Source organism: Akkermansia sp. BCRC 18949, from assembly GCF_045011645.1.
Classification (GTDB): Bacteria; Verrucomicrobiota; Verrucomicrobiia; order Verrucomicrobiales; family Akkermansiaceae; genus Akkermansia; species Akkermansia massiliensis.
The window spans coordinates 1,894,847-2,356,219 of record NZ_CP123619.1; the positions used below are offsets into that span (position 1 = coordinate 1,894,847).

The 461,373-nt window shown below is 58.3% G+C and carries 380 protein-coding genes, 5 tRNA genes, 4 pseudogenes and 2 riboswitches (1 of these 391 running past the window's edge); of the genes and pseudogenes, 189 read left to right on the forward strand and 200 right to left on the reverse strand.

The window, feature by feature from the left end:
* From P8A25_RS07955 to P8A25_RS08040, 18 genes and pseudogenes are all read right to left on the reverse strand, one after another.
* A protein-coding gene (locus P8A25_RS07955; RefSeq protein WP_215443070.1) for an alpha-L-fucosidase crosses the window boundary here: on the reverse strand, positions 1–438 show its beginning. The gene continues 1,527 nt to the left of window position 1, outside the view; the window shows 438 of its 1,965 coding nt (coding positions 1–438); the start codon lies at positions 436–438; its stop codon lies off the left edge, out of view.
* A gap of 352 nt (positions 439–790) precedes the next feature.
* Positions 791–1,933 carry an acyltransferase gene (locus P8A25_RS07960; RefSeq protein WP_404838651.1) on the reverse strand — a complete coding sequence of 381 codons (1,143 nt, stop codon included), beginning with the start codon at positions 1,931–1,933 and terminating at the stop codon, positions 791–793.
* A gap of 14 nt (positions 1,934–1,947) precedes the next feature.
* On the reverse strand, positions 1,948–3,039 hold the full coding sequence (locus P8A25_RS07965; RefSeq protein WP_102727472.1) for an adenylyltransferase/cytidyltransferase family protein: 1,092 nt from the start codon (positions 3,037–3,039) through the stop codon (positions 1,948–1,950).
* A gap of 50 nt (positions 3,040–3,089) precedes the next feature.
* Positions 3,090–4,241 carry a WecB/TagA/CpsF family glycosyltransferase gene (locus P8A25_RS07970; RefSeq protein WP_215443074.1) on the reverse strand — a complete coding sequence of 384 codons (1,152 nt, stop codon included), beginning with the start codon at positions 4,239–4,241 and terminating at the stop codon, positions 3,090–3,092.
* A 2-nt stretch (positions 4,242–4,243) separates the two neighbouring features.
* Positions 4,244–5,482, reverse strand: coding sequence for a glycosyltransferase family 4 protein (locus P8A25_RS07975; RefSeq protein WP_102721777.1), 1,239 nt, complete (start codon positions 5,480–5,482; stop codon positions 4,244–4,246).
* A gap of 61 nt (positions 5,483–5,543) precedes the next feature.
* Positions 5,544–5,714, reverse strand: a pseudogene (locus P8A25_RS07980) (DapH/DapD/GlmU-related protein); the annotation flags it as partial.
* Positions 5,715–6,055: 341 nt separating this feature from the next.
* The gene (locus P8A25_RS07985) at positions 6,056–7,141 is read right to left on the reverse strand and encodes a glycosyltransferase family 4 protein (RefSeq protein WP_215443078.1); all 1,086 of its coding nucleotides are present in this window, start codon (positions 7,139–7,141) and stop codon (positions 6,056–6,058) included.
* Positions 7,142–7,168: 27 nt separating this feature from the next.
* Positions 7,169–8,029: a hypothetical protein gene (locus P8A25_RS07990; protein ID WP_215443080.1), complete on the reverse strand. Its 861-nt coding sequence runs from the start codon at positions 8,027–8,029 to the stop codon at positions 7,169–7,171.
* Complete coding sequence (locus P8A25_RS07995; protein WP_180972982.1) at positions 8,011–8,859, reverse strand: glycosyltransferase family 2 protein; 849 nt, start codon at positions 8,857–8,859, stop codon at positions 8,011–8,013. The genes P8A25_RS07990 and P8A25_RS07995 overlap by 19 nt, the downstream gene beginning before the upstream one ends.
* On the reverse strand, positions 8,856–10,184 hold the full coding sequence (locus P8A25_RS08000; RefSeq protein WP_215443082.1) for a hypothetical protein: 1,329 nt from the start codon (positions 10,182–10,184) through the stop codon (positions 8,856–8,858). Before P8A25_RS08000 ends, P8A25_RS07995 begins: the two co-directional genes overlap by 4 nt.
* A complete protein-coding gene (locus tag P8A25_RS08005; RefSeq protein WP_215443084.1) occupies positions 10,177–10,851 on the reverse strand; it encodes an acyltransferase in 675 nt (224 codons plus the stop codon). The genes P8A25_RS08000 and P8A25_RS08005 overlap by 8 nt, the downstream gene beginning before the upstream one ends.
* Positions 10,839–12,170: a glycosyltransferase gene (locus P8A25_RS08010; RefSeq protein WP_215443086.1), complete on the reverse strand. Its 1,332-nt coding sequence runs from the start codon at positions 12,168–12,170 to the stop codon at positions 10,839–10,841. Before P8A25_RS08010 ends, P8A25_RS08005 begins: the two co-directional genes overlap by 13 nt.
* Before the next feature lie 5 nt (positions 12,171–12,175).
* The gene (locus P8A25_RS08015) at positions 12,176–13,162 is read right to left on the reverse strand and encodes a hypothetical protein (protein WP_215443088.1); all 987 of its coding nucleotides are present in this window, start codon (positions 13,160–13,162) and stop codon (positions 12,176–12,178) included.
* A gap of 13 nt (positions 13,163–13,175) precedes the next feature.
* Positions 13,176–14,036, reverse strand: a complete 861-nt coding sequence (locus tag P8A25_RS08020; RefSeq protein ID WP_215443090.1) for a hypothetical protein — start codon at positions 14,034–14,036, stop codon at positions 13,176–13,178.
* Positions 14,037–14,040: 4 nt separating this feature from the next.
* Positions 14,041–15,537 (reverse strand): hypothetical protein, encoded by a 1,497-nt coding sequence (locus P8A25_RS08025; protein WP_146021117.1) that lies wholly within the window; start codon positions 15,535–15,537, stop codon positions 14,041–14,043.
* 136 nt (positions 15,538–15,673) lie between these two features.
* Positions 15,674–17,998 carry a polysaccharide biosynthesis tyrosine autokinase gene (locus tag P8A25_RS08030; RefSeq protein WP_215443093.1) on the reverse strand — a complete coding sequence of 775 codons (2,325 nt, stop codon included), beginning with the start codon at positions 17,996–17,998 and terminating at the stop codon, positions 15,674–15,676.
* A 36-nt stretch (positions 17,999–18,034) separates the two neighbouring features.
* Positions 18,035–18,832, reverse strand: coding sequence for a polysaccharide biosynthesis/export family protein (locus P8A25_RS08035; RefSeq protein WP_102727461.1), 798 nt, complete (start codon positions 18,830–18,832; stop codon positions 18,035–18,037).
* Positions 18,833–18,868: 36 nt separating this feature from the next.
* A complete protein-coding gene (locus P8A25_RS08040) occupies positions 18,869–19,531 on the reverse strand; it encodes a sugar transferase (protein WP_251827948.1) in 663 nt (220 codons plus the stop codon).
* Between the two features lie 272 nt (positions 19,532–19,803).
* Between P8A25_RS08040 and P8A25_RS08045 the strand changes: the two genes are divergently transcribed.
* Positions 19,804–20,013 (forward strand): hypothetical protein, encoded by a 210-nt coding sequence (locus P8A25_RS08045; protein ID WP_146021116.1) that lies wholly within the window; start codon positions 19,804–19,806, stop codon positions 20,011–20,013.
* Between the two features lie 234 nt (positions 20,014–20,247).
* Here the strand turns inward: P8A25_RS08045 and P8A25_RS08050 are convergent, their stop codons facing one another.
* The 5 genes from P8A25_RS08050 to P8A25_RS08070 form a co-directional block, all read right to left on the reverse strand.
* Entirely contained in the window at positions 20,248–20,898 is a 651-nt protein-coding gene (locus P8A25_RS08050; protein ID WP_215443097.1) for an NUDIX hydrolase, read from the reverse strand.
* 241 nt (positions 20,899–21,139) lie between these two features.
* Positions 21,140–21,838 (reverse strand): vancomycin high temperature exclusion protein, encoded by a 699-nt coding sequence (locus tag P8A25_RS08055; RefSeq protein WP_215443099.1) that lies wholly within the window; start codon positions 21,836–21,838, stop codon positions 21,140–21,142.
* Between the two features lie 31 nt (positions 21,839–21,869).
* Positions 21,870–22,784 carry an ankyrin repeat domain-containing protein gene (locus P8A25_RS08060; protein ID WP_180971495.1) on the reverse strand — a complete coding sequence of 305 codons (915 nt, stop codon included), beginning with the start codon at positions 22,782–22,784 and terminating at the stop codon, positions 21,870–21,872.
* Positions 22,785–23,227: 443 nt separating this feature from the next.
* A tRNA-Leu gene (locus tag P8A25_RS08065) sits at positions 23,228–23,310 on the reverse strand.
* A gap of 71 nt (positions 23,311–23,381) precedes the next feature.
* Positions 23,382–23,843 carry a RidA family protein gene (locus P8A25_RS08070; RefSeq protein WP_102721838.1) on the reverse strand — a complete coding sequence of 154 codons (462 nt, stop codon included), beginning with the start codon at positions 23,841–23,843 and terminating at the stop codon, positions 23,382–23,384.
* A gap of 154 nt (positions 23,844–23,997) precedes the next feature.
* On the opposite strand from P8A25_RS08070, the gene P8A25_RS08075 reads away from it, so the two are divergent.
* The 15 genes from P8A25_RS08075 to P8A25_RS08145 all read left to right on the forward strand — a co-directional run bounded on the left by P8A25_RS08075 (position 23,998) and on the right by P8A25_RS08145 (position 40,086).
* Positions 23,998–25,662, forward strand: coding sequence for a hypothetical protein (locus tag P8A25_RS08075; RefSeq protein WP_215458350.1), 1,665 nt, complete (start codon positions 23,998–24,000; stop codon positions 25,660–25,662).
* 98 nt (positions 25,663–25,760) lie between these two features.
* Complete coding sequence (locus P8A25_RS08080) at positions 25,761–26,270, forward strand: ferritin (RefSeq protein WP_180970932.1); 510 nt, start codon at positions 25,761–25,763, stop codon at positions 26,268–26,270.
* A gap of 99 nt (positions 26,271–26,369) precedes the next feature.
* Complete coding sequence (locus tag P8A25_RS08085) at positions 26,370–26,837, forward strand: GNAT family N-acetyltransferase (RefSeq protein ID WP_215442310.1); 468 nt, start codon at positions 26,370–26,372, stop codon at positions 26,835–26,837.
* A gap of 27 nt (positions 26,838–26,864) precedes the next feature.
* The gene (locus P8A25_RS08090) at positions 26,865–27,368 is read left to right on the forward strand and encodes a hypothetical protein (RefSeq protein ID WP_215442309.1); all 504 of its coding nucleotides are present in this window, start codon (positions 26,865–26,867) and stop codon (positions 27,366–27,368) included.
* 133 nt (positions 27,369–27,501) lie between these two features.
* Positions 27,502–27,657 carry a hypothetical protein gene (locus P8A25_RS08095; RefSeq protein ID WP_215442308.1) on the forward strand — a complete coding sequence of 52 codons (156 nt, stop codon included), beginning with the start codon at positions 27,502–27,504 and terminating at the stop codon, positions 27,655–27,657.
* A gap of 379 nt (positions 27,658–28,036) precedes the next feature.
* Positions 28,037–28,471: a MarR family winged helix-turn-helix transcriptional regulator gene (locus tag P8A25_RS08100; RefSeq protein ID WP_102721794.1), complete on the forward strand. Its 435-nt coding sequence runs from the start codon at positions 28,037–28,039 to the stop codon at positions 28,469–28,471.
* A gap of 368 nt (positions 28,472–28,839) precedes the next feature.
* Positions 28,840–30,063, forward strand: coding sequence for a tryptophan synthase subunit beta (gene trpB / locus P8A25_RS08105; RefSeq protein WP_022396763.1), 1,224 nt, complete (start codon positions 28,840–28,842; stop codon positions 30,061–30,063).
* Positions 30,064–30,153: 90 nt separating this feature from the next.
* Positions 30,154–31,092, forward strand: a complete 939-nt coding sequence (locus tag P8A25_RS08110; protein WP_102721795.1) for an aminoglycoside phosphotransferase family protein — start codon at positions 30,154–30,156, stop codon at positions 31,090–31,092.
* Positions 31,093–31,110: 18 nt separating this feature from the next.
* Positions 31,111–32,580, forward strand: coding sequence for a hypothetical protein (locus tag P8A25_RS08115; protein ID WP_215442307.1), 1,470 nt, complete (start codon positions 31,111–31,113; stop codon positions 32,578–32,580).
* Positions 32,577–33,032, forward strand: a complete 456-nt coding sequence (locus P8A25_RS08120) for a low molecular weight protein arginine phosphatase (RefSeq protein WP_022396760.1) — start codon at positions 32,577–32,579, stop codon at positions 33,030–33,032. Before P8A25_RS08115 ends, P8A25_RS08120 begins: the two co-directional genes overlap by 4 nt.
* A gap of 17 nt (positions 33,033–33,049) precedes the next feature.
* Positions 33,050–33,520 carry a L,D-transpeptidase gene (locus P8A25_RS08125; protein ID WP_102721797.1) on the forward strand — a complete coding sequence of 157 codons (471 nt, stop codon included), beginning with the start codon at positions 33,050–33,052 and terminating at the stop codon, positions 33,518–33,520.
* 152 nt (positions 33,521–33,672) lie between these two features.
* Complete coding sequence (locus P8A25_RS08130; RefSeq protein ID WP_404838652.1) at positions 33,673–35,052, forward strand: cytochrome ubiquinol oxidase subunit I; 1,380 nt, start codon at positions 33,673–33,675, stop codon at positions 35,050–35,052.
* Positions 35,053–35,073: 21 nt separating this feature from the next.
* The gene (gene cydB / locus P8A25_RS08135) at positions 35,074–36,111 is read left to right on the forward strand and encodes a cytochrome d ubiquinol oxidase subunit II (RefSeq protein ID WP_102721798.1); all 1,038 of its coding nucleotides are present in this window, start codon (positions 35,074–35,076) and stop codon (positions 36,109–36,111) included.
* A 66-nt stretch (positions 36,112–36,177) separates the two neighbouring features.
* Positions 36,178–38,943 (forward strand): 2-oxoglutarate dehydrogenase E1 component, encoded by a 2,766-nt coding sequence (locus tag P8A25_RS08140; protein WP_215442306.1) that lies wholly within the window; start codon positions 36,178–36,180, stop codon positions 38,941–38,943.
* 15 nt (positions 38,944–38,958) lie between these two features.
* The gene (locus P8A25_RS08145; protein WP_215442305.1) at positions 38,959–40,086 is read left to right on the forward strand and encodes a 2-oxo acid dehydrogenase subunit E2; all 1,128 of its coding nucleotides are present in this window, start codon (positions 38,959–38,961) and stop codon (positions 40,084–40,086) included.
* Positions 40,087–40,173: 87 nt separating this feature from the next.
* Here P8A25_RS08145 and P8A25_RS08150 read toward each other — a convergent pair whose 3' ends face one another.
* The 4 genes from P8A25_RS08150 to P8A25_RS08165 all read right to left on the reverse strand — a co-directional run bounded on the left by P8A25_RS08150 (position 40,174) and on the right by P8A25_RS08165 (position 43,800).
* Positions 40,174–40,524, reverse strand: coding sequence for a nucleotidyltransferase domain-containing protein (locus P8A25_RS08150; protein WP_215442304.1), 351 nt, complete (start codon positions 40,522–40,524; stop codon positions 40,174–40,176).
* Complete coding sequence (locus P8A25_RS08155; RefSeq protein ID WP_215442303.1) at positions 40,482–40,889, reverse strand: nucleotidyltransferase substrate binding protein; 408 nt, start codon at positions 40,887–40,889, stop codon at positions 40,482–40,484. The genes P8A25_RS08150 and P8A25_RS08155 overlap by 43 nt, the downstream gene beginning before the upstream one ends.
* Positions 40,890–40,942: 53 nt before the next feature.
* Entirely contained in the window at positions 40,943–42,331 is a 1,389-nt protein-coding gene (lpdA, locus tag P8A25_RS08160; protein ID WP_215442302.1) for a dihydrolipoyl dehydrogenase, read from the reverse strand.
* 146 nt (positions 42,332–42,477) lie between these two features.
* A complete protein-coding gene (locus P8A25_RS08165) occupies positions 42,478–43,800 on the reverse strand; it encodes an amidohydrolase (protein ID WP_215442301.1) in 1,323 nt (440 codons plus the stop codon).
* Between the two features lie 147 nt (positions 43,801–43,947).
* Here P8A25_RS08165 and P8A25_RS08170 point away from each other — a divergent pair, with 147 nt between their 5' ends.
* Positions 43,948–44,550 carry a porin family protein gene (locus P8A25_RS08170; protein WP_215442300.1) on the forward strand — a complete coding sequence of 201 codons (603 nt, stop codon included), beginning with the start codon at positions 43,948–43,950 and terminating at the stop codon, positions 44,548–44,550.
* Between the two features lie 234 nt (positions 44,551–44,784).
* Here P8A25_RS08170 and P8A25_RS08175 read toward each other — a convergent pair whose 3' ends face one another.
* The 3 genes from P8A25_RS08175 to P8A25_RS08185 form a co-directional block, all read right to left on the reverse strand.
* Positions 44,785–47,127 carry a beta-galactosidase gene (locus P8A25_RS08175; protein WP_215442299.1) on the reverse strand — a complete coding sequence of 781 codons (2,343 nt, stop codon included), beginning with the start codon at positions 47,125–47,127 and terminating at the stop codon, positions 44,785–44,787.
* 96 nt (positions 47,128–47,223) lie between these two features.
* A complete protein-coding gene (locus P8A25_RS08180) occupies positions 47,224–49,341 on the reverse strand; it encodes an extracellular solute-binding protein (RefSeq protein WP_215442298.1) in 2,118 nt (705 codons plus the stop codon).
* Positions 49,342–49,487: 146 nt separating this feature from the next.
* Positions 49,488–51,494: a TonB-dependent receptor gene (locus P8A25_RS08185; RefSeq protein WP_215442297.1), complete on the reverse strand. Its 2,007-nt coding sequence runs from the start codon at positions 51,492–51,494 to the stop codon at positions 49,488–49,490.
* A gap of 34 nt (positions 51,495–51,528) precedes the next feature.
* A riboswitch (cobalamin riboswitch) is annotated at positions 51,529–51,676 on the reverse strand.
* A 336-nt stretch (positions 51,677–52,012) separates the two neighbouring features.
* Between P8A25_RS08185 and P8A25_RS08190 the strand changes: the two genes are divergently transcribed.
* The 6 genes from P8A25_RS08190 to P8A25_RS08215 are packed head-to-tail and all read left to right on the forward strand — an operon-like array spanning position 52,013 to position 58,756.
* Positions 52,013–54,589 carry a cobyric acid synthase gene (locus P8A25_RS08190; protein WP_215442296.1) on the forward strand — a complete coding sequence of 859 codons (2,577 nt, stop codon included), beginning with the start codon at positions 52,013–52,015 and terminating at the stop codon, positions 54,587–54,589.
* Positions 54,590–54,592: 3 nt separating this feature from the next.
* Entirely contained in the window at positions 54,593–55,576 is a 984-nt protein-coding gene (gene cbiB / locus P8A25_RS08195; protein WP_215442295.1) for an adenosylcobinamide-phosphate synthase CbiB, read from the forward strand.
* Positions 55,577–55,581: 5 nt separating this feature from the next.
* Positions 55,582–56,622 (forward strand): nicotinate-nucleotide--dimethylbenzimidazole phosphoribosyltransferase, encoded by a 1,041-nt coding sequence (gene cobT / locus P8A25_RS08200; protein ID WP_102721811.1) that lies wholly within the window; start codon positions 55,582–55,584, stop codon positions 56,620–56,622.
* 19 nt (positions 56,623–56,641) lie between these two features.
* A complete protein-coding gene (gene cobS / locus P8A25_RS08205) occupies positions 56,642–57,382 on the forward strand; it encodes an adenosylcobinamide-GDP ribazoletransferase (RefSeq protein WP_102721812.1) in 741 nt (246 codons plus the stop codon).
* Positions 57,379–58,194, forward strand: a complete 816-nt coding sequence (gene cbiR / locus P8A25_RS08210) for a cobamide remodeling phosphodiesterase CbiR (protein ID WP_215442294.1) — start codon at positions 57,379–57,381, stop codon at positions 58,192–58,194. The genes cobS and cbiR overlap by 4 nt, the downstream gene beginning before the upstream one ends.
* Positions 58,169–58,756 carry a bifunctional adenosylcobinamide kinase/adenosylcobinamide-phosphate guanylyltransferase gene (locus tag P8A25_RS08215; protein ID WP_215442293.1) on the forward strand — a complete coding sequence of 196 codons (588 nt, stop codon included), beginning with the start codon at positions 58,169–58,171 and terminating at the stop codon, positions 58,754–58,756. Before cbiR ends, P8A25_RS08215 begins: the two co-directional genes overlap by 26 nt.
* Positions 58,757–58,763: 7 nt before the next feature.
* On the opposite strand, the gene P8A25_RS08220 is transcribed toward P8A25_RS08215, so the two are convergent.
* Complete coding sequence (locus P8A25_RS08220; RefSeq protein ID WP_215442292.1) at positions 58,764–59,774, reverse strand: acyltransferase family protein; 1,011 nt, start codon at positions 59,772–59,774, stop codon at positions 58,764–58,766.
* Between the two features lie 154 nt (positions 59,775–59,928).
* A riboswitch (cobalamin riboswitch) is annotated at positions 59,929–60,067 on the forward strand.
* 103 nt (positions 60,068–60,170) lie between these two features.
* Between P8A25_RS08220 and P8A25_RS08225 the strand changes: the two genes are divergently transcribed.
* Both P8A25_RS08225 and P8A25_RS08230 read left to right on the forward strand, forming a co-directional pair.
* Positions 60,171–64,061 (forward strand): autotransporter domain-containing protein, encoded by a 3,891-nt coding sequence (locus tag P8A25_RS08225; RefSeq protein ID WP_215442291.1) that lies wholly within the window; start codon positions 60,171–60,173, stop codon positions 64,059–64,061.
* Between the two features lie 135 nt (positions 64,062–64,196).
* A tRNA-Leu gene (locus P8A25_RS08230) sits at positions 64,197–64,279 on the forward strand.
* A 640-nt stretch (positions 64,280–64,919) separates the two neighbouring features.
* On the opposite strand, the gene P8A25_RS08235 is transcribed toward P8A25_RS08230, so the two are convergent.
* The 4 genes from P8A25_RS08235 to P8A25_RS08250 form a co-directional block, all read right to left on the reverse strand.
* Positions 64,920–65,831 carry a polysaccharide pyruvyl transferase family protein gene (locus tag P8A25_RS08235; protein ID WP_215442290.1) on the reverse strand — a complete coding sequence of 304 codons (912 nt, stop codon included), beginning with the start codon at positions 65,829–65,831 and terminating at the stop codon, positions 64,920–64,922.
* Complete coding sequence (locus P8A25_RS08240; RefSeq protein WP_215442289.1) at positions 65,824–66,006, reverse strand: hypothetical protein; 183 nt, start codon at positions 66,004–66,006, stop codon at positions 65,824–65,826. The genes P8A25_RS08235 and P8A25_RS08240 overlap by 8 nt, the downstream gene beginning before the upstream one ends.
* Positions 66,007–66,224: 218 nt before the next feature.
* On the reverse strand, positions 66,225–66,635 hold the full coding sequence (locus P8A25_RS08245) for a hypothetical protein (RefSeq protein WP_102729391.1): 411 nt from the start codon (positions 66,633–66,635) through the stop codon (positions 66,225–66,227).
* A gap of 1 nt (position 66,636) precedes the next feature.
* The gene (locus P8A25_RS08250; RefSeq protein ID WP_215458351.1) at positions 66,637–67,734 is read right to left on the reverse strand and encodes a hypothetical protein; all 1,098 of its coding nucleotides are present in this window, start codon (positions 67,732–67,734) and stop codon (positions 66,637–66,639) included.
* A gap of 412 nt (positions 67,735–68,146) precedes the next feature.
* Between P8A25_RS08250 and P8A25_RS08255 the strand changes: the two genes are divergently transcribed.
* Together P8A25_RS08255 and P8A25_RS08260 are read left to right on the forward strand one after the other, a co-directional pair.
* Positions 68,147–69,253: a substrate-binding domain-containing protein gene (locus tag P8A25_RS08255; protein WP_022396732.1), complete on the forward strand. Its 1,107-nt coding sequence runs from the start codon at positions 68,147–68,149 to the stop codon at positions 69,251–69,253.
* A gap of 375 nt (positions 69,254–69,628) precedes the next feature.
* Positions 69,629–70,873 (forward strand): 6-phosphofructokinase, encoded by a 1,245-nt coding sequence (locus P8A25_RS08260; RefSeq protein ID WP_102727032.1) that lies wholly within the window; start codon positions 69,629–69,631, stop codon positions 70,871–70,873.
* A 98-nt stretch (positions 70,874–70,971) separates the two neighbouring features.
* Here the strand turns inward: P8A25_RS08260 and P8A25_RS08265 are convergent, their stop codons facing one another.
* A complete protein-coding gene (locus P8A25_RS08265) occupies positions 70,972–71,304 on the reverse strand; it encodes a hypothetical protein (RefSeq protein ID WP_146021111.1) in 333 nt (110 codons plus the stop codon).
* Between the two features lie 847 nt (positions 71,305–72,151).
* On the opposite strand from P8A25_RS08265, the gene P8A25_RS08270 reads away from it, so the two are divergent.
* On the forward strand, positions 72,152–73,138 hold the full coding sequence (locus P8A25_RS08270; protein WP_215442287.1) for a hypothetical protein: 987 nt from the start codon (positions 72,152–72,154) through the stop codon (positions 73,136–73,138).
* 77 nt (positions 73,139–73,215) lie between these two features.
* Positions 73,216–73,503 carry a putative quinol monooxygenase gene (locus P8A25_RS08275; RefSeq protein WP_102729395.1) on the forward strand — a complete coding sequence of 96 codons (288 nt, stop codon included), beginning with the start codon at positions 73,216–73,218 and terminating at the stop codon, positions 73,501–73,503.
* 108 nt (positions 73,504–73,611) lie between these two features.
* Here P8A25_RS08275 and P8A25_RS08280 read toward each other — a convergent pair whose 3' ends face one another.
* The 4 genes from P8A25_RS08280 to P8A25_RS08295 all read right to left on the reverse strand — a co-directional run bounded on the left by P8A25_RS08280 (position 73,612) and on the right by P8A25_RS08295 (position 78,914).
* Positions 73,612–75,507 (reverse strand): amidohydrolase, encoded by a 1,896-nt coding sequence (locus P8A25_RS08280; protein WP_215442286.1) that lies wholly within the window; start codon positions 75,505–75,507, stop codon positions 73,612–73,614.
* Positions 75,494–76,105, reverse strand: coding sequence for an antibiotic biosynthesis monooxygenase (locus P8A25_RS08285; protein WP_022396727.1), 612 nt, complete (start codon positions 76,103–76,105; stop codon positions 75,494–75,496). Before P8A25_RS08285 ends, P8A25_RS08280 begins: the two co-directional genes overlap by 14 nt.
* An 81-nt stretch (positions 76,106–76,186) precedes the next feature.
* On the reverse strand, positions 76,187–76,873 hold the full coding sequence (locus P8A25_RS08290) for a hydrolase (RefSeq protein WP_022396726.1): 687 nt from the start codon (positions 76,871–76,873) through the stop codon (positions 76,187–76,189).
* Positions 76,874–77,273: 400 nt separating this feature from the next.
* Positions 77,274–78,914 (reverse strand): beta-N-acetylhexosaminidase, encoded by a 1,641-nt coding sequence (locus tag P8A25_RS08295; RefSeq protein ID WP_251827950.1) that lies wholly within the window; start codon positions 78,912–78,914, stop codon positions 77,274–77,276.
* 167 nt (positions 78,915–79,081) lie between these two features.
* Between P8A25_RS08295 and P8A25_RS08300 the strand changes: the two genes are divergently transcribed.
* On the forward strand, positions 79,082–80,473 hold the full coding sequence (locus P8A25_RS08300) for a replication-associated recombination protein A (RefSeq protein ID WP_215442284.1): 1,392 nt from the start codon (positions 79,082–79,084) through the stop codon (positions 80,471–80,473).
* On the opposite strand, the gene P8A25_RS08305 is transcribed toward P8A25_RS08300, so the two are convergent.
* From P8A25_RS08305 to P8A25_RS08315, 3 genes are all read right to left on the reverse strand, one after another.
* Entirely contained in the window at positions 80,468–83,047 is a 2,580-nt protein-coding gene (locus P8A25_RS08305) for a glycoside hydrolase family 2 TIM barrel-domain containing protein (RefSeq protein WP_215442283.1), read from the reverse strand. The two genes, P8A25_RS08300 and P8A25_RS08305, sit on opposite strands and share 6 nt — an antisense overlap.
* 118 nt (positions 83,048–83,165) lie before the next feature.
* Positions 83,166–87,035 (reverse strand): glycoside hydrolase family 2 TIM barrel-domain containing protein, encoded by a 3,870-nt coding sequence (locus P8A25_RS08310; RefSeq protein ID WP_215442282.1) that lies wholly within the window; start codon positions 87,033–87,035, stop codon positions 83,166–83,168.
* Between the two features lie 22 nt (positions 87,036–87,057).
* Complete coding sequence (locus P8A25_RS08315) at positions 87,058–89,196, reverse strand: glycoside hydrolase family 2 TIM barrel-domain containing protein (protein WP_215442281.1); 2,139 nt, start codon at positions 89,194–89,196, stop codon at positions 87,058–87,060.
* 351 nt (positions 89,197–89,547) lie between these two features.
* On the opposite strand from P8A25_RS08315, the gene P8A25_RS08320 reads away from it, so the two are divergent.
* Entirely contained in the window at positions 89,548–90,615 is a 1,068-nt protein-coding gene (locus P8A25_RS08320) for a tyrosine-type recombinase/integrase (protein WP_404838653.1), read from the forward strand.
* 71 nt (positions 90,616–90,686) lie between these two features.
* Here the strand turns inward: P8A25_RS08320 and speA are convergent, their stop codons facing one another.
* Both speA and nspC read right to left on the reverse strand, forming a co-directional pair.
* Positions 90,687–92,624, reverse strand: a complete 1,938-nt coding sequence (gene speA, locus P8A25_RS08325) for a biosynthetic arginine decarboxylase (RefSeq protein ID WP_022396718.1) — start codon at positions 92,622–92,624, stop codon at positions 90,687–90,689.
* 23 nt (positions 92,625–92,647) lie between these two features.
* Positions 92,648–93,850 (reverse strand): carboxynorspermidine decarboxylase, encoded by a 1,203-nt coding sequence (gene nspC / locus P8A25_RS08330; RefSeq protein WP_215442279.1) that lies wholly within the window; start codon positions 93,848–93,850, stop codon positions 92,648–92,650.
* A 224-nt stretch (positions 93,851–94,074) separates the two neighbouring features.
* Between nspC and P8A25_RS08335 the strand changes: the two genes are divergently transcribed.
* Positions 94,075–94,818 carry a hypothetical protein gene (locus P8A25_RS08335; protein WP_215442278.1) on the forward strand — a complete coding sequence of 248 codons (744 nt, stop codon included), beginning with the start codon at positions 94,075–94,077 and terminating at the stop codon, positions 94,816–94,818.
* A gap of 709 nt (positions 94,819–95,527) precedes the next feature.
* Here the strand turns inward: P8A25_RS08335 and P8A25_RS08340 are convergent.
* The gene (locus P8A25_RS08340) at positions 95,528–97,213 is read right to left on the reverse strand and encodes a sulfatase (RefSeq protein ID WP_251827952.1); all 1,686 of its coding nucleotides are present in this window, start codon (positions 97,211–97,213) and stop codon (positions 95,528–95,530) included.
* A gap of 184 nt (positions 97,214–97,397) precedes the next feature.
* Between P8A25_RS08340 and leuS the strand changes: the two genes are divergently transcribed.
* Together leuS and rpe are read left to right on the forward strand one after the other, a co-directional pair.
* The gene (leuS, locus tag P8A25_RS08345; protein ID WP_215442277.1) at positions 97,398–99,971 is read left to right on the forward strand and encodes a leucine--tRNA ligase; all 2,574 of its coding nucleotides are present in this window, start codon (positions 97,398–97,400) and stop codon (positions 99,969–99,971) included.
* Positions 99,972–99,994: 23 nt separating this feature from the next.
* On the forward strand, positions 99,995–100,648 hold the full coding sequence (rpe, locus tag P8A25_RS08350) for a ribulose-phosphate 3-epimerase (RefSeq protein ID WP_022396713.1): 654 nt from the start codon (positions 99,995–99,997) through the stop codon (positions 100,646–100,648).
* A gap of 98 nt (positions 100,649–100,746) precedes the next feature.
* On the opposite strand, the gene P8A25_RS08355 is transcribed toward rpe, so the two are convergent.
* The 5 genes from P8A25_RS08355 to P8A25_RS08375 all read right to left on the reverse strand — a co-directional run bounded on the left by P8A25_RS08355 (position 100,747) and on the right by P8A25_RS08375 (position 107,262).
* Positions 100,747–101,433 (reverse strand): PEP-CTERM sorting domain-containing protein, encoded by a 687-nt coding sequence (locus tag P8A25_RS08355; protein WP_180975168.1) that lies wholly within the window; start codon positions 101,431–101,433, stop codon positions 100,747–100,749.
* A 618-nt stretch (positions 101,434–102,051) separates the two neighbouring features.
* Positions 102,052–102,948, reverse strand: coding sequence for a phosphatidylserine decarboxylase (locus tag P8A25_RS08360; protein WP_215442276.1), 897 nt, complete (start codon positions 102,946–102,948; stop codon positions 102,052–102,054).
* Positions 102,949–103,008: 60 nt separating this feature from the next.
* The gene (locus tag P8A25_RS08365; protein WP_215442275.1) at positions 103,009–103,668 is read right to left on the reverse strand and encodes a tetratricopeptide repeat protein; all 660 of its coding nucleotides are present in this window, start codon (positions 103,666–103,668) and stop codon (positions 103,009–103,011) included.
* Positions 103,669–104,648: 980 nt separating this feature from the next.
* A complete protein-coding gene (gene ilvB, locus P8A25_RS08370; protein ID WP_251827843.1) occupies positions 104,649–106,457 on the reverse strand; it encodes a biosynthetic-type acetolactate synthase large subunit in 1,809 nt (602 codons plus the stop codon).
* A 196-nt stretch (positions 106,458–106,653) separates the two neighbouring features.
* The gene (locus P8A25_RS08375; RefSeq protein ID WP_022396708.1) at positions 106,654–107,262 is read right to left on the reverse strand and encodes an HAD family phosphatase; all 609 of its coding nucleotides are present in this window, start codon (positions 107,260–107,262) and stop codon (positions 106,654–106,656) included.
* 161 nt (positions 107,263–107,423) lie between these two features.
* On the opposite strand from P8A25_RS08375, the gene rpsT reads away from it, so the two are divergent.
* Together rpsT and P8A25_RS08385 are read left to right on the forward strand one after the other, a co-directional pair.
* Positions 107,424–107,687 (forward strand): 30S ribosomal protein S20, encoded by a 264-nt coding sequence (gene rpsT / locus P8A25_RS08380; RefSeq protein WP_022396707.1) that lies wholly within the window; start codon positions 107,424–107,426, stop codon positions 107,685–107,687.
* A 79-nt stretch (positions 107,688–107,766) separates the two neighbouring features.
* Complete coding sequence (locus P8A25_RS08385) at positions 107,767–107,988, forward strand: hypothetical protein (RefSeq protein ID WP_022396706.1); 222 nt, start codon at positions 107,767–107,769, stop codon at positions 107,986–107,988.
* A 161-nt stretch (positions 107,989–108,149) separates the two neighbouring features.
* Here P8A25_RS08385 and P8A25_RS08390 read toward each other — a convergent pair whose 3' ends face one another.
* The gene (locus P8A25_RS08390; protein WP_022396705.1) at positions 108,150–109,349 is read right to left on the reverse strand and encodes a 4-hydroxy-3-methylbut-2-enyl diphosphate reductase; all 1,200 of its coding nucleotides are present in this window, start codon (positions 109,347–109,349) and stop codon (positions 108,150–108,152) included.
* A gap of 70 nt (positions 109,350–109,419) precedes the next feature.
* On the opposite strand from P8A25_RS08390, the gene P8A25_RS08395 reads away from it, so the two are divergent.
* Genes P8A25_RS08395 through P8A25_RS08405 form a run of 3 tightly spaced genes read left to right on the forward strand, consistent with a single transcriptional unit; the run spans position 109,420 to position 112,484 of the window.
* Positions 109,420–110,478, forward strand: a complete 1,059-nt coding sequence (locus P8A25_RS08395) for a tRNA-dihydrouridine synthase (RefSeq protein ID WP_022396704.1) — start codon at positions 109,420–109,422, stop codon at positions 110,476–110,478.
* Between the two features lie 12 nt (positions 110,479–110,490).
* Entirely contained in the window at positions 110,491–111,630 is a 1,140-nt protein-coding gene (locus P8A25_RS08400; RefSeq protein ID WP_404838654.1) for a transglutaminase family protein, read from the forward strand.
* Positions 111,627–112,484 carry a diacylglycerol kinase family protein gene (locus tag P8A25_RS08405; protein WP_215442274.1) on the forward strand — a complete coding sequence of 286 codons (858 nt, stop codon included), beginning with the start codon at positions 111,627–111,629 and terminating at the stop codon, positions 112,482–112,484. Before P8A25_RS08400 ends, P8A25_RS08405 begins: the two co-directional genes overlap by 4 nt.
* Positions 112,485–112,530: 46 nt before the next feature.
* Here the strand turns inward: P8A25_RS08405 and P8A25_RS08410 are convergent, their stop codons facing one another.
* The 12 genes from P8A25_RS08410 to P8A25_RS08465 all read right to left on the reverse strand — a co-directional run bounded on the left by P8A25_RS08410 (position 112,531) and on the right by P8A25_RS08465 (position 130,839).
* Complete coding sequence (locus P8A25_RS08410; protein WP_146017737.1) at positions 112,531–112,863, reverse strand: hypothetical protein; 333 nt, start codon at positions 112,861–112,863, stop codon at positions 112,531–112,533.
* Positions 112,864–113,134: 271 nt separating this feature from the next.
* Positions 113,135–113,917 (reverse strand): enoyl-ACP reductase, encoded by a 783-nt coding sequence (locus tag P8A25_RS08415; RefSeq protein ID WP_022396700.1) that lies wholly within the window; start codon positions 113,915–113,917, stop codon positions 113,135–113,137.
* Positions 113,918–113,983: 66 nt separating this feature from the next.
* On the reverse strand, positions 113,984–114,859 hold the full coding sequence (gene folD / locus P8A25_RS08420; RefSeq protein ID WP_022396699.1) for a bifunctional methylenetetrahydrofolate dehydrogenase/methenyltetrahydrofolate cyclohydrolase FolD: 876 nt from the start codon (positions 114,857–114,859) through the stop codon (positions 113,984–113,986).
* On the reverse strand, positions 114,832–115,560 hold the full coding sequence (locus P8A25_RS08425) for a lysophospholipid acyltransferase family protein (protein WP_102722804.1): 729 nt from the start codon (positions 115,558–115,560) through the stop codon (positions 114,832–114,834). The genes folD and P8A25_RS08425 overlap by 28 nt, the downstream gene beginning before the upstream one ends.
* Positions 115,561–115,575: 15 nt before the next feature.
* A complete protein-coding gene (locus P8A25_RS08430; protein WP_215442273.1) occupies positions 115,576–117,219 on the reverse strand; it encodes a hypothetical protein in 1,644 nt (547 codons plus the stop codon).
* Between the two features lie 21 nt (positions 117,220–117,240).
* A complete protein-coding gene (locus P8A25_RS08435; protein WP_180970941.1) occupies positions 117,241–119,754 on the reverse strand; it encodes an Amuc_1098 family type IV pilus outer membrane protein in 2,514 nt (837 codons plus the stop codon).
* Positions 119,755–119,889: 135 nt separating this feature from the next.
* Entirely contained in the window at positions 119,890–121,659 is a 1,770-nt protein-coding gene (locus tag P8A25_RS08440; RefSeq protein WP_215442272.1) for an alpha-amylase family glycosyl hydrolase, read from the reverse strand.
* Between the two features lie 26 nt (positions 121,660–121,685).
* A complete protein-coding gene (locus P8A25_RS08445) occupies positions 121,686–123,032 on the reverse strand; it encodes a CCA tRNA nucleotidyltransferase (protein WP_404838805.1) in 1,347 nt (448 codons plus the stop codon).
* Positions 122,938–124,305 (reverse strand): TlpA family protein disulfide reductase, encoded by a 1,368-nt coding sequence (locus P8A25_RS08450; protein WP_404838655.1) that lies wholly within the window; start codon positions 124,303–124,305, stop codon positions 122,938–122,940. Before P8A25_RS08450 ends, P8A25_RS08445 begins: the two co-directional genes overlap by 95 nt.
* 590 nt (positions 124,306–124,895) lie before the next feature.
* Positions 124,896–127,136 carry an inorganic phosphate transporter gene (locus P8A25_RS08455; RefSeq protein ID WP_102722810.1) on the reverse strand — a complete coding sequence of 747 codons (2,241 nt, stop codon included), beginning with the start codon at positions 127,134–127,136 and terminating at the stop codon, positions 124,896–124,898.
* 114 nt (positions 127,137–127,250) lie between these two features.
* On the reverse strand, positions 127,251–129,836 hold the full coding sequence (gene hrpB, locus P8A25_RS08460) for an ATP-dependent helicase HrpB (RefSeq protein WP_215442271.1): 2,586 nt from the start codon (positions 129,834–129,836) through the stop codon (positions 127,251–127,253).
* A gap of 37 nt (positions 129,837–129,873) precedes the next feature.
* Positions 129,874–130,839: a phosphatidate cytidylyltransferase gene (locus P8A25_RS08465; protein ID WP_180973745.1), complete on the reverse strand. Its 966-nt coding sequence runs from the start codon at positions 130,837–130,839 to the stop codon at positions 129,874–129,876.
* Positions 130,840–131,401: 562 nt separating this feature from the next.
* Between P8A25_RS08465 and P8A25_RS08470 the strand changes: the two genes are divergently transcribed.
* Positions 131,402–133,621 carry a carboxy terminal-processing peptidase gene (locus P8A25_RS08470; protein ID WP_251841015.1) on the forward strand — a complete coding sequence of 740 codons (2,220 nt, stop codon included), beginning with the start codon at positions 131,402–131,404 and terminating at the stop codon, positions 133,619–133,621.
* A 174-nt stretch (positions 133,622–133,795) separates the two neighbouring features.
* Positions 133,796–135,484, forward strand: a complete 1,689-nt coding sequence (gene rpiB, locus P8A25_RS08475; RefSeq protein WP_275539869.1) for a ribose 5-phosphate isomerase B — start codon at positions 133,796–133,798, stop codon at positions 135,482–135,484.
* Positions 135,485–135,618: 134 nt separating this feature from the next.
* Here the strand turns inward: rpiB and P8A25_RS08480 are convergent, their stop codons facing one another.
* Positions 135,619–135,975 (reverse strand): hypothetical protein, encoded by a 357-nt coding sequence (locus P8A25_RS08480; RefSeq protein WP_404838656.1) that lies wholly within the window; start codon positions 135,973–135,975, stop codon positions 135,619–135,621.
* Between the two features lie 12 nt (positions 135,976–135,987).
* On the opposite strand from P8A25_RS08480, the gene P8A25_RS08485 reads away from it, so the two are divergent.
* On the forward strand, positions 135,988–136,614 hold the full coding sequence (locus P8A25_RS08485; RefSeq protein WP_404838657.1) for a hypothetical protein: 627 nt from the start codon (positions 135,988–135,990) through the stop codon (positions 136,612–136,614).
* Positions 136,615–136,628: 14 nt separating this feature from the next.
* On the opposite strand, the gene P8A25_RS08490 is transcribed toward P8A25_RS08485, so the two are convergent.
* The 6 genes from P8A25_RS08490 to dnaG form a co-directional block, all read right to left on the reverse strand.
* Entirely contained in the window at positions 136,629–137,042 is a 414-nt protein-coding gene (locus tag P8A25_RS08490) for a hypothetical protein (RefSeq protein ID WP_102729422.1), read from the reverse strand.
* Between the two features lie 225 nt (positions 137,043–137,267).
* Positions 137,268–137,672, reverse strand: coding sequence for a hypothetical protein (locus P8A25_RS08495; protein WP_215442268.1), 405 nt, complete (start codon positions 137,670–137,672; stop codon positions 137,268–137,270).
* A 182-nt stretch (positions 137,673–137,854) separates the two neighbouring features.
* Complete coding sequence (locus P8A25_RS08500) at positions 137,855–138,907, reverse strand: TQO small subunit DoxD (RefSeq protein ID WP_022396684.1); 1,053 nt, start codon at positions 138,905–138,907, stop codon at positions 137,855–137,857.
* Between the two features lie 95 nt (positions 138,908–139,002).
* Positions 139,003–139,734, reverse strand: coding sequence for a M15 family metallopeptidase (locus P8A25_RS08505; protein WP_022396683.1), 732 nt, complete (start codon positions 139,732–139,734; stop codon positions 139,003–139,005).
* A gap of 38 nt (positions 139,735–139,772) precedes the next feature.
* Positions 139,773–141,866, reverse strand: a complete 2,094-nt coding sequence (gene rpoD, locus P8A25_RS08510; protein ID WP_102728279.1) for an RNA polymerase sigma factor RpoD — start codon at positions 141,864–141,866, stop codon at positions 139,773–139,775.
* Between the two features lie 59 nt (positions 141,867–141,925).
* The gene (gene dnaG, locus P8A25_RS08515) at positions 141,926–143,728 is read right to left on the reverse strand and encodes a DNA primase (RefSeq protein WP_215442267.1); all 1,803 of its coding nucleotides are present in this window, start codon (positions 143,726–143,728) and stop codon (positions 141,926–141,928) included.
* Positions 143,729–143,961: 233 nt separating this feature from the next.
* Here dnaG and P8A25_RS08520 point away from each other — a divergent pair, with 233 nt between their 5' ends.
* Both P8A25_RS08520 and rimO read left to right on the forward strand, forming a co-directional pair.
* On the forward strand, positions 143,962–145,398 hold the full coding sequence (locus tag P8A25_RS08520) for a nodulation protein NfeD (protein WP_102729426.1): 1,437 nt from the start codon (positions 143,962–143,964) through the stop codon (positions 145,396–145,398).
* A gap of 26 nt (positions 145,399–145,424) precedes the next feature.
* Positions 145,425–146,783, forward strand: a complete 1,359-nt coding sequence (gene rimO, locus P8A25_RS08525) for a 30S ribosomal protein S12 methylthiotransferase RimO (protein ID WP_215442266.1) — start codon at positions 145,425–145,427, stop codon at positions 146,781–146,783.
* Between the two features lie 112 nt (positions 146,784–146,895).
* Here the strand turns inward: rimO and P8A25_RS08530 are convergent, their stop codons facing one another.
* Positions 146,896–147,513, reverse strand: coding sequence for a hypothetical protein (locus P8A25_RS08530; protein ID WP_102729428.1), 618 nt, complete (start codon positions 147,511–147,513; stop codon positions 146,896–146,898).
* Between the two features lie 32 nt (positions 147,514–147,545).
* On the opposite strand from P8A25_RS08530, the gene P8A25_RS08535 reads away from it, so the two are divergent.
* From P8A25_RS08535 to P8A25_RS08545, 3 genes are all read left to right on the forward strand, one after another.
* A complete protein-coding gene (locus P8A25_RS08535) occupies positions 147,546–147,692 on the forward strand; it encodes a hypothetical protein (protein WP_180976142.1) in 147 nt (48 codons plus the stop codon).
* 576 nt (positions 147,693–148,268) lie between these two features.
* Entirely contained in the window at positions 148,269–150,128 is a 1,860-nt protein-coding gene (locus tag P8A25_RS08540; RefSeq protein ID WP_215442265.1) for a 4-alpha-glucanotransferase, read from the forward strand.
* 119 nt (positions 150,129–150,247) lie between these two features.
* Positions 150,248–151,108, forward strand: a complete 861-nt coding sequence (locus P8A25_RS08545) for a 50S ribosomal protein L11 methyltransferase (protein WP_215442264.1) — start codon at positions 150,248–150,250, stop codon at positions 151,106–151,108.
* A gap of 223 nt (positions 151,109–151,331) precedes the next feature.
* Here P8A25_RS08545 and P8A25_RS08550 read toward each other — a convergent pair whose 3' ends face one another.
* Both P8A25_RS08550 and P8A25_RS08555 read right to left on the reverse strand, forming a co-directional pair.
* Positions 151,332–151,934, reverse strand: a complete 603-nt coding sequence (locus tag P8A25_RS08550) for a riboflavin synthase (RefSeq protein WP_102722828.1) — start codon at positions 151,932–151,934, stop codon at positions 151,332–151,334.
* A 24-nt stretch (positions 151,935–151,958) separates the two neighbouring features.
* Positions 151,959–153,572: a putative Na+/H+ antiporter gene (locus tag P8A25_RS08555; RefSeq protein WP_215442263.1), complete on the reverse strand. Its 1,614-nt coding sequence runs from the start codon at positions 153,570–153,572 to the stop codon at positions 151,959–151,961.
* Positions 153,573–153,797: 225 nt separating this feature from the next.
* Between P8A25_RS08555 and P8A25_RS08560 the strand changes: the two genes are divergently transcribed.
* From P8A25_RS08560 to P8A25_RS08625, 14 genes are all read left to right on the forward strand, one after another.
* On the forward strand, positions 153,798–155,231 hold the full coding sequence (locus P8A25_RS08560) for a polysaccharide deacetylase family protein (protein WP_215442262.1): 1,434 nt from the start codon (positions 153,798–153,800) through the stop codon (positions 155,229–155,231).
* A 333-nt stretch (positions 155,232–155,564) separates the two neighbouring features.
* The gene (gene nuoD, locus P8A25_RS08565; protein WP_215442261.1) at positions 155,565–156,809 is read left to right on the forward strand and encodes an NADH dehydrogenase (quinone) subunit D; all 1,245 of its coding nucleotides are present in this window, start codon (positions 155,565–155,567) and stop codon (positions 156,807–156,809) included.
* A 49-nt stretch (positions 156,810–156,858) separates the two neighbouring features.
* Positions 156,859–157,440: an NAD(P)H-dependent oxidoreductase subunit E gene (locus tag P8A25_RS08570; protein WP_215442260.1), complete on the forward strand. Its 582-nt coding sequence runs from the start codon at positions 156,859–156,861 to the stop codon at positions 157,438–157,440.
* A 29-nt stretch (positions 157,441–157,469) separates the two neighbouring features.
* A complete protein-coding gene (nuoF, locus tag P8A25_RS08575; protein ID WP_102726997.1) occupies positions 157,470–158,870 on the forward strand; it encodes an NADH-quinone oxidoreductase subunit NuoF in 1,401 nt (466 codons plus the stop codon).
* A gap of 51 nt (positions 158,871–158,921) precedes the next feature.
* Positions 158,922–160,658 carry a molybdopterin-dependent oxidoreductase gene (locus P8A25_RS08580; protein WP_251827955.1) on the forward strand — a complete coding sequence of 579 codons (1,737 nt, stop codon included), beginning with the start codon at positions 158,922–158,924 and terminating at the stop codon, positions 160,656–160,658.
* A gap of 35 nt (positions 160,659–160,693) precedes the next feature.
* Positions 160,694–161,962 (forward strand): complex I subunit 1 family protein, encoded by a 1,269-nt coding sequence (locus tag P8A25_RS08585; protein ID WP_215442259.1) that lies wholly within the window; start codon positions 160,694–160,696, stop codon positions 161,960–161,962.
* 32 nt (positions 161,963–161,994) lie between these two features.
* Positions 161,995–162,558 (forward strand): NADH-quinone oxidoreductase subunit I, encoded by a 564-nt coding sequence (locus P8A25_RS08590; RefSeq protein WP_022396667.1) that lies wholly within the window; start codon positions 161,995–161,997, stop codon positions 162,556–162,558.
* Between the two features lie 36 nt (positions 162,559–162,594).
* Positions 162,595–163,395, forward strand: coding sequence for an NADH-quinone oxidoreductase subunit J (locus P8A25_RS08595; protein WP_215442258.1), 801 nt, complete (start codon positions 162,595–162,597; stop codon positions 163,393–163,395).
* A 27-nt stretch (positions 163,396–163,422) separates the two neighbouring features.
* A complete protein-coding gene (nuoK, locus tag P8A25_RS08600) occupies positions 163,423–163,740 on the forward strand; it encodes an NADH-quinone oxidoreductase subunit NuoK (protein ID WP_012420642.1) in 318 nt (105 codons plus the stop codon).
* Between the two features lie 23 nt (positions 163,741–163,763).
* The gene (nuoL, locus tag P8A25_RS08605) at positions 163,764–165,596 is read left to right on the forward strand and encodes an NADH-quinone oxidoreductase subunit L (RefSeq protein ID WP_022396665.1); all 1,833 of its coding nucleotides are present in this window, start codon (positions 163,764–163,766) and stop codon (positions 165,594–165,596) included.
* A 21-nt stretch (positions 165,597–165,617) separates the two neighbouring features.
* Positions 165,618–167,042, forward strand: coding sequence for a NuoM family protein (locus P8A25_RS08610; protein WP_102726993.1), 1,425 nt, complete (start codon positions 165,618–165,620; stop codon positions 167,040–167,042).
* A 47-nt stretch (positions 167,043–167,089) separates the two neighbouring features.
* Positions 167,090–168,472: an NADH-quinone oxidoreductase subunit N gene (locus tag P8A25_RS08615; protein ID WP_215442257.1), complete on the forward strand. Its 1,383-nt coding sequence runs from the start codon at positions 167,090–167,092 to the stop codon at positions 168,470–168,472.
* A 377-nt stretch (positions 168,473–168,849) separates the two neighbouring features.
* A complete protein-coding gene (locus P8A25_RS08620; protein ID WP_022396661.1) occupies positions 168,850–169,740 on the forward strand; it encodes a DUF3472 domain-containing protein in 891 nt (296 codons plus the stop codon).
* A gap of 2 nt (positions 169,741–169,742) precedes the next feature.
* Entirely contained in the window at positions 169,743–169,895 is a 153-nt protein-coding gene (locus P8A25_RS08625) for a hypothetical protein (protein ID WP_022396660.1), read from the forward strand.
* A gap of 371 nt (positions 169,896–170,266) precedes the next feature.
* Here the strand turns inward: P8A25_RS08625 and P8A25_RS08630 are convergent, their stop codons facing one another.
* On the reverse strand, positions 170,267–170,740 hold the full coding sequence (locus tag P8A25_RS08630; RefSeq protein ID WP_022396659.1) for a hypothetical protein: 474 nt from the start codon (positions 170,738–170,740) through the stop codon (positions 170,267–170,269).
* Between the two features lie 4 nt (positions 170,741–170,744).
* On the reverse strand, positions 170,745–171,290 hold the full coding sequence (sufT, locus tag P8A25_RS08635; RefSeq protein WP_102726990.1) for a putative Fe-S cluster assembly protein SufT: 546 nt from the start codon (positions 171,288–171,290) through the stop codon (positions 170,745–170,747).
* A gap of 330 nt (positions 171,291–171,620) precedes the next feature.
* On the opposite strand from sufT, the gene P8A25_RS08640 reads away from it, so the two are divergent.
* The 4 genes from P8A25_RS08640 to rsgA all read left to right on the forward strand — a co-directional run bounded on the left by P8A25_RS08640 (position 171,621) and on the right by rsgA (position 177,232).
* The gene (locus tag P8A25_RS08640; protein ID WP_102728268.1) at positions 171,621–173,396 is read left to right on the forward strand and encodes a peptidylprolyl isomerase; all 1,776 of its coding nucleotides are present in this window, start codon (positions 171,621–171,623) and stop codon (positions 173,394–173,396) included.
* Between the two features lie 158 nt (positions 173,397–173,554).
* Complete coding sequence (locus tag P8A25_RS08645) at positions 173,555–174,913, forward strand: MFS transporter (RefSeq protein WP_102722543.1); 1,359 nt, start codon at positions 173,555–173,557, stop codon at positions 174,911–174,913.
* A 487-nt stretch (positions 174,914–175,400) separates the two neighbouring features.
* A complete protein-coding gene (locus P8A25_RS08650; RefSeq protein ID WP_102726986.1) occupies positions 175,401–176,180 on the forward strand; it encodes a class I SAM-dependent methyltransferase in 780 nt (259 codons plus the stop codon).
* Positions 176,177–177,232, forward strand: coding sequence for a ribosome small subunit-dependent GTPase A (gene rsgA, locus P8A25_RS08655; RefSeq protein ID WP_215442256.1), 1,056 nt, complete (start codon positions 176,177–176,179; stop codon positions 177,230–177,232). Before P8A25_RS08650 ends, rsgA begins: the two co-directional genes overlap by 4 nt.
* A gap of 106 nt (positions 177,233–177,338) precedes the next feature.
* On the opposite strand, the gene P8A25_RS08660 is transcribed toward rsgA, so the two are convergent.
* Positions 177,339–177,896, reverse strand: a complete 558-nt coding sequence (locus P8A25_RS08660; RefSeq protein ID WP_215442255.1) for a pentapeptide repeat-containing protein — start codon at positions 177,894–177,896, stop codon at positions 177,339–177,341.
* A 557-nt stretch (positions 177,897–178,453) separates the two neighbouring features.
* On the opposite strand from P8A25_RS08660, the gene P8A25_RS08665 reads away from it, so the two are divergent.
* Complete coding sequence (locus P8A25_RS08665; RefSeq protein ID WP_146023803.1) at positions 178,454–179,077, forward strand: hypothetical protein; 624 nt, start codon at positions 178,454–178,456, stop codon at positions 179,075–179,077.
* A 255-nt stretch (positions 179,078–179,332) separates the two neighbouring features.
* Here P8A25_RS08665 and P8A25_RS08670 read toward each other — a convergent pair whose 3' ends face one another.
* The gene (locus tag P8A25_RS08670) at positions 179,333–180,343 is read right to left on the reverse strand and encodes a polyprenyl synthetase family protein (protein WP_102722541.1); all 1,011 of its coding nucleotides are present in this window, start codon (positions 180,341–180,343) and stop codon (positions 179,333–179,335) included.
* 201 nt (positions 180,344–180,544) lie between these two features.
* Between P8A25_RS08670 and larC the strand changes: the two genes are divergently transcribed.
* The 8 genes from larC (at position 180,545) to P8A25_RS08710 (ending at position 189,890) form a co-directional block, all read left to right on the forward strand.
* Positions 180,545–181,765 (forward strand): nickel pincer cofactor biosynthesis protein LarC, encoded by a 1,221-nt coding sequence (larC, locus tag P8A25_RS08675; protein ID WP_215442254.1) that lies wholly within the window; start codon positions 180,545–180,547, stop codon positions 181,763–181,765.
* On the forward strand, positions 181,737–182,552 hold the full coding sequence (gene larE / locus P8A25_RS08680; RefSeq protein ID WP_215442253.1) for an ATP-dependent sacrificial sulfur transferase LarE: 816 nt from the start codon (positions 181,737–181,739) through the stop codon (positions 182,550–182,552). The genes larC and larE overlap by 29 nt, the downstream gene beginning before the upstream one ends.
* Positions 182,549–183,304, forward strand: a complete 756-nt coding sequence (gene larB, locus P8A25_RS08685) for a nickel pincer cofactor biosynthesis protein LarB (RefSeq protein WP_215458353.1) — start codon at positions 182,549–182,551, stop codon at positions 183,302–183,304. Before larE ends, larB begins: the two co-directional genes overlap by 4 nt.
* Before the next feature lie 105 nt (positions 183,305–183,409).
* A complete protein-coding gene (locus P8A25_RS08690) occupies positions 183,410–184,870 on the forward strand; it encodes a family 10 glycosylhydrolase (RefSeq protein ID WP_215442251.1) in 1,461 nt (486 codons plus the stop codon).
* A 216-nt stretch (positions 184,871–185,086) separates the two neighbouring features.
* Complete coding sequence (locus P8A25_RS08695) at positions 185,087–185,731, forward strand: superoxide dismutase (RefSeq protein ID WP_102728264.1); 645 nt, start codon at positions 185,087–185,089, stop codon at positions 185,729–185,731.
* Between the two features lie 150 nt (positions 185,732–185,881).
* Complete coding sequence (locus tag P8A25_RS08700) at positions 185,882–186,973, forward strand: adenylyltransferase/cytidyltransferase family protein (RefSeq protein ID WP_102731158.1); 1,092 nt, start codon at positions 185,882–185,884, stop codon at positions 186,971–186,973.
* 13 nt (positions 186,974–186,986) lie between these two features.
* Positions 186,987–188,552 (forward strand): murein biosynthesis integral membrane protein MurJ, encoded by a 1,566-nt coding sequence (gene murJ / locus P8A25_RS08705; protein ID WP_215442250.1) that lies wholly within the window; start codon positions 186,987–186,989, stop codon positions 188,550–188,552.
* A 171-nt stretch (positions 188,553–188,723) separates the two neighbouring features.
* Entirely contained in the window at positions 188,724–189,890 is a 1,167-nt protein-coding gene (locus P8A25_RS08710; RefSeq protein WP_102722538.1) for a pyridoxal phosphate-dependent aminotransferase, read from the forward strand.
* Positions 189,891–190,207: 317 nt separating this feature from the next.
* Here the strand turns inward: P8A25_RS08710 and P8A25_RS08715 are convergent, their stop codons facing one another.
* The gene (locus P8A25_RS08715) at positions 190,208–194,644 is read right to left on the reverse strand and encodes an autotransporter outer membrane beta-barrel domain-containing protein (RefSeq protein ID WP_215442249.1); all 4,437 of its coding nucleotides are present in this window, start codon (positions 194,642–194,644) and stop codon (positions 190,208–190,210) included.
* A 985-nt stretch (positions 194,645–195,629) separates the two neighbouring features.
* On the reverse strand, positions 195,630–197,132 hold the full coding sequence (locus tag P8A25_RS08720; protein WP_215442248.1) for a glycosyltransferase family 39 protein: 1,503 nt from the start codon (positions 197,130–197,132) through the stop codon (positions 195,630–195,632).
* Positions 197,133–197,429: 297 nt separating this feature from the next.
* Between P8A25_RS08720 and P8A25_RS08725 the strand changes: the two genes are divergently transcribed.
* From P8A25_RS08725 to P8A25_RS08760, 8 genes are all read left to right on the forward strand, one after another.
* Positions 197,430–197,945, forward strand: a complete 516-nt coding sequence (locus P8A25_RS08725) for a YlbF family regulator (RefSeq protein WP_022396637.1) — start codon at positions 197,430–197,432, stop codon at positions 197,943–197,945.
* A gap of 381 nt (positions 197,946–198,326) precedes the next feature.
* On the forward strand, positions 198,327–199,457 hold the full coding sequence (gene dusB / locus P8A25_RS08730; RefSeq protein WP_251827956.1) for a tRNA dihydrouridine synthase DusB: 1,131 nt from the start codon (positions 198,327–198,329) through the stop codon (positions 199,455–199,457).
* A gap of 91 nt (positions 199,458–199,548) precedes the next feature.
* Positions 199,549–201,195 carry a GspE/PulE family protein gene (locus P8A25_RS08735; protein ID WP_404838658.1) on the forward strand — a complete coding sequence of 549 codons (1,647 nt, stop codon included), beginning with the start codon at positions 199,549–199,551 and terminating at the stop codon, positions 201,193–201,195.
* Positions 201,196–201,223: 28 nt separating this feature from the next.
* Complete coding sequence (locus tag P8A25_RS08740; RefSeq protein WP_022396634.1) at positions 201,224–202,882, forward strand: GspE/PulE family protein; 1,659 nt, start codon at positions 201,224–201,226, stop codon at positions 202,880–202,882.
* Between the two features lie 66 nt (positions 202,883–202,948).
* Positions 202,949–204,217 carry a type II secretion system F family protein gene (locus tag P8A25_RS08745; RefSeq protein ID WP_404838659.1) on the forward strand — a complete coding sequence of 423 codons (1,269 nt, stop codon included), beginning with the start codon at positions 202,949–202,951 and terminating at the stop codon, positions 204,215–204,217.
* 19 nt (positions 204,218–204,236) lie between these two features.
* Positions 204,237–204,905, forward strand: a complete 669-nt coding sequence (locus tag P8A25_RS08750; RefSeq protein WP_022396632.1) for a prepilin-type N-terminal cleavage/methylation domain-containing protein — start codon at positions 204,237–204,239, stop codon at positions 204,903–204,905.
* Between the two features lie 135 nt (positions 204,906–205,040).
* Positions 205,041–205,985 (forward strand): glycosyltransferase family 2 protein, encoded by a 945-nt coding sequence (locus P8A25_RS08755; protein WP_102728432.1) that lies wholly within the window; start codon positions 205,041–205,043, stop codon positions 205,983–205,985.
* Positions 205,986–205,993: 8 nt separating this feature from the next.
* Complete coding sequence (locus P8A25_RS08760; protein WP_022396630.1) at positions 205,994–206,815, forward strand: glycosyltransferase family 2 protein; 822 nt, start codon at positions 205,994–205,996, stop codon at positions 206,813–206,815.
* A 162-nt stretch (positions 206,816–206,977) separates the two neighbouring features.
* Here the strand turns inward: P8A25_RS08760 and P8A25_RS08765 are convergent, their stop codons facing one another.
* Together P8A25_RS08765 and P8A25_RS08770 are read right to left on the reverse strand one after the other, a co-directional pair.
* Positions 206,978–207,433 (reverse strand): nucleoside-diphosphate kinase, encoded by a 456-nt coding sequence (locus tag P8A25_RS08765; RefSeq protein ID WP_022396629.1) that lies wholly within the window; start codon positions 207,431–207,433, stop codon positions 206,978–206,980.
* Between the two features lie 103 nt (positions 207,434–207,536).
* Complete coding sequence (locus tag P8A25_RS08770; protein ID WP_215442247.1) at positions 207,537–208,313, reverse strand: hypothetical protein; 777 nt, start codon at positions 208,311–208,313, stop codon at positions 207,537–207,539.
* Between the two features lie 105 nt (positions 208,314–208,418).
* Here P8A25_RS08770 and P8A25_RS08775 point away from each other — a divergent pair, with 105 nt between their 5' ends.
* The 3 genes from P8A25_RS08775 to smpB all read left to right on the forward strand — a co-directional run bounded on the left by P8A25_RS08775 (position 208,419) and on the right by smpB (position 209,855).
* On the forward strand, positions 208,419–208,985 hold the full coding sequence (locus P8A25_RS08775) for a pseudouridine synthase (protein WP_102728258.1): 567 nt from the start codon (positions 208,419–208,421) through the stop codon (positions 208,983–208,985).
* 75 nt (positions 208,986–209,060) lie between these two features.
* Positions 209,061–209,282 (forward strand): DNA-directed RNA polymerase subunit omega, encoded by a 222-nt coding sequence (locus tag P8A25_RS08780; RefSeq protein ID WP_022396626.1) that lies wholly within the window; start codon positions 209,061–209,063, stop codon positions 209,280–209,282.
* A 114-nt stretch (positions 209,283–209,396) separates the two neighbouring features.
* Positions 209,397–209,855, forward strand: coding sequence for an SsrA-binding protein SmpB (gene smpB, locus P8A25_RS08785; protein ID WP_022396625.1), 459 nt, complete (start codon positions 209,397–209,399; stop codon positions 209,853–209,855).
* A gap of 115 nt (positions 209,856–209,970) precedes the next feature.
* Here the strand turns inward: smpB and P8A25_RS08790 are convergent, their stop codons facing one another.
* Positions 209,971–210,534, reverse strand: coding sequence for a ribonuclease H-like domain-containing protein (locus P8A25_RS08790; RefSeq protein WP_022396624.1), 564 nt, complete (start codon positions 210,532–210,534; stop codon positions 209,971–209,973).
* Between the two features lie 79 nt (positions 210,535–210,613).
* Between P8A25_RS08790 and P8A25_RS08795 the strand changes: the two genes are divergently transcribed.
* The gene (locus P8A25_RS08795; protein WP_102731165.1) at positions 210,614–211,078 is read left to right on the forward strand and encodes a tRNA (cytidine(34)-2'-O)-methyltransferase; all 465 of its coding nucleotides are present in this window, start codon (positions 210,614–210,616) and stop codon (positions 211,076–211,078) included.
* A 107-nt stretch (positions 211,079–211,185) separates the two neighbouring features.
* Here P8A25_RS08795 and P8A25_RS08800 read toward each other — a convergent pair whose 3' ends face one another.
* The 3 genes from P8A25_RS08800 to tsaB form a co-directional block, all read right to left on the reverse strand.
* Complete coding sequence (locus P8A25_RS08800; protein ID WP_102731166.1) at positions 211,186–211,800, reverse strand: DUF2238 domain-containing protein; 615 nt, start codon at positions 211,798–211,800, stop codon at positions 211,186–211,188.
* Between the two features lie 89 nt (positions 211,801–211,889).
* Positions 211,890–213,032: a citrate/2-methylcitrate synthase gene (locus tag P8A25_RS08805; RefSeq protein ID WP_022396621.1), complete on the reverse strand. Its 1,143-nt coding sequence runs from the start codon at positions 213,030–213,032 to the stop codon at positions 211,890–211,892.
* A 74-nt stretch (positions 213,033–213,106) separates the two neighbouring features.
* Positions 213,107–213,775, reverse strand: a complete 669-nt coding sequence (gene tsaB / locus P8A25_RS08810; RefSeq protein ID WP_215442246.1) for a tRNA (adenosine(37)-N6)-threonylcarbamoyltransferase complex dimerization subunit type 1 TsaB — start codon at positions 213,773–213,775, stop codon at positions 213,107–213,109.
* A 125-nt stretch (positions 213,776–213,900) separates the two neighbouring features.
* On the opposite strand from tsaB, the gene P8A25_RS08815 reads away from it, so the two are divergent.
* The 3 genes from P8A25_RS08815 (at position 213,901) to P8A25_RS08825 (ending at position 215,975) form a co-directional block, all read left to right on the forward strand.
* Positions 213,901–214,809, forward strand: coding sequence for a hypothetical protein (locus tag P8A25_RS08815; protein ID WP_215442245.1), 909 nt, complete (start codon positions 213,901–213,903; stop codon positions 214,807–214,809).
* A gap of 80 nt (positions 214,810–214,889) precedes the next feature.
* Positions 214,890–215,411, forward strand: a complete 522-nt coding sequence (locus tag P8A25_RS08820; RefSeq protein WP_022396618.1) for a hypothetical protein — start codon at positions 214,890–214,892, stop codon at positions 215,409–215,411.
* Between the two features lie 111 nt (positions 215,412–215,522).
* Entirely contained in the window at positions 215,523–215,975 is a 453-nt protein-coding gene (locus P8A25_RS08825; protein ID WP_102726967.1) for a hypothetical protein, read from the forward strand.
* A gap of 26 nt (positions 215,976–216,001) precedes the next feature.
* On the opposite strand, the gene P8A25_RS08830 is transcribed toward P8A25_RS08825, so the two are convergent.
* From P8A25_RS08830 to P8A25_RS08845, 4 genes are all read right to left on the reverse strand, one after another.
* Positions 216,002–216,550, reverse strand: a complete 549-nt coding sequence (locus P8A25_RS08830; RefSeq protein WP_404838660.1) for a hypothetical protein — start codon at positions 216,548–216,550, stop codon at positions 216,002–216,004.
* Positions 216,547–216,927: a hypothetical protein gene (locus P8A25_RS08835; protein ID WP_404838661.1), complete on the reverse strand. Its 381-nt coding sequence runs from the start codon at positions 216,925–216,927 to the stop codon at positions 216,547–216,549. Before P8A25_RS08835 ends, P8A25_RS08830 begins: the two co-directional genes overlap by 4 nt.
* Before the next feature lie 13 nt (positions 216,928–216,940).
* Entirely contained in the window at positions 216,941–217,600 is a 660-nt protein-coding gene (locus tag P8A25_RS08840) for a hypothetical protein (protein ID WP_146018135.1), read from the reverse strand.
* Between the two features lie 875 nt (positions 217,601–218,475).
* Positions 218,476–218,919, reverse strand: a complete 444-nt coding sequence (locus P8A25_RS08845; protein WP_215442244.1) for a hypothetical protein — start codon at positions 218,917–218,919, stop codon at positions 218,476–218,478.
* 123 nt (positions 218,920–219,042) lie between these two features.
* Between P8A25_RS08845 and P8A25_RS08850 the strand changes: the two genes are divergently transcribed.
* Positions 219,043–219,285: a helix-turn-helix domain-containing protein gene (locus tag P8A25_RS08850; protein WP_287159448.1), complete on the forward strand. Its 243-nt coding sequence runs from the start codon at positions 219,043–219,045 to the stop codon at positions 219,283–219,285.
* 262 nt (positions 219,286–219,547) lie between these two features.
* Positions 219,548–219,814 carry a hypothetical protein gene (locus P8A25_RS08855; protein WP_215442242.1) on the forward strand — a complete coding sequence of 89 codons (267 nt, stop codon included), beginning with the start codon at positions 219,548–219,550 and terminating at the stop codon, positions 219,812–219,814.
* A gap of 257 nt (positions 219,815–220,071) precedes the next feature.
* Here P8A25_RS08855 and P8A25_RS08860 read toward each other — a convergent pair whose 3' ends face one another.
* Positions 220,072–220,995: an IS1595 family transposase gene (locus P8A25_RS08860; RefSeq protein WP_215442314.1), complete on the reverse strand. Its 924-nt coding sequence runs from the start codon at positions 220,993–220,995 to the stop codon at positions 220,072–220,074.
* 236 nt (positions 220,996–221,231) lie between these two features.
* Here P8A25_RS08860 and P8A25_RS08865 point away from each other — a divergent pair, with 236 nt between their 5' ends.
* The 4 genes from P8A25_RS08865 to P8A25_RS08880 all read left to right on the forward strand — a co-directional run bounded on the left by P8A25_RS08865 (position 221,232) and on the right by P8A25_RS08880 (position 224,316).
* Entirely contained in the window at positions 221,232–221,801 is a 570-nt protein-coding gene (locus P8A25_RS08865; protein ID WP_154301762.1) for a hypothetical protein, read from the forward strand.
* A gap of 12 nt (positions 221,802–221,813) precedes the next feature.
* Positions 221,814–222,608: a hypothetical protein gene (locus tag P8A25_RS08870; protein WP_215442241.1), complete on the forward strand. Its 795-nt coding sequence runs from the start codon at positions 221,814–221,816 to the stop codon at positions 222,606–222,608.
* 132 nt (positions 222,609–222,740) lie between these two features.
* On the forward strand, positions 222,741–223,394 hold the full coding sequence (locus P8A25_RS08875; RefSeq protein WP_215442240.1) for a hypothetical protein: 654 nt from the start codon (positions 222,741–222,743) through the stop codon (positions 223,392–223,394).
* 67 nt (positions 223,395–223,461) lie between these two features.
* Positions 223,462–224,316: a hypothetical protein gene (locus P8A25_RS08880; protein WP_215442239.1), complete on the forward strand. Its 855-nt coding sequence runs from the start codon at positions 223,462–223,464 to the stop codon at positions 224,314–224,316.
* Between the two features lie 374 nt (positions 224,317–224,690).
* Here P8A25_RS08880 and P8A25_RS08885 read toward each other — a convergent pair.
* Positions 224,691–224,765 (reverse strand) — tRNA-Arg (locus P8A25_RS08885).
* A gap of 723 nt (positions 224,766–225,488) precedes the next feature.
* Here P8A25_RS08885 and P8A25_RS08890 point away from each other — a divergent pair.
* From P8A25_RS08890 to P8A25_RS08920, 7 genes are all read left to right on the forward strand, one after another.
* Positions 225,489–225,830, forward strand: a complete 342-nt coding sequence (locus tag P8A25_RS08890) for a hypothetical protein (RefSeq protein ID WP_215442238.1) — start codon at positions 225,489–225,491, stop codon at positions 225,828–225,830.
* 63 nt (positions 225,831–225,893) lie between these two features.
* Positions 225,894–226,496, forward strand: a complete 603-nt coding sequence (locus P8A25_RS08895; RefSeq protein ID WP_215442237.1) for a hypothetical protein — start codon at positions 225,894–225,896, stop codon at positions 226,494–226,496.
* Positions 226,497–226,591: 95 nt separating this feature from the next.
* Positions 226,592–227,779 (forward strand): iron-containing alcohol dehydrogenase, encoded by a 1,188-nt coding sequence (locus P8A25_RS08900; RefSeq protein WP_215442236.1) that lies wholly within the window; start codon positions 226,592–226,594, stop codon positions 227,777–227,779.
* A 431-nt stretch (positions 227,780–228,210) separates the two neighbouring features.
* The gene (locus P8A25_RS08905; protein ID WP_215442235.1) at positions 228,211–234,657 is read left to right on the forward strand and encodes an alpha-2-macroglobulin family protein; all 6,447 of its coding nucleotides are present in this window, start codon (positions 228,211–228,213) and stop codon (positions 234,655–234,657) included.
* Between the two features lie 411 nt (positions 234,658–235,068).
* On the forward strand, positions 235,069–235,986 hold the full coding sequence (locus tag P8A25_RS08910) for a DMT family transporter (RefSeq protein ID WP_215442234.1): 918 nt from the start codon (positions 235,069–235,071) through the stop codon (positions 235,984–235,986).
* A gap of 419 nt (positions 235,987–236,405) precedes the next feature.
* Positions 236,406–239,279, forward strand: coding sequence for a PD-(D/E)XK nuclease family protein (locus tag P8A25_RS08915; protein ID WP_215442233.1), 2,874 nt, complete (start codon positions 236,406–236,408; stop codon positions 239,277–239,279).
* Positions 239,280–239,298: 19 nt separating this feature from the next.
* On the forward strand, positions 239,299–242,442 hold the full coding sequence (locus tag P8A25_RS08920; RefSeq protein WP_404838662.1) for a UvrD-helicase domain-containing protein: 3,144 nt from the start codon (positions 239,299–239,301) through the stop codon (positions 242,440–242,442).
* A 229-nt stretch (positions 242,443–242,671) separates the two neighbouring features.
* On the opposite strand, the gene P8A25_RS08925 is transcribed toward P8A25_RS08920, so the two are convergent.
* The 3 genes from P8A25_RS08925 to rseP all read right to left on the reverse strand — a co-directional run bounded on the left by P8A25_RS08925 (position 242,672) and on the right by rseP (position 246,662).
* Positions 242,672–243,463 (reverse strand): PEP-CTERM sorting domain-containing protein, encoded by a 792-nt coding sequence (locus tag P8A25_RS08925; RefSeq protein WP_102728251.1) that lies wholly within the window; start codon positions 243,461–243,463, stop codon positions 242,672–242,674.
* Between the two features lie 333 nt (positions 243,464–243,796).
* Positions 243,797–245,182, reverse strand: a complete 1,386-nt coding sequence (locus tag P8A25_RS08930; RefSeq protein WP_146018144.1) for a DUF6056 family protein — start codon at positions 245,180–245,182, stop codon at positions 243,797–243,799.
* Between the two features lie 34 nt (positions 245,183–245,216).
* The gene (rseP, locus tag P8A25_RS08935) at positions 245,217–246,662 is read right to left on the reverse strand and encodes an RIP metalloprotease RseP (protein ID WP_022396604.1); all 1,446 of its coding nucleotides are present in this window, start codon (positions 246,660–246,662) and stop codon (positions 245,217–245,219) included.
* A gap of 123 nt (positions 246,663–246,785) precedes the next feature.
* On the opposite strand from rseP, the gene P8A25_RS08940 reads away from it, so the two are divergent.
* The gene (locus tag P8A25_RS08940) at positions 246,786–247,583 is read left to right on the forward strand and encodes a thioredoxin-like domain-containing protein (RefSeq protein WP_022396603.1); all 798 of its coding nucleotides are present in this window, start codon (positions 246,786–246,788) and stop codon (positions 247,581–247,583) included.
* A gap of 130 nt (positions 247,584–247,713) precedes the next feature.
* On the opposite strand, the gene rplT is transcribed toward P8A25_RS08940, so the two are convergent.
* The 4 genes from rplT to P8A25_RS08960 form a co-directional block, all read right to left on the reverse strand.
* Positions 247,714–248,097: a 50S ribosomal protein L20 gene (rplT, locus tag P8A25_RS08945; protein WP_022396602.1), complete on the reverse strand. Its 384-nt coding sequence runs from the start codon at positions 248,095–248,097 to the stop codon at positions 247,714–247,716.
* A gap of 149 nt (positions 248,098–248,246) precedes the next feature.
* Positions 248,247–248,456 carry a 50S ribosomal protein L35 gene (gene rpmI, locus P8A25_RS08950; protein WP_012420592.1) on the reverse strand — a complete coding sequence of 70 codons (210 nt, stop codon included), beginning with the start codon at positions 248,454–248,456 and terminating at the stop codon, positions 248,247–248,249.
* Positions 248,457–248,580: 124 nt separating this feature from the next.
* The gene (locus P8A25_RS08955) at positions 248,581–250,143 is read right to left on the reverse strand and encodes a hypothetical protein (RefSeq protein ID WP_215442231.1); all 1,563 of its coding nucleotides are present in this window, start codon (positions 250,141–250,143) and stop codon (positions 248,581–248,583) included.
* Positions 250,144–250,726: 583 nt separating this feature from the next.
* A complete protein-coding gene (locus P8A25_RS08960; RefSeq protein ID WP_102726953.1) occupies positions 250,727–252,880 on the reverse strand; it encodes a helicase-related protein in 2,154 nt (717 codons plus the stop codon).
* A gap of 86 nt (positions 252,881–252,966) precedes the next feature.
* Between P8A25_RS08960 and P8A25_RS08965 the strand changes: the two genes are divergently transcribed.
* The gene (locus P8A25_RS08965) at positions 252,967–253,347 is read left to right on the forward strand and encodes a hypothetical protein (protein ID WP_022396598.1); all 381 of its coding nucleotides are present in this window, start codon (positions 252,967–252,969) and stop codon (positions 253,345–253,347) included.
* A 39-nt stretch (positions 253,348–253,386) separates the two neighbouring features.
* Here P8A25_RS08965 and P8A25_RS08970 read toward each other — a convergent pair whose 3' ends face one another.
* A complete protein-coding gene (locus tag P8A25_RS08970; RefSeq protein WP_102726952.1) occupies positions 253,387–253,839 on the reverse strand; it encodes a hypothetical protein in 453 nt (150 codons plus the stop codon).
* Positions 253,840–253,945: 106 nt separating this feature from the next.
* Between P8A25_RS08970 and P8A25_RS08975 the strand changes: the two genes are divergently transcribed.
* The 14 genes from P8A25_RS08975 to P8A25_RS09040 all read left to right on the forward strand — a co-directional run bounded on the left by P8A25_RS08975 (position 253,946) and on the right by P8A25_RS09040 (position 267,996).
* Positions 253,946–254,030, forward strand: a tRNA-Leu gene (locus tag P8A25_RS08975).
* 248 nt (positions 254,031–254,278) lie between these two features.
* Positions 254,279–255,502, forward strand: a complete 1,224-nt coding sequence (locus tag P8A25_RS08980) for a protein kinase domain-containing protein (RefSeq protein ID WP_215442230.1) — start codon at positions 254,279–254,281, stop codon at positions 255,500–255,502.
* 11 nt (positions 255,503–255,513) lie between these two features.
* Entirely contained in the window at positions 255,514–256,305 is a 792-nt protein-coding gene (locus P8A25_RS08985; protein ID WP_215442229.1) for a VWA domain-containing protein, read from the forward strand.
* 258 nt (positions 256,306–256,563) lie between these two features.
* On the forward strand, positions 256,564–258,441 hold the full coding sequence (locus tag P8A25_RS08990) for a class I SAM-dependent DNA methyltransferase (protein WP_215442228.1): 1,878 nt from the start codon (positions 256,564–256,566) through the stop codon (positions 258,439–258,441).
* Positions 258,438–259,661 (forward strand): restriction endonuclease subunit S, encoded by a 1,224-nt coding sequence (locus P8A25_RS08995; RefSeq protein WP_215442227.1) that lies wholly within the window; start codon positions 258,438–258,440, stop codon positions 259,659–259,661. Before P8A25_RS08990 ends, P8A25_RS08995 begins: the two co-directional genes overlap by 4 nt.
* Before the next feature lie 28 nt (positions 259,662–259,689).
* Complete coding sequence (locus P8A25_RS09000) at positions 259,690–262,833, forward strand: type I restriction endonuclease subunit R (RefSeq protein ID WP_215442226.1); 3,144 nt, start codon at positions 259,690–259,692, stop codon at positions 262,831–262,833.
* A 133-nt stretch (positions 262,834–262,966) separates the two neighbouring features.
* Positions 262,967–263,239: a helix-turn-helix transcriptional regulator gene (locus P8A25_RS09005; RefSeq protein WP_215442225.1), complete on the forward strand. Its 273-nt coding sequence runs from the start codon at positions 262,967–262,969 to the stop codon at positions 263,237–263,239.
* A 35-nt stretch (positions 263,240–263,274) separates the two neighbouring features.
* On the forward strand, positions 263,275–263,769 hold the full coding sequence (locus P8A25_RS09010) for a hypothetical protein (RefSeq protein WP_404838663.1): 495 nt from the start codon (positions 263,275–263,277) through the stop codon (positions 263,767–263,769).
* 185 nt (positions 263,770–263,954) lie between these two features.
* Positions 263,955–264,194, forward strand: a complete 240-nt coding sequence (locus tag P8A25_RS09015; protein ID WP_215442223.1) for a hypothetical protein — start codon at positions 263,955–263,957, stop codon at positions 264,192–264,194.
* Positions 264,195–264,224: 30 nt separating this feature from the next.
* Positions 264,225–264,617, forward strand: coding sequence for a hypothetical protein (locus tag P8A25_RS09020; RefSeq protein WP_215442222.1), 393 nt, complete (start codon positions 264,225–264,227; stop codon positions 264,615–264,617).
* Between the two features lie 80 nt (positions 264,618–264,697).
* Positions 264,698–265,516, forward strand: coding sequence for an ankyrin repeat domain-containing protein (locus P8A25_RS09025; RefSeq protein ID WP_215442221.1), 819 nt, complete (start codon positions 264,698–264,700; stop codon positions 265,514–265,516).
* Positions 265,517–265,632: 116 nt separating this feature from the next.
* The gene (locus P8A25_RS09030) at positions 265,633–265,917 is read left to right on the forward strand and encodes a hypothetical protein (protein WP_215442220.1); all 285 of its coding nucleotides are present in this window, start codon (positions 265,633–265,635) and stop codon (positions 265,915–265,917) included.
* A 559-nt stretch (positions 265,918–266,476) separates the two neighbouring features.
* Positions 266,477–267,124: a hypothetical protein gene (locus tag P8A25_RS09035; protein ID WP_215442219.1), complete on the forward strand. Its 648-nt coding sequence runs from the start codon at positions 266,477–266,479 to the stop codon at positions 267,122–267,124.
* A gap of 53 nt (positions 267,125–267,177) precedes the next feature.
* Complete coding sequence (locus P8A25_RS09040) at positions 267,178–267,996, forward strand: PD-(D/E)XK nuclease family protein (protein ID WP_215458354.1); 819 nt, start codon at positions 267,178–267,180, stop codon at positions 267,994–267,996.
* Positions 267,997–268,050: 54 nt separating this feature from the next.
* Here P8A25_RS09040 and P8A25_RS09045 read toward each other — a convergent pair whose 3' ends face one another.
* Both P8A25_RS09045 and P8A25_RS09050 read right to left on the reverse strand, forming a co-directional pair.
* Entirely contained in the window at positions 268,051–269,052 is a 1,002-nt protein-coding gene (locus P8A25_RS09045; RefSeq protein ID WP_215442217.1) for a nucleotidyl transferase AbiEii/AbiGii toxin family protein, read from the reverse strand.
* Positions 269,049–269,660: a DUF6088 family protein gene (locus P8A25_RS09050; RefSeq protein WP_404838664.1), complete on the reverse strand. Its 612-nt coding sequence runs from the start codon at positions 269,658–269,660 to the stop codon at positions 269,049–269,051. Before P8A25_RS09050 ends, P8A25_RS09045 begins: the two co-directional genes overlap by 4 nt.
* Before the next feature lie 116 nt (positions 269,661–269,776).
* Between P8A25_RS09050 and P8A25_RS09055 the strand changes: the two genes are divergently transcribed.
* The 11 genes from P8A25_RS09055 to P8A25_RS09105 all read left to right on the forward strand — a co-directional run bounded on the left by P8A25_RS09055 (position 269,777) and on the right by P8A25_RS09105 (position 277,549).
* Positions 269,777–270,109, forward strand: coding sequence for a hypothetical protein (locus P8A25_RS09055; RefSeq protein ID WP_215442215.1), 333 nt, complete (start codon positions 269,777–269,779; stop codon positions 270,107–270,109).
* 157 nt (positions 270,110–270,266) lie between these two features.
* Positions 270,267–271,118, forward strand: a complete 852-nt coding sequence (locus P8A25_RS09060) for a DUF932 domain-containing protein (protein ID WP_215442214.1) — start codon at positions 270,267–270,269, stop codon at positions 271,116–271,118.
* A 12-nt stretch (positions 271,119–271,130) separates the two neighbouring features.
* Positions 271,131–271,463 carry a hypothetical protein gene (locus tag P8A25_RS09065; RefSeq protein ID WP_215442213.1) on the forward strand — a complete coding sequence of 111 codons (333 nt, stop codon included), beginning with the start codon at positions 271,131–271,133 and terminating at the stop codon, positions 271,461–271,463.
* 9 nt (positions 271,464–271,472) lie between these two features.
* Complete coding sequence (locus P8A25_RS09070; protein WP_215442212.1) at positions 271,473–271,631, forward strand: hypothetical protein; 159 nt, start codon at positions 271,473–271,475, stop codon at positions 271,629–271,631.
* 23 nt (positions 271,632–271,654) lie between these two features.
* The gene (locus P8A25_RS09075; RefSeq protein WP_215442211.1) at positions 271,655–272,137 is read left to right on the forward strand and encodes a hypothetical protein; all 483 of its coding nucleotides are present in this window, start codon (positions 271,655–271,657) and stop codon (positions 272,135–272,137) included.
* 664 nt (positions 272,138–272,801) lie between these two features.
* Positions 272,802–273,782 carry a hypothetical protein gene (locus tag P8A25_RS09080; RefSeq protein WP_215442210.1) on the forward strand — a complete coding sequence of 327 codons (981 nt, stop codon included), beginning with the start codon at positions 272,802–272,804 and terminating at the stop codon, positions 273,780–273,782.
* Positions 273,779–274,129 (forward strand): hypothetical protein, encoded by a 351-nt coding sequence (locus tag P8A25_RS09085; RefSeq protein WP_215442209.1) that lies wholly within the window; start codon positions 273,779–273,781, stop codon positions 274,127–274,129. Before P8A25_RS09080 ends, P8A25_RS09085 begins: the two co-directional genes overlap by 4 nt.
* On the forward strand, positions 274,123–274,944 hold the full coding sequence (locus tag P8A25_RS09090; RefSeq protein ID WP_215442208.1) for a hypothetical protein: 822 nt from the start codon (positions 274,123–274,125) through the stop codon (positions 274,942–274,944). The genes P8A25_RS09085 and P8A25_RS09090 overlap by 7 nt, the downstream gene beginning before the upstream one ends.
* A 666-nt stretch (positions 274,945–275,610) precedes the next feature.
* Entirely contained in the window at positions 275,611–276,588 is a 978-nt protein-coding gene (locus tag P8A25_RS09095; protein ID WP_404838665.1) for a hypothetical protein, read from the forward strand.
* A gap of 272 nt (positions 276,589–276,860) precedes the next feature.
* Positions 276,861–277,037 (forward strand): hypothetical protein, encoded by a 177-nt coding sequence (locus P8A25_RS09100; RefSeq protein ID WP_404838666.1) that lies wholly within the window; start codon positions 276,861–276,863, stop codon positions 277,035–277,037.
* Between the two features lie 215 nt (positions 277,038–277,252).
* Entirely contained in the window at positions 277,253–277,549 is a 297-nt protein-coding gene (locus P8A25_RS09105; protein ID WP_215458356.1) for a GNAT family N-acetyltransferase, read from the forward strand.
* On the opposite strand, the gene P8A25_RS09110 is transcribed toward P8A25_RS09105, so the two are convergent.
* Positions 277,546–278,928 carry a tyrosine-type recombinase/integrase gene (locus tag P8A25_RS09110; RefSeq protein ID WP_215442205.1) on the reverse strand — a complete coding sequence of 461 codons (1,383 nt, stop codon included), beginning with the start codon at positions 278,926–278,928 and terminating at the stop codon, positions 277,546–277,548. The genes P8A25_RS09105 and P8A25_RS09110 overlap by 4 nt on opposite strands.
* 727 nt (positions 278,929–279,655) lie before the next feature.
* On the opposite strand from P8A25_RS09110, the gene P8A25_RS09115 reads away from it, so the two are divergent.
* Complete coding sequence (locus tag P8A25_RS09115) at positions 279,656–280,027, forward strand: hypothetical protein (protein WP_215442204.1); 372 nt, start codon at positions 279,656–279,658, stop codon at positions 280,025–280,027.
* A gap of 42 nt (positions 280,028–280,069) precedes the next feature.
* On the opposite strand, the gene P8A25_RS09120 is transcribed toward P8A25_RS09115, so the two are convergent.
* The gene (locus tag P8A25_RS09120; RefSeq protein WP_102736466.1) at positions 280,070–281,230 is read right to left on the reverse strand and encodes an MFS transporter; all 1,161 of its coding nucleotides are present in this window, start codon (positions 281,228–281,230) and stop codon (positions 280,070–280,072) included.
* A 230-nt stretch (positions 281,231–281,460) separates the two neighbouring features.
* Positions 281,461–281,841, reverse strand: a complete 381-nt coding sequence (locus P8A25_RS09125; RefSeq protein WP_022397226.1) for an NADH-quinone oxidoreductase subunit A — start codon at positions 281,839–281,841, stop codon at positions 281,461–281,463.
* Positions 281,842–281,968: 127 nt separating this feature from the next.
* On the opposite strand from P8A25_RS09125, the gene P8A25_RS09130 reads away from it, so the two are divergent.
* Entirely contained in the window at positions 281,969–283,060 is a 1,092-nt protein-coding gene (locus P8A25_RS09130) for an MBL fold metallo-hydrolase (RefSeq protein WP_404838667.1), read from the forward strand.
* A gap of 147 nt (positions 283,061–283,207) precedes the next feature.
* On the opposite strand, the gene P8A25_RS09135 is transcribed toward P8A25_RS09130, so the two are convergent.
* Positions 283,208–284,032: a Cof-type HAD-IIB family hydrolase gene (locus tag P8A25_RS09135; RefSeq protein ID WP_215442202.1), complete on the reverse strand. Its 825-nt coding sequence runs from the start codon at positions 284,030–284,032 to the stop codon at positions 283,208–283,210.
* An 18-nt stretch (positions 284,033–284,050) separates the two neighbouring features.
* Here P8A25_RS09135 and P8A25_RS09140 point away from each other — a divergent pair, with 18 nt between their 5' ends.
* Positions 284,051–284,398 (forward strand): hypothetical protein, encoded by a 348-nt coding sequence (locus tag P8A25_RS09140; protein ID WP_215451264.1) that lies wholly within the window; start codon positions 284,051–284,053, stop codon positions 284,396–284,398.
* A gap of 160 nt (positions 284,399–284,558) precedes the next feature.
* Positions 284,559–285,920 (forward strand): ankyrin repeat domain-containing protein, encoded by a 1,362-nt coding sequence (locus P8A25_RS09145; protein WP_022397229.1) that lies wholly within the window; start codon positions 284,559–284,561, stop codon positions 285,918–285,920.
* Between the two features lie 32 nt (positions 285,921–285,952).
* Here P8A25_RS09145 and P8A25_RS09150 read toward each other — a convergent pair whose 3' ends face one another.
* The 3 genes from P8A25_RS09150 to P8A25_RS09160 form a co-directional block, all read right to left on the reverse strand.
* Positions 285,953–287,740, reverse strand: coding sequence for a sialidase family protein (locus P8A25_RS09150; protein ID WP_215442201.1), 1,788 nt, complete (start codon positions 287,738–287,740; stop codon positions 285,953–285,955).
* An 85-nt stretch (positions 287,741–287,825) separates the two neighbouring features.
* Complete coding sequence (locus P8A25_RS09155) at positions 287,826–288,614, reverse strand: GDSL-type esterase/lipase family protein (protein ID WP_215442200.1); 789 nt, start codon at positions 288,612–288,614, stop codon at positions 287,826–287,828.
* A 155-nt stretch (positions 288,615–288,769) separates the two neighbouring features.
* Positions 288,770–289,447, reverse strand: a complete 678-nt coding sequence (locus P8A25_RS09160) for a GDSL-type esterase/lipase family protein (RefSeq protein WP_404838668.1) — start codon at positions 289,445–289,447, stop codon at positions 288,770–288,772.
* Positions 289,448–289,823: 376 nt separating this feature from the next.
* Between P8A25_RS09160 and pflB the strand changes: the two genes are divergently transcribed.
* Together pflB and pflA are read left to right on the forward strand one after the other, a co-directional pair.
* Positions 289,824–292,091: a formate C-acetyltransferase gene (gene pflB / locus P8A25_RS09165; protein WP_404838669.1), complete on the forward strand. Its 2,268-nt coding sequence runs from the start codon at positions 289,824–289,826 to the stop codon at positions 292,089–292,091.
* A gap of 16 nt (positions 292,092–292,107) precedes the next feature.
* On the forward strand, positions 292,108–292,890 hold the full coding sequence (gene pflA, locus P8A25_RS09170) for a pyruvate formate-lyase-activating protein (protein WP_102722745.1): 783 nt from the start codon (positions 292,108–292,110) through the stop codon (positions 292,888–292,890).
* Between the two features lie 33 nt (positions 292,891–292,923).
* On the opposite strand, the gene P8A25_RS09175 is transcribed toward pflA, so the two are convergent.
* The 3 genes from P8A25_RS09175 to P8A25_RS09185 form a co-directional block, all read right to left on the reverse strand.
* On the reverse strand, positions 292,924–293,205 hold the full coding sequence (locus tag P8A25_RS09175) for a helix-turn-helix transcriptional regulator (RefSeq protein ID WP_102722744.1): 282 nt from the start codon (positions 293,203–293,205) through the stop codon (positions 292,924–292,926).
* Positions 293,206–293,279: 74 nt separating this feature from the next.
* Entirely contained in the window at positions 293,280–295,142 is a 1,863-nt protein-coding gene (locus P8A25_RS09180; protein ID WP_215442198.1) for a glycosyltransferase family 9 protein, read from the reverse strand.
* Between the two features lie 590 nt (positions 295,143–295,732).
* The gene (locus tag P8A25_RS09185) at positions 295,733–296,455 is read right to left on the reverse strand and encodes a LamG-like jellyroll fold domain-containing protein (RefSeq protein ID WP_215442197.1); all 723 of its coding nucleotides are present in this window, start codon (positions 296,453–296,455) and stop codon (positions 295,733–295,735) included.
* Positions 296,456–296,978: 523 nt separating this feature from the next.
* Between P8A25_RS09185 and ykgO the strand changes: the two genes are divergently transcribed.
* From ykgO to P8A25_RS09205, 4 genes are all read left to right on the forward strand, one after another.
* The gene (gene ykgO, locus P8A25_RS09190; RefSeq protein WP_065529996.1) at positions 296,979–297,143 is read left to right on the forward strand and encodes a type B 50S ribosomal protein L36; all 165 of its coding nucleotides are present in this window, start codon (positions 296,979–296,981) and stop codon (positions 297,141–297,143) included.
* Between the two features lie 86 nt (positions 297,144–297,229).
* The gene (gene metX, locus P8A25_RS09195) at positions 297,230–298,393 is read left to right on the forward strand and encodes a homoserine O-acetyltransferase (protein WP_102722740.1); all 1,164 of its coding nucleotides are present in this window, start codon (positions 297,230–297,232) and stop codon (positions 298,391–298,393) included.
* A 279-nt stretch (positions 298,394–298,672) separates the two neighbouring features.
* Positions 298,673–298,984, forward strand: a complete 312-nt coding sequence (locus tag P8A25_RS09200; RefSeq protein WP_102731815.1) for a DUF1330 domain-containing protein — start codon at positions 298,673–298,675, stop codon at positions 298,982–298,984.
* Positions 298,985–299,165: 181 nt separating this feature from the next.
* Complete coding sequence (locus P8A25_RS09205; protein ID WP_022397240.1) at positions 299,166–299,576, forward strand: OsmC family protein; 411 nt, start codon at positions 299,166–299,168, stop codon at positions 299,574–299,576.
* 124 nt (positions 299,577–299,700) lie between these two features.
* On the opposite strand, the gene P8A25_RS09210 is transcribed toward P8A25_RS09205, so the two are convergent.
* A complete protein-coding gene (locus P8A25_RS09210) occupies positions 299,701–309,150 on the reverse strand; it encodes a hypothetical protein (RefSeq protein WP_404838670.1) in 9,450 nt (3,149 codons plus the stop codon).
* A gap of 1,050 nt (positions 309,151–310,200) precedes the next feature.
* On the opposite strand from P8A25_RS09210, the gene P8A25_RS09215 reads away from it, so the two are divergent.
* Positions 310,201–313,326 (forward strand): autotransporter outer membrane beta-barrel domain-containing protein, encoded by a 3,126-nt coding sequence (locus P8A25_RS09215; RefSeq protein WP_404838671.1) that lies wholly within the window; start codon positions 310,201–310,203, stop codon positions 313,324–313,326.
* Positions 313,327–313,451: 125 nt separating this feature from the next.
* Here the strand turns inward: P8A25_RS09215 and trpA are convergent, their stop codons facing one another.
* The 18 genes from trpA to P8A25_RS09305 all read right to left on the reverse strand — a co-directional run bounded on the left by trpA (position 313,452) and on the right by P8A25_RS09305 (position 338,058).
* Positions 313,452–314,231 (reverse strand): tryptophan synthase subunit alpha, encoded by a 780-nt coding sequence (gene trpA / locus P8A25_RS09220; protein WP_251827958.1) that lies wholly within the window; start codon positions 314,229–314,231, stop codon positions 313,452–313,454.
* Between the two features lie 22 nt (positions 314,232–314,253).
* Complete coding sequence (trpB, locus tag P8A25_RS09225; protein ID WP_215442193.1) at positions 314,254–315,426, reverse strand: tryptophan synthase subunit beta; 1,173 nt, start codon at positions 315,424–315,426, stop codon at positions 314,254–314,256.
* Positions 315,423–315,806 (reverse strand): hypothetical protein, encoded by a 384-nt coding sequence (locus P8A25_RS09230; protein ID WP_404838806.1) that lies wholly within the window; start codon positions 315,804–315,806, stop codon positions 315,423–315,425. Before P8A25_RS09230 ends, trpB (P8A25_RS09225) begins: the two co-directional genes overlap by 4 nt.
* Positions 315,742–316,071, reverse strand: a complete 330-nt coding sequence (locus P8A25_RS09235; protein WP_404838672.1) for a phosphoribosylanthranilate isomerase — start codon at positions 316,069–316,071, stop codon at positions 315,742–315,744. The genes P8A25_RS09230 and P8A25_RS09235 overlap by 65 nt, the downstream gene beginning before the upstream one ends.
* The gene (locus P8A25_RS09240; protein ID WP_215442191.1) at positions 316,068–316,853 is read right to left on the reverse strand and encodes an indole-3-glycerol-phosphate synthase; all 786 of its coding nucleotides are present in this window, start codon (positions 316,851–316,853) and stop codon (positions 316,068–316,070) included. The genes P8A25_RS09235 and P8A25_RS09240 overlap by 4 nt, the downstream gene beginning before the upstream one ends.
* Positions 316,843–318,435, reverse strand: coding sequence for an anthranilate phosphoribosyltransferase (gene trpD / locus P8A25_RS09245; RefSeq protein WP_215442190.1), 1,593 nt, complete (start codon positions 318,433–318,435; stop codon positions 316,843–316,845). The genes P8A25_RS09240 and trpD overlap by 11 nt, the downstream gene beginning before the upstream one ends.
* Positions 318,419–319,825 carry an anthranilate synthase component I family protein gene (locus P8A25_RS09250; RefSeq protein WP_251827959.1) on the reverse strand — a complete coding sequence of 469 codons (1,407 nt, stop codon included), beginning with the start codon at positions 319,823–319,825 and terminating at the stop codon, positions 318,419–318,421. The genes trpD and P8A25_RS09250 overlap by 17 nt, the downstream gene beginning before the upstream one ends.
* Positions 319,826–320,177: 352 nt before the next feature.
* Entirely contained in the window at positions 320,178–322,406 is a 2,229-nt protein-coding gene (locus P8A25_RS09255) for a sodium-translocating pyrophosphatase (RefSeq protein WP_215442189.1), read from the reverse strand.
* A gap of 397 nt (positions 322,407–322,803) precedes the next feature.
* Positions 322,804–323,793, reverse strand: a complete 990-nt coding sequence (locus P8A25_RS09260; protein ID WP_215442188.1) for an aldo/keto reductase — start codon at positions 323,791–323,793, stop codon at positions 322,804–322,806.
* A gap of 21 nt (positions 323,794–323,814) precedes the next feature.
* Positions 323,815–324,555, reverse strand: a complete 741-nt coding sequence (locus P8A25_RS09265; RefSeq protein ID WP_215442187.1) for a lipoyl protein ligase domain-containing protein — start codon at positions 324,553–324,555, stop codon at positions 323,815–323,817.
* A gap of 89 nt (positions 324,556–324,644) precedes the next feature.
* Positions 324,645–325,715 carry a type II secretion system protein J gene (locus tag P8A25_RS09270; RefSeq protein WP_022397253.1) on the reverse strand — a complete coding sequence of 357 codons (1,071 nt, stop codon included), beginning with the start codon at positions 325,713–325,715 and terminating at the stop codon, positions 324,645–324,647.
* Between the two features lie 30 nt (positions 325,716–325,745).
* A complete protein-coding gene (locus P8A25_RS09275; protein WP_102722735.1) occupies positions 325,746–326,531 on the reverse strand; it encodes a prepilin-type N-terminal cleavage/methylation domain-containing protein in 786 nt (261 codons plus the stop codon).
* 42 nt (positions 326,532–326,573) lie between these two features.
* Positions 326,574–327,281: a prepilin-type N-terminal cleavage/methylation domain-containing protein gene (locus P8A25_RS09280; protein ID WP_180970953.1), complete on the reverse strand. Its 708-nt coding sequence runs from the start codon at positions 327,279–327,281 to the stop codon at positions 326,574–326,576.
* Positions 327,282–327,557: 276 nt separating this feature from the next.
* Positions 327,558–330,584: a DEAD/DEAH box helicase family protein gene (locus P8A25_RS09285; protein ID WP_215442186.1), complete on the reverse strand. Its 3,027-nt coding sequence runs from the start codon at positions 330,582–330,584 to the stop codon at positions 327,558–327,560.
* A gap of 2 nt (positions 330,585–330,586) precedes the next feature.
* A complete protein-coding gene (locus P8A25_RS09290; RefSeq protein ID WP_215442185.1) occupies positions 330,587–332,572 on the reverse strand; it encodes a site-specific DNA-methyltransferase in 1,986 nt (661 codons plus the stop codon).
* Positions 332,573–333,175, reverse strand: coding sequence for a DUF4391 domain-containing protein (locus P8A25_RS09295; protein ID WP_215442184.1), 603 nt, complete (start codon positions 333,173–333,175; stop codon positions 332,573–332,575). It lies immediately after the preceding gene.
* Positions 333,176–333,177: 2 nt separating this feature from the next.
* The gene (locus tag P8A25_RS09300) at positions 333,178–336,414 is read right to left on the reverse strand and encodes a helicase-related protein (RefSeq protein WP_215442183.1); all 3,237 of its coding nucleotides are present in this window, start codon (positions 336,412–336,414) and stop codon (positions 333,178–333,180) included.
* A gap of 630 nt (positions 336,415–337,044) precedes the next feature.
* Positions 337,045–338,058 (reverse strand): endonuclease/exonuclease/phosphatase family protein, encoded by a 1,014-nt coding sequence (locus tag P8A25_RS09305; RefSeq protein ID WP_215442182.1) that lies wholly within the window; start codon positions 338,056–338,058, stop codon positions 337,045–337,047.
* A 123-nt stretch (positions 338,059–338,181) separates the two neighbouring features.
* Between P8A25_RS09305 and P8A25_RS09310 the strand changes: the two genes are divergently transcribed.
* Complete coding sequence (locus P8A25_RS09310) at positions 338,182–338,868, forward strand: RNA polymerase sigma factor (protein WP_022397257.1); 687 nt, start codon at positions 338,182–338,184, stop codon at positions 338,866–338,868.
* A gap of 129 nt (positions 338,869–338,997) precedes the next feature.
* Entirely contained in the window at positions 338,998–340,635 is a 1,638-nt protein-coding gene (locus P8A25_RS09315) for a SpoIIE family protein phosphatase (RefSeq protein ID WP_022397258.1), read from the forward strand.
* 438 nt (positions 340,636–341,073) lie between these two features.
* Here the strand turns inward: P8A25_RS09315 and P8A25_RS09320 are convergent, their stop codons facing one another.
* From P8A25_RS09320 to P8A25_RS09340, 5 genes are all read right to left on the reverse strand, one after another.
* The gene (locus tag P8A25_RS09320; RefSeq protein ID WP_180970954.1) at positions 341,074–342,324 is read right to left on the reverse strand and encodes an MFS transporter; all 1,251 of its coding nucleotides are present in this window, start codon (positions 342,322–342,324) and stop codon (positions 341,074–341,076) included.
* 83 nt (positions 342,325–342,407) lie between these two features.
* Positions 342,408–344,354, reverse strand: coding sequence for a M60 family metallopeptidase (locus P8A25_RS09325; protein WP_215442181.1), 1,947 nt, complete (start codon positions 344,352–344,354; stop codon positions 342,408–342,410).
* A gap of 142 nt (positions 344,355–344,496) precedes the next feature.
* Entirely contained in the window at positions 344,497–345,234 is a 738-nt protein-coding gene (locus tag P8A25_RS09330; protein ID WP_180975242.1) for an HAD family hydrolase, read from the reverse strand.
* Positions 345,235–345,373: 139 nt separating this feature from the next.
* Entirely contained in the window at positions 345,374–346,792 is a 1,419-nt protein-coding gene (locus tag P8A25_RS09335) for an OmpA family protein (RefSeq protein ID WP_180970955.1), read from the reverse strand.
* A gap of 29 nt (positions 346,793–346,821) precedes the next feature.
* Complete coding sequence (locus P8A25_RS09340; RefSeq protein ID WP_022397263.1) at positions 346,822–347,934, reverse strand: S9 family peptidase; 1,113 nt, start codon at positions 347,932–347,934, stop codon at positions 346,822–346,824.
* Between the two features lie 258 nt (positions 347,935–348,192).
* On the opposite strand from P8A25_RS09340, the gene P8A25_RS09345 reads away from it, so the two are divergent.
* The 4 genes from P8A25_RS09345 to P8A25_RS09360 all read left to right on the forward strand — a co-directional run bounded on the left by P8A25_RS09345 (position 348,193) and on the right by P8A25_RS09360 (position 351,249).
* Entirely contained in the window at positions 348,193–349,587 is a 1,395-nt protein-coding gene (locus P8A25_RS09345) for an LptF/LptG family permease (RefSeq protein ID WP_102722721.1), read from the forward strand.
* Complete coding sequence (locus P8A25_RS09350; protein WP_022397265.1) at positions 349,574–350,269, forward strand: HAD family phosphatase; 696 nt, start codon at positions 349,574–349,576, stop codon at positions 350,267–350,269. The genes P8A25_RS09345 and P8A25_RS09350 overlap by 14 nt, the downstream gene beginning before the upstream one ends.
* Before the next feature lie 76 nt (positions 350,270–350,345).
* Positions 350,346–350,777, forward strand: a complete 432-nt coding sequence (locus P8A25_RS09355; protein ID WP_102726859.1) for a DUF4339 domain-containing protein — start codon at positions 350,346–350,348, stop codon at positions 350,775–350,777.
* Positions 350,778–350,823: 46 nt separating this feature from the next.
* A complete protein-coding gene (locus tag P8A25_RS09360) occupies positions 350,824–351,249 on the forward strand; it encodes a DUF4339 domain-containing protein (RefSeq protein WP_022397267.1) in 426 nt (141 codons plus the stop codon).
* Positions 351,250–351,376: 127 nt separating this feature from the next.
* Here the strand turns inward: P8A25_RS09360 and fabD are convergent, their stop codons facing one another.
* The 3 genes from fabD to P8A25_RS09375 all read right to left on the reverse strand — a co-directional run bounded on the left by fabD (position 351,377) and on the right by P8A25_RS09375 (position 354,038).
* Positions 351,377–352,303: an ACP S-malonyltransferase gene (gene fabD, locus P8A25_RS09365; protein ID WP_404838673.1), complete on the reverse strand. Its 927-nt coding sequence runs from the start codon at positions 352,301–352,303 to the stop codon at positions 351,377–351,379.
* Between the two features lie 163 nt (positions 352,304–352,466).
* On the reverse strand, positions 352,467–352,877 hold the full coding sequence (gene rplQ, locus P8A25_RS09370) for a 50S ribosomal protein L17 (RefSeq protein ID WP_022397269.1): 411 nt from the start codon (positions 352,875–352,877) through the stop codon (positions 352,467–352,469).
* Between the two features lie 36 nt (positions 352,878–352,913).
* Entirely contained in the window at positions 352,914–354,038 is a 1,125-nt protein-coding gene (locus P8A25_RS09375) for a DNA-directed RNA polymerase subunit alpha (protein WP_022397270.1), read from the reverse strand.
* 208 nt (positions 354,039–354,246) lie between these two features.
* On the opposite strand from P8A25_RS09375, the gene P8A25_RS09380 reads away from it, so the two are divergent.
* The 4 genes from P8A25_RS09380 to P8A25_RS09395 all read left to right on the forward strand — a co-directional run bounded on the left by P8A25_RS09380 (position 354,247) and on the right by P8A25_RS09395 (position 357,922).
* Positions 354,247–355,371 carry a TIGR00730 family Rossman fold protein gene (locus P8A25_RS09380; protein WP_022397271.1) on the forward strand — a complete coding sequence of 375 codons (1,125 nt, stop codon included), beginning with the start codon at positions 354,247–354,249 and terminating at the stop codon, positions 355,369–355,371.
* Positions 355,364–356,479, forward strand: a complete 1,116-nt coding sequence (locus P8A25_RS09385) for an A24 family peptidase (protein ID WP_215442180.1) — start codon at positions 355,364–355,366, stop codon at positions 356,477–356,479. Before P8A25_RS09380 ends, P8A25_RS09385 begins: the two co-directional genes overlap by 8 nt.
* Positions 356,480–356,762: 283 nt before the next feature.
* Complete coding sequence (locus tag P8A25_RS09390) at positions 356,763–356,963, forward strand: hypothetical protein (protein ID WP_404838674.1); 201 nt, start codon at positions 356,763–356,765, stop codon at positions 356,961–356,963.
* A complete protein-coding gene (locus P8A25_RS09395) occupies positions 356,960–357,922 on the forward strand; it encodes an EF-hand domain-containing protein (protein WP_404838675.1) in 963 nt (320 codons plus the stop codon). Before P8A25_RS09390 ends, P8A25_RS09395 begins: the two co-directional genes overlap by 4 nt.
* Before the next feature lie 116 nt (positions 357,923–358,038).
* Here P8A25_RS09395 and P8A25_RS09400 read toward each other — a convergent pair whose 3' ends face one another.
* The 4 genes from P8A25_RS09400 to P8A25_RS09415 all read right to left on the reverse strand — a co-directional run bounded on the left by P8A25_RS09400 (position 358,039) and on the right by P8A25_RS09415 (position 362,705).
* On the reverse strand, positions 358,039–358,182 hold the full coding sequence (locus tag P8A25_RS09400; RefSeq protein WP_404838676.1) for a hypothetical protein: 144 nt from the start codon (positions 358,180–358,182) through the stop codon (positions 358,039–358,041).
* Positions 358,183–358,289: 107 nt separating this feature from the next.
* On the reverse strand, positions 358,290–360,671 hold the full coding sequence (gene secD / locus P8A25_RS09405; RefSeq protein ID WP_215442178.1) for a protein translocase subunit SecD: 2,382 nt from the start codon (positions 360,669–360,671) through the stop codon (positions 358,290–358,292).
* Positions 360,672–360,926: 255 nt separating this feature from the next.
* The gene (locus P8A25_RS09410) at positions 360,927–361,889 is read right to left on the reverse strand and encodes a polysaccharide deacetylase family protein (protein WP_180973695.1); all 963 of its coding nucleotides are present in this window, start codon (positions 361,887–361,889) and stop codon (positions 360,927–360,929) included.
* Between the two features lie 129 nt (positions 361,890–362,018).
* Complete coding sequence (locus P8A25_RS09415) at positions 362,019–362,705, reverse strand: outer membrane lipoprotein-sorting protein (RefSeq protein ID WP_215442177.1); 687 nt, start codon at positions 362,703–362,705, stop codon at positions 362,019–362,021.
* Positions 362,706–362,893: 188 nt separating this feature from the next.
* Between P8A25_RS09415 and P8A25_RS09420 the strand changes: the two genes are divergently transcribed.
* Together P8A25_RS09420 and P8A25_RS09425 are read left to right on the forward strand one after the other, a co-directional pair.
* On the forward strand, positions 362,894–363,583 hold the full coding sequence (locus tag P8A25_RS09420; RefSeq protein ID WP_180970959.1) for a polyphenol oxidase family protein: 690 nt from the start codon (positions 362,894–362,896) through the stop codon (positions 363,581–363,583).
* Positions 363,584–363,808: 225 nt separating this feature from the next.
* Positions 363,809–364,729: a phage capsid protein gene (locus P8A25_RS09425; RefSeq protein WP_102722555.1), complete on the forward strand. Its 921-nt coding sequence runs from the start codon at positions 363,809–363,811 to the stop codon at positions 364,727–364,729.
* Positions 364,730–364,897: 168 nt separating this feature from the next.
* Here P8A25_RS09425 and P8A25_RS09430 read toward each other — a convergent pair whose 3' ends face one another.
* The gene (locus P8A25_RS09430; RefSeq protein WP_215442176.1) at positions 364,898–365,692 is read right to left on the reverse strand and encodes a hypothetical protein; all 795 of its coding nucleotides are present in this window, start codon (positions 365,690–365,692) and stop codon (positions 364,898–364,900) included.
* Between the two features lie 363 nt (positions 365,693–366,055).
* On the opposite strand from P8A25_RS09430, the gene P8A25_RS09435 reads away from it, so the two are divergent.
* Genes P8A25_RS09435 through P8A25_RS09450 form a run of 4 tightly spaced genes read left to right on the forward strand, consistent with a single transcriptional unit; the run spans position 366,056 to position 368,689 of the window.
* Positions 366,056–366,763 (forward strand): type I 3-dehydroquinate dehydratase, encoded by a 708-nt coding sequence (locus P8A25_RS09435; RefSeq protein ID WP_102722557.1) that lies wholly within the window; start codon positions 366,056–366,058, stop codon positions 366,761–366,763.
* Positions 366,764–366,790: 27 nt separating this feature from the next.
* Positions 366,791–367,717, forward strand: coding sequence for a 1,4-dihydroxy-2-naphthoate octaprenyltransferase (menA, locus tag P8A25_RS09440; protein ID WP_215442175.1), 927 nt, complete (start codon positions 366,791–366,793; stop codon positions 367,715–367,717).
* A 40-nt stretch (positions 367,718–367,757) separates the two neighbouring features.
* Positions 367,758–368,189, forward strand: coding sequence for a hypothetical protein (locus P8A25_RS09445; RefSeq protein WP_022397282.1), 432 nt, complete (start codon positions 367,758–367,760; stop codon positions 368,187–368,189).
* Between the two features lie 5 nt (positions 368,190–368,194).
* Entirely contained in the window at positions 368,195–368,689 is a 495-nt protein-coding gene (locus tag P8A25_RS09450; RefSeq protein ID WP_102722559.1) for a hypothetical protein, read from the forward strand.
* Positions 368,690–368,745: 56 nt separating this feature from the next.
* Here the strand turns inward: P8A25_RS09450 and gluQRS are convergent, their stop codons facing one another.
* The gene (gene gluQRS / locus P8A25_RS09455; RefSeq protein WP_102730614.1) at positions 368,746–369,591 is read right to left on the reverse strand and encodes a tRNA glutamyl-Q(34) synthetase GluQRS; all 846 of its coding nucleotides are present in this window, start codon (positions 369,589–369,591) and stop codon (positions 368,746–368,748) included.
* 131 nt (positions 369,592–369,722) lie between these two features.
* Between gluQRS and P8A25_RS09460 the strand changes: the two genes are divergently transcribed.
* Positions 369,723–371,597 carry an SLC13 family permease gene (locus tag P8A25_RS09460; protein ID WP_102722561.1) on the forward strand — a complete coding sequence of 625 codons (1,875 nt, stop codon included), beginning with the start codon at positions 369,723–369,725 and terminating at the stop codon, positions 371,595–371,597.
* Positions 371,598–371,821: 224 nt separating this feature from the next.
* On the opposite strand, the gene gmk is transcribed toward P8A25_RS09460, so the two are convergent.
* Genes gmk through P8A25_RS09475 form a run of 3 tightly spaced genes read right to left on the reverse strand, consistent with a single transcriptional unit; the run spans position 371,822 to position 374,594 of the window.
* Positions 371,822–372,418, reverse strand: a complete 597-nt coding sequence (gene gmk / locus P8A25_RS09465; protein ID WP_251827960.1) for a guanylate kinase — start codon at positions 372,416–372,418, stop codon at positions 371,822–371,824.
* Positions 372,419–372,423: 5 nt separating this feature from the next.
* Positions 372,424–373,299, reverse strand: a complete 876-nt coding sequence (locus tag P8A25_RS09470) for a YicC/YloC family endoribonuclease (RefSeq protein ID WP_215442174.1) — start codon at positions 373,297–373,299, stop codon at positions 372,424–372,426.
* 20 nt (positions 373,300–373,319) lie between these two features.
* On the reverse strand, positions 373,320–374,594 hold the full coding sequence (locus P8A25_RS09475; protein WP_022397290.1) for a valine--pyruvate transaminase: 1,275 nt from the start codon (positions 374,592–374,594) through the stop codon (positions 373,320–373,322).
* 108 nt (positions 374,595–374,702) lie between these two features.
* Between P8A25_RS09475 and P8A25_RS09480 the strand changes: the two genes are divergently transcribed.
* Genes P8A25_RS09480 through zupT form a run of 4 tightly spaced genes read left to right on the forward strand, consistent with a single transcriptional unit; the run spans position 374,703 to position 378,087 of the window.
* Positions 374,703–375,164: a hypothetical protein gene (locus P8A25_RS09480; protein WP_146018153.1), complete on the forward strand. Its 462-nt coding sequence runs from the start codon at positions 374,703–374,705 to the stop codon at positions 375,162–375,164.
* An 18-nt stretch (positions 375,165–375,182) separates the two neighbouring features.
* The gene (locus P8A25_RS09485) at positions 375,183–376,184 is read left to right on the forward strand and encodes a hypothetical protein (protein WP_215442173.1); all 1,002 of its coding nucleotides are present in this window, start codon (positions 375,183–375,185) and stop codon (positions 376,182–376,184) included.
* A 16-nt stretch (positions 376,185–376,200) separates the two neighbouring features.
* A complete protein-coding gene (locus P8A25_RS09490; RefSeq protein WP_102727440.1) occupies positions 376,201–377,223 on the forward strand; it encodes a thioredoxin family protein in 1,023 nt (340 codons plus the stop codon).
* A 51-nt stretch (positions 377,224–377,274) separates the two neighbouring features.
* Entirely contained in the window at positions 377,275–378,087 is an 813-nt protein-coding gene (zupT, locus tag P8A25_RS09495; protein WP_102722568.1) for a zinc transporter ZupT, read from the forward strand.
* A 198-nt stretch (positions 378,088–378,285) separates the two neighbouring features.
* Here zupT and P8A25_RS09500 read toward each other — a convergent pair whose 3' ends face one another.
* Positions 378,286–378,417 carry a hypothetical protein gene (locus tag P8A25_RS09500; RefSeq protein ID WP_404838809.1) on the reverse strand — a complete coding sequence of 44 codons (132 nt, stop codon included), beginning with the start codon at positions 378,415–378,417 and terminating at the stop codon, positions 378,286–378,288.
* 59 nt (positions 378,418–378,476) lie between these two features.
* Here P8A25_RS09500 and P8A25_RS09505 point away from each other — a divergent pair.
* Together P8A25_RS09505 and P8A25_RS09510 are read left to right on the forward strand one after the other, a co-directional pair.
* Positions 378,477–378,782: pseudogene (locus tag P8A25_RS09505) on the forward strand (DUF805 domain-containing protein); the annotation flags it as partial.
* Entirely contained in the window at positions 378,762–379,469 is a 708-nt protein-coding gene (locus tag P8A25_RS09510) for a DUF805 domain-containing protein (RefSeq protein WP_404838807.1), read from the forward strand. The pseudogene P8A25_RS09505 and the gene P8A25_RS09510, both read left to right, overlap by 21 nt.
* Positions 379,470–379,539: 70 nt before the next feature.
* Here the strand turns inward: P8A25_RS09510 and P8A25_RS09515 are convergent, their stop codons facing one another.
* Positions 379,540–380,619, reverse strand: coding sequence for a 6-phosphofructokinase (locus P8A25_RS09515; protein WP_022396132.1), 1,080 nt, complete (start codon positions 380,617–380,619; stop codon positions 379,540–379,542).
* Between the two features lie 44 nt (positions 380,620–380,663).
* The gene (locus P8A25_RS09520; protein WP_102722569.1) at positions 380,664–381,635 is read right to left on the reverse strand and encodes a D-alanyl-D-alanine carboxypeptidase family protein; all 972 of its coding nucleotides are present in this window, start codon (positions 381,633–381,635) and stop codon (positions 380,664–380,666) included.
* 175 nt (positions 381,636–381,810) lie between these two features.
* Between P8A25_RS09520 and P8A25_RS09525 the strand changes: the two genes are divergently transcribed.
* The 3 genes from P8A25_RS09525 to P8A25_RS09535 all read left to right on the forward strand — a co-directional run bounded on the left by P8A25_RS09525 (position 381,811) and on the right by P8A25_RS09535 (position 383,623).
* Positions 381,811–382,221 carry a thioredoxin family protein gene (locus tag P8A25_RS09525; RefSeq protein WP_215442171.1) on the forward strand — a complete coding sequence of 137 codons (411 nt, stop codon included), beginning with the start codon at positions 381,811–381,813 and terminating at the stop codon, positions 382,219–382,221.
* A 243-nt stretch (positions 382,222–382,464) separates the two neighbouring features.
* Positions 382,465–382,734, forward strand: a complete 270-nt coding sequence (locus P8A25_RS09530) for a hypothetical protein (protein WP_022396135.1) — start codon at positions 382,465–382,467, stop codon at positions 382,732–382,734.
* A 19-nt stretch (positions 382,735–382,753) separates the two neighbouring features.
* Positions 382,754–383,623, forward strand: coding sequence for a PdxA family protein (locus P8A25_RS09535; RefSeq protein WP_102727437.1), 870 nt, complete (start codon positions 382,754–382,756; stop codon positions 383,621–383,623).
* Here P8A25_RS09535 and P8A25_RS09540 read toward each other — a convergent pair.
* Positions 383,620–384,582, reverse strand: coding sequence for a hypothetical protein (locus tag P8A25_RS09540; RefSeq protein ID WP_146018154.1), 963 nt, complete (start codon positions 384,580–384,582; stop codon positions 383,620–383,622). The genes P8A25_RS09535 and P8A25_RS09540 overlap by 4 nt on opposite strands.
* Before the next feature lie 214 nt (positions 384,583–384,796).
* Between P8A25_RS09540 and rpsF the strand changes: the two genes are divergently transcribed.
* Positions 384,797–385,081: a 30S ribosomal protein S6 gene (rpsF, locus tag P8A25_RS09545; RefSeq protein ID WP_022396138.1), complete on the forward strand. Its 285-nt coding sequence runs from the start codon at positions 384,797–384,799 to the stop codon at positions 385,079–385,081.
* 122 nt (positions 385,082–385,203) lie between these two features.
* On the opposite strand, the gene P8A25_RS09550 is transcribed toward rpsF, so the two are convergent.
* The 6 genes from P8A25_RS09550 to P8A25_RS09575 form a co-directional block, all read right to left on the reverse strand.
* On the reverse strand, positions 385,204–386,751 hold the full coding sequence (locus P8A25_RS09550) for a serine hydrolase (protein WP_215442170.1): 1,548 nt from the start codon (positions 386,749–386,751) through the stop codon (positions 385,204–385,206).
* A 246-nt stretch (positions 386,752–386,997) separates the two neighbouring features.
* Positions 386,998–387,606, reverse strand: a complete 609-nt coding sequence (gene hisH, locus P8A25_RS09555) for an imidazole glycerol phosphate synthase subunit HisH (protein WP_022396140.1) — start codon at positions 387,604–387,606, stop codon at positions 386,998–387,000.
* Positions 387,607–387,610: 4 nt separating this feature from the next.
* The gene (gene hisB / locus P8A25_RS09560; RefSeq protein WP_102722573.1) at positions 387,611–388,201 is read right to left on the reverse strand and encodes an imidazoleglycerol-phosphate dehydratase HisB; all 591 of its coding nucleotides are present in this window, start codon (positions 388,199–388,201) and stop codon (positions 387,611–387,613) included.
* Between the two features lie 290 nt (positions 388,202–388,491).
* Positions 388,492–389,718 (reverse strand): hypothetical protein, encoded by a 1,227-nt coding sequence (locus P8A25_RS09565; protein WP_022396142.1) that lies wholly within the window; start codon positions 389,716–389,718, stop codon positions 388,492–388,494.
* Between the two features lie 143 nt (positions 389,719–389,861).
* Positions 389,862–390,467, reverse strand: coding sequence for a 50S ribosomal protein L25 (locus tag P8A25_RS09570; protein ID WP_102727434.1), 606 nt, complete (start codon positions 390,465–390,467; stop codon positions 389,862–389,864).
* A gap of 133 nt (positions 390,468–390,600) precedes the next feature.
* Positions 390,601–391,530 carry a ribose-phosphate pyrophosphokinase gene (locus P8A25_RS09575; RefSeq protein ID WP_102722616.1) on the reverse strand — a complete coding sequence of 310 codons (930 nt, stop codon included), beginning with the start codon at positions 391,528–391,530 and terminating at the stop codon, positions 390,601–390,603.
* 82 nt (positions 391,531–391,612) lie between these two features.
* Here P8A25_RS09575 and P8A25_RS09580 point away from each other — a divergent pair, with 82 nt between their 5' ends.
* Together P8A25_RS09580 and P8A25_RS09585 are read left to right on the forward strand one after the other, a co-directional pair.
* Positions 391,613–392,563, forward strand: coding sequence for an exosortase/archaeosortase family protein (locus P8A25_RS09580; RefSeq protein ID WP_102722575.1), 951 nt, complete (start codon positions 391,613–391,615; stop codon positions 392,561–392,563).
* A 14-nt stretch (positions 392,564–392,577) separates the two neighbouring features.
* Positions 392,578–393,300, forward strand: coding sequence for an EpsI family protein (locus tag P8A25_RS09585; RefSeq protein ID WP_102728882.1), 723 nt, complete (start codon positions 392,578–392,580; stop codon positions 393,298–393,300).
* A 20-nt stretch (positions 393,301–393,320) separates the two neighbouring features.
* Here P8A25_RS09585 and P8A25_RS09590 read toward each other — a convergent pair whose 3' ends face one another.
* A complete protein-coding gene (locus P8A25_RS09590) occupies positions 393,321–393,974 on the reverse strand; it encodes an alpha/beta hydrolase (RefSeq protein WP_146021172.1) in 654 nt (217 codons plus the stop codon).
* A gap of 92 nt (positions 393,975–394,066) precedes the next feature.
* Here P8A25_RS09590 and P8A25_RS09595 point away from each other — a divergent pair, with 92 nt between their 5' ends.
* The 5 genes from P8A25_RS09595 (at position 394,067) to P8A25_RS09615 (ending at position 400,223) form a co-directional block, all read left to right on the forward strand.
* Entirely contained in the window at positions 394,067–394,651 is a 585-nt protein-coding gene (locus tag P8A25_RS09595; protein ID WP_022396149.1) for a DOMON-like domain-containing protein, read from the forward strand.
* A gap of 3 nt (positions 394,652–394,654) precedes the next feature.
* Positions 394,655–396,031, forward strand: a complete 1,377-nt coding sequence (locus P8A25_RS09600; RefSeq protein WP_102728884.1) for an FAD-binding oxidoreductase — start codon at positions 394,655–394,657, stop codon at positions 396,029–396,031.
* Positions 396,032–396,086: 55 nt separating this feature from the next.
* Positions 396,087–397,370 carry a signal peptidase I gene (gene lepB, locus P8A25_RS09605; protein WP_022396151.1) on the forward strand — a complete coding sequence of 428 codons (1,284 nt, stop codon included), beginning with the start codon at positions 396,087–396,089 and terminating at the stop codon, positions 397,368–397,370.
* Positions 397,371–397,409: 39 nt separating this feature from the next.
* Positions 397,410–398,330: a squalene/phytoene synthase family protein gene (locus P8A25_RS09610; RefSeq protein WP_022396152.1), complete on the forward strand. Its 921-nt coding sequence runs from the start codon at positions 397,410–397,412 to the stop codon at positions 398,328–398,330.
* Between the two features lie 102 nt (positions 398,331–398,432).
* The gene (locus tag P8A25_RS09615; protein WP_215442169.1) at positions 398,433–400,223 is read left to right on the forward strand and encodes a hypothetical protein; all 1,791 of its coding nucleotides are present in this window, start codon (positions 398,433–398,435) and stop codon (positions 400,221–400,223) included.
* 13 nt (positions 400,224–400,236) lie between these two features.
* On the opposite strand, the gene P8A25_RS09620 is transcribed toward P8A25_RS09615, so the two are convergent.
* The 6 genes from P8A25_RS09620 to hisA all read right to left on the reverse strand — a co-directional run bounded on the left by P8A25_RS09620 (position 400,237) and on the right by hisA (position 404,962).
* Complete coding sequence (locus tag P8A25_RS09620; RefSeq protein WP_022396154.1) at positions 400,237–401,229, reverse strand: HAD hydrolase-like protein; 993 nt, start codon at positions 401,227–401,229, stop codon at positions 400,237–400,239.
* 22 nt (positions 401,230–401,251) lie between these two features.
* Positions 401,252–401,989, reverse strand: coding sequence for a 16S rRNA (uracil(1498)-N(3))-methyltransferase (locus P8A25_RS09625; RefSeq protein WP_215442168.1), 738 nt, complete (start codon positions 401,987–401,989; stop codon positions 401,252–401,254).
* A 22-nt stretch (positions 401,990–402,011) separates the two neighbouring features.
* A complete protein-coding gene (dnaJ, locus tag P8A25_RS09630) occupies positions 402,012–403,169 on the reverse strand; it encodes a molecular chaperone DnaJ (protein ID WP_102730601.1) in 1,158 nt (385 codons plus the stop codon).
* A 24-nt stretch (positions 403,170–403,193) separates the two neighbouring features.
* Positions 403,194–403,748: a nucleotide exchange factor GrpE gene (locus tag P8A25_RS09635; RefSeq protein WP_022396157.1), complete on the reverse strand. Its 555-nt coding sequence runs from the start codon at positions 403,746–403,748 to the stop codon at positions 403,194–403,196.
* A gap of 135 nt (positions 403,749–403,883) precedes the next feature.
* Positions 403,884–404,174, reverse strand: coding sequence for a DUF167 domain-containing protein (locus P8A25_RS09640; protein ID WP_022396158.1), 291 nt, complete (start codon positions 404,172–404,174; stop codon positions 403,884–403,886).
* The gene (gene hisA, locus P8A25_RS09645) at positions 404,171–404,962 is read right to left on the reverse strand and encodes a phosphoribosylformimino-5-aminoimidazole carboxamide ribotide isomerase (protein ID WP_215442167.1); all 792 of its coding nucleotides are present in this window, start codon (positions 404,960–404,962) and stop codon (positions 404,171–404,173) included. The genes P8A25_RS09640 and hisA overlap by 4 nt, the downstream gene beginning before the upstream one ends.
* A gap of 147 nt (positions 404,963–405,109) precedes the next feature.
* Between hisA and P8A25_RS09650 the strand changes: the two genes are divergently transcribed.
* Positions 405,110–405,559, forward strand: a complete 450-nt coding sequence (locus P8A25_RS09650) for a hypothetical protein (protein WP_215458360.1) — start codon at positions 405,110–405,112, stop codon at positions 405,557–405,559.
* Between the two features lie 76 nt (positions 405,560–405,635).
* Here P8A25_RS09650 and P8A25_RS09655 read toward each other — a convergent pair whose 3' ends face one another.
* Positions 405,636–406,649, reverse strand: coding sequence for a hypothetical protein (locus P8A25_RS09655; protein WP_022396161.1), 1,014 nt, complete (start codon positions 406,647–406,649; stop codon positions 405,636–405,638).
* A gap of 211 nt (positions 406,650–406,860) precedes the next feature.
* Here P8A25_RS09655 and P8A25_RS09660 point away from each other — a divergent pair, with 211 nt between their 5' ends.
* The 5 genes from P8A25_RS09660 to P8A25_RS09680 all read left to right on the forward strand — a co-directional run bounded on the left by P8A25_RS09660 (position 406,861) and on the right by P8A25_RS09680 (position 413,017).
* Entirely contained in the window at positions 406,861–407,457 is a 597-nt protein-coding gene (locus P8A25_RS09660; RefSeq protein WP_251827961.1) for a polymer-forming cytoskeletal protein, read from the forward strand.
* A 72-nt stretch (positions 407,458–407,529) separates the two neighbouring features.
* Positions 407,530–408,168 (forward strand): polymer-forming cytoskeletal protein, encoded by a 639-nt coding sequence (locus P8A25_RS09665; protein WP_215443120.1) that lies wholly within the window; start codon positions 407,530–407,532, stop codon positions 408,166–408,168.
* A 1-nt stretch (position 408,169) separates the two neighbouring features.
* Positions 408,170–410,671 (forward strand): excinuclease ABC subunit UvrA, encoded by a 2,502-nt coding sequence (gene uvrA / locus P8A25_RS09670; RefSeq protein WP_215443122.1) that lies wholly within the window; start codon positions 408,170–408,172, stop codon positions 410,669–410,671.
* Positions 410,672–410,747: 76 nt separating this feature from the next.
* Positions 410,748–411,743, forward strand: a complete 996-nt coding sequence (locus P8A25_RS09675) for an IdeS/Mac family cysteine endopeptidase (RefSeq protein WP_215443124.1) — start codon at positions 410,748–410,750, stop codon at positions 411,741–411,743.
* A 131-nt stretch (positions 411,744–411,874) separates the two neighbouring features.
* Entirely contained in the window at positions 411,875–413,017 is a 1,143-nt protein-coding gene (locus P8A25_RS09680; RefSeq protein ID WP_180971835.1) for a tetratricopeptide repeat protein, read from the forward strand.
* A 159-nt stretch (positions 413,018–413,176) separates the two neighbouring features.
* On the opposite strand, the gene P8A25_RS09685 is transcribed toward P8A25_RS09680, so the two are convergent.
* The 3 genes from P8A25_RS09685 to argC are packed head-to-tail and all read right to left on the reverse strand — an operon-like array spanning position 413,177 to position 416,021.
* Positions 413,177–413,680 (reverse strand): YkgJ family cysteine cluster protein, encoded by a 504-nt coding sequence (locus P8A25_RS09685; RefSeq protein ID WP_215443126.1) that lies wholly within the window; start codon positions 413,678–413,680, stop codon positions 413,177–413,179.
* Between the two features lie 11 nt (positions 413,681–413,691).
* The gene (gene argJ, locus P8A25_RS09690) at positions 413,692–414,945 is read right to left on the reverse strand and encodes a bifunctional glutamate N-acetyltransferase/amino-acid acetyltransferase ArgJ (RefSeq protein WP_022396168.1); all 1,254 of its coding nucleotides are present in this window, start codon (positions 414,943–414,945) and stop codon (positions 413,692–413,694) included.
* Positions 414,946–414,977: 32 nt separating this feature from the next.
* Complete coding sequence (gene argC / locus P8A25_RS09695; RefSeq protein ID WP_022396169.1) at positions 414,978–416,021, reverse strand: N-acetyl-gamma-glutamyl-phosphate reductase; 1,044 nt, start codon at positions 416,019–416,021, stop codon at positions 414,978–414,980.
* A gap of 102 nt (positions 416,022–416,123) precedes the next feature.
* On the opposite strand from argC, the gene P8A25_RS09700 reads away from it, so the two are divergent.
* The 3 genes from P8A25_RS09700 to P8A25_RS09710 all read left to right on the forward strand — a co-directional run bounded on the left by P8A25_RS09700 (position 416,124) and on the right by P8A25_RS09710 (position 418,671).
* A tRNA-Pro gene (locus tag P8A25_RS09700) sits at positions 416,124–416,200 on the forward strand.
* 357 nt (positions 416,201–416,557) lie between these two features.
* Positions 416,558–417,298: a tail fiber protein gene (locus tag P8A25_RS09705; RefSeq protein WP_251827962.1), complete on the forward strand. Its 741-nt coding sequence runs from the start codon at positions 416,558–416,560 to the stop codon at positions 417,296–417,298.
* A gap of 419 nt (positions 417,299–417,717) precedes the next feature.
* Positions 417,718–418,671: a retropepsin-like aspartic protease gene (locus P8A25_RS09710; protein WP_215443128.1), complete on the forward strand. Its 954-nt coding sequence runs from the start codon at positions 417,718–417,720 to the stop codon at positions 418,669–418,671.
* 22 nt (positions 418,672–418,693) lie between these two features.
* Here P8A25_RS09710 and P8A25_RS09715 read toward each other — a convergent pair whose 3' ends face one another.
* The 21 genes and pseudogenes from P8A25_RS09715 to P8A25_RS09815 all read right to left on the reverse strand — a co-directional run bounded on the left by P8A25_RS09715 (position 418,694) and on the right by P8A25_RS09815 (position 443,255).
* Positions 418,694–419,761 carry a glycosyltransferase gene (locus P8A25_RS09715; RefSeq protein ID WP_215443130.1) on the reverse strand — a complete coding sequence of 356 codons (1,068 nt, stop codon included), beginning with the start codon at positions 419,759–419,761 and terminating at the stop codon, positions 418,694–418,696.
* Positions 419,762–419,780: 19 nt separating this feature from the next.
* On the reverse strand, positions 419,781–420,941 hold the full coding sequence (locus P8A25_RS09720; protein ID WP_215443132.1) for a glycosyltransferase family 4 protein: 1,161 nt from the start codon (positions 420,939–420,941) through the stop codon (positions 419,781–419,783).
* Between the two features lie 5 nt (positions 420,942–420,946).
* On the reverse strand, positions 420,947–421,837 hold the full coding sequence (locus P8A25_RS09725) for a glycosyltransferase (protein WP_215443134.1): 891 nt from the start codon (positions 421,835–421,837) through the stop codon (positions 420,947–420,949).
* Positions 421,834–422,952, reverse strand: a complete 1,119-nt coding sequence (locus P8A25_RS09730; protein ID WP_215443135.1) for a glycosyltransferase — start codon at positions 422,950–422,952, stop codon at positions 421,834–421,836. Before P8A25_RS09730 ends, P8A25_RS09725 begins: the two co-directional genes overlap by 4 nt.
* Complete coding sequence (locus tag P8A25_RS09735; protein WP_215443137.1) at positions 422,949–423,989, reverse strand: glycosyltransferase family 2 protein; 1,041 nt, start codon at positions 423,987–423,989, stop codon at positions 422,949–422,951. Before P8A25_RS09735 ends, P8A25_RS09730 begins: the two co-directional genes overlap by 4 nt.
* Positions 423,986–425,101, reverse strand: coding sequence for a glycosyltransferase family 4 protein (locus P8A25_RS09740; protein ID WP_215443139.1), 1,116 nt, complete (start codon positions 425,099–425,101; stop codon positions 423,986–423,988). Before P8A25_RS09740 ends, P8A25_RS09735 begins: the two co-directional genes overlap by 4 nt.
* Before the next feature lies 1 nt (position 425,102).
* On the reverse strand, positions 425,103–426,290 hold the full coding sequence (locus P8A25_RS09745; RefSeq protein ID WP_215443141.1) for a glycosyltransferase: 1,188 nt from the start codon (positions 426,288–426,290) through the stop codon (positions 425,103–425,105).
* Positions 426,287–427,801 carry a lipopolysaccharide biosynthesis protein gene (locus P8A25_RS09750; protein ID WP_404838677.1) on the reverse strand — a complete coding sequence of 505 codons (1,515 nt, stop codon included), beginning with the start codon at positions 427,799–427,801 and terminating at the stop codon, positions 426,287–426,289. Before P8A25_RS09750 ends, P8A25_RS09745 begins: the two co-directional genes overlap by 4 nt.
* Entirely contained in the window at positions 427,798–428,988 is a 1,191-nt protein-coding gene (locus P8A25_RS09755; protein ID WP_215443144.1) for a glycoside hydrolase family 88 protein, read from the reverse strand. Before P8A25_RS09755 ends, P8A25_RS09750 begins: the two co-directional genes overlap by 4 nt.
* Positions 428,985–430,148, reverse strand: a complete 1,164-nt coding sequence (locus P8A25_RS09760) for a polysaccharide pyruvyl transferase family protein (RefSeq protein ID WP_215443146.1) — start codon at positions 430,146–430,148, stop codon at positions 428,985–428,987. The genes P8A25_RS09755 and P8A25_RS09760 overlap by 4 nt, the downstream gene beginning before the upstream one ends.
* Positions 430,141–431,166, reverse strand: coding sequence for a glycosyltransferase family 2 protein (locus P8A25_RS09765; protein WP_022396183.1), 1,026 nt, complete (start codon positions 431,164–431,166; stop codon positions 430,141–430,143). The genes P8A25_RS09760 and P8A25_RS09765 overlap by 8 nt, the downstream gene beginning before the upstream one ends.
* A 6-nt stretch (positions 431,167–431,172) precedes the next feature.
* Positions 431,173–432,321: a glycosyltransferase gene (locus P8A25_RS09770; protein ID WP_215443148.1), complete on the reverse strand. Its 1,149-nt coding sequence runs from the start codon at positions 432,319–432,321 to the stop codon at positions 431,173–431,175.
* Entirely contained in the window at positions 432,318–433,451 is a 1,134-nt protein-coding gene (locus P8A25_RS09775; RefSeq protein ID WP_215443150.1) for a glycosyltransferase, read from the reverse strand. Before P8A25_RS09775 ends, P8A25_RS09770 begins: the two co-directional genes overlap by 4 nt.
* A gap of 21 nt (positions 433,452–433,472) precedes the next feature.
* Entirely contained in the window at positions 433,473–435,854 is a 2,382-nt protein-coding gene (locus tag P8A25_RS09780) for a polysaccharide biosynthesis tyrosine autokinase (protein WP_215443152.1), read from the reverse strand.
* 4 nt (positions 435,855–435,858) lie between these two features.
* Positions 435,859–436,644, reverse strand: a complete 786-nt coding sequence (locus tag P8A25_RS09785) for a polysaccharide biosynthesis/export family protein (protein ID WP_022396187.1) — start codon at positions 436,642–436,644, stop codon at positions 435,859–435,861.
* Positions 436,645–436,662: 18 nt separating this feature from the next.
* Entirely contained in the window at positions 436,663–438,645 is a 1,983-nt protein-coding gene (locus tag P8A25_RS09790; RefSeq protein WP_180972969.1) for a UDP-N-acetylglucosamine 4,6-dehydratase family protein, read from the reverse strand.
* Positions 438,646–438,656: 11 nt separating this feature from the next.
* The gene (locus P8A25_RS09795) at positions 438,657–439,814 is read right to left on the reverse strand and encodes a DegT/DnrJ/EryC1/StrS family aminotransferase (protein WP_404838808.1); all 1,158 of its coding nucleotides are present in this window, start codon (positions 439,812–439,814) and stop codon (positions 438,657–438,659) included.
* A gap of 399 nt (positions 439,815–440,213) precedes the next feature.
* Positions 440,214–440,444 (reverse strand): annotated as a pseudogene (locus tag P8A25_RS09800) (serine acetyltransferase); the annotation flags it as partial.
* On the reverse strand, positions 440,441–441,049 hold the full coding sequence (locus tag P8A25_RS09805; protein WP_102727452.1) for a sugar transferase: 609 nt from the start codon (positions 441,047–441,049) through the stop codon (positions 440,441–440,443). The gene P8A25_RS09805 and the pseudogene P8A25_RS09800, both read right to left, overlap by 4 nt.
* On the reverse strand, positions 441,049–442,167 hold the full coding sequence (locus tag P8A25_RS09810) for a glycosyltransferase family 4 protein (RefSeq protein WP_102727394.1): 1,119 nt from the start codon (positions 442,165–442,167) through the stop codon (positions 441,049–441,051). The genes P8A25_RS09805 and P8A25_RS09810 overlap by 1 nt, the downstream gene beginning before the upstream one ends.
* Positions 442,164–443,255: an EpsG family protein gene (locus P8A25_RS09815; protein WP_180972967.1), complete on the reverse strand. Its 1,092-nt coding sequence runs from the start codon at positions 443,253–443,255 to the stop codon at positions 442,164–442,166. Before P8A25_RS09815 ends, P8A25_RS09810 begins: the two co-directional genes overlap by 4 nt.
* A gap of 461 nt (positions 443,256–443,716) precedes the next feature.
* Between P8A25_RS09815 and P8A25_RS09820 the strand changes: the two genes are divergently transcribed.
* The 3 genes from P8A25_RS09820 to P8A25_RS09830 all read left to right on the forward strand — a co-directional run bounded on the left by P8A25_RS09820 (position 443,717) and on the right by P8A25_RS09830 (position 447,174).
* Positions 443,717–444,787: a glycosyltransferase gene (locus P8A25_RS09820; RefSeq protein ID WP_022396193.1), complete on the forward strand. Its 1,071-nt coding sequence runs from the start codon at positions 443,717–443,719 to the stop codon at positions 444,785–444,787.
* Positions 444,788–444,947: 160 nt separating this feature from the next.
* A complete protein-coding gene (locus P8A25_RS09825) occupies positions 444,948–446,432 on the forward strand; it encodes an ABC transporter substrate-binding protein/permease (RefSeq protein WP_215443154.1) in 1,485 nt (494 codons plus the stop codon).
* A complete protein-coding gene (locus P8A25_RS09830) occupies positions 446,425–447,174 on the forward strand; it encodes an amino acid ABC transporter ATP-binding protein (RefSeq protein ID WP_022396195.1) in 750 nt (249 codons plus the stop codon). Before P8A25_RS09825 ends, P8A25_RS09830 begins: the two co-directional genes overlap by 8 nt.
* Before the next feature lie 82 nt (positions 447,175–447,256).
* Here P8A25_RS09830 and P8A25_RS09835 read toward each other — a convergent pair whose 3' ends face one another.
* The 7 genes and pseudogenes from P8A25_RS09835 to P8A25_RS09865 form a co-directional block, all read right to left on the reverse strand.
* Complete coding sequence (locus P8A25_RS09835) at positions 447,257–448,162, reverse strand: hypothetical protein (protein WP_102722365.1); 906 nt, start codon at positions 448,160–448,162, stop codon at positions 447,257–447,259.
* A gap of 1 nt (position 448,163) precedes the next feature.
* A complete protein-coding gene (locus tag P8A25_RS09840) occupies positions 448,164–449,030 on the reverse strand; it encodes a hypothetical protein (RefSeq protein ID WP_215443156.1) in 867 nt (288 codons plus the stop codon).
* Between the two features lie 104 nt (positions 449,031–449,134).
* Positions 449,135–450,052 (reverse strand): hypothetical protein, encoded by a 918-nt coding sequence (locus tag P8A25_RS09845; RefSeq protein ID WP_102722367.1) that lies wholly within the window; start codon positions 450,050–450,052, stop codon positions 449,135–449,137.
* Positions 450,049–450,894: a hypothetical protein gene (locus P8A25_RS09850; protein ID WP_102727387.1), complete on the reverse strand. Its 846-nt coding sequence runs from the start codon at positions 450,892–450,894 to the stop codon at positions 450,049–450,051. Before P8A25_RS09850 ends, P8A25_RS09845 begins: the two co-directional genes overlap by 4 nt.
* Positions 450,895–451,185: 291 nt before the next feature.
* A pseudogene (locus P8A25_RS09855) lies at positions 451,186–451,710 on the reverse strand (zeta toxin family protein); the annotation flags it as partial.
* 241 nt (positions 451,711–451,951) lie between these two features.
* On the reverse strand, positions 451,952–452,491 hold the full coding sequence (locus P8A25_RS09860) for a cysteine hydrolase family protein (RefSeq protein WP_215443160.1): 540 nt from the start codon (positions 452,489–452,491) through the stop codon (positions 451,952–451,954).
* A gap of 314 nt (positions 452,492–452,805) precedes the next feature.
* Positions 452,806–454,188, reverse strand: a complete 1,383-nt coding sequence (locus P8A25_RS09865) for a tetratricopeptide repeat protein (protein WP_215443162.1) — start codon at positions 454,186–454,188, stop codon at positions 452,806–452,808.
* A gap of 137 nt (positions 454,189–454,325) precedes the next feature.
* Here P8A25_RS09865 and P8A25_RS09870 point away from each other — a divergent pair, with 137 nt between their 5' ends.
* Positions 454,326–455,018, forward strand: a complete 693-nt coding sequence (locus P8A25_RS09870) for a pseudouridine synthase (protein WP_102722371.1) — start codon at positions 454,326–454,328, stop codon at positions 455,016–455,018.
* A 14-nt stretch (positions 455,019–455,032) separates the two neighbouring features.
* Complete coding sequence (locus P8A25_RS09875; RefSeq protein WP_102730620.1) at positions 455,033–455,809, forward strand: RluA family pseudouridine synthase; 777 nt, start codon at positions 455,033–455,035, stop codon at positions 455,807–455,809.
* A gap of 11 nt (positions 455,810–455,820) precedes the next feature.
* Here P8A25_RS09875 and P8A25_RS09880 read toward each other — a convergent pair whose 3' ends face one another.
* Entirely contained in the window at positions 455,821–456,462 is a 642-nt protein-coding gene (locus P8A25_RS09880) for an NAD(P)H-dependent oxidoreductase (RefSeq protein WP_215443170.1), read from the reverse strand.
* Positions 456,463–456,585: 123 nt separating this feature from the next.
* Between P8A25_RS09880 and P8A25_RS09885 the strand changes: the two genes are divergently transcribed.
* On the forward strand, positions 456,586–456,921 hold the full coding sequence (locus P8A25_RS09885) for a hypothetical protein (protein ID WP_404838678.1): 336 nt from the start codon (positions 456,586–456,588) through the stop codon (positions 456,919–456,921).
* Positions 456,922–456,995: 74 nt separating this feature from the next.
* Here P8A25_RS09885 and P8A25_RS09890 read toward each other — a convergent pair whose 3' ends face one another.
* On the reverse strand, positions 456,996–459,377 hold the full coding sequence (locus P8A25_RS09890) for a hypothetical protein (protein WP_404838679.1): 2,382 nt from the start codon (positions 459,375–459,377) through the stop codon (positions 456,996–456,998).
* Positions 459,378–459,463: 86 nt separating this feature from the next.
* Positions 459,464–461,368, reverse strand: coding sequence for an NPCBM/NEW2 domain-containing protein (locus P8A25_RS09895; protein ID WP_215443173.1), 1,905 nt, complete (start codon positions 461,366–461,368; stop codon positions 459,464–459,466).
* Positions 461,369–461,373 lie beyond the last annotated feature (5 nt).

Sequence of the window (461,373 nt, forward strand, 5' to 3'; positions counted from 1 at the left end):
CAGGTCTCCTTTTCCTCCCTTGTAGGGAGAACGGGAAATGTTGTGATCCGTCCATTTGGTGGGCCACATGCAGAATCCGTCATGATGCTTCGCTACAAAGATCACTCCCGTTACACCGGCATCCTTGAACGTTTTTACCCAGGAACGGGCGTCCAGCCGGGAAGGATTGAAAATTGCAGGCTCCTCCTTTCCGGTTCCCCATTCCGCTCCGGTAAACGTGTTCATGCCGAAATGGATAAAACCCAGCATTTCCCGCTGCTGGTAATCCAGTTGCCGGCCGGAGGGCCTTACCTTGACCGCCATCTCCACCAGCACTCCGCGGGAAGCCTGTTCCGGAACCATGACGGACACGCCTTCCTTTCCTTTTCCACACGCGACAGCCGGGTACCCCAGCAAACCACAGAGCAACAGGGCGCGAAGTTGAATAAAGGCAGTCATTTTTTTAAATCAATAAGGGGTATTTTTTAGCCGTATATTGATAATACTCTGTTAACAATAATATTCTTTCATCTCCCTCCGGGCCATTCCATCATCCGGGCTGAAATGGGCATGTCTTCTGGCATCCAGACGGCGGCGGTTCCGCACGGGGTTGCCGTCAAAGATTGCCCGGGAACGTGCAGGCCTCAGTACGTCATTTGACGAATGCCGGAGGCCCTTCGGAATTGGAATCTCAAATTGCCGTTCGAATAAAAACTCCACTCTGAATGAAGCCATGAAGCGAGCCGCCAGAAAAGGTTTGTCCATTAGAAGAAGGGATATTGAGCGCGGCAAAGGAGAAATGGGAAGACCTCTAAAGAGGGGGCTCATTGATGGAAGCAGACTGGGAAAAGGCGGCGGCAACTATCTCCTTTTCCTGCCCGTCAGTCACCGGCTTTTTCCGCTTTTGGGCAAAGATCAGGTATTCCCAGCCGGGGTAATGCCGGACCACCTGCCGATGAAGAAAGAATGCTCCCGCAAATACCAGGACCGCAGCAACCAGGTCAGAAGGGATTCCCTCAGGCAGGATTCTTGACAGGAGCGGCATCAACCAGGGAAGGATCAGGCAATGGACGGCATAAATGAAGAAAAAGAGGGGAGCGCATGCCTGAGCGATTTTACGAAAGAACTTCTTTTCCGCCAGCAGAACGCACAGGGAGCCCAGCCCCAGAATCCCTGGAATCCAGCAGGGGATGGTGTGCAGGGTTTCCGTGGAGATGACGCCGCCATGGTTCATCCACGCTATTGCCGCCCACGCGGGAAGGGAAAAGTAACTTATTTTTTTCAGGAACAGCTTAATCTCTCCCAGCGTCAGGGAGGAAAGGCAGAACCCCAGCATGAAAAAGGCCAGGGAGTCCGCCCACGGAACCCGGGGAGGGTCGGAAAACAGCGCGTTGATCTCCGGAAACAGCACCACGGAGAAGAGAACGGCTATCGTCGCGGGAATCAGCAGCTTCCTTTTTCCGAGGGCAAATAAAAGCGGAGAGAGCAGGCTCAGCGCCATCACGTATTTCAGGAACCACAGGGGGCCGTCGTAGGGGAAGGTGGTTCCCACTCCCGTCAGCTTCCAGGGCAGGCTGCTCCAGTCCCACGTGCTTGAATGGCCCAGGCTTAAATAAATCCAATGTCTGAAGAACGCTTCCAGAAAAGCCGCGCCGTTCCATGCCAGATAAAATAAAACGTACCTGCACGGGGAATGGCGCCAGTCGAACATTTTCCTGCGTCCCACAAAGTAGGCCGCCGCCATGAACAGAAAAGGCACCCGCTGGAAGAAGAGAGGGAATTCCGCCCCGTTTCCCCCAGCATGAAAAAGGACGATGAAGAACAGGCCAACCACCCTGCCCAGGTCAAGCCAGCATTCCCTCGGCGGCGTCCCGGGAACGGCCCCCGGACGGGCAGCCTGCGCCTTTTCCGGCTCCATGTCCGGAGAGTATTCTTCAACCATGGACATTTTCATTCCGGCAAAAAGAATCAGAAAGGGCTTTTGCAATACGGCTCCACAGCCCTCATGCCGTCATGAAGACGCACCGCCCCGTCCCTGTCCTCCCGGGAAGCGAACAGGTACAGGGCATATCCGCCGAACCCGCCTCCCAGGTATTTCTTCGCCAGCTCCTCCCCCAGTGCTGGAAGGGGGGCCATCCCCTCCTGGAGCTGCACGCTATGGTACAGCGCCACTCCGGCAGCCAGTTCATGAATGCTGCGCTCCATCACTCCGGCGCGGGCAATCAGGGAAGACTGGGCGATGCGGGCATAGTCCCTGCACCCGTCAGCCATTCCCGGCGTATCATGGTCATGCCCGGTGTGGAAGACCGCCATTTTCCCGGCCAGAAAGTCACCGGTGCTCTTGATGTCCAGCACGGGAACGGCGCCGGAACGCCAGACGCACAGCCCCGTTTCCGCAATCACGGCCGGATCCTGCCAGCCAACCCCCAGGGCAAGTTCCGACTGGACGGGGTCCCGGCCCTGCAGCATGGCCCAGGCTCCGCTGCCTCCCAGTCCGGACCGGAGTTCATAGGGCCAGTGGTCCAGGGATACAAACGGACTGATGGCGCAGTTGACAATGTACGCCCCCTGCCGCGCATGCCTGGGAACGTCCAGCCAGCCCCCCGCAAAGTCCACGCGCAGGGGAACGCTAAGCGGGGCCTTGATTCTGTTCACCAGCTGGGTGGTGGAAATCTGTTCGGAACAGGGAGGCGTTTTGGGAAGCACCACATACCGCGCTCCAATTCTTGCGCACAGTTCCCTTTTAAGGTCGCCGTAACAGTCATCTTCCGTAACAGCCAGGATATCGGGCCGTTCTTTCAGGAAAACGTGTTCAAAATCCATTCCCGGCTCCAGATGTTCTCCGCAGACCACCTTGTCCACCATGCACAGGCTTTCCAGAATCACTTTTTTATGGTCGTCCGGGATGGATGGTTTTCTGCGCTTGCTTTTCCAGAGCACCTGCCCGGAGGCGAAGGAGACGATGAGGAAATCTCCCAGCGAACGCGCTTCACGGAAGAACTGGATATGCCCGGCATGAATGATGTCGTAAAAACCGGAGACGAATATTTTGGTAGCCATCGTTGAAATGTATTAAGGTGTGGATGTTGCTATATGGAGAGGGGTAAGCATTAAACCGGAGCGGCGGGAACCGGTGCATGGGAGGAACCGGCCTCCCATTCCAGAGCTATTGTTTCCAATTCCCGGTTCCCTTCCACATAGTCCTCAAAGAGAACCGGATATTGCGGCAGAAGCAGCGGGAGGTCCTCCGGAACGTTAATTTGATGCCGTCTTCCCAGTTTTTTCCTTACCAGGGACTGGAGTTCGCAAAAAGCCATCGGCACCAGGCTGGCGTTGAAGGGCAGGTTCCAGAACCTCGCATCGTCGCTGACAATGATGAATTTCCTGCCTTCTTCCCTGCCCCAGTCAGCCAGCAGGTCATCCATGTTGCCGGGAAGCCGGCCGAAACATGAAACCAGCGTACAGGGAAGAGGGGGCGCTTTTCTTTCCCTTCCGGAGGCGGCAGCCGGCCTGGCCGCCTTTTGCCGTTGTTTTTCACGGATAAAAATCCAGGGCAGGACAGAGATTATTTTCCAGCAGCGTTTCATTTGCTTGCGGGGTTCATTAAAAATGCGGTAGAGAAATTCCAGCCTGCAGTCCACCATCCAGGCAGGGGCCCTTCTGATATGCCGCCCGGAGGCGAAGTTAAAGACGGCGCCCACGGCCACCATAACCCCCCGTTGAAGATGGGGGCACAGCCTGTTCATGAATATTTCCTGCTTGGGAGCGCCCAGGGAAACCCAGACGATGTCCGGCAGGTATTCATTGATTCTCCCGGCAATAGCCGCGTAGTCAAATTCATCCACAGGGCAGAACGGCAATTCCTCAAAAGGCATGTGCTTCACGCGGGGATCTTCCCGTTCCAGGGTCCGGCGAAGGGCATCCAGCGTCTCGCGGTTTCCTCCCAGGAACATCATTCTGTATTTTTTCATGCCGATGGCGTCGCTGAAAATCTGGGCGCCGCAGTATTGGGGCCTGTCCGCATGCAGCAGCCATTTCAGGTAGACGGGCACCCAGCCGCTGTCGCAAATGGTCAGGAGCGCTCCATTCAGCACATTCCTGTATTCCCGGTTGCGCTGTACCTCGGAAAGTACATGGCCGTCCGCCACGCAGATGTATCCGGCGCCCCCGGAACGGAGCACTTCGTCCATGCGCCGGAAAACGCGTTCACGGTCAAATTCGTATCTGATGTTGAAATAGGTCTCCATACGGTTTTCACTCATGGTCAATGTTGACGGGCCTTCAAAACTTCGCGGTAAATGCCGGCCATCCTTTCCGCCTTGCGGTTCCAGTCCAGTTCCCTCTGCCTGGTGTAAAACGCTTCATCCATATCCCGCAGGACCTCCCTGTGATGGAAAAAGAAACGGATGCGTTCCGCAAAGTCCCGGGCGGACCGTCCGGGACGGGTCAGGGGTATCTTGCATCCCACGGTTTCATCCACGATGGTTCCCATGCCGCAGGTATCAAAGCAGAGCACGGGCAGGCGGTTCATCAGGGCTTCCACAAGCACGGTTGAGGTTGCTTCCATGATGCTGGTAAAGAAAAAGAGGTCGCTTTCCCGCATGAGTGATTGAACCTTTTCATTGGAGACTGTGCCGTGCCACACGCATTGCCCCGCCACGCCCAGCCGTTCCGCAAGGTTCCGGTAGCCCCGCCCCCTCTCCCCTCCCCCGCAGATATGCAGCTTCAGCTCCGGCAAATCCCGGAGATGGGTGAGGGTTTGTAATGCCAGGGCCAACTGCTTGCTGGGTATCATGCGGCCTGCCCACAGCAGCCTGAATTGTCCGCCGTCCGTTGCCCTCCGCACTTTCTCCTTCGGCGCGGCGCAGCCGGTTTCGCTCATCAGCAGCGCTTCCCGGCGATGGTACCGTTCCATTTTCTCCCGCACTCCCTGAACGGAAGCCAGCACGGCGTCAGCGCGCTTCATGGCTTTCCGCACCCTGGGCTGGAACCTGGCCTGCACGGTATTGATCACGTTTTTCAATGCCGTCTTCCCCACCTGCCCCCAGCCGCTTTCCCGCAAGTAGGCCACCGGCGTATTTTCCATTCCCCCCACCGGTCCCCATATGTAGGGAATTCCCCCGATTTTCCACAGCATCCCCGGCTCCCGGAAGCCTATCATGTTCAACTGGTGAATGACGTCTATGCGGTTTTCCGCCATGATGCGCCGCGCCAGCGCAAGCGCCCGTTCCTGCCATTTTTTGTAATGGCGGTAAAAACGCCAGTCCCCCTGGTCCCAGCACATCCGGCGAATTTTTTCCGGTACGGGAAGATAATGGAACACGATGTTGCCGGCCTGGGGAAGGCGGGCGAGCTCCCGTTCTATGTTTTCCCTCCATTCCCCCTCCGTAATCACATGCACCTTGCAGTGCATGGCCAGGTGGATGACCCAGTTCCACCCCATGCCGGGTTCGCTGCCCCAGTCCGGGTTGACGGCATAAGCGTTAATCAGGATTTGCATCATGGCTTGTCTATTTGATGGAATTAAGGTAGTTCCGGTGCCTTTCCTCCTCTTCCGGGGCGGCAAAGCGGCGGCGGATGACCCGGGCAGGATTGCCGCCCACCACGGTCATGGGCGGCACGTCTCCGGTCACGACGGCGCCTGCCGCTACAATGGCCCCGTCCCCTACGCAAACGCCTCCCAGGATGACGGCGCCGTGCCCAATCCACACGTCGCTGCCGATGACCGTCATGCCGTCCTCCCAGTTCCGGGGGGAATCCCAGATGGCGCAACCGGGCCTGTTAAAGGAATGGTCCCTTCTTCCGATGAATGAAACGCGGGCGGCGCACAACACGCTGTTCCCAAAACGTATATCGCAGGAGACATGGCAGTATGGCCCCAACTGCACCCTGTTCCCGAAAATGATCCGTTTGTGCGGGGAATTCAGATGCACATGCCTTCCTATCCTGGTCATTCCCTCCACGGTGACCCAGCGTTGAAGAAGGCGGAACCGTATGAAACTGCGCACTCCGTTAGCCAGGGAACGCAGAAACAGGATGGGCCGGGACCTGCCCGGGGCGGCATTGGCGGAAGCATTCATCGTACAATATGTTCCATGAGATGGTTGACGTATTCCCGGAATCCCGCAGGCATCAGGCATTCTTTCAGGCGCGGAGGGGACGGACTGCCGCCGCGGTCCAGGCAGGTTTTCCGGAGAAGAGAGGCCAGCCCCTTTTCATCTTCCGGATCGAACAATTCCCCATTCCAGCCCCGGCGGACCAGGCAGGCGGAGCCGCAGCGCCCGGAAACCAGGCAGAAACACCCGGCAGCCAGGGCATCATTGACAACCGCCCCAAACGGTTCCACCAGGCTGGGAAGAACAAAGACGTCGGCCAGATTGTACCAGGCCGCCAGGCGTTCGCCTTCCAGCCAGCCGGTAAAAATGGCGCTGACTTTCAGCCGGACGGCCAGATCCTGCAAGGCCGTGCCCAGGCTTCCCGACCCCGCAATCACCAGAACGGCGTCCTCCGGAAGGGCCGCGGCCGCCCTGACCAGGCATTCCAGATTCTTCTCCGGGGCCAGGCGCCCCACATACAGGACCACCCGTTTTCCGTGCAGGCCGTATTCCCGCTGCATGGAATGGCTCATGGAAAGCGTTTCCCGGCATTGTTCCCGGAATGCCCGTTCATCCCTGACAATCGGAAAAAAGACGCCCTTTCCATAATGTTCCCGGTACCAGCGGCATGCCTCCCTGTCCGGGAGAATCACATCGTCCATCACCGGCATCGCCGCCTTCCGCGCCAGCGCATGCATGCGGGACAATTCATTTCCGCGGATCATGTCCATGCTGTCATCGCAAATGCTGACGATTTTGAATTTCCAGCGGCAAACCGCGCGCAGCAGGCATACCTCCAGAGCCAGAATGGAAAACTCCGGAACGATCACCAGATCGGGCCGTCCGTGCCGCAGAACGCGCGCAAGGCCGGAGGGGATGCGCCTCCCCGCCACGCGAACATGGTTCAGGTAGCGGGGGCGGAACGCGCAGCGGGCTTCCATTTCCGGCCTGTTGTAGTGGTGGTCCGGAGAATTTTCATATTCAAAAAATACCTCCATCTCTCCAATCCGGGCCAGCGCATTGAAAAAATCAATGCGGTAAGGCGCCAGGTATTGATGAAAGACCATAAGTTTCCGTTTGTTGCCGTTCATGGTTCAGTGCCTTTTCCTGTAATATTGCCACGCTTGCCTGAAGAAGCCGGAAACCGTCTTCCGGACGCCCGCATACCGCAGGGAAAACCGCAAGGGCCGTTGAATTGCGCCGCACAGCTCCAGCAGCTCCTCATCGGAGCACAGGAAAAGGCGGCTTAAACAGCATTTGAGGAAGGGGATTCCGTGGCGGCGGGAATGAAAGGGGATGACGTGCACTCCCCGGCAGCCGCCCAGAAGCTCCCTTTGCCTGCGGTCAATGGGAGAAAACAGGGAGTGGAAATAATAAACGGGGGTCTCCGCATGCAGAAAAGGGGCCAGGCGGTAAAAAGGCGCCCGTTCCGGGTCGTTCCCGTACCGTACCAAGAGGGGATTGATTCTGGCGGCGTCTTCCATTTCCGTTTCCGGCGCAAGGTCAAAATAGCCGTTGAAGGAGAAAACGCGCTCCGCATGCAGCAGGGAGCCGAAGAGAACGGCGGCATAGCCTCCCGAGGAACTGCCCACCATCGTTACCCGGCAGCCTTTCGTCTCGTTTTCAAGCCACTTCAGCACCTTTTCCGGAGAATTCAGGCGGCTGTTGATGCCGCCCAGGTACCATTGCTTGAAAACGTCCCGGATGAAGATGTGCCTTCCGCAGCCCGGAACCCTGGTTCCGAACCATTCAAACGTATTCCGCAGGGTGACCCGTTCATGGAACCGGGCGCGGTTGTTGGGAAAATACAGGTCGTTGCTGCTGAAATAAACGGCGCACCGCGAATCATCCCCCTCCGGAGAACGCTCCATGAGGTAATTGTCGCGGGTCCTGTACGTCTCCAGCACCTCTTCGTCATCCGTCTGGAAAACCCAGTCTATTTCGTTGCTGTCCATAAGAAGGGGAAAAAAACTCGTACATGCATGCAGATCATGGCCTTGCACGCGGCCAGCAGGCCGTCGTGCCTGCGGACGTAATGGAAATAGTACCTGGGCTGGGCATTCCCCAGCGGGGAATACAAATTGCGGATCCTCCCTGCCAGGGGCACCTTCCGGTCCGTCCAGGCAACGGCCTTGTCATGCCGTTCGCAAGTCCCCAGGCAGGCGGGGGCCACCCGCAGCTTTATTCCGCGTTCGCGCGCCGTACGGGAATAATCGTAATCCCCCAGCGCGTGCAGGTAGAACCCGTCCAGAATGCCTATGCGCTCCACCACCCGCCGCGGCACCCACAGAATGTTCCCGTGGCATAATTCGCACTCCCTCAGGGTTCCATCCGGAATAACGGGCTTCCCGCCCGCCGTGCCTCCATAAGTCCAGTCATCCGTGCCGGGATGGCAGGTGGAGCCGCAGATGACGGCGGCGTGTTCCATCCGGAGGGAGGCTTCCAATAGATGGCTTACGGCAAACGGATGAAGCACGGTATCATCATTCAGCCACAGGTAGAAATCCGCATCCTTCTTCAGGGCGTCCTCCCATGCCGTCCTCATTCCCCGGTTCCAGAACAGGGTTCCGTCCCCCGTGATGACGGAAACGGAGGGGTAAGCCTGCCGCACGGCGTCTCCGGTGCCGTCGGAGGAACCGTCATCCACCAAATGCACGGAGACGTCCAGCTCCGCTTCCGGCAGTGCGGAGAACAGGGCGGCAAGGGAGCGGAGCGTTTTTTCCCTGCGGTTGTGGCACGTCATCAGGACCGCAAGTTTTTTTCCGGAGGCAGCGTCAGTTTTCATGGAATGCGTATGGAGGGGAAAGGGTTGGAGGAACGGCGGCGGAAGATGCTTTCCACCCATTCGTGAAGCTCGCCGTCCGTCATGGCCCGGAAGCGGCTGGAATAGCACATGGCGATCATCATCCACAGGGAGATGTTCATGATATCCAGATTGAAGTTGGTATCCTCCAGCCATCCCCAGAGCCAGCGGAAGGCCACGAACACTCCCAGCAATTTCATCCAGCGGTTGTTGGAGCGGTAAATGGCCAGATAGGAGGCCTGCCAGTAAAATCCCGTGTAAAGGAAGAGCCCAACCACCCCCGTCCAGGCGAAAATATTGAGGAGGACGGGTTCGCACCAGGCGCGGCGCTTCTGGTCATGGTAGGACTGGCGCTCATCACTGGACATCTGGAAACTGGTTTCATACCCCTGCGCCGGGGTGCGCCCCAGCAAAATGCAGCCGTCCTTCAGGGAGGAAGAAGCCACCTCTTCAAAGACGATGCTGCGGGAATCCGCCAGCAGGTCGTCCTCCACGGAACTTCCCGGCGCTCCGGCGTAGGAGCCGACGTCCAGGACATTGAAGACGCCGCCCAGCCCGAGGGCGAGAAAGAGGGAGGGAATTAAAAACAGGGCGTGCCGCATCATCCTGTAAAAGCAGTCCTTGAGCAAATCCCTGCCGCAATAGACGGCCAGCAGGGACAGAGCCACCAGCGCCTTTAAAATCTGGCTCCTGGCTCCCATGCTGACGCACACCATCAGGCATGCCATGACCAGCACCACCAGCTTCCATTTCCGGGGCAGCAGGGGCAGCCACGGCACCAGCATCAGCAGGGGATTCAGCAGGGAGGCGTAAAAGTCCGGATTAAGGGTGAACATGAACAGGAAAAAAACGGGGATGAACACCTTGAACCAGACGGACAGGACCTGCCGCGTCACCTCCGGCAGGCTGAACACGTAAACCAGCACGGGAATGAAAAGCGTGGGGGCATTCGTCACCAGAGCCCGCGCGGACCAGTAGCCGTCCACGGCGAAGACGCCCCGCAGGCAGCAAATGAATACCCACAGGAAATAAATGGAAAAGAGGGGATAGACGGGGGCGTCCTCCCTCCGGAAATACTTCCGCATGATGACGAAGGACACCGCCAGCAGGAGGACGGAGGAAAGGGAAATGGCCTGTTCCGTACAAATCGGGTGAAGGACGGCGGCGGACGAGTACATGGACAACATGATCATGGCCTTCACCAGGATGATGAAGGGGAGCACTACCCGGATGCTTGAAGGAAGGCGGGATTTCCCATCAAGGGGCGGCCTTTCATTCGCCTGACATGAAAGGGCCGTATTACGCATGCGCGCTCCTTTCCATCACCGGAGAAGCTTTCCCCTCCTCCGCACGGCGGATGCGGCGCGCCGGATTTCCCGCCCATACCTCATTGGAAGGGATGGAACGCGTTACCACGGAACGGGCTCCCACGACGGCGTTGTCCCCGATGGAAACGCCTTTCAAAATGAAGGTTCCGGCACCCAGGAAGACGTTGTTCCCAATCCTGACGGGAGCGGACCGGCGCAGAAGCCTGTCCTCCGCTCCCCGCCTGGCTTCCGGGTCCAACGCGTGGAAATCCGTATCCATGATGTGGACTCCGAATCCGGCCTTTACATCGTCTCCGATCGTCACCGACTGCGTGCAGATAATCACGGTATTGCTGATGCCCACCCGGTTGCCGATGCGCAGCACGCCGTCCCGGTCCACGGAAATCAGGCAGCGCTGGGAGGAACGGGAGACGCCGTGGGAGCCGTTCCGCATGGTAAATTCCCTTCCTATGCGGCACGGCACGGATCGGCGGCGGCTTCCCCTGGATATCCTGACGTCCGGAATGCCGAACGAACAGAGGCCGGGGCCGTAAACCGCATTGCCGGCATACAGGAGCCACCTGGCATACCAATTGTGAAGGGGATGCAGGCAGACGGCCCAGCAGCGGAGCACGGCTTTCCTGGCAAGATAAATCAATTGCTGCATGCGGCCCCCTCCCTTCCCTTTCCTTCATGTTCCTCCGTCCCGTTCCCGGCCTCTCCGGCGATGCTCCCGTAAATGCGCTTCAGTTGTTCCGCATTCGCGGAACGGTCATGGCGCTCCAGAGAGGCCTGCCTTCCGCGGAAGGAAAGACGCCTGCACAAATCCATGTCCCCGAACAGGCGGCACACCAGCATGGCCAGCATTTCCGTCTCTTCAAACCGGTACAGGAAACCCGTTTCCCCGTCGGACACGGAATCCATCATCCCCCCGGCATAGGACGCGATGCAGGGAGTGCCCACCATCTGGGCTTCCCCCAGTGAATTGGACTCATTTTCAATCATGGAGGGGCAAACGAAGACATGCGCCTTCCGGAATTGGCTGCCCATCTGCTCCGCGTCCAGACGTCCCAGCCAGCGGAAACGGTCCCGGACTCCCAGCCGTTCCATCAGGTTTCCCAAATAACGGGCGTAGCCGTTCCTGCGCCACGCAGGGACTGACAGGATGTCCGGTCCGACCACCTTCACCCTGGCGTCAGGATAATGCCGCAAGACCAGGGGAAGAGCCTCCACCACCTTGTGGAATCCTTTCAGGGGGTAGTGGGACTGGCTGAGAAAAATCGTATGCTTTTCGCACGCTCCGGCATCCCATTCATGACGGTAAAAGGGTTCCCTGAGCGTGGGCTGGAGAACATGGTACCGCGCCGCGGGGTTCATGGCCCATGCGTGGGAACGGTCCCAGGCGGTACATCCGATTACATGGCGCACCTTGCCGAACAGCTCCCGTTCGTATCTTCCGCGCGCCTTGATCTTCCGCTGCTGGGCAAAAAGCGTGTCGCGGCGCAGCAGATCGCGGAAGGTAACGGATTTCACGAGTTCCCGGGCAGGAATGCCGCCCATATAGAACCCGGCGCAGACGGAAGACAGCCCCTGGATGGAAACGGCCGTGCGTTCCGCCCCGCAGGCCTGCACCCAGGCCAGGGAGTGCGGGTATTCGGAACCGCGGATATGGACCACGTCCGGGCTGAATATATCCCTGATTTCCCGGAAACAGGGTTCCAGTTCCTTCCTGTAAACCCCCATGTCCGCAGGGGCGGGAACCAGGTAATAGGTCATGGCCTCCCCGTCCAGGCGGCGCAGGGTGCGCCCCGGGTAAAACATGACGGCGGCCAGCTTTAAATCCGGGGCGGCTTTCATCAGCTCCTGCGCTCCCGCGTACATCCAGCCTCCCAGAACCGGTTCCGGAAGCCCAAGCATCCGGCACGGTTCGGGAAACAGGATATTGGACAGCCAGAGCACGTTCATCCCTTTTTCCGGAGCGTTCATGTTCTTCACCAGTAGCACCCCCCCTCCACACGGCTGGCGTGGCCTACCGTCTCCTCTCTTCCCGGCCTCGCCCACGCGTCATTGAAAAGCCGGGAATAATCATGTTTGGGAGCGCCGGGATCGGCCCCGTAGGCAGGGTCTTCCCAGCGTCTGCCCCGCAGGCCGAACAGCAGTTGAAGAGCCCCGCCGAGATGCACGGCCTGCCTGCCCCTCCTCTTGGCATGGGCCGCCAGATGAAAGCCGTAAGCCCCGCACCCGATGAGGCACACATCGTAATCCCGGCGGTCCATCTCCCCCTCCATCCATGCCAGGGCTTCAAACCAGTCGGCAAAACGGTCCGGCCCCGCGCCCAGGCTCTGGACGGCGGCCAGCGTCTCCAGGGAAAAGGAAGGAAGAACCTCCGGGTTTTCAAAAATCCTTTCCCTGTTCCGTTCATATTGGAGCGTGATGCTTTCCGCGAAAGGATGGACCACCAGCACCTTCCTTCCCTCCAGGGCCCTGCTCCATGGCCGGGAAGACCAGTAAGGCTCCAGATTCAGCAGGCGCACGCGGGGAACGTCCCGGATCATGGGCATCACCTCCCGTTCATACGGAAGCCAGCTTCCCAGGATATCCAGTTCCATCATGTCACGCAGCATCAGCTCGCAGAAACGGGCCAGATACTCCGGCGCGGCCGGGAAAAAGCCGGACCACTCCCTCATCTGCCTCATGATGTTTTTATTCCACCACCACTGGTCCCTCCGGCCCGTGATGTAGTCCAGCGGATTCCTGCCCGCCTTCCCAATTTCCAGATAATTATGCAGGCAGGACATTTCCGTGCAGCCAAACCGTCCCACCATGGCGGGACGGCCGGAGCGGAGAAGGTCCTCAATCATCGCGGAAGCCGCGTCCGCGTTCAGCTCACAGGAAGGGGGACGCAGTTCCTCCCTGCCGGAACAGCGCTCAAACACGCGGCGCAGCAAATGCAAACCCTGGTGCATCAGTGAAATCATGGCATGGACAAGTTTAATTACCTCCGCAGGCATTCTCCTCCCGAAGGAAGCGGCGCTTCATGGACCGGAGCTCCAGCCGGCTGCGCCACGTCTTCCAGTTCCTGGCGGCATTCCTGATTCTCGCGGAGCAAGGGGGCTTTTCCTCCGGATCAAAAAAACCCCTCCTGGAAAAATCCATGGAGATGCCGTGCCGTTCAAACAGCTCCGCCACCGGCCCGTACCATTTGCCGTGGATGATGCCCGTGAAAATGTAGGGAATGATCTGGTACGCTTCCCGGGAAAACAGGGAGGGGTCCACCGTCAAAAACTCCATGCGGGAATACTTCGCCCTCCGGCTGCCGAAGTATTCGAACTTCCAGGCGGATTCCTCCTTCCTCAACAGGGAAAGCAGCGCCTGCCTGCGCCACAGGGAGCCCTGGCAGCACGCATACCAGGGATAATCCGGGTCACTGGTGAAAAGGCCTTCATACCGCGAAGGCTCGCGGGCCGGAATTCCCTCCGGCGTCAACTGGATGCAGGGAATTTCCGGATGGGCGCGCATCTGCTCCGCATACCTTTCCACCGCCCCGCCGTCCACCGGCGCCGTCAGGAAGTAATCCTCCTGCATGTAAAGCACCGTATCCGTTTCCATGGCCTCCAGGGCCCATTTCAGGCATTCGCTCCACGTGGCCCTCCCGCGCCCCGGAATGGTGCGGCCTGCGCAGCTCCTCAGGGAAACGACGTTTTTTTCCGGACCGGAATAGGTCTTGTACTCCGTATTCAGGTAGACGCGGGCGGGGCAATCGGGCCAATAGAGGGACCAAAGCCTGAAAAAAGGCTCCCAGCAGTCTTCAAAGGAATCACAGGTATTGACGAGAATGGAATAGGATTTCATGGAATTATTTGGAAAACTGAATTTTCCTCCAGGCGCTTTTCAGGAAAAAAACAAGGGTGCCGCGCTCCCTGCCGTCCAGAGAAAAAAACCAGAGGAAAAGGAGGAAGACGACCAGGAGCGAGCAGGTGCGGAACAATACCGGAACGGGAGAAAGCGACGCATCAATCCGGGACAGGAGGATGCCCGCGGCAAACGTAGCCGCGCTGGGGACAAGGCACGGCGCCAGCACCTGGAAAGAAAAATCCCGCAGGCTGAGGCCAAGGCGCCGTACGCAGATGGAAAGGGCCAGCAGCCCCCCCGGCACGGTGACGAAGAGAATGGCGGCCACATACATCATGCAGGGAGGCGATCCCATGCGATAGAATCCCCAGGTAGCGCCCAGGAAAAGAATCCCGGAACCCGTTTTCACCAGCGTGTACAGGCGGATGTTCCCCTCCGCGTAAATGGCGGACCCCAGGCTGAGGAAAAGCTGTTCCAGCAAGGTTCTGGCAAGCTGGAGCCTGCAGAACAGGACCGCCCAGGCGGGGACGGAATGAAGCCAGAGGCCCAGGAGTCCCGGAGCCTCCAGAATCAGGGGAATGGCGAAAACCGCCATGAGCAGGTAGGCGAATTTGCAGCCGGACAGGGAGGCCCGCAGCATGAGGCCGCGGTTGCCCGCCCCCTCGCTTTTTGAAATGACCGGATTCAGGGCCTTCAGCATGGTCCCGGAAAAAGCCATGGTTTGCCCGTTGATCTGCTGGGCGACGGCCTGCGCCGCATTGAGGGCAACGCCGAAAAAGTGGTTCAGGACGATGCCGACGCCGTATTCCGACAGCATGCTGCTGGCGGAAACCGTGAAATTCCACCCCGCAAAGCTGCCCATTTCCCGGAAAACGCCGCGTTTCCAGTAACGCCGCGGCGCAATCACGCACTCCGCATAGTTCCTGCGGCAATAAACAAGCATAGCCGTCATGGCAAGGATGGAAATCCCGGCCATCAACACCCCGTACAGAACCAGCTTGTCCGCCAGCACATGAACGACAAGCAGGGCCGCCCCCAGCTTCAGGAAAGATTCCAGAACGCCTATGACGGCGAAATACAGCATATTTTCATGGGCGTTCAGCATGGCTTCACAGGGAACGCCCAGAATGCCGAACACGGTGCTGGCGATCATGGCCCAGTAAACGCACCTGGCGGCAAAAACCCGGTCCTCCGGAATATTGAGAACATGCCCGAACAGGATGGGGGCCGCAGCGTACAGCAGGATTCCGACCATCACGGCAATGGCAAGATGGAGCACCACGCTGATATTAAACACGATTTTCTGCTTCTCCGGGTCCCCTTCCCCCTCCGCGTAGCTCATGAAGCGCTGGGTAGCCGCCGCCATGCTGGCGTTGAGAAAAGCCAGCATGGCAATCACGCCCGCCACCATGTTGAAAATGCCGAAGTCGTCCACTCCCAGGGCATTCAGGACCAGGCGCGTCGCGTACAGGGAAACGAACATGGTGACGCCCATTTTCATATACAGGAATCCTGTGTTCCTTATCACTCTGGAGACGGTGTTCATGAAACGGTGGAAGAAGAAAATACCGGGAAAAAGGCTATGGGGCTAATGCTGAAGAAAAGGGAGTGATCAACGCAGAGGACAGTTAACGACGCTATCCGTCAGTTTCGGAATATTCGTTGTAGTAATGAAAACGGGAGTTTTTGAAATTCTCCGCATTGAGGATAATAGCTCCGGAACGGAATTCGCCCTTGTCCGCCAGCCCCTGGATGGCGGGGACGTACTGCTTCTCGATCATGCCGCATCTGATGACATAAAGGACCAGGTCCGCATGGCGCGCCATGAGGGAGGCATCCGCCACGGCCTCATACGGGCAGCCGTCCAGAATGATGCGGTCATACCGGGCGCGCCAGTACCGGAGCAGTTCTTCCAAACGGCCCCGGGTCAGCAGCGCGACGGGATTGGGGGGAACGGGACCTGCCGTCACCAGGTCAAATCCCGGGAACCTTTTGCCGGATTGCAGGACGGAATCCGGAGAGGCCTGCGGATTCATCAGCAGGTGCACAAGGCCCCTGGTATTCTTCCCTCCGTAAAAGGCGGAAAGACTGGCCTTGCGGAGGTCTCCATCAATGAGAAGGACTTTTTTCCCGGTCTGGGCATACGCGGCGGCCAGGTTCAGGGCCGTAAACGTCTTCCCTTCCCCCGCCCTCGTGGACGTCAGGAACAGGACGCGGGGCGCTTCCTCCGGATTGGGCAGCAGCATAAGTTCCGCATTGTTGCGGAGGATGTGAAAGCATTCTTCCATGAAGGAACGGCCATTCGTGACGACCAGGGGCAGCTTTTTCCGCTCCTTTCCGGAAAGCAGGGGCAGTTCCCCTGCCAGCGGCAGGTCCGTCACTCCGGCAAGGTCCTTCTTATCCCGCACCTTCGTATTCAGGGCGTTCCCGGCCAGCAGGACCAAAAGGCTTGCAAAGGCGCCTCCGGCCATGCCGCCCATCGTCATCAGGGACAGTTTGGGCGCTACGGGAGCATTGGAGCCGAACGCAGGTTCCAGAATGCGGGCGCTTGGTTCCGTCGTGGCCAGAGCCAGGGCGTTTTCCTCCCTCTTTTTCAGCAGCATCAGGTAAAGTTCCTCCATGACCTTCTGCTCCCGGAGAAGAGGGACCAGGCCTTCATCCTTGGAGGCCATGTCCGACAAAAGCCGGTTGAGTTCATTCCGCTCCTTTTCCAGTTCACCCATCCTCACTTCCAGCGCGTTGCAGTAATTGGCGATGGAACGGCCAATGGATTCGCGCATCTCCTTCATGTTCTCCGCCAGCGAGGAAACCATGGGATTCTGCCTTCCCGCGCTGGCGAACAACTTTTTATGCTGGAGGAAATTGTCATTGAAAAGTTCGATCTGCTTGGCAATTCCCGCATCCTGAATGCCTATATTGGCGGGGATCATGTCCTGCTGGCGGCTCCGGTCCGCCAGCAGGCTGGCAAGCACCTTCACCTGGATCAACTCCGTCCTGGTGGAAAAAAGTTCCGTCCCTATCTCCTGCACCCGGTTGAACGTGGCATCCAGCGTCGTATTCATGTCCTTGACGATCCGGCTGTGGCGCTTGTAGTCAATCACCTGCTTGTCTACGCCGCCGAGCTGGCCGCCAAGCTTTCCAATGCGCTTGACGATGAAATCCTCCGCCCGCGAGGCGGCCATTTGCTTCTCCCGCCTGGAATGGTCATTGTAAACCTCAATAAGGTAATTCAGGGCGTCTTCCGCCTTTTGCGGATGGGAAAGCCTCAACGTCAGCTCCAGCAGGCTGCTTTCCTTGGAATCGGGCCGCGTTACGCTCAGCCGGCCCAGCATTCCGTCGGTGGCCTCCTTCACGGAAACGCGCTCCACGAAAATGGTCCTTCCCATGCTGCCTGAAGAAAAATAAGAAGTAGGGCATACATTCACCGTGGCGAAGGGAAGCTTCAGCGGAACGCCGAACTTTCCGTGCAGAACGTTTTCCCCGCTCTCCTTCGCCCGGTAAGACAGGGAAAATTCCCGGCCATTCAGCGGAGTAACCGCCAGGGAACAAGGCTGAAACGCCACCTGTTCACTGAACTCCGCCTTCAGGGGAGTCGTATGGTAAAGATCCACTTCCCGGATATTCCGCTTTTCCCAGTAGGAGACGTCGAGCCCCAGCCCCTTCACCACACGGCTCATCACCTCCGAGGACTTGACCACATAGCTCTCGTTCGCCAGGTTGGCCTCCCCCGGCTTGAACCCCAGATCGGAAAGAATGATTTCCGAGACCTGGGCATTCTTCTGCTTGTCATCCCTCAGCATGATGCGGGCGGTCTTCTGGTACAGATACCCCTGCCGGGCGCAGATGAAATAAGCCAGCCCCCCGCCCAGCAGGGCGCACGCCAGAATCCAGGGCCAATACCTCCTGGCCGTGGAAAAAATGAACCGGAAGGAAAAAATATCGTTGTCCTCAGGCTGTATCACTGAAACGGGCATGGAAGGAAAACAGGATGAAGCGTCTTACAGGCTGATGGCGATGACGGCGATAAGCAGGGACAGGCCCGAAAGGCCCCAGGCGTAGTACTGGGCGCTTTCGCTCCTCATGTTGATCTTGCGGTCTGACGGAGTGACATAAATAATATCATTCTGCCGGATATAGTAATAAGGAGAGGAGAAAATGGACTTGCTGCGCAGGTCCAGCTTGACGATCTTCCGGTCACGCTCCATTTCCCGGATCAGCACGATGTCCCGGTTGCCGTCGATATTCAAATCTCCCGCCCGGCTGATGGCGTCAAAAATGGTGACGCGCTGGCCGTCCACCTGGTAGGAGCCGGGATTATTCACCTCTCCCAGAACGGAAAATTTGAAGTTCATGATCTGGACGTTGACGGAGGCGTCCTTGATGTAATCACTGTTGCGGAGCTTTGCGGAAATGTCGTGGGCAAGCTGGGAACACGTCTTCCGGGCGGCCTTCATCTTCCCGATGACCGGCAGGACAATATATCCCTCGTCGTCCACCAGGTACCCTTTGGGCCGCGAATTGCCGGTGTTGTTGGAGATGGAATTGCCCATTTCCGCCATGATGAAGGGGGTAGTCAGTTCCGGCTGCTTGCTGCTGACGGAAATATAAAGCTGATCGTCTTTTTGAATAGTCGTCTGGTATTTGGTGACTATATCCTGCCGGGTCTCACCCGTAATGTCCTGGATATAGAGAACCTCTTTCGGATTGACGCAGGAGGCCAGCAACAGGGAGCAGACAGCCAGGGAGGCCAGCCGGAAAATTCCGGGAGAAAAGAGAGAGGGGCGGTTTATCATCATTAAGGTATAAGGTTATGGTTTTAAATGGATAAATAATCAGGATTCTTCCTGCTTGGACGGAAAAGGCACAGACACGGAAAGATCGTTCCTGATGAGCATGCTGCCCGAGATATTCCTGAAAGCGTCCTCGCACTGCCGGACGTCCTTATGGGCCAGCAACCGGACAACGGTTTGGAAAACGATCCTGGCGTCCATGAACAGGGACACATTCCGGGCGTAAACGATGTCGTAGCACAACCGCCTGTAGAACGGGATTCCGTTCCTTCCGTATACCTGGGCCATGCCGGTCAATCCGGGCCGGACGGAACAGCGCGCCATGCGGCAGCGGCCGGGAAAAACATCCAGCTGATCCGGAATCCATGGCCGGGGGCCTACAATGGACATGTCTCCCTTGATAATGTTGACCAGCTGAGGCAGTTCATCCAGGGAATAGCGGCGTAAAAAAGTTCCCAGCGGAAAAGACCTCAAGTCATCCGGAAGCAGGAGCCCCTCCGAATCACGGGCATCCGTCAGGGTCTTGAATTTAAAAACCCTGAACAATTTCCCGCGGTACCCCACACGCGTCTGGAAAAAAAACGGAGACTTCCGCGTATGAACCAGGAGTATTATGGATATAACGGCCAGAAGAGGCGATACGATTATCAATGTCCATAAGGATATGGCAATATCCAATACGCGTTTTCCAAAAAACTTATACATGGCTCCGCCCGCAAACTACCGGATTTCAAATCCGGCATCTGACTTTCCGGAGAAAAACGCTCATCATCAATGATGATAAATAACTTGCATGATTCTAAAATTTCCTTTCACGCCGCCTTGCGGAAGCGCTGCCATTTATATATTCAACCACAAGTATCTGATCCGCATGAAAAAATATTAATTCGTCATTGACGGCGGATTTGAAATCCGCACTTTTCATGAATGCAACAACAACAAAATGGAAAGGCGAAAAACGCCGCCATTCCTGAAAAATGAAACCGCTTTCCACGCTCACAGGAACAACCAGAATATTCCGGGTTCAAAATGCCGCAATTGAAGAGGACCGCAATGAAAAAACAGGAAAATTAAGGAAAAAGAAACCTGAATTTCCGAGGGCTGGAAAATTCTTTCGGAAAAGGAGGCATTCCGAAGAAATGCGCCTGGGGCATGCGCCAAAAAGCGCACATCTTCACGGACAATGAATTGCCGGCAACAGGCATCAAGACAAAAAACCGGTTCCTATGATGCCATAGGGCGGATGGCATTCCCTGCCGGAGTTGAACCGAGCCTTTGCCGTTGGAGAGACGGCCTTCCTGACCGCTAGAAGAAGGGAACGTTACAGCCGGAATAAAACAGCCCGCTTTTCGCAAGCCGCTGGAACTGGCATAGCACTTTCCCGGAAAGAGTCAATGATTTTGCCGTATATGTTCCCTTTTTTAATCAAACACGGGATTCCAGCAGGGATCGTCCGCCGCATCAAAGCACAGCAGCGCCTGTTCCGGCGTGTTCTTTTCCAAAGCCATGGGAGGCAGTTCATCCCGTCCGAACCAGCGGCTTTCAGACGTTTCCAGATTGGGCTGGAAGGAGCCGCCCTTTTCTTCACATAATACAAAGACCTTGCAAACCCCGTACGCATAGGGGGGAGGGTTGTGCCTGTTGCGGTCATGCAGGGCTATCAGCCGTACCGCTTCCACTTCCAGTCCGGCTTCTTCCCGCACTTCCTTGATCGTGTTATCCCGCACGGACTGGTTCACATCCACCCAGCCGCCCGGCATGGACCACAAGCCGGAACCTTTTTCTTTCACCAGCAATATTTTACCTTCCCGGAAGATGGCCGCGCGGGTATCCATTTTCGGCGTTTGAAATCCGGTCTCACTGCAAAACAGCCCCCGGACCGTATCCATATCCAGCCCGGATTTGGCGCTCATGATTTCCGCGGCGATTTCCCTCAACCGCTGGAAACGCTCCAGATCATAGGGGTCTTTCGCATACGTTATCCCCGCCTGGGCCATAAACTGAAGTTCCACCGCCCATTCCAGCCATTGCGGAGGCAGCGCATTACGGACCGTTTCACCAGCGTCATCCATGCGTCCACGTTACCACAAGGAGCTATCCCGGCGAACCTTATTTTCCATCCGGCCGCCTTCCGTGGCGGATTGTTCACTCAGGCCTTCTGGACCATTCCCCATCCCCATGGCAGATTTCCCCGCGTAACCGGCACGATTGATTCATCCAGTCTTAATGGACCAAGGTACGGGCACTCCCCAGGTTTGCCGTTCCGCATGAAAAAAGACGCCTCATGACGCTCCATGCCGCATGAGGCGTTGATCATTTTTCCCCTTTTACTTCCGGCACTGCCACGGGTTCCCCCAGGAACCGGGGTTCACGCCCCCACAGCCACAAGTCCAGCATCATCCATACGCGCGCCGCGCGCTCCCTGAACCAGCTTCTAATGCGTGAACTGCGGTTGGGAACATCCGGGGCGCTGACGGCCCACGCGTCCATTTCCTCATGTGCAGCGATCGCCAGGGCGCGTTCATTGTGAAAGGCCTGGGAAACGACGATCATGGTTGAAACGCCAAAGACCTCCTTCATCCTCACGACGGAATCCAGCGTCCGCAGCCCCGCAAAGTCACACACAATCCGGTCCTCCGGAACGCCGCGCTCCACCAGGGCCTGCTTCATCCATTCCGGTTCATTGTAGGCGTGGGAGCTATTGTCCCCGGAAACGACAAAAACCGTCGCCTTCCCGGCCCTCCAAAGTTCCGCCGCCGTATCCATTCTATTATAGAAATACCCGTTGGGACCTCCCATGAACGTAGGGGAGCACCCCAGCACCAGGGCAGGAGCGCGAACCGGAACATCCGCGGAATGCTCAAAAACCCTGCCTCCGGAAGCGGAAGCTATGTACCACTCCGCTCCCGCCGACAACAAGGCCAGCGCCAGAAAGGCGCCTCCCGCCGCTTTCAAAATGAAAACGGCTATCCTGCCCTTCCTGTTCCAGCCACGATCCAAATGCTTTCCCATCCAATAAACGGCTCCTGCCAGCATAGACGCTCTATTTCACTTTAAGCTTTGAATGTAAATAGTTCTTAACCGCAGGATCCACCGTTTTGATATCCAGCACTGTATCACCCCATTTATTTTTTGCCTTAATGTCCGCTCCGTGATCCACCAGAAATCCCGCCACATCCAGATAACCGCCCTCCGCGGCATAGATCAGCGCGGTTTTTCCATGCCTGGTCTTTCCCTTTACCTTGGCTCCCTTTTTGACGAGGTACTTGACCATATCCAGGCATCCCCGCTCGGAAGCCTTCATCAAAATGGAGTGGCCTTCCTTGTCCGTGCCATTCAAATCCGCTCCTTTAGCCACCAGCATTTCCATTCCCTCCATATTCCGGCCATCAGCGGCATACGCCAGCACATTCCGGCCTCCCTTGTCCCTGGCTTTCACGCTGGCTTTCCTGTCAATCAAGTAGGCAAGAATGTCATTGCGCCTGCACGTTGCGGCTCTCATCAGGGCGGTCGTGCCGAATTCCCGGTCCTTTTCATTGGCGTCATATTTGCATTCTTCCATCAAATACTTGACAATGTCCATATTGCCCCCTTCCACGGCTCTCATGAAAATGGAAATGCCGTACTGGTCCACAGCCTTGGGGTTGGCGCCTTTGGACAGCAGGTAATCAAAAATCTCCTTATCTCCCACATACGCCGCCCAGGCGAGTGGAGACCAGGTCATCGCGTCCCTGCCATTCACGTCGCTTCCCTTTTTCAAGCCTTCCAGCTGCAACCCGAGATTCACCCAGTTCTTCAGCCTGTTTTTTGACTTTAAGGGGTCGAGGGCCGCCTTCACTTCCTTTACCTTCTTTAAAGCGGCATCGTAAGAGTCAATTCCAGCGGCAGCGGCGTGAGAAATGGAAGCCGCACACAGGCAGGCGCCCACCGCCCAAACGGAGAGTTTGTTCAAATTCATGGTCATCATAGGGTGTGGGGATGGATACCGGAAAGCCGGCAGGGACCCCCCCGGAATGGGTTCCAATATAAAATGGAAAAACCTTTTGGTCAATAAGAGAAGGAATGGGCCAACACCGGACCTCTAACAAAAAATGGCTCCTACCCAAAATTCCATGTGCCCGGCTGTCCGGGACCCCGGACAGCGTCACTACGCAATCCTGCAAGGGACGCTTGAACATAAATGCCCCGGGGCCTTTCACGGAAAACCAGATGATTTCATCGCAAAACAGGGAGAATACCCCACCCGGCAGTACTGGGGGAGGCTCCTTTCAACACATTCTTCAGGTAACTATTGTTGACCGGAGATACAAGTAAAAGCGGTAATTTCCGTATGCTTGAAGACGGAAAAGGCCCGCCAGAAGCGAGCCTTTTATCTACATAATTTATTGTTATTCAGCGAAGTACCCCCGACCGGACTCGAACCGGTACGTCCTTGCGGACAACAGATTTTAAGTCTGCAGCGTCTACCATTCCGCCACGAGGGCATTGACCGGACGGCACTCTACAGGAATGCCGCGGGGATTCAAGCACGAATCCCCTTCCGGTTTTTAAATCCCTAGCCGCAGACTTCCACAACCATGCTTATTTCCACCGCCACGTTGAGCGGCAGGGCGGACACGCCCACGGCCGTGCGGCTGTGGCGGCCGATTTCGCCAAAGGCTTCCACCAGCAGGTCGGACGCGCCGTTCAGCACCTTGGGATGGTCGTAGAAATCCGGGCCGGCATTCACAAATCCGTTCACGGCCACAATGCGGGAAACCTTTTCCAGGGAGCCCACGGCCTGCACGATGACGGCCAGGCGGTTCAGAACGGCGGCTCGCGCGGCGGCCTGCCCTTCTTCCACCGTCAAGTCCTGCCCTACCTTGCCGAAGTATTTGTCCTCCCCGTTCACGGAGATGCCGCCGGAGAGGTGAAGCAGGTTGCCCGTACGCACGCATTGCACGTAGGAACCCACGGGCGCGGGCGCATCGTAAATGGCGTAACCAAGATCGGAAAGGCGTTGACGTATTTTATCCATAATAGAGAATTTGACAAAGGTTGGATTGGAAGAATGCACCGGAAATATTTGCGTTTCCAGATGCATTTCATGACATTTTGAACAATTTTCGGCCTGTTTGCACGTAAAATGATTGCCATCTACCTCATTTAGTTGCTATTGAAACAACCCGTACATGATGACCGAAGAAACTCCTTCCACAGACCCCAAGCAGCAAATTCCGGACCTTTCCGGCTTGGCCGACTTCCAATTCGGTCCGGCCTGGGCGAGACCGGGAGCCCGTCAGGAACGTTCCGCGTCCTATCCGGAACGCAGGTCCGGCGACAGGCAGGGAGGCGACCGCCGTCCGCGGCGCGACAGCCGCGAAGGACGCCAGCCCCGGGGGGAACGCCGTTTTGACGGTCAGAATGGTGAAAGAAGATTCAACAGGGAAGACCGCACCCGCGGTTCCTTCCGCCCGCGCCGCGACGGAGACCGCCGCGAACAGGCGCCCCGCCCGCCCATGGCGGAACCGGCCGAAGGCCTGCGCGTGGAGCTGCGCCCCGTGGATTCCGGCCTGGCCGCCCTGCACCAGGAGGTGCAGAAGCACCGCCGCACTATTTCCCTGCTGGACCTTGCCAAGGTGGTCATGGGTTCCTACGACCGTTATGACCTGGTGTTCATGAAGCAGGAGAACGGCCCGGACCTTTACCACTGCAAGCACGGCGACGGAGCCTGCTTCATTTCCCGCCAGGAGGCCGTCAAGCATCTCTGGCAGTCTTCCTGGATGCCCAAGTATTACGAGTCCGTGGAACAGGAAGTGGAAGCGCCCAAGGGCGATTTCAAGGCGATTGCCAAGTGTTCCCTGAACAATGAACTGGTGGGCCCCGTCAACTGGCACGGCTACCAGTCCGCCCTGATGAACCTGCACCGTACCAAGTTTGCCAGCATGCCCTTTGAGGCATTCCGTTCCAAGATCGTGACGGACAAGAGCGAGGAAGCCGTGCAGGCATGGCAGGAAGCCGTTTCCAAGCGCACCGCCTGGAAGCCCGTCCGCGAAGGCGCCTCCGAGGTTCTTCTGGAATCCCCCGCCGCCGTGGAACAGGATTTCGAGTCCAACCACTTTGAAGAGTGCTATGACGTCACGGACAAGGTGTTCGTCAACGGAGCCGTGAAGAAAAACCATCTTTCCCCCGGCCTGTGGGCGCACCTGATCCAGTTGTCCGGCACCACGCGCCGCCATCCCAGCATGCTGATTCCGAACCTCTGCCACGGGCTGGCGCGCCACCACATGCCCATTTTCAAGTGGAAGGGCAACCATTACACCGGCCCGGCACGCCCCAAGGCCATGGAAGAAGGCACCGTTCTTTCGGATTCCCTGATGTCCATCGCCACCTGGGCGGCCAACAATCCGGGCAAGGGCGTGGACGCCATGCTCAGGGAGCTGGCCCCCGTGCCGGACCCGGAAAAGGCCACGGAAGAGGAAGTGGCCCAGGCTACGGAAAAACAGCAGAATCTGGTCCGCGACCTGTTCTGGCTGTCCGAACAGGGCTACATTCTGGTTTTCTCCAACAACACCGTCAGCCGTCCGAAGGCCGTTCCGGCCCAGGCCCCCTCTCCCAAAAAGGCTCCCAAGGAGAAGCAGAAACCGGAAGAGAAAGCGCCGGACATGCCGGTGGCGGAAGCCGCCGCGCCCCAGGAGCAGAAGGAGGACACCCCTTCTTCCGAAGCCCCGGCAGCCCGGGAGGAACCCGCTGAAGAAACTGAAACGGCAGCCGAGCCTGCGGAAGCAGCCGCCCCTCCCGTGGAGGAAGAGGTTCCTGCGGAAAATGTTCCGGAGACGGTTGCCGCAAAAGCCTGACGCCTTTCCCGAATTCCCCCGTCATACAGTCCGCAGGATTATCTTGATTCTGCGGACTTTGTTTTGTAGAAGAAAAGGAAATCAACAGGATTTTACATATGATCAGTACAACAATGGCAACCGCTCTTAATGAGCAAATCAAATGGGAAATGTATTCAGCCAACCTTTACCTGGCCATGTCCGCCTACCTGCAGGACGCCGGCCTGACGGGGTTCGCCCACTGGATGCGCGTCCAGTACCAGGAAGAAACCGCCCATGCCTTGAAATTTTACGATTTCCTTCTGGCGCGCGGAGGCCAGTTTACCATGTTGTCCATCGATGCCCCGGCCGCGAGCTGGTCCAACATTCTGGAAATGTTTGAAGAAACGCTGTCCCACGAACAGGAGGTCACGCGCCGCATCAATGACCTGGTCCGCCTCTCCAAGGAGGAAAAGGACTTCGCTACGGATATTTTCCTGCACTGGTTTGTCAGTGAACAGGTGGAAGAGGAAGAAACCGTCAAGGACATCATCAGCAAACTGCGCATGATCAAGGGAGAAGGCCAGGGAATGCTGCTCATGGACAAGGAGCTGGCGGCCCGCACCTTTACCCCTCCTCCCGCCAATTAACTCATTCAGGCGCTTTTCCGGCCATTCTCCGGCACGTTTTCCCCATGAAAACGCTTTTCCGGAGAATGGCCGGCAGAACAGTTCGGCTATCAGGAGCGCATGAACATCAAGATAAGGCCGGCTGCAAGGGAGGATGTCCAAAAAACAAGCGCTCTATATGATGATTTTTTTGCCTGTAATGCTGCCCAGCTACCGGAAAATTGCGTTGCGGCAACTGAAACGGGAGATTGCCCGAATCCTGTGATTGAAAGCGGCAGCGGCGATATCATGATCGCGGAAAGAGACAATGCCGTTATCGGATTCGTGCATGTTGAAGAAAACGCGCCACCTCCCTATCCTTCCGTAGTTCCTCATAAATATGGCTGCATCATAGACTTTTTCGTCATGCGGGAATACAGGAGGAATGGAGCTGGACGCCTGCTTTTGGATAAAGTCAAACGCTGGGCAAAATCACGAAACCAGGAACACCAGGAACTCACGGTATGGGAGAATAACGGCAGCGGCAGAAGATTTTACGAGCGTGAACATTTTACAACAGCATCCCGGACAATGCGCCTGGACGTGTAACCGACTTTTTAAATGGAATTATTAAAGATGAATGATTTTGAAACAGCCTTGGTGAGCCCGGGGAAAAACAGCCTCATTCCGGAGGAGGACAACTGGTTCGGCCCCCTCGTCGGAACCTGGGATATTGAATGGGTTGACGGGCACGGCACGGAGCATGAACGCCACGTGAAAGGGGAATGGATTTTTTCATGGGTCCTGGAAGGCATGGCCGTCCAGGATGTGTTCATCTGCCCTGCCCGGGAGGCCCGGAAGATCAAAACCTGGCCGGACGCCGCCTACGGCACGACGATCAGAATTTACAATCCCCAGCAACGGACATGGGACATTTTTTACGGTGTGGCCGGAGAAGCCACGCGGCTGGAAGCGAGAAAGGAAGGCAGCCGGATTGTCCTGACGGAAATTACCGGGCAAAAGATGAAATGGATTTTTTCCGAACTTACGGAAAATACGTTCCATTGGAGAAACATGGCCACGGAGGACGGGACGCACTGGTTCCTCCAGGGGGAAGCGTTCGCTGCCAGACGTACCTAGAACACGCTTGTTCATCGGCATGGCTGAACCCGCCGTCTTTCCCTTTCTGCCCCCTTCCAGGCCCGTTTAAAGGGGTTTTCCCTGCCTTCATTCCTGTCCGGCAAATAAAGCAGCCCGGACCCAACAAGGAGCCATGCCTGCCGATGCCCGCCAGGCATCCATAAAAATTTCCGGGGGTAGAACCGGCTTTTTTCTCTTCTCCGGCAGTCCAGAACTGATGACGGGACCTGCCTCCAAAGGCGGCAGCATCCTGTTTTTCCTGGTGCGCACCCGTATAAAACTTTTCTGAAACAGGCCTCCCTTTCCCATGGAGAGCCCTTGCATGAGGCCTCTTTCCGGTCCGGGCTTGTCATGCTGACGCGCCCTTTTATGCCAGATTTATGCCGGTTTCCCGGCAGTTCCGGAAAAAACTTTCATTCATCAACAGCTTACGACTATTTTTAACATGTTATTCACATTCTATCCTCAAAATACAATCATTCTATTAACATTCAACATATTGTATCCGGAATACCATCAAAAGGCTTATTATCTGCAAATGTAAAATTTTAATAAAAATTTATATTTTTGACTTGCTCGCGGAAGGCGGCGGCGGTAGGTTGGCTGAACCGCCGCCAAGCCTCCGGACGGCACCGTTACCAAACCTACCCCAGACATTCACCACGACCATGAGCTCCATTTCCGAAGAAGCAAACAAGCTGGCGGATTTCATCCTGTTCACGCAACGTTCCTGCATTCTGAATCTTTCTTCAGAATTGAATGAGGGCAAGGTTTCCTATCCCCAGTTTTTCCTGCTGACCTACCTGGCCAGCGAGGACTTCCTGAGCATGTCCAGCATTGCCCTGAAGATGGGGCATTCCACGGCGGCGGCCACCGGCATGGTGGACAAACTTCAGGAGATGGGCTATCTGAAACGCATGAGCGCGGCCAAGGACCGCCGCAAAATCATGGTCGCCATCACCCAGGAAGGGCGCGACCTGGTGGACCGCATGCGCCAGAATATCGTCCGGGACCTGGCCGCCCTGATGGCCGGAGCGGACCCCGACGCACGGCAGACGCTTGCCGATACCGGAAAATCCATCAGGAAGCGCCGCCTGGCCTGATTTCCGGCCTTCTTCCCTCCGTTCTTTTCCGGGTAAAAAAGTCCGGAAGCCGAATCTCCGGCAACGCCTGCCCTTTCTTTTACTATTTATTCAGGAGCGTGGTGAACAGGGAGAAGCTTCCTTCCCTTGCAGCAGGAGCAGGCCGCGTTCTTCACGGCCTCAAAACGGAGATTCCCCATGAACCGGCCATCCCCGGCATCCCTGTCCGGTCCCATCCCGATTTCCGGCCTTCCGGACTGGTCCGTTCCGCTCCCCCCTGCGGATGATTTTTCCCTTCCCCGCTTTTTTAAAAGGGCTTCCTGCGGAGATTGTTTTTGCCTGAACTGGGGCATCGTGCTAAATACTGGCAGTCACGAATGCAACAGACCATGGATCTCCATACCTATTTACGCAATTTTCCGGACGCCCAGGGCCGTTTTGGCGAATACGGCGGCGTTTACCTGCCGGACGAGCTTGTTCCCGCCTTTGAAGAAATTACGGAAGCCTACCAGACGATAGCCCACTCCGCCCAGTTCATCAATGAACTGCGCCGCATCCGCAAGCAGTTCCAGGGACGCCCCACCCCGGTTTACCACTGCGAACGCCTTTCCCGCCACCTGGGCACTTCCCAGATTTACCTGAAAAGGGAAGACCTGAACCATACGGGCGCCCACAAGCTGAACCACTGCATGGGTGAAGGCCTTCTCGCCAAATACATGGGCAAGAAACGCATCATTGCGGAAACGGGCGCCGGGCAGCATGGCGTGGCCCTGGCTACGGCTGCCGCCTTCTTCGGCCTGGAGTGTGAGATTCACATGGGAGCGGTGGACATTGCCAAGCAGGCCCCCAACGTCACCCGCATGAAAATCCTGGGCGCCAAGGTGGTGCCCGTCACGCACGGCCTCCAGAGCCTGAAGGAAGCCGTGGATTCCGCCTTTGATTCCTACCTGAACAGTTATCAGGATTCCATTTACTGCATCGGTTCCGTGGTAGGCCCCCACCCCTTCCCGCAGATGGTGCGCGATTTCCAGATGTGCATCGGCGTGGAAGCCCGGGAGCAGTTCATGGAAATGACGGGGCTTCTTCCGGACGCGGTGTGCGCCTGCGTGGGCGGCGGCAGCAATTCTATGGGCATGTTCACCGCCTTCCTGGGAGACCCGCTGGATATTTACGGCGTGGAACCGCTCGGCAAGGGGCCCAGGCTCGGGGATCATTCCGCCTCCATCTCCTACGGGAGCAAGGGCGTCCTGCACGGGTTCGAGAGCATCATGCTCCAGGACGAGGACGGCAATCCGGGACCGGTCCATTCCGTGGCCAGCGGGCTGGATTATCCTTCCGTGGGTCCGGAACACGCCTACCTGCACGACATCGGCCGCGTGAATTACGTTACCGCCACGGATGAGGAAGCCGTAGACGCCTTCTTCAAGCTTTCCCGCTATGAAGGAATTATTCCCGCCCTGGAAAGCTCCCACGCCATCGCCTACGCCATGAAGTGGGCCCGGGAAAACAGAGGAGGCGCTATCCTGGTCAACTGCTCCGGCCGCGGAGACAAGGATGTGGATTACGTCGTGGAGCATTACGGCTACGGGGAAGACCGCCAGTTCCCCTCCTGATTTCATCCCCTTCATCGTTTCCGGCGGAGGGAGGATTTCCCTGCCCTCCGTCCGCCCCCTTTCCGCAAGGCCCTTCCGCCACGCCCCTCCATGAAAGAATTGTCCAGCCTGGTTCAACGGAGTTTCCACGTCGTTCCGCGGGAAGAGGATTTCCATACCCTGGCTTTCGGAGCGTCCGGCCGCACCATCGTCCGCATCCGCCTCGGCTCCCGCACATGCATCGGCATCCGGTGGGGCAATGACCGCGCGGATAATGATTCCTTCATCCCCGCGGACCGGCACCTGCACGCCCACGGCGTGAACGTGCCGGAGATTTACGACTACGAACCGCTCGGCCCCGGCTGCGGGGCCGCGCTGGTGGAAGACCTGGGAGACGCCAGCCTGCTGGCCTTCCGGGGAGAGTCCTGGCCCTCCCTGCGCCTGCGCTACATCCGGGCCATGGAACAGCTCCATCTGCTTCACTCCTGCCCGTTTCCGGAGGAGTTCCCCCTCCAGCCCGCCTTTGACGAAGCCCTGTACCGCTGGGAGCAATCCTATTTTGCGGAACACCTGCTGGGGGCCCACCTGGGGCTGGAAACGGATTCCTTCCTGAACCATCCGGCCCTGGAAGAGCTGGCGCAATTTCTGGCCTCCCTTCCGGAATGCCCCGTGCACCGGGACAGCCAGTCCCAGAACGTGCACATCCACGCGGGTAAGGCCTGGCTGATCGATTTCCAGGGCATGCGCGGCGGACGCCCGGAGTATGACCTGGCCTCCCTGGTTTATGACGGCTATGCCCGTCTGGAACCGGAGCAGGCGAAGGAATTGATCAGGGAGTGGGAAAAGATTTCCGGGCAGCCCCTGGATGACCGCATCTTCCGCGCCTGCGCCCTGCAACGGCTCATGCAGATGCTGGGCGCCTACGCCAACATCGGCCACAACCAGGGAAAAACCTGGTATCTGGCCCAGATTCCCGCCGGGCTGGAACACCTGCGGAAGCTTCTGCCCGGCTCCACGCTTGCAGAACCGCTGGCGGCCATGCTAGCATGATCTTTCTCCCTGCCCCTGATGACGCTGACCCCCAGATTCCTGCTTGTGCTGTCCCTGTTCCAGATTTCCCTGGGGCTGGGCTGGATTCTGGGGTACGTGTTTCTTCCGCCCACCATTTTCTGTTATGAGCGAGCGGCGGAACGTTCCCTGGCAGGAGAGTACCGGACCGTGCGCCCGGAAGGTCTGAATGCGGAAAGCAGCATCGTCCTCCAGCCTTACGATTATTTCAACAAGGGGCAGACGGCCCAGCTTCCCGTGGTTTCCCTGCACCGGGAATCCTCCCTGAACAGCTTTGCCGCCTATCCTCCCAATCCCATGGATTACACGGTGCTGTTCCGCCACCTGTACGAGCAGGGGGCCAGGAATGTTTACGTGATGGCTCCCATGGCCTGGGAGGAAGAGCCGGACAGCATCGTCAAAGCCGCCGTGGGGTATGAGCTGGACCGCTTCCGCCACAAGGCGCTGGGACGGCAGATGAGCGAGTCCTCCCGCCACGCCCCCCTCCCGCCGGACTGGAAAGGCCTGGTTATTCCCGCTGCCAACATCGTGGGAAAGACGGACCTGTTCCCTCGCGCGGACAGGCTGGTGGGGGAAGCTCCGCAACTGACCACGGCAGCCCCCTCCCTGGGAACCGTCGTGGAAAACAACGAACTGTTTTCCCCCTCCCCGGAGAACAGGGTTTCTCCGCCGCTTTTCATCCGCTGGGGTGAGGAGATCATCCCCACCCTTCCGCTGGCCGCCGCCCTGAACGCGCTGGACCTGAAACCCGACGACGTGAGAATCATTCCGGGCGACACCCTTTTCCTGGGCGGCAAGCGTTCCGTTCCGCTGGACAAATATGGCCGCATTCCCCTGGCGGAACACAGCAGCCCCACCATGCTGGACACCAAGGAGGTGATCGTCCCCGTCATGTCCGGCCTGCGGCCGCCGGATACCACCGCCGTCAGAAAACTGCTTTCTTCCGCGGACGCGGTTCTCGTTTCCGAACCGTCCGCCCTTTCCGACACGCCGGACGCACAGGCCCTCCTGGCGGCGCAAACCATCCGCACCCTCATGGGGGCGCTGGCTCCGGCCCCGGCCGTCCTGATTCCGGTAGCCCCCGTATGGGTGCAGTGGGTCATCGTGCTGGACGTCCTGCTCCTGGCAGTATGGGCCCTCCGTTTCCAGCGCCGGGGGCGTTTCACCATCTGGGGGCTCTGCATCCTGGCGGCCCCGGTCATCGCGTGGTACCTGTTTTCCGTCCATGACACCTGGTTCCCCGTCATGACGCCCGTGGCGGCGGTGCTGTGCGTAGTGCTGGCGGGCTGCCTGTTTCCCTGGCTTTCCCCCCCCTCCCGCGATGCGGATGAAGAGGAGGAGGAAGACGCCGGAGCCCCCCCGCCGGAGGGGAATGGAGCCGGGCACGTGCTCCCCCCGGACAACCTGTACCAGGAACCCAACGAGGTGCCTATCCCCCACCATTCCAAAAGAGAACATCCCGACTCATGACACAGCGCAAGCACATCCTTTTCATCTGCACCGGCAACACCTGCCGCAGCCCCATGGCGGAAGGCCTGTTCCGGAAGCTTTCAGCGCATCATCCGGAATGGCGCGCCGGTTCCGCGGGAACTTCCGCATGGCACGGGCAGGAGGCCAGCCCGGAAACGCTCCACGTCCTCCAGGCGCACGGCGTCAACCTCTCCTGCCATGAAAGCCGCCCCGTCACGGAAGAACTGATGGAAAACGCCACGGACGTCTATGCCATGACGGAAAGCCACCTGGCCGCCCTGCTTGCCAATTTCCCCGAGCATGCGGACAAGATCAGACTGGTCACCTGCTACACGGACAACCGCAGCATTGCGGACCCCATCGGCTGCGGTCAGGCCGCCTACAACAGCGTGGCGCGGCAGTTGACAGCCGCCATCCAGGCCATCATCGCCCGGATGGAACAGCAAGCGTGACAACTCTTTCCACCCCCATGGCCGCCCCTTCCATACGCATTGACCTGTCCCGCCAGGAGCTGGTGCTGGAAGAATCCGGAAACATCCTGCTCCGGTGCCCCGTTTCCAGCGGAAAAGCTGGCACGGGCCATGAAGAGGGCTCCGGAAAAACGCCCACCGGACATTTCCGCGTCTGCCAAAAAATCGGGGACGGAGAGCCGGAGGACACCATTTTCATCTCACGCCTTCCGGCGGGCCGCTACCCCGCCGCCATCCCGGAAAGCCTGGATGAACATTCGGACTTTATCCTGACGCGCATCCTGTGGCTGGACGGCCTGGAACCGCACAACGCCAACACGCGGAGCCGCTACATCTACATCCACGGCACCAATGATACGGACCTGCTGGGCGCCCCGGCCTCCCATGGCTGCATCCGCCTTTCCCCCCGCGACATGCTGGATCTTTTTGCCCTGGCGGAAGAGGGGATGGACGTGTTCATCCAGTGCTAAACCGTTCTTTTTTAGATACAATCTAAAAAAGTTATTCAGGGAAAAGGAAAATAATTGAACAAAGGTCCTCTTGGGATGTATAAAGTATGAAGGTACCGGTATTTGGCTGCCGGCCTCCTGTTCCATAAACATCCACTCATCCCCAAGCAATCATGGACGATCCGGTCTTATTATCCCGTCTTCAATTCGCCGTTACGATCATGTTCCACTACATCTTCCCGCCGATGACCATCGGCCTGGGGGTGGTTCTGGTCGCGCTGGAAGGCCTCTGGCTGAAAACGAAGAACGAACTCTACCACAAGCAGGCCAAATTCTGGACCAAGATATTCGGCATCATCTTCGCCCTGGGCGTGGCCTCCGGCATCGTGATGGGATTCCAGTTCGGCACCAACTGGGCTGACTATTCCCGCTGCGTGGGCGACATCTTCGGCAGCCCTCTGGCGGCGGAAGGCATCTTCGCCTTCTTCCTGGAATCCGGCTTCCTGGCCATCCTGCTCTTCGGCTGGGACAAGGTGGGCCCCAAAATGCACTTCTTCTCCTCCTGCATGGTCGCCCTGGGCGCCCATTTCAGCGCCATCTGGATCATTGTGGCGAACTCCTGGATGCAGACGCCCGCCGGGTACAAGCTGGTGGAAGTGAACGGGAAAATCCAGGCCCATATCACCAGCTTCTATGACGTGGTGTTCAACCCGTCCACCGTGGACCGCCTGACGCATGCGCTGGCCGGCTGCTGGCTGGCGGGGGCCACGCTCGTCCTCAGCGTCTCCGCCTGGTACATCCTGAAAAAACGCTTCACCGGAGGAGCTGAAAAAAGCTTCAAGGTGGCCCTGGTCATCGGCCTCATCGGCGTGGTGGGCATGGGCATCACGGGGGACTCCAGCGCACGTGAAGTCTCCATCCACCAGCCCGCCAAATTCGCCGCCATGGAAGGCGTGATGGAAACCGGCGCTCCGCTGGCCCTCCACCTCGTCGGCTGGATGAACCCGTCCACCCATGAAGTGACGGGCATCTCCATCCCGTACATGCTCACCTTCCTGACCCATCATGACCTGGATACGACCATCACCGGCATGAACGACATCCCGCAGGACGAACGCCCCCCCATCCTGCCCGTCTTCTACTCCTTCCACATCATGATCCTGATCGGCTGCGCCCTGGGGGCCCTGTTCCTGGTGGGCCTGTGGGGCTGGAAAAAAGGCTGGCTTTTCCAGAAGCGCTGGCTGCTCTGGTGCTTCGTCTTCTCCGTGCTGGGCCCCCAAATAGCCAACCAGGTGGGCTGGGCCGTGGCGGAAATGGGGCGCCAGCCATGGATCGTGTACGGCATCCTGAGAACGGAACATGCCGTATCCCCCACCCTCACCGCGGCGGAAGCCCTTTCCTCCCTGGGCATGTTCTTCGTCATTTATGCCCTGCTGCTGGCCCTCTTCCTCTATCAGATCACCCATAAAATCCACAAGGGTCCGGACCAGGAAGCAAACGAAGACGACGGCACCGGGGAAGGCAAGCTCCAGGTCCCCTTCGTCAAAGACTAACCTTCAGCCCCTCTTAAAACCATGTTGGACAATCTTACTCTTACAGACCTGCAAATCATCTGGTTCATCCTCGTCGGCGTGCTTTTCTCCGGATACGCCATTCTGGACGGCTTTGACCTGGGCACCGGAGCCCTTCAGCTTTTCATCAAGGGTGATGAAAACAGAAGGCTCACGCTAAACGCCGTGGGCCCTGTATGGGACGGAAACGAAGTCTGGCTCATCACGGGGGGCGGCGCCCTCTTCGCCGCCTTCCCGTACGTGTACGCCTCCGTCTTCTCCGGGTTTTACCTGGCCTTCATGCTCCTGCTGCTCACCCTCATCTTCCGCGCCGTCTCCATCGAATTCCGGAGCAAGCAGCCCATGAAATGGTGGCGCAGGGGGTGGGACACCACCTTCTCCATCAGCAGCCTCCTGGCCGCCCTGCTCATCGGCGTAGCCATGGGGAACGTCACCAAGGGCATTCCGCTGGACGACCAGGGCAACTTCACCGGAACCTTCCTCAGCCTGCTGAACCCCTACTCCGTTCTTCTGGGGCTGACGACGGTGGCCCTGTTCGCCATGCACGGAGGCATCTACCTCCTGATGAAAACCCAGGGAAGCCTGCAGGAACAGATCAAAAAACTGCTCCGGCCCTGCGTCATCATCTTCACCGTCCTGATCATCCTTCACGGAGCGGCCACCCTGCTGTACGTGCCGCACGTAGCGGCGGCCCTGCACCGCTCCCCCTGGATTTACGGCATCGCAGTGCTGGCGGTCATTTCCATCACCGCCATCTGGATCTTCATCCACAGGAACCGTCCGGGCTGGGCCTTCGTCGCCTCCTGCTCCACCATGGGCTGCATGATGGCCCTCTTCGGGGCGGCCATGTTCCCCAACCTGCTCTATTCCATGCCCAACCCGGAGAACTCCCTGACGCTCGTCAACGGCTCCTCCACGCGTGAAAGCCTGGTCGTGATGACGTACATCGCCATCCTGGGCGTGCCGCTCGTCCTGGCCTACTCCGCCGCCATCTACTGGGTCTTCCGCGGGAAGGTCCAGCTCAACGAACACAGCTATTGACGCCCTGCGGGCAGAGAATAGCGATTAGTGAACATGGAATAGCCCCGTATCAACCCATCTTTCGGCATGAACGCCTCCATCTTCTCCAGACTGCCGCCTGAGGAAATCACGGCGCTCCACCAATCATGGAAAAACGATCCCCTGTCCGTAGCCCCTCTCTGGGCCGCCTGGTTTGAGGGCTATGAACTGGGGAGCGGCAACGCTCCGCAGGAAAAAGGAAACGCAGGGAACTACACGGACGCCTCCCCCTACACCGTCCCGCCGGAAAGCGCGGAATGCCGGGGGCGCGTCAACCAGCTCATCCGGGCCTACCGGGTCATGGGCCACCAGTGCGCGCGCTTCAATCCCCTGGCGTCTCCGGACAAGACCTGCACCCCGGTCAATCTTGAAGAAATGGGCTTCCGTCCGGAAGACCTGGACCAGCCCGCCAACATCGGCACCTTCATGGACGGCGGCACGTTCACCCTCCGTGAAATCATCAGCCACCTGCAAAAAATCTATTGCGGCCCCATCGGGTTTGAATACCACCACATAGACAATCTGGAAATCCGCTCCTGGATTGAAGAAAAAATCAAGCTCCGGGCGAACGGCGTGGACTACGGCCCGGAGGTCCGGCGGGACGCCTTCTTCCATCTCTGCAAGGCGGAATTGTTCGAGGAATTCCTGGGCAAGCGCTTCATTGGGGAAAAACGCTTCTCCTTGGAAGGGGGGGAGGGCGCCATCGTCCTGCTGGACGCCATCGTCAAGCGCTGCCCCGCCGCCGGCGTCTCCCACATTGAAATGGGCATGGCCCACCGCGGGAGGCTGAACGTGCTCGCCAACATCCTCCACAAGCCGCTGAAAACCATCTTCCGAGAATTCACGCCGGACTACCTGCCGGAATCCCCCATTGGCAGGAGCGACGTCAAATACCACCTCGGCTACGCCACCACGCGCCATGTGGACGGCCGCGACCTTCACGTCCGCCTCTCCTCCAACCCCAGCCATCTGGAAGCCGTGTATCCCGTGGTGGAAGGCAGGGCCAGGGCCATGCAGCACAACCTGGAAGACGCGGAACGCAAGCATGTGTTGCCGCTCGTCCTCCACGGGGACGCCGCCTTCGCAGGACAGGGGCTCGTGGCGGAAGTGCTCAATCTTTCCCTGCTGAAAGGCTACCGCACGGGAGGCACCGTGCACCTCATTATCAACAACCAGATCGGCTTCACCACCGGACCGGACGAGGCCCGTTCCTCCCGCTACGCCACGGACGTGGCGCAGATGCTCCAGTCCCCCATCCTGCACATCAACGGGGAAAGCCCGGAGGACCTGGTGTGGGCGGCGGAATTCGCGCTCCAGTTCCGCCAGAAGTTCGGGCGGGACATCATTCTGGACATGTACTGCTACCGCCGTCTGGGCCACAATGAAACGGACCAGGCCGCCTTCACCGCACCCATGCAGACCAAGCGGATTGAGGCGCGCCCCACCGCCGCAGCCCTGTACGGAACGGCGCTCAGGGAGCGCGGGGAATTGACGGAACAGCAGGAGCAGGACATCCGGAAAGACCTTTGGGAAGGCATGGAACAGGCCTACCTGCAAATGAAGGAAAACCCCGCGGACTACATCCTGCCCGCCACCGCGCAGGATGCGGATGAAACGCCCATCCCGCGTACCAGCGTACGGACGGGAATCAGCCCGGAGCTGTTCCAGCGCATCGGAGATATCCTTACGGAACTGCCGGACGGCTTTACGCCCCACCCCACGCTGGAAAAACGCTTCCTGGCCCGCCGCCGGGAGGCCTTCCGGGAAGGCGGACTGCTGGACTGGGCCATGGCGGAATCCCTGGCCTGGGGCAGCCTGCTCGCGGAAAACCACACCGTGCGCCTGTCCGGCCAGGACTGCCAGCGCGGCACCTTCTCCCAGCGGCACGCCGTCCTGCATGACTTCAATGACGGCTCCCTGTACACTCCTCTGGAAAAGCTGAACCACGGCACTACCGCTTTCCGCATTTACAACTCCTCCCTGTCGGAAGCCTCCGTGCTGGGCTTTGAATACGGCTATGCTCTGGAAAGCCCGGACGCGCTGGTCATGTGGGAGGCCCAGTTCGGGGACTTCGCCAACGGAGCGCAGGTCATCGTGGACCAGTTCATTGCGGCCGCGGAGGCCAAATGGCACCAGAAAAACCGCATTGTGCTGCTGCTGCCCCACGGCTATGAAGGGGCGGGCTCGGAACACTCCAGCGCCCGCATGGAACGCTATCTCCAGCTCTGCGCGGACGACAACATGCAGGTCATCAACCCCACCACCCCGGCCCAATACTTCCACGCCCTGCGCCGCCAGGTGCACCAGAACGTGCACAAGCCGCTGATCGTCTTCACGCCCAAAAGCCTGCTCTCCCGTCCGGAGGCCGTCTCCCCGCACCGGGAATTCCTGGCTCCCTCCCGCTTCCACGAAGTGCTGCCGGACCCGGACGCTCCCGCGCCGGACCAGGTAACGCGCGCCGTCTTCTGCACCGGGAAAGTTTACTATGACCTGGCCGCCTACCGGAAGGAACGGAATATTTCAGACACAATCATTATCCGCCTGGAACAAATCTACCCGCTGGCCCAGGAACAGCTCACCTACCTGCTGGCCCCCTACCAGAAGGTGCGCGACTTCGTCTGGTGCCAGGAGGAACCCTCCAACATGGGGGCCTGGGGCCACCTGCGGAACAGGATGGGGCGCCTCTTCGCCACCTCCTTCCGCTATGCAGGGCGGCCGCCCATGGCCTGCCCTGCGGAGGGCGCCAAGGCCCTGCACGCCGCCGCGCAAAAAAGACTCATCGCCACCGCCTTCGGGCCGCGGGCGCAATCCTAAACCCATCTTCCTCCCATGAGCGACATCCTGATCCCCAACTTCGGAGAATCCATCACCACCGCCACCGTAGCCGCGTGGCACAAGAATGCCGGTGACACGGTAGCCAAAGGCGACACCCTGGTGACGCTGGAAACGGACAAGGTTTCCACGGACCTGGAGGCGGACGAAAGCGGCGTGCTGGAAATCCTCGTCCCGGAAGGAGTGGAAGCCCCCATCGGCGCGGCTCTGGGCCGCATTTCTTCCGCTGACGGAACCGCAGCCACACCGGAAAAGGAAGAGGCTCCCGTACCGCCGGAACCGGAGAAAACCGCAGCGCCGGGAACACGGGAGGAACCCGCTTCCACACCCCCTCCTCCTGTGGCCGAATCCCCGGAACAAAAGCCGGAAAAGGAAACGTCCGCCCCGGAACAGCCTCCCGCCGGGAAAAACGGGAAGTCTGACAAGGAAACCGCCCCGCGTTTCATCAGGAAACCCATGAGCCCCCTGCGCCGCACCATCGCGGCCCGGCTGGTGGAGGCCCAGCACCAGGCGGCCATCCTCACCACCTTCAACGAGTGCGACATGTCCGCCGTGATGGAGCTCCGCAAACAATTCAATGCGACGTACCGGGAACGGTACGGCACCAAGCTCGGTTTCATGAGCTTCTTCATCAAGGCGGTGGTCAAGGCCCTTCAGGAAGTGCCCCAGGTTAACGCCAGAATAGACGGCACGGACATTGTGGAAAACCTGTATTACGATATTTCCGTAGCCATCGGCACGGACAAGGGCCTCGTGGTCCCCGTGCTGCGGGACTGCGACCGGAAAACGCTCCCGGAGCTGGAACTGGAACTCGCCGCCCTGGCGGAAAAAGTGCGCGGCGGAAGCTTGTCCATGCAGGACCTGCAAGGGGGCTGCTTCACCATCTCCAACGGGGGAACCTACGGTTCCCTGCTCTCCACCCCCATTCTGAACCCGCCCCAGAGCGGCATTCTGGGCATGCACGCCATTCAGGAACGCCCCGTGGTCCGGGACGGCCAGATCGTCGCCCGGCCCATGATGTACCTGGCCCTTTCCTATGACCACCGCCTGGTGGACGGCAAGCAGGCCGTGCAGTTCCTTATTGCGGTGAAAAACGCCGTGGAGAATCCGGTGTTTGAGCTATGAGGACCGGGGAGAAAAAGACTAAATACTAAAGAGGAAAGATTGAATGTCTTTCCTGTTTTACAGGGGTTCTCCGGGGTCAAAATCTCTTCATTCCATGGAACGGGAAAACCACTCCTTGCCATAAGCATGGATATGACGCTCCAAATCAGGATTAATGATTTTGTTACGAATAATCAAGTCCACCTCCACAGGCAGGTTCAACTCCGTGAGACGCGCTTGGAGAGTCAAAAGGACGGATAAATCCAGCTCCTCGCCCTCCAGGGCAAGATCGATATCGGACGCAGGCTTCCACGTGCCCAGGGCGCGGGAACCGAATAAAACGGCTTTCCTAATCTGCGGAGTCTGTGAAAGAATTTCCCGGATGCCTGAGCGCACCTTGGCCGTCAGGCCATCGTTCAGTCCTCTTTCTCCGCCATCATGTTCAGATTTTCCACACATGGGGCCAGCATGGGAAAGAATTTTCCCTTAATCAGGGAAACCGCCTCTTCCGCGCTGGAATCATCATAAGTATGTACAAACAAATTGCGGCTTTCCAACGCCTGAAGCCAACAATCAATATGACCTATCAAACCTGCGCCAAACGCCTGCCTGATAGCTTCGCGGGGGCTGTTAACGCTGTAGCCGTCATAGACCAGTTTATCTTTCAACGTTTTCCAGCACAGCTCAAATGTAGATTCATAAGTCTGTACCAGTCCGGCCATTTCCAATTCATTGTATTCCGGCAACGCGCAAGCATGGCGCAACCGGGAAAAAGCCTTATTCAGGTTTTGAAGCCTTTGTTTCCAGCGCAGGTTATCGTTCATCTTTTTTAATGGAGAAAAAGAGCCCCGTTCCGGGGCTCTTCCCGTGAAAACCGTTACATGTGGATGGCGATTCCCTCGGAAGCCAGCATGGATTCATGGATGGCTTCCGACAGCGTGGGATGGGCGAAGATGGTGGCGTGGATGTCCTCGTCCGTCAGTTCCGCCTGAATACCGACGCCCAGCGTGGCAATCAGTTCCGTGGCTTCCGGCCCCACGATGTGGGCGCCCAGCAGTTCGCCGTGTTTGGCGCCGTACAGAGTTTTCACAAAGCCGTCCGTTTCTCCGGCGGCCACGGCCTTGCCGATGGCCTGGAAGGGGAATTTGCCCACCTTGTACTCCACGCCCGCTTCCTTGAGGGCGCGTTCCGTTTTGCCCACGGAAGCCACCTGCGGGTAGCAGTAGGTGCAGCTGGGGAAGAAGCCGACCTGCCTGGGCTGGTAGTCCGGATTGAACATGCCTTCCACGGCCTGCACGGCTTCAAAGGTGGCCGTATGCGCCAGCAGCACGCCGCCGATCACGTCTCCCGCCGCGTAAACGCCGGGAATGGATGTGGCGTAACGGTCATTCACCTTGATGAATCCCTTTTCCGTCAGTTCCAGGCCGGGAGCGGCGGGAACGACCGGCTTCACGCCGATAGCCACCAGGCAGACGTCCGCCGTGATTTCCTCTTCCTGTCCCTTGCTGTTTTTCACGTTGGCCTTGACCTTGCCGTCGCAGGTTTCCGTGACGGATTCCACGGAGGCTCCCGTCATGACCTTGATGCCCTGCTTCTTGAACGCGCGTTCCAGCGTCTGGCAGGAGTCGTCGTCTTCATTGGGAAGCATGCGCGGGAGCGCTTCAATGAGCGTTACCTTGGTGCCGAAGGAGTTGTAAATGTAGGCGAATTCCGTGCCGATGGCACCGGAACCGATGATGATCATGCTCTCAGGCCGCTTTTCCAGCACCATGGCTTCCCTGGAACCGATGATGGTGGTTCCGTTGAGGGGCAGGCTGGGCACCGTGCGGGTGACGCAGCCGGTGCTGATCAGGATGTTTTTTCCTTCCAGAACGCTCGTCGTTCCGTCGGCGGCCTTCACTTCCACCTTGCCGGGGGCGGTGATGGAGGCTTCCCCCGTGACGGAGTCCACCTTGTTTTTCTTAAACAGGAAACCCACGCCGCCGGCCAGGCGGTCACTGACCTTGCGGGAACGGCCGATCACTTCGCTCCAGTCCACGCTGACGCCTTCCACCGTCATGCCGAATTCCTTGGCCCGGGCCGTCACGGTCAGGTAGGCCTCCGCATTTTTCAGAAGCGCCTTGGTGGGGATGCAACCCCAGTTCAAACAGGTGCCCCCTACCCGGTCGCGTTCCACGCACACCACGGATTTTCCCAGCTGGGCGGCGCGGATGGCGCCCACATAGCCGGCAGGGCCTCCACCAATGACGATGAGATCATATTGCATGAAATTACTATAAAGGCATCCCCCCTTGCGGGTAAAGAAGGAATATGAGCATGCGCCGCCTGAACGGCGCCCCAATGACAAAAGATTAAATAGAGGGGAAATGCCTGTTAAAGACTATTTTCTCTTTTGTATTTAGTCTTCCGTCTTTATTCCTTCCCCTTCACCCACTCCACCAGGTCCCGCATTTCCGCGGCGGTGTCTGCGTACAGGCCGTCCGTGTAGGTTCCGTGGTCGTACAGGATGTTCCCTTCCACCATGGTGAACACGCAGTCCTTGCCGGAAGCGGCATAAACGGCATGGGACGCTTCGTTGAAAATCGGGCACAGGTTCGGTTCATCCAGGTCCAGGGCAATCATGTCCGCGGGAGCTCCCGGAGCCAGCGTTCCCAGCCCCGGCGTCCGGAAGATGCGGGCGCCCTCCGCCGTGGCCATGTTCAGCGCCTGCACGGCGGGCACCGCGGTAGCGTCCCCGCTGCATCCCTTGGCAAGAATGGCGGCCAGCTTCATCGTTTCAAACATGTCCAGGCTGTTGTTGCTGCACGCTCCGTCCGTTCCCAGGGAGACGGAGATGCCGGCCCGCGCCATGTCCCGCACGCGGGCGAAGCCGGAAGCCAGTTTCAAATTGCTGACCGGGTTGTGGGCGATTGCCGCTCCGGAAGCCGCTACCAGTTCCAGTTCATCATCCGTCACGTCCACCATGTGGGCCAGCACGGTACGTTCATTCAGCAACCCCATGTCCCGGGCATAAGCCACCGGGCGCCTGTCCCCGTGCAGGGAGCGGCACTGCTCCACTTCTCCGGCGGATTCCGACAGATGGATATGCAGCATCAGGTCCAGTTCCTCCGCCAGCTTCATGGAATTCCGGAGCACGTCGTCACTGGTGGTGTACACACTGTGCGGCATCAGGGCCACCTGTACCCTGCCGCGGCCCGCAAAGCGCGCCGCCTGCTCCCGGTACAGGGCTTCAGCCGCATCCCATCCGCCGTACGCCGGGGAAGGAAACGCAAAAAGAGCCTCCCCGCCCACACAGCGCATTCCCATGCGCTCCGCCTCCCGGAGCACGTTGATTTCCAGCAAATAGGAGTCCACAAAAGCCGTCGTGCCCGTCCGCATCATTTCATACATGCCCAGCCGCGCCCCCAGGGAGACAATTCTGTCCGTCAGTCGGGCTTCCACCGGGAAAATATGCCCGGTCAGCCATTCCATCAGAGGCAGGTCATCCGCAAAGCCGCGCAAGAAGGTCATCGGAACGTGCGTATGGGCATTGACCAGCCCCGGCATCAGCAGAACATTTCCCAGGTCCCTGCGGGCGGCGGGCTTCCACCTGGCTTCCAGTTCTGCGGCGCTCCCCGTTTCCAGAATTTTCCCGTCCCGGACGGCGACGGCCGCATTTCCGGTGGTACCGGCCTGTTCCGCACCCGCCAGCATGCGGGAAGCGGTCACCAGCAAATCACACGCTTGTTGTTCCATGGCGCAGAATGTACCCCACCGGGCCCGTTCTGGCAACTTCATCTCCCGGCGCCCGGGGATTTCATGCAAATTTGACATTTCATGTTTGACTTCAAAAGAGAAAACTGCCAAGAATGAACCACAGTTAAATTCACCATTTATCCCCATATGAACAAGACTATACTGCTAGGTTTGGCCCTCGTGGCCTCCGTGTCCGCCGCCAATGCCTACCACGCCGACAAATACGACGGCCAGTTCGGCATGTCCCTGGAAGGAGCTTACGGCATCGCCACCAAGGATGCCATGCCCAACGTGGCCGGCGGCAATCTGAGCATTTTCAATTACATTGAAACCGGCAGCATTGTTCATCAGATTTCCCTGAACGGCGGCATTCTGGCAGGCTCCCACCATCCCAGCGTGCATGACCTGGGCATCAGCGGCCCCTATACCGCCAGCGTCCGCTCCACCTACGTTCCGATGATGGCCGGTTATACGCTGAACCTCCCCATCGGCGATTACACGATGTTCTATCTGGGCGGCAAGGCGGGCGCCACGTACGGAGACATTAAAACCACCATCCACGGGCTGGAAGACGGGAGCCATTCCCACACCATCTCCACCACCAAGTTTTCCTGGGCAGCCCAGGCCGGGTTCAAGTTCAGCATCTCCAAGAGCGCTGACTTCCTGATCGGCTACGAATATTACCAGATTCAGGGCTACAGTGATCCCGGCTACCACACCATCAAGCTGGGCTTCTCCTGGAACTTCTAACAATCATTGAGTTCATTACTGCCTCACGGCGGCTCCGTTCACCACGGAGCCGCCTTTTTTATGCCGGGCCCCGCATGCGCCCCCATACGGCAACTGAATTTCCAACCGGACGGCAGGGCTCCATGTTTTTAAGATTTTGGTTGCCGCAGGAACATGCGGCTCTCCGGACACAAAAAGGCCGCTCCATCCTCTGGGATGGAGCGGCCCCGGAAAGATCAGGATTTCAGGGAATCCTTATTTGGCAGGCTTGAACGGCTTGGGAGACGCGTAGACTTCATAGTCCTTGATGCGGCCGTTTTCCCGGTTCTGGCGCGGCAGGTAACGGAAGCCGGAGAGCTTCTGCACCTTGCCCAGGTCCAGCACGATCATGTGCGGGTGCTTGGGGTTGTCTCCCTGCCACTTGGTGTGCCAGTAGGTGGTGGGCTGGTTGTCCATCACCAGGCCCGCCTGGGCGGCTTCCCCCGCCGTTTCATGGGAGTCCGCATAGACCACGGACCACTGTTCGCGGGGAAGCAGGTTGCCGGAGGCATCCAGGAAGTTCAGCTCCGCAATGGCGGCGTGCGGACCGTTGTCATGGGCGTTCTTGCTGACGAGGGCGATGTAGCGGGCCTGGACGGGAGCGCGGAATTTGATTTCCTGCTGGTCCGCCCCCTTGGCGAAGGTTCCCTTGTGCACGAGCTGGCTGGCGGCGGGAGCCACGGGCTTGCCCACGCGGAAGACATCCGCCATGGCGGGATCCCTGTTGACTTCGTAAATGGCTTCCTTCACGCCTTTCACCGTGCCGGAGCCGCCGTCCACGTCCAGCACCACGATTTCATTTTTCCCCGGTTTCAGGTATTCGCCGGGGCAGTAAAGCGCCTGCTGGGAGCCGATGAACCAGAAGCGGCCCAGATTGTGGCCGTTCACCCACACGACGCCCTTTTTCCAGCCGTCCCGCATGTCCAGGTAGGTATCCTTGGGGTTGGAGACGTTGAAATATCCACGGTGGAACACGGGCTGGTCGCCGCCCGGCTTCTTGCCGGAGAAGGACAGAAGCTCCACGCCCTTGCAAGGGAGGTTGTAGATGAGGAAGTTTTCCAGCTTCTTCCCGTCCAGCGTGATGGGGCCGCGTATTCCCTTGCGTTCTCCCTGGATTTGTCCGCCGAAGTTGATGCGGCCCATGTTTTCCACAAAGATATCCACCGTATGGAGGCCCGCGGGAATGACCACGTCACAGGCGTCCTGCTTGTAGCGGCGGTCCGCCGCACCCTGCCTTTTGCCGTCCACGTAAACGATGGCGCGGTCCTGCATGTTGTTCATTTTCAGCTCTCCCTTCACCGGGCCGTTCACCTTCGTCCGGTACAGGATGAAGCCCAGGCTCTGCCCCAGGGCTTCCATGTGAACGGGTTCCTTGCGGATGACAGGCTGCGGGAGCCGGTTGAACATGCCGGCTTTCTCCGTAAACGTGATGGGCGGCAGCTCCATCATTTCCGGCTGCGCGGGCGGTTCCGGGAGCTTGTACGTATCACCGTAATAGTCCTGAATGGTCTGGCGGAAGGTACGGTAACGGTCCGTCAGGGTTCCGTTTTCAGAGATGGGCGCGCCGTAGTCGTAATTGGTCACGTCCGGCGTGTAGGCCCCTTCCCAGTTCGCCCCGTTCATGAAGCCGAAGGAGGTGCCCCCGTGCGCCATGAAAAGGTTGGGGGAGACGTTGTTTTCCAGCATCCACTTCAAGTCGCGGTTGAAGCCTTCCGTACTGCCGCCGTTTTTGGGCTTGCCCCAGTGGTCAAACCAGCCTACCCAGAATTCGCCGTTGATGCGGGGAGTCTTGCCCTTGTGCTTTTCCAGGTTGGCAAAGGCGCCCTTGGCTCCGCCGCCGAAGTTCATGGCGGGAACGATGCCGGGCAGCGTGCCGTTGTTAATCATCCAGTCGTTCGGGCCGTCCGAGGTAAAGGGCACTACGCCCGGAAGCTCCTTCTGGATGACTTCCAGGTGTTTTTTCACGTAGTCCTTGTCGGAGCCGTAGGAGCCGTATTCATTTTCCACCTGGGCCATGATGATGGGGCCGCCCTTGGTGATCTGCAGCGGTTCCAGCATGGAGCAGACTTTCTTGAGATAAGCCATGGCCGGTTCCAGGAAGCGGGGGTCCTGGGAGCGGACCTTCAGGTCTTCATCCTTCAGCAGCCAGCCGGGGAACCCGCCGAATTCCCATTCCGCGCAAACGTAGGGCCCCGGACGCACGATGACCCACAGGCCGGCTTTCTGCGCTTCCTTGATGAATTCCACAAAGTCCAGATTTCCGGAGAAGTCCCACTTGCCCGGTTCCGGTTCATGGACGTTCCAGAACAGATAGGTGCAGACGGTGTTCATGCCCATGGCCTTCATGCGCTGGAACCTGTCCTGCCAGTGCTCGCGCGGCACGCGCGGGTAGTGCATTTCCCCGGAGATGATTTTGACGGGCTTTCCATCCATCAGGAAGTTTTCCTGGTTGGTGGTAAAGACATGCTTGGCTCCGTCATTGGATTCCGGCAGGGGCATGGGAGCGGCCATGCAAAGATGCCCTGCCAGAAGAAGAACGGAAAAAAGTGATAATTTCATGATGATGGAGTCAATAAACGGTTACAGAGAATCAGGGGAATTATGATGAAAAACCGCCTCCTTTCAATTTAAAAAGGAGCCGGCGGGCTGGTTTTATTACGGAGCGGCGTCATCCGGTCTTTCAATACGTATCACCTGATGCCTTTCTTCAAACGAAACGCCCCGGCGCCGGGCTTCCTGCGTTTCCTTCTTCATTTTTTCATCCACCCAGTACAGGTGGGATTCCAGGGGGTTGTAAATCCGGGGGGAACAGAACCGCGTGGGGGATTCCGGCCAGCGTATCCAGCGCCAGCAGGCGACGTACGTGTAGGGTTCCCGCCAGCCGGGAATCCAGACGCAGAGTTCATGAATGCGCTTTTGGGCGCGGTGAAGCGCTTTTTTCAGGGCGGAGCCATCCGTGGCATTTCGCTCCGCGTCCAGGGCCGCATCCAGTTCCGTGTCCGCCACGGCAAAGATATTGTTCGTGTTGCCTACGGGGTTGCCGCGGGCATCGTACGCCAGCTCGGAAGCAAAGGTTTCATACAGCCGGGGGAACGGCGTCTGGAGCGGCCACGCCCACAGGGCAGCCTGGTACCGTTTTTCAAATACCTTCCGGGAACAGACATTATAGGTCAGGGGGTCCAGGCGCAGGTCCACCCCGCATTTCAGGGCCTCCTGCCGGAGGATGGAACAAACATTGGTCATCAGGGTGGAGGAGTCCGCGAAGGTCAGTTCCACCACCAGCCGTTCCCCCCGTTCATTCTTCAGCACGCCGTCTTCCCCCATTTCCCGGTAACCGGCGCGGGCAAAATGTTCCATGGCTTTTTTCTTGCTGTATTCCGGCGCTTTCAGCGGGAGAGTCAGATCGCCGTACCCCTCCATGTAGGAGCCCAGCCTTCTCATATTCCCGCGGAACAGGGTATCAATCACCATGCCCATGTTCACGGAATGCGCCAGTCCTTTGCGGACGCCGGGATTTTTCAGAAGCTTGTCCGCACAATTCAGATACAGGCCGTACGGGGGGCAGGCATAACCGGCTTCCAGGCTGTATTTGTCTATGTAGCCCCGGTGCACTTCCGGCAGTTCCAGCCTGTTTTCCCACACCTCCGGCTTGCGGACGTTCATCATGTCCAGCTCCCCGCGGCGGAACATTTCAACCGCCTTGTTTTCCAGGTTTACAAATACATGCTCCACCTGGTCCGCATTGCAGGAATAGCGGTAGTATTTCCGGTCCTTCGCCCACCAGTTTTTCACACGGGCCAGGGTGATGCGCTCGCCTATCCTTATTTTACCGGGAACCACCACATAGCCTCCCGTATTCGGAGGCGCCTTCCACTGGTAGCGTTCCAGAAACAGGGAATTGAAATCATGGTAAAAACCGGGATGGGCCGGATGGAAATCCACACAGGCCATGTAGGGCAGCAGCGGCCTGGGGGACGGCAGCGTCAGGGCAATGACGGAATCCCCGTACACCGTAATCTGGTCATACGTGGAACGGAACAGGGTGGTCCAGAAGGGGTCCCGGGCAAAGCCGGACGTGCGGAGGCAGATATTCAGCAGGAAGTCCTGCGCCCTTACGGGGCGGCCGTCCGAGTACGTCGCTTCCGGGTCCAGATGGTAAAAAACGGTTTTCCCGTCCGCGGAGACAGCCCAGCGGTCCGCCAGCCCCGGAATGGGCCGGAAGGTTTCCGGATGCAGCCCCACCAGGGGAAGCCACACGTTGTCAATGGCGGAGTAGTTGAAAAAGGTCTCGCTTCCCGGTCCGAACGCCCGCAGGGTTCCGGGAAACGGCGTATTGATCCACAGCCGGACCAGCCCCCCTTTCACGGCGCGGGGGTCACCCACTTCCGGTTCCTCCATTCCGGTCCGCCATTCCAATTCCGCAGGAACCTCCTCCAGGGGAAGCAGGCGGATATGGTCTTTCAGCTCCAGCCTTCTGCCGATGCGTTCCACGGAACGCTCCTGCTCGGCCAGACGCCGCCCATCCCCATCGCCACGGGAGACGGACAGCAGGCTTTTCTTCCGCTCGCCGCCTGCCAGTTCCCGGAGCAGTTCCCGCTCCACAGACCTGTTCCACCGTTCCACGAAGCCGTCAAACACGGCAGGCATGCCCCTGCCGTCCGTCCGTCCGGAGGCCTCATGCCAAACGTCCGCTTCCCGCTGGGAGAAGTAAAGGACTCCTCCCAGAAAGACGGCGAGGACCAACGCCCCCAGAATGTACAGCCAGCGAAACACAGCTCAGATTACCGCCGCATGTTAACCGATTCCGGAACCACCGGAAAACAAAAAGCCCATCTTCCGCCCGGAGCTGTTCCCTTCGCCTGAAACAGCCCGCAAGACGGAAGATGGGGGTGCAATCAACAATTAGTCCTGAAAAGCAATTAGAATTCGACCGTCACGCCGCCGAAGACTCCCAGCCCCCGGGCCTGGCGCGGTCCGAAGTTATAGTCATTCGTGATGATGAAATTCTGGTCGAACAGGTTTTCCACACGCACATGGAGCGCCACATTGTCCGTCACCTGGTACCTGGCGAACAAACGCGCCGTAAAGAAGTTGTCCAGACGGGCATAGTTGTAGTCCGTACGCCCCATGGCGGAGGTTACGCCGAAGCCGACCGTCAGTTTTTCAACCGGAGAGGTATAAACCTCCGCGTTGATGGTATGGCGGGCGGTATTGGCCATCTGGATGGTTTCATAGTTGCCGATGGAGTCACGCTTGGGCATCGTGAAGGTGTAGTTGGCATAATAGCCGCTGTTCCACGCATCCTTGAACTGCCCCTTGAACGCTACTTCCACGCCATAGGAAGTGGCGTGGGAGAAGTTGTCGTAAGTCGTGTAGGAGTTGGGCCACGTGCCTACGCTCTTGGTGCCGATTTCATCGTTAATGCGGGTCCAGAACCCCGTTACGGAAGCGTAATGGTTGTCCGCCAGGCGCTGTTCCACGCCCAGGTCTCCGCCCAGGGATTTGGACACGTCCAGGTCCGGATTGCCCACGTAGCCGTAATTGGCGGCGTACTGTTCAAAGTAGGTGGGGGCGCGGAAGCCGGAACCCACGGAACCGAAAATACGGGTGGGGGAATCCTTGCCCGTCACCTTCCAGGAATTGGAATAACGCCACGTGAAGTGGTTGTTCCAAACGGAATCATGCTCCAGGCGCAGGGCCACGCTGGCGTCAAAGTTGTCCGTGGGCGCCCACATCTGCTCCGCAAAGAAGGCAAGCGTGCTCTGCCATTCATCCTTGGCCACGTAATTGTTTTCGCTCATGTAGTCGGAGCGGTCCCAGGCCATGCCGGCGACCGTCTTCCATTCCTTGTTCCACGTAAGTGCATTGCGCCATTCCGTCTGGAAGCGGCGGTTGCGCATCACGTTGGGCTGGAAATCGAAGCCCGGCGTATGCGTGGAATAGTCCATGTTGTAATGCCCGATCATGAAGCTGGTGGACCACAGCTTGGTAATTTCCGCATCCACGCGCCCCGTCACCAGGTTGCTGCGGTTCTTGTCTTCCGTGTTGTACAGGTGGGGGTCCGTCACGGCGGGCCACTGGTCGTAATCCACATATGGCGTGGGGTATTCAAAGTAGGAATCCAGGCGGCGGTAGGTAAAGCCCACCTTCACCTTGTCATTGACGTCATAGCCCAGGCGCACGGCTTCCTGCCACTGGCGGAAGTCGTTCATGCCTTTCCGGTTGTCATAAATGGCCGGATAAATGGTGGGATCGTTTTCCGTGGATTCAAACCCCACGCCCACAAAGTAGGAAAGCTTCTTGATCTTGCCTGAGGAAGTCGCGTAGCTGTTGAAGGAATGGAAAGAACCGGCTTCCGCAAAAATCCTGGTCACGGGATCGCCTTCCCCTTCCGGGGTGTCCATGGCAACAACGCCGCCAATGGCACCGGAACCGAAGACGGCGCCCTGGGCGCCCTTCACCACTTCCACATTGCCCACCGTAAAGAGATTGGTGATCCCCAGCAGCTTGTTGCCGGACATGTTGACATCACTGATGCGCATGCCGTCAACCATGGTCAGGGTGTAGGTTTCCTTGTTCATCCCGCGGATGACGGTGTTGCTCACGGAACCGCGCTGCCAGGTGCCGCCGCCGTCCAGCGTGAAGACGCCGGGAGTCTGGGAAAGGGCTCCTGTCAGGGTTTCAATGGCCGCCTTCTGGAATTCTTCCGGATTGATGATGGAAACGGATACCCCGGACCGGTTGTACGGCACGCCCGTAAAGTGGGACGCCATGGTCAATTCCGGCATGACCTGCATGGTTTCCGAACTGGCGGAGGGCTTGGAGTCTTCTTTTTTAGCGGACTCGGCAAGAGAGGACTGGCCTGCGAATGCGGCAAGGCCAACGGCAATAGCGCCCATCTGAAGGGCTTTCTTCGTATAAAGCATGGTTGTGGTGCCTTACGTTCGGTAACTCGCCGAACAGTTGGACAACCCCACAGGCTGGTCTTCTGGCTTGCGAGACAGGCTCGCTTACAGTGGCGGTACCGCTCCGGATTCACACCGGTATTCCCCAATCTATTTCCTGCCCGGCTACGGGCGTCCCTGAGGTCTGTAACCCTTCCCATAAGGGTTCATGAGACGGATGAAATACCAAAGAGACCGGTATGACAAGCCAAAAAAATTTTTCTTTGAACATTCCGCCGCTTTGCGGACGCTTCCTCTTTTCAGCCGCCGCACGCCATCCCGTTTTTCCAACCGGAGTTCTCCATTTTTGTCTTGTCACCCCCGGCGCGTACAGGACATGATGCGCCCATGACGCGCCTTTCACCCTCCTTCCCGCAGCGGGGAAGGATTTCCGTTTTCAGAGGAGTTCCCAACTTCCGGAAAAACCGTTTCTTCAAGGCGTTTCCTTCCTTTTCCCGGCACACGCGGACGTCCGGACTTCCGGTCTCTACTACTACGGTATGAACAGTTTTTCACACGGAGGAGATTTAAAATCCCTGGCGGCAGATGCCGGACGGCCCGAACGGGAGATTCTGGATTTCAGCGTCAACCTGAGGCCGGAGGGAATGCCGGAGTTCATTGCCTCCGCGCTGTGGAAGGCCATGGATGCAGCCGTTCCCTACCCCTCCCCGGACATGGCGGAGCTGCGGGAACTGGCAGCGGTTCATTACGGGCTGCCTTCCGGTTGCTTCACCTTCGGCAACGGAGCCAACGAACTGATTCACGCCCTCCCGCGCGCGCTGGAACTGAAACAGGCCGTTATTCCGGAACCCGCTTTTTCCGAATACAGGCTGGCCTGCCTGCGCCATGGCACAGACGTTCTTTCCATCCGGACGGAGGAACGGAATTCCTTTATTCCGTCACCCCTCCTGACGGCGGAACAGGCCGCAGGCGGAAGCGCCGTTTTCCTGGCGAATCCCTGTAATCCGTCCGGCGGCCTGCTGGACGTTCCGGCCCTGCGCCAGGCCGTGCGGGACCGCCCCGGAGTCATCTGGATTATTGACGAATCCTTCATTGACTACGCGGACGGAACGGAATCGCTTCTCCGTGACGCGGCCCTTCTGCCCAACTTGGTGGTCCTGCGTTCCCTGACCAAATTTTACGGCATCGCCGGCGTCCGGTGCGGCTTTTCCGTCTGCGCCGCTCCGCTGGCGGAACGGCTGAGGCAGTCCCTGCCCGCGTGGAACGTGAACGCCTTTGCGGCGGCTGCGGTGCAGGCCGTCCTGGAACAGCCCCCTTCATGGGCGGACGGGGAACGCGCCCTGAACCGGGAACGCCGGGAAGACCTGTTCCGCAGGCTTTCCGCCCTGCCGGGCGCCGCAGTGCTCCCGTCCGGAGCCAACTTCCTGCTCTTCCGCCTGGCGGGGGCGCCTTCCGGCCTGGCCGCCCGGCTCCTGAAAAACCACGGCATCGCGCTGCGCGACTGCTCCAATTATCCGGGGCTGGAAAACGGCGGCTGGTTCCGTGCAGGCGTCCGCACGCCGGAAGAACACGCCCTGCTGGCAGAGGCCCTGCGGGCCGAGCTGAAGGGAGACGGCCCCGCCATTCTCCGCAAACTGCCCAAACCGGCCCTGATGATTCAGGGCACCTGCTCCGACGCTGGAAAAAGCGTGCTCACGGCGGCCCTGTGCCGCATTTTTCTTCAGGACGGCCACCGGGTGGCCCCGTTCAAGGCGCAGAACATGGCCCTCAACTCCGGCGTGACCGCGCTGGGGGAGGAAATGGGCCGCGCCCAGATGGTGCAGGCCCAGGCCTGCCGCATTGACCCGGATGCCAGGATGAACCCCATCCTGCTCAAGCCCCATTCCAACACCGGCTCCCAGGTGATCGTGCTGGGGCGCGCCGTGGGCCACATGGAGGCGCGGGAATATTTTACGGCCAAAAGGCGCTTCTGGCCGGACGTGCGCCGGGCGTACGATTCCCTGGCGGACGAGTATGACGTCCTCTGCCTGGAAGGGGCCGGAAGCCCCGGAGAAATCAACCTGAAATCCGCAGACGTGGTGAACATGAACATGGCCCGCTACGCGCGCGCCAAAGTTCTGCTCACCGGGGACATTGACCGGGGCGGCGTGTACGCCTCCTTCCTGGGGACATGGATGACGTTCGCCCCCTGGGAAAAAGAGCTGCTGGCGGGCTTTGTGGTCAACAAGTTCCGCGGAGACCCGGAGCTGCTGGCCCCGGCGCACAGCTACATGCTGGACCGTACGGGCAGGCCCGTGCTGGGCGTCATCCCGATGATACGGAACATCAGCATTCCGGAAGAGGACCGGGCCGCGCTGCCCTTTGAACAGGACGGGCAAGCCAGACACGCGGACAGTCTGGACGTGGCCGTAGTGATGCCCGCCCACGTCTCCAACTTCACGGACTTCGCCCCGCTGGCGGCGGAGCCGGACGTTCGCCTCCGCCAGGTGCGGACACGGGAGGAATGGGGGAATCCGGACCTGGTCATCCTGCCCGGCACCAAGAGCGTGGCGGCGGACCTGGCCGGACTGCGCGCCGCAGGGCTGGAAGAACCCATCCGCCGGCACGCTGAACAGGGAAAGTGGATGCTGGGCGTTTGCGGCGGCCTGCAAATGCTGGGAACGGACATTCTGGACCCGCTGCACATGGAATCCGCGGAGGAACGGACGCCGGGGCTTGGCCTGCTGGAGCTTTCCACCACTTTCGCCGCCGCCAAAACCCTGCTCAACGTGCGCCGGGCAAGCACGCCGCTGGCCCCTCCCGCGGCGGGCTATGAAATCCACCACGGCGTCACCCGCCATGAGGGAGGGAGCGTCCCCATCATGTTCCGGGAAGACGGCTCCCCCTGCGGCTACGGCAAAGGCCGAATCTGGGCCACGTACCTGCACGGCATTCTGGACGGCGACGAGTTCCGCCGCGCGTTCATCAACATGGTCAGAGTGGATTCCGGTTTGTCCCCCAATCCATCCCTGCACGCCTCCTATGACCTGGACGGCGCGCTGGACCGCCTGGCGGACGTAGTCCGGGAGCATCTGGACCTCAAGGCCATCTACCGTATTCTTCAACTGAAACGCTGACCCATGCTTCCGTGCCCGTTCATCCTGCCTGCGGCCCTTCTGCTGGATATTCTGGCGGGGGATCCGCCCAACAGGTTCCATCCCGTCTGCCTGATCGGCTGGTGCGCGCGCCGCGCGGAAACCCTGGCGCGGCGGCTGTGGGGAGGGACTTTTACGGCGGGAACGGCGGCGGCTTTAGGAACCTGCGCCGCCGCATGGCTTGCCTGCGCGGTATTCTGCCTTCCCTTTTCCGTCTTCCCCTCCCCGTGGATTCCCTGGATTCCGGCCGTTCTGGTCATTTACATCTGCATGGCCCCGCGCGGCCTGGCAGAGCATGCGCTGCGGGTGGCGAACGCCCTGCGTAGCGGGAAGGACGGCGAGGCGCGGCACGCCGTTTCCATGATCGTAGGGAGAAACACGGAGCGGCTGGACCGTCACGGCATGGCCAGGGCGGCCATTGAAAGCGTGGCGGAAAATCTGACGGACGGCGTCTTTTCCACCTTGTTCTGGGCTGCGGCAGGCTGCTTGGCAGGGGGCGCCTCCGGGGCGGCCTTCGCCGCGCTGACGCACCGCGTTTTCAACATCCTGGATGCCATGTGGGGAAAGAAGAACGACCAGTACAGACATTTCGGCACCTTTGCCGCACGCACGGACGATGCGCTCAACTTTATCCCCGCGCGCCTCATCCTGCCGTGCATCTCCCTGGCGGCCCTCTTCGTGAAGGGAACCTCCGCCCGGAGGGCATTCACCACGGGCTGGACCTTCCGCCGCGCCCATGCCAGCCCAAACTCCGCCTGGAGCGAGGCGGCCTTCGCGGGCGCGCTGGGCCTCCGCATCGGCGGTCCGGTCTCCTACAAGGGGGTTCCTGCGGACTACCCGTGGATAGGAACCGGGCGCACGGAAGCCGCCGTCAGTGACCTGGCCCTGGCCATACGCCTCATGTGGGTGACCGCCGCCGCGGGCACGCTGATCTTCTCCCTCATCCTTTTCTTCATTCCCCGCTTCTGACCATCATGAACAAACTGCATATTCCCCCGCTGGACGAACAGGCCGCCAAAACCGCCCTGGAACATCAGAAAATACTGGCCAAGCCCCCCCTCGCGCTGGGGAAGCTGGAACCCGTAGCCATCCAGATTGCCGCCATGACCGGCAATCCCGCGCCGCGCCTGAAGGACAAGGCCGTGGTCCTCTTCGCCGCGGACCACCACATTGCCGACCACGGCCTCAGCCTGACGTCCACGGACGTCACTTACATTCAGACCCGCAACTTCCTTCAAGGCGGCGGCACCATCAACGCCTTCACGCGCAACGCGGGAGCCCGCCTCTCCGTGGTGGACGTGGGCGTGAATTACGACTTCGGCGACCTGCCGGGGCTGGTGAAAAGAAAGGTCATGCACGGAGCCAGCGATTTCAGCAGGGGCCCGGCCATGACAAGGGAACAGGCGCTGGAATGCCTGCAAGTGGGCATCGACATGGCCCGGGAGGAAAAAGCCAGGGGGCTGGACATCGTGGCCGCCGGAGAAATGGGCATCGGCAACACGACGCCCTCCTCCGCCATCGTGGCCGTGCTCACGGGCACCCCGGTGGAAACCGTGACGGGGCGCGGCTCCGGCGTCAAGGGGGAAGTCATCCGTAAAAAAATAGAGCTCATCGAACAGGGAATCGCCCTGAACAAGCCCGACCCCTCCGACGCCATCGACGTGCTGGCGAAGGTAGGAGGACCGGAAATAGGAGCCATGGCCGGGCTGATGCTGGGCGCGGCCTCCCTGCGCGTCCCCATCGTCATTGACGGCTTCATTGCCGGGGCGGCGGCAGCCATCGCCCAGGGCATCCGGCCGGAAGCGGCTCAGTACTTCATCGGCTCCCACAACTCCGCGGAACCGGGGCACAAGCTCATTATGGACCACATCGGCGTCACCATGTACATGGACCTGGGCCTCTGCCTGGGGGAAGGCACGGGGGCGGCGCTGTTCTTTCCGCTGCTGGATGCCGCCACGCGCGTGCTGTCTGAAATGAAAACCCTGCCGGAACTGGACATCACCGTTCCGCGCTAACTCCTCCTTTCCCTGCGCCATGGCCGTCATTACCACCATCCGCTCCGCCTTCGGCTTCCTGACCCGGCTGCCCGTAGGCCCGTGGCCGCTGCAAAACGACCTGAACGGCATCTCCGCATGGCTCCCGCTGGTCGGCCTTGTCGTGGGGGGGCTGGCAGGCGGCCTGACCTGGGCGGCTACCCTGCTCTTCCCCCCGCTGGTCTGCGGCGTCATCGGCTGCGCCTGCTGGGTAGCCATCACGGGCGGCCTGCATCTGGACGGAGTGGCGGACTGCGGGGACGGACTGCCCGTGGAAGTGCCGAGGGAACGCAGGCTGGAAATCATGAAAGACTCCCGCCTGGGTACCTTCGGCGGCACGGCCCTGTTCTTCAACCTGGCCTTCAAGGGCGCCGCGCTGGCAGCATTGGCGGCCTTCGGTTCATGGGAGCTGCTGCTCACGGCGTGCGCGCTGGCCGGGCTGCTGGCGCGCAGCCAGATCTTCATCGCCATGCGCTTTCCGGGCGCGCGCCCCGGCGGCATGGGGGAAGCCTTCAAGCAGGGGACGCGCCCCGTCCACGCCCTGATAGCCGCCGCCGTCACCTTGGCTGCCTGCGCGCTGGCAGGGTGGCACGGGCTGTACGCCCTGCTCACGGCCCTGGCCGGTTCCACGGCCCTGCTCCTGTATGCCCGCCGCCGCCTGGGAGGCGTCACCGGGGACGTGTTCGGTTGCACCGTGGAATGCACGGAATGGCTCGTCCTGCTCACCTTCTGCACCTTATGAAAACTCCGCACAAATGCCGCGTCCCGGGCCTCAACATCAGCTGCACCTCCTTCATCATCCCGGACTACTACGTCCCCGCCATCAGGGAATGCGTCCATTACGCGGATGACATCGCCCTGCTCCTGCTGGAAGCCGGAGACCACGGGGAGGGACTCATTACCCCGGCGGAAATCCGGGAGCTGGCCGGAATCGCCGCGGACGCCGGGGTCAAGTGGAACGTCCACCTGCCCACGGACGGCGGCTTCGCCACGGAGGAATCAGGGCGCCGCTACACGGAAAACATCATCCGCGCCATTGACCTGACCCGGGAACTGGAGCCCCACACGTGGGTCATGCACGTGGTTACGGACCACATTCCCGGCCCGGACATGCGCCCCCATCTTACGGAGCGTGAAACGGAACGCATCCTCCGCAGCCTGGAGCAAATCACGCCCCATCTGCCCGCTCCGGAATGCCTGGCCCTGGAAAACCTGGAACGCCACCCGACCGACTACCTGGACAAGCTGGTCTCCGCCACGCCCCATTCCCGCTGCTTTGACATAGGCCATGTCTGGAAGGAAGGCCTGCGGCCGGAAGAACTGCTGCCGCTCTGGCTGCCGGACATACGCATGTGCCACCTGCACGGGCTGGAAAAACGGGACCACAAATCCCTGCACCACATGGCCGCCGCCACGCTGGACGCCATCCTCCACCCCATGTGGGACATCCGTTTCTCCCCCCTCATCACTCTGGAAGTCTTCAGCCTGGACGACTTTCTGAACTCCCACCAGGCCATGCTGGAATCCCATGAACGCTACATCTCCAAACACTGACGCCAATCCTGCACGCATGACGCTCGTCCTGGGCGGCATCAGAAGCGGCAAAAGCCAATACGCCGAACAGATAGCCGCCGGATTCGGGGAAAAAATCCTGTACGTCGCCACGGCGGAGGTGTGGCCCGGAGCCGGATCCATGGAATACCGCGTGCGCAAGCACCGGGAACGGCGCCCGGCAAGCTGGCTTACGCTGGAATGCCCCCGCCATGTGGCCGCCGCCGTCCGGGAATCCGGCCTGCTGGATCAGGTGGACGGCGTCATTCTGGAATGCGTAACCCTGCTCACCTCCAATACCCTGTACGCCCAGAAGGACCCTACGGACTACGAACCATTCCAGGAAGCGCTGATTGAGGAAATAGAGGCCTTGAAGGAACTTATCCCCCAATCCCCCGTGCCCTGGGTTCTGGTCTCCTCTGAAACCGGCATGGGCATCAGCCAGGCGGACGCGGAAACGCGCCACTACTGCGACGGGCTTGGCATCGCCAACCAGCTTCTAGCCAAAAGCGCGGACGAAGTTTACTTCATGGTTGCGGGGCTTCCCGTAACCGTAAAAAAATAGCAGACGGTCAATTCTTCAGCGCAATATACTTCAACACTGCCGGACACATCCGCGCCAGTAAAAAGTACAGTCCGCTCAGAGCCAGAAAAACAAGGGGTACGGCCATTCCCCATATCCAGAAGCTTCCCCTTGGAAAACCGAGCCTGAGCATGCCCTCATAAACCAGGGCATGCGCGGCATATACAAAAAAGACGGAGGGAGCCAAACGGGCGCAGAAAGAGGAGATTCCCGGAAAATACCGCATCATCAAGAAGGCGCAGGATGCCAGCCACAGCACGCCCATGCACAAGGATAACGCAGACTCCTGAACGGTGCTGTACATTTCCCATATAAAAATAACGGGAAACACCATCAGCACGTACAGCCACGCTTTACCGACTGCATTCTTCAACTCTTCAAGGGAATAACGGCACAAAAACATGCCAAGGGCAAATGCTCCAAAACCCCTGGGATGGATAACGCAGAAAACCTTGTCCATGTATTCGAAGGACAAGTAAAGGGAATTGCTCGTACTGAAAAGCACCAGGGAGGCCATGGACAGAATGAGCAGACAGGCCCGCGGCATCCGGAATAACGCTCCTGAAACCAGCACAAACACCATTAAATCCCGCAAAAACCATAAAACAGTTCCCAAAGGAGGGCGCCCTATTCCCAGACCGGTCATCCATTTTACAATGTCCGCGGGAAACCCGAACAAGGCCATGGAAACGAAAATCCAAAACAAATAGGCACACAGAATCAGAAACGCTTTTCTCCAGTTAAGCCAGGGCACCGGGGCCAGGCTGCCCCCATACTTCCGGGCCAGGAAGTAACCCGCCGCCATGAAAAAGAAAAATACGCCCGCACGTGTTGCATACACAGTGAAGCCATGAGAAGCGGGAGTATGCTGGATCATGATAAGCAACATGGCCAGCACACGGATAATATCTACCCACGGGTCACGGCACTTCTCCGTCAGTTTCCTTCCCCGGACGATGCCCGGCGCATGTGAAGGAGAGTTCGTTAACGCTTCATACATATGCCAAATACAATAACGAACATCCGGGGCGCCATGATAGCATGGCCGTCCTTCATGGCAATACGAAACAGGGAGCCAAACGCAAGAAAAAGTTCCAATTGACAGGGTCCGGAGGATATGTTAGGCATGCCATGCCTCCCTCACCAACCGGAGGCGCTTCCGGGAAGCCCGTGGTACGGGCAGGAAATAGATGGGGAATCCGGTGTGAATCCGGAGCGGTACCGCCACTGTATATTGCACGGCTTAAAAACCTGCAATGAGCCAGATCGCCAGCCCCGAAGTATTTTATGAACCGCCGGCGAGTATTCCGGCATTCAGACCATACACATGCATTCATCCAACACGCTCCGCTTGAACGGAGCAGACTATGATGGTCCGGCCTCCTTGAAGTCCGGAATGTTCAACACTCCTGAAAAAACACCGTGCCACGCCAGGCACCGGATGCAGGCTGTGGCTATGACCCTGGCCTGCCTCGGCATGCTGGGAACGGTCCATGCCCAGGATACTGCCAGGGAAGACCTGGCCGGCGCTTATGACGCCACTGTAGCCAGAACCGCCTCAGATGCGGCCCTGGGAACGGTCTCCGCCACATTCAACGTGACAGGCTCCAGCAACGTGCGCGGAATCTGGGGAAAATCAGGCACCCTCAGCATTGGCGCGATTGCCGGGGATGCCGTATTCAACGTCTCCTCCACGGCAAACAACGCCTTCGGCATTGACACCTCCTCCGGAGTCAATGTGGACATCGGCACCCTGGCAGGAACATTCAACATCTCCGCAGCCAGAACGAATGCCACCGGCATCCGGAGCTACGGGAAAATACTCTCCATCGGAACGATCACGGAAGACGCCCTCATCTCCATCACGGCCAATTTCTCCTCCAACGGCATTTACGCCTATCAGGGGCGCCTGGACATTGGAACGATGGCCGGCAAAATCTCCGTGGACCTGGGAACAGGAAACTATGCGAGGGGACTGTATGCCTACGGAAACACCATGGACTACCAGGGCCCGCGCTACAAGGACGTCAACATCGGCACCTTTTCCTCCACCGGCAGCATTTCCGCGGCGACGGCCGGCGGCTACGGAGCCAGAGGCATCCAGTCCAACTACGGGCAGGTGAACATTACCCGGCTGGACGGTCAAATCACCGCAGCCTCCGGTTCCAATGATGAAAGCGAGGACTTTTCCGCCATCGGCATTGAAGCCAGGGAAAACATCACGCTGGGCGACATGGGAGCAACGGGAAGCGTTACCGCCACGACCAACGGCATGGACGCCTACGGCCTCTTCGCCGGAGAAGAAGGGGGTTACCAGACCCATTCCAATATTACCATCGGCAATGTGGGCGGCGCCATCCGGGCGGAAGCCATGGCCGGAACGGCCGCCGGGGCACGTTCCACGGGCTCCTTGTCCGTGGGAAACGTCAGCGGTTTCATCTCCGCCTCCTCCACGGGAGCTGCGGAAGCCTACGGGCTGCTGGCGGAATTCTCCCTGACCACCGGCACTATCAACGGAACCGTCAGCGCGGCAACTGCCGGCAGCACGGCGGCGGCCCTGATGGGAGGAGCCGGCATCACGACGACCATCGGTTCCACCGGCGTCATTGAAGCAACGGCGACGGGGAACGAAGCAACGGGGTATGCCCTGTACAGCGGGTCCAATACGGGTTCCGGCTTCTCCACGGAAAACACGGCGGACAACGTCACCGTCCACGCCGGAGCTTCCATCAGCGGCATCTGGGAACTGGGCGGCTCCGGAGCGGAAGGCTCCGTGGATACCATTACGCTGCTGTCCGGAACGGAAGCCGCTCCGGGACTGTTTGACTATACGGTGCGGACAACCGTCAACACCAGCAAGTCCGATACGGCCACCCACCATTCCTCCGTCACGCTCAACGTGGGCAGTGCGGAAAACAAGGCAAACTGGACCATTTCCACGGAAAAAGCCGCCGGGCTGCTCAACCGGTTCAACGTGGGCCACGGCTCTGCCGTCACCTTGACCGGGAACTCCCAGATACTCCGTGACGGGGCCGTCGTCAACAACCAGGGCTCCATCTCCGGCAGCGGCACGCTCACCATTGCGGAAGGCATGACGCTGCTCAACGGGACCCTGGTGCAGAATGCGGCGGGAACGGCCCTGGAAGTGGGCTTTGACGGCCTGAACGTAAATCTGGACCTGGCGCAAAACGCCACGGTAGGCGCCACGGTGCTCAACGCCACGGATTCCGCCTGGGTCGTCACGCTGGACCAGATCAAGAACGGCATCACCGCCATGTACGGAGCCAGGGTGGACAACTTCCAACTGGAAAACTACCGCATGAGCTACCGCCTCCAGGGCCAGGTATTCCTGGGTGAAGGCGCCCCCATCGTCGTCAACCCCGGAGAAAGCATCCATGTGGGGGAAGGCTCCAAGGTCATCATCGGGGAAAACCTGCCTGAGCACGGCATCGTGCTGGAAGGCGGGGAGGCTGACTTGAGCCAGTCGGACGCCGTCATTTCCTCCGGAGCCGTCAGCGGCGTTTCCGGACAACTGACGCTGGCGGGCAAGGATGAAAAGGAACAGACCCTGAACTGGGAACACTCCGGCACGGCAGGCTACAGCGCCTCCGCCGCCGACGGAGGCGCCTTCGCGAACCTCAACGTCACGGCACAGGATGTGAAGGTTGTCGCCAGGGGTTCCTATGCGGCGGAAAACGTCGTCATCAGCAACAACGCCACCCTCGTTCTGGACGGCAGGGACGCCAGTCTGGGCGTGGAAGGCGGGAGCATCCGCCTGGGTGAGGCATTCGCCCATCCGGCTAATCCGGGGCATCTGGTGCTGAACGGCTCCACTGTTCTATCCGGCGTGGAAACCAACAGCGGTTCCACCGTCTCCGGTTCCGGCGCCTTCAAGGGAGAGGTTACCTATTACGGCAGTGAAATCGTGATCGGCTCCGGCTCCTCCGCAGGCTACCACAACTATGAAGGCGGCCTGAACGCGTGGGGGGGAGTGCAGGAACTCACGTTCATCGTGAACGGAACGGCGGCGGCGGACGCCACCCATACCGGAGCGGACACCTATTCCCAAATGAACGTCTCTTCCTCCTACCATGTGGATGGAGCGCACGTCAATGTGGTCATTGGAGACAACCTGCTTTTCAGCAAGGAACAAAGCTTCTCCCTCTCCCTGGTCAACCTGGACCCCGATACGGTCATTGATCCGGACGGATCCCTGTGGGACCTCACCGGCATCGACCCCACGCTGAAGGGCCGCACGGACCTGGTCACGGATACCGGCTTCACGGTTTCCGACGACGGCCTGCACCTGATTTTCAGCGGCAAGGTCAACATCAACGCCGTGAAGGCCCTGCGCGGAGAGGAAGCCTACCGCATCGCCAACACGCTGTGGTCCTCCGTCCGGGTGGTGGACAGCTTCGCCCATACGGCGGCTTCCCAACTGGACTTCCGCGGACCGGGAGCGCGCAACATCTGGTTCTCCGGGCTGGGGGACTTCATGAACGTCTCCTCCGCCACGGGAGCCTCCGGCTTTGACTACAAGGGCGGCGGCTATGCCGTGGGCATGGACTACGCCTGGACGAAAAACTGGATATCCGGCGCGGCCTTCGGCCAGACCTTCGGTTCCTTCCACTCCGCGGACAAGCAGTTCAAGGCGGACCAGGACGGCCTGATGCTGGCGCTCTACCAGCGCTACCACCGCGACCTGCGCCGTGGAAACAGCGTGGACATTGACGGCTACTTCACCTACGGCCGCATGGACAACGATGCGGACAGCACGCTGGGCGGCAGACCCGCCACCGCCTCCTGGAACGATGACGTGTACGGCTTCGGCCTGAAGGGAACCTGGAACATCCGCCTGAACAGCACGGATGTGCTGAAACCCTTCGCAGGCATTGAATTCCTGCACGGCTCCCAGGGTTCCTTCGGGGAGCATTCCGGTTCCGGCACCGCCTGGTACCAGGACGGCTCCGTGCAGAACTGGAGCATCCCCGCCGGCGTCACCTGGCAGAAGCAGATCGCCGTCGGCAGGGGCCAGTACCTGCTGCCGCAGATGACGGTTGCCTACGCCGGAGACGTCTCCCGCCGCAACGCTTCCGTGAAAACGGACGCCTTCGGCACGCCCTTCCGGGTAGACGGCGTCCATCCGGGACGCCACGCCCTGATCGTCCATGCGGGGCTGAACTGGGTCATTTCCAGCGCCTGGAGCGCCGGAGCCTTCTACCATCTGGAACAGAGGGAACACATGACCAACCAGAGCGTTAACGCCACCGTGCGCTATTCGTTCTAAACGTTCTTCCCATTCGGAAACATTCCGGAGGGAATCCACCGCGGATTCCCTCCGTTTTTTCGGCAGGCTTCCCACATTCCACAGGAAATTCTTGACTCCACAGCCCTCTTGCCGCTTAATTCCTCCACTTCACGTGCCGTCGTGGCGGAATGGTAGACGCGCTCGACTCAAAATCGAGTTCCAAAAGAGTGTGGGTTCGAGTCCCACCGGCGGTACCAATAAATAAACCCTGAAAGCTTAATGCTTTCAGGGTTTTCTTTTATCAGTTAACAGCTCTCGGCTAAGAAGCAGAAAACTGAATGCAATAATTTCCAGAAGAAACACTCGTGTGTTTATATAGATATAATTTCTGAAACTTTTTCCGGAACACTATATCTATAAATAAAATCATCAGTAATTACATACTTTATATTAAAAATTATTCTACTGTAATTTTCCAATATTCGCCCTCGCGATGTAATTTTACAAGCAACAAATGAACTAGTCTTTCTGCTTCCCTGCAAAAATCTCCTACAATATCGTCATGGGATTCTCCTTGTTGAAGATGCCACCAATGGTATTCCATTTCCGGAATCAATCCAAATTCATCCACCCCTGTATAGTTTATTACAAATATATTATGAAAAACACTGACTAGAATACATAGTCAGCGTTTTTATCTAAGTTATTCACCTTCAAATGAAAATAGAATGACGAAAATATTTTGAAATAATATGGTTAGTCAAGTATGTAGGTCCCATAATTATAATAGACGAGAGTAAGTTCCTCATCACAATATTCGCTACTCCACTGCATAGGTTGAATCACATCTCCTGTCCATGCCTTTTCCCTGGAGGGGAGCTTATGGACGGAAACAGACTATTTGCGGACAAGGGAAAATATCTCGGGAAAAAGTACGGAAAGTTCAGAGTGAGGAAGGAGATTCGCTCTTGGATGATCGGACAGGGATTGACGATAAACTCCGGAAAGTTTTCCGTAGTTGTTGTCCAGGAAGTATACCCGGCATCCGGCAAGCAGACCTGCAATGCAGATGTGCAGGCGGTCTGAAATGACGATGTCCAATTCCTTCAGAATAGAGAGAAGGCCCCCTATTAGAAAAGCCTGCTCGGCAGAACCGTCGCCCCAGCCATTCCAAAGATCGGAAATATCACGTCCCAGGATCAATTCCGCAGGCAGGGCACTCTCCTTGCCCCGGCGCGGTAGAAAAGCCCCCTGCTGCCAGTAATTTTCGCGGAATGCGCAGAAAGAAGATTCCTGCACGGATTCCCGGATTTTTTCCAGGAGGGAAACCGCCCATGGTTCCGGACAAGCGGGAGTTCCCTTTTCTTCCAGGATAAAAGACGGCAAGGAATTAGGGCAGAAGTAAAGAGCCATGTCGTCCGCCGGGAGAAATTGCGCCCGATCATTGAGCGAAAGGCAATAATCCAGGGAACGCTGTTCCCGGCAAAAGACCAGGTGCCTTTCATCAAAGGAACGAATAAGAGAATCTACCTGATAAAAGCTGTGCGGGAGGATAATGCACCGTTCCACTGAGCGGGCCGTCAGTTCCTCTTTCTGCTCATCCAGAGAACCGTAAAAAGACACGAACCTTCCGCCACCGCCATACACCACATGCCGATGAGGTTTTTCCTGCGCCGGCAGATGATGGCGACGGAAAAACTGCCGCGTGGCGATGTCAATAAGCAAATCTCCTATGTTGCCATGGTTGGCGCAATATTGAAATCCACCCAGTTTAATGAGAGCAGGAAGAATGGAAATGGATTCAGACATGCGGTATGATTTCAAAAAATTCGTTAAGAGTGCCCAGGCAATCCCTGGAAAAAACGTGTGGCACTTCCAGTCCCATCTTGCGCCAGACGCAAATCTGGTGGAGAAGCTCCGTTCCGGAGCCTTCGCAGATGTTATGGAATCCGTTGACGAATAATCGTTTAATTGGAATATTCATAATTGTATAGGGAATTGCAATGAATAAGAAAAAGAGATGGTCCATGCTCCTGACGAATATGGCGAATCCGGACGTGCTGAATCCCTCGTTGTGCGGTTAAAAAATGAGCTGCATGCAGCGACGCCTGCTCCATTCGGAGCATCCATGCCTATTGGCGTAAAACGGAAAGCTCCCGCCTTTGGGCATCCCACCTTGAACGAGAACGGATGGGCTGCCTGTTATTGACGGCTATCCGTAAAATGTTTGAAAAATGCCACCGCCCCCGCTTCCGGAATTGTAAATTCTGGATAATTTGCGTTGGTGAACAGTTTACGGGCTCCCCGGCCATTGACAGCTTCCACGGTCAGGGTAACCGCTTCCACTGTTTTGACCATGTCTTCACTACCCTCCGTGGATGTGCCGGTCACGCACATATCCAGCCTCGCCCATGCCTGAACGGCCTTCCATTCGTCAGACAGGACGGTAAGGGCGGACACTACTTCGGAAAAAGCCTGCAACTGTTCCGGCGTCAGCTCCCGGTGCCTGTAGCGCTGATTCTGAACAAACCCCGCCATATCCGGGAAAACGGCAGTCAACGTAAATTCATCCCACTTGCCGGGTCGCGGGAAATAAAATTGTAATTCTTTCATGTTAAATTGTTTCTATTTTAAGATAGTCAGCCGGATTAATCCCTTGGATGACGCTTACCCTGAACATGGCCATCTCTGCGGAGCAAGTATCTATAATAGCGTAGTGGACGTCATTGCTGACGAGCCCCAGAGAAACTTCCCCCAGGTAATAAGCTTGTGGATTAAGATGACGGCGGTTGAAATTGTAGTGGTTCCCGTGCCCGGAGCTTACCCCCGTATGCCGGGCCAGATAAATACTGCAGGTACCGGATGAAGAGGGAACCGCAATCAAATCAAGCCGGGATACCCAGTCCAGGCTCAAGGCAGCCCAGGAAAGCTCCGTTACAACCTGTCCGTCTCCGGACCTGGCCACTACTTTTCTGCTGGCTGCATCCACATAAAAAAGCGGTCCGGGAATATTCTCCACCGTTGTGGCGGTGACGGTTCCGGAATACCCGGTCCAGCCGAATTTAGTTTGAGTCGCAGCCAAATTCACACCGGAAAGCAGAGACATCACCAGCGCATAGCTTCCGGTTCCGGCAGGGCTGATGGCTCCTCCGTAATTGGTATTGGTGACGGCAGATTTGACCAGGACGCATTTGTGCGCCGTCAGCGTGCCCGCCCAGGACAGCCCGCACCAGTCCGCCAAGGAACGCTCCATCTTGACGTTGCTTCCCTCCAGGGTGGTAACGGTTCCGTTCGCGTGGTCCAGATGGTACACATTCCTCAGAACGGACATGACGGCGTGGCTGCCCGCGTTGAGGCCGGTGTTGGAGGCTCCGGCCGCAAGCGCGGATACGGCATTGATACCGCCGTTGGCATTGACGGTTCCGGAAAAGGTGGACGCCTCCGCCGTCAGATTTTTCAAAACGGCATCTTCTCTCAGCCGAATGCCGCCCTGGGCAGCCAATCCCAGAGCGGCCGCTTTAAAAGTCTGTGTTACCAGTGCATGTTCGTCGGACACCTCCACCGCATCCGTAGGGGCCACAAAGATATACTGTCCGGAGTTTTCCGTTTCCAGAACAGTCAGGCAAGAAGCATCGGAGAGAAGAGCCTGGACAGAGCATGCTGCCGTACATGTCAGCGCATAAGCCGCGCCCGGTATGGTATTCACTTTCATTGAGCAGATTTAGCACCGGAAAAGAGACAGGAATCATCCATGCTGATACGTGCATGCCTCTTGCCACTTCCCCGGAGGGAGGCACGCCGCATGCGGAGCCAACCGGCATGAAAAAATGACACCACTTGACAGAAAAGATAAACCAAGATGTTTATTATGAATATTTTATAAAATAATCACAAACCACCCACCTGCGAACGCGGGAAACATGTAATCCATTGATAATAATATATCCTTTACCCATGATTTCTCCACTTTCCGACATTAAAAAAGACCAGGGACTCATATTTTTATCTAGATTACAGAATTCCAACAACTTACCGCAACAAGGACATTCACGCTGAATTTGGCGGCGGAACCAATCCCTACAATTGACTCGAATTCACGCAAGGCAGTACGTATATAAAAGAGTATGACTTCGTTGCCCGCATCTTCATTGGTTGAAACCGTAGCCAATAAAATCAAACAGATGATCCTCAGCGGCAGCCTGGTCAACATCCTGCCCGGAGAACGGGAGCTCGGGCACAGATTGTCCGTAGGGAGGGAGACCGTCAGAAAGGCTCTGGCTCTTCTGGAGAGGGAGGCATGGATCGCTCCCGCGCGCATCAAGGTTCCGCGGCGCATCCTGAAAACTACGGAGGAAGGAGCGGGAAAAACCGTCCCCTCCCATCCTGTTCAGGAAAAAAGGGGCATTATCGGCTTTCTGACGCCCCAGCCCCTCAAGAGGCTGGCGCAAAGCGTGCTGGCGGAGGTGTACACCATCTCCAAGATTCTGGAGGAAGACGGCATCAGCGTCCGCATTTTTGAAGCTCCCTGGATTTTAGGCAACAACCCGGACAAGCGTCTCGCCAAGCTGGTGACCAAATCCGAATGCGTCTGCTGGATACTCCACCGCTCCTCGGAACAGACCCAGCTCTGGTTCAAGACGCACGGCATTCCCTGCATCGTGCGCGGCACTTCCTACCAGAGCAGCAACCTGCCCTATCTGGACCGCCACTGGGCGGCCACCACGCACCATGCGGCGCAGCACCTCTGGAACAAGGGGCACCGGACCGTCGGCCTGTGCCTCCCCCCGGACCCGTTGAAGGGCCACCAGTTAATGCAGAAGGGCTTTTTCAGCTTTGCGGAAAAGGGCTGGAACCCCGTGCTGATTCCCACCCCGTTTGAGACGCCCCTTTTCTTTGAATACCTCGCCAAAGCGTTCAAGGAACATCCGGACATGTCCGCCCTGGTAGCTACGCGGGGCAACCAGATCGTTCCCCTCCTCTCCTGGGTGGAAGCCCGCTCTTTAAGCATTCCGGACCAGCTCAGCCTGATCAGCCTGACGTATGAACCCTTCATGGAGCGCCTGCTGCCCACCATCACTTATTACGAGGAGAACCAGACAAAAACGGTTCACAAGCTCATCCGGATGCTCCGTGCCCTGACTGCGGGCAAAAACATCAAGAGCATCTCCGTCATCCCGGAAATCTACCCCGGGCAGTCCGTCTCCGTGCGCCACACGCCGCCGTCCGCATAAATACGCTTTCCCGGAAGGAACGAGGGACGCCATGGGCATAAAAAGGCGCGTAAACGCCATCTGTGCCCTGGCAATAAGCCCCAGGCTGTACAGCACGGATTTCCGCATGCCTCTTCCGCACACTAAACCCACCGGACCACCGGCGGCGCCCGCCTTGGGAGAACACCTGGCCGCCATCCCGGAAAAGCATGAAAACCGAATAGCGGATGCCCGGCGTTTCCCTCTCTTCCGCCCGGGCTGCGGGAGTCCCTCCGGCAGACCAATAATGTTTGACATCCCTCCGGGCTCCAGATAGGTTCGACTCTGATTTCATCCCCCGGCTTCCCACGCTGCGGAACGGGGCTCCACAGAACTCTCCCATCCACCATTTCCCCCATGAAGCCATTGAAAGGAGCATGCATCATCGGCCAGTCCGGCGGCCCCACCGCCGTCATCAATGCCAGCGCGCTGGGGGCCATCCAGACGGCCCTGCAATGCGAACCGGTCACCCGCGTGCTGGGAGCCGCCAACGGGATTGAAGGAGTGCTGAAGGAACGCCTGTTCGATATGGCGCAGGAAGACCCGGAGGAACTGGAATTGCTGAAATACACCCCGGCCTCCGCCCTGGGCTCCTGCCGCTACCGGATGGCGGATCCCGCCGTGGATGATACGGACTACCGCCGCCTGCTGGAGGTGTTCCGGAAGTACGATGTACGTTACTTTTTCTACAACGGCGGCAATGATTCCATGGATACCTGCAACAAGATATCCAAATTCATGCAGCAATCCGGCTATGAATGCCGCGTGATCGGAATCCCCAAGACCATTGACAACGACCTTTACGGCACGGACCACTGCCCCGGCTTCGGTTCCGCCGCCAAATTCATCGCCACCTCCTGCATGGAGGTGCACCAGGATCTCCGCGTGTACGACAAAGGGCGTGTCACCATCGTGGAAATCATGGGCCGTCACGCCGGATGGCTGGCCGGTTCCGCCGCCCTGGCCACTTATGCGGGCGCCGGACCGGACCTGGTTTACCTGCCGGAAGTCCCCTTCCGCATGGAAGAATTCTGGCAGGATGTGGACCGGATTTACAAGCGTAACGGGAGCTGCATGGTCGCCGTCTCGGAAGGGGTGCAATATGCGGACGGCCGCTTTGTCGCGGAATCCGGGGACAGGGACGTCTTCGGCCATACGCAGCTGGGCGGACTGGGCGCCATGCTGGCGGAATCCGTCAAGCGGCAGACCGGGGCCAAGGTCAGGAGCATTGAACTTTCCCTCCTCCAGCGCTGCGCCTCCCACGTGGCCTCCAAAACGGACATTGATGAAGCCTACATGGCGGGGAAAGCCGCCGTGGAAGCGGCCGTTTCCGGCCAGACGGACAAGATGGTCGCCTTCGAACGGAGCACGGAAAACGGCATCTACTCCTGCAAGACCAAATTGACCAGCCTGGGAGACGTGGCCAACGTGGAAAAACTCGTCCCCCGTGAATGGATCAATACCCGCGGCAATGGAGTTGAACAGCCGTTCATCGACTACGTTCTGCCCCTCATCCAGGGAGAAACGGCCATGCAGAAGGAATGCTCCCTGCCCCGCTTTGCGAAGCTCAAAAAAGTGCTGGCGGACCCGGTACAGGGATAGCTTTTTTCTGGCAGCACCTTTTTCTCCATTTTCCATAACAGAGAGGAATTCAGCCTACCCGGAACTTCTCCCGGCCAGGTAAAACACTCGGCCAGCCACTAGCCCAACCCCTTTTCCGGCTCAAGGCAAATACGCGGGAAGGAGATTGCATAATTGACCGCAACTGCGGCATTCACGCTGTTTCCATAAGGTATGTACAACTTCTTGAAAAAGAAAAATCCCGGCAGGAAACAGGCTGAATGGCACGGCAGGGGCGGAAGAACATGAAAAAAGAGAAGGCGGATGCAACCCATGACTGCTTTTTCTCCAGTCCAAGAGGCCTTCCGTGCCGGCTTAAAAAGAACACCGTAATAACAGGAACGATAGTTCCCTTCATCATCCGGAAGAGAAAAATAAATTCGGGAAAGGAATCGGCCTGTTTCCTCATCCATGAACTTTATTTTCTCCATTCAATTTCTTCTCCGCGCCCGGATAATTATGGAAAAAACCGGCTTCCCGTTTAATCTCTCGACAAACTTTCCACTATCATCTTTAACGAATTTATTTGCACTTTCTTAGAAATGTTTGAAAGAAAGTTTTAAATTCCATTTTATTCATTTTCCGGTCTTATATTAGCGCGACAGAGGAACATTTTTCCCGATATTTCTGCAAGTGCCCTCATAAAGTCAGCTTCCTTTTCTTTTGAATATAATCCGGCCCTCAATCACCTTTCCCCCAGGGAATAAAACGGAACAACAAGATAAACTTTTGATTCAGGAATCACCTGCGCCAAAACTCCACATCAAGATAAAAAACACTCATTGCCAACAAGTTTAAAACTTTTCTTCCCGTTATCATTTATCTTTCAATAAAAGTGAGCCGGACCCGAAGAAAAGGCTCCCCTGGCAATCCGTCCCCCCCAAGGAGGAGCCGGAACGGAGACGGTACAGAACTCCGGGACGGGGATATGAATCACTTTTCGGCTTCACGGGGATGGGAAACTCCTTTGTGCCGTTTCCCGTTGTTTTGTAACCCGCAATTCCGCAACACCCTTTTCTTCCGCTAGCCCTGCGCCCTGTTTCCTCTCTGGAAGATGATGGAACCGGCTTTTCCTCCATATTCAATTGTAGAATAATTCTTTTCCGGCATATTAAATTCAAATAGCGGGAAACAAGGAAATGAAAAATCTTGCAAGCAAGGGTGAAAAAAGGCTAAAATGATAAAGAGCTCCAAAATTCGACGCCTATCATTTCATCATGTAAAAACGGCTTGTTTCCGGATATTTTTTCGGAAACTGGCATGAAATCGGTCCCCGACCAGCTACTATCCAAGTTTTCCCCGCATGCCATGCTCGATTACCTGTTTCAACATTTTTATTCTACGCTGGCAATTGTTGCTTTTTTTATTGCCATCCTCATTCTGCGCGCCTGCGGCAAGCGCGGCAGGCGCTGGATTCCCGTCTCCACGGCGCCCTTCGGCTGCATGGCCTTCCTGGTCGTCTTTCTCCTGCTGACGGCCTTCATCATCTGGTTATTCAGCTTTTTCACCACGGGTCCCATGGTGGAGGACCTGGCCTTCACGCTTGCATGGCTGGCAGCCATGGCCTGCGCCCTGGCCGTCATTTCACGCCTGACCGAATACTGCCTGCAGCAGGACAAATCCGCCAGCAAGCTTTATCCGGGGGAATCCCGGAAGTTGCTTCCCGTCCAGCTCCGGAACAAGGGCATCCTGCTGTTCGTGCTGATCGGCGTCATCAGTTGCGTTATTGACATCATCACCGTACCCTTCCCGGTTCCGGAACTCCCGCCGGGGTCCGCGCTGTCTGCTGCCACCCTTGTTCCCCTGCCGCAGGAAGTGCCCGTGGAGGTCCATATCTCCTCCCGTGTCACCAACAGGTTTTTCGGAGAATGCGACTTTGACCTGACCGTCCGGGAGAAAGGCGGGAACAAGCATGTTTTCCCCGCCATCCTGATCAATCCCGGCGGGGAAAGCGCCATCACCATTTACAGGCTGCGGCCGGAGGAAAAACAACGCCAGGGCAGCTTGATATTCACCAATGGCATGCAAAGCTGCCTGTTCAACATGGATACCATGCGGATGAAGTCCCTGAGCGGTCCCGCCTCCAATTATCCCCCACCCACCCAGGAGGATCTGGATGGACAGGATATGGACCTGCGCCTGGAAACGGTGGGGCTCTACCAGGGGCTTTCCTGCATACGCGGCGCGGAGCATACGGATACAACGCGCGCCTATGTTCTGAAAATCCTGAAGGATACGCAGCCATGACCGGAACGCCTCAAAAGGGTCGTTGACACGGGCTCTCCCGCTCCCTTACTCTGGATACGGCCAAAACAGCCATAGCCATGATTAAGATTACAGCCAAAAGCATCGTCAAAGCAGGAGCCAGGGAAGAATTCATCGCCACCGCCCGGGAACTGGTGGAAAACAGCCGTGCGGAAGCCGGCAATATTTCCTACCATCTGTATGAGGACATTGATGACCCTAATATCCTGACATTCATTGAAGAATGGAAGGACCAGGCAGCCGTGGACGTTCATGCGGATTCCGAGCATTTCCAGCGCATCATCCCACTCCTGAGCGACATGACGGAGGAAGCCATTGAAATTTCCCTGTACCGGGAAGTTCTGTAACTCCGGCAGGAAAAACCGCAGCCTTATTCCCTACCCCTTCCGGGAAAGGCAAAAAGCGCCCCGTCCCACCAGGGAGACGGGGCGCAGGAAGCTTCGCATCATTTACCGTCAGAATGCGAAGCAACCACACCCGGAGCCCCAGAAATCGGAATACCTGGGCCGCGACGCATTCGCCGCGCCCTCCATCAGCATGAACGCGGAATGCATGCAGCCGTGTTCATGGCAGTGTGAGGAATGCCGGTGCTCCTGCTGGAAAGGCACGCCGGCCCTGGCCGCCTTCTTCGGGTCCAGGGGAGCGCCGTATCCGCCGAACACGGCAATGGGGGACCACTCGGGCAGCACCGGAATGGGCGCCGGGTCCAAATCCTTGAACGGTCCCGCGGCATAAACGATTTTGCCGTCCATGACGGTCAGCACGGATTCTATTCCCTTGATCTCCTCTTCCGGAACGGAGAAATAATCTTCGCTCAGCACGACCATGTCCGCCAGTTGACCGGGAACAATCGCTCCTTTTTTGCCCGTCTCGGAGGAAAACCAGGTGCTCCCCTGCGTATAAAGCCGGAGGGCTTCCTCACGGGAAAGGCAGTCTTCCTCCCGGTACATCGGTTCTCCGCCCACGGTCTTCCCGGTGGTCAGCCAGTACAGGGAAACCCATGGATTGTAGCTCGCCACGCGCGTGGCATCCGTTCCGGCCCCTACGGGAATGCCCATTTCCAGCATTCTGCGCACGGGCGGCGTATGTTCCGCCGCCTCCTTGCCGTAGCGGTCCATGAAATATTCCCCCTGGTAGGCCATGCGGCACTGCACGGCAATGCCTCCGCCCAGCGCCTTGACGCGTTCCAGATTCTTCTCGTCAATGGTCTCGCAGTGGTCGAAGAACCAGTGCAGGCCGTCAAAGGGAATCTCCCGGTTCACTTCTTCATACACGTCCAGAAAGCGGGAGATGCTCTCATTATACGTGGCGTGCAGCCGGAAAGGCCATTTGTTGGCGGCCAGCAGGCTGACCACCCCCTTGAGTTCGGATTCCATGTCTCCGGGAAGGTCCGGACGCGGCTCCAGAAAGTCCTCAAAGTCCGCGGCGGAAAAGACGAGCATTTCACCCGCTCCGTTGCAGCGGTAATAATCGTCCCCCTCTCCCGGCCTGGTCATCCTGATCCATTTGGCAAAGTCCTCCTTCTCTTCCTTGGGCCTCTGGGTAAACAGATTGTAGGCAATCCGCACGGTCATTTCCCCGCGCTTGTGCAGCTCTTCAATCACCTGGTAGTCCTCCGGGTAATTCTGATAGCCGCCACCCGCGTCAATGATGCTGGTCAGGCCCAGGCGGTTAAGTTCTTTCATGAAATGCCGGGTGGAATTGATCTGGTGTTCCAGGGGCAGTTTGGGCCCCTTGGCCAGCGTGGCGTAAAGAATGGTGGCGTTCGGCCGCGCAATCAGCAGGCCGGTGGGATTGCCCTCGCTGTCGTGCTGGATTTCCCCGCCCGGAGGGTTGGGCGTATCCTTCGTATACCCGCAGGCGCGCAGGGCGGCCTTGTTGAGCATGGCGCGGCAGTACAGGTGAAGCACAAAAACGGGCGTATCCGGCGCCGCCTCATTAATCTCCTCCAGCGTAGGCATCCGGCGTTCGGCAAACTGGAACTCGCTCCAGCCGCCCACCACGCGCACCCACTGTCCCGGCGGCGTTCTGCGGGCCTGCTCCTTGAGCATGCGCATGGCGTCCGCCAGGGAGGGCACGCCGTCCCAGCGCAGTTCCATATTGTAATTCAGGCCGCCGCGGATCACGTGCAGGTGGGAATCGTTCAAGCCGGGAATGACGGTCCTTTTCCCGGCGTCGATCACCTGGGTATCCGGCCCCTTGTACTGGGCAACGTCCTCGTCGGACCCCACGGCCAGTATCTTTCCATCCTTGACGGCGACGGCGCGGGCCATCGTGCCGCGTTCATCCAGCGTTGCTGTGTTGCCGTTTGAGATCATCAAATCGGCGTAAACCTTATCATTGTTTTTCATTGTTTTCATCATGGTTCGGGGTTGTTCCCGGAATGGTTCCGGCCTGCGCCCTGAAAAGCCAGGGAGACAGAATGCTGCTGATCAGCGGCATGAATACCCAGGTCAGCAGCGCCACCACACAGGCGTTGAACAGGAAAAAGGAAAGCCATCCGGGCAGCACGCTGCGGATGGGCCCACCCACGGTAATGTTCAGAAGAAAGATGACCAGGCACACGCCCAGATAGGTGGCCGCCGCCGTCTTGTAGCGCGGCGGCGTCATCATCGGGGTGCCCGGCTGGTTCAGCCAGGCGTCCAGGCCGTTCATCTCCTGGATATGGGCCTCCCCTTCCGTATGGGCTCCCAGCAGCTTCATCCAGCGTTCGTACTCCGGGGAGGAAACCAGGGCTTTTCTGGCGGCGGCGCTCGCGAAACGGTCCACCACCACATACTCCCCGTTTCCGTCGGAGGGCCGCAGGACGCTGATGCCCACATGCCCGGGGCAGCTCAGCACAAAATTGACGAAATCCCGCATGGCGTGCTCAAACTGGCCTTCATGCCCCGGCAGAATATGCCGGCGCACCACAACGGTCACTTCCTCTGAAGGATTGATGGCGTTCATGCCTGACGAATGTTCAGGATTTTTCTTCCGGCGCGCACCCCCGTGTTAACGGAGGGAGCGCCGGAAAAACTCTGCGGGCAATCAGGCGTCATGCTTCACCACCTGCGGGGACAGGGCGGACTGGGGAGCATGGTGAACCATCGTGTAGGCGTACTCCACGCCCACGCCGTAAGCGCCGCCCTGCTGCTTGAGCAGATTCATCAGAGCGTCGTAATGTTCCTTGTTCTTCCAGTCGCGCTGGAACTCCAGAAGGGCTCCGATGGTCGTCAGCCGCGTGCCGCCCGCCTGGACGATGCGGGAAAGGGCCGCCTTCTGGGCGTCCTTGGAGGTGGCGCCGCAGCAGTCCTCCACCACGTAAATGTTATAACCGTCGCCGATCATCTCAATAGCCGGCCACGTGACGCACACTTCCGTCCAGAGCCCGGTAAGGAGGATATTCTTGCGGCCCGTCGCCTTGATGGCCTTCCGGAACTCGTCGGAATCCCAGGAATTCATGGACGTGCGTTCAATGACGTGCTGGCCCGGAAAAATATCCAGGAGCTGGGGCCAGACATAGCCGGAAAAGCCCTCCGTTTCCACGGCCGTAATCACGGTGGGCACCTGGAACAGCTTGGCGGCCTTCGCCAGCAGGGTGACGTTATTGATCAGGTCGGCACGGTTGATGTTGGCTACGCCAAAGGTCATTTGGGGCTGGTGGTCAATGAAAACTACGGCAGCGTCTTCCGGCGTGTACAGCTGATGATAATGCGAGGATATCAGGGACATCATCTTATTCTCCTTATAATCTATGTTTAATTAGTGAAATCGGGACCGCAGGCGGTCAGAAAACCGCTGGTCCATGATTGGTTGGAGACCAGTTTCCCCGTTTTTGTTGACACTATGCCAAAGTGTGACCAACCATTAAAAATGGCTGGCTTCCTGAAAAAACGCTCCGTCCCCCACCGGACCGGAGCTGAAAGCGAAAATGGCCTCTTCGGAAAAAGACAGTCATCGCCTCATGCAAGATGCCCGCATCTCCGGAGATCACGCCCTCGCCTTCGCGAACACTCGGAACGGCATAAAACAATCGCCCGGGCACAGCCCCGCCGGAGAGGAAAATCCCAACACGCCCCTGCCGGAAGAAACACCGCTGCGCAACGGGGCGTGGACCGCCGCGGCGTGATTGGAATTACTTCCCTTCCCCGTGCTTGATGTTCAGGGCATCCAGAATCTTCTCATAGCCAGGCAGCCGCCTCTGGAAATCCTGAAAATTCTTGTCCTCCTTCCGGGTCCAGCCCGTTTCCGCATAAGCGGCAATGCGGGGGAACACATGGCGGTGCAGTTTGTCCGCATCCGCAATCCATTCCGTCCAGACCTGGCAGCCCAGGCCGATGACGTTCTGCTGCTGCTCCGGCTTCAATCCCGCGAAAACGGGTTCAAAGGAATAGGATTTGGACAGGGGGAGCTTGTCGTAACCCTTGTTCATATAAGTCATATGGGAGGTGGAATTCACCACCTGGTGACCGTCTTCAACCGCCTTGGTGGCAATCTTGTCGGACCCGTACCAGAAATGGATGATGGCCTTCCCGTCCAGCTTGCCCAGAGCGGCCCCCTGGCCGCCGTCATTGTGCACGTCGGAACCCAGAATCTCATTCCATCCGATCATCCGTATTCCCTTCTTAGCCAGCATGCCGGAAATCCGGTTCGTAAACATGATTTGAAGGTCCGGGAAATTCCTGATGCCCTTCTTCTTCATGAACTCCTCAATGTGGGGCACGCCCGCCCAGTACTTCTTATACCGCACCTCGTCGCCGCCGATGTGGATGATGCCGCCGGGAAACAGGGCCGCCAGCTCCGTCATGACATCTCCCAGAAACTGGTAGGTCCGCTCGTTGGTGGGGTCAAACGCGGTTCCGTCATTGAAGCTCACGGGAATCTCCGTCACGGGTTTGGCGGACAACTTCAATTCCGGATAGGAGAACGTGGCGGCGGCGGAATGTCCGGGAATGTCTATTTCCGGCACAATCGTTATGTTCCGGTCGGCCGCATAGCGCACGATGCGCCTGATCTGCTCCTGCGTATAAAAACCTTCATGGGGCCTGCCCGCATACTTGCCGCTCCCCCACGTCTCTATCTCCGTGTCTCTCCGCTTGCTGCCGATGGAGGTCAGCTTGGGATACTTTTTAATCTGGATGCGCCATCCGGCATCGTCGGACAAATGCCAGTGCAGGATATTCATTTTCAGAAGCCCCATCTGGTCAATCAGCCTCTTCACCTCCTCCTCTCCAAAAAAATGCCTCGCTTCATCCAGCATGAAGGCGCGCCACGCAAAGCGGGGATAATCCAGCATGGAAAAAGGCTTCTCCGCCACGGTCCAGCTTACCGCCCCCTTGTCCGCGCCATCGTCAAAAAACGCGGCAGGCAGCATCTGCGCCAGGCTCTGTCCGGCGTAATACACCCCTTTTGGTGCGGCAGCCTTGATCACGATATTTCCGGGCGCCGCTTCCAGGCGGTACGCCTCCGGTCCGTACTGTTTCAGGGAAGCATCCTTCTCTATCCGGATGGCCCCCGTTCCCCCCATCCCCGCCAGGGGCAGTCCTGTTCCGCCTGATAAAAACTGCCGCAGCAGACGGGCCTGCCGCTGGAACCCGGCGTCCTTCTCCCGGCACACGATGCGCGTGCCTCCATCCAGCTTCACGGGCTTCGCCTCGCTTTTGTCCGCAATCCTGACGGAAACGGGCCGGGGAATGATCTGGTCCTGCGCATTCACGGTCAGGCAGCATGCTCCGGAGAGCAGGAAAAGGAATACAGGGGAAACATAGCGGAACATCACGTCCAGTATACACCGCTTCTGCCGGGAGTCTTTCCTTTTCTTCCCGTTTTTTCCTTAATCCCGTTAAAAGCGGTCGGGGAACCTCCCGCTCCATGACACGCCAGCCCATCCGCTCCGCCTGAAATGCCATGATGCGCCCCTTGCCTTCCTTTTTCCCGCGGCGTATGATGGACACCATGAAAAAAGACGATACGCCGGGCCTGTTTGCCGCCTTCGCGGACCGGCCCCTGGCGGACCGCCTGAGACCGGCAGCCCTGGAGGAAATCGTGGGCCAGGACCACCTGCTGGGGGAGGGAGGGCCCATCCGGCTCATGGCGGATTCCGGCAAGCTGACCAGCTTCGTCCTGTGGGGGCCGCCCGGCTGCGGAAAAACCACGCTGGCGCGCATCCTGGCCACGCGCACGTCCATGCACTTCGTCGCGCTCTCCGCCGTCTTCTCCGGCATGGCGGATTTGAGAAAAGCCTTTGACGAGGCCGCCAAACGGCGGGAATACGGCCAGGGAACCCTCCTCTTCGTGGATGAAATCCACCGGTTCAACCGCGCCCAGCAGGACGGCTTTCTGCCCTACGTGGAAAACGGAACCGTCACGCTGGTGGGGGCCACTACGGAAAACCCCTCCTTTGAACTGAACAGCGCCCTTCTCTCCCGCTGCAAGGTCTTCGTCATGCATTCCCTGGACGCTCCGGCGCTGGAAAGCATCATTGAACGGGCGGAATCCCTCCTTCAGCGCAAACTGCCTCTCTCTCCGGAAGCGCGCGCCACCCTCATTGAGCTGGCGGACGGGGACGGCCGCTACCTCATCAACCTGATGGAAAGCGTCTTTGACCTCTGCAAGCCTGATGAAACGCTGGACACGGCGGCCCTGCTGAAGATCGTCCAGCAGCGCGCCCCGGTTTACGACAAGGACCGGGAAGGCCATTACAACCTCATCAGCGCCCTGCACAAGTCCCTGCGCGGCTCGGATACGGACGCGGCCCTGTACTGGGCCGCACGCATGCTCCAGGGCGGGGAAGACCCGCTCTACCTGCTGCGCCGCCTGACCCGCTTCGCCATGGAGGACATCAGCCTGGCGGACCCCGCCGCGCTGCAAATGGCCATTGCCGCGTGGGACACTTATGAACGCCTGGGGTCCCCGGAGGGAGAACTGGCGATCGCGGAACTGGTCATCTACCTGGGCTGCGCCCCCAAATCCAACAGCGCCTACACCGCCTGGGGCGCGGCACGGAAGGCGGCCAGGGAATACGGCTCCCTGATGCCTCCGGCGCACATCCTGAACGCGCCCACCAAGCTGATGAAGGAGCTGGGCTACGGGAAGGATTACGCGTACGACCATGACGCTCCGGACGCCTTCTCCGGGCAGAACTACTTTCCGGACAAGATGCCCCGCCGCCAGTTCTACAAGCCGCCGGAACGGGGCTTTGAGCGGGAAATCAACAAGCGGCTGGCATACTGGGACAAACTGCGCCGCCAGCGGGCGGAAGAGGATTCCGGCAGCTCCGGCACGCGGAGGAGCCGGAAAAAGCCCCCCGCTCCGGAAGAACGGGAACCCTCATGAGGCATCCGCCGGCCATACGGCCACTTCCGCAATCCCCTGCCCCGGCGACAGCCGGATGCGGACATACCTGGCTCCGGCATCCTCCGGGCACGCTGCGGTCAGCGCCGTCCCGTCCTTGTTCAGAACGGTTTTCACCTCCTTCCAGGTCTTGCCGTCTTTGCTTACCTGCACCACGGGTGCCTGCCCCTTCCAGTCCCCGGCGGCCTTCGCCTCCACCCGGTCCAGGCGGAATTCAAACTCCATGTCCAGCCGCCACCACGGCGCCTTGTCTTCCGCGGACGGCAGCCACGCAGAAGCGCCGTCCCCGTCGGACGCCTTCATCGCGTCCTGGAGGTTGGAGGAAGCGGAACAGGGCCGCAATTCCGCCAGGTTCGCCTTCTCTCCGGTTCCGGACCGGCCATGCCGCGCCAGCTGGGCGTCCCTCTCCTGCGCGGTAAAACGCCTGTAAGGCCTGTCCCTCGTTTCCGCGCTCCTGCCCGCCACATACGCCGGGGCCTTCCGGGAAACGATTTGGAGGCTGTCCCCCTTCAATCCCGGGGAAGACGCCTTGATGACCGTTTTCCCGGCGTAATAAGACCGGAACTCAATGGCCGCGCAGCCGTCAATGAGGTCAATGTCCGTCCCGGGCGTGAACGTGATGCTCTTGCCGGTGGGAAACTCTCCGGGGCCTGATTCCACCGTGAGCGTTACCGGAACGGCATTGGCTATCTGCCTGCCGGAGGCATCCGCCACCTTCACGGTCACGTGCACGTCGTCCGTGCCGTCAGCCGGGCTGATGGCCTTCTTGTCCGCGATCAGCTTCACCTGCGCAGGCGTTCCCTCCACGGGCCATTCCGGCGGGGGAATGTTCCTGAACTCATTCCTGTACCAGTACCAGGCCCGCTTGGGAATGCGGAAATAATCCACAATGCCCATGCGGCCGCCGGAGGGCCAGATGCTGCCGTGGTCAAAACCGCACCAGACCGCCTCCCCCACGCGCCAGGGATAGCGCACTCCCGCCTCTTTGTCCTTCTTCATATCCCCCCAGCCCGGCGCATACGCCCCCGGCCTCTTGCAGCTCACGGAACCGTACTCCGTCACCATGCTGGGCCTGCCGGGCGTCTTCACGTGGGAGCCGTCCCCGTTAAAGGCGGCCATGTCCCCCAGCTGGTCGAATTTTCCGCGCTGGCCACCTCCCGCGCACACGGGGCGCGTCGGGTCCAGCTCCTTCACCAGGGCAATGAGCTTGCCGCACAGAGCCCTGGCCTCCGGCGTATGCCGGGTAAAAAACGGTTCGTTGCTGATGCTCCAGATGACGATGGAAGGGTGGTTCCGGAATTGCAGCACCATTTCCCTTACCTGGCGCATGCAGCTCTCCTCAAACGCGGCGCGGTCCTTCTCGTCCGTAGGGTAGGCGTCGCAATTCCAGTACCTGTCGTGCTCCTTGAAGCCGCCCATGCCCCAGAAAATGCCTTCATTCAGCATGCACATCCCCTCCCGGTCGCAGGCGTCCAGAAAAGCCTGGGAATGGGGGTAATGGGAACCGCGGATGAAATTGAACCCGGCGTTCTTCATCAGCAGCACGTCACGGCGCGCTCCGGCATCCGTCACGGCGTCCCCCCAGCCCGCGTGGTCCTGGTGCACGTTGGCTCCTTGCAGATAAACGGGCTTCCCGTTAATCAGCATGCCCCGGTCCGCCGTCAGCTCCAGGGAGCGGAAGCCCAGGGGATTCTCCGCCCGGTCCAGCGTCTTTCCCTTCTCGTCCACCAGCTCCGTCGTCACGCGGTACATGTTGGGGGCTGACGGACTCCACAGCCTGGGAGCGGCCAGCGGAGGCAGGTCCGTCTGAACACGGGCTTCCTTTCCCGCGCCCAGCTCCACGGGCTTCTCCCCGCGCAGAACCACACGGCCGCCCTTCTCCTCGCGCACCGTGTGGCGCACGGAAAACTTCTTCATTTCCGGGGAATCATTCTTCACCTCCGTCAGGATGCGGACCTTCCCGCGGGCAGGCGTCACTTCCGGCGTCTGCACCCAGATGCCGTGCGCGGGAAGATGCACGGGAGAACACACGTGCAGATGCACGTTCCGGTACAGGCCGCCGGAAAAGGTATGCTCCCCGGCCCGCGGGGCGATGCGGGGACTCCAGCGGTTGTCCACGCGCACCTCCACCCAATTCTCTCCGGGCTTCAGGAAAGGCGTCAGATCCGTCCGGAACGCCGTATACCCTCCTTCATGCGTTCCTGCGGCCTTTCCGTTCACCGTCACCTCCGCCACCTGGAAGGCTGCGCCGCAATCCAGAAAAACCTTCTGCCCCACCCATTCCTCCGGCATCACGAGCTTCTTGCGGTAGGAGCCGCGCCCCGTGTAAAAGGAATCGGACATGAAATAGGGCAGGCTGAACGTATGGGGCAGATGCGCCGTCTGCCAGCCGCTCTTTCCGTGCTCGTCTTCCAGCCGGAACTCCCAGCCGCGGTTCCAGACCATCCTCTTGCAGGGGGCCGGAGCTTCCCCAGCGGCGGAAACGGGCGTTTCCGCTCCGGCTGCGGAGAGGCACAGAACGGCGGTGCCCAGCATGTAAGCAATCATCTTGCGCATGAGCATACTACCATACCGCGGCATTCTTTCTTTCAATCAAAAAACATTCCCGCGCCTTGCAGTCCCGCAACGGCAAAGCCGTGCACCCCTTCAGGAAAGCGGCGCTTGCGCCGGTCCGCTACTGGGTGATGATATTCAACTCCGCCACAGTGGCGCTCTGCTCGCCGCCCTTCACCGGGGACCGGGCGTCCAGCTTGAAATAGCGGGCCTCCACAGGCTTGCCGAAGTCAATGCGCTGAACGGCGGGGTCCTTCCGGATATAATGGTAGGTAAACTGGCCTTTTTTCACTTCCTTCCAGTTCTGCCCGTCATCGGAAACGGAGAACGTGTACTGGCTGATGAGGCCCTTGTCCTTGTCCATTCTGGGCGTGTAGATGAATCCGGTGAACTTCATTCTGGTTCCCATGTCCACGGCAATGGAGTGGGGGAAGCCCGGCAGGCCGTTCGTATAGGACGTGTGCCAGCAGGTATCCGGATTCCCGTCAATGGCGAAGTGGGCAAACCCGGTATCCGGCTCTTCCGAGGAAGCGCTCAGGATCTTCCATTCGCCCTGCCCCTTGACGAGGGGGAATTTCCGCTCGCCGGGAGACGTGGGAGGCACGTTGCCGGATTTTCCGGTGGCAGCCCAGGCCCTGACTTCCCCTTCGGGAAGCTTGAAGGGTTTCCGGTACGTCTTTTCCGGCCCCTTGTTGACGGAATACTTCATCTCCGCTCCGGGCGTGGAGGAAACCAGGCTGACCATGCCGTCCCCGTCCCGTTCAATCACGGGGGAATGGGGCACGCCCAGGCCCGCGCGCGCCAGGTTCAGCAGGGCGGCCGTGGGGGCCAGCACAAAGCCCAGGGGGGTGGCTTCGCTCAGCGTCTGGTACTTCGCCAGGGGGCGCGGCCCGCAGGAGGAACTGCCCAACCCCATCTGGAAGGCGTCCAGATTCACGACCACCTTGTCCTTCTCCGGCAGCCTGTCCAGGCTTTTGGCGTTGTTGAGCTCCTTCGGCGTATAACGCAGGACGGACACTTCCAGCGGGGCCCTGGGAGAGGCGGAGCCTACCCACAGCGCCGGAGCCGCCTTGGGTCTGGACAGGGCCACCCAGTCCGTCTCCATGCGGTTGCCCATGTCCTGGGGGCGGGAATAGGCAAAAAACATGTCGTCCACGGAAGTGCGGAACACATCCTTCCAGCAGCTCGTGCGGCGGTCCCGGTAATTGTCCCACGGCCCCAGTCCCAGGTATTCCACCTGGTCATAGGCGGCAGGCATCCCGAAGGTGACGCCCAGCCGCAGGAGCTCTTCCCCCTTGGCGGAGGGATACATTCTGACGGAGGCATTGATGACGCCGTTGCCGAACACCGTCCAGGCAACCTCCCCGGAGAAGGAAAGGCCGGAGCCTTTCGTCCGGAATTGCGCGGTAATGCGGGCCACGCCGGGAGAAATGACGGCGGCCTTCACATCGGAATACTCCGCGTTCATGTTCTGCATCTTCATCTTCCCCTCAACCTTGCTCCTGATCCAGGCGTCGTTGTCCACCGGGGAACGGTATGCCTGGAGCGCCACCGGATAGCCGGGCAGAATCAGGTCCTGGCTGCCGTACCGGAGGGCGGAAAGCATGCCGTCCTTGAAGGAGGCGGAAAAGCCCTTCCCCTGCACCACCACGGGATCGCCCTGGCGCACGGAGACGGCGGGCAGCGCCGCCGGAGCCTTCACGGAAGCCTCCTTCTCCACGGCCGCCGGGAACCACTCGTAAGCTTCGCACTCGTCCGCCACATGCTCCAGTTGTTTGGCGGAAAGCTCCTTCACGTCTTCCGGCAGCTTGAACCGGGCGTCCGCCAGAACCATCAGGGAGCCCGTCTGCATGGCGGCAGAAGGCAGTTTCACCGTCACGGACTTGCCGGGGGCCGTCTCCGGCAGAGCCATGCGCTCCACGGCATGCTTGCCGCCGGGCGCGAGGGACACCAGGTAAAGCGTATAGCCCTTCAACGGCTTGTGGAAATACTTGTTGCGAACGGTCAGGGAACCGTCCTTGCGGTCAAAGGCCATGTACTGGTACACCTTCTTCACTTCCTTCGTCTTGGCCGTGGTGTTCCGGTTGCCCAGAATGATGCCGTTGTCGCAGAAATTGGCCTGGTTGGGCCTGTCCCCGAACATGCCGCCGTAGGCCTGCGTCACGCCCTTGAAGGGCGCGGGCTTGTAAATGCCGTTCCCGGCAGGATTGGCGCGGAGGGACTGGTCCACAAAATCCCAGATGGCCCCGCCCACCATGCGCGGGGAGGACTCAAAGGCTTCCATGTACTCCTTGAAATTGCCCAGGGCATTCCCCATGGAATGGGCGTATTCGCACACGAAGAAGGGACGGGAAGTCTTCTGCTTCCCCCAGTTTTCCACCCGGTCCACGGGCGGATACATGGCGGAATCCATGTCCACGGCCTTGTGGCCGTGCGGGAATTCGCAGTAATGGAGGGGGCGCGTATCGTCATAGGCCCTGATGGCTTCCGAGGCCGCTTCAAAATTCGGCCCGTTGCCGGACTCGTTGCCCAGGGACCAGAACACGATGGAGGGATGGTTCTTGGAACGGTGCACCATGCTCATGTTGCGTTCCACATGCGCCTTCTTCCATGAAGGCTTCCGGGAAATATCCATGCCGCTGTTGCGGATGCCGTGGGCCTCGCAGTTGGCTTCATCCATCACGTACAGGCCGTAGCGGTCGCACAGTTCGTAGAAATAGGGATGGTTGGGATAGTGGGAGCAGCGGACGGTGTTGATGTTGTGCGCCTTGATGATCTGCACGTCCTTTTCCATCACCTCCCGCGGGATGGCGCGCCCGTAGTCCGGATGCGCTTCATGACGGTTGACGCCCTTGAACTTGACGGCCTTTCCGTTGACCAGCACCGCGCCGTTATCGGCGATTTCCACGGAACGGAAGCCGATATTGACGGACCGGGGGTCCTTCCCGTTCAGGGAATAGGTCACCTTGTACAGGTTGGGCGTTTCCGCCGTCCACGGCTTCACGCCGGGAAACTTCCTGTCCAGAGCCACCTGAACCTCGCCTCCGGCGGGAATGGCGGGAACTTCCAGCGTGCCGGAATCCAGCCTGCCCCTGTTGTCCGTCTGCACGCGGCCGGAGCCGCTCGCGCCCTCCCAATTTAAATTGGTGGAAATCCCTTCAATGGAATAATCCAGCTTCATTCCGGCGGGAATATCCTTCTTACCGGAATTGCGGATGGTGAACGTTCCGTCCAGCACCCCGGTCGTGTAATCCTTCCTGTCCAGCCCCGCCTTCAGGAACAGGTCGCGCACGTGCACCTGCGGCTGGGCGAACAGGGTCACGTCCCGGAAAATGCCGGAAAGGCGCAGGAAATCCTGGTCCTCCAGATAGGAGCCGTCGCTCCAGCGGTACACCTCCACGGCAATCGTGTTCCTGCCCGGCTTCACATAGGGAGTCAGGTCGAACTCGCCGCCCGTATAGGAATCCTCGGAATAGCCGACTTTCCGGCCATTCACCCACACGTAAAAGGCGGACTCCACCCCGTCAAACCGGATCATTACCTGCTCCCCCTTCCAGGAGGCGGGGAGATTGAAATCCCGTCGGTAGGAGCCCACGGAATTGCGCTCCTTGTATGCCGGCCAGTTCCTGGGCGGCTCTCCCATCACCTTGGGGGGATTCGGCTTGAAGGGATACGGGACGTTCGTGTAAATGGCCGTTCCATAGCCCGCAAGCTGCCAGTTGGAAGGCACCTTGACCGTATCCCATCCGGAAACGGAATAGGAAGGCTTGAAGAAATCGGCAGGCCTCCCGTCCGGCGTCATGGAAAACTTGAACTTCCAGTCACCGTTCAGGCTCAGCGTCTTGTCTCCCGCCGGGAGAACGGAGGCGCGGGGAGCCTCCTTGTTGATTCCCGTCACCTCTTCATTCTCCCAGTCCGGGGCTTCCCCCAGCAGGGGAAGCCCCGGAGCCAGGCACATCACGGAAAACAGGAATGCTCGTACCGTCTTCATCTCGGGTCAGGTGCTGGATTGCTTACTTGTACTTGTTGATGGAAGGGTCCTGATAGCGCTCGGAATCCTTCTTTCCTTCCTCCCCGGAAGGCTTCAAGGTCCATTTGCAGGAATCCGTGTACGTTTTCGCGCCCATGGAGGCCGTGGCCGTGATGGTGTTGACACCGGGCTTGAGAGTCACTTCAGGCCAGACGGCGCGCTTCAATTCATCCGGCTTGACGCTTCCCACGGCCTTCCCGTTGACGGCCAGCTTCACCGCAGGGGCATTGCTGTAAACCTTCACGGGCACCGTCTTTTCCGTGCGCTCCGCAAACCTGCGGGACGTGATGTACACGGTCGGCTGGGGACTCCAGTTGGCCTTGTAGAAGAAATAGGCGTCCTTGGGCGTCTTGCGGTCATAGGTCACCAGCCCCTTGTCATTGATGCCGGGGCTTTCCCCCTCAAAGCGGGAGGCGGAACCGAAGTCAAACATGTTCCAGACAAAGGAGCCCCACACCTCCGGCCTCTCCCTGATGCACTTGTAATTGATCTCATGCGCCTGGGACTGCCATTCCTCCGGATGCCAGAACCCCGTGGGGGACGGCCTTTTGGCCGGATTCTCATGCATGCCCGTGCTGGCGCCATGGCCGTATTCGCTGACGGCGATTCCCATTTTGCCGCCGTAATCGCGGATGTAGCCGTTCAGGTTCCCCTTCATGGTTTCCGGGCCGCCCCCGTACCAGCCGGGATACGTATTGAACGCGATGTGGTCCGGAATATTGTTCAGCTTCTTGCGGCCCGCCTGGTTGCTGGCCGCCACTGTCATGCGGGAGGGGTCCGTCTCCTTCACGAACTTGTTCAGTTCCGTCAATTCAGCCTCCATGTCCACCCCTTTGGAGGAAGCCTCCGGCTGGTGGCCGATTTCATTGAAAATGCCCCACATGCAAATGGAGGGGTGGTTCCAGTGCTGGTAAATCATTTCCCGGGCCTGGAGGCGGTTGTTCTCCCGGAACTCCGGCGTATCACGCACCAGGTTGACGTTGGGCACCTCGGACCAGACGACCAGCCCCGTCTTGTCGCACAGGTCGTAAACATTACTGGAGGCGGGATAGTGGCCCGTTCTCAAGCCGTCCGCTCCCATGTCCGCAATCAGCCGGATGTCCCGCGCCTCATCCTCCGGAGAAAGCGCCCAGCCCTTCCCCTTCATGTCCTGGTGGCGGCTGACGCCCTTGACCTGCATGGGCTTCCCGTTCAGGACAAAGCCCTTCCCGGGATCGACGGAAACGGTCCGGAGGCCCAGAGGCTGCACTATTTCGTCCGTCTGGCCGTCCGCCGTCCTGATGGAAGTCTTCACCTGGTAGAGGTAGGGATTCCTGACTCCGTTCCAGAGCACGGGCTTGGCGATCGCCAGCGTTACGGGAACCTCCAGGTTCTTCTTTTCCCCGGCGGCGGCTTTCACCGTCTTTCCGGCCACCTTCCTGCCCTTCATGTCCAGGATTTCCACGGCTACATCCACGTCCCGCGCCTTCCCGTCCGAGTTCAGCAGGGTCTTCACTTCCACCTCCGCTTTGGACTTATCCAGGGACTTCGTCGTAATGAAGACGCCGGGGGAGGCGTAAAAGAGGGGGTCAATGCACACGCCGTCCGTTTCAATCAGCTCAATGGGCCGGTACAGGCCGCCGAACATGGAAAAATCCCCGCGCTGGGGCGCTATATGTTCCCGCTGCGTATTGTCCACCAGAACGGAAACCGTGTTGGCGCCTTGTTTCAGGAGGGGAGTGATTTCATAACAGAAAGCGGTAAACGCCCCCTCATGCCTGCCGGCAGGCTTCCCGTTGACGGAAACCTCGGAAACGATGCTGGCGCCTCCGCCGCGGATGAAATACCTCTTGCCCGGCCTGGGGGCCACCGGAAGAGTGCGGGAATAAACGGCGGAGCCGCGCCGGTAGGCGTCGCTGTTGACGGACTTGGCGTCTCCGCGCTGCCCCTTCACGCCGTCCGCGGCATCCTCCGCATTCCAGGTATGGGGAACCGCCACCTTCCCGGAAGAGCCTCCGTTGAAGCTGTAATCCCAGGAGCCGTTCAGGGAATGGACCTCACGGGCATCAGCCGCCAGAAAGGAGCCCAGGGCGCAGCACAGCCCGGCACACGATACGTTGAAAGAGTGAATTCTGATGTTCATGGTACAGCGGAATAATTTATCTCATACGTTCAGGCATGTAAAATACTTTCATCCTGCGGGGGAGTTCTCCCCTTCTTCTAACAAGAATTTATTGGCGTCAAATGGATAGTGTTCAATTTGACATTCATGAACATAACCATGCTTTCTAACATTTTCGGTTCCTGCACTACCAGAAACTTTGATTTTCCGATCGGATCAAAGAAAACATAAGTAACAACATATCCTTTACGGTTACGCGTTTTCCGATGGAAAGCATAAGTTTTCTTTACTATAAGGATGGCCTTTTTCATTAAAACCGTGTTTGTACAAACACGAGGAATGAGTATGAGAAAAGCACCGAATACAAATAAGTTGAAATACGTTGGAGCCGCGCTTCTGGAAGGGGAATCAGTCACCCTGATCCAGGCTGCAAGGCTGGTATTGGAAATCAAGGAGGCCCTGGGAGATGAAATCTGCACCATCACCCGGTGCAGGGAAGTCGTCTCCCTGGGACTGAACGCCATCAAGAACAAACACCATACCGTCAGCTTCGGTACGGCGGACGTGGAATGCCTGCGTTCCAAAAGCCATCGCCGTCCCCGGACGCTGACGGACATCAGGAGCATCATCCACAAGCTCAAGAAGAGCAACCCGGAACTGGAGCACACGCCCCTCCGGAACCTGAGCGTGGAGGAATGCCAGAGCATCCTGATGAACACCTTCACCACGTCCCGTCAGAGGCACAAGGCGAGGCTCATCCTGAGCGGCATCTTCTCCTTCTCCGTCAAGCGCGGATGGTGTGATGAAAACCCCATCCTCCGTGTGGATACGCCCTTCCTGCGGGAGCAGGAAATTCCCGCCCTGACGCTGAAAGAAGTGACCCAGCTTCTCAAGGCGTGCATGGATGAATTTGACGGAAGCTGCGTGGCTGGAGCGGCCCTGATGATCTTTGCGGGCATCCGTCCGCAGGAAGTGGAACGCCTGCTCTGGGAAAACATCGCCATCCGCGACGGCTGCGTGATCCTGAACTCCAAGCATACCAAGACCGGAGGCGCCAGACACGTCACCATCCTGCCCGTGCTTGCCAAATGGCTCAAATTCTGCCGTGACAAAAGCAAGCCCGGACCCGGCACGCCCATCTGCCCGAAGGGCTGGACGATCAAGTGGCGCAAAATCCGCAAAAAAGCCGGCTGGGGCGGAAGAAAGAAATCATGGGTGCCTGACTGCCTGCGGCATACCTATGCCAGCTATCACGCCAAGCACTTCAAGGACTACAACCTGCTGCAAATGGAAATGGGCCACCGCTCCTCCTCCCTGCTCCGCACGCGGTACCTGAACATGAAAGGCATTTCCCCGCAAACGGCCACGCGCTTCTGGGGGCTGACGCCGGCCAAGGTCATTGCGGAGACGGAACCGCCGGAAGAACCGCCGGCGGCCTGATGGGCAAAGAGAAAAACGCTTTGGAACGGAAGGCCCTTTTCCCTGCCGGGGCATGGAAAAAAGGCCGTTTCCTACAGCTCGTAATAGGTATATCCGTTCAGGCCGGAACGGAACACTTCCAGAGCCCTCCGGCGTTCTGACGGCGATATTTTCCCGTCGGCTACGGCCTGTTCCGCAAACGTGCGGAACTTGTTGATCAGCTCCTTGGGGTCATACTCCACGTAGGAAAGGACGTCAGCCACCGTATCGCCCTCCACTTCATGGGTGTAAACGGGGCGGCCGCCTTCCAGGTGCACGCCCACCACGTTCGTATCCCCCAGCAGGTTGTGCAGGTCTCCCAGGGTCTCCTGATAGGCCCCCACCAGGAACACGCCTATGTAATAATCGTCCTCTCCGGGCTTGATGGCATGGAGGGGGAGAGCGGTAGCCACGTCCTCACGGTCGATGAAATGGTCTATCTTCCCGTCGCAGTCACAGGTAATGTCCGCCAGCACGGCCTTGTTCGTGGGCCGTTCGTTCAAACGGTGCAGAGGCATCACGGGGAAAAGCTGGCGGATGGCCCAGGAATCCGGCAGGGACTGGAACAGGGAGAAATTGCCGTAATAAAAGTCCACCATGGAGCAGGAAAGCTCCCGGAGGTCTTCCGGAATGGTTTCCATCTCCGCCAGCATGCGGGAAATGCGGCTCAGGATGTGCCAGTAATAGGCCTCTCCCAGCCCGCGCTGGCGCAGGGTGGCGTTCCCGTAAAAAAACTGGGCGCGCAGCTGGTCCCGGTAATAGCAGGCGTCATTGTAGCACTCCTGCATGTTCTTCCTGGCCAGGGTCCGGTCCGTATCCGCAAAAGCCTTCAACAGCTCCGGCGCATCCTCCGGCAGCTCGGGCGGCGGTTCCTCGCCCGGCGCGCTCGTCACGTCCAGCACGTTGAACACCAGCACGGAATAATAGGCCACCACGGCACGCCCGGACTCCGTCACCAGCGTGGGATGGGGCACCTCGTACTTGGTGCACATATCCCCCACCACCTCCACCACGTCACGGGCGAACTCCGCAATGGAATAGTTGCAGGAGGAATGGAAATTCGTCTTGGACCCGTCGTAATCCACGGCCAGGCCGCCGCCCATGTCCAGCGTGCCCAGCGGCGCGCCCTCCTTCACCAGGTCCACGTAAATGCGGGCGGCCTCCGTCAGCCCCTCGCGCACCACGGAAATATTCGGAATCTGGGAACCCTGGTGGTAATGGAGCAGCTTCAGGCAATCCAGCGCATCCACCTGCTTCAGCTTATCTACCACGTCCACCACCTGGGCCGCGTTCAGGCCGAAGACGGACTTGTCCCCCGCGGACTCCTGCCACAGGCCGGACCCCTTGGCCGCCAGCTTGATGCGCACGCCCAGATTGGGGCGGATGTCCATCCTCCGGGCGCGTTCCAGAATCACGTCCAGCTCGGAAGGCATTTCCAGCACAATGAAAATATTCAGCCCCATCTTCTGGGCCGTCAGCGCCAGGTCAATGAATTCGTCATCCTTGTACCCGTTGCAGATCAGGTAGGCATTCGGATTGTGCATGTGGGCCATGGCGGCAATCAGCTCCGGCTTGGAGCCGGCCTCCAGACCGTAATCATACTTGGTGCCGAACTCCGCGATCTCCTCCACCACCTGCCGCTGCTGGTTCACCTTGATGGGGTAGACACCCTGGTACTTGCCCTGGTAATCCGCTTCCTTGATCGCCTTCCGGAAGCTGTCGTTCAGCTCCGCAATGCGGCTGCGCAGCAGGTCCCGGAAACGGAACAGCACGGGAACGGTGGTGCCGCGCTCCTTCAGGCCTTCCAGCAGGTCGCACAGGCTGATATCCTTTTTCCCGCCGTCCTCGTCGTTCAGGCGTACGGTCACTTCCCCTTTCTTGTTGATCCGGAAATAACCGTTCCCCCAGTCGTCAATGCCGTACAAATCTGCGGAATCATGATGACTCCAACCCCGGACTTTCTGTTTGATGCCTTCTTTAGCTGCTGCCATGTCAATCTGTCTGGTCAAATGTTCTAGCCCAGGCGGGCTTCAAAATCTTCATAAGTAAAGCGGCGCACCGTCTCCACGGAGCCGTCCTTCCTCTGGACGGCAATGTCCGGGTGGCGCACGCCGTTGAAAAACGTGGTCTTCACCATCGTATAATGCGCCATATCGTCAAACACGAGTTCGTCGCCCGCCGCCAGGGGCTCCGCAAAGGAATAATCCCCTATCCGGTCTCCCGCCAAACAGGTGGGCGCGCCCAGGCGGTACGTATGGGAGCCCTCCCCGGCGTTCCCCGCTAGCGCGTAGCTCTCCCCGGCCATCTGCACGACGGGCTGCCGCGCGGAACGGAGGGAGGCGTCCCGGACAATCTGGAATACGTCCGGGCGGTAGGGCATTTCCAGCGTATCCGGCATGTGGGCGGACGCGGAAACATCCAGAACGGCGTGCTCCACCCCTTCCGAGGAAAAAATATCCAGTACCCTGCACCGCAGCACGCCGGTATGGATGGCTGCGGCCTCTCCCGGCTCCAGCCAGACCTCCACCCCGTAGCGCTCGCGAATGCGGCGGACGAGCTCCGCCAGCAGCTTCCGGTCATAGCCGGGCTTGGTAATCCAATGGCCCCCGCCCATGTTCAGCCACGTCATCTCCGGGCGGGACAGAATGTGGCCGAAGTGCCGTTCCACCGCGCCCAGCGTAGCCGCCAGGTCATCCGCCCCCTGTTCGCACAGGGTATGGAAATGAAGGCCGGAAATGCCGGTCAAATCCGCCCCCTGCATCACGTCCGGCGTGACGCCCAGGCGGGAGCCGGGCGCGCAGGGGTCATACAGGGGCGTGTGGCCGGTGGAAAACCGGGGATTGACGCGCAAGCCGCACTTCAGCTCCCCGGAAAGAAAGCGGGGATGCCGCATCACCTCCTCCCGGAAGCGGTTCCACTGCGTCAGGCTGTTAAAATCAAGGTGGTCGGAAATCTCCGCCAGCTCCGCTATTTCTTCCGGAGCATAGCCGGGAGAATAGGTCAGCACATGCTTCCCGAACCTGCGCCGGGCCAGCCGCGCCTCCCACAGGCCGGACGCGCAGCAGCCGTCCAGCCAGGGGGACAGGGCATCAAAGCAGGGCCAGCAGGAAAAACCTTTCAGAGCCAGCACGATACGGCACCCGGCGGCATCCGCCACATCCCTCAGGATAAGGGCGTTGCGTTCCAGGGCAGACTCGCTGATGACGAAGGCGGACATAAAGCAACGACAACCTAAGCGATTCAGAACGATTTGCGAGAAAAATTTGAGTAATCTACCATCATACCCTCAAGGCGGCACGCATGAAAGGCTTCCGCCGCGCCTGCGCGGTTCCCCTCATCAAACGGAAACGTCAAAAAACGCCACAAATCGGCACTTCCTGCATTCTTTTCCTTGAAATGGGATGTGTTTTCCTCTTTTATAACGTAACCATTGCGATTGCCATGACTAACATTCATCCCTTCACCACTGCAGCAGCCTGCATCCTGACCGCCGGAGCAGCGCTCTTCACCAGCTCCTGCCAACCTACCTCTCCCGAGAGCTACGCCCGTCAATTCGCTACTGCCCAGCACGTTTCCGTACACGGGTACAACGGCCGTGAAACGCTGACCACCAGGGTTTACGCCGACTGGGGCGGCATGCCGGCCAATGCGCGCCGCGCCATGGAGGAATACATCAAGGGAGCCGAATGGAAAACGATGGACTACATCCGTCCGCAGTACTTCATCCAGGTGGACCGCTCCTACTGGGCGATCTGCATTGACAATGACGGCAACCTGGTGGGCATCATTCCCTTCCGCAATGGCAGGGACGCCCGCAAGATGTCCGTCAACAACCACTTCAAGATGCTGGTCAACACGACGGACCGCGCTCCCGCCCTGGGCTATGCCATCCTGAAAAACCTGGCCTATGCGGACGGCCTCCGCGTCAGCACACGCAAGGCTGACGGCCTGGAAACGCCCGTTCCGGCGCCCCCCGCCGTGAAGGTGGTCGTTCCTCCCAAGGAAACCGCTCCGGCTGCCGCCCCCGCCGCCAAGCCTGCCGTAGCTCCGGCTGCCGAACCCGGCACGACGGAGGAAACTCCTGCGGAAGACGCTACCGGAACGGAAGAAACTCCCGCTGCGGATAACGCGACTGAAGGCGGCGACGCCACGGCGACGGATGACGCCGCTTCCGACGACTTTTAAGATGCCTCCCCTTCCGGGGATGCCATCGCCTTAATTTCCATCACGCTCCGCCGGCACGTACGGCGGAGCGTTTTTTATCCCCGTTCCTCCGGAACAAAAGCAAGTTTGCCGTTATTTTCACCTTCTCCCCATCCTGAAAAAAGAGAATGGAAAAATTGCGTTTTTAAGCGGGACCGTATTTCCGGGAAGGGGAAACTTCCTCCGCTGAATATCGGAAAAGCTACCGCAGGAAAGGCAGGGAGGCTCCCTGCCCGGATGGGGGCAGAATGGCCGTCCCGGGGAATACGCCGTTTTCCCGTGTTTTTCCATGGACAGCCTGCGGAAAAATGGCTTGCCTGAAAAGCCTGGAGGATTCCACGCGGACCGCATGGAGCGCCGCAAGCCTTTGCGGCAGATGAAAAGAAACTGAGGGCCAGCGAACGGATATTGAAAAAAGTCCGTTAATCAAAACAGCGTACGCCCACCGTCCGCCTGTTCATGCGGAAGCCGCAGAAATTGGCGGCTCTTACCGCAAGTCTTTTCAGAACAGGAACGCGGCGCGGAGAAAAGCGCCTGTGAACAGCCCGTTTCATGGGGAAACTGCCCTTCCGGCAAAGGCGGTCACAAGCTGAATGCCCTGCCGGAAGCAGGGCATTCCCATTCACCCGCCTTCACCAGAGGCACATCTGCCGGCCCTGATGGAAAAGAAACCGGAAACTGCTGCGGAATCTCAATTCCCGCCCTTCTTCACCTGGTCGGGCCACGGAACGGAGCTTCCTTCCGGCGCGCCCAGTTCATTACCCTTCTTGTAGGTGGGCATCTGCGCCTTCCGCTCGCGGAGCAGCTTGCCCATCAGGCCGGCCATTTCCTTCAACTTCCGCGGTTCCCTGGCAGCCAGGTTTTCCTTTTCACCGATATCCTTCTTCAAATTGTACAGCTCAAAGCTCTGGTTCCCGTGACGGTAAATCAGCTTCCAGTCCCCGTGGCGCAGGGCGGTGGAAGCGCCGTACTGAGGAGCCTGACGATTGTTTTCCCCCCAGTTGTTGGGCTGGTGGAACAGCAGGGGACGGTCCGCAGGGAACCGGCCTCCCTTGAGCAGCGGGACCAGGCTCAGGCCGTCCAGCTTCTGCGGAACCTTGGCGTTCCGGCATCCCGCTATATCCAGAAGGGTCGGGAAAAAGTCGTCAATCACCACCGGAACAGCGCACCTGGAACCGCCCTTCGTCACGCCGGGCCAGGAAACGATCATGGGCTCCCGGATGCCGCCCTCCATGCACGATCCCTTGCCGAAGGAAAGGGGATAATTGGCGTCCTCATTGCCCAGCCTGCCGGAAATGGCCAGGCCGCCGTTGTCCGACATGAACACCAGCACCGTGTTCTTGTCCATGTCATGCTCCTTGAGGTACTTCATGATATCCCCCAGGCTCTTGTCCATCCCCTCGATCAACCCGGAATAATGCTTCTCCACCGGAGACCACTTGTGCCCGTCCTCCGGATTCTTGTAGGAATCCGCAAACCTCTTGTCGTAGGCGCGTTCATCCAGCGGGGCGTGCAGGGCGTACTGGGCCATGTACAGGTAAAAGGGCTTGCCGGCCTCCTTCGGATTGGTCCTGATGGCTTCCAGCCTCTTGAGGGCCTCAAGAGTCAGCGCCTCCGTCAAAAATACGTCGTCCTGGTAATAATTATTCTCATCCAGCCCGCGCACATGGTTGAACCCTTTTCCGTAATGCTTGGAACCGCGGTAATCTGCCGGGTGACCGATCTCCGTACCCGCAATATTGTAGTCAAATCCCATATTCAACGGGTTGGATCCCGGCGTTCCCTGGGTGCCGAAATGGGCCTTCCCGCAGTGCACGGTGACGTAGCCGCACTTCTTCAGCATCTCCGGCAGCGTGGCCGCCGTGACGAAGGGGCGCGTCATGTTGTAATGCATGTCTTCCCCGGAAATGGGGCGTTTCGTCGTCCCCCGGGCGGGAATCCCGACCGGCTGGAGGCCGTTGAGGGCCCAGTCCGGCGGCTGGAGATTTTTGTTGTTGCGGTCCGTCGTTCCGTTCTGCTCCCTCACCCAGCAGGTCACGCGGTGCCGCGCCGGATTCATGCCGGACATCAGGCTCACGCGGGAAGGCGTGCAGAGGGGATGGGCGTACGCATCCGTAAACGTCATGCCCTGCGCGGCCAGCTTCTCCATGTTGGGCGTGCGGTAGCGCTCGTTCAGGAACGTCTTCTTCGGGTTGCCCCGGTCGTCGGACCAGAACGGGTGGGACGTATCCTGCCAGCCCATGTCATCCACCAGGAAAACGATGATATTGGGCTTCTTTCCGGAAACGGGGTGGGAAGTATTGCTCTGGGCGGACGCCCCGGCAAGCAGGGAAAACGCGCCGCAGGCGGCGGACAGGAGACAGGCGGAGAACTTCATGGTCGCAACATATTTAATATAATCGTCAAAATCCTTTCAACCTAAAAATACGCACAAGCAACCTCTGGTCTTTCCTCTTTTTTCCGGAAAAAGGCATCATCCTCCGGGAAGCGGCGGAAACGCTTTTGCGCCACCGGGTTTAGGCTTGATTGGCCAGCGGGCGGAGTATACATTCCTCCCCATCATGTCCGAGCGCAAGAAACCATATCCCTTTGACGTTTTTGAACCCAAATGGCAGCAGATCTGGGACGAAAGGAAAACCTTTAAAGTAAGCAATCCCGGAGAAGAGGGCTTTGACGCGTCCAAACCCAAATACTACGTGCTGGACATGTTCCCCTACCCCAGCGGCGCGGGCCTGCACGTGGGCCATCCGGAAGGGTATACCGCCACGGACATCGTAGCGCGCTTCAAGCGCATGAACGGCTTCAACGTCCTTCACCCCATGGGGTGGGACTCCTTCGGCCTTCCCGCGGAGCAATACGCCATCAAAACCGGGCAGCACCCCTCCGTCACCACCTTCCGGAACATTGACAACTTCCGCCGCCAGCTCAAGATGCTGGGCTTCTCCTATGACTGGGACCGGGAAATAGCCACGACGGACCATGAATACGTGCGCTGGACCCAGTGGATCTTTCTCCAGCTTTACAACTCCTACTACAACAGGGAACTGAAAAAGGCGCGCCCCGTCTCCGAACTGGAGGAACAGGGGCTGAGCCGGGAGGAAATCGACCAGCGCCGCCTGGCCTACGTGGCGGAAGCGGCCGTCAACTGGTCCCCGGACCTGGGCACCGTCCTGGCCAACGAGGAAGTGGAGGAATGGAAATCCAAGGGCCACCGGGTGGAACGCCGCCCCCTGCGCCAGTGGATGCTGCGCATCACGGACTACGCGGAGCGCCTCATTGACGAACTGGAGCCGCTGGACTGGCCGGAATCCATCAAACTGCTCCAGCGCAACTGGATAGGCAAATCTGAAGGGGCGGAAGTGGACTTCACCCTGAACGGGGAAACCATCACCGTTTACACCACCAGGCCGGACACCCTCTTTGGAGCCACCTACATGGTCCTCTCCCCGGAACACCCGCTGGTGGACACCATCACCACGCCGGAACAGAAAGACGCCGTGGAACAGTACCGCGCCCAGTGCGCCTCCAAGAGCGACCTGGAACGCACGGACCTCTCCAAGGAAAAAACGGGCGTCTTCACCGGAGCCTATGCCGTCAACCCCGCCAACGGGGAACAGGTCCCCGTCTGGATTGCGGACTATGTGCTGATGGGTTACGGCACGGGAGCCATCATGGCCGTTCCGGCCCATGACGAACGCGACTTCGCCTTCGCCCAGGTATTCGGCCTCCCCATTCTCCAGGTGGTCCAGCCGCCCAGTGAAGACATTGACTGGCGCGGCTTCTGCGGTTATGAAGGCGCCAGCGTGAACTCCGGCTTCCTGACGGGGCTGCCCACTCCGGAAGCCAAGGAAAAAATGATCCTCTGGCTGGAGGAAAACGGCAAGGGCCGCCGCAAGGTAAACTACAAGCTCCGTGACTGGCTCTTCTCCCGCCAGCGCTACTGGGGGGAACCCTTCCCCATCGTCTGGGAAGACGGCCGCCACCGCGCCCTGCCGGAAAGCGAACTCCCCGTGCTCCAGCCCGATCTGGACGACTTCGCCCCCACGGGCGACCCCCGCGGCCCGCTGGTCAGGGCCACGGAATGGATTGCGTACACTCCCACGGCCCACCGTGAAACGAACACCATGCCCCAGTGGGCCGGCTCCTGCTGGTACTACCTGCGCTACCTGGATCCGGAAAACACGGAACGCTTCGTCAGCCGTGAGGCGGAACAATACTGGATGGGCTCCACCGGCAACCCCGGAGGCGTGGACCTGTACGTGGGCGGCACGGAACACGCCGTGCTCCACCTGCTCTATGCCCGCTTCTGGCACAAGGTTCTCTTTGACCTGGGCTACCTCACCACCAGCGAGCCCTTCCAGAAGCTCGTCAACCAGGGCCTCATCCTGGGGGAAGACGGCCAGAAAATGTCCAAATCCCGCGGCAACGTCGTCAACCCGGACGACATCGTCCGCGAATACGGAGCGGACTCCCTGCGCCTGTATGAAATGTTCATGGGGCCCCTCAAGGACGTGAAGCCCTGGGCCACCAAGGGAGTGGAAGGCATCTCCCGCTTCCTGGCCCGCGTCTGGCGCGTGGCCTTCCGGGAAAACCAGGAAGGCGAATGGGAAATCAACCCCAAGCTGGCGGCGGACGCTCCGGAAGCCGCCGTGCTCCCCGTGCGCAAGGAACTGCACAAAACCATCAGGAAAGTGACGGAAGACATCAATGACATGTCCTTCAACACCGCCATCGCCAAAATGATGGAATGCACCAACGCCATGACCTCCGCGGACGTGGTGGACGTACAGGACTATGACGCCTTCCTGACGCTGCTGAACCCCTTTGCCCCCCATCTCACGGAAGAAATTCACAGCCGCCTGCAAGCGAAATTCCCCGCCCTGGCGGAAACGCAGCTCTGCCAGAAAAACTGGCCTGTCTGGGAGGAAACCCTGCTGGTGGAAAACACCGTTCCCATGGTCATCCAGGTGAACGGCAGGCTGCGGGACAAGCTGGAAGTGCCCAGGGACATCTCCCGGGAAGAACTGGAAAAGCTGGCCCTGGCCTCCGCCAAGGTAAAAATCTTCCTGGACGGCGTCACCGTGCGCAAGGTAATTGTCGTGCCCGGCCGCCTGGTCAACATCGTAGCCAACTGACACCCCGGAAAGACTCTGCCATCATGACCATGATCGCCCCGTCCCTGCTGGCCGCCGACTTCTCCCGCATCGGGGAGGAAGCGCGCCGTGCCTTTGACTCCGGAGCCGACTGGCTGCACCTGGACATCATGGACGGCCACTTTGTGGACAACATCTCCTTCGGCCCGGAAATCTGCGCCGCCGTCAGAAAAGCGGTGGGGCCGGACCGTTTCCTGGATGCCCACCTGATGATTGAACGGCCGGACCACTACTTTGACCGCTTTGTCAAAGCGGGCGTCAACCTCATCTGCTTCCATGTAGAGCTGGGGGACCCCCACTACATCCGCGACACCCTCAGGCGCATCCGGAAAGCCGGAGTGAAAAACGGTCTGGCCGTCAACCCGGCCACGCCCTTTGACGCCGTAGTTCCCTACCTGGAGGAAATAGACCTGCTGCTGGTCATGTCCGTGGTGCCGGGCTTCGGCGGACAATCCTTCATGCCCTCCGTGCTGGACAAGGTGGAAAAAGCCGCCGAATGGCGCACGGAGCACCAGGCCCCTTTCCTGATTCAAATGGACGGAGGAATCGGCAAAGACAATGCCGCGCAGTGCGCCCTGGCCGGGGCGGACGTGCTGGTGGCGGGCTCCTCCACCTTCAAGGCTCCGGACATGGCCCGCGCCATTGCGGAAATGAAGTAACCTGCGGACGGTCCTTACCCAGCCCGTTATTACGGAAAATCAAAAAATCCGGCATTCCCGGGAGGAGTGCCGGACTATTTCATTCATGGCTCCATTAATCAGAACCTGCGGCGGCGCATCAGCAGGGCGGCCAGCCCCAGCAGGCCGAGGGAGGCGGAAGCCGGTTCCGGCACGGCGGCCAGCGTCACTTCCGCCCTCAACGCCGGTCCCCATACGGAACCCTCCGTACTGGTAAAGCCCGCATTCTTATACACATCCCCGATGTCCACGCCGTCGGCTTCCTTGCCAAGCCTCAACCTGGCGGAGGAAAAGCTCACGTCACCCCAACTCGTGGCATCTGAAATCTGCGTCGTCGTAAAAGCCACGTAATAAGTTACGCCGCTATCAAGCTGCAAATTATTGAACACGGCCTTCTCCCAGGAGGCCGCTCCGTCTCCGGCGCCATCTCCGGCCATGTCAACGGTGGTCGTGGACTGCCCCACGAACGTCGTTCCGTCCTTGGTAGCGGCGGAGGAAAAAATCGTCACGTACAGCCCGTCGGTGGCATCCGTCCTGTTCGTCGCCTTGGCAATATCCAGTGATTGCAGGAACACCGTGGAATTCGGTGAAATCCCTTCCCCGGAGGAAAGAAGCATGTGGTCCAGGTCAAAGGAAAAACCGTAATAGGCTCCGTATCCCCCGGAAGTCAGGGTGGAAGGATCGTCTTTGGTCGTCGTGCTCAACACAGTAGCCGCCTGTGCCGTTGCCAGGCTGGCCAGAACACCAAGAATACATAGGCACTTCATAAATTTATTCTTATTAATGGGTGAAATACGGAATGGAACCCGTTGCCCAAGGAAATAGCGGATTATGAATCCGTTAAAGATTCTACAATCCGGAAAAGCTGTCCTTCTCCAGGCTCCGGCTTGGCTGGAAAAAACTCCAAATGGACATTCCATCAACATTTCCCACATTCACTTTTTACGGCCGCATATCGTCTGGTAGTCCAGGACCTCCCGGCTCTGATGGATGCCCTCACCGGAATGCAGTGACGGCTATTAAAAAAAACTTCCGCTATGCTCCAGAAAGAGTTTCAACAACGAAAAGCAGGAACTCTGCCGCTTTCAGGCGCCAGTGCCGCAAAGCCACACTCCATCAACACTTCCACCGTCCCCTTTCACAGCCGCATATCTCCCGGGAGCCAGGGCCTCCCGCCCTGATGGAGGCCGCCGCCGAAGCGTAAAGACGGTTATTAACCATTACTGGAACGAAAAGAAAGCCCATTACATCAGGAACACCCTCTGACAATTCCCATGATATGGACAAGCTCAAATTCCCCAAAACCTTTTTCTTTCAATTTTGTAAGCTTGACTCCGGATTCATAATCCGGAGACATCATGGCCGCACCCCTTCCCGGACCGCAGCTACTCCGCAGAGACGCCCATCATATCTCCCTGACGGGCAAACAACTCCGTGCCTTCCGCCGTCTTTTCCAGCAGGTCGGGAGCCAGGCGTATTCTGCCCGGTTCAAAAAAGCACATCACCGTGGAGCCTCCAAAGGCAAAATACCCCTTCTCCCCCCCTCTTGCGGCGGGAACGTCCGGAACATACGTCTCCTCAATCAGCCCCACCCCGGTGGCGCCCACCTCCAGCATGGCGACCTCTCCCCACAACTCCGACCGGATCAGGGTCAAATTCCTTTTATTAGTCCATAGCCACGCCAGCCGGCGGCGCAGGCAGTACGGAGACACGCTCGCCAGCGGACCGCCCAGCCTCGTCCACGGGCCGGGCACCCCGGACACCGGAAAATGAAAACGGTGGTAATCCGTGGGGCACAGGCGCGACAAAACGACGGCGCCTTCCGCATACCGTCCGGCCAGCGCTTCACTCCCCATAAGGGAGGGCAGGTCAAAACTCTGCCCCTTCACGAAAACGCTCTTGATTCGGTCAGCGCGTTCCCAGCCCATGTGCCGGGCATCCGCGGGAAAAACGGCCGTATCCTCCCCACCGGCCAGAGGGCGAGCTCCCGGTTTCAGGCGGCGGTAGAAAAAATCGTTGAAATGCTTGAACTCTCCCATCCCCTTGAGGGAATCCTCCATATTGATGCCGTACTCCTCCACAAAAGAGGGGATGGAACGCGCGCTGGAAGGCCGGTTCTTCAGCCACCCCAGCAGACGGGAAAAAACGCCGCGCTTGATCAGGACATGCAGTGCCGCCCGGCCTGTGGAAGTGCCGTAAATCCATTGCAGGTACTTCTCCCCCAGCACCTGTTCCCGTTCTTCCCTGCCCGTGTAGCGGTTGTAATAGCGTATGCCCTCCATGAAACGCCTAGAGTGTCGCCCGCTTCCCCATTTGTCCAGCCGAAAGAGGCTCGCCGCCTCCTATTTCCCCTGTGCGCGCTCCGGATCCTCCTCCGTACCGGAATCCTTTCCTTCCGCCGCGCGGTCATACCATTCCCGTGCAAGATTCAAATCCTGCGGAACTCCATTGCCGTGTTCATAACAGGCGGCCAGCAGGTACTGGGCGTCCCTCTCGTCCGCTTCCGCAGCCTTACGCAGCCAGTACATGAACAAATCCTCATTCTTCTCCACCAGGCCGCCTTCCCGGTACTCCAGGGCCAGGTCAAACATGGCCTCCGGCTTGCCCTGCTCCGCTGCAAGCTGCAGCCAGTGCAGGGCCTGCGTATCGCTCTTCTCCGCGCCCAGGCCTTCATGAAAACAATCATACAGGTCAAAGGCGGCATCCGCATCTCCCGCATCCGCCTTCTGCTTCAACCCGGGCAACGCCCTGTGAAACCAATCCTCCGCCCGGTCCGGGTCCTTCTCCACGCCGTCCCCCTCCTGGTAAATGCGCCCCAGACGGAACTGGGCGGAGGAATTCCCGGCTTCCGCCTGCCGGACGATCTTACGTTTCCACTCCTCCAGAAACTTCTTCATCCTGCCGCTTCTCCATTTCAGCGCCACCAGAAAAACGACCGCTACCAGCACCATCAGCAAAATAGGCGTCCATTCCAAAAAATCATTCAACCAGTCTATATGCATCTTATCTTTATATTGGATTGCTCCGGCTTCATCCATCACAAACTGTGAACGCGGAAAAAAATCCCATGCCGCAGGAAATGCACCGCTTGCCTGCTTCCCTTTTCCGGACAGGCTGTCCGGAAACCATAATAAACCATCCGGAAAGTTGTTCATCCGGCGTCCTCCCCAACATAAAAATCCTCCTTAAAAGAATATTCAATAAATAACCATTTATCAAAATAATCACCTCCCTTACCATGCAGACATCATTAAAAACAACTGCACTATTCATTCTACGCACCCCGTGAGGGTACGACTGACATGGACAAGCCGCTTTGTCTTGGCTCCCGGGTTTCAATCCACGCACCCGTGAGGGTGCGACCCTGGCGAATTACAAGATGGCCCCGCCCGGCAAGTTTCAATCCACGCACCCGTGAGGGTGCGACTACCTATGTCCGATTTGGCCTAGAGCCCTACCAGTTTCAATCCACGCACCCGTGAGGGTGCGACGGCCTGGAGGATACGGGTTGAGCATCAAGGGCGCAGCAAGGGGTTTGCGCCAACCTGATGCGGAAGCCGGATACGGTCAGGCCCGATAAGAGGTGATTCTTTTGTCAATATCCATTTCCCAATCACTTGCAGCAAGCGCCGGTCTCCCGGGATTTTTCTGTGAGCTTGGGGTTGGCGCAAGGCGGCATCAGACGCGGCGTTATTCCGTAATATTCCATCTTCGCCGCGTCCGGTCCGGCTTGCATTCAACTTGGTTCATTGATGCTAGCCGTTCCCCTCTGCCGCGTCCAGCAACATCTTCCACGTTCCTTCAAACAGAACCGTGCATCCCCGGAGCCGCCAACATGGAGACACATAAACAACAGGCCTCCCGGGCGGCGCGCCGTTTTCCCCATTGCCGGAAGCCGAATTCCCCTCCGGTTTCCGCTGCCATTAAAAAGGAGCCGCCCTTGCGGACGGCTCCCGTTAACGAATGAATGACGGAATATTCCTTACAGGGCCGTCGGAATTTCCTTGCCCAGTTCGGACGCCTTCTTGGCGGAGCCGTCCCCGGCAATGCGTTCCAGAATCACGTCCTTGTAGCTCATGCCGCCCAGGATGATCGGCAGCACATGCACGTCGTGAGGAACCATTACGTCCAGCACGTACGCCTCCGGGGATTCAATCATGCGGGTGATGGCCGCCGGAAGCTCCTCTATGCGGAGCACGCGCTCGCACTTGACGCCGAATCCGGCGCAGATGAGCGGGTAGTTCGGGTAGATGACGTCTTCCGTCTTGTGGGTGGGGTCATAGCTGTCGTGCGGGTCCGCCAGGAAGGTCTGGGCCCGGTTGGAGTCATACTTCAGGTCTTCCCACTGCACCACCATGCCCAGGTGCTGGTTGTTCAGGATGATGCATTTGACAGGCAGGCGCTCCACGTGAATGGTAGCCAGCTCCTGAATGTTCATGAGCATGGAGCCGTCTCCGTCAATGTTCACCACCAGCTTGTCCGGACAGGCCAGGCACACGCCCATGGCGGCGGGAAGGCCGTAGCCCATGGTTCCCAGGCCGCCGGAGGTAGCCAGACGACGGGGCTTGTCGAATTTGAAGAACTGGGCGGCAAACATCTGGTGCTGGCCCACGCCCGTGCAGATGATGGGATCCTTGTCCGCCGTCTGGCGGTAGAGTTCCTCAATGACGGCCTGCGGGGAGATATAGCCCTTGCGGTCTTCATAGGAGAAGGGGTATTGCTTCTTCCAGTCTTCAATCACTCCGAACCATTCCGGAGTGCGGGTAAAGCCGGAGGATTTGCGTTCCCAGCCTTGAGCGGCCAGAGCGGCGTTGAGAACCTGGAGGGCGTCCTTCACGTTCGCGCGGATGGGGTGCGCCACCTTCTTGTTCTTGTTGATCTCGCTGGCGTCAATGTCAATGTGGACGATGGTGGAGTCCGGGCAGAACATGTTGACGGCGCCGGTCACGCGGTCGTCAAACCGGGCGCCCAGGGCGATCACCAGGTCCGCTTCATTCACGGCGTTGTTCGCAAACACGGCTCCGTGCATGCCCAGCCAGCGCAGGGAAAGAGGGTGGGTCTCCGGCATGGCTCCTATGCCCATCAGGGTGGTCGCCACGGGAATCTGGGAGCGTTCCGCAAATTCCAGCAGGTCCGCGGAGGCTTCCGCGGAGATGATGCCGCCGCCGGCGTAAATGACGGGACGGCTGGCGCCTTCAATCAGCGGAATGAGTTCTTCCAGCTTTTCCGTGGGAACGGGCAGCACGGGGTTGTAGCCGGGGAGGTCCATCTCCATGTCGAAGTCCGGCGCAAACACGGCTTCCTGCACGTCCTTGGGCATGTCAATCACCACCGGGCCGGGACGGCCCGTGGAGGCGATGTAAAAGGCTTCCTTGATGATGCGGGGCAGTTCTTCCGGTTCCGTCACCAGATAGCTGTGTTTCACGATGGGGGCGGTCATGCCGAACACGTCCGTCTCCTGGAAGGCGCCGCGGCCGATCAGGGAACGCATGACCTGCGCCGTAATCGCCACCAGCGGAGTGGAGTCCAGATAGGCGTCCGCAATGGAGGTGATCATGTTGGTGGCGCCGGGGCCGGAAGTGGAGATGCAGACGCCCACCTTGCCCGTGACGCGGCCGTAGCCTTCCGCGCCGAACGCGCCGCCCTGTTCGTGGCGGGGCAGGATGGTCCGGATTTTGGGCTGATGGCTCAGGGCCTGGTGAATCGGCATGCTGGCGCCGCCGGGATAGGCAAAGACGACGTCTACACCTTCACGCACGAGGCATTCCACGAGCACTTCGGCTCCTGTCATGCGGGTTTTCGTCGGGGCGGATGATGTTTTGTCGTTTGTGCTCATGTGCAAATAATATTTTATTTGTTCAATAGGAAAAAAGGTTCTAGCGCATTCCGGGCGTAATGTGAAGCCTTTTCATTAAAATGCAGGCGTGCATCCCGGGAGGAGGGGAAGGCCGGAAAGCGCCCCTCTGCGGAAGCCGCTGGAGAGGGAATCAGGCCAGGGACGCGCGGCGGACGTGCACGCAGTCCATTCCGGCGGCTGCGGCGGCCTTCATGCCGGGTTCCGCGTCTTCAAAAACCACACAGCGGTCCGGGGATGCCCCCAGAAGTTCCGCCGCTTTCAGGAACATGTCCGGCGCAGGCTTGCCATGCTCCACTTCATCCGGCGTCAGAATCACGTCAAAAAGACCTGAAAGTCCGGCGGCGGCCAGCGTCCGGGACGCTCCCGGCATGGCGCTTCCCGTAGCGATCGCCTTGGGGGCGTCTCCCAGGGAATGCACGAATTCCACCACCTCCCGGATGGGCTGCATGCCCTCCTCTTCCAGCATTTCCAGATAAATGCGGCGCTTGTCCGCAGCGGTAGAAGCAGCATCCATGTGCATGCCGTACCGTTCGTTCAGAAAACGCACCACGTCGTTGGCGGATTTACCGCCGCAGGAATAAAATTCATCCGCCAGGAACACGCGGTCCGGCGCCCCCGCACGGGCCAGGGCCTTGCGCCATGCCTTGTAATGGAGCGGCATGCTGTCCACCAGGGTGCCGTCCAGATCAAAAATATATCCTTCATATTTTTTTTCAGGCAAATCCACGCGTTTCTTCATAACGGGGGCACAGGATGCCACAAACCCTTTTTCCGGTAAAGCCCGCAGTCTGCCCGCGCTTAGGAGGAATGCCTTAAAAAATATATCAAGAGCTTGACATTTTGTCCTGTTATTCTAATGTTTCTGCCACCTCGAAACGGAAACCGAACCTCTTTTAAAACATGGCCAATACCAAATCCGCACTCAAGCGCATCCGTCAGACAGAAACCCGCACCGCCCGCAACCGCGCTGTGTCCTCCAAGCTGAAGACCCTCCGCAAGAAGATTGCCACTGCGGTGGAAACGTCTGACAAGGAAGCCGCTGCCGTTGCCTATAACACTTTCTCCTCCGCCGTTGACAAGGCCGCCAAGGTGGGCACCATTCCCGCCAACCGCGCCGCCAACTACAAGAGCAAGGCCGCCAAGGCCATCGCAAAAATCGCCTGAGTTTTCACTTCGGTTTTCTGACGATCTTTATGGCAAGCCGCTCTGTTCTGCTGAGCGGCTTGTTTTATTTTCCCCTCCCATGCAGCAATCCCGCCTGGATAAAGCCAAACTGATTATTGACCGTCCCGGGGACTTCAAGGTTTGCGAAGCCTGCGGCTCCATCGTGTCCCTGACCACTGCCGTGTGTCCCAACTGCAACGCCTACCGTTTCGACTCCAATACGGAGTACGTCGTGGAACAGGCCGTACTGCTTGCCTCCCGGGAACAGCGTTCCGTCACCCCGGAAGACCTGGAAAATTAAGGAGTCCTGCCCGGCGCCGTTTTCCGCCGTATTCCTGTTTCTCTGTTTTCCTCTCCCGCGGGTCCGGCCACCGCTCCGTTTTCGTGAGAAAAACGGCAGATGCCTTCCCGGTGGAAGGCGTGCCCATTTCTCCGCATCCCTCCAGCTCCGGATGCGCGCCGCTACTTGCGCAATTCTGCAATGCGCAGGATAGTGGCCTCAATCAGGTTGGCCGGGCATGAAGCGCCCGCCGTAATCCCCACCTTCAGGGATTTGCCCAGATTCTGCACCACCGGTTCCGTGGTCATGCGGCGGACTTCCCGCGTTTCCGTGTCAAAGGCATCCACGTACTGGATGGATTTGATGCTTTCTGCGGATTCAATGAAATACGTGGGCACATGCTCCTTGGCGATATCCACCAGGTGCGTGGTGTTGGAACTATTGTAGCCGCCCACCACGAACATGACGTCCAGAGGGTTCTTCAACAGCTCGTACAGGGCGTCCTGGCGGTCCTGGGTAGCGCCGCAAATAGTGTCGAACACATAAAAATTATCATCGTCCCCGTCCCTCTGGACGACGGCGTCCTTCACCATCCTCTGGAGCGTCTGCGTCTCCGTCTTCAGCATGGTGGTCTGGTTGGCGATGCCCACTTCCTCCAGATCCCGGTCCGGATCGAATCCCGGGGAATAACAGCCTTCAAACCGTTTCAGGAACGCCTCGCGATCTCCGCGGCCCAGCATGTAGTCGCACAAGATGCGGGCGTCCTCCAGATCGTAAACCACCAGGTATTTCCCCTTTCCCCGTTCCCCCAGGGCCCGGGAGGCCGTGGCGCTGGTTTCCTCATGGGTGGCCTTGCCGTGAATGATGGAGGTAATCCCCATGGCGGCGTAATTCTTCACCCTTTTCCAGACCTTCATCACGTCCCCGCAGGTCGTGTCCACAATCTGCACGCCCTTTTCCTCCAGCGCATCCATGAAGGGAGTGGGCACGCCGAACGCGGGAATAATCACCACGTCGTCCGCGGCAATCCGGTCATAGGAGGAATCAAGCTGCTTCCAGGGAAGCTTCTGAATGCCCATTTCCTCCAGCTGCCGGTTTACCTCCGGATTGTGGATGATGTCCCCGATCAGGAAAATCCGCCGGTCCGGGAACACCCTGCGGGCCGCATACGCTATGTCTATGGCGCGGCGCACGCCGTTGCAGAATCCAAACTCCCTCGCCAGGAAAAATTCCGTGTGGCCCAGGTTGTACACGTTGCCCGCAGACCGGATATGGGAAATCAATTCACTCTGGTAATGCTGCTGGATTTCCTTCTCCACCTGTTCCATCACCTCGGCTCGTCTCACATTCACTCTGGCTTTGCGGGTTGAGTCCTGATTCATGCTCACAGCTTCCACACTTTCCTTCTTTCGTCAAGACAATCACAGCTTGCCAACCGGGGCTTTTCACGGTATGCACAGGCGCATGCTCCTGGCCCTGGCCCCCATGAAAGATGTGACGGATCTGGCTTTCCTCAAGACGTTGAAGGACTTGAATTCACTGCCGGATTATTTCATCACGGAGTATTTCAGAACGGTGGCCCATCATAAAAAGATGTCGCCATACATCCTGCGCTCCATTGATGAAAATCCCACGGGGCGCCCCATTTACGGCCAGCTCGTGGGCCATGAGCCGGAGTACCTGGCGAGGGACGCGCTGGCCCTGATGGAGCACGACTGCGCGGGGGTGGACCTGAACATGGGCTGCCCCGCCCCGATGGTGTGCAGGAGAAACGCCGGAGGGGGCATGCTGCGCTCCCTGAAGGCCATGGACGCGGCCCTGGGCGCGCTCCGGGACGTTCTTCCCGCCGGGGCCTTCACCGTCAAATGCCGCCTGGGATACGAGAATCCGGACGAGTTTGAACGCATTCTCCCCGTGATTGCCGCCCACACCCCGGACAGGGTGTGCATCCACGCCCGCACCGTACGGGAAGGCTACCGCTCCCCGGTGCATCCGGAATGGGTAAAATGGGCCGTGGAAGCGCTGGACTGTCCGGTGGTCGCCAACGGCAACATTGTAGATGCGGCCACGGCGGACGCGTGGGTGCGGCTGGCCCGGCCCGCAGGCCTGATGATCGGGCGCGCGGCCCTGCGCAATCCATGGATATTTTCCCAGCTTTACGACCGTTTCCAGGGTAGAGTCCCTGCTTCCCCCACCTTCCGGGACGTGCTGCATTACATCCGCCGCCTCCATGAGCGCACGCTGGAAATGCAGGAGCGTTATGTGGAGGAAAAACACATCCACCGCATGAAAAAATACCTGGTTTACACCGCGCGCGGGCTTCCGGATTCCTTTGACCATTACATGAAAAGGGCGAAAACCTCCCGCGATTTCATGCGCATTTGCGAGGATATCCTGGACAATGACGCCCCGTTTGCCCCCACGCCGCCGGAAGACACGCACCTGTTCGCCCATTTCCATGCCCTACTTGCGCAAGAGGAAGCTTGTCTCCCTCCCGGAATTCAGGTATGAATTCCCGTGTTCATGAATCCGCTGCCTTCCGCCCTTCTCCTGGGCCTGACCGCCGCTCTCTGCGCCGCCCATGACGCCATTCCGGACGGAGTGGAATTCCTGCGCGCCTACATGCCCGCGCAGGACAGGGAAACGATTACGGAAGAACGGCTGGACCGGGAAGTCCGCCTGGCGCTGGACGCCCGCAGCCAGTTCCCCTGGGCCGGCAAGGTTCCGTGGGAGCTTTATGAAAACAACGTGCTCCCCTATGCCGTGGTCAACGAGCCGCGCGACGAATGGCGGGAACAGTTCCACAACCTCTTTGCGCCGCTGGTTTCCGCATGCAAGACGGGCCGGGAAGCCGCCCTCACGATTGCCTCCTGCATCCAGAAAACCCTGAATGTGCGCTATTCCACGGAAAGAAGGATTCCCCACCAGGGGGTGAAGGAATCCCTGCAATCCGGCAAGGTTTCCTGCACGGGCCAGAGCATCCTGCTCGTCTGCGCGCTCCGCTCCGTGGGCATTCCGGCCCGCATGGCCGGCGTCCTTACCTGGAACCATGTGCGCGGCAACCACAACTGGGTGGAAGCCTGGTGTGACGGGGAATGGAAAATGCTGGAGTACAACGAGAAGGATTTCAACACCCCGTGGGTGATGTCCGCCATCAGCATGCTGGACCCCCGCAAGCCGGAGAACGCCATTTACGCCACCTCCTGGAAGAAGGAGGGCGCCGGAGAGTTCTTCCCGCTGATCTGGGAAGCCCGCTACGACGAAAAACGGCGCGCGCTGACCTTCCCTCCGGAAAGCCGGACCGTCCCCGCCGTCAGGATCACGGACCGTTATATGAAACTGGCGTCGGACTGGGTGGCGGCACAGCCGGAGTACCTGCCGGGCAGCAGGCTGATGCTGGATATCAGGGATGGGAAGGAAGGCAGCGGCAGAAGACTGCCCCTGCGCGTCGTTCTCAAGTCGGAAGAAGGGAAAGTCCTGGCGGAAGGCACCACCCCCGGCCCATCCGACGACATGAGGAAGTTTCTGGAAGTGCGCCTGCCGGACAACGTCTCCCGCGGCATTCTGGGATTCATGCTGCCCGACGGAACAGTGCGCCATGAACCCGTGGCCCATACGGAAGCCCCGGTGCAGATTTTGAATTTCTCCGTGACCGCTCCATGAGGATTCCCCTGTTTTTCAATAATACGGCGCGCAGCGCCAGGGCCGACCGCTTCCGCCGCTGGCTGGACGGCCACCGGGATCTTTTTGACGTCGTTGAGCCGGAAAGCAGGGAAGACATGCTGCGCCACCTGGCCGCCCGGGCGGATTCCGGAACTCCCGTCGTGGCCGTGGCGGGCGGGGACGGCACGCTGGGCGTGGCGGCCAGGGCCCTCTGCAATACGGAAACGGCGCTGGCCCCCTTCCCCGCGGGAACCATGAACGTCTTCTCCCGTGAAATAGGTATCCGGCAGGATTTTGACCACGCCCTGCATGTTCTGAATGCGGGACGTCCCAGGGACGTGGACCTGTTCGCCTTCAACGGGCAGCCCTTTCTCCAGATGGCGGGCATAGGCGCGGACGCCCGTGCCGTGGAACTGACCACGTGGGAAATGAAAAAGAAATGGAAGGCCTTCGCCTACGTCATTGCCGGCGCCCGGGTTTGCACGGAGCGGCAGCCCCGGCTGACCCTGTCCACGGATGACGGGCGGGTGGTGGCAGGCCGTTCCATCCTCTTCGGCAACGGGCGCAGGTACGGAGGACCGCTGAATTTCTTTGCGGAAGCGGATAATGACGACGGTCTTCTGGACGCCGTGGTTTTCAAACATTCCATTCCCTCCATCATCGGGGAATGCCTGATGGCCGCCGTCCACGGAGGCTTCCATTCCCGGCGGAACGGCTCCTTTGAATATATCCGGATGACGGGGGGAACCGTCATTTCCGCCGGACAGGCCGCCTGTGAACTGGACGGCGATTATATGGGCAACGCCCCGGTCCGCATCACGCGCCACGGCACGCTGAAGGTACTCGCCCCCTGAAGCGGAGCCGCAAAAGGCTTCCTTCAACAGGCCGCCCCTGCGCGCCTTAACTGAGCAGAAAACGGGTAAACGTATCCAGCATGCAGGAAAGATGGACGGTGTGGACCTCCGGAAGCCCGGTGAAGGCCAGTACAATGGCGGCATCCATCAGGGCCGCGACGCCAATCCATTTGACCATCGCCGGAAGCGGAGAGGCGGAAGGTTCGTAAAAGCTCCAATCTTCCTTCACAAAGGAGAAATCCTCCCCTGAATCAAAACGGCGGAATTGTTCCTCCAATTCCTCAACCGGCATTTCATGGGGGCAGACGTAGCCATGGGCGTCATCCCCCACCTCGCAATAATAAAGGCCGTTACCCACCGGAACGGACTGCATGTGCATTCCGTCCCCGCCAACAAGGGAGATATGGGCTTTATGAGAAGAGTTCCCGTAGCGGAGGAACAATTCATCCAAGCTGCCGCACGTTTCTCCGTTAAACAGATAACGAGGGGAGGCTGTCATTTTCTTATTTATAAAAATGAGACACCGGAACACAAGAATTTTTGACAGGAGAGATGGCGCATCCCTGTCATACCCGCGGAAACAGCGCAAAAAGACCGTACCGGCAAGCGGTACGGCCTGAAACAAAGGGGAAATTTTCCCGGAGGGAATGCTACATGCCCATGATCTGATAGCCGCCGTCCACGTAAATCACCTGTCCGGTGATCGCGGCTGCGCCGTCGCTGGCCAGGAAGACGCCGGTAGCGCCCAGTTCCTCGCCCGTGCAGGAACGGCCCAGGGGGGCATGTTCCTCATACACCTTGAACATGGTGTTAAAGCCGGAAACGCCGCGTGCCGCAAGCGTCTGCATGGGGCCCGCGCTGATGCAGTTGACGCGGATGCCGCGGGCGCGGCCCAGATCATACGCCAGATAACGGGTGCAGGCTTCCAGGGCGGCCTTGGAAACGCCCATCAGGTTGTAGTTCGGCACCACCTTTTCGGAACCCAGGTAGGACATCGCCAGAATGCTGCCGTTGTCGGACATCATGGGCTCCACGGCGCGGGAAAGGGCCACCAGGGAGTAGGCGGAGATATCCAGGGAAATCTTGAACGCCTCGCGTCCCGTATCCAGGAAACTGCCGCCAAGGGCTTCCTTCGGGGCAAAAGCCACGGAATGCAGCATGCAATCCACCTTGTCCGTGTGTTCCCGGACTTTTTCAAAGAATGCATTGATGGATTCATCATTGCTGACATCCAGATCGTAAACGGGGACGTCTTCGCCGAAGTTTTCATGGACCAGCTTAAGCACGCCGTCCTTGAGGCGTTCGCCCTGATAATTGAAGATGAGCTTTGCGCCCGCTTCATGCCATGCCTTGGCAATTGCGAACGCGATGCTGCGCTTGTTCGCCACGCCGATTACGACACCAACTTTGCCTTCGAGTAATTTACTTGACATAATGGTAAGTGAATACTGCCCTACTTTCCTTCATTTGACAAGAAAAACGGACGTCACGGCGCTCCGTCAGGCCCCCGTCTGCTGGCGGCAGGCCTTGACCGTGTTAGCCATCAGCATGGCGATGGTCATCGGCCCCACGCCGCCGGGCACGGGGGTAATGGCCCGGCACTTGGGCGCCACTTCATCATAGGCCACGTCTCCAACAATCCGGTAGCCGCGCTTGGCGGAGGCATCTTCCACGCGGTTGATGCCCACGTCCACCACCACGGCGCCGTCCTTCACAAAATCAGCCGTCACGAATGCGGGCCTGCCTATCGCCGCCACGATGATGTCTGCTGAACGGCAAAGCTCCGGCAGGTTCTTCGTGCGGGAGTGGGCCACCGTAACGGTGGCGTTCGCCTGCTTGGACATCAGAAGATGGGCCATCGGCTTGCCCACGATCATGCTGCGGCCGATGACCACGGCATTCGCGCCCGCCGTTTCAATGCCGGCCGCCTGCAACAGCCTCATGCAGCCCAGCGGGGTGCAGGGCACAAAACCGGTTTCATCCTCCAGCACCAGCTTGGCGACGTTCTCCGGGTGGAAGCCGTCCACATCCTTGGCGGGGTCTATTTCCAGGACCACGGCCGCCTCGTCGATATGGGGGGGAGGCGGGCTCTGCACCAGAATGCCGTGGATGGAGGGGTCCGCATTCAAGTCACGGACGACCTGGAGCAGTTCTTCCTGGGAGGCATCCGCGGAGAGAACGATTTTACGGGAGTTCATTCCCAGCTCCGCACATTTTTTCACTTTGGAATTCACATACACCTGGGAGGCGGGGTCCTCCCCCACCAGAACCACGGCCAGGCCGGGCGTTATTCCCTGTTCCCTGAGCCGGGCAATGTCCTTTCCAACCTCTTCCAGCACCTGGGAGGCTACCTGTTTTCCGTCGATGATTTGCATAATAATGATTGATGAAGTGGCGGGAAGTCCGGAAGCCCCTCGCTCAGCAGCCCGGCCAGAAGGCGGGCGTAGTCCGCTACCTGCTCATCCGTTGCGTCCGGAGGAATGAACAGGCGCTTTTTCCATAGAATGTTCACGTTGGAACACGGCTTGGGAATGGCGTAGCGGTCCCAGGCCTTGTTCAGCCTCCAGCAGCTTTCATATTCGATGCACACGGGAACGATGGGAAGACCGGACTGGGAGGCCATCTTGATGATGCCGTGGTGCACCTGGTAAATGGGGCCCTGCGGACCGTCCGGGGTGAGGCAGAAGCAGACGTCCCCCTCCTGCACCTTCCTCATCATTTCCATGTAGGCCAGGGCTCCCCGCCGTCCGGAGGAACCGCGGACGGAATCCAGGCCGAAGTGTTTGCATACGGCCTCCACCAGGGCGCCGTCCTTGCTGGCGCTGGTGAGCACGCACATCTTGAGCGGCTTCTGGGCCAGGGACCAGGCGTAGCCGGGCACCGTCGTGCGGTTGTGCCAGAGGGCCACCAGGAAGGGCGCCGTGTAGACGTCGTCGTGCTCCTCCTTGATGGAGCGGATATTCAGGCTCATGCAGATGGGCTGGAGCAAGGACCACAAGCCGAAGCCGGCCAGCTTGGTCCACCAGCGGGAACGCTTTTCGGACGTTTTTCGGACAATGGGATTGAGCAGCAACATGAATCCTCGGCAATATCACATGAATCCGTCCACCGTAATGCGGGCGGGCGGGGTACTTGACGGAGCGGGAAGAGCCGTTCCGCGGGAGGGGGCAGTCCCCATTCCCGGACGGTCCGCGCGCGGCTCCACTTCCTGGAGCATGCCGGCGGAGTTGTCCTGCGGGGATGCCGGCGTACCGGAAATTTTCACGGGGAGAATGATTTCATGCCCCTCCTGCGTAACGCCGGACGGCAGGCGGCGGCTATCCACCATGTAGGAGGGGATTTTAAAGACCAGCTCTCCCGTCACGGCGGAACCGTTGCTGTACAGAACCCCGGTCACTCCCAGGAAGCCCTGCTCAAACAGGGAAATCTCTTTCAGGGAGGCGGAACGGTCCGTTCCGTCGCTTTCCAGCAGAAAGGAGCCGGACGTAAAGACTGGGGAAGAGTAAGGCAGCCTTATTTCCGTGTTCCGGGCGGTCATGGCCGCCAGCAGGCGCAGGACGGGCAGCCTGAGCATGGTCGCCTTGATGACGGAACCGCTGTACCCTTTTACGGAGGGCCTTTTCTGTTCGTCCGTCACGGGCAGCGCAAAGTCCAGCTTCAATTCATGCTTTTCATCCACTTCCTGTTCCCCCATCTGTACCTTGAGGAAGGAAGCGAAGTCATCCCCCACCAGGGAGAGGAGGTCAAAATTCCTGCCCGTCAGGGTCCAGGCCTGGTGGCGGAAATCCGTACCCAGGAGGAAATTCCCCGTAATCATGAAGGGGCTGAGGTCCGTAGGCTTGTTGAGCAGGCGCCCCTTGTCCAGAAAACCGGAGAAGGTGAGCTGCTTGACGCCGTTTCCGTTTAAAATGATGGAGCCGGAGTCGACGCCCATCAGAGGCCAGCCCTTGATTTTCAGCTTTTGCTGTGACAGGTCCAGCACGTATTCCGGTTCCGTACCGTTTCCGGACGTGCGGATGTAGGCTTCCGCCGTCATGTAGAAGGGGCCGTCATTCCGCTCCAGGGTAAATTCCTCCGTCTTGTGGGCGTAACCTACCTCCAGGCGCGGAGAGGTGTACCGCCGGAAGACGAACGGGAGTTCCCGCTTTGTCTGCGGCACGGCAAATTTGGAGAATCCGGGGCGCAGGCCAATCGTGACCTTGGCCATGTTCAGGCTTTCCCCCTTGATTTTTCCCATGAACAGGGACGTGGCGGAGATTTCTCCGGAAACGCCTTCCATCATTACAAAAGACAGGCAGGAATCCTGCGGGAAAGTGACCTTGATGCGGGCGGCCTTCATGGAAAGGCCGTCCATCGCCATGCCGGAGGCTTCCACCTTCCCGCCCCAGGCGGCGGAGAGGTCCGATTGCAGCCGCCCGGCGAATTCCTCCGTATTGAAGGAAGTCAGGCGGTACATGTACGTTCCCGCCAGGGCGCCCACAACCAGCAGGACCAGGATGCAGAGGCCAATGAGGAAACGCTTGTTTTTCAGCACGGCCTGCTTGGCGTCCCCGTGGTCGTCATTGTAGGTCCGCCGGCGTTTTTCCACACGGATGACCTTGCTGCCGTCCGGGCGCACCACTACTTCCCTCTTTCGCTCCACGCCCTGGGAATCCGAGGCATGCAGCTGGCGCATGATATTGTCCGCCCCCTGGGAGGAAGAAGAGGACTCAGGATCGGAATCACTGTTCTTCAATAGTCTTAATCCGGTTAAAGGTTACTGGGCATTGCTGAGGGCGGGAAGAGGCGCGAGCCCTGCCGGAGCTTCCTCATCCGGAACGGCGGTGCCCGGCGTGTAAAGCTGCTTGCCGCCCGGGTCCACCACTTCCGCCTTCACCATGATGATGATGGCCTTGCGCTCTTCCTTGGATCCCTTGGAGCGGAAAAGGCGGCCCACCCAGGGAATATCCCCCAGAATGGGGATTTTATCCTCATACGTGATGGAGGTGGATTTTTTCAAGGCGCCGATGACGAGCGTGCTGCCGGTGGCAATGCGTACCGGAGCGGTCAGGCGGCGCGTGGAGAATACGGGCTGGAGAATGAAGTTGTCGGAAGCCTTCACCATGACGATGTCTTCCTTCGCATTTTTCTCCTGGGAGGCCACGGGGACGAAGAGCGGCGTACCGTAGTTGATGAAGCCGTCAAAGTCCACGATTTCCGGCACTACGGTCATTTCCACGATGGATTTGTCATCGCTGATGCCGGTTACCTCCACGTTGAATACCGTGCCGAGCTGCCTGGTTTCATAGGCGGATGGGTGGGCGGGCGTGATGGGCATGACCGGCAGGCGGTCTCCGCCATCGTCGTCATAGTCGCCCCAGTCGTCTCCGTTATTGTTGTTGCCCGTGCTGTTGGGAACTTCGGGCGGATCGTATTCCGTGGGGTAAATCAGTTCCTTGCCGCTGAAGAAGGTGGCTTTTTCCCCTGGGCGCACAATCACGGAAGGATGCTGCATGATGTCCGTGCCTTTCTTCTGGCTCAGGCCGCGCATGATCATCGTGATGTCCGCCTGGCTCCACATGCCGCGCATGGTGACGATGCTGGGTGCACCGCCGGGAACGTAGGCCACGCCGGTGCTTCTGGCGGAGGAACCGCGCTCAATCATGCCGTCAATGCTGTCTTCCGTAAAAACCTGGTTGCCGGACCTCAGTCCACCCACCACCCCTGCCGGGACGGCGGCTCCGACCACGCTGGCGGCGCTGTCCAGCACAGTGTTGTTGTAGTCATTCTTGTTGGTGCCCGCACCGCCCATGAACCACTTGGAGGGGTCCAGGTTCAGGTTCACGATCCAGTTGAAGCCCAATTCTTCCAGGTCCGTCTGATTGACTTCCAGGAACGTCGCGCTGACAACCACCTGCAGGGGCTGTTCCGCCGTCTTGGACGCCACCAGCTCCTCCAGCATGCTCAAGTCCTTGGGCGTGCCGTGGAAAAGGAGGGTGGAGTTGCCCGAGTTGTATTTGATGAAGCTGCCTTCCGGGAATTTCACGCCCAGGGAGGCCAGCGCCTTCTGCGGGTCCACCCGTTTCAGGGTCATACCGGAAGAACCGGCATCCCCGGAACCGAAGGGATCGGCATTTTCCGAATCGGAGGATTCCGACAGGCCGGAGAAGAAACCCGGAGGAAGGGCAATGGCCTTGGTCACCATGTAGGAGGTGCCGTCAGAACTGGATACCAGCTCCGCGCCAAAGGCGTTCGTGCGCAGAATGAGGCCGGAAGCGCGCGCCACGTATTCCAGGGCGTCGCGGAGCGGCACGTTTTGAAGATTAAGCGTAATTCTCTTGCCGGCGGTCTCCTTGGCTGAAACGCTGTCCGCAGGACCGGGGTCCACGGAAATGTTCACGCCGCGCTCTGCCGTCGTCATGGCCGTTGTATCATGCGTCCTGGCCAGGCTGCGCAGATAGTCCACGGCTTCCTGCACCGTTGCGCCGTCCAGCTGCACGCGGGGCAGACGGATCATGCCCAGCTTCTGGTCCACATTCACCACCGGATTGTCCAGCGGCTGGGAGAAGGAAGCGGGTTCCTCCGGCGTTTCCGTCAGCGGAACGGGCATCTCCCACAGCTTGGAGACGTCCGCCAGGGCGCTGCTCCGGGTTTCATCCCTGGCAGCGTCAAAGTAGGCGGTTCTGGCGCGGTTGACCAGCTCCATGCCGCGCCGCGCCGCCGTGTTGTAAGGGTCCGTCTGGAGGACGGAGGTAAATTCCTTCAGGGCCGCATCATACTGGCCCAGTTCATAATAGCCGTAAGCCAGGCGAAGCAGGCGGTTGACTTCCTCCACGTTCTTGACGTGTTCCGGGGATAGGGCCGGATTCGTGCGAACCGGGTCCCGGGCTATTTCCAGCGTGCGCTTGGCCAGGGCATGGTCCGGCGTGGCTTTCAAGGCATCTTCCAGCAGCTTGACGGCCTCGTCGTAACGCCCCACCTTGATGTATTCCTGCGCCACGGCCACGCTGGCGTCCGCAATGCTGGTTTCCAGAAAACGGCGCCGCTTCTCCATGTTGGGGGACTTGGGCAGCGCGGTCAGGCTCCTGCGGTAATTGTCCAGGGCTTCCTGGTACTTGCCCTCGGAATACAGCTGACGCGCCTGCCCCAGCAGCAGCATGGAAGCCTGGGCCTGCTCTTCCATCCGGGCCGCAGTCCGGCGGGCGGCCCCTGCTCCTTCCTGGGCCAGCCCCTGGCCGGCTCCAATACCGGCAACGGCAAGCGCCAGGGCAATTTGCTGAATGGCAGACATGGAGTGAGGGAAACGTCTAGTCATAGGAATTTCCGGGACTATACCGAATTAAAAACCGCCCGTCATTATAAAAACGCCCAGCAGAGCAAAAAATATCGGAAAGGGCAGCCACACCCCTCCGGAGGGAATGCCCCTTTAAACGGCAGAGAGTTCCAGCACGCCCACATGCCCCGGTTTCAGGGGATGGGGAAGCCCGCGTTCCATCAGTTCCTTCCGGTCAAAAACCCGGTCTTCCCCCTCTCCGGCCATCAGGTTCCTGACACGCACGCGGTCCGTCTGGATGCCGCACCAGCCGAAGGCGTGCTGGGGAATGGAAATGCGGAGGTTGTAGAAGTTGATCTCCGGGGAAAGGTTCCCCACCACCAGCACGGTGGCCCTGGCACGGGCATCATGCCGGAGCATGGCGTACACCCAGTGGCCAGAGGTGTCTTCCGCAGGTTCCCTGCCAAAGGTGGTGTTTTTCATGTTGGCCCAGTTCAGGCCGTAAAAATCCCCGCGGTCCAGCGCCGGATGCTGCATCAGGGGAAGCAGCCGCTGATGAAAGTTCCTCAGCTCCGCGGAGTCCTCCGGCAGCAGAGAGGCGTCAAACCGTCCGTCCGCCACCCAGGGCTGGAGCTGGGGCAGGCAGGTGTAGTCAAAAATGCTGGTGCGGCCGTCATGGCCGCCATAGCCGCCGGGGCTTTCCGCCCGCTCCCCTACTTCCTGCCCGTTGTACACCAGCACGGGACCGCGACCGGACGCGTACACCAGCGTCATGATGGCCGGCAGGACGGTACGCCCCACGCCGCCCCAGGAGAGCGGGGAGCACACGCGCGTTTCATCATGGTTCTCCACATAGCGGACGCCGTTGGTCATGTACTTGGGGTTGCTGCGGAAAAGACGGTCGAAATCGTTGGCCCAGTTATTCTCCGTGTACATGTGGAGCGCCAGATGGTAGCAATCGGAATCGTAAACGGCATTGAACCCGGCTTCCAGCAGCGCGGCGCAGGGATCGCCGGGAGTGGTCTTCATGTGGTCGTTGTACGCCTCCGCCATGAAAAACACGTCAGGCAGACGGACGCGGGAACGGGAAATGGCCCATTTCCAGAAGGCCATGGGGATCATTTGGGCCATGTCGCACCTGAAACCGCCGATGCCCAGGCCCTGCCAGAAGGAAAGGATGTCGTCCATGATGCGCCAGGTCTTGGGCACGTGCTGCTTGGGGCTGGTCCAGTCCGGCAGCAGGCGCAGGGCCGGCAGTCCGGCCATGAAGTTATAGCCGTAGTTGAGTTTGACCGTCTCATACCAGTCATACTTGGTGGGGTTCCATGTCACGGCATTGTTGCCCGTGACGCGGCCAAAGGTCATTTCCCCTTCAAACAGGCCGTCCGGCAGATGCAGGGGGGGGCCGTCCCCCGGGCTGTTGGAGGTCAGGTAAAAGTACCCCTGCTCCGGAGAGAAAAACGTATGGTGGTCGTCCCCTTCTCCAAAATCGTCATGCCCGTCCCAGTCCGCCAGGTACGCGCGGGAAACATGGTTGGGGATAAAGTCGATCAACGGCACCAGCCCCACCGTTCGGCAGCGTTTCACGAGTGCCTTGAATTCCTCCATTCTTTTTTCCGGCGTGGAGGCCAGGTCCGGGTCCACGTCAAAATAATCCACTACCGCATAGGGACTGCCGGCCAGGCCTTTTACGATGGATTCCGGCTGGGCGGGCAGCTCGGGATAGGCCGTCTGCGTGGCGTGCCTCAGCACCCCGGTCAGCCAGATGTGGGTAAAGCCCATCCGGGCTATTTCCCTCAGGGCCTTGTCCGTCACGCCGTTAAAGGTGCCGCACCCGTTCGTCTCCCGGGTCCCCCAGTCCACCCCATGGGTTTCCATGTTGGAGAAATGGCGGACAAACAGTTGATAAATGACCGGGCGCATGAGCTGAAAGGATGAGGTCTTGCGGCCTATAATGCTAACTTTTCCAGGTACTCTGCAAGTGTATTCTGTTCCACCGGGGCAATTTGCCCCAGCATCAGCAGGGCCTCCTTCCTGGTCCGGAGCGTTCCTTCCAACTGGAGCTCCTGCAAACGGGACAGCCATTTCCTGAAATCGGGACCGGGGGGCAGCCCCAGGTCCAGCAGATCGCGCCCGGTCACCAGGGGCGGAGGCACCAGGGGTGCGTCCCGGTAGGAATCCATGGCGTCCCGGACAAACTGCCAGTTGTCCATCAATCCGTTGGAGGAAAGGCAGTCCAGGCGGTGAAGCTCCAGCTCGTCGCTGAAATGCGGAGCGCTCATGAACATCCGCAGGGTGGACTTCTTCATCTGCTGCACGTTCATGAAGCGCATGTGGCGCTCCACCATGGCGCACACCGCATCAATCACGGCATTGGAATACTTCAGTCTCCTTAAAATGTCCCGCGCCATGGAGGAGCCCTCCTTGTCATGACCGGAAAAACGGATGCGCCCCGTTTCATCCACTTGGCGGCAGGGAGGTTTTCCGACATCATGCAGCAGCACGCCCAGGGCCAGCTCCAGAGACACGGGGGCGCCGTCCTTCCCCAGCGCGTCCAGCATCATCAGCGTATGGGCATACACGTCCCCCTCCGGGTGCCACTGGGGAGGCTGCGTGCAGCCGATCATGCCGTATACCTCTGGAATAACATGCTTCATCAGCCCCGTTTCCACCAGCATTTCCACGCCCCGTTTCCTTCCTGAAGACAATAGAATCCGGTCCAGTTCCTCCCGGATGCGCTCCGGCGCGATGCGGGCCAGCAGCGGGGCGTTCCTGCAAATGGCGGCATAAGTTTCCGCTTCCACCCGAACTTCCCTGGTAACGGCGAAACGGACGGCGCGCATCAGCCGGAGGGAGTCCTCCTCAAAACGGCGGTCCGGCTCCCCGATGCACCTCAGCACGCGGGCCCGGATGTCCTCCACGCCTCCCACATAATCCACCACATAACCCGGAGGAACGGAAAACGGATCTTCAAAGAGGCCGTTCATGGTAAAATCACGGCGCCGGGCGTCCTCCTCCGCATCCGTGAAGCAGACGGATTCCGGGCGCCTGCCGTCCCTGTAGCTGCCGTCCCTGCGGAACGTAGCCACTTCAAAGGAGAAACCGCCACGGCGCACCAGCACCACGCCGAAGGCGGCGCCCACTTCCCAGGCGTCCGGGAACAGGCGCAGCACCTCGTCCGGACGGGCGGAGGTGGCAATGTCAATGTCCTTCACGGGATATCCCAGCAGCCTGTCCCGGACGCAGCCTCCCACAAAATACACCGTGTGCCCCGCTCCGGCCAGCACGCGCGCCACAGCCTCCGCGGCCTTTCTCAATGGAATATTTTCCATGGAACAGGCTATTCGGGCATGGGCCGCAGGGGGGAGCGGAAAGAGAAGAGGGCTGCTCCGCACCGGAGGAAGCAGGCGGGGCCGCTGGCCGGGGCGCGGCAGGCTGCGGAACGGAGGGAATGCGCGTATCCGGAGAGTTGATCCTGGCCGGCAGCGGAGCCGGCTTCACGGCGGCGGGGGCGGCCGGGGCCTTTTTCTCGTCCGCCTTTCCATTCTTTTTCCCTTCCAGCTTGCCCATGACCGCGTACAGATTCGCGTCAAACAGCATGTCCGGCGTGCCGCGCATCAGGATTTTCCCCGCAGGGTCCAGCAGGTACACCCGCGGCGTGAGCATCACGCGGTAATCCTTGAACGCCGCCGCCTTTTCATCTACCAGGGAGGGAGTATCCATCTCCAAATTCAGCAGGGCCTTTTTCACGTCCTCACTGTTTCCGGGGGCCACCGGCATGACCGTCAGGCCCGGAAATTCCTTCCGTAGGGAAACGGCCTTTTGCAAAAACTGGACAGAGCGCACATCCCGGGGATCCCAGAAAACCAGCAGCACGGGCTTGTCCCCGGAGGGGACCGTCACTTCCGCGCCCGTGGCGGTGGAAGGCAGGCTTATTTTGGGCCCGGTCTGTCCAATGTTGAGATTGCGTATTTCATACAGCTCTTCCTTCACCAGATTCCGGACCGGAACGGGACCGAAGCTGGAATCATAGCATTTGATGATGGCGTCTTTCAGCAGCTTTCCGCGTGCCGCCACCAGCCTGACGTCATCCTGGAGCATTCCCGTCGTTTCCTTCATCACCATGGCCAGCCCCAGGGCGGACAGCCCCTGGTCTTCCGGAAACTGGTTGTAATCCTTGATTTGTTCCAGAATAACGCGGCAACGCAGGTCGCGGGAGTTGCTCAACGCATACGCCGCTTTTCCCGCTCCCTTTTCCCGGAACAGGGTATTTTCCAGGGAGTCCAGGCAAAGCACGACAATTTTCCTGGCAACGTCTCCGTTGGGGAAAGCCTGCGCCACGGCCTGGGGATGGTCCAGAAACCAAATGACAGCCGGGAGAAGGTAGGGTTTTTGAGTCTCGGGCTTTTGAAGGTCCCTCCCCACCTGCCTCCACAATTCCTGCGCCACCGGAATGGCGTTCGGACGGCTCTCCATCAGTTCCGCTCTTTTTTCATCGCTTTCAGCCGTTTTGAATGCGGATTCCCAGTCGGACTGCCTCATTTGCCAGTCCGCCAGCGCATTCTTCATGCCTGCCTCGTCCGCCGGAGCCCATCCAAGCAGGCTGCATGCACCGGCTATCACGCAAAACGCTCTCTTCATACCCTGCCACTATGCCCTGATGCGTCCCGCTCGTCAATCAAACCCCGCGGCAAAACGCCTCCTATTCTTCCTTCCCCGCTTCCTTCCAGCCGTTTACGGCGCGGAACGCGCCATCCGGAGACGAACAAACCCCGGCGAATCCCTTCGCCGGGGCTGCTGTTCAACTAACTACCTATGAAGACGGTTGAGTCCTTAAGTGGATGAAGTGCTCTCTCTTTCACTGCATCCGGATCATAACCGTTATGGGTGAGACAGCCGGGCGGGAAATATGTTCAAACATTCCTTCTTTTGTATGACACAAGGTCCGCCCCCCTCCTGCGGGGGCAAAAAAGCGGCTGCGGAATTCCTTCCGCAGCCGCTCCAACTAACTACCTATGAAATCAGGGTCGTTCCTGGTGATTCGGAAGGCTCTCGTTCCTTCTTTATCGAACACCCCTGTCCATTCAGCATACTTGCATGAACCAAACGCTCAAGATTTTTCTTTCCTTTTCATGCAAAAAGCCCGGTTCCCCGCCGCCTTACGCCGCCACGAAGTTCCGTTCGTCATTAGTCAGGGCCCGCACCTGCACGGCCATGAACCTCATTTCATTAAGCATGTTCAGATAAAGGAGGGAGGAACGGGTGCGCGTCTGGTTGCGCTGGGCGCGCTTGATCTGGCGCTTGGTGGCCTTTGCCACCAGTTGAAGGAGCTGTTCCTGGGCCACCATGGTATAGTCGAACTGGATGTACGTTCCCGTCTGGAGCATCTTGCAGTATTCATCCAGAAGCTTCATGAGAGCGGTATGCACCTCCTTCAAGTCGTCCACCTGGTCAATCGTGAACGGCGTGTGGTTGTTGTCCACATACGTGAAGATGGACTCGGAAAACTGCGCCAGGCTCTGCGTGGCTTCGTTCAAATGCTCCAGGGCCTGCACGAAGTGGTAGCCCATGTCCAGGGAACGGGACTGCATCTTGTACAGGATGGGGAGAATGTCATACTTGTGGTGCTCGCTGCTGGTCAGGGCCAGGCGTTCCGCGGCGTCCGCCAGCTCTTTCAGGGCCTTCCGGTCCCCCTGGAAGAAGTTTTCCACGGTGTCATTGTAGATTTCCCGCAGCTTGAGCGTGCTGTCCACGACCTGATGGCTGCACACGTCCAGAATGTTTTCCTCCGTAATCTGGTCAAAACGCTCTACGGAAAGCTTGTTCTCCCGCTTGCGGTGCATGATGGTGGATTTCACCAGGATGACGACCACCAGGGCCAGCAGCCCGAAGATGGCGTACACCTGCCCGTAGTGCAGGACGGTCGCCATGACGGCGGCCAGCGTGAAGGCGGCCAGGCCGGTCATGAACCAGCCGGAGATTACGGTCAGTACGCCGGTCACGCGGTAAACCGCGCTTTCCCTGCCCCACGCCTTGTCCGCCAGGGAGGAACCCATGGCTACCATGAACGTCACGTATGTGGTGGAAAGGGGGAGCTGCTTGCCCGTGGCCCACGCGATCAGCAGGGAAGCCACCGTCAGGTTCACCGTGGCGCGGATCAGGTCAAAGGCCACGCGGTCCTTGGGGTTCAGTGGCTGCGGGGCAGCATCCCACTGATGGTTCATGCGCACCAGCATGCGGGCGGGGATAAGCTTTTTCACCCCGCGCCCCAGCGCGATGGCGCTGCGCACGATGGCGCGGGCGGGGGGAACGGAGCCGAAGCGTTCAATGCCTCCTTCACCCTGCCGGGAAAGCTCCACGCCGGTGGCGATCACCGTCTTCGCCTTCTTGGAGAACCACAGCGCAAAAATCATCATGCATCCGGCGGCAAAAAGAATGTAATGGTTCACCGGAACGCCCTGTCCGGGCATCAGGCATTCCATGGCGGTGATGGAGGAGGCGGAGCCGCCGGCCTCCACTACGCCTGTGGCGTACTGGAAGGAATCCAGGCCGCCCATGAACACGCCGATGAAGTTCACGAGGTCGTTGCCCGCAAAGGCCAGGGCCAGGGAGAAGGTGCCGGCCAGCACGGTCAGGCGCAGGATGTTCGTCATGAACAGGTGCTGGAGCAGGAACATGAGCACGGAAAAACCGCCGAAGGCCACCAGCAGGGCCATGCCCAGGTTCTGGTCAATGTATTGAATGAAGGAAGGCTCCATCAGAGTTGATTCCTTCAAGCCCTTGAACACGGCAAAGTAGGCCACCGCCGTCATGGCGATGCCGCACCAGAAGCAGCCGAACCACTTGAAGCGGGACTGGTATTTGAACGTAAACGCCAGGCGGGAAACCCACATGACGATGGTGCCCACCGTGAAGGCGATGGCTACGGAAAGGAGAATGCCGGTGACGATTTCAAACGCCTTGTCCGTATTGATGAAGTCCCACACGGACTGCGTCATGTGAAGCTTGGAAATCTTGAACAGGGCCGTCGCCACGGCGGAGCCCAGAATGCCGAACACCAGGGAAACGGTGGTGGACGTGGGAAGGCCGAAGGTATTGAAGGTATCCAGGAGTATCACCTCGCTGATCATCACCCCCAGGAAGAGCAGCATCACTTCGTGGTAACTGAACATGTTCGGGTGAAAAATACCGTTGCGGGCCACCTCCATCATGCCGCCGGAGAAGCAGGCGCCCACCAGCACGCCGATGGAAGCCACGGTCAGGATCACCCGCACGGGGGCGGCCTTGGAACCAATGGCGGAGTTGAGGAAGTTGACGGCGTCATTCGCTACGCCGTTGATCAGGTCAAATGCCGCCAGAAGCAGCAGGGCTACGATGATAATCCAGTAAATTGAGTCCATAACTGTCTCTTGTGAATGGTGGGCGGAGGGCGTCCGCGAGCTGCACCACCGCCTCTTTACACGGAAACGGACGATTTTGCTACTGTTTTGTTACAGAAAAATCCTTTCGCCTTCTCAACGGGAACGGGGGAGGAAATCCAGCTCTTCAGGATCGGGCCAGCGGTGCCGGGGATAGCGCCCCGCCAGGTCTTTTTTCATCTGGCCGTAGCCGTTCCGCCAGAAGCTTTCCAGGGAACCCGTCACCTGCCAAGGCCTCTGGCTGGGGGCCAATACCTCCACCTTCACGGTCACGGAGCCGTTGGCAATGCGCGGAGACGCCGCCACGCCGAACAGCCGCTGCACCGTAAGGCCGATCACAGGCGTGGAATCCTCCCCGTACCTCACTTTCGCGTGCTGGCCGTTGGTCAGCGTGAGGCTCACCGGAGCGTAATCGTCCAGCGCCTTCGCCTGCCAGCCGGAGAGCCAGTCCCGGAGCACGGGAATGATCTCCCTCTCCTTGATGTCCTTGTAGCCCACGGCTCCCTCGCAAACCAGGGAGATGGCTACCAGCTTGTCTTCCTCTGAAAAACGGGGGAGTTCCAGTTCCGGCATCCAGACGCTTAAACCGTTCAGGCGGCGTATCCACTGCTCCACGGCGTCATCCCATTTCACCAGCTTCAAGGTTCCGTCCACTACCTTTTCCGCCAGAATGGGGGCGGCCAGCTCCGGCGGAGCGTCCCCGCGGTCCCGGTCTTCCAGCACCAGGTCTTCATACATCAGTCTCCGGTGCAGGCGCACGCGGCGCAGCGCGGCGTCAAAGACGGCCGCCTCCCCGCCGGAAAAACGCTCCGGCCGGACGGCGCGCAGCTCCTCCGGGTCAATGAGCGTACAGCGGCCCACACGGGTTTCCACCGCCTTTCCGGACAACTCCGCCACCTCCGCCGCCACAAAATGCTCCCCGTGGAACGCCACGCTGCCTTCCGCCAGCCTGCCCCCCACGCCGCCGGCCATGCGGCACGTGTTGGCGGCCACTCCGTTCCGGACGCCCACATGGTCCGCAAAGCTCTCCATCATGGCGCGAACCACGGCAGGCCGCGCCGCCGTGAAATCCGGCTCCGGCATTTCCCGGGATTTCCCCCGGCTGCCGATGGACAAAAGCTGCCGGTACGCCATCCACACTTCCCGCGCCCCGCGGGCGGAAATGCCCCAGCGGGTGCACGCCCCCGCCTCAAACCCGGCGTCCACAGCCTTTTCCACCGCGCGCCACTCCGCCTGAAAATCCGTATAGTCCGCAGAATCGCGCAGGTTGTCGTTCAAGCCGCCCTTCATCGCTACGCCCTCCCCCTGCATCAGGGCCGCAATGGCGGCAAGCTCCACCACGCACTGTTCATCCTGCCCGGCCGCCATCAGGCGCGCCAGCCGCGGCGGCAGAGGAAAAGCGGTCATCCTTCTTCCCACGTCCGTCAGGCTCCCGTCCGCCTCCGTAGCTCCCAGGGCGGCCAGCAGGTTCACGGCCCGCTGCATCACCAGGGGGTCCGGCGCATCCAGCCAGCGGAACCCTTCCGGAGCGGTTATGCCCCACGCGGCCAGATTCAGCACGGCCCCCGCCAGATCCACCCGGAAACATTCGGGCGGATCAAAATCCGCCTTCCGCGCCTGCTCCGCCTCACTCCACAACCGGAAGCAGCGGCCCGGAGCCACGCGCCCGGCACGGCCCGCGCGCTGGGCGGCGGACGCCTTGGAAATCTTCGTCAGGTGCAGCGTATCCATGCCCCTGTAAGGGTCCCAGCCGGACCGGCGCACCAGACCGGAATCAATCACCGTGCGCACCCCCTCAATCGTCAGGGAGGTTTCCGCTACATTGGTGGAAACGATGACGCGGGGATTTTTCCCCTGCTCCACGGCGCGATTCTGCTGTTCCGGGGTCAACGCTCCGTAAAGAGGAAAAACGTCCCGGCCGCCCATCCACGGCCTGCCTGCCAGCAACTCCGCCGTTTTCCGGATTTCATACACGCCCGGCATGAATACCAGCACGTCCCCGCAGCCGTCATCCTTCACCGCCTCCTTCACGGCGTCCGCCGCCTGCTCCCATACCGGAGGGGGGGATACCCTGCCGCGGCCATCGCTGACCAGCCGGGGAGCCCGGTAAACGGTTTCTACGGGATACTGCCTTCCGTGCGCCTCCAGCACCCGGCAGGAGGCGCCCATGTAATCCCGCAGGCCGGATATTTCCAGCGTGGCGGACATCACCGCCACGGCCATGTCCGGGCGCGGGCCTTCCTGCAAGTCCAATACGCGCCCCAGGGACAAATCCCCGGAGAGGCTCCGTTCGTGAAACTCATCAAACACCACGGCGCTCACCCCTTCCAGGGCGGGTCGCTCCGTCAGCCAGCGTTCCAGCATGCCGTCCGTCACATACGCAATGCGGGTGCGGGGGGAAATGTGCCGTTCAAAGCGCACCACATACCCCACTTCCTTCCCCAGCTCCACTCCGCGCAGCCGGGCCACGTGGCGCGCCAGCAGGCGCGCGGCCATCCGGCGGGGCTGAACGACGACGATCAGGCCGCGTTCCCCCAGCCCGGCGTCATCCATCATGGGGGGAACGCCGGTAGACTTGCCGGAGCCCGTGGGCGCTTTCAGCAGAATGCGCGGAGAGGGGGCTTGCAGCGCGTCCAGCAATTCTCCGCGGATTTCCTCAATGGGAAGGGAGGGGGAATCCATACCGGGTTACAGGGGAATCCGTTCATGCCCGGGCCGTTCAACCGATGCAGGCCAGCAGGAACCAGAAGAACGGCACGGTAAAGGAAGGACTGTCAATCAAATCAAAAATGCCGCCTATCCCCGGCAGCAGGGAGCCGGAATCCTTGATGGCCAGGCTGCGCTTCACCAGGGAGCCCGCCAGGTCCCCGTAAACGGACAGCAGGAAAATGAAGGAGACGCAGCCCACCAGCACCAGCATCTGGGGCATGGACAGGACGGAGACCCTGAACATCGGGAAAACCAGCCCGATGGCCGCCGCATTCGTCAGCACCCAGGAACCGAGGATGCCCTCCCACGTCTTCTTGGGGCTGATGTGGGGAATGAGCCTGCGTGAAAAAATGCGGCCTCCCAGCAGGAACCCGCTGACATAGGCAAAAATGTCCGCCATCTTCGTCACCAGAATGACCCATAGCACGCACATGACGATGGACGGATAAACATACCCTACCCTCATATAGGCCAGATGCAGGGCCAGAATGGCAAAGGCGAACAGCCAGCCGGGATAAATGAAGGAAAGCAGCGTGGTCCCGACGGAACGGAGTGCCCGGCTTCCCACCACCGGATACTTCATTTCACGGATAAAGGAAATCACGACCAGAAGGACCGGGGCGGCAAGCGCCACCAGAAGAGGAAGGGGAATCAGGAACGGGGCATTCTCCGTAGGGGCGATTTCCCGGAACTTGGTCACGTAGCACGCCCAGGACAGCAGCACGGGATACGCCGCGCCGAAAAGAAAGCTCAGGTTCGGCTGGGAGGCTTTTCTGGAACGCAGCAGCATGTGCCTCCATTCCCAGGAGGCCAGGATGCAGAAGATGCAGACCAGCCCGTAATACCCAAGTTCACGGTCCCACCACAGGGCCCCCGCCAGCAAACCCAGCAGAACCACGGTGCTGAATGAACGCTGCAGCAGAACGCCCATTTTGCTTCCGGAAGGCTTCTTGTCCTGGTTCGGTGTTCTCATCATCACGCGAAGTGTACAGAAAACCTCCGTGACCTCAATCCTGAAATGCTCCTTTCCCCGCGGCGGCCATACTGGAAACATCCGCGCCCCGTCCGGCCCTCCCCCGCCGCTGACAAGGAAGGAATGCCTTCCCCGCTCCGGGAGAAATGCGGCGGCGGAAAAAGAAAAAGGCTGCCGTCAAGCGGGCGGCGCTACGGCGCACGGGAAAAAGCCTCCGGAAACCGCGTTCTCCTTCCTGTACGGCCCCAATATGACAAATGCCGGACTTCCGCACAGAATTTCAAACTTTATGGTGTATTTGTCCACTAATGAATTTGCCTCTTTCTTCCTCTCTCCTGCGCCCTGCATCCGCAGAGGATTGCAACCCCGCCGGATGCCGTTCCTTCCGGACGGACGGGGGTTCTTCCGCCCTCCGGCAGTCCCTTTCCCCCTTCCGGAAACCCGGCGCGTAAAATAGCGTCATGTGGACGTTTTATAAGATAGACAATCACCTACAAATCAGTAACACTCACATCCCAGCACTAGCTTTTTTTCCCTGATGGAGAAAACCGCACCCTTTTCCGTTATGAACATGCACTCATTCCGTTGGATTCGACTTACAGCATTCTCGGCCCTGGCCGCAGCCGCCATCACCTCCTGCGCCTCCGCGGCCACGGACTTCAACCAGGTGGGCAAGCAAATGTCCCTCCTGCTCCAGAACTTCCACTTCTCCCGCAAGGAATTCAGCGACGAACTGTCCGGAAAATTCCTGGAAACCTACCTGCGCAAGGTAGATCCCAACAAGATATTTTTCACCCAGCAGGACGTGGACGCCCTCAAGAAGAAATACGGCAGGGAACTGGACGACTACCTGATGTCCGGCCAGATGATGGACGCGGCCCAGGCCATGCACGCCCTGTACCGGCAGCGCGCCATGCAGCGCATCGCCTATGCGCGGGACCTGCTGAAAAAAGGCGGCTTTACCTTTGACAAGGACCGGTCCATTGAACGCTCCCGCCGCAAGACCGCCGCGTGGCCCAAGGATGAGGCGGAAATGCAGCAGGTCTGGAAAGACATGGTGGAGGAACAGCTCCTGTCTGAAATCCTGCGCCGTGAAACCGTGGCGCGCCTGGCGAAGGAACAGAACAAGCCCGACCCGCTGGCCAATGAAAAGCCTGCGGAGGAAAAACTGCTCATGCGTTATGAACGCATCCAGCGCAACATTCAGGAAACGGACCTGGAAGACGTGGCGGAAACCCTGCTCAGCGCAGTAGCCATGACCTATGACCCGCACACGGACTACATGGGCGCCCGCCAGGTGGACCGCTTCAAGATTTCCATGGGCACGGAGCTCACCGGCATCGGCGCCCTGCTGGGCAGTGAAGACGACGGCTCCACCAAAATCACGGGTATCGTCGTGGGCGGTCCGGCTGACAAATCCGGAGAGCTCAAGCTGAACGACCGCATCGTGGCCATTGACTCCAACAACTCCGGAGAAATGGTGGACATCCTGTTCCTGAAGCTGGACAAGGTGGTGGACATGATCCGCGGGGCTGAAAACACCCAGATGCGCCTGAAGGTGGAACCGGCGGACGCTCCCGGACAGGCCAAGATCATCACGCTGACCCGCTCCAAGGTGCCGTTGAAGGACGAACTCGCCAAAGGCGAAATCATCGAACTCACCGGAGCGCCGGAAGGGCAGAACCGCATCGGCGTGCTGAGCCTTCCCTCCTTCTATGCGGACATGGAAGGCGGCGACCGCCGCTGCGCCAAGGACGTCAAAAAAATCCTGGAACGGATGAACAAGGAAAACGTGGACGGCCTGGTCATTGACCTGCGCAGCAACGGCGGCGGTTCCCTGGAGGAAGTGCGCCTGATGACGGGCTTCTTTACCGGGAACGGCCCCGTGGTGCAGATCAAGGACACCCGGGGCAACGTGGACATCAAATCCGCCCACAACCGCCAGAAGCTTTTCAACGGCCCCATTGTGGTGCTCATCAACAAGCTCAGCGCCTCCGCCTCTGAAATTCTGGCCGCGGCCCTCCAGGACTACGGCCGCGCCGTGATCGTGGGGGATGACTCCACCTTCGGGAAGGGTTCCGTGCAGCAGCCGGTGGACATCGGCCAGTACCTGCCCTTCTTTGCAGCCAGGGACCGTGCCGGCCTGCTGAAAGTCACCACCCAGAAATTCTACCGCGTGGCAGGCGGCTCCACCCAGCTCAAGGGCGTGGAGAGCGACATTCAGCTTCCCACCGCTACGGCGGCGTTTGAACTGGGGGAAGACATTCTGGACTACGCGATGCCCTATGACCAGATCACGCCCTGCACCAATTACAAAAAGGACTCCTCCATCACGGCCATGCTGCCCGCATTGAAGGAAGCCAGCGCGAAGCGCGTGGAAAAAGACCGCGACCTCCAGATTGCCAGGGAAGACATCGCCATGATGAAGCAGCGCATCAAGGACAACAAGCTCTCCCTGAACAAGAAGACGCGGGAACAGGAAAACTCCACGCTGGAAGAGCGCCGCAAATCCATCAACAAGGAACGCAAGGGCCGCTTTGCGGAAATGGCCAAGGAAGACGCCACCAAGTACAAGATTTACCGCCTGACGCTGGACGACGTCAACGCCAAGGAGCTTCCCCTGGCGGACCCGGACAAGGACAACGAACAGTTCATGCACCTGGCGGAAGACCCCACGGCGGAACTGGACGACTCCCCGGAATATCCCTCCGGCCTTGACCCGGAACTCCGCGAAGGCATCAACATCGTCCAGGACATGTTGAAGCTGGAATCCTCCGGAAAATAACGGTCCCTTCCCCATTCCTTCCCCCTCGCCCCGGTTTCCTCCAGGAACCGGGGCCCTTTTTTCCGGGGTAAAAGGCGGCCGCCGCTCCTTCCGGAACGTGCCGGAATGAATCCGGGACTTGCCAGCCGGGGTGAAATAAGGCAGTATCTTTGCCCGTCAGCAATGAGCACCATCATGAATACGACATATAAAATTGCCATCGGCGCGGACCACGCCGGAGTCGACCTCAAGGAAACCGTAGTAGAACTCCTCAAGGCATGGGGCCATGAAGTGACCGACATGGGTACCATGACCAAGAATTCCTGCGATTATTCCGACTACGCCAATGAAGTCGCAAGCAGCATTGCTGACGGTACCAACGACCGCGGCATCCTCATCTGCCGGTCCGGCATCGGCATGAGCATCGCCGCCAACCGCTGGGTGGGCGTGCGCGCCGCCCTCTGCCGCACGGCCCCCGCCGCGGCCCTTTCCCGCCAGCACAACGATTCCAACCTGCTGTGCCTGGCCTCCGCCTATGTGGACAATGAAAGCGTGGAAGACGTGCTGGACGCATGGCTGCACGCGGACTTTGAAGGCGGCCGCCATGAACGCCGCGTCGTCAAATCCTCCGGCAGCCCCCTGCAATGGACGGACCCCGAACTGGCCGCGTTCATCCAGGAGGAAGGCCGCCGCGAAAGCAACAACATTGAGCTGATCGCCTCTGAAAACTTCGCCTCCCCCTCCGTCCGGGAAGCCCAGGGCTCCCTGCTGACCAACAAATACGCGGAAGGCTATCCTGGCAAGCGCTGGTACGGCGGCTGCGAGGTAGTGGACAAGGTGGAACAGCTTGCCATTGACCGCGTGCTGAAAATCTTCGGCGGGGACCATGCCAACGTGCAGCCCCACTCCGGCTCCCAGGCCAACATGGCCGTTTACTTCTCCGTATTGAAGCCCGGCGACACCATTCTTACGATGGACCTTTCCCACGGCGGCCACCTCACCCACGGCCACCGCGCGAACTTCTCCGGCAAGCTGTACAACGTAGTTCACTACGGCGTATCCCAGGAAACGGAAGCCATCGACTATGACGCGCTGGAAAAACTGGCCCTGGAAGTGAAGCCGCAGATGATCACGGCCGGAGCCAGCGCCTATTCCCGCACGATCGACTTTGAACGCATGGGCCAGATCGCCAAGGCCTGCGGCGCCTACCTGTTCGTGGACATGGCCCATATCGCGGGCCTGGTGGCCGGCGGACAGCATCCGAACCCGGTTCCCTATGCGGACTTCGTCTCCTCCACCACGCACAAATCCCTGCGCGGCCCGCGCGGCGGCTTCGTAATCTGCAAGGAGGAATACGCCAAGAAGCTTGACGCCGCCGTCTTCCCCGGCATGCAGGGCGGCCCTCTCATGCACGTGATTGCCGCTAAGGCGGCCTGCTTCGGGGAAGCGCTGAAACCCGAATTCAAGGACTATGCGGCCCAGGTCGTGAAAAACGCCAGGGCCATGGCGGCCAAAATGGCGGAACTCGGCTTCCGCGTCGTCTCCAACGGCACGGACAACCACGTATTCATGGTGGACCTCCGCAACAAGGGCATCAACGGGGCGGACGCGCAGGAAGCCCTGGACCGCGTGGGCATCACCGTGAACAAGAATGCCATCCCGTTTGACACGGGTTCCCCCATGAAGCCCTCCGGCATCCGCATCGGTACGCCCGCCGTGACCACCCGCGGCATGAAGGAAAAAGACGTGGAACAGGTAGCGGAATTCATTGCCCGCGCCCTGGCCCTGTACGTAGGCGACCAGGTCTGCCCGAACCCGGACGGCTTCGCCCAGCTCAAGGAGGAAGTCTCCGCTTTCAACCGCAACTTCCGCCTGCCTCACTAATCAAATTGCTTTTTCACGTTCAAGCCGTCCCATTGCTGGCAATGGGACGGCTTGCGTTTTTCACAAGAAAAGAGGGAAGTGCCGGGAGCTGCTTCAAGGAGCATCCCTTTCCGCGTTCAACTCCCTCCGGTACACTAGCGAGGATCTGCCGGAATGTTTCCCCCACCCCCTGTAGCCGCCATATAACAGGCGGCTACATCGGCAATGCCATGGCCGTTGGAAAGGGGCGCGTTCTGCCTGGGGATGCGGTACCGGCCGCCCACCAATCCTCCGCCATACGTACTGACCGGATCACAGCAAGTGGTTATATGGTCCAAGACGCCGGCAGCGGCCGCCAAACGGTCTGCACCCAGCGCCTGCAAGGAATTACCGGACAATCCCGCAGCATTCACCGCGACGCCGCCAACCGGGAGAGGAGACCCTACATTGGCCGCCACCCCGAATTGGGCCATGCCGCCGCCCAGGGAATGCCCGGTGGCCTGCAAGGACACTATTCCCGGCACATGATTCAACAAATGGCGAATCAGTCCCGCCGCCCTAACGTAGCAAATGTCACAGGAATACAACTGGAAAATATCCGTCAATACATTGGGAACCAAGACACCCCAATGTCCCGTATCCGTCCCCCGGAAGGCAACATAAATGTTATTGCCCGAGCACTTGATGTAGGCATTAAACCCATGGCGCACATGTACATGCCCACTAACGGGATCGTACCCGGTTGCACCGCCAAAAGGAGAGAAGGCATGATTCAGGGAGGACAATGGAACGCCTGGCAGAAGGGCTGCGTCCGGATGCGGCGCCATTCCCATCAGATACCCTCCGGCTCCCGGATCAAGGTAGGCATACCGGGAAAAAGTGATCCAAGTGGGAATGCGGGCAGGATAATGCGTATTGTCCCTGTAATGGAGGCGGCAACTTATCACCGCCGTCACAATGCCGGCCAATATCTGGACCAGAGCGGAATGCCGGGTCAGAGGCAACCCCGAAAGTCTTTCCATGATATAATTATAATGAGGAAGCGCCGCATGGCCTTCCTGAACGAGAAAGGCATCCAGCCTGCGCCTTCCATCCTGGCGGGAAAAATACCTGGTTGCTATAAAGTCAAACAAGTGCCTGAGATGAAGTAATGGAGTCATGGTATTTATCGAATTGAATTTTGAATATAATTCAGCACATCACGTTCTTCATCCGTCAGCGTGCCGCCCAATTGCTCTTTTCTGGACAAAATCTCCCGGGAGAACAGGAGAGCGTCCTGGTATAGAGACGCGATCTGGTTCTGTTCCAGTTGGTCCAGGGCTTCAAACCCCTTCAGCTTGCCCAATTGGGTTTCCACCCATTTCCTGATTTCCCGTTCGCCGGGTTCAGGCGCAGAGTTCGTAAACTTCTCCCATTCCTCCAGCCAGGTATTCGGGATTTCCACTTCAGACAGAGCCTGGAGCACTTGCTGCTCCAGATCATCCAGCTTGCCTTCCAGCCGTTCCATTTTTTCCAGGAACTGCTTTTCATCCGATTCCGGAAAATGGAAGGATGAATCATTATTGTTCTCGTCAGACATGATGTTTCAACATGGGTTGCGGTTTGCCGCCGCATCCGGAAAGGACGCGTCCAGCGGCAAACGCTGCACGAATACCCTGGCCTCCCGCGTCCGGAAAGAAAACAGGGGCTTTCCCAATACGGGGAACCATCATTCACAACAGCCATGCGCGCCTTTCAGCGGCATGGAAAAAACCGGCATGAACAAATGCCGTTTATACCGCCACCGTGCGGCCGCAGCTTCCGGCTACTTCCCTTCCCCTCCCAAACGGCTCTCCATGGACAGCAAGGTGCACTTGGCGGCAAGCCATGCGTCCCGGCCCTTGAGAACCATCATTTTATCTCCCACGCTGGAAGCATAGGCCTTTTCCGCATCCCGAAAGAGCTGCTCCAGATACTTGACCAGTTCCTTCTGGACGGCGATGGCTTCTTTCAGAGATCCGGCGTTGTTTCGGCGGAATTCCAGCAAGTTCAAGTTGGCCCGGGTCACTTCCTCCCAGGGAACCATGCCGGACTTGTACTGTTCCTGCGCCAGTTCAGCCATGCTGGATAAAAGCTGTTCCCTTTCCTTGAGAAGGGATTTCAAGGTTTCTTCCGCCGGGGAAACGGCCGAAAAGCAGGCGAAACAAAGTATGATCAGGGTAGTTTTCATTACTCCCCTTTTATCCCCTCCCTTCATTCTGTCAAGATGGAAAGGAACGTATCGCTTTGAAACAAAGAAGCTCTCGAAGATGAAAAACAGCGCGGCACGGACAAACATAGCCACCTCCGGAAAGAATCCCCAACCGGGAATTCTTTCCTTTTATCCCGCCTTTCTCCTTCTTCCGGGGCCGCTCATACGCCGCCGGCCTTCCGGACCGGGGCCGACCATTCCTTGCCGCTTACATCCGTCAGCACTACGGAAAGAGGACCTTCCGGAACCGCAGAAAGCGCGGCGGGGAGTGTTACGCCGGCCCTGGCCCCCAGCGGAACGACCAGCCCGAAGGCGCCCGGCTTGACCTTTGCCAGATAAGCGTTCTCCATAGCGGAGGGGGGAAGCGCGGAAAGCTGGTCCGCCTCCATTTTCCACAGGGTGTTGCCCTGGCCGTCCGTCAGCCTGATGCGGACGAGGAAGGAGCCGTAGGTATCCACGCCTTCCGTGCGGAATACGTTGAAGCGCAATTCCTGCCCGGACAGGGAGGCCCCGCTGACTTCCAGCAGGGGCTTCACGGATTTGTTATGGAGCGGCCCCCATACGCCGCCATGAAAGAACTGGTTGGTTCCTAGCGTGACCAGCATCATGAACACGGCTCCCCAGATGGAAACGCGGGCCATGCGGCCGTATCCCAGCGGCAGCGGACCGGACCCCACCCAGGCAAACAGGGAGGAACGGCGCGCGCAGCACGGAAGTTTGGAAAGCCTGCCGTCCAGCGAACAGGAACCGCCCCCGGTCAGGAACAGGAGCAGTCCGGCGCACATGCCCAGAATGCCTATCTGCCATTCGTCCAGGCAAGTGGTTCCCAGCCAGCCGGAACCCAGCAGAATGCCCAGCGCCAGGCAGAAAACGCCCACGCTCGCCAGGCGCGTCAGCAGCCCCAGCATGAGCATCAGCCCCACCAGGAATTCAATGATGGTAAACGCCACCATGAACCACCAGAGTTCGGACGGGTGCGTCACCAGATATTCAATGACCGGCTTGATTCCCAGCGCATTAGGAAGGAAGTGGTTGAATTTGACGCCGATGTATCCCGGATCATCCGGAATCAGCTTGTTTTCCAGCACCAGGCGGCGCCAGAACGCGGAGAAGTACGTCCAGCCTACTACCAGACGCAGAGGGAGGGCCATTACGGCAGCCCAGCGGTAGGCTTCAGGCTGCACGGCGGAATCATGGGAATGTTCTTCTTTCATCTGGTCAAATTCTTCAGTATTCCGCCATCCTATTTCCGTCGGAAAAAAATCAAAGGATAAAATGCCCGGTCCGTGACAGCGGACGCGTCAAAGATTTACCGGGAGGCCATGCCGTCCCACACCGGGAAGTAATAATGCAGGGAGGGCGCGGGTTCATTCAGCAGGCGGTAGTGCCACCATTCCGGAGAATAGTTGGCGAACCCCTGCTTTTCAAAAGCCTTTTTCAGAATCATCCGGTTCCGGTGCTGGGCCGGGGTTACCAGCGCGGTGTCCGTAGCGGAACTGGGGTCCAGCAAGTCATGATGGCCGCCCATGTCCACGGGCTTTCCGGTTTTGGCATACAGCAGGGAGACGTCCACAGCCACGCCGCGTGAATGTTCCGAGAAGTCGCGCACGTAGTGGTCCCCGAACACCTTGGCCTTGTCAATGTTCGGGTAATACCGGGCTTTCATCTTCTGGTCTCCGGCGTCCGCGCCCCATTTGCAAATGTCCAGCACGGCGGTGTGGGGGCGGTAGGCGTCATAGATTTCCAGCAGGTAGCCCTGCCTGTACAGGTCTTCCGAGACTTTTTTCAGGGCGTGCGCCGTCTGGGTGCGCAGGATGGCGCGCCTGCCGTGGTAGCCGTCCAGCGGACGCCCCACGAAATTGTCATACCCGGCATACTTCAGGTTGGTCTTCACCAGCGGGGCCACCTGGTCCACGTACACAAAGCCCGGCTGCATCACGGGCTGGAGGGGCTGGTTGAAAGAGGGCTTGAATTCCCCGCTGCCTGAGCAGGAAGCCAGTAAAATGAAAATGCCGCATGCCGCGGCCACGCAGGTCTTCATGACCACGGAGCGTAGCACGGCATGCGGCGCAAATCCGGTCAGGATTCCGTCATTTCCAGGAATCCCTTGATCTTGCTGATGCGCGTGGGATGGCGCAGCTTGCGGAGGGCCTTGGCCTCAATCTGGCGGATGCGTTCCCGCGTGACGCTGAACTGGCGCCCCACTTCCTCCAGGGTGCGGGGGCTGCCGTCCCGGAGGCCGAAGCGCTGTTCAATAACCTCGCGCTCGCGGTCCGTAAGGGTGTCCAGCACATCCTTGATTTTCTCTTTCAGGAAGGAGAAGGAGGCTTCCTCCATGGGATTTTCCGCCGCCTTGTCTTCAATGAAGTCACCAAAGGAGGTGTCGTCGGAATCCCCTACGGGGGCTTGCAGGGAAATGGGCTGCTGGGCCATTTTCAGCACGGAACGCACGCGTTCCACGGGCAGGTGGATTTCCTCCGCGATTTCCTCCGGCGTAGGTTCACGGCCGTATTCCTGCACCAGCTGTTTCTGAACGCGCATCAGCTTGTTGATGGTTTCAATCATGTGCACGGGAATGCGGATGGTGCGGGCCTGGTCCGCAATGGAGCGGGTGATGGCCTGGCGGATCCACCAGGTGGCATACGTGGAGAATTTGTAGCCGCGGCGGTATTCGAACTTTTCCACCGCCTTCATCAGGCCCATGTTGCCCTCCTGAATGAGGTCCAGGAAGGAAAGGCCGCGGTTGGTGTACTTCTTGGCAATGGAAATGACCAGGCGCAGGTTGGCTTCCACCATCTCGTCCTTGGCCCGGCGGGCTTCGCGGAGCCACTTGCGGAGCTCCTGATAGGCTTCCCCCATTTCATCCGCAGTCATCCACATGCGCAGTTCCAGTTCCGCAAGGTGTTCCTTGAGCTCCTTGTTGGACGGGTCCTGGGCTACCTTCTTCTGCATGCGGAGCACGCGGTCGCGGGCCTCGTCAATCATGGAGCAGAAATCCTCAATCACCTTGTGCTTGAAGTACAGGCGGCCGAAGAGCTTCACCAGAACGCCGGTGATCTTGTCAAACTCCGCCTGGCGGGCCTTCACGGACTTGGCGGCCTCCTTGCTGCGGTACAGCTTGCGGAAGGCGCTGGAAGCGTCCTGATGGGTCTGCTGGATTTGGGCGCAGAGCTGGGCCAGCCCCTTCATGTAGCGTTCGCGGGAGTCGATCTTCTTGTCAAGGATGACGCGGTCAAAGCGTTCCTCGTTGTCCAGCAGGCGGTAGGCCACGTCCAGATAGGCGTTCGCAATGAAGCCGAAGCGGTGCACGCAGCGCTGGACGTTCTGTTCCGCATCCTCAATCCTCTTGGAGATGGCCACTTCCTCTTCACGGGTGAGCAGGGAAACCTGGCCCATCTGCTTCAGGTACATGCGGACGGGGTCGTCCAGAATGTCCATCTTGGCTTCAAGCTTTTCCTCCTCGTCTTCTTCCTCCGTGTTGATGCGGGTGCGGTCCGTGTAGCTGTCCACGTCGGACGCGTCAATGATGTCAAACGCCATGCTGCGCAGGCGGTCCATGATGGCCTCATAGTCCTGCTGGTCAACGATGTCGTTGGGAAGGGAGTCATTGATGTCGTCAAAAGTCAGGTAGCCCTGCTCCTTGGCGAGCTTGATCAGTTCACGGATTTTTTCCTGGATTTCCGGGGCGTCAATCGGATTCGTGACCTTGCGGCTGGCGGCCCTCTTGCGTTCCTCTTCCAGGATTTCGCTCAACTTCTTGGGAGCTTCCGCCTTAGCGGCAGGCTTGGAGGCCTTCTTTTCGGCGGGTTTCTTTTCCGCCGGCTTGGCAGGAGCCTTCTTGGCGGCGGGAGCGGCGGCTTTCTTGGCCGGTGCGGCCGCGGGCGCCTTTGCCGGAGCCTTTTTGGCGGGTACTGCGGCCTTCCCGGCGGCAGGGGCCGGAGACGCCTTTTTCACCGGGGCTTTCTTTTCCGCTGCGGGCTTGGCGGCAACGGGCTTTTTAGCCGCCGGAGCGGCGGCCTTGGCGGGGGCTTTTTTGGCAGGGGCTGCCTTGGAAGTGGTTTTGGAAGTTTTTGCGGCAGGCTTGGATGCTACTTTTTCCTTGGATTCAGAAGCTTTTTTGCTGGCGGAAGTCTTCTTGGGAGAAGAGGAGGATGGGTCACCGGATTTGGACATATCTTGAAAAGAAGAGGGCACAATTCACCATTATATCAATACCCGGAGGTATCGAGGCACTACATTGTACCCAGCAAACGCTTCAAGTCAACACTAAGTTTGGATAATTCCAGCCTTCTGGCGGCGTCCGTGGAGGGGTCCGCCAATTCCGCCATCAGGGACGCGATATGCCTTTCCAGGGCCGCCTTCGCAATGCCGGAGCAGGCTTCCTGGACGCTCCGGTCCACATCGGGGATGGGCACCGGGTCCAGGTTCAGCAGGTTCAGGGCATCCCGTTCCGGCTGTGGCAGGGACGCCAGAAAAGCCTGAATGGCCGCGGGACTGTCCGGAGAAGGAAGCCGTGCCAGGATTTTTTTCAGGATCCCCCCCCCTTGCAGCATCCGCATCGGCTCCAGCAATTCTTCAATACGGTCCACGATGAGCCCCTGGGCACGGGCGTTCTGGAGGGACAACTCGCAAAGCACGGCCACGGCGCGGTCCATCTTCACGGGGGGCTGCGTCTGAGAAACTTCCGCAGCCGCCGCACGGTCCGCGGACTGTGCCTGTTCCCTTCCCTTGCGGCGTCCGGCCGTCCTGACGGCACTCCGCAGGTCATTCACGGTCGTGCGCATCCTGGTGGCGACGTCCGCCGTTGCCAGGTCGCGGGCCACGGGGTCGCTCATGCAGGCCAGCAGAGCCGTCATCTCACGGGCAAAGGCGGCGCTGGCGGCGGCGTCAGTCAGCAGGCCGCGTTCCTTGGCGCGTTCAATGCGGACCTCAAAGAAAGGACGGGCCTGCTCCACCATCTCTGAAAACGCTTCCTTCCCTTCCCTCTTCATGAAGGAGTCCGGATCGTCCCCCTCCGGAAGATTCACCAGGTAAACATCCTTGCCGAATGGGGCCAGCTCCCGGAAGGCGCGGTCCGCCGCCGCCATGCCCGCCTTGTCCGCGTCAAAACAAACGACAATGCGGGAGGCATAGCGTGAAAGCGTTCTGGCGTGCTCCGGCGTGAACGCCGTTCCCAGGGGAGCCACGGCAAAGGAAATGCTAGCCTCATGGCAGGCGATGACGTCAAGCTGCCCTTCGCACAGCAGGGCCTTGCCGCTCTTCCCCATGGGACCGCGCGCCCTGTCCAGGGCAAACACCACATCCCCTTTCTTGAAAATGGACGTTTCCGGGGAGTTGACGTACTTGCCCACGTTTTCCTGGGGCCGCAGAATTCGTCCGGAGAACGCCACGCATTCCCCGTACACATTGTTAATGGGGAACATCAGCCTGTCCCGGAACCGGGCGTACAGGTCCCCGCGCTCTCCGCGGTTGGCAAGGCCGGAATCTATCAAAACCTGGTCCGGAAACCCCTCCTTACGCGCCCAGGCCAGGAACTCCCGTGAAGAATCAGGAGCCCAGCCCACCTGCCAGCGCTTCGCCATGTCCGCCCCGTATCCGCGGGAATTCAGGTAGGCCCTGGCCTCCGCCGCCTTCGGGGAGCGGAGCAGGAGCCTGTGAAAAAACTCGGCCGCCTTCTTATGGGCCACCAGCAGGGCCGTGCGCGCCTTGCGCCGCTTTTCCTCCGCGGCGTCATACACTTCCTCCACCAGGGTAATGCCGGCTTTTTCCGCCAGCCGCCGCACGGTATCCGCAAAGCCCAGGTTTTCCATCTTCATCACGAAGGTGATGGCGGATCCCCCTTCCCCGCAGCCGAAGCATTTGAAGTTCTGCCGGGTCTGGTCCACGATGAAGGAAGGCGTCTTCTCATTATGGAACGGGCAGCACGCCTTCCACCGGGACCCGGCCCTTTTCAGGGAAAGATAGGAACCCACCACATCTACAATGTCAGTGGCTTCCAGAACGCGCCGGATGCTGTCTTCATCAATCCTTCCCATAAGGCGCGGCCAGTCTATCACAGCCCCGCCGGGTGCACAAGAAGACAGAATCAGGACGCCATTCACAGGAAAACAGGGGGAGGAAACAACCGGGCGCGCACTGGAAAAACAGAGGAGCTCCCGTGTTCCCTCAGGAAAACCGGGTGAAACGGCGCGGCGGCATCCGGCCTCCCCGTCCGCACGGAACGCATTTCCCCATTGAGCGCGGGCGCGGAACGTGTTAGCCTGTCTGCATGAAGCACATTCACCTTCTGTTGCTGGCTCTGCTGGCCCTGTTTGCCGGCTCCCCGTTCCGGGCGGCCGCGGAGGAATCCTTCCGCGACCGGGTAGTGGTCATTCCGGTGGGGGAGGACTCCCTGACCAGCAAGCAGAGCTTCGGCTTCATGAACCGCATCCTGAAGCGGGCGCAGGAGGAACAGGCGCGCGCCGTGGTGTTTGACCTGAACACGCCCGGCGGCCTGGCCTGGGAAACCAGCGAGATGATGATGAAAAGCATCCAGCCGCTGACCATCCCCACTTACGCCTACGTGAATCCCAAGGCCATGTCCGCCGGGGCGCTCATCTCCGCGGCGTGCGACAAGATTTACATGGCGCCCGTCTCCTCCATCGGCGCGGCGGGCATCATCACCTCCTCCGGGGAGGAGATGGACCCCGTCATGCGCAAGAAGGCGGAAAGCGCCTTCTGGGCCTTCACCCGCTCCGTGGTAACGGAAAAGGGCTACCGCCCGGAAGTAGTGAAGGCCATGATGATCCCTTCCGACCAGGAGCAGCAATTCGGCCCCGTCAAGCTGGAAAAAGGCGCACTCCTGACCCTGACGGGCAAGGAGGCCGCCACGCGGCTGGAAGACGGCAGGCCCCTGCTGGCCCAGGGAACGGCCACCTCCGTCACGGACCTGCTGGCTCAGGAGAAGGTGGACGCCCCCACGGTCACGGCGGAACCCACCGCCTTTGAACGCATCGGCCTCTGGATTGCGTGGGCCTCCCCCATACTGATCCTGCTGGGAATCGGCGGCATCTACATGGAATTCAAGACGCCTGGGTTCGGCATCGGCGGCATCGTGGCCATTGCCGCGTTTGCCCTGTTCTTCTTCGGCAACAACATCGCCGGGAACCTGGCCGGTTATGAAACGGCGGCTCTGCTCATTCTGGGCGTGGTCCTGCTGTGCGTGGAATTCTTCGTCATCCCGGGCACCTTCATTGCGGCCATTGCGGGCGGCATCTGCATCTTCCTGGCCCTGTTCGGCGGCATGATCAGCTCCTGGGAATGGGACCACATCATCCGGGACGGACAGTGGGACGACGTCAACACGCTGGCGATGGTCCTGGGCATCCCCCTCCTGAAACTGGCCCTGGGCCTGACCGGGGGCGCCATCCTGATCGCCGTGCTGATGAAGTACCTGCCGGACTCCGTCCTGATGCGCCGCGTCACGAACGCCACGGTCAGCGGCGGCCCCGCCGGGGAAGCCGTCAACATTGCGCGCGTGCAGGTAGGCGACCGGGGGAACGCCGTCACGGAGCTGAAGCCCAACGGCAAGGCCATGATCCATGGCGAAATATGCGAGGTTTTCTCTCGACAAGGCATACTGATTAAGGGTACCCCTGTGCGCGTCGTGGACATCCGTCCGTTCGACCTCGTCGTCGTCAAGGACGAATCCCCCTCCGGGGACTGACGCCATCACGCTTTTCACTCACTGCCATGCCTCTCACCGTTGGACTCATTTCCCTGGGCTGCCCCAAGAACCTGATCGACTCTGAAATCATGATCGGCCACATGCAGAAGGCCGGCATGACCATGACTCCGGAACCTGAGCTGGCGGACGTGATGGTGGTCAACACCTGCGCTTTCATTGACCAGGCCAAGCAGGAAGCCATCGACGCCATTCTGGACGTCGTGCGCGCCAGGGAAAGCGGAGCCTATCCGGAAAACCAGAAGCTCATCGTGGCAGGCTGCCTGTCCCAGCGCTTTCAGAAGGAACTGCCCGCCCTGCTGCCGGAGGTGGACGCCTTCATCGGCCCGGACCAGATCACCAGGCTCCCGGAAATCATCACGGAGGTGATGGACCGGACCGTGCAGGACCGGAACTTCATCCAAGGCAAGTGCAAGTATGTTCCGGACTGGGACACGCCGCGCTACCGCCTTACTCCCCCGCATACGGCCTACATCAAGATAGCGGAAGGCTGCAACCACGGCTGTGCCTACTGCATCATCCCGATGATCCGGGGACGCCACCGCAGCCGCTCCCAGCAGGACGTGGTGCGTGAAGCGGAAGCCCTCATCCGGTCTGGCGTGAAGGAAATCTGCCTCATTGCGCAGGACATTACCTACTACGGCATGGACAAATGGACGGATGCGCGCCCGAACCGCCGCAGCGCGGTGGATTCCTCCCGCGGAGAGTCCCTGGCCTCCCTGATCCGCGCCCTGAACGCCATTGAAGGGGAATTCTGGATCAGGCTTCTTTACACCCACCCCGCCCACTGGAGCGACGAACTGACCGCCGCCATCGCGGAAAGCCCCAAGGTGGCCCGCTACGTGGACATCCCCCTTCAGCACATTTCCGGCAACATGCTCAGCGCCATGCAGCGCGTGACGGACGGGGACTACATCCGCAACCTCCTGCGGGACATCCGGAAGGCCGTTCCGGGAATCGCCATCCGCACCACCTTCATCACCGGATTCCCCGGAGAGACGGAGGACGACCATCAGGAATTGATGGAGTTCATTGAGGAGTTCCGCTTTGAACGGGCCGGCATCTTCACCTTCTCACGGGAGGAAGGCACGAAGGCCTACAAGATGCCGAACCAGGTGCACCACCGCACCAAGGCGCGCCGCTACAATGAAGCCACCATGCTCCTGACCCGCCTTGCCTCGGAAACGGGCCAGGAACAGATCGGCAGGCAAATCCGCGTGCTGGTGGACGCTCCCGGCGTTGCCAGAACGGAATGGGACGCCCCGGACATCGACGGCACCGTTTCCGTCCCCCTGACGCTGCCCGTCGGCGAATTCGCCACCGTCACCGTAACGGATGCCGTGGCGTATGAACTGACGGCGGAATAAAATTCCGCGGGCGGCTGGATGGGAGCATCAGGGACAAGAGCGACAGGCACGGCGCAAGCCGGGATATATCTGATCCCTTATCACTCATCTCCGGCATCTGAGCCAAAGGCGCTTATTGTTTCACGCTTGATTCCGGGAGAGGCGCACTGGCCGGAGGGGCTTCCTGCGGTGCGGCTCCCGAAGGTGACGGAGAAGCGGAATCCGGAACGGGGACCAGGGAAGTATTCATCCGGGACAAATCCAGTTCGCGGGAAGCCGCAGCGGCTTCCGGACTGACGGCGCCCATGTTCGCGGGCAACGGAAGCAGGGCTCCGTCCGGACCGACCATGTCGGGAGCGGTGACGGGATAAAAGCCCATCATTTCCTGCGGATTGACGATTTCCGACAGGCTCACGTAGCCCTGGCTGCCGTCCTCAAACTCAACCTTGGCGAACAAATCACCGCAAACCAGCACCTTCCCGGTTTTCACGCCGCCCCTGACGGTTCCGCTCGTGGAAAAATTATTCTCCGGATTCTGCTCGAACACCATCATTTTTTCCTTCTTGAACGTAACGGATTCCCCCGGCTTGTAAAATGCCTGGTCCGCCTTGTTCTTGGCCGCCATTTTCTTGGAAGTGATGCCTACGGGATCCAGCGCTGAACTCTGGCGGTCCCAGGCATTCAAATGCTTGTTCGGACCACAGGAAGCCAGCAGCACCAGCAGAGCGGAAGGGAGAAATGCCAATTTCATTTGCCGGGTATCTTAACTGCCACAGATTGCGGATGGAAGCAGAATTTGCGCCTGTTGATGCAGGATGCCGTTTCAACAAGAAAAATCCCGGCTTTCCCGCCAATAAGCGTTCCTTCGTGCTGGACAGTCAAGAAAACTTCCGTACAGGCTTGCGGCATATCAACATCACTTCCAAATGATCAAGGGATTTTTCCCGGCGCTTTTCCTGATTGTTTCGTCATGCTGCATGATGAAGGCAAAAGAAACCCAGGGCAGCACTCTGATGCGTCCCCTGATGACTCGGACGGAGCCCCCTCCCTTGTCCTGCCGCGGGTCCGGCGCCTGCTTCGATTACTTCTCCACGCCGCTCTGCAAATACAAAATCCGCAGGGCGGAAGAAATCATGCCCGACTCCTGCCGGGCCCCTTCACTTCATGGAAGGAAGACGGAAAAAAGCGGAGACCGGGATTTTCCATCAACAAACAGGGAACCCCGGCCATCATGCTGTTCCCCGCAGCGGAACCTATTCCATCCCTGAAACACGCTCCCGGCAGGCAGCCGGGGCCGGGAAAAGTAAGCGGTTCCCCAGGCGGGGAAAAACAGGCCGTCCTTACGGATTCCCTTCCCCGCTCTCTTCCCGGGGAAACCTCAAATCATGGCGCAAAGGCAACGTATTAGGCTTGCCGCATTCCTCCCGGCAATGCTATTCTGCCACCTGCGGTTCCCACGTTTGGCACAGTTCCATCCGGGGGAACCGTTCAAGCATTTGTTCTGTTATGGATGAGAAGAGATTAGCCGGCGTAGTTCTGCCATTGTTCTCCCTGCGCCGCAACAACGACCACGGCATCGGGGATCTGACGGCTCTGCGCCAGTGGATTGACTGGGCGGCGGATGCCCACGTGGGATTTCTCCAATTGCTGCCCGTCAACGCCCTGGGCCGGGACGAAAACCCTTCCCCCTATTCCGCCATCAGCTCCGTGGCTCTGGAACCCCTGTACCTTTCCCTGGAACCCTGGACCATCCCCGGCCTGGAAGAACGCGTATTCAATGAAACCGGGGACACGCTGCCGTGGGAACAGCCCTCCGGCCCGAACATGGTAGACTACCCCAAGGTCAGGTTCTGGAAAATGTGGATTCTGCGGGGCGCATGGAACAACTTCAAAACCAAGCCGGAATATGAGGGCATCATGCCCAAGTTCAGGGAATGGGTGAAGGAACAGGGAAGCTGGCTGGAAGACTTTGTCTGCTTCCAGGTTCTCTGCGACCTGTTCGGCACGGAAATCTGGTGGCACTGGCCGGAGCAGGACCCGGCCCGGGCCAAAACCATCGCCGCCGATTACGAGGAAGAAAAGGACTTTGCCCGCTGGCTCCAGTGGCTCTGTGAAAAGCAATGGGAATTCATCCGGATTTATGCGGACGAACGCAACGTGAAACTGATGGGGGACATCCCCATCGGCGTTTCCCTGTGCAGTGCGGACGTCTTTTTTGAACGCTACCTGTTTGATACGGACTGGTGCGGAGGCGCTCCTGCGGAAGGCAACTACGCGGAAGACCCCTTCACGGGCAAATGGGGGCAAAACTGGGGCATTCCCCTGTACAAATGGGAAGTCATGGCCCAGGACAACTTCGCCTGGTGGCGGCGCCGGGTAAAATACTGCACCAAGATTTTCAGCATGTACAGGATTGACCATATCCTGGGCTTTTACCGCATTTACTCCTTCCCGTGGAAGCCTACGGAAAACGAGGTCTTCCTGCCGCTCACGCTGGAGCAGGCGGCCCAGAGAACGGGCGGCAGGCTGCCCGGCTTCAAGCCCCGCGGGGATGACAACGCCGTGGACCGCAACCTGAACCTGACGGACGGAGACCTGTACCTTCGCCTCCTGATCTCTGCCGCCCCCGGCGTCAGCGTGGTGGGGGAAGACCTGGGCTGCGTGCCGGAATACGTGCGCCCGAACATGCGCCAATTGGACATTCCCGGCTTCAAGATTCCCCATTGGGAAATCAAACCGGACGGCAACATCATCCCCGGAAAGGAATATCACGAATGCTCCTTCGCGGCATTCGGCACGCATGATTTTGAAACCATCATGCAGACCTGGAACGACAGCTACGCCAAAATCGAGCGTGCCCGCAAGCTGGGTCTGTGGGAGGGAATCTCTCCCAAAACGCCGTCCAACCCGGAACAGGAAAACATCGTGCGCCAGGCGGAGGACGGAGCGCGCCTGCTGAAATGGTTTGCGGACTTCGCCGGGATGCAGCCGGACACTTGGCTCTCCTACTGGAACCTGGAAATCAAGACGGCCATGTACAATGCCCTGTTCCGTTCCAACTCCCGTTACGCGGCCATTCTCTGGCCTGCCCTCTTTGACGTCAACAAGCGCCTGAACATCCCCGGCACCACGGGAGGCACCAACTGGAGGGAACGCATGCCCTTCAAGGCCGTGGAAGCTTATGACATGCCCCAGACCGCATGGCTGCGCACCGTCATCAGCGGTTCGGACCGCGCGCCGCTGCAGGGAGAAGACGCCATCAGGGCGCTCAAGGAATCCAGCAGGCGCCTCTTCCCGAAGGTCACCGTCAACAACGAACGCTTCCTGAAACGGATGCTGATGTGGCCCAACGGGAAATCCCTGTAAGTTCCGGCCAGTTTCCGGAGCGCCGCAAGCCCCTGCCCCGCTTCATGGCCTTTCCTTCAACTGTTCTTTCCATTGCATCCGTCCTTGCCTCCTGCCGGAAAAGCAACCATACTCCCCGCATGACCTGGAGCTGGAACAAACTGTCCCCCGCCAAATGGGAAGACGCGTGGAGTGAACGCATTGCCGGAAATCCCAATGCCTCCATCACCATCATCAAGGGGGGCAAGACCATCAGAATCACCGTCTACTGCGACCATGAGGAAGACGCCCTGACCTTGAAGGAATATTTTGGGGGGACCGTCCGGGAAATCAAAACCCGGGACTGGGTGGCGGCGCAGAGCCGGGAAGAACGCGCTCCGCTTAAAATAAGGGATGCCCTGGTCATTACGGAGCAGAGTTCTCCGGAGAAGTTGGCCGCCCTGCGGAAGCAATTCCCTGCGCGCCATATCCTGAGCGTTCCTGCGGAAATGGCCTTCGGGACCGGAGACCATGCCACTACGTCCACCTGCCTGCGCTTCATCTGTGACGCTGCCAAATCCCGCAGGGGAACCGGCTGGAGCATGACGGACATCGGCTGCGGAACCGCCGTGCTGGCCATTGCGGCGCTGAAGCTAGGAGCGGAACACGCCACGGCCTTCGACTTTGACCCCATGGCCATTGAAGTGGCACGGCACAACATGGAACGCAATGACGTCACCGGAGAAGAGCTTGATTTATTCGTCGGGGACGTTTTCGAATGGACGCCCTCGGAACTTCAGAAGGGGGACCTTGTCGTCGCCAACCTGTTTTCCACCATTCTGCAAAAAGCCTTTCCGCACATTATCGCGGCCATGAAAAAGGATGCCGTCCTGGTCATCTCCGGCATTCTGGCCTCCCAGTGGGAAGAAACGAAGGCGGCGGCGGAGCGTCACGGCTTGTCCTTTGAACGGGCCGTCAAGCGCGGCAAATGGGTCACGGCCAAGGGAGGGATGGTCAAGTAAAACAAGCCGTTCCGCATTTCCTGATTCGGCTCTCCACACATCGTTCCTCCTCTGCCGGAACCACGCCTCCCACTCCCGGCAACGCGTCTTCCCCCAGTCTGGGGAGGCCCTGGCTCCCAGGTGAACGCATTTTTACGGGAAAGGGGAAGACGTACGGGTTACCGGCAGGAAAAACACGCCAATTCCTGCGGATTCCACATTTCACTTCCCCTCACGGAAAAAACTAGCCCTCCGCATGTTCACGGGCGGCGAACAGCTTTTCCACATACTTGGCCAGCATGTCCACTTCCAGATTCACCGGCTGGCCGGGAACGGCGCGTTGCAGGTTCGTGCGTCCGAAGGTATGGGGCGTGATCCAGAATTCAAGCAGGGAGCCGTTCAAATTCGCAATCGTCAGGGAAATGCCGTCAATGGTGATGGAGCCCTTGTCAATGCAGTAGCGGGCCAGTTCATCCGGAATGCGCACTTCCAGGCGGTGGTCCTGCCCCACGGGCTCCAGGGCCGTAATAGTTCCGGTATTGTCCACATGCCCCATCACGAAGTGGCCGCCGAAGCGGTCCATGGCGGACATGGCGCGTTCCAGGTTCACCAGCCCCCCCGGCTGGAGGTTTCCCAGGCTGGTGACGCGGAGGGTCTGGGAAAGCAGGTCAAAGGAGACGCGCTCACCGTCCAGGGCGTCCACCGTCAGGCAGCAACCGTTGACGGCGACGGAATCCCCCAGGGAAAGTTCATGGCCGAATGGAATAATCAGCGTCAGTCTGGCTCCGCCGTTGATGGGCGTAAACCCTTCCACGGTTCCTGTTGTTTCAACGAGTCCGGTAAACATAAGAGTAAGCTCCGGTTCCGGCCCTTAATGGCCGAAGCAGGTGAAGAAGATGAACACGATGGCGGTGGGAAAAGCCGCCCAGGCAAACAGCCACAGGGGATTGATGCCCTTGAAGTACTTGCCCAGAATGGCCTGCCCCGCCGGGTTGGGGGCGTTGGCGATTACCGTCAGGCCGCCGCCCGTCACGGCGCCGGCCACCACGGAATACTTGACGGCTTCCGGCAGGTTGGGAACCGTGGACGCCAGGAAGGTGACGGCGGCATTGTCGTTGAACGCCGTCAGCAGCGTGGCCCCGATCATGGCGTAGTCCCCCAGCCGCATCAGCACCGGTTCCAGCCACCAGGCCTGGACGCCGCCCAGAATGACCAGGCCCGCCAGGAAGAAGCCCACCATCATGGGAACACGCAGGGACATCTGGTTCTGGTACTGGGGAGTGGCCACCGTAAAGCCGATGAAGAAGAGGAAACTGCCGATGAACATGACCGGTTCATGGGCGAAGAGGACCGTCCAGGTCAGGAAGCAGACGTGCGCCAGCGTCACCCACACCGGAATCTTGTCATTGCGGTCTTCCCAGGACTGGGGAACGGCGTCGTCAAACTCGTTGAACTCGCGCTGCTGGGCGGCCAGGCGGCCAAACTCCTTGCGGAAGAGGAAGAAGTAGGCCAGGTTGGAAATGATGATGGCTGAAACGGCCTTCCAGCCGAAGTGCTGGATCATGTGCGCAAGGCCCCAGTCCCACTTTTCCGCCACCATCACCACGGGCGGGGCGGCAAAATGCGTCAGGGTGCCGCCGATGGAGATGTTCACGAAGAGCAGCCCCAGCGTTGCGTACATCAGGGTCTTCTTCGGCTTGAGATCGTAAAACTTCTTGCTCAGGATCAGGGCGCCGATCGTCATGGCGGCAGGTTCCGTAATCAGGGAACCGAGCAGGGGTGCAAGGGTCATCACGGAAATCCACCAGGCCCCGGGAGAAGATTTTCCAAGTTTGGCGCCGTAGTTGACTACGGATTCCGCCAGCTTGAAGATGGGGCGGGAAGAGGCGATGATCATGATGATCATCACGAACATGGGCTCCGTGAAGGAGCAGTCATAATTCAAATAGGCCGAGAAGTCCTCAAAGGAATAATACTTCCAGCACACGAACATGAAGGGGATGATCCAGATGCCGAACACGGCTTCCACTTCCCCCAGGAAATGGAAGATGGCGGACGCGAAGGAGACCGGAAGACGCTCCTCCGGGTGCATCACGCGGAAGTTGGTCTCCTTGAGCTTCTCCTTGTAGCGCAGGGCCAGCTTGTGGGAATAGCGTTCAAACCGCCCTGCCAGGAAGGTATGGATAATGGCGCCCATAAAGACGAGCGTCACGGCCAGGTTGAAACCGCCGGACTGCTCGTTGCGTTCCGTAAGCACCTGCATCAGGCTGGCATCCGGCGGAGCGGGCTTGTACTGGTTCAGGGGAATGGGAAAATGGCTGTACTGGGAATCCCCGCCCACCTCCGTGGCGGGATAGGCGGGTTCCGTCACTTGTACAGAAGCCTCGGCTGCCGATGCACCCAGAAAAAAGGCGGCAGCAGCCACGGTAGTGAGCAGCCCCGCACGGCGCGCCAGAACTTTGAAGAAATGACAAATACAGCTCATGTCTGCGGACACACTAAACACCTCCCCTTTTTTCGGCGAGCGGAAAATGAGTCTGTATGCTTTTTAACGGGAACGGGTTCAGTCCGGAAAAATCCGTACGGAACTGAAAGGGAGCGCACGCGGCAGGGAAAGGCTGTCATGCCTGCCTGAGTTTAAGGTTGAACAGGAAACTTAAAAATAGTAGTTGCAGGTATGCGCTCCGCCTTAGGCCTCCTTTCCATTTTCATGATTGCAGCCGGTGCCGCATGGGCCGAACTCCCCCCTGACCTGCCGCCTGCAGCGCCCCTTCCCCTGGCGCCCGGCCCGGTCATCGGAGGCACCATCAAGGGAGACCCGGCTGCCGGCGTTGTTCCCGTCCGGGAACTGATTGAAGCCAACCGGAGGGATGAAAACATCCCCATGGCGGAACCCATTCCGGGAGAAACGGGCGCCTCCATTCCCTCCGCGGAGCCCATCCCTAATGCGGAGCCTATCCCCGGAGAAACACACCTGCGTGCCCCGGTTCAGCCCGCAGGCCCGGTCCCGGTCATTCCTCCCACGGCTTTCTCCCCCGTTCCGGTTCCCCAGCATGAAACCCGCGTTGCCATCCTGGGCTATCATGACTTCAGCCGCACCCTGCCCGCCACGGAAATGCGCATGAATACGGACGTGTTCCGCGCCCAGATGCAGGCGCTGAAGGCCAGCGGCGTTCCCGTCATTTCCATGAAGGAGTTCCTGGAATGGAAACTCGGCAGCAGGCAGCTTCCCGCCAAATGCGTGATGATCACCATTGACGACGGCTGGAAGAGCGTTTATACGGACGCCTACCCCATCCTGAAGGAAACGGGATTCCCGTTCACCGTTTTCCCCTATACCAAATTCATTACGGGCCGCGGCTCCGCCATGAGCCATGACCAGATTCAGGAAATGCTGGACAACGGCGCCACGCTGGGCAGCCACTCCGTCAGCCACCTGTACCCCAAATCCTGGCGCGCCGCCCAGCGGAAGGGAGCCCAGGGGGTGCTGGACCTGGCGGAGGCGGAAATAGCTGCTTCCCGGAAAATCCTCCGGGAAAGGTTCCCCGGCTCCGCCGTGGAGGCTTACTGCTACCCGGGCGGCTTCGTCCTGCCGGACATGATTACGAAGGCGGAGGAAGCCGGATTCCAGGCGGCCTTTACCGTCATTCCCAAAAAAGTGACCAAGGACACGGACCGCTGGCGCGTGCACCGCTACATGGTCTTCGGCAAGGATCCCAAGACCTTCACCAAAGCCCTGAACTTCAATGTCCCCACCGCTCCGGAAACTCCGGCGGCCACGCCCGGCAACAATCGAGGGAACACGCTGGACTCCTATCCCGCTCCGGCCCAGCCCGTCTATCCGGCGGCCAATACTGTAGTGAAGAGCCAGAGCCCGGACATCTCCATTTCCCTGGCGCGTGAACCCGCCTTTGATCCCAAGCAGGTGGAAATGCGCGTCTCCGGCTTCGGCCTGGTCAACGCCCAGTTTGACCCCAAGGAGAAAATCCTGAAATGGTCGCCCTCCCGCCCCCTGCGCCTCAGCCCCGTAACGGTGCAGGTACGGTGGAAAAACCTCTCCGCCAATCTCTGGCAGACGGCCACCTGGCAATTCGGCATTGCGGAGCAGGAAATGCACTTCATTCCCCAGAACGTCGTTAAATAAATAGGGCCCGTACGGACAGCCGGGAAAAATAAAGGGAGGTGATTTCTCGCCTTTCAGGCTCTTTCCACCGGACAAGCATCTCCGCGCCTCAGGGTTCCCGCGCCCTCGCAAATTGCTTTCGGATTCCAAATCCCTCCGCACCATATCCATCACCATCCCCTGCGGCATTCATTGTTAGAATTAACTAACATTCATAAGTTGAGGAGACTTCCGCATCAACACGGAAAGCTCCCCCGGAATGCCAAAAAAACTGACATTTGGCTTGCCCGCATGGTGTGAAGTGGCATAATCATTCGGCACCATTATCAGGTTCAGCCAGGCACGGACATCCACATGAAGACGAGCACTAAAACTTTCGCCATTGCAGATACAGCCGCTAACGCAGACTATCTCACCAATACTTCCGAACCGCTCGGAGAAACGATGACCCTGAACGTGGGCCCCTCCCACCCCGCCACCCACGGCGTGCTGCGGCTGGTGCTGGAACTCGATGGAGAAGAGATCATTAGCTGCGATCCGGTGGTGGGCCACCTGCACCGCGGCATGGAAAAGATCGGGGAGACCATCCAGTACAACCAGTTCGTCCCCTACACCGACCGCTTCGACTACCTGGCCCCCCTCTCCAACAACATCGCCTATGCCTGCGCGGTGGAAAAACTGCTGGGCTGGGAGCTGCCGCCCCGCGGGCAGGCCCTGCGCGTGCTGGCCCTGGAGCTTTCCCGTTTTTCCTCCCATATCCTGGGCGTCGGCGTGTACGGCATGGACGTAGGCGCCATGACCGTGTTCCTGTACTGTTATGAGGAACGCGAAAAAATTCATAACTTTTACGAACAGCTCACCGGAGCGCGCTTCACCTCCTCCTACACCCGCATCGGCGGACAGACGCGCGACGTCCCCAATGAAATGCTGAAGGAAGTGCTCGTCTTCTGTGATGAAGCCGCCAAGACCCTGGATGAAACGGAAGCCCTGCTGCTCAAGAACAAAATCTTCATCGACCGCCTTCAGGGCGTGGGCGTCATCAGCCGTGAAAAGGCGCTCTCCTGGGCCATTACCGGAGCCAACCTGCGCGCCAGCGGCGTCAAGCGCGACCTGCGCAAAACCAACCCCTACCTGGGCTACGAAAATTACGAATTCGACGTTCCCGTGGGTGAACACGGCGACTGCTACGACCGCTTTACCGTGCGCATCGAAGAAATGCGCCAATCCCTGCGCATCATCCGCCAGGTCATTGAAACCATGCCGGACGGCCCCATCAACATGGTGGACACCAAGGGCACGCTGCCTGAAAAGAAAAAGGTCATGACGGACATGGAATCCCTGATCCGCCAGTTCATGACCACCACCATGGGCGTGAACGCCCCCGCCGGGCAGGTTTACTTTGCCGCGGAAAACCCGAAGGGCGAGCTGGGCTTCTTCCTGGACTCCAAAGGCGGCGGCCTTCCCAACCGCCTGCGCATGCGCTCCCCCTCCTTCTGCAACCTGTCCATCCTGCCGGAACTGCTGAAAGGCCACCTGGTTTCCGACGTTCCGGCCATTCTCGGCTCCTTCGACTTCGTGATGGGCGAATGCGACCGCTAAACACACGCTCCTCTTTTCCTTTCCAACTCAAACACCAAATTTCCTCCCCATGTCCGATTACGCTGAAAACGCCATCGACGCGACTATCGCCCACCAGCCCAGCCCGGGCGAACGGTTCTACCCGGCCTTTAAAGTAACGCCGGAGCTTGACGCCGCCGCCAGCGAATACGTCACGCATTATCCGGAAGGCAAGCAGAAATCCGCCGTACTCCCCATCCTGCATGAAATCCAGAAAAAATTCGGCTTCATCAGCGCAGACGCCATCGCCTGGGTGGGTGAAAAACTGAACATCTCCGCCGCCCACGTGCTGGGCGTGGTTACCTTCTATCCCGGCCTGCGCCAGATGTGCCCCGGCAAGACCCACATCCGCGTGTGCCGCACCCTCTCCTGCGCCATGGCAGGAGCGGACAGCCTCTTTGACACCATCTGCACGCGCCTGGGCATTGACAAGAGCGGCATTGACCACCACCACCCCATCGGCGTCAGCCCGGACGGCCTGTGGAGCGTGGAGGGAGTGGAATGCCTGGCCAACTGCGGATTCGGCCCCAACATGATGGTCAACGACCTCCTGTATGAAAAAGTCACTCCGGAACTGCTGGAGGAAGTGATCGCCAAGCACCAGAACGCCTAACCCTTTCCACCCCGCACCAGATTTTCGCCATGAGCATCACCTATCTTCCCGGTAAAGAACCCCACCCCAGGGAAACGCGCCGCATCCTGAAAAACGTCAACCGCGAAGGATGGAACACTTCCATTGACTGCTATCTGGCCGACGGCGGCTATGAGGAACTGAAAAAGGCGCTCGGCATGGAGCCGAAGGCCGTCATTGACGAGGTGAAAAAATCCGGACTGCGCGGCCGCGGCGGCGCGGGTTTCCCCACAGGCGTGAAGTGGACCTTCATTCCGCCGAACAACACGAAGCCCGTTTATCTGGTCTGCAACTGCGACGAATCCGAACCCGGCACCTTCAAGGACCGCTACATCGTCCACCAGGACCCCCACCAGCTCATTGAAGGGATGGTCATCTCCAGCTACGCGGTAGGCGCGCACCTGGCTTACATCTACATGCGGGAGGAATTCCCCATGGCCGCGGAAATCATGCTCAAGGCCCTTCAGGAAGCGCGCGAACGCGGCTTCCTGGGCAGCAACATCCAGGGTTCCGGCTACGATCTGGAAATCCACGTGCACCGCGGCGCGGGCGCCTACATCTGCGGTGAGGAAACGGCCCTGCTCAACTCCCTGGAAGGCCAGCGCCCCTACCCGCGCATCAAGCCTCCCTTCTTCCCGGCCGCCATCGGCCTGTACGGCTGCCCCACCATCGTGAACAACGTGGAATCCCTCTGCCAGGTGAAGCACGTCATCGCCATGGGCGGAGAAGCCTACAGCCAGGAAGGTGCCCGGCGCTCCCCCGGCACCCGCATCATCGGCGTCTCCGGCGACGTGAAACGCCCGGGGTTCTATGAAATCGTTTCCGGCTCCATGACCTTCGGCGAACTGCTGTATGACGTCTGCGGAGGCCCGCGGGACGGCCGCGAGTTCAAGGCCGTCATTCCCGGCGGCTCCTCCTCCAAGGTCATGCGCACGGATGTGGAATACAAGGTGCAGAACCCGGACGGCACCATGGGCAAAATCTCCTTCTTCGACATTCCGCTGGACCTGGACAGCATCTCCCAGCACGGCTCCATGTCCGGCTCCGGCGCGGTCATCGTCATGGACGACTCCCGCTCCATGCCCTGGGCCATGAACAACATCAACCGCTTTTACGCGCATGAATCCTGCGGCCAGTGCACCCCCTGCCGGGAAGGCTGCCCGTGGATGATGAAGCTCAGCACCCGCATTCTGGAAGGCAAGGCCGCGCCGTCAGACGTGGACCTGCTGATTGAAGTGGCCAACCAGATTGAAGGGAAAACGGTCTGCGCCTTCGGTGAAGCCGCCTCCTGGCCCACCCAGGCCATGGTCTCCAAGTTCAAGGAGGAATTCGTGGCCCTGACGGACCCTTTCAACGCCTGCCTGCCCCATACCAGGGAAGGCCGGGAACAAACCCGTTTCCTCACCCGCTAACAGCAGAACGCAACACCACTTTTCAATACCATTTCCCTCCCATCCGTCATCATGAGTGAAGAAGCTTCCAAACTCCCCAAAGACATTGCCGCCGAGGAAGGCAAGGTGAACGTCCAGATCAACGGAACGTGGCACCGGTTCCCGCGCGGCACGCGGATTGCAGACGCCTGCCGTTCCGTAGGCGTTCCCATCCCGTGCTTCTGCTACCACCCCAAGCTGGCCGTCGTCGGCTCCTGCCGCATGTGCATGGTGGAACAGGGGATGCCGCCCAGGCTGGCTCCGGGCCAGACTCCCTCCTATGATGAAAACGGCTACCAGCGCATCCAGTGGATGCCGCGCCCCATCATCTCCTGCGCGAACACGGTGGCGGAAAACATGGGCATCCGTACGGACAGCCCCCTCGCCAGCGAGGCGCGCCGCGGCGTGATGGAATTCCTGCTTACCAGCCATCCGCTGGACTGTCCCATCTGCGACCAGGCCGGGGAATGCAAGCTCCAGGAATACTCCAACGACTACGGCCAGGTGGAAGGCCGCTATGAGGAAAAGAAGACCAAGAAAGGCAAGAACCTGAGCATCGGCCCGCGCGTGAACCTGGACCAGGAGCGCTGCGTGCTCTGCGGCCGCTGCGTGCGCTTCATGCGCGACATCATGCATGACGAAGTTCTCACGATGGCCCAGCGCGGCACCTTCAACGCCATCACGGTCTATCCGGGCCGCGAGCTGGACAGCAACTACTCCCTGAACACCGTGGACCTCTGCCCGGTAGGCGCCCTTACCTCCAAGGACTTCCGCTTCAAGATGCGCGTCTGGTTCCTGAAGGAAACCAAGACCATTGACGTGGACTGCGGCACGGGCACCAACATCATCCTCTGGACGCGTGAAGAAAAGGTGTACCGCATCACCCCGCGCCCGAACGACGCCGTGAACTCCTGCTGGATGCCGGACTCCCACCGCCTGAATTACAAATACATCAATGCGGAAACGCGCATTCCCCAGCCCGTCATACGCACGGACGCGGGAGCTCCGCACCGCCCGTCCACCTGGGAGCCCGCCCTGGCCTCCGTCACGGAAGCCGTCAAGCGCGTCGCCCCGCACCAGCTCGCCATCATCGCCTCCGGGCGCATGACCAATGAAGAACTTTACATGGTCCGCCACCTGGCCGCGCAAATCGGCACGGACATGGTGGACATCGTCCCCCGCATGGGAGAAAGCGACGGCATGCTGATTGCCGCGGACCGCAACCCGAACACGAACGGGGCCAAACTGGTGCTGGGCATTGAACCCGGCTCCAGGCTGGCCGCCATCCGCGACGGCGTGCGCAACGGCTCCATCAAGGGCATCCTCACGCTGGGGGAAGACCTCACCGCCCCGGAAGCCGGCTTCACGGCGGAAGACCTGAAAAAGCTGGACTACCTGTTCATGACCGCCCACAGCGTGAATGAAACGGCGCGCCATGCGGACCTGGTTCTGCCGGGCGTCACGTATGCTGAAAAATTCGGAACCATGATCAACGTCACGGGCCGCATCCAGCGCCTGAACCGCGCCATCCAGCCCGTGGGCTACGCCCGGGATGACTGGCAGATTCTCCGGGACATCACCCTTCTGCTGGGCGGCAACCCCGCGCTGAAAGACTTCAACTCCGCCCTGGACGTCCTCACCGTCATGAGCACGGAATACGGCGCCCTTAACGGCGTCACCTGGGGCTCCATCGGAGACGGGGGCCAGCCCATTCTGGAAACCGGCGTCACCATCCCCGTGGTGGAACATGAAAAAAGCCAGGGCCGCTAATCACACTTCACACGCACACAACCTGTTAATCCGCCATGATTGATTCGATTCTAACCTTTTGCGACGAAGTGCTCAGCAACCCTGTGTGGTTCTACCTCATCACCCTGCTGATCAAAATCGTCATCTGCTTCGCCATCACCATCCTGTTCATTCCGGTCTGCGTGTACATTGAACGCCGGGTGGCCGCCTGGATTCAGGACCGCGTGGGGCCCAACCGCGCCGGCATCCCGCTGAGCATCTTCCGCCGCTTCGGGGCTAAGTCAGACCTGCCGTTTAAAAAGACGCTGGACTACTTCGGCCTTCCCCACGACGGCAAAATCGCCAACCTGTGCCGCTTCTTCCGCCTGGACCGCGACATTCCGATCTTCGGCCTCGTGCAGCCCATGGTGGACGGCGGCAAGCTGTTCCTGAAGCAGGACTTCACGCCTCCCTTCGTGCGCCGCGTGTACTTCTGGATCGCCCCCATCCTGGTGCTGGCCCCCCCGCTGATGACGGCGGCCGTGGTCCCCTTTGCCGGAGACCTTCACACCTCCTACGGCAACGTAAACATGGCGGTGGCCAACCTCAGCGTAGGCCCCCTCTGGATGTTCGCCATCTCCTCCCTCTCCGTATACGGCCTGGTGCTGGCCGGATGGTCCTCCAACTCCAAATTCCCCTTCCTGGGCGGCGTGCGCTCCTCCGCCCAGATGATCTCCTATGAAATCAGCATGGGCCTCTCCATCATCCCCGTGCTGATGATTTACAGCACGCTGGACCTCTCCAACATCGTGGAATACCAGGCCGCCAACGGATGGCTGCTGCTTCCCGTGTGGGGCGAGGGCCTGAGCTGGCAGCGCTGGATCCTGCTGGTTCCCATCGCCATCAGCTTCATCATCTTCCTGACCTCCATCTTTGCGGAAGCCAACCGCACGCCCTTTGACATGTCCGAATGTGAAACGGACCTCGTGGGCGGCTACCACACGGAATACTCCTCCATGAAATTCGCGCAGTTCTTCATGGGTGAATACGCCGCCATGGTGGTGGGCTCCTCCCTGGTCATCACGCTGTTCCTGGGCGGCTGGTCCATCGGCTTCGGCCTGGACGGGTGGCTCAACGAACACGTAGCCAACTGGGTGGCGGTCATCTGCCAGCTCATCGCGTACGTGCTCAAGCTCCTCTTCTTCGTCTTCTTCTTCGTCTGGGTGCGCTGGACGCTCCCCCGCTTCCGTTACGACCAGGTGATGAAGCTCGGCTGGATGGTCTTCTTTGAACTGGCCGTCATCAATATCTTCATCACGGCCGCCATCCTATACTTCGTCAAGTAATCAACCTTCTTCATCCCGACAACATCACTATTATGGCCTTCAAAACGATCAAGCGCCCGAAGATTTCCCTCGGAGAGCGGTTCTACTTGCAATCCATCCTTGGCGGTCTCTGGATCACCATCAAGCACCTCGTTCTGGCTCTACTGGGCAAATCCCGCAACAAGAAGGAACTGGCCGGCTCCGGCATAGGCGTCACGATGCAGTACCCGGAATTCCGCTGGGACAAGCACCTGCCGGAATACTACCGCGGGGCTCCCGTCCTGGTGAAGGGGGAAGACGGCCGCGAACGCTGCGTGTCCTGCCAGCTCTGCGAATTCATCTGCCCTGCCCGCGCCATCACCATCACCCCCGGCGCCATCAAGGAAGGCCCCTGGGGCAAGGTGGAAAAAGCGCCCAGGGAATTCCAGATCGACATGCTCCGCTGCATCTACTGCGGCATGTGCGAGGAAGCCTGCCCGGAACAGGCCATCTTCATGAGCCAGGACTACCTGTTCACCCCCACGGACAAAGCCCAGGCCATCCACAACAAGGCCAAGCTCTACGAAATGGGCGGCACCCGCAAGGGACTGGTCAACAAGTGGAACCAATACAAATAAATCACCCCGAAACATTCACTCCAATTTCCGTACGTTATGAACATTTTTGCCAGTGACATACTCTTTTACATCTTCGGGGCCCTGGCCGTGATCCTGTCCCTGATGGTCGTCTTCATGCGCAACCCCGTTTCCTCCGCCATGATGATGGCCCTCTCCTTCGGAGCCACGGCCGCCGTCATGATCGGGCTGGGCGCCCACTTCCTGGGCATTCTCCAGATTCTGGTATACGCCGGAGCCATCATGGTGCTCTTCGCGTTCATCATCATGCTTCTGAACGTGAAGCGGGAAACCTCCCCCTTCCGGCGGCCCGTATCCGTCGCCATCGGCGTCATCATTGCCGGCCTCTTCCTGGGCCAGCTCATCGGCATCATCTACTCCCTGCCCGGCGCGAAGGAAACGCACCGCTGCCCGATGGCCACCGCGGAACAGGCGTGGAACGATCTGAAGATCGGCCAGGACAGCGCCAATTCCGGGAAAACGGAAACCAACAACCTTTCCGGGGAATGCGCGCAGAAACCCTGCGTTGCTTCCGGCGGATGCACACGAGGATCGGACTATGCCATCACCAAGGCATCTCTTGACCAATTGCTCCATTCCACCTGCGGCATAGCACCGTCCATCACCCTCCCTCCCCTCTCCCCCCAATGTTCCGCACACCTCTATCCGGAAGGCACCACCATCCGCGCGGAAATAGACAACGGGGAATTCCCGGACACCGCCCTGCTGGGCCGCACCCTGTTTGACAAGTATAACCGCAGCCTGGTCATCGCCGGGCTGGCCCTGCTGGTGGCCTCCATCGGCGTCGTCGTGCTGAGCCGCCGCCCCTCCGGCAAATAACCCGAACCCCTTACCACAGCCATCATCATGATACCTCTTACGCATTACCTGATCCTCTCCGGCGTCCTGTTCGCCATCGGCCTGATGGGGGTGATTGTCCGGCGTGACATCATCGTCATCTTCATGTGCCTGGAAATGATGCTCAGCGCGGCCAACCTGTCACTGGTGGCGTTTTCACGCGCCCAGGGCACCATGGGGCTGCCCAATTACGACGGACAGGCCCTGTCTATCTTCATCCTGACCATCGCCGCGGCGGAAGTAGCCATCGGGCTGGCCCTCATCGTCTCCCTGTACCGGGCCAGGCGCACGGCCAGCACGCAGGACCTCAACACGCTGAAAGACTAAGAGCAACATACCACTTCAAGAACATGTTTAATATTGATATTCAATACACCTGGCTCCTGCTCTTCCTGCCGCTGGTCGTAGCCGCCTTCAACTGGTTCCTGCTGACCCGGCGCCCGAACGTCGCGGCCCTCACCTCCACCTTCTCCTGCCTGGCGACCTTCGTTCTTTCCCTGGGCCTGCTGGACCAGACCGGCTCGGACTCCTTCTCCTGGCTTCCGATCTCCGACGTCTTTTCCGTTGACCTGGGCTTTGTGCTGGACCCCCTTTCCACCCGCATGATGCTGGTGGTCACGGGCATCGGCCTGCTGGTCCACATCTTCTCCCTGAGCTACATGGCGGACGACAAGGCGAAAACGCGCTACTTCGCGTGCCTGAGCCTCTTCATGTTCTCCATGACGGGCATCGTCCTGGCGAACAACATCGCCATGACCTTCATCTTCTGGGAGCTGGTAGGCCTTTCCTCCTACCTGCTCATCGGCCACTGGTACACCAGGGACGCCGCCGCAAACGCCGCCAAAAAGGCCTTCATCTGCAACCGCGTGGGGGACTTCGGCTTCCTGATCGGCATCCTGACCCTCTGGGCGCTGACCAACACGCTGGACTTCAGCCTGATGGAAATGCCCGCGGGCCTCAGTGAAACCCTGCTGAACATCACGGTGCTGTGCCTCTTCTGTGGGGCGGTGGGCAAATCCGCCCAGTTCCCGCTGCACGTGTGGCTTCCGGACGCCATGGAAGGCCCCACCCCCGTCTCCGCCCTGATCCATGCGGCCACCATGGTGGCCGCCGGGGTGTACATGATGGTGCGCGTCCAGTACTCCATCGGCGTGGAAGCCTTCCCCGCCCTAGCCTGCAACGTCATTGCCGTCATCGGCGCCGTCACGGCCGTCATCGCCGCCTTCATGGCCACCCAGCAGAATGACATCAAGCGCGTGCTGGCCTACTCCACCCTCTCCCAGCTGGGCTACATGGTCATGGCCCTGGGCCTGCTGGCCGGGGAAGCGGCCATGTTCCACCTCTTCACCCATGCCTGGTTCAAGGCCCTGCTCTTCCTGGGCGCGGGCGCCATCATCTTCGCCTGCCACCATGAACAGGACATCTGGAAAATGGGCGGCATCATGAAGCGCATGAAGCTGACCTCCCTTACCTTCATCATCGCGACCATGGCGCTGGTCGCCATTCCGTTCACGTCCGGCTTCTTCTCCAAGGAAGCCATTCTGGAAGCCGCCCTGCACAAAAACCCGGTCTTCTTCTGGATCGGCGCGGGCGTGGCCCTGCTGACCACCTTCTACATGATGCGCGTGATCTTCGTGGTCTTCTTCGGCAAGAGCCGCAGCCACAGCTCGGAACACGCCACGGAAGTGGGCGGCCTCATGCTGGTTCCCCTGCTGATTCTGGCCGTGCTGGCCCTCATCTCCGGCTACGGCTTCATGGCTGACAGGCTGGTGCCCTTCAACGGGTTCGTTTCCGAAAGCTTCCATATCGGCATGCCCTTCTACGTCTCCATGGGCGCGCTGGTGCTCGGCATCCTGCTGGCGGCCGTCTTCTATGCGGGCTCCCCGGCCTCCGACAAGCTCTCCGGCAATGCCGTCTCCCGCGCCCTCGCCAACCGCCTCTACATTGACTGGTTCTATGACAAGGTGCTGGTCAGGGGCATCCAGGGCTCCCTGGCCGCCATCATCGACTTCATGGACCAGTTCATCATCTCCGGCCTCATCGTGGGCGGCCTGGCGCGGCTGACCGCCGCCGTCGGGTCCCTGCTGCGCCGCCTCCAGTCCGGCAGCATGGCCGCCTACACGGCCCTCTTCGGCATCGGCCTGCTCCTGGTCATCTACTTCACCGTCTTCTATTCCTGCTAACCTACCAACCAATCACACACCATGCTTATCTGGCTTGTTCTCATTCCTCTGATTGCCACGGCCCTCATCGGTCTGTGCAAGGCGCCCGCACGCCCGACAGCCCTGCTCAGCGCCGCGCTGACGCTGGCCCTCGGCATCTGGGCCCTGGTTAGCTTTGACGGCTGCTCCTCCTGCTGGTCCCGCTTTGAAGGGATGGACCTCCAGCTCACCTTGGCCCCGGCCCTGGCCAAAGTGATGCTGCTGCTGACCATCCTGGTGACCTTCGCCACCGTGCTGGGAACCAACCCGCCCAAGGGAGGGGAAGCCTCCTGGTACAACTCCGCCCTGCTGATTTCCGCGGGCGCCACCGGGGCCTTCCTGTCCGACAACATCATCTCCTTCTTCGCCTTCCATGAGCTGGCCCTCATCCCCACCTTCGTGATGATCGGCCTGTACGGACGCGGCGACCGCCGCACCACGGCCTGGCGAGCCACGCTTTACCTGGGGCTTGCCTCCATGGTGCTGCTGGCCGCCCTGCTGATGATCGGCACGCAGGCGGGCTTCACCTTCTCCGGATTGAAAGACTTTATGGCCGGCGGCCGTGAGCTCGCCCACGCGGAACTCATCGGCGCCCTGCTGATCGCCGGGTTCGGCACGCTGATTTCCCTCTTCCCCTTCCACTCCTGGGCAGCCCCCGCGTATGCCTCCGCCCCCGCTCCGGTGGCGATGATGCATGCGGGCGTGCTCAAGAAGTTCGGCCTGTACGGACTCTTCATGTTCCAGCCGCTGATGGAAACTGGCTTCCTCCCCTGGACGAACATCCTCCTTGTCCTGCTCGTCTGCAACGTCATCTGGGTAGGCTACGTAACCGTCAACCAGAAGAGGCTGGATCTGCTCCTGGGCAACTCCTCCGTGATGCACATGGGCTACATCTTCCTGGCCTTCGCCGCCCTGGTGGCCTCCGGTTCCGCGGAAGCCAACCCCTGGGCGCTGAAAGGGGCCGCCCTGCTGATGCTGGCCCACGGCCTGACCATCGCCCTGCTCTTCCTGCTCTGCGGACAGATTGAAAAGCAGACCGGCACGCTGGAAATCAACTCCCTGGGCGGCCTGAGCACCAGACTGCCGCGCATGGCCTTCGTCTTCGGCCTGGCGGGCATGGCCTCCATCGGCCTCCCCGGCCTCGCCAACTTCCCGGGGGAATTCATGGTCTTCTTCTCCGGCTTCGCCGGATTTAACGACAGCTTTGGCCCTGTCCAGATCGCCACCATTCTGTGCCTCTGGGGCCTGGTCATCGGCGCGGTGTACATGCTGAGGGCCTACCGCAACATCTTCCAGGGGGACCTCTCCAAGGCCGCAGCCTACGCCACGGAACTGCTGCCTTCCGAACGGGCGGCCAACTACTTCCTGACGATCACCCTGGCGGTCTTCGGCTTCTTCCCTACGCTGGTGCTCCAGTTCTTCTCCTGATTTTCCTTCCGAATACAATTCAAGTTTAACCCGATCTTCTTTTACCCATGCAAGCGTATATTCCGGAATTCATCCTGGCCGGCCTGGCGATGCTTATGCTCCTGGCCGAGACCTTCTGCAAAAAGACGCCCAAATTCGTCTTCGGGCTGATTGGCGCAGCGGGTGCCCTGGCGATGCTCCCCTTCTACATGGGGGGACTCTATGACAACGTCTACATCATCCTGGCGCTTGTCGCCACGGCAGTCACCCTGCTGCTGTCCGTGGACTTCCGGGCCGTCATCAACCTCTCTTCCAACGACTCCAAGTCCCAGGACGGCACGGGGGAATTCTACATCCTTCCCCTGCTGGCCTGCGTGGGCATCACCTCCCTGTGCAAGGCCTCCAACCTGGTGGAACTGTTCGTCTCCCTGGAAGTGCTTACCCTGAGCTCCTTCATCATGGTGGGCTACTTCCGCCGGAACTTGGGCTCCACGGAAGCGGGCATCAAGTACCTGATTCTGGGCGCCGTCAGCACGGGCTTCCTCGTCTTCGGCCTGGCCTGGTACTTCGGCGTCACGGGAACCTTCATCTATGACGGAGCCATCGTCAGCCACGCGCTGGCGGGCCAGACGGCCCCCGCCATGTACCTGGCCCTCGCCATGCTGCTGCTCGGTACGGCCTTCAAAATCGGCGCGGTTCCCATGCAATTGTGGATTCCGGACGTATACCAGGGCGCACCCACTCCGGTGACGGCTTTCCTTTCCGTAGCCTCCAAGGTGGCCGGCTTCGCCCTGCTCAACATCATTCTGGCTCCCTTCGCCGCATTGCCCCCCGTTGAATTCGTCGTGGCCCTGATGGCTGCGGCTACGCTGCTGGTGGGCAACCTGGGCGCCATTCCGCAGACCAACCTGAAGCGCATGATGGGTTATTCCTCCATCGCGCAGGCCGGCTTCATCCTTCCCCTCTTCATCGGCACCGTGGATGGGCGGCTTGCCCCGAACGCCCCGTTCTACCTGGCCGTGTACCTGGTCATGACCTTCGGCGCCTTCTTCGCCCTCGCCATGATCCGCATCCAGCGCGGGAGCGAGGAAATCTCCGCCTTCCGCGGCCTGGGCAAGACCAATCCCCGGCTGGCCCTGGCCGTCACCATCATGTTCGCCTCCCTGGCGGGCGTGCCTCTGACGGCCGGCTTCTTCGCCAAAATGATCTCCTTCGTGCACGTCATCAACACGGGCCTGTACCTGAGCTGGATGCTCCCCGTCATGATCATCTGCGCGGCCTCCGGCTTCTACTACTACTTCAAGGTCATCCGCTCCATGTACTGGGACAAGCCCGCAGAAGACGCGGACCCCGTACAGGTTCCCGTCATTTCCGGAGTGATGCTGGCGGCCTTCTCCATCTTCATCGTGCTGGGAGGCCTGATGCCCCTCTTCCTGAACCCCATCCGGTAGAACGACACTTCCCGTTCATCATCCCGAAGGCCGTTCCCGCATCCGCGCGGGACGGCCTTCTTCATTCCGGAAGCGCCGCGGGCCTTTGCGGCAGTTAAAGGAATCAATCAGCCGCATTGAACGAAAGCAAACAAATGGAAGACCACATCATGGGGGCGTCCTTCCGGATATGCAATTCCGGTTGCCGTAAAGGCTTGCGGTTCTCCCCCAGTTTCATGAATTTCTCCGGAATGCTCATGCCGAAAAAATCTTGAAAAAAGTGCAGTTTCCATGCGAGATTTCCCACAGGGCAAACGTAATTAGCCCGTACTAATTATTTGCTAGCCTCCATCCCTCCGGACGGAGAGCGGCCAACCATCAATCAATCATTCAAAACCATGCGTCTTTTCTCCGCCACAGCCGTCGTTTGCGCCGCCCTGTTCTCCGGAACCACTCTCCTGCATGCCCAGGAAGACCCGGAACTGCTGGCAAAACGCCAGTGCCGTTCCGTCCATGTCATGCAGCAGGGCCACCCGGCCCAGGCGAGCGCCCTGTACAATGAAGTGAAAGCCAAGACATCCGTTCCGGGCACCTACTTCTGCGCCATGAATTTTGACGACGGCTACATCGGCTTTCAGGAACAGTCCAACGGTAAAAAAGTCATTATCTTTTCCATCTGGGACCCGGTGGCCCATGGGGACAACCCCAACAGCGTGCCGGAAGAAGAGCGCACCAAACTGGTAAAGCTGGGTGAAAACGCGCGCTCCGGCCGCTTCGGCGGCGAAGGAACGGGCGGCCAGAGCTTCGTGGACTATCCCTGGACCGTCGGGGAAAACATGCGTTTCCTCGTCTGCGTCAAAAAGATGGGGAAATTCAAGGAAATCAGCGGCTACTACTTCAACAACAAGGACAAGTCCTGGGACCTCATTTCCAAATGGAAAACGCATTCCTCGGAAAAGGAACTTTCCTTCTCCGTCGGATTCGTGGAAGACTTCATGCGCAACTTTGAATCCGCCAAGAAAGCCCGCGGCGCCTTCTTCGGCCCCAGCTTCGCGTACAAGGACGGCAAATGGCACCCCAACACCAGCGTGACGTTCACCGGCGATCCCACCCCCTCCACCAACGTCATGGCAGACATCCAGCCCAACGGTTCCGTTCTGCTCCAGACGGGCGGAGAAACAAAAATGACGGATTTCAAACTGTTCCAGAACCGTCCCCTGCCCCAGGATGCCAATCCTGTCCAGCCTGATGAAGTCGTCACCAGGCTCGTTCAGGAGAACATCAAATAATCATGTCCCTTACCGGCTGGCTAACCATGATCGTTTCCATCGGCGGCGTATTGACCGCCGCCGCATGGGCGTATTACAAGGTGCTCTCCACTCCCAAGGAGACGGAACACCTGGGCAGCCCCACCCCTCCCATGCCGGAGGACCCGGAGGAATAAGGCTCCGGCCCGGCGCATGAACAATTCCCGGTCCGCGGAAACTGCCCGGATTTGTCCTGCCCATCCGGGGATTGCCGCAGCCCCCCGCGGCCCCCAAGGTAAAACTGAGCGCCAGCGGACTTTTTATCCTGAAAACCAGTACCCCCTGCCGGACGTTTTTCATTTCAGCTGACGCAGGGCTTGCGGCGCTTCCGCAACGCGTGCCAGCCAAAAACCTGGAACAGGATAAATACGCCGTCCATCTGCTCAATAGCCACGCAAACGCACGACGCACGCGCCAGCCATCCCCAGCGCATCCACGCATGCAGTCCGGGCCGTCCGCCATTCAGGCAGTATCCGGTTCACGGATATTCCTTGAACAATTTTCCCTTTTAACCGTCCGACGGGGGAAGGATGAAACCCAGCCGGTCAATGCCGTACCTGGCGCATTCCTGCCACAGGGATTTTTCCAGGGCTTCCGCCGTCCGGCGGCGTTCCTCCTCCGGCATGCTTTCAAAGTACTCCGGCCCCAGGTGTTCGCTGATGGCCTTGTCCGCCATGCGCGTCACCAGGTCCGCCCAGAAAATGTTGTCCCGGTACTCGTCCAGGCAGTCCTGGAAAAAGGCGTTTTCCTCATATTCCCGGGTGAAGGCGTAACCGCCCAGATCGTCCGCGTAGGCAATGCGGCCCTTCAGTTTGGGCGTGGCGGATAGTTCCTCCATCAGCCGGGAGACCAGCTTTCCCCACGCCACCAGGCGTCCTTCCGCCCCATCCTGCTGGTTGGAGGCGGCCACCGTGGCGGCGGTGGAAAGCATTTCCGCCAGATCGCGCGCCTCGTCGTCGGATAATTTCAATGTCACCGGCATGGAGTCAGATCAATCCGAGTTTCATCCTGCCTTCCTCACTGACCATGTCCTGGTTCCAGGGGGGGTCCCACACCATTTCCACATCCGCGGCCTCCACGCCTTCCAGCGCTTCAATGCGGTCCTTGGCCTCCATCACCAGATGGGGTCCCATGCCGCAGCCGGGCGCCGTAAGAGTCATTTTGACCGCCACGTGATGCAGGCCGTTTTCCAGCTCGATGACGGTCACGTCGTAAATCAGGCCCAGGTTGACGATGTCCACGGGGATTTCCGGATCGTACACGCATTTCAGCGTATCCCATACCCGTTCTTCAAGCGTGGCGTTTTCATCCAGTGCAGCCGCCTCCGGGGAGGCTTCCGCCGCTTCCGCTCCCAGGGCGTCCGCATTTTCCCTGGAGATGCGGGCCAAGCCATGGTCCGTAGCCACGGTATAGGAGCCGCCCAGTATCTGGGTGATATACACGCGTTCCCCCTCCGGCAGCGTGAGCACATCCCCGCTGGGGATCTGGACCGCCGTCACTTCTCTTTTGAGTTCTACTACCTGGTTCAGCATAAATCCTTGCGATTAAAGGAACATCCGGCTACGGACATGCGCGGGAGGGAACAGGCCCCACGAGGCCGGACCGCCCTGCGGCATCCGGAACCTTCCGCGCAGGAGCAACATAAGGGGTATTTGCATCACCGTCGAGGTCAAAAACTGTTCTGCCGTGACCGGAAACGCCCTTCATGACAGGAAAGCGCATGCCGCAATGTTTTGGAAAAGCCGCCGGAAGCGGAAAGCTTCGTTCTTGCCTAGCGGCGGGAAAAGGTGTAAAAGGTCCGGGCTGTCCAGGCTGCCGTCAGTCCGGGACCGGCCACACGCGCATCTTCAACTTAACATTCCATGTTAGATTACTTACGTAAACATACAATCGTCATCATGGCAGCCATGGCCCTGGTGTTTGTGGGCCTCATGTTCATCGGCGGGGACGTAAGCGGCGGCTCCCTGACCGGCATGTTCAAGCAAACCTTCGTTTCCGTGGACGGCAAGTCTTACGGAGAAAAGGATTACAACAGCATGGGCAGAACCGGCCTGTCCGTGGCTTTCTCCTTCCCTTCCACCTTCGGCCCGCTGCTCCAGGACAATTTCAGCTCGGAAGAAAGCCTGCGGGAACTTTGCCACCTGCTGAAAACGAATAATCCCAACGCCGCTTTCCTGGCCTACCGCGGCATCATCCGCAGGGAGGCGAGCCGGCTGGGCCTGACGCCCAATACTACGGAGATTGACGACGCCATCTGCAACATTCCCGAATTCCAGGATGAGAAGGGCGTCTTCGACCCCCGGAAGTACGACAATTTCATTTCCATGCGCGGCAACATGGGCAAGAAGCTTCAGGAGGAACTGCTGCGCGGCCTGATGGAAGACACCATCAGCCTGGTGCGCATCAAGGACGTGCTGACCGGCGGCATTTCCGTGGAATCCGGCTTTGCCGAAGCCGTGGCGGAGTCCAACAGCCAGCAGATCACGGTCAACACCGCCTTCCTGGAAAAGAGCGCCTTCCGTCCCAAGACGGACCCGGGAGAAGAGGAAATCAAAACCTTCTGGGACAAGCACAAGGAAAATTACAAGAACGAGGAAGCCCGCTTCTTCACCGTGTACACCTTCACCCCCGCGGGCGATGCCCAGGCTCCCAAGCCCGGCGATATTTCCAACGCCACCATGGAAACCATGAACCTGGTGGAAAATGACATCTGGGAACCGCTGAACGCCACCAACGGCAGGAACATGGACCAGGCCATCAGTGAAGCCCTGGCCAAGACTCCCGACGTCTGCAAGATGGAGAAGAAGTCCTACACGGCCGTGACGCGCAAGAATGCGCCCCAGGAAATCAACCAGCCGATCAACCAGTCCGCCTCCGACGGACGCAGCGCCACCCTGCTGGACGTGGCCTTCTCCCTGACGGGAGCCCCCGCCCTGAATGCGGATGCGGACGCCAAGGCCATTGAAGAAGCGCGCGCCAAGACCGGAGCCGAACAGATCAGCACCATGCAGGTGCTGGAAAACGGACAGGTCGTCCTGGTCCGCCTGGAAGGCGTTACCCCGGTAAAGGCGCTGCCTTATGAAACCGCCCGCAACAGCGCCCGCGCCGACCTGCTGGAAAGCATGACCGTGGAATCCATGAACAAGGCCGCCGCCGAACTCAACACGGAATTGCAGAAGGCTGAAAAGCCCGTGGAACAGTTCAACGCCATCGCCGGGAAGGCCGGAGCCAAGACCGCCGCCTACGGTCCCTTCATCAATCCGAACGCCCTCCTGAGCAGCGTCAACCTCCAAAACGCCAGAAGCCAGGAAGAACTCCAGGCCCTTCTGGACCGCGCCATGAATTCCCGCCTGGCTCCGCCCAAGGAACTCCCGGTTCCTGAAGAAGTGTTCCAGGCGGTTTCCGTCATTAACCCCGGCCGGATGGCCCAGCCCATCAACACGGGGGACGGCATCCTGCTGACCCAGCTCGTCAAGCGCGAACTGGAGGATACGCCGGAGTTCCAGATCAAGGCCACCCAGCAGATTGCCCCGGCCCTGACCGCCCAGGCCAAATCCATGATCATGCTGGACTGGCTGAAAGCGTGCATCGCCCAGTACAAGGTGGAGATCGCCCCCATCCTGAACCAGGAACGCTAACACCCTTCCTTTCCATGGCAGCCGTCATTACCCCCGTGTCCCGCCGCACAGGGGCGGAATGCCGCCAAAATACCTTCCTATGATGGCCCCCGCACCGGGGCCATCATTTTTATTGCCCTTGTTCCGCCATCCCTGCCCCCCTTCCCCCTTCATCATCCATGAGCGCCCTCCCCGCCCAGTCCAGGTACATCATCGGAACGGAAGCCTGCGAACGCTTCAGCTTCTACGGCATGAAGTCCATCCTCATGCTGTACATGACGGGCCACCTGCTGATGAGCGAAAACTGGGCCACCGCCACCCTTCACGTCTTCGCGGGAATGGTTTACCTGCTTCCCCTGGCGGGCGCATGGCTGGCGGACAAGGTATGGGGCCGGTACAAGACCATTCTTTACATTTCCCTGCTTTACTGCGTAGGGCACGGAGTCCTGGCCACGGCGGACCTCTTCCATACCATTGAAGCGCGCCGTTACATCCTGATGACGGGCCTGTTCATCATCGCGCTGGGCGCGGGAGGCATCAAGCCCTGCGTCTCCGCCTTCATGGGGGACCAGATTCCGGACAAATCCCCGCAGTTGATGACCAAGGCCTTCAATGCCTTTTACTGGGCTATCAACCTGGGCTCCTTCTTCTCCTTCCTGGTCATTCCGGCCATGGAACAGCATTACGGGTACAGTTGGGCGTTTGCCGTTCCGGGCATTTTCATGGGCATCGCCACCTTCGTCTTCTGGCTGGGCCGCAAGAAGTACCACAGAACGCCGCCTGAACGCAACAACGGCCGCGCCGGCTTCTGGAAAGTGCTCTTCATCGTCCTGTTCCACGGGGGCTGGAAGAATGCGGAGCAACGCTGCGGAGCTTCCGCCGTGGAGGACGCCCGGCACATCCTGAAAATCCTCTCCATCTTTGTCTTCATCATTCCCTTCTGGTCCATCTTTGAACAGACGGCCTCCTCCTGGGTGGCCCAGGGCAGCAGGATGATTCCCCTTTCCATCCCGCTCCCGGGCGGCGGAGACTGGTCCATCGGGCCGGCGCAAATCCAGGCGGCCAATCCCATTTTCGTGATGGTGTTCATTCCACTGATCACCGTATTCGTCTATCCGAAGGTGGTGACGCTGGCGCGGCCCCTGGTGCGCCTTGGAACGGGGCTGGCCCTGAGCTCTGTGACGTTCCTGATTGTCGCTTTCCTGCAATACAGGCTGGAGGGAGGCGCCTCCATGTCCATCGCGTGGCAATTGATCCCCTACTGCGTGCTCACCATCTCCGAGATCCTGCTCAGCACCACCGGCCTCGAATTCGCCTACACGCAGGCTCCGCTGCATTTGAAAAGCGTCATCACCAGCTTCTGGAACCTCACCATCTTTGCAGGCAACATGCTGGTGGCCGCCATCACCTTTTTCCTGTCCAACGGAGAATCCGCCAACGCCATCTCCACGGACCGCTTCATCCTGTACGCCATACTCGCCGCCGTGGTGGCGGTGGCCTATTCCTTCCGGGCGCGCAGGTACGGAAAGACGGAGTAGAGGAAGCATCCCCGACGCGCGGGAATGACGTTTTTTCCGGCTCCGGAGAACAGCAGACATAATAATGTCTTGAAAAAGACAGCCGGACCGTGCGAAATTCCGGCACGGCCCGCACATCCTGTCCGCGGGCATACTTTCGGGAAAGTATTGGAAATACAAATTACAGAGAAGATATGAGGCGAACGGGGATTTACCCCTGTTCCCCGCCGCACCGGAAAAGTTGCTTCTGAAACAATCTTATCGGCAGCGCATTTCCAGTCCGGCACAAGACGATATATCTTTGCTTCATGTTTAATACTTCATTTAAATCGGCCTCGGCCTTGTAAACAACCGGTACTTTCCGTAGCGGTTGTCCCCTTTTGTTTGCTCCCGGATGATCCCTTCCGGGAGGAAGTTCCGTATTATTGGAATTTCAACGTTAATCTATCTGCCACGATGACGGCGCCGCTGTGCCGTGCCCTCATGGCATACAACATTTACTAAATTAATGAGTAATAAAAACAAAACAATTCACGAATTCGATTTCAATTTCATCTGCGAATATTTCTCGCGCCTGGAACGGCAGGGCCCCGGCAGCCCGGAGGCTACCCTCAAGGCCCTCGGCTTCATTGACAATCTGACCGGACAATCCCGCATCGCCGACCTCGGCTGCGGCACGGGCGGACAGACCAGGACGCTTGCCGCACATGTTCAGGGAAGCGTTACGGGGCTTGACCTGTTCCCGGACTTCATCCGCATCTTCAACCGCCAGGCAACGCAGTCAGGCTTGCAGGACAGGGTAGAAGGCATCGTCGGTTCCATGGACAAGCTCCCTTTTGCAGAAGAAGAACTGGACCTGATCTGGTCGGAAGGGGCCATTTACAACATCGGCTTTGAACGGGGGCTGAACGAATGGCGCAAGTTCCTGAAACCGGGAGGCTACCTGGCCGTTTCCGAAAGCTCGTGGTTTACCGCGGAACGTCCGGAAGAGATTCACCGCTTCTGGATGGACATGTATCCGGAGATAGACACCATACCCAATAAGATAGCCCAGATACAGAGGGCCGGGTACGTGCCTGTCGCTTCCTTCATTCTGCCGGAAAACTGCTGGACGGAGCATTATTACGCTCCGCAGGTTCCCGTGAAGGAAATGTTCCTTCATCAATATCCGGGAAATGAAGCTGCTGCGGAATTAGTCGCATCCCTGCGCCATGAAGAGGAATTATACCGCAGGTACAAGGAATTCTACGGCTACGTGTTTTACATCGCAAAAAAGATGGAACAATGATTCATTTAAATGCTTACGGCTGGAATGAGAAGTTAAGCCGGCTCAAACGGGAATCTACGTACAGCGCCCTGCCCCATGGCCGCATCGCCATCGTGCACAGGACGTGTTATGAGATCGTGGCGGAGAACGGAGTGTTCCAGTGCGAATTAAGGGGAAACATGATGTATGAAAAACCAGCCTTTGAACTGCCCTGCACGGGCGACTGGGTGATTTTCCAGCCTTTTGATGAAACGAAAGGGCTCATCGTGGATTTACTGCCCCATGAACGGACCCTGTACCGCAGGAAAAGCGGAACGGTTTCCGACAGGCAGGCCATCGCCTCTTACGTGGACAAGGCATTCATTGTCCAGAGCCTGGATGATAATTTCAATATCCGCAGAGCCGAGCGTTTCATGGTTCAGATATTGGAAGAGGGAATCAAACCCGTACTGGTGCTGAACAAGGCCGATCTAGGGTTTGACAGGCAGGGCATTGAAGAACAGGTCAAACACCTGGAGCGCCGGATGCCTGTATTTTTTACAAGCATTCATGAACCCCAGTCGATTCTACGGCTACGGGAGTCCATTCCGGAAGGGGAAACAGTGGTGTTTGTCGGTTCCTCAGGCGTCGGGAAAAGTTCCCTGGTGAATGCGCTGTGCGGAAAACCGGTCCTGTCCACCTCCCATATAAGCTCCTCCACGGGCAAAGGACGGCACACGTCCACCCGCCGGGAAATGGTATTGATGGACGGTTCGGGCGTTTTAATAGACACTCCGGGCGTCCGGGAATTCGGCCTGGCGATCGGCCAGCCCGGTTCCCTTGCAGAAGCGCTGGATATTTCCGACTTCGCGGCGGCATGCCGTTTCAAGGATTGCGGGCATATCCATGAGCCCGGATGCGCCGTCCTGGAAGCAGTGAACACCGGCCTGCTGGACCGCGAGGTTTATGAAAGCTATCTGAAGCTCCGGCGGGAAGCGGAATACTTTTCCGCTTCGGAACATGATAAGCGCAAAAAGGGAAAATCCCTTTCCAAGCTCGTAGAGGAAGTGAAGAAGCGGAATTCCAAATTCTAACCTGCGTTGAAACGGTGCGGGCATTCCTGAAACGGGAATGCCCGCATTCTTGTTTTACCCGCTATAACGGCCTATTCCGTATTCCAGTTAAACCGTGGCCGCGCTCCTATCCCCTGATGTCAATGTCCAGATGGGCGAGCAGCCCTTCCAGCCCATGCCGGGAAAAGACCGCCTTTTTCAGCTTGCACATGGCGGGATTGATCGAAAAGTTGAAAGAGGTTGAAAAATCAGCCTTTTCCAAATTGGTTCCGACGAAAGAGGCCCGTTCCAGGTCACAGCGGTCAAAAACGGATTCCGCCATGTCGGCGTCATTGAAGTACCCCTCATACATCTTGCAGCCGCGAAAAACGGTTTTCCGCAACCTGGCTTCTACAAAGCTGGCATAATCAAGATGCGAGTTTTCAAAGACCAGGCCGTCCGAAAAACTGTCGATGTCCGTAAAGTCTGCGCCAGTCATCTTGCAGTCGGCAAAGGCAACATCCCGGAGGGCTCCCTTGAAGCTGGCCAGCGTGAAATTGCACGCCCTGAACTCGCACTTCTCAAAATCGGTATTCCGGATGACCAACTTTGAAAAATCACACGCAACGAATACGCAATCATAGTATTCATCATCCAGCTCCATTTCATGGAAATCCACTTTCTCAAAGGTCTCGTTTTCAGTCATATCATGTTGATGGGAGTTGCCGCTCCGTGTTTGCTTCAATGTTCCGGAATCACCGTTTTCCGGGAAGCAGAACGCAGGAGAAAACTTTCCTTCCATACCCGCCGAATTATTCTACTTTCCTTCCCTGCCTTTTAGCATGAAAGCTGGCTGTCTGCAAGCCGTCCCGCCTCCGCGCATGAATGCAGGTCCGGCTGACGCGCTGCGGAAAAAGGTAAAACCATTCCGGATGCTCCCTGCCGGCGCCAAAACACGCGTTGCCCCTCTCCATTTGCTATCTACCTGTTCCCATCCGTATAGTTCCAAACGAGCCAACGCTACGCCCCGAATCCTGAATACGGCGCCCTTTTTCAACATGGTTTAGGCGCCTTTTAAAAACCGGATGCCTCCTCCCGCCAAGCCAGCCTTTCCGGAATTTTCCTCCAGCCGTATATCTTCATTCACCGGCTCCATGAACCCCGGTAATCAAGATGACACGGAACCAAAATATACTCGCCTTCTCCTCAGCCCATTACGCAGGCTACGTCATGTGTACCGTTCCCAATACCTATCGGGAGGAGATGGACCGGCAGACGTCCCACCCCTCCTGCGGCTTTTACGCAGCCTCCTATGTCCTCAATTGCTTCAATCCTGATGCCGCATGGACGAATATGGAGCTTTTAAAATTGGCCGTTCAATATCCCCTCACCAATCGTGCAGAGGGCTGTTTAAGCGAGGTAGGGGAAGTTTTCCATCCCCACGATTTTGCCCGTTTCATCCATGCGAGAGCCAACGGAAGCTGCTCCGCCGCCTGCCAGTTATTTCATGAACAAACCATCCGGGACACCATTGATCAGGGAGGGTATGCCCTCGTTCCTTTTCAAGTTATCAATGATAAGCAAAACGAAAAACACGGTTTCCCCCGGACTGGCGTCCAGTGGACGGACCTTCCGCATGCACATTGGTGCGTTATTGCCGGATATGCAACAACGGATAACTCCAAACTGCTCGCCAAGCACTGGGGAGAAAACCGGTTATTTGATATAGATGAGCTCGGTAACAGCAATCAAGGGTGTTATCCCCTCCAGCAAACCAATAACATCACAGCACAGCGCGCCTCCAAAGTGCAGTTGCTGCAGAACCAAATCATCACCATCCTGCCCGCACAAGCTTCGCCAGGCCGCCGGAGAGGCTGCGCCTGCTGACCTGCAAGGCATCTTCATCGGTCTCCCGCTCTAAAAAAGCCAGCCCATGGAAACGGATTTTCCGTCCAGTGAAGCAGGGGGGCACGCAGACCCGGATAGAGGGACCGTTTCATGAGGAAGGAGCCCTGGGAAACGGTCCCGGTTTAAAAAAATGCCAGGGAGCCTGCCTTCGTGAACAGCGTTCTGGATTCCAGACAAGTTGCCGAAGTCCATTTCCGGAAACCGCCCTCCCTTTTTTAAGGATGTGAATGAAGCTCAGGAGATACGGCAGTCGTTGAGCAGCTCGTCCATGTAGAAGGTCATTTCCGCCAGGGCCTCACGGTATTCCGTCTGGGGAAGGAGCCACAGGATTTCACGGGCAGCCTCGTTTTTCTCCAGAGCCACCTGGATCGACTTGTCCAGTGCCTCCGCAAAAACGGGGTTGTCCTGAAAAGCGGAGTAATCCACCACTTCACGGTTTTCAATGGCGTCCCTGAGCGTGGCTTCCACGTTCCTGTCCCCGCATTCCAGCAGGTTGAAGATGGGGAGGGTCAGCTTGCCCTTGGTGGCGTCCGTGTGGAGCGTTTTGCCGGCATCGTCTTCATCGCCCACCATGTCCAGGCAGTCGTCGTAAATCTGGTAGGCCACCCCCAGCAGGTCTCCCAGCTGGTAAAGGGACTCCTCCACTTCCGGGGCCACTCCGGAGATCCACGCCGCGCCGCCCGTAGCGGCGGAGAACAGGGAGGCGGTTTTTTTCCGGATGATTTCAAAGTATTCCTCGCGGGTCATGCTCAGGTCATACAGGCGGCTGGACTGGGCCACTTCCCCCTGGCATACGTCCCTGACGGTGTTCGCCAGCCTGCGGCAGAATTCCGTGCTGCCGAACTCGGTACCAAGCACCATGGCATGGGAAAAGAGAACATCCCCCAGCAGTACGGCCAGGCTGTTGCCCCACAGGGCGTTCGCGGTGGCCTCGTCACGGCGCTTGTCGGCCTCGTCAATCACGTCATCATGCACGAGGGAGGCCAGATGCACCATTTCCAGCAGGGCTCCCAGCCGGATGTGGGCTTCCTTGATGCCGCCCGTGGCGCCGGCTACCAGCAGAACCAGGGCCGGCCGGAGCATTTTCCCCTTGGACTGGCACACTGTTTCCATGTAGTCGGTGACTTCCGGGTCAAAACAGGATGCCTGGGCTTCCACAAACTCAGAAACTTGCTTCAATTCCGGCTTGACCAGTTGAAGATAGTGCTTCTGGGATCGTAATTTCGAAAAGAACGGGATGGACATGATATGGACGAGGGCCGGCGCTGGTCAGCGCCGCAGGAATTGTGGCATATTTGAAGTTCTCTAGCAATGTATTTCACAGGCCATCTTTGCATGGCCGGGCGGCAATGAGCCAAACCCGCGCTGCCGGACGCCGGGAACCCTGTGGAGATAAGGCTCACTTTGACCTTGAGCCGGGATGTTTTCCTTCTACACTGGCCTATCATGAGAGCCTTGGTCTATGATTGCAGCGCGGGCATCAGCGGAGACATGAATCTGGCCGCCCTGATTGATTTGGGCGTGGACAGGGAAAGCCTGGAACGGGAGCTGTCCAAATTGCACGTGCACGGGGAATGGAAGCTGGAATGCCGCCGTGCGCAGCAGTCCGGCATCCAGGGAACGCGGATTGACGTACTGACGGTGGAAGAAGGCCATTCCGGCCACGGCCATGCACACCATCACCGGACCATGGCGGATATCCGCAGGCTTATTGGGGCAAGCGGCCTTTCAGACGCCGTGAAGCGGACGGCCCTTTCCATTTTCTCCCTGCTGGCGGAGGCGGAGGCCCAGGTGCACGGCACCACGCCGGAGGAAGTCCATTTCCATGAAGTGGGAGCGGTGGACTCCATCATTGACATCACGGGGGCCGCCATCTGCCTGGAGCTGCTCCGGGCGGACGCCGTCTTCACCGGACCGGTGGAACTGGGTTCCGGCACCGTGAGGTGCCAGCACGGGACGATGCCCGTTCCGGCCCCGGCCACGGCCCTGCTGGCGAGCCGCTTCCAGTCCACCCTGAACGGAACCGCCCATGAGGCCACCACTCCCACCGGAGCAGCTTATATTGCCGCCCTGGCGCGGCCTGTCCCGGCCCCGCTGGCGGGCCGCATCACCGGAACCGGCTACGGCATCGGCCACCGCCAGGGGCTCCCCCTGCCTAATATCCTCCGGGTGATGCTGGTGGAAACGGAGGAACAGGAGAGTTCCCCGGAATTGCTGACGGAGCTGTGCGCCAATATAGACGACATGACGCCGGAACAGACCGCCTACCTGGCGGAAAAGCTGATGGAGGCCGGCGCGCTGGACGCCTGGCAGGAGTCCATCTGCATGAAGAAGGGGCGCCTGGCGGTCAAAGTCTGCGCCCTGTGCCTGCCGGAACAGGCGGACCGCGTGAGGGAAGCGTTTTTCCTGCACAGCAGCACGCCGGGGATACGCCAGCATGATACGTGCCGCCACATCCTGCGCCGGGAGAGCGCCTCCGTATGCACTCCCCACGGAACGGTGCATGTAAAAACCTCTTTCATGAACGGACGCCCCCATCACCGGAAGGCGGAATTTGAAGATTGCAGAACCCTGGCGGAAAACACCGGACTGCCGCTGGAACAGTGCCAGTTGATGGGGCTTTTCCCCACCCCCTCCCATGACTCCTCCTCCACAGACTCCGTTTGAACGGCTGCGCTCCGTCCTGCTTCCCAGGAAGCGCATCGCCGTCGCCCTGTCCGGCGGGCTGGACAGCAGCGTGCTGCTGGCCGCCGCCGCCAAGGTTCTGGGGCCGGAACACTGCCTGGCCCTGACCGCGCAAACGCCCTATGTAATGGAGGAGGAAGTGCGGGACAGCGCGGAGCTGTGCCGCCGCCTGGGCATCCGCCAGGAGACACTGGCGTTCCCCATCCTGCCTTCCCTTGCGGATAATCCGCCACTGCGCTGCTACCTGTGCAAGCATGCCCTGTTTTCCGCCCTGGCTGCCAGAGCCGCGGAGGAGGGCTTTCCCCTGCTGGCGGACGGCTCCAACACGGATGACCTGGGCGACTACCGCCCCGGGCGCAAAGCCTTGCAGGAACTCGGCATTCTGAGCCCTTTTCTGGAAGCCTCCATGGACAAGGCGGACATCCGCCAACTGGCACGGGAGCTGGGCCTGCCGGAGTCCGTCAGCGGAAAACCGGCCTATGCCTGCCTGCTGACCCGGCTGGAGCACAACCGCCCCGTGACGGAATCCCTGCTGCGGCGCGTGGATGCGGCGGAGGCCTTCCTGCGCTCCCTGGGGCTGAAAGGCTGCCGCGTCCGGGTTCACGGGGACGACCTGGCCCGCATTGAACTGCCGGAGGAGGAACGCGGACTGTTCCGGAGCGGGGAACTTGCCGCTCCCGTAGCGCACCGCCTGCGGGAGCTGGGCTTCCGCTACATCACCCTGGACCTGGAAGGATATTCCAGAGGCAGCATGAACGAACCATCATGAATGACATTACCGCCATCCTGCATCAGCTTGAGGAAGGCCGCCTTTCCACGGAGGAAGCGGCGGAAAAAATCCGGGCCGCCACTGCGCCCGCATCTTCCCATACGGATATTGATTACGGCCGCCTGGAGCGCACCGGATGCCCGGAAGTGATTTACGGCGCAGGAAAAACCCCGGACCAGATTGAAGAGATAGCCCGCGGCCTGCTTGCCGCCGGACAGAACGTGCTGGCCACGCGCCTGAACATGGAGGCGCTGGACCACCTGAACCGCGCCTTTCCGGAGGCGGACATGCGCCCGGAAGCGCGCCTCATGCGCATCATGGCGAACCCCGTTCCGCAGACGGAGGGCTTCGTCGGCATCGTCAGCGCGGGCACCTCGGACCAGTCCGTAGCGGAGGAAGCCGCCCTGACGGCGGAATTCCTGGGCAGCCGGGTGCTCCGGTACCGGGATTGCGGCGTGGCGGGCCTGCACCGCCTGGTTTCCCATCTGGATTCCATCCGCCGGGCCACCGTGCTGGTGGCTGTGGCAGGCATGGAAGGAGCGCTTCCCAGCGTGCTGGCCGGGCTGGTAAAAGCCCCCGTGATCGCCGTACCCACCAGCGTGGGCTACGGAGCCAATTTCCGCGGAGTAACCACGCTGCTCGCCATGATGAACTCCTGCGCCAACGGCGTCTCCGTCGTCAATATAGACAACGGCTTCGGGGCCGGATTCAACGCCCATCTGGTCAACAGCCTGGCGTCCCGGCCCCGCTGAATGCCGCGGCCGCCGCCCTTCCATGACGGAACCGCCGGCATCCGCCATGGACAGATTCACCGAATGGGCGTTAAATGTCCCGGAAGCATTCCTCACCATCCCATCATGACCAGATTTCCCTTTTTCCATGCCCTTTCCTGCTCCCTGCTGGCCCTGGCCTCCCAGGCGCTGGGGTGGCAGCCCTCCGGAGAATCCGTCCCCGCCGCCCCGCAGGAATTCCGCGCGGCGTGGATTTCCACCGTCCATAACATTGACTGGCCCTCCCGTTCCGGCCTTTCCGGCGCTGCCCAGCGTGCGGAGCTGCTGACGATCCTGAATACCTGCGCTCAGTTGAAGCTGAATGCCGTCTTTCTCCAGGTGCGCCCGAACGCGGACGCCCTGTACCAATCCTCCCTGGAGCCGTGGAGCCAGTGGCTCTCCGGTCCCGGCGTCAATCCGGGATATGACCCGCTGGCTTTCGCCATCCAGGAGGCCCACCGCCGCGGCATTGAACTGCACGCCTGGTTCAACCCCTTCCGGGCAAAGGCCAATGTGAAGCACGCCGTGGGGCGCAACCACATTTCCCTCACCCGTCCGGACCTGATGAAACGCAACGGCTCCGTTCTGCTGATGAACCCCAGCGCCTCCGCCTCCCGTGACCACGCGATGAGGGTTATCCTGGACGTCGTGCGCCGCTACGATATTGACGGCGTGCACCTGGACGACTATTTCTACCCCTACCCCACGCCCGGCCGCACCTGGTCCCCCGCCAGCTTCAGCGACGGAAAGTCTCCCTCCCAGCGCCGGGCCTGCATTGACGACTTCGTGCATGACATGTACAAGTCCGTCAAATCCTCCAAACCCTGGGTGCGCGTGGGCATCAGCCCGTTCGGCATCTGGCGTCCGGGCGTTCCCGGCGGCATTGAAGCGGGAGTGGACGCTTACGAGCACCTGGCCTGCGACGCCCGCAAGTGGCTTTCCCGCGGATGGGTGGATTACCTGGCCCCGCAGCTTTACTGGCGCTGCAGCCCGGCCAAGCAGAGCTTTCCGGTCCTGATGCAGTGGTGGGCCGCCCAGAACACCAGCCGCCCGGTGTGGCCCGGAATCGCCACCGCGCGCATCATGAGCAGCGAAGACCCGGGGCGCCCCGCCTCTGAAATAGCCGCGCAGGTCAACTATTCCCGCTCCCTGGCCAGAAGCGCCCCCGGGCAGTGCTTCTGGAGCGTCAAATCCATCATGCGGAATGCCGGAGGCATCCAGAAATACCTGAACAGGCTGTATCCCTCCATGGCCGTCCCTCCCGCCATGCCCTGGTGCGGAACCGGAACGCCAAGCCAGCCGCAGAATTTTTACGTGGCGGACAACGGTTCCACCGTAACCCTTTCCTGGCAGCCGTCCGGCAATCCCTCCCGGAAATGGGCCGTCCAGGCGCGCTACGGCAGCCAGTGGGCCACGCGCATCCTTCTGCCGGGCAGCCAGACCCGCGTGACGCTGCCCAAATCCTTCCTGGGGGATGCCGGGTCCGTCGCCGTCAGGGGCGTCAGCGCCTACGGAGCCCAGGGCCCCGCCGCGGCGGCCAGAAGGTAGGAAGCTTTTTCCGGCAGCCTCCGGCGGGAAAGGAAAAAAATGCCCGATGTTCTAAGTTTTTTGAACAACTCCAAATCCATCCATGTCCAAACTTCCATGAATTCCCGTGGCGCGGACATGAACAGAAGGCGTTTCATCGCCCTTTCCTCATTGGCGGCGCTGGGAACAATCAGCCAGGCCCGGGCAACAGGGCCGTCTATACAACCACAGCACAAGATGACTAAAAAGCAAGATCCCTCCACGGTCGGCTATGCCGACGGCAAGTACGTGTTACCGCCCCTTCCGTACGCCTACGACGCGCTTGAACCCATGCTGGATGAAAAAACCGTGCGCATCCACCACGACAAGCACCATGCGGCCTATGTCGCCGGCGCCAACGCCGCGGCTGAAAAGCTCCGTGAAATCGCGGACGGCAAGCTGGACGCCTCCGCCACTACCAACTGGGTGCGCAACCTGTCCTTCAATGTTTCCGGCCACGTCCTCCACACCATTTACTGGACCAACATGACGCCCGATCCCAAGAAGGAACCGCAGGGCCCCCTGGTGGACGCCATCAAGGAAAAATTCGGTTCTCTGGAAGCCATGATGAAGGAATTCAAGGCCGCCTCCCAGGGCGTGGAAGGTTCCGGCTGGGGCATTCTGGGAGTGGACCCCATGAGCAAGACGCTGGTGATCTGCGGCGCGGAAAAGCACCAGAACCTGGAAATTCCCGGTCTCGTCCCCATCCTCGTCTGCGACGTCTGGGAACACGCCTATTATCTGAAGCACCAGAACCTCCGGGCGGATTATATTGAAGATTTCTGCCGCCTCATCAACTGGGACGACGTGGAACGCCGCTACCAGGAAGCCATGGCGTCCTGACCAGTTCCGGCAGACATTGATTTTTCTTTTTCTTCAACGGCACGGGCCTTCTGAGGTCCGTGCCGTTTTTTGGCGTACTTCCACCCGGCTCTTGCATCCGGCGGAGCAATAGGGCATACTGCCGTGGACTAATTATCTATCACCACGCGCATGAAAAAAGTTTTCGTTTCAGGCTGCTATGACATCGTCCACGCCGGTCACATCCAGTTTTTTGAAGAAGCCCGGGCCCTGGGTGACTATCTGATCGTCTCCTTTGCCTCGGAACCCGTGCTGTGGCACCACAAGCAGCGCAAACCGTCCATCCCGGACGAACACAAGAAAGTGCTGCTGGAAAGCCTGCGCATGGTGGACAAGGTCATTCTGGGCACCGGCATGAAGAAAGGCCTGGATTTTGAAGAAGAGTTTCTCCAGGAAAAACCGGACGTGCTGGCCGTGACGGAGGACGACCTTTACAGCGGCATCAAGAAGGAGCTGTGCTCCCGTGTGGGCGCGAGTTATGTGGTGCTTCCCAAGACGCCTCCCAAATTCGCCCCCGTTTCCACCACCATGCTGGTGAACCGGATCAAGGCCCCGTCCACCGTGCCGCTCCGCGTGGACTTTGCCGGAGGATGGCTGGACGTTCCCCGCTACGCCAGAAAAGGCTCCTATGTGGTCAACTGCGCCATCACTCCCATGGTGTCCCTCTGCGAATGGCCGTATGAAAAGCGGTCCGGACTGGGCGGCAGCGGCGCGTGGGCCATGCTGGAAGGACGCGACCCGGTCGCTTCCGAACTCGCTCTGGGCGTCGGCTGGCAGGACCCCGCCGTCATTGCGGAAACAGGGCTGTGCGTCTGGCGTTCCGGCAGTTCCCCCGTGCTGGACGTCAAGGGCACGGGCGACTTCCTGGAAGGAAGAATGGCCATTCTGTACACGGGGGAGGAACACGACACTCCCAGAATGGCGGACGAACAGCGCGATTACGTGCGCATCTCCCAATCCTCCCTCATTGCCCGCACCGGAGTGCTGGAACGCAACATCAATACCCTGGCCGCAGGCGTGGCCCTGTACTACAGCGTTCAGCTTGACGAAGGAATGCAGCCCCTGCCGGACATCCCGAACGCCCTTGCCAAAAAATACCTGGGCGGCGGCTACGGAGGCTACGCCCTGTATCTCTTCCCCTGCCGGGACGACCGCGACCAGGCCGTCAAGGACAATCCGGCCATGAAGCGCGTGGAACCGTACTGCCGCCAACTGTTCAAGTAAGCCCTTCTCTTTCATGTCCCTGATGCGGAACAGCCTGGTAGCCTCCGGCGCCATTTTCGCCTGCCGCCTGACAGGCATGGCCAGGGAAATCGTGTACACTTCCCTGTTCGGCGCTACGGGAGTGCTGGATGCCTTCTATACGGCCTTCCGAATCCCCAACCTGTTGAGGGACCTGTTTGCGGAAGGGGCTCTCTCCCAGTCCTACACCAGCGTAGCCTCCAAAACACGGGAGGCGGAAGGCGACGCGGCCGCCTGGGAGCTGACCAACAAGGTAGCCACCCAGCTTTCCACGCTGATGGTCGCCATCGTGACGCTGGGAATTCTTTTTGCCGGCCCCGTTATGGAGGCCCTGTACAGCGGGGACCATTCCCTGACGGACCAGTTGTTCGCCACGGACCTGAGCCGCATCATGTGGCCTTTCATCGGCTTCGCCTCCCTGTCCGCCCTCGTCATGGGGGCGCTGAACATGGTGGGGGTTTTCGGATTGCCCATGCTGGCTTCCGCCGCCTTTAACGTCACCTCCATCCTGTTCGGCCTGCTGATCGGGTACTTCATTGACCCCTCCTTCGGCCCGAAGGCCCTGTACGGTTTTGCCTGCGGCGTCACGATCGGGGGGGCGGCCCAGATTGCCGTGCAGCTCCCCAAGCTGCGCAAAACCGGCTTCCGGTGGAAGCCCAACTTCCATTGGGACGATCCCCGCGTGCGCAAAATCTGGGGGCTGATGCTCCCCTCCGTGCTGGCTTCCGGCGTCACGCAGTTCACCATCTTCATCAATACGGGCTTCGCCCTGGACCTCCAGAAAGGCTCCGTCACCGCCCTGACCACGGCGTTCCGCCTCTGGCAGCTTCCCGTGGGTCTCTTCGGCGTGGCGACGGGCATGGTGGTCCTCCCCGCGGTTTCTCGCATGATGGTGGGAGACGGCAGGAAGGAAGTGGCTGCCCACATCGCCAAAGGGCTGCGGCTGGTGGCGTTTTTTGCGGTGCCCGCGTTCCTGATCCTTTTCATCCTGGGAACCGAATTCGTCTCCTCCGTGTACCAGTGGGGCCGCTTCAACCAGGAGGCGGTGCGCTATACCGGGGAGGTGCTGGGCGCCTATTCCCTGGGCCTGCTGGGCTACGCCGGGACCAAGGTGGTGCAGCCCGTCTTCCTGGCCCTGGAAAAACGCTGGGTACCCCTGATTGCCGCCGCCGTGGCGCTGGCCATCAGCATCGGCCTCAACTACTACTTCGTCTACGGGCTGCATAAAAATGCGGCGTGGCTGGCGCTGACCACCTCCGTGGTCACCACCTTCAACTTCCTCTTCTACTTCCTTTACCTGCGCCGCCAGCTGGGCGGCGTGGACGGACGGACGCTGGTTTCCGGCCTGGGCCGCATCCTGGCGGCGGGAGCCCTGCTGGGGGCCGTATGCTGGGCGGGTAAAACGTGGTTCCTCCAGGGCTTTCTGGACTGGTCCTTCCCGGCCAGGCTCCTGGGCATCTCCCTGGTCTGCGGCTGCGCCGGGATCGTTTACCTGGCGGCGGCCTTCCTGTTCAAGACGCCGGAACTGGACGCGGTACGGGCCAAATTCATGAAACGCTGACAGTGAAACTTCCCTTCCGCGAGGGGAGGCGCGCGCTCCGCAAGAAAAAGAATGGCCTTCACAAGCATTCTCCTTGCCAGGGGTGCGCTCAGTGAGTAAAGTTTTTCCGCCTGTGCGGGGAATAGCCTGTTTTCCGCCAGGGCATCAAAATTCTACGATCGCACCACAACAATGGACATGATTTCCCCCAGCATTGCTGCATTGACCCCTTCCCTGACCCTCAAGGTGACCAACCGGGCCAAGGCTATGAAGGCCGCCGGTGAAGAAGTTTACGGTTTGGCAGGCGGTGAGCCGGAAATGGACACCCCTGACAACATCAAGCAGGCAGCCATTACGGCCCTGAACAACGGAGCAACCAAGTACACTCCTTCCGCCGGGTTGCCCGCACTCCGCCAGGCCATTGCCGACAAGCTCAAGAGGGAAAACAATCTGGAATATGATCCCAGCCAGATCACCGTGGGCGCCGGCGCCAAGCACGCCTGCTTCAACGCCATCATGGCGACCGTCTCCGAGGGGGACGAAGTCATCATCCCCTCCCCGTACTGGGTCAGCTATCCGGAAATGGTCCGCATGTGCGGCGGCATTCCCGTCATTGTGGAAACCACGCCGGAAAACGGCTGGAAGCTCACTGCGGAACAGTTTGAGGAAGCCATGACCCCCCGCACCAAGATGGTCATCCTCACCACGCCGAACAACCCGACCGGAGCCGTTTATTCAGAAGAAGAACTGCGCGCCCTGGGAGAAGTGGCCCTGAGCGAAGACATCCTCATCCTGGCCGATGAAATCTACGAACACCTCGTGTACGGAGACACCAGGCACGTCAGCATCGCCTCCCTGAGCCCGGAACTGTACGACCTGACCATCACCATCAACGGCTTCTCCAAGGGCTACGCCATGACCGGCTGGCGCATGGGCTACTCCGCCGCTCCGGCCCCCATTGCCAAGGCCATCCAGATGATTCAGGACCACACCACCTCCAACGTCTGCACCTTCGCGCAGTACGGCGGCATTGAGGCCCTCACGGGGGACCAGAGCTTCATCAGCGACATGCGCGACGAATACGACATGCGCCGCCAGTATGTCCTGTCCCGCCTCAACGCCATCCCGAACGTCAGCGTCGTGGAACCGCAGGGAGCCTTCTACTTCTTCGTAGACACCAGCAAGCTGGGCCTCACCTCCCTGAACCTGTGTGACAAGCTTCTGGAACGCTACAAGGTGGCGGCCGTTCCCGGCATCGCCTTCGGCAATGACAAGGCCATCCGCATCAGCTACTGCACCACGCTGGACATTCTGAAGGAAGCGCTGGACCGCTTTGAAGAATTCTGCAAGGCGCACTAAGCATCGAATACTGATTTTTCCAATCTTCAGGACCGCTTCATGAATGAAGCGGTCCTTTTTTATTCCTCATGAGAAGACTTTCCGCCCCTTCATGAAAAATCGGAATTCTTGCGCCAGCAGGAAGGTCACCCGTCCGCAACGGGATGGCAGGGCCCCTCCGCGTCCGCCAGCTGCGTTCCCGGCGTTTACCGTGAAAACCCGGAGACATCTGCCGTTCTCCATAAGCCGGAAAGCCTTTCCGGGAGGACCGGCAGAAACAAAACACCCGGCAAGAGCGAACCTGCCGGGTGGAAGAAGAGACGTGAATACCTTCGTGCCTAAAAGCTCCGCGTATACCCCAAATTGATCGTCCAGGGACGATCATATTTGTCTCCGTAAACATATTCGTAGTCCAGGTGCACCTGATCGCGGGCGCTGAGCTGCCATGCCACGCCGCAGCCAACCATGCCGCGGGTTCCATCCGTATTCGGACGCCACTGGTTGCCGGCGGCCTTTACTTCACCGCCATTGCTTGCCTGCTGCGTAACACCGGTTTTCACGTAACTCTGCACCAGCTGGCTGCCTCCGTTGACGCTCCATGTGCGTCCGGCTCGCAGGCGTCCGGCAAATTGCCAGATGTCGGCTGCGCTTCCCGCCACCTCCAGGCCCTGGTTCGTAACAATATGCGTGGAACCGGAATGAAGCCATGCGATTTGCACGGATGGTTCCAGGAACCATCCTCCGGAGCTGCTCCACTGCCGCCCGGCTTCCATGCTCATTCCCAATCCCCAGTTGTCATAGCTGCCCCGTTCCGTGCCCCCGGGCTGGACCGCGGTCCATGCGGCATTGTAGCTCATTCCCTTGAGAACCGCGTCCGCAAACCACCCCCTGCTGTGCAGCCATGAGGCGTAAAGGCCTCCGTAACCGCTGTCCGTGCTGCCCTTGCTTCCCCAGCCGTCATGGAAGCGGCGGTCACTCCGGCGATATCCTCCGAAGAGACCGGCAGCCAGCATGCTGTTTCTCCCGGATGCAACAATCCAGTCCGCGCCGCTGTCCGCCCCATACTGGTATTCCGTAAAGCCGCATACTCCGGCGATGCCCAGGTCCGTGTCCGTGCGTCCGGAAGCCGTGCGCGCCCAGTAGTGCCCCCTGGGCGCCTCTCCGGCGTTCCTGGCCTGTTGGTCCTGCTGCCTGTAAAAGTCCGCTCCCATGCGCAGCTCTCCCATGCGTTTGGAGAGGGTGTCAAGCTGTTCAAACCATCCCGTACTCATGCAGCCAAGCACATTGAGCAGTACGCCGCCCAGGTTGTTGTAGCCCTCCGGCGACAGGTCGTATCCATTACCTGTGGCGTTGAGTTTAAGGCCGTAGGAGTAAAAACCCGCATCAAGCGTTCCGGTAAAGAGCGTTGCCGCATTACTGTCTTCCGCCAGACTGTCCCATGTGATCATGTCGTGTATGAAGGACGGGGAGGAGGGAATGCCGCCTTGCAGGATGAAATGAACCGTGTGCGTGCCGGAAGCCTCCCCGGCGATGGCGATGCGGTCGCTTGTTCCGGCGGCCAGGTTGATGTTCATTGTAAAGGCCTGCGATCCGGAGAGGGAGCCGAGCTTCAATGTGTCACGGCCGCTTCCTTCAAAGGCTACATGCCCTCCGTCGCCCTTCAGGCCTCCTGAAAACTGGAAGTCCTGCCCTGTGCCCGTTGTATTGGCCAATAGGAGCGTTCCGGTGTTGGCAAGGGCCGATTCCACCTGTGCGCTGGTGAAGACATACATGGCGCCCGTGTTGGAGAATGCCTGGCCGCCCTTGAGCAAGCCTTGCAGAATAAACCCTTTGCTGTTGGTTTGCGTAGTGGCGGCCGTGTCAAATGTTGCACCTTCCTTGACCTCCAGGATTCCGGCGCTGAAGAGGTTGTCCGCTCCGGCAGTGACCAGGCCGGAGTTGATGAGGGTTCCCCCCGTGTGGTTCGCAGCGGAGGTGATGGTGATGCCGGCCGCATCGCTGTTCAGCTGCAGCGCGCCGCCGCCTGTAATCCGGGCAACGAGCGTCCGGTCGCTGTCCGGATCGGCCGGAGCGTCCAGAACCCAGGTTTTCCCATCATGGATGTTCAATTCCTTGAGTCCGTAGGTGAGGTGGATCCCCGTCTGGCCGCTGTGCTCATTGGTGCCGGCTACGGCAATATAGCTGTAGGTCGCGGTAACGGTATCCTGGTAGGTAACTTCGCGTTCCTCGCCGCCGGTGATGGCCTCGCCCGTATCAGCATCCACCAAGTCCAGAAGAGTTGTATTCGCGACGTTTCCGGCTTGTACCACCAGCAGGGCGTCCGCATTGATGGTGCCGTCCAGAGCCAGTTCCTGAAGATCGCGGTCCAGGAAGCCCGGCTGGGGAGCTATGTGGTCCAGACTGTCTTTCAGACCGGAGACGGCCAGCGTGGATGCCGACGTGATGTCAAGATTGCCGGAGACGGAGAGCTGGTGTTCCAGCCGGGAGGCGTCACCGTCCACCTGGACGGTAAGCGTTCCTCCGGCCAGATGCAACTTGCTGATGGAAAAATTTTCCGTGACGGAGAGTTCGGAGCCGTTTCCGAGCCGCAGGGTTGCGGTGCCGAGCACGGTTTGTCCTGTGGCGTCCGGACGGAGCCGGGTATCAGTCAGGGCGATGGTTCCGCCAAATCCGGTCAGCGAATCCGGGAGGGTGATGGAGCCTGCGGACCGGATGTCCAGTGTGCCGGAACCTGTGATGTACGCGCCTGTGCCGGTCCGAATCTGTTCCATGTCGTTAATCAGGATGCTGCCTTCGTTGAGCGCAACTCCGTTCGTGAACAGATTGGTTCCGGTATTCCTCAGGTCAAGGACTCCCTGTCCGGTTTTGAGCATTGCGTCGGAAGCTGTGACGTTTCCGTTCAGCAGGAGCGTGCCTTCGGTGTCTACCGTGCCGTTGAGGACGATCGAGGCGGCGTTGATCTCACTGACGGCGCCTTTGCTTCGAAGAGTGGCTCCGGCATTAAGCGTAAAGGATGTTCCCGTATCCGTCATGCTCCCCGTGCGCCCGAAAACGACTCCGTCCCTGAGTTCCAGCGTGCCTCCGTATACCGTGGTCTTTCCCCGGAAGTTGTTGTAACGGCTGGCAACCAGATGGGCGTCCGTACCCTGATAGCGTGTTCCGCTGAAGACGACCGTGCCGGAAGTGTCGTGATCAGTCCCATTGTCATCCGTATACCGGTTGATCGCGAGCGTTATAGCGTACTCCCTCCCTGAAGTGATCGGGTCGTCAAACTGGATGTTCCGTCCTTCCCCGGCAGCCAACTGCAAGGAGCCCAACCTTTCAACATGGATGGCGTTGGCTGTTCCCCCGTCTACGGTAAACGTTCCGTTATCGTTGCGCGTGAAGGTTCCCCCTGTCATATTGCCGCTGAAAAGAACGTCGTGGGTCTGCGCCAGGAATTGCTGGGTGGCGTTGGTGCCGAAATTGTTGATCAGGATGGCTCCCCCTGCCGTGGGCGCGTAATTGTTCGTAAAATTCGCCCCGTCCTGAATGGTCAGCTGCTGATTCTTCAGGTAAATCGCTCCGCCACTTCCGGAAGACGCCTGAATGTAATTTCCGGTGAAGGAAACATCGGCTCCCAGAGTGCACGCCCCCCCTGAAGACATCCAGATGGCACCTCCGTCACCGGATGATGCGAAGATGTAGTTGCCCGTAAAGCTTGCACCCGCCCCAACGGTGAGGGATGCAGGGCCTCCATTTGCCCGCACCGCAACCGCCCCGCCGGCTCCTTTTCCCGTTCCGGCGGCCAAGATGTAATTCCCGGTGAAGACGGCTCTGTCTCCCAGTGTGACGGAGGCGTCTCCAATCGTGATGTAGGTACTGATCGCCCCCCCTTCACTGGCTGCTCCGTCTGCCGAGGTGGAAATATGGTTGCCGCTGAAAGTCGCGCGGTCTCCCAGGGTAATGGAGGTGGCGTTTCTATCGGCGCCTATCGCTCCTCCGTAGCTGGACTTGCCGGCCTGGACATAGTTGTCCGTGAACGTGGCGTCATCGCCTATTTCAATGGAGGAGGAACCGCCCTTGGTAAACATTGCGCCACCCCCGCCGCCTGCTTTGTCTGACGCCAAAACATAGTTGGCATGGAAAACGGCGCCGTTGCCCAGAGTGATCCGGGCATCGTTGGAGAACGCCAGAACTGCGCCTCCTCTAACCTCTCCGCTTGCGGAAGACGCGTAATTTCCGATGAAAACGGCATTGTCATCCAGCGAGACTGAAGCGAGACCTTGACCCTGAATGGCAATCGCGCCGCCGCCCGGAGCGGTGGAATCATCATAGATTCCCGTATTGTTGCGGAACGTGACTGCTCCGGTAAGATTCAGAGTGGCATTGCTGCCGAATCCCTCCACACGCAGGACCCGGTTGCCCGCATTCTCCCAGATGATGGAATTCATGTCAGCGCCATGGTCTCCTTTCTTCAGGAAAAACATGGGAGTTGTCCCCAGCCCAGCCAGATCCAGCGTGCGCGCTGCCGCCGTGTTGTCAGACTGAACGTTAATGAGAAGATTCAGGCCTCCGGTCAGCGTGGAGTCGTCGTTATGCAGGACTACCGTGTCGTTGGCACGCAGCAAACCGGACGCCCTCAATTCTTCCAATGTGCCGTACAGGTTGCTGCCCGGCATGGCGGACTGGGTGTTGTTCACCGTGTAGTCCGCACCGGATGCGGCCGGGAAGGTGCAGATGAACAGGCCCGCAAGCACGTAGCGGAGCAAAGAGGAAGGAAGATGTAGTCTCATGGTATTGAATGGATTTGGAAACGGATTAGTCGATTTTGAGCAATTTTCAGAAGTTATACGCTTGAAAGGCTATATTAGGCTATGACTGGGGAATCGGCAGCTGCGCGCGCAGCAAAACAGGATAAGTTTAGCAGGAGATAAAATCGTGACGCTGAATGGTTCATGGATATAAATGTCATGTTTTCCAGTAGGGAATGAATGCAAATTAGCGGATTTCCAATCCGGAGACAGGGCCCATGCGCCAACGGCTTGAAAGAAGGCTCCATCCCTGGAACGGGAAATAATATCAATGCAACTAACCTATAACATTTTGACGACAAGCTTTTTGGTTCCTTGAAAAATCCTGATGGCAACAGGAAGAATAGAAAAATTCCCATCTGTTTCTTTCCCGGATGCACGTCTTCCGTCCATTCAAATTTTCTGTCTATGGTCCAAATAATTTTGTATTAAATGCTTTTTTTCAAATTTATAGCTTGTCTCCGGATTGGAAATCCGATTTTGATACAAATAATTGATTGTGAGATTCATAGAAATCGCTTCAACACTGAGGCAGAAAGAAACAATGAAAATGAAAGCAAAAGGGAAAAAAGGACTTACAGCGCAAACCCGGCGGCCGCGCCATAGCCCCAAGCGTAAAATCAACGAAGAACTCATCAAACTGGTTAGGGAGCTCCGAAAGGTTCGCAACATTGGAATCCGGCTGCTCAATGTGAACTTCTTTTGAAGCAGGGGAAGGAAAGTCATTCCCCATTCAGCCTATTCAGACAGACCGTTCTTTGCAGAACCGGAGCTTCCCCGGCTCAAAAAACTGATGGATTGAAGGACAAATTATCCCGTTCTACCAGAATGCAGACAAGATACGGAAAGAAGCCGGACGTGCTGAAGGAAGCGCTGGACCGCTTCGAATAATTCTGCAAGGCGCACTAATCGCCGACTCAGCTACTTCTCACTTTCCAGGGACCGCCTCATTCATGGAGCGGTCCTTTTATTCTTCGGGGAAAGGCTCGCCGTCCCCCTGTGACACCCGGCACCAGAATCCCCCGTCCAGCTCCGGCATCAAAGGCTTATAGCCGTGCTGCCGCAGAAAAGAATCATCATCCCGTGAACTGGTGTGGATGATGTCCGGTATGCCCTGCTCAATGTAATCATACTGCTCCCTGACCATTTCCTCCGACGGGAAGTTTTGAAGGAACCAGTATCTTCCGCACGGCTTCCAGTCCCAGGTAATGCCGAAGCCCCTGTCCAGCCAGCCCAGATACAGGACGGAGGCTTCGGAAAAAGAGGCCAGCCGTTCCCGGACGGCGGGGGAATAAAACTCCCTGCCATTCCAGACAAAGTCTCCTTTCCGGACGGCGCCCGTCAGCCCGGCAGCCACTCCGGCCCCCGTGAGGCAGGCGATTGCCAGCGTTGCGGCCGCCATCCGCGGCATGCGCAGGGAAAAGCGCCGTTCCGCCCGGGCCACAAAGAAGATAGTCACCCAGATCATCATGGGTGAAAGGATGGAATTGTAATAGTAGTTGTACACGCTGAACATCTCTACCTTGAAGAAGATATACAGCAGGGCCGTAAAGAGGAGCGCCTTTTGCGTTTTTAATTGACGCCAGCCCGCTATCGCCAGAGCCCAGATGACGGCCACCCACATCAGTACGTCGGACAGGCAGCGGACCGGAGCCGGCCTGAGCAGCCTGGCCCACCATGTGGTATCCTGGGACACCGTTCCATAACGCACGGAGCACAACAGGTACTCATTCATCGCTTCTTTCCAAACACCGTTGGATACCAGCCAGGCCGAACAGGGGACAACCACGGCCAGGAAGCCGGCTAGCGCCACCCCTAAAGCCACCGCCGCTTCTTTTCTCCGCCCGTTCCACCACAGCCACAGGCACAGAACCCCGCCTAAAGCGCACACGGGAAAGGCTATGGAGAACTTCATCATGGAGGCTGCCCCGGCAAATACCCCGGCCGTGCCGAACAGAAACAGCAGGCTGCGCCTGTCCCGCATCCGGAAATACCGGACCAGCCCGTAAACCACGGCCGCCATCCCCGGCCAGCACAATTCCTCTACCCCTCCCCCGCGCTGGAAGGGAAACGAATCAAACAGAAACAGGCACAACAGCATGGAAGCCAGCAGGCTGCCGCGCTGTGACAGATAAAAACGCGCCGTCCCGCAAGCCAGCAGAAGCGTCGTAAAAAGGGTTACGCACTGAATGAGGAATATTCCGGCAAATGAATGCCCGTCAATCCACGCGGCGGCATAATAAATCCAAACCAGCAGGGGCCCCTTGCTGTCCGCCATTTCCACATAGGGGAGAAGCCCGTGAAGCAGCCCCCGCCCGAACATGAAAAAAATGGAAGGGTCCGGAGATGGATAAAAGGAGTACAAGGGAGAGGTATCCGAACACGCTCCAATCACGATAACGGACCAGATAAGAAGCGTCAGCGGGATTTTCCACCCCAGCATAGCCATGGAATCATTTTTCCCTGTCATAGGTTGGGTAGCAACAAGTGGGATTGTGCGGATTACAAATCCGAACTAGATAGGCAACAATGCGAATGTAAGAAGAATATTCATCATATTCAAGCATATATGACAATTTCTAACAAATATTCTTCTTGTTAAGAATATCCGGGGAAATAATGGGTAGAGTTGGAGAAATGCATTTGATATGAAAAAGTAGTATTGACTTCGGATTTGTAATCCGCAACAGGCCGTGACACGGAAATGTACGCCATGCCTCGCAACCGGGTTGCCCTGTCCGGAAAGGCATGATTAAATGAATCTTATATGAATACCCCCGTTCTCAATGACAACCTGCGCGCCGCCACGGAAGCCCTTTGCAACCTGCTTGCCAAGGAAGACCAGGTTGTGGCCTCCAAGGCAAAAATCGGCCTCTTTTTCCAGAATCCGGAGGCAACCAAGCTTTTTGAAGAAGTAAACGCCTACGGAGAAGAACTGCGCAACAAGCACCTGGCCGGCATGCCCCCCACGGAAGAGGAAATCTCCAAGTTCGATACCCTGCGTGAAAACGTGGTCAAGAACGATGCCGCCCGCGGCTTCCTGGAAGCCCGCCAGACCATCGATGAACTCCTGAACACCATCAATCATTATCTGGGCATGTCCATCGACCTTGGCCGTGCGCCCACTCCGGAAGAAATCGAGGAAGCCCGGCAGCGCGCCATGAGCGCCCAGACTTCCTGCTCCTGTGGCGGCAGCTGCGACAAGGAAAGCTGCGATTGCGACGGCAATTGCGACCACGACCACGATCACAAGGACGGGGGCTGCGGCTGCGGCAACCACTAAAAGCGATCTTTCAACCTTTCGTCAAACGGCTTCACTCCCAGGTGAAGCCGTTTTTCATTGACGGCATGCGTCAACGCCGCCCTTCCAGGACATGTACGTATCCAGTCCGGCACACGCCCTGGCCTGAAAACCGTCAGGGGCTTCACAAGCCTTTGCGGCAACCGGAAAAACTGAGCGCCAGCGAACCAATATCAAAAATTGCGGCCCATGACCGCATATTCTCTCAGATGCCGCAGAAGCCTGCGGCGTTCCATAAAGGCTTTTTCAAAAGAGGGCCGCATTTGCACGCCGCCTGCATTTTCCCCACCCCGCTTTCTTCATCAGGACGGGCAAGACGCTTGAACGGGAGATGGGCCCATGTTAGCCTCATTCTAAGGAATCATGACTTTTTCCAACCGCCCAGCTTCCGCTTCCCTGCCGTTTATCAAAACGGATTTCCCGTTGTTCCTGGCTCCGATGGCCGGAGTAACGGACCCCATTTTCCGCACCATCTGCAAGGAACTGGGGGTTGACGTCATGGTGACGGAGTTCGTCTCTGCGGAAGGCATTCTCCAGGCATGGGAGAGAAACCGGAGGTACACGAAGATAGAAGACGCGCACCGCCCCATAGGCATTCAGCTTTTCGGCGCGGACGGGAACCACATGGGAGAGGCCGCCAGAATAATCCTGGACCATGAGAAACCGGATTTCATCGATATCAACTTCGGCTGTCCGGTCCCCAAAGTGGTGGGCAAAAATGGAGGGTCCTCCCTGCTGAAAGACCTTCCCCTGCTGGCCTCCGTGGCCGGAGGCGTGGTGAAAGCCGTGGGCGACCGCATCCCCGTCACGGCCAAAATACGCATTGGCTGGGATTTCCAGAGCCTGTGCGCCATGGACGCGTGCCGCCTGCTGGAGGATGAGGGAATTTCCATGATTACCATTCACGGGCGTACCCGTTCCCAGCAGTATTCCGGCACGGCCAACTGGGACATCATTGACGAATGCGCACGGGCCATGTCCGTGCCGGTCATCGGGAACGGGGATATTTCCACCCCGCAGGCGGTAGCGTACGTGAAGGAAAACACAGCCGTCAGCGGCGTCATGATCGGCCGGGCGGCCATGGAGAATCCATGGATTTTCGGAGACGCCAAATATTATCTGCTGCACGGAGCCATGCCTCCGGCCAGGGATCCGCAGGAAAAGACGGACCTGATCCTGCGTCATGCCCGGATGGCCCTGGAGTCCCGCCATTACGGGGACGAACTCCACACCATGCGCCACATGAGGTCCCGCATTCTGGCTTACACGAAGGGGTTTCCGGGAGCCAAGGAAATGCGCTCCCGCCTGGCTCGCGTCTCCAGCATGGCGGAGCTGGAAGACCTGCTTTCCACCCTTCCCCGCCGGCGCTCCTTAGAGCGGGAAAAATCCCGCCCTCCGGGAGATTCCGCAGGCCCGGCAAGCGGCATGGGAGGAAGGCCGTCTTCCCCTTCCCCCTCCGCACCTGAAAAAAAATGCCCTTTTGAGGGAAGCTAAGTTGACTTTACGCCTCGAACCTGTCAGAAATAGGGGAGTATCCTGCCGTCCCGTTTCGGCAGACTTCCAACCATAGACTCCAGAGATCGACGTGTACTCCAACGAATCATATCTCATCGAACTTCTTACGCAGGCCGGCTATCTGAATGAAGAGATTCTTCAATACGCGCGCAGTCAAAAATCTCCCACCCAGGACCTGGTCGATTTCCTGATCCAGGCCAATTATCTTACAGAAGACGTCATCGCGCAAGTGGCGGCTTCCACATCCCTGCTGCCCGTCGTGGACCTGGGCTCCATGCACATTCCCCAGGAGGTGCGCGAACTCATCACGCCGGAGCTCGCCAGGCGCTTCCGGGCCATCCCCATTTCCGACGACGGCTTTTCCGTCAACATCGCCATTGACGACCCGCTGAATCTGGAAACCATGGACAGCCTGCCCCAACTGATGGGACGCGACGTGATTTTCAGCGTCGCCACCCACAGCGCGGTGGAAAGCCGCCTGAAAGAATTTTACCGTGACCTGACCGTTCCGGCAGACGCCGCCGGCCTGGATGGGGACGACGGAGACGCGCCCATCATCCGCCTGGTGCAGCAGATGCTGACGGACGCCTTCAAGATGCGGGCGTCCGACATTCACATTGAGCCCATGGAAAACCGGCTCCGCATCCGCTACCGCGTGGACGGCAAGCTGGTGGAGGTGGCCACTCATCCCAAGAAGCTGCTCAGCCCCATCATCGCGCGCCTCAAAGTGATGAGCACCACCATGAGCATCGCGGAAAAGCGCATGCCCCAGGACGGCCGAATCCAGATGAACATCGGCGGCAAGCAGATTGACCTCCGCGTGTCTTCCGTGCCCAGCAACCATGGGGAAAGCATCGTCATGCGTATTCTGGACAAGTCAGCCCTGGTGCTGGGCCCCCCCCAGCTCGGGTTCTTCTCGGATGACGAAGCCGTGTTCGACCGCCTCATCACTCTTCCGGACGGCATCATCCTGGTAACGGGCCCCACCGGTTCCGGTAAGACCACCACCCTTTACGCGTGCTTGAACCACATCAACCGCCCGGATAAAAAGATCATCACGGTGGAAGACCCCGTGGAATACGAACTTTCCGGCATCAACCAGGTGATGGTAAAGGCGGACATCGGCATGACCTTTGCCGCCGCCCTGCGCGCCATGCTCCGCCAGGCCCCCAACATCATCATGATCGGGGAAATTCGAGACATGGAGACGGCCAGCATCGCCATCAACGCCTCCCTGACGGGTCACCTGGTATTTTCCACCCTCCACACCAATGACGCCCCCAGCGCCGTGGCCCGTCTGGCGGACATCGGCATCAAACGCTTCCTGATCGCCTCTTCTGTCCGGGCCATCATGGCCCAGCGCCTTGTCCGCAAGCTGTGCGACCGCTGCAAGGTGGACGGCGTGCTGACGGAAAAGCAGGCGCATACGCTGAACATTGACATGTCCCGTCTCACTCCGGGCCAGATCAAGGCCCCCCACGGCTGCGACTTCTGCCGCGGCGGCGGGTTCAAGGGCCGGATGGGCCTGTTTGAAATTTTCGAGATCGACGACGAAGTGCGACGCATGATCAACGAGAACCTGACCTCCCCCCAGCTGCGCCAGCGCGCCAGGGAACTGGGCATGAGAACCCTGAGAGAGGACGGCGTGCGCAAGGTGCTGGCCGGCCTCACCTCTCCGGAAGAAGTGCTGAACGTCACCATGGGAGACGCCAACTGATTTTCCCCCGCAATTCATTCTGATTATTATGGACACCAATCTTACACTGGAACTTTTTATCGGCCGGGGAATGATCGACAAATCCCTGGCGAAGGACATCAAGGAGGAAATGACCGTCTCCGGCAAGGAGCTGCCGGAAGTGCTGGCAGACTTCGGCATCATCGGCAGCAAGGACGATATCTGGCAGATGATCGCCAGCGACCTGGGGACGGAATTCATTACGCTGGACAACTTCCAGCCGGACCCGAACGTGCAGAACATGATGCCGGCCACGCTCGTGCGCCTGCACGGCGCCCTGCCCGTGCGGCACGGCCCGGAAGGCCTGTACGTCTGCCTGGTGGACCCCCTGAATCCGCAGACGGTGGAGGACCTGCGTTTCGCCCTCGGCCAGGACATCCACGTCCTCATCGCTCCGGATTACCAGATTTCCGAACGCATCAACGAACTGTACGGCGGGGAATCCGCCGCCATGACGGACCTGATGCAGGAGCTCAACAACATGCAGGTCAACAATGAAACGGAAGATTCCGCCGCCGCGCCCGTCATTCGCTTTGTGGACCTGGTCATCACGCAGGCCATTAAGGAAAAAGCATCCGACATTCACTTTGAACCCTTTGAAAAGGAATTCAAAATCCGCTACCGCGTGGACGGCTCCCTTTATGAAATGCAGCCGCCGCCCGTTCACCTGTCCGTCCCGGTTATTTCCCGCGTCAAGGTCATGGCGAACATGAACATCGCGGAACGCCGCGTTCCGCAGGACGGCCGAATCGTCAAGCAGATAGGGAACCGGGCGGTGGACATGCGTGTTTCCTCCCTGCCCACCCAGTACGGTGAATCCGTGGTGCTCCGCGTGCTGGACCGCTCTTCCGTCAACCTGAACCTGGACAACCTGGGGCTCCCCCCGCATATTCATGAATATATTCTGGATACGGTCCACAAACCCAACGGCATTTTCATCGTCACCGGTCCCACCGGCGCCGGCAAGACCACCACGCTGTATGCCGCCCTGCGGGAAATCAATACCATTGATTCCAAGGTGCTGACGGCGGAGGACCCCGTGGAATACGACATCGACGGCATTATCCAGATCCCGATCAATGAAGCTATTGGCCTGGATTTCCCGATGGTGCTCCGCGCCTTCCTGCGACAGGACCCGGACCGCATTCTGGTGGGGGAAATGCGAGACATGGCGACCGCCCAGATCGCCATCCAGGCATCCCTGACGGGCCACCTGGTGCTCTCCACCCTGCACACGAACGACTCCGCCGGCGCCATTACGCGACTGGTGGACATGGGCTGCGAACCTTTCCTGGTGGCAGCCTCCCTGGAAGGGGTGCTGGCCCAGCGCCTGGTGCGCACCATCTGCCCGGACTGCCGCACGCCGTATGAACCCTCCTCCACCATCCTCTCCCAGCTTGGCGTGTCTCCCTATGAACTGGGAGACAAGCATTTCTTCACGGGCCGCGGTTGCGACAAATGCTCCAACTCCGGCTACAAGGGCCGCAAGGGGATCTACGAGCTTCTGGATATCAACGATACCCTGCGGGACATGATTACGGACCGCGCGCCCTCCGTGGTGCTGAAGCAGAAGGCCATTGAAATGGGCATGTCCACCCTGCGTGAAGACGGTCTGAGAAATATTTACGACGGCAATACCACCATTGAAGAAGTGCTGAAGTATACTTAATGGACAGCCGGATACCGCACCCACCATTTCAACCACCAAGCAGAAAACACTTAAAACACCACATATATGCCTAAATATCAATATACAGCACTTGACCATAAAGGCGACCAGAAAACGGGTACCCTGGAGGCCAATTCCGAAGCGGAGGCCATGGAATCCATCCGGGCGCATGGCCTGTACCCCACCCAGATCGTAGAAGCGGGAAAAGGCAAGATTCAGCAAACGCCCGCCGCCAAGAAGAAGGCCAAGGGAGGCAAGAAGCAAAAAGGCAGGCTGGGCGGCAGAATCAAGGCCAAGGCCCTGATGATTTTCACCCGCCAGCTCGCCACCCTGATTGACGCAGGGCTTCCCCTGCTCCAGAGCTTGAACGTGCTGGCCAAGCAGGAGGCGAACCCCAACCTGCGCGTGACCATTGAAGCCCTGGGCGATTCCGTGCAGGGCGGCTCCACCTTCTCCGAAGCCCTGGCCCAGCATCCCAAAATCTTTGACCGCCTGTTCGTGAACATGGTGAAGGCCGGTGAACTCGGCGGTGTGCTGGAAGTCGTGCTGAACCGCCTGGCGGAATACCAGGAAAAGGCGCAGAAACTGAAGAGCAAGGTGATCTCCGCCATGGTGTACCCCTCCATCGTGCTGTTCATTGCGGTGGGCATCGTGATCTTCCTGATGCTGGTCATCGTCCCCAAATTCAAGGCGATGTTCGCGGAACAGAACCAGGAGCTTCCCGCCATTTCCGGATTCGTGTTCGGCATCAGTGACTGGTTCATGGCCGCGCCCTTATTCGTGCCCAACGCCGTCATTCTGGCCGCCGTCGTCGCCATCCTGTATGCTATCTTCACGGCCATGAGCAAGACGCCCAACGGCCGCCGCAAGATTGACTCCGCCCTGCTGACCATGCCGGTCATCGGCAACGTGCAGAGCAAGAGCGCCATCGCCCGCTTCGCCCGTACCTTCGGCACGCTGGTGACCTCCGGCGTTCCCATCCTCCAGGCGCTTACCATCACCAAGGATACCGCCGGCAACATGATCGTGGGAGACGCCATCGGCCTCATCCATGATTCCGTGAAGGAAGGTGAATCCGTGGTAACGCCCATGTCTTCCTCCAAGCTCTTCCCGCCCATGGTGATCTCCATGGTGGACGTGGGTGAAGAAACCGGCCAGCTTCCGGACATGCTCCTCAAGATCGCGGACGTGTACGATGATGAAGTGGACAATGCCGTGGGAGCCATGACCTCCATGCTGGAACCCATCATGATCGTATTCCTGGCCGTGGTCGTGGGCGGCATCGTGTTCGCCATGTTCCTGCCCCTACTGCAGGTCATTGAAAAAATGGGTTAACCTCCCTACGCAGAACCAGATGAAGATTCGATCCGCATACAGCCGCCTCCGGGCGGCAAAGGGCTTCACCCTCATGGAAATCCTGGTGGTGATGGTCATCATCGTGGTGCTGGCCACGCTGACCATCTCCATCTACACCTGGCTTGAAACCAGAAAGAACGAGCAGGCCACGGAATCCATCGTCCGCAAGATTGAAATGGGGCTGGAAAGCTACCACAGCGACCATGACCGCTACCCCTACGGTACGGAAGCCCCTTTCAACAATCACGGCGTGGCCGTGGCAAACGGTGAGGAATACAGCTCCAACGTCGTTTACATGGCCCTGTTCGGGGACCACAAGAATGAAGGCGTGCCCGGCAGGGATACCACCATTTACAATGACGAACTGAACCCCGCCACCCAGCCCAAGAGCAACCCGACCGTCCGGGAAGTCCACGTGAAAAGCAAGGACGGGAGGCCGGTCACCCTCTACATTCTGGCGGACCCGTGGGGCTCCCCCTACCGCTACCGCCTAGGCAGCGAGCAGGCCATCCCCACCAAATCCGCCAATGCCAAGAACCTGAAAATGGGCAACGGCCTGAATCCGGATTATGATTTCTGGTCCTTCGGCAAGGACGGGGACAGCGATCTCAAAGACCCGCATGCCCCTGAAAACGAGGACGACATCGGCAACCTGCCGAAGTTCTGATCCTTCCTTTTTCTCCGCGAACGGCCCTTTTTTCCGGCAGCCTTCCTCCCTCTCCGGCGGAGGAAGGCTGCTCTGCGTACAGGGCACTATTTGCTGGCATCCGGACAGGTTCTGGCGTATGATCCGGGCATTGCCATGAAACGCATTTCCCTGATTGTTCCCTGCCTGAATGAAGAACAGGCCATTCCGGCGTTCAAGCAAGAAGTAGACCGGGTTTTCAAGGAACACCTGGCGGCCTATGCCCTGGAACTCATCTTCGTGGATGACGGTTCCACGGACCATACCTTGGAAATGGTCAAGAAACTGGCAGAGCATTCCCCGGAGGTGAAATTCATCTCCTTTTCCCGCAACTTCGGGAAGGAAGCTGCCATCTATGCGGGGCTGGAAGCTGCTACGGGAGATTACGCGGCCGTCATGGACGTGGACCTTCAGGATCCTCCCTCCCTGCTTCCGGAGATGGTGAAAGCCATCGAGAAGGAAGGATACGACTGCGCAGGCACGCGCCGCGTCACCAGGCAGGGGGAACCGCCGCTGCGGTCCTTCTTCGCGCGCGCCTTTTACAAGACGATTCACCGGATATCGGACACGCACATCGTGGACGGGGCCCGGGATTACAAGCTGATGACGCGCCCCGTGCTGGAAGCCCTGCTTTCCCTGAAGGAATACAACCGCTTTTCCAAGGGGCTGTACGAATGGGTGGGCTTCCGCACCAAATGGTTTGAATACGAGAACGTGGAACGGGTAGCCGGAGAAACCAAGTGGTCTTTCTTCAAACTGTTCCTGTATTCCATTGAAGGCATCGTGGCCTTTTCCACCGCTCCCCTGGCGCTGGCTTCCATCATGGGGGTGCTCCTCTCCTTCATTTCCTTCCTTTCCATCATTGTCCTGACGATCCGTGAATTGATCTGGCCCCATTCCGCCTACGGCTGGACTTCCATGGTGTGCGTCTTCTGCCTGATGGGAGGCATCGTTCTGCTGTGCCTGGGCATCCTGGGCCAGTACCTGGCCAAGACCTATACGGAAGTTAAAAAGCGCCCCATTTACATTGCCAGGGAACGCTCCATCGCTCCTTCCAACTAGCCCTCCCCATGGATACCGAACCGGATTTCAGCATCGTCACGCCCAGCTATAACTACGCCAGGTACGTGCGGGAGTGCATTGAAAGCGTCAAGAATCAGGAAGGAGCCACCTTTGAACACATCATCCAGGATGCGGGCTCCACGGACGGAACGCTGGACATCCTGAATTCCTATCCGCACCTGAAACTCCATGTGGAAAAGGATTCCGGCATGTCGGAAGGCATCAACCGCGGATTCCGCAAGGCACGCGGCAAGTGGGTCATGTGGCTGAATACGGACGACCGGCTGCTGCCGGGCGCTCTGGCTGCGGTCAAGGCTTTTGCGGATTCCCGGCCGGATGCGGACATCGTGCACGGCGCCTGGAACTTCATCGGCCCGGACGGAGCCCTCCAGCGGCCCATGAAAGCCCTTCCCTACAGCCTGAACATGCACATCTGGTACGGAACTTACCTGGCCTCCACCGCACTGTTCCTGCGCCGGAGCACCACGATTGAAGAAGGGTTTCTGCTGGACGAACGGTTCCGCTACGATATGGACGGGGAATATTACGCACGCCTGGGCCGTGCCGGAAAAAAGTTTGTCCATTACAACAGGCTGCTGGCGGATTTCCGCTGGCACGGCGACAACCTGAGCGCCCCCAATGTGGAACGCCGGGACATGGACGCCGAATTAAAACGCCAGAAACAGCACAGCGAAGACGCCGCCATCAAGCGCGTTTACGGCTATTCCTTTTCCAAGCAGAGCTGCAACAACATCCTGGACGGCTTCATGCGGGAGGCCTACCGCATGAAAAAGGCCTTCCTTTACCTGACCACTCCCTGGGAAAAGTAATCCGCTGCTCCCTCTCCTTCCCTCCTCCCCGGAGCCTCCGGCCCGTCCTCCCAATCTCCGGCACTCCCTTCCTTTCCACAAAGGCGCTTCCCGGTACGGCAAAGGCCGCAGCCGTTTTACAGCCGCGGCCCGTCACAAACCGGATGGAAAAAGGATAAAACCTTAGTTAAGGCTGTCAAACAGCTCTTCTTCCCGGAAGAATCTCACCAGTTCCACGGCGGCGGATTCCCGGCTGTCGGAAGCATGGCAGATGTTCATCATGCTGTCCGTTCCGTAATCGCCGCGGATGGTGCCTTTCTGCGCCTTCTGGGAATTGGTGGGCCCCAGCAGTTCGCGCACGCGTACAATGACGCCGGGCCCCTTCAGGGCGATGGCGATGACCGGAGAGCTGGTCATGAAATCAAGCAGTTTCGGGAAAAGCGGTTCCCCATTGACGACAAGGTCCAGAATATGGGCGTAATGTTCCCGGAGCACCGGCTCGTCAAGCTGAATCATCTTTATGCCGCGCAGGCGAAACCCTTCGGACAAAAAACGTTTCAAAATGGTGCCGGAAAGGTTTTTCCGCACGCAATCGGGTTTCAGCAAAATCAGCGTTGTTTCTTCTTGAGTGTTTGGCATAAAATTAGCGAAGTTTCAGGATGAAGTGAGGGAATTACACCCTAATCCCCGGCAGGTCAAGGATAATTGCGCAACTGGTCTTTTCCGCCGGGAAAGGAATTCGTCACAGGCTTCTCTTATAGGAATCACACCGGTTCCGCCATCCGGCAAGCCAGCGCGCCTCTCCGCGGGCCGGCGGGCTGTTGTCCACGCGACGCTGGAGCACCCTTTTGGCCGCCTCCGCAAACTCAACCGCCGCAGGCTGTCCGGGAGAGGCCGGGCGCATCTCCTCCAGCACCTGCCTGAGCCCCCAACCCTGCCCCCGGTATTGTTCCGCGGGGTTGGTTCCCTCCCCCTTGAAATTCACGTAGTCAATCAGGGCATACATGCCGTTGGGCGCCGTCGCCACGGCATTGTAGCGGGCAGCCATTTCCGCCGGACGGCGGGACTGGCTCTTGATGCGCCCCAGGGCAGCCACGGACCTGGCAATAATGAAATCCGCCTGCATTTGCAGAGCCGCCGGGCTGGACAGCCACTGGCGCATCCGTTCAGGAAGGCCGCCCCGTACGTCCGCCGCTTCAAATTCCGCCCTGGTGCGCCACGGGGCCGCGCCGGAAAACCATTCCGGAACGCGTGCTCCCCTCTTACGGCAAAACTGGACAAAGGAGGGAAAGCTTTCCTCAAACCTTTCCGTAATCCCGGCGGGGAACCAGATGAAATGCCCAATGCCCAGGGAGGGGAACGCCTCCCCCCGGTTCCAGGAAACCAGCCCCTTTACTGTTCCGGCGCATTCATTCTGCCAGATTTTCCGCGCGATCTTCGCCTTCACTTCTCCTGCATCCGGAGCCGCCTGAACCCAGCCGGGCGCGCCGCACGCCAGCATCAGGATAAAACCTGCCATTTTTCCATGCATGGGGTTACTTTCCTTCCCCGGCGCGGGCAAGTCAAGCCGCTTCAATTTCTCGTGCCAAAGACGGCGCCCCATGCTACGCTTGCCGCGCACGGCATGATTCTGGCGTTTAACAAACCTTACGGGGTCCTTTCCCAATTCACGCAGGAGGCTCCCCACCACCGGACACTGGCCGAATTCGGCTTTCCTGCCGGCGTGTATCCCGTCGGCAGGCTGGACGCGGATTCGGAAGGGCTGCTGCTTTTATCCGATGAGAAAGCCCTGGTGGACCGCCTCCTGAACCCCTCCAACCGGCATCCCAGAACCTACTGGAGCCAGGTGGAAGGCGTTCCGTCCGCCACGGACCTGCTTCCTCTGGAACGCGGCGGCCTCTCCATCCAGGGGTACCGCACGCTGCCCTGCCGGGTGCGCCCCATGCACGGAGAGCCGGACGTACCGCCCCGCAATCCTCCTGTCCGCTACCGCGCAGCCATTCCCACCTCATGGCTGGAATTGACGCTCGTGGAAGGAAAAAACCGCCAGGTGCGGCGCATGACCGCCGCCATCGGGTTTCCCACGCTCCGGCTCCTGCGCGTCCGGATCGGGAGGTTCACCCTGTCCGGCCTGGAACCCGGCGCGTGGAAGGAGCTGGACTCCCGTGAACGAAGGGAGCTCATGCCGTAATATAGGCTTGATTAGGGGGAGGCACAGCCTGTATATGTCTTTCCGCATCAGGAGATCCTACCTAGACCTTTTTACATGAAAGCCGAACTCGTCGAACAAGCCGCCAAAATCATTCCCGAGCCCCAGATGCTGATCAACGTGGTTTCCCGCCGCGTTGCCCAGCTCAACAATGGCCGCGCTCCCTTGGTCCCCACCACCCCCCACATGGGCAACGCGAACATTGCCCTGACGGAGATTGTTGAAGGCAAGCTCGTCTATCATGCGGAATCCGACAGCCTCCAGGAAGACAGCCAGTAAAAAGCACGTCCCCCTTATTGCCGTTCCGGCCCGGATTTCCGCACGGAACATCCCCTCTTCAACCAGGCCCCCGGCTCTTCCAGCCCGGGGCCTTTTCATCCCTCCCCTCCAGTCATGAGCTCCGACATCTCCACCAACAAGAAAGCCCGCCGGGATTACGAAATCCTGGACACCTACGAATGCGGCATGGAACTCAAGGGAACGGAGGTCAAATCCATCCGCGCCGGCAAGGTGAACATCGCCGATTCCTTCGCCAGGGTGGAAAACGGCCAGATGCTCCTGTACGGCTGCGACATCCAGCCGTGGGAAACTGCCGGAGAGTTCTTTCAGCACCAGTCGCGCCGCCCGCGCCGCCTGCTGCTCCACAAACGGGAAATTTTCAAACTGGAACAGCAGACCTCCCAAAAAGGCTGTTCCCTGGTCGCCCTCAAGCTGTACTGGAAAAACGGCAAGGTAAAACTGGCACTGGGCCTTGGCAAAGGCAAGACCCACCGCGACCAGCGCTATGACCTGAAGGCCCGCGTGGAAATGCGGGAAGCCCAGCGGGAAGTGGCCCGCATCAACCGCCGTTAATCAACGCCGTTCGCTTCTTCCTTTCCGGAGGCCGTTCCCGTTTCCCTGCTCTCCGCTCTGTATTCTGCCGGAGTGAGCGGGAACGCCCTATAAAAAAGCCGCCGCGGGAAAGGGACTATAACTTCCAATCCACGGGCAACTCCACCTGGCCGCCCTTCTTGTCGTCATAACGGATGAAACCGTGCTCCGCCCCGTACCAGTGGACATCCCGCGTCACCTTCACGTCAAAACAGCAATAGCGGGCAATATCCATCAGCAGGTCCGTATTTCCCGTCTGCACGTATTCCGCCCACCACTTGAGGGCCTGGGTGCCCACGGCCGTTTTTGAAGAGCCGATGGAAGCGGCGGCCACGGAATCCAGCTTGACGCGCACGCCGCCGCGCTGTTCGATGTCCTTGCACAAATCGAGGTTGTTCGTGATGTCGATCATATTCCACATCGTATAGCGCTGGAGCACGCCGTAGTCGAAATGCTCGTGGTTGTACCCTACCACCAGGTCGGCCTGGCGAAGCTGCAGGATGAGGTCGTCCACCATCTCCTCGGAATAAATCGTGTACTTGCCGGAAGCTGTGGAATAAGTCACGCCCACGGAAACGCGCATGTCGGCCGTATTGTGCCAGCCGCCCACCTCCGCTGCGGAATGACGGGTTTCCAAGTCAAAATACACGATGTCTCTCATCGGAGGAAACGTACATTATTTGCCACTTTTGGACAAGTCCCACTTGAACGGAAGGCGCGTTTGTGGTGAAAATAGGCTCATGCAGCCCCGTTTCCACATCGTCATGTTCCATCCGGAAATTCCGCATAACACGGGGGCTGCGGGGCGGCTGGCTCTGGCAACGGGATCCAGGCTCCACCTGATCCGGCCACTGGGGTTCAGCCTGGATGAAAAGCACGTGCGGCGCACGGGACTGGACTACTGGGCCAAAGTGGATCTGCATGTCTGGGACAGCCTGGAGGAGTTAAAACAGGCGGCGGATCCCTCCGCGCGGTTCTGGTACCTGAGCACCAAGGCGAGCCGCTCCCACTGGGAGGCGGATTTCCGGGAGAGGGATTACCTGGTCTTCGGCCCGGAATCCCGCGGACTGCCGGAAAGCATGCTGAAGGAACACGCGGGCACCGCCCTGACCATTCCGATGCCCGGAGAAGGCTCCCGCAGCCTGAACCTCTCCACCGCCGTGGCGATTGTCCTCTATGAAGGATTGCGCCAGCTCGGCATCTGACACGGAGACCGGAGCAATCCTTCTTGCCGCCCCAGTCACGACAGGCCACGGGCATGAATGGACTTCCCGGCAACGGCGGCGGTCCAATCGGAAATGGAAGGCGCTCCCTAGCCAGGAGAAGAAGCGGTCTCCGCGCCCTTCCGCCGCCAGGGGCGCACCAGATAAAAGAGAATCAGGGAGGCGACAGCGCCGCAGGTATCGCAGAACATGTCTTTCTGGGCGTCCCATATATCGCCCTGGGAGCCGAGAAAATCATTCGCGTCATTCCCGCCCACAATGACCGCATACTGCCATTCAATGATTTCATACGCCGCGGCTACAGCCATCACGAAAAAGAGGCCGAAAATCCCCGCCAGCACTTTCCCCGCATATTGCTTGCGCACCAGATACTCCGCTACGGGAAACGCATAAAACCCCACCGTAAAATGGGCCACCCGGTCAAACGGGTTCCGGTGGGCTCCCACCAGCTCCCGGAACCACTCGAAAGGCACTTCCGCAAACGTGTAATGCGCCCCCACCGTATGGCAGGCCAGCCAGAAAAACATCAGCGTGTAGGACCAGTTGCTGAAACGGAATCTCCGGAACCCGGCCGCCAGGAGGACGACCGCCAGCGCCACGGGAATCACCTCCGCCACCCAGACGGAACGGGAAGAAGGGGAAATGCCAAGGGCAATGAACAGCACGGCGAATACCGCCAGCAGGTAGAAGGGATAATTTTTCATGAGGGAGAGAGGAGAAGCAGAAAAGCGCGGGAGCCGACACAGGAAAGGCGCCGGAGATTACCTCCGGCGCCTTTTCCGTTAAAAAACTTTTACCGCATGTCAATGGTAGGCACCGGAATGCGGTCCTTGGGGCCCGTATAAAGGGTCAGGGGCCTGTACAGCGTATTGTCCTCCATCTGTTCCAGCACCTGGGCCACCCAGCCGCAGCAGCGGGCAATGGAGAAAATAGCGGTGAACAGCCTGGTGGGAATGCCAATGCTGTAATAAACCGTGGCGGAATAAAAATCCACATTGGCATTCAGCCCCTTGCGTTCCCGGACAAGTTTGGCGATGCGTTCCGACATGCGGATCCACTTGGGTTCCCCGATCCGGGAGGAAAGGCGGATGGCCATGCGGCGCAGATGCGGAGCGCGGGGATCCAGCACACGGTACACGCGGTGGCCCATGCCCATGATCTTTTCCTTCCGCGCCAGTTTATCCTCAATGTAGGAATCCACCTTGTCCTCCGTACCTATTTCCTTGAGCATTTCAATCACGCCTTCATTGGCGCCGCCGTGAAGCGGCCCTTTCAACGTGCCGATGGCCGCCGTGATGGCGGAATACATGTCTGAAAGAGTGGCGATGCAGACGCGCGCCGCAAAGGTGGAGGCATTCATGCCATGGTCGGCATGCAGGATGTAGGCCACGTCCAGAATGTGCGCTTCATCCCGGTTCGGCTCCTCTCCTTTCAGCAGCCACAGGAAATGTTCCGCCTCATTCAGATCCTCCCGCACGGGGGGAAGGTCCAGCCCCTGGCACAGACGGTAATAGTACGCCACCATCACGGGCACCTTGGCGATGAGGCTGAGGCCTATCTCTTTCAACTGGCCGGAATCCTTCGTCCGGTCGTCATACATGCCGAGCATGGAAACCGCCGTCCGGAGGGCGGACATGGGCCGGGCGGACTTGGTGGCCGTTTTAAAGAAATCCAGAATGGGCTGGGGAAGGTCGCGGTCGGAACGGAGGCGCTTCTTGATGCCCTCCAGCTCATCCCGGTTGGGCAGCCGCTTGTTGAGAAGCAGGTAAATCACTTCTTCAAAACAGCACATCTCCACCAGGTCATCAATATCGTAGCCCAGATACAGCAGACGCCCTTCCTCACCGCGCACATCACTCAAGGCAGATTCATTAGCTATGATTCCTTTTAAACCTTTGGGATATGTGTGTCGTGCGGAAAAAGTGTCATTGCTCATGTTTTAAAAAATGCTACTAGTGATGAAGATTACCGATTAAAAGTCTAACAATCTTCCAGAAAGTCAAACCTTAATTACGCCTTCACGGCCCACGCGGGGCGTTTGGCGCAGGTGATGTGGGGCGCCCTTACATACAGCGGTTCCGCCGGACCTTCCAGAAGTTCCTCCCTGCGGCCCTCGGCCAGGGACTGCCATGCGACTCCCAGGGCCTCCGCATGCGGGTACACGGGAACGCCCCCCGTCATTTCCCGGGCTGCCAGGGTTTCCGCCGTTTCCGTGGAATAAACGGGCACGCCGTTTTCCAGGCATTCCGCCATGCGGGCGCGGGCCTGCTCTGCGGGCAGCACTTCCGGAGCGGCCGCCAGAATGCCGTTTTCCAGCCTTCCCCAGGTCCAGCCGCCGCGCCGGGCGTCGGACATCACGCAGGCCTTCCCGTCGTGAATGCCCAGTCCGTTCCAGGAGGAAAACGCCGCCACGCGGGAACCGTGCACCAGGGAAAGGCCGTCCGCCACGGCAAGAGCCACGCGGATTCCCCCGTAGGCGCCGGGCCCGGAACCGACCACAATTTCCTTTAAACACCGTCCTTCCAGGGCATCCAGCGCCTGGCGCACCGCCTCAAAGATGGCGGAGGAATGGTTGCGTTCAGCTCTCCATTCCACCCGGCACAGCAGTTCCTTTCCGCCCCATGCCGCGGCGGAAGACTGCGCGCAGGAAGTTTCCAGAACCAGCAGAGCATCTTGCATGCGGTGGATTATACAGGAAGTTCCGGCGCGCATAAAACATTTTTTCCTCCGCTTTCCGGAAGCAGCAAATTTGGTTCGCATTTATGCGGAAGTCCCCTTATGCTGGCCTTGCACTTCACCACCGCATGCCCAAGGCACCCAGACACACACCGCCGCGCCAGTCCTGGCGCCGGTATGCAGAAACCGCCCGGAAGCCGCGCTCCACGGCAAGCCTTGGCGACATGATGAGGCAATGCAACCGTGACGCCTGGGACAAGACCTACCGCGCCCAGGTCACCTCCGAATGCTGGGAGGACGAATGCCAGGAATTCACCTTCATGGACCTTCCGCGCAAAACCCGGTTCGTCAGGCACGCCGTAGCCACCCTTCTTCTGCTCCCGCTGGCCCTGATTACGGCCATGTCCCTGTGCGACCAGCTCGCCCACGCTTCCGGCAGTCTCAACATCCTCTTCTCCATCCCCGTATGGTACGCCCTGATGGGGGCGGCCGTGTGGGTGGTGCTGGGCAGCAGCAGGCTGTTCACCTCATCCCTGCTGTACCTGTACGTGCTGGGCCATGAACTGACTCACGTGCTGGCGGTCTTTTGCAGCCGCGGCTCCATCCATGCCTTCAAGGCGGATCTGGACGGGGGATACATCCAGACGGATAAAAACAACCTCTTCATCTCCCTTTCTCCCTATTTTCTGCCTCTTTGGGCCATGCTGTGGGGGCTGGTCTGGGGGATGGCGTACCTCTTCTGGCCCACGGTCACCTGCCAGGCCCTTCTTTACTCCGGCCTGGGCTTCTGGTGGTGCTTCCACCTGTTCTGGACGGCATGGATCATCCCCAAGGACCAGCCGGACCTGGCGGACAACGGAACCTTCTTCTCCCTAATCCTTGTTTACTTTGCCAACCTGCTTCTCTTCCTGGTGCTGCTGCGCCTGTTCAACGCCGTAAGCCTGCACCGCTTTTTGACGGACTGCGTCCACAATGCGGAAAGGCTGTGGGACGCCCTCAGGGACCTCCTCATGCTGGCGGCCGGCTTGTTCCTGTGAAAAATATTCTTTTCCTTACCGGCAAGGATGAACGGCAGAAGGTGAAAAGGAATCCAACCTTTCAGCAAAAAGGAGATTCCATGCAAGCCACACACTTCATTACCCTGACCATGGCCGCCGTTTCCCTGATGGGCTGCAACCCCAAGGAAACCGTGAATGCCCTCACCTCCGATCAAAACGTCACCCAGCAGATGGCCGTGAGATTCGCGGAAAACATGGTAGGCCTCCCGCGGGCACTCGTCGTCTCGGATGCCAGAAAAGCGGCGCCAGGCGATAAAGTCACCGTCAAGGGAGCCGTACTGGGGGATGAACCCGTTTTCTCAAAAAATATTGCCTCCTTCACCATCGGGGATCCGGCCCAGCTCCTGGCCAACATGAAGGAGCGCGGAGTGTGGTCCACCGGAACGGTGCCGGTGGAAATACGAAAAAACAACACGATGACCGTTCAATTTGTGGATGACCAGGGCCAGCCCATCAAACACTCCGCCAAAGGTGTGAACGGGCTGAAGGAACGTGACGCCGTCATCATTACCGGAACCATTGATCCTCATTCCACTCCTGAAAATCCGGTGCTGAACATTGAAAGCATCGTGATTGAATAGCAACCCTTCTGTGCCAAACCCTGATTCATGTCAAACGGTTCGGGCGTCTTGCGCCTGAACCGTTTTTCGTATCAGGATGCGCGCATGGGATTTGATCCAGCATCTTTGGGAATGATAACACTGGCCGCCACTTCGGCGGCAGCGGGCGCGGCCTCCGCGTCCGCCCAGAAAAAAAGTGCAGAAGCCACCAGGCAGGCGGCGGATGCAAACGCCGCCACCCTCAGGAACGAGGCGGACCTCCAGAAACAGACGGGCGTGGAAAATGCCAAACGCATGCAGCAGGACGCCACACGGCAAATGGGCGACGCCCGCCTGGACGCCGCCCAGTCCTCCCTGCTCCGGGATGGTTCCGTGCCGGTCAGGGAACAGGCCCTGGCGACGCGCCTGCAAACCCGGATTCAGGATGAAGCGGCGGCAGCCATGAGGAATGCCCAGTCCCTGTACAACCGGGCGAACATGGAACAGTACATGGGCCGCGCCAATGCAAGAGCCCAGAAAACCGCCGCGGCAGGCACCCTGCTCTCCGGATTCGCCCAGGGAGGCAACGCCCTTCTCAAATGGTGAGGCAACCGGCGATAGCTGGAGACCAATCAGCGGGAACCGGAATCTGCCTGAGGAACCTCCGCAGGCGCCGGAAGGACTTCCGGCACCACGCCGCCTATCCCTATTTTGATATTCACGGGAACCGGCCTGATGCGGGAAGCCCCCTGGTACAGGGCGGCCACTTCTACAAACCGGGGCGATTTCCTGAACAGGAAGGACTTCCCCCTGTCTTCATTATAAGAATGGTCGCAGGTAGGGACAGGCTTCAATCTTGCGCCTTTCACATCGTGAAACACAAAATCCTCCGCCCGAAACATCTTCTCCGAATACACCTCGGAATACACCATGAACTTCCATTCCTCCCCCGGTTCGTTCGCCGGCGCATGACGGCTGCGCCCCGTCTGCCTGGTCACTTTCAGCGTCACCGTCTCCAGCTTGGACATGTCGGCTACCTCCACCCGGTTATTCTCCAGGGCTCTCCGCACGGCAATAGGGTCCGGCACCGGAATGGAAACTCCGCTCTCCTTCAATTCCACCATCCCGAAATCCAGAGACTCCAGTCCCTGGCACAAAGGAAGAAAGAGAGTGCCGCTCACCTGAATCCATGGGCTCCCGGAGAAGGAACATCCTTTAAATTAAGGCTCACGTTTACCCGCCTCAAGCCCTTGTCCTCAATAACCCCTTCCCATAGACGGACGGAGCGCACCCTCAGACGCACGCCATTGGAATCGACAGCCGTCAATTCCTGTTCCGGCTGTTCCGGAGCCAGCATTTCAGAACCGGGAAACACGCAATACAGCACGATGCCTGTCTTGGTGAAATTAAAAGGCTCCCCCCTCACCAGTCCCATGGAAGACAGCCCGATGACGGGGCCCTTCAAGCTGGTGCCGGAATAGGAAGCGCTCTTGATGGGAACATCCGCCGCCATCAGCGTTCCCGCACACCAGCAGGCGATTGTGACAAACCATTTCATCTGCTTATTCGGACTAACAGCCGGGAATGGCAGCCCCTCCCAGGCCGATCTTCATATCTACGGGCACCTTGCGGAACATGCGCTTATTCCAATAGGAAACCACCACGCGCAAAGAGCGGCAGCGGGCGGAAACACGGTAATCCTTCCCCCACATGCGCATCTTCCTGCCCCGGCTGTTCAAATCGCCGCGGCCTTTCAGGGGAAGCCCGTTTTCCTCCCTGACACTCATGGAATTGAAATAAAAATCACTCCTTCCCTCCACCTTCAGATTCCAGCGGTTAAAGTTTTTTTCCAGCGTAAGGGCCACCTTGTCCTTCCGCGGCTTTTCAAGAGGCAATTCCACCCTGGTTCCTTCCTCCAGCAGAGGCAGGACTACAGCGGGCAGCTCCACCAGGTCATCAGCAAAAGCGCACAAAAGAAATCCCCGGAGGCGCACCCACTCCGCACCGGGATCAGGGCGCTGGATAGCGACGGCAAACCAGACGGGATCACCGTGTCCCACGCCGGACGCCTTGGTTGCATCGGCGGAAACCCTGTAAATCTTCAGGCTTCTTCCCGTTGAATCCGTGCAGACAAGCTCTTCCGGGGCCTCTTCATAAAAAACGGGGCCCCCAAGCTGATCTTCATAAACGCATGACATCCCCAGCAGCAACTGGGGAATAATTTTGGTCACAGGATCTTCCACCAGAATTCTCAGGAAGGACAAATGCAGCGCCGCATCCCGGAGCAACGGAACATTCGTTGAAGCAACAGCGGGATGGATAGCTGAACACACGAGAAAAAGACACGCGGAAAAACACTTCATGGAGGTAGCGACGGGGGCAATCTAACAAACACTAACGTCTGCGCAAGGAAAAAGGAACGCTTTGAAAACAAGCTGGACATAGCGACCACTCAGTATTCCTGCTTTCCCGCCGCTCTCCGTGTTTTTCCTTTCCTCCATCCACTATTCATAAAAAAACATGGTAAAATGGAAATCTGCTCCAATCACAAGGAAATAAAATTACTTTAAAAAATATAGCCAAATCCAGAATTGCTATATATTCACATCATATAAGTGCTGAAAGCCCTCCCCATTTCAAGAGAGTGTAAATCCCGGATAGAGTCCAACCTTGTCAAGTTGACTTCGCGCGTTCCAGCTCTATAAGCCATTTTATCCACTCTAACCTTTAAGATCTTTTAATCCAACGCCATGAGAACAGAGAAATATTTTATGATTGTCTTCGCCTGTGCCCTTATGAACGTCATAGACGTTCATGCAGAAAACAGGATGCTGGAAATCACATCCCAAACAGAAAACCCATCAGCTGATTGTATCATTAAAAAATTGGGGACCTATATACTTGACTAACCAAACTATTTTATAATATTTTCGTCATTCCCTTTTCATCTGAAGGTGAATAACTTAGGGACCTATATACTTGACTAACCAAACTATTTTATAATATTTTCGTCATTCCCTTTTCATCTGAAGGTGAATAACTTAGACAAAAACGCTGACTAGGTATTCTAGTCAACGTTTTTCATAATATATTTGTAATAAATAAATTACATCTTATCAAATGTACCCTTTGCAGGTAATTCCTTTCCCATATTCTCTTTCATTGTACCTTCAGCAGCAACATTATTACCATTAAACGTCAAATTAAGATGAAATCCTACCCAATTTGACTCAATCTGCAAAATTCCTACATTGGTTCCGGTCTTTTCAAAAACATAGCTTCCTGTAATCGTTCTGGTTGTTTCATGGTCATTAGCATCATATTCGACTGCATCAAATGTAACGGTTCCGGTACTGAAAACAAAATCCTTTGCTTCCAATTCCCAACCATCACCTTCCTGATAGTCTACATACATGCCTCCTGTAAGAGTTTTTCCTTCCAGTGTCAATGGAGCTTCTGAATTGTTTCCATCTCCATTGGACGATGACTTACTGCATGAGGTAAGCAGAGCCAAGGATGCTAGGACTGTTCCAAGTAATAATGTCTTCATAGTTCTTATCTAGGTTTGTTCCTATTTTAGGAACATTGAAGACCTATTACCGAATTCCAAATGACTTGTAAACACTTTTGTACCTGAATTTGGTACAACCTCATTCTCTGTTATTGTTCCAAAATGAGGAACAGGAATAGTAATGAAGAGAAAAATCTTCGTAAAATATTAAAAGAAAAACGTTTAGAGTTGAATATGACTCAACGGGACTTGGGAGAACTCCTGAATACACCTCATACCTTCATCAACAAATATGAAGTAGGAGAACGGTATCTTACATTCACGGAGGTCATCAACATTTGTAAAAATCTACAGATAGATGTGCATAGTCTTCTGGATGATGTGATGAAAGATTCTGCCGAGTAAAGTCGCCTGACATATGGGTTCCTCGGTCATTATGTCACATTAACCGCGTCAATTTGTCTAATATTGTGACATTTTGACACACTCGTTTTATTTATTTAAATTGTTGGAAAACAATTTATTTCTATAGAATACAAATGAGTTATATAATTTTATAAAAACTGGCATGATATTTGCTCTATAAGATATGAGGTTGAGAAATTGATAGACCATATGGTCGTTTCTCAACGCGAACTTCTTATTGAGTAGAAAGGAGGAAAATTAAATGAGCAAAATTTATAGTATTTCCTATGATTTGAATACACCAGGTCAAAAATATGATGACTTGTATGCTGCAATCGAAAGTTATGATAGCTGCAAGATTATGAAATCTCATTACCTTGTTTATACAAGTTCAACTGCAGGTCAAATTTATGATAAATTGAGTATCTGTTTAGATCAAAACGATCGTATTCTCATATCTGAATTGAATTCTAATCATAGAGGATGGTTAGCACAATCAGCATGTGATTGGATTAAAAAACGGTCATAAAATTGATAATTGATGATAGCAAAATTCATGGTTGTAATTTATTTTACAACCATTTTTGTATCAATTTTCTTGCCTCTATATCGCCATCTATATGGAAATTCTTCCCTCACATTCAATAGTTTAGAAATTAAAAGAAATAATAATTTTCTCCATCGGGATATTGGTATTTCCGAAATACGAAAAATTTCATTAGATGGACCAACTAAGCAATTTTGATTTTTTTCTTCCATAAAACTATTTACTCTCTATTTTCAAAATCAATTCACTAAATCACGATACATCAACCTCTTACCAACCATCTTGGCAATCGTATCTCCTATAAAATCCATTGTCTCTACCTTAGAGGTATTGTGCCTGTAGGAAAACTCATGGATATACCTCTTCAAATGTTTAGGAGACATGTAATGGTAAACTCCATAGTAACCTCTTTTTAGTAGAGACCAGAAACTTTCAATGGAATTAGTATGAACCTCTCCATTGACGTATTGCTTCCCTGAGTGATTGACAAACTCATGGACAAAACCAGTCAATCCTTTGTAGGATTTGAATTCATCGGTAAACACATTGGATTTTTTCTCAACATGTTTATTGATAAAACCTTGTAAATTGTAAGCAGACGTATTGTCAATGTGCTTCACAATAACATTACCATTTCTCTGTTTTGCTCCAATGACAATCAGTTTACCTACGGAACCTCTTCCCTGATTTAGCTTCTTGGAAAAATGCTTGTTGGATTCTTTTCCTCCGATGAAGGTTTCATCTACTTCCACGATACCGTCCAACTTCTCCTTTTTATCCTTCATCCAAACTTCCCTTATTCTGTGACATAGGAACCAGGCAGTCTTCTGAGTGATTCCAAGTTCTTTTGAAATCTGGATGGAGGAAATGCCTTTTCTGGAAGTCGCCAACAGGTACATGCACATCAACCATTTGTGAAGAGGCAATTTGGATTCCTCTAAAATTGTACCAAATCTGACGCTGAAGAACTTTCTACAATCCTTACAGCGATAAGGCATCGGTTTTTGATCCTTACATTCGGTGATATAATTGGAACCACAATGAGGACAACGGACATGACCATTCCATCTTTTTAACTCAAAATACTTCCGAGCGGATTCCTCATTAGGAAATTTGGAGAAGAAGTCATAGAGAGAAGTGTATTTGAGCTTAGTTTTTCCCATATCATCGCTTGGTTGATAGGGAAATTTTGTCGTGTTTTGATTGGTTCGTACGCGTTTATTTTCAGCGTATTGAGAATTATTTTGTATTACAATTTTCTTACCCATATTGGGCGAGTAGAAAATTGTCCTTAAAATTGAATGATATAAAAATTAATAAGGATTAAATTAACCATTATTGGGTTTAATGATGATTGTCTAATTGACATATTCTCATTTTTGTGTATTTTTATGGTTGTATGAATGATAAGAAATTATCTTATGATGAACAAATTGAATTTTGTATTAATTTTCGTGATAATATTGAATTTTCAGTAAAATCATCTATTGAAAAAGATAGAAGCGATAATATTTTACCATATCTTCCTTCTACTTTGACTCTACAAAACTTTGCCGATCGTTGCCTAAATGAGAAAATTGCTAAATTTGCTTATGCCTATTTGTCCATTGAGACCAACGTGACTGAGGAATACCCGACCGTTTTAACTGATCTTCGAGTTCCCCTATTGTTAAGGACTCAATTCTTATCTTGGCTTCTGGATGAGCAACATAATACGGTCCAAACTTCCATCGATCCTCTTTCGGGATTGACTTTTTTAAGTAAAGCTCCGATCTCCTTTTCTGATTTAGTTTGTAGAATAATATCCGCTCTGACAGATAAATGGAATAATTTTTGTGTTGTTTGGATGCTTCATTTGTCTGACCCAGAGAATCAATGTAACATTGATATACATGCCTTGAAAATTGCTGAATCTCATTCCATGTATAAGAAGTATAAGAAGATTTTGAATAATAATTGTTCATATTAAATTTGTGTTTTTATGATGATAGAGGATGATATTGAGTATCAAAACCATGCAATTTTTAAAGAATTGGATCAATATATAGATTTTTACAATTCCTTATCTACAAATGTATTTTCTTATATGACACAAGGAACAAAGTCTATATGTAATATAGATAGTTATGTATACTCATCATTGAAAGGAACCTTGGAATCAATAAAAAATACTCTTAAAAATGGACGAATAAATGATGCCTGGGCATTAATGAGAAAATATCATGATTCCATCATAATTAACATATATTCAAATTTGTATTTAAAAAATAATTTTAATATTGAAAATCTAGTTGTTCAACAAATTGATAATTGGTTAAATGGTAAAGATTCTTTGCCAGAATTCAGAATAATGTCTCGCTATATTCGAGACGTTAAATCTTTAGAAAATCTCCGGTCACTTGTATTTGAAAAAGATGACAGATATAAGAAAATAAGAGATAGATGCAATAATAATATGCACTATAACTTTTTTTCAAATATTATATTGAATGATAATGAAATACATCTTCCAAATAGAGTAAAAAAATTGAATGTTTTTTCTTTTGATTTAAAGGATCTATTTTGTTTACATATATCGTATATGTTTTCCATAAAAGAACACTATATGTCTTCAAGTGACTATATTGATTATCTGGAATGTGGCATGCAACCTCCAGAAAATTCTCAATATTGGGTTGCTCCTTTTGTTCAAGAGGCATTAGATGAAATACTTGCCAAGCATCGTCCAGATATTATGCAGTATTTACGACAAAATACTTGCATGCAAATTGAATAGAAGGTCATCTAGTTGGATGGTTAGTCAAGTATGTAGGTCCCAAAAATTGAATAAAAAAAGCATAAGGGGCGAAAAGAAATAGGCATAGGAGAAATTGTAACACTGACACTAACACGCAAAGGAGGCAAGCCATTGAATAAGAATACGAAGGTTACCTGGACTAAGAAGGGAAAAGGAGCAACGTTAAATGGACGCGGAACCACTGCAACCTTGATGGCTGACTTGATCATGGAAAATAATAATGTTACCGTCAAAGCAGAAGCTGAGGATTTTCCTCCGGCAGAAATTACTTTTAACCTTAAAAAACCTACTCGTTTAACAGGAAAAAAAGGAGAAGAATACAGCAATCAATCAAATATTGGGTTCGGCATTACTGGGTACATCATCATTACTGTATATCCAACGTCCGTTAGCTTTTCCAACTGTGGCATTATAGAGAAAGATGGGGGTACCGTCCTTGACCCAAAAGAACCTCCGCCATTTAAACTTAACGACCATGATCCCGGCAATAAGGGAGATCCTCCTAATTTGCGCAATGAATTAGATGACCACGTAACTTTGGTTATGTTATTTAACACCATTGCCAAATTAAACGGAACGTGCAAATGGACATGGTTATGCAATTATGAAGCAACTCAAATTAAGAAGCGTATTGAACAAATCCAACAGACATTTACCGTCACACGGACAAATGATCCTAAATTCCCGAAACAGAAAAACTGTTCCGGAACCGTTACAAAATTCAAAGTCCCTTTTTCGGTAAAGGCTATAGAACAAATATTATAAATTTTTATATAAAATGATAAATCTATTAATCTCAATTGGAATCTTCATTTTTTCCATCTATCCTACTATGGCAAAAATACAATTATTTGATGCCAGCCTCGTCAAACCTGATTCTCTTGAGGTTTTAAAAAACGCTCAGACATCAGCATCAACATTAAAAAAACTTCTTGATAAAGGTCAATCAGAAGAATTTTTCAAGGAAGCAGCCATGGAGCTCGAACGCATCAGGAAGTCTACAGCAGAAAATGAATTTCCAAGTGAAGAAATTCGTAACAATATCCCTTGGATTTTTTATTTTATCGCCAATACACCTCTTCTTACCATAGATTCAGCCGATCAGGCAAGGCGCACTATAAACAGCCGCGACGCAGATCTTTATCTTAAGGAGGAAGCCCTGGAAATGCTCGCCATTTCCACTTATCGCGACCTTTTTCCCGATGATAAAGCATCAAGAGAATTGATGGCATCCTACGGAGCTGCCATTATGCGTGACTTCCTCAACGGCACTAAATCAAAATCCTACTCGGACGAACCGGTATTCGTTTCTGATAAAGAAGCAAAAGCCATGCTGAAGAAAAACATTGAAATCATGGAAAACGCATTTTCTAAAATTGCTCAAATCCAAAAAAAAGGAACAGGACCGGAAACAGAAAAAAAGATAAATGACGTCTCTAAAGACATGAACAAACGGATTCATGACAACGACCAGCAATTCAAGGATTACACCGTTGTAAGCAACACGCAAACTTCCCGAAACCTTCTGCTAAAGAACATTATTGAACGCTCGGAGAAGAATTTCATGATTCTTCTTACTAATTTATTTCCCGGCAAAAAAACAGAGATTCGTAAATATATCAAGATGGCAGGATATTCCGACCAAGAGATTCATCAATTTATCGATCGCACCTTGAAAAAAGATTGAAAGGCCAAATTGCTTGATAGAACACTTGGCACTCGAAACTAAAATCAATCCGGAGTTAGTGTCAAATTACTTGCCTTAATCAATTCATTACAAAAGCTTTCGTTTTTTCGGATGGGCCACCATTGAGAATGGCGGGTATTCTCTCCGTTTTTACCTGCTGTTCCCTGCAACGCACAACGCAACAAGCCAAGCATGGTTTCTCTTCTTCCACTCAGCCATCATGATGGAGAAATTGCGGGCATGTCTTGTGAAAAGTACAAAATGTACCCTTGAATGTAGCTCGACCCAGAAGATCAGATGATGCATTAGGGGAATGCAATAAATAAAAATCCTTGCATTTTCAATACTTACGCAAGGTATTGGAAGGATTTAGGTGGCGTCCCCGGCAGGAATCGAACCTGCATCTAGTCTTTAGGAGAGACCCGTTCTATCCATTGAACTACGGGGACCGGACATTGTCCGTGCAGGACAATAAACGGGAAGGTTTCCCCGCTCAAGCAAAAAGCAGGGCAATTACTCCATGAACCTTGATTTTGAAGCATTTTTTTCCTAGAACCGTTTTCGTGAGTTTTTTCCCAACTGCTTGTTTTCTCTCTGTTCTCTGCGTTTCCCTGACCGGATACGGCCATTGTCATGACAGCCTGCCGGACGCAAGGCCGGCCATACGCGCCATGTACCGGCCCGCCCCAACCCCGGATCAAACAGGATTGGGCCCGGAGGAGGTAAAGTATTACCCTCTCCGCCTTTACTGGGAATGGGAACGGTATACTCCCCGGGTCCTGTCTCTGCTTTTGCCGGAAGCGGCCCGGAATTATGAAATGGCCGCTGTGGATTGCCCTTCCTGAGAGCCGGAACGCGCAGTCGCCCTCATAGGAAACGAACTCCACTGGGCGGTAGCGGCAGAAGGCAACAAAACAGATTATTTTATCAACAGCGCTCCCCTGTGGAAGAGCTGGTGGGCCTCCCTTCTTGAAAAATATCTTTCGGATTATTTTCCGGAAGAAACATTCCCTGCATGGCTACACCCCTCTGCCGCTCTGCTGAATGCATGGAAGGATCAAAAAATCCGCCGTCTGCATTGGCAGGAGTACAGCAGGAATTACGTTCGCCGCGGCGTTGCCATCCTGCCGCATGCTCTGGCGCAGGAACTCAAAACCACCTGGAAGAAGTGCATGGAAACCGCCGTGCTGGACATTCCTGCGGAGATGTTCGGGTGCTGTGACCAAGGATATTCCTTTTACTCCGCGGCTCCCGGCCTGATTGCCACGGAATTGCATTATTACCGCGGCCTTTTACCCCTGAAACGCCAGATGTTCCACATTTTCCATCTTCTTGTTGACGCGGCGAGCATGGATAATTTTACGCCTGAGACCCAGCTCATGATTCATGAGTTATGCGCCGACACCCGCAGAATTGCTGAGGAAATGAAGAAAGTTCCCCCGCGCGGTTTTTACTGGCGAGAGTTGGACGCAAAATTTTATTCTTCCTGTCCTGACTCGGCAAATAACTTTTGAGAAGGGAAAAAGCCCTCTTTGCGCCAGGGCAAGTCTGCTGAAGCATTCCTTCGGAAAGAGTGTATGACGCTGCCTCTTTCCACAAATCCGGTCTGGAAGGATCTGTTCCCCAATGCTCCGGAACACGCCACGGCCTGGATGAAAATTTATTCGGACGGCCAGTGCGGGGGCGCCTATATCCACCAGGGATTTCTCCACACAGCCACCACGTATCTGGGACGGCATTCCCGCTTTCTGTACGATTTCAGCCGGATGGACCATCCGCCCGCCATGACGCCCTATGATTTGTGGTGGAACGGGGAAGAAATGAGAGTCCGGCGTTCCTTTTTGAAACTGGAACCTGCTGCGGAACAGGAATTGAAGACTTATCTCCATTTGCTTTCCCGCTTCCGGGGCGGCAAGAATCATCACGGAGCCTTCTCTGGCATGCTGTTCAGTACGGACCTGGGCTGCAAAGACCTGATTCTGCAAGCTCTGAAAGAAGAATTCATGGAAGATGAGGATTCCTGTCCCCCTATTCAGTCATCCGTGCTGGACCACGTTTATTCGTTCTGGACTTCGGGAGACGTCAATTATCTTCAGGAAGGCTCCGGCCAATTGAATCAGCTCCGGAAAAACAGGGAGGAATTGGAACGGTATATGGAAAAACATCCTCCGGAACAATAAATCCGCCCTTCCGGAAGCGGAACGGAGCGCACAAAAGCCTTGAGCCGGGGACGGAAGAGCCGTAGCGTTAAAGGTACCGTCACCGCATCCCCGCCATGCTCAATTTCGTTTACGATAACAAGACCACGCTCATTTTCGGAAAAGGAACCCAGCATGAAGCGGGCGCCCTTCTCAAGCCGTTCGGCAAAAAAGTCCTCCTCCACTACGGAGGCGGCAGCATCAGGCGTTCCGGCCTTTACGACGCCGTCACGGCTTCCCTGAAAGCCGCCGGCGTGGAGTATGAGGAATTGGGCGGCGTTCAGCCGAACCCCACGCTTCCCCTGGTGTATGAGGGCATCCGCCTCTGCCGGGAACACGGCCTGGGCCTCGTGCTGGCTGTGGGAGGCGGCAGCGTGATTGATTCCGCCAAGGCGATTGCGCTGGGCGTTCCCCATGAAGGGGACGTATGGGACCTGTATCTTTCCAAACAACAGCCGCAGGCGGACCCGCTGCCCGTCGCCACCGTGCTGACCATTCCCGCCGCAGGCAGCGAGAGCAGCCCGAACACGGTCATCACCAATGAAGAAACCAGGCGGAAGCTGGGGTACGGTTCTCCCAAATTGCGCCCCGTGTTCAGCATCATTAACCCGGAATTGTTTTTCACGCTCCCGCACCACCAGATGGCCAACGGCGTCAGCGACATGATGAGCCACATTTTTGAGCGCTATTTCACCAGAACCCTGCATACGGATCTTTCCGACGGCCTTTGCGAAACCACCCTGCGCACCATCATGAGAAACGCCCGCATCCTGAACGGGAACCTGCACGATTACGACGCCTGGGCGGAGATTGCGTTTTCCGGCAACCTCGCCCATAACAACCTGCTGGGCGTGGGCCGTGAACAGGACTGGGGCTGCCACGCCATGGAGCACGAACTGAGCGCCCTGTATCACGTGGACCACGGCGCGGGCCTGGCCGTCGTCACCCCGGCATGGATGAAGTATGTTTCCCCCAAACACCAAGGAATGTTCGCGCAGTTCGCCGTGAAGGTGATGGGCGTGGAGGGTTCCTTCCGGGAGCCGGATGCCCTCATCCGGGAAGGCATTTCCCGTCTGGAACGTTTTTACCTGGAATTGGGGCTTCCGACGACCATGGAAGAGTTGAACATCAAGTCCGGGGATTTTCCCCTGATGGCGGAACAGGCCATCAGCGTGCGCGGACCCATCGGGGGGCTGGAAAAACTGGACGCCCGGGACGTCCAGGCCATTTACCGCCTGGCATGCGAAGGCCCGCTGCCCGATTGACGGCATCCCTGTTTCTTCCTCCCTCCTGCATTCCGGGACGGCCAGCCATGCAGGCCGTCTTTCCCTCCCGCAGAGACATGAACATGCATGCGGTTCGACTCCCTTATCCGGCAGAGCTGATTCCGGGACGAGGGGACGGCAGTGGAATATAAATATACCCAGGCAGTCCCTTTCCCTGGGAAGAAGAGAAGACGGCGGTTGCATATCCTCCGGAGGGGAACCTGAGGAAGCCGCCCTGAAAGCTCAAAAAGGACGCCGCGGCAGACGATCCGCACCGGAATACAGGCCGGAACGTAAAAGAAGTCCGGTTTGCTCGTTGAAAGTCAATCCTTCCAACGCTTCTGGCCATTGAACGGCATTAAGACAATCTCCCGCATGTTGTAACCTACTTGTAACTTGCCAAATATTTTACATGGAAGTAGTCTGGTTGAATGAACAGAATCTTTTCCCTGCTTTTTCTGGCGGGAGGCTTGCTGGCTTCCGGAATGCCGTGCCCGGCAGCCGCTTCCACTCCACCGCAGCGTCAGGACGGCCCGTCCGCCCATGCCGATGACAAGGGAGGACTTCCGGAAGATTCCACTTCTTCATCCCAAAAAGGCGCCAAGGATGCGGACAAGGCAACTTCCGTTTCCCAGCAGAGGAAGCAGTCCGTGGAGGCTATTGAAAAGCTTTTGGAAAAGAGGTTGTTCAAGAATGCGGCCGAACAGGCTTTAAAACAGCTTGACGAATACGACGACCAGTACAGCGGAGCGGACCTTCTTCTTTATTACCAGGCTTTGACCCGTCTCAATGCCCTGGACGATTCCACGAATCTGGATACCATTCTGCAAGAGCAGATGAAACGCCACGGCGGCAATCCCTATTTCCTGATGGACGCTGCCCATCTGTACCAGAACGCCAGCCATACGTTCAAACTGGTGGACGGCGCCTACATCCGCAGCGCCGAGCCATGGGACGGGGAATATTCCGGGGAAGCAAGGGACCGGGTGGAAGCCCTGCGGTGCCTTTCCAAGGCCATGCAACTGGCGGAGAAGGAAAAGAACATGAAGCTTCTGGGACAACTGCGCTTCATGACGGCTCAGGCGTTGCTGGTGAAAGGCAGCCGCTACAGTTCCCTTTCCCCCTTCCAGGCTTACGCCGCCCTGGGGAACCTCACCAGCCTGAAGGAACTGCCGGGGTACGTCGCCAGGGAGGAAGCCCCCCCGTTCCGGAACGTCGCCACCGTGCCCGTCACGGTCAATGCCAAAACGGGGAAGCCGGAAGTCGTCTTTTACCATGCCTCTTCCTCCTGGGAGACGGCTAAAAACGACGGGGAACGCATGCGCTGGCTGCTGGACGCCGCCATTCAGGCGAACCCGGAACTAGCCAACCAGGTCAACTATTTCACCGCCTCCTGGTGCCACCGGCTGTTCTCCTATTCCAATACGGCTCCGGACCAGGAGTTCGTGTACGGCCCCGGCAACGCGGGCATGGTGGCGGGCATCAACCCGGAGGAATTGAAAACGAACCAGACCGTCGTTAAAACCGACCGGACGGGCAACGGAAAATTCCTGCTCACCACCCTTCCTCCGGATTACGATTTCATCCGGATCGCCGCTGCGGTCCGAGTAACTCCGGAGCCGGATTATTACGTTAACGCCGGCAATCTGGCAGCCAATGAGTTCCTGGCCCGCAACCAGAGGCCCGCTGCCGCGGAGCTTTTAGGCAAAATCCTTCAGACCTGGAACGCACAATCCTGGAATCAAGCGGACAAGGAGGATTTCCTGCACGTTGCGGACAACCTGAAGAAGCGCATTGCCTCCATCACGGAACCCAACGGAATGTTTGATGCGGATAAAAGAACGCTGCTGGCGGGGGAACCGGTGACGGTCGCCTTCTCCTACCGCAACGCCGCCCAGGCCAGCGTGACGGCCCGCTCCGTGGATATGAAGCGGTGGCAGGAGGAACGCATGGACAAGGTGCAGACCTCCAGCACGCTGGGCAACGCGTACAGGAAAAAGTATTCCAGCCTGGGGACCCTCCTTTTCAATCTGCTGCATGAGCCGTCCTACGCCCGCTATCTGGGTGAAGAAATCAAAGGGGAAAAGGTAGCTCTGGCTCCCGGGGAACGGCACCTGAACCGCATCGCCCAGATTCCCGTGCCCACCCGCAAGCCCGGCTGGTACCTGCTTACCGTCACGCTGGATAACGGCTACCGGTTCCACCGCTTCCTCACTCTGTCAGACATGGTATTGGTGCGCCGTTCCGTGCCGGAAGGCAACCTCTGGTTCCTGGCGGATGCCGGAACGGGAATGCCCGTGGAAGGGGGCAGCCTGCGCCTCCTTCGCTACCAGGAGGATAAAACGCTCCAAAAACACCAGGTGAAGGGAACCACGGACAAGAACGGAGCCATGATAGAAACAATCCCTCCCCGCGGTTCCCGCACTCCTTCTTACAACATGTTCCTGGGCATCGCTTCCAAAGGGGACAGCTATGTGCTGGCGGGAGTATCGGATTACGGCTGGGAATCCGGCAATTATCTCATGGATACGGCAAACAAGGCCTCCGACCCCTATTCCTGCTTCTTCCTGGAAAGCCAGCCCGTATACCGCCCCGGACAGACGGCCCGGTTCAAGGGCGTCCTCTTCCGTCCGGACATCGCAAATCCCGGAACGAAGGACTGCGCCGGAAAAAAGCTGACGCTGACCATTACTTCCCCAACCGGGGATGAGAGCGTTTTTCCGCCAAAAACCGTCACGACGGATTCCACCGGCTGTTTTGAACTGGAACTGCTCATTCCTGCGGAAGCTCCGCTGGGCCAGTATGGAGCCAAGCTGAAGCTGCATGATTCCGCGGCCCCGGATTTCCGGCTGTATGCCCCTCTCTTCCGTATGGAAGAGTACAAGAAGCCGGAATTCTCCGTCAGGATGGACGCCCCCTCCAGACCCATCCGCCTGGGCCGGCCCATTCCCGTCTCCATTCAGGCGGACTATTACGCGGGCGGTCCCGTAAGCGAGGGGAAGGCCACCATTACGATCACCCGGACACTGGGAGCGGATGTCTGGACGCCCTACTGGAAATGGAGCTGGCTGTACGACAGGTCTTTCAGTCCGTATTACATTCCCTTTTCTCCGGATGCACCCCTGACCGTCCTGGAAAAGACGGTGCCGCTGGATAAGGACGGAAAAGCGTCCGTGGAGCTTTCCACGGCGCAGGACGCCCGGGATTTCGCATCCCAGAACATCACTTACCGCGTCTCCGCCAGCGTGACGGATGCCTCCCTGCGGGAAGTTTCCGCTTCCGGGCAGGTCATCGCCACCTTCCGCCCGTTCAACATCTTCACCGCCCTGAACCGCGGCTACGCCCCCACTGGAACGCCGGTGCAGGCCTCCATCACTGCGGCCACGGCGGACGGCGCCAAGATTGCTCACGCCAAGGGAACCTCCGTTTTGCAGCATATCCGCGCGGACGGCAGCCGGGAGGCTCTGGAAACCTGGAATATCACCACCGGAAAGGAAGGGGAAGCCACCCTGTCCTTCCAGACCAGGGAATCCGGCCTGTATGCCCTTTCCTCTACCCTGGAGGACGAACACGGCAACAGGGTGGAAGAGTCTTTCCAGTTCCTTTCCTACGGCAAGGGCAAACAGAATCCTTTTAAAATCAATCCCCTTTCCATCACTCCGGACAAGAAGGAATACGCACCGGGAGATACGGCCAAACTGCTCCTCGCCTCTGATTATCCGGACGCCCGCGTCTGGACCTTCCTGCGCAATTCCTGGAAAGACGAGTCCCGCAGCCTGGTCCCTCTGGACCGGCAAACCGCCCTGGTGGAATGCCCCCTGACCCGGGAAGACATGCCCAACATGGGCGTGAACGCCTTCACCGTCAGAAACGGGGAACTTCACACGGCTTCCGCCGAACTGCTGATTCCGCCAGCCAGCCAGATTCTGGCTCCTTCCGTAACACCGGGCAAATCCCAATACCAGCCCGGTGAAGAAGGGCGAGTAACGGTTCAGGTCAAAGGTCCGGACGGCAAACCCGTCAGGAACGGCATCGTTACCCTGGCCGTCTATGACAAGGCTCTGGAATATATCGCACGCCCCAATATTACGGACATCGCCAAGACCGTCTGGGGGAGCCTGAACGAAACCGGCTTTCTCAGCCTGAAAAAAATGACGGCCGCCGGAACGCAGCAGGACCGCGGCCCGGACCAGCCCTACTTCCAATCCCTGCTCTACAGTGACTACGGCTATCTGTTGCGGAGGGAAAAAGGAGCCGTCAACGGCTTTGCTACCGCAGGAGTCAGATCCGGTAATTATGCTATCAGCGGAAAAGCCGCAAGCCGCGTATTGGCTGAAGGAGCGGCAGTCCCCGCCGCCGCACCGGTTCCGGTCATGCAGCAGATGGCTGCGGATGAAGAAAGCGCAGAAAGTGATTCCTTTGCAGCCGGACAGGGAGACGCAGACGTGCAGGAGAACAGTTCCCCGCACATTCAACTGCGCACCAATTTTGCGGACTGCATCAAGTGGTGCGGCACGCTCAGGACGGATGAGGAAGGGAACGTTACCGTTCCTGTGGAGATGCCGGACAACCTGACCACCTGGAAAGCCGCCGCCTGGGCCATCACCCCCGGATTGCAGGTAGGGCAGGCTTCCGCGGAATTCCTGACCACGAAGGACTTCATGGTCAGCATGCAGGCCCCGCGCTTCTTTGTGGAAAAAGACGTAGTGATGCTCAGCGCCCTGGTCCGCAACCGGACGGACAAGGCCGTCCGCGCCCGCGTTTCCATTTCCCTGAAAGACGGTTGCCTGGAACTTCTCCCGGCTGACGCTCCGGCCGTAAAGGGGCTCGCCGCAGATACGGACAATTCCGCCGTGCGGGAAGTGGACGTTCCCGCCCAGGGGCAGGCAGTCGTCAACTGGTGGACCGCCGCCATCAGGGAGGGAACCGCCGCCGTCGCCATGGAGGCGGCGTCCGGCTCCACCGGAGACGCCATGCAGATGAACTTCCCCGTGCTGGTGCACGGCATGAAGCAGCTCCATGCGGGGAGCGCCGTGGTGCTTCCCGGAGAACAGGAGCAGAAACTCTCCATTTCCCTGCCGCAGCAGCGGCGCAGGGAGGAAAGCGAGCTGGTCGTCAAGGTTTCCCCCAGCATCGCCCTCAGCATGGTGGAAGCCCTGCCCTACCTGGCGGAATACCCCTATGGCTGCGTGGAACAGACGCTCAACCGCTTCCTGCCCGCTCTCGTCGTGACGGACGCGCTCAAGCAGCTCGGTCTGAATCCCGGCGCGGCTCTGGAAAGCCACCGCAATCTGAATCCCCAGGCCATCAAGAACAAGGCCTTCCATGACAGCGTCATGAAGAAGCTGGAACGCAACCCCGTTTATGATGAAGCCGCGCTGAAGAAGATGGCCGCCAAGGGAATCTCCTCCCTCCGGGAGAAGCAGCTCTCCAACGGTTCCTGGGGATGGTTCGGAGGAGCCAGCGAGGGAGACCCCGTCATGACGGCCCATGTGGCGCACGGCTTGAAGATTGCTTCAAACACGGTCAATGTCCCGGATGGGATGCTTTCCGGAGCCGTCCGCTGGCTGAAAAACTATCAGAAAAGCCAGGCCGCTCTTCTTGAGAAAGGAGACGAATACCGGAAACTGGAAAAACTGCCGGACGGGCCGAAGAAGAAGGAAGCCATCCGCAAGCTGGGGGATTACCGCCTGACGGCCTCCGCCACGGACACCCTTGTTTATTCCGTTCTGGCGGAATGCGGCGTCAAAAACCTGCCCATGGAACGCTACCTGTTCCGCGACAGGCTGGAACTTCCCGTCATCAGCCAGGTTCAACTGGCGGAAATCCTGCTGGACGCCCACCGCATGGACGACTTCAAGAAGGTAATGCCCATCATTTCCCAGTTCCTCCAGCAGGACGACTCCCTGCAAACCGCATGGCTGCGCCTTCCCAATGAAGGCTACTGGTGGCGGTGGTACGGCAGCGGCGTAGCCACGCAGGCCGCCTACCTGAAACTGATGGCCAAGAGCGACCCCGGCAATCCCGTCACGGCGCGCCTGGCCAAATGGCTGCTCAACAACCGCGCCAACGGTTCCTACTGGGACTCCACCAAGGATACGGCGGATTGTCTGGAAGCCCTGTCCGCCTACCTTCTCCAGACCAGGGAAGGCATGGAGGACATGGAAGCGGAAATCCTTTACGACGGCGTTCCGGTCAAAACGATCGCCAGTACGAAGGAGACCCTGTTCACCTTTGACAACGCCTTCCGCATGAGCGGGAAAGACCTGGCGGACGGCAGCCACGTCATCACCATCCGCAGGAAGAAGGGCAGCGGAAACATTTATGCCAATTCCACCCTCAGCTACTTCTCCCTGGAAGACCCCATTTCCGCCGCGGGGAATGCCGTCACCGTGGAACGCTCCTACTACCGCATCCGGAAGGAAACGGTGAAGGACGACTCCGTGAAGGACACCCAAACGGATGCCGGAGAGCTCGTCTCCCAGGGCAAGGACCTGACCCGCCGCACGCTGTTGAAAGACGGAGACGTCATCGCCAGCGGCGACATCATTGAAGTGGTGATGACCGTGAAAACGAAGAACGACGTGGAATACCTCATGCTCCTGGACCCCAAGCCCGCGGGATGCGAATCACAGGAAACCACCAGCGGCTACGCCTGGATGGGGACCGTATCTGGCTACAAGGAAATAGGGGATGAAGAAATACGCGTCTTCCTTTCCTCCCTGCCCATGGGACAATACCAGATCAGCCACCGCCTGCGCGCGGAACGTCCGGGACGCTTCAGCGCCCTGCCGGCCGTCATTGAGGCCATGTACGCGCCGGAACTCCGCGGCAACAGCAAGGAACACAAAATCGGCATCTCCATGCCTGCCGAATAGAAGCCCGGCCACCCGCAGGGACCCCGATTAAAAACGCCTGCATCAGCGCCCCCGTAAAGGAACAGGACTTCAGCCAGGGTCTTCTTATTCCTGTTCCGCCTCAAATCCTGCCGCATGGAGTTGAGGCGGAAAGCGGGCAATACCGCCACTCCCGCCCCATAGGAGCCGATGCAATTTTGGACGAACGGCAGGTCAATCATTTTCCCGTTAAAATCAAATGAAGACGGAAACCGGACCTGCCCGGCGTCAGGGGGAAAAAACCGGAGAGCCATACCTTCCCAATTCCCCGGATGAGCATGCCCCTCTCCCCGCCTGACCGTTCTCTCCGGGGCTGCGGTTCCGCGCTAAAAACTCTTGCAATCCGTCCGCGGAAGCGGAGAATGCGTTGCCCGCTGCGCAGCGGGCCGTACCATGGAATCCGGAACCCTGAAGGGACACATCGCGATGGGAGCGGCGGCCGTTATCTGGGGCCTCATGTCTCCGGTCAGCAAACTGGTCATGCAGCCGGGGGAAGTCAACTCCGCTTCCCTGGCTACCTTCCGCCTGCTGGGAGCGGCCATCCTGTTCTGGCTGGCCTCCGCCTTCGTGCCCGGGGAAACCATTGCAAGGAAGGACCGGCTGACCCTGTTTTACGCCTCCCTGTTCGGCATCATTTTCAACCAGATGGCCTTCACGGTGGGCGTGGGATTCACCTCTCCGGCGGATGCGGCCATCATCACCACCATTACGCCGGTACTGACCATGATTCTGGCGGCCTTCGTCCTCCGGGAAATGATCACGGGGAAAAAAATCATCGGAGTCTGCGCCAGCGCCATCGGAGCCATTCTGCTGGTTTCCGGCAGCGGAGGGCGTGCGGCGGCCCTGCCGGGAGACAACAACCTGCTGGGGGACATCCTTTGCCTGGCCTCCCAGTGCAGCGTAGCCGTTTACTTCGTCTTCTTTAAAAACCTGATCAGCAGATACTCGCCCGTCACCCTGATGAAATGGATGTTCACCTACGCCGCCATCGCCTGCCTGCCCTTCACCTTCCGGGACGTGGTTTCCATCCGTTATTCCGCACTTCCCATGCAGACGTGGCTGGGCATTGCCTACGTGGTGGCATTCGCTACCTTTGTAAGCTACATCTGCCTGTCCTTCGCACAGCAGCGGCTGAAACCCACCGCGGTCAGCATGTACAACTACTGCCAGCCGGTGATTGCCTCTTCCGTAGCGGTGCTGTGGGGCATGGACCACTTCGGCTGGATGAAAACCCTTTCCGTCCTGCTGGTCTTCACGGGCGTGCTTCTGGTCACCAGAACCGGAAAAAAGACCGCCGTTCAGGAGCCGTAAATAATCGGGAACTTCAGAAAACGGCCTTCTACAGCCACGCAGGAATGAACACACTTGTTTAGGGAGGCGGGGCATCCCCGAAAAACCCACTTGGTGAACTCCCTTCTGGGAAGAAGGTCCTCCCGGTCCCTACGGACGCCGGGCGGAACACAGCAAGAGAAAAATTCCCCTCCACGAAGGGGCGGAAAAGCTCCCGTCCAAAAACCGGAAGCCTTCCTTCCCAGGCAAAAATCCGCGGATACAAAAAAAGGCATCCCTCCCTCAAAGCTAAAACGCCACTAAAGCCCCTGACACTCCGTGATCTCCCATCCCCCTCCCGGCAGCCCTGAAAAAATAGATGGGAAAATACGCCCCGGCAAGGTATAATACGCCCGTAGTCTCCGCCTTTTCCCCTTTCCGGGGAGTCCTGCTTCCCTGCCATGAACCGACTCTTTCTATCCTGGGACAAACCGGCCTGCCGGGCTGTAGCGGAGCGGCTGCTTTCCCTGGGAAACGACTTCCACCGGAATCTGGTGCTGGTCCCCACACGGGAATCCGGCAGGCAATTGAGGGAATACCTTGCCTCCATTTCCAGCGCACAGGCCATCTTCGCCCCCCAGGTTATTCCGGCGGACCAGTTCCCCCGGCTGGAGGAAAAGGAGGAAACGGCTTCCGTCCTGGAAGAACTGGCCGGCTGGCTCCAGGCGCTGGGAACCTCTCCCCACCGTCTTTATCCGCGCCTGTTCCCCCGGCACATGCCGGAGGATTTTTCCAGCATGCTGGAAATGGCGGGCAGCCTGCAAAGCCTTAAACACGCCATGGCGAACCAGGGCATTTCCTGCGGCATGGCCCAGGATTCCTGCGCGGGCCGTGACGAACGCTGGACGGACATGGACAGGTTGTCGGAGTACTGCACGCAACAGTTGAAAGGCTGGCAGCTTGCGGACAGAACCGCCATGGAGGCGGAAGCACCGCCGCATCTGCTCCATTCCCTGCGGGAAACAGGAGGGCACGTCATCCTGGCCTGCGTAGCGGACGTTCCGCGCCCCCTGCGCCAGGCCCTCCAGCATGCGGAACGCAGCGGCGTGCCCGTCCAGATATGGATACACGCGCCGGAAGAGGAAGCCGGTTCCTTTGACTCCTGGGGATGCCCCCTTCCGGAAGTCTGGTCCCAGTGCCCCATCCATATCAGCGACGCCCAGATCAGGATCACGGCCAACCCTGCCCGGCTGGCTGGGGAAACGTGCCGCATGATCGCCCGCACAGCGGAGGGAGCAACGCCGGACGTCGCCCTGGGCGTTTGTGACCCGGACATGAACGTAGCCCTGGATGCCGCCCTGCGGGAATACGGCTGGGGCCTCCACAATCCGGAAGGGAAACCCTTTGCCGGAACCGGCGTCATGGACCTGCTCCGCCACCTGCGGCAGGCGCTGGAAGAAAAGGGCGCGGCCCGGCCCGTCTTCTGCCTGGCGCGTTCCTCCCTGCTCTGCGCCTCCCTGGGAATAGGCAACCAGCAGTACTGCTGCGCCGCGCTGGATAAAATCCAGCAGAAGTTCCTTCCGGAATCGGAAGATTACCTGCTTTCCAGACTGAAGGAATTTTATCCGGGCGCCCTCCCTTCCATCCAGGCCATTCTGGCCTGGCGGAACCGGATGGCGGAACCCGGCACGCTGGGGGAAAGGCTGATGGAATGGTTCCCGGCCCTGGCGAACGCCTACGGTCCGGAAACGGAAGCCATGGAAATGCTCCATTCCTGCCTTTCCGGCCTCATACGCCTTCAGCAACGCTCCACCGCCTTCTCCAGACCGGAGACGGCCCTCCAGCTCCTGATGAAATGCCTTCAGCCGCTGCGCGTCAAAAACAGAAGGAAGGCCCACGCGGCACTGGATTCCCTGGGCTGGATGGAAGTCCACTTCCGCCCGGAGAAACACCTTATTCTGACGGGATTGAACGAGGGGACCGTACCGGAAGGCGGCGTTTCCGACCAGTTCATGCCGGAGGAACTGAGGGAAGCCCTGGGCATCGATTCCTTCAACCGGAAAAAAGCCCGGGACAGCTTCCTGCTGACCGCCCTGCTCCATTCACGGGAACGGGAGGGCAGCCTCACCATCATTCTCTCCCGGACCAGCAGCAAAAACGATCCGCTGACGCCTTCCTCCCTGCTCATGCGCTGCCCGGACGCGGAACTGCCGCACCGCGTGGAACAGCTTTTCCGGGAAATCAGCGATCCGCCCGCACCCCTCCCCTACCAGCGCGGAAGCTGGTACCTTCAGCCCGCAGAAGGCTGGAAGGCCGCCACGGACATCGGCGCGATGGCGCCCGGCTACAAAAACCCGTGGAAGGAAAAAGGGCTGGCCTTTTCCCCCTCCGTCCTCAAAAGGTTCCTGGCGTGCCCCATGCGCTTCTGGATGCGGGAAGCCCTGCACATGAATGAGGAGGAGTTCCTGCCGGACAAGGAGGACATGGCCGTCAACGAACTGGGCACCATGCTGCACGATGTGCTGGAATGCTTCTGCCGGGAACACGCCGTCCTGAAAGACGGCATGGAAGCCGCCGCCCTTCAGGACGCCATCACGGAAATACTGGAACAAACCTTCCGGAAACAATACGGTCCCACGCCCCTCATGCCCCTGCTGCTGCAAAAACGCTCCATGGAGCAGAGGCTTTCCGTTTACGCCGTCCAGCATTTGCAGGACCTTCAGGAAGGCTGGTCCTGCATCGCCTTTGAACACCAGGTGGAAGACTGGTCCCTGGGCGGCTTCCCCATGAAATTCCGCATTGACCGCATCGACCGCCACGCGGACGGCCGCATACGGGTCATTGACTACAAAACGGGAGCAGCCGCATCCTGTGAAAGAAAGCATCTGGAAACGATCGGGCGCCCGGACGCCCTGTCCCTGCTTTCCCCGGCCCTGCGGCCCTACACCAAACGCCAGAAAAACGGAAGGCTGGCGCACGCGCGCTGGAAAGACCTGCAACTGCCCGTTTACGTGCTGTGGGCCGCGGAAGCCTATGGCGGCCACCCTTCGGCGGCGTATTACGCCCTTCCCGCCAATCCGCTGGACATCGGCATCTCCGCCTGGGACACGCTTCACGACCCCATGCCCGGCTATGAGGAATGCGCGCTGGACAGCGCGCGCGCCTGGACAGTGGAGCTGATGAAGCTCCTTCATGAAGGCCGCGGGCTCATCACCGCGGAGGAACTGGGCTGGAACCCTCCCTCCTACGACGTGTTCAAGGACCTGATGGCCTCCCGGCGTGAAAGCCTGCAGGACCTGCTGGGCCTCAACCTCACCCCCCACCTGCCTTTCTGAGATGTTCTCCCTGACCAACATGCTGATCTCCGCATCCGCCGGAACGGGAAAAACCTACCAGCTTTCCCTGCGCTTCCTGGGGCTGCTGGCTCTGAACCACGGCAGCCACCCCGAACGGCTCATCGCCATCACCTTCACCCGGAAGGCGGCAGGGGAATTCAAGGACCGCATCCTGACGGACCTGGCTGCGGGGGCTACGGACGAGGAGGGGGCGCAACGCCTGAAAGAACAGCTCTGGACGGTCATCAAGGGAACGCCGGGGGAACCCGGCATCTGGCCCGGAGCAACGGAGGCATGGAAGGCGGAAAACCTGCACCGGGAGCGTTTCCGGCATCTGCTGCACATCCTGGTGCAGAACCTGGCGCGCCTCAACCTCTGCACCATTGACAGCCTTTTTGCCCAGATTGCCTCCACCAGCACCTTTGAGCTGGGCGTCAGCGGCTTCAGCATGATTGACACCACGGCGGAGAAGCTGGCGCGCCGCGAAGCCCTGCTTTCCCTGTACCGGGAATGCTCCGTGAACAGGGAGCGGAGGCGGGATTTTGAAGACGCCTTCCTCTCCGGAGCGGACTCCGATGCGGAAGCCGCGGATGCGGAGGATTCCATGATGCGGCGTCTCAACACCTACCACGAACTTTTCCTGGACGAACCGGACGCCGGAACATGGGGAAACCCCGTCGCGCTGGGCTTCACGCCGGAAGAACTGGCGCCCCCCGTTCCCCTGGAACAATTTGACGCCGTCCTGCATGCCGTGGCTTTCCAGGCACAGCAGGCGCCCGCTCCGGAAGGGAAAAACGGCTCCAAAAGCAAAGAACTGTTCCTGCGCTTCCTGAACGGTTTCTCCCAATACGCCAGGCTGGGCCGCGTGCGCTTCCGCACGGACGGAGGTTCTTCCTGGAACATCACCGTGGAAGAGGCGCGGGAAAAATTCAAGGACTTCTGGTCCCCTCCGCTGGAAGAACTCATCCAGAGCTGGCTGCGCATGGAGGTCCTGCAGGCGCTGCGCCGCACCCGCGCCACGCACGGACTGATGCTCCTTTTTGAAGGCAAATACTCCTCCCTGGTCCGCAACAAGGGAAGGTTCCTGTTTCACGACGTCACGCGCATGCTGGGCGGGGGAGCCGTCACGCCGGAGCTCAAGAGAGACCTGCAATACCGCATGTACTGCCGCTATGACCATTGGATGCTGGATGAATTCCAGGACACGTCCCAGTCCCAGTGGCGCGTCATCAAGCCTTTTCTGGACGACCTGACGGAATCCAAGGCCGGGAGCGAAGGCAGCATCTTCGTGGTGGGGGACATCAAGCAGAGCGTGTACCAGTGGCGCGGCGGGGATCCGGAGCTTTTCCGCTCCGTTTCCACCCAGCTTCAACTGGAAGAACGCGGCATGTCCACCTCCTACCGTTCCGTCCAGCCCGTGCTGGACCTGGTGAACGACATCTGCGACTACGCCCGGACGGCGCCGGACTGCGAACCCGCCGCCCTGGAACAATGGGGGGAATATCCGGAGCACCGGTGCGCCCCCCATCTGGAAGGCCGGTCCGGCGTCTCCCAAATCTGGCAGACGCCCAAGGCGGAATCCTCCACCGCCAACGACCTGGTGTGCCAGGCGGCAGCCGACATCCTGGAACGTACCGGAGCCCTGCGCCGCGGCCTGGAAACCGCCATTCTGGTCAGCACGAAAAACCAGGCGCTAGCCATCAAGACCTGGCTGACGGACCACGGCGTTCCCGCGGAGGTATGCGACGACGTTCCGGTGGGCGTGGATTCCCCCCTGGGAAAAAACCTGCTGTACTTCTTCCGCTGGCTGCTCATGCCGGGAGACCCCTTTGCCGCAGGCCTGCTCACCCATTCCCCCCTCCGGCCCCTCGTCACTCCGGAACGGCCTGAAGGCATGGACTGGAAGGCCTGGCGCCTCCTGCTGGAACGGGACGGCTACGCCGCCGTCATGGAGGAACTGGAGCGGAGGCTGGCCCGGACGGGAACGGAACTGACCGAATTCCACCGGGACCGCCTGGCCGTCTGGAAGAATGAGGCGGAACAGGTGGACGAGAAAGGCGTTTCCCTGGATGAATGGATCAGGCACATGGAAGACGTGACCCGCCGGGAGGATCCTGCCGGGGGCATCGTCCGGATCATGACCATCCACAAATCCAAGGGCCTGGGATTCGACATCGTCATCCTGCCCCAGATCGGCAGGGACGCCCCCTTTGCGGACGGAAGGCACCTGACCCACTTTGTCAAAAAGAACCGGGAGGGCAGCATAGAAGGAATCGTGCTGGTCCCTTCCAGGCACGTTTACACGAACGTTCCGCAGCTCCAGGAGCTTTACCGGGAATGGCGCGCCCAGCAGCAGTTTGACGGCTTCTGCAAACTGTACGTGGCGCTCACCCGCGCCAAGCGGGCCACGTACGTCATTCTCCCCTACCGGGAAGAAAAAGGTGAAATGACCGCGGATTCCATGTGGAAGGTCGTCCGTTCCGCAGCCCGGTCCTGTGAAAAAGGAACGGAAGACACGCTTCCGGAATCCGGGGCGGAATGCCTCTATTCCTGCGGCCATGGCGGGTGGTACGGAGAATTCACGGAATCCGTACGGGAACAGGCGGAGGAAGACACGCCGGAATGGCCCCTCCAACGACCGATGGTCAGGGAGCGGCTTTCCCCCTCCGGCCTGCCGGCGGCAGAAGACGCGGCCTACGAAGGAAGATATGCCGACGATGCGGAATCCGCCGCATTCGGTTCAGCCGTTCACGCCGTCTTTGAACGGATTACCCGCTGGGATGAATCGGACAAGCCGGAATGGGCTCTTCATCCCGCCACGGAGGCGGAACGCACGGTGGCCGCCTGCATGGAGATTCCCTCCATCCGCGAACTCTTCACCCCTCCCGGAACGGCACGCATCATGAAGGAACAGCGCATTGAAGCCATTGACGGGAACAGTTGGATCTCCGGCGTGATTGACAGGCTGCTCCTTCATGACGGAAGCGCCTGCATCGTGGACTTCAAGACGGACCATGCGAACTCTCCGGAGCAATTGCGGGAACGCCACTCCAACCAGTTGAACGCCTACGCCCGCATCGTGTCCAGAATCACGGGAATACCGCCGGAACGAATCGCGTGCATCATTGTTTCCACCCATTTGAAGGAAACCATCCGCATTTAAAGGAATTTTTTTCCTGAAGGACCGGCAGTTGTCTTTCCCCGCATTTTCCTTGCCGTTCCTCCCTGCGTTCCTATGTTAACGACGGATAATGCCCCTATGGAAAAAACCGTTGCCGCGGCTGGAAAACATGCCGCCCCGAAGGCGCGGAAAGGGAAAGGCCGTTAAATAAAAAAGCCGTCCCGCGCGGACGCGGAACAGCTTTGAATAAAAACGGTTGGAACCTTCCTGGTCAGGCGCGGCGGCGGCGCAGGCACAGAGCGGCCAGGCCCAGCAGGCTCAAAGTAGCCGTAGCAGGTTCCGGAACCTGGGTCAGGGAAAGGTAATTGAGGGCCGTACGGCCAAAATTGCTGGAACCGTCCCCCTGAATCGTGAGAGTAAGCGTCCCGTCTTCCCCCACCACGATGTGCTCCACCGTGGAATAAAGGCCCTTGTTGGCGGAAGGATTGGAGCCGTCTGCGGCATTCCCGGGAGCCAGAACGCCGGAACTGTCGCCCGTCGTCGTGGAAAGCTCGTTCCAATCACCGCTGGCGTTTGTGCCAAAGTTTGTCCAGGTCGCGTTGGAAGCGTCGGCGCCTCCGATCGTCCACGTCTGTCCGGCAAAGACGTCCTTACCCGTGAAACCGCCGAAAAGGGACAAGGTATATTCCCCGGCGGCAAGACCGCTGAAAGTCACGGTAAAAGAACCGGAACCGGTCGCCGTCTGCGTTAAAAGGCCGTCCCGGAAGCTGTCTCCCAGGGAGAAAGGCATGCTGCCGCCAAAAGCGTTCTTCCACCCGTTTTCTTCGCCGGGCGTCTTGGTCGTGGTATGGCCGTCATCCCCCACAGGGTATCCGGCCGTGCTCCATCCCAAAGTGACGTCGCCCGGCATCGTGCCCAGGGCTGCGGAGGAATGGCCGTAATTCATATTGAGGGCTCCGTCTGTCGCGGCGTCATCGCGCCCGAAGTCAATTTGCACAGTCGCCGCCTGCACTGCCAGCAGGGAACTTGAAATCAGAGCCAGAGAAAACAAGGACTTCTTCATGGTGACACAAAGTAAACCGGATCAATAATCCGATGATTGCATAAAATCTTTAATTAATATTAAATCTATTTATATTAAATACATTATATATATTTATATCTTGATATGAATCCCTCAATACATGGAAAACAAAAAAGATATATTATTTAATTTTTAGTGTTTTCCATTGACATCGGATTATTGATCCGCAAGAGCATTCCTGTTCCACCGGCATTCGAGTAAAGAAAAGATGGCCGGAGGGCGGTTTATAAAAACAGCCGGACTTTTACCGCGCCGCCGTTTCCACCGGAATACGGCCGCGCCGGGAAAACAGCTATTCGCCAAAAAAGACGGTCAATGTTCAGGCACAGCCACCCGGATGCTTTCAATTCCCAGATAACGGGCAATGGAACGGTTGATAAATTCATCCGGGTCTCCGCTGCTCATGCGCCACATCACGGAAACATAGGGAGCCAGAGGCACGGGCTCATAAGGAGGGACCGCAATGTTTCTCTCTCCCTTTTCCAGTTCATGGCGGATGAACATTTTCCGTTCCTCGCACTGGCGGTGGATGCGCGGGAAGGCATCCAGATACCCGGAGCATACCCACAGGGCCAGCCCGGCCGCCGCAAGCAGCACGCAGGAAGGAATCCAACGCCTCTGCGCGGCGTCCATCCATACCCCGTACAGTCCCAGGATGCCCGTCATCATCAGCACCGTAGCGGAAAACATGGCATGCCAAGCGGGAATCACGCGCACAAAAAAGCTGATTGCCATGGCATGGGCCACCAGAATGAACAGAAGAGAAACGCACATGCGGCGGAGAGAAGCCCCCTTCCAAGTCTTCCAACCTCTTCTCCACGTCAGCAGGATCAGGGCCACGGCGACGGCTGCCAGCAGGATTTTAGGAAGCGGCATGAACTCGTAAAAAGCATTCATCAGTTCCGGAATGGCGCCGAAACGCTCCGCCCAGGAGTGAAGGACGGCGGCGCCACCCGCCGTCTCCGAATGAAGACGCACGCCGTTTCCCGGAGCCAGCAGAAGACAGGCGCCACCCAGGGCATGAAAACCCCAGCCGACGAAGAACCAGCGGGGAAGAACCAGGCTCTTCCAGCGCGCATACAGCCAGTACAGGAACAGCATGCCCAGGGAAGCGGGAATCTGGTTCTCATTGGTCATCCCGGCGGCAAAAGCCGCCACGCCTATCCAGAGCCAGGAAAAGGGCCTGTCCTTAATCCGGGAGGTCCCGGCCCATAAGCCGCGGTACAGGCACAGGAAGCCCAGCCAGACGGCGGCTGACCACGCATAGTTTGTCCCTCCGGACAGCCAGAACATCGTGATGCCCGGCCTGGATGAAGACGTGAGCAGAAGAAGGGCGCCCACGGAAAACAGCAGAACATCCCGCCAGTGCCCGGAATTCACCCTCCTTCCCCGCGCCAGGTAAAACATCATCAGGGCCAGGGAAAGAATCACGAAGGGATTGACGGCCAGGAAAAGCCACTTCCCCGCCGTGGCCGTAAAGACAGCCAGGAATTCCCCCAGGCGGGGATTCCAGTTCATGTACGACCACCAGCACCGTTCCAGCACGGGCTGGAAGGCAAGACGGTGGCCAGCCCCGAATACGGAATGCATGAAGCTGTCCCCGGTGAAGGGGGTCCACCAGGTGAGCAGCATGGCGTACACGAGAAGCGCCAGCACCACCGCCCGGAACAGGAAACGCGCCGCCAGTGACTGCTTCATGGAATCAAGCCGTATCAAGGGTCGCCGCCCGCGTTTAATCCGTCACGGCCTTGAATACCGGGGTGGGCAGCTTGTCCGGCTTCTTGCCAAAGAAATCCCCCACGTCCTTGAATGTCACGAACAGGAAGAAGCCCATCAGCAGGAAGACGAAGCCGAACTGCACGAATTCCAGCACTTTCACGTTCAGGGGGCGGCGGAAAACCAGCTCAATGGTGTTCATCACCACGTGGCCGCCGTCCACCACAGGAAGAGGCAGGATGTTCAGGATAGCCAGGTTCACGTTCAGCACCACGGAGAACCACAGGGCCAGCTTCCAGCCTTCCTCCAGGGAGAACATCTTGTAAAACTGGTTGGCAATTCCCACAGGGCCGGAGAGGTGCTCCACGCCCACGCTGCTGCCGGGGGCCGCCACCTTCGCCAGGGTATCTCCCATCCATTTCAAACTCTGCTTGATCTGCGCCCACGGAGTAGGATGCACGGTTACGTCACGGCCCACGGAGCTGAGGTCCCAGGTTACGCCCAGAATGGGCTGGGCGCCCTTGAGCAGGGAGCCGTTCGCGCCGTTGTGCCAGTTCTCCGGCAGCCTGCCCTGGATGTTCACCTGCCTCGCGGCGCCATCCTTGCCCGTCACGTCCAGCAGAAGCGGTTCATTCTTCTTCAACAGCCCATCCAGCGCCGCAGGGCTCCAGATGCGTTCCCCGTTGGCAGCCGTCACCACGTCGCCCGGCTTCAATCCGGCCTGGTCGGCAGGAGAATTGGGAAGCACTTCCCCGATGACGCAGGGCATCGCCTGCATCAGCCCTACCTGGCGCATGCCGGAGCGCTGCCACCAGGACGTTTCCGGAATCCGGAACCCGCAGGAAATTTCCATCTCTCCTTCATGCCCAGGCCTCTGCACCGTAAAAACTACCTGGTCATGCTCACCCAGCATAATCAGTTCCCGGACGCCTTCCATATTGCCCGCCCACTTGTCCACCGGGCGGCCGTCCACCTTCACAATCCTGTCGCCGGGCAGAATGCCGGACTGGGCCGCAGGGCTGTCCGGAGCAACAAAGCCGACCGTAGTCACCCCCATCTCCACATCAGGCTTGCCCACCATCCAGACGGCCACGGCAAAAAACACGGCCAGCAGGAAAGAGGCGATGGGGCCGGCGGCGGCCACGATGATCTTGTCCAAGGGGGTAACGGGCTTCAAATCCTTGGGAAGCTCTGCTCTCCCTTCAATAGCCTCCATCGGAGCCATCTGCGGCAGGGAAACGAAGCCGCCGGCCGGAATCCAGCCCACCCCCCATTGCACGCCGTTGACGGTCTTTTTCCAGATGGGGCGTCCAAACCAGATTTGGAACCTGTCCACGTACAGGCCGCGCCAGCGGGCGGCGAAAAAGTGACCCAGTTCATGAATGAAAATCATGAAGTTAAACAACATCACCACACCGAAGATAATGGCAATGGTGGTAAGAACGGAAAGAATGCTATCCATGGTAGTGCTTTGTGGGTCAGGCTATCATGACGCCTCCCGGCGGACAAGCTTCAAGGATGTCCTAATGACAGAGGGAACATTTAAATTCTGGACATGCGGCAGAAAACACCATAACAACGAAAGATGATTGTCTCCAAGTTTCTCATGACGGGCATTCCGGCAGCCGCATTGATAGCCTGTACGCCCTTTCTTCACGCCGCGCCTCAGGAAGAAGCGGACATCCCCTCCATGACCCGGACCTGGACGAACAAGGAAACGGGCGCCACCTTCCAGGCCAGGCTGGCCGGCTTGAACAGCGTCAACGCGATCATGCAGAACGTCTTCACGAAAAAGAAAATCCCCTTTCCCCTCAAAAAACTTTCCAGGGAGGACCTGGACTGGATTGACTTCCACAAGGAGCTGGTCGGCAAGACGGATGCGGAGCTGGCTAAAATGGTCATCCCGAAAGGAGTCCTGGGTAAACAGCTGAAAGGGCTGACCTACCGGGAAAAGGACGGCAAGTTCGTCAAAATGGACGGCAAATGGAACGCCAGGTATTTTATCCTGTATTATTCCGCGAGCTGGTGCGGCCCGTGCAGGGCCTCCCTTCCGCGCAACCTGGAGGTGTACCGGGATAAAATCGCTCCCCGCAAGGATCTGGAAGTAGTCCTGTGCAGCATGGACCATGCGCTGGAAGGCGCCCAGAAATGGGCCGTTTCCAATAAGATGCCGTGGCCGGTCTTCCTGTTCGGCTACCTGGACAACCTTTCCAAGGAAAGCCCCCTGATCCGCAAGAATTATCCCGGTCCCATCCCCTCCCTGGTGCTGGTGGACGCCAACGGGAACAAAATCGCTTCCGGCAGCATGGATGGACTGGTGCGGAAGGTGGAGGAGCTGGCCAGCGCGGAAAAGGAAAAGGAGGCAACGGCCGAATCCGAATAAACGAATCCTCCCCTGGCGGGATTTCACGTTTTTTTTCCGCACCCGGACATGAAGACGCAAAACAGCCCCGGAAGGCTAACCTCCGGGGCTGTTTGTTAATGTTTACTGAACAGATGGACTCTGCTGCGTCTTAGGCGCGGAGAGCGGCACCATCCTTGGCTTCAATGGCTTTCTTCGCTTGGGCGAAGATGGCGTCAAAAGCCTTTTCGTCGGAGACGGCCAGGTCGGCAAGGACCTTGCGGTCCAGATCGACGTTGGCGGCTTTCAGGCCTTCCATAAAGCGGGAATAGGTCAGACCGCGGTCGCGGACGGCAGCGGAAATACGGGCGATCCAGAGACGGCGGAATTGTCCCTTGCGTCTCTTGCGGTCGCGGTATTCATACTGCCAAGCCTTGTAAACAGCATCCTTGGCATAGCGGAAGAGTTTGCTGCGGAAACCGCGGAAACCCTTGGCACGCAAGAGAATGCGCTTACGGCGCTTGCGAGAGGCCGGTCCATTAGTGGCACGTGGCATAGCTTATTTCTATTTCTATCTTGAACAGACTGTTCTTCCTCACCTCCCTGCAGTCTCGCCTGTTCTTATCTTCTCATTGGAAGAAGGCTGCATGAAGGCCCCCCGTTCAGCGGGGGGAAAGCTCGGCGTTGGTCGAGCGTTTCCGCGGTTTAGGCGAAAGGCAGGTTCTGCTTGACTGCCCAGACTTGCGTTTCGTCCACCAGAGCCACCTTGCCAAGCTGACGCTTGCGCTTGCTGGATTTCTTCTGGAGGATGTGGCGCTTACCCTGTTTACGGCGCAGTACCTTGCCCGTGCCGGTAACCTTGAAACGCTTGGCGACTGCCTTGCGAGTTTTATTGATACCACCTTTGCGGGTCATGGTGGAAAGAGTATAGGCGCCAATCCGCTCTTGGCAAGTGGAAAATGACCCCGAAACATTTTTCCGGTTAAAATGGCACGCTTCCCCACCTGCCCGGTCCCCCTCCCGGACCAGTGCGGCACGCTCAAATTCCGGAGGAAAGGCGGCCTTCCTTTTTCTCTCTCTCCTTCGGGACATCCGCTCTTTTGGCGCAGGAGATGGAATAAAGCAGCAGGACGGGGAACAGCAATTCCAGAGGCAGCATATAGCGGACTTCATACGTAGTCGCCGCCGCGCCAATGGCCAGAACCACTCCGTAAAATGGCACAAAAGGGATCAGATACGCCTTTTTCTTCATCATTCCGTAAACGAGGAAGCTGAGCACGCAGCCGTAAAACAGGGAAAGCTGCGGCATGTCCCTGACATTGCCCGCAGGCAAGTTCCAAACCATCTGGCTGTTCAGAAGAAGAATCTTCCCCGCCAGCAGGGGATTGTCCGCAGAAACGGAGAAAAACAGATTCCTGACAAGTTCCCCTTTGCCGGACAAGGTCCACGCAAACCCATACTTCATTCCCGTCTCCCAGGACTCAAACAGGCCCGTGTGGAGATACTTCTGCCCGTACCCGGCTGACACTGCGGGATGCAGGGAATCTTCATAAAGGCGGTACTGCCTCATGATGACGTCCCTAGGCATGATTTCCCGTTCAATCAGCTCCATGTCTCCGTCACTCACCTTCCCGCCCTCTGCAACAATATCACAGACCACATGAGCCATCTTGGCATACTTGGTGCCGGACGCGCCGCTTTCCGCATCCATCAGAAAGGGAAGGACGAGAAAAGCGAACAGCCAGCAGCAAATTCCCCCTATCACGGGAATCGCCAGGCGGCGGAATTCCTCACGGTGATGGAACATATGGACGGACAGGGCCGCGACAGTAAGAAAAAACGGAACGGCTCCGTCATAGCGCAGGCACCCGGTTCCGGCCAGCCCAAGACCGATCAGCCACAGGGCGGAGGTGCGTTTTTCCAATAACCAGGAGCATAATCCCACCGTAAGCGCCATCAGGAAAATGGAATAGGGAACGTCCTTGATCACCGTCGTCACCATCTCAAACTGGAACAGGCACAGCAAGACGGCTCCCAGCACGATCAGCGCCCGCATCCGTTCGCGCGCCGCCCAGGAAACGATCATGAAGCAAACGGACAACAGCAGCCCCAGTTGAACCAGAACGATGGCCTGAAATTCCGGCCAGACGCTTAAAACACCCTTGCACAGCAGGGTGTGGGCCAGCGTATGCATCAAATTATACTGTCCGCTGACGATTTGGGGATACTGGCGATATTGGAAATCAAAGGAACACCGTGAACCCGCATGCAACCACCACGCCAGCACAGCGATGGAAATAACGGCCATGACGCCCCATTTCCCCCAGGGGCCCCACTCCGTTTCATGGCGCGCGCCATACCATACCACGCCATTCAACGCTTGTACGGACAGGCATAAAGCCGTTAAAAAAATTCCATACTGGACAATAGAGGACGCGGCGCCCTCCCAGGTTCCGAAACACAGGCCATCCGCACGGAACACGAGACCCAGGGGGAAAAGAATGACACTGCAAATTCCGCAGGCAGCCACCACCTTCTTCCACGGCAGCATGCAGTCATCCGCACGCCAGCGCCATAAAACAAGCAGAGAAGCTAGAATCACGAAGAAAAAGAATACGCCAAACATCATTCCGTCACAGTCAATGAACCCAGTGCCGCTCCGGCACCTGGACGGATAAACTAACGGATTTCTAATCCGTTACGGATTAGCACGGAATGGACTCCATGCCACAGGGAGCGCCGCAAGCCTTGCGGCATCCGGACATCAACAGGAACGGCAGAAAACTTTTTTCCCTGAAAGTCAGGGAATCGTAGCGAGACACCTGCTTTTCAACGGCTGCAAAGGCTTGCGCCGCTCCAAAGGCCGGTCATGCAATTCCGGAAGGTTGCACCACAAGGGAACGTTTCTCAATAAGGACATGGCTATTCAGCATAAGTCCCTTGTTATAAAAAACAGGCCTTGACCCCGGATTAGAAATTCGTTTTTTGAAATGCGGCAACCTCCCATGCCTTCTCCGTAAAAGGGTTCTCCGCTTTTGGCAGCGATTGCCGCGGAACATTTCTCCCGGGGAAAACGCTTGAAAATCAATCATCGGCACGACGATCCCGGGAAAATGGCATCATTGCCTCCGTCCCGGTCTGGAACATCCGGGCTTTCCCGTTCCGGAGGGGAAAAGAGGCATTCTTCAAGGAATGCCCTGCTCTTTTTTACCGCCTTCGCGCATTTGCCTGATTTCATCCCGGATCAGGGCGGCGCGTTCAAATTCCAGATGGGAGGCCGCCTCCTTCATTTCCGCCTCCAGCCTGGCAATGCGCTCTTCCAGCCCGTACCCGGCCTCGTCCTCCGCCACGCGGAAGGACTCTTCATCCTCTTCCGCATACAGTTTCAACTGCCCCTGTTCGGACCGGCTCACCGTCTGGGGAACAATGCCGTGCTCCAGGTTGTACTTCTCCTGAATGCTCCGGCGGTAATCCGTCAGCTCAATCAGCCGCTTGATGGAATCCGTCATTACATCCGCAAACAGGACGCACTCCCCGTTCAAATGGCGCGCGGCGCGGCCCGCCGTCTGCACCAGGGACGTTTCATTGCGCAGGAAACCTTCCTTGTCCGCATCCAGAATGCACACCAGGGAGACTTCCGGCAAATCCAGCCCCTCCCTGAGCAGGTTGATGCCCACCAGAACGTCTATCCTCCGGGCACGCAGGGCGCGCAGAATCTCCACGCGCTCAATCGCGTCCACATCCGCATGAATGTAGGAGACCTTCAGCCCCACCCCCTTCAGGTACTCCGTCAGGTCTTCCGCCGTCTTCTTGGTCAGCGTCGTGACCAGCACGCGTTCATTCTTGGCAACGCGCTCGTTGCACAGGGCAATCGTCTCGTCAATCTGCCCTTTCAGGGGACGGATGGTGATCTTCGGCTCCAGCAGGCCGGTGGGACGGATAATCTGCTCCACAATCAGGGGTGTGGAACGCTTCGTGGGATCAAACTTCTCCACCGGTTCCGTGGACGGGCTGGGAGTGACGCGGATATCCTTGGGGGAAGTGAACAGAATCCCCTTGAAGCCTTCCGGCGCCTTTTCCCCGGACCTGGCGGCGCGGCGCACGGGAATATAAGTCTTGTTGTCCGCACGGCAGTTCACCAGCTCAAACGGCCCCGGCGTAGCGGAGGCGTACACGATCTGGTTCTGCCTCTCCATGAACTCATGGAATTTCAGCGGCCTGTTGTCCAGCGCGCTGGGCAGGCGGAAGCCGTGCTCCACCAGAATATTCTTGCGGCTGCGGTCCCCCTCGTACATGCCGCCCAGCTGGGGCACGGCCACATGGCTTTCATCAATCAGGGTCAGGGAATCCTTGGGGAAGAAATCCAGCAGCGTGGAGGGGGAACTGCCCGGCAGGCGGCCGGAAAGATGGCGGGAATAATTCTCAATCCCCTTGCAGAAGCCCAGTTCTTCAATCAGCTCCAGATCGTAATCCGTACGCAGTTTCAGGCGCTGCGCTTCCAAAAGACGCCCATGCTTCTCAAACCATCCCACGCGGTCCTCCAGCTCCGCTCGGATGGCCTTAAGCGCCGCGGCCCGTTTTTCCGGAGCGGCCACGTACTGCTTGGCCGGGAAAAAGGTGTAACTCCCAAGCCGTTCCCGCACGCGGCCGGAGGTGGAATCAATCAGGGAAACCCGTTCCACCTCATCTCCGAAAAACTCCACGCGGATCGCCTCCCCTTCCGAATAAGCGGGAAACACCTCCACCACCTCCCCGCGCACGCGGAACGTGCCGCGGGTAAAATCAAAATCCTGCCGCTCAAACAGGCGTTCCACCAGCTGCCGGAGGAACACGTCCCGGTCCATGATGTCTCCCTCACGAATGCGCAGGGTCAGGTTACGGTAATCTTCCGGGGTGGACAGGCCGTAAATGCAGGAGACGGACGCCACCACAATCACGTCCCGGCGCGTCATCAGGGAATTCATGGCGTTCAGGCTCAGGCGGTCCAGCTCGTCATTGATGGCGGAATCCTTTTCGATATAAGTGTCGGAACTGGCGATGTACGCCTCCGGCTGGTAATAGTCGAAATAGGAAACGTAGTAATCCACCGCGTTATTCGGGAAAAAGCTTTTCAGCTCCGAGTGAAGCTGCGCGGCGAGCGTCTTGTTGTGGGAAATCACCAGCGTGGGCCTGTTCATCCGGGCGATCAGATTCGCCATCGTGAACGTCTTGCCGCTCCCGGTCACCCCCAGCAGGCCCTGGTGCTTGTTGCCCGCTTCCAGAGACTTGAGCAGCTTGCCGATGGCCTGCTCCTGGTCCCCGGAGGGCTTGAAGGAGGAATTTAATTCAAAAGACGACATACGCGAGGAAGCCAGTATAATCCCCCCGCCCCGCCGGGCTAGGACAATGTTTGACAATTCCCCCCTGCTGACCCAGTATATGCGGCATGTACATTCCCACGCAGGAAGAACGGTATGCAAAAAAAGGGTTCGTCTCCCTCATTCTGTGCGTTGTGGTCCCCTCCTGCCTGTACGTCTCCCTTCTATCCAAGCAACTGATGATGGTGCGCGGACATGAATGGGAAGCCATCATGAAAATCTTCCTGGCGTTCACCTATCCGCTGGCGGCGCTCTTTGCCATGACGGGCATTCCGTTCTTCTGGTGGTCCGTGGGCATCTCCCTGGCGGTCCACGCGGGAATCGTCATCTGGCTGAAGACGGCTCCCCGCCTGTCGCCCAAAAAGGCCATCTGCATCGCCCTGTGCGTGGGAATGCTGGATTTCCTGTTTGTGAAAATATTCCCCTTTCCGGCGCAAATCATGGGCTGAACTGCCCTGCGGAACGCCCGGAATGTTCCGTCCTCCGGTTCAGGACTGTTTTTTAGCCAGGGCAATAATCTGCCTCTTGATCTCGCGCGCCGCTTTTTTGGAATCCGCCTGGTAGGCCTCATACGTAAAGCACTGCGCCCCGGAGCCGTCGCTGGCAGTCAGCACCAGCTTGGGATAAAACTTGCCCTTTTCCAGGGCCTCCTTCACGGGAGCGGCCACCGTGGACTTGCCTCCCTTCACCGGGAGATAAACCAGCACGCACCGTTTTCCCACGGCTTCAAGAAACCCCTCCGTCACGCCGGCGGCCAGCGGGCAGGTCGTGGCCGTGTTCGTATAAAGATAGGCCACGGGCTTCTTTTGCTCTTTCGCTGTTTTCAGAGCCTCTTCCATCCGATCCGTGGTGAAAGTGCTTTTGGGCAGCCTGACATCCGCCCGTGAATGGGGGGACGCGGCCAGAAGACAGACACTCAACAGGGTAATTAACATTTTCATAGGCCGCCACCATACGGGCTGCCCTGGGGCATGTCAAAGACAAAGCTCCCCCGTTTAATCTTGAACGCCAGGGCGCGGTATGGCAGAGTGCGCCCACGCATTCGTCGCGCCTGTGGCGAAATTGGTAGACGCGCCAGACTTAGGATCTGGTGTTGAAAAACGTGCAGGTTCGATTCCTGTCGGGCGCACCATCAATAACCCTCTTTAAGTAAACAACTTGAAGAGGGTTTCTTCTTTGTGCTGAAATAGGCGCGAATTCTATAAAACGGCCCCAATCTGTGTACAAAGTGTGTACACTTTCAACCCGTTTTTGGACTTATTTTACAAGGTATTTCTGTCATACGGATCACACAATGAACGGCTCATTTGGCCGCTTTGTAAAACGGAAATATCGTGAGTTATATATAATTGATACAATACCAATACATTGTGTTAATTTATGTCTATCTACACACTCCACCATCAGGTGAGGCGGCTGGATGAAACACTCTGCGGCAATGACAGGAAGTACTCGACCGGAGATGTTCTGTTCTCTGATCGAGGGGAACGAATCGTTCTGGGAAACCCCATTGCGGAAGGCGGTGAAGGATCGGTCTTTGCTGCCCATTCGGCATTAGGATCGCCACTCGTAGCCAAGCTCTACCATCCGAACCAACGGATGCGTTGGCGCGAGCAGAAGCTTCGATTGATGTGTTCCAGGCCTATACGCTCCCCGTGCGTGGCGTGGCCGCGCGAGATCCTGTACGACGAACTGCGGCGCTTTGTCGGCGTGCTGATGCCCCGGGCGGACGGTGTTCCGCTCGGGGCTTTCGCGTTTCATGCGGACCTGCAGAAGAAACAGTTCCCCTCATGGAATCGTTGCGACCTGACCAGGTTATGTTTGAACTTATCGGAAGCAGTCCATACTCTGCACCGTTACGGTGTCGTTCTGGGTGATCTGCATCCCCGTAATGTGATGGTTTCTTCTGATGGCTCCGTCTGCTGGGTAGATGCCGACAGCGTCCAGATCGAAGACTATCCCTGTTCCGTCGGGACGGAACGTTTCCGAGCTCCAGAACTCCACGGCAACTTCGGAGACTTTCTCCGTACCCGAAGCCACGATGCCTACGCCCTGTCCGTCCTGCTCTTCATGACATTGGCTCTCGGCCTGTCTCCTTTTGCCCGGCAGGGTAATGGAGAAGAGATGCAGGAGGCCGTCAGGAAGGGAGTGCTGCCATACCCGTTTGCTTCGTACAAACCGTCAGCGGGATTCTACCCGCCCGATACCCCCGGACGCTATGTCTGGTCGTATCTTCCCCGCAAGCTCCGCGATGTCCTCGGCCACAACCTCACCTGTGTCCAGCATCGTGATTTGCGGCCACGCGTCTCCCCGGGGTATTTGACGCGTTGTTTTCATCAATACCTCAAGGATATGGAGCCGAACGGCAGAAGAAATCATCCTGTTTATCGGGATCTTCTGCATGACCGACCCTGCCCGCCCCGCAATCTGATGGAACAGATGATACCCAACATCTGTATGGACTGCGGGATTCGTTTCCGGGAGGCTCCTGACGATACCGCACGGCGTTTACGGCAATCTCATGCCCGCCCTCTGTGCAAGCTCTGCATCAGGCGTCGCAGTGTGTTGAATCAGGCCTCCCGGAATACAACCACCAACCATTAACTCGAATCATTATGTCCCTATCATCGACACAACCAAACAAACAGGAACAACTCGCCTCCATGCGCGAGTTCAGCAACAACACTAACGCCCGGCTTCCCGTTCTCTTCCTGCTGGATACCAGCGGCAGTATGAACGGCATCGTCCGGGGCGACCATCAACAAGTCCTCCGTCAGGAGCACTCCGACGGAATCAACTGGAATATTGTCACAGGAGACAATCTCGTCACCCGGATGGACGAACTCAATACCGGTCTTCAAAGGTTCATCAGTGACATTCTGGTCGATCCTCTAGCAAAACTGGCCGCTGACGTAGCAGTGATCACATTCGCCCGGACAACGACGACAGTGAAAGAATTCGGTCCGATCCGTGAATCAGACTCAGAGCTGAAAATCACCACGTCACAGGAGAATGAAACGCTTCTTGGCGAAGTCGTCGAATTGGCTCTGACCGAACTTGATAATCGCAAAAGAACCTATCAGGAACATGGAGTGGAATACTACCAGCCCTGGCTCATCGTGATGACAGACGGAGTACCGACCAGCACCCGGCACCGGGAATTGCAGGAACGCCTGAAAGAACTGTCGGCCAGCCGCAAGCTGAGTGTGTTCGTCTTCGGTATTGGCCGTGCTGACCTGTCAGAGCTTTCCTACATCAGCCCGGGGCGTCCTCCCATGCAAATCAACGATCAGAAGTTCCCGGAACTGTTCGCATGGCTGAGCCGAAGCTTCCGCATGGTCAGTATGTCCATGCCGGGAGACGGAGTATCACTGGCTCCTCCCCCGGATGACGTGTGGCGGGTATAGAACTGGCAAAATCAGAAAGCCTCTCTCATGGGGGGGCTTTCTTTTAACTACAGTATGGTAGTATTGCAGGAAATCGTCATCTTATAGTAAACCTATCCTTTCTTCTTAAATGTTCAGGAAAGCAATGGGACCTAGAAGATAACGAGTGTTCCAGCTTGAGTTTTTGCCGATTTTATGGCATAGGCATCCTACGCCTGTGCTCCGGTTTCCAAATTACCCGCGAAGCGATGCGCCAAACCAGTACTCAACAAAGCGATAATGGCAATAGCTGTGAACATCAAAAAACTGGAGAATGATCTTTGGGAATCAGCAGATCTTCTCCGCGCAGGATCAAAATTGACATCGAATCAATATTGCATGCCCGTTCTGGGGCTGCTCTTCCTGCGATATGCATTCAGTCGGTACAAGCTTGTGGAAGACGAAATCGTCAGAAATCTTCCTTCTCGAGGTGGACGGGTCCGCCCGGTAGAGGCCAGCGACTTCAACGCCAAGAGCGCCATTTTTCTTCCCCGGGAAGCCCAGTATGCCTGGCTTGTCAACCTTCCTTCCGATATCGCGTCTGCCAATCTGGTCAGTATGGACGGACATGCCATGAAAAGTCTGGGAGAAGTTGTCAACAATGCCATGGCTCTTGTGGAATCACAGAGTCCCCAGCTGCAAGGTGTTTTACCTAGGAGCTATACTGACTTTCCCGATGAGTTGCTCGGAGAACTCATCCGCATTTTCAACAACGATGCGCTGGACAGGGTGGGCGGCGACGTTATCGGGCGTATCTACGAGTATTTCCTGAACAAGTTTGCAAAAAATATTGCTCAGGACGATGGCGTCTTCTTTACGCCCAAGTCTCTGGTCAAAATGATTGTGAACGTTCTGGAGCCATCTCGGGGAACGCTTCTCGATCCTGCTGCTGGCAGCGGGGGCATGTTCATCCAGACCGGAGATTTCGTTCACGCCTCCGGTATGACGGCCAACAACTCGATGACCTTTTACGGGCAGGAGAAAGTGGAGTACAACGCCAATCTCTGCCTTATGAATATGGCGGTACATGGTCTGACCGGCGTCATCAAATCCGGGGACGAAGCCAACACCTTCTACCATGATGCTCACAACCTTAACGGCAAGTGCGATTATGTCATGGCCAACCCTCCCTTCAATGTCGATAAGGTCAAGGCGGAGGGAGCCGAAAGCGCGGGGCGCCTTCCCTTCGGCCTGCCAGCAGTCAACAAGAACAAGGAAATCGGCAACGGCAATTATCTATGGATCTCGTATTTTTACTCATATCTCAATGACCACGGTCGGGCTGGGTTCGTTATGGCCTCTTCCTCGACCGATAGTTCAGGACGGGACAAGGACATACGCGAACAACTGGTTCGCACGGGCCATGTAGACTGCATGGTCAGTGTCAGCAACAATTTCTTCTATACCAAAAGCCTCCCATGCTCCTTGTGGTTTTTCGATAAAGGCAAGTCCGCCGACCGGCTCGACAAAGTGCTTTTCATCGATGCCCGCAACTACTACACGGTCGTGGACCGTACGCTGAATGAATGGACGGAATGGCAGCTCAAAAACTTGAACGCCATTGTCTGGCTCTACCGGGGGGAAGTTGATAAATACCAGGCCCTCATGGAGGAATACCGAGTAACCTTGCGTACATACGCCGAGAAAACGGACAACACCGCCTTGACGGAAGCCCTGACAAGCAACTCCGATTTCGCCCCGGCACGACAAGCCCTCGAAGACACGCTCCAACAAATGCGCTCAGCCGCTGTTACCGCCGTTGAAACGGCCCCTCGTAAGGAGAAGAAAAAAATACAGTCTGACTGGGACGGCAAGCAATCCGCAGTGAACGCCATGCTCACGGTAGCAAAGGAGGCGGACTGGCTCTTCAGTAAATTCGGCGAAGGCGAATACAGAGATGTGCTCGGCCTATGTAAGCTAGCAAGTATCAAGGATATCAAGGAAAAAGGCTGGTCTCTGACTCCCGGTGCCTATGTCGGCGTTGTCCCCATAGAAGATGATGGGGTGGATTTCAAGGCACGCATGGCGGAGATTCATCAGGAATTGTTGAAACTACAAACAGAGTCGAATCGGCTCATGGAAGCCATTTCGAAGAATTGGGGGGAGATCAGCATATGAAGTCATTTACTGTTGATGAATTAGTGGATATTGAGGATGGAGATAGAGGGAAAAATTATCCTAAATCTTATGACTTTCAAGATCATGGGTATTGCCTTTTCCTAAATACTGGAAATGTCACAAAAGAAGGATTTTCTTTTGAAGAAACACAATTCATATCTGAAATTAAGGATAAACAGCTAAGAAAGGGAAAATTAAAAAGAGGTGATATAATATATACAACAAGAGGAACTGTAGGAAATGCTGCGTATTATGATAAGCATGTTTATTTCAATAACATCAGGATCAATTCAGGAATGGTCATTCTGCGATGTAAAGAAAATGTAGACCAAAAATATATATACCAACTTCTCAAAAGCGATCTGTATCGAAAATTGTTTCTACAATACTGCACTGGTAGCGCGCAACCTCAGCTACCAATTAAGAATTTAAAAAAAATCAAACTTAATGTTCCTGAACTACCAATCCAAAAACGCATTGCCGACATTCTCTCTGCCTACGACGATCTGATCGAGAATAACAGGAAACAGATTAAACTGCTGGAAGAGGCAGTGCAACGCCTGTACAAAGAGTGGTTCGTCGACTTGCGCTTTCCTGGTTACGAGAACACAAAAATCGTTGATGGAATACCGGAGAGATGGAAAAGAGTAATTATTGGTTCTATTTGTCAAACTGTTGGAGGAGGAACTCCTTCAACAAAAGTTGACTCATATTATAACGGAGGAAAAGTCAAATGGGTAACGCCTACAGATATTACTAAAAATGATAGTTTGGTTCTTTTAGATTCTGAGAAAAAAATTACGCAAGAAGGTTTAAAGAACAGTTCTGCAAAGATGCTTCCTCCGGAAACTATTTTAATGACGAGTCGAGCAAGTGTAGGATTTTTTTCAATTTGTGAACATGAAGTATGTACAAATCAAGGATTCATCTCATGTATTCCCTATGATGCTAATTTACAAATGTATCTTTTATTTAATTTGATTAGCAGGGTAGATGAGATACGGCAAAAGGCAAGTGGTTCAACATATTTGGAAATAAGTAAATCAACGTTTAAATCTTTACTAATAACAATTCCTGATAATAGATTGTTGAATAGTTTTCAACTTTTGACTCACCGAATGATCGAAAAAATAAAAATCCATAAAAAATCCATTGTTAGGCTTTCTGAAGCTCGCAATCGACTTCTCCCGAAACTGATGAGCGGAGAAATTGCTGTATAGTTACCATCAAACCGGAAAGACATCATCCATGAGCTACGACTATTCGGAAAACATTCTGGTGCAGGAAAGCACAGGACGACTGCTTCAGGAGGAGCTGGGCTGGGAGGTGGCGATGGCCTATAACACCGAGAAGCTCGGAGAGGATGGCACGTTCGGTAGAAAGAATTACCGGGAGATACTCCTGACCCGTTACCTGCAGGCCGCTATCCGTAAACTCAATCCATGGATCACCGATGACTTGGTGGACGAGGCCATCCGAACGCTGGATACGCATCTTTCCACCTCCTCGCTTCTCCAGATCAACGAGGAGAAATACAATCTGATCCGTGACGGCATTCCCGTCACGCTTCGGAAACCGGACGGGAAGAGTGAAGAAAAGCGTGTTGCCGTCATTGACTTTCAGCGCCCGGAGAACAACCATTTCCTGGCGATCAAGGAACTCAAGGTCTGGGGTGAGCTCTACAGGCGCAGAACGGATGTTGTGGGGTTCGTCAATGGTATACCTTTGCTCTTTATTGAGCTGAAAAAGAATACGGTCGATGTGCAAAACGCCTATACAGATAACTACACGGATTACCTGGATACCATTCCCCACCTGTTCCACTACAATGCCATGGTGATGCTGAGCAACGGTGGAGAGGCCAAGGTGGGAACGCTTGGCAGCAAGTATGAGTTTTTTCATGAATGGAAGCGTCTCCATGAAACGGACGCAGGCAATGTAGCCTTGGCAACGCTGTTGAGGGGTATTTGTAAAAAGGACAACTTCCTCGACCTCGTGGAGAACTTCATCCTCTATGACCACAGCGAAGGGCGTACCGTCAAGATCCTGGCTCGCAACCACCAGTACCTGGGTGTGAATGAGGCCGTTAAAGCCTACGAGACCCGCCAGCTAAACAATGGCAAACTGGGTGTATTCTGGCACACTCAAGGCAGCGGCAAGAGTTATTCCATGCTCTTTCTGGCGCAGAAGATACGCCGAAAGTGCTTCGGTTCTCCGACCATCGTCATCCTGACCGACCGGGAAGAGTTGAACACCCAGATTAGCGACACGTTCGAAAATTGCGGCATGCTAGGCAAAACAAAAGCCTCCCGTTTTATTGCCACCAGTGGAACCGACCTCGTCAATAAACTCCAAGGGAACCAGAGCTTTATTTTCACGCTCATTCAAAAATTCAACCAACCTGTCGTCCATCCCATCACCCCGAAGCATGATTTGCTCATCATGTCAGACGAGGCGCACCGCAGCCAATATGGTATCTTTGCGGACAACATGTGCCAATTGTTGCCGACGGCGTCGCGAATAGGTTTTACAGGCACACCCCTTCTCACCAGTGACAATATCACCGAACGAACCTTCGGCGGCTACGTTTCCGTGTATGACTTCCAACGGGCCGTGGAAGATGGGGCTACTGTTCCACTCTACTATGAGAACAGAGGGGATAAAATTGGCCTTGCAGGCACCCCGGCACTGAACGAACGCATGATTGAAGCGATCGAAGCCGCAGATCTTGATCCCAACCAGCAGGAAAAGCTGGAACGTGAGTTTGCCAAAGAAATCCACGTACTGACGGCAGAACCGCGGCTGCGAGTCATTGCGCAAGACTTTGTTCGCCATTATTCCGACTTGTGGACAAGCGGCAAGGCCATGTTCGTTTGCCTCAACAAGGTAACGTGTGTGCGGATGTTCAACTTTGTACAGGAGTACTGGACTCAGGAAATAGTCTCCTTGAAGGAACAGCAAAAGCACGCCAGTCAGCAGGAATCTCTCGAGATGGAACGAAAGATTCGCTGGATGGAAGAAACAGAGATGGCTGTCGTCATCAGCCAGGAACAGAACGAAATTCTGACCTTCAACAAGTGGGGGCTAGATATCATCCCCCACCGTACCAAGATGGAGAAACGCGAAATGGACAAGGAATTCAAGAAGTCCGAAAGTCCTTTTCGCATAGTGTTTGTCTGCGCTATGTGGCTGACCGGCTTTGACGTCAAGAGCCTTTCCTGCCTGTACCTGGACAAGCCGTTGAAAGCTCACTCACTGATGCAGGCCATTGCACGTGCCAATCGTGTGAACGAGGGGAAAAGCAATGGCCTCGTGATCGACTATATCGGCATCGTCAGCGCCCTGAAAAAGGCACTTGCCGACTATACCGGTACCCGGGGAGGTGGCGGAGATGATCCAACAGTGGATAAGGAGAAGCTGTTGTCGAGAATTGCAGAGCTTGTGGAGAAGATTCGTGATTTCCTGAAGGAGCATGGATTCATTCTCGAAAATCTGGTAAAATCCATCCCTGACAGTTTTGATCGATTGGAGCTCATTCAACAGGCAGCTAACGCTATGTGCGGAACACTGGAAATCAAGAAGACTTTTCAAACGTATGCCAACGAACTGTTTCGTCTGATGAAGTATGTCAACAGAGACGACGTAGACGATGAAACCCGTGCCAACAAGAATGCCATCAAGGCTATCTATGATGAGCTGCAGAAAAAGCGAAAACACGCGGATACTACAGGGTTGATGGTGGAAATCAACAAGATTGTTAACGAATACATCATCGTACATCAATCCAGGCCTGATGATACGAAACCGGACAAGACAATCGATATCAGCCAAATCGACTTTGAACGCCTCTCTCGGGAATTTGCAAAAGCAAAGAAGCGGAACTTGGCGATGAAGGATCTGGAAGAATTGGTGGAATACTATCTTGAACAGATGATGGTGAACAATCCCGGTCGTGTGAATTATTACGAGAGGTACCAGGCAATCATTGACGAATACAATCAGGATCAGGATAAAGCCAACATTGAACGTACCTTCGAAGAGCTGATGAAACTAGCTTCAGACCTCAACACGGAACAACAGCGATACGTAAGAGAGGGCTTTGACAACGAAGAGGAATTGGCGCTTTTCGATATGCTCTTTTCAGACACACTCTCTCCCAAAGACATCAAAATCATCAAGATGGTTTCGAAAGATCTATTGGTAAGTGTCAAGGAAAAGATAACAGCTCTTGACCACTGGACGGATAAGTCCAATACCACGGCGGAGATATCCAACCTCATTCGGGATACATTGTGGAAAAACCTCCCCGAAGTATACACGGATACGAGTATTGACACCTACCGCCAACATATTTTCGAGTACTTCTATTCACGGTATAAAGAGGTTGTTTAACCCGTTTACTTAAATCCAAGGTTCCTAATCATCTGAAATGAGACGGGAAAGCTGGTTATGTAAAAGATTATCTAATGTAACAGTATCGTTCCCTCTGCTGAAAGTTATCCTGATATTGTAACACCTTCATTACATGAAGGGGCAACTCAATATCATCGGCGATGCCGTCCGCAAACACCGCAGAGCTAAAAAATGGACTCAGCATGATCTTGCCGGGGCTTGTCAGCGGTTGGGGTGGCAGCTTATTCGGGAAACCCTCATCAAAATAGAACTGGGGACACGGCGAGTCGTCGACTCCGAAGTCCTGCTTTTGGCCCGGGCCTTGGGATGTTCTCCCTCCGACTTGTTGGGCGACAATGTGGATGAAGCCTTGATGTCGGCTCGTCATAGCAAAAGTGACAGCTAAAAAAATCCATTACCCATGTCGGGCAATGGATAAAGATGGGATCACTTGACTATGTCGGAATGTCCAACTGGCATATCCGGCATGTCTTCGACATCATCTCGACCGCAGATCACTATCCCGGTTTGCCCGGGGATAATGTGATTCAGAAGACGTTGTCTTTGAGCTTCCGACAAAGCTTCTCCAGGATGGAGCAGAACGTGGGTGCGGTAAATGTGACCATCAAGAGCGCAGACCATGCAGGAAACTTTTTCTTTCCCTTCGTCTGGATCAGATGCAAGGCATCCCGACTGTTCGAGATCCTGCCACGATTTCCATCGAAAGGAACCTTTCCTGTCATCGGGATACCGGCACCGGCCGCACTGAAGCCCGGCCAAGCCCTGGTATTCCAGATCCATGAGTTCCGAATCTCCGGGAAGGTACTCATGTCCTTTTCGGACAATATGTCGTTCGTTCCTGTAGGCCAGCGTTCGTTCAACCCGGCACAGATCGTGAGATCCGCACTGAGGACAAGTGAATATGAAATGTTGTAACATAGTGGTGATAAATGGATTGTTTTTCGGATAAGAAACTTTCTCATCCTTCTATATATCACCCCCGGATGGCACGATTTTCACTGAAAGACGCAAGACCAAATGTAATGAAATCGTTACATTTGGTCTTGACCTGAGAATGAAGTGAGGACAGAGTAACGGTGGATACCATCTATTCACCACTTATGAAGAAATGCATAACAGGCGGCATTGCCGCACTTATTACGTTGGCGGCCGTCTGCATGATGGCCGGTCAGTCACAGGCCTCCTCCCGTCAGCAATCTGTAGAGGACGCCATTTGTCATCAGCAGAACCAGGGCGTCATCGTTTGCCCGGGGTGCCAGGGCAAAGGCAATATCGGAGGGCAGAAATGCCAGCGTTGCCAGGGGTGCGATATTCTCAAGTCAAATGGCATGCCACTCTGATGATTCCGGAACCCATAAGTAAATCTAAGTATGAATGCGAAAATATATCGAATCTGTCAGATTGCCGTTCTTATATTGATTTCCACCTTACTTCTTCCGTCATGTGGAAAATCCGACAAGGAAAAGACTATGGATGAAATAGCACAGATTGACCGAGAACTCGTGGAACTGGATGTGCGCATTGCCCAATATGCCCGTCAAAAAGATGAAAATGCTCTTTCTGGCGTTGTCAATACGTTCACGGGTGAATTCGGTTCTGCTCTGGGAAATGTGGCAACTGGAGAAGGTCTGAGCAGGGAAGCAGGAGTGCTTCAAGTCCTTAGAAATCAACTACATCTCCGGAAATATCAACTAGCTCTGAAATATGGCATCAAAGTCACGGAAGCACAGTCAGGCATTCCCGTCTTTCGTCCTCTCAAATAAAAGCACTGTTCTTTCCAATCCTGGGGTAACCAGAATGCTTTAGATCGGTCCAACATTTACTCAGATAAAAGGGAAACGATGTGAAAAAATACATTACAAGGACCATTGCCATACTTATCGCTTTGTCATGCTTTCATGGACAAGTACTGGCAAATTACATTGATATCAAAGATCAATACGGGAAGACTTCACTTCATATAGCGGCTCAAGCGGGAGATAGTAAAGCTGTTCAGTCATTAAGTCAGGCAGGAGCTGACATTAATATCCGAGATGAATTCGGAACCACGCCACTCATAGAGGCTTCCAGATGTGGACATGATCAAATAGTCCAGATGTTGATTCAGGCTGGCGCTGATGTCAACGCATGCGATCAACTCGGAGATACACCAATCACAGCTGCTTCATATCATGGACACGATAAAGTAGTCCAGTCACTCATTCAGGCTGGTGCAAGTATCAATGCCAAAGATGCCAGTGGGCATACTGCGCTCATTTGGGCGAAATCAGAAGGCCACGATCATATTGTCGCTATACTCAAAGAAGCAGGAGCCAAAGGAATCGCCGTATCCCAAAGATCAATCTCATTTTTTTCCAGCTTAGTTTGGTGGGTATGTCTGATATTTTCCGTATGGATTCTGGCCCCCAAAAACAACCGCTTACAAATCTATTTTGTTATTGGTTATACCATACCATTCTTTGGCTTGGATATTCTTGCGGAGCTGTTTCATGGAAGTATCTATGTGATTAGTTTTGTTTTCCTTTTCTTAGCCGTAAAAGGAAAAACGGAAGGGTTATTGCATTGGTCGTGGAGTCGCTCCCTGACTTTGATGGGTATGGCACTCGTTTCAAGAGTCATTGCCCTGTTTGTAACGAATGAACTTCTTTTCCTGTTGTACTGACACCTATAATCCTTGTTGTTATTTCAATACCATGCCGTACACGGAACACACATTTGGCGCTCCCGCTCTCCAGTGGATACTTGCTTTTGAATAATTCAAAGAAAGAGATTCTTATCATGAAAGAGAAACCAATCAAACAACCGTGGCCCCGGAGTGCCAAGATCACTGTGTGGGCGTTGGGTATTTTGCTCATGGGTTCTCTTCTGCTTACTTATGTAGTGCAACACGTATTAGGCCAGGAGATCATCGACCTGCGAAATAGTCTTCCTATTTATCAGGAGTATGAGCCGTGTACAAATGAGGAGGAGCCTGTGGGTATTCCTGATCTGACTGATCCACCATTTGAATTTCACGATATTCGCGACCAATTAAGATGGGATGCTCGTAAAAAGGAAAGTTGAAACAACACTCTCTGATGCCACAACACCCTGATGTAGGATCAACTACAGCAGGGCGTTGATTTTCTGAACAACTCAAAGAAAGGAGATTATTATGAAAAGATCAATTACAGCTGAAGAGGCAGACAAGAGAAATCGGGAAATCCTGGAAGGCTGGAACACCAAACAACCATGGCCCCGGAGTGCCAGGGTGACGGCGTGGGTGCTGGGTATACTTCTGACAGCTATTTTTCTGTTCTTTTTGTATATCCTCATCCTGTCGGCGCCTCCCACAGCAGATATAGTATATTAAGGCTATACCAACACCTAGGATGTATTAGGCATACATCCTAGGTGTTGCTTTTCTTTATCTGGCTCGTAAAATTAACGACATGAGATCTTCCTACTGGCAGCAACTAGCCAAGACAGCTGCTACGATTCATGGTTCCGGGTACAACAGAACCATGTCTACTTTTCCGGAGCAACGGGACATGAAACCTTCTCTTTTGAAATAACCTTTCTTTCACGGTCATATATACCAGACACAGGTACTTACCAGCCTGTCATCATTCGCGAAGCCGCCATGCTCACTATCCCGGGCATGGCGGTTTTTCTGTATCCACCCATCAACAACGAAAGAACCACCACCATGGCTATTAAACTCATCGCCAACTACAGCAAACGCCTCGGGCTGCCGGGGTATTCCTCCCACCAGTTCGAGGTCTCCATTGAAACGGAAATCAGCAACACATCAGAGTTGCCATTCGAAACAGAACGGCTCTACGGTTCCCTTCAGGCCGCCGTAGATGCCCAGATCCAACAGGTCGGATTCGTCCCTGACGAACATTACGGCACACAAGCTGCTCAAACGTCTGTTCCCGGGGCGTTCAGATCACAGACGGCATCCACATCATCCGTGAGGCAAACGCCTCCTGCAAGCGTTCCTGAGAGCTCTGCTGAAACTGTTCCTGCATGGAAGTGCTCGGAAAAGCAACAGTCGCTCATTCTGGAGCTGGTCGGGAAGGCTGGGCTGGATGACTCTGCCCTGAACGAACTGGCTTCCCGGAGATTCAACAAACCCATTACCATGCTCAACCGCATGGAAGCCTCCGGGCTGATCGACGAACTGATGAATCGCTCCGGCTCGTCATCCAAACGTTCGGCATCAGGAAGGAACAACTACACCCGTCGTCCCGCTACGACCTATGCCGGCAACTCCAACCCGTACTGACCATGATCGCTCATGCAACCCGGCCAATACGTTCATACTCCCTGAACCCAGCTATGGCATTGGTGAAGAAGTTTCCTCCCGAGGCTTCTCCTTCCTCTGCCATACGTCCGGACTATTTGTCGCCCTCGTCAGTCAAGTCGTACCTGTCGTGTTCCCTTCGTTTCTTCTTCGAGAGGGTGGTACAGATACGGAAACCAACAACGATTGCCCTGCATGTCGGCAAGGCCATCCACGCCACACTCCAGTCCTTCAACCTCGCCCGGTGGCGAGGAGAGGACAGCAGTGAGGCAATCATGGAAAAAGCCTTCTCCTCCCACTTCCTGGAGCTGGAGAAGACGGAAGGCCCCGTGGACTACTCCGACGAAGAAACACGCCAGAAGGTACGTTCCTGCGCTTGGAACACCGTCAAAGCCTACATGGCCTCCGGCGAGATTGCTTCACAGATGCCTCTAGGAGTAGAAGTCGGCTTGTCGGCCACTATACCCGGACTTCCTGTTCCTGTGCGAGGTGTCATCGACCTCGTTCAGCACGACCTGACGGCAGTGGACTACAAATCCGCTGCCGCCAAACCGGACACCGGGCATGCAGCCTTTGACCATGAACTTCAGCTGGTCACCTATCAGATGATGATTGAAGAAGCCACGGGAGACACGCCTCCGTCGCTGGATCTGATCTACTTGGTCAAGACGAAGACTCCACAGGTGATCCGGGTCAAGATTCCGCCAGCCAACGAACAGCGCAAACAACGCATCGCCGACCTGTACAAGATCGCCTATGAAGGCATCACCACCGAACGTTTCCATCCCCAACCCGGGATGCAGTGCTCCTGGTGCCAGTACAGGAAGGAGTGCTCCGGGTGGTGTAAAAAGTGAGAGGATATGGTTATTCAGAAGCCTGCCGTGAGGGCGGCTTCTTTTTAGCTGAGATCATTTACTGAATTCCGATTCCACGAAGTTCCGAATACGTTGCACGATGACGGCAAACTCTTCGACTTCGCCAAACAACATCGGTTTCATTTGGATGTAGTCACGAGCCCAGGACTGATAACTGTGATCATCAGGAGGCAGGATATTCATATCGGAAGGCCCCAGATGTTCGTAATCGATCCATGAATATCCATAATTGACTGCACGTTGTTGTTTGATTTGTTCAAACAAAGAGTTGTCGTACATGTCATTTCTGATCAGGGCGTCCAGATCATAATAGTGTCTGGCCAACCGTGGTTTGCTTGGGCCTCCCCGCACGTTTTCCTCATGCAGAATGAACGCCTTTTCCCAAAAGGTTCGTTTGGGAGAAACGACTCGCAGAGAAACAGGTTCTGCCAGTTCGGGGAAAACCTGAGCTATATAAGAGTCGATCTGAGCCGGAGATGAAGGTGTTGTCTCTGCTCTGCCGCTTAGTTCCAGTTTGACCGCCGGAGTCACATAGGAACCGGCATCATGTTCCAGCACGGAAGGATAATGAATGTAAAGAACGAACGGGTCGCGAGCCTTACTGAGATCTTCCAGTTCAAAACGAACCCCTGAAATACCACGACAGTCAAAGGATTGCTGTAAGGCTGGCAGGATGAAGTCACTCATCAGATTCCTGTAATACTCTCTCATCTTGCGCTGCTTGCGATCACGCTGCGATGAAGATTCACCAGGAACGGGGAGCAACTCTCCGGGCATGTCTGAAAAGAAAGCAGGAGACAAGGCTATGTCTATGTCTTCAGAAAAGCGCTGGATACAATGAAAGGCTTTTGACAAGGATGTGCCACCCCGGAAACACAAATGAGGCTCTAACGCTTTGTTTTCAAACAACATATCTAGAACCCGGCATACCCAGTAGTCTTTTTCCAAAAAAAGAGCTGGCAAACCTAATTGATCCTGGGATTCAGCAAGCACATCACACTGCTGTTCGGGAACAAGCTGGAAATAAGGAATCATGATGGCAAATTGCAGATAATGGGACGCATCCATTCAGGAGCTTGGGGAGCCCACCGGTTGAGTTGCTTCTTATCGTTCGATGAAAGGTTTTGCGACAAGCGGGAACGCACTTCTTCCACACTTGTCTGATTCTTACCCAAGAAACGCAATGCCATATATACTTCTCCCATAATGGTGCCTGACAAATCCATCAGGTTTTTGGCCGTGCGGCGTAACCTGATTTGCAAAGCCCCGATACGGAAGTCTTTTGACCGTCCATCCGTCAAATACTCATAAGAGGCGGGAACCTGATCGCTCAACCCAAGTTTGTTGGCAAGGTTTGCCCCTGACGGCATAATGCGGGAACCTGTTTTACGAGCCAGTGCCTGAATGATCTGATCCGGGGACGGAGGCAATGGCCGTTGAGAATAACTGCTGATTCGTGGCATGTAATACAACCCGGTTGCAATCCTGACAATACATCCTTTCTCTGCCAGTCGGGAAAGAGACTGATCCAAGGCAGCCCTGGTACCAAGTCCCTTCAAGTCTACAGCCGAGAATACATCTCCCAAGGCAAATCGCTTTTTGATTTGCTTCAGCATATCAATTCTGGTTGCGGACAAGTTCATATCTTTCTGAGGAGCTGTAAATAATTTGCACGATCTCTGACATAAGGTCAAGATATATACTTGCACGATTTCTGACATCATGTATTTCGGGCAATCCATTATACGATTCAGGCGTGATGACTCGTTGGTTGATCAGAAAGATCATGAAGAGCATCATGGAAAGACAGCAGATCATTCGAAGTATTACCGCCTTCTTCGAAGATAGAGGTATTACCTGGAACAAGGTTTATATCGGAGTAACCAACAATGCAGAAAAACGCCTGTTTCAGGACCATAATGTGGACAGGAGGGAGGACGACTACATCGTCTGCCAATCCCGGTCTGCTGATGAAGCACGCAGTATCGAAGGATATTTCCAGGAGCTTGGGGCCTCCGGCTTCAATGGAGGAGGCAATGACACCAGCAGCATTGTCTACGCCTATCACAAAAGGGGCTATACGATTGAATAAGCCTGTCTTTCGGATGGAGACATCCATCTGAAAATCCCCCTCTCTTCACGTCATATATCATTGAGGAAGTAGATGCTCTGCTTCCTGTCTGTGCCCGCCTCCCGGCCTTGTTCCGGGAGGCGGGCTTTTTGTTGCAACAAACCAATCATCAATCAATATGAATACTCACACATCCACACGCGAACTCTATCGCAACCGCGACAACAGCCCGCTGGACAGAAACCAGGTCCGGCGTGTCGCTCCCTCCGTCTTTGCCGACCGCGAAGATGACAGCCGTTCGAAAAAATATCGCTTCGTTTCCTCCGACTCCCTGCTCGACCAGATGGAAGAAGCCGGGTTCCTCGTCGTCGGAGCTCAGGAACAGCGTGCCCGGAAACCGGACGGCACTCCCACCCGCAAACACCTGATTCGTTTTGCCCACCGGGATGTGCTTGAACACAACCGTGACCAGCGCATCGAAGTGGTCATGATCAACAGCCACAACGGCAGCTGTTCCTATCAGCTCATGGCCGGTATCTTCCGGCTGGTCTGCACCAACGGTCTGATTGTCGGGGCTCGTATTGCCGCCATCAACATCCGTCACATGGGCCATACCGGGGAGGATGTGATTGCGGCCAGTCTTCGGCTGGCCGGAGAAACTCCCCGTATCATGGATGATATCCATCGCATGCAGGGAGTCGAACTACCCTACAAGCGTCAGGTGGACTTCGTTGATGAAGCGGCCCGGCTGCGCCTGGGAGACGACTACGAAGACAGGATACGTCCCGAAGCCCTTCTGTCTCCCCGGCGCTGGAACGACATCGGCTTTACGGCGGGAGGACCGGCTACCGTCTGGCAGTGCTTCAACCGGGTTCAGGAAAACCTGATCAGGGGAGGCGTTCCCTTGAAGCCACAGAAGGACGGCATATACCGCCGCCGTTCCCTCCGGGCGCTCAATGGTATTGACGGAAACACACGCCTGAACCGGGAACTCTGGGATCTGGCCGACAGCTATACCCTGAACAACTGACCTGAGACAATCATGAGAAGAAAACATCATCCGAGGGTGAAACGTATGGGACGAACTCCATCCCTGACAGGACTGGAACTGTCCATTCTCCTGTACCTTCACGGCGACTTTGAACGCAGTGACGAGGAGATCATGGCGGAATGTCGTGGCATCGAACAGGAAAGTGTCAGGCATGCCGTTCGTGGTTTAGCAGGCAGGGAATTCATCATCCGCACAAAGGAAGAGGAATTCCTTCTTCGTCCCGACTGCTGGCTGATTACCTATGCCGGACGGATGGCGCTCAAGCAATGGGTGTCCTCTGCTGCTCCGGCTCGTCGGTCATCCCGAACAAGAGTTCTCGCATGAGGCACGGCCATGAACATGAAAGATATCCTCATCGCCCTGGTGGCGCTCGTACTGCTGTGTCTGTTGGGGCCTGTCGTAGTCGGAATCCTGTCGGCTCTGGTGGCCGTGGCTCCGTACCTGCTCGCCGTGTTATTGATCATGGGCGTCATCGCCATCTTCTGCAAGTAACCCTGACAGGAAAGGAATGAGACATGAAGACGATTCCCATCATCGCGCAACTGCGCTCCACGAGCGGATATGATACGGACGCTCCGTACGTGTACATGGAATTGGACACGGAACTACTGGACCGGATCGAGAAAGCAGTGTCGCTTTACAGCAGACATCAGAATGATCCTTCGCTGGGATTGAGCAAACTGACGATTCGCGGCCCGTCCATGACGGCGCTAGTGAACCTCCCGGAACTGACGGAAAAACAGCAGGAAGCACTGGACGAAGACGAAAGCATCCTGCTGGCTTCACCGATTCCGGAGGCAGAATTGGATGTCCTGGAAAGCTGTATCCGGCTCTGTGGTGAAGACATCGACATCCTTGATGCCCGGTGCCTGTACGCCATCGCTTGCAACAAGCACACGCGGGACATGTATGAAGCCAATATCGGGGCCGTACTGAGACACCAGATCGAGTCCCGACATCACCCCGAAAAGGAGGACTTGCCTGATGCTGACGATTGAAAAGTACAAGGGAACCCGCTTCTGGGCCGTCTTTCAAGACGGAGAGCTGTTGGCCGTGACCGTGTACAAACGAGGAGCTCAGGCTATTGTCAGGGCATTGGAAGGCAAATGTAAATGAATGCCTTCATTCAGCAGCTCTTCTTCATCATGAAGTCGGGCTGTTTTTTATCTGCCATATGGAGATTCCGGTTTCTGATTCCGGATTTGCTTTCCTATGAAACAGAGTGGAACTGGAATATGACAAGTGCCGATGGTTCGCAGTCTGTGACTATCACTCATGGGGCTTGGGAAGGTGGATACGTTAGGGCAAGCGTTCTTCCTCTAGAGCCCTGGCAATGGGGGCGATGTCTTCATGGGAAAAATATGTAGCATATAAAAAGCAAAAATAAGAACTATGTAGTATATATAAGCCATTAAAATAACGAACACGATTATCCTGATCCAAAAATTTTTACTGCTATGTAAAGTACTGCGATATATCATACGCTATGCGTATGATATATCGCAGTACTCACGCGTCGCTTCCATAGACAAGGCCAATTCATTAGCAGCATCCAACTCCAGAAATCTCAACATCCTGCTTGGCCTGCTGGGAGCCGGCGCCCTCGCAACGGGAGCCGTTGCCACCGGCAAATACCTCACCCGCAAAGATCCCAAGGCCGAGATGGGCAAGATCAAGCTCAAGCTGCCCGGCTCCAGGAAAGACCCGAACACGGCCGCAGAGGTCGAACTGCCCATCGACATGCCCGGAATGAGCCCCACCCTCATCGAAGGTCTCAACCGGGGCGTACGCCTCCAGGCCCGGAAGAACGTACGAGCCAATTCGTTCAAGCGCGATCCGCAGACAGGCAAGCTTGTTCCGTACGAGGAATGGAAGGCACAGCAGGCTCAGAAGGAGCAGCAACCAGACAATGTCATTGAGTTCCCGAAGGCAGCATCCACCTCTCCCGGCCTCGCCAATCTGCTGGCAAAATCGCTAGGCGCTGGCGTCGGAGGGACTATCGGCGCATTAGGCGGCGGCGCAGGAGCTGCACACCTGGCTCATCATCTCGGAGCCGGAGACACATCCCTTGTTTTGTCCAGCCTCCTTGGAATGGGCGCAGGAGGTCTCAGCGGCGTTCTGATCGGTTCCTCTGCTGCAAACGCAGTCGTCCCGCCTGTCGAAGAAGGCGACCCGAAGGCTGAAGCGCAGGCATCCTACGCAAACACAGGTTCATCTCCGGCTGGCTATACTGCCGACCCGGATGAGGATTTCAGCGACGAGGATCTCGACAAGTACGCCTCCGCTCCTCCACAGCAACGCCCACCCAGGCCGGCCAATCAGCTTGCCCGGCGCCCCGTCACGAACACCCTGCCTCCTTCCCCAGGATTGGCGCCAGCTGCGGCCAGGGCAGGCGCTCCCCCTACAGGCAACCTCGACGACCTGTCCATCAAGCTGCAAGGAACAGCCAACGACGCCCTGGACATGCAGGCGAAGCAGGCCTCCCGGAATGCCTTCACTCCCTCGTACAATCAACTCACGAGTGAGGATCACATGATGAAAATTGCCGCCGTTCTACAGAAAGCGACGGATAATCTGAAGTTGTCAGACCGTCCTACCCGGGGTTCAGGAAGATTGTTCCGGATGTTCGTCGGACAGGTGTGACTGCAAAACTTCCTTGGCTGGTAAGAAGAAAACCGTGTCAGAATGGAGGATTTCCGATAGACAAGTCGGATGATTTATGGCATCGTATCTCTGCCGTTAATGGACAGGCAAGGAGCATGATGGAATCATCCCGTGAAATAATTAGGCGTAAATTCCAAAAACAAACAGGAATTTCTTTGCATGAAATTGGTCAAAACCAATCTCTCTTAAAAAAGTGTTTCTCGAAAGGTAATAGGAAAACATCTGCTTCTCTTACTGCTGGAAGAGGGTATCCTTTTTTTTCCAAACCGGGAATAAGTGCTGAAAATAAAGATAAAAGGAATCTTGAAATTTTAGCAAAATGGTGATTCCTAGCGAAGAACAATCACTTGAGAATTGTTCCAAAAATGCTTTAAGGTGGTTGGATGCTGAAGATGTCCAACAGAAGCTGGCGGATCTTTTTGCTCATTATTTTTTAAAAGTGCATGAGATTGCTGATATGGCAGCAGTTGAAAATGCTGGTATCCGCCCAGAAGGGCTTACAAATGAGATATATTCGAGCTTCCATCATATTGCACGAGGGTTGTGTTGTTGTGAAACTGAGGAAAATGTAATTCATGAAATAAAGAAAGCTCATAAAACTCATCTAAAAAGAACACTCTTAGATGCCTATAAAATAACTATCAACTCTTACTTAGAGGAATATGATGAGATAATACAGACTATTCGCTATATTGTTCTTGAAAAAGATATTAAATCTTATGATGCAGATGTAGTTGCAAAAGCAAATAGTATTTTTGACAAAGCGGCGGACGCTAAATCATCATATTTAGAAGCCAAAAATTTTGAATCAAAAGGAGATATGCATTCAGCGACTTCTTCATTTGAAACAGCATTGATTCATTGTCTTGATTTACGTGATGCAGTTCGATCTTTTGCGAAGTCCAAGGTCTATATAATTGCTTTAGCAAGAGCGGCTAAAGATGACTTGGAAAAAACGAGAGCACGACGAAGTAATTGTATTACAAAGTGGATAACTATTGGATTAACGGTTGTATCTGTTTTAGTTGCTATATTTTCAGCCTATGATGCTTATCAAGTAAGGCATGCACAGGATGATTTACACAAAGAGTTAAATCAATTGAAAGAGCAATTAACATCTTATCTAGGAGATTTAAAATAAACTATCTCTGCTGGAAAGAGTGTTGAAATGCTCTGATGTATATATAACATGAGACAGATTGTCCCCTCGGCTCCAGCACTCAAGAAGCTAAGTGTGTTTCTGTTTTCAACTTCCTCGCATGTACTTCCTGATAAAGGTGTCTCGGGCGCACCCTGAGTAGTTGCTCTCTCCCATAAAGAAGGGAATCTGCGATAAGGGTTCCAGATAATCCATGTACACAGCCCCAAGAGTTCCTGGGGCTTTTTGTTGCCCATGCGTGTCGCATTTATCTCATTTCCACGAAACGATATTGCTATTTTGCGGCAATATCGATATACCCTGAAATACCGTCCTCCCGGGAGTTATATACACTTGAGAAAGGAGATTCTTATTATGAAAGACAAACCAATCAAACAACCGTGGCCCCGGAGTGCCAAGGTGACGGTGTGGGTGCTGGTGGTACTGTTAGCATTATCTGCTGTCTATATAGGAGCTTTGAGCTACAAGTTAAACTCCATCACAAACTCTGATGAGTACATTAGAGACCACATTCTGATATACTGATCATTCTCTTGGTCAGATACGCAACAGCCTGCTGAAGAACGACTTCAGCAGGCTGTTGCTTTTCTTTTAGCTGAGAGCTAAAATATTGGCATGTTAAAACCAAACCCATCATATCTGTTGAATATGCCTAAGCAAGCCAATAGTTCAGACCTATCACAATTTCCTTTGCTGCAAGCATTTATTGAGAAGAGAGCCTTTTCTGTTGTTCCTCCTATCATTACCCCGGATACATTAAAGAGCGGGGATGATAATTACGATCCGAACGATACATCAAGGCTGACGGCGAACCCATACAATACGTTCGAGAATAAACAAACTTCCCAGGAAGCCTTCAAGACAGCAAAGTCATCCGTCCCCTACATGGTGACTGGAGTAGATGCCAGCGGCAACAAGTACATTGACGGGGTTCAAACGCATAAAAACATCTATGGAGGGAACGCTGACTTTCAGAGACGAGCCGAAGAGCAAATGGCCCGGGCAAAATGGGAGCAGGCTCGCGCTGGTGGTTTGACGAATGCAGAGAGCGGACCTTCACTGAACCACCCGGTTGTATTGAACCCCGGAGGTAAAGGAAGAAGTTTGTGGAACAGGTTCAAGTACGATAGTGATTATCAGCTACCACCAGATGCTTCTGGCTCACCCAACAAACAAACACCTATCAAACAGGAAACCGTTGGTAACAATCGTGGATTTTACTCTCCATCGAAGGATTACATCGGACTAGCCGATCCATCCCAGGCACCACAACCTGGTGTCAAGTTTCCGCAACCAATAGGAAGTCTGCCGTACCCTACCTTACGATATTTCGACAAAAATAGATATAGCCCTGCCTTCAACAAGTATCGTGGGGTTGCAAATAATCGTACTGATCCGACAGCAAATTACACAGAGCAAAATATTCTGCAGGAAGAAGGCACGCATTCCCAGACTCCAACATCATTTATACCAGGAATGGATAAGAACAACGATCCAAATGTCTTCACACCCAAGGACAAGATGCCCGGGGAGTATCACGATAGCGTCATGGAGAAGCGAAGACCATACACTCCCATCGTTCCCGGAATGCAAGGTTCCTACGACCAGTGGCCGGCAGATTTGTGAAGTCGAGGAAGCTCGACCAGAATGACGCGCAGGCTACGTACGGGCACCGTATCCAGAACGGCAAGGAGCTGCTGGATTATCACAATATGCACAAAGTCTACGGAACTCCGGAAGAGTGGAGACAATCTCAGCCAAATCTCACAAAGCAGCATGCTGAGGCTCTCGGCAGGCTGAGATCTCAGTCTGAACAGCAGCGGCTTCAGGAGTGGAATCGTCTTAATGAAGAATACAACCAGGGTAAAAGCCAGACAGCTCCCGTTCCTGTTGACCTGATGCCTCTAAAGCCCGTGCAAGCAACCTACGATTTCACGGACCAGACTGACCTCATGAAGCAGGTTCGCAACAACCGTCAGCCCGGGAGAATGGACAAGGTTGCCTTCACTCTCAACTCATCGTACAATCGTCTCATGAACGAGGGGCGCATGACCAAGATCGCCACTGTATTGTAGAAGGCAACGGACGGCCTGAAACTCTCGGACCGTCCCGCAGGCAAGCCCGTCCGGGTCATGAGCACACCTACCTCTGCAGAGCTGATCCGGCAGAAGCGGGAAATGAAGGAGACTGCCAGGCAAAGCAGGCTTACACCGTCGACTACATCGCTTTCCCGGCTGATGGAACCAAACAGGCCTATGATCTTTCAGGACGAATGGAAGCGCAGGCCATCATGGACCGCATCTACAACGAAGACCCCAGCTATTGGCCCTACGGTCTCGGTATTCCCGGACACGACGGCGTCTATCTCATTCGGGACAAGATGACCAAGCAGGCCGCCGGCTTTGTCGGATGGCAGCAGATGATGGAAGGGGGACGCCTCATCGGCTCCTACTCCATCGGCATTCTCCCGGAATACCGGGGGCACGGTTTCGCCAAGGAAGCCGTGGCGAAGATTTTGCGTGAGAAGGCTGATGTCAATATTCCCGGTCTTGCAGGGACAAGTCTTGGTGGTAAAGCACGAATTTAACTCGTCTTTTGTTCCGGCAAAACATTGAACCATGCTTCACCTTCAGCAGCACGGACTCCTTCCCGGTAATGCTTTTCCGTCATGTTGGTTCCCGAATGCCCGAGCCACATGGATACCGGGGGTATATCGTGTGTTTTGGCGGCTGCGTATGAGGCGAACGAATGGCGCAGGGCATTATGTGGCAACGTGATGCCTGCAATTTCTGCCATTTTTTTGAGGCAGCGTCCATGGCGATTCTCGTATAATCTGTCAATTTCGTCAGGAGCCGGTTCATATTCCGCCAAGGCGAGCCAAGCCTTGGCAGCGGCAGGGAGTGGAACAAAACGTTGTTTCCCGGTTTTGGCTATTGAGGCCGAGACAAATACTTCATCCTTTTCATCAAGGATGGCATCCGGCGTTATTCTGACGCATTCGGAACGGCGCAGCCTGCAAAAGGCGGCCAGGATCAATCGGAACAACATTCCTCTGTCGTGCTCAAGGGCAGCTTGCAGGAGTTTCTTCAGTTCAGACGGAGAGATGATGCCAATCTGGACAGATTCCGCTCTCGGAGCAAGCGTTCTTTCAACCGGGTTATACGCAATGAGGTCCCTGCTCTGCGCCCAGACAAAGAATCCATGCAGGGTTGTACGGTAACGCCGTTTGGTAGCATTACTGAGTGGTTGTTTCCGATATCGGAATGAGGCCAGCTTTTCTTCAATCATGTCCGGCATTATCTGATTGAGCGGAAGGTCTTCCCATCCCAGTGACCATTTCTGCAGTTCCATGATCATGCTGTCATGATGGGCTTTTTTGATCAGGTTAGATTCGAGCTTCTTATCGATAACTTCCTGATATTGCTCTGCGAGGGAGCCGAACTTTCTTTTGAAGTCAACTTTGACCTGTTCTTTCTTGTTCGCAAGGAATCTGGTCAGAGAAAACAAATTGGTCAGTTCTTCCAGCCTGTTCAAATTTTCCTCGTCCGTACGCGTTACCATCCAGTTGCCATTAGCGTCTTTCCGACCATAAATCGCGCCACTGGCTATTTCCCGCTTCAGGTTCTTCAAGGCTTCACGTACTACCAGATACAAAGGGAGAGAAGATTGTTGGGTTACTTCATCATAGATGTTCCTGAATTCTCTCCATAAAAGAATAGCATTGTAGTCCTGTTCATCTGCATGTTCCCTCCATTCCTGCTTTCGCAAGTGTTCCGGCAACATATCGTCCAATGATTGATGCTGAAGCCGTTGATAGGCATCAAGAGCTTCTTCGTAGGAATCAAAGAGTCGGTGAGTTTCCCGGTCGCTGGACATATCACGCACCAGCCATTTTTTCTTTCCCCGGTGCTTTCTCGGGGAAAGAGAGGCATGTGAACCATATTGTTTTTTTCGGGATCTTTTCACGGTTGAAAGTATCCCATGGTCATTTATATTGACAAACTAAAAGTGTGTACAAAGCGTGCACAGTCGTATAACAAATTGATAATTAGCATACAGAATCAGACTTAGGATCTGGTGCCGAAAGGCGTACAGGTTCGAGTCCTGCCAGGCGCACCATTTATGCCCCTCCTTAAGTAAACAACTTGAAGGGGGGTTTTTGTTTATGATGAAAAATTGGACCCTTTCAAGCCGCTTTCGCCCCTATTTGACAAGGTATTTCCGCCATGCCAACTACATCATGCACGGGTATTTGGCCGCCATGTAAAACAACAATCCAGTGCCTTATTCATCATTATCTACGCTTGTCACCATCAGGTAAGGCGATTGGATGAATTACTCCGCAGTAATGACAAGAAGTACCCGGCTGACGGCTCCCAACAGAAAAGCCGGCGGCCGCCCTTCGCACTCGCCTGCCCTGTCCGTACATTTGGAAGTCAATTCGTGCACCCGGCAAAGAGAATATTCAAAAATCCTGCTTAAAAATTAATTTAAAATCCTTATTATCAACACAAAAAAATAATCATGAATACCATACCCAAGAAAAAATAGAACCCGTTAATATCGGAAATTTCATACCACACCCCCAACAATACGGTCACAACTGTCTCCCGGCCGCTATCAGGGCCCGGCTCCATTTATTCCCAGAAGGCGGAGAGTAAAAACCAACCCGCTGACTACCAATTATAAAGGCTTGTTAACATTTGACGCCAATCCGGCAGTATTGTCCTCCGTCGGCCTGAGATCGTGCGTTTCGGTCATCTACACATCGACAGACATACACGCTCAAGCATGCGCCCATGTTCATCACGCCAATTGCGAAACCCTCACACCAGCTGATATTTATCAAGCTATGCAGTCTCTTTACCCGGACAATCCAGGCTATTCACCCGATCCCCGTAAAATCTATGTAGTCTATGCCCACCTTGGCAGCAACAATCTATATGAAGTGGAAATCAAAAAATTGCCGGAATGCGATATTCTCATAAACAACATCATAGAAATAGAAGAATTGCCTGTAGATAACTTTGGAATAGATAATAAGGGCTGCATAGGTTGCGCTTAATGACGTACCCGCATGCCCGCGCTCATTCCCTTTTCCGGAAGTTTACCTGAACTTTTTCAGGAAGGGGGCGATGAACGCCGTGCCCAGCCCCACCAGGGCAATGAGGGAGAAGGACCACCGGAGGGAGAAAGCATGGGCAATGTGGCCGATGACCGGAGGCCCCAGCAGGAAGCCCAGAAAGCCGATGGTGGAGACGGAAGCCAGGGCTACGCTTGGTATCATTTTTTTGGATTTTCCGGCCATGCTGTAGCAAAGGGGAACGATGGAGGAGGTACCGAAGCCCACCAGCAGGAAGCCCAGCGTGGCGGACCACAGCATGGGGAACAGGACGGAGACCAGCAGCCCGGAGGCAATGAGAATGCCGCTGGCGCGCAGCACGCGCACGGGGCCGAAGCGCATCACCATGCGGTCCGCCGTAAAGCGTCCCAGGGCCATGGTGCTCATGAACGCCACGTAGCCCATCTGCACCAGTCCGGGACCGGGCTGCACCACGCTTTCAAAGTACACGCCGCTCCAGTCAAACATGGTTCCCTCGCTCACCATGCTTCCGAAGGCGATCAGTCCGATCACCAAGACATAGGCATCCATGCTCCGGAACATGCCTCCGCCCTGGGTGGAGGAGCGGCGTGCATCCCGCGGCAGGAGGGAGGGGGAAAAGACGGCCAGAATGACCATGCACATCAGGAAAATGGCGATGAAGTGCATTTCCGTGGATACCTTCCAGTCCACCATCAACGCCCCCAGCAGGGCGCCGAAGAATCCCGCCAGGCTCCACAAGCCATGGAACCGGGCCATGATGCTGCACTGGTACAGCCGCTCCACTCCCACGCCCTGCGTGTTGACGGAGATATTCGTCAAATTAGCGGCCACTCCGAAGAAAAACAGCCCCGCCGCCAGTTCCCAGAAGGAGGACGCCATGCCCAGATACACAAGCACGGCGGGATAAAAGATGGAAGCCGCTATCAGTATCCTCCGGCTGCCGCAACGGCCCACCAGATAGCCGGACAGCGCCATGGCGGACATTTGCCCCACCGGAACGGCAAAGAGCACGGAGCCAAGGTCGGCGTCATTCAGTCCCAGCGCATTCTTGATGTCCGGAATACGGCATGCCCAACTGGCGAATACCAGGCCCTGGAGAAAATAGAAGGTGCTGACCGACAGGCGGTAGACGCCCTGCGTCGTTTTGGGAAGAGGCAGATTCATGCTGGATTTCCTGGTCACGCAGACGCTATCCCCATTCCCTTTCCCTGGCAAGAGAAATCATCTTTCATACAATAAGAATTTATCCGCAAAAGAGACATAGAGGCAAGGAATAAGCCTTAAGGGGATTTTTCCCCGCCATAGGATTTCCCAGGGTTGTCCCCTTTCTTCCACATGAAAAACGCCGCGTTCCCGACGGAGCACGGCGTTTGATGAAATGGAATAAGGAAGGGTCAGCGGGGATCGTGGTGCCAGTTCAGGGCCCCCTTGCCCAGCGCGTACAGGTAGGCCACCAGCAGAATGCCGATGAAGATGCACATGGCCGTGAAGGATTCCGGATTCATCATCACATAGTCCCGGAAGTTGACGGCCCAGGGATAGAGGAATACCACTTCCAAGTCAAAAATAACGAAGAGCATGGCCACCATGTAGAATTTCACGGAGAACATGGGAGCGCCTTCCCCCATGGGAATCATCCCGCATTCGTAGGGAATGTCCGCAGGCTTGCGCACGGAGGAGCGCTTGCCCATCAAGATACTGAGCAACAAGATAATGCCGGCCAGCCCCAGGGCTGCCACCACTTGCACAAGCACTGAAAAGAATTCCTGATTCATGACGTCTGGCACGGATGTACCATATACGCCCCGGAAAAGCAAAACTAAAAAGGGCGGCGGCTTTCATGCTGACGGGGGCGCCCGTTTCCTCCCGGAACCGGAACCGTTATGATGAACCGCGTTCCCCATGTCCCTGCATTCCTTCCTCCAGTCACGGCTCTGCCGCACATTTTCCTTAGAAAAACGGGCGGCGCAACGGTTCCACTCTCCGGAACCGATACCGCACCGCAGCCACTGGAGCATCGTCAAATGGATGCTCACGCGCCGTCCGCGCCCCTATCCGTCCGTGGCGGAAAACGCCCGTATTCCCTCCTTTCATGTTCCCGTGGAACGGGGGCAATGGGAGGCCGTCATGGTCAATCATGCCACCATCCTGATTCGGCTGCACGGCCTGAACGTGCTGACGGACCCCGTCTGGTCCGGCCGCGTGAGCCCCGTGGCATGGATGGGCCCCAAACGGAAGCGGCCCGCGGGTATCGCATGGGAGGATCTGCCGCAGGTGGACGCCGTACTGGTTTCACACGACCATTACGACCATTTTGACGCGCCCACCCTGAAAAGGCTGGAGGAACGCTTCCACCCCGTCTTTCTTGTTCCTCTGGGGCTGCGCCGCCTGCTTCTCCGCCATTGCGGCGCACAGGCGCAGATCCGCGAGCTGGACTGGTGGCAATCCGCCGCCCTGCCGTCCGGGGATGGGGAAACCACCGTCACTTTTACCCCCGCACGGCATTACAGCGGCCGCAGTCCATTCCACGGAAACGCCAACCAGTCCCTGTGGGGAGGCTTTTTCCTGCGCGCGGCGGACGGTCCGGGCATTTATTTTGCCGGAGATACGGCCCGGACACGCTTTTTCGCGGAAATACGGGACCGCCTCGGCCCTCCGGACCTGGCCCTTCTTTCCATCGGGTCCTATCTTCCGGAAGAACTCATGGCAGGCGTCCATCTGTCGCCGCGCGACGCAGTCCGGGCCTTTAAAACGCTGCGCGCCAGGCAGGGCATGGCCCTCCACTTCGGCACCTGGCAACTGGCGGACGACGGCTACCAGGAAACGCTGGACGATTTCCGGGAAGCCCTTCGCCGGGAAGGCGTGGAGGAAGCATCCTTCATTGCCGCGGACAACGGGTTTACGCTCCCATCAAATGGAGAACCCAGTCCCCAACCGCTTCCACCAGAACAAGATATCCCGCCAGAATCCCAAGAAGGGGAGCCTCCAGCTTGAACAGCAGAAAGCCAGTTCCCGGCAAAACGCCGCCTACGCAGGCGAACACGGCCATCACCGGCATGGAACATAAGCCTGCCAGCCACGCCAGGATGAATGCCCTTGTTTTACCAGTTTCCCTGCTCCCGGCAAGATGGACCGGACGGCTCAGCAGTCCCCGGCCCCACCCTGCGGAGCATGGACCTCCAGCAACTTTCCGAGCACCTGCATGACTCCGTTTTCCTGATTGGACGGGGCCTCAAACGCGGCCATGGCACGGATTTCCGGCACGGCGTTCGCCACGGCATAGCTGAACCGGGCCTGCCGCATCATTTCCGCATCATTCATCTGGTCCCCAAAGACCATCGTTTCCTCCGGAGAAATGCCCAGTTTCCGCTGAATCAGCTCCAGGGCGGCGCCCTTATCGGCCCCCTTCCGGCTGATGTCCATCCATTTTTCTCCGGAGACGGCCACCTGGAAGCCATGCTCCAAATGCTTCAGGCGGGAATAACTGTTTTCCTTCGCTCCCTTGAAGTCATATACGGCTATTTTCAGCAGCTTGTCCCCCTGCACGTCCAGCAGGTCATCCACCTCCTTGCAGCGGGTGTAATACCGGCGGGCCTCCCGGACGAATTCCGGCTGTTTATCTTCAATATATGCGGAGTCCAGGCCCGCAAGGACAATGCACGTCCCTTCAATGCGCCTGATCATGGCAATCAGCCCGGCCACCGTTTCACGGTCCATGTCCAGCACCAGCCATTCTCTGGAACCAGACGCCACATAGGCGCCGTTTTCGGCAATGAACAGCATCCGGTCCGCCACGGGGGCAAAGGTCCGGCGCAGTCCGTCATACTGGCGCCCGCTGGCCGCCGCAAAGCGGATGCCCCGGTGTTCAAGTTTTTTAAAGAGGGAGAAAAACGCAGGGTCCAGTTCTCCCTTTCCATTGAGCAGCGTTCCATCCATATCGGACGCAATAAGTTTGACGGAGACCATAACGTTGCCTGAATCATCATGCGCCGTTTCTTCCAAGGCAAGAGCGGCTTCAGACAGCACGGGCCAGGCGGCGGAAGAGACGTTTCAGCACACAGTAACGGAAATGCCGCCTTTTTTCCGGCTGTTTTTACGGAAAACTGGTGCTCCCTGCATTTTTTAACTTCAATGGCAACAACAGCAAATGAAAGAAATTTTAAGACAGACGTCACAACTGCAACGCCTAACGCATCATACCGGATTGTGAATCCGGAGGGAGATTTTTTCCTGCCTGACATGGAAAAGAAGCCCGTGGATAAAGTCATTTGCGAGGGTGGCGGAAAATATGGTGTCATGCCCCGGACGTCATATTGGACATGGGTCTTATGATGTGGTTCATTTAATTCCAATTATTTGAATTATGTCCGGATTCACAATCCGCCGTTTAAATTTCCATATAATTCGCTCCGGGCATTCCTTGCGCGTACCATTTTTTCATTGCCCGAAGTTACGGATTCCTGCATCATGGCTTTTTGCAGTTCCCCTGCTTATGATACACACGACCTTAAGAAAGAAAACCCTCTGGTTTCTTGGAGCTTTGAGCGTTTTTGCGGCTCTTGTCGCAGGCTCCACCATTTTCTGGTTCCTCAGGAATGACCCTTCCCCCGCGGAATGGAAATTCAACCCTATCTGGACAAAAGCGGAAAGGGAGCAAATTCTTACCGCAGCGGATTTCACGGCGCACCGCAGCCCGGAGCGTTTCATTTTCCGCGGGCTTTCCCCCAATTCCCGCCATATTGACTGGCACATGTTTTCCGAGGTTTCCATGCGCCAGTACATGCAGGACGAAATCAGGGAAAGGCTCCAGATGATCCGGAATACGGCGGAGAGCGCGGACGGCCGCTGCAGCACCTCGTCCCACGAAACCCTGCTGCACCTGGCTGCGGGGCTCGGAGAGGTGCAATTGCTGGGCCGCCTTCTGCAGCGCAACGCGGACCCGAACCTCCAGATCATCCTGCCGCACCAGGCCCTTCCCTCCATCCCGGGGTCCGAACAGGGGGATACACCCCTGACTTATGCCTGCCAGCCCGGAATGGACGATACCAGGCCCCTGCCGGTGCACAACAGGCTTTCCTGCCTTAACCTGCTGATCCAGAACGGCGCGGATGTGGATAAACCGGGCCCGATGGGCTGGCCTCCCCTCGTCATGACCTGCGTAGCCGGCATCGGAGGGGCGCCCTATGAGGAAACGGCTCTGTTTCTTCTGAAATGCGGGGCGGATATTTCCCTCCAGCCGGAATTGAGGGGTAAAAAAACCAGTCTGCTGACCTGGGCCGCCGCTGCCGGATACCCTCTTCTGGTCCGCAAGCTTTGCGAAGCCGGGTATGATCCCAATTTCCGCGGAGAGATGACCCCCCCCCTTCTTTCCCTGAACCTGAACACCCCGAAAACCGCGCTGCAAATCGCGCATACCCTGCTGGAGTACGGGGCGGACGTCAACGCGGCCATGCCCATGAACACGGCTCCGCCGGATTCCGGAGGAGACACGGCCCTGCTGAACCTGTGCCGCCAATTGGCTTTCATTGATATATCCCATCTCCCCCAAATCAGGGAACTGGTCAATCTTTTCATCAGCGAGGGGGCGGACGTCAACCATCAAAACGCAGCCGGGGAAACGGCCCTCATGCTGTGCTGCCGTGACATGCTGCTGGGGGACGATTCCCTTGACCGCCTGAAACTGGGCATTGCACGCCTGCTGCTGGACCACCAGGCAGACCCTTCCCTGCGTGACAAGTACGGGCGCACGGTCCTCCAGCAGATAGGCAACCGGTCAAACGACCATCTGCACATGGTCCTGAAGAACCTGCCGGAGTTAAACGCTTCACCGCTTCCGAAAAAGAGAGGCCGCTGAGGTCCTGACGCCCCCCTGCGGCAGGACGCCTTTTATTTCACCCGGGCGTTCACCGTATCCAGCAGGACGCCGGCATCCGGTTTGGAACCGGTGCTGATGAAATGGATGTAACTGGCTCCGTTGGGAGATTGATTGGCCATTTTCAGCGTTCCGGCCTTCTTCCCGTCCAGGGAGACCACAGCCTGCGGCCCCTGCCACAGAATGGAAATTTCATGCCACGCGCCGGGCGCAAAAGGAACTTTTTTCATGCCCAGCAGCAGATGGGGCGCGGGCTTCAGCTTGATGGGGAAGGTGAACAGGGCGTAATCCTTCGTGGTGGTATCACAGGCATTGAACAGGCGGTCCGTCAGGGAAACCTGAAGGCCGGAATCGTCCGCCTGGTCCCCGTCCGCCACACGGAAGCGGAACTTGACCAGCCCCGTGGTCCCGTTCGGGAAGTTCCAGGTGGCGCCCCCGTTCTGGTAATCCACATTGGATTTCTCATTAACCAGTTCTGGATCATTCAGGCGTTTGATTTGCAGCACTTTTTTTCCACCTCCGGAGGGATCGGGCACCAGTTCAGCGGAGGGTTTGCGGTTATAGCTGCAATGGCCTTTTTTCTGGGGGATATAGGTATGGATGGTCCACTGGCCGTCCAGGTCCCTGCCCGTCTGCGTGGAACGCGTTTTGGCAGCCACCCAGCGGCGGTCCACGATGACCAGGCGGCGGTGGTTTTTGTGCTGCCCCAGGGAAATCAGGATGCGGTTCTTGTCAAGCTGCACCATTTCACTCTGGTGCTTGCCGCGGTCCTCCGGACCGTCCAGGGTGGCATAGCCGGAATGGTTGCGGTGTTCGTCCAGAATGATTTCCCGGAATCCGTACCAGGTCTTGCCCTCGTCATTGGAAAGGGCAATGTGGTGGGAATCACGGTTGGTGAACACGTCCTCCCACGTGCCGTTGCCTGCCGTAGCGTTTTCAGGCAGGGCCATCGTGTTCGTCCACAGGGAGACGATGGTTCCGTCATCCAGGCGCCCCAGCGTATTCATGGTCAGGGTTCCGAAGAAACGGGACGGCTCCGGCTTGCTCCATGTTTCACCGAAATCCTTGGAGAAAGCCTGCCACGCCTGGTCCTGGGAGGTGCGGGCCAGCGCCCACAGGGTGCCGTCCTTCATTTCCAGCACTGTGGCTTCCACGGCATTGTTGAACCACCTGATGCCCTGGTGGGGCGGCCTGGCTTCATGCTTGGGAGAGGTAACGCCATTTTTGGACACGCGCCAGGTCAGGCCTCCGTCGTCGGAAATATGGAACTTGGTGCCGCCGCCCATGTTATGGAACGGCACGATCACCCTCCTGCCCTTGTTGACAAAGGTGGGCGTGCGCATGATGCCGCCCAGTTTTTTCAGATTTTTCTGCTTCTCCGGATTTTTCCAGTCTTCCTCCAGCTTGCCGTCGTTCGTGACCGCAAACCACTTGCCGTCCAGGCCTCCCTTGGAGAGGAAGATGAACCCTCCGATGGGCTGCACGCGGATGAATTCCCTGGTCACGGGGTTGCGCGCAATCGCCGGGGATTCCTTGGGAATGCCTCCGTAGTTGGGCGGGTAGCCGCTCGGAGCCGCCTTCATTTCCCAGGTCTTTCCGTTGTCCTTGCTGACCAGGTAGTCCGGTTCCTTGCGGGTGCCGGAGTAATGGCGGATTTCACGGGAGTTCACGCGGATGAGGCCGCGTCCGGCATCGGACGGCGGCGTAGCGACAATTTCAGGCTCCGGAGCGGGAGCGGCGTTCTGCTGGGCATAACAGCAGCAGACGGAACCGGCAAACAACGCAAACAACAGGCTTTTCATAAATCAAATACTAAAGGCGGTACATTTTCCTCAAACAGGACTTCCCCTTCAAGCACAATTCCCTCCTTCCTCAAAAAGACCACCGTCAGGAATGCTTGCCGGCGGGTTTTCCGCCGCGGTACCTCGCATCCATTTTTTTCAGCAGTGCGGCCAGTTCCTTTTCCAGCACCTCGTACCCCCTGGCGTTGGGGTGCACCACATCTTTCATGAACTCATTTTTTGGAGAAGCGCCGTCCGCGGAAAGGAGCGCCTTCCCCGGATCGGCAAAAAAGATGTTTTTTCCATTCTGAAGCTTCGCCAGCAGTTTGTTCGTCTCCTTCACCGGGCCGGCCAGGTTTTTCTCTTTCCTGGGCAGAACGCCCAGCAGCAGGATTTTGGAGGAGGGGCATTTCTGGCGCACCAAGCGCAGGAACGCCTTGATATTATCCGCACATGCCTGCGGCGTATCCTTCCGGTGGCCCAGGTTGTTGGTTCCCAGCAGCACGATGATGACCCGCGGGGAGATGCCATCCAGCTCCCCGTTCTGCACGCGGTAATAGGCATTGTCCACATAATCAAAACCAAAGCCCATGTTGGTCACCGCATGGGATCCGAACAGTTGCTCCCAAGACGCCTCTCCCGCCTTCCTGCTGTCCCCGGAGGGCTCCCCGCCCCAATGATGGGTGATGCTGTCCCCTATCATCACGTATTCCGGCTTGACGGACTGGTTCCGCTTCCTGACCGCTTCATGACGGGCATTCCAGTCATACGGATCCCGCTGGTGGGGTTCCGGTTTCAGGGTGGCGGGCAGCGCGGCCGCAGGAGCGGAAAATGCGGGGAGCGCCAGGCAGGCGGCGCCCAGCAGCGCAGTGAACGTATACAGCAGGGAATTCATGACGGAAAAACGGAATTGAAAAGCAGTTTAAAGAAATACTTCCGCGCATCAAGACCACATGCTGAAGCGGCCTTTCCCGGAAGAAAAAGACCACTGCCCCGACAGCCGGCCATGCCGCGCCGGAACATCAGGGCGCGCATCCTCCCATTCCTGTCTTACCGAACTACGGAACCTCCCTTGTATCTGCCGTCTATTTTCTCCAGAATCGAACTCAATTCCTTCCCCAGCACGTCATATCCCGCAGCACTGGGATGCAAGCCATCCACCAGCAGGCCGCTCTTTGGCGACACGCCATCTTCTGCCAGGAACGCCGTGCCCGGATTGGCAAAAAACACCCTCTTTCCATCAGCAAGAACGGATATCATTTTATTGGTTTCCACAATCAGGGGCGCCACCGCCTTTTCCTTTCTGGGCAGAATGCCCAGGAGCAGGATTTTAGAGGCCGGGCACTTCCGGCCCACCAGGCTCACAAAAGCCTTGAGGTTGTCCGCGCATGCCTGGGGGGTATCCTTCCTGCCGCCAAGATTATTGGTTCCCAAAAGCACGATGATCACGCGCGGAGAGATTCCGTCCAGTTCCCCAAGCTGCACACGGTAGTAGGCATTGTCCACGTAATCTGAGCCAAACCCCATATTGGTCACCGTATGAGGGGAGAAAAGATTTTTCCATGCCTCCTTTCCCGTCCCCAGGGCCCTGTTGTCTCCGGAAGGCTCCCCTCCCCAGCGGTGGGTAATGCTGTCGCCAAAGACGGCATATTCCGGATTAACGCTCCGGTTCCTCTCCATCACGGCCTTATGACGGCCATTCCAGTCATAAACGGCGCGCTCGTTCACCTGAGGCTTTAGCGTAGACGGCAGCTCATTGGCGCACGCGCCGGAGAAAAAGGCTGCGCAAGAAACTCTCGCCAGCAACAAACAGAGGAATGAATGGGATTTCATCAAAATGATAGTTAAAATATTGTTGGCGGCAATTTGGAGAGTAAAGAAAAAACTATCCCCCATAACCGTAAATTTCCCTCATTTTTTATTCCGGAACAGCCAGATGCCTGAAACAGACCAGCGCAACCGCTCCCGTTCCCCCGCCTGGAAGAATTGGCCTTGTTGACTGCTAACATTCCCGGTATAATCAGGCGGTGCGGAGTTTCGCCGCTTCCGGGCTTTCAGCGGGCGCGGAGCGTCTTTCTCCGGTCTTCTTCACTACATCCTATTTATGATCAGCATAGTAAAAGACTTGAAGGAGTCCCCCGCTCTTCCGCAGGAATGGCAGGGATTCAAGCCGGGAGCATGGACGGAGTCCATTGACGTACGGGATTTCATCCAGAACAACTACACGCCCTATTCCGGCAATGAAGAGTTTCTTTCCGGCCCTTCCCAACGCACGCTCCGGCTCTGGGAGGAACTGAAAGTCCTGCTGAAACGGGAAATAGACAACGGCGGCGTGCTGGATGCGGACCAGGAAGTGGTCTCCTCCATCGTCTCCCACAAGCCCGGCTACATTGACAAGGAGCTGGAAGTGGTGGTGGGCCTCCAGACGGACGCTCCCCTGAAACGCGCCCTGATGCCCTTCGGCGGCCTGCGCATGGCCCAGCAGGCCCTGGAATCCTACGGGTTCAAGATGTGCGAAAAAACGGCGGATATTTTCAACAAGATACGCAAGACGCATAACGAGGGCGTTTTTGACGCCTACACCTCCGACATCCGCGCCGCCCGCTCCGCCGGCATCATCACCGGACTTCCGGACGCCTACGGCCGCGGCCGCATCATCGGGGACTACCGCCGCGTGGCCCTGTACGGCACGGACAAGCTGATTGCCGAACGCCGCAAGGATCTCAAAAACCGTGAAAATCCCCCCCTTACGGATGAGCTGATCCGCCTGCGCGAGGAAATGAGCGAACAAATCCGCGCCCTGGAGGAACTCGCCCGGATGGGCGCCTCCTACGGCTGCGACCTCAGCCGCCCCGCCGGGAACGCCCGCGAAGCCGTGCAATGGACCTACCTGGGCTACCTGGCCGCCGTGAAGGAACAGAATGGCGCGGCCATGTCCCTGGGCCGCGTCTCCACCTTCTTTGACATTTACTTTACCCGCGACCTGGAACAGGGCCTCATCACGGAAGAGGGAGTGCAGGAAATCATTGACCAGTTCGTGATGAAGCTGCGTATCGTCCGCTTCATCCGCACGCCGGACTACAACAACCTGTTCTCCGGGGATCCCACCTGGGTGACGGAATCCATCGGCGGCATGGGGGAAGACGGGCGCACCCTCGTCACCCGCAGCTCCTTCCGCATGCTCCAGACGCTGTACAACCTGGGTCCGGCTCCGGAGCCGAACCTGACGGTGCTGTGGTCCGGGAACCTGCCGGAAGCCTTCAAGAATTTCTGCGCCAGGGTTTCCATTGAAACGTCCTCCGTCCAGTACGAGAACGACGACCTGATGCGCCCGCACTGGGGCGACGACTACGGCATCGCCTGCTGCGTGTCCGCCATGCGCATCGGCAAGCAGATGCAATTCTTCGGCGCGCGCGCCAACCTCGCCAAGTGCCTGCTGTACGCCCTGAACGGCGGCGTGGACGAACTCAAGGGGAAACAGGTGGCCCCGCCCTCCCCGCGCTATACGGAGGAAGTGCTCAAGTACGACGAAGTGATGGCCCTGTACGACAAGATGCAGGACTGGCTTGCCAAAACCTACGTTGACGCGCTGAACATCATCCACTACATGCACGACAAGTACTGCTATGAACGCATTGAAATGGCGCTGCATGATCCGGAAATCCTGCGCACCATGGCCACGGGCATCGCCGGGCTCTCCGTGGCCGCGGACTCCCTGTCCGCCATCAAGTACGCCACCGTGAAGGCCGTCCGCAATGAAGAGGGCCTGATTGTGGATTTCAAGACGGAAGGGGAATTCCCGTGCTACGGGAACAACGACCCGCGCGTGGACGAAATCGCATGCAGCCTGGTCAGCAACTTCATGGAAAAGCTGCGCAAGCTCCACACCTACCGCAACTCCCTGCCCACCCAGTCCATCCTGACCATCACCTCCAACGTGGTGTACGGCAAGAAGACGGGCAACACGCCGGACGGCCGCCGCGCCGGGGAACCGTTCGCGCCCGGCGCCAACCCCATGCACGGAAGGGACAGGAACGGAGCCGTGGCCTCCATGCTCTCCGTAGCCAAACTGTCCTATGGCGACTCCCTGGACGGCATCTCCTACACCTTCTCCATCGTGCCGCAGGCCCTGGGCAAGGAAGAAGGGGAACGCCGCACGAAGCTCGTCTCCCTGCTGGACGCCTACTTTGCCGCCACCGGGCACCACATCAACGTGAACGTGCTGGAGCGGGAAACCCTCCTTGACGCGATGGACCACCCGGAAAAATACCCTCAGCTCACCATCCGCGTTTCCGGCTATGCCGTGAACTTCATCAAGCTGACCCGGGAACAGCAGCAGGAGGTCATCAACCGCACCTTCCATACCCGTTAACCCAGCCAGGAAGCGGATGCCGCAGGCTTTCTCCCAGAATCCGGCCCCGGACGGTGAAACTGCCGTCACCGGACTGGTCCATTCCGTGGAATCCTGCGGCACCGTGGACGGTCCAGGCATCCGCTTTGTCCTCTTCCTGTCCGGGTGCAGCCTGCGCTGCCGCTACTGCCACAATCCGGACACCTCCTACGTGCGGAGGGGACGCCGCAGAAGCGCGGCCGACGTCCTTGAAGAAATAGCCCGCTACCGGGATTTCCTGCTGGCGGCGGGCGGAGGCGTCACCCTTTCCGGGGGAGATCCCCTTTTCCAGCCGGATTTTGCGAGAACCGTACTGAAAGGATGCAAGAAACTGGGGCTGCACACCTGCCTGGACACCTCCGGCCATCTGGGCGCGAACGCGGATGAAGAACTGCTGGCGAATACGGACCTCGTCCTGCTGGACATCAAGGCGTGGAACCCAGAACGGTACCGGGCCCTGGCAGGCGGGGAATTGCGCCCCACCCTGGAATTCGCGGAACGCCTGGCCGCCCTCCGCAAACCCGTCTGGCTGCGCTACGTCCTGGTTCCGGGCCTCACGGACAACATGGAAGACATCACAGAACTCTCCCGCCATGCGGCGCGCCTGGGCAACGTGGAGCGCGTGGACGTGCTCCCTTTCCACCAGATGGGGCGCTTCAAGTGGGATGAACTGAAGCTGGACTACACCTTGAAGGACGTTCCGGAACCTTCCGAGGAACTGACGGAACAGGTCCGCGACATCTTCCGCCAGGAAGAAAATTTAAAAAGTTCCGTGCATTGAAGGCAGGAAAAATTCTTTTCAACCATGAGGCGTTTATAAAACATCCATTCCTCCTTTTACCATTCCAAGTAAAATCTCTACCTTATATTCAGCTTTTAAAGCACGTTCACGCCATATTCTGACATCCAAAGCCAGACCCTCCTCCCGTGCTTGTAACAGCAACGCAAGAATACATTCCCGTATGCAGGGAGGAATTTTTTCTCCCTGTTCCAAACGAACTATATCGGTCACGTCATATCCAGACAATTCAGCAAGATGAGCCAGCGTTAAACCGGCATCATTTCTCAACTTTTTAAAATTAATGCCTTTAGACATGACTTCCTGTTTAACACAGGCGTTTCTTCATCATAAGAAAAAGGACTAAGCTCTTTTCTTGGTAGAGAAACCCGTTAAATTTCAGAGGTTGTTATTTCCCTCAGAGCATCCAATACCTCCTGCACGGCAATATGGCGGTTGCAGGGAACATCACGGTCGCACTCCTTCAGGAAGCAGGGGGAACAGCACTGGTGGCTGTACAGGGAGCGGTTGAAGGGGCCCATGGGCCGGCAAACGTCCGGGAGGCGGGTGGAAAACAGGGTCACCACCGGAAGACCGCGGAAGGAGCAGAGGGACGGAATGTCACCATCCACAGCCACGGCCGCCACGGCGGCATCCATCACGGGGAACAAGGCTTCCGGAGTTCCCACCGCCAGCTCCACATTCAGGCGTTCCGCCAGAGCGGACGCGCGTTCCCGGTCTTCTTCCAGAGCGGCCAGTACAGCCCTCCCCGGCAGAAGGGAAACCAGCTCCGCCCATTGTTCCTCACTCCATTCACTGGCGCTGCCCAAGCTGGAGAACGGAGCCAGCAGGATGGGGGCGTTTTCCGCCGCAGCCGCCTTTTTCACCGGGAACAGGGACGGATTCCAGGCATCCAGCCCGTGCAGCCCCCCCAGTTGCAGATAAAGCTGAACCCGGTGCATGGGGGGAGCGGCGCGCAGCACGGGAGCCTTCACCCGGAATTTGTATTTCCGTGCGCCGGGATGCGTGTCCAGCCCGGAGAACATCATGGGCCCGTACGGTTCCAGCGCCTTGAGCGTTTCCATGTCCTGGTCCAGCATGACGCCCAGGTCCAGCGGACCGTCATTGTAAAATTCATCCGCGGCCAGCGCCTCCCGGAGCTGTTTCAGGGAATCGTGCGGCAGAACATGGGTGACTTCCGGCACCGCCTTCCATACCCCCGCCTGCGCGGACGGGCAGATGACGTTCACCTGCATGTCGCGCCGGACGGCTTTCAGCGCACGGACCAGGGGAACGGTCACCAGGGCTTCATCCAGCGCCCTGGGAACAGCCACCAGAATGCGGTACGGCTGCAGCTCCATGTTTTCCAGAAGGCCGTCCGTTTTTTTATCCTGCGGAGCAAAGCGGTCGATGGACTTCCAGCGGTGGTGCATCCAGAACACATCCAGAACGGACTTGCGGATCAACGTTTCCAGACTCCGATTCACTTCAATGGTGTCCCCCGCCAGGGAACCGTCCGAGTTGGAAAAATCCACCACGTTCCCCATGTCCGCTATCCAGTGTCCGGGAGAATCCGTGCGTACTGCGATGGCTACCATATCCGCTCCCGTCCTCTTCCGCAGCAAAGCGGGCAACGGCGTCGTGCCGGTCACCTTGCCGAAGAAGGGGACATACACCCCCTCCCAGACGAACTGGTCGCTCAGCACACCCAGGGCGCCCCCCTCCTTGACCATCTTCATGGGAGCCTTGATGCCGCCTTCCTTGGAAAACATCCGCGTGCCCCGCTCCGTGCGCCGCTTGTATACGTATTCCTCCATCAGCGGGTTGTCAAACTGGCGGTACATGGACCCGTAACGTTCCACTTCTGGAAAGAACACGCGTATCCTCGCCAGCGCCTCCCAGTTGCCGGAATGGGCTATGGCGCATACCTGCCCGCGCCTTTCCGCCGCAGGAGCGGCAAATTCTTCATGCCCCGCGATGGTGACGCATTTTTTCAACTGCTCATCCGTCAGGGTGGCCGTCTTCGCGGAGCACAGGAAATTGGCTATCGTCCTTTTGAAATTTTCCCTGCTCAATTTTTGCAGTTCCCTGCCGCGCAGGGCCGGATCCAGCACAATGCGCAGGTTTCTTTCCACAATTTTCCGGCGTTGCGGCAGCAAGTACCACGCCACGCCGCCCGCCACGCGCCCCAGGCGGTAAAGCGTTTTCATGCCCACGAGCTTCAGCAGCCCTTCCATGATCAGGAATCCTTTCATTCCCAGCTGATGGGCAAATGCAGGGCGAGAAGGAGAGGATGAAGGGGAGCTCGTCATAAGAAAACCGGAGAACATTTTATACGAATCCCTTCCGGTCCACAAACCCTTTATTCTCCCGCATGCGGCTTCCTTCCCGCGTTCCGGCGGCCTGCCGTCCCGGGAAGCCCCGTTCCATGCTTCCTTCCCACGGCGGAAAAGAACCGCTGCCGGAACGGAAACTGCACCGCCCTCCCGTCCCGTTCCGGATTTCACCATGAACTGTTACTCCTCCAAATGCAGGAAAAAGCTTCCGGAAGGCTGCAACTTCCGCAAGCTGCAGCCCGGGGCCATACAGGGACCCGGACCGCAGCAGGTCATGGAAAAGATGTATCCCGTCCGGACAGCGGATACCGTTTACATGACATCCGCACGTCCGAAGGAAGGGCCGGGAAAAACAGAAACTCACCAGTACATGGCGGCCCAGAGCCGCCATCGGAAAAAGAAGAGCCGTCTTTCTGCAACAGTTCCGTGAAACAATAAAAAAGCGGACATTCCCACCGGAAATGTCCACCCTGCTGCCGGCCGTTTAAAATGTATTTTTTCCGCCTCTCTCACTTCCGGCGGCGCACCAGCAGCGCCATCAGTCCCAGAACGCTCAAGGAGGCGGCCGCTGGTTCGGGAACCATGTTCCACGCCTCCTTGATTTCCTGTCCCGTCAATGCGGTACCATAAGCCTTGAAATCCGCGATGCTGAAGTAATGTTCATCCGTCGTTCCTCTGCCGACGGTCACGGTTCCGTTCTGGCCGCCGTTGAGCCCCGCGGACAACTGGGGGGTATCCACGATGTTTTCCCCGTTCAGGAAAATCTGGAAATCCGTTTTCCGGGTGGTGGTATCCGTACTGAGGGACATGGAGAGGTTGAACCATCCTCCGTCAATGACGTCCTGCCCAATGGTGAAGGTCTGGCCCGCTTCTCCCGTTCTCCTGGAAGTAAACGTGCCGTCCCCGTTGTAAACAAGCTGGAGGCCGCGGAGAGAACCCGTCTCTCCAAAGCTGTAAATAGTGGCGGCAGACCCCAGGGAGGACAAATCCAGCCACATGCCCACCGTCTGCGTAGAAATGTTGCGGTCCCCGCCCGTCACCGTCGCCCAGTCCGTATAGGAAGCCGCTGAATTGACCGGGGAGGAAATGCTCCATCCTTCCAGATTGATGCCGCTTCCCGTCATGAATTGTTCCGAGGGAGTGCCGGAAGAAAATTCCCAGGCAGCGGCAGTTGCGGCGCAGGCGGAACCAATGCCGGCAGCCAGCATGATGGTTAAGAATGTCTTTTTCATTATCTTAAACAGAGTTGATCGTCAGTTGGTTGAAGGGAATATCCAGAACCTTCCCTTCCATGCAAAACCAATACCGGATTTGTAATCCGGTATTGATTCTACAGTCGGGAAAAGCTGTTCTTCGCGAAACTCCGGCATCGTGGGTACGAACCTTAATTGATATTACCCAGCTCCTTTCCCCAGCCAGGCGGTATGCGGCAACGGTTATTGAACGGAAGCTTCCGCTGCGCTACAGAACGGGTTTCAACCACGAAAGGCGAGAGCCTTCCGCTCCCAGGCGACGGAGCCGCAAAATCACCGGGCACCGGCAAGCGAAATTTGCCCAAACCTTTTTTCTTTCAATTTTGTAGGCTTGACTTCGGATTACAAATCCGTCCATGCGTACTATCTTCTCTTCCGCAAGCCGCAGAAGCAGTTCGTCCGGAACTGCAATTTTACTTTTGGTAAAGAAATGACTTTACAATTCTTAACTAAACGGTATATTTCGTCTCCCGAACCGAACACCAAACCGGAGTTACACACCATGAAAGTTCTTTCTTCCTTAGCCTCTATGAAGCGCCGCCACGCAGACTGCCAAATCGTGAAGCGCAAGGGCACGCTGTATGTGATTTGCAAGAGCAATCCCAAGTTTAAAGCCCGCCAGGGCGCCACGGCAGGTACGCGTCTTTCCAAGAAGGGCGTCAAGTAAACCCTGGCCCAGCACAGATTTCAAGAAGACCGCCGCCCGCCGGGTGCCGGTCTTTTTTTGCTGACAAAGCCCCTTCCCGCACATCCATGCAGCTTCCCACCGTCCAAACCAGATTTCTGGACCTGCCCGGCTCCTTTTCCCTGCGGAACGGCGCCGTGCTGGACAAGGTGCGCGTGGCCTACGAGCAGTACGGCGCCCTGACGCCGGAGAAGGACAACGTAATCCTGCTGTTCCACGCTCTTTCCGGCAGCCAGCACGCCTACGGTTACAATCCGGAAGTTCCGGGCACCGGGTCCCTCTGGAAGCCGGAAAACCACGAGGGCTGGTGGAACAGCATCATCGGCCCCGGCAAGCCGCTGGATACGGACCGCTTCTGCATCATCTGCGCCAATTACCTGGGGGGCTGCTACGGCACCACCGGACCGGCCAGCCCATCCCCTGCGGACGGCCTGCCCTACGGCTCCCGTTTCCCGCATGTGGAGGCGGCGGACCAGGCGCGCCTCCAGGCTCTTCTGCTGGACAGCCTGGGAATAGAACGCATCCATCTGGCAGGACCGTCCGTAGGCGGCCTGATCGCCCTCAGCTTCGCGTGCCAGTTCCCGGAACGGGTCCGGAGCTTCATTTCCATCGGCTCCGGCTACCGGGCTTCCATTGAACACCGTTTGTCCCTGTTTGAACAAATCCTGGCCATCGAGCTTGATCCGGATTTCCGCGGGGGCGACTATTACCAGGGACCGGCCCCCAAAAAGGGGCTGGCGTTCGCGCGCATCATCGGCCACAAGTCGTTCGTATACCAGGAAGGCCTGGAACAGCGCGCCAGAAAGGAAGTGGGGGGCAAGTCCGGACTGCTCACATGGATGACGCCCACCCGCAGCACACAGAGCTACATGCTGCACCAGGGGACCAAGTTTGCGGAACGTTTTGACGCGAACGCCTACATCCGCATTGCGGACATGTGGGCGGAGTTCGACATCCGCGACCACGCTCCGGACGGAACGTTTAAAACCGCTCTGGAAGGCTTCCGCCGCGCAGGAATTCCCGCGCTCGTCTTTTCCATTGATACGGATTGCTGCTTCCGCCCGGCGGAACAGCAGGATTTTGTGGCGCAGCTGGAATCCGCGCGCATTCCCGTGGAGTTCCATACCATCGTTTCCACCAAGGGGCACGATTCCTTCCTGCTGGAGCCGGAGCTTTACGCGGAACCCATCCGGCGCATTCTGGCGGAAGGGCACCCGGAACACACTCCGTAAGCTTTTCCGTTCAAGCCGGGGAAACCTCCCTCCCCATCCGTTCTCCTGATAACCGCATCCCCGGAAACAAGGGCCCCCGCCCTTGTAAAGCGATTCCCACAAACAAGGAGGCGCCACGGGTCCGGGCAAGCCCGGAAGACGGATTGACAGCAAAGCCCTCCGGCTTTAGTCTCCCTGTCAAGGCACCGGACGCTTCCGGCGAATCATGAAAACTGCGAATTCCCCACGGAGCATTTCATGGCAGCCGCACAGGGGCCGGCCACCAGGGAAAGGAAGGATATGAGCTATTATTTTATCGTAACGGTTTCTTTAAGCTCCGATGCAGACACTCCATACGATTCCTACATCCGGGAAGTGAAGCCCATTGTTGAAAAACACGGCGGCGAATACCTGGTCAGGACCAATGAGGTCGTTCCGCTGAGCTCCGGGTGGAAGCCGGACCGCGTGATCGTCATCCGTTTTCCCTCCAGGGAAAGCCTGGAACGCTGCTTTTCTTCGGAAGAATACCGGCAGATCAAGTCACTGCGTGAAGATTCCGTTGACAGCCACGCCATCATCGTGAAAGGAACGGATGGTGATGAAGCTCGGTGAAGGGCTGCATCAGATCAGGATTGATTTCCTGGCAAGCACAGGAGAACGGGGATAAGGGGGGGCTTTGCCGCGCATGCCGGAATGGACCGACACCCTTGCAAACCGGATTTCCGCGACGGCCCAACTAAAAAAATAACCAAATTCAGGTGAACCCGATCCAGGGTTCCGCTGTCACACTCCTATGACTGATACTCATTACACCTCCGAGACGGAGAACGTCGGGCAATTCCGCTGTGAAACCACCTACATTCCCTCCAACATCACTTTTGCCACGGACCTGCCCGCCTCTTTTGAAGGCCGCGCGGAGTTCCCCTCCCCCGGCGTGATGCTCGGTTCCACGCTCGCCTCCTGCATGATGAGCCTGGTTTCCGTGGTCGCGGCCAGAAAGGGCGTGGACCTGAAAGGCATGCGCGTTCTGGCGCGCGCAGTGGAATCCTCCAAGGGGATTGAAAAGATTGAGCTGAAGGCCGTAATGCCCCTGGAAAGCAGCCATCCCCTCCGTTCCATGCTGGAAAAAACGGCCATGAGCTGCCCGGTCCGCCAGGCGCTGAGGCCGGACATGGAAACGCCCGTTGAATGGGAATGGAAGTAAGCCGCCCATGAGAGGGCGGAAATCACTCTTCACGTTATCCTATAAAGAAATCCCGCCCATTCACGAAGAAGGCCGCTGCGGATTATTCCGCAGCGGCCTTCTGATTAACTGACGTTTTCTTCCTTTAGAAGTTGTAGCGGTAGCCGATGCTTCCGTTGATGGAGCTGGAACCGCTGCGGATGTCCGCATTGCCGTCCACGAAGATGACGCCCTGGGTGCCTACGGGGACGCTCAGCCCCACACCGGCCTGGAAGGCCGTGCTTCCCACCTTGGCGCCGTACACCGGACGCGTGTAGGAGGGGTCCGCCAGGAAGCCCACATTGGCCTGCCCGCGGCGGTCGCCCATGTCCTGGGAGACGTTCACCCGGATTTCACCCAGCGCTTCACGCCCGAAGACGTTGGAGCCCATGAGGCCGGAGAGCCTGGCGCCCACGGCGACTGCGGCCGTGGTCAGTTCCTGGTCCTCCACCCTCAGCCCGACATTTCCGGCGGAGCCGCTTTCACTGTAGCCGTCCATGCGCGTCGTCACGATGGAGGCGTTGAACAGGGGCTGGAGAATCACGCTCTTGTCTTCATTAAGGGCGATGTCGTACGCCAGCTCGTACATGGCGCCGAAGCCGGACCCGGTGGTACTGCCGTGGGCCTGGTAGGAACCCGTGCCGTAATCCACCGTGCGCGTGAGTTTGGCATCATTCCAGCCGCCCGTCAGGATAAGCAGGTGGGACCATTTGCGGGACTGGTACCGGGCGAACAAGTTGACGTAGTAGCTGTCCAGGTCACCGTCCGCGGTATCCGCCGCATTCGCCGTGAGGCTTCCGTAGTTGGCCGTGAAGGCCGCGCCAGCGGTGAAGTTGTCGTTGATGTCCACGTCCATTCCTACCGTTCCGCCCCAGGTGGTGAGCTCATAGCCGCTTTCATCCCCCTTGGTGTCCAGCTTGGCATAAGACCCGGTGCCCTGCATCCACATGTGGAAGTACGGCATGTCCTCATGGACGTACGCGGGGTTCACGCCCATCTGCGCCACGCGGTTGCGGATCCAGCCCATCTGGTCGCGCAGGGAGTCGCGCTGGGCGATGCCCAGGCTGGTGACCGTGCTGCCCGCGGCGGCGGCCAGCTTGCGGGCCGCGCCGGAGTAGTCGCCCGCGTTCTGGGAGAGCAGAACGGAGGTGTAGAAGTCGCGCAGGGTGGTGCCTTCCTCCATATGGTAGCGGGAGTTCCACAGCAGGTCCGCCCCGGTGGCCGCGTTCCGCGTCAGGGAGGAGTCACGGAAGATGTTTTCCGTGCGCGCCGTGCCGGTGAGGATGATGGCCGTCATGCTGTCATTCGTGGTCAGAGACAGGTTTTCATACAGGGAGCTGAGGATCATGTCCTGGAGGGTGACGTTGTCGCCCAGGGATACCAGCGCGCCGTCCGTCGTCTTGAACAGTTCCATGTTCAGCGTTTCCGTGCTCCCCGTCACCAGGGTGTCCAGGTTGCTCATGACGAGCGTGACTTCCCCCGTTCCGTCGCCCAGCGTAATGTTTCCGCTGGAGGTGACGAAGGGGTTCCCCAGGCCATCCACCGTGGTGGAGGACGTGGTGATGGTAACCGTGCTGTTCCCCGTCACGCTCAAGCCGTCCGTGCCAAGAGTCAACTGGGTCTTGGGAGCGTCCGCACTGCCGATGTTGAGCGTGCCGCCGTTCACCGTGATGCCCTTGTAGGCCGCCTGCGCCGGATTGCCGCCTTCCGCCGGCGCTCCGGCCAGGGTCAGCGCGCCGCCGTCGGTCACGTTCAGGTTGTAGCCGGCGTTGCCCGCGCCCTTGATGGTTTGCACGCTGCCGTTTCCGGATTTGAAGTTGAGCGTTCCGGAAGCCCCGTCCAGCGTACCGGTGAAGGTATGGGAGGCGGAGGAGTCCACCGTCATTTCCGCGCCGCTCAGCTTCAGGGCGCCTCCGCCCGTCAGGCCGGAGACCGTGTTCACGGACCCGGCGGCGGTGGACAGCGCGGAGCCTTCACGGATATCCAGCAGAACGCCGTCCAGGGAGGAGCCGTTGCCCAGCGTCAGGGAGGAGTCCGTTCCTTCCCCGCCCAGGATCAGCGTACCGTCCCCGGAGACGGTGACGTCCGTCACATGGCTGCCGGCCTGCTGGCCAGTGACCACGAGCTGGGCGCCTTTACCCAGGTCCAGGGTTCCGCCGCCCGTACCGGAGGCCAGGTTTTCCACCGTCGTCACACGGGAGGCGCCGTCATTCCGGCCATCCAGCGTGATGTCTCCGCCGGCGAGTTCCAGCGTAGTGAGGCTGTTGCCCGTGCCGTTCAGGACGATGTTCCCTTCCGTGGAGCTCAGCTTGGAGTCATTCCCGGTGAAGCTGCCTTCCACGGTGAGGGTTTCCGCGCCTTTCTTGATGAAGTCCACATGGTCCCCGCTGATGGTGCCGCCGTAGCTGTTGCCGCCGGCGTCCACGTTCTGGATCAGGTCCACCACGGCATGGTTGGCTGCCGCATCCGCCGCCGTATTCGTCACCACCAGGGCGCCGTTGCTGCCGATCAGGTTGCTGACTTTCAGGCCGTCTCCGTTCCGGGAGGCGTCCGGGGCACCGTCCAGGCTTATATTAAGCGTGGTTCCGTTGATGCCCACGGCCTTGTAGGGGTCCAGAGCGGCGTAGTCGCTGATGTTGGGATTGTCGGAATTGGGGGTGGTGTCCACCAGGTAGACCAGGTCCGTATTGCCGCTGACCATCAGCGTTCCGTCCGCACCCAGGACTTCCGTCACCGCATAGCCCAGGGAGGCCAGCAGCGGGGAGAAGCCGATCTGCTTGTAGTTGTCCACCGTCAGCGTTCCCGTCGTCAGCACCAGACCCACGCCGTCAGCGGAATTCCGGTTGGCGGAGAGCAGGTCCAGGACGCCCTGGTTGCTGAGGTTGATGGTGGTGGTGGCGGCGGAGAGCGCCAGGCTGTCCGCATCAATGACGCCCTGCCCGGTTGTTCCGCCCGCGGTAAGGCTGCCGCTGTCCAGTTTGAGCGTCACCGTTTTGCCCGTCATGTCCAGAGGGCCGGAGATTCCGGTAAGCCGGGAGAAGTCCTCCATGACGATGGAGCTGACGAGATTGCCGGACAAACCGCCCAGATTGATGGTGTTCAGGGCGCCCTGCGCTCCGGCGGAGGCTGCCACTTCCACGTTTCCGGTGGTTTTGGCGCCCGCGTTTGCCAGGCTGCCCTTCGTGATCAGGATGACATTCGCCGCGTTCTGGGAGGCCAGGTCCAGCGTTCCGTTATTCACGGTTACCTTGCCCGTTCCCAGGGAGGTGGCATCCGTCAGGGTGACGGTTCCGGTGCCGGAGAGCGTGGTCCCGCCGGTAAAAGCGGTGTTCCCGCCCGCCAGCGTGATGTCCCCCGTGGTGTCAATGACCAGGGAACCGGCTCCGGAGAGGGCTCCGGCCCAGGCGCTTCCGTCACCCAGCCGCGCCGTAGCGCCGCCTGCAATGGAGAGGGTGCCCAGGAAGGTGTTTACCCCGGTGAGTTCCAGCGTTCCGGCGTTTACGGATACCGTGCCGCCGGCCGTACCGCTGATGACGCCGCCATAGGAGAAGTCACGGGCAAAGGCCAGCGTGGAGTTGTTCTGGATGTCAATGCTGTCACCCAGCTTGGTCACATTGGCGGAGTTCACCGTAACCGTGCCGCGGTGCACCTTGAGCTGTCCGTCCAGGTTGACGCCGCCCGTCAGGGTGATGTTGCCCGCACCCTGGGTGGAAAACGCCGTGCCGCTCAGATCGCCGCTGAGGGTGAAGTCCTTGGTGGCGAAGACCTGGTTGCCCGTAAAGACAATGTCATTGGCAAAGGTGCCTCCGGCCGTGCCGTTCCATTCCGTACGGACATTGGAGTCCGCCAGGTTCACGGTGCCGTCCGTTCCCATGGTCACGTTGTTTAATTGGAAGTACCCGGCTGTCACGGACAGGGTTCCCTGGAATTCCGTGCTCATGTTCAGGACGTTGGCTCCGTAGTTGGTTCCCAGGCCCACGGAAATGGTACCGGTGCCGGAGGCGTTCAGGTTCAGCGCCGTGTTGTCATTGGCGCCGCTGACCGTCAGCACGGAGCCGGCGGCCAGCTCCACGGTTTTTCCGTTGGCCAGGGCCTTGGCGGCGGTAGCCGTCACATTTTCACCCAGGATCAGGGAGCCGTCCGTCCACGTCATGTTGTCTGCGGTGAACGCCGTGGCAAAGGCGCCGGACGCCAGATTGAGGCTTCCGCCCTGAAGGTTGATCATGCCCATGCCCGGCTGGACGTCAGCCGTAGCCAGCGTGAGCGTGCCGCCCGTAATGGTAACAGCCCCGGAACCGAGGGAGTTGGCCACCTGGGCCACCAGCTCGCCCTGCTGGAGGGAGATGGCTCCCGCCCAGCCCGTATTGTCCAGGTTCAGGGTAAGCTTGCCTTCGCCGCGCTTGGTCAGCGTGCCCTGCGCAATTTTTCCGGTGCCGTCTGAGGCGAATACATAGTCGCTGCCCGCGGCGTTGTTCACCGTGATGGAGGCCGGATTCACCGCTCCGGACAGGGTGACGGTTCCCGCTCCGGAGCTGTTGAAGACCAGGTTCTGGCCGGCGGCCGTATCCGCCGAGCCGTCAATGCCCCATTGGGCGCCCGTGTTCGTGTCGCTCCAGGTCATGCCTTCCGTTCCCTGCCAGATCCACACGTCCCCGGCGGAGGTCACCACCAGCTTGAGGGAGGTGCCCGTCTGGACCAGTTCGTAAATCAGCGTTTCGTCTCCGGTGTATCCGGCCCAGTTGAAGATGGCGCTTCCGGCGTCAAGTCCGCTTGCCGCGGAGATGAGAGTGTATTCCCCGGCTTCCGTAATCCCTTCAAGGCCGTTCAGGGTGAGGGTGAAGGTCCCGGCGCCAAAGGCTCCGCCCACCCCCATGGAGGAGCTGATGTCCATCGTCAGGGTGGAGCTGTTCGCCAGGTTCAGCGCGCCGGCGGTAGTCATGCGGGTGTTGGCGGCCATCGTGATATTCCCCAGCGCGGTGGCTCCGGTGGAAGTGAGGGCCAGCGTTCCTCCGCGGATGTCCGTCAGCCCGGTATAACTGACCGTGCCCCCCAGCGTCAGCGTTTCATCGCTGACCTTGGTCAGGGACAGGACTCCGGTGGTGTCATAGGAGATGGTGGTGGCTCCGTAGGCAATGGCAACGCCCTGGTCCGTAATGGTGCCGTTGTACGTGCCGGAACCCACCGTAAGCGTACGCGCTCCCCCCACGGCCCCCACCTGGGAGTTGGCCGTGCCGTCCAGGGAGGCGATTTCAATATCCCCCAGAACGCGCATGAAGGCGAATCCCGTGGTGTCCGTGCCGGACGTGAGGGTGACGCCGCCCTGCGCCATGGAGGTGCGCATGTCAAGCCCCGTGCTGTACCCGTTGGCGGCGTTCATGGTGATCATGCCGGTAAATCCGGACGCGTCCCCGCCGATGATGAGCTTGCCGTTGGAGTTGTACCTGCCGTCGCCCGCTCCGCGGCTGTAGGTCAGGGAGCCTGCGCCTGTAAGCGTTCCGGTGAAGCCCATTTCCTTGGCCCAGTTGTCCCGGCCCACCAGGGTGGCCGCCCCGTTGACGGTAACGGTTCCCGTAAAGTTATGCTGGTAATTGGTGGCGTTTGCCTGGGAGGCGTCCACCCATTTCAGGGAGACCGCGTCAGATGCGGCCGTGCCCAGAATCAGATCGGAACCGATGGTGTGGTGGGCGCTGTTGCCTGCAATGATCAGGGACGTGCCGTTCTGAAGGGTGACGGAGGAACCGGCGCTGCCCCAATTGATGGCAGTGGAGCCGCCCCCTATCTGGACGTTGCCTTCCTGCACGATCAGGTGGCCGGAGTTGGCCCCCGTCAATTTCAGCAGCCCCGTACCGGTTTTCCGGACGGACCCGGCTCCCGTGATGTTATTGCCGAAGGTAAGGTCTGAAGGCGTTACCAGATTGATGAATGAGTTGGTATCCGCGGCAAGGGAGAACGCCGGGTTGGTCACGGTTCCCAGATTCACCGTGACCGTCGCGCCGTTGGCCGCTCCCAGGAAGGAACCCGCGCCCCAGGTGATGCCCGTGGCCGGCAGGTCCGTATCATACCCGAATGCCAGAACGCCCTGGTTCACGGCTACGGTGGTTCCCGTACCGAGGATGGAAGCGGAGCCCAGCACCAGGGTTCCCGTACCTTCCTTGGTAACGGCGGTATTGGCAATTACTCCGGTTCCCGCCAGCTCATAGCGGGTGGTGGTGTTGCGGACCAGCATGGAACCTGGGGAAACCTCGGAATCAAGCTGCACCGCGGAGGTGGCGACTCCGGCCTGGTCTGCAAAGGAGACTGCCAGGCCGTCTGCATACGTGGCGGGAGTGCCGCCGTCCGTCCAGATGTTTTCCGCGCTCCAGACCCCGTTTTCACCGCCCGCCCACAGCAGGAGGGTTTCCGCCGTATAAACCAGGTCCCTGCCATTGTTGGAAAGGGTGATGGTTCCCGCCACGCCGTCCGCAAAGACGGCCTTGATGGAAGAAATGTTGGTCAGCCCGGTGGTGGAGAGCACGGACATGCCGTCCGTCAAGGCGCCAAACCCGGTAAGGTCCAGTTTCAATTCCCCTTCCGCGGAAAGGGCGAACGTGCCATTCACATTGATTCCCGTTCCGGCGCCTCCCGCCAGGGCCAGCGTGCTGGAGCCGTCCACGTTCAGGTTCCCCGTAAAGAAGGAGTTCTGGAACATGGTCACAATGTCGAAGCCGGTAATGACCGTATTGGAGAAGGAGATGGCCTGGTCCACCGTATTGCCGTAACCGCCCAGAAGCAGGGAGGAGGTGCCCCCCACGGTGCCTTCCGACACATTCAGCGTGCTGCCCGTGCGGAACGCGGCTTTTTTAACGGTGAGGGTGGCGTTCCCGTTCACGGCGGACCTTGCGCCGCCGCCGCCCGCATAAAGGGCTCCCGTGTAAGCGCCGCCGTCCAGCGTCAGGCTGGAATTGCCCTTGACCGTGGAGGTTCCGGCAGTGCCGTAGCCGCCGCCGTAAATGGCCCCGGTAAAGATGGCGTCACTGGCGGCGGTGATGCTGACGTTGGAGTCCCCGTTGATCGTATACGTTCCGGAGCTGCCCGAGTAGGAACCGCCCACGATGCTCTTGACGAAGGTGCCGGAGGCAGTCCCCAGGTCAATTGTCACATTGGTGCTTCCGGTGATGGCGGCGCTGGAAGTGGAGTTGGCCTCATAGGCGCTGCCGCCGATGATGAAGCCCCTGGCTACGGAATTGAGCGAGATGGTTTCATCCGTTACGCTCTGCATGCTGCGCACCACGACAAAGGTGCTGCCGTCAATGTTGTTGGTGGAGTTGTGGGCCGCGGTGCCGCCGCCTATCACGCTCCCCTTGACCACGGCATTTCCGTCCACGGACACGTAAACGTTCCCCGTGATGCCGGCCCCCTGGCCATCCTTGTAGTTGCCGCCTACCACCCAGTTGACGGAGGTATCCCCCTGAATCTGGGTATGGACGTCACCCGTGATGTTCCACTTGCCGGTGCCGCTCCAGTTGTTGGCGTAACTGCCGCCGATGATCATGCCGTAATTGCCCCCCAGCACATCCGTCCAGATGCCGGTAGTGATCTCCGTGGCCGTTGCATTGGTTGCAGTGTTGTAATAGCCGCCTGCCAGGGTCACTCCCGTCAGGTCACCCGTTCCGGTCACGACGTTCACGGAGCCGAAGCCCTCCTGCATGGACGCGGCGCGGATGTTGTACAGGGCCAGCGCCTGCTGGTCAGCCAGCGTTCCGGCGCCGGAGGAGGGAGCGCTTTCCAGCCCCCAGGCGGAATCCCATGCGGTATCATACGCGCCGGATCCCGTGAAGGTAATAACCGTTTTTCCGTCAACGGTGGTGATGGTGTACAGGGACTCGTCAATATCCGCCAGCGTGAACCCCGTCCCCAGGTCAACGCCCAGGTTGTAGGAGGTATTCACCAGGGCTTCGGAACCGAACAGGTCCTGGAATTCCTGGAAACCGGAAAAATCAATCAGGCCGGAAGTCAGCGTCACGTTCTGAAGCACGCTGCCCACATTGTCCATGGAGGTGTAGTACAGGCGTCCGCCGTCCACTGTTACATTGCCCGTAATGGTTCCGGAACCGTTGGCGAGGATGCCCATCGTTTCCCCCACCGTGAAGGCGTCCTGGAAATTCATGGTGCCCGCGGAGGCGGAGATGGTTCCATTCCCCGTCAGTCCCGTCACATTCATGGTTCCATTGCCTGCATCCAGCCTGCCGCCTGCAAGCGCGGCGGTGATGGCGCCGGTCTTGGAGAGTACGGCGCCGGAATTGACGGTGTAGGTGCCTGTAAGCGCTACGTTCTCGGACAGGTGCACCCAGCCTGACTGGGCTACAAAGTTGCCTGCCCCGGTGATGGAGTTGTCAATGACGTCCGCCGCTTCTCCCGCCGTACCGTAATAAGTGAGGTACTGGCTGCCGGAGGAAGTAGTTACGGCGGCGGTGCCAAGGGAACCGGAAGCGTTGATGCCCAGGGAAGTGGAGTTGCGGGTGATGGCGATGGTCCCGCCAATCTGGTTTTCCGTGCCGGTCAGGGTGTAATAAGTGTACTCGCTATCGGCCCCACTGATGGAAAAGCCGGAGGCGGCCGTAAGCACGCCCGTGAATTTGATGTTCTTGCCGTACTGGGTGGTGAGGTTCACTCCGGTGCCGAACGTGGCTGCCCCGGAGAAGGTAAAGCCGTCCCCATTGATGGAAGTGGCGTCATAGTTATAATATCCGGAAACGGCGGGGCCGTCCTGCACGGTCAGCGTGGTGCCGTCCCCCATGACCAGCTTCTGGGACCAGTTGACATTGCCGGAAAACAGGGAAAGCGTTCCGCTGCTGATTTTAAGAGTGGCATCCGCGGAGGCGGCGGGGGTCAGCGCCGCGCTCTTGTCGGAATTGCCCAGGGTGAACGTGCCGCCCCCCGTGTAATCAACTGTCACGGTGCCGCCGAAGCTGCCGCCGTAGGAAGAAGAGTCCCCCGTGATGGTCAGTGTGGTTCCCTCCCCGGTAATCAGGGCCGCGGTGTTGTTGTGCACCAGTTTGCTGATGGAGGTATTCACGCCCGCTTTCAGGACGGAGGCCCCGGTCGCATAACCATAGCCGCCCAGCTTGATGGTGGCGTTCTGGGCCGCCAGCGCGTGGTTGAGGTTCAGGATGTTGTTCTGCGTTCCCCCTGTCGTGTTGGAATAGAGGGAAATAATGCCGTTGAAGGTGCCCGCCCCGTTCAGGGTGAGGGTGGAGAGGGCCGTTCCTCCGTTGGCGACGCGATTCACTGTCAGCACGGCTTCCGGGGCGTCTCCGTTCAGGTTCGTGATCGTAGCGTTGCCCGCCCCGGCAAAATTCAAGGTGGTGGAAGCCGTAACGGTGCCCACGTCATAAGTGGAGCTGCCTCCCGCCGCTACGTTAACCTGTGTCCCGTTAAAAGCGACATCCGCAGCATAAGCCTGTGATACTGTTATTAAAAGACCAGAAACTCCTGCAAAGGTGGCAGTTCCAAGCGTTACCCCGGAGAAGGAGGTTATCAGGGCGGCCAGCAGATTCAAGGGAAGGTGCAATTTCATGTAACGTTTGACAATTAATGGGTTATTCAATCATAAAAGAACCTTTCCCACAACACGGCAAGGGAAATATGATTGTGAATATAAATAAGGAATTCGCAATCCGCCGTCTCTTTATTTACATATCATTCAAAATTTCATCATTGAATAATATTTAACAATCAAGGCATTATCTGTTTGAAAGATAATCCCTTCATAGAAAACCGGGAAAATCTGGTTAACGGGGATAATTCCTTTCTGTTAGAAAACCGTTGCAGGTGATTCTTTTCCTTTGACAGCGGATTGCGAATTCGCATTTGCTCTTTTCATGACAGGACAAAATAAAAATATGCCTCACAACAAGTTATGAAAATCGCACTTTGGAGATTGAGGAAGAATGACTAAATATGCCTCTGGTCCATTTTCCCAAAATTTTCCACTCTCGCAGCATGGTGAAGCGTTTGCACAGGACTCCGGGGAACCTCTCCGCATGGCCGGGCAATGGAACCGGCATTCGTTTGAAACACAGGAAGAGTGAACGGATCCGGAAGAGAAACGAACTTGCAAGGCCGGGACCCCTTGTTCCCGGGAAAACGGCCATCAGATAGCTTGGAGGACTCCATGGCTTGAACGCGTTTTCCCGCCTTTATCAATCAATCTCCTCCAAGCACAACAGAGGAATTCCATCTGTTTATTCCTTCCGGGGTCCTATGATTATTTTCTCCTTTTCCGGCATGTGACGGATTTCTAATCCGATGTCAATCCTACTACAATGATAGGGAATTATTTTAAGACAAATTCCTCTTCTGAAATAGAGCGCTGAGCGAAGCCCCTTCATCTTTCAGAACCCCATGCTTCATTCTTTTCTTTTTTGCCGCGGCAAACTTCTTAATACCCCAAAATACTTAATCACATAGAAATACATAGTTTTCCAACAATCAATCCTGTTACCCGATATTTCTCAAATGGTACCTGCTTGAGTTTCTTCCTGCGGCTGAAGAAAAATACGGATTAGAAATCCGCTATTTAGTTCTGCTCTTTGCCACAAGGCTATATTTATTCTTATTATTGATCATGAAACCCATCCTTCCTTTGTTGCTGCGCCGCAGCCTCCTGGCCTCTCTGCTGGTTCCCATTATTTCCCTGTCCTTCTCCGCCTCCGCGGCGGACTTCATGGTAGACGCATCTCAATATTCCGATCCAGACAATAACATATACTCCACCCTGGAGGAACTGGTTTCCTCCGTCGCCCTAGTTGCCGGGGATACGGTGATTCTGAACAACGATGACGCCTCCCTGACTACCGGTCTAACCGTTCCTGTCAACTTCCGCTCCGCTGATCCGGCTGCACTCTGTGCCGTAGACTTATCCGGCCTGGGTAAGAATCCCTTGTACGACCTGGGAGCGGGAGAGTACACGCTGGAGATGGACTCCGTCATCTGGAGCAAGGGCGCCGCAGGAGTGATACGCACAGCAGATGATAACGTATCTCTGGAAATCACCGGAGAGGTTCAATTTCTCAATAACCATGTTGATAATTCAAACAATAGTGCTTACGGAGGAGCTATTTATATGGAGGGAGACCATGCAACGCTGACCCTGGGGAACAACGCTACCTTCTCCAGGAATTATGCTTTCTCCTCCTCCAACTACTCCTCTTCCTCCTCCTCTGGCGGAGCGATTGCTATGAGTGGAGATTATACAACGGTGACTCTGGAGGACAACGCTACCTTCTCCGGGAATTATACTTTCTCCGACTCCACCTCCCACTTATCCAACTACCCCTCCACCTCCTTTGGCGGAGCAATTTACATGGAGGGAGACCATGCAACGCTGACCCTGGGGAGCAACGCTACCTTCTCCGGGAATTATACTTTCTCCAAGTCCGGCACCTACTCCACCGCCACCACCTCCACCTCCTCTGGCGGAGCGATTTATATGCGTGGAGACCATGCAATGCTGACGCTGGGGGACAACGCTACCTTCTCCGGGAATTATGCTTACTCAGACTCCTCCTCCAACTACTCCTCCAACTACTCCAACTCCTCTGGCGGAGCGATTCATATGGAGGGAGACCATGCAACGCTGACCCTGGGAAACAATGTTACCTTCTCCGGGAATTATGCTTCCTCAGACTCCTCCTCCATCTCCACCTCCTCTGGCGGAGCGATTTATATGCAGGGTGTTAACTCTTTCCTCACGATCCGTAACGGCGCCATCTTCACCAATAACTATTCCTCTACCTACGGTGGAGCCATTTACCTGCAAGGGATCACTACCGACAATTCCAGCCGCTTTCTGGCATTCACGCATGACGTGCTCTTCAGCGGCAACATGACCGGGGGGACGTTCACTCAACACAATGACGGCTCCTTCTCCGTGGTAAACGGCGTTGCCAACGCCATTCATGTAGACGGAACCAACCATCTCCAGCTGGCCGCCGCCCAAGGAAAGGAGGTTCGCTTTAATGATCCGATCACCAGTGCGGCTTATTTTAGTTCTACGGAAAACGTCACCCTCTCTCTCAACCAGTACACGGATGACGACGGCATCTCCCACACTACGGATGGCACTGTCATCTTCAGCGGGGAACTCTACCAGGGGGACAACGCCCACCTCGTGGCCAGCCGCTACAGCGATTTCAAGGGACAAACCACCCTCTACGGCGGCTCCCTCATCCTGGAACACAATGTCGTCTTCGGCAATGCCGGCCTGCGGGACGATACCTCCATGACTCTGGAACACGGCACTCTGGAAATCACCGGGGGCAGCGTCATCAATGCCGCCTCCTTCTCCATCACCAACAGTGACGTCGTCCTGCGTCCCGGAACCAGCGCCTTCATCAATGCCAAAAACGTGGATCTTTCCCGCGGCTTTGTTTTTGACATGCAAAAGCAGGCTCAGGAAACCGCCACGCAGGCAAACACCACCGGCCTCTCCATCTCCGCCTCTGATTCCTTCACCCTGGGCGGCTCTATAGGGATTATGGACACGGGGATATCCGCCGATTATTTCTATGCGGACAATTCCTGGAAGCAGCAGCGCACCTTCATCGTCCTGACGGACTCCAACCAGACCCACACGGATGACTTCTCCGGCGCCCATTCTCTGGCTACCGGGTCCGACCGGGTGGACAGCCCCTATGCCTACACGGGCTCCTGGAGCCACCAGTGGGTAGATGTGAATGGTGACGGCTTCCCGGAACAACTCCAACTGGTCTGGACTCCCGCCGAGGACGCCGCCATCCGGGACATCCTGCCGGAACTGGCAGGTACCCTGGCCATGAATTCCATGTGGTCCAGCGCCTCCAATGCCAACATGTCCCGCGCCGCCCTGGGCAACCTGGATGCCCAGCGCTTCATCACCGGGCCGGAAAACAACTACTGGGTCAAGGGCATGGGGGATTTCCTCAACCACGCCTCCGAGGGAGTACGGGACGGCTTTGACTACCACGGCGGCGGCTATTCCGTGGGAGCGGACAGGAGAATCACTCCCCACGCCATCCTGGGCCTGGGCTTCGGAGACCTGTACGGCAAGATGCGCGGGCGCAGCTTTGCGGGAGATATTGACCAGCAAACGCGCATCGGCATGCTCTACGGCGGCTGGCACAAGATTCTCAACAGGGAGAATACGTTGCTGGTGACGGGAACGGCAGGCTATGGCTGGACGGACGACAAGATGAATTCCTTCCACACGGGCGGGCGGTCCCACGGCAAGTGGACTAATGAAACCCTGTTTGGAACGCTGACCGGGAAATGGAGCCGCCGGGTAAACGAGACCGTTGCGATGGAGGTCATGCTGGGGCTGGAGTATACGGACGTGACGCAGGAGGCGTTTACGGAAACGGGCTGGGACGCGAGGCGCTTTGAAAAGGGGCGCCTGAAGAACCTGAGCGTACCGGTGGGAGTGGGCTTGACGCACCGCAGTGAGCTGAAAGACCGGGAATGGATCAACAGCGCGATGGTGAGCTACGTGCCGGACGTGTACCGCAGGAACCCAAGTGCGCAGGCGGAGCGGCTGCTCAACGGGTACCGCTGGGAAGCGGAAGGAATGTCTCCTGACCGGAACGGGGTGAGGGTGAACGTGAACAGCGCCCTGCAGTTGAACGCGCGCTGGAGGATGTATGCAGGGTACGAGTTTGAGGGGAGGAGCAAGGCCACGGCGCACCGGTTTAACGCCGGCGTCAGTTATGCCTATTGACAGAGCTTGATTGCAGGCGCCGGAAACCCGTTAAATTTATTTTATCTTTGACGGGCGGCCAGCAGCAAAGAGGCTGTGCAGAACAACTGCACAGCCTCTTTTTAACGTTAACGGGGAATGTTATTTTACTTTCCGGTCCATTTGCCCAGGAATTCCGCCTCATCTTTCCCTTCCGCAATGTGCCTGAGCAGGGCGCTGCCAAGAACGGCGGCATCCGGGCGGGCGTCTTCCGGCAGGGCCTCCAGCTGGTCCGGCGTCTGGAGGCCGAAGCCCAGTGCCAGAGGCACGTCAAATACGGCCCGGGCGCGGCGCATGGTTTCCGTGACGCTCTGCGTCAGGTCCACCTTTCCTCCCGTGGTCCCCAGCACGGAGACTACGTAAACGAAGCCGGAGGTATGGGGCTTGTATTCCCGCATGCGTTCCACGGAGGTGTTGGGAGCCACCAGCGTGACGAGCGTCAGGCCGAGGGGGTCAAAGGCATCCCTGAAGATGCCGGATTCTTCCAGCGGCATGTCCGGAATGATGAAGCCGCTGACCCCGGCTTCCGCCGCATCCAGGGCAAGCCGTTCCAGCCCGTACTGGTAAAAGGGGTTCACGTACCCCATCAGCGCCAGTTTGGCGGAAAAGCGGCCCTTGCGGGCTTTCAGGCCGTCCAGAATCCATTTCAGGCTTACGCCGCGGGCCAGGGCATCCCGTGAGGCCTGTTCAATGAACGGGCCGTCCGCCACGGGGTCCGAGAAGGGAACGCCTATTTCAATGATGTCCGCCCCTGCTCCGTCAATCCGCTCCAGATGGGTCCAGAAGGATTCCTTGTCCGGAAATCCGGCGGTGATGAAGGGGATGACGGCGCGCCTGCCGAGGGAATGGGCGTGCTCCACGGCTTCCTGCAACGGTGATTTCTGCATGTTGTTCATGGAAAGATGTTGCTTAAAGGTTCAGATATTTTTTAACGATGCCCAGGTCCTTGTCTCCGCGGCCGGAGAGGTTCACCAGCACGTCACCCCCCGCGGGCAGCTCGTCCGCATGGTCCAGCACCCATGCCACGGCATGGGAGGATTCCAGGGCGGGGATGATGCCTTCCTCCTGCGTCAGGGTCTGGAAGGCGTTCAGCGCGGAGGCGTCACAGATGACGCCGTAATGCACCCGGCCAATTTCCGCCAGGTGGGAGTGCTCCGGCCCCACGCCGGGGTAGTCCAGCCCGGCGGAGATGGAGTGGGACGGCTGTATCTGCCCGTCTTGATCCTGTAAAAGCATGGTCACGTGGCCGTGCAGCACGCCGGGGCTGCCCAGGTTGATAGGGGCGGAGTTGTAGCATCCGGGTTCCCCGGTGCCTCCGGCCTCCACGCCCACCAGGCGCACGCCTTCATCTTCCACAAAGGGATGGAGCATGCCGATGGCGTTGGAACCGCCGCCCACGCACGCCACCACCACATCCGGAAGCCTTCCGGCGCGTTCCAGCATCTGGGCCCGGGCCTCCGTGCCGATGACGGACTGGAGCTGCCTGACCAGCGTGGGGAACGGGTGTGGCCCCGCCGCCGTGCCGAAGCAGTACAGGGTGTCCTCCTGATGGGAAATCCAGTAGCGCAGGGCCTCGTTAATGGCGTCCTTCAGGGTGCGGGAACCGCTTTCAATCGGGAAAACCGTCGCTCCCAGCAGCTTCATGCGCATGACGTTCATGGACTGGCGCTCCACATCCTCCGCGCCCATGAAGATGGTGCAGTCCATCCTGAGCCGGGCCGCCGCCGTGGCCGTGGCCACGCCGTGCTGCCCCGCCCCGGTCTCCGCAATGAGGTGGGTTTTCCCCATCATCCTGGCCAGCAGGGCCTGCCCCAGCGCGTTATTGATCTTGTGCGCTCCGGTGTGCAGCAGGTCCTCCCGCTTCAGCCACAGGCGGAAGCCCAGTTTTTCCGAGAGGTGGGGACAGAACGTGAGAGGCGTTTCACGGCCCGCGTAGTTGACCAGCAGGTCCTGGAGCGCGTCCCGGTACTCGCGGGACGGCATGATGGTAGCCATGGCTTCCTCCAGCTCCATGAGCGGGGGGCGCAGCGCTTCCGGTACGAAGCGGCCGCCGAAGTTGCCGAAATATCCTTCTTTGTTCATGCGATGTGGTAAGGGGTGTAGGAGATGAGGGGTTTAAGGGCCGCCAGCAGTTTCTGCGGGCTTTTCTGGCCGGGGATGGCTTCCACGCCGGAGTTCAGGTCAATGCCGTTCGGGGTGCACTGCTCCAGCGCCTTGTTCAGGGAGGCGGAGGAAAGGCCGCCCGCCAGGAACCAAGGCCGGGGGGATTTGAGAGCCGCCAGGGCGTTCCAGTCCAGGGAGACGCCGTGGCCGCCGCCGTGGCTGCCCGCATCCAGCAGGAACCAGGCGCAGCTGTCCGCCCAGAGTTCCATTTCCTTCTGAAGGGCCGCCAGGGATTCATACCGGTCCGGCCACAGCACACGGATAACCTTTTCCGGGCCTATGCGGCGGGCGCAGTCCAGGGACTGGGCGCCATGGAGCTGGGCGAGATTCCAGACGGGCCGTCTTCATGGTTTCCATGATTTCCTCCGCATCCTGGTTCACGAAGACGCCCACGCGGCGCACCAGCGCGGAATCCAGCGCGGCGGCGCGTTCCGGCGCAATGTAACGCGGACTGCCGGGATGGAATACGAACCCGCAGAAGTGGGCCCCCATCCCCATGGCGGTTGACAAGTCACTCTGGCGGGTAATCCCGCACACCTTGATTGCGAATGAATGTTTCTTCATCTTGTTTCTTCTAAAATTGCAGCCAGGGTTTCACCCGGCTTTCCGCCGTCCATCAGGGCGGTGCCCATCAGTACGGCCTGGAAGCCGGCTTCCGCGGCTTCCCTGAGATGCGCACCCGTGCTCATGGCGCTGGCGGCGATCCACACTTCCCCTTCCCGGCGGAGTCTGCCCATCTCCAGACAAGCCTGCCTGTCTGTCTTCAAGGTATCCAGGTCACGGGCATTCACCTGGATGATGCGCGCCCCGGATTCACGGGCCAGGGCCAGGTCCGCCTCGTCAAAAATCTCCACCACGGCGTGCATGCCGTAGGCCTCCGCCTGTTCCCGCAGGATGCGGAGGGTCCGGGCATCCGGCGTCAACCGCACGATGAGCAGCAGGGCGGAAGCCGGCGTGGAGGCCGTCTCCATCACCTGGAGCTGGTGAAAAATGAAGTCCTTGCGCAGGAGGGGAAGCCCCGCGCGGTGCATGCGCTCCAGGTACCCGATGCGGCCGCCGAAGAACCGCTCCTCCGTCAGCACGGAGATGCAGGATGCGCCCGCCGCGGCATACTGCTCCGCCACTTCCTCCGGCTTCAGCCCGGTGGCAATGACGCCGCGGGACGGGGAAGACTGCTTGAACTCCGCAATGACGGCCACGGGCTGCCCGGCGGGGGGCTCCGCAATGGCTTTCAGGAAGTCCGGCCTGCGCCCCTTCCACGGGCGCGGCAGCTCCCGGCGGGAAGCCATGTCCGTGAGCAGGGCTATTTCCTCCGCCTTGGCTTCCCTGAACCGGTCAAGCAACATGGAGCGTTCTCCTTCCTACTCCGGCGCAAACGGCCTCACGGGCCTTCGCCATGCAGACGGAGAGGTCCATGTGGTCCTCCAGCAGGAACATGGCCACACCCACGTTCAGAATCACCATGTCCATCATGGCCCGGGGGCCCTTGCCGTACAGGATGTCCTTCAGCACGGCTACGGCTTCCGGCTTGGAATGGACGGCCAGCTCCTCCGGGTCACAGGGGGAGATGCCGTAATCCGCGGGGTCCAGCGTCATGGGGGTGAGCTTTCCGTTATGGATGATCATCATCTTGGTGGGGCCCAGGGGCGTCACCTCGTCATACCCGCCTGCCCCGTACACTACGGCCGCCTTCCGGATATGGGACTGCCGGAGCGTTTCCGCCAGCAGTTCCACCAGCTCCGGACGGGCCACGCCCAGCAGGATGTGCGTGGGGCGCGCCGGATTGATCAGGGGCCCCAGCAGGTTGAACAGCGTGCGGATGCCCAGCTCCCTGCGAATGGGGCCCACGTTGCGGAATGCCGGGTGGAAATTGGGGGCGAACAGGAAGGCGAAGTTCCGCTCGTCCAGCAGGTGCCGGACATCCTCCGGAGCCACGTCCAGCGGGAAGCCCAGGCCTTCCAGGGCATCCGCGGAACCGCAGGAGGAGGACACGGCGCGGTTGCCGTGCTTCACCACCTTGTACCCCATTCCGGCCAGCGTCAGGGACGTGGCGGTGGAGCAGTTGAAGGAGCTGCGGCCGTCGCCGCCCGTGCCCACTACGTCTATGCAGTCCCCTTCCAGCCCTTCCACGCGGTTGGCGCGGCCCAGGGCGATGCCTACGGCGTGGGCCATTTCCAGCGGGGTTTCCCCCTTCATGCGCAGGCCCATCAGGAAGCACCCGGCCTGGGCCGGAGACATGCGGCCGTCCATGATGTCCGCAAATCCGGCGGCGGCCATGTCAGCCGTCAGGTCCTGCCCGGCGGCCAGCGCATCCAGAATGAGGTTGATCCTCTTTTCCTTCTGACCGGACGGAACGACGTTGTCCGGGAAATTCCCCAGGAGCTGGAGGCCGTCCGGCGTCAGGATGGATTCCGGATGGAACTGGATGCCCACCCACGGACGGTCATTGTACCGCAGGGCCATAACTTCCCCTTCCGGCCCGCGGGAGGTGACGGTGAAGCGGGGATTGGGCTCATCCTCCTTGGACTGGACTACCAGGGAATGGTAGCGGCCCACGGTCATGGGATTGGGGAGTCCGGTGAACAGCCCCTTGCCGTCATGGATGATGTCAGAGCTTTTCCCGTGCATCACGTAGGGAGCGCGGGAAACCTCCGCCCCCGCAAAGCAGCCCAGAAGCTGGTGCCCCAGGCAGACGCCCAGCACGGGGATGTTCGCGGGGAGGCGTTCCAGGAATTCCAGGCAAAGCCCGGCATTGCGCGGATGGCTGGGACCGGGGGAAATGCACACAGCCTCCAGGTCCGGGCTGGTTGCCAGGTCCAGAATGCGGGGATCATCATTCGTGTACACCACGGGCTTGCGTCCCAGGGCATAAAACGCCTGCACCAGATTCCACGAGAAGGAATCGTAATTATCAATGAACAGAAACATGGTCTTCTCCTTTCAATATCACGTCAATAATCTTGCCCTTGTTCATGCACTCCTGCCATTCCGCGGCGGGGTCCGAATCATACACGATGCCGGCGCCGGCCTGCCAGTGGATGCGGCCGTCCTTCACCCACATGCTGCGGATGGTAATGCCGGAATCCATGTGGACGCTGCCCTTGTCCAGGCCCAGCCAGCCGATGCACCCGGCGTACGGGCCGCGCGGCAGGGGTTCCTCCTCCGCCAGGATTTCCATGGCGCGCACCTTGGGCGCGCCGCTGACCGTTCCGGCGGGGAAGGCCGCGCCGAGGATGTCCAGGGCGTCCAGCCCGTCATTCACCTGGGCGGTCACGCGGGAAGTCATGTGCATTACATGGGAAAAACGTTCAATCTCCATCAGGCGTTCCAGCTTCACGGAACCGGGCTTGGCGACGCGGCCCAGGTCATTGCGGCCCAGGTCCACCAGCATCACGTGTTCCGAACACTCCTTGGGATCCTTTAAAAGGCCGGCGGCCAGGGCGGCGTCTTCCTCATCATCCCTGCCCCGCTTGCGCGTCCCGGCGATGGGGGAAAGCTGGAGCTTGCCGTCCGTGCAGCGCACCATCAGCTCCGGAGAGGAACCGAACAGCGTGATCTCCGGCAGCCGCATGAAGAACATGTACGGGGAGGGATTAATGCTGCGCATGCGGCGGTACAGCGTGAAGGCGTCCCCGTGGAACTCCGCGGAGGCCTGGGAGGAAAGCACCACCTGGATGGCCTCCCCGTCATGCAGCAGTTCCTTGATATGCTCCACGCCCTTCATGTAGCCCGCCTGGTCCGGCGTGCGGGAAACCTCACCGATGGAAGGCTCCTCCGTCTCATGCAGGGCGGCATGGGACAAGTCCCTGTGTTCCCCCAGGCTGATCTGGGTGAGGCGGTTGTACAAGTGGTCAAACACGATGACGGTTCCGGCCAGTACCAGGCAGGACTCCGCTGAAGAAGGGCTGATGGCCTGCGCCAGCCTGGGCTGGAACAGGGCGGCGGTTTCATAGCCGAAGTACCCGTACAGGGCACGCGTAATGGGAGCCTGCCTCATGTCGTCCCCCACCAGTTCCAGACGCTGCATCAGGGCGCGCAGGCCATCCAGGTAAGGCATGCCTTCCAGCTCCTTCAGGGAGGCCAGGCGGTCGTCGCTGATGGAAAGGGAAAGTTTGGCGTCTACGCAGGAAACGGTCATCAGGTAATCACAGGCGATGACGCTGTAACGGCCCCACCTGCCATCCACCTCCGCGCTCTCCAGCAGAAGGCCGGGAGTTTGGTTCTGGGTCAGGCTCAGGAACAGGCTGATGGGCGTCTCCAAATCGGCGCTCAGCCGCCGGCTGCGCTGTTGGAGGGTGATGATGGATGGTGGTTGCATGGATGGATGATGGTGTAAGTTGAAAATAAAAAAACTGCTTTGACTCTCGGAGGAATCAAAGCAGTTCTTGAAAAACGGTCATAGCTGGATGCTACTACTGCACATCGGGATTCCCCCGTCCGGACATGGGTATACGCCACCAATAGCCGTTGCCATAATAACGGGTCGTGCTAAAAAAGGGCTGTCCAGTGCTGAATTGCATCTGCGCGTTTATTACTCCTCCTGCCGGTGCTTGTCAAAAAAACTTTCCGTCAATGGCGAAAAAAATCCACAGCGCATTTCCCGCCTCAGGGAAAAAAGGCCCGTGGATTCCACTGAATCCACGGGCCTTGCACATGAAAGCTGCCAAGCCTTAGAACAGCGTCACGGCAATGTTGACGCCGGCGGTGACGATGGCCACCATGCTCATAAGCTTGATCAGGATGTTCAGGGACGGGCCGGACGTATCCTTGAAGGGGTCGCCCACGGTATCGCCGATGACGGCGGCCTTATGGCTTTCCGACCCCTTGCCGCCCACGTGGCCCTGCTCAATGTACTTCTTGGCATTATCCCACGCGCCGCCGGAGTTGGCCATGAACACGGCCAGCACGAAGCCGGAGGCCAAGCCGCCGGCCAGCAGGCCGAACACGCCGGGAACGCCGAACACCAGGCCCATGCAGATGGGGGTAATGACGGCCAGCACGGACGGCCAGATCATTTCATGCTGGGCTCCCGCCGTGGAGATTTCCACACAGCGCACGTAATCCGGATCCGCTTCTCCGGTCAGGATGCCCTTGATTTCCTTAAACTGGCGGCGCACTTCCTTCACCATCTTCTCCGCGGCGCGGCCCACGGCATTCATGGTCAGGCCGCAGAACAGGAAGGACATCATGGCTCCCACAAAGAGGCCCATGAGCACCTTCGGGTTCATCAGGGTCACCTGGAAATAGCCCATGAAATCCGCCAGGGAAGCAGTGGTGATTTTAGAAACCTCCACGCTCACGGCGTCATTAATCTTGTAAACGGTGTTGCCCGTCGCTTCGCTCCAGTGGAGGATGGAAATCTTCAATTCTTCAATGTAGGAGGCCAGCAGCGCCAGCGCGGTCAGCGCGGCGGAACCGATGGCAAAGCCCTTGCCTGTGGCGGCGGTCGTGTTGCCCAGGGCGTCCAGGGCGTCCGTGCGGCGGCGCACTTCCGGGTCCAGCTTGCTCATCTCCGCATTGCCCCCGGCGTTGTCGGAAATGGGGCCGTAGGCGTCCGTCGCCAGGGTCAGGCCCAGCGTGGAAAGCATGCCGACGGCGGCAATGCCTATGCCGTACAGGCCCTTGCTCATTTCAGCTCCGGTGAAGTGCCAGTCCCCGGAGGCCATGCCGTAAGCCAGAACGGTGCCCACCACGATGGTGATGACGGGGATGCAGGTGGAAATCATGCCGATGCCGATGCCGGAAATAATGACCGTGGCAGGCCCCGTCTTCGCGCTGTGGGCAATCTTGCGGCAGGGATAGGAATCATGAGAGGTGTAATGCTCCGTGCTCTTCCCGATGACGATGCCTACTGCCAGGCCGGTGACGATGGCGCCCCAGATGCCCGCCCAGTTGTCCAGGCCGATGAGCTGGAGCAGGAAGGCGGAGGCAATGGCGATTAGGAAGGAACTCAGGTTGATGCCGCGGTTCAGGGCGGCCATCAGCTCCGTCTGGGAGGCGCCGCGCTTCACGCGCACCGCATATACGCCCAGCAGGGAGAGAATGGTGCCCAGGGCCGCGATCAGCATGGGCGTGAGGACGGCCTTGATCGCCATTTCCGGCACGGCCATGTAAGCCGCCGCGCCAAGGGCGGCGGAAGCCAGGATGGAACCACAGTAGGACTCGTAAAGGTCCGCTCCCATGCCGGCCACGTCCCCCACGTTGTCGCCCACGTTATCCGCGATGGTGGCGGGGTTGCGGGGATCGTCCTCCGGAATGCCGGCTTCCACCTTCCCGACCAGGTCAGCTCCTACGTCCGCGGCCTTCGTGAAAATGCCGCCGCCCACGCGGGCGAACAGGGCCTGGAGGGAAGCCCCCATGCCGAAGGTCAGCATGGTGGTGGTAATGACGACCAGGCGCATGGAAAGCTCCATGTCTCCGTAAAACCAGTCCAGCACCCAGTACCACGCGCCGATGTCAAGCATGGCAAGACCCACCACGGTCAGGCCGAGCACGGCGCCGGAACGGAAGGCGATCTGAAGGCCCGCGTCCAGGGAATGGCGGCAGGCGTTCGCCACGCGGCCGGAGGCGTACGTGGCCGTTTTCATGCCGATGTAACCGGCCAGGCCGGAGAAAAAGCCGCCGGAAATGAAAGCGAACGGAACCCAGGGATTCTGGATGTGGAGGCAGTACGCCAGAAAAGCGAATACAACGGTAATCAGCACAAAGAAAATGGCGACGATCTTGTATTGCTGCCGCAGGTACGCCATGGCGCCGCTGCGAACGTGTTTGGCGATCATTTTCATGACCTCGTTCCCCTCATCCTGGGCTTTCATGCGGTAAAAAAAGACGCCCGCAAAAACGAGAGCCAGCACCGAAGCCGACGGGATGAGCCAAAATAAATCCTGGATGGTTATCATTGTCAGTACACTTTAAATTAAAGTGGTAGGAGCATAACACCTGGTCCACTTTACTCCAAGAAAAAACCTCCGTTCGGAACGGAAAATTCACCTTCCTGCGGAAAGACCAGCACCGCAGGAAAATCCGGCGGATTCACGGAAGAAGCAAGTACCGCACCGATTAATCCAAATTGACTCCGGAGGTTCCGGAAGCGGCTGGGCCGCATCTCTTTCCCCCTGCCTACTTCTTGTTACGGTTTTCTGCTGCCGGAAGCCCTGGAAAACGGCAAAAAAACGTGGTATTCCGTGCAATGTGCTCTCCTTGGCCAGCTATCTCCGGCAATTCTTGAAGCTGCCCTGATTCCGGGAAAACTGGATAAAAAGAAAAAGCAAACGCTCCCATTGGAAATAACAGCGCCTACCTGTCCGCCATTCCGTCAATGATGGAAAGCTCCTCCGCGGTGAACCGCGTATTTTCCAGGGCTTTCAGGCAATCCATGACTTGCTGGGAGCGGCTGGCGCCTATCAGGGCCGTGGTCACCACGGGGTCTCTCAACACCCAGGCCAGCGCCATCTGGGCGAGGCTCTGGCCGCGGCTCCGGGCCAGGGCAGCCAGGCTGCGAATTTTCTTCCCATGCTCCCGGACCCGTTCTTCCGTTAAAAAGACGGAGGAACCTGCCGCACGGGAATCCGCTGGAATTCCCTCCAGATAACGGTCCGTCAGCATCCCCTGGGCCAGGGGGGAAAAGGCGACGCACCCGGTGCCCGTTTCACGGATGGCCTGAAAAACGGACTCTTCCGGCTCCCGGTTGAACATGTTGTAACGGAGCTGGTGGACCAGGCACGGCACGCCGGCCTCCCTGAGCATGGCGCATATCTGCCTGGTTTGCTCTGCCGGGAATTTGGAAATACCGGCATACAAGGCCTTTCCGGACCGGACCGCCGTGACGAGGGCCCCCGCCGTCTCTTCCAGCGGAGTCTCCGGGTCATGCCGGTGCGCATAAAAAATATCCACGTAATCCAGCTTCATGCGGGAAAGGGACTGGTCCAGGCTGGAAAGCATATGCTTGCGGGAACCCCAGTCCCCGTACGGTCCGGCCCACATCAGGTGCCCCGCCTTGGTAGCGATGACAAGCTCGTCACGGAAACGGGACAAATCCTGCATGAAAATGCGGCCGAAGCATTCTTCCGCCGCGCCGGGAGGCGGCCCGTAATTGTTCGCCAGGTCAAAATACGTGATGCCGGCGTCAAACGCGCCATGGATAAGCTGCCGCGCATTCTCGAAATCGTCGGCAGCGCCGAAATTGTGCCAAAGCCCCAGGGAAACGGGAGGAAGCAGCAGCCCGCTGCGCCCGCAACGGCGATAGTCCAGATGACTGTAACGGCCGGGATCGGGGAGGTAACTCATCGGAAGGAAAAACGGGAAGGTTTACCGGGCATGGGACGTACGCTCATGCCGCACGCCGGAGCGCCATGCCTCCGTGCGGTATTTGGATGCCAGCAGCTCCGCCACCCTAGCGTTCATGCCGGGAAACAGCTCCGCTTCCACGCACAGGGAATGTCCGTCCGCCAGACGGGCGGCCAGCATTTCATCCCATCCGGCGGGAAGAAGGCAATTCTGGATGCTCCCCTGATGGAGAACGCCGCCGCGGATTCTTCTCTGGCCGCCACCGGCCAGCTTTTCCCCGCCGGGAAATACTAAATCACTCGTCACGGGGCTGGCAAAACAGGCGCGGCCACCGTCCGGGGCGTCTCCGTCCAGCATCACGCACTCCACGCCGCAATCTCTCAAAACACGGGCCAAAGCCCCGTGAATCCATCGGTACAGGGTGGCGCTGGAAGGCCGTTCCTTCTCTCCCCGGCGGTGCATGGCCAGGGTAAAGGGGATATCCTGCCGGTGGTCCACAATTCCCCCGCCCGTCCAGCGGCGGACAAAATGGAGTTCCTCTCCCGGAAAAATGGCGCGTGCCGTGGCTTCCTCGTCAAAATAACCGTAGGTCACGGTTGGCTCCGCCCAGCGGTATGCACGCAGCACGGGCTTCTCTCCCCATTCCAGCAGGGCTTCATCCACGGCCATGGCTTCCTCCCCGCTTCTGGCGACCGGGTCGCGCCACAGCACCAGCTCCGGCAGAGGGGACAAATTACCGACGACATTTGCGAAACCAGACATTTTGCAACTACAGTGTAAATAACGGCAGGACGCTCCGGGCGGGAAACGGCAGCGGAAAAACCCGCACCCATCAGCCCCCAGACACAGGCCTAACGGTTCATGGGCAGTGCTACGCGCTGGGTGAAGGACCGGGTATAGCGCTCAAAGAATTCCTCCGGAGAGGGGGCGGGACGCTTCTTCTGCCGGATCTGGTCCACCAGGGCCATGCCTTCATCCGTCACCACCGTCATGGAAATCGTCACGGCAGTGACGCGTCCGGACTTCAAATCGTCAATATTCACGCTGCTGCCGATGATGTCCAAACGGTTGCCGTACACATCCATCTGGGTGCAGGAACCGAGCCGGTTGGCCCCCGTAGTCATGACGGGCACCAGCACGGACGCCCGCTGCGTGGCATCCTTGTCCGACTTGTTGCTGCCGGAATTGCCGATCTTCTTCTGGTAATCCACTTCAAAAATCAGCGTCATTTCCACCACGTTCTCCACCAGGAAATTGGCGGGAATGGTCTCATCCTGCTGGTAGCGGGTATAAGCGGACCAAAGGTCCTGCTGGCCCAGGAGATTCTGCACGGTATCCTCCGCGCTGATCAAATTGCGGTACAGGGAATAAACCGGAAAGCCGTCAGACTCCGCCGTAGCGTCCTGGTCCAGAATCTGGTCACGGTAAAGCAGCTTGTACCCCACGCAATTCACGTCACCGATGATGCGGTCGTTCCGCATGTCCATGCTGGACTTGGCAGGATTGCGGTCCGTAGCCGTGGTAAAGAAAATCAACTGGGAGGCATTCGTGATCTTGGCGCCTTCCGGCCCCATGGTCATCAGGTTCACGCGGGCTTCATTCAGAGCGGAAGAACCGCCCTTCTTCCTGGACGCCGTGGTCTTGGTCGCGCGGGAAACCAGATCGCTGTCCCGCTGCACCAGCATCCATTCAAAGGGATTACCGGCACGGAACTGCATGCTCTCAAAATCCTTGGTCATGGTATCCATGGCCGTGCGGGCAAGCGTGGTGGTCCGCACATCCTGCAGCACCCATCTCCAGATATCCACCCCGCGGGAGGTCAGGGCCACAATCACCAGCACCAGCACGGTGGTGATGGTCATGGCTGCCAGGAGCTCAATCAGAGTGAACGCGCCGGATTTGATTTTGGCAAATGTCTTCATGATTTTTCAGAGGTCTTCAGATAATGCCCGTTAGCGGCGGAAAGCGAGATTGCGCGTAAAGATGGGAGTCTTCAAATTCTCCCACGTCAGGTGCTGCAAACGTTCAGGGTCCGTATTCAACAACTGGAAAAACTCCGCCTGGTACAGGACTTCCGCCCCCCACGGCAAATTCAGGCCGCCGCCCTTCTCCGGCGTATAAACGTACAGGGAGGGCTCCGTAATCACCTTGCCGCGGTTGTAGGGATTGTAAATCGTCCCGTACTTGGGAGCCAGCTTGTACCCGTAAGCGTTGGAATCCATGCGCTCCACCACCAGCTGGGTCATGCGCACGGCGAAGACGGGGCCGACAAGCGCCTTGAAATCATCCCAGCGGTCCTTGTTGTTCGCCAGGCAAACTCCCGTCACCACCGCCGTATTCTGCCCGGGGATGCTCCCGCCTTCCTCCAGCCAGGGCTGGGGGGTGCCGTCCTTGCGGGCGCCCTTGGTCAGATCCGCCCTGTAATTGTAAACAAGAATGGTCGTAGCGGGCTTGGACGTAAACTGCATCCAGTAAAACGCCTTGTCAAAAGCGGAAATATATCTGGTGGTGGAAGACTTTCTGGCATTGGGAGCAGCACGCTCGGAATTGCGAAGCTCTCCAAGTTCCGCCGTCAGGGCGTGGACGATGCGGTCCGCTTCGCGGATGGTCAGAGCGGACTGAACCGTCCTTCTGGCTGGAATGAACATGGCCATGAACACCACGATCAGCACGGCAACCACGCCGATCGCAAGCACCACTTCCGTCAGGGTGAACCCCTTGGCACGAGACTGTTTCATACACTTGGTCAACATAAAATGGGAAATCCGGTAAAATATGAATTAGTTGGGAATCACCTGCTCCGTCGTCCTCAGCCGGCTGATATTGCCTTTGGGATAAATCACGATGCCGCCTGCCAGGCCCGGCTTGCCGTCCACCATCGGAGTCGGTTTCTCCTCCTTGCCGTTTCCGGCGGAACCGGAAACCACCACCAGGCGGGTGGGGGCGTTTGGCTGGGACATGCGGCCTTCCTCGTCAAACTCAATGAAATAAATATCCGTCATCCTGTTGCCCGGAAGATTGACGGTATCTTGCCCGTCACGGCTGGCAAAGCTGCGGGCTGCGGACTTGCCCTTGGTCTTCTTGGAGCCTTCCAGCAGGGTGCTGTAGGTGGGGCTGATGTAAAACCCGGCGGGAAGAGTCTGCAAACGGTTGACCAGATGCCACTTTCCGGTGCGCGTATTTTTGGACATCACGCCCAGGGTGCGCATGTTGCGGGCTTCGTCCTCAGGAGTGCTCACGATAATCAGGCGGCTCCACGTTCCCTTGCCCATGGCGTCCAGGCGGGCTTCCTGCACCATGCCGTCCACCATCTCCACGGCGGACTGGAGGCCCTGCCCCCTGCCCCCGCCTCTTAACATGCTGGCGGCCAAGGCCATCATGGCAACCATAATGGTGATGACGACAATCAGTTCCACCAGGGTAAACCCCTTGCTCCCTGACGAGGAACAGTGCGAAGCCGTTCCGGAATGCTTGGAAAAATATCTCATACAGATGATGCAGGATTGAACAACGATTTTTGGCATGCTACCCGTTTCACGCGGGCACGGCAATCATTTTTTGAGAAACGGGAAGGCCTGATATGTTCCTGGCCAAATAAAACTCATTGCCATCCGGTAATCCTCTCCCAGGCCATTCGTCCGTAAGAGAAAACAACCGGCTGATCCAATGAGTACACCTCGAGAAAGATAGGGTCAAACCGGCCTGGGACGAAATCCGGCTCATAAAAATAAGAGTCCCAAAAACAAAGCTAAAAAGGTTCTTTTTTACCCCGCGTTCATCTCATCAATCAAATCCTGATAGGTAGCCACTTTGTGGTACTTCACATTTGACGTTGAGATAGAGTTGAACAACTTCTCCGCACATGCGATTTTTGCCTTTTCGATGGCACTCAAATCCATTGATGACATAGAGCCTTTGGTTTCGGCAATGAAGAAGATGTGTTTCACTCCGTCTTTCGTCATAGCGATAGCCCAGTCGGGGGCATAGTTGCCTACCGGAGTGGGTATTTGGAAAGTACGGGGCAGTTTGGCATATACCACCACTTCATTGGCCTCATCAAGGTCATGGGCGAATTGGCGTTCCCCCTTGCTGTCGCTGAACACATAATCGGTGATATGCTTCTTCGCCTCGTATGCCCGGTCAAAATCCATTTTGCTCTTCACGGTGAAGATGCTGCTGTCGTATTTGCCTTCCGTCATGTTGTAGTGGATGGCCTCCACAATCATTGTGGCCTTCTGCTCCTTGATGATGCTTACAACCTTGCGTATAAACTCTTCGGGGTTGTTCTTGAACAGGTAGAGCTTGCTCGTCTTGATGCCTTGCAGTATCTTCACCACTGTGCGGCGGGTGAGATTGGCGCCTTTGGCTATGTCGCCCACAAGGTCGTAGCGGACGGAGGAAGTGCAGACATCGGTCAGCTGCCTGGATTGGGAACGGGTGTCTCCGAAGTCAGTTACCTGCTCCTCGTCTTGCGTTCCCTCCACCATCACATAGCGGAGCTGCTTCACCTTCAGTTCGGCATTGATGTGCAGGCTGGCTTTTTCTATTAGTTCGTTACTGTCGTAACTTACCGTATAGACATATTGGTAATTTATCTCGTTCCACAAGGCTTGGAATTCGGCTTTTCGGAAGTTCTCGTTGAGCCTGTTGTCCGGCGTGGTCGTCTTCTCCTCCACCACCATGTCGTCGAGTACCTTCGGGTCAAAGATGGAGTTTATCAGGCGGACTACACCCTCGGCTATCGGTTGCAGCTTGGGCGGCAATGGAGCCACAGTGCCGTTTGCCACGGCCTCACGGTAATCCGGCGTAATGTGCTTGTCTTCGTCAATATAGCCGTTGTCTTCCAGATAGATGATGATGCGGCTGGCTTCCGTTTCGGTAATGGTATGTATTTCCTCCTCAATCTTAATCTGCCTATCTTGGAAATAGGCGACTGTTGCCTTGGCTGCGCGCTCACGCAACACTTCCCGCGTCTCCTTTTGCAGGGCTGTGGTAAAGTCCGCATAACTCTCATTGGCTATCACGGTCAGTCTGTTCACCTCATGCACATCCTCTCCCAATAGTTCCTTGTCCATGCGGACACCGTGCCTGTCCACGCAGATACGCAGTCCGCGCCCTACCTCCTGACGTTTGGCGGTGGAGGAGTTGGAATGGCGGAGCGTGCAAATCTGAAATACATTGGGATTGTCCCACCCCTCGCGCAGTGCCGAGTGTGAGAAGATGAAGCGTGTCGGCTCCTCAAAGCTCAGCAGGCGTTCCTTATTCTTCAGGATAAGGTCGTAAGCCGAAATGTCATCCGACAGTCCCGTCTTCTTTTCCACCTTGCCGTCAATCACCCGGTTGGTCTTTTTGTTTATGGAGAAATAACCCCGATGCACGTCCTGGGGCATGAAACGGCGGAGGTATTCATTGTAGTCCTCATCCCAGATGTAGAACTCCTCATTCACCAACCGCGCATATTCCTCCTCGAATATTTTCTGGAACACGCCTTTCACTTCCTCCCTGTTCTCGTCGTAGCTCTTGTACTTCGCCACCTCGTCGATGAAGAAGAGCGACAGGCACTTGATGCCCCGCTTGAAAAGCTGGCGTTCTTTCTCAAAGTGCGACATGATGGTCTCCCGGATTTGCACCCGCTGAATGTTTAGCTCGTCCGGGTCGCCTATCACCTCGCCCCTGCGAATGGTCACGCCGTTGAGAAAGGTCACATAGCCGTTCACGTTGATTTCCGACACCACAAAGTTGTCGTACTCGGCCAGCCCGGACTCTTCGCGCAGGTTGTCACCCACGCCGAACGTTTTTATCTTCCTGACGATGCTGCCTGAAGCATTCTTCACCTCCAGCTCAATGCGCGCTTCCGGCGGACGTTTGGGCGACAACACGATGTTGTCGAGATAGAGATACCCGCTCGTTCCCCGGAGGTTCTTCACTTCAAAGCCTTTCACATGAATGCGCTTCACCAGCTTCTGCCGGTAGGCGTCCAAAGCATCCAGAGCATAGATGGTATCGTGCTTGGTCGTGTGCGTAGCCGAATAGTTCAGCACGAACAGTGGGTTGAAGCGTTTGATGCCCGCCTGCGTGGCATCGCCCTCCATCTTCTGCGGTTCGTCCATGATAATGATGGGACGGTTGGCGGCAATCACGTCTATGGGACGGCGGCTGCCGAACTCATCACGCTCGGAGTAAATAATCCTGCTCTCCTTGCTCCTGCCGCCCTCCTTCATCGAGGAGGCGAAAGCCTGCGTGTTGATAATCATCACGCTCAACCCGGAATCAGATGAAAAACTGTCGAGTTGTTGCAGGTTGCCGCTGTTGTAGATGAACCACCGCGCTTTCTTGCCGTAGTGTTCCATGAAGTGCTCCTCCAACATGCGGAAACTCTTTGCCACGCCCTCACGGATGGCGATGCTCGGCACCACCACGATGAATTTGCTCCAGCCGTACTGCTTATTCAGCTCAAACATCGTCTTGATATAGACGTATGTCTTTCCCGTTCCGGTCTCCATTTCTATGTCGAGATTCACCGCGCCGATACCCTTTGAAAGGGAAGAAGACGGCGTGATGTCATACAGGTTCTGAATGGTATTGATGTTTTTCAACAGGGCTTTCCCGTCCAGTTCCACGCAGTGGTTCCTGTATCCTGTTTCATCATCGAAATCCAACTGTTGTTGCGCCTGCCGTCCGCGGTCGATGCGATATCCCTCTATGGCGTGCGTGGGCTGCCCCGTGAAGACGGCCACGGTGTTCTCCACTGCCTCCGTCTGATATTGCTGTATCTTAAACTTGAATTTCATGGCTACAGTATTCTGCAATTCGTGTCGGGCGAGTAGTGGCGGAATATCTGCTCGAAATTGTCTATCACGTTGTCGTTGGCTGCCGAAGCGTCGCGCATCACGAAATATACCGGCTTCAGTCTGGCGATTTCCGTAATGGCGGATTCATTCACGTCCTTGTCGAAACAGGCTATCAGATAGTTCCCGTCCACAAAATGCACGTTCTTTCCTGCCATTTGCCGCGTCTCAATCTTTGCCGAGAGTTCAATGCCGAGGTCGAGCATCACTTGGAACAGCAAATCTTCGCTGCTGCGGTCGGGCTTCACATTCTCATTGAACAAGGATTGCCCGTCAAACTCTTGCGGAGTGTAATAGACATCTTCCATGTTGCCGCTGTCGAGTTTCAGCACGCGGAAACCGGTGTCAAGCTTGTCGATGCCTTCCTTGTCGGCATTCTCTTCCCTGATTTTCTTTCCGGCACGGCGGATGCGTTCTTTGCCTATCTCGCAGATATTCTTATACCCGGCTTTATAGGCTTCGCTCTTCTCATCGGTCAATTCTGGAAGCTGCACCATGATGAATTTGCGGTTGCCGCCGTCCTCTGCGTTCAGTTGCATAACAGCGTGGGCGGTAGTTGCAGAACCGGAAAAGAAATCAAGTATGATACTGTCCTTATTGGTAAGTGTAAACTCCAACAAACTCTTTATTATTGTTTCATCTTTTGGATTCTGAAATACCATTGCTTCCATCAAAGTGCGAAGCCGCTTAGTGGAGGCTCTACCGTCCTTATAAAAAACGCTATACGGTGTAGTATATTCTCCATCAACCAGGTAGGTTTTCTTACATGGAACACTGGTTTCATCTTCTCCAAAGTGAACCAATCCAAGAGCTATTACTTCATCCATTCTTTCTTTGGTCGGGTAGACCCAGCCTCTGTTTGGTACACGTACTGGTTTTTTTGTAACTGGGTGCAGGACCTCGTACTTAGGACCGCCGCCACCCGGCCAAGAAATATCAGAGGGGAAATATATTCCTTTAGCATCAATGCAAGAATAATGCGAGTGATTCTTTGCTGCATGGGTGTCTGGCAAACCTTTGTACCATTCTTTTAGTGCTGCTGTTGCAGCTTTATAATCTGTCCCATATTGCTTTTTAATTTTTTCATAAGCCGCATATATATCTTCTATTCCTTGCTTTCGTTCTCTCCACAGAACCTTACTATCAATTAGTGTAGAGATGGATTTAACATAACAAAGCATATACTCGTGAGAAACGGATATGTATTTTGAATCGTTCTTTCTGCCTGCCGCCCAAATTAGAGAGGCAATGAAGTTATCTTCGCCAAACACTTCATCGCACAACTTTTTAAGATTGCCTTGTTCGTTATCATCAATCGAAATAAAGATAACTCCATCCTCCGCCAGCAAGTCCCTCGCCACCTTCAGCCTCGGATATATCATATTCAACCAGTCGGTATGAAAACGCCCGTTGCTTTCCGTATTCCGCAACATCGGGTCAATCGTCTGATTCCCCTCTTCATCGAACAAACCACTGTTTTGCTCAAACTCCGACTTGCCTTGTGCAAACTCGTCATTGTACACAAAGTCGTTGCCCGTGTTGTAAGGCGGGTCAATATAAATCATCTTCACTTTGCCAAGGTATGTCTCACGCAACACCTTCAGCACATCAAGGTTGTCACCCTCAATATAAAGATTCTGCGTGTTGTCAAAATCCACCGATTCCTCCCGGCACGGGCGGAGCGTCATTGTCGTGGGAGTGTTCGCCAAACGGTTTGCCGCCCGCTTGTCCGGCCAAGTGAACTGATAGCGTTCCTCCCCTTCTGCAAGAATATCGTTGGATAACTCCGCTTCCAGTTTTTCAAAGTCGATAGCCAGTTCCGGCTTGCCGTTCTTACCTAACCGTTCCGTAACGCAGTTCGGGAACAATCGCGCTATCTTATTTATGTTGGAGCCTGTCACATCGTGGCTCTGCATCTTCAGTTTGTCCATTTACAGGTTTGATTTTAGTTTTTTGATTATTTCAAAATACTCCCGTTTGCACCGAGGCTGTTTCTCACTTGCCATCTTCCGCGCCAAAGCAGCAATCTGAGCAAGGGTTTTCGCTCGTTGCTCATTGGTTTGTATCTGCTGCGTAAGTGTATTGCCCTGTTCCATCTCAATGCCGCCGATGCTCTTCACGATATTCTCCCAAACGGCATCCATGCTCAAGCCCGAAAGCGCCATCTTCGCTTCCCCTGTCGGCATCCATGCGGAACAGATAAGCCTGTCCGAATGATAGACGGCGAATTGCGTGTCTGTTTCAAACTGCAAGGCAAACAGAATGTTCTGCGGAATGAGCCGGGATAACAGGACGATATTCTTGCCATCATAATCTTTACGTTTCATCTGAACAGCAAGCACATAAATATCCTTGATGCTCTCTCCCGCCGTAATGGTCAGCAATGTTGCCGGAGACAAGACCGCCACAATATCCATGCGGCTCACATCGGCATCGAAGCCGTCGCGCTGCGAGGGCTTCAGGTGGAACTTCGCAAATACGGCCTTTTTCGGCAATTGCTTCTTGCGTTCCGTAGTGATGGGCAGTCCGTACATACTCATTTGATGACAAGGAAACAGATTAATTCAAAGTCATCCAGCCCGCGTATCTCCTCCGTGAAGAGTGAGCCTTGCACGCCGCTCAGAAAACTGTCGATGTCGCTCCCCTCCTTCACATGGATGATGGAAGAGATGGCATCGCCCAACAGTTCGGAATACCGCCGCATGTTCTTCCCGTCGGAAGTAGCCTTGTTGAACTCCCGGCATAGTTCCATGTCCGGTGCGGTCTTGCCTTTGCACAGGAAACGCAGGCGGTCTAGCATCTCCTTGGGTGAAAGATGATTGACCACCACTTCCTTGCTCTCCGAGATATAGACCATATAGAAAGGATGCAGGCGGTTCCTGTGGTCGATGTTCACGCCGTTGTTACGGTTTTTCAATACGAACACCGCTCCGGCAGGCGCACCGTCACTTGCGGGCACCACGGCATGAAGACCGAAAGGCGTATGCTCCAGGCCGGGATCGTCTTTCAGGCTGGCAAGCAGGTCAAGACGGAACTCGTTCAGCCCCAAGTCCATGATGGAAACACCCGTGTTCATCTCCTCAATGTCCACCACCTCGCTCTGCAGACGTTTCAGTTGCTCGCGTCGGTATTCAAGGTCGCCTTTCTCTTCGGGCGATATGGGATTGTCATCACCCGTACTTGTCAGCACCGACACCTTCATGCGGGCTTCCACTCGTCCTTTCAGGTCGATGTATTCGTCAAGGGTCACGTCCGGCCAGTAGTTCACAAGTTGAATCACCTCGTTGCGCGAGCCGATGCGGTCGATACGCCCGAAACGCTGAATGATGCGCACGGGATTCCAATGGATGTCGTAATTGATGAGACAGTCACAATCCTGCAAGTTCTGTCCCTCGCTGATGCAGTCGGTAGCGATAAGCACGTCTATCTCCTCCCGGATGTGCGGATAAATGGCAGACTTCTCCTTTGAAATTGGAGAGAAGAGCGTAAGCACCTTGTTGAAGTCGAGCTTCACGCGCTGTGGCAGGCGCAATGTGCTGCGTGCTTCCACGTCTCCGGTGACGAGTGCCGTATGCAGCCCATACTTTTTCAGAATGGGAGCAGCCAGACAGTCGTACAAGTATTCGGCGGTGTCGGAGAACGCCGTGAAGATAATCATCTTCCTGTTGCCTGCGTTGATGGGATGGGCAAACTTGTCGCGCAAGTCGGCAATCAACTGTTGCAGCTTGCTGTCGTGTTCCGGAGTGATGGAACCAATCATGAGCAGCAGAAGATCAAGGTTCTCCAAATCCTCTTTGAGGTAGCCGCGCCATGTGATGTGGTCAAGATCCTGCAGGGCAATTCTTGTCTTCTTGCCACCGATAAACATATCCGTCTCTCGGTCATCGGCATCGAGATTCCGCGAAATATCCTCCAATTCAATGGAAAAGCTGTCGCCCTGATTCAACACATCAAGCTGTCCGATGGTTGACGCTATCAACTTCCTGATTCTTTCAAGGGTGAGGCGGAAAGAATTGACCGAGCTTTCCAGACGTTTGAGCAGGTTGATGCTCATCAGGCGGCGTATTCCCTTCTCGCGTCCGGCTCTGCCGCGACCGTGGAAGTCGTTATCCTCGTCCATGTATTTTTTCCTCCGGCTTGGCAGAATGAAATCGGAAGGGGTATAAATGGCAAGGTTGAGGCGGCTGACAATTTCGTAAATCCCGTTATAGTTGATAGCCGTGTCGAGGTCGGTCAGGTTGGGACGGCGTGACAGCGGAGCCAGCCGCATGGGGAACTTGCCGATGTCCGCCGTATTGTAATACTGCTCTATGTGCTTGCGGCTGCGGGCAATGGTAACACTGTCGAGCACTTCAAAGAAATCGAAGCTCAACCGGCTGAGCAGTTCTTTCGTAGTGCGCTCCTTCGGCGGGAGCTTCGTCCATATGTTGTATTCCTTCTGAGCCTGACGGAAAATATCGTCAATGCCGGAAGACGTGTTCAGCAGGGCATCCATCCTGCCGCACTCACCTTCGTAGGCAAGCTGTATCTGATTCTTCAAATCGTTGAAACGGTTGTTCACGGGCGTGGCCGAGAGCATCAGCACTTTTGTCTTGACCCCCGCCCGGATAACCTTGTTCAGCAGTTGCAGGTAGCGGTTCTCGCGCGGGTTGTCGTCGTTCCCGTCCGTTGTCACCTTGCCGCCGTTTCGGAAATTATGGCTCTCGTCTATGACCACAAGGTCGTAGTTGCCCCAGTTGATATGGTCCAAGTCCTGCCCGTTGGTCTTTCCACCCCGGCGTGACAGGTCGGAATGGAAGAACACGTCATAGCGCAGGCGGTCACGGGCAATGGGGTTGTTCAGGTAGTTGCTCTTGTAGGTTATCCAGTTGTCGTTAAGTTTCTTCGGGCAAAGCACAAGTACTGACTTGTTGCGGTTCTCATAGTACTTGATGACCGAGAGGGCGGTAAACGTCTTGCCCAATCCCACGCTGTCGGCAAGGATACAGCCGTTGTACTTCTCCAACTTGTTGATGATGGCAAGGCAGGCATCCTTCTGGAAATTATATAGTTTGCTCCATATCTGGCTTTCCTTGAATCCGGTAGCCTCGTTGGGCAGGTCGTCTTCGGAGAGGTCGTCAAGGAATTCACGGAAGATATTGTACAAGGTGACAAAATAGATGAAGTCGGGGGCGTTCTCCTTATAGACATTGCTGATGTTGTCGAGTATCTTGTCCGTGACCACCTGCATCTTCGCGCTGTCATTCCAAAGCTGATCGAAAAGGAAAAGGTATTGCTGCGAGAAAGGAGCCTCGAACTTGTTTATCACCGTGTAGGCGTTGTCGCCCCGCTCGCACCCCAACTCCACCGTGGTAAATCCGGTGACGGGCATATACGCCTTGTCGTCAACGGTGGCGAAGCCCATCATGTTCTCTCCCGTATAGTTGGACTTGAAGCATGCTTTCCGCCTGATCCATTCGGCGCACTCTTTGGCAATGGCCTTTTGCGAAAGCTCGTTGCGCAACTTTATCTCAAACTCAGAGCCATAGAGGTTGCGCTCCCTGTTCAACCGTGGAATATAGAACTCCCGTTTTTGCTTGTTGGCTTTCTCGGTGACGAAAGTCGGGGAGGTGAAGATAAAGCGCAACTCCTCAATGTCTTTAAGCTGCGCTTTCAGCTCCTCAAAGGCGTAAATGGAAAAGCACGAGGCGGCAATGGCTACTTTGCTGCCGTCGTGCAACTCCTTGGTTAAATCTCCTTTCAGGGTCTTGTTTATATTATCTATAAGCTCCATTCTGTTATTAGCCCTAATTAAGAGATTGAGTTCCATTCAAAGTTAAAATGCAACTTTTTGTATTTTTACAAAACCCTAATTTTTCAGAAACAAACATTTAAAATAAGACAACAAATATGTATAGTTGCAATCTACAATTACGTATCCGGATATTTTATATATAGCTATGGTAAAAAATAATTTGCCACTTCAACATAAGAACACTAATAAAACACATTAAATGGAAGCAGTCCATATTTTTTACAGGATTATATAGAATAGTATTACTGTAAGATTTGCAACATTACTCAAATACTGATATCCGGCAATATATCCGGAGAAAAACAGAGAAGATGACCGGAACAAAACTAGATTAAACAATTCCGTTTTTATATCTTAAATTTAAATCCTCTAATTATGCTGAACGCAGATACATCATTAGAATTAATTGGAAAATCCATAATAAATAGTTAACAGTTATGCAAGAAGGTAATGTTGAGGGACAGCTCTACAAATTTTTCTGCTCATTAGCAATATTATTTTTTAGGTTTTTACAAGTGAATTTTTACATCACAAAAATATCAATCCGATCAAATAAAACAATCTAACAAATATTTATTGCATATCTTTTTTATAATAAATCATTTTTACCTACCTCAATTCCACCCAAATGCCACGGTGGTCGCTGGCCTGGCGGGAGGGGGGAGAGTCAAGGATGCCCATGGGGGGCTTGCGGCCAAGGCGCTTTTTCAGGGTATTGTTGATGAAGAGATGGTCAAAGGAGTGGTAGGTGTCTCCGTCTTCATAGTAGATGGTCCAGGTTTCCCCACGGGAATCCCTGGGTTTCAGGCGGTTCAGACGGTATTCCGTTTTAGCCGGCCCCTGGATGACCTGCACGGCGCTGTCCGCCGGACCGTCATTGAAGTCTCCGTACAAAAGCAGCGGCATGCCGTGCTGGGAGGCGATGGCTTCATTCAGGTAGTCCCGCAGGGCATATGCTTCCCTTCGCCGCGTGTCTTCTGCGGAACCGTCACGGCTGAGGCGGGACTTCAAATGAATGCCCACCAGGCGGAAGAGGCGGCCATCCGGCGTTTTCACCGTGGCGTCCAGAATGCCCCGCAGCATCGTTTTTTTCCTCTTCGTTTCTCCGGATACAGGCATGTCCGTCACGGAACGGTTGTCCACAATGGGATATTTGGAGAGAAGGGCCAATCCCCGGTCTTCTCCGTTCCGCATGACCAGGACCTTATGCGGTAACTGAACTCCTTTTCTTTTCAACCGCATTTGCAGGTCGCGCACGGCGGCTTCCCCACCCATTTCTGACAATCCTACTATTTCTGCACCGGATTGCCGGATGAGTTCGGCCACGGCCTCCCGTGCTTCGACGGGCTTGTATTTTACCTGGAAGTTGCTCCTGCGCGGATCTTCCGGTACAAAGTAGTTGCCAGCATTTATTGTGAATAACCTGACAGGTTCTCCCTTTTCCGGTATAGAGATTTTCTCCGGAACCCTTCCCTTCCCGGGCGCCTCCCAGGAGGCAGGCACCGCCTGCGGCGTATCCGTCAGCGGCTTCCATTCCATCAAGCCGTACCCCAGCACCGCGCACAGCACAACCAGGGCCGCGATGACGGAGGTTCCCCTGCGTTTTGACGTTTTCCTGATCATGTCCGTTCCCTTGAAAGATTTTCTCCATGAAGGACGTAGTGAATGAACAGGCCGAGCCGCACAAAATTTTCCGGCTTATTACTCGGCTTTCACTTCACTTTCATCCGTAGTTCATGATAAACCATGAATGTGCCTTCATTGCAACCCCAGAACGAGTCCCAGCCTGACGAGCAGACACTTTCCCAATATGCCGAACATACCAGGAAAAGCCTGATTGCGCGCCTGGAGAATTGGGAGGACCAGCGCACGTGGGATGAGTTTTACCGGACGTACTGGCGTCTTATTTATTCCGTCGCCCTCAAGGCCGGATTGAGGGAGGACGAAGCCTGGGACGTGGTGCAGGAGACCATTCTTTCCATCGCCAAGCAGAGCAAGAAGAATATTTACAAGCCGGAACAGGGTTCCTTCAAGCTCTGGCTCTGGAATATGACCCGCTGGCGCATCAACGACCAGTTCCGCAAGCGGAAGAAGGATACGGCCATGCTGATGAGCCCGGACGCCACGGAGAGCCAGGAACATCCCATCGACAAGATTCCGGACGAAGGGAAGAATAATTTTGACCAGGTGTGGGAGAGGGAGTGGCAGAATAACCTGCTCCAGGCGGCCCTGGAACGCGTCAAAGCGAAGGTGTCTCCCAAGCAGTTTCAAATTTTTGATTATTACGTGCTGCGGGAGTGGGATGCGGCGAAGGTCCGCAGACAGCTCGGCGTCACGATTGCCCAGGTTTATCTGGCGAAGCACCGCGTAGGAAGCGCCTTGAAGAAAGAGCTGCAATTCCTTCATTCCCAGGAAGAGGAGAAGGAGAGATAGGCGGATGCCGCCCCGGTGCAACCGGGCCCGTTTCCCGCTTTTCTCCTGCCGTTCCGCTTTTCAGGAATGATTCCTTTATTTTGCCTCTTGCCAAGGCAGATGTTTTGTCGTTAGATAACGGCAACTGCAATGCCGCCCTCACGCAACAGACATTCCGCCCAGAGAGTTTTTACCTGGGACAAGATCAAGATGGCCCTGGCGGCGGCGGAAGAAGGGTTTTATATCTGGAATATCAAAACGGGCGTCATCCATTACACGGACCGCTGCCTGACCATGATGGGGGCCAGCCGCAAGGAGAAGGCCCCCAATATTTTCACCCAGCCGGAGCTTACCATCCACGAGGAGGACCAGGCCTTTTTTTCCCAGGAGGTGCGCCGTTACCTGGACGGCCATTCCCACATGCCCATGCGCATTGAAATACGCATGAAGAAGCTGAATTCCAAGAGCTGGAGCTGGGTCCGCATCAACGGTCTCGCTCGCAGGGACAAGCAGCGCCGCCCTGTCATGCTGGTAGGGGTATGGGTCAACATTACCCGGCGAAAGACGGCGGAACTGCGCGCCGCGGAAGACAGGGACCTGTTCCACACCCTGATTGAGCACATTCCGGACAGCATTTATTTCAAGAACCGGGAATCGCGCTTCGTGCTGGCGAATACCGCCACGGCCAATAAGCTGGGCGTGCCCACGCCGGCTGACCTGACCGGAAGGACGGACGATTACTTTTTCGATCAAACGATGTCCGATGTTTCCCGCAAGGAGGAGCTGGACATCATGGCTACCGGACGCCCCATCCGCGCCCGCCTCCATCATGAGACATGGCTTCACAAGGATGATTCCTGGAGCCAGATCAGCAAGTTTCCTTGGTACGGCCGCAACGGGGACCTGAAGGGCATCGTGGGCATTTCCAGCGACGTCACCAAGCTGGTGAAGACGGAGATCAAGGCCACGGAAACAGCCCGTATTCTGGAAGAGCGCAACAAGTCCCTGGAGAAGGAGATAGATTTGGCCCGGGAAATCCAGTTCGCCCTGCTTCCCTATGAGATTCCCTCCCGCTCCCATACGGAACACGGCCTGACGCGCCATGTGGATTTCCACCACATTTTCACTCCTTCAGAGGGGGTGGCGGGCGATTGGTTCGATGCCTTTCCCGTGGGCAATTCCGGCGTAGGCGCCATCGTCTGCGACGTGATGGGCCACGGCATCCGCGCCGCCCTGATCGCTTCCATGCTCCGCGGCCTGATGGAGCAGTTGTCCCATCTGGCGGACAATCCGGCGGCCTTTCTGTCTTCCCTCAACCACCAGCTTGCCAAAATTCTGCAACGGGCGAATACCACGATGTTCGCCTCCGCCGTTTATATTTACCTAGATTTGGAAACCGGCGTCATGACCGCCTCCACGGCCGGGCACCCGCATCCCATTATCCTGGGGCCGGACGGAGTTGCCCGCAAGATGCCGCTGCCCAGGGGCATTGCCCTGGGGCTGCTGGATGATGCCACGTACCAGAACGCCCAGTTCCCCCTCCTGGCAGGTTCCCGCGTCCTGATGTATACGGACGGACTGACGGAAGCCGCCAATTCGGAAGGGGAAGAGCTGGGCGTGGAGAGGCTGATCGATTATTTCAATAATTCATCCCCCAAGAGCACCAAGGATTTTGTCCATCAGGCCCTTACCTGCGTAGCAAAATTCACCGGCTGCACCAACCAGGCCGACGATATCTGCATGCTGGGCATCAGTTATTCCGAACACGAGGCAAAGCCGGGGCATTAACAAACCCGGTTCCTCCATTTTCCGGATATTTACCTCCTTCCTCCTTTTTTGCTGGGGAAAAATCCACATTCCGTCCGCCTGAAAAACAGGAATCATTCAAGCAGGAAGGCTATTTCCCGGAAGGACGGTCTGCCAAGTTTTCCTTTTTCCCTGAAGAGTCCTGCCGGCAGGGAGGCACATTCTCTCTGCAAGGCCGCAGATGATTCCCGCCAGGAGAAAAACGGCAGAAGCGGCTTTCAATTTTCCCGCAGGACCGGAATACGCCTGCTCTCTTTTCAGTAAAACAGGTTCAAGAACTTCCTTTCCAGCCTCTCCCAAGCCGCATTCCGGAATTCCCGCCACCAGGAACTTCCCGAATCGCATCTTCCTGACCAATCCTTAAAAGCCAGCGGAATACGGGACGGCAGTTTTCCCATGCCGCCAAATGACAAGGATCCGTCAGGTTGCCTCAGGACAATCATCCGGAGAGAATTTGAAGTTGCGCCAGAACGGAACGCTCAGCATCCAGATGGAGAACAAGGCTTCCAGCCCTCCCGCCATGATGATCGTCGCCTGGACTCCCCAAACATCCACTACGGCTCCCCAGCCCATGGCCGCCAAAGGCTGCACCCCAATCGTAACGATGCTGAACAGCCCCAGAATGGCAGATTTGCGTTCCGGCGGCGCCAGAAGCTGCACGGCGGATGAAGAGGTGACAAAGAGGGAAGAAGTAGCCAGACCGGCAAAGAAGAAGCAGAGGGCCTGTATTTCCACCACGGGAATGATGCCGGCCACGCATAATGCGCTCCCCATCCACAGCGTGCCCGAGGAGAGCTTGGCCCCCACCCTGTCGCTTTTGCGCGCAAACGGCAGGACAAAGAGGATGCTCACCATGGCACCGGCTCCGACCGCTCCCAGAATGAGGCCGGTATTCCTGGGGTTCCCGTGCATCAATGCCGGAACAATCTGGTAAAGGGATTGCCCGCAGATGTTCTGAATGAGCGCGCTAATCATGATGAAGAGCAGGCTGCGCGTAGAAAGCACCGCCTTGAGCCCGGAGGCCTTTCTTCCGGCCCCGCGCTGCTTTTTAGGGGCGGAGGTATCCGCAACGCGCCCTTTCAGAGCCACCAGGCAGCCTATCAACGGCAGGCTTGCCACGACATTGCCGCCAAAGGCGGTTCCGGCCCCCCACTCCGCAATGATGTAGCCGGCCAGCGCCGGACCTACGGCGCGGCACGTGTTGAATACCAGGGAGTACATGCCCACGGCCTCCTGCAACTGCCTGCGCGGGATCAGATCGCCCACAAAAGCCTGCTGCGTGGGAAAGCCCACCGTCTGGTTGACGCCCATGACCAGCCCGGCGGCATACAAGTGCCATAGCTGGAGCATGTCCAGCATCGTCAGCAGAAACAGGGCTACGGCCACCAGCCATTGGACGCATTGCACGGCTATGAGCAGTTTTCTCCTGTCAAAACGGTCTCCCAGCCCGGCCAGCAGCATGCCGCCCAGAAAGAAAGGGAGCGCGTTCAGGGCGGCCAGGAAGCCCACCGCCGTGGCGGAGCCGCCGGAAATGTCGTACACAAGAATGCCCATGGCCGTCACCTGCAGCCACATCCCGATCAGGGCGGCGGCCTGCCCGGACCAGAAGATTTGCAGGTTCCTCACCTGAAGGGGCTTGAAAAAGCCCAGCCAGTCATTCAGCCATTTCATCAGCTCCGCCATCCTAGCCCCCGCCGCCGGAACCGTCCAGACGCGAGTGCGGCAACGGAAGCCCTCATAATCCCGGAACCTTTTTATTCCTCCGCGGTATAGCAGGCCGGGTAGTCCTTGGAAGGCAGCCAGACGGGAAGGTCTTTCATCCTGTCCGCGGCGCGTTCGGAAACCGGCATGCGCCAGATTTTAAAGAAAGGCCCCATGTTTTTTCCCGTGACCTTGGAGAAGGCGTTCATGACCCATTCCCATTTCTTTTCATCACTCAGCTTGCCGTTGTCGTACGGCTTGTCATGGAATTGAAGGGCCACCTGCCGGAAAGCGTCAAATCCCAGATAGTACATCAGCTCCACCCAGAAGAAGAGCTGCACCTTGTTGGGCGCTTCATTGTAGGTCTGGTCGCCGGAGAAGTACTTTTTCATCTCAGCGCTCATGCCGTACGGCCCCATGCCGCCGCCCCAGCAGGATTCAAAGTTTTTCCCGGTGCCCATTACCTCGCAGACCATGGAGAAGATGTTGACGGATACTTCCGTCTGGCCCTCCATCGTAAACGGAGGCGACTGGTGGTTATGCCCCAGTTCATGCCACAGCCCCCAGCTTCCGGAATGGATGATGGAGCCGCTGGCAATGGAGTCCGTCCAGTCCTTCGTAGCCATGGCGGGATAACCGGAATGCCCGGCCCCGGCGGAAATCTGCCTGTCCACGACAAAACGCATCGGGTGATGCAGGCGGTCCGGCTTGGTGTCCCATCCCATGATCCAGTCCTGGAGGGCCATGTTTTTTTGCAGGAATTCAGCCGTTTTCTGAACATCCGGACACCGCTTCAACTGCTCCACGGGCATCGTGACAATGAGGCGGGGCATACAGATTTCCCCCCACGGCGCCTTGGTATTTTCCAGTTGTTCGGCCCATTGTTCCGGAGTGGTCTTCCCCATGACGAACAGAGGGGCCGGCACGGCTCCGGAAATCTGAACCTTGAATACTTTTCCCCGTTTGGAACGCTGGCCCACATTCACGTAAACCAGGCCGCCCATCGGGTTCACCATTTTCACGCGGCCCCGGTCCGCCGGAACCTGCATGGTTATTTCCGGAACCCTTTTCCATTCATCCAGCTTGTGCAGGCTGTCCGTATGGCACCCTATGCGCACGCTGACCGTGCTGTCCTTGGGCGCGCCGGACAGGGAAAAGGAGATTTCCCCTCCGGGGGGAGCATACAGTCCCGTACTGTGCCAGCCGCCGATGTTGGAATCTATTTCCACCGTCCTTCTTACCGTCTGGGCCCCGTCCTCCGGAACGCCGGGAAAATCCTTCGCCGCCGGGCACGCCTTCAGGGTGGAAAGCTTGGCGTCCTTCCATTCCCGGCATTTTTCCAGAAGCTCCTGCATGCGGCGGGTATCATCACCTCTTTTCCACGGGGCGGCTCCCGCAGGGAATTCCTCTATTCCCGCCATTTTTTCCGCCTTGCCCCAGGACCATGTTTCCAGCGGCTTGTCCTTATCCGTTTGAATTTCATCCCTGGAGGGGATTGAGTAGACGGAAAGCTCCGGCATCCGGTTCTTCACAGGCAGGGGAAAACGCCCTTCCGGTTCAGGCTCATCTTCTTCCACAGGGATGTTTTCCTCCTGCCTGCGGGCCTGTTCCTCACGTTCGCGCCGTTCCAGCTCCTCCCTCCTCTTCTTTTCCTTCTCTTCGCGTTGAGCCTGCTCCCGGAGCTTTTGAGCCGCTTCCGCAGCCTGCCGTTCCTTCTTTTCCCTGGCTTCCTCACGCGCCTTCTGCTCTGCCTGCCTCTCCTTTTCCTTCTTCTCCCTGATTTCCCGCTCACGCTGCATTCTCTGTTTTTCAGCGGCTTCCCTGGCCTTCTTTTCCTTCATTTTACGCTCGGCAGTCAATTCCTGGGCAGCTTTCCTTTTTGCCAGGTTATCCTGGTACAGATAATATCCGGCTCCCGCTCCGCAAACCAGCAGAAGCACTAAAAACCAGCCTACGGCGGAACCTCTGGAGACGCTTCGGGTAAAAGAAGGAATATTCATGTGATCGGAATTCGGAATAAATCGTCATTATTTCTGCATCGCAGACATTTCTTGTCAATACGATTCTTCCTTTTCCGCGGGAGCTTTCATGGAAAGAACATTCCGGAAACCGATTTTCCCCGCATCCGGCGTCCCCCGTTTTTCAAGCGTCCGCTTCCGGAACCTCCGCCTTCATCCCGAAATGGGGGAACGCGCCATGCATCAGGCCGTCCAGCACGCCGCGGGTGCGCGGTTCCGGGCTGATGTATCCATGGCCGCAGGCTACCATGGCTTTCACTTCCTCCGCCGCATTGGAGGGACAGCACCGGAACGCTTCCGGCAAATGGCGCATGGCGTCCAGGTCGTTGTGCCCGTCTCCGAAGATGGCCGCATGGACGGGAAGCACACCGAACCGTGAGGCTACAAAAGCCAGGGAAGTCCCCTTGTTGTAGTCGCGGTGGCTGAAACGCAGGTAAGGCCCCGCCCTCTGCGTGACGATTTCATCATACGGTCCAACCGTGTCCTGAATGACGCAGGAGACGTCATCCAGCCCGCAGGCATCGTTCACCACCAGGGAAAAAGCGTCATTGGCCTGCCTGCGGAGTTCCAGCCCGGAGAACCGGTGTTCCAGATGGTCCATCAATGATTCCAGCATTCCGCCGTGACGGGTGAACAGGTCGTCATGGGCCACGGAGCAGGCATCGTTCCACGGAACGCCGGGCATCAGACGCCCTTCCGCATCCGCCAGATGAACGTTCCGTTCCATCGTGACCGTAAAATCCGGGGCAAACGCTTCCGGATTACCCTGGAACATGTCCATCAACCCTTCCCGCAGGTAAACGGGGTCCCTCCCCGTATTGATGCCCCAGAGCACGCCGTACCGCGCCCGGAGTCCACGCATGGTTCTGAAAAAAACGCGTCTTTCCTCCGCAGGGCCCCCCAACGTGAACAGGGTATCGTCAAAGTCAAAGGAGAAGAGATACCGGGGCAGTCCGGGCCTGGGCAAGGCACGGACCGGCAGAAAACGCATCAGTTCCATTTCAGGCCAGTCCTCCCTTCACCGCGGCGCGCCTCTCCGCATGCACGACGGGTTCCGCCAGCGGAATATCCTCCTCCACCGGCTCCGCCGAGGGAATGTGTTCTTCCACGGGTTCGGCGGAAGGAATGGTTTCCGGAACGGGTTCCGCCTCAGGGATGACTTCCTGCCGCGGCGCAGGCTTCTCCCGGCGTCCCGGCGCAGCGGGAGCGGGACGGGCTGCCGGGACGGCAGACGGCGGACGCGCCGCAGGGGCCGTTTTCCTTTCTCCTGCGGAAGCGGGGATTCTGGCCTCGGCGCCCACGCCGGCCCGCACCTGGCGGGCAATGGGGGTATTCATATCCACCGCATACGTGACGGGCAGGCTTCCGGCGGGAATTTCCTCTCCCGGCTTGCGCATGTGGATTTCCACCCTGCGGTTGGCAGCCTGGGCATTCCGGTCCCCCTTCGTGGAGACTACCGGGCGGGAGGCCCCGCAGGCGCGTATGTAGAGCCTGCATTCCCCGTTCGGGCGCGTCAGGGCAATGCCGTTGTCCTTCAGCCACTGGCGCACGGCATTGGCCCGCATCAGGGAGAGCACGGCATTATATTCTCCGGAACCGAAGCTGTCCGTATGCCCCTCTACAATGAAAATCGTGTCCGGGTTTTTCATCATCAGCCCGGCGAGCTGAAGCATGCTGAGGCGCGCGGAATTTTTCATCACCGCCTTGTTGTATTCAAACAGAAGGTCCGCGCCCAGCCTGCTGTAACCGCTGTCCTTGCCCAGGGAGGACTGGGCCATCAACTGGGAAAGTGATTTACTGCCGTCCGGCAGATGGGAATCATCCTGGCCGCCAGCCCCCTTGAGCTTGTTGTTGTACCATTCGTCCGGGTTGACCATGTCCGGCTCCGCCGTCTTGATAGTCGCCGGGCTGGCGGAAGTTTTCAGCATCTCGGGCGGAGAAGGTTCAGGCAGTCCCTTCGCGACGGCATTCATGTCCACCTGCGGCATTCTGGGGGCGAGGGATTCCGGCGGGGACGGAGTAACCGGATCGGCGGAAAAGCTGGTTTCCCCCGGAGCGATCACCACCTGTTCCGGCAGCATGTCCTCCAGGTCCGGCAATTCCGGCGGCACTTCCTCAAGCTGCTCGATATCCGGTTTTTCAACCACTTCCGCCACATCCGGTGCGGGACGGTCGTCCGCTTTCAGCACGATTTTCTCAGGCAGCGGCTTCCGGTCCTCCTGAACCGCGGGTGCCTTGTGCACATGAATGCCCAGGTCAAACCAGCTCAGAACGATGAAGCCCAGGTAGTGCACCAGCACGGCGGCAAGAAGGGCCCCCACCGCCACGGCGGCAAGATGGCGCGGCGCAGGCAGGATGAAACGGCTGCGCCTGCGGCGGTTCTCGCGGAGTTCACGGGTGTTTTCCTGATTGGCACTCACGGGATCATCAGCAAAAGGAGAGGCACGGTTCATGAACCGGAAGGAGCGGTGCCCGTAGCAGGTGCACTGTAGGTTTCATGGGACAACACCCTGGGCATGGGCATGCGCGTATTCTCATGAATCCATTCCGCAATGCCAGCCTGCAACTCGTCATCCCCGGCATAGACGTTGACCTTGTAGGTTTTCTCAAATTTCTCCCCCTTTTTTCCTTCAATGGAATGGAGGAAGGTCCGCTCCCGGGTGCCGTAGGGCTCGCCTTCCCGGATGGATTCATAAAGTTGTTTTTTCTCGTTTCTCAGGGAGTCGTAAATGCTCAGGCAATCCTCCAGGGTGGAGAAGAAGTACTGGTTCGTGCAGACCACCATGACGGGATAATCCAGTTTCAGGGCATCGTCTACGGGAGCCACGTCAAACGTACTGAAATCCGCACGCCAGTCAACGCCGGCATCCAGCAGCCAGTACGCGGCATAACACAGGGGCTTGCCCCAGTCCTGCTCCATTTCCCGGACGGCCACGGTTTTCAGGGAAGGAAAGCAGTCCATGCTGACCATGCAGCGGATGCGGGGATCTTCAGACGCGGCTTTCAGCAGCACCGCTGCCCCAAACCCCTGCCCTACGGCGGCCACGGGCGGCAATCCCCCCTGTTTCCGGGATACGGCGTCCAGCAGAGCCGTTACGTCCGCATATTCCTTCAATCCGTACGTGCAGAATTTCCGGGCGTCGTTTTTCCCGCGCGGATTCCATACCAGGCACGTGTAACCGGCTCCGGTCAGTCCTTCCGCCAGCGGCAGGGAGCCTTTCACCCCCTGGTCCCAGGAGGTGGCTATCACCACCAGCTCCGGCTTCGCCTCCAGATGCGGCATTCTTCCGCGCAGTTTCAAGGTATCCCGCACGCGGCTCTGGCGCGGGGACAAGGCCTCCGGACGCCCCGGACGCACCAGATAGCCTTCAATGGCGGTACCGTCGGCGGAGACGGCTTCCACCGGCTCCATCACCAGGGAATCCGCAACGGGAGAAGCGGAGGGTTCATCCCCCCCCACGGGAACGAGCAACGGAGTGGACACATACCACGCAAACCACACCAGGACGCCCACTGCTGCCAGAAGGAGCAGAAGAAACAGTTGAACAAGACGTTTGAACATGGAAAAGCTGTACCCGGAAAGCGGTTGTCAGGAAGATTTTATCCCATCCTGTCTACGTTGACAACACTCAACTTCTATCAGGAGAATATCTTCCGCACGCCATTCCGGCCCGCATGGAGCCGTGCCGCACCGCCCTCCGCTGGACAGGCGCGGGCGCACGGACATGCGGTTCCGGCAAGCCTCCGTCCCTGCCCGGCGGCCAAATAACGCTTTATTTCCCGCCCCCGATCTGGCATCCTTGTCCCACCTTACTTTTTCATGGCAATCCAGGCCCGACATTTCCGCCAATGGTTCGCATTCCTCCTCCTGCTTGCGCTGGGAGGAACGGCGGCCTGGTTCCTGATGCCCCGGGAATGGTCCCAGATGCAATGGGAAATTCCCGGCACGCCGTCCGAATATCCCCTTGCCCAGCTTCTGCGGCCCTGGCTCATTCTCCTGGGCTGTTTCCTTCCGGCGCTGGGGATGCTGCTGTACAACCGCTCGGGCATCCTGGACAGGTATGTGGCGCGTACCTGGTTCACGGCTTTCATCATGTGCACGGCCATCCTCACGCTGATTTACATCATCGGCGATTTTGCGGACAATGTGGGGGACCTGATGAACCTGGATTCCCCCCTGGCGGGCACCTTCCGCTTCTACCTGAGCCAGCTGCCCATGATTCTGAACCTGATCCTTCCCTACACCCTTCTGCTGGGAACGCTCTGGGCGCTTACCAAGCTTTCCTCATCCTCGGAAATCACCGGCATGCTGCAATCCGGGAGATCCCTGCTCCGGATCAACGCCCCGGTCATCATCGGTGCCGTCTTTGCGGCCATCTACTTCGGCATCTTCGGGTTTCACTGGGCTCCCAATTCCACTCTGTACAGGAAATTGATGTTTTCCTCCCTGAGCCAGAATAAAAATGACGACGCCTCCCGGAGCACCATCTACAAGAACGACGCGGAATCCCGCATCTGGTACCTCGGCGACCCTCCCGGAATAGACTCCCCCGGCGAGCCGTTCAGGCAGGTGCGCGTGGAACAGTTCAGCGCGCCCGGAAAGATGGAGTACGAGCTGTTTGCGGATGAAGCCATGTGGGACCCGGCTTCCAGAACATGGACATTCCGGCAAGCCATCAAAAGGAATTATTCCCAGGAGGAACCCCGCCAGCTGAACGACGTGCCCGTGTTCGCCGGGCAGGAATACCAAACGTTGAAAGAGCATTATCCAGAGACTCCCTGGCAGTTGATTTCCCCCAACGTCCGCGTGGATACCCAGGGCACTCCGGCCCTCCAGGAAATCATCAGGTCCGGCACGACAAACGCCAAGTACCTCAGAAGCCTGCAAACGGAATGGCACGTCAGGATAGCCCGCATGTTTTCCTGCATTATCCTGACATTCATCGCCATTCCTTCCGCCATCACGTTCCAGCGGCGCTCCGCCATGTCCGGCATCGGCATTGCGCTGTTCCTGGCGGCGGCCATGCTGTTCCTGTATGAGTTTTTCCCCACGCTGGCCTCCGCAGGCTACCTCCCCACCTGGCTGGGGGCGTGGATGCCCAACATCATTTACACCATCATCGCCATCCGCCTGTTCCAGACCAAGCTGGCCCACAGAAGCTTCATGGAGATGCTGAGAGGCTTGAAAAAGACACCCGTCCATGACCAACCCTGACCACCTTGACGACTCCCTGGCAGCCGTCCGGAAAGCCCGCGAACTGCTCCACCGGGCACGCGCCGTGATTTTTGACTTTGACGGGCTGCTGGTGGATACGGAATACGCCATTTATTCCTCCTGGGAACGCGTGTTCGCATCCTGCGGCCACGCCCTCCCCCTGGATTTGTTCAACCAGTGCCTGGGGAGCGGCTACACCCACTGGAACCCCGGGGAGCATCTGGAACAACTGACGGGCCGCACCTTCGACTGGGAAGCCGTCAACGGCCGCCGCCAGGAGGAAATCGTCCGCGACCTGGAGCACGCCGGCCTTCTGCCAGGAGCCTGCGAACTCATCCGGAGCCTGGCGGAAGCCGGAACGCCCATGGGCGTCGCCTCCAGCTCTTCCCACCGCTGGGTGGACGGCTGGCTGAACAGGCTGGACATCATGCCCTATTTCCAGACCGTCGTCTGCCGTGACGACGGCCTTCCCGTCAAACCGGACCCGGCCCTGTTCCTGAAGGCTGCGGAAAACCTGGGCATGCAGCCGGCTGAATGCCTGGTGCTGGAAGATTCCCAGAACGGCACCACCGCCGCGCACCGCGCAGGAATGCCCGTCATCTCCATCCCGAACCGGGTGACGGAGCAGGCGGATTTTTCCCTGGCAACCAGTAAAATCCGTTCCCTGGCGGAACTTCTTTAGGAATTCGGGAATTCCGCCTTCCATTCCGTTACGCTTGTTTCTTGACGGAATTCCTTTCATGCCTTATGTAAGGAGAATGGCTTCCCAACGTACCCCATTATATCACTACCGCGTCAAAGACAAGATTGTGGGCCCTATCTGCCTGACAGACCTCCACGCCCTGCTTGTCTCCAAGAAGATTCTTCCGGACACCATGATCCGGGAGGAACATTCCCAGTGCTGGATGCCGCTCGCAACGGAGCTGCGCCGCCAGGAGCGCCTGGCGCGCCTCAGGGCATCCGCCTTCATGCTTTCCTGCCGCCCTCCTAAAAGCTGCCTCCTGTTTTACATCATTGCCCTTCTCCTTCTGGCCTGCGGCGTGGCGCATTCCATCATGCTCCACACCATCCTTTACATGGAAGTGCTGTTCGTGCCTGCCATAGCGTTTTTCATGGGAAAGATGCTGATGTACATGCACCTTCTTACCGGAGGCATGAGGAAAATGCCCGCCCAGGAACCGGAACGCTGACCAGACGCAAACGTCTTCCTCCTCCCCGCTCTCTCCCCTGCAGCCTATGAGCCCGATACCCGCCAGAGCAACGCTCTACCATTACCGCACCGATGAGAAAACCGCCGGTCCCGTCAGCAAGGAAGTGATCGACACGCTGGCGGCAGCCGGCAAGCTTCCGTTTTCCACCACCATGGTCAGGAAAGAAGATTCCCGGAACTGGGTCCCCCTTTCCGCCATTCTGCAGAGGCGGATTAAATTCAAGGCGCTCCAGCCTTCAAAGAAGGAGCAGCCTTCCATCCGCATCCTGTTTTACGCAGCGGCAACCCTCTTTTTCTGCTTTGGCATCGTGATATTTTTCCTGACGAACCATGCCGAACTGGAAGTAATCATCCTGATTCCCTGCATCCTCGTTTTCATGGGCAAGCTTTTATGCTACGTCCACACGCTTGTGGAAAAGTGCGGCATTACCGCTGCTCCCGGCAGGGAATAAGAGCGCGGCGGAACGTCCGCCACCGTGTTGCACCCGGGCCGGGACGCCGTGCCGTCGGATAACTTGAAATAAAGAACCGCCGGGACCGTTGAAGATCCGGCGGTTTGAAAATTACTGTTACGGAGAATTATTTATTTAATTCCGCAACGGCGGCTTCCAGGCTGGGCACGTCTTCGATGGAGATGACGGTGGCATCCTTGCAGATGCGGCCCATCATGCCGGCCAGCGTCTTGCCCGGTCCCAGTTCAATGAAAAGGCGGTGGCCCTGGTCCACCAGCTTCTGCATGGAGGCCGTCCAGCGCACGGAGCCGCACACCTGGTGCTCCAGCACATTGCGGATGTCGTCCGGCCCTTCCACCACGCGGGCTTCATAGTTGCAGTAGACGGGCATGGAAGGCGTGCCGAAGGAGACATTCTTGAGTTCCTCCGCCAGCTTCACCATGGCGCTGTGCATCAGGCGGGAATGGTAGGCTCCCGCCACATTGAGCTTCTTGGCGATCTTGCAGCCGGCAGCCTTGGCTCCGGCAATGGCCTTGTCCACGCCTTCTTCCGTGCCGGAAACGACCGTCTGGCCGGGGCAGTTGAAGTTGGCAACGTCCACGTCGCATTCCTGCGCCAGCTTGATGACGTTTTCATCCGTCCCGCCGATCATCGCGGCCATGGTGCCCTTCGTGGCGTTGCAGGCTTCCTCCATGAACGCGCCGCGCTTCTGGACCAGGCGAAGGCCTTCTTCAAAGGTATAGGTTCCGGCAGCCGCATGAGCCGTGGATTCACCCAGGGAAAGGCCGGCGGCAGCCACGGGATTCAGGGAAGGCGCCAGCTCCTTCAAGACGGCCAGGCAGGCCAGGCCATGCACGTAGAGAGCGGGCTGGCAATTGCAGGTGCGGGTCAGTTCTTCGCCGGGGCCTTCAAACATGATGGAGGAGAGGGATTCCCCAAGCGCCTTGTCCGCCTGCTCAATCAGGGCCCTGGCTGCGGGATACTGGTCATACAAATCTTTGCCCATGCCTACTTTTTGGGCACCTTGTCCGGAAAACAATAATACTGCGTCCATAGTTGAGGCTGAATTATACCGTTCCGGCAGGAAAGAAGCAAGAGCGATCTTGCCACCGCACTTCCTCCGTAATCTCTTTACCGCCAATATGAATAGAAAATCCGCCCCGGTCTCTGCGAGAGGCCGGGGCAGATGGTTAAGCCTGATGTGTCAGGGAACGGCCTTAGGCGGTTGCTTCCGTGGTTGCGGGAGCTTCTTCCTTTTCAGCCGTTTCGCGGGGCAGATCGATGATTTCGATCATGGCCACGAGGGCGGAGTCCGTCAGACGCTGGCCCAGCTTGACGATGCGGGTATAGCCGCCCTTGCGTTCCGCGCAGAGGGGAGCGATTTCATCAAACAGGCGCTTGACGGCAACCGTGTTGTGAATGGTGGCGGTAGCCAGGCGGCGGGAATGCACGTCGCCGCGCTTGGCGAGCGTGATCAGCTTTTCCACATAGGGACGGAGAGCCTTGGCCTTGGCCAGGGTGGTGGTGATGCGTCCGTTGAGGATGAGGCTGCATGCCTGGTTGGCGAGCAAAGCCCTGCGGTGAGAAGCGTTGCGCTGAAGCTTGGAGGTTTTTACACCGTGTCTCATGATGATATTTTTCTATGTGTGTTGGTTTTGTGAGATTTAGTCGTCGTCGTCTTCGATGTTGGCGGCAATCAGGTCTGCCAGGCCCACGGGGCTTTCCTCTTCCAGACCCAGGCGCGGCTTGGCCTGCGGCACGGGACCGGTAAGCAGGGAGGGATCCACCTGAACACCCAGGGAAAGGCCCAGTTCCAGCAGCTTGTCCTTGATTTCGTTGAGGGACTTCTTGCCGAAGTTGCGGTACTTGAGCATTTCGCTTTCGCTCTTCATGGCGAGCTGGCCGACGGTGGTGATGTTGGCGTTGTTGAGGCAGTTGGCGGCGCGCACGGAAAGCTCGATTTCGTTGACGCTCATGTTGAGCAGCTTGCGCAGGCGGGCCGTTTCCTCGTCCTGGACGGCGGAAGGAGCTTCTTCAAAGTTGACCTGCTTGTCGTCATAGTTAACGAAGACGTCCAGGTGGTGGCGCAGAATGGCGGAGGCCTGGAGCATGGCGTCTGCGGGGGAGATGCGCCCGTCCGTCCATACTTCAAGGATCAGCTTGTCGTAGTCGGTCATCTGGCCCACACGGGTATTCTGCACGGAGTACTTCACGCGGGTGACCGGGGAGAAAATGGAGTCGATCGGGATCACGCCAATGGGCATGTCCGGCACCTTGTTTTCGTCGCCGGTGGCAAAGCCGCGGCCCACGCGCACCTGGAATTCGCATTCGAACATGGTGTCCTGGTCCAGGGTGCAGATGATTTGATCGGGATTGACCACCTGGTAGGTGGTGTCGTCAGTGATGTCGGCGGCGGTCACGACGCCCTGCTTGTGCACGCGCAGGGAGAGCAGGCGCGGTTCCTTGCCGTTGTGCTTGAACTTGACCTTTTTCAGGTTCAGCACGATTTCCGTCACGTCTTCCACCACGCCGGGCAGGGAGGAGAATTCATGCTGTGCGCCGGCGATGCGGACGGAGGTGATGGCGGCGCCTTCAAGTGAACCCAGAAGAACGCGGCGCAGGGAGTTGCCAAGCGTATGGCCGTAACCGTTTTCAAACGGTTCCGCCACGAAGGTCAGATGATTCGCATCATTCGGGTCTTCAATTTTTTCCAGACGGCTGGGAACTTCAAAGCGGGCCAGCGTGGTAACGGCGGTTTCTTCTGCAGTAGTGGTTTCGTTTTCCGACATAATCGTATGTAATGTACCGGGTTTCCCCTCAGCACGGGCATGGCGGGCAATCCGCCTGAAGGACCTACGGCATGTTTTGGAAACGCCCGTGCGGGGAGCAATTTAACGATCTGTTTTCAACAATCAACTCTTTTCATGTCCGCCGGCAAATTTTCTGTGACTTAACGTGCGTCATCTGGCATAGTGGGGCAAACCTATATACCAACTCATGAAGCATCCTGATTTTTTGGACAACAGGGATTTTACGGGGGAAGACAAGAAGCGCCCCTCCACCATGTCCATGGACACCAGCTACCAGGCTCTGGAAGGAGTCGTCAAAAAACTTTCCGAAATAGCCTCCACCAGGCACGATCCCCGCTACCTCCAGGAGTATATCAAGACGGGCATCAACATGGCGCAGTCCGAAGCCTCCGACCACGATTTTACCGTCCTGATCCGTTCCGGGCGGGAGATGTACCGGGCCAACTGCGTTTTCGCCCCGTACCGCCACATCCGCAAGATTTCCGTGTTCGGCTCCGCGCGCATCAGGAATGATGAGCCGGCGTATGAAACGGCGCGGGAGTTCGCCAGGGAAGCCAGCGAACACGGTTACATGGTCATTACGGGTGGCGGACCGGGCATCATGCAGGCGGCCAATGAAGGAGCCGGCGAGCAACGCTCCTTCGGCCTGAACATCACCCTGCCGTATGAGCAGACTTCCAACCACGTGGTAGCCCACAGCGACAAGCTGATCAATTTCTATTATTTCTTTGTCAGAAAGCTGAATTTCGTAGCGGAAAGCGATGCCATGGTGGCGTTCCCCGGCGGCTTCGGCACCATGGACGAGGTGTTTGAAACCCTCACCCTGATCCAGACGGGGAAGGCCACCATTTACCCGATCGTCCTTCTCGATTCCCCCGGCAAGACTTTCTGGCTGAACTGGCTGGCCTTCATCCGCGTGGAACTGGTGGATTCCGGCCTGATTTCCGCGGATGACCTGCACCTCATCCACGTCACCAAGAATCCGGCGGAGGCCATGGAGCACATCGACCGCTTCTACCGCATTTTCCACTCCTACCGTTTTGTCAGGGACGCCATCGTCATCCGCCTGAACACGCACCTGCCCGCCCAGTGGGTGGAGCACCTGGAACGGGATTTTTCAGACCTGATCCTGCCCGGGGGAAGAATGGTCCAGAGCGGACCGCTCCCGGATGAGGCGGACGAACCCCACCTGGACCGGCTGCCACGCCTCATTTTCCCCATCAAACGCGGCAATTACGGCAGGCTGAGGCTGCTGATTGACCGCATCAACCAGACGCCCAGCCGGACTTATTCCCCACCCTCCCATGTCTGACGGCCTTCCCGCGTGGCTGATTCCGCTGATTTTCGGCCTGATGGGAGCCTGCATCGGCTCCTTCCTGAACGTAGTCATTTACCGGACGCCGCTGGGCATCTCCGTCAATGATCCTGCGCGCTCCTTCTGCCCGGAATGCGAGGAAGCCATTCCGTGGTACCTGAATATTCCGGTGCTAAGCTGGCTGGCGCTCCGGGGAAAATCCGCCTGCTGCGGAACGCGCATCAGCTTCCGCTATTGCTTCGTGGAGCTGCTTACGGCCCTGCTTTTCGCCGCCCTGGGGTGGAAGTACGCGGACGCCTCCGCGGGAGCCGCCATACTGCTCTGCCTGTGGACTGCCATGGCCATCGTCATCATGTTCATTGACGCGGAGCATCTGATCGTATTCCGCACCCAGGCGCTCATCGGCGCCGCAGCCGGAGTGGGAGCCTGTGCCCTTTACCCGTTTCTCCTGCCGGACAATGACGTCATGACCTGGACGGACGCCTTCACGGCCTCCGTGCTGGGGGGAATCGCCGGGTATGCCGCCATCAGGCTGGTGATTGAACTGGGCAAGCTCCTGTTCGGCACCTGGAAGCAGCACTTTGACGCTCCCGCTCCGTGGAGCCTGAAGGAGCCGGAATCCGACCGGGACGAGCTCCAGCTCATTATCAACGGACAGCCTCACGACTGGTCCATGCTTTTCCACCGGGCCACGGACAAGGCCGTCATTTCCGGGGGCTCCGTCACCATTGACGGGGAAACGCTCCCTCCCTGCTCCGTCACCCTGCGCCAGGACAGGATAGAGCTGGAGAACGGAGACGTTTTCCCGCTGGAAGACCTGGAAAGCGTGGAAGGAACCATGACGGATATTCGCGCGCAGCGGGAAGCCATGGGCTCCGGTGATGCCTGGATTCTGATGATGGCCGGATGCGTGGGCGGATGGCAGGGCGCGGTGTTCTGCCTTTTCCTCGGCTCCCTGCTGGGGATTGTGCAGGCAGTCGTTTCACGCATGGGGTTCGGCAGGAATCTTCCCTTCGGCCCCGCTCTGCTCAGCGCCGCCCTGATCTGGCTGCTGGGTGGCGACCAGTGGTGGCTGGCCTATCTCCGCTTCATTTCCGGAGAATAATTTTTCCCTCCATGACACGGCTGGACCGCAACCCTTCCGGGCTGCGGTCTTTTTTTACAGATTTATTTCATATTCAACAGCTTTACCATTCTGTACCCCGGCAGAAAAAAGGGGAGCCCCGCAAAGGCTCCGGACGCTCCTTTCCGGAGCACGCACGTTTTTATTTTGCAACCAGGACGAATTCCGGGGGTTCATCCTAGCAAAGGGAGGCGTTTCCACCTGTTTGAGATATCACAGCGCGACGCCCCTTTCCGAAACGCATCAAACCTCACCACTCAAAGTTATGACCAAGCAAATGATTATCGCCGCGGCCTTTGCCGCATGCTCCGCGTTCGCTCAGGACGCGCCGCCGCCCCCCGCCCCGGACGCACCTTCCGACGCTCCGGAAATGCAGCCCCCCCTGAAAGAAGGGGAGGCCCCCGCCACCGCGCCGGAGGCAGGGACCGCCAGGGCCCAGGTCCGGAACGAGCCAACCTCCAAATGAGGAGAATTGATCCCGGCATCATGATCATCGGGGAAGAACTGGTCATGGCCAAGTATGACACCGACAAGGACGGCAAGCTTTCCGACGAGGAAATAGCCGTTCTCCAGGCGGACGTCAAGAAAGCCCAGGAAGCCAGGAAGGCAGCCATCCTGAAGAAGTTCGACAAGGACGGCGACGGCAAGCTTTCCAAGGAGGAAAGAAAGGCCATGCAGGAAGAATGGCTCAAGGACCATCCGGAAGCCGCCAAGCGCATGGAGGAAATGAAGGCCCGCCAGGAAGCCCGCAAGGCCGAAATGCTTAAGAAGTATGACAAGGACGGCGACGGCAAGCTTTCCGACGAGGAAAAGAAAGCCATGCGGGAGGACTGGGCCAAGGATCACCCGGAAGCCGCCAAGCGCATGGAGGAAATGAAGGCCCGCCAGGAAGCCCACGCTGCCAACATGATCAAGAAGTTTGACAAGGACGGCGACGGCAAGCTTTCCCCGGAAGAATTGCAGGCTATCCCTCCCCATCACGGCCAGCCCGGCCCGCATCATGCCGCGCCCGGCGGTCCCAAGGGACCGGGTGCGCCCAAGATGGATGGCCCGCGCCGTCCCGGAGGCCCCAGGGCTGAAGGACCCCGCGCGCCCAGGGGACCGGAAGGACGCAGAGGCGGTGAAGGACGCCGCGGAGACGGTGACCGCGGTCCCCGCGGCAACCGTCCGGACGGCCCCCGCCCCCAGCTTGATCCCAACCGCGCCCCCATCATGGCGGCCGGCTGGATCCTGATTGAGGAAAAGTATGACGCCGACAAGGACGGCAAGCTGAATGAAGCTGAAATGGCACAGCTCAACGCTGACGCCTCCAAGGCTCTGGAAGCGCGACGTTCCGCACGCAGGGAAGCCAGGAAGGCAGCCCGCGGCAATAACGACATGCCTCCTCCCCCCGCTCCGGTCCAGGAAGAAGGGGATGATGAATAAGTTCACCCGCAGAAACGCATAGCAGAAACAGAGAGACGGCCCCGTCTGCCTTACGGCAGGCGGGGTTTTTCTTATCAGGGAAAAGGAATTAGGGGTTATAGGAATCATAGGGAACTTTAGGGATTATAGGGAATTCCCCTCTTACCCCTCTTACCCCTCTTACCCCTCTTACCCCTCTTACCCCTCTTACCCCTCTTACCCCTCTTACCCCTCTTACCCCTCTTACCCCTCTTACCCCTCTTACCCCTCTTACCTAGCAAACTCTTGGACTTACTTAACCCTTCCCCTTCCTTCCACCAAGAAACAGACCGGGGGAGGCATGCGGCCTCCCCCGGTCAGAGTTAACGAATCAATTTCCTGCCGCGCCTCAGGCTCCGGCCTTCATGGCCTGCTTGACTTCCTCATGCAGCCCGTGCTTCCGGGAGAAGAGGAGGGCCGCCGGAGAGGCGATGAAAATGGAGGAGTACGTGCCGATCAGAATACCTGCGGAAATCGTCCAGGCGAAGTCCTCCATGGAAGGGCCGCCGAAGAAGTACAGGCACACCAGCACGGCCAGTGTGGAAAGGGAGGTCAGAATGGTGCGGGAAAGCGTCTGGTTGATGGCTTCATTCATGATTTGGGACGCGCTTTCATTCGGGTCCGAGAAGCGGAGGAATTCGCGAATGCGGTCAAACACGATGATTTTGTCATTGATGGAATAGCCGGCCACCGTCAGCAGCGCGCCGATGTGGATGACGTTCAGCTCAGTGCCGCTGATGATCACCAGCCCCAGCACCAGCAGGACGTCATGCGTCAGGGCGATGACCGCGCCGATGGCGAAGGTCCATTCAAACCGCACCGTCAGGTAAACCATGATGCCCAGAATGCCGAAGAAGAGTGCCCAGGCGGAAGTGATGAGCGTATCGTATCCCATGGACTGCCCGATGGTTTCCTCGCTGAATGGTGCGTTGTCCAGCACGGGGAACGTCTTGTCCAGGGCCGTGGTGATGGCCGCCTTGTCCAGGGCGTTGTCGGAGAAGTTGATCAGGATGTTCACCTTGCTGCTGTCCGTGGATTCCGCCACTTCCTGCACAGTGGCTTTCTGGGTCAGGGCCAGCTTGTTCACGACACCTTCCACTTCCCGGAAGGAGATGTCTCCCTTGTTGACCAGGTAGGAGATGGAGGAACCGCCCGTAAAGTCCATGCCCAGGCAGTCCTTGCCCTTCATGGCCCCCACCACGATGCAGATGAGCAGCAGAATGGCGGACAGGGAGCAGGACCAGACCTTCTGGCCCATGAAGTTGATGTTGCTCTTCTTCTTGAAGAGATTCAGGAATTTAAGGTCCTTCATCATGCCGATGGTATCCGCCCAGTAGAACAGGACGCGGGTGACGAGAATCGCCCCGATCATGGAGGTGATGACGCCCACCGTCAGCGTAACGGCAAAGCCCTTGATGGTGCCGGTGGCCATCCAGTACAGGATGACGGCGGTAATGAGGGAGGTGATGTTGGAGTCAAAGATGGCGGAGAAAGCCTTGTCAAAGGAGTTGCGGATAGCCACGCGGAAGGGGCGCCCCATTTCCTTTTCTTCCCTCAGGCGTTCGTAAATCAGCACGTTCGCGTCCACCGCCACGCCCAGGGTCAGCACGATACCGGCAATACCCGGCAGCGTCAGCTCAAACCCGAAGATGGACATGGCCCCCAGAAGAAGCAGGGCATTGATCGTCAGGCCCATGATAGCCACCAGACCGGCAAAGCGGTAGTAGATGATCATCATGATGAAGCAGAGAATCAGCCCCGTGATGCCCGCGTATTCCCCCTGAAGGAGAGCCGTATGACCCAGGGAGGCGGAGATTTCGCTGGCGGATTCAAAGTTGAGCTTGTTGGTGAGGGGGTTGGAAAGCACCTTCGTCAGGGCCTCCGCCTCGCCGGGCGCATCCAGTCCGCTGATTTCAAAGCTTTTTGAAAGAATGGCCTGAACCGTAGGCGCGCTCTTGACCACGTCATCCAGAACAATGGCCATGCGGTCGTGGCCCAGCTGCATGCGGGAAGTCAGGTTGTACATCTTGTCCGCCCCCTCGTTGCTCAGGGTGACGTTGACATGGCCGGGACGGGCCAGGTCCACCCCGGCGCGCACGATGTCCTTGCCCGTCAGGGATTCACGTTTTTCCAGGAAGATTTTTTCCGTGACGTCCTCGTTTTTGCCGTTCTTGAAGGTGTATTCATACATCCTGTAGCCGGGAACGCGGATGCGGCCTTCCGCCACCAGTTCATTGTTGCGCGGATGGACGGGGAGAATCTGCAGCTTGGCCACCTTGGTCAGGATGGCCTTGGTTTCCTCGCGCTTGGCAGGGTCCGCGGCGGGAATCTGCACTTCAATGAGGTTCAGGTTGTCCTTTTTCTTCGGGCGGATGATGACGTCATTGGCTCCGGTGCTGTTGAGCCGTTCCGTCAGGATCACGCACGCCTGCTCCATGGCCTGGTCCGTCAGCGGAATGGGCTTGCCGTCATCCCCGATGTTCGGTTCTACGCTCAGCGTGAAGGAGACGCCCCCGGCAATGTCAATGCCGTATTTCAAGCCCTGCTGGAAAAGGGAGAACAGGGAAAAGGACGCAATGCCGATGATGAAGATCGTGCCAGCGTTGCGCTTGACCTTGTCCTGGTCGGAACCCAGGTACCAGAAAAACACACCCAGCAATACCAGACCGCCAATGAAAATGAAGAGAGGGTTGTTGAAGAGATCGTAAATAAACGCGAGAGGAGCGGACATTCCGCCAGCCGCGGGGAGAGTATCGGCAGATGCCAGGAGATTCATAGACATTTCAATCCGGATTGGGTGTGAGTAATACGGCAAGGGATTGTGGAGAAATTCGCCAGCAGGTCAAGCCTTCTGTGCGTGTACCCGTTAAGAGGAAGCCACCCCCTGCGGACCTCCGGAAAACGAGCTCCGCCGCGGGCATGAAAAACCCGGTTTCCCTGCGGAAACCGGGTTGAAAGAAGAATGGAAAAGGGGAAACGCCGGAGATTACATGCCTGCCACCGTTTCAACGGGAACGGGGGCGGGCGCCACGGGAGTGACGATCACGGGCGCGGAAAGGGGGGAGGAATCCGGAACGGCGGGAGAAGCGGGCATGGAAGGAGCATGGCCGGCGGCGGCGCGTCCGCGCCGGATGAGCTCGGAAACGGTCACCAGCTCATAACCGCGGTTTTTCAGCCCTTTCACAATGGCGTCTACAGCCGCCACCGTGGAGGCGTGGATGTCATGCACCAGGATGATGGAGCCGGGCTTGGCGCCGTTTACGGCGCGGGCGGCCACCACGGAGGAGCCGGGCTTGCGCCAGTCATTCGTGTCCACGTCCCACATGATGGTGGTGAAGCCGAAGCGCTGGCGGGCCCAGGAAGCTACGCCGGCGTTCGTGTAGCCTCCGGGGGGGCGCATGACCACGGGAACAATGCCGCAGGCGTTGCGGATGGCTTCATTGGTGCTCTGGAGCTGGGATTCCGCCTTTTCGCGGGATACCTTGCTCAGGTAGGCGTGGTTCCACGTATGGTTGCCCACTTCATGGCCTTCACTGACCATGCGGCGCACTACCTGGGGATGGGCTTTCACGTTGCAGCCCTGCATGAAGAAGGTTCCCTTGACATTGTTGTCCCGCAGGATGTCCAGCACCCTGGGGGTCAGCGTCCCGTGGGGACCGTCGTCAAAGGTGAGGGCCACCACTTTGTCCGGCACGGCCACGCGGCTGACCGTCACTCCCGGAATGCGGGGGGAAAGCGGGGTGTTGTTGTAGGACGGGCTCACGGACGGCACCTGCACGGACTTGGGGGGCAGCTTCACGGCGGGGCGGTCCGGCTTCTTCCCCGGAGCGGTCACGGGAGAAAGGGAGGTCTTCACCGGAGCGCCGGACTCCACCGGCTGCTCCTGATGCTGGGAACAGGCGGACAGCCCGAGCGCTAGGGCACATGCAAGGAATAAACGTTTCTTCATAACAGGTTTTTGGAGGATGTACGCCCATCCCGCCTTCTTGTCACGTCCTAAATCATCCATCCGTGCGGCATGAAAAAGAAGGAGGCTTCCCCTCCCTGGGAAGGGCGCCCGCGGGAACGAGGCGGGGGATTATTCCGGACTGTCCATGTCGATATAGCTGACAGATACCGTTCTGCGGGGATTGGAGGGGTCCCGAACCTCCACCTTCATCCGTTTGAAAAACCAGGAGCCGTCCTTCAGCTTCATCACGGAATCAATCATGAACCTTTTAGCCAGTTCCCCGCGGCCGTCAATGCCGTCCACCTGCCACATGGCTCCGTTTTCCTTGTCAATCCAGACGCGCACCCAGGCATACTGCCCGACCTTGGGGTTCGGGTTCGGAATCTGGACAATCCAGCAGTCCCGGCCCTTCACCGTGCTCGCCGCGTCGTCCCGGACGATTTTGGCCTGGGGCCAGTACAGGTAGCGCATGGAGAGGTCCTCATACGTCACGTCCGTCCCCGCGATGGGCACCGCGTACTGGGCGACCGGCAGAACGCCTGCTTTCCCGTCCTTCCAGGAAAGGATTTCCTGGCCGCGGTCCTTGAATTTCAGGTCAAACCTGTTCCAGACGTTATTCAACTGGTACTGGAAGGCAATGAGGTTGCCGCGCAAGCTCATGGAAAAGGGAACTTTCACGCTGCGTTTGCGTATTTGCCCCTTGATGTCCTTGTTCTCCTGGAGGGTCGCCCCCTGGCGAACCCTTTTCAGCAGTTGCCCGGCATCCGGAACGGCCTGGGAAAATGAAGGAGCCAGGGAAAGGACCATGGCGGCCATCCCCGCGAAAAAAGTGGAAAGCAAAGAATATCTGCGCAGCATGAATTGCTCATATCACTCCGGAAACGCGGAAAAAAACCTTTTCTCAGTCACCGGGCGGCGTCCGTGACATTTTGCGCTAGATTTTGCTCGACTAGGTAATACAAAACGACAAGATGTGCCCAACGACATCTATTGATCCATCAATTATGGAAACGCCTGCATTCTTGAAGCCCATCCAGTCCTATCCTGGGGAAATCGTCCAGTTTATTGAAAGAATCCCGGGGGTGGACGTAACCGGAGACCGCGAAACCGTGCTGGAACGGCTGGAACCGTACCACAAGGCGGAAGTGGAGGCCCTGGGCTGGCGGTGGAAGGACCTGCGCCGCGCCGAACAGGTGCACGGCACCAGGGTGGCCCTGGTGGGGGACATCGGCTCCAATTATCCCGTGGAAGGCGTGGACAGCCTGATCTGCTCCGGAGTTTCCGACTGCGTGCTTGCCATTTACGTGGCGGACTGCGCCGCCGTCTGGCTGTACGACAAGGAAAACTGCCACCGCTCCCTGATTCACTCAGGCAAGGCTGGAACCGCCGGCAACATCGTTTCCAACACCATCAAGTCCATGAAGAAATGCCTGGGGGTGGACCCTGCCAACCTGATTGCCGTCATCTCCCCCTGCATCCGTCCCCCCCATTATGAGGAAGACATCCCCACGGCCATCAAGGCCCAGCTCGTTGAGGAAGGGGTGCCGGAAGACCAGATTCACGATTCAGGACTGGACACGGCGGCGGATACCAAGCGCTTCTACTCCTACCGCGTGGAGAAGGGGCAGACGGGCCGCATGCTGGCCCTCTTCGGCCCGGACCACGCCACCCGCCCGCACCCGATCATTCTTTAACAGCGGAAAGGCAGCGCCTTTCATTCCTTTTACCCAGCGCATCACGGTTCCGCCGTGGTGCGTTTTTTTTGCAGGTGGCCCATACCCGTTGGCGCTGGACGGGACCGGCCCGCAATCCCGCAAGGGACATGGCCGCATCCCACCGCGGCAGGACCGTTCCGGTTATTCCGGACCCGATAATCCAAGTTGCCGTTCCCGCATTCAAACATCATTACATTTGCAATCATGGCAGTAACAATCAGCGACAATTATCAGGTAAAATACACCAGGAAATGGGGCACCCTGCTCCAGCAGCACGCTTCCCGCCTGGACAAGTACGTCAGCGTCATGCGCGACTTGAGCGGCAAAGTGGTCTTTCTGGACCAATTCGGCGTTCTGGATTTCACGGAAAAAACCACCCGCGTGGGCCAGACCGTTCTGAACGAGGCGCCCACCACGCGCCGTTCCATGCGTCCGCGCACCTTCACCAAGGCCATCGGCTACGACGAATTCGACGCTACCCGCCTGGGCGACATGGACCTTCCCGTCAGCAAGACGATTGAAGGACTCCAGGCCGCCGCAGGGCGCCGCATGGACGACGTGATGATCTCCGCCTTCCTGGACACGAATTACGTGGGGGAAGACGGCATGACCGCCGTTCCGTTCAAGGAAAGCCAGCAGATCGCCGTGGACCACGTGGACAGCGGGACCAAGGGCGCAAGCAACCTCACGGTAGCCAAGCTGCGCGCGGCCCTCCAGCTCTTTGAGGAAAACGAGGCATGGAACCAGGACGCCCCCCAGTTCGGCGACCAGCTCGTCATTGCGGTGACCAGCTCCCAGATCATGAGCCTGCTGCGGGAAACGGAGGTCAGCAGTTATGACTTCAACAACGTGAAAGCCCTGGTGGAAGGCAAGATAGACACCTTCATGGGCTTCAAGTTCATCCGTACCCAGCGGCTTCCGAAGGCGGAGGACGGCACCCGTTCCTGCCTGGCCTGGGTGAAGAGCAAGGCGCAGTTCGGCATCTGGAACGACTTCAAGGTGAAGCTTTCCGTACGCGACGACATGGAGGAAGCCCTCCAGATCCGCGCCAAGTTCGCCTGCGGCGCCACCCGTCTCCAGGAAGAAGGCTTCGTCAAAATCCTGTGCGACGAAGGGGCCAACTAGGCCGCATGCACCATTAACACCCTCTCTTCATCCATGAAGGGAGACGCCCCGGGCCGTTCTGCGGTCCGGGGCTCTTGTTTTCCGGAAAACGACGGTCCCAATGACGAAAGCGTTCCGCTCCGCAACCGGAAACATGGCGTTGCCGGCACAAGGCGCTTTCCAGCGGTTTCACGGAAGCTCCTTCTTTCCGGCAAAAAGGTTCAGGCTTTTCAGCCAGCGCCATGAGTTGATCGCCGGATTTACCAGATAGGACAGATCCGTATATTTGGTACGTGCGTTATTGAAGTGTCCCATGGATTTGCAGAGGGCGGGCATGGGCGCTCCCACCCCGCAGGAAACAGGCGCCGGGGAAAGGGCATATAAATCCCCGTAGCGGCCCAAATACCGGGCAAACCATTCTTCCAGGGAACCATAATACCTCAGCCATGGCCAGACCCGCTGACCAGATGGAAGCGCCGGAAGAACACGGTCACATAAAGAAAGGTTCATCACATACGCTCCGGAGGCAGCCATATCCGATACGCGCAATAGAGCGGACTTTTCCCCATTCGCCACGGAGCAGGCAATATGGGGAGAAAGATGCGGTTCACTTAAAAACAAGACTGTTCTTTCCCGGCATCCATTCAGCAACTGCCCAAGCATTCGCGCCATGGTGCCCGTTACCGGGAGCCTGAAACGGCAATTTTCCTCCACGACCATGAAACGGGTGAAATTACGGGAAGAAGCAAGAGCCAAAGCCGCCTGGTGCCCCAGCACCCGGGCCGCTTTCCGCCTCTCCGCCCGGAGAGAGGCCCCATCCCGGTCCCCTCCCGGAGAAGGAACGTCTACGGGAACCAGTTCATGAACCGGAACGCCATGCGGAACATACGCTTTCCAGGACCATTCCGGATGGCCGGACGCCCCTTCCTCCGTCTTTACCACCAGCACGGCATCCAAAGCCGCCCAGAAAGGATTCCGCCCCATTCGCAGTAACGCTGACCAAAACATATTCACAGATTTTTACGTAACGCCGTCAGGCCGCCTTTTTCAAGCCTGCCCTCCCTTCTCAATATGTTCTTAACATCTGGAGATTGAAAAATAACGCCCTCCGCCGGAAAAGAAAACGGAACCTTATGAAACAATCTTGTCCGGATAGCAGAATGGCTGCCGGCGTTGGCGCCCCGCAAGCCATTCGCAGGGGAGCCGCACAATAGGATTGGCACAGGATTAAGGCAAACAGCTCCGGAAGGAACAAGGTTGGGGAACTGACATAATACGGACGCAAAATGAGGAGGAACACCTCAATAGAAGATTGACCTTCCTTTCTTTACTGGAATAGTAGGATGTATGCAGCAGATTGTACGTGAACATCAGACCTATCCGCCGAAAATCGTTGCGTCCGTCACCTCATGGGAGTTGTGGAAAACGCTGAAAGGAAAAGATTTAACAGACCAGTGCGACTGGGTGGAACTGCGCGTGGATGCCCTTCCCCCGGAACTCACGGCGGAGCAGGTCATGGAGTTCAGGCCGGAGATGCCCCTGCTGGTCACCGTACGTTGCCATGAAGAAGGCGGCCTGCGCCGCATTCCGGAAGAGGAGCGCTTTGCCCTGCTCCGTGCCTACATGCCGTACGCCACCGCCATGGACATTGAAATCAAGGCCATGCGGCATGCCAGGGAACTAATCATGGAAGCGGGGGCACGGGACGTCATCGTCATCGGCTCCACCCATGACTTCCAAATCACGCCGGGCGTGGACTACCTGCGCGAACTGGAAAAACGGGCGCGCGCCCACAAGGCGGACATCGTCAAATTCGCGTTCACGCCGTGCCTCGCCTCGGACATCCAGACGGGCGTGCAGCTTTTCACCAAGCCCAAGGGGCCGATTGCCGTCATGGGCATGGGACCCATGGGGCCCGTCTCCCGCCTGCTTTACTCCCAGCTCGGCTCCTGCCTGGTGTACGGCTACCTGGGGGAAAAAGAGACGGCGCCCGGCCAGTGGCACGTCTCCCTCATCAAGGAAACCCTCCGCCACCTCGGCCCTATTCTCCGCTGATTCCGGAGCCTTTCTTTCCGCTCTCTCATGAACATCATTACTTCCGCCTTTCTGGCGGCACGCCCCAAAACACTCACCGCCTCCCTCATTCCGGTATGGGCAGGCTGCATGGTGGTGCAGAAACTGACCGGAAACTGGAACGCGGCCCTGGCCCTCCTGACGCTTGCCTCCTGCCTCTGCCTCCAGATTGCCTGCAATTTCTTCAATGACGCCATTGACCACGCCAAGCACGCCGATACGGAACGGCGCACCGGCCCCGTGCGCATGACGGCCAGCGGAGCGCTCTCCCACGGAACGGTCATGATCATCGGCCTCGCCTTCCTGCTGGGCGCGTGCCTGCTGGCGCTCCCCCTCATTGAGCTGCGCGGCTGGCCCATCATCGCCATCGGACTTCCGTCCCTCTACTTCACCTACGGCTACACGGGGGGACCATGGCCGCTGGCCTACAAGGGGCTGGGGGAAATATTCGTCATCCTCTTTTTCGGCCTGGTGGCCGTCCTGGGAACCATCCTGGTGCAGATAGGCACGGCCCCGGTCGTCCCCGGCACGCTGGTGGAATCCCTGGCTGTGTACAACGCCGGCATCGTGGTGGGCATTCAGTGCGGCCTTCTGTGCGCCGTCATGATAGCCATCAACAACATCCGCGACAGAAAGGAAGACCTCACCACGGGCAAGCGCACGCTGGCCGTGCGGCTGGGAGAGGGAAAAGCGCGCGCCATGGCCCAGGCCTTCATCCTGGCGGCCTACATCACGCTGCCCACGTCCAGCCGGGCCCTGCACCTGAACCTCTCCCATACGTGGTGGATGTGGATTCCCGCCATCCTCTTCGGCGGCTACCTGATGCTCCTGATCCGCAAAACGCCTGCGGACAAACGCATGAACAAGGTGCTGGCCCTCGCCTCCCTCCATCTGCTGCTGTACCTGGCCACGTACACAATTCTTCCCGCACACTGAAAAACGCCTCCTTTTCCCAACGTAGTAACATACGTGTATCATGAATCTGCTTAAATTCATTCCCGTTTTTCTCATTCTCCCCACCTTCTTCTCCTGCACTCAAAAAAGCACTCTGGAAATCGCCACCGGGAAGGTGACGACCATCAAGCTGGGCAACGTGGTCCGCATCAAGGAAATCAACGTGCTGACCTCCGCGGATGACGGCACCTTCGCCAACATGGCGGGCACGGCGGCGGAAGCGATGACGCCCGGCATCATCGGCATGGGCACCTCCAAACTGGCTTCCGCCACCGGCTCCATCGTGGACGGCAGGGTGGAGGCCACCAAAATGATCCGCGTGCGCGTCAAGCTCAAGGACACGAACGAACTCGTGGAAGTCCAGCAGGAAGTAACGCCCAACTTCACCCTGAAAATAGGCCAGGAAGTCGTCATCACCCAGGGCAGCACGCCCGGCAACGTCTGGCCCGATTAACGGAAATGAACCACGCTGCGGCACCCGCCTCGCCACACCGGGGCCTCCTGATTAAAATCGCCGGCCTCCTGGTGGCCGTCTCCCCCCTCTGTGCGTGGAACTACTGGAACAGCATTCCTTCCGCAGCGCTGCTGGCCCCCCTGCTCCTTGCGGCCCTGTTCGCCGGAACGGCATGGGCCATGAAAAAAAACGTCCGTGAAACCTTCCGCCCGGTTCTTCCGGCGGTGCGTCTCACGCTGGCCGCTGGGCTGGCCTTCACGCTTATCACCCAGCTTTCCCAGGCTGCCCTCAACTGGCTTCCCCAGGTACTGGCGGGAACGGCAATCATGCCGCCCGCATGGATTATCCCGCTGGGTCACCTGAATCTGCTGGTGACCTTCTGTGCCCTTCTTCTGCTAACCATGGCGGCGGCCTGTGCATGCCTTCTCTGCATCGGAAAACGCGGAATCCGCCCCACTGCGGAAAAAACGCAACCGGACTCCCGAACCCGGCCTTCCTGACGGAAGCCGCCGAAGACGCCAAGAAGATACTCCGGAAATACGGGGATGAACATCCCCTAACTCTCCCGCATCAGGCGGAACACGTCTTCCGGACGCATCCCCGCGGCACGCATCTCCTGAAGGCTCAGGCTCCGGTCCCTCTTGGCAAGCCGCTTGCCGGAGGCGTCCTTCACCAGCCGGTGATGGTACCACTGCGGCACTGGAAGCCCCAGCAGGGCCTGGAGCGTCCGGTGAATGCCGGTCACAGGGAACAAATCCTCACCACGGCTCACATGGGTGACGCCCTGGGCCGCATCATCCACCACCACGGCAATATGGTAGCTGGCCGCACAATCCTTGCGGCCCAGAATCACGTCCCCCAGTTCCTCCGGGCGGCAGACCTGGTCTCCGGACCGCATGTCCCGCCACAGCAGGGGGCCCGTAATCCGCGCCGCGGCGCGGCAGTCCAGCCGCCACGAAAAGGGCTTGCCGGATTTGAGAAGCTCCTTCCGGCGCCCCTTGTCAAGCAGGCGGCAGGTTCCCGGATAAACGTCCACGCGGCCGCCCTGCGGCGCGCCGCCCATGGCGGCCACCTCCTCCGCAATCTCCCGGCGCGTGCAGAAACAGGGGTACAGCACGCCGCGGTCCTTCAATATCTGGAGGGCGTGTTCATAAGCGCTGAAGCGTGAAGACTGGACCATCATCGGCCCGTCAAAGCGGATGCCCAGCCAATCCAGGTCTTCCAGGATGCCCCCTGCAAACTCCGGACGGCACCGCGTCCGGTCGATGTCTTCCATCCTCAGCACGCACCTTCCGGAAAAACGGTCCGCCAGGGAACGGGCCTCCCACGCGGCCAGGGCATGCCCCAGATGGAGACGGCCCGTAGGGCTGGGGGCGAACCTTGTTACTATGGGGGAATCCATGCGGCGCCGCCACCATAAAAAAGCGCAGCCGCCTTTTCAAACCCTTTCCGGAAAATTATTGCGGCTTGACAGAAAGAGGCCGGGAAAGTAGGAGAGTTGGTCCCTTTCCCTGCACCTTCAACTTTCAGTACATGCTTTCTCTTCTCAACATCAACTCCGCCTCCGTCATGGGCTGGCTGGAATCAGCGGCCACCCAGCAATGGATTGTGGGCATCCTGCTGTTGCTCCTGTTCATCTGCTTCATCAAGGAATGGATGCCCGTGGAAATCACGGCCCTGGCAGGAACCGCCGCGCTCATGCTTACGGGGATATTGAGCACGCGGGATGTGCTGTCCAGCTTTGCCAACAGCGGCCCGCTGACGGTGGTCTGCATGTTCATCCTGAGCGCCTCCCTGGAAAGGACGGGGCTGATCGGGGACCTCTCCAAGCTTTTCAACAAGGTAGCCAAAGGCCGGGAGCTGACCGCGCTGCTGGTCATCACGCTGGGGGCGTTCATGGTCTCCCCCTTCGTCAACAACACCCCGGTGGTCGTCATCCTGATGCCCATTGTGCTGGCCTTCTGCCGGGACCACAACATCGCGGCCTCCAAACTCCTCATTCCCCTCTCCTACGCCACCATCCTGGGCGGCACCTGCTCCGTGGTGGGCACCTCCACCAACGTGGTCGTGCTGGGCCAGGTACAGAAACTGGGCTATGAAGGCATCCAGATGTTCACGGTAACGCCCATGGGGCTCATTTACGCGGCGGCGGGGCTGCTCTATCTCTGGACCTTTGGCCGCAAATGGCTCCCGTCCCGCCCCACCCTGTCCACCATGCTCCCCGGCGGCATCCAGCGCGACTTCCTGCTCCAGGTCAGAATCCCCGCGGACTCCCCGCACATCGGCGCCACTCCCGTCAGCCTCATGCAGTCCGAACTGCTGGGCACCAAAATCGTGGAAGTGCGCCGCAAGGGCTTCTCCATGCAGGAGGAACTGCAGCACATCAACCTGGAGGAGGGCGACCGCATCCTCTTCCTGTGCAATGCCAGAAAAGTCAACCAGGTCCGGGAGGCCAGGGGCGTGGACCTGGGCTGGGACGACAGCCGCGGACTGGAAACGCTGGAACAGCGCGACGTGCAAATCGTGGAAGGCATGATTGCCAACAATTCCGAATTCGCCGGACTGTCCCTGTCCGAACTCAAGCTGCGCCAGCGGTTCAACATTTTTGTGCTCGCCATCCACAGGCAGGGCAAGAACATCACGGACATGGGGCCGGATACCAAGCTGGCCGCCGGGGACACCCTGCTGCTGGAAGGCCCGCAGGAAGGGATGAACCGCATCCTGACCAAGCAGCGCATCATTCCCCTGAGCCAGCGCCCCGCGGACGCGCACAACCGCAGCAAGCAGGGCTGGGCCATCCTGGCCATGGGGCTGTTCATCTTCATCGGGCTGCTGGGCTCCTTTGAGCAGTACGGGGAATTCTTCAAGTTCTTCGCGCGCTTCAACCCCTTCTACCTCGCGTTCATCGGCGCCCTGATCGTCGTCATCTCCGGCTGCGTCAAGCCGAAGGAAGCCTACCAGGCAGTGGACTGGGGCATCATCTTCCTGATTCTGGGCATGCTGTGCGTGGGGGAAGCCATGAGCAAGACCGGACTAGCCAAGGCCATCGCCTTCGGCGTGGTGGACAACATAGGCCCCATGGGCTGCCTGGTCGCCATCTCCGGCCTCTACCTGATCTGCTCCATCCTGACGGAAATGATTTCCAACAATGCCGTAGCCGCCGTCATGGGACCGCTGGCCTATGAAATGGCCCTGCAATTCGACGCCAACCCCATCCCCTTCATCCTGGCCGTCATGTTCGGCGCCAGCGCCAGCTTCTCCACCCCCATCGGCTACCAGACCAACACCTACGTGTACAACGCAGGCGGCTACAAATTCAAGGACTTCGTGAAAGTAGGGCTGCCCCTCAACATTCTTCTGTGGATCATCTTCACCTGCACCGTCGGCTGGCTGTACCCGCTTAAGTAGGAATGCCCGATTTTCCTGAAAAAGGCCCGCGGAAAAATTTTCAGCGGGCCTTTTCACGACCGGCAGGATGACGTTCATTACCCCCCGGTCCGGCACCGGGAGGCCAAACAACCATCATGGAACCAGGCAATTCTCCTTCACCGGGCTTGCCGGAAAGCCATGATCGGGGAATTCCCCTATATGTTAACGCGGCAGCTTCCGCAGAAACACAGGAGCACGGGACCTTATGCCCTCATCAGCGCCACCCGCATGGACTGGCACTTGATCAGGGCGGAAAAGGCGGCATAGTCCGCCTCACGGTCGGAGGAAACCAGGCAGTACCGGTACTGCGGCAGGCAGGCGTCTTCCTGTTCCGCATTGCGGAGGCGCAGGGAGATGGTTTCGTCACAATCCGTTTGCCGTCCGCAGAGGCGGTTTTTCAGTTCTTCCTGCGGCACGTAAATGTAAACGTCCGCATAACATTGGGGCAGGATTCCTTCCCGGCAGGCGCGGACCTGGGCGGCCCCCTGCACGTCTATGTCCATCACCACGTTTTTCCCCTGTTCCAGAAGATTCAGGATGTCCGCCTTCAGCGTGCCGTAACGGTTGCCGTGCACCTCCGCATATTCCAGAAAGTCCCCCCGCTCCACCCTGGCGGCGAATTCGGCGGCAGTCAGGAAGTGGTAGTCCACCCCGTTAACTTCCCCGGACCTGGGACGGCGCGTCGTGCAGGAGATGCTGTACACGCACAGTCCGTTTTCCGTCGCGCGGCGGCACAAGGTCGTTTTCCCGGAACCGGAAGGCCCGGACACCACCAGCAAAGTTCCCAATGGCTGTTTCATGGCTGTTATTCGATGTTCTGAACCTGTTCCCTGATTTTTTCCAGCTCCGTCTTGGCCGCCACCACCAGATGGGCCAGCGTGGAGTCGTTCGCCTTGGAGCCGATGGTGTTGAATTCCCGGAAGATTTCCTGGCAGAGGAAGTCCAGGGGCCTGCCCGCGGGTGCGGACGAACCGCACAAGGTGCGGAACTGGTCAAAATGGGAGGAAAGGCGGGTGATTTCCTCGGAAATGTCGCACTTGTCCGCAAACAGGGCCACTTCCCGGATGATGCGTTCATCATCCGCAGAAACGGACAGGTCGGCCTCCGCCAGACGCTTGAGCATGGCTTCCCGCAGCCTGACGGGCACGGAAGGGGCGTGCTCCGCGATGCTGAGGCGGAATTGTTCCAGCGTATCCAGCTTGCCCAGCACGTCCGCTTTCAGATTGGCTCCTTCCGCCGCGCGCATGGCGGTAAAATCTTTCAGGGCGGCCTTGAGCGCCTCTTCCACCACCGGCCAAGCCTCCTCCGGAGAAAGGGCGGCTTCCGCCGTGGAAGCGATGATTTCCAGCCGCAGCAAGTCGGACGCCTGGAGGGGCATGGGCTGCCCGGCCAGGTCAGCCGCACGGTTCAGCAGCCCCGCGAGGGAGGCCAGCTTGTTTTCATCAAGCTGGAGGGAGCCGTCCGCTTCCGCCAGCCGTTCCACGGAGACGGAGACGCCCACGCGGCCGCGTGATACGGCCCCCTGGACGATGGAGCGCACGGGGGCGTCCCATTCCGCATAGCTGCGCGGCACGTTGACGGCAATTTCCGTCTGTTTGCGGTTTACGCCTGATATTTCAACAAGGATGTTGTAACGGTCTGTCTGGGCAACGGCTCTGCCGAAGCCGGTCATGCTGTTCATGGTTACGGGTCAGATTTAGGTTAAGAATGGGAGTAGGCCTTCTTCACCTCGTCCGCCACGATGGAAAGCCCCTTGCGCAGGAGTTCCTCCGTCTGGGTGAAGCTGATGCGGATGCATTCATGCCGGTGCGGCCAGGGTTCCCCCTCCTCCGGAAGGGCGAAGAAGAAGTGGTGGCCGGGATTCACAAAACATCCCCGGGCCTTGCACCGTTCGTAGAGTTCCTGGCACGTGATGGGAAGCCCCTCGAACCACAGCCACAGGAACATGGCGCCTTCACTCTTGTGGACGCGCCACGGGATGGATTCTCCGAAGAGTTCCGGCAGCAGGGACAGGGCGAATTCCGCCTGTCCGCGGTAAAACGGCGTGAGGGTTTCACGGCAGACGCGCTCCAGCGTGCCGTCTTCCAGATAGGGTGTTACCAGCGCCTGGCCCAGGTTGTTCGGGCACAGGGAGGAGGTGGTCACCATGCTGACCACGGCCCGGATGACGTCCGGGCGCGCAATCACGATGCCGGTGCGCGTGCCGGGCAGACCGATTTTGGAAAGGCTCATGGTCAGGATCATGTTTTCATCCCAGGCCGGCTTCACGGGCACAAAGCAGATGTTGGGCAGCGGCGGTCCGTAGGCGTTGTCAATCATCAGGGGCACCCCGGCGCGGGACGCCATCTCCCGCAGGCGGTCCAGTTCCTCATCCGTCACTACGTTGCCGGTGGGGTTCGTGGGGCGGGACATGCAGACGGCGGCCGTTTCCGGGCGTATGTCCAGGCGGTCAAAGTCAATCACGTACTTGAACGTATGGCCGTCCAGCATGCGGATGCCGGGCCGGATGCCCCGGAACATCACGCCCCCGCACAGGGACTGGGACTGGTAGCCCACATAATCCGGGCACAGCGGAAAAAGGATTTCACGCATGCCTCCGCCCGGGCAAGGTCCCGCGAGCATGTTGAACAGCGTGAAGCAGGCCATCTGGCCGCCCTGGGTAATCGCCACGTTCTCCGGCGCCAGGTTCCAGCCGCAGCGTTCATTGAGAAAACGGACCAGCGCGCGAATGAAGGCGGGGTCACCGCCCGGATGGGCGTAATGGCCCACCAGCACGTCAAACTTTCCATTCCGCACCAGCTCCGCCATGCTGCGGCGCCAGAGTTCCGTCACCTCAGGAATGACGGCGGGGCTCCCACCGTTCAACTGGCACAGGCCTGTTTCCTCCGAATGGAGGGCCTTGAACAAATCCTCCATCAAATCATCAATACCCGTTCTGGCCGTCAGGTGGCCTCCAATCTCCGATAATTGCATCATGCCGCGGGCATTGTAGCCGCATGCGCGTTTTATGCGAGAAAAATCATTGTTCCGCAGGGCGCATGAACAGTTTGACTTTCCCCCCCGTTAATGTTCATAATCCCCGGCATGTTCAATATCGTGCGATTCACCAGGCGTACCTGTCCGGCGCTGGCCCTTGCGCTGGCCCTCACCTCGTGCGACAGCGGTACGAATGAAGCCCTTACCTCCTTCATTACGGGAAATTCCTCCTCGGAACACCAGCAGCTCCAGGCCCAGCTCCAGCAGGCGAAGGACGCCCTGGCCCAGATAGACCAGGAAATCAGCCGCGCGGAATCCCACGACGCCCGCGTGAACTACAATCTTCAAAAACGGCTTTCCACCCCAGGAAAAGTCACCACGCCTTTCACGGTGAAGGATATTGACATTCTGCCCTCCAAGCGCCGCGACTTCGAGCACCTGTGCTTTGACATTGAAGATATGCGCAAGACGCTGGCTCAGCGCAAGCAGGAGTTCCACGCCCTGCAATACCAGTATAACGCGTATGCCGCCAAACTGGCCGAATTCAAGCAGTCCCACCCGGTAGATTAACCCCACCCCACGCAACCCATGACTGACTCACCTTCCCCCAAGCAACCGTCCGACGAGGCCCTCCCTCCTTCCGAAGACGAAACCCGCTTCGCCCCCAGGGAGAACGGCGAAGAGCACAAGGACGGAACCTCCGCCCCTGCGGCTAAAAAACGCCTGAAAACCTCCCTGGACGTTGTGTCCGAACACGCCGCGGAAGAAGAATCGGCCCGGCAGGAGGACGCCGAACGGAAAGCCAGGGGAGACGCCCTTTTCTGGAATCTGTGCCTTGGGCTGTTCGCCCTCATCGTCATCGGGGCCGGCTACATCGTTTATGAAAAATTCTCCCAGCTCCCGGACCCGGTCAAAGACGCGCGGGAGGCGCTGGAGGCCAATCACTCCCAGCTCCTGAAAAAGCAGGTACAGCTCATGGAAATACGGAACAGGACCGCCCCCAAGGAACAGCTCCTCGGCCTGCTGGACATTTTTGAACATACGGCATCCGATCTGGAAGAGACGCAGAAGTCCATTGAGAAGGAGAAAATGCGCGTGGCCGGCATCCGGGGGGAAATCCGCTCCTACTTTGAACGCTACCGCCAGGACGCCAGGGCCAAGGCCCGCGGCCGCAAGTTCGACATCCTCAGAACATCCCATTCCGGCAAAACCTACCTGAACGTGGAAATCACCCGCGTGGAAAATGAATTCGTGCGCATCATGCACGAACAGGGGAGCACCTCCATTCCGGCCGGAGACCTCCCGGACGACATCCGGGAAATGCTGGCCTACGGCGACCCCCTGAACATCACGGCCATGAACCAGACGGACGCCTCCCTTCAGGCCCCCGTGATCCGCCGGGCGCCTTCTCCGGCCCCGGCTCCCTCCCCCGCTCCACAGCCCCCCAAAAAGAAAGTGGTCGTGGAGGACCTGGACCCGCCCGCCGGGAAGCCGCAAATTGAAACGCCCACACACACGGGAGATTCGGACGGATCCTCTTCCGGGAACATGTGGGTCCCTCCCGCCCATTCTCCGCTGCCCCCCATGTAACAATCATCTCCATATTATGAAAACACTCATATTACCCCTCGTGGCCGCGCTCCTTGCCGGAGTCGCCGGAGCTTCCGAAGCCTGGAGCACCAACCCCGCAGAGGCCATGCAGCAGGCCGCCGCCCGGAAAAAGGGCGTGATGCTGGAATTCACCGGTTCCGACTGGTGCGGAGCCTGCATCATGCAGAAAAAGCAGGCCCTTTCCCTCCCCAAGGTGCAGGAAGACATCGCCCGCTCCTTCATTCCCGTGGAACTGGACTACCCGCGTAAAAAGCAGCAGGACGAACAGACAAAAGCTTCTCTGGAAACCTACAAGAAATCCTACGGCATCACCGGATTCCCCACGCTGGTGTTTGCGGACGCCCAGGGGCGCCCCGTCCATACCGTCGTAGGCTACTCCAATCCGGACCAGGTCATGCAGGATACGGAAAAGGCGGCGGAAGCCCTCAAAACGCAGCAGGCCCTGACGGCCAAACTGGCGGGACAGCTTACAGAGCAAGAGCGCCGGGACGCCCTGGTCCAGCTGCTGAACACGGTTCCCCAGTCCAGCATCCGCACCTTCTATAAGCCGGCTCTGGAAGAACTGGCGAAACTGGATCCGCAGGATGCTTCCGGCATCCGCGCCAAACTGAACAGGAAAGAGCTGCTCAATACCCAGAGAGAGGAATTGGCCGATACGTTCCGGCAGAAAAACGTCCACATCCTGGCGGAGCAAAAGCCTGACGAAGCCCTTTCCATCATGGACGGCTACCTGAAGAAGGACGGGCTGCTTCCGGAAGTCAAACAGGCTGTCCTCATGCAAGAGGTGAACCTGCTCATGCAGCAAAACAGGGTGAATGAACTGGAACGGCCCCTTAAAGAAGCCATTGCGCTTCTTCCGGACAGCTTTGAAGGAAAAATGTGCAGCAGGCTTCTGGAAAAACTGCCCGAAATCAAGAAGGAACGGGGCCAGCTGAAGCCGGGCGAAGAGCCCCCGCTTCCCCCCGGAGCCATCCGGGCCACTAAAATGATCGTTCCTCCGGCGCCCGCGAAAAAATAACCTATTTTTTCCTGCCGGGTACCGGGTTCTCCCTGCCCGGCAGGTCCGCACATGGACCTTTCCGCCAACCACATCCTCGTCGTCTTCCTGCTCACTACGCTGGCCGGTCTCGCCACCGGCATAGGGGGCTTCATCGCCTTCTTCATGAAGAGGACGGATACGAAGACGCTTACCTTTTCCCTGGGGTTTTCCGGCGGGGTGATGGTGTACATTTCCCTGGTGGAACTGCTGGGAGAGGCGCAGCACCGGCTGATGGAATTTGAAGGTCACACGGCAGGCGCATGGATTGCCATTGCCTCCTTCTTCGGAGGCATTGCCGTGGCGGCCCTGATTGACTACCTGGTGCCGGAAGACGAAAACCCGCACGAAGCGCGCGGCCCGGAAGACATCCACGGGCAGGGCAGCGGGGAATTTTCCTCCTCCAAAATCAAAAGGTCCGGCATCCTGTTCGCGCTGGCCATCGGCATCCACAACTTTCCGGAAGGGGTCGCCACCTTCGCCGCCGGGCTGGACTCCCTGACGCTGGGCACGTCCATCGCCCTGGCCGTAGCCGTCCACAACATTCCGGAAGGGATTGCCGTGGCGGTGCCTCTTTACTACGGTACGGGCAGCCGTAAAAAAGCCCTCTTCTATTCCTTCCTCTCCGGCCTGGCGGAACCGGTGGGCGCGGCCATCGCCATGCTCTTCCTGTTCCACTTCCTCACCCCCACCGTGCTGGCCATCCTCTTCGCTTCCGTGGCGGGCATCATGGTCTTCATATCCTTTGACGAGCTGCTGCCCATGGCGGAACGCTGGGGGCACCACCACATTTCCATCATGGGCATCATTGCCGGGATGCTGCTGATGGCGGTTGTCCTGATCTGAACCGGCCCTGCTGCGGGAAAGAAATTTTCCGTGTCCTGGACGCGGGCGTATTGAGCATTTCCCGGTGTCAGGGGGTCTAAACGGAAACCCCCTTCTCATCCATGCCGGACTCCCCTGCTACCCCTGCTACCCCTGCTACCCCTGCTACCCCTGCTACCCCTGCTACCCCTGCTACCCCTGCTACCCCTGCTACCCCTGCTACCCCTGCTTCTCCTGCTTCTCCTGCTTCTCCTGCTTCTCCTGCTTCTCCTGCTTCTCCTGCTTCTCCTGCTTCTCCTGCTTCTCCTGCTTCTCCTGCTTCTCCTGCCGTTTCCGCCGCTCCACAGCCATCTTCCTCCCCTTCCCCCCTTTCCTGCTGGAAAAAAGGCTTCCGCCGTTATGCGGATTTCCGGGGCTGCACTTCCCGGGCGGAATTCTGGTGGTTCATGGCTCTTCCCCTCCTGGCCCTGATTCCGGCCCTGGCAGGCTACATCCTGACGGACTGGCTGCACATTCCGGATACAAGGCTGAGCGTTTACGGGGACGCCCTGACCATCCTCCTGTGGGCAGCCCTGATAGTTCCCTCCGCGGCGGCGGCATTCAGACGCCTGCATGATACGGGCAGGAGCGGCCTCTGGATTCTTTCCGTGCTGCTTCCCTTCGGCCTGGGGCACCTGATCTTTTTCTACCTGACGCTGGGAGAAAGCAAGACGGACGGCAACAAGTACTGCCGCCGCGCGGGCGCACAGCCGGCAAACGCCTCCGTTACTCCCGGAGAACGGAAAAAGCCGCCTTTCACGCCGTTTTACCTTTACTGGCTCATCAGCCTGCGGAAGCTGACCACGGTGGCCGGGCGCGCCTCACGGGCGGAATTCTGGTCCTTCTTCCTCCTTTCCGTCCTCCTGTTCCTGCCGCTGGGCTACAGCATGATAGACGTGGACAGCAACCCGCTGGGCTTTTACGTCTCCCCGTCCCGCCAAATCCTGCTGTACGCCGCCCACCCGCAGGATACCCTGATCCTGCTGGCGCACGCCTGCTTTAACCCCACCTTTTACTTTTTCTACCAGTCCGGAGAGCTGAGCATGCTTTCCCTGGAGCTTCTGGCGGCTGTGGCGGGGCTCAACATCCTGTTCAACCTGCCGGTGGCCGTGCGCCGCCTGCATGACAGCAGCCTGAGCGGAAAATTCATCCTGATTCCCATCCTCATTTTCATCGTTACCTTCCTGCTGATTTTCCTGCTGCGCCTGATTCCGGAGGACATGACGCCCTACCTGGGCTATCTGGGGATGGCCTCCAGCCTGATGGACCTGTTTTCCATCCTCTTCCTGTCCATGATGCTGCTTAAAAGCTCTCCCGGTCCCAATGAATATGGCGTGCTTCCGCAAAAAATAACCGTATCCTGATTCCAGGATACGGTTGAAAAACAGTCAACGCCGCAGGAGGCCGCGTTGTTCGCCTGCAAATGGGGGAACGTCAGTCCCCGAAGCATACGCCCAGGTCGCGCGCCGTGCGCACCAGCTGGCAGTCGGGGTCCACCAGCTTCAGGGTTTTCACGGCTTCCTCAATGGGCACGGCAGTCATCTGCGTTCCCCGGAGGGCAACCATGCAGCTGAACTTGCGCTTTTCCACCAGCTCCACGGCGTAACTGCCGAACCGCACGCCCAGAATACGGTCATAGGCGCAGGGGGAACCGCCGCGCTGGATATGGCCCAGCACGCAGGAACGCGTTTCAATTCCCGTGGCTTCCTCCAGTTTCTTGGAGATCACCTTGCCGATGCCTCCCAGGCGCACTTCCCCCTGGGTCTTTTCATCCAGCAGCACCAGTTCGTCCGCCAGGCGGGCGCCTTCGGAGACCACTACCAGGATTTCCCGCTGCCCGGCCGCCTTGCGGTCCTTGATGCATTTCACCACGTTTTCAATGGAGAAGGGAATTTCCGGCAGCAGGATCACATCCGCGCTTCCGGCGATGCCGCCTTCCAGGGCAATCCACCCCGCATGCCGCCCCATCACTTCCACCACCATCATGCGCTGGTGCGCGTTTGCGGTGGTTTCCAGGCGGTCCAAGGATTCGGAGACGATGGAAACGGCGCTGTAGAAGCCGAAGGTGACATCGGTCGCGCCCAGGTCGTTGTCAATGGTCTTGGGCACCCCCACCACGGGAAGGCCTATTTCAGAAAGCAGCAGAGCTGTAGACTGGGAGCCGTCTCCGCCCACGACGATCAGGGCGTCCAGGCCCAGCCGCCGGATGGTGGCCTTGGTCTTTTCCAGCACGGCGGGTTCAATCGCCCCCTTCTGGTCCACGCCCACCTTGATGGCGAAGTTCCCCTTGTTCACGGTTCCCAGGATGGTGCCGCCCTTGGCGCGCAAGCCGCGGCAGCAGACAGGAGTCAGCCATTCAAACCGTTCATTGCCTTCCTCGGACAGAAGCCCTTCAAAACCGTCGTAAAAACCGACAACGTTCCAGCCGCGGCGGGAAGCCGCGCCTACCACACCTTCAATGACTGCATTCAACCCGGGAGAGTCACCCCCGCTATTCAAAACACCGATGTTCATATTCGGTGCCTCTTATAGCAGAAAATTCCGGGGCCGTCTACTTCCTATCTCTTTTCTGTACCAGATTTCACGGGAAGCTGGACAAACTCCTTGGGATCCTTCATGTCCATGCCGGAAGCCTGCCAGTTTTCCCACACCCGCCAGCCGGTGGTCATCATCTGCTTGGCCAGGGGATAGCGGTTCGCAGAGCCGAGCACCACAATAATCATGCGCTGCGGGTAAATCACCTCCGTCCCCGTCTGGGGGCTGCGGCGGGAGATGGCGTTGCGCGTCACGCTGAGCAGCAGGCAGGGGCCGGCGGCGCGGGAGGTTCCCGCCTTGATGCCGTCCACGCCGGGAGAGCTCATGAGCTTGTTGTTGTTGGAAATATCATACATCGTCCTGCCCTTGGTCTGGGACTGCACCTCAATGCGGCGGCTCGCCTGGGAAACGATGTAGCAGAAGGCCGGGTTCTGCATGCTGTAAACGCCCAGCAGGGCCATGTCCAGCGCGCAGGAGGTGGAAACGGAGTTGCCCGCGTCCAGGCCGTGGGGAGCGGTGAAGCGCGTCTTGGCCATCCTCAGGGAACGGGCCAGGTTGTTCATTTCCGTCACGAAGGCGGCAATGGGTGAACCGCCGCCCCGGCGGGACACCAGGTCACGGCCCACAAAGGAGGCGATGGTCAGGGCGGACACGTTGTCCGAGCCCAGCAGGGTGGAATACAGCGCGTCCCGGAGCGTCAGGCGGTCTCCCGGCTGGAGGTCCATGGGATTTCCGGCGCGGAGGCCGAAGGCTTCCTGCGGCACGGCGATGAAGGTGTCCAGCGGCAGGCGCGTGCGGGCCACCCAGTCCAGCGTCACCATGGCGGTAGCCACCTGGGAGAGGCTGGCTACGGGCCGTTTTGCTTCCGCGTTGGAACTGAAAAGGAGTTTGCCGGAATTGGCCTCAATGGCGATGTAACTGGGCCGTTCCTGCGCCTGGGCGGAGAACTGGAATACACAGGCCAGGGTCAAGAGGAATAGAGATAGCTTTTTCATGGCGGGACCGGCGGGATAGTGCCCGTTCCCCCCACGTTTGAAAAGTCTAAAATATTTTCCGTACAACACTTATATGTCATGACACGGAAAAACGCATTGACCTTTCGGCTCCTATCCTATTTGTTGGAGGAAGCCGTTTCCCGCAAACGGAAGCAGTCCGGACATCCCCACCGCCATGACCAGCATTCAATTTTTTTACAACCGGGACTTCCCGGGAAACGCCCTGTGCTCCAACGCCCGCCAGGCGCTGGACCGTCTGGGCATGAAACCGGAGATGCGGGAAACGGAAGCCGCGCCGGAGCAGGTCGGCGCTCCGCTTCCCGCCCTCGCCATTGACGGGGAGATCGTCGTTTCCGGCGTAGAGCCCTCCGTGCGCGAGCTGGAAATCCTCTTTGAAGACCACGCGCAGGAAGGGGAGGAAGATTCCGCCTGCGGCGCGTGCGGCATGGAGTGCGGCGGCGTGAACGGCACGGAGCATTGCCCCATGTGCGGCCAGCACGGGGAAGGCGGCAGCGTGGCGGGCAGGATTATCGGCTTCGTGATCCTGCTCATTATTCTGTTCCTTGCGGTTAAAATACTGTCCTGAATCTTTCCACGCCGCCTTCGTCTTCCCTCTTTTTACAGCTGCCCCACGCGCCGGGATTGGGCCGGCATGCGCCGGTGCAGTCGCCGCTCTGCTTCTGGCGCCTTCTTTCTGCTCCGCCGCCCCTTCCGGAAATGGGCGTGCGCAGCGGCGGAGTTTTACGTGGCCGTTTACGGCGTTTCCAGCCCATGCAGGCGGTCTTGATAATTTCTTGAATTCCCCTTTCCGTCAGGACACAGTAACGGCATGCGCTCCTTCTTCGGTTCCATTCTCCTGATTCTGGTGCTGGCCGCCCTTGGCGCCACCATTTACTACCACTGGTCCACCAACTCCCACCTGGAGTTCGAACTCCGCAACCCTGACGAACCGGAAAAAACCACGCAGGTCATCAACATGGAGAAGCGGGCTGCCGCCCTCCAGGCGGCCCCGGCGGCGGAAGCCCCTGCTCCCGCTGCTCCCCCTGCGGAAGAAGTTCCGGCTCCCGCCGCGGGGATACCGGAAGCCACGGAATTGTAAGGGCGCCACTTTCCACACCATGAAACCGGTTATCGGATACACGCTGGGCGACCAGTCGGGCATAGGCCCGGAAGTCATCTCCGCAGCTCTTGCCTCCGGAGAGCTCCCGGAAGGGGCGGAATACCGCCTCATCGGCAAGAGGGTGCAGGTCCCCCTCGGCAGGCCGAATGCGGAATCCGCCAAGCACGCCTTTGACCATCTGGAACAGGCGGCCCATGCCCTGCGGGAAGGAACGGTTGACGCCGTCGTCACTGCGCCCGTCTGCAAGGAAACCCTGCACGAGGCAGGCTTCCGCTGGCCGGGACAGACGGAATTCTTCGCGGAACGCCTGGATACGGGCAATTACGCCATGTGCCTGACCGGAAAACGGCTGACGGTGGGCCTAGCCACCATCCACACGTCCCTCCAAAGCGTGCCGTCCCTGCTGAACACGGAGGAACTGGTCCGCATCGGAACCCTGTTGAAAAATTTCTGCCTCCGCAAGGGAATCCTCCGCCCGCGCATCGCCCTGGCGGCCCTGAACCCCCACGCCGGGGAACACGGCGCCTTCGGCGACGAGGACGGAACTATCATTGCCCCGGCCGTAGAACGGCTGGGGGCCATTCATCCGGACGCGGAATTTGACGGTCCGTCCGTTCCCGACTGCGTGTACCGGGACGCCGTGGAAGGGAACTATGACGCCGTGCTGGCCCCATACCATGACCAGGGGCTGATTCCGCTGAAACTGGTGGACTTCCATACCGCCGTGAATGTCACGCTGGGCCTTCCCCGCCCCCGGCTGAGCCCGGACCACGGAACCGCCTTCAACCTGGCGGGCGCCGGAAAGGCCAATCCGTCCAGCACCATCCACGCCTTCCAGCTGGCCGTAAGGATGGCGCAGACGCGTTAACGCCCCTCTTCTTTCCGGAGTTTTTTCCGCCACACCTCTGCCACCCGTTCCGAGGCTGAAACCCAATACCGGAAGGTTTCTTCCATCAGGGGATCACTTTCCTCCCTTTCTCCTTTATTCCACAAAAGCAGAGCAATCGTTAACAGATCTGCGGCGGAACGTTCCAAGGCTTCCCTGTCATGCTCCCTCTTTTGGAACCAGCACCATTGTTCAGGCGTCAGGGCCGGAAGCCTGGAAAACCTTTCCGCCATCTCCACCTGCCGGTCTGCATAACACCGGATTAACAAAAACCGCCTCTCACGGGAAATCCGGGGAACCGTATCCGTCAACAACCCCAGAACTTCGCCACTCCAGCACCGTTGCAGCGTTTCTTCCAGACTGCCGTTAACCAGCGGGTCGTGATCTATCTTATAAGACAGGGAAGATTCAGGATTCAACTTCCAGGCCAGCAGCTTTTCATAGGAGTCTCCCTCCGGGGATGACGGCAGAGGCAGTTCCGCCTGCGCGATGAAATCATCCAGGGAGTCTATCGCCGTCTTGGACGCCCACATCATCCTGCGCAGCGCAGAAAATCCCTCTTCCGCCTCCTCATGGGTAATGACGCCGTCATCCTCCAATTCCGATAAGGAAACTATCTCCTCCTTTTTTTCCCGTTTCCTGCTTTCCGCCATTTTTCTGAACAACTGCACATCCACGTCAGCCACACGGCACCACTCCTGCGTGGTAGGGGGTCCGGACATGAACGCCTCCCGCCACGCCTTTTCCATCCGGTCAGCCTCCCGGTTCAATTCCTTGACCACTTTTTTGCAGGAGGAGGAATCCTTCACCTGGCTGCCAATCGTCTCCAGAGCCCTGGTAAACGTTTCATCCCCCACCACATCCACCATCCGGACACCGGAACGGGCGCTCCCGCAGCAGAGGAATCCGGCAAGAAGCGCCATGCAGAACAATTTCACCATGAATGGATGATTGGCAACCGTACGGGAAAAGTCAATCTCTTCCGTTGCGGCGTTCCCCATTCTTTCCTTCCCCGGCGGGAATAAAATGCAGGAAACGGCATCTTCCCGGAAACAAGGTAAAAAATAGGCTTGCTTTCTGAAGACAATCATTGCACCTTACTTGCCCGCAAGGTGCGCACCGTTCGCACGACACATTTCTAATTATCACAAGACCATGAGAAATTACGAAGCTCTTATCGTATTCAACATGAAGGGTACGGAAACCCCCGTTGAGGAGTTGATCAATACCGTAGCCGCCACGATGAAGGAAGAAGGCGCCGACATCACCGCCACGGAAAACACCGGCCGCCGCGAATTCGCTTACGAATCCAACCACCTTTCCGCCGGCCAGTACGTGACCTACACGTTCTCTGCGGAACCTTCCGCCATCAAGACCATCCGCGAACGCCTTCGCCTGAATCCCCAGATTCACCTTCAGTACTACAAGGTGCTCGGCTAAAGCCGGCCCATGCGGACGAAGCATCCGCTCCTTGCCTTTTATCAAAAAGAACCGCCTCCCTAAAGAGGCGGTTCTTTTCTTATCGCCTGTTCCTTCCGTGCACGGAAGCAGGGAAGCCTTGTTCAGTAAACGTTTGCCGCCCTGGTGACAATGTTCCTCAGCAGCTGGCGGATGGGGGCAACAGGAGGCAGATTTTCCACGCCGTATGCCCTGGCAATTTTTTCCATGTGGGGAAAGCTGATCCAGGTGCTGCCCTCCTTATCCTCCCATACGGCAATGCGCAGGGGCAGTTCCGTGGCAATGCCCGGGTTTTCCAGCATCAGGTTGGTGCCTACCTTGGGAGAGCCGAAGATGACGACCTTGGAGGGGGGCATTTCCAGTCCGGCTTCACGGGCGTTCTTACCGTGGTCAATCCTGGCAAAGACGGGAATGGATTTTTCCGCCAGAATTTTTTCAATGCGCTCCATGGTTTCGTCCACGCCGAAGACGCTTTCATAAAGATACAGGGAATCGTCGTCCAGATGGCCGGAGCCCAGCTTGGGATTCAGCGCCCCGGCGATGCGACGCGCCAGATTGGTCAGGTCCACGCCCTCCTTGTTCGCCGTCAGCGTCACGCACACGAGTTCGGACGGGTCCGTGAACCGGCAGATGTAGGAGGAGAAGCCGGGAACGCCGCCTTTAATGTCCATCAGGCCCTTGTGGTGAGGGAACTGCCAGCCGGCCATGGCCGGAACGATTTTCCCGTTGTCCAGCCGGATGGGCTTGTAAATCATGTCCCGGTGCTTTTCATCCTTCACCAGGATGGAGCCCGCCAGGCAAATGTCCCAGAAGCTGATTTCCTGCGGCGTGGACCAGATGTCCGAAAAACCGCGCAGGGAGGAGCGCGCGGGCGGCGGAACGGATTTAACGGCGCCGTCCTTTACCGCATAGCCCGCCGCCGTTTCCGCCGGGTCCACATATTCCACACGGGATTTGAACAGGGAATGCCTGTTGCCGTGTTCGCGCACGTTGTCCTGCTGCACGGCTCCCAGATCCTTCCCGAACATGGTGTGCTGGAGGCCCAGCGGCTGGAACTGGTTTTCCCGGACGAATTCCTCATAAGGCATGCCCGCCACCGCATCAATGACCATGGACAGAAGCAGGAAGTTTGTGGCGCTCTGGCGCACGTCCGTTCCGGAGGGGAATTCCAGATCGTTCAGCCTGACCAGGGAAAGGAGTTCCGCCGGATCATAATCCCGGCCTATATCGAACTGGGGGGATTTCCTGTAGTCCGGAATGCCGGAGGAATGCTGAAGAAGCTGGAGCACGGAGACATTCTGCCAGGCTTCCGGCAGGCCGGCCACATAGCGGGACACCTTGTCATGGATGTCCATTTTGCCCTTTTCCACGAGCTGGAAGGCGGCAATGGCGGCATATCCCTGGGAGATTTCCGCCGCAGGCCACAAGGTATTGGTGGAAGACAGCAGGCCCGTTTCCGCATTGGACAAGCCGTATCCTACCACGCGGGGAATGTAGGGGGCCTGGACAATCGCAAGGGTTATGCCGGGAATTTTTTCCTCCTGCATGAAGTCGTAAATCAACTGGTCCATGGACTGCCCAAGGTACTCTACCCTGGAATTTCCGCGGCCCTGGGCCGGGAGCTGGATGGTTGCAGATTCTTGAGCGGACATTTTGGTGGGGATGTTATTTGCATGTGCGGGAAGGCCGCCCAGCATGCACGCGCATGCGAGAATCCCTCCTGTTAACCTGAATGATTTATTCATGGGTGTCTTTTTATAAGACCGCATTCCGCGCATACGGTTCATTCAATTTGTCATCACTATCCCCAAAATAACGCAAAGGCGGGAGAATGCAATCCTCCCCTGCCCCGTCCTCCAGAAAAAGGGCCCTCCCGTCCCGGTTCCGTGATTTGCGGGCTACAGGGAAACGAAGTTTTCCAGCAGCTTCACACCCAGTTTCTGGCTTTTTTCCGGGTGGAACTGCGTGGCGACCAGGTTGCCGCGCCTGATGGCGGCGGCAAAACGCACGCCGTAGGTGCAGAAGGCGGCCGCCAGGGATTCATCCTCCGGCTGCGGATAATAGGAGTGCACAAAGTAGAAGTACGGCTCCGGCCCCATGCCTTTCCAGATGGGATCGGCGGGATTGGAAAGAGTCAGGCTGTTCCATCCCATGTGGGGCACCTTGAGTTCCGATTCCGCAAAGCGGACCACGCGGCCCTTGAAGATGCCCAGTCCGGGCACCTGTTCGTCTTCCTCCCCGGTTTCAAAGAGAACCTGGTAGCCCACGCAGATGCCCAGAAAAGGCTTGTCCTGCCCTATCCACGTCCGGATCAGCGGCACCAGCTCCTGGCTGCGCAGCTTTTCCGCGCAGTCGCCGAAGGCTCCCACACCGGGAAGAACCAGATGGGTCACGCCTGCCGCATCCTCCGGCGTGCGGACCAGATGGCCAGTCACGCCGGCAGCCTCAAAGGTGTTCAGCACGCTGCGGAGGTTGCCCGCGCCGTAATCAATCACGCCGAGCTTCATGGACTTACAGCATTCCCTTGGTTGAAGGCAGCGTCCCGGCGGCACGCGGGTCAATGGCCGCGGCCTGCCGCAGCGCATGGGCGATGCCCTTGAAGACGGATTCCGCAATATGGTGGCCGTCCCTGCCGTAGAGCACTTCCACATGCAGGTTGCAGCGCAGGTTGTTGGCCAGGGCGCGGCAGAATTCCTCGCACAGGGTCAGCGGAAAGTTGGGCGCGTCCGGAAGGCCTCCTTCCGGAATGCGGAAGACCACATACGGGCGGTTGCTCAGGTCCATCACCACGCGCGTAAGGGTTTCATCCATGGGCAGGTAGGAACAGCCGTAGCGCGCAATTCCCTTCTTGTCCCCCAGGGCGTTCTTGATGCATTCCCCCAGAACGATTCCTACGTCCTCCACCGTGTGGTGGGCGTCCACCTCCAGGTCGCCGCGGGCCTGGAGGGTCAGGTCCATCAGGGAATGGCGAGCCAGCAAATCCAGCATGTGGTCAAAAAACGCATGGCCCGTGGCGACGGCGGCGCACCCGGTGCCGTCCAGGTTCAGTTCCATGCTGATGTCCGTTTCACCGGTGACCCGTTTGCAAGAAGCGTTCCTCATGTGACTCTTCTATACCGAAGCCGCGGCGGAAGAAAGCAGGAAATACCGCATGGGGTAAGATTTGCCCGCTTTTCCGCGCAAAAAACCGCATGGCCCAGTAATAGGGCCATGCCACCGGAGCCCCCTCCATCAGAAGAATTCCAGGAGGCTTTTATATTAAACAACACGGGGTAAATGGACTAAACAGGCCCGACAAACAGAATGGGTCCAGCTTTACTTGATCCATCCTGTCCATGAAGGCCATTTCTGCGGCGCTCCCCGGAGGGTCTTTTCTCCGGGAAACAGCCGGATTATTTTTTCCTGGCCTTGGCAGCGGCAGCCCGTTCCTCCTGGCGCTTCTTATCCCGGTCTTCACGGGCCTTGCGCGCCGCTTCCGCACGTTCCGCGCGTTCGCGGGCACGCTGTTCCTGCAGGCCCGCGCGCACCGTCTCCGTCAGTTCCTCATAGTATTCCCTGGGAACCTGGGCGGTGCGGACTTCCGTCAGGGCCTCCATGGCCTCGTCAAATTTCTTCTCGTCACACAGGTTCCAGGCCTTTTCCAGTGCGGCGGAGCCAGCCCCGTTTTCCGGGTCCTGGTTTTTCAGGCGTTCCGCATCCGTAGCGGCCACCAGCTTGACGTCCCTCATGGCTTCCAGGGAGCCGGCCGCAGGTTCAAACCACCGGTCCCCGCGCTCCTTGACCTTCTTGCGCAAGGCCCGGTGCACTTCCGTGAGCTGGTTTTCACGTTCCCGGATGGCGGTCTGCCTTTTCTGGAAAGCGTCCATCAGGAGCTGGCGCTGCTCTTTCGTCAGCTTGGGGTCTCCGCGGCGCTTTTCCTCTTCCTTTCTCAAGGTTTCACGTTCCTTTTCCAGGGCTTTTTCCTTGGCGGCTATCATGACCTCCAGCTTGCGGTTGAGCTGGCCGGCGATTCTGGAGGCATCCGGATAGGCGTCCGCCAAAGCGGCGGAGCCGGGGTAGCCGTCACGCAGGCGGTCGTACACAGCCATGGCCTGGTAGGGATTGCGCACGGCAAGCGCCTTGAAGCGCTTCAACAGCTTGTTGGCCTCATGGTCGTATTTGGTGCGCACGGTCACTTCCGCTTCCTCCTTGGCTTCCTGGGCGGCCTGGGCTCCTTCCACCAGCTTCTTCTCCTCCAGCAAAACCACCACCCTGGCCCTGGCCTTGACGGCGGCGTCATGGGCAAGCCCCTGGGGATTCTTCTTGATAGTCTTGTCCAGGTCCGCCAGGGCGCTTTCCAGGTCCTTGGCGTTCATGGTTTCCGGCTTGGCGTACGTCTTGTTGATCTTGGCGGCCTCCAGTTCATCCGGAGTCGCCTTCTTGATGGATTCAATCAGTTCCCTTTTAACGGTCACGGAATCCTTGATCCCGCCGGCTACGGGGACCAGGAGGCTGACGCTTTCCGGCGTTTCCACCTCCACGGTGCAATCCTTGTAAACGGTTCCATCCTTGAGTTTTACTTCATCCGCCGCGGCAAGCGGAACGAGTGCGGTCAACGCCAATATGAGGGACTTGTTCATAAATCTAAGGCTTTTTTCCAGAGTAATCTGACGAATACGTATCTTGCACTTTACCAGAAGACGCCCTCTTGGCGACAAAAAAAAGCCCGGAGCCGTAAAAACGGTTCCGGGCCCGGAGAGATAAAAAACAGGCTGTTTCTGGCTTACTTCTCGGCAGCGGCTTCTTCAGCGGCCGGAGCGGCTTCCTCACTGGAAACGCGGGGGGCTTCCACGATGGCCACGATCACGTCGCCGGCCAGTTCCGTGTTCACGCCGGAGGGCAGCTTGAGATCGGCAATGCGCAGGGTTTCACCCAGCTTCAGGCCGGAGATGTCGGCAGTAATGGCTTCCGGCAGGTTCTTCACCTGGCAGACGATAGCCAGTTCATGAATGGTCTGGTCCAGCACGCCGCCCAGGGCTACGCCGGCGGCTTCGCCTTCCAGAATAACGGGAACGATGGAGTGGATGACCGTGGTGTCGGTCACGGCCTGGAAGTCCACATGCAGGCAGGCGTTGGTGATGGGGTTGTGCTGCACTTCCTTGAGGAGGGCCTTCACGATCTTGCCGTTGATGTCCAGGGCCACCAGGATATGTTCGGAAACGGCGGAAGCCAGCATGCGAGCGAATTCGCGGGCGTCAACCTGGATATTGACGTTGTCAAAACCGGGACCGTAAACCACGCCGGGGACCAGGCCCTGGCTGCGGAGTTGCTTCAGATTACCGGAGCCGCAGGCTCTCGTTTCGGCCTTGAGGGAATGGGATGTAGCCATGTTTTATAGAGGCAATATTGAGTGTTGATTGATAATGTTTCCTAATCGGGTTCAGGCAGAGGCCCCGCCGGGATTTCTGAACCCGCGTAAACCGGTACTCAGGTCAGGGCGCAGGACTCTGCACTAAAATTGGCTAAATGTCAAATAATGATGATACGGATTCTCCGTCATGTATGCGCTGCACGGCATGGCCCAGCAGGTCGCCCACGCTGATGCAGTCCACCTTGGGGCCATAGGCCATGGGAACGGTGTCGGAGGTAAGAACGCGTTCAATGCAGGAGCCGGCAATGCGTTCGCGGGCCATGTCCCCCAGCACGCCGTGGGACACGCAGGCAAACACGCGCTGGGCGCCGCGTTCCTTCAGGATGTTGGCGGCGGCGCACAGGGTGCCGGCGGTCTCCGTCATGTCGTCAATCAGGACGGCGTCACGGCCTTCCACATCACCGATGACGTTCATGGCTTCCACATGCGTGGCGTTGACGCGGTGCTTGGCGACGATGGCCAGCTCCGCACCCAGGGCGTCGGAATAGGCGCGGGCCATTTTCACGCCGCCCACGTCCGGGGAGACGACGACCAGGTTCTGGAGGTCTTTTACATAGTGCTCGCGCAAGTGGCGGATTAAAACGGGAGCGGCGTACAGGTGGTCCACCGGAATATCGAAGAAGCCCTGGATCTGGGCGGCGTGCAGGTCCATGGTCAGCACGCGGTCCACGCCGGCGGCGGTCAGCAGGTTGGCCACCAGCTTGGCGGTAATGGGAACGCGGGGCTGGTCCTTGCGGTCCTGGCGGGCGTACCCGAAGAAGGGGACCACCGCGGTGATGCGTCCGGCGCTGGCACGGCGGGCGGCGTCCACCATCACGCACAATTCCATGATGTTATGGTTGGTGGGGGGGCAGGTGGGCTGAATGAGGAAAACATCCTTGCCGCGGATGTTTTCATTTATCTTTACAAAACTTTCCCCATCGGGGAAAGTGTTCACCGTGACGTCCGTCAACTGAATGCCTACGCTTTGCGCAATGCGCTCCGCAAGTTCTCTGTGTGCTGTACCGCTGATAATCTTCATACCGGAAACTGAAAAGCGGACGCATTCTGAACACAGGTCCACATAATCGCAATACTTAATTCTCACAATTTGATTTTTCTCCATGATGGGTTCCCCCGTTCCAGATGCCAAAGAGAGATTTCTAACCGTCCCCATGATTGCCGCCCTGGCCGTGTGCGCCATCCTGCTGGCGGTGCCCTACCTGGCGTTTCCCGAATTCGGCTCTACCGGGAATGAAAGCAGCATCCAGTGGCTCGTTTCCTCCTGGAACAAGCAGACGGATTACGAACACGGCTGGCTGGTGGTCCCCATCATCGCCTTCATGCTGTACCACGCCAGAAAGAAGATTGCCCAGGCGCCCAGGCGCATGGACTGGCGCGGGCTGATCCTTTTCATCCCGGCGGCCCTGCTTCTGGCGCTCTCCTTCCGCGTGGGACAGCCCCGCGTGGCCGTGGGCGCGCTTCCCCTGATCCTGCTGGGCGGAGCCTGGTACCTGGCCGGACCGCAGATCGCCAGGCTGTGCGCCTTCCCCCTGCTCTTCTTCTGGCTGTGCATTCCCCTTCCCTCTTTCCAGCAGGCCACGGTGGAGCTGCAAATCGTCGCCACGGAGCTGGGGCACCTGGGTGCGGCCCTTTTCGGCGTGGATACCTACCTGCAAGGCACCAACATCCGCTCCACCGGCGGCCACTGGGACGCCTTCAACATCTCAGGGGGGTGCAGCGGCATGCGCTCCCTGATGGCCCTGCTCATGCTGTCCGCCGCCTGGGCCTACCTGTCCGACCTGAAGTTTTGGAAAAAATGCGTGCTCTTCCTCAGCGCCATTCCCCTGGCCGTCATCGGCAACGGCGTCCGCATCACCAGCATTGTGGTGCTGGCGGAATACGGGGACCCCGAGTTTGCCGCGAAAACCTGGCACGACTGGTCCGGCCTGCTGTTCTTCTTCCCCATCTGCCTTCTCGGCCTGGCGGCCGTCCACTCCCTGCTGGCCGGGGAGCTGATCTGGAAGCCGTCCCGGCGCAAAAAGCTGGTCGTTAAAATGAACAAGTCCCACTAAGCGTTTCCGCCGCCATGAACATTAAAACGCTCAAGATTTTCGCCCTTCCCCTCCTGCTGGCCGTCACGCTCGGCGGCATTTACCTGATGCCGCGCAAGGGAGAGGTGCAGGATTCGTCCATCAGCATGGCCCTCCCCACCGGCATGAATCCGGACGGCTGGCACGGCACGCGCCGGCAGGAGTCTGAACAGGAGCGCGGCATCCTGGCTCCGGACACGGAATTCTCCAAGGCGGATTACGTGCAGGAAGTCCCCATCAGCCTGGACGCGCCGGAAACCGCTCCCGTGCTGTGCCGCGTCTCCATCGTCAAATCCGGCCATGACCTGAACAACTCCATCCACCGCCCGGAACGCTGCCTTCCGGCCCAGGGTCATTTCAACCTGACGGGAACCAAGGTGGAGGTGCCCGTGGAAGGCCACGGAATTATCAGGATGACCAAGCTGAAATCCCAGCAGAACATCACTCCGGACCAGCCGCAGCCCATCATTCTGGACAGCATGCACTATTACGTGTTCATCGGCCACCGCCACATGACGGAGGACCACCTGGCCCGTACCCTGACGGATATGAAGGACAGGGTGCTGTACGGCGTGGACCAGCGCTGGTGCTACTTCCAGATTTCCACCGCGTACGGGGACAAGATCAAGGTGCCGGAGGAGGAAGCCCGGAAACAGACGGAGCGCCTCATCAGCCAGCTTCTTTCCCAACTGGTGAAGTGGGACGAACTGGACCGGTAGCGCTCCCCGCCCCGCGGCGGTCAGCCCGGAAGACGGCCTTCCAGCCATGCGGAGGCCGCCTGAAAAAGGCTGCACGTTTCTTCCGCGGGGGCTTCATACAGCATGGGAGCGGGCCTCCGGTGGGAATAAAGGCGGCCCTCCCGGTCGCGCCGGTAGCCGGAAAAAGCCAGGTTGGCGTCCGCCCCGGCGCAGTGCCCCCAGCGGCCGCCGATCCTGGGCACCACGTCCATGAAGCCGCCCCCGTCCCGCAAGTAGGCGTTCCCCCACCATTCCACGCAGGCCGGGCGCGCGTTTTTCTGCCGGCGCGCCACGGCGTCTATGGTCAGGAGGCAGAGCGGAGCGGCCTGAACAGACTGGCGCCTGGCTACTTCCACCGCGCAGGAGCCTCCGTAGCTGTGCCCTATCAACACGATGGGCAGCCCGGGGCATTCCCGGCGCAGCTCTTCCAGCTCCGCCGCAATTTTTCCGCACCTGTCCAGGAACACGCCGCAGCCGCCCCCGTCCCAGTGGTAATAGGCCGTGGCATGCGCCACTCCCGGCAAAAAACCGGGAAACCTCTTTTCCACCCGGCTCAGGCAACCCGCCACCACGTCCCCGAAGCCGCCGATGAACACGGCCAGGTAACCGGGAGCGCTTCCGCGGGAAAGCAGGTTCAGCGTCCTTTGAAAATGCATGACGGAGCCCATGATGGAGAAATCACGTCAATATCCAAGTCCATAAGACGTTCTGGCTTGATAAAACCTGCAAACTGTCCAAATGTGATGGTATGCAAGTAATCATTCACCAATGGGCCTTCAACGGAAGCTTTGACCAGCTTGCCTCCCTGCCCCGCCAGGAACTCGTCAACGACTGGTTCGGCTACGACGTGGAGCCAAGCGCGGAGTTCGCCTTCGCCACGGACGGCGAGTACCTCTGGTTCCTGGCCTCCCGCAGCAAGGAAGCCACCGTCCATCCGGACGCCCGGCCCGGCCAGTTCCTGCCGGAGCTGTGGCGGTACGACCTGGCGGAATGGTTCATGGCCGCCGGGGACGGCACCAATTACTGGGAATTCAACCTTGCGCCCAACGGCGCGTGGTGGGCCTGCGCCTTTTCCGACACCCGCCGGGCCAATGAAGACATTCCCGCCCCGCTGGCCGTGGATACCAAATGCATCCTGACGGACGAGGGCTGGTGCGCCATGGCCCGCATTCCGCTGAACGAACTGCGCGGCGTGGACGTACGCGACTGCAAGCTGGCCGCCACGTTCATCCTGGACACCCCGGACCAGATTTTCCTGACTACGGCGGACGACCTTTCCGGCAACCCGGACTTCCACCGCCCGGACTGCTTCTGCACCCCCATTCTCAAGTAATCCATGTCTTTGGAAGAAGACATTTCCCGCATCCTGGGGCCTGAAAAGGTCTCCGGGGCTCCGGATGTGCTGGCCGCGCACGCCGGGGACAAATGGTACGCGTCCGTGCTCCCGGAGGCGGTCGTTTTCCCGGAGAGCACGGAGGACGTCTCCCTGCTCCTGCGCTACGCCTCCTCCATGAACATTCCCGTCACGGCCCGCGGCGGCGGCGTGGGATACGTAGGGGGCTGCGTTCCCGTGCGCGGAGGCATCAGCCTTTCCCTGGAACGGATGAACCGCATTCTGGAAATCTCCCCGGAAGACGGCGTGGCCGTGGTGGAACCCGGCGTCATCACGGCGGACCTCCAGCGGGAAGTACGCGCCCTGGGGTGGTTCTACCCACCGGACCCGGCGTCCAGGAAGGAATGCAGCATCGGAGGCAACATCGCCACGAACGCAGGAGGCCCCAGGTGCCTGAAATACGGAGTCACCAAGGCCTACGTGCTGGGCCTGACCGTAGTGCTTGCTAGCGGGGAAGTGGTGGAATGCGGAGGGCGCACCCACAAGAACAAAACGGGCTTCGACCTCGGGGACCTCTTCATCGGTTCGGAAGGGATGCTGGGCATCGTCACCCGGGCCATTCTGCGGATCATCCCCCATCCGGAAGCCTTCGGCGCGCTCAGCGCCAGCTTCCCTCAGTTCCCGCTGGCCGCCGCCGCCGTGCAGCGCATCCTGAACAGCGGGCACCTTCCCTCCGCCCTGGAAATAACGGACAGCTTCACCCTTCGCGCCGCGCGGGCCTACCTGGGGGACAGCGCCCTGCCCTCCGGCAGCCGCGGCCACCTGATTGTGGAAGTGGACGGCAGGCAGGCCGCCGTGCGGGAAGAACTGGATTCCCTCTGCGCCTTGCTGGAAGAATGCGGCGCAACCGACATCCTGCGCGCGGACACGGAAGAGAAGGCGGAAGCCATTTGGCAGCTGCGGCGTGAATTTTCCTACAGCCTGAAAGCCACCGGCATGACCAAGCTGAATGAAGACATCGTCATCCCCAGGTCCCGCCTGGTGGACCTGGTGGAATTCTGCGAGGCCATGAACCGGGAAACGGGGCTGGACATCGCATGCTTCGGCCATTCCGGAGACGGCAACATTCACACCAACATCATGGTGGACGATTACGCGGACCCGGAGAAGAAAGCCCTGGCGGACGCCTGCGTGGACAGGCTGTTCCGCTGGGTGCTGGAACACGGGGGCACCATCACCGGGGAACACGGCATCGGCCTGGCGAAGGCCAAATGGTTCCGGGAAGCCGTGGGAGAAGGAGCCTTCCACCTGCACGAACTGGTCAAATCCGCCCTGGACCCCCGGAATTTGCTGAATCCGGGCAAAATGGGACTCCCGTAACGTAAAATAGACTTCCATGATGCCCCCGGACGGGGCATCATGGCAACCGCACTTCATGAACAGCCCGCACAAGTCCATCCTAGCTGCCCTTTACGACCATTTCCCGGTCGCAGATGCCATCCTGGTGTTTATTCTGGACCATCCCCTGGCCTGGTTTACGCCCAAATGGCGCAGGAAAGGCCGCATGGCCCTGAAAGCGGTGCGCCGCTACGTCAATTACAACCGCGACCTTTTGCCGCCCGAGCGCCTGGCGGAGTTTGAAGAAAACCGCAACCTGCTGAAAACGGCCCTCCGCCGGGGTGACAGGCAGCAGGTGGAAACCATCACTGCCAAACTGGAATCCACGCTGGAATCCATTCCCGGCGCGCTGCCCTCCGGACTGGCGGAAAACGTGGAGGTGCTGTTCGTGATTCTGGCCATTTTCCTGGGCCTGCGCTGTTATGTAGTCCAGCCCTTCCGCATCCCGACCGGCTCCATGCAGCCCTCCCTGAACGGCATCCGCGCCGTCCCCCAGGAGGGAGACCCCACCCTGATGAAGAAAATCGGGGACATGATCCTGTACGGCGGCTCCTATGTGCATGAAACGGCCTCCAAGGAAAAGAAAATCGTCCGCTTCGAGCCCGCTACCAAATACCTCCTGCTCACGGTAACCAACGTGATTTTCGACGACGGCTCCAAGCTGGAAATTCCGGCGGCGGAGGCGGAGACGCGCCGCTACTTCCTCAACCAGGAACCGCGCTTCGAGTCCGAACGGCACACGCCGTTCAGAAGCTACCTGCCGGGGGATACGATCGTGAACGCCCGCTTTGACGCCGGTGACCTGATCGTGGTGAACAAGATGGCCTACCACTTCCGCAAGCCGGAGCGCGGGGAAGTCTTCGTCTTTGACACGCGCGGCATTGAAGGCATCGCCAACAAGGGAAGCAGCACCGGGCAGGAAGGCGGAACGCACTACGTCAAACGCCTCTCCGGCGTACCGGGAGATTCCCTGTCCATCCGGGATTCCCAATTGATCGTCAACGGAAAACCGGCCACGGAATGGACCATCCAGAGGGTAGCTTCCGGCAAGCCCCCCTACCAGCCCTGCGGCTATGTGGCCCTTCCCGCCCCCCTCAGCCTGCTGGACGGCAGGGCCTACATCACGGAAGGGGGAACCGTGCACCTCTCCAATGATAAAAAACGCCCCTACCTGCGTGAGTACGTGGCCCTGGGCGACAATTCCACCCGTGAAAATTCCTTTGACTCCCGGTACTGGGGGCCCGTTCACCAATACAACATCGTAGGCCCCGCCAGCTTCTGCCTGTGGCCCTTCACTTCCCACTGGGGGCTTATCCCCTGATTCCCGGCCATTCCGCAGGCACGCTTTCCCCGTCAAGACATGACTCAAGCTCAGACTATTACAAGCAAGGCCAAGTCCAACCTGGCCTTCGCCCTCATTGACCTTCCTGAAGAAGAACGCCGCCACATGGCGGAATTTTACGCCTTCTGCCGTACGGTGGACGACATCGTGGACGAACCGGGAATGACGCCCCGAGAACGCCACGACGCCCTGAACCGCTGGATAGAAGTCATCAACGGCGGAGACGTTCTGGAGCTGACGGAGCTGGAAGAAGACATCATCGCCCTCATCCAGGACCTGGAGCTGGACACCACCCCCATGCTGCACCTGATTGAAGGCTGCCGTTCGGACATCTGCCAGCAACAGCCCCTGAACCGTGACGAACTGCTGGATTACACTTACTGCGTGGCCTGCTGCGTGGGCCTCACCTCCGCCCGCATCATGGGCGCCGGGGAAGCCGCCTACCCGTACGCCATCGCCCTGGGGCACGCGCTGCAAATGGTGAACATCATCCGTGACGTGGCGGAAGACTGCGGCAAATCCAACCGCATCTACCTGCCCAGAGAGGACATGGACCGCTTCGGCTACACCCTGGAAGACCTGCGCGGCAGAGTCTATTCCCCCCAGCTTCAGGAACTGCTGCAATATGAAGCGGACCTGGCGGAAAAGTTCTTCGCGGAGGCGGAGGAGGAATACAACCGCCTCAGCCCGGAGGATAGGGCGGCGCTCGTTCCCGCCCAGGCCATGGCGCTCATCTACCACACCATTCTGGACAAAATGAAGGCGGGCGGCTTCCGCATCTTCGACATCCGCTACCGCGTCAACACCTTCCACAAGCTCTGGCTTCTGTTCCGCACCAAGCTGGACATCGACCCCCAGTCCTACTACGACAAGTCCAAGGCGTACTATGACAAGCTGGTCGGCTTCCTTTCCCGCCCCGGCAGGAAGGATGAAAAGTAAGGGCCGCTCTCCCGGCGCGCAGGGCAGAAAACCACGGCCTTTCCTTCCGGCCCTGCGGGCATTATGCTTGTCCTGAAAGCCGTGTTCCTGTAGGAGTGCAGCATGCAAACTCCCGCAGCCACCCTGCTTCTTGTTCTCACAACACTAACCGGGCTGTGCGCGGCAGCGGACTACCCGGAACGGGCGCAGCGCACACAATCCGCCGGGAACCATACCTGGTACATAGACCCGGACCAGGGAAACGACGGCAACCCCGGAACTTCCCCCTCCACGGCCTGGAAGAGCATGTCCCCGGCCAACCGCCTCATCATGTCGCGCGGGGACACGCTCGTCATCCAGCCCGGAGAGCATGCGGCCTCTCTGGCGCTCATGGGGGAAGGCTCCAGACAGGCCCCGGTCACTATCCGGTTCATGCCCGGCAGGCACGTTTTCAAGCACGGCGCCCTGGTCACCGGAAAGCCGCAGATTTCCAACACCAATGACGCTCCCAACGAGGCCAAGGCTATGGCCATCCGCCTGGTGGAGGCCAAAAACGTACGACTGGAGGGCAAGCCGGGAGCCACCGACATCCTGCTGGAGGGAAAAGCCATTTTCGTCTGCATGGAGCACGCGGAAAACGTTTCCCTGAACGGCCTGGGCTTTGACTACGTGCACCCTACCATGGGGGAATTCCTGGTGACGGAAGTTGAAGGAAACACTATGAAGGCGACCATTCCGGACGGTACCCTGTATACGGTGAAGGACGGCTCCCTGACCTGGCGCGGCCCCGGCTGGGAATTCCGGATGGGAGGATATTCCAAGGTCTTCGATGCCGCCTCCGGCACCTTCCAGGGCCGCTTTGACCCGGGAAAAACAGTCATTAAAGAACTGTCCCCCGGAAAAATCAGCATCACGTTCAAGGAAGGCGCCCCGACCATGCGGGCGGGACAATCCTACCAGAACCGCAACACGCGGCGGGACTGCTGCGGATTTTTCCAGCACAGGAGCAGGAACATCGTCTGGAACAACTGCCATATCTACTACATGCACGGCATGGGCGTGGTTTCCCAGTTCAGCGAGAATATCATGTTCAATAACTTGAAGATAGCGCCGCGCCCCGGCTCCCTGCGCACCAATTCCTCCTGGGCGGACAACCTGCATTTTTCCGGATGCAGGGGGAAAATCATCGTCAGGGACTGCGTGCTGGGAGCCTCCCATGACGACGCCATCAACGTGCACGGCACCCACCTGCGCATTGTGGACCAGCCGGCACCCAATAAAATCACCGTCCGGTTCATGCACCCCCAGACCTTCGGTTTTGACGCCTTCGCGGTGGGGGACCGGATTGACTACGTTTCCTGCAAGACGCTGGTTCCTTACGCCTCCAATACCGTTTCCGGCATCAAAAAGCTCAATGAGAAGGAAATAGAACTCACGCTGCGGCAGCCCAACCCCGGGAACATCCAGCCCAACGACGCCGTGGAGAACACCACCTGGACGCCCTCCGTCCACGTCAGCAACACGGTTTGCCGCCACATTCCCACCAGGGGCTTCCTGCTTACCACCAGGAAGCCGGTGCTGATTGAACGGTGCCGGTTTGAGAAGACGGGCATGCCTGCCATTCTGGTGGAGGATGACGCCTCCGGCTGGTATGAATCCGGTGTGGTCAAGGACATGGCCATCTCCCGCAACACCTTCATTCAATGCGGGGAGGCCGTCATCCAGATCGTTCCGCACGCCCCCCAGCCGGAAGGAAACGTTCACGAGAACATCACCATCACCGGCAATACGTTTGACCTCAGGAACGGCACCGCCATCCGCACCCGCCATACCGGCAACGTAAAGGCGGAGAAAAACACCTTCACCAAAGACGGGAAAAACATTCCCGCGGAGAAGGCGGTGGATATCCGGTAGGGAGCCTCCCCTTTTACCGGTGCCGTGAAACATGCACCGTCACGGAGACGCTGTCCGTCCGCGGCAGGATGAACTTGCGCAGGGTGACGATCACGTGACGCGCGCCGAACTCCTTCAGGCAAACCTTTCCCATGTCCTCCGCCAGCGTTTCCACCAGCTTGCGGGGTCGCGCCATGGCTTCCGCCCTCAGGGCGCGGGCGATGGAATCATAACAGACGGTCCTGGAAAAATCGTCGTTCAGGCCAGAGAGGGCTTCATCCGGATAAAAAGTGATATCCGCCTTCAGGGTCTGCATGGAGGCGCGTTCCTCCTCCGGCACGCCGATGAAGGTATCCAGCTCCAGGCCGTTGATGTTGATGGAATCCTGCGTATCTGAAGGCAGGGCATAGCGGCGCATCAGCGTGCGCAGGACAAGCAGGTCCGGAACGATGATGTCCGGCCTGGCCTTGGAAAGCTGGGCAGCGTCATTATAGCCGGTCAGCACGGCGATGGACGTGATGCCCGCATGGTGGGCCGTCTCTATGTCATGCTGCATGTCCCCGATGAACGCGGTTTCATGGGCATGCAGCCCGTGCTGGGCCAGCAGGGTGTGGATATGGGCGTCCTTATGGCGGATGCCCGCGTGAATGGCTTCAAAATATTCCATCATGCCCAGCTCCCGGCACTGGATGTCGAACTCCTTGGCGTCCACGCTGGTGAGGATAAAGCAGCGCACGCCGCGCGCGCGGCAGAACTCCAGGAATTCCCGCGCGTTCGGCAGCACCTCCACCGGCGCGTTGGAAACGCGGAAGGCGTACCGGAAATGGTCTTCCAGTTCATTCAAATCCGCCTGGGGCAGCACGCGGGCATAATAGTCCGGATAGGGAAGCTGGAATTCCGCGCGGAATTCATCCCTGTCCATGCAGGGTTTTCCGTACTGGGAAAAAACGTAATTGGACGCGTCCAGCGTCAGGGCCAGGTCATCCACCAGGGTGCCGGACCAGTCGAAAATGAGATTCTTGAACATGGGAATGCGTATCGGGAAAAACTCAGTCCAGGGCGTACCGCATGGCGGCCAGCCCGAAGAAGGCGGCCGTCTCCACCCGGAGGACGATGGGGCCAAGCGTAACGGGAGAGAATCCGGCCTCCAGCGCCATGGCCGTCTCCTGGTCCGTAAAGTCGCCCTCCGGCCCCACCAGCAGGGCAGCACTCCGCACGGAGCGGGAGCGGGCTTCCTCCAGCACGTCCCTGACCGGGCGCACGCCGGGCACCAGGGAGGCGATCACGTTCAGCCCTTCCAGCGCTCCGCGGCGCAGCCATTCCGCAAAGGGAACGGGAGCCGCAACCTTGGGAAGCGTGTTCTGGCCGCACTGCTTGCAGGCCTCCAGGGCGATGCGCTGCCACTTCTGCCTCTTGGCCTCCGCCTCCCGCGCGTTCAGGCGCACGATCGTGCGGTCCGTCAGGAGCGGAACGATGGCGGAAACGCCCAGTTCCACGGATTTCTGAATGATGAGGTCCATGTTGGCTCCTTTGGGGACCGCCTGGCACAGCGTCAGATGGGCCAATTCTGGAGCGGGAGGACATTCCTCCCCCGGAGCCAGCAGCACCCCGGAACTGCGCGGAGGTTCCGCCACCACGGCATGGGCGGCGCGGCCGCAACCGTCAAAGACGACGCAGGAATCACCCTGTTTCAGGCGCAGAACCTTGGCGGCATGGTGCGCCTCATCCCCGCGCAGCTCCCAGGAGGGAGCGGCCCATTCCGAAGCCGGGAGGTAAAAGCGAGCCATGCGTGAAAGGGAAAAACGGATCTTACTTGTTCTTCAGGTAACGCGCCGCCTTGTCGGCAAACGCCACGCAGGCCGGCTGGTTGCGCTTCTCATCCACCGTGGAGGCAAAGGCGTTCAGCTTATCCATCTGGTCCTTGGTGAGCTGGGTGGGGATTTCCACCTCCACTTCCACCAGCATGTCCCCTACGTCCGAACTGCGGAGGGCTTTCATGCCCTTGCCGCGCAGGCGGAAGATCATGCCGTTCTGCGTGCCTTCCGGCAGCTTGATGGTGGCCGCGCCTTCCAGCGTGGGAACCTTCAGCCTGCCGCCGGAGACGGCCAGGGAAAGCGGAACCGGAACCGTGCAGCTCAGGTCGTTGCCTTCCCTCTGGAAAATATCGTGAGGTTTTACGTCAATAAACACGTGCAGGTCCCCGGTGGGGCCGCCGTGCACCCCGGCATCCCCTTCCCCGGCGATGCGGAGCTGGCTGCCCGTGGCCACGCCTGCGGGAATGCGGATGGTGATGTGGGAATCCTCCCTCACGCGCCCTTCCCCGCGGCAGACGGGGCACGGGTCCGAGATGATTTCCCCGGTGCCGTGGCAGGTGGGGCAGGTGGACTGCTGGACGAAAAAGCCGCTCTGCTGGGTGATGATGCCGCGCCCCTGGCAGGTGGGACACGTCTTGAACGCTTCCTTTCCATCCCGGGCTCCGGTGCCGTGGCAGGCCTTGCAGGTCACCAGGCGCTCAATCTCCAGCTTCTTGGTGCAGCCCTTCGCGGCTTCTTCCAGCGTAATGTCCAGGTCATAGCGCAGATCGGAACCGGGCCTCTTGGAGGATCTCTTCTGGCCGCCGTGGCCACCGCCGCCGAACATGTCCGCAAAACCGCCCATTCCGGAAAACATCTGGGCAAAAATATCCATCGGGTCCTGGAACCCGCCTCCGCCATAGCCGCCGCCTGCGGCAGGACCGCCCTGTTCAAAGGCGGCATGGCCGAAGCGGTCGTAAGCGGCCTTTTTGTCCGCATCGGAAAGCACCTCGTAGGCCTCTCCCAGCTCCTTGAACTTCTCTTCCGCGGAAGGATCGTCCGGATTGCGGTCCGGATGGTACTTCAAGGCCAGCTTGCGGTAGGCCTTCTTGATCTCATCATCAGTGGCGTCCTTGGAAACGCCCAGGATCTCGTAATAATCTTTCTTAGCCATGTGGCGTGAATGTTAAAAAAACGGTCAAACTTGCGGTTCGGGTTCCGGAGTCTCGGCCACCACGACGTTTGCCGGGCGCAGAAGCCTGTCCTTCAGCTTGTATCCCTTGCGGATGACGCGGAGCACGGTGCCTTCAGGCTGGTCGGAGGGTTCGCGCTGGAGGGCTTCCTCCGTGGCGTGGTCAAACATGCTGCCCACTACCGGTTCAATGGCGCTCACGCCATTGCTGGAAAGAAATTCGTCCAACTGCTTCTTCACCATGCTCATGCCGATGTAAATCATGGAGGCGGTGTCCGCGCTGGCCGCCGCCATGCCCATTTCAAAATTATCAATCACCGGCAGCAGTTCTTCCAGCAGGCGCTGGTTGGCAAACTTGGCGCATTCTTCCTTTTCCTTCACCATGCGCTTGCGGTAATTGTCGTATTCCGCGGCGGTGCGCATGGCGGTATCCCTCCATTTAAGCAATTCCTCTTCCAGGGAAGCTTCCGCTCCTTTTTCCTCTGCGGGGGCGTCCTGGGCCTGTTCCAGAACTTCCTGCTCTTCCGCTTCCGCGTTCTTCTCTTTCTCTTCGTTGCTCATGCGGACAATGTAGATACTTTTACCGAATGCGTCAACGGCCTGCTAAGACATGGATGACGTTTGACGCGTGATGACCGGAACATGATGCAACTCATCTATGCAGAAAAGGGAATGGCGGCTTTCCGGCCAGCCTCCCTAAGCTTCCGGAACGCCTGCCGCAGGCAGCAGCCGGGCAAGCTTTTCCGCGCAGCCGTCCGGCAGCTCCACCACTTTCAGCCGGGCTGACTCTCCGCGCAGCAGGCTGACGGCGGACCGGGGAACGTCCAGCCAGGCGGACAGGAAGAGGATGACGGCCCTGTTCGCCTTCCCCTCCACGGGAGGCGCGGCAATGCGCAGCTTCAGCACGCGTCCGGCACGGGGATCGTCCTCCCAGCCCGCGGCTTCGCTCTTCTTCGCGTTGGGAATGACTTTCAGGGCCAGCTTCATGCCTTGCGCCTTTCCGTCCCGGATTTCCCGCTTTGCCTCGCCACCAGGTCCGCGTACCTGATGAGGCCGCCCCCGAACAGGTCCAGGGCGCTCCCCGCCGTGGCGTCCATCGCGCCGCCGCTCAGGGTGTCTATCTCGTCAAAATCCTGAATACGGCTGATTCCGCCGGCATAGGTCATGGGCAGGCGGCGCCAGCTTCCCAGCATCTCCACCAGTTCCCGGTCAATGCCCGTGCAGAGGCCTTCCACGTCCGCCGCATGGATAAGAAACTCCGCGCAGTGCTCCGCCAGCATGTCCAGCGTCTCCGCCGTCACCCGGAGCTCCGTCAAGGTCTGCCACCGGTTCATGGCCACGGCCCAGCCGCCCGGAACCCTGCGGCAGCTCAAATCCAGCACCAGGCGTTCCGCGCCCACGGCGGAAACAAGGTCCTTGAGCTTCCCCTCCAGAAATTTCCCCTCCGCATCAAACAGGCAGGAGGTGACGATCACATGGCTGGCTCCGGCTGAAATCCATTCCTCCGCGTTCCCCGGCGTTATGCCGCCGCCTACCTGGAGGCCGCCCGGCCACGCCGCCAGGGCTTCCCGCGCCGCAAGGTCGTTGCCGGGTCCCAGCTTGATCACGTGGCCGCCGTGCAGGCCGTCACTGCGGTACAAATCCGCATACCATGCCGCGCCGCGGTCGGAGACGAAATTGGTGCGCAGGGAAGCGCCGTCCTGCGTCAGGGAACCGCCCACGATCTGCTTCACGCGCCCGTCATGTAAATCAATGCATGGTCTGAATCTCGTCACGCGGCCACTTTGCCCGCCCCGTCCCCGCAGGTCAAGAAGGGATTACCCTCCGGCGCCGTCCGGAAAACGGGCGCGGAAAATTACACAAAACAGTCCCGGGCCTCCGCTTTACCGGATAACCGCCCCTGAACATCATTCAAGAAGCCGATGAAAAACAACCTCGTCAAAAACAACCTCCTTTCCTACTGCGCCGGGAGCGCCCTGTTTGCCCTCCTGGCCTTCCCACCTTCCATTGCGGAAGCCGGAATCCATCTGCACGGTGAAATGCGCATGGCCCCGGGAGGACAAGTCAGCCTCCTGTATGACTCCTCCGGATTCCCTATCTGGGGCTATTCCGCATGCGGCCGGCCCATTTACGCCTATTCCCCCGCAGGCATGCCCATCTACGTCATCAGGGGCATCTACCGCGGCTGCTACGTTCCCGCCTGGAATCCCAGGCCGCATTATCACGGCCCCTTCTGGCCTGCGGGCGTCTGCCGCGGGCGCCATGCCGCGCATCCGCGGTGCGGAATGCCAGGGCCGCCGCGGCCCCACTGCCGGCCCTGCCGCCCCAGGCCTCCCTACGGCGGGCCGCCGTCCCATTTCCACCGCCGGTAAACAACACGCGCCGCGGAAATACGGAACGGAAAAAGGCCACTCATGGAATAACGCGCCTTCCGGCACATCCTTTCCTTTATTCAGGGAAGGAAAGGCCGTACCACCCTTCCCCGAGCAGCTTCACCAGGGTGAAGGAATATTCCCCCTTGCGGTTGGGCTCCTTGCTGCGGGAAAGCAGGACGCGCACGCGGAGCATGTCAAGCTCGTCATTAGCGTTCAGCACCCGGTATGGGGAATGCTCCATTTCCTCATTGATTTTAAACAGCATAAACAGTCGCTTGCCCGTTTCCGATTTTCTGGGAACATAAACCATGGGCCGCGCAATGCTGCGCTCCTCCGACCCGTTCATTCCGGGAGCGATCAGCTTGAACGCGTAGTTGTCCTTATTCTCCGACATGCGGTCCCGGATCATCCACACGCGGAATTCCGCGATGTCCTCCCCTTTTCCACGGACAAAATCCTCCCAGTTCACCGGCTGGTAGCGGGCGAACTGCTGCCAGTCCAGCTTCCAGGCGCCATCCTGTCCATCCTTGAAAAAGCAGAATTCCATGTCGGGCGTCTTTTCAAAGCCTATCAGCAGCTGGGCGCAGGGATGCCCCTCCACCTCAAGCACGGCGAAACTTTTAGGCCCCACGGGCTTGCTGGCAATCACCTCAGGCGGAGATACGGCGTAATGCCTGACCATCAAAGGAAGCGATTGCAGGGAATTCCACACGAAGGAGGATTTCTGGACCACGTCCGGAGCGCTCAAATATTTCTGCGCCTCCACCAGGCAATTGCGCAGCAGGTCCTGCCGCTCCATCGGGGGGATGTGGCAGGGAGGCCAGAAACTGTAGTCCACCTTGTCCTTCAGCGTGGCCTGCAATTCCCCGGACAGCATCTCCGGCGTGGCGCAAATCCGCGCGGCGGCCCCTGAATCCCGGGATGCCTGGCGCTTCTGGAGCCAGAAAAAAAGGCCGCCGAAAAACAGCCCCAGCGCCATCATGAAGAAGATGACGGAAAGAATGCGCCCCAGCGCGCCGCCCGCTTTTCCGCCGCTCCTGCGCGCGGCAGGGGAAAGGGGCGGTTTATTGTCAGATAAATCACTCATTTTAAACCGGAAATACCCACAGAAAACAACTGCGGAAGGATGGTCAAACACTACCGGAACGCCAAGGGTAACGCAACGATAAAAAACAGACACATTTTTTTATCCCTTCCGGAGAAAATTGTTTCACATCCACAAGCGGGTGATGTACATTAAACCGGACGAGTTTCAAGAACTCCCACCTTACCTTTCACCCCTCCCTCTTTTTAACGCCATGTTTGGATCATTCACCACCGTTCCCGCCCCCAAGGGCAACAAGAATCCTGAATCCACCCCCAGCTGGATGGACGTAGCCAAGAGCCAGGACACCCCCGAACCGATTGCGGAAGCCGTACCCTCCCCCGCTTCCTACGCCCCCACTACGCGCGTCCAGCAACTGACCCGCAACGTGCTGAACTCCGACGTGGAGGTTGTCGGCTCCCTGCGTTTTTCCGACGACCTGCTGATTGACGGCACCGTTGAAGGCGACATTTCTTCCGAAGGGGTGCTCTCCGTAGGCCAGAATGCCGTCATCCGCGCGGAAATCAACACCAAGTCCGTCATCATCCACGGCAAGGTCATCGGCAATGTAACGGTTACGGACCGCGTGGAACTGAAAAGCACCGCGGAACTCGTAGGCGACATCCAGGCCGCCTCCCTGGCTATTGAAGGCGGCGCGATCTTCATCGGCCATTCCACCGTAGGCGCCCCCACGGTAGGCACCGCCGGAGCCTCCGCCGCGAAGAAAGCGGCCCCCGTTCATACCTTCACTCCGGAACCGGAAGCCCCCGCCCCGACCAGCCAGAGCACGCTGGACATTGACGCGGAATAAGAAAAACCTTCCACCAGCCATTTTCAGGGGCGTCAAAGGAACGGATCGTTCTTTTGCCGCCCTCTTTGTTCCATGACTCCCTCCTTCCATCCCGTTCCACGGACCAGCAGCGCGCCTTCCGGGAAAATCAGGCGTCCCGCTCCGGCCCCGCCCTGGACGCTCCCGGCAGCCGCGGAAAGCAGGCCTGCGCCCACCCGGGAGGTAGAATGCTTTTCCTGCCGCAAAAACACTTCCGTTCCCGTCACGGCCGTTTCCGCCAGATGCGGGCACTGCTCCGCCTACATCAAGCTGGACGACGTTATCCTGCACAGCAGGACGCACAGAACGAAGGTGCAGACCTGCGGAAGCGTCACCGTGCAGGCCAATGCAGACCTGAAGGGACTGAACATCGAATGCCGGGACCTGGTCTTATACGGCAGGGCGTCCGGCGATTTTCTGTGCCGGGGCGTCTGCAAGATCAAAACGGACCAGCACATCTCCGGCTCCATCTCCGCCCGCAGGCTGGTGGTGGAAAAAAAGACGACGGTGCTGGTCATAGGAGCCATCCAGGTGGAAAACATCTGGATCCAGGGTTCCCTGGAAGGAACGCTCACGGCGGATGAAACCGTTACCATCCACCGGCATGCCAAATTCCTGGGGGACATCACGGCGCGCCGCCTCATCATTGAGGAAGGGGGGGCGCACCAGGGCTCCTTTACCCGGCTTACGTGACATGAACCTTCCCATCTCCATCCGCGGCGCACGCCAGCACAACCTCCGGAACCTGGATCTGGACCTTCCATCCAACAAGCTGATCGTGTTCAGCGGCCCTTCCGGCTCCGGGAAATCCTCCCTGGCGTTCGACACGCTTTTCTCCGAATCCCGCAGGCGTTTCCTGGATTGTCTTTCGGCACGGGCCAGGCAGGGCATGGAACAGCCGGAAAAGCCGGAGGTGGACAGCATCACCGGACTGCCCCCGGCCCTGTGCCTGGAACAATCCGCCAGGCAGCAGAGTTCCCGCACCCTGCTGGGGAGCATCACGGAAATTCTGGACTACCTGCGCATCCTGTATGCGGCTACCGGCACTCCCCATGACCCGGAAACGGGCAAGGAACTGGTGCGCAAAAGCCCGGACCAGATTACGGAGGAACTCGTCTCCCTGCCGGAACAGACGCGCCTGGTCCTGGCCGCTCCGGCGGAAGCCCTGCTGGCCCAGGACCCTGCGGCGACTCTGGGCGACTTCCAGCGCCAGGGCTTTCTGCGGGTCTATTGGAACGGGGAGATGCAGGATATTGAGGAAATAGGCTCCCCGGCTCCTCCCCCGCCGGATGCCGCCCTGGTCATCGACCGCATCATCGTCCGCGGGGAAAACACGGCCTCCCGCCTGGCGGACTCCCTCCAAACGGCCCTCCGGATCAATCCGGACGAGGTGCGGGCCATCATCACCAGGCCGGGGGAAGAAACTACCGTCCAGGCCTTCCATACCCGCTACCGCAACCCGGAAACGGGCTTCCTGCTTCCCCAGCTTACGCCCCGCCATTTCTCCTTCAACTCTCCACTGGGCGCGTGCCCTTCCTGCCAGGGCTCCGGCCTGAATGAGCGGGAAAAAGGCCCATGCTCCGCCTGCGGCGGCCTGCGGCTCTCCCCCCTGGCGCTGGCCGTCACCATGCACACGCCGGACCGCGCCTATAACCTGGCGGAACTGACGGCTCTACCGCTGGAAGACATGGCCGGAGAGCTGGAACGGCTGAAGACGCCCGCCTCCCTGGCGGCGGCGCTGGACCCGCTCATGAAGGAGATCAACAAGCGCGTGCGCTTCCTGAACGAACTGGGCCTTTCCTACCTCTCCCTGGACCGGCAGGCAAACACTCTTTCCGGCGGGGAACTGCAAAGGGCGCGCCTGGCCTCCCAGCTGGGCGGCGGTCTTTCCGGGGTCCTTTACATCCTGGACGAACCTACTGCCGGACTTCACCCCGCCGATACGGACCGCCTGCTCCGCGCGCTCCGGACGCTCCGGGACCAAGGCAACACGGTCCTGGTGGTGGAGCACGACGAACAAATTCTGAACGCGGCGGACCATCTGGTGGACATGGGCCCCGGCTCCGGCACCCACGGCGGCCGTATTCTGGCGCAAGGTCCCCTTCCGGAAATTCTGGAAAACGCCGAGAGCCCTACCGGAGCATGGCTCTCCGGCAAACGGAGCATGCCCGCCTCCGGACACAGGACGGTTCCCACCGGGCATCTGGTCCTGGCCGGGGCGGACAAGCACAACCTCAACAACGTCACCCTGAACATCCCGGTAGGCACGCTGACCTGCATCTCCGGGCCCTCCGGTTCCGGAAAATCCACTCTTGTCCGGGACTGCCTCATTCCCGCGGTCAGGCAGGACATCCCCGGGAAAAAGGGCGTTCCGCGCCGCGTGCAGGGTTCGGAACACTTCAACCGCCTCGTCGTCATCGACCAGTCGCCCATCGGCAGGACGCCGCGCTCCACGCCGGCCACAGCCACCGGACTGCTCCAGGTCCTGCGCCCCCTTTACGCCCAGCTCCCTCTTTCCAAGCAAAGGGGATACACGGCGGCGCGCTTCTCCCCCAACATCCGCGGGGGGCGCTGCGAACGGTGCCTGGGCACGGGCATGATTGAAGTGGACATGAACTTTCTGGGCAACGTCACGATGCCCTGCGACGCCTGCCAGGGCCAGTGCTACAACCGGGAAACGCTGGAAGTCACCTGGAAGGGAAAATCCATCGCCCAGGCGCTGGCGCTGACGGTGGATGAAGCGGCGGAATTCTTCTCCTCCCTGCCCCGGGCCGCCGCTATCCTGAAAAGCATGCAGGACGTAGGCCTGGGATACCTCAGCCTCAACCGCCGGGCAGACACCCTCTCCGGCGGGGAATCCCAGCGCATCAAAATAGCCGCGGAGCTGGCCAAGGCCCCGGCCTGGAAACTGGCGGAGGACGGCAAGCGCGCCCTCTTCATTCTTGACGAACCTACCAGCGGCCTCCACTTCAATGAAGTGGCCCTTCTTCTGACGGCTCTTTTCCGTCTGAGGGACGCCGGGCACACCATCCTCTGCGTGGAACACCACAAGGACCTGCTGAACGCCGCGGACTACCTGGTTGACATGGGCCCCGGAGCCGGAAGACATGGCGGAAACATCGTGGCGGAAGGAACGCCCGCCGCCGTAGCAGCCATGCCGGAAGCGCCCACGGCGCCGTGGCTTCTCGCCCGTTAAGGAAGAATAATTATTATTATCTTGACGTTTTTCAGGCTTTTATCTAGCAATATGGGAATTCCTCTCTGCTTTTCCGATGAATCCCCGTTCCTTTTCCCTAGCCCTGCTGGCGCTGTTTCTTCTTCCTGAAACACTCCATGCCACGCCCGTATTCCTTGAAAACGTCTCCGAATCCGGCGGATGGTATGACTGCAACAAGAAAACCAAATGGAAGTGGGGCAGCGGTTCCATGACAGACCGTCCTTCCGGCTACTACAGCCCGGACAATCCCATAGACAGCCAGCTCTGCTGGGCAGCGGCGGCCTCCAACGTTCTTCAATGGTGGCAGAATACCAGAAGCGACCTCTCACCTGCGACCCCCAACGGAAAATCCTCCACTTACGGCAACATGCCGGAAGCCTGCCAGCTGCGCATTTACCAAACCCTGGCGACGAGCTGGACTGACAAGGGAGGGTCCGTGGAACAGGCTTACAACTGGTGGTTCAACGGAGGAATGCTTCCCTCCGCCTTTTATGGGACCGACTCCACGATCAGGGACAACCCCTCCTCCGAAGGAGGCTACTGGAAAGAGCTGAACCTGACCGTGACCTACGACAAGTGGGGAACGCCGGACAACACCCCGCTATTCAGCTCCTACACCTTCTGGGAGGGCGATACCAGGGACGGAATCTACAGCGTTTTGAAAAACAGCATCAACAACAACTGGGGAACCACGCTCAGCATCGGCGAGTACGGAACCGGCCACGCCATCACCATGTGGGGCTATGATATGGACGCGGACGGGAACCTGATTATCTACCTGACGGATTCCGATGACTATGCATTGGGAATGTTCCGGCAGAAAGTTATCGTGGACGATGAGAAACACATCTATCTGACCAGCGTGGACGGTGAAAACAACGTGTACGGCTATAATTACGGTGAAACAGGCCTGACCGGCACCCGGCTGGGCGAACTTCAAAGCTTCACCGCCCCGCTGGGAGGCCTCAGGATTCCGGAACCCGGCACTGGAATTCTCTCCCTCTGCGGCGTATTCCTTACCGTGTCCCGCCGCAGGCGCATCCTGCGGTAAGACCATCCGAACTCCCTTCTCTCTCAAAAACGGGTCTTGATTCTTGCCGGGGAAATGTGCAGAATCGGGAAACGCATAAGTTCAGAAGAGCATGAATTGTTCCAATGTTCTCCAGTGCGGTTACCTGTGAAATGAATGACGCTTCCAACAACCACGGCGAGCTGGAAAGCACCGTCTCGACCTATTCCGTCGACATAGAAACCCTTCAGCAGATAGCCCTGAAAGGAGACGCCCAGGCACTGTTCCAACTGGCGATCAGTTATGAACAGGGGCGGGGGGTAGCGGAAAACCAGCAGGAAGCCTTCTACTGCTACCAGCAGGCGGCGGAACTGGGCCACGTGACAGCCCAGCTCAACCTTGGCTGGGCCTACTCCAACGGCATAGGCGCCCCGCAGGACAATGACAAAGCCTTTTACTGGTACCGGAAAGCCGCCGAGCAAGGCCATCCCACCGCGCAATTCGACCTCGGATTCTGCTATATCAACGGGCTGGGCGTGGAAAAAGACGAAAACCAGGCCATCACCTGGTACAAAAAAGCGGCGGAACAGGGTCACGCGGTAGCCCAGCTCAACCTCGGCTGGATTTACGCCAACAGCGCCAGCCAGAAAAACTGGGAACAGGCCGTGTACTGGTACAAGCAGGCCGCGGAACAGGGGGATCCCCGTGCCCAGTACAACCTGGCCTGGTGCTACGGCAATGGAAGCGGCACTCCGCGGAATCCGCAAAAAGCCGCCTACTGGTATGAGGAGGCCGCCATGCAGAACCACGCTACGGCCCAGTATAACCTGGGCTGGTGTTATGAAAACGGTTTCGGCGTGCAGCCGAATATCGACAAGGCGCTGGTATGGTACCACAAATCAGCCCTCCAGGGCCAGATCACGGCCCAATACACGCTGGGCTGGTGCTACGGCAACGGCCGGGGCATGGAAGTGGACATGGCCAAAGCCGTCCACTGGTACACCAAGGCCGCCGAACAGGGCCATACAACGGCCCAGCTCAACCTGGGGTGGTGCCACCTGAACGGCAAGGGAACGCCCGTCAACCGGGAGGAAGCCTTGAAATGGTATCTCAAGGCGGCGGAACAGGGCAACGCCACAGCCATGTTCAATGTGGGCAACTGCTACGCCCACGGCTACGGCATTCCGCAGGATGACGAACAGGCGGCGGAATGGTACCAGAAAGCCGTCAGGCACGGCAACAAAAAGGCCGCCAGCGCCCTGCGCCACCTGGCCTCCAAGCAGGAAAAAGAGAAAAAACCGGATGCGGAGGCCTGAAAAAACGCTTCTTCTTTTTACAAGAATCGGAGAATCCCTTTTCGCAGCGCAGCAGCCATCAAAAAACGCAGGGAAAAAACATATCCCCATGGCTTAAAGAAAAAACGTCCGCCTGGGATTGAAGGCCCCCGGCCTTCATCAAGAAGCCGCTGCATTCCATCACCGCCGCCTCTTCCTCCCACCGTCCGCCGGGCCTTTCCGGGACAACCTTTCCACCGCCTCCGGCAGCCGTGTTGCGCCATCGCCGCCCAGCACGACGTCAATATCCTCAAGAGCGCGAATCAGATCGATCACTTCCCGCCGGGGCAAGGCCCCACCCGCAGACATGCAGAAATGAGTGCGGCACGCCAGCGGCCTTCCCTGGTAAATCATGCACTTCCCCTGCCCGTTCAGAAATGGGCAGCTTCCGTCCGGCGGCAGCTCCACGCGCGTGCGTCCGGCGGCGCGCCACACCTTCCAGGCCATCCACGCCTCCCCCAGCGTCACATGCGGCGTCTCTCCTGTCAGCCGGAACCGGCAGCAGTCCGCCACGCCCGTGCAGGAACGCTGCGCCCGGGAAGCCCGGAGAGCGCCTTCATCCAGAAGGCGCCGTACTTCCATCAGCATTTCAGCGGAGGGAACAGCTCCCTCCGCTCTTCCATGACGGCACTTTCCCGGTGCCATGACTGCGGCGGTTAATGCGTCAGGCCATCGGCCTTCGCCTGGTTCCAATACGCGTACTCGGAACGGTTGAAGTCCACATACTCCGGAGACAAATCCGTGGTGTACACCGTATGGGAAAACTCGCCCCGGTTCAAATTGATATCCACCTGGAATGCGGAAACCTGCACGGCCTGCCGCAAATCGTCCGACGGAGTATCCGCCTGCATGCCGCCGCGGCAGGCGGCCAATCCGGCGATGTCGATGTCGATCTTCTCTTCATCCACCTTCGCGCCGCAATAGCCCACGGCATGGATAATGCGCCCCCAGTTGGGATCGTTCCCGTTCCAGGAACTCTTCACCAGGGATGACTTGGCGACGGCTTCCGCCGCCTTCTTCGCTTCATCCTCCGTACGGCCTCCGGTCACATGCACGGTCACAAACTTGGTCACGCGTTCGCCGTCCTGCACGATATGCTTGGCCAGCTCCAGCATCACATGGGCCAGAGCCTGCTGGAACGCGTAAATATCTTCCGGGGATTCCAGCTTCACGCCGGAAGCGCCATTCGCCATCACCAGCACCGTGTCGTTCGTGCTCATGTCGCCGTCGATGGTGATGCAATTGAAGGAACTTTTCACGCCGGACTGCACGCACAGCTCCAGCACGTCGCGGGAAATGCCCGCGTCCGTCGTAATAAAGCACAGCATGGTAGCCATGCAGGGATTGATCATGCCCGCGCCCTTGCAGCACGCGCCGATGCGCACGGGCCTGCCCTGCACCATGAACTCAATGGCAATGATCTTCTCCTTCGTATCGCTGGTCATCACGGCCTGGGCCACCTCGTGCCCCTTGTCGCGGGAAAGGCCTTCCGCCAATTCCGGGAACTTCGGGTAAATGCGCATCATGGGCATCGGCAGGCCGATCACGCCGGTGGAGCACACGGCCACTTCCGCAGGCTTCAGCCCAAGAAGTTCCGCAACGCTCCTGCACTCGCCCCTGGCGTCTTCCACACCCTGGGCTCCGGTACACGCGTTCGCATTCCCGCTGTTCGCCACGATGGCGCGGATATTCCCCTTCCGGAGGTGCTCCCGGCTCACCTTCACGCAGGCGGCCTGCACTCGGTTGGTCGTGAACGTGCCTGCGGAAACGCAGGGTTCCGTGGAATAAATCAGGGCCAGGTCCAGGCGCGTGGCCGTAGGCTTCTTGATGCCGCAGCTTACGGCGCTCCCCACAAAGCCCTGAGGCGCGCAAACGCCCCCGTCAACCGGAATATAGGATGAATCATTCATCGTCTTGAAGTGCCTTCCAGCGTATCAAAAAACTACAGGACCCACAAGCCTTCCGTTTCATCGAACCCGCACATGATATTGAAGGACTGGACGGCCTGGCCGCCCGCGCCTTTCACCACATTATCCTCCGCGCTCATCAGAATCACGCGGTTCGTCCGGGGATCATAGGCCCAGCCGATGTCCACGCAATTCGTCCGCGTCACATTCTTGGTATCCGCAGGCTGGTTGCGGCCCAGAAGGCGCACGAACGGAGCCGCCGCATAAGCTTCTTCCAACAGGCGGCCGACGGACTCGGGATCCGCTCCCTTCTTCACCCTGGCCGTAATGGTGGAGCAAATGCCCGTATTCACGGGAATCAAATGGGGGGTAAAGGACATCACCACCGTCTTCCCGGCGGCATGGGAAAGCTCCTGCTCAATCTCGCTCAAATGGCGGTGCTTCGGCACGCCGTAAGCATGGAAACTCTCATTGCACTCGCAGAACAGCAGGGGAATGGACGCCTTGCGCCCTGCGCCGCTCACGCCGCTGCCGGAGCAGACCACGACGTCCTCCGGCTCCAGAATGCCGGCCTTGAACAGGGGAATCAGGGGAAGAAGGATGCTGGTGGGATAGCAGCCGGGGGAAGCTACGATGCGCGCCCGGGCAATCTCCTCCCTGCGCCACTCCGGAAGGCCATACACGGCCTCCTGCATCAGGGCCGTATCCGGATGGGCGTTGCCGTAATACTCCTCGTACACTTCCGGGCTGTCCAGGCGGAAATCCGCGCTCAGGTCAATCACGCGCACGCCGCGGTCCACCAGGCCGCGGGCATAGGAAGCGGCCACGCCATGCGGCAGCGCCAGGAAAGCCACCTCCGCGCCCGTGGCGGCAATCGCGTCCACATCGGAATCCGTAAACTTCAGGTCGGAACCCGGAACCTGCCGGAAACGGGGAAACACCTCCCACAACGGCTGTCCGGCATACTGGCGGGAGGTAGCGCACACCAGCTTCACTCCGCGGTGATTCAACAGGATGCGCAACAACTCCTGTCCGGTGTAGCCACTGGCCCCGACGACTGCAACTTGAACTTGCTTCATGACAAAAAAGATATGCTATGAAAAAAGACTCTTGCCAACACTAAAGTTTTCCTATATACACCTCGCCGTCGCAAGACACGGCCCCGGTCGGTCCGATTTTATCGGGTTGTAGCGCAGTCTGGTAGCGCACCTGCATGGGGTGCAGGGGGTCGCAGGTTCGAATCCTGTCAACCCGACCACTTTTAACCGCTGTAAGTTGAAAAGCTTACGGCGGTTTTTCATTTTCCGGCATATTGAAATAATTGCCGTCCGCCTGCCTCTCAACATCATGGGGATGTGGGTCTTTCTATCCATGAGCCCGCGTCAATGCGGAAAAATTAGGAAAAGGAGAAAAGCACGTGGAATCGTTGTATTCTGCCCATTTGGCGTTTCCGCCTGACGTTGCATGCGGGATGACTTCTTTTTGAAATACATGCAAATTCCTTTCGCAAGGTGTCTGTCCTGAAACAGGTTCCCGAGTAATCAGGAGATATGTATCCAAGGAAAAACAGGATGTTCACCAGCCGGGGTTATCCCGAACCAATTAAACAACAATCATGAATGAGATTATCACGATTAACGGAATCCTGATGACCACGCAGAATGAATTTTCCGCTCATGCAGGAAACGCAAGCATTCACGTCACGGCACAGGAAAAGGAAAAATGGAACTCAGGCGGTCAAGGCTCTAAAGGAGACAAGGGAGATCCGGGCCCGCAAGGACCTCAAGGGCCCAAGGGGGATCCCGGCATCCAGGGCCCTGCCGGTCCACAGGGCCCCAAAGGGGACAAGGGGGATAAAGGTGACGCTGGTCCCGAAGGTCCGCAAGGTTCCAGCGTGCCTCCTGGCTGCTTCATGTGGTTCTGCGGCAGCACAGTCCCGAACGGCTGGCTGGAATGCAATGGCACGACTCTCCAAATCAGTCAGTATCCGGAATTGTACGCGGCAATCAGCACCACCTATGGCGGCGATAGCGTAACTACCTTCGCCCTTCCCGACTTGACAAAAGACAGCGGGCTGTTCATCCGTTCCACTTCTACAGAGAGAACTGTAGGTAGCGTGCAAGGGGATGCTATCCGCAATATTACAGGGAAACTGCAAACAAATATTTCAATTGGCCCATCAGGGGGAACTGGCGTGTTTTCAAAAATGACAGGTAAAAATCAAACATACGGAGGACATACACAATATACGGACAGATTTACCAGCACTCTGATTTTTGACGCCTCCGACTCTGTTCCGACGGCCGACGAAAACCGCCCTGTCAATATGGCTTTGATACCCATTATCAAGTACTAGACTATATCTATTAATAAAAACATTACAGTTGGTTGAATCTCACGCCTGTTTTATCTTTTACCCAAAGGAATATTTGAACGCTTCAGCGTCAAAACCAGTGGCAGCAACCATCTCCAACCGCCGCGAGTATCCTGCTTTCGGCGGTTTTTCTTTCCATTTAAGGGACGAATAGAGCCTTTCTTTACTCAGAAGCTGTATTTCACCATCATGTAATGAAACGAATCACATTTGCATCCATCCTTCTTCTGAAAAAAGAATATTCTTAATATTTGATGAAAAACATTTTTTACACTGTTGGCTCCGGTAGTCTCCTGCTATAAACCACCTGTTGCTGAACAAAAGATAGGCTGACATCGTAAAATGTCCGGACATCTGTTCTCATGAAAAACCCCACCTCACTGGTATAAAAGATAATGCGTATGAAAAAAATCCTGTCGTTTCTGTCTATTTTACTGGTCCCTTTTTTCCCTGCACAGGCGGCCAATGTTCCTATTGACAGCATTCCCTTTGAGCTGGGCACTGCCAGCCGCATTTACGTGAAGGGGAGCATCAATGGCAGCCGTCCCCTGCGTTTTCTTTTTGATACCGGAGCCACATCCATGGTCATCAGCACCAATTCCCTGAAAGGCGTTCCCATGGAATTCAACGAGACCGTCGTCAACCATGGCGCCACAGGGTCCGATGAAGTCCGCGGAAGCACGGAGAACCAATTCGCCATCGGAGGACGAAGCCTGGAGCACGTTCCATTTATTGCCATTCCCTATTCACCGGACCAGTGGGACGGCGTGCTGGGCCTTTGGTTCATCCAACGGCAGGTAACGGAAGTAAACTACACCGATCGGAAGATTTACCTGTATCCGCACGGTTCCTATACGCCGCCGGCGAATGCCATCCGCCTGAAGATTGAGTACGTGATGGGCGTTCCGATTGTCCCCGCACAAGTGACGGTCAACGGAAAAACCCACCAGCTCCGTTTATCCGTGGATACCGGCTCCGACCGCGTTCTGGACCTCAATACGCCTTTCGTCAAAAAACATCATTTGCTGGGCAGCCAGACGCCCTTTTCCATTTCCCGCATTTCCAGTTCGGATTCCCATACCGGGGTTCTGGAAAACGTCATGTTCGACAGCATCCAACTGGGCGGCTGCAAGCTTCCGCTCATCCCCGGCGCCTTCTCCACCGTCACCAGCGGTATTCAGAGCATCGCGGAAATGGACGGCGTCATGGGCAACAACCTGCTGAAACGGTTCAACATGGTCTATGATTCCCGGGAAGGGTATATTTACCTGATTCCCAACAATCTGCTTTACACCCCGTTTTACGACTGCCTGCTCTGTCCGCAGCCGGACCCGGCCCTTTCCCCCGGGAAGTAAGGCGTTCCGTCAACGCTCCACCCTACCGGGCGCTTCCGCGCAGGTTGATGATGCGGGTGCAGAGGTCCACCAGCTTCGTTCCCAGCCGGGAATGCAGAACGCGGTAGATGCCGAAGAGGGCGCACCGAACGCGGAAGTCGTTCCCCTTGGCAATGTGTCTCAGCAGGCGGAAGGGGGATTCCGGGGATTTGACGAACTCACGCCATTCATATTTGTCCAGCAACGCGCGCACGGCGTCCAGAGCCTTCTTTTTTTCCGCTGCCGTCTGGTTCAGCAGATTGGAGGAGAAGAGCTGGATACTACCGTTCAGCCAGTTCAGCACCGTGATCCTGGCTTTTTCCAGACAACCCTGGTCCCGGTAGGCCGCGGCAATGAGGTCAATGCGTTCCAGCGCAGGATAGAATCCGGAACCCTTCTTGTCCGGGGCCTTGTACACGTTCACCAGGGAGTCCGGGCGGGTAGGACGGTAGATGTACAGGCAGTCCGGTATTTTCACGATTCTTTTCACATAGGGCTGGAGCAGGTTGTTGAAGAGGGCGTCGCTCCCCTGCCACATCCCCGCCCTGAAGCGCAGACCCGTTTTTTTCAGGAATTCCGCCCGGTACAGCTTGTCCCAGCACAGTTCGCTGAACGGACCCATCGTCGTGAAGTCATAGTTACCGCAATGCCATTCCGGGCATTGCAGGCCGTTGAGCATGCTCCAGCGGACGGAGAGGGGCATGTCCCCCGCAATCGTCGCCCCCATGCACGCCACGTCCGCCCGGTATTCCTCCGCCGCCAGATACAGGCGCTGGAACATGACGGGGGAAATGTAGTCGTCCGGGTCCACAAAGCCGATGTATTCCCCGGAAGCCGCATCCAGCCCGGCGTTCCGCGCCGCCGCCACGCCCGCATTCGGCTGGTCGATGACGACGAACCGTTCATCCGCGGCTTCATATTTCTTCAGGATATCCAGGGTTCCATCCCCGGAGCCGTCGTTGATGCAGATGATTTGAATGTCCCGGAGCGTCTGGGCGCAGACGGTATCCAGGCATTTTTTCATGAAGGGGGCTACGTTATAGCAGGGAATGATGATGGAAACGAGCGGCATGTTTTTATGAAAATAAAGGTTAGCGTGATGAAGAAGAGTTTAATTGACGGAAGAGGTCCATCCACGCGGCGCAGACGGCATCCATCGCATAACGGGCCGCCTTGTTCCGGGCGGCTTCCCCCATGCGGCTCCTTAGCTCCGGCTGTTCCATCAGCCGGATGATGGCTCGGGCCAGGGCGTCCGTATCCCCGGGGGGAACCAGCAGGCCGTCTTCTTCCGGGGAAATGACGTCCCGCGGACCGCACGGGCATTCAAAAGCCACGCACGGCACGCCGCACGCCATGGCTTCCACCAGCACCATGCCGAAGCCTTCAAAGAGAGAGGGGAATACCAGCATGGAGGATTGAAGCAGTTTTTCCTGCACCTCCCCTGTAGCTCCGCGCAGCAGCACGTTTTTTTCCAGCCCTTTTTCCCGGACCAGGCGTTCAAGAGAACCGCGCTCCGGACCGTCCCCCCAAATTTCCAGTTTCCAGTCCGGATGAACGGCGGCCACTTTTTCCCACGCGCGTACCAGCAGGCCGAATCCCTTCACCGGAACCAGCCGCCCAACGGCCACAGCCCGCGGACGTTCCAGGGGAGCAACCCGCTCCGGCCGCCATACGCACGGATTGGGGATGACATGCACTCCCCGCCTGCCCTTCCAGTTTTCTTCCCGGTCCTGCCGGGTGAGAACGACGATAGCGTCATAGGTTCCCCTGCGGAGGCCGAATTCATAGAAGTCGGAAAGAGCAGCCACCACGCGCGCACGGATTCCCCCCTGAAGCCGCGCATAGTCCTTCCGGTACGTTCCGGAGTAGTGGAATTCGCGCACGGTTTTCCACGGCTTGCCGCGCGACAGGCGCGGTATCATGAATTTTTCCGACTGCCCTACGGAGACGACTATATCCGGACGGAGTTCATCCAGCGCCTTCCGCAGAGCTTTCGCATGCCTCCTGCGCCGGACCAGAATGCCCTTCAGCACATACAGGAATCCCTTCCAGTCGTCCTCATAGTAGTTCACACCCAGGTGAACCACCTTCACGCCCGGAGGGAGGGAGGAAGCGGTTCTCCGGGAATCATTGGCCGTCACCAGCATTATTTCATTGCCGGGGATGGCGGCCAGGGCGGCAGCCTTGGCGCGCGTCACGGCCTGAATGCCGCCCGCCGCGTCCAGATCATCCAGTACATAGGCTATTTTCATCTCCGTTATTCCTTTCTTCCGTTTTTGGCCAGAATGAGGCCCGTCAGGACCACTCCAAACGGCAGGGCCGCCAGAGTCAGCAACGGCCGCGGTGATTCCCGCAAAAAAACCGGATTGCGGGCCAGCAGGGAGGCGGAGACGTAATGAACCGCCTCCATGAACCGCCGACGCCGGGAGGGCTGGTATTTCATTCCCACCTTCCGCAGAAAGGCGAATCCCCGCGGGTTGAGCACGTATTGGCGGAACATGTTCCTGGAGGAGCCGTCCTCCCGGTATTCCACCAGGCAAAGCACCTTGTTCATCGTAAGCAGCGGGGCGACGCGGTCCGCCAGCATGTACTTGTAGCCCAGCCCCACGTATTTTTCACCGGGAAAGACGGGATACGGCGGCAATTGCTTCATCAGCGCGGTGCGGTACACCAGCTTCTTGTCTCCGCGGCCTCCCGCCGCATAAAACCCGGTCAATGTGGTTTCCTGCACATCCCCTGCAAAGGCCGTGCCGATGAGTTCCCCCGTCTTCACGTCCGCATCCAGCCCTGCCAGTCCGGCCACACGGTCACTTCCGTAACGTTCCCAGAATTCCAGAATGGAGGCCACGGCGTCTTCCGGCATCAGGTCGTCAGAATCCAGGCAGACATTAAGTTCCGTGTCCATCAATTCATACGCGGCATTGTGGGCGGCATGCATGCCTCCGTTTTCCTGATGGTGGCAGCGTATGTCCAGCGCGCCTTCCCGCATCCATTCCTTCACCAGTTCCTCCGTGCCGTCGGTGGAGCCGTCATCCACCACCAGCCAGATAAAATCACGGCAGGTCTGCCGCCGCAGGCTTTCGTAGCAGTGGCGCAGGCAGTCCGCCCTATTGAAGGAGGGCGTGAAGACGGTGAGCAGAGGTTTCATGCTTCACCTCCCCGTGACAGATAGAGTTCCTGAAGCTTTTCCGCATTGCGGACGATGTCCAGCCCCGCTTCACGGATGAAGGCGGACGCATCCGTCCGTTGCCAGCCGTCCGCCAGTTCCGCTATTTTCCGCGCCCAGGCGGCGGGGGATTTTTTCAGGGACATAAAATTCACATGGCCCGGGACCACCGCTCCATCCCCCGGCACCCGGTCGGACGCCACCACGGGCAGCCCCGCCGCCTGCGCTTCCAGCATCGCAATGCCGAAGCCTTCAAACCGGGAGGGGAAGACAAAGACATCCATCCCCTGCACCAGGGCGGCAACGTCATCCCTGCCGCCCAGCAGGCGGATGCTGCCGTCCCATTCAGGCCGCTCCGCCTCCTGCCGGATCCTGCCCTCCCCTTCCCCGCCGCTTCCCACCAGCGCCAGCAGGGCGTCCGGCCTTACCGCCAGCAGGGCGCGGAAGACGCACAGCAGGAATTCGTGGTTTTTGGGCCAGGAAAAATTTCCGATGTGGCCCACTACCAGCCTGCCTTCCCAGCCCATTTCCTTCCGCACCCGCTCCCGGACCTCCGGGGAATAGGTGAACCGCCCCGCGTCAATGGCGTTCCGGACGACGATGGCGTCACGCGCGCCCCTGCGGCCGAAAAGCCAGCGCCCGCACAGTTCGTTGCACGTGAAGCGGTGCGTCAGGCAGGGACGCATCAGGTGCTTGAGCACGAAGCGGAACAGGGAGTTTTTATCGATTCCTACCGGAGAGCTGTGGGCATGCGCCGCAATGAACGGAATGTTCCGCGCCGCCGCCTCACGATATACCCAGTAGCCCAGCTCGGAACAATGGCCGTGAACCAGCTTGTATTCCGGATGTCCGTCAAAAAAAGCCGCTATTTTTTCCTGATACGCCGCCAGACCGCGCAGGGTGATGGGCGGCAGCCTGTAAATCCGCCCTCCCAGCCTCCGGATTTCCTCTTCATAAATGCCGGGCGTCTCCCGGTGCACCAGGAAATCAAATTGGAGCCTGCTGCGGTCCATGTGGCGGTAATAATTCATCACCATCGTTTCCGCTCCGCCGCGGTTCATGATGGTGAATACCATGAGCACTCGTTGAGGGGTCATTTTGCCAGAATTCTTTTAATGGTCAGAAGGAACAGGTACAAACCGGGCACGCATCCCAGTTTCACGGTCAGGAAAAACGCTTTCCAATGCGGGGGGAGAGGCGCCAGAGGCAGCTCCCTGACCGCCGTCCGGCACCAGTCCCGTTTCAGCAGTTCATGGAGAATACGGCATTTCCGGAAGGAGGAGGCCGGAGCGTCGCAGACGTTCAAGCCCAGGAAAATGACGGAGAGCGCCATGCGGTTCCGCAGGGCCTGCTCCGCTTCCGGATAAGCTCCACTTTCCCGCACCTGCCGCTCCATCCGGCGGAAGAGTTCCTCCCACTGGTCCGCCAGCTCCGGCTTGTACCGCTTGGTCAGGGCTCCCGCCGCCGTCTTCCGGTAATGGTAGAAGGTGGTGGGGATGTACACCGCCCTGCGGGCCGCCCGGAACAGGGAAAGATTGCAGAGCACGTCTTCCGCGGAGCCGATCAGGGCGGTGTCCACGAAGGAGGCTTCCCCTTCCCGGAACAGGGAACGCCTGTAGAGCTTGCCCCAGGCCGTACCGTAGGAGTCCAGCCGTTCCGGACGCCCCAGTTCAGCCCCGGACGGCCCCAGGAGCCGGTTCCTCAGCCATTCCATGGATTCCCCTTCAAACACCCGCTCCTCCCGCCAGAACAGCACCGGGGCGGACGCCGTTCCATATTCCCTGGCATAACTCCAGAACACGATGTCCGCGTCCCTTCCCAGCATGGCTTCCATGGCGGCCTCGCACGCGTGTTCGTCCAGCCAGTCGTCAGCGTCCACAAACATCACGCATTCCCCTTCCGCCAGCTCCAGCCCGGCATTCCGGGAGGCGGACAAGCCGGAGTTTTCCCGGCAAGCCACCTGCACCCGGCCATCCCGGCGGCGCAGTTCTTCCAGCATGTCCCCACTGGAGTCCGTGGAACCGTCATTCACGCAGATGACCTGAATATCCCGGTACGTCTGGTTCAGAATGCTTTCCAGGCAGCGGGAGAGATAAGCCTCCGCGTTATAGACGGGAACGATGACGGAAATCACGGCCTGCCTCCTTTCCTTTCCTGAAGGATGCGGCGGAACAGGCCGTCCCATTGGGCCGTCACCGTTTCAGCCGCGTACCGCTTCACATTTTCCCGCGCTTTCGCGGCCATGGAGGCGCGCAGTTTTTCATTCCCCATCAGAAGTTCCAGGGCGGAAGCCAGTTCCGCCACCTTTCCCGGCCGCGCCAGAAGGCCGTCCTCCCCATGGCGGATGATGTCGCCGGGGCCGCAGGGGCAGTCAAAGGCCACGCACGGCACGCCGCACGCCATGGCCTCAGCCAGCATCATGCCGAAGCCTTCATACCGGGAAGACATGGCGCAGATAGAAGACCGCAGATATTCCCGCATGATCCTCCGGGTGGGCGGATGCAGCAGAAAACTTTCTTCCAGCCCTTCCCGGCGTATTTCCTCCCTCAGCTTTCCACCATCCCGCTCCGCTCCGAACAGCTCCAGCTTCCATTCCGGAAATTTACCGTGCGCCTTTTTCCAGGCGGCCAGAAGCGCTCCGTAGTTTTTCTGGGGGGAAACCTTGCCGACGGCAATCACTCTTTTTTCTTTTCCGGAAGAGGGTGCCTCCGGATAAAACGGCAGGGGATTGGGAATCACCTCCACATTCGCCATGGGCCATTCCTCCCGGTTGCCGGGCGTCAGCACCACAAAACGGGAGAAGCGTTTTCCCAGGAACCGCATCAGGGCGAATTCCAGTTTCATGAGAGCGGAAGATTTCAGGCCGTCCGCCTGAATCAGCCGGGAAACGTGGCGTTCATAGACCACGGGGCAGCCGCAGCCCGTCAGCAGGAAGGGAATCCAGAACCCCTTGAAGCCGTCGTCGCAAACGGAAACGACAGCAGGCTTGACGGCGCGCACCGCCTTCCGAACACCGCTTGCCCAGGCCTTCAGCCTCGCGGCGGGATTTCCCTGCATGCGCACGTCATGGACGTGAATGCCGGGCCAGAAGTCATAAAAAGGCTCCTTTCCTTCTTCATTCAGCGTCAGGATATGGATTTCATCCCCGTACCGTTCCGCCAGCAGGCGCGTCCGGACGGAGAGCACCCGTTCCAGCCCTCCCGCTCCGGCGATGCCGTTGGTGATGTATAAAAGCCGTCTTCCCATGTCAGATCAATGCCTCCAGTTTCAGGATTTCATCACGGTTGCCGTAGTCACGCCTCCGGCATTCCTCAGACAGGCTTTCCAGGCGCGCGTCATCCTTCAGCAGCCGGAACAGGGCCAGCGCGGCGCCGTCCTCGTCATTGGGGATGATGATTCCGTCCACGCCGTCTTCCAGATGCCCGGCGGAGGTCGGAAAGTTTGTAATGGCTACGGGCCGTCCCAATATCTGCGCCTCCCTCACCGCCACGGCCTTTCCCTCATACCGGGACGGCTGCACATACAGCCCGCAGGCGGCCATGTACGGGTAGGGGTTGGCCTTTTTTCCCAGAATGACCACGTGTTCCCGCATGCCGCAGGCGGCAATTTCACGGCGCAGGGACATTTCATCCCCGTAGCCGATGAGGTACCAGCGCAGTTTTTCCATCCCCATTGCCACCAGGCGCGCGGCCAGCCTGACGGCGCGGTCCATCCCCTTGGCATGGGAGAACCTTCCCACGGTGCACAGGGACGGGGCCCCCTCCATCACGGCGGAAACGTCTTCCAGAGCGGCCTGTTCCCTCACCGCTTCCGGGGAAACGATGTTCTGCATCTCCACCAGCTTATCCTCCAGTTCCGGAAAGCGGGACAGGAAGCCCCTCCCGGCCTGGGGGGAAATGGAGATGATGCGGTCATAGCTGCGCCACACCGGCAATTCACGCTCCACATTGATTCCGATGGAGGAGTAGTCCGTATGAATCCAGGCTATTTTCCTGCGGGCCAGCACCTTGTCCCGGACGATGCGGTGGGGCGTCAGGAAGCTGATGGCCAAGTCATACACGCCCAGCTTTTTCAGGGAAGGAAGAAACGGGGAGACGGCGGCGGCGGCATCGTCAAAGACGGCGTAGTTTTCACGGCCTTCCAGCCGTTTTCCAAAACGGGCGGAACGCCGCTTGGCCCACAGGCGCGCGGCGGCAATGCCCAGCCTCCCTTCCTTCAGGATGTCCTTTACCGGACGGGACAGCGCACGGTAGGAGGGAAGTTCCGGCAGAAGGTTCACTTTATCCGGAATCAGCGGCATCAGCTCTCCGGAATGGCGGTAAACGAACAGGTCCACCTGGAAACGGGAGGCGTCCAGCGCATCCAGCAGCCCCAGAAGAGCGCGTTCCGCGCCCCCCAGCTCCATGTATTGAATGGCTATGAATATACGTTTCATCTGCATGCCAGCGTGCGCATGTGGCCCATCAGCCCGCGGAAGGGGGACGTCCTGAACAGCACGAGTACGTCCAGGCCCAGCGGAATGACTACGGAAATAATGCCCCACATGAACAGGTTCGCCAGGGGGGAGGAAAAATAGGAACGGGCGCAGAGGGGATACGTCAGCGCATATCCCGCCGCCGCCAGCAGCAGGTACCATCCGTATGTGATGAAGTACCGCCTCAGGGGCTGGTGGAATACATGCCTGTACACCAGCCGGGGGAATTGCCAGACGCCGATGGAAAGAAGGCTGAGCGTCGCGGCCAGCAGCACGCCCGTAATCCCCCACCACTGCACCAGCGTGACGGAAAGCGCGACGTTGATCACGCCCTGGAGAAGCGGGGAGTACCGGTCCTGGTGGAAGATGCCCGCCTTGGTCTTGAACACCATGGCGGAACGCCTCATGCCCACCACGAAGAAGTTCAGGATGATGACGAACGAGCAGGCCCCGGAGAGCATGTATTCAGGCCCCAGCCACCAGACGATGAAGGGATTCAGCGTGTTCAGCAGAACGATGGAGGACACCCCTGAAATCAGAAAGTTAATCAGGAAAACCCTCTTGAAAATCTCGTACACATGCCCTCTGTCCTCACTGGCGATCAGGTTGCCCACGCTTTCCGCCATGCTGTTGATCACCTGCATGATGAAGGTGGAAATGGTTCCCACCACCAGCATGTAGTTGGAATAGAAGCCCACCGCCGCCAGCCCCACGAAGCTGGAAATGACGATGTTGCTGGTGGAATGCATGAAGTAGCCGCCCACGCTGTGCAGGAACAGGGCCTTGACGTTGACGACGATCTGGCTTTTCGTCACGGCGTCCAGGGCATGGGAGACCCTGCTCCTGACGTAGGGGTACAGGGCATCCACCTTGCGCACCATCGCCACGTTGAACCCCGCCAGGAACAGGGATTCCACCACCAGGTACAGGACGTAGTTGCCCGTCCAGTACAGGATGGCCAGCTTGGACAGGTTCAGCCCCACCTGGTAGATGAAGTTGATGGCGCCCAGCCTGTAATTTTTCTGGTCCGCGTTGATGAGGGGATTCTTGTACGCCGTCAGGTACGGCAGGATGGAGTTGAAGACGAAGATGAAATAAACCAGCACCAGGTAGTCCAGGTGCCCCTCGTCCTTGATGAAACAGCCAAGGAACGGATACAGGCCCAGGCACAGGATGAACACGGCGGCGGCAATGATGCGGTACACCTTGCGGTAAAATTGCAGCAGGGCCAGAATCCGCGGCCGGTCGTTCTCCGCCAGAGGCTTGTAGAGGTGAAAAACCACGCTGGTTCCAAAGCCGGATTCCAGCAGCGTCACCGCCGCCAGGATGTTGGTCAGCAGGCCGTTGAGGCCCAGGTACTCCACCCCTATTTCATTGACGAACAGCTTGCGCGTCACAAAGCCCAGCAGGGTCATCGTGGCCATCAGGCTGATGGTCACCAGAAAGTTCTTGCCGGAGTTCAGCGTTCTCACGCCTTCCCCTCCTCCCCGTTGAGTTCCACGCTCAGCCGCAGGGCCATTCCCTGGGCGAACGGCATCAGGCTCCACACGTCGGAATACATGCCGATGCCCTTGGTATCCCCCTGGCACATGTCCAGCACGCCGTTGCGGCGCGTCACCCCCATCAGCGCCTTTTCCGCACGGAAGGCGGCTTTCAGAAAACGCTCCTCTCCGGAAATGCGGTAGGCGGCCAGCAGCAGAAGGCCCAGCAGGGCCGTTCCGGAAGATTCAAACACGGATTCCGGCCTGGCAACCATCCAGCCGAAGCCGCCGTTTTTCTTTTGCAGGGGCAGCAGTTCCTCCGCCAGCGCCAGAATGCGCCGGGCCATTCCAGCCGCCTCCGGCCTCCCGTGCCGAGCCATCAGGCGGTAAAGCTCACACAATCCCAGCGCGTACCAGCCCAGGCCCCGGGACCAGTCATACAGCCCCAGCGGGTAGCCGCGCTCCATTTCAAAGCCATGGGCGGGGAAGGAAGAACCCGGCAGCAGGGCCATGTCATATTCCTCCACCTGCTTCACCGCCAGGTTCCAGTATTCCCCTTTTCCCGTACGTGCCGCGCAGGCGGCCGCCAGCGGGCAGGACAGCCCGATCGCATCCACGTAACGCACGCCGGGCTGCCTGCGCCTGTAGGCCAGCGTTCCCGCCCCCGTCCGCAGGGATTCCAGCAATGCGGCGGAAGCCTCCGCCACCTGGTCCGCCCCGCGGCATCCGGCCTCCAGCACGGCATAATCCAGCAGCAGCCGGTCCGCCTCCCACCGTTCCGGCTCCGGAACGGCCAGGCAATTCCTAACCAGTTCATGTTCCTCCAGACTGCGGCGCAGCTTTTCCTTCAACGCCTCATCCTTCCTGTCCGCGGCATAGGCGTGCAGACCCAGGAACAACCCAGCCGCCTGCCACCCCTGAATGGCGGCGTCCGCGTAGGTTCCCCGCGCCATCTCCCACAGGATGCGCCTGCCCTGGTCCCTCCTGGGCACGGCGGGCATGCGCCGCGTCCATGAGGAGGCCGTCCGGGCCAGGGCCTCCTGCCATGCGCGCCGGTCCTGCCAGCGCCCGATATGGAAACGCCCCGCCAGCGTTCCCAGGAATCGCCAGGCGTCCACGCAAACCACGGCCAGAACCAGCAGGAGCAGGACGGACAAGATGGAAACGTACGCAATCATGACCGCTTCAACAGGGTTGAAAGTTCTTCCGGCAGACGCGCCAGGCGTTCCCGATACGCGGGGATTTTTTCCGCATAGGCGGCCTTCAGTCCGTCCTCCCTTTCCATCATCCGGACAAACGCCTTCCTCAACTCGCCAGGGTCATCCATCGCCTGCACGGGCAGCACGTGGCCGTCTTCCGTCCCGAACAAATCGCGGGCAATCCCCCTGGCCTTCACGGAATATCCCGCCACCAGCGTGGGAACGCCCGTGGAATAGGCGGCAATAGAGGCGTGGGTACGGGCGGCCACCAGGAAACGGCACCGGGAAATGCAGCCCTTCAATTCCTCACAGGGGGCGTCCCCAACCATAACGACGCGCCCCGTGTGCCGGAAACGCTCCCGCAACGCGCCCAGCGGCTTCCGGTCATCGTTGCCGGGCCACACCACATGGGGAATGAGGGCTACATTCATATCCGTAGCTTCCAGCAGGTATTCCACCAGCCGCACATAGTTTTCCATCACGGACCCGGCCCTTCCCTCATGGCCGATAATCAGGGGGCTGACGTTGATGCCGACCATGTTCCCTTCCTTCCAGCCCTCCGGCAAAGGCCCCTCCTTCACCGGAAGGGCAAACGCCGGGTCCGGGTACAGCACCGTGCGGGGGCACCCGCATTCCAACAGGGCGTCGCAGGTCAGGGTTTCCCTCGCCACAATCAGGTCAAAGGCCCGGAGGTCCTCCAGCATCCGCCCCTTCATATCCTTCCGTTCCAGGGAACACCCCCACAGGACGGTGGGCACGCCGGCGCGGCGCAGCAGGTCGTTCTGCAAATAAATATGCACGGGCTCCCCGTAGCAGTAATTGTCCCCGCCGCTGCACAGGGCCAGGTCCGCACCCTCCTTCACGATGCCGCCGAACGCGAGCCGGTCAAAGGCGTCACGGACGCCCAGCACGCGCCGCCGCAGCCACGCGCCCGCATACCCGGAGGAGCACCTCCGGATGGGCCGCTGTTCCGGCAGCACCCTCACCACCTGTTCCAGCCCATAACGCCTGTCTTCCCCGCACGCGGAGGAGAATAGAACACCCTGTCCGGGACGGAGCAGCAGCATCGTGGACCTGACGATCGCCTCGCAGCCGTGATTGCCGCTGCCTCCATGGGGATATAAAAGAATCTTATGCATGCCCATTCGATTTATTTTTTCCGGCGCGCGCCCCTTCCATCAGCAGGAACAGGCAGAAGGGCCAGCGGTTGAATAAACACATGCTCATCCACCCGGGACAGTGGAACACCCCGGGATAAGCGCGCAGCAGGTTGTTTTCCGGCGTTCCCACAATGGTCCTCACCGCCTTCATGCGCTCCGCCAGGCCGTACCGGTCCCTGAAACGGTAGATTTCAAACAGGGCGTTGTACACCAGCCCCCACCAGCGGAAGGCCAGGTATTCCTCGATTGACGCCCCTTCCAGCCCCCTGGTATGGAAGTACTTCCGCTCCAGGCGGAACTGCCTGACAATCCAGATGAATTTTTCCGGGACAAAACGCGTGGACAGGGTGCCTTCCTCCGCCCGGCGGTAGAAGTATCCGGCCTTGTCCACCGTTCTCAAACGCCTGATGTATTTCAGGTACGCCATGTTGAACATCAGGTCCTCTCCATAGGAAACGTCCTCCGGAAAGCGTATGGAATGCCGGGACAGCAGGGTGCGACGGTACAATTTCACCACCGGGCCAAAAAGCAGGAAGGAGCGGAACAGCCGTACCCAGGCTTCCTCCTCTCCGGGCCTGGCGTCCAGTTCCATGGGCTGCGGCACCGTCACTTCATCCTTTTTCCCGGCGCGGACGGAGCACAGCCCTTCCACCACCAGGTCGCAGGCGCCGTCCTCCACGGCGGAGACCAGTTCCTGAAGGTAGGAGGGGGTCACCCAGTCATCCCCGTCAATGAAACACAGCCAGCGGCCGTCCGTTTCCTTCATGCCGCGGTTCCTGGCGGCGGAAACCCCCATGTTCCTGTCCAGATGGATGACCCGGACGCGCTCGTCCCCGGAAGCCAGCCTGTCGCACAGCGGGCCGCTCCCGTCCGTGGAGCCGTCATCCACCAGGCAGACGTCAAAATCCGTGAAGGTCTGGTCCAGCACGGACCCCACGCATTTTTCAAGGAAACGCGCGGCGTTGAACACGGGAATAATGACGGATACGGAGGGCATGGCGGTTCAGCGCGTTTCTTCAAAAAGTTCTTTCACGGCATTCATCTGCCCATCCAGGTCAAACCGGCTCCCCCCGCGGAGCGCCCGCCCGCAATAGTCCCGGCGGTCCGCCTTTCCCGTCAGAATATCTTCCAGGGCGCGGTAAAGCCCCAGCAGGTGGTTTTCCGCAATCAACCCGAATTCCCCGTCCCCAAGCTGCTCCCGGACTCCGGAACACAACGTGGCCGCCACGGGCGTGCCGAGAATCAGGCTCTCGGAAATCACGGTGGAATACCCCTCGCTGCGGGAGGAACAGACCAGCCAGTCCGCCGCCTTCACGTAGGGATACGGATTTTCCAGTTGCCCCAGCAGGGATATCCTGCCCTGCAGGTTCCCCTCCGCGATCATGCGTTCCAGCGTCTTCCTTTCAGGCCCCTCCCCCAGAATCCAGAGATGGAAGGAGAAGCCCTCCTGAGCCAGATAGCGGCACGCCGTCACCAGCCGGTCAAAGCCCTTCTGGCGGACGAGACGGCCGGAAGCGCAGAACAGGACGGCCCCTTCCGGACGTTCCGGAACGGATTTCCCCGCCTTTTCCCGGACGCGCGGAACGTCCACGGGGTTGTAAACCACCCGCGCATCCTGCAACGGACCGGCCAGGGCCAGCAGGGAGTCCCGGACATTCCGGGAGACGCAGGCCACCGTGTCAAAACGGCGGTAAACGGCCTTTTCCTCTTCCGCGTTCCGGTAGGCCGGAAGCGTCCAGTGGTTGGCGGCCAGGTCAATGTGGACCCAGGCCAGTTTCCGGCTTCCAGCATGGGGGGAGCCGGCGGCGATCCGCGTGGCGTAGCCTTCAATGAAGGCGGCCTCCACATCATAGGTTCCGCGAATGAACAAGCGGTAGAAAACGGAAGGAGGGAAATGCCTGTAAACCAGCAATTTCAGGCCGTTCCGGATTTTGACGAGCAGGCGCGCCCAGGGGCCGTCCTCCTCCCGGAGGGCGTCAAACAGAAAACGGACGGACACATTCCGGGGGTAGCCGGACGGGATGTCCTCCTTCCTGATGGAATAAACGACCACCTGCCACCGGTTTCCGTTCCAGCGGTTCAGCAGGGTTTGCAGAATTTTTTCCGCACCGCCGCCGGACAGGCTGTTGACAAAAAACGCCACCTTCTTCATTTCATTTCCTCCAGCAAATGCTCCACCTTCCGCACGGCGCTTTCATAAGCAACCGCATCGCCGCCCCGGGCCGCCCTTTCCCTCCAATCTTCACAGGATTCCCTGCCGGAAAGGAAATCCTCCATGCCGCCGGCCAGCGCCTCATCATGATTTTCCACAATGCGCCCGAACCTTCCCATGCCAAGCTGTTCCCGCACGCCGGAACACTCCACGGCCAGAACAGGCAGGCCCAGCGCCAGCGCCTCCGTGACCACGGTGCTCATTCCCTCGCTGCGGGAGCTGCATACGAATACATCGGCAGTGGCCATCCACGGGTAGGGATTCTCCCGGAAGCCGGGCATCAGCACGGAGTCCGCCACTCCCAGAGCGGCGGCCTGGCCTTCCAGCTCCCGCCTCCGGCTTCCTTCCCCCAGAATCACCAGTTCCGCCTGCCATCCGCGCTCCTTCAAGCGGGCCAGCGCGGCAATCAGCCGGTCAAAGCCCTTCTGTTCTTCCAGACGCCCCACGGAGACAAAGCGGAAACACTTTTTTTCCGGCACTTCCTCCGCAGCGGAGGCTCCGGAACGCACGGCATCCCGGTCCACCGGATTGTGCAGGACGACGGACCCGGCATGCGCTCCAAAGCGCCGTTCAAACGCTTCCCTGACGGTTTGCGACACATGCGCCACGGTTTGAAAACGGGCGTAAGCCTTCCTTTCCTCCTCCAGCGACCGGAACACCGGCCCCTGCGTCCAGGGCCGGGCCTCCAGGTCCACATGGACCCACGCCAGCCTCCGGGCCTTCCCTTCCGGAGCGGCTGCAAGAAGGCGCGTGGGAAAACCTTCCGTAAAAGCCGCCTCCACATCGTAATCCCCGGCAATGCACCACTTGTAAATCCAGCCCACAGGCAGAAAACGGTACACCAGAGCGTACTTGAGCCGGTAGAGCCAGCCCCGGCCGCCCACGATGGTGCGGTAATGCGCGTATTTTCCTACTTCCTCCCGGTACGGACCGCAGTCCACCACCGTGCACACCGTCACGTCAAAACGCTCCCGGTCCAGGCCGCGCACCAGCCCGGAGAGAACTTTCTCCGCCCCTCCCCCGGACAGGGATTCCACCAGGAACAGGACTTTCAGACGGGAACGCGGCATAAGACGGGCTTCTGAAACGAATTATTTTCCCGCGCACGGGGAGGAGGTGTCCAGGCTTCTGTACACGGCATACCCGCGGGAAGAGCGGCCATGGGGCTCCACGTCGCACAGGACGATGCCCATGCGCTTCAGCTCTCCGTTTTTCCAGATCTTCTGCAATCCGGCCAAATCACGCTTCTTCACGCAGCCGGCCCGCATGACGTACAGCGTAACGTCGGCCAGCCGGGCGACGATGCGCGCATCCGCCAGGGAGGAGTAGGGAACGCAGTCCATAAAGATGAAATCATACTGCTCCTTTACTTCCTCCATCAGCTTCCTGATGCGGTCATGCAGCAAAAGCCGGGAGGGATGGTCCGGCACGGTTCCCGCAAACAGGTAATCCAGGTGGTCGGAAACGGGGGATTGTTCCACCAGGGAACGCCAGCCGCCCTCCCCGGCCTGCTCCAGATCCCCCAGGCCCGGCTTTCCGGCTCCGCCCAGCAGGGCGCTGAGCGCCCCCTTTCTTAAATCCATATCCATCAGCAGCACCTTCTTTCCGGCCACGGCCAGGGAAAGGGCCAGGTTCACGGAAAGATAGGTTTTCCCCTCCCCGGAACAGGTGGACGTAATCAGGACGCTGAGGGGGTTCCCCCCGTTCCCGTCGGAAAGGGCCACCATGCGTTCCGCCAGCAGGGGGAAGCATTCGGACAGCTCGGAAGGTTCTTCCAGATTCACCACGATTTCCTGGTTCTTCAGCTTCCGCGGCTTGCGCGGCAGTTCCCCGTACACGGGAATGGAGGTCAGGGTTTCTATTTCCTTCCGGCGCTTCACGCTGGAATCCAGCATGGCCGCGACCACGCACAGGAACACGGGAATGGCCATCCCGGCCAGAAATCCCACCATCAGAATCTTGGGAACGTTCGGCTCCAGCGGACCGTTGCCGCCCCGCACGCCGTCCACCATCCGCGCGTTGTCTTCCGTGGCGGCCAGGGCCAGGGAATTTTCCTCCCTCTTGTTCAGCAGGAGAACGTACAGGGATTCCCGGACGCGCTGCTCGCGTTCAATGTGGTTGACGGCCCTTTCCCTGCTGGAAACATTCCTGATATGCTCCCGCGTCTGCTCATGCTGGTCCTGCACGTTCCTCTTCTTGACCAGCAGGGACGTATAGTAGTTATTCACGGAACGCTTCAACGCATCCTTCAGGGAGTTCAAATTGGCCTCCAGTTCGCGGATAATCGGATTATTGTCCCCGGCATTCACCTTCAGGCTCGTCCTTTTCAGCAGGGTGTCATTAAAAACGCTGATCTGGTCCCGGATGCCCATGTCCGCTATCTTTGAATTGATGGGGACCAGCCTGGCGTCATGCTCGGCCTCCTGCTCCAGGTAATCTTTCAGGTATTCTATGGACTTGATTTCAAGCTCCAGCTCTCTCAAATCCTTCTTGTCATTGAGGCTGTTCTCATATTCCTCCGTGAGGGCCGTGGACAGGTCCGTCAGAACGTCCGTCTCCTTTTTCAGATCTTCAATGGCGAGGTCATTTTTCTTCATCTCCTCACTGATGACGTCCAGGCGATCTCCGATGAACTCGTTCGTCTTCGTGCCGCGCTTGTTCTTTTCCTCCAGGGACGCCTCATTGTAAAAATGGACGATGCTGTACAGAATATCCTCCGCCTTCACCGGATTATTGCAGCGCATGGAAATGTTGATCAAATCATTCTTTCCGCTCGCCTTTCTGACGGTCAGGCCGCTTCCCAGCCCCATCGCCGCATTCTTCACGGAAGTTCTCCTGACAATCACGGGAACGTTCAGGCTGCTTTCGTCAAACTTGGGAGTTTTCTCCACGATGAAGGCCTGGGAGTCAAACCGGATTTCCTTGCCGAAGACGCCCGTCTCATGCCCGTGATGATCCTTCTCATCCTTTTCCAGGCGGAATTCCGTTCCGGAAACGGGAATCACCAGGAACCGGGCGTCAGCCGTTTTTCCCTCCTGCGTGAACTGCACCGCAATAGGGGAGTCCTGATAAATTTCCACCTTCCGGAACCCGTTCTTCTTCCAGTAGGTGACGTCCAGCTTCAAATTCCGGACTACCGTTTTCAGCAGGGAATGGGAGGAAAGCAGGAAAATTTCATTGTCCAGATTGGTGGCGCCCGTGTTGACTATTCCGTTGGTGGAGGCCAGCACCGTGGCGGCCACGGATTCCCTGGGGTAATCATCCTTGATGAGGATGGTGGTGGCCTTTCCGTACACCTGGGGCTGCCGCGCCGCGTACAGATAGGCCAGGGGCAGGCAAATGCAAAGGGAAAGCACGCACCAGTACCATTTCCGGACAATCCGGCCCATGATGGCCCTGGGGCTGGGAAGCAGGGATACCGGCGCGGCGCCGCCGGCATCCAGGGATTCCTTCTTGGGGGAGAGGTCTTTCATGGGATTAAATGCAGAAGGCCAGAATGACCATGGCAATGGAGGTGCCGGAAATCAGGTAGGGATAAATCTGGAGCTGTTCGCTACGCGTGTTCACCTTCCTGTCCGACGGAGTGACGTAAATGACGTCATTCTGCTGGATGTAGTAGTAGGGGGAATGGAACAGGTCGCTGTTCCGCAGGTCCACCTTGGACGCAATGCGCTCTCCCTGTGATTCCCGGATAACGTAAATGTCACGGTTGCCGTCCATGTTCAGGTCTCCGGCCTTGCTCAGCGCTTCCAGCAGCGTCAGGCGTTCCCCCTTGATTTCATAATTGCCCGGCTTGGACACTTCCCCGAGCACGGAGAATTTGAAGTTCATCAGGCGCACGCTGACGGCGGGGTCCTTGATGTACCCTTCCCTGATGATTTCACTTTCAATGTCGTTCGCCAGCTGGGTGCAGGTTTTGCCCACGGCCTTGATTCTCCCCAGAACGGGGAACACGATGTCGCCGTCCGTGTTCACGAAGTACCCGCGCTCGTCATCCCTGGGGCTGGAAACGCTGCCGCTGTCCTTGTTGAACATCTGCGCGAGCGTGGGGTTCTTGCTGCTGACGGAAATGAACAGGCGGTCGTCCTTTTTGATGACTATCTTATATTCCTTCCCGATGGATGCTTTCTGGTCCAGCACCAGGTTCTGGACGTAATTGACTTCTTCAGGCTTGACGCAGGCGGGAAGCGCGCACGCCAGGGCGGCGGCCACCAGCAGGCGGCTCCACAGGGAGGGATGACGGAACAGATGTAGGTATTTCATTGGATGATTAAGCAGAGGTTAGATGGTAAGGGGTTTCTTCAAGTCCAGGTAGTCGTACTTAGCGTAGGGAGAGTTGTTGCTCTTGTATTCGGGTATCAATTGCTTCATGGCGCGGATGGTATCCTCCAGATGGTGGGCTTCCGCATGCCGCACCAGCTCTTCAAAGGCTTCCTTCAGCTCGGACATGTCATATTTCCGGGTCTGGAAAATGCGGATGCGCTGGTGGGAGGTTTCCAGCGTATGTTCATAGTCCGCCAGAAGTTCTTCATAAAGTTTTTCGCCGGGGCGCAGTCCGGTGAAGACGATGCGGATATCCTTCAGCGGAGAGAGCCCTGCCAGGCGAATCATTTTTTTAGCCAGCTCCACGATTCTGACCTGTTCCCCCATGTCGAAGACGAAAATCTCCCCGCCCTGCCCCATGGCGTTCGCTTGCAGAATCAGGCGGCAGGCTTCCGGGATGGTCATGAAATAGCGGATCATTTCAGGATGTGTGACCGTAACGGGCCCTCCCTTCCTGATCTGCTCCTTGAACAGGGGAATAACGGAGCCCGCGCTTCCCAGCACATTGCCGAACCTCGTGGTAATGAATACGGTGGCTCCTTTTCCGCTCTTTTTCAGCAGGGCTTCCCCCAGGCTCTGCACGTACATTTCAGCCAGCCGCTTGGTAGCGCCCATGACGCTGGTGGGGTTCACCGCCTTGTCCGTGGAGACCATGACGAAACGCTGCACCCCGTACTTGACGGCCAGGGAGGCCAGATGCATGGCCCCCTTCACGTTATTGACCACGGCCGTGCACGGGTTCTCCTCCATCAGCGGAACATGCTTGTAGGCGGCCGCATGGAAAATCACATCCGGCCGGTACAGCTTCATGCTTTCCTCCAGCTGGCGGCGGTGGCAGACATTGGTGATGGAAGTGGCAACGGGAACGTGGGGATATGATTTTTCCACCTCCTGGCGCACCAGCCACAGCGGCGTTTCCGCGTGGTCCAGCAGAACGATCCGGCGCGGGGAAAACCGGCACAGCTGCCTGACCAGTTCGCTTCCTATGGAGCCGGCCGCGCCCGTCACCATCACCACCCTGCCCTTGATGCCGCCGGAGATTTTTTCCATGTCGATGCTGATTTCCTCCCGCTCCATCAGGTCTTCAATCTGCACTTCATCCACAGCCACGCCGGAATATTCGTGAAACGACTGGAACAGGTCGTGGGAAATCATCAGTTCAATCCCCTTTTCCAGGCAGACGTCCGCCAGCTTCTTATCTCCCAGCAAATCGTCCTTCCCCACAAAAATGACTCCCGACGCCTGGAACACATTCAAGGCCGTCTCCACCTCCGCGGCCTCCTTGATCAACCGTATCGGAATCTCCTTGATTTCCTTGCCGTCCGCCTCCGGAGCGGAAGTCAGGATGCCCACCACTTCATATTCCTCACTTTTCAGGCTTCTGATAAGGGAGGCTTTCAGGAGGCAGGCGTCCAGCTTGCCCACCAGCGCAATCCTCTTGCGTCCGGTCGTCGTGAGAGAGGAAACGGATTCGCTGGAATTGAGGTGTTCCAGCCATCTTCTCCCGCCGATGCACGCCATGCGGCACCCGATCAGGACCAGGAAGGTGATGACGAAATTGAAAATGGCGCAAACGACATGCCCCTTGTAATACGCGGGCCAGAGAAGAATGTTAAAGAGGCACAGCAGCATGCTGGCCAGCAGGATGGCCGCCATCAGCTTCTGCAAGTCCTTCATGGTCGTGAACCGGACCAGGGTCTTGTAAACGCCGGACCGCCAGAGCATGGTGCCCGTGACAGCGAGATCGAAGAGAAGGGCTACCCCCATGTGCTTGTCCACCCAGTCACCCTTGTAAATCCATTCTCCGTAATAGCAGGCCAGCAGCGTGACCAGGGAGGAAAGCCCCAAATCCAGCAGGAAGATGAATTTCCCGCTGGCATTCAGCAGATAATGCCGGGCGTAATAGAGGAATTTTGAAATCTGGCTATGAGTCTCGGTCATAAGAGCGAACATTAAAGATTCAACAAGACGTCAATGATGCGGTCCACGTCCTCCCCGGCCAGGGAAGCGCCCGAAGGCAGGCACAGGCCCTGTTCAAACAGGCGGTCCGATACGCCGGAGCCATAAAACGGGCAGGAGCGGAACACGGGCTGCAAATGCATGGGCTTCCAGAGAGGGCGGCTTTCCACCCCGGCCTTCTGGAGCGCCAGCCGCAGCGTTTCCCGGTCAAACCGGGCCTCCTCCGGATTGACCTGAACGCAGGTCAGCCAGTGGTTGGAATGGTAGCGGGAATCCGGATTTTCCAGCAGGGACAGCCCCGGCACGCCGGAAAGCCGGCGGCGGTATTCTTCATGGATGCCGCGCCTTTTTTCCAGGAAGGAGGGGAGGGAAAGCATCTGCCCGCGGCCTATGCCCGCGCACACGTTGCTGAGGCGGTAATTGTAGCCTATGTGCGTGTGTTCATAATGCGGCGCCTGGTCCCTGGCCTGGGTGGCGTAAAACTTGACCCTGTTCCGGGATTCCTCATCCGGGCAGCACAGGGCGCCCCCGCCGGAGGTGGTGATGATCTTGTTTCCGTTAAAGGAAAAGGCCCCGTACGTGCCGAACACCCCGCACTTCCGCCCCCGGTATTCGGAACCCAGCGCTTCCGCGGCGTCTTCCAGCACGGGAATGCCGTATTTCCCGGCAATCTCCATGATCTCCCCCATGCTGGAGGGCATGCCGTAGAGGTCCACCGGAATGATGGCTTTGGGGGTGCGGCCCGTCTGCCTGATGCGGTCCCGGATGGCTTCCTCCAGCATCTCCGGAGACATGTTCCACGTCTTTTCCTCACTGTCCACAAACACCGGGGAGGCCCCCTGGTAAATGATGGGATTGGCGGAAGCGGCAAAGGTCATGGACTGGCAGAGGACTTCATCCCCCGGCCCCACTCCCAGCATCACCAGCCCCAGATGAAGGGCGGAAGTGCCGGACGCCAGGACCACCACATGCGTTTCCCCCAGGTATTCCTCCAGTTCCCGTTCAAAAGCGTCCACGTTCGGCCCCACCGTCGTCACCCACTTTGATTCAAAGGCTTCATGCACGAACCTTTCCTCCGCCTCCCCCGTGCAGGCGAGGGAGAGCCAGACGGTGGATTTCTTCTCCGGCGCAGGGGACGGCTTCTTTTTCAGCACGGCGGGACAGCCCGCATAAGTGCCTCCCACCAGCGCATCCCGGACCAGGGTGGAATTGGCGCCCAGGACGACGTTTTCCTTCACCGTGCGGCACGGGAGCACCACGGACGCGGCCCCCAGGAAATTGGCATTACCCAGCGTCACGCCTCCGGACACCTTGCAGCCGTTGGCCACGACGTTCCAGTTTCCCAGCGTCACGTCATGGCCGATCAGGGAACCGCAGCTGAACAGGTTGAAATCCCCCATGTCCACATGACAGCTGAAAATGTGGCCGAAGCTGATGACATTCCCCTTCCCCATGGCCACCCGGCCGCGGTCATAAAACTTCACATCAGGGGCGATGATATTGGGAAAATCCAGCAGGGGATTATCCAACAGGCCGGAAATGCGTTCCAAAGCCCGTGGCGAAGCAATCGCGATCACGACGGAAAGAGGCTCCTTCCAGGCATTCAGGTCTTCCACCGTGCCCAGCACGCGGCCGTACTCGTTTTCCGTTCCGGCGGCCACCCCGTCATCAAAGAAACCTATCAAATCCCAGGAGGGGGACTCCCCGTTGATTGCGCGGAGGCAGCAGGCCGTTTCCCTGCCGAATCCCCCGGCGCCGATGATTGCTATATTCTTCTTCATTTTCCGGAACCCGTGAATTTTTCCATGGTGGCGCTTCCCTCAGCGCTGATGCCCTGGCGCTGGACCACCTTCGCCAGCGTTAACAGAATGATGCGCGCATCCAGCAACAAGCTCAGATGGTCCACATACCAGACGTCCAGTTCAAATTTGCGGTCCCAGCCGATGGAGTTGCGCCCGTTGACCTGGGCCCAGCCCGTAATGCCGGGCCTCACGTCATGGCGGCGCGCCTGCTCCGCACTGTACAGGGGCAGGTATTCCGGCAGCAGCGGGCGCGGACCGATAAAGCTCATCTGCCCCGCCAGCACATTGAACAGCTGGGGCAGTTCATCCAGGGACAGGGAGCGCACCAGCCTCCCCGCGCGCGTCAGCCGCCGTTCGTCCGGCAGCAGTTCTCCCCGGGCATCCTTTTCATCCGTCATCGTCTTGAATTTGACGATGCGGAACAACTTGCCGCGGCGGCCGGGCCGCGTCTGGCGGAAAAACGGCGTGCCGCGGTTGGCGGCGGCCAGAAGCGCCGCCAGCGCCAGGAACGGAACCAGCAGCACCGCCAGCACAATCAGGGCGGCGGAAAAATCCAGCACCCTCTTGATGCAATTACCGTAAATCATGCCGACGCCCTCCCGTAAAAATGGAGCAATGCTTCCCACACCATCCGGCAGCTGAAGCGGCTTTTCACCTGTTCCGCCGCTTCCGCGCCCATCCTCCCGCGCCGTTCCGGGTCGTCCCGCATGGCCGCCATGGCCTGCCGGAGAGCCTCTTCATCCCGTGCCGGAACCAGCAGGCCGTTCACGCCGTCTTTCACAATCTCATTGCACCCGCATATATCCGTGGCAATGGAGGGCAGTTCCATGGCACCCGCCTGCAGCAGCGAATTGGGAAATCCCTCCCGGTAGCTGGGCAGCACGAACGCGTCCGCGGCTTCCAGCCAGGGCCGGATATCCTCCTGAAAACCGGGGCGGAATACGCCGGGCACGTCCAGCTTGTCTCCGGCGTAATCCTCCGTCCATCCCACCAGAGCCAGAAAAACGGGAGGACGCCCGGTCTCTGCGCGCAGGGCGGAAAACGCGGCAAGCAGCTCACGGATGCCCTTGTCTTCCGTAATGCGCCCCACAAAAACAAACAGCACGGCATCTTCCGGCAGTTCCAGACGCTTCCTCACTTCCTCCCGGCAGCCGGAACGGCGGAAATAATCAGGATCAACGCCGTTGACGTTCCCGTGGGCCAGGATTTCCAGGGGCTTGCCCGTCACCTTCTCCGCCATCAAGAGCTGCCGGACGCCCTCCCCCTCCGGAATAACGTGGGTGGCAAACAGGCAGGTCAGGCGGTCCATCTGCTTGAGCAGGAACTTGAAGGCCCCCTTCCGGTAGGGAAAAATCAGGCCGGTGAAGGTATGGACGCGGACCGGAACGCGGGCAAGAGCCGCCGCCGCCATGCTCAGCAGTCCGGCCTTGGGGGTCACGGAATGCACTCCCCACGGGCGTTCCCTGCGGAACAGCAGGAACAGGCGCCACAGGCTTTTCAAATCCTTCCACAGGGAAATGGTCCGTTCCATCTCCAGCTCCACGGTTTCCACGCCTTCGCGGCGGCGGATGCGCGCATGCTCCGCTCCGGGGGAAGCCACGGCAAGAACGTCAAAAAACCCGTTCAGGTAATTCAACTGGCCCTTGAGCAGCAGGTCCAGCGAGATAGGGGACGCCGCAACCCGGATAAGCTTCCTTTTCATGCGTTGTAAATATTCATGTAAAAGGTGAAGGCGTAAACCACCGGGATAAAGCAGGCCAGTTTCTTTTCCTGGTCCGCCCAGAACCTCTGCTTGAAAAAGGGATAGATGAAGACAAAGCCCATCAGGAACCAGGAAAGCTGGGCGAACCTGTTGCTGAACGCCGCGTACATGCAGAGAATCCAGAACGCATTGGCCGCAATGTAGATGTTCAGCAGCCACGTATACATCACGTCCCGGTATTCCTCCCGGAACAGGAAGTAACAGCCCGTCACAATGGGGAGCGCGCTGTAAATCAGGAAATCCCAGCGGAAACCCACGCTGCTGAACAACGCGGAGGACGCCTTCAATTCATCCGCCTGGTTGATGTAAAGGGTCAGGCGCGGATCATCGAAAAAGCCGGAGGAGGCGATCATCTCCCCAATGGCGGGACCGGCCAGAATGACGGCCAGGATGCTCCCTACCCACGCCGCCACGTAATACCGCGTATCCGTGATAAACCAGGCGCAGGCTCCCGCGGCGGCCAGCAGCATCATGGACTTGTGCAGGCTGACGGCGAGCACGGTGCAAAGGAGCAGCATTTTAAGGTTGCTGCGGAAGGTGAGGCCCAGAATCATCACGGAGGCGGCCATGCCGTTGCGGACGCCGTTGACCCCGTACACCCAGAAGGTGAACATGGCGCACGTAATCAGGAAGGGAATGAACCACCGGGCTCCGAAAATCCTGTAGCTGGCCAGGGCCAGCGCTCCCACGTATACCGCGGAACAGGTCAGGAAATAATCGTGCACATTGCCGTGCTGCGCCCACACATGCAGAATGACGGCAAACAGCCATTCTCCCTTCATGCCCGTCAACTGGGCTTTCCAGTTGCCCGCCTCCCCCTGCTGAAGCGTCTGGAATTCCGCGGCGTAATTGATGGTATCCCCAAACTCTGCGCTGACGGGACGCGCGCCCATGTACATGATCAGGGCGACGACGAATAAAAAGCCGGCCAGACTGTCCAGCCTGGCGGTGGAAGCGGAAAAGATTCCTCCCGTTCCCGCCTGATAAACCGCACCAAGGATTAAAAAAAGAATGGTCCAGTTAAACAATGCAGTGTATGAGGAAATGGGAATAAAATCGAAACACATGCCAAGGCAAAAACGGGCGCGGCCGGACATTAGCGGATTACCAGTCCGTTTGAAAATACAGGCCCGGAAAAGCTGGCAAATTCAGCCTCTTAGGCAGGGGAGGAAAAACGGCTTTTCCGTTGGGATAAAAATCCAGAAACTCCTTAAAGTTTATATTGTCAGAATCTTCGATTGACAGCGGACTGGTAATCCGGTTTAATATTTGGCCCTCAAAAAACGATTTTTCTTTCCCTTTATCATTATATATTGAATATGAAGAAAATAGCAAATGACTCTAACTATACGATAATGTAGAAAACAGCTTTTCGGCATTGTTTGACGCGCCCGGATGCCCTATCGTTTCCTCCGGTCCGGGCCATGTCCCCTGCTTCCGTTCCGGCAGGCATCCTGTTCATGGCGGCGGAGCCTTTACGACCGCACCCATGCACCACCCTGTTCAAACCATTCCGGAGGCTCCCCTCGTCAGCATCATCGTTCCCGTGTACAACCTGGAAACGTGCGTTTCCTCCTGCCTGGACAGCCTGCTGCGCCAGACCTGGTCACCGCTGGAAATCATCCTGGTCAATGACGGTTCCACGGACCGCACGGCGCACATCCTGAACGCCTATGCGGCGCGGCATCAGAACATCCGGGTCATCACCCGGGAGAACGCGGGGGTGGACGCCGCGCGCTACGCCGGCATGGACATGGCCGCGGGAGAGTATGTGATGTTCGTGGACGGGGACGACGCCATTTTTCCGGACAGCGTGGAAGCCATGGCTCAAATGGCCGTCCGGGAACGGGCGGACGTCGTCATCGGAGACTACGTCCGCCATCTGGACCGCTTCGGCCTCTTCCGCAGGAAGGACGGGCATATCCCGCACAGCCGGGTGGTGGAAAGGGAGGAATTCCTGTCCTCCTACCATTCCGGCTTCTTCGGCATGGACAGGCACGGCCTGTTCTACACCTACGGGAAAATGTGCATCAAGCTTTACAGAAGGGAATTCCTTTTGTCCAGCCGTCCCTCCCCCAGCGGGCTCAGGTACGCGGAAGACCAGCTGTTCAACCTTCAGGTATTCCCCAGGGCGGAACGAATCGCCGTGCTGGCAAAGGAGGTGTATATCTATAAATTCGGAGGGGTGACCGGGAACCTGTCCCTCTCCCTGTTTGACGACATGCTCCGCCTTCATTCCCTCAAGCTGACCCTGACGGACCGGGAAGACTGGAAAAAAAGCGAACTGGGGGCCTTCCTGAACAACGTGCGCAGCTTTCTGGCAACCCTGGCCGTCTCCGGAAAACTGAAGGCGGACGGCATGCCGCAGGCGCTTGAAAAATTGAACGCCAGCTCCATCTGGCGCCACGCGCTGGAAGCCTATCCCGCCCGTGACGACGCCTTCCTTTCCGCCATGCGCCGGAATGACGCCGCGGCGGCCTATGCGGAACTCAGCCGCCATACCTTCCTGAAAAAAATCGCCTACAGGCTGCGCCGGATCCTTCTGCGGCTGGTCCGCTGAATCCATTCCCGCACCGTGGGAACGTCCCCACGCTCCCCGGCACAGCCGCCGCAGGGCCGGAAAAAGCCGGAGCCGGGAAGAAACAGTTTTTTATTGCGTTCCGGGCGGGTAAATCATATATCCCAGCGGTTCAGCCTCCACCGTTTTTTTCCTACCTTCCATGCCCTCCATTTCCTTCCTGAAAAACCTCGGAGTCCTGCTGACGGGCTGGCTCCTCTTATGCTGCGGCGCGGGAGCGGCGGAAAACGGCAGAATCCTGATGGTGACGGAAGCGACCTTCCCGCCCTACGAATTCCGGGAGGGGAACGCCATCATGGGCATTGACCCGGAAATCATGCGGGAGGTGGCCCGGCGCACCGGCAGGGAGCTGGTCATTGAAGACATGAGCTTTGACTCCGTGATTACGGCGGTGGTCTCCGGAAAGGCGGACGTGGCCGCCTCCGGCATCACGGTCACTCCGGAACGCAGGGGAAAGGTGGACTTCTCCATCCCCTACGTGGAAGCCGCGCAGGTCATCATCGTCCCCAAAGGCTCCCCCATCCGGGGCCGGGAAGACATCCGCGGCAGGAGAATCGGCGTGCAGCACGGAGCCACGGGAGACACCTACGTCACCCGGAACATCCAGCAGCCGGAACGCTTCCCCAACGGGGCGCTGGCCGTAGCCGCCGTGGCGGCGGGCAAGGTGGACGTGGCCGTAATTGATCAGGACCCGGCCAGAATGTACGTGGCAGGCAATGACCGGCTGGAAATCCTGCCGGAACCCCTCACCTCAGAATCCTATGCCATTGCCGTCCGCAAGGGAAATCCGGAACTTCTCCAGGACATCAACAGCGCCATTGCGGACCTGAAAGCCTCCGGCAGGCTGGAGGAAATAAGGACCGCGTACGCGGCCATGCAGGTCAAGTCCGCCGCGGAAGCCGGTAAACACGCCGCCGGGGAGAACTGGCTGGAAAACATGTGGCTGGACCTGAAGGACTCCTTTGACGTCAACTTCATGCAGGAAGGCCGCTGGAAATACCTGGCCAACGGCTTCCTGGTCACGGTGGAGGTCTCCTTTTTCTCCGTCCTGCTGGGCATCCTGATGGGCTTTGTGGTAGCCGTCATCCGCGCCACGCATGACAAGACGGGCAATTTCCGCTTCCTGAACGCCCTCTGCAAACTGTACCTGACGGTCATCCGCGGCACGCCCGTGGTCGTGCAACTGCTCATTATCTACTTTGTGATCTTCGGTACCGTGGACGTCAGCAAGGTGCTGGTGGCCGTGGTGGCCTTCGGCTTCAACTCCGGCGCCTACGTGGCGGAAATCATCCGCGGCGGCATCATGGCCATTGACAAGGGGCAGTTTGAAGCCGGCCGCAGCCTGGGCCTGGGATACGCCCAGACCATGATTTTCATCATCCTGCCCCAGGCCTTTAAAAACGTGCTGCCCGCGCTGGGGAACGAATTCATCGTGCTGCTGAAGGAGACCAGCGTCTCCGGCTACATTGCCCTCCAGGATTTGACCAAGGGCGGCGACATCATCCGGAGCCAGACTTACACCGCCTTCATGCCCCTGACGGCCGTAGCCCTGATTTACCTCTCCGTGGTCATGCTGTTCAGCTGGCTGCTCGGCAAACTGGAAAGGAGACTGAAAAACAATGAATGAACAGCCCGGAAACACCCCCATGTTCCAGATCAGCCGCCTGGTGAAGGAATTCAACTCCGTGCCTGCGGTCAATGACGTCACCACGCAGATTGACCGGGGGGAAGTGGTCTTCATCGTAGGGCCGTCCGGCTCCGGGAAAAGCACCTTCCTGCGCTGCCTGAACCTGCTGGAGGAACCCACCTCCGGGGAAATCCTCTTCAAGGGGGAGCTGGTCACCTCCCCCCGCACGGACGTCAACCAGTTCCGCCGGCACGTAGGCATGGTCTTCCAGCACTTCAACCTTTTCCCGCACCTGACCATCCTGGAAAACATCACGATCGCCCCGGTCAAAACGGGACGCTCCACCAGGAAGGAGGCCGTGGCCCAGGCGGAAACCCTGCTCCGGCGCATCGGGCTGTACGACAAGAGGAACTCCTATCCCCTCCAGCTTTCCGGGGGACAGAAGCAGCGCATCGCCATCGTGCGCGCGCTGGTCATGAATCCGGACGTGATCCTGTTTGACGAACCCACATCCGCCCTGGATCCGGAAATGGTGGGGGAAGTGCTCTCCCTGATGAAGGACCTGGCGCAGGGTGGGCTGACCATGGTGGTGGTCACCCATGAAATAGGGTTTGCGCGGGAGGTGGCCTCCCGCGTCCTGTTCATGGACAAGGGAAAAATTGTGGAAGAAGGGCCTCCCGCCCAGGTGATCGACCACCCCGCCAACCCCAGGCTGAAGGAATTCTTCTCCAAGGTGCTCTGACGCGGCCAGTCCCGGAAAATTCTCCGCAGGAGACCTGCCCCGCGCCCTCCTGCCGCCGAAGCAGGAAGCAGCGAAGACCGCCTTACTTCTTCTTCTCCCTGATCTCCCCCCTCATGCCCAGCTTGACGTCCACGGGGACGGAGACCGGCTCCACAGGAACCTTGTAAATCATCCGGAACCTGAGTTTTTGCATATTCTCCGGCTCTTCAAACTGCAGGCGCCTTGTCCATTCACGGTAGGAGGAGTTCATTCTGCTCCCCCCGCCCCGGGATTCGGTTTCCAGAACTTCGTCCTTCTCATTGAGAATTTCAAAACGGTCCAGGTCGAAGGAGCTTTCCACCCCCAGCCCCAGAATCATTTTCCTCATCTTTTTTCCGTTCCTTTCAAACGTACTGCACTCTTTCAGGAAAAGCCTGCCTGTAGGCACGCTTTCAGACAGGACGATGTCTCCGCCGCCCGCTTCCTCCCGGTCATTGGCTCCCGGCAGCGGCACATGCTCTTCCGCCTCTTCTGCCAGGGGAAATTCGTACACAGGGCTCTCCACGGAACGGGAGACGGGAACGCGGAACACCCCTTTCAGCCGTACCCAGGAAGCGTCCGGAGAAGGCAGTTCTCCGGCAACTCCATTGACGGTTGCCTGTACTATTCCGCCTTCACTCCGCGGGTACATGCTGCCCATCCTAAACTCTGCCGGGGCCAGCTTCCTGCCGGTGGAATCGGTCGCCTCCAGATACTGGATACCGTCATTGTATCGCGATCCAAAGCCCAAGGGGGACTTGACGCTGAAATTTACTCCGAACTTCAGCTGCAGAGGGGATTCCTGGGGCGCTCCGTTAATCCACATGCTGTTTTTTTCCATGCCGACGGAAACAAAAACGACCTTCACCGGATTTTTTTCCTCCGGCTTGCCGCCGCCCCACGCCGCCGCTCCCAAAGCCGCAGCGGCGCACAGCAAAAACCGGGCAACAATAATGCTCTGCCTGTTCATCCTAGTTCTCCTTGTTCGGGGTATCCTGTTGTTCCACGGCGCCGGACAGGCCGCACTGGATACGGACGGGCACCATGATTTTCCTTAATCCCTCCGCATATTGAACGGCCACCTTCAGTTCCTCCTGCTTCTTCCCCTGCATCCGGAAGTACCGGCCCCAGTCATACCTCTTCAGGGAGCGTCCGGAGCTGGAACCGTAATTTTCCGTCACCAGCGGAGCGCCATCCGGGGAATGCAGTTCAAAATCCAGAAAGCCAAGCGGAGTGGAAGAATGGACTTCCACCCTCAGCATATACCCCTTCGTGTCGTCTCCGCCCTCATCATAATGGCCTTTCAGTTTGACCTTCACGTCCCCGCCGTCCAGTCCGGCGTTCTTGAGCACCAGAGGAACGGAGAAATCCTTGACCGTCATCTTGAGCGTCACGCTCTCTGAAACGGCGGGGCTGCTATATATCACCAAGGGAACCTCCCCTTTGACTTCCACCCACCTGGCTTTTTCCGAAGGCAGCCAGGACGGCGTACTTAAAAAAATTGTTCCGGCTATGTTGCTCTGCTGGTAGGAACGGGAATCACTGTAATGGCAATTCGTTTTGGCAGGAGAACTTCCTTCGGAATCCGTCAGGGCCAGCTCGGAACCGGACTCCCCGCCATAAGCCACCTTCCATGAAGAAGACGTTTCCCTGACCTTCAAATCCATGGAAAACGACCGGCTGGCTTTTGAAAACGGCCCGGCCTCCTGGAGGTTCGTTCTCCAACCATCCAGGGAAACGGTTACGGCAGGTTCTTCAGGGCTTTCCTTTCCGGCAGCGGGGCCGGAAACAGCCGCGCAGCAGAACGCGGCCAGCCAGGGCAGGCAATAGTGAAGCATAGGCAGGGGGGGTAAGGGTACTTTTCCAGCATAACACGTTCGCAGAACGGCACAAGATGAAAAGAGACCGCCGCCAAGGAAGAAGCGCCGGTTCCGGCAAAACGCTAGCCTGCTTTCTTTCCTCCCCGCTTTTCCGCCTCCTCCCGTATTTCCCCGCCTATGCCGAACCTGGCATCTACAGGAACGGAAACATACTTCAGGGCAGTTTTATAAACCAGCCGAACCCTGCATTTGTCTGCATTCATTTTTTCCGGAGGGGAAAACGTAAAATCGGCCGTCCAGGTTGTTGACTCATCATCAATCTCCGAATTGTCAAGGGACTGGTACTCCAGCACTTTCCCATTCTCGTCAAGAAGCTGGAATTTTTCCGGACGGAACGCGTTATTCGCGTCCAGACAAATGCTGAGCATGAGCTGTTTTTTTCCATCCTCCGTCACCCGCTCGCATTTTTTCACATACAGGTTCCCCACCGGCAGCTCGCACGGTTCCACCACATCGTTCACATTCCCGCCGTTCTCTTCCTCAATGCCAGGAAGCGGAATGAAGGCGGCGGCGCCCTGCCTTAAAGGCAGTTCGTAAACAGGGCTTTCCAGCGTGCGCGCCACCGGGACCCTCAGGCATCCCTTCAGCCGGATCCAGGCACAGCCGGCAGGGGGCAGATTGGCCGCAGTGCCTTCAATTACCGTGAAACTCACTCCTTTTCTACTATTTTCATTCAGCCATGCCGTTTGAAATTCCACAGGGGCCAGCTCCCTGCCATCCGCTGCCCACCTTCCCAAAGACTGGTTTTCCACCACGCTACTCTCTCCAAACCCCCAGGGTTCGCGGATGAAAAGAACGGCGCTGCACTTCCATTGCAGTACCCCTTCCCCGCCGTCATTCCCTGTGTCCCGCTTCAACCCCGCTTCCCTAAAGACGATTCCCACTTTTTCCTCCATTTTCCCCTCTTCCGCTCCCCGGCACGGGTGCCAGCCCGGCAGGAAGAAGACGATGCCGCACCATAAACAATGTATCGCCTTCATGGTTTCCGCTGCCGTGAAGTTTCCCGGACCATTCCGGACAAACCGAATTTCAGGTCGACAGGCACGTCAATCCGTTTCAGCTCAGTCATGTAATTCACCAAGACCTGTATCTCCCCCTTTTCTTCCGGTTCCAGCCTGTAATCCCATTCCCAGGAGAGGGAACCGCCGGAACCGGAAGAATAGCCCCAGCTCCAATTTTTTCCCATCACGGGAGTACCGTCCGGTTTCATGAGCGTCACTCCGCAAATACCCAGCATGCGTGACGAAACCAGCTCCACGTTCAGGTTTATTTTTCCGGAATCCTTATTGAGCGACCTTGTTATTTTCAGAGTAGCCTGCGCGTCTCCCTGCCGGCCGTCATCCATCAGGCTCCCGCCTTTCAGAACAACATGGCGTTCTTCCTTTTCCTTGTCCATGGAAAAAAGACAGCCCTCGGACGTCACCTCCTTCTCCGCTGTCACCAGCAGCATATTCCCCTTTACACTCACCCAGCGGGCGTCCGGAGCGGGAACCCAATCTTCCGTTTCCATCCTGAATTCGGGATCGCGGGCATGCAGGAAATCAACATAATCGGAAGGAACGTTCCCGCCACCGGTGGAATCACGTATCTCCAGGCGGATGCCCTCCTTTCTGCTCCCTATGATTTTGCCGGGACCGGGATTGGAAAAACCCAGCACGACCTGGAACGTTCTTTCCGGTTTTTTTATTCCGGGCTCCCAAGGGATTTTACTTGTAGCCGACAGAAGAATGACGGAAACCGCCTTTTCCGCCGGCGCCTCGTCACCCGGCGCGGAAACGCCCGCAAACAGGCAAAAAACGGGGATTGCGAAAAAGATTTTCATCAGGGCAGTTGTTACAGTAATTCACGCTAGCATTTCCCTTTCAAGGATCAAGAGTAAAATGAAAACGTCAGGAATTCACTCCCTCTGCCGCCGCATGGGAACGGTGGCAGCGCAGCATTCCGTTTCCGCAGAGCCGCCTTCCGGCCATATTGTAAAACCGGGAAGCCGCTGCCGGAAAACTTCTCCGCCCGGATGAAATGTCCATCTCGAGCAATGCCTGACGCTATGGAAAGCCGCAGGCAGGCATGGCGCCGCCTCTCTCCGGAAAGGCCTCACACGAGACCTCCGTTTTTACAACACGATATCCACGTTGTAGGACTCCTCAATCAACAGATAGTCACACCCATGCTGCCTGCATTTCTCAAGGTTGTCCCTGTTTTCACGCAGCAGGCTCTCCCGTGTGCAGGACGCCTCATCCATGCGCTGCTCAATCGCGTTTGCATGGTCCATGATGTCATGGTAATGCCTTTGAATATAATCCTCTGAAAAAATCAGGCAAACATACCGGATCTGCTCCCGGCAGGCCGGTGTAAAATCCTTCTTCCAGTCAAAGGGGATATAGCACCCTTCCACCACCAGATTCTGCCCGTTTTCCATGGCGGTTTTTACAATTTCCCTGATGACGCTCCAAAGGAAGGGGGTGAGCTCTTCATCTGGGCTTTCAGGTGCAAGGGGACATATTCCGCTGCGTATCAACCCCAGCTTTAAATGGTCAATGGATAAATAGGGATAGGAATATTTTTCAAGCGCCCGCTGCGCCGCAAGCGTTTTTCCGGTATGCGTGCCGCCGCCAATCAGCAGAATCACCGGAAATCCCTCCTCCGGCGTCCCTGCGAGGCATGCTCGATTCGCCCGATGCGGGCAACGCCCGGCATTGTTCCATTTCCGTTATCCAGGTTCATGTTGATTAACTGTGGACATATTTTACAGGATTTCCCGCAAGCCGCGTGTTTTGCCAAAAAAAACGAGCCGGGCCGCACAGAGGGGGAACAGCGGGCGCCCCTCCCTACAGGCATTTTGCCCTGCTTTCCGGAGGCACGTTCTGCGGCTAGGGACCCTAAAGTTCCAGTTGCTCCGCCAGCTTGATTTCCGCAAACATTCCATTCAAGCCTGCCATATACGCATCCTGTACTGTCTGGGCCGGGATGGAATGCTCCATGATCTTCAAATCCCTGGCAGCGCAGGCGTCATACAGGAGCGTGACGGGAATGCCGTAATCCTTCGCCGCGCGCACGGTGGTATCAATGCACATATGGGTCATCATTCCGCAGACAACCAGTTCATTCACTTCCCTGGCTTGCAAGAGCTCCAGAAGATTCGTCCGGAAAAAGCTGTTTGGAGCATGTTTCACGACAACCGGCTCATCCCCCGCGGGAGCAATGTCCGGATGGATTTCCGCGCCGACGGTATCCGGGAGGAAAAACGAAGCGTCCGGACGGGTGTTGATGTGCTGGACAAAGATAACGGGAAGCCCCTTTTCCCGGAACCGGTCCAGTACGGCCCTGGTCCGTTCAAGCGCTTCAACGGCGCCCGCCAGTTCAAACCGGCCGCCGGGAAAATAATCATTTTGAACGTCAATAATAAGCAATGCCTGCATCAGCTTCTCCATCCGGCCATTTTTCCAGTTCTTGCAGAGGCGGGCAAGGAAAATTACAGGAGCGCGTGTACTCCTCTCCTCCCCGCTACCGCTGCTTTTGCGGAATCTGGCAGAATGAAGTAATACGTTTGACGGAAGCATCCCGGGAAAAGAGCCTCACAGCGGCCATACCGGGAAGGAGACCGCCGCGGCCGCTTCCGGCCCGGCGCAGCCCATCCGCAGGAAGGCCGTCCATCCAGCAACAAAGCCTTTGCCGTCTCCGGCAAAGGCTTTGAGAATGGCGCCCCGTCGCGGGCGCGGAATGGATCGGAACCTTAATTGCTGTAGGAGGATTCCACGCGCTTGGCTACGTCGCGGTAGCCGTATTCGGCGTCGTAAATCTGCTGGAACGCCGCCAGGGATTCCTCCTTCTTGTCCAGCTTTTCATAAAGCAGGCCGATCATGTAAAGGATTTCCTTCTTGGTGTCATTCATTTCAATCAGTTCCTTGTTGGCTTCCTCCAACTGGCGCAGGGCCATATCATGCATGTTCTTGGCGTCATAGCACTTGCCTAGCAACAGCATGGCGCGGATGCGGATATGGGGGTTGTTGCGGGCGCGCTGGAGCTCCGGAATGGCTTCCGTGTAGTTGCCGCAGTCGAAGAGGGCCTGCCCCAGTTCAAAGCGCGTCTGCGGGTCCGTGGGGTTGTTTTCCACGCGCTGGCGGCACACGGCCACCTGCTGTTCCGCCGCTTCCTTGCTGAACTGGGCGAGCTGTTCCTGAAGTTCCTTGTTGTCCGGCTCCGCGGCGGCGCGGCGGCGGATTTCCTCCACCTGGGCCTTGCGGTAGCGCTCATTCATTTCAGAGGCCTTGTTTTCCAGGGAAATATCATTGTTGCTGAGGCTGAACGCGTAGTTGTAGAAGGAATAGGCATTCGCCCAGTCCTCCATCTGTTCATAGACGCCGGCGATGTCGCGCACGGCGGCCAAGTCCTGCTGGTTCTGGGCATAACGGGCGGAAAGGAGCCCAAGGCGTTCTTCCAGCTCCGCACGGGTGAGGCCCTTCTTGTCGCTCTTGTCCAGGGAGTTCGTTTCCGCGGAGTTCTTCATCACGTCCCGGAAGCTCTTGGCTTCCTCCCACTTCTGCTGCTGCATCGTGGCGCGGGCCATGCAGTCTTTTTCACTCTTCACGGCCACGCTGTCCGTGGGGTCCAGCTTCACGAGGTCATGGTACACCTCAGCAGCCTGGGCGGGCATGTCCCGTGAAACGTAATGGGAGGCCAGCATGTGGAGCATCTTCTTGTTGCCTGGATGGCCCTGGCGGACGGTTTCCAGCGCAAAGGCGGCCAGGTCCGGGAAGCCCACGTCCATGGCGGCCGTGTACAGGGCCTCGTTGACCGGAATGCTGTAAGGATCATTTTCCAGTTCGTCTTCCAGCGCGGAAAGCTGGGTGGCCGCATCCTTCTTGGAGGAGGTGAGCTTGCTGGTGCTGATTTTCATGCCGCTGAACAGGCCGCCTTTCTTGGCTTCCGGGTTCAGCTTGATTTCACAGGCGCGGAGCGCCCTGCGGCCTTCCAGAAAGCCGGGAAGCTGCTTCACCAGGGCCTTGAGCAGGCTGACGGCATAGGGATAATTGTTCATGTCCACCGCCTGGCGGGCGCGCACCCAAAATTCGGCCTGCTGGGGGGTCAACTGTTCTTCTGTAATCGTTTCAATCATGGAACTATATAAGCGTAAATGGTGAACAACGGCAGCGCTCCAAACGGGGAGGCTCCGCATGTAATAGTTTAATGCTATCAGCCGGGGAGGCATACTTCAACCTTGTTTTTTGTTCCCGTTAGGAAAAAATACGCCGTATGAGACTGGATGCTCTTTTATCCCGCTACGGGTACTGTTCCAGGCGGGAAGCGCCGGGCTGGATCAAACGCCACTCCATCACGTTCAAGGGAGAACCCTGCTCCGCCCCCACGGACAAGGTGCAGGCGGAAGGCATCCTCCTGGACGGGGAGCCGGTGGAGTTCCCGGACGGCCTGTACGCCGCCCTTTACAAGCCCGCGGGATATACGTGCAGCCATGACGACGGGGAGGGAGACGTGATTTACGACCTGCTGCCCTTCCAGTGGCGGCACAGGAACCCCGCGGTTTCTTCCGTAGGACGGCTGGACAAGGAAACATCCGGCCTGCTCCTCATTACGGACGACGGGAAATTCATCCACCGCATGACGTCCCCCAGGCATCACGTCGCCAAGGTTTACGAAGCCGTCACGGAAGAGGACATTCCGGCGGAGGCCGTGGAACTGTTCGCCTCCGGAACTTTCACGCTGAACGGGGAGGACCGCCCCTGCGCCCCCGCCGTGCTGGAAATCCTGGAACCGCGCCGCGCCCGGCTGACGCTGACGGAGGGGAAGTACCACCAGGTGCGCCGCATGCTGGCCGCCGTGGGCGCTCCCGTGGCCTCCCTGTGCCGCATTTCCATCGGCTCCCTGCATCTGGACAGCCTGAACCTGGAGCCGGGGGAATGGATGCCCATCCGTCCGGATGCGCTGTAATCCTCCTGTTCGCCATGTGGATTCCCATTTCCGACGCTCCTATTGCCTGCTTTCCGCACTTTGAGGTGGCGGCGGAGTCCGGGGACTGGATTGTGGTGGACAAGGGCGCGCCCCTCATCGTCCACCCGTCCAACGGGAAGAAGGAGCCCAACCTGCTGGAGGGCGTGGAAGCCCTGCTGAGCTATGAAATAGCCAACGGAGCCGCCCTTTCCCTGGTCAACAGGCTGGACCGGGAAACCAGCGGCCTGACGCTGATCGCCAAGAACAAGGCGGCGGCGCGCGAGCTGGGGAGGGCCATGCAGCGGCGCAGGATGCACAAGGAATACCTGGCAATCGTGCAAGGCCGGCCGGAGTGGGCGGAAACAACCTGCGCCGCCCCCATCCTGAGACAGGGGGACGTCGCGGAAAGCCCCATCTGGGTCAAGCAGGCCGTTCACCCCGCCGGGAAGGCATGCGCCACCGTTTTCCGGACGGAACGGACGTGGAACACGCCCCGCGGCCCGCTGGCCCTGGTCCGGTGCATTCCGGAAACCGGACGCATGCACCAGATACGCGTGCATCTGGCGCACCTCGGCCACCCTATTCTGGGAGACAAGATTTACGGCCCCTCCGAAGCCTGCTATCTGGAATACATCCAGCACGGCTGGAGCCGGGAGCTGGAAGAACGGCTGATCCTGCCGCGCCATGCGCTGCATGCCTGCCGGCTGGAGTTCCCGTTTGATGAAGAAGTTTTCACCGCGGAAGCCCCGCTGCCGGAAGACATGCGGCAACTGCTTGAAGCGGGGGATTAAAGAAAATTCCGTCAGACGACCGGAATGACGTCATCCCGGTCAAAGCGCACTTTCGCCAGACGGGCGTATTTGTCCGCCTCTTCATCCCGGTAGCCCAGGGCCAGGGCGCAAAGCGCATAGTACGGGGAGCCTTCCAGGTTCAGAATGCGGTCATAGGCCGCAGGGTCCATTCCTTCCAGAGCGCAGGTATCCACCCGGAGGTCAGCGGCGCAGCTCATCATGAACCCGAGGGCGATGTACACCTGGCGTTCCAGCCATGCCTTCAGGACTTCCGGAGACTTGGAATCCACCAGTTCAAAAATGCGCGCGCGGTACTGGTCCAGGGATTCCATGGTGACGCCGCGCACTTCCACGATGCGTTCCAGATAGCGCTGCACATCCTCCGGCTTGAAGTCCCTGCGGGCGCAGAAGACTACCAGATGGGAGGCGTCCGTAACCTGGGGCTGTCCCCAGGAAACCTCCCGGAGCCGTGAGCGCACAGACGGATCCTGCACGTCGAGGAATTTCCACATCTGGAGACCGAGGGAGGAAGGACTCAAATGCAGGGATTCCAGAAGGGCCTCCCAATCCTCCGCCGGAATTTGGCGGTCCGGGTTGAATATCTTGGTGGCATAGCGCCATTCCAGCGTCTTGATCAATTCCTGAGCGTTCATATTCGTATAAAATGATTGATGCGGGAGCTTTCCGCGGTAGCCGGCGCGCCGGGCGGCGTTGCCGCCATGGCATGCGCCGCGGTTTGCCCCATGTCATGGCATCTTCCCCGTTTCCTCCCCGGAATGCAAGCCAAGGTTCCGGCACAAGCGCGGCAGCGGGTTCTTGCGGAAAAACTTTTCCTACCCGGTACGCCGGAAGCCCCAGCCCTCCCTGAAAAGAAGATGAACGTGGACGGACGAATTGTAAAAATGCGGCCTTGGACCGTGTCCGGGGGGGGCCATGAACAAAAGCTGATTCGTTCATCTTCCAGCTTCACTCACCTTGAGGACGGCCTCTCTCGCATTCCGCTCCAACCAGGGAATCCCGGTTTCCCGGCCCCTGTAAAATCACGCAACCCCGGAGAAAAAGCCCCCCTCTCCGGAAAAACGTCACACAGCCCGGGCAGCTTCCATCCCTAAAAACACGGATGCCGTAACAAGGAGAAACGCTTCCGGCGCACCCATTACAAGAGAACCGCGCCCTTCTCCGGACATTAGAGGAACTTGACCGGCATGTAGTCCCCGGTCTGCTGAATGGTGAAGCTGATGCCCAGGCCGAATTCGTTTTTATTCCCGTTCTTGCGCACGAACGCTCCCACGCCCAAATACCAGGAACCCATGTTGTGGTACACGTTGTATTCCTGAATGTCCAGCTTTCCGTCCAGCAGGGAGAAGCGCCACTTGCCGCTGAATGCCCAGGCTTCCGAAAAACGCTGCAAAACGCGCAGGTCAAGCTGGCTGCTGTCCTCCAGCAGGGAGTGCTGGTTCAGGTAACGGTGCCCCACCACGAATTCCGTGGAGCGCCACGGCATGAAGCGCAGGGAGTTGTTGTACTCATGGCAGCCGGAAATCTTGTCCTTCCCCAGGATGGGGGCCTGCATTTCCGACCGGTATTCCATCCACGGAACGGGGTTCCAGCGCATGAAGGAGAAGAGGTTGGAGAAGTCCCGCTGGTTGATCGGGTCATACAGGTACGCATCCATGAACACATCCCAGGAAAACCAGCGGTGGGAATTGGCGTCCCGGCTGGTCATCAGCATGTTGCGCAGGCCGTACCGGAATACCAGCCCCGTGGGGAGGGAGTCAATCTCCGTATACCTGCCCAGGCTCAGGGACGGCGGATTGGTGGTGGGGGTGTCTCCGTCAATCTGGGGATAAAGCTCGCTCAGGCGGTTGGTCTTCACGTACGCCAGCGTAAAATGGGGCTGCACGATGTGGTTCATGCCGTTCAGGCCCAGGGAATCACTGTACACGGAGGAATAACGGCGGGAAAATTTGAAGTCCGCATCCGTTCCGGCATAAAAAATCCCCTGGTTGAGCGGCTTGTAGTCCTCCACGCCGTAATACCCGGTGTAGCCCCCGCCCAGTTTGGGCGTCAGGTTCAGGAACCCCATGATTTTCTTGGAGGCGGAAATTTCATGGAAGGAATGGAACCGGCTGTAGCTGTCCGTCATCAGCATGCGGGCCCAGTAATCATAGGAAGTGGTTCCGGGCTCCATCTCGTCCAGCATATCCTGGATTTCCGTCCGCATGAAAGGGGGGACGTACTGCTTCAGGAAGGCGAAGCTGGTGCGGCTTTCATACATGACGGGAGAACGGAAAATGGGGGACTTGATGCGTTCATAGCTGAACTCCGTCCGCTGGTCCGCCATGTAGAAGTTGTTGGGAACGAAACGCTGCAGCAGTGAAAAATCATTCGTGTCGTCCGTGCGGGAGAGAAGCACCGTATTATCCGGAGAAGAATTGCGCTGATAGATTTCCGGATAAAAGTCGCGGAGCATGTACTCGTCGCTCAGCATGTTGACGTTGGCCTTCAGCCGCCAGTCCGTGCGGGCGTTTACCCGGTGGGACCACATCTGCTGGAGCGCCAGCCGCCACCGGTCCGGGTCCAGGTGCTCGCGGTATTCATCATCCCCGGCGTTAATCTTCACCCCCTTGTCATGGGTTTTGTAAAAGGACAGGCCCGTCATGTCCGGACAGTCCTTTTCCAGCAGCACGTCACGGATGTCCAGCCCGTAGGCGAAGCCGCGCCTGGTGCGGTAATCCACATGGAGGGTGCCCAGATAGTCGGCGGAAGGCATGCCGTTGTCCGACCATTTTTCCCCCAGCAGGAACCCGTATTCATTCAGGAGGTAAGGCCCCCAGATGGACCGCATGCCGGGAAGGGGAAGATAGCCCACCTCCGGATTCAGGGAATGGCTGAGATAGGGAAAGTAAAAGAAGGGAACGCCCCCGTAATGCAGGGTCAGGTTCTTGAAGGAGAACCTGTCTTCCGGATACACGCGTATCCTGTCCGCTGAAATCCAGGTGAGGGGTTCGCTGACGTCCTCCGCCGTAACGGAGGCGTTACGGGCTTCCAGATAGGTCTTGCCGGCGGCGTCCTTCCGGGATTCAAACTTCCCGCTGCGCAGGATCAGCCCTTCCATCTTCGCCCGGATGGCGTCCGTGAGGAGCACTTCGTTCTCCCAGTCGAACTCCGCGCTGCTGGCGCGTATCAGGCTGTTGGTGCGCGTCTTGCTGTCGCTCTGGTAAATGGACAGGTTCCCTTTCAGAAAAACCCTGCTCCGGTCCATATCCGCCTGCGCGTAATCCGCAAACACCTCCACCCCGGTATCCGTGACCATGTGCACGCGCGGGCCTTCAAAAATGATCTTCCTGGCTTTCTCCACCCTGATGGGCCCGTCATTGGTGATGGAGATATTGGAGGGAATCTGCGGCATGAGCGTGCCGGAAAGCAGGTTCCCCGCCATTTCCCCCTGGGGTTCTTCCTGCCCGGAACCGGAGGACGGGGAGGACGGCGGCTGTCCCGCGGGCGTCTCTGCAAACAGGGGAGCGCCGGCAATCAGCGCCGCGGCACCCCATAGCTTTGCATTCATCCCAATCATGGCTAGTCCACAGAACACTATGAGAAAGGACAAAAGACAAGCCTAATGTCACATTTCTCCGCCAGTGGAGCGGAAATTTACCGGGTCAGAATGCCGTTGGCAATGATGCCCCAATCGGCGGCATTGCCGTCTCCGGCGTCATCCACGCGGATTTCCAGCTTCCTGCCGCCCTCCACCGCCGCCTTCACCGGAACGGAGGAGCCGTCCTTGAGCACGGGGGTTTCCACAAGCTTTTTGCCGTCCAGGTACACGCCGAATTTGACGCTGCCGCGGGAACCGAAGGGCAGCCCCACATCCGCGCGGAACTCCTTCCAGCGTCCGTCCAGGTCATAGGAAAAGACGGCCGGAGCATGCGCCAGGATGAAGCGTTCCGGCTTCCCGATCGTCCTGAAGAAAGGCACGGGCCCCAGGTCAGACGGAAAGAGGACGTCCCACAACGGCACGGCCCAACCCACCTGAGCCACGGAGGGCTTGCAGTCATTCAGGCTGACGCTGGCGGTTTCCGCAGGAATCTGTGCAGGGGTAGCCTCCAGGGAGGGGTCCTGGCGCTCCAGGGCGCGCTTCCAGATGGGGAGCCATTCTTTCACCTCCGGACGGGAGCCATGCTTGCGCTCCACCTCCGCGAGGGCCTTCCGGGCTTCCTCCGCGCGGCCGCGTATCCACAGGTTCTGAACGTCGCCGAAGTAAACGGTCTGGGCCAGCGAAGGAGTCTTGGCCCCCTGGGCGTCCATCCACACGGGCAGCGTAATCATGCTGCGGGTGCTGTCGCAGTTCAGCACGGCCACCCGCATTTCTATAAAGCCACCCCTGTAGCCGGGCCGGCAGATGGTGAGGTCAAACTCTCCCTTTCCATTCAGGGAAGCTCCCACGGCATTGGAATCATAATCCGAACCGCCGGGAGGGTCCAGGTGGACTACGATTCCATAAGCGGGCCGCGTCAGGCGCACCCGGCCTTTCAGCCGCAGGCCGTCCTTGACGGGAATGGCCTCCAGCCGTTCAAAGGAGCCCGGAACGTACTTCCCGATCATGCGCCCGTAGGAGGCATCCGCGGGAAGCTCCGTCTCCACGCCGTTGAACAGGGGAACGCTGGCCAGTTTCAGGGCGTCCGTAGGCGCCAGGAAAGCCCCCTTCCCCTCGTTGCGCAGTTCATTGCCGTACGTGGAATTGCCGTGGCCCATCAGGGAATCCCCCGCGTTGGGGTAGTCCCATCCGTTGCCCGTGTGCGGAAGGCCGAAGGAATGCCCCAGTTCATGAGCCGTGCCGCCTATGTAAATGGTGGCGTTCTTCCCCTTGGTCACCTTGAAGCGGCCACCCTGCATCATCTCCGTATCCAGGAAGCTGGCGGGATCCAGCCCCTCCTGGTCGCAGGTCCAGCCCGTTCCCTGGTGGCTGAAGCCGCCGCCGTAATAAGGCCCTACGCCGTCCGGCAGCTGGCACACGATCAGCACGTGTTCCTTTTCAATGTCAATCCCCTTGGACGCCAGCACCTTCCTGGCGGCTTCCCGGGAGACGGGACCGGAGCTCTGCACGTTCATCTCGCTCATGGGCCTGTCCACATAGGCATCGTAAATGACCAGCTTCCCCCGTTCGTCCAGGTCCAATTGGAACGTAAGCGGAGGAAACCCGTTGGCCTGCATCTGGTCCGCATAATAGGCCTGGATGTTCTTCAGGATATGGTCATACCGTTCCCGGTATCCTTCAAGGGCCGGCCTGTCCTTGAACGTTACGTAAACCACGTGCAGCTTTCTGGAAGACTTGGGCTTCCCCTGGTGATAGGCGCTCAGGGCCTTCCATGCGGCGCGCGCGTTGGCGGCATCCCCGGGATTCACCGTCCAGCTCACGGGCAGGCGGGTGAACTCCGCCCCTTCCCGGGCCGCGGGAGCCGGAGACCGGGAGGCTGATTCCGCATCCTTCCCCATGGCGGGGGCGTTCCACGCCCCGGCGCCCAGGGCCAGCAATAAGACAAAAAAGCGTTTCGACATAAAAT

Excerpts from the sequence above, each read along its gene's own strand:
- P8A25_RS07960 (WP_404838651.1), bottom strand. The coding sequence starts at position 1,933 with ATGAAAATGTCCATGGTTGAAGAATACTCTCCGGACATGGAGCCGGAA.
- P8A25_RS07965 (WP_102727472.1), bottom strand. The coding sequence starts at position 3,039 with ATGGCTACCAAAATATTCGTCTCCGGTTTTTACGACATCATTCATGCC.
- P8A25_RS07970 (WP_215443074.1), bottom strand. The coding sequence starts at position 4,241 with ATGAGTGAAAACCGTATGGAGACCTATTTCAACATCAGATACGAATTT.
- P8A25_RS07975 (WP_102721777.1), bottom strand. The coding sequence starts at position 5,482 with ATGATGCAAATCCTGATTAACGCTTATGCCGTCAACCCGGACTGGGGC.
- P8A25_RS07985 (WP_215443078.1), bottom strand. The coding sequence starts at position 7,141 with ATGGTCTTTCATCAATACCTGGCGCCTTACCGCATTGATTTTTTCAAT.
- P8A25_RS07990 (WP_215443080.1), bottom strand. The coding sequence starts at position 8,029 with ATGGACAGCAACGAAATAGACTGGGTTTTCCAGACGGATGACGAAGAG.
- P8A25_RS07995 (WP_180972982.1), bottom strand. The coding sequence starts at position 8,859 with ATGAAAACTGACGCTGCCTCCGGAAAAAAACTTGCGGTCCTGATGACG.
- P8A25_RS08000 (WP_215443082.1), bottom strand. The coding sequence starts at position 10,184 with ATGCGTAATACGGCCCTTTCATGTCAGGCGAATGAAAGGCCGCCCCTT.
- P8A25_RS08005 (WP_215443084.1), bottom strand. The coding sequence starts at position 10,851 with ATGCAGCAATTGATTTATCTTGCCAGGAAAGCCGTGCTCCGCTGCTGG.
- P8A25_RS08010 (WP_215443086.1), bottom strand. The coding sequence starts at position 12,170 with ATGAACGCTCCGGAAAAAGGGATGAACGTGCTCTGGCTGTCCAATATC.
- P8A25_RS08015 (WP_215443088.1), bottom strand. The coding sequence starts at position 13,162 with ATGATTTCACTGATGCACCAGGGTTTGCATTTGCTGCGCCGCGTGTTT.
- P8A25_RS08020 (WP_215443090.1), bottom strand. The coding sequence starts at position 14,036 with ATGAAATCCTATTCCATTCTCGTCAATACCTGTGATTCCTTTGAAGAC.
- P8A25_RS08025 (WP_146021117.1), bottom strand. The coding sequence starts at position 15,537 with ATGAAAATGGGCGTCACCATGTTCGTTTCCCTGTACGCGACGCGCCTG.
- P8A25_RS08035 (WP_102727461.1), bottom strand. The coding sequence starts at position 18,832 with ATGATGATAAACCGCCCCTCTCTCTTTTCTCCCGGAATTTTCCGGCTG.
- P8A25_RS08040 (WP_251827948.1), bottom strand. The coding sequence starts at position 19,531 with ATGTATAAGTTTTTTGGAAAACGCGTATTGGATATTGCCATATCCTTA.
- P8A25_RS08045 (WP_146021116.1), top strand. The coding sequence starts at position 19,804 with ATGAAACCGCTTTCCACGCTCACAGGAACAACCAGAATATTCCGGGTT.
- P8A25_RS08050 (WP_215443097.1), bottom strand. The coding sequence starts at position 20,898 with ATGGATGACGCTGGTGAAACGGTCCGTAATGCGCTGCCTCCGCAATGG.
- P8A25_RS08055 (WP_215443099.1), bottom strand. The coding sequence starts at position 21,838 with ATGGGAAAGCATTTGGATCGTGGCTGGAACAGGAAGGGCAGGATAGCC.
- P8A25_RS08060 (WP_180971495.1), bottom strand. The coding sequence starts at position 22,784 with ATGAATTTGAACAAACTCTCCGTTTGGGCGGTGGGCGCCTGCCTGTGT.
- P8A25_RS08070 (WP_102721838.1), bottom strand. The coding sequence starts at position 23,843 with ATGGATAAAATACGTCAACGCCTTTCCGATCTTGGTTACGCCATTTAC.
- P8A25_RS08075 (WP_215458350.1), top strand. The coding sequence starts at position 23,998 with ATGATGACCGAAGAAACTCCTTCCACAGACCCCAAGCAGCAAATTCCG.
- P8A25_RS08080 (WP_180970932.1), top strand. The coding sequence starts at position 25,761 with ATGATCAGTACAACAATGGCAACCGCTCTTAATGAGCAAATCAAATGG.
- P8A25_RS08085 (WP_215442310.1), top strand. The coding sequence starts at position 26,370 with ATGAACATCAAGATAAGGCCGGCTGCAAGGGAGGATGTCCAAAAAACA.
- P8A25_RS08090 (WP_215442309.1), top strand. The coding sequence starts at position 26,865 with ATGAATGATTTTGAAACAGCCTTGGTGAGCCCGGGGAAAAACAGCCTC.
- P8A25_RS08095 (WP_215442308.1), top strand. The coding sequence starts at position 27,502 with ATGCCTGCCGATGCCCGCCAGGCATCCATAAAAATTTCCGGGGGTAGA.
- P8A25_RS08100 (WP_102721794.1), top strand. The coding sequence starts at position 28,037 with ATGAGCTCCATTTCCGAAGAAGCAAACAAGCTGGCGGATTTCATCCTG.
- trpB (WP_022396763.1), top strand. The coding sequence starts at position 28,840 with ATGGATCTCCATACCTATTTACGCAATTTTCCGGACGCCCAGGGCCGT.
- P8A25_RS08110 (WP_102721795.1), top strand. The coding sequence starts at position 30,154 with ATGAAAGAATTGTCCAGCCTGGTTCAACGGAGTTTCCACGTCGTTCCG.
- P8A25_RS08115 (WP_215442307.1), top strand. The coding sequence starts at position 31,111 with ATGACGCTGACCCCCAGATTCCTGCTTGTGCTGTCCCTGTTCCAGATT.
- P8A25_RS08120 (WP_022396760.1), top strand. The coding sequence starts at position 32,577 with ATGACACAGCGCAAGCACATCCTTTTCATCTGCACCGGCAACACCTGC.
- P8A25_RS08125 (WP_102721797.1), top strand. The coding sequence starts at position 33,050 with ATGGCCGCCCCTTCCATACGCATTGACCTGTCCCGCCAGGAGCTGGTG.
- P8A25_RS08130 (WP_404838652.1), top strand. The coding sequence starts at position 33,673 with ATGGACGATCCGGTCTTATTATCCCGTCTTCAATTCGCCGTTACGATC.
- cydB (WP_102721798.1), top strand. The coding sequence starts at position 35,074 with ATGTTGGACAATCTTACTCTTACAGACCTGCAAATCATCTGGTTCATC.
- P8A25_RS08140 (WP_215442306.1), top strand. The coding sequence starts at position 36,178 with ATGAACGCCTCCATCTTCTCCAGACTGCCGCCTGAGGAAATCACGGCG.
- P8A25_RS08145 (WP_215442305.1), top strand. The coding sequence starts at position 38,959 with ATGAGCGACATCCTGATCCCCAACTTCGGAGAATCCATCACCACCGCC.
- P8A25_RS08150 (WP_215442304.1), bottom strand. The coding sequence starts at position 40,524 with ATGTGTGGAAAATCTGAACATGATGGCGGAGAAAGAGGACTGAACGAT.
- P8A25_RS08155 (WP_215442303.1), bottom strand. The coding sequence starts at position 40,889 with ATGAACGATAACCTGCGCTGGAAACAAAGGCTTCAAAACCTGAATAAG.
- lpdA (WP_215442302.1), bottom strand. The coding sequence starts at position 42,331 with ATGCAATATGATCTCATCGTCATTGGTGGAGGCCCTGCCGGCTATGTG.
- P8A25_RS08165 (WP_215442301.1), bottom strand. The coding sequence starts at position 43,800 with ATGGAACAACAAGCGTGTGATTTGCTGGTGACCGCTTCCCGCATGCTG.
- P8A25_RS08170 (WP_215442300.1), top strand. The coding sequence starts at position 43,948 with ATGAACAAGACTATACTGCTAGGTTTGGCCCTCGTGGCCTCCGTGTCC.
- P8A25_RS08175 (WP_215442299.1), bottom strand. The coding sequence starts at position 47,127 with ATGAAATTATCACTTTTTTCCGTTCTTCTTCTGGCAGGGCATCTTTGC.
- P8A25_RS08185 (WP_215442297.1), bottom strand. The coding sequence starts at position 51,494 with ATGCTTTATACGAAGAAAGCCCTTCAGATGGGCGCTATTGCCGTTGGC.
- P8A25_RS08190 (WP_215442296.1), top strand. The coding sequence starts at position 52,013 with ATGAACAGTTTTTCACACGGAGGAGATTTAAAATCCCTGGCGGCAGAT.
- cbiB (WP_215442295.1), top strand. The coding sequence starts at position 54,593 with ATGCTTCCGTGCCCGTTCATCCTGCCTGCGGCCCTTCTGCTGGATATT.
- cobT (WP_102721811.1), top strand. The coding sequence starts at position 55,582 with ATGAACAAACTGCATATTCCCCCGCTGGACGAACAGGCCGCCAAAACC.
- cobS (WP_102721812.1), top strand. The coding sequence starts at position 56,642 with ATGGCCGTCATTACCACCATCCGCTCCGCCTTCGGCTTCCTGACCCGG.
- cbiR (WP_215442294.1), top strand. The coding sequence starts at position 57,379 with ATGAAAACTCCGCACAAATGCCGCGTCCCGGGCCTCAACATCAGCTGC.
- P8A25_RS08215 (WP_215442293.1), top strand. The coding sequence starts at position 58,169 with ATGAACGCTACATCTCCAAACACTGACGCCAATCCTGCACGCATGACG.
- P8A25_RS08220 (WP_215442292.1), bottom strand. The coding sequence starts at position 59,774 with ATGTATGAAGCGTTAACGAACTCTCCTTCACATGCGCCGGGCATCGTC.
- P8A25_RS08225 (WP_215442291.1), top strand. The coding sequence starts at position 60,171 with ATGTTCAACACTCCTGAAAAAACACCGTGCCACGCCAGGCACCGGATG.
- P8A25_RS08235 (WP_215442290.1), bottom strand. The coding sequence starts at position 65,831 with ATGTCTGAATCCATTTCCATTCTTCCTGCTCTCATTAAACTGGGTGGA.
- P8A25_RS08240 (WP_215442289.1), bottom strand. The coding sequence starts at position 66,006 with ATGAATATTCCAATTAAACGATTATTCGTCAACGGATTCCATAACATC.
- P8A25_RS08245 (WP_102729391.1), bottom strand. The coding sequence starts at position 66,635 with ATGAAAGAATTACAATTTTATTTCCCGCGACCCGGCAAGTGGGATGAA.
- P8A25_RS08250 (WP_215458351.1), bottom strand. The coding sequence starts at position 67,734 with ATGAAAGTGAATACCATACCGGGCGCGGCTTATGCGCTGACATGTACG.
- P8A25_RS08255 (WP_022396732.1), top strand. The coding sequence starts at position 68,147 with ATGACTTCGTTGCCCGCATCTTCATTGGTTGAAACCGTAGCCAATAAA.
- P8A25_RS08260 (WP_102727032.1), top strand. The coding sequence starts at position 69,629 with ATGAAGCCATTGAAAGGAGCATGCATCATCGGCCAGTCCGGCGGCCCC.
- P8A25_RS08265 (WP_146021111.1), bottom strand. The coding sequence starts at position 71,304 with ATGGATGAGGAAACAGGCCGATTCCTTTCCCGAATTTATTTTTCTCTT.
- P8A25_RS08270 (WP_215442287.1), top strand. The coding sequence starts at position 72,152 with ATGAAATCGGTCCCCGACCAGCTACTATCCAAGTTTTCCCCGCATGCC.
- P8A25_RS08275 (WP_102729395.1), top strand. The coding sequence starts at position 73,216 with ATGATTAAGATTACAGCCAAAAGCATCGTCAAAGCAGGAGCCAGGGAA.
- P8A25_RS08280 (WP_215442286.1), bottom strand. The coding sequence starts at position 75,507 with ATGAAAAACAATGATAAGGTTTACGCCGATTTGATGATCTCAAACGGC.
- P8A25_RS08285 (WP_022396727.1), bottom strand. The coding sequence starts at position 76,105 with ATGAACGCCATCAATCCTTCAGAGGAAGTGACCGTTGTGGTGCGCCGG.
- P8A25_RS08290 (WP_022396726.1), bottom strand. The coding sequence starts at position 76,873 with ATGATGTCCCTGATATCCTCGCATTATCATCAGCTGTACACGCCGGAA.
- P8A25_RS08295 (WP_251827950.1), bottom strand. The coding sequence starts at position 78,914 with ATGTTCCGCTATGTTTCCCCTGTATTCCTTTTCCTGCTCTCCGGAGCA.
- P8A25_RS08300 (WP_215442284.1), top strand. The coding sequence starts at position 79,082 with ATGATGGACACCATGAAAAAAGACGATACGCCGGGCCTGTTTGCCGCC.
- P8A25_RS08305 (WP_215442283.1), bottom strand. The coding sequence starts at position 83,047 with ATGCGCAAGATGATTGCTTACATGCTGGGCACCGCCGTTCTGTGCCTC.
- P8A25_RS08310 (WP_215442282.1), bottom strand. The coding sequence starts at position 87,035 with ATGAAGACGGTACGAGCATTCCTGTTTTCCGTGATGTGCCTGGCTCCG.
- P8A25_RS08315 (WP_215442281.1), bottom strand. The coding sequence starts at position 89,196 with ATGAACATCAGAATTCACTCTTTCAACGTATCGTGTGCCGGGCTGTGC.
- speA (WP_022396718.1), bottom strand. The coding sequence starts at position 92,624 with ATGGCAGCAGCTAAAGAAGGCATCAAACAGAAAGTCCGGGGTTGGAGT.
- nspC (WP_215442279.1), bottom strand. The coding sequence starts at position 93,850 with ATGTCCGCCTTCGTCATCAGCGAGTCTGCCCTGGAACGCAACGCCCTT.
- P8A25_RS08335 (WP_215442278.1), top strand. The coding sequence starts at position 94,075 with ATGACTAACATTCATCCCTTCACCACTGCAGCAGCCTGCATCCTGACC.
- P8A25_RS08340 (WP_251827952.1), bottom strand. The coding sequence starts at position 97,213 with ATGAAGTTCTCCGCCTGTCTCCTGTCCGCCGCCTGCGGCGCGTTTTCC.
- leuS (WP_215442277.1), top strand. The coding sequence starts at position 97,398 with ATGTCCGAGCGCAAGAAACCATATCCCTTTGACGTTTTTGAACCCAAA.
- rpe (WP_022396713.1), top strand. The coding sequence starts at position 99,995 with ATGACCATGATCGCCCCGTCCCTGCTGGCCGCCGACTTCTCCCGCATC.
- P8A25_RS08355 (WP_180975168.1), bottom strand. The coding sequence starts at position 101,433 with ATGAAGTGCCTATGTATTCTTGGTGTTCTGGCCAGCCTGGCAACGGCA.
- P8A25_RS08360 (WP_215442276.1), bottom strand. The coding sequence starts at position 102,948 with ATGGAGGGCATACGCTATTACAACCGCTACACGGGCAGGGAAGAACGG.
- P8A25_RS08365 (WP_215442275.1), bottom strand. The coding sequence starts at position 103,668 with ATGCATATAGACTGGTTGAATGATTTTTTGGAATGGACGCCTATTTTG.
- ilvB (WP_251827843.1), bottom strand. The coding sequence starts at position 106,457 with ATGACAGGAGCCGAAGTGCTCGTGGAATGCCTCGTGCGTGAAGGTGTA.
- P8A25_RS08375 (WP_022396708.1), bottom strand. The coding sequence starts at position 107,262 with ATGAAGAAACGCGTGGATTTGCCTGAAAAAAAATATGAAGGATATATT.
- rpsT (WP_022396707.1), top strand. The coding sequence starts at position 107,424 with ATGGCCAATACCAAATCCGCACTCAAGCGCATCCGTCAGACAGAAACC.
- P8A25_RS08385 (WP_022396706.1), top strand. The coding sequence starts at position 107,767 with ATGCAGCAATCCCGCCTGGATAAAGCCAAACTGATTATTGACCGTCCC.
- P8A25_RS08390 (WP_022396705.1), bottom strand. The coding sequence starts at position 109,349 with ATGAATCAGGACTCAACCCGCAAAGCCAGAGTGAATGTGAGACGAGCC.
- P8A25_RS08395 (WP_022396704.1), top strand. The coding sequence starts at position 109,420 with ATGCACAGGCGCATGCTCCTGGCCCTGGCCCCCATGAAAGATGTGACG.
- P8A25_RS08400 (WP_404838654.1), top strand. The coding sequence starts at position 110,491 with ATGAATCCGCTGCCTTCCGCCCTTCTCCTGGGCCTGACCGCCGCTCTC.
- P8A25_RS08405 (WP_215442274.1), top strand. The coding sequence starts at position 111,627 with ATGAGGATTCCCCTGTTTTTCAATAATACGGCGCGCAGCGCCAGGGCC.
- P8A25_RS08410 (WP_146017737.1), bottom strand. The coding sequence starts at position 112,863 with ATGCACATGCAGTCCGTTCCGGTGGGTAACGGCCTTTATTATTGCGAG.
- P8A25_RS08415 (WP_022396700.1), bottom strand. The coding sequence starts at position 113,917 with ATGTCAAGTAAATTACTCGAAGGCAAAGTTGGTGTCGTAATCGGCGTG.
- folD (WP_022396699.1), bottom strand. The coding sequence starts at position 114,859 with ATGCAAATCATCGACGGAAAACAGGTAGCCTCCCAGGTGCTGGAAGAG.
- P8A25_RS08425 (WP_102722804.1), bottom strand. The coding sequence starts at position 115,560 with ATGTTGCTGCTCAATCCCATTGTCCGAAAAACGTCCGAAAAGCGTTCC.
- P8A25_RS08435 (WP_180970941.1), bottom strand. The coding sequence starts at position 119,754 with ATGTCTGCCATTCAGCAAATTGCCCTGGCGCTTGCCGTTGCCGGTATT.
- P8A25_RS08440 (WP_215442272.1), bottom strand. The coding sequence starts at position 121,659 with ATGCGCCCGGTCATTTATCAACTGTTTGTCCGCCATTTCTCCAACATG.
- P8A25_RS08450 (WP_404838655.1), bottom strand. The coding sequence starts at position 124,305 with ATGAAGAATGCGCTGGCGGACTGGCAAATGAGGCAGTCCGACTGGGAA.
- P8A25_RS08455 (WP_102722810.1), bottom strand. The coding sequence starts at position 127,136 with ATGGACTCAATTTACTGGATTATCATCGTAGCCCTGCTGCTTCTGGCG.
- hrpB (WP_215442271.1), bottom strand. The coding sequence starts at position 129,836 with ATGGATTCCCCCTCCCTTCCCATTGAGGAAATCCGCGGAGAATTGCTG.
- P8A25_RS08465 (WP_180973745.1), bottom strand. The coding sequence starts at position 130,839 with ATGATGAGAACACCGAACCAGGACAAGAAGCCTTCCGGAAGCAAAATG.
- P8A25_RS08470 (WP_251841015.1), top strand. The coding sequence starts at position 131,402 with ATGAACATGCACTCATTCCGTTGGATTCGACTTACAGCATTCTCGGCC.
- rpiB (WP_275539869.1), top strand. The coding sequence starts at position 133,796 with ATGAATACGACATATAAAATTGCCATCGGCGCGGACCACGCCGGAGTC.
- P8A25_RS08485 (WP_404838657.1), top strand. The coding sequence starts at position 135,988 with ATGATTCAACAAATGGCGAATCAGTCCCGCCGCCCTAACGTAGCAAAT.
- P8A25_RS08490 (WP_102729422.1), bottom strand. The coding sequence starts at position 137,042 with ATGTCTGACGAGAACAATAATGATTCATCCTTCCATTTTCCGGAATCG.
- P8A25_RS08495 (WP_215442268.1), bottom strand. The coding sequence starts at position 137,672 with ATGAAAACTACCCTGATCATACTTTGTTTCGCCTGCTTTTCGGCCGTT.
- P8A25_RS08500 (WP_022396684.1), bottom strand. The coding sequence starts at position 138,907 with ATGAAAGAAGAACATTCCCATGATTCCGCCGTGCAGCCTGAAGCCTAC.
- P8A25_RS08505 (WP_022396683.1), bottom strand. The coding sequence starts at position 139,734 with ATGAAGACCTGCGTGGCCGCGGCATGCGGCATTTTCATTTTACTGGCT.
- rpoD (WP_102728279.1), bottom strand. The coding sequence starts at position 141,866 with ATGTCCAAATCCGGTGACCCATCCTCCTCTTCTCCCAAGAAGACTTCC.
- dnaG (WP_215442267.1), bottom strand. The coding sequence starts at position 143,728 with ATGGGAAGGATTGATGAAGACAGCATCCGGCGCGTTCTGGAAGCCACT.
- P8A25_RS08520 (WP_102729426.1), top strand. The coding sequence starts at position 143,962 with ATGAAGCACATTCACCTTCTGTTGCTGGCTCTGCTGGCCCTGTTTGCC.
- rimO (WP_215442266.1), top strand. The coding sequence starts at position 145,425 with ATGCCTCTCACCGTTGGACTCATTTCCCTGGGCTGCCCCAAGAACCTG.
- P8A25_RS08530 (WP_102729428.1), bottom strand. The coding sequence starts at position 147,513 with ATGAAATTGGCATTTCTCCCTTCCGCTCTGCTGGTGCTGCTGGCTTCC.
- P8A25_RS08535 (WP_180976142.1), top strand. The coding sequence starts at position 147,546 with ATGGAAGCAGAATTTGCGCCTGTTGATGCAGGATGCCGTTTCAACAAG.
- P8A25_RS08540 (WP_215442265.1), top strand. The coding sequence starts at position 148,269 with ATGGATGAGAAGAGATTAGCCGGCGTAGTTCTGCCATTGTTCTCCCTG.
- P8A25_RS08545 (WP_215442264.1), top strand. The coding sequence starts at position 150,248 with ATGACCTGGAGCTGGAACAAACTGTCCCCCGCCAAATGGGAAGACGCG.
- P8A25_RS08550 (WP_102722828.1), bottom strand. The coding sequence starts at position 151,934 with ATGTTTACCGGACTCGTTGAAACAACAGGAACCGTGGAAGGGTTTACG.
- P8A25_RS08555 (WP_215442263.1), bottom strand. The coding sequence starts at position 153,572 with ATGAGCTGTATTTGTCATTTCTTCAAAGTTCTGGCGCGCCGTGCGGGG.
- P8A25_RS08560 (WP_215442262.1), top strand. The coding sequence starts at position 153,798 with ATGATTGCAGCCGGTGCCGCATGGGCCGAACTCCCCCCTGACCTGCCG.
- nuoD (WP_215442261.1), top strand. The coding sequence starts at position 155,565 with ATGAAGACGAGCACTAAAACTTTCGCCATTGCAGATACAGCCGCTAAC.
- P8A25_RS08570 (WP_215442260.1), top strand. The coding sequence starts at position 156,859 with ATGTCCGATTACGCTGAAAACGCCATCGACGCGACTATCGCCCACCAG.
- nuoF (WP_102726997.1), top strand. The coding sequence starts at position 157,470 with ATGAGCATCACCTATCTTCCCGGTAAAGAACCCCACCCCAGGGAAACG.
- P8A25_RS08580 (WP_251827955.1), top strand. The coding sequence starts at position 158,922 with ATGAGTGAAGAAGCTTCCAAACTCCCCAAAGACATTGCCGCCGAGGAA.
- P8A25_RS08585 (WP_215442259.1), top strand. The coding sequence starts at position 160,694 with ATGATTGATTCGATTCTAACCTTTTGCGACGAAGTGCTCAGCAACCCT.
- P8A25_RS08590 (WP_022396667.1), top strand. The coding sequence starts at position 161,995 with ATGGCCTTCAAAACGATCAAGCGCCCGAAGATTTCCCTCGGAGAGCGG.
- P8A25_RS08595 (WP_215442258.1), top strand. The coding sequence starts at position 162,595 with ATGAACATTTTTGCCAGTGACATACTCTTTTACATCTTCGGGGCCCTG.
- nuoK (WP_012420642.1), top strand. The coding sequence starts at position 163,423 with ATGATACCTCTTACGCATTACCTGATCCTCTCCGGCGTCCTGTTCGCC.
- nuoL (WP_022396665.1), top strand. The coding sequence starts at position 163,764 with ATGTTTAATATTGATATTCAATACACCTGGCTCCTGCTCTTCCTGCCG.
- P8A25_RS08610 (WP_102726993.1), top strand. The coding sequence starts at position 165,618 with ATGCTTATCTGGCTTGTTCTCATTCCTCTGATTGCCACGGCCCTCATC.
- P8A25_RS08615 (WP_215442257.1), top strand. The coding sequence starts at position 167,090 with ATGCAAGCGTATATTCCGGAATTCATCCTGGCCGGCCTGGCGATGCTT.
- P8A25_RS08620 (WP_022396661.1), top strand. The coding sequence starts at position 168,850 with ATGCGTCTTTTCTCCGCCACAGCCGTCGTTTGCGCCGCCCTGTTCTCC.
- P8A25_RS08625 (WP_022396660.1), top strand. The coding sequence starts at position 169,743 with ATGTCCCTTACCGGCTGGCTAACCATGATCGTTTCCATCGGCGGCGTA.
- P8A25_RS08630 (WP_022396659.1), bottom strand. The coding sequence starts at position 170,740 with ATGCCGGTGACATTGAAATTATCCGACGACGAGGCGCGCGATCTGGCG.
- sufT (WP_102726990.1), bottom strand. The coding sequence starts at position 171,290 with ATGCTGAACCAGGTAGTAGAACTCAAAAGAGAAGTGACGGCGGTCCAG.
- P8A25_RS08640 (WP_102728268.1), top strand. The coding sequence starts at position 171,621 with ATGTTAGATTACTTACGTAAACATACAATCGTCATCATGGCAGCCATG.
- P8A25_RS08645 (WP_102722543.1), top strand. The coding sequence starts at position 173,555 with ATGAGCGCCCTCCCCGCCCAGTCCAGGTACATCATCGGAACGGAAGCC.
- P8A25_RS08650 (WP_102726986.1), top strand. The coding sequence starts at position 175,401 with ATGAGTAATAAAAACAAAACAATTCACGAATTCGATTTCAATTTCATC.
- rsgA (WP_215442256.1), top strand. The coding sequence starts at position 176,177 with ATGATTCATTTAAATGCTTACGGCTGGAATGAGAAGTTAAGCCGGCTC.
- P8A25_RS08660 (WP_215442255.1), bottom strand. The coding sequence starts at position 177,896 with ATGACTGAAAACGAGACCTTTGAGAAAGTGGATTTCCATGAAATGGAG.
- P8A25_RS08665 (WP_146023803.1), top strand. The coding sequence starts at position 178,454 with ATGGACCGGCAGACGTCCCACCCCTCCTGCGGCTTTTACGCAGCCTCC.
- P8A25_RS08670 (WP_102722541.1), bottom strand. The coding sequence starts at position 180,343 with ATGTCCATCCCGTTCTTTTCGAAATTACGATCCCAGAAGCACTATCTT.
- larC (WP_215442254.1), top strand. The coding sequence starts at position 180,545 with ATGAGAGCCTTGGTCTATGATTGCAGCGCGGGCATCAGCGGAGACATG.
- larE (WP_215442253.1), top strand. The coding sequence starts at position 181,737 with ATGACTCCTCCTCCACAGACTCCGTTTGAACGGCTGCGCTCCGTCCTG.
- larB (WP_215458353.1), top strand. The coding sequence starts at position 182,549 with ATGAATGACATTACCGCCATCCTGCATCAGCTTGAGGAAGGCCGCCTT.
- P8A25_RS08690 (WP_215442251.1), top strand. The coding sequence starts at position 183,410 with ATGACCAGATTTCCCTTTTTCCATGCCCTTTCCTGCTCCCTGCTGGCC.
- P8A25_RS08695 (WP_102728264.1), top strand. The coding sequence starts at position 185,087 with ATGACTAAAAAGCAAGATCCCTCCACGGTCGGCTATGCCGACGGCAAG.
- P8A25_RS08700 (WP_102731158.1), top strand. The coding sequence starts at position 185,882 with ATGAAAAAAGTTTTCGTTTCAGGCTGCTATGACATCGTCCACGCCGGT.
- murJ (WP_215442250.1), top strand. The coding sequence starts at position 186,987 with ATGTCCCTGATGCGGAACAGCCTGGTAGCCTCCGGCGCCATTTTCGCC.
- P8A25_RS08710 (WP_102722538.1), top strand. The coding sequence starts at position 188,724 with ATGGACATGATTTCCCCCAGCATTGCTGCATTGACCCCTTCCCTGACC.
- P8A25_RS08715 (WP_215442249.1), bottom strand. The coding sequence starts at position 194,644 with ATGAGACTACATCTTCCTTCCTCTTTGCTCCGCTACGTGCTTGCGGGC.
- P8A25_RS08720 (WP_215442248.1), bottom strand. The coding sequence starts at position 197,132 with ATGACAGGGAAAAATGATTCCATGGCTATGCTGGGGTGGAAAATCCCG.
- P8A25_RS08725 (WP_022396637.1), top strand. The coding sequence starts at position 197,430 with ATGAATACCCCCGTTCTCAATGACAACCTGCGCGCCGCCACGGAAGCC.
- dusB (WP_251827956.1), top strand. The coding sequence starts at position 198,327 with ATGACTTTTTCCAACCGCCCAGCTTCCGCTTCCCTGCCGTTTATCAAA.
- P8A25_RS08740 (WP_022396634.1), top strand. The coding sequence starts at position 201,224 with ATGGACACCAATCTTACACTGGAACTTTTTATCGGCCGGGGAATGATC.
- P8A25_RS08745 (WP_404838659.1), top strand. The coding sequence starts at position 202,949 with ATGCCTAAATATCAATATACAGCACTTGACCATAAAGGCGACCAGAAA.
- P8A25_RS08750 (WP_022396632.1), top strand. The coding sequence starts at position 204,237 with ATGAAGATTCGATCCGCATACAGCCGCCTCCGGGCGGCAAAGGGCTTC.
- P8A25_RS08755 (WP_102728432.1), top strand. The coding sequence starts at position 205,041 with ATGAAACGCATTTCCCTGATTGTTCCCTGCCTGAATGAAGAACAGGCC.
- P8A25_RS08760 (WP_022396630.1), top strand. The coding sequence starts at position 205,994 with ATGGATACCGAACCGGATTTCAGCATCGTCACGCCCAGCTATAACTAC.
- P8A25_RS08765 (WP_022396629.1), bottom strand. The coding sequence starts at position 207,433 with ATGCCAAACACTCAAGAAGAAACAACGCTGATTTTGCTGAAACCCGAT.
- P8A25_RS08770 (WP_215442247.1), bottom strand. The coding sequence starts at position 208,313 with ATGGCAGGTTTTATCCTGATGCTGGCGTGCGGCGCGCCCGGCTGGGTT.
- P8A25_RS08775 (WP_102728258.1), top strand. The coding sequence starts at position 208,419 with ATGATTCTGGCGTTTAACAAACCTTACGGGGTCCTTTCCCAATTCACG.
- P8A25_RS08780 (WP_022396626.1), top strand. The coding sequence starts at position 209,061 with ATGAAAGCCGAACTCGTCGAACAAGCCGCCAAAATCATTCCCGAGCCC.
- smpB (WP_022396625.1), top strand. The coding sequence starts at position 209,397 with ATGAGCTCCGACATCTCCACCAACAAGAAAGCCCGCCGGGATTACGAA.
- P8A25_RS08790 (WP_022396624.1), bottom strand. The coding sequence starts at position 210,534 with ATGAGAGACATCGTGTATTTTGACTTGGAAACCCGTCATTCCGCAGCG.
- P8A25_RS08795 (WP_102731165.1), top strand. The coding sequence starts at position 210,614 with ATGCAGCCCCGTTTCCACATCGTCATGTTCCATCCGGAAATTCCGCAT.
- P8A25_RS08800 (WP_102731166.1), bottom strand. The coding sequence starts at position 211,800 with ATGAAAAATTATCCCTTCTACCTGCTGGCGGTATTCGCCGTGCTGTTC.
- P8A25_RS08805 (WP_022396621.1), bottom strand. The coding sequence starts at position 213,032 with ATGAGCAATGACACTTTTTCCGCACGACACACATATCCCAAAGGTTTA.
- tsaB (WP_215442246.1), bottom strand. The coding sequence starts at position 213,775 with ATGCAAGATGCTCTGCTGGTTCTGGAAACTTCCTGCGCGCAGTCTTCC.
- P8A25_RS08815 (WP_215442245.1), top strand. The coding sequence starts at position 213,901 with ATGCCCAAGGCACCCAGACACACACCGCCGCGCCAGTCCTGGCGCCGG.
- P8A25_RS08820 (WP_022396618.1), top strand. The coding sequence starts at position 214,890 with ATGCAAGCCACACACTTCATTACCCTGACCATGGCCGCCGTTTCCCTG.
- P8A25_RS08825 (WP_102726967.1), top strand. The coding sequence starts at position 215,523 with ATGATAACACTGGCCGCCACTTCGGCGGCAGCGGGCGCGGCCTCCGCG.
- P8A25_RS08835 (WP_404838661.1), bottom strand. The coding sequence starts at position 216,927 with ATGAAATGGTTTGTCACAATCGCCTGCTGGTGTGCGGGAACGCTGATG.
- P8A25_RS08845 (WP_215442244.1), bottom strand. The coding sequence starts at position 218,919 with ATGAAGACATTATTACTTGGAACAGTCCTAGCATCCTTGGCTCTGCTT.
- P8A25_RS08850 (WP_287159448.1), top strand. The coding sequence starts at position 219,043 with ATGAGGAACAGGAATAGTAATGAAGAGAAAAATCTTCGTAAAATATTA.
- P8A25_RS08855 (WP_215442242.1), top strand. The coding sequence starts at position 219,548 with ATGAGCAAAATTTATAGTATTTCCTATGATTTGAATACACCAGGTCAA.
- P8A25_RS08860 (WP_215442314.1), bottom strand. The coding sequence starts at position 220,995 with ATGGGAAAAACTAAGCTCAAATACACTTCTCTCTATGACTTCTTCTCC.
- P8A25_RS08865 (WP_154301762.1), top strand. The coding sequence starts at position 221,232 with ATGAATGATAAGAAATTATCTTATGATGAACAAATTGAATTTTGTATT.
- P8A25_RS08870 (WP_215442241.1), top strand. The coding sequence starts at position 221,814 with ATGATGATAGAGGATGATATTGAGTATCAAAACCATGCAATTTTTAAA.
- P8A25_RS08880 (WP_215442239.1), top strand. The coding sequence starts at position 223,462 with ATGGCAAAAATACAATTATTTGATGCCAGCCTCGTCAAACCTGATTCT.
- P8A25_RS08890 (WP_215442238.1), top strand. The coding sequence starts at position 225,489 with ATGGAAACCGCCGTGCTGGACATTCCTGCGGAGATGTTCGGGTGCTGT.
- P8A25_RS08895 (WP_215442237.1), top strand. The coding sequence starts at position 225,894 with ATGACGCTGCCTCTTTCCACAAATCCGGTCTGGAAGGATCTGTTCCCC.
- P8A25_RS08900 (WP_215442236.1), top strand. The coding sequence starts at position 226,592 with ATGCTCAATTTCGTTTACGATAACAAGACCACGCTCATTTTCGGAAAA.
- P8A25_RS08905 (WP_215442235.1), top strand. The coding sequence starts at position 228,211 with ATGAACAGAATCTTTTCCCTGCTTTTTCTGGCGGGAGGCTTGCTGGCT.
- P8A25_RS08910 (WP_215442234.1), top strand. The coding sequence starts at position 235,069 with ATGGAATCCGGAACCCTGAAGGGACACATCGCGATGGGAGCGGCGGCC.
- P8A25_RS08915 (WP_215442233.1), top strand. The coding sequence starts at position 236,406 with ATGAACCGACTCTTTCTATCCTGGGACAAACCGGCCTGCCGGGCTGTA.
- P8A25_RS08920 (WP_404838662.1), top strand. The coding sequence starts at position 239,299 with ATGCTGATCTCCGCATCCGCCGGAACGGGAAAAACCTACCAGCTTTCC.
- P8A25_RS08925 (WP_102728251.1), bottom strand. The coding sequence starts at position 243,463 with ATGAAGAAGTCCTTGTTTTCTCTGGCTCTGATTTCAAGTTCCCTGCTG.
- P8A25_RS08930 (WP_146018144.1), bottom strand. The coding sequence starts at position 245,182 with ATGAAGCAGTCACTGGCGGCGCGTTTCCTGTTCCGGGCGGTGGTGCTG.
- rseP (WP_022396604.1), bottom strand. The coding sequence starts at position 246,662 with ATGGATAGCATTCTTTCCGTTCTTACCACCATTGCCATTATCTTCGGT.
- P8A25_RS08940 (WP_022396603.1), top strand. The coding sequence starts at position 246,786 with ATGATTGTCTCCAAGTTTCTCATGACGGGCATTCCGGCAGCCGCATTG.
- rplT (WP_022396602.1), bottom strand. The coding sequence starts at position 248,097 with ATGCCACGTGCCACTAATGGACCGGCCTCTCGCAAGCGCCGTAAGCGC.
- rpmI (WP_012420592.1), bottom strand. The coding sequence starts at position 248,456 with ATGACCCGCAAAGGTGGTATCAATAAAACTCGCAAGGCAGTCGCCAAG.
- P8A25_RS08960 (WP_102726953.1), bottom strand. The coding sequence starts at position 252,880 with ATGTCGTCTTTTGAATTAAATTCCTCCTTCAAGCCCTCCGGGGACCAG.
- P8A25_RS08965 (WP_022396598.1), top strand. The coding sequence starts at position 252,967 with ATGTACATTCCCACGCAGGAAGAACGGTATGCAAAAAAAGGGTTCGTC.
- P8A25_RS08970 (WP_102726952.1), bottom strand. The coding sequence starts at position 253,839 with ATGAAAATGTTAATTACCCTGTTGAGTGTCTGTCTTCTGGCCGCGTCC.
- P8A25_RS08980 (WP_215442230.1), top strand. The coding sequence starts at position 254,279 with ATGTCTATCTACACACTCCACCATCAGGTGAGGCGGCTGGATGAAACA.
- P8A25_RS08985 (WP_215442229.1), top strand. The coding sequence starts at position 255,514 with ATGTCCCTATCATCGACACAACCAAACAAACAGGAACAACTCGCCTCC.
- P8A25_RS08990 (WP_215442228.1), top strand. The coding sequence starts at position 256,564 with ATGGCAATAGCTGTGAACATCAAAAAACTGGAGAATGATCTTTGGGAA.
- P8A25_RS08995 (WP_215442227.1), top strand. The coding sequence starts at position 258,438 with ATGAAGTCATTTACTGTTGATGAATTAGTGGATATTGAGGATGGAGAT.
- P8A25_RS09000 (WP_215442226.1), top strand. The coding sequence starts at position 259,690 with ATGAGCTACGACTATTCGGAAAACATTCTGGTGCAGGAAAGCACAGGA.
- P8A25_RS09005 (WP_215442225.1), top strand. The coding sequence starts at position 262,967 with ATGAAGGGGCAACTCAATATCATCGGCGATGCCGTCCGCAAACACCGC.
- P8A25_RS09010 (WP_404838663.1), top strand. The coding sequence starts at position 263,275 with ATGGGATCACTTGACTATGTCGGAATGTCCAACTGGCATATCCGGCAT.
- P8A25_RS09015 (WP_215442223.1), top strand. The coding sequence starts at position 263,955 with ATGAAGAAATGCATAACAGGCGGCATTGCCGCACTTATTACGTTGGCG.
- P8A25_RS09020 (WP_215442222.1), top strand. The coding sequence starts at position 264,225 with ATGAATGCGAAAATATATCGAATCTGTCAGATTGCCGTTCTTATATTG.
- P8A25_RS09030 (WP_215442220.1), top strand. The coding sequence starts at position 265,633 with ATGAAAGAGAAACCAATCAAACAACCGTGGCCCCGGAGTGCCAAGATC.
- P8A25_RS09035 (WP_215442219.1), top strand. The coding sequence starts at position 266,477 with ATGCTCACTATCCCGGGCATGGCGGTTTTTCTGTATCCACCCATCAAC.
- P8A25_RS09040 (WP_215458354.1), top strand. The coding sequence starts at position 267,178 with ATGGCATTGGTGAAGAAGTTTCCTCCCGAGGCTTCTCCTTCCTCTGCC.
- P8A25_RS09045 (WP_215442217.1), bottom strand. The coding sequence starts at position 269,052 with ATGATTCCTTATTTCCAGCTTGTTCCCGAACAGCAGTGTGATGTGCTT.
- P8A25_RS09050 (WP_404838664.1), bottom strand. The coding sequence starts at position 269,660 with ATGAACTTGTCCGCAACCAGAATTGATATGCTGAAGCAAATCAAAAAG.
- P8A25_RS09055 (WP_215442215.1), top strand. The coding sequence starts at position 269,777 with ATGACTCGTTGGTTGATCAGAAAGATCATGAAGAGCATCATGGAAAGA.
- P8A25_RS09060 (WP_215442214.1), top strand. The coding sequence starts at position 270,267 with ATGAATACTCACACATCCACACGCGAACTCTATCGCAACCGCGACAAC.
- P8A25_RS09065 (WP_215442213.1), top strand. The coding sequence starts at position 271,131 with ATGAGAAGAAAACATCATCCGAGGGTGAAACGTATGGGACGAACTCCA.
- P8A25_RS09070 (WP_215442212.1), top strand. The coding sequence starts at position 271,473 with ATGAACATGAAAGATATCCTCATCGCCCTGGTGGCGCTCGTACTGCTG.
- P8A25_RS09075 (WP_215442211.1), top strand. The coding sequence starts at position 271,655 with ATGAAGACGATTCCCATCATCGCGCAACTGCGCTCCACGAGCGGATAT.
- P8A25_RS09080 (WP_215442210.1), top strand. The coding sequence starts at position 272,802 with ATGGGCAAGATCAAGCTCAAGCTGCCCGGCTCCAGGAAAGACCCGAAC.
- P8A25_RS09090 (WP_215442208.1), top strand. The coding sequence starts at position 274,123 with ATGGTGATTCCTAGCGAAGAACAATCACTTGAGAATTGTTCCAAAAAT.
- P8A25_RS09095 (WP_404838665.1), top strand. The coding sequence starts at position 275,611 with ATGCCTAAGCAAGCCAATAGTTCAGACCTATCACAATTTCCTTTGCTG.
- P8A25_RS09100 (WP_404838666.1), top strand. The coding sequence starts at position 276,861 with ATGCCTCTAAAGCCCGTGCAAGCAACCTACGATTTCACGGACCAGACT.
- P8A25_RS09105 (WP_215458356.1), top strand. The coding sequence starts at position 277,253 with ATGGACCGCATCTACAACGAAGACCCCAGCTATTGGCCCTACGGTCTC.
- P8A25_RS09120 (WP_102736466.1), bottom strand. The coding sequence starts at position 281,230 with ATGAATCTGCCTCTTCCCAAAACGACGCAGGGCGTCTACCGCCTGTCG.
- P8A25_RS09125 (WP_022397226.1), bottom strand. The coding sequence starts at position 281,841 with ATGAATCAGGAATTCTTTTCAGTGCTTGTGCAAGTGGTGGCAGCCCTG.
- P8A25_RS09130 (WP_404838667.1), top strand. The coding sequence starts at position 281,969 with ATGTCCCTGCATTCCTTCCTCCAGTCACGGCTCTGCCGCACATTTTCC.
- P8A25_RS09135 (WP_215442202.1), bottom strand. The coding sequence starts at position 284,032 with ATGGTCTCCGTCAAACTTATTGCGTCCGATATGGATGGAACGCTGCTC.
- P8A25_RS09140 (WP_215451264.1), top strand. The coding sequence starts at position 284,051 with ATGCGCCGTTTCTTCCAAGGCAAGAGCGGCTTCAGACAGCACGGGCCA.
- P8A25_RS09145 (WP_022397229.1), top strand. The coding sequence starts at position 284,559 with ATGATACACACGACCTTAAGAAAGAAAACCCTCTGGTTTCTTGGAGCT.
- P8A25_RS09150 (WP_215442201.1), bottom strand. The coding sequence starts at position 287,740 with ATGAAAAGCCTGTTGTTTGCGTTGTTTGCCGGTTCCGTCTGCTGCTGT.
- P8A25_RS09155 (WP_215442200.1), bottom strand. The coding sequence starts at position 288,614 with ATGAATTCCCTGCTGTATACGTTCACTGCGCTGCTGGGCGCCGCCTGC.
- pflB (WP_404838669.1), top strand. The coding sequence starts at position 289,824 with ATGATCAGCATAGTAAAAGACTTGAAGGAGTCCCCCGCTCTTCCGCAG.
- pflA (WP_102722745.1), top strand. The coding sequence starts at position 292,108 with ATGCCGCAGGCTTTCTCCCAGAATCCGGCCCCGGACGGTGAAACTGCC.
- P8A25_RS09175 (WP_102722744.1), bottom strand. The coding sequence starts at position 293,205 with ATGTCTAAAGGCATTAATTTTAAAAAGTTGAGAAATGATGCCGGTTTA.
- P8A25_RS09180 (WP_215442198.1), bottom strand. The coding sequence starts at position 295,142 with ATGAAAGGATTCCTGATCATGGAAGGGCTGCTGAAGCTCGTGGGCATG.
- P8A25_RS09185 (WP_215442197.1), bottom strand. The coding sequence starts at position 296,455 with ATGAAAAAGACATTCTTAACCATCATGCTGGCTGCCGGCATTGGTTCC.
- ykgO (WP_065529996.1), top strand. The coding sequence starts at position 296,979 with ATGAAAGTTCTTTCTTCCTTAGCCTCTATGAAGCGCCGCCACGCAGAC.
- metX (WP_102722740.1), top strand. The coding sequence starts at position 297,230 with ATGCAGCTTCCCACCGTCCAAACCAGATTTCTGGACCTGCCCGGCTCC.
- P8A25_RS09200 (WP_102731815.1), top strand. The coding sequence starts at position 298,673 with ATGAGCTATTATTTTATCGTAACGGTTTCTTTAAGCTCCGATGCAGAC.
- P8A25_RS09205 (WP_022397240.1), top strand. The coding sequence starts at position 299,166 with ATGACTGATACTCATTACACCTCCGAGACGGAGAACGTCGGGCAATTC.
- P8A25_RS09210 (WP_404838670.1), bottom strand. The coding sequence starts at position 309,150 with ATGAAATTGCACCTTCCCTTGAATCTGCTGGCCGCCCTGATAACCTCC.
- P8A25_RS09215 (WP_404838671.1), top strand. The coding sequence starts at position 310,201 with ATGAAACCCATCCTTCCTTTGTTGCTGCGCCGCAGCCTCCTGGCCTCT.
- trpA (WP_251827958.1), bottom strand. The coding sequence starts at position 314,231 with ATGCAGAAATCACCGTTGCAGGAAGCCGTGGAGCACGCCCATTCCCTC.
- trpB (WP_215442193.1), bottom strand. The coding sequence starts at position 315,426 with ATGAACAAAGAAGGATATTTCGGCAACTTCGGCGGCCGCTTCGTACCG.
- P8A25_RS09235 (WP_404838672.1), bottom strand. The coding sequence starts at position 316,071 with ATGAAGAAACATTCATTCGCAATCAAGGTGTGCGGGATTACCCGCCAG.
- P8A25_RS09240 (WP_215442191.1), bottom strand. The coding sequence starts at position 316,853 with ATGTTGCTTGACCGGTTCAGGGAAGCCAAGGCGGAGGAAATAGCCCTG.
- trpD (WP_215442190.1), bottom strand. The coding sequence starts at position 318,435 with ATGTTTCTGTTCATTGATAATTACGATTCCTTCTCGTGGAATCTGGTG.
- P8A25_RS09250 (WP_251827959.1), bottom strand. The coding sequence starts at position 319,825 with ATGCAACCACCATCCATCATCACCCTCCAACAGCGCAGCCGGCGGCTG.
- P8A25_RS09255 (WP_215442189.1), bottom strand. The coding sequence starts at position 322,406 with ATGATAACCATCCAGGATTTATTTTGGCTCATCCCGTCGGCTTCGGTG.
- P8A25_RS09260 (WP_215442188.1), bottom strand. The coding sequence starts at position 323,793 with ATGAGTTACCTCCCCGATCCCGGCCGTTACAGTCATCTGGACTATCGC.
- P8A25_RS09265 (WP_215442187.1), bottom strand. The coding sequence starts at position 324,555 with ATGTCTGGTTTCGCAAATGTCGTCGGTAATTTGTCCCCTCTGCCGGAG.
- P8A25_RS09270 (WP_022397253.1), bottom strand. The coding sequence starts at position 325,715 with ATGAAGACATTTGCCAAAATCAAATCCGGCGCGTTCACTCTGATTGAG.
- P8A25_RS09275 (WP_102722735.1), bottom strand. The coding sequence starts at position 326,531 with ATGAAACAGTCTCGTGCCAAGGGGTTCACCCTGACGGAAGTGGTGCTT.
- P8A25_RS09280 (WP_180970953.1), bottom strand. The coding sequence starts at position 327,281 with ATGAGATATTTTTCCAAGCATTCCGGAACGGCTTCGCACTGTTCCTCG.
- P8A25_RS09285 (WP_215442186.1), bottom strand. The coding sequence starts at position 330,584 with ATGAAATTCAAGTTTAAGATACAGCAATATCAGACGGAGGCAGTGGAG.
- P8A25_RS09290 (WP_215442185.1), bottom strand. The coding sequence starts at position 332,572 with ATGGACAAACTGAAGATGCAGAGCCACGATGTGACAGGCTCCAACATA.
- P8A25_RS09295 (WP_215442184.1), bottom strand. The coding sequence starts at position 333,175 with ATGTACGGACTGCCCATCACTACGGAACGCAAGAAGCAATTGCCGAAA.
- P8A25_RS09300 (WP_215442183.1), bottom strand. The coding sequence starts at position 336,414 with ATGGAGCTTATAGATAATATAAACAAGACCCTGAAAGGAGATTTAACC.
- P8A25_RS09305 (WP_215442182.1), bottom strand. The coding sequence starts at position 338,058 with ATGATCAGGAAAACGTCAAAACGCAGGGGAACCTCCGTCATCGCGGCC.
- P8A25_RS09310 (WP_022397257.1), top strand. The coding sequence starts at position 338,182 with ATGAATGTGCCTTCATTGCAACCCCAGAACGAGTCCCAGCCTGACGAG.
- P8A25_RS09315 (WP_022397258.1), top strand. The coding sequence starts at position 338,998 with ATGCCGCCCTCACGCAACAGACATTCCGCCCAGAGAGTTTTTACCTGG.
- P8A25_RS09320 (WP_180970954.1), bottom strand. The coding sequence starts at position 342,324 with ATGAAATGGCTGAATGACTGGCTGGGCTTTTTCAAGCCCCTTCAGGTG.
- P8A25_RS09325 (WP_215442181.1), bottom strand. The coding sequence starts at position 344,354 with ATGAATATTCCTTCTTTTACCCGAAGCGTCTCCAGAGGTTCCGCCGTA.
- P8A25_RS09330 (WP_180975242.1), bottom strand. The coding sequence starts at position 345,234 with ATGCGTGGACTCCGGGCGCGGTACGGCGTGCTCTGGGGCATCAATACG.
- P8A25_RS09340 (WP_022397263.1), bottom strand. The coding sequence starts at position 347,934 with ATGTTCAAACGTCTTGTTCAACTGTTTCTTCTGCTCCTTCTGGCAGCA.
- P8A25_RS09345 (WP_102722721.1), top strand. The coding sequence starts at position 348,193 with ATGGCAATCCAGGCCCGACATTTCCGCCAATGGTTCGCATTCCTCCTC.
- P8A25_RS09350 (WP_022397265.1), top strand. The coding sequence starts at position 349,574 with ATGACCAACCCTGACCACCTTGACGACTCCCTGGCAGCCGTCCGGAAA.
- P8A25_RS09355 (WP_102726859.1), top strand. The coding sequence starts at position 350,346 with ATGGCTTCCCAACGTACCCCATTATATCACTACCGCGTCAAAGACAAG.
- P8A25_RS09360 (WP_022397267.1), top strand. The coding sequence starts at position 350,824 with ATGAGCCCGATACCCGCCAGAGCAACGCTCTACCATTACCGCACCGAT.
- fabD (WP_404838673.1), bottom strand. The coding sequence starts at position 352,303 with ATGGACGCAGTATTATTGTTTTCCGGACAAGGTGCCCAAAAAGTAGGC.
- rplQ (WP_022397269.1), bottom strand. The coding sequence starts at position 352,877 with ATGAGACACGGTGTAAAAACCTCCAAGCTTCAGCGCAACGCTTCTCAC.
- P8A25_RS09375 (WP_022397270.1), bottom strand. The coding sequence starts at position 354,038 with ATGTCGGAAAACGAAACCACTACTGCAGAAGAAACCGCCGTTACCACG.
- P8A25_RS09380 (WP_022397271.1), top strand. The coding sequence starts at position 354,247 with ATGAAGCATCCTGATTTTTTGGACAACAGGGATTTTACGGGGGAAGAC.
- P8A25_RS09385 (WP_215442180.1), top strand. The coding sequence starts at position 355,364 with ATGTCTGACGGCCTTCCCGCGTGGCTGATTCCGCTGATTTTCGGCCTG.
- P8A25_RS09390 (WP_404838674.1), top strand. The coding sequence starts at position 356,763 with ATGACCAAGCAAATGATTATCGCCGCGGCCTTTGCCGCATGCTCCGCG.
- P8A25_RS09395 (WP_404838675.1), top strand. The coding sequence starts at position 356,960 with ATGAGGAGAATTGATCCCGGCATCATGATCATCGGGGAAGAACTGGTC.
- secD (WP_215442178.1), bottom strand. The coding sequence starts at position 360,671 with ATGTCCGCTCCTCTCGCGTTTATTTACGATCTCTTCAACAACCCTCTC.
- P8A25_RS09410 (WP_180973695.1), bottom strand. The coding sequence starts at position 361,889 with ATGAAGAAACGTTTATTCCTTGCATGTGCCCTAGCGCTCGGGCTGTCC.
- P8A25_RS09415 (WP_215442177.1), bottom strand. The coding sequence starts at position 362,705 with ATGGCCGCCATGGTCCTTTCCCTGGCTCCTTCATTTTCCCAGGCCGTT.
- P8A25_RS09420 (WP_180970959.1), top strand. The coding sequence starts at position 362,894 with ATGGAAACGCCTGCATTCTTGAAGCCCATCCAGTCCTATCCTGGGGAA.
- P8A25_RS09425 (WP_102722555.1), top strand. The coding sequence starts at position 363,809 with ATGGCAGTAACAATCAGCGACAATTATCAGGTAAAATACACCAGGAAA.
- P8A25_RS09430 (WP_215442176.1), bottom strand. The coding sequence starts at position 365,692 with ATGGGGCGGAATCCTTTCTGGGCGGCTTTGGATGCCGTGCTGGTGGTA.
- P8A25_RS09435 (WP_102722557.1), top strand. The coding sequence starts at position 366,056 with ATGCAGCAGATTGTACGTGAACATCAGACCTATCCGCCGAAAATCGTT.
- menA (WP_215442175.1), top strand. The coding sequence starts at position 366,791 with ATGAACATCATTACTTCCGCCTTTCTGGCGGCACGCCCCAAAACACTC.
- P8A25_RS09445 (WP_022397282.1), top strand. The coding sequence starts at position 367,758 with ATGAATCTGCTTAAATTCATTCCCGTTTTTCTCATTCTCCCCACCTTC.
- P8A25_RS09450 (WP_102722559.1), top strand. The coding sequence starts at position 368,195 with ATGAACCACGCTGCGGCACCCGCCTCGCCACACCGGGGCCTCCTGATT.
- gluQRS (WP_102730614.1), bottom strand. The coding sequence starts at position 369,591 with ATGGATTCCCCCATAGTAACAAGGTTCGCCCCCAGCCCTACGGGCCGT.
- P8A25_RS09460 (WP_102722561.1), top strand. The coding sequence starts at position 369,723 with ATGCTTTCTCTTCTCAACATCAACTCCGCCTCCGTCATGGGCTGGCTG.
- gmk (WP_251827960.1), bottom strand. The coding sequence starts at position 372,418 with ATGAAACAGCCATTGGGAACTTTGCTGGTGGTGTCCGGGCCTTCCGGT.
- P8A25_RS09470 (WP_215442174.1), bottom strand. The coding sequence starts at position 373,299 with ATGAACAGCATGACCGGCTTCGGCAGAGCCGTTGCCCAGACAGACCGT.
- P8A25_RS09475 (WP_022397290.1), bottom strand. The coding sequence starts at position 374,594 with ATGATGCAATTATCGGAGATTGGAGGCCACCTGACGGCCAGAACGGGT.
- P8A25_RS09480 (WP_146018153.1), top strand. The coding sequence starts at position 374,703 with ATGTTCAATATCGTGCGATTCACCAGGCGTACCTGTCCGGCGCTGGCC.
- P8A25_RS09485 (WP_215442173.1), top strand. The coding sequence starts at position 375,183 with ATGACTGACTCACCTTCCCCCAAGCAACCGTCCGACGAGGCCCTCCCT.
- P8A25_RS09490 (WP_102727440.1), top strand. The coding sequence starts at position 376,201 with ATGAAAACACTCATATTACCCCTCGTGGCCGCGCTCCTTGCCGGAGTC.
- zupT (WP_102722568.1), top strand. The coding sequence starts at position 377,275 with ATGGACCTTTCCGCCAACCACATCCTCGTCGTCTTCCTGCTCACTACG.
- P8A25_RS09500 (WP_404838809.1), bottom strand. The coding sequence starts at position 378,417 with ATGGCTGTGGAGCGGCGGAAACGGCAGGAGAAGCAGGAGAAGCAGGAG.
- P8A25_RS09515 (WP_022396132.1), bottom strand. The coding sequence starts at position 380,619 with ATGAACATCGGTGTTTTGAATAGCGGGGGTGACTCTCCCGGGTTGAAT.
- P8A25_RS09520 (WP_102722569.1), bottom strand. The coding sequence starts at position 381,635 with ATGAAAAAGCTATCTCTATTCCTCTTGACCCTGGCCTGTGTATTCCAG.
- P8A25_RS09525 (WP_215442171.1), top strand. The coding sequence starts at position 381,811 with ATGACCAGCATTCAATTTTTTTACAACCGGGACTTCCCGGGAAACGCC.
- P8A25_RS09530 (WP_022396135.1), top strand. The coding sequence starts at position 382,465 with ATGCGCTCCTTCTTCGGTTCCATTCTCCTGATTCTGGTGCTGGCCGCC.
- P8A25_RS09535 (WP_102727437.1), top strand. The coding sequence starts at position 382,754 with ATGAAACCGGTTATCGGATACACGCTGGGCGACCAGTCGGGCATAGGC.
- P8A25_RS09540 (WP_146018154.1), bottom strand. The coding sequence starts at position 384,582 with ATGGTGAAATTGTTCTGCATGGCGCTTCTTGCCGGATTCCTCTGCTGC.
- rpsF (WP_022396138.1), top strand. The coding sequence starts at position 384,797 with ATGAGAAATTACGAAGCTCTTATCGTATTCAACATGAAGGGTACGGAA.
- P8A25_RS09550 (WP_215442170.1), bottom strand. The coding sequence starts at position 386,751 with ATGTCCGCTCAAGAATCTGCAACCATCCAGCTCCCGGCCCAGGGCCGC.
- hisH (WP_022396140.1), bottom strand. The coding sequence starts at position 387,606 with ATGAAGCTCGGCGTGATTGATTACGGCGCGGGCAACCTCCGCAGCGTG.
- hisB (WP_102722573.1), bottom strand. The coding sequence starts at position 388,201 with ATGAGGAACGCTTCTTGCAAACGGGTCACCGGTGAAACGGACATCAGC.
- P8A25_RS09565 (WP_022396142.1), bottom strand. The coding sequence starts at position 389,718 with ATGAACAAGTCCCTCATATTGGCGTTGACCGCACTCGTTCCGCTTGCC.
- P8A25_RS09570 (WP_102727434.1), bottom strand. The coding sequence starts at position 390,467 with ATGGCTACATCCCATTCCCTCAAGGCCGAAACGAGAGCCTGCGGCTCC.
- P8A25_RS09575 (WP_102722616.1), bottom strand. The coding sequence starts at position 391,530 with ATGAAGATTATCAGCGGTACAGCACACAGAGAACTTGCGGAGCGCATT.
- P8A25_RS09580 (WP_102722575.1), top strand. The coding sequence starts at position 391,613 with ATGATGGGTTCCCCCGTTCCAGATGCCAAAGAGAGATTTCTAACCGTC.
- P8A25_RS09585 (WP_102728882.1), top strand. The coding sequence starts at position 392,578 with ATGAACATTAAAACGCTCAAGATTTTCGCCCTTCCCCTCCTGCTGGCC.
- P8A25_RS09590 (WP_146021172.1), bottom strand. The coding sequence starts at position 393,974 with ATGCATTTTCAAAGGACGCTGAACCTGCTTTCCCGCGGAAGCGCTCCC.
- P8A25_RS09595 (WP_022396149.1), top strand. The coding sequence starts at position 394,067 with ATGCAAGTAATCATTCACCAATGGGCCTTCAACGGAAGCTTTGACCAG.
- P8A25_RS09600 (WP_102728884.1), top strand. The coding sequence starts at position 394,655 with ATGTCTTTGGAAGAAGACATTTCCCGCATCCTGGGGCCTGAAAAGGTC.
- lepB (WP_022396151.1), top strand. The coding sequence starts at position 396,087 with ATGAACAGCCCGCACAAGTCCATCCTAGCTGCCCTTTACGACCATTTC.
- P8A25_RS09610 (WP_022396152.1), top strand. The coding sequence starts at position 397,410 with ATGACTCAAGCTCAGACTATTACAAGCAAGGCCAAGTCCAACCTGGCC.
- P8A25_RS09615 (WP_215442169.1), top strand. The coding sequence starts at position 398,433 with ATGCAAACTCCCGCAGCCACCCTGCTTCTTGTTCTCACAACACTAACC.
- P8A25_RS09620 (WP_022396154.1), bottom strand. The coding sequence starts at position 401,229 with ATGTTCAAGAATCTCATTTTCGACTGGTCCGGCACCCTGGTGGATGAC.
- P8A25_RS09625 (WP_215442168.1), bottom strand. The coding sequence starts at position 401,989 with ATGGCTCGCTTTTACCTCCCGGCTTCGGAATGGGCCGCTCCCTCCTGG.
- dnaJ (WP_102730601.1), bottom strand. The coding sequence starts at position 403,169 with ATGGCTAAGAAAGATTATTACGAGATCCTGGGCGTTTCCAAGGACGCC.
- P8A25_RS09635 (WP_022396157.1), bottom strand. The coding sequence starts at position 403,748 with ATGAGCAACGAAGAGAAAGAGAAGAACGCGGAAGCGGAAGAGCAGGAA.
- P8A25_RS09640 (WP_022396158.1), bottom strand. The coding sequence starts at position 404,174 with ATGAAGCTGGCCCTGAAAGTCATTCCCAACGCGAAGAAGAGCGAAGCC.
- P8A25_RS09650 (WP_215458360.1), top strand. The coding sequence starts at position 405,110 with ATGAAAAACAACCTCGTCAAAAACAACCTCCTTTCCTACTGCGCCGGG.
- P8A25_RS09655 (WP_022396161.1), bottom strand. The coding sequence starts at position 406,649 with ATGAGTGATTTATCTGACAATAAACCGCCCCTTTCCCCTGCCGCGCGC.
- P8A25_RS09660 (WP_251827961.1), top strand. The coding sequence starts at position 406,861 with ATGTTTGGATCATTCACCACCGTTCCCGCCCCCAAGGGCAACAAGAAT.
- P8A25_RS09665 (WP_215443120.1), top strand. The coding sequence starts at position 407,530 with ATGACTCCCTCCTTCCATCCCGTTCCACGGACCAGCAGCGCGCCTTCC.
- uvrA (WP_215443122.1), top strand. The coding sequence starts at position 408,170 with ATGAACCTTCCCATCTCCATCCGCGGCGCACGCCAGCACAACCTCCGG.
- P8A25_RS09675 (WP_215443124.1), top strand. The coding sequence starts at position 410,748 with ATGAATCCCCGTTCCTTTTCCCTAGCCCTGCTGGCGCTGTTTCTTCTT.
- P8A25_RS09680 (WP_180971835.1), top strand. The coding sequence starts at position 411,875 with ATGAATGACGCTTCCAACAACCACGGCGAGCTGGAAAGCACCGTCTCG.
- P8A25_RS09685 (WP_215443126.1), bottom strand. The coding sequence starts at position 413,680 with ATGGCACCGGGAAAGTGCCGTCATGGAAGAGCGGAGGGAGCTGTTCCC.
- argJ (WP_022396168.1), bottom strand. The coding sequence starts at position 414,945 with ATGAATGATTCATCCTATATTCCGGTTGACGGGGGCGTTTGCGCGCCT.
- argC (WP_022396169.1), bottom strand. The coding sequence starts at position 416,021 with ATGAAGCAAGTTCAAGTTGCAGTCGTCGGGGCCAGTGGCTACACCGGA.
- P8A25_RS09705 (WP_251827962.1), top strand. The coding sequence starts at position 416,558 with ATGAATGAGATTATCACGATTAACGGAATCCTGATGACCACGCAGAAT.
- P8A25_RS09710 (WP_215443128.1), top strand. The coding sequence starts at position 417,718 with ATGAAAAAAATCCTGTCGTTTCTGTCTATTTTACTGGTCCCTTTTTTC.
- P8A25_RS09715 (WP_215443130.1), bottom strand. The coding sequence starts at position 419,761 with ATGCCGCTCGTTTCCATCATCATTCCCTGCTATAACGTAGCCCCCTTC.
- P8A25_RS09720 (WP_215443132.1), bottom strand. The coding sequence starts at position 420,941 with ATGAAAATAGCCTATGTACTGGATGATCTGGACGCGGCGGGCGGCATT.
- P8A25_RS09725 (WP_215443134.1), bottom strand. The coding sequence starts at position 421,837 with ATGAAACCTCTGCTCACCGTCTTCACGCCCTCCTTCAATAGGGCGGAC.
- P8A25_RS09730 (WP_215443135.1), bottom strand. The coding sequence starts at position 422,952 with ATGACCCCTCAACGAGTGCTCATGGTATTCACCATCATGAACCGCGGC.
- P8A25_RS09740 (WP_215443139.1), bottom strand. The coding sequence starts at position 425,101 with ATGGGAAGACGGCTTTTATACATCACCAACGGCATCGCCGGAGCGGGA.
- P8A25_RS09745 (WP_215443141.1), bottom strand. The coding sequence starts at position 426,290 with ATGAAACGTATATTCATAGCCATTCAATACATGGAGCTGGGGGGCGCG.
- P8A25_RS09755 (WP_215443144.1), bottom strand. The coding sequence starts at position 428,988 with ATGATTGCGTACGTTTCCATCTTGTCCGTCCTGCTCCTGCTGGTTCTG.
- P8A25_RS09760 (WP_215443146.1), bottom strand. The coding sequence starts at position 430,148 with ATGCATAAGATTCTTTTATATCCCCATGGAGGCAGCGGCAATCACGGC.
- P8A25_RS09765 (WP_022396183.1), bottom strand. The coding sequence starts at position 431,166 with ATGCCCTCCGTATCCGTCATTATTCCCGTGTTCAACGCCGCGCGTTTC.
- P8A25_RS09770 (WP_215443148.1), bottom strand. The coding sequence starts at position 432,321 with ATGAAGAAGGTGGCGTTTTTTGTCAACAGCCTGTCCGGCGGCGGTGCG.
- P8A25_RS09775 (WP_215443150.1), bottom strand. The coding sequence starts at position 433,451 with ATGCCGCGTTCCCGTCTGAAAGTCCTGTTCCTGGTGGAATCCCTGTCC.
- P8A25_RS09780 (WP_215443152.1), bottom strand. The coding sequence starts at position 435,854 with ATGAAAGACCTCTCCCCCAAGAAGGAATCCCTGGATGCCGGCGGCGCC.
- P8A25_RS09785 (WP_022396187.1), bottom strand. The coding sequence starts at position 436,644 with ATGAAATACCTACATCTGTTCCGTCATCCCTCCCTGTGGAGCCGCCTG.
- P8A25_RS09790 (WP_180972969.1), bottom strand. The coding sequence starts at position 438,645 with ATGACCGAGACTCATAGCCAGATTTCAAAATTCCTCTATTACGCCCGG.
- P8A25_RS09810 (WP_102727394.1), bottom strand. The coding sequence starts at position 442,167 with ATGAAAAGGAAGCTTATCCGGGTTGCGGCGTCCCCTATCTCGCTGGAC.
- P8A25_RS09820 (WP_022396193.1), top strand. The coding sequence starts at position 443,717 with ATGCACCACCCTGTTCAAACCATTCCGGAGGCTCCCCTCGTCAGCATC.
- P8A25_RS09825 (WP_215443154.1), top strand. The coding sequence starts at position 444,948 with ATGCCCTCCATTTCCTTCCTGAAAAACCTCGGAGTCCTGCTGACGGGC.
- P8A25_RS09830 (WP_022396195.1), top strand. The coding sequence starts at position 446,425 with ATGAATGAACAGCCCGGAAACACCCCCATGTTCCAGATCAGCCGCCTG.
- P8A25_RS09835 (WP_102722365.1), bottom strand. The coding sequence starts at position 448,162 with ATGAACAGGCAGAGCATTATTGTTGCCCGGTTTTTGCTGTGCGCCGCT.
- P8A25_RS09840 (WP_215443156.1), bottom strand. The coding sequence starts at position 449,030 with ATGCTTCACTATTGCCTGCCCTGGCTGGCCGCGTTCTGCTGCGCGGCT.
- P8A25_RS09845 (WP_102722367.1), bottom strand. The coding sequence starts at position 450,052 with ATGAAGGCGATACATTGTTTATGGTGCGGCATCGTCTTCTTCCTGCCG.
- P8A25_RS09850 (WP_102727387.1), bottom strand. The coding sequence starts at position 450,894 with ATGAAAATCTTTTTCGCAATCCCCGTTTTTTGCCTGTTTGCGGGCGTT.
- P8A25_RS09860 (WP_215443160.1), bottom strand. The coding sequence starts at position 452,491 with ATGCAGGCATTGCTTATTATTGACGTTCAAAATGATTATTTTCCCGGC.
- P8A25_RS09865 (WP_215443162.1), bottom strand. The coding sequence starts at position 454,188 with ATGATTGAAACGATTACAGAAGAACAGTTGACCCCCCAGCAGGCCGAA.
- P8A25_RS09870 (WP_102722371.1), top strand. The coding sequence starts at position 454,326 with ATGAGACTGGATGCTCTTTTATCCCGCTACGGGTACTGTTCCAGGCGG.
- P8A25_RS09875 (WP_102730620.1), top strand. The coding sequence starts at position 455,033 with ATGTGGATTCCCATTTCCGACGCTCCTATTGCCTGCTTTCCGCACTTT.
- P8A25_RS09880 (WP_215443170.1), bottom strand. The coding sequence starts at position 456,462 with ATGAACGCTCAGGAATTGATCAAGACGCTGGAATGGCGCTATGCCACC.
- P8A25_RS09885 (WP_404838678.1), top strand. The coding sequence starts at position 456,586 with ATGCAAGCCAAGGTTCCGGCACAAGCGCGGCAGCGGGTTCTTGCGGAA.
- P8A25_RS09890 (WP_404838679.1), bottom strand. The coding sequence starts at position 459,377 with ATGAATGCAAAGCTATGGGGTGCCGCGGCGCTGATTGCCGGCGCTCCC.
- P8A25_RS09895 (WP_215443173.1), bottom strand. The coding sequence starts at position 461,368 with ATGTCGAAACGCTTTTTTGTCTTATTGCTGGCCCTGGGCGCCGGGGCG.